At 71.0% G+C, this 331,313-nt stretch carries 283 protein-coding genes, 1 tRNA gene, 2 pseudogenes and 2 riboswitches (1 of these 288 only partly in view); of the genes and pseudogenes, 109 read left to right on the forward strand and 177 right to left on the reverse strand.

Annotated elements, in window-relative coordinates; translation table 11 throughout:
* From AOQ37_RS05605 to AOQ37_RS05610, 3 genes are all read right to left on the reverse strand, one after another.
* Positions 1-927, reverse strand: partial view of a 3-isopropylmalate dehydrogenase gene (locus AOQ37_RS05605; RefSeq protein ID WP_062641823.1) — the 5' portion only. It extends 117 nt beyond the left edge of the window; only the first 927 of its 1,044 coding nucleotides appear in the window; it begins with the start codon at positions 925-927; the stop codon falls past the left edge of the window.
* Positions 928-1,124: 197 nt separating this feature from the next.
* The gene (locus tag AOQ37_RS41765) at positions 1,125-1,256 is read right to left on the reverse strand and encodes a hypothetical protein (protein WP_107085114.1); all 132 of its coding nucleotides are present in this window, start codon (positions 1,254-1,256) and stop codon (positions 1,125-1,127) included.
* 220 nt (positions 1,257-1,476) lie between these two features.
* Entirely contained in the window at positions 1,477-2,370 is an 894-nt protein-coding gene (locus AOQ37_RS05610; RefSeq protein ID WP_062641825.1) for a LysR family transcriptional regulator, read from the reverse strand.
* A 104-nt stretch (positions 2,371-2,474) separates the two neighbouring features.
* Here AOQ37_RS05610 and AOQ37_RS05615 point away from each other — a divergent pair, with 104 nt between their 5' ends.
* Entirely contained in the window at positions 2,475-3,479 is a 1,005-nt protein-coding gene (locus AOQ37_RS05615; protein ID WP_062641828.1) for an NADP-dependent oxidoreductase, read from the forward strand.
* A gap of 166 nt (positions 3,480-3,645) precedes the next feature.
* Here AOQ37_RS05615 and pruA read toward each other — a convergent pair whose 3' ends face one another.
* Positions 3,646-5,286 carry an L-glutamate gamma-semialdehyde dehydrogenase gene (gene pruA, locus AOQ37_RS05620; RefSeq protein WP_062641829.1) on the reverse strand — a complete coding sequence of 547 codons (1,641 nt, stop codon included), beginning with the start codon at positions 5,284-5,286 and terminating at the stop codon, positions 3,646-3,648.
* Between the two features lie 48 nt (positions 5,287-5,334).
* Complete coding sequence (locus AOQ37_RS05625) at positions 5,335-6,261, reverse strand: proline dehydrogenase family protein (RefSeq protein WP_062641831.1); 927 nt, start codon at positions 6,259-6,261, stop codon at positions 5,335-5,337.
* Between the two features lie 164 nt (positions 6,262-6,425).
* On the opposite strand from AOQ37_RS05625, the gene AOQ37_RS05630 reads away from it, so the two are divergent.
* Positions 6,426-7,649: a PucR family transcriptional regulator gene (locus AOQ37_RS05630; protein WP_062642463.1), complete on the forward strand. Its 1,224-nt coding sequence runs from the start codon at positions 6,426-6,428 to the stop codon at positions 7,647-7,649.
* Between the two features lie 13 nt (positions 7,650-7,662).
* Here AOQ37_RS05630 and AOQ37_RS05635 read toward each other — a convergent pair whose 3' ends face one another.
* Positions 7,663-8,253 carry a TetR/AcrR family transcriptional regulator gene (locus AOQ37_RS05635; RefSeq protein ID WP_062642465.1) on the reverse strand — a complete coding sequence of 197 codons (591 nt, stop codon included), beginning with the start codon at positions 8,251-8,253 and terminating at the stop codon, positions 7,663-7,665.
* A gap of 110 nt (positions 8,254-8,363) precedes the next feature.
* Here AOQ37_RS05635 and AOQ37_RS05640 point away from each other — a divergent pair, with 110 nt between their 5' ends.
* Complete coding sequence (locus tag AOQ37_RS05640) at positions 8,364-9,884, forward strand: MFS transporter (protein ID WP_062641833.1); 1,521 nt, start codon at positions 8,364-8,366, stop codon at positions 9,882-9,884.
* Between the two features lie 101 nt (positions 9,885-9,985).
* Here the strand turns inward: AOQ37_RS05640 and serA are convergent, their stop codons facing one another.
* The 6 genes from serA to AOQ37_RS05670 all read right to left on the reverse strand — a co-directional run bounded on the left by serA (position 9,986) and on the right by AOQ37_RS05670 (position 20,117).
* The gene (serA, locus tag AOQ37_RS05645; RefSeq protein WP_062641834.1) at positions 9,986-11,575 is read right to left on the reverse strand and encodes a phosphoglycerate dehydrogenase; all 1,590 of its coding nucleotides are present in this window, start codon (positions 11,573-11,575) and stop codon (positions 9,986-9,988) included.
* 267 nt (positions 11,576-11,842) lie between these two features.
* Complete coding sequence (gene ilvC / locus AOQ37_RS05650) at positions 11,843-12,841, reverse strand: ketol-acid reductoisomerase (RefSeq protein WP_020131430.1); 999 nt, start codon at positions 12,839-12,841, stop codon at positions 11,843-11,845.
* Between the two features lie 139 nt (positions 12,842-12,980).
* Positions 12,981-13,505 (reverse strand): acetolactate synthase small subunit, encoded by a 525-nt coding sequence (gene ilvN / locus AOQ37_RS05655; RefSeq protein WP_020131429.1) that lies wholly within the window; start codon positions 13,503-13,505, stop codon positions 12,981-12,983.
* A 21-nt stretch (positions 13,506-13,526) separates the two neighbouring features.
* On the reverse strand, positions 13,527-15,371 hold the full coding sequence (locus tag AOQ37_RS05660) for an acetolactate synthase large subunit (RefSeq protein WP_107085129.1): 1,845 nt from the start codon (positions 15,369-15,371) through the stop codon (positions 13,527-13,529).
* Between the two features lie 281 nt (positions 15,372-15,652).
* Positions 15,653-18,751: a putative bifunctional diguanylate cyclase/phosphodiesterase gene (locus tag AOQ37_RS05665; protein WP_062641838.1), complete on the reverse strand. Its 3,099-nt coding sequence runs from the start codon at positions 18,749-18,751 to the stop codon at positions 15,653-15,655.
* Between the two features lie 412 nt (positions 18,752-19,163).
* The gene (locus AOQ37_RS05670) at positions 19,164-20,117 is read right to left on the reverse strand and encodes a 2-hydroxyacid dehydrogenase (RefSeq protein WP_062641839.1); all 954 of its coding nucleotides are present in this window, start codon (positions 20,115-20,117) and stop codon (positions 19,164-19,166) included.
* 76 nt (positions 20,118-20,193) lie between these two features.
* On the opposite strand from AOQ37_RS05670, the gene AOQ37_RS05675 reads away from it, so the two are divergent.
* Both AOQ37_RS05675 and AOQ37_RS05680 read left to right on the forward strand, forming a co-directional pair.
* Positions 20,194-21,189: an aldo/keto reductase gene (locus AOQ37_RS05675; RefSeq protein WP_062641841.1), complete on the forward strand. Its 996-nt coding sequence runs from the start codon at positions 20,194-20,196 to the stop codon at positions 21,187-21,189.
* 101 nt (positions 21,190-21,290) lie between these two features.
* Positions 21,291-22,451: a PQQ-dependent sugar dehydrogenase gene (locus tag AOQ37_RS05680; protein ID WP_062641843.1), complete on the forward strand. Its 1,161-nt coding sequence runs from the start codon at positions 21,291-21,293 to the stop codon at positions 22,449-22,451.
* 183 nt (positions 22,452-22,634) lie between these two features.
* On the opposite strand, the gene AOQ37_RS05685 is transcribed toward AOQ37_RS05680, so the two are convergent.
* The 16 genes from AOQ37_RS05685 to AOQ37_RS05760 all read right to left on the reverse strand — a co-directional run bounded on the left by AOQ37_RS05685 (position 22,635) and on the right by AOQ37_RS05760 (position 41,417).
* A complete protein-coding gene (locus AOQ37_RS05685; RefSeq protein WP_062641845.1) occupies positions 22,635-22,838 on the reverse strand; it encodes a DUF6191 domain-containing protein in 204 nt (67 codons plus the stop codon).
* A gap of 67 nt (positions 22,839-22,905) precedes the next feature.
* On the reverse strand, positions 22,906-25,962 hold the full coding sequence (locus tag AOQ37_RS05690) for a helix-turn-helix transcriptional regulator (RefSeq protein WP_062641846.1): 3,057 nt from the start codon (positions 25,960-25,962) through the stop codon (positions 22,906-22,908).
* A 95-nt stretch (positions 25,963-26,057) separates the two neighbouring features.
* Positions 26,058-26,267, reverse strand: a complete 210-nt coding sequence (locus tag AOQ37_RS05695) for a hypothetical protein (protein WP_062641848.1) — start codon at positions 26,265-26,267, stop codon at positions 26,058-26,060.
* Between the two features lie 197 nt (positions 26,268-26,464).
* Positions 26,465-27,082 (reverse strand): hypothetical protein, encoded by a 618-nt coding sequence (locus AOQ37_RS05700; protein WP_062641850.1) that lies wholly within the window; start codon positions 27,080-27,082, stop codon positions 26,465-26,467.
* A gap of 35 nt (positions 27,083-27,117) precedes the next feature.
* Positions 27,118-27,693, reverse strand: coding sequence for a GNAT family N-acetyltransferase (locus AOQ37_RS05705; protein WP_062641851.1), 576 nt, complete (start codon positions 27,691-27,693; stop codon positions 27,118-27,120).
* On the reverse strand, positions 27,671-29,908 hold the full coding sequence (locus tag AOQ37_RS05710; RefSeq protein ID WP_062641853.1) for an MMPL family transporter: 2,238 nt from the start codon (positions 29,906-29,908) through the stop codon (positions 27,671-27,673). Before AOQ37_RS05710 ends, AOQ37_RS05705 begins: the two co-directional genes overlap by 23 nt.
* Before the next feature lie 259 nt (positions 29,909-30,167).
* Entirely contained in the window at positions 30,168-30,611 is a 444-nt protein-coding gene (locus AOQ37_RS41120; protein WP_234436817.1) for a hypothetical protein, read from the reverse strand.
* A 97-nt stretch (positions 30,612-30,708) separates the two neighbouring features.
* Entirely contained in the window at positions 30,709-32,223 is a 1,515-nt protein-coding gene (gene gatB / locus AOQ37_RS05720; RefSeq protein ID WP_062641854.1) for an Asp-tRNA(Asn)/Glu-tRNA(Gln) amidotransferase subunit GatB, read from the reverse strand.
* 15 nt (positions 32,224-32,238) lie between these two features.
* Complete coding sequence (locus AOQ37_RS05725) at positions 32,239-32,478, reverse strand: hypothetical protein (RefSeq protein WP_020131415.1); 240 nt, start codon at positions 32,476-32,478, stop codon at positions 32,239-32,241.
* The gene (gene gatA / locus AOQ37_RS05730; protein ID WP_062641856.1) at positions 32,475-33,977 is read right to left on the reverse strand and encodes an Asp-tRNA(Asn)/Glu-tRNA(Gln) amidotransferase subunit GatA; all 1,503 of its coding nucleotides are present in this window, start codon (positions 33,975-33,977) and stop codon (positions 32,475-32,477) included. The genes AOQ37_RS05725 and gatA overlap by 4 nt, the downstream gene beginning before the upstream one ends.
* A 5-nt stretch (positions 33,978-33,982) precedes the next feature.
* The gene (gatC, locus tag AOQ37_RS05735; protein WP_007384860.1) at positions 33,983-34,279 is read right to left on the reverse strand and encodes an Asp-tRNA(Asn)/Glu-tRNA(Gln) amidotransferase subunit GatC; all 297 of its coding nucleotides are present in this window, start codon (positions 34,277-34,279) and stop codon (positions 33,983-33,985) included.
* Positions 34,280-34,375: 96 nt separating this feature from the next.
* Positions 34,376-36,631, reverse strand: a complete 2,256-nt coding sequence (locus AOQ37_RS05740; protein WP_062641858.1) for a putative bifunctional diguanylate cyclase/phosphodiesterase — start codon at positions 36,629-36,631, stop codon at positions 34,376-34,378.
* Positions 36,632-36,900: 269 nt separating this feature from the next.
* Positions 36,901-39,093, reverse strand: a complete 2,193-nt coding sequence (ligA, locus tag AOQ37_RS05745; protein WP_062641860.1) for an NAD-dependent DNA ligase LigA — start codon at positions 39,091-39,093, stop codon at positions 36,901-36,903.
* Positions 39,094-39,108: 15 nt separating this feature from the next.
* Positions 39,109-40,110, reverse strand: a complete 1,002-nt coding sequence (locus AOQ37_RS05750; RefSeq protein WP_062641862.1) for a methionine synthase — start codon at positions 40,108-40,110, stop codon at positions 39,109-39,111.
* 50 nt (positions 40,111-40,160) lie between these two features.
* Entirely contained in the window at positions 40,161-40,859 is a 699-nt protein-coding gene (locus AOQ37_RS05755) for an SDR family oxidoreductase (RefSeq protein ID WP_078890019.1), read from the reverse strand.
* A gap of 18 nt (positions 40,860-40,877) precedes the next feature.
* Entirely contained in the window at positions 40,878-41,417 is a 540-nt protein-coding gene (locus AOQ37_RS05760; RefSeq protein WP_062641864.1) for an LOG family protein, read from the reverse strand.
* 50 nt (positions 41,418-41,467) lie between these two features.
* On the opposite strand from AOQ37_RS05760, the gene AOQ37_RS05765 reads away from it, so the two are divergent.
* Both AOQ37_RS05765 and AOQ37_RS05770 read left to right on the forward strand, forming a co-directional pair.
* Entirely contained in the window at positions 41,468-41,806 is a 339-nt protein-coding gene (locus AOQ37_RS05765; RefSeq protein WP_062641866.1) for a DUF427 domain-containing protein, read from the forward strand.
* Between the two features lie 38 nt (positions 41,807-41,844).
* Positions 41,845-42,630, forward strand: a complete 786-nt coding sequence (locus AOQ37_RS05770; RefSeq protein WP_062641868.1) for an alpha/beta fold hydrolase — start codon at positions 41,845-41,847, stop codon at positions 42,628-42,630.
* Between the two features lie 3 nt (positions 42,631-42,633).
* On the opposite strand, the gene mnmA is transcribed toward AOQ37_RS05770, so the two are convergent.
* Positions 42,634-43,764 (reverse strand): tRNA 2-thiouridine(34) synthase MnmA, encoded by a 1,131-nt coding sequence (mnmA, locus tag AOQ37_RS05775; protein ID WP_062641869.1) that lies wholly within the window; start codon positions 43,762-43,764, stop codon positions 42,634-42,636.
* Between the two features lie 83 nt (positions 43,765-43,847).
* Between mnmA and AOQ37_RS05780 the strand changes: the two genes are divergently transcribed.
* Positions 43,848-44,510: an N-acetylmuramoyl-L-alanine amidase gene (locus AOQ37_RS05780; protein ID WP_062641871.1), complete on the forward strand. Its 663-nt coding sequence runs from the start codon at positions 43,848-43,850 to the stop codon at positions 44,508-44,510.
* A 163-nt stretch (positions 44,511-44,673) separates the two neighbouring features.
* Here AOQ37_RS05780 and AOQ37_RS05785 read toward each other — a convergent pair whose 3' ends face one another.
* Genes AOQ37_RS05785 through AOQ37_RS40780 form a run of 3 tightly spaced genes read right to left on the reverse strand, consistent with a single transcriptional unit; the run spans position 44,674 to position 46,367 of the window.
* The gene (locus tag AOQ37_RS05785; RefSeq protein WP_062641872.1) at positions 44,674-45,837 is read right to left on the reverse strand and encodes a cysteine desulfurase family protein; all 1,164 of its coding nucleotides are present in this window, start codon (positions 45,835-45,837) and stop codon (positions 44,674-44,676) included.
* Between the two features lie 60 nt (positions 45,838-45,897).
* Positions 45,898-46,164 carry a hypothetical protein gene (locus AOQ37_RS05790; protein ID WP_062641874.1) on the reverse strand — a complete coding sequence of 89 codons (267 nt, stop codon included), beginning with the start codon at positions 46,162-46,164 and terminating at the stop codon, positions 45,898-45,900.
* Between the two features lie 35 nt (positions 46,165-46,199).
* Positions 46,200-46,367, reverse strand: a complete 168-nt coding sequence (locus tag AOQ37_RS40780; protein ID WP_199824938.1) for a hypothetical protein — start codon at positions 46,365-46,367, stop codon at positions 46,200-46,202.
* A gap of 122 nt (positions 46,368-46,489) precedes the next feature.
* Between AOQ37_RS40780 and AOQ37_RS05795 the strand changes: the two genes are divergently transcribed.
* On the forward strand, positions 46,490-47,116 hold the full coding sequence (locus tag AOQ37_RS05795) for a TetR family transcriptional regulator (RefSeq protein WP_062641875.1): 627 nt from the start codon (positions 46,490-46,492) through the stop codon (positions 47,114-47,116).
* Positions 47,117-47,189: 73 nt separating this feature from the next.
* On the opposite strand, the gene AOQ37_RS05800 is transcribed toward AOQ37_RS05795, so the two are convergent.
* Both AOQ37_RS05800 and AOQ37_RS05805 read right to left on the reverse strand, forming a co-directional pair.
* Complete coding sequence (locus AOQ37_RS05800) at positions 47,190-47,603, reverse strand: hypothetical protein (RefSeq protein ID WP_062641877.1); 414 nt, start codon at positions 47,601-47,603, stop codon at positions 47,190-47,192.
* Between the two features lie 204 nt (positions 47,604-47,807).
* Positions 47,808-48,695 (reverse strand): thioesterase family protein, encoded by an 888-nt coding sequence (locus AOQ37_RS05805; RefSeq protein ID WP_062641878.1) that lies wholly within the window; start codon positions 48,693-48,695, stop codon positions 47,808-47,810.
* Between the two features lie 233 nt (positions 48,696-48,928).
* Here AOQ37_RS05805 and AOQ37_RS05810 point away from each other — a divergent pair, with 233 nt between their 5' ends.
* Positions 48,929-50,185, forward strand: a complete 1,257-nt coding sequence (locus AOQ37_RS05810) for an alpha/beta hydrolase (protein ID WP_062642471.1) — start codon at positions 48,929-48,931, stop codon at positions 50,183-50,185.
* On the opposite strand, the gene AOQ37_RS38405 is transcribed toward AOQ37_RS05810, so the two are convergent.
* The 9 genes from AOQ37_RS38405 to AOQ37_RS05855 all read right to left on the reverse strand — a co-directional run bounded on the left by AOQ37_RS38405 (position 50,094) and on the right by AOQ37_RS05855 (position 60,156).
* The gene (locus tag AOQ37_RS38405; protein WP_078890020.1) at positions 50,094-50,750 is read right to left on the reverse strand and encodes a trimeric intracellular cation channel family protein; all 657 of its coding nucleotides are present in this window, start codon (positions 50,748-50,750) and stop codon (positions 50,094-50,096) included. The two genes, AOQ37_RS05810 and AOQ37_RS38405, sit on opposite strands and share 92 nt — an antisense overlap.
* Before the next feature lie 63 nt (positions 50,751-50,813).
* A complete protein-coding gene (locus AOQ37_RS05820; protein ID WP_078890021.1) occupies positions 50,814-52,139 on the reverse strand; it encodes an ABC transporter ATP-binding protein in 1,326 nt (441 codons plus the stop codon).
* Positions 52,136-53,233 carry an ABC transporter ATP-binding protein gene (locus AOQ37_RS05825; RefSeq protein ID WP_062641882.1) on the reverse strand — a complete coding sequence of 366 codons (1,098 nt, stop codon included), beginning with the start codon at positions 53,231-53,233 and terminating at the stop codon, positions 52,136-52,138. Before AOQ37_RS05825 ends, AOQ37_RS05820 begins: the two co-directional genes overlap by 4 nt.
* Positions 53,230-54,228, reverse strand: a complete 999-nt coding sequence (locus AOQ37_RS05830) for an ABC transporter permease (protein WP_062641883.1) — start codon at positions 54,226-54,228, stop codon at positions 53,230-53,232. Before AOQ37_RS05830 ends, AOQ37_RS05825 begins: the two co-directional genes overlap by 4 nt.
* A gap of 110 nt (positions 54,229-54,338) precedes the next feature.
* Positions 54,339-56,138, reverse strand: coding sequence for an ABC transporter substrate-binding protein (locus tag AOQ37_RS05835; protein WP_062641885.1), 1,800 nt, complete (start codon positions 56,136-56,138; stop codon positions 54,339-54,341).
* Between the two features lie 119 nt (positions 56,139-56,257).
* The gene (locus tag AOQ37_RS05840) at positions 56,258-57,265 is read right to left on the reverse strand and encodes an ABC transporter permease (protein WP_057601603.1); all 1,008 of its coding nucleotides are present in this window, start codon (positions 57,263-57,265) and stop codon (positions 56,258-56,260) included.
* A 313-nt stretch (positions 57,266-57,578) separates the two neighbouring features.
* A complete protein-coding gene (locus AOQ37_RS05845) occupies positions 57,579-58,334 on the reverse strand; it encodes an enhanced serine sensitivity protein SseB C-terminal domain-containing protein (RefSeq protein WP_062641887.1) in 756 nt (251 codons plus the stop codon).
* Positions 58,335-58,587: 253 nt separating this feature from the next.
* The gene (locus tag AOQ37_RS05850; RefSeq protein WP_062641889.1) at positions 58,588-59,394 is read right to left on the reverse strand and encodes an enhanced serine sensitivity protein SseB; all 807 of its coding nucleotides are present in this window, start codon (positions 59,392-59,394) and stop codon (positions 58,588-58,590) included.
* Between the two features lie 78 nt (positions 59,395-59,472).
* Positions 59,473-60,156, reverse strand: coding sequence for an AAA family ATPase (locus tag AOQ37_RS05855; protein WP_062641891.1), 684 nt, complete (start codon positions 60,154-60,156; stop codon positions 59,473-59,475).
* 179 nt (positions 60,157-60,335) lie between these two features.
* A riboswitch (glycine riboswitch) is annotated at positions 60,336-60,435 on the forward strand.
* A riboswitch (glycine riboswitch) is annotated at positions 60,436-60,553 on the forward strand. It begins immediately after the preceding riboswitch.
* A gap of 42 nt (positions 60,554-60,595) precedes the next feature.
* Here AOQ37_RS05855 and gcvT point away from each other — a divergent pair.
* The 5 genes from gcvT (at position 60,596) to AOQ37_RS05880 (ending at position 65,640) form a co-directional block, all read left to right on the forward strand.
* Positions 60,596-61,738, forward strand: a complete 1,143-nt coding sequence (gene gcvT, locus AOQ37_RS05860; RefSeq protein WP_062641892.1) for a glycine cleavage system aminomethyltransferase GcvT — start codon at positions 60,596-60,598, stop codon at positions 61,736-61,738.
* 118 nt (positions 61,739-61,856) lie between these two features.
* Positions 61,857-62,234, forward strand: a complete 378-nt coding sequence (gene gcvH, locus AOQ37_RS05865) for a glycine cleavage system protein GcvH (RefSeq protein WP_020131386.1) — start codon at positions 61,857-61,859, stop codon at positions 62,232-62,234.
* 14 nt (positions 62,235-62,248) lie between these two features.
* Positions 62,249-63,526 carry a serine hydroxymethyltransferase gene (glyA, locus tag AOQ37_RS05870; RefSeq protein WP_062641894.1) on the forward strand — a complete coding sequence of 426 codons (1,278 nt, stop codon included), beginning with the start codon at positions 62,249-62,251 and terminating at the stop codon, positions 63,524-63,526.
* 76 nt (positions 63,527-63,602) lie between these two features.
* Positions 63,603-64,970 carry an L-serine ammonia-lyase gene (locus AOQ37_RS05875; RefSeq protein ID WP_062641896.1) on the forward strand — a complete coding sequence of 456 codons (1,368 nt, stop codon included), beginning with the start codon at positions 63,603-63,605 and terminating at the stop codon, positions 64,968-64,970.
* A 127-nt stretch (positions 64,971-65,097) separates the two neighbouring features.
* Positions 65,098-65,640: an MOSC domain-containing protein gene (locus tag AOQ37_RS05880; RefSeq protein ID WP_062641898.1), complete on the forward strand. Its 543-nt coding sequence runs from the start codon at positions 65,098-65,100 to the stop codon at positions 65,638-65,640.
* A gap of 6 nt (positions 65,641-65,646) precedes the next feature.
* On the opposite strand, the gene AOQ37_RS05885 is transcribed toward AOQ37_RS05880, so the two are convergent.
* The 3 genes from AOQ37_RS05885 to AOQ37_RS05895 all read right to left on the reverse strand — a co-directional run bounded on the left by AOQ37_RS05885 (position 65,647) and on the right by AOQ37_RS05895 (position 67,790).
* Positions 65,647-66,357 carry an NADPH-dependent F420 reductase gene (locus AOQ37_RS05885; protein ID WP_374701478.1) on the reverse strand — a complete coding sequence of 237 codons (711 nt, stop codon included), beginning with the start codon at positions 66,355-66,357 and terminating at the stop codon, positions 65,647-65,649.
* A gap of 242 nt (positions 66,358-66,599) precedes the next feature.
* Positions 66,600-66,812 (reverse strand): EF-hand domain-containing protein, encoded by a 213-nt coding sequence (locus AOQ37_RS05890; RefSeq protein ID WP_028807102.1) that lies wholly within the window; start codon positions 66,810-66,812, stop codon positions 66,600-66,602.
* A 66-nt stretch (positions 66,813-66,878) separates the two neighbouring features.
* A complete protein-coding gene (locus AOQ37_RS05895) occupies positions 66,879-67,790 on the reverse strand; it encodes a helix-turn-helix domain-containing protein (protein ID WP_062641902.1) in 912 nt (303 codons plus the stop codon).
* Between the two features lie 60 nt (positions 67,791-67,850).
* On the opposite strand from AOQ37_RS05895, the gene AOQ37_RS05900 reads away from it, so the two are divergent.
* A complete protein-coding gene (locus AOQ37_RS05900) occupies positions 67,851-68,546 on the forward strand; it encodes an N-acetyltransferase (RefSeq protein WP_062641903.1) in 696 nt (231 codons plus the stop codon).
* Here AOQ37_RS05900 and AOQ37_RS05905 read toward each other — a convergent pair.
* The 6 genes from AOQ37_RS05905 to AOQ37_RS05930 form a co-directional block, all read right to left on the reverse strand.
* On the reverse strand, positions 68,543-69,733 hold the full coding sequence (locus tag AOQ37_RS05905) for a YncE family protein (protein WP_062641905.1): 1,191 nt from the start codon (positions 69,731-69,733) through the stop codon (positions 68,543-68,545). The two genes, AOQ37_RS05900 and AOQ37_RS05905, sit on opposite strands and share 4 nt — an antisense overlap.
* Positions 69,733-70,533 carry a polysaccharide deacetylase family protein gene (locus AOQ37_RS05910; RefSeq protein WP_062641907.1) on the reverse strand — a complete coding sequence of 267 codons (801 nt, stop codon included), beginning with the start codon at positions 70,531-70,533 and terminating at the stop codon, positions 69,733-69,735. Before AOQ37_RS05910 ends, AOQ37_RS05905 begins: the two co-directional genes overlap by 1 nt.
* A 282-nt stretch (positions 70,534-70,815) precedes the next feature.
* On the reverse strand, positions 70,816-71,319 hold the full coding sequence (locus AOQ37_RS05915) for an ATP-binding protein (protein WP_062641909.1): 504 nt from the start codon (positions 71,317-71,319) through the stop codon (positions 70,816-70,818).
* A 288-nt stretch (positions 71,320-71,607) separates the two neighbouring features.
* Positions 71,608-72,375 carry an enoyl-CoA hydratase/isomerase family protein gene (locus AOQ37_RS05920; protein ID WP_062641910.1) on the reverse strand — a complete coding sequence of 256 codons (768 nt, stop codon included), beginning with the start codon at positions 72,373-72,375 and terminating at the stop codon, positions 71,608-71,610.
* An 89-nt stretch (positions 72,376-72,464) separates the two neighbouring features.
* Complete coding sequence (locus AOQ37_RS05925; protein WP_062641912.1) at positions 72,465-73,715, reverse strand: L,D-transpeptidase; 1,251 nt, start codon at positions 73,713-73,715, stop codon at positions 72,465-72,467.
* Between the two features lie 167 nt (positions 73,716-73,882).
* Positions 73,883-75,127, reverse strand: a complete 1,245-nt coding sequence (locus AOQ37_RS05930; RefSeq protein WP_062641914.1) for a L,D-transpeptidase — start codon at positions 75,125-75,127, stop codon at positions 73,883-73,885.
* 153 nt (positions 75,128-75,280) lie between these two features.
* On the opposite strand from AOQ37_RS05930, the gene glgX reads away from it, so the two are divergent.
* The 10 genes from glgX to AOQ37_RS05980 all read left to right on the forward strand — a co-directional run bounded on the left by glgX (position 75,281) and on the right by AOQ37_RS05980 (position 92,577).
* On the forward strand, positions 75,281-77,533 hold the full coding sequence (gene glgX, locus AOQ37_RS05935; protein WP_062641915.1) for a glycogen debranching protein GlgX: 2,253 nt from the start codon (positions 75,281-75,283) through the stop codon (positions 77,531-77,533).
* A gap of 100 nt (positions 77,534-77,633) precedes the next feature.
* Positions 77,634-79,043: a sulfatase family protein gene (locus AOQ37_RS05940; RefSeq protein WP_062641917.1), complete on the forward strand. Its 1,410-nt coding sequence runs from the start codon at positions 77,634-77,636 to the stop codon at positions 79,041-79,043.
* A gap of 308 nt (positions 79,044-79,351) precedes the next feature.
* On the forward strand, positions 79,352-81,220 hold the full coding sequence (locus AOQ37_RS05945) for an ABC transporter ATP-binding protein (RefSeq protein ID WP_062641919.1): 1,869 nt from the start codon (positions 79,352-79,354) through the stop codon (positions 81,218-81,220).
* Positions 81,217-83,076 carry an ABC transporter ATP-binding protein gene (locus tag AOQ37_RS05950; RefSeq protein ID WP_062641920.1) on the forward strand — a complete coding sequence of 620 codons (1,860 nt, stop codon included), beginning with the start codon at positions 81,217-81,219 and terminating at the stop codon, positions 83,074-83,076. Before AOQ37_RS05945 ends, AOQ37_RS05950 begins: the two co-directional genes overlap by 4 nt.
* Before the next feature lie 46 nt (positions 83,077-83,122).
* The gene (locus AOQ37_RS05955) at positions 83,123-84,967 is read left to right on the forward strand and encodes an ABC transporter transmembrane domain-containing protein (RefSeq protein ID WP_062641922.1); all 1,845 of its coding nucleotides are present in this window, start codon (positions 83,123-83,125) and stop codon (positions 84,965-84,967) included.
* Positions 84,964-86,739, forward strand: coding sequence for an ABC transporter ATP-binding protein (locus AOQ37_RS05960; protein WP_078890023.1), 1,776 nt, complete (start codon positions 84,964-84,966; stop codon positions 86,737-86,739). The genes AOQ37_RS05955 and AOQ37_RS05960 overlap by 4 nt, the downstream gene beginning before the upstream one ends.
* Positions 86,740-87,136: 397 nt before the next feature.
* Complete coding sequence (locus AOQ37_RS05965) at positions 87,137-89,188, forward strand: M4 family metallopeptidase (protein ID WP_374701479.1); 2,052 nt, start codon at positions 87,137-87,139, stop codon at positions 89,186-89,188.
* A 319-nt stretch (positions 89,189-89,507) separates the two neighbouring features.
* On the forward strand, positions 89,508-91,169 hold the full coding sequence (locus AOQ37_RS05970) for a M4 family metallopeptidase (protein ID WP_062641926.1): 1,662 nt from the start codon (positions 89,508-89,510) through the stop codon (positions 91,167-91,169).
* 71 nt (positions 91,170-91,240) lie between these two features.
* Positions 91,241-91,759 carry a DUF1990 domain-containing protein gene (locus AOQ37_RS05975; RefSeq protein WP_062641928.1) on the forward strand — a complete coding sequence of 173 codons (519 nt, stop codon included), beginning with the start codon at positions 91,241-91,243 and terminating at the stop codon, positions 91,757-91,759.
* Positions 91,760-91,896: 137 nt separating this feature from the next.
* Complete coding sequence (locus AOQ37_RS05980) at positions 91,897-92,577, forward strand: hypothetical protein (protein WP_062641930.1); 681 nt, start codon at positions 91,897-91,899, stop codon at positions 92,575-92,577.
* A gap of 13 nt (positions 92,578-92,590) precedes the next feature.
* On the opposite strand, the gene AOQ37_RS05985 is transcribed toward AOQ37_RS05980, so the two are convergent.
* From AOQ37_RS05985 to AOQ37_RS05995, 3 genes are all read right to left on the reverse strand, one after another.
* Positions 92,591-93,820 carry a vWA domain-containing protein gene (locus tag AOQ37_RS05985; RefSeq protein WP_062641932.1) on the reverse strand — a complete coding sequence of 410 codons (1,230 nt, stop codon included), beginning with the start codon at positions 93,818-93,820 and terminating at the stop codon, positions 92,591-92,593.
* Positions 93,821-94,299: 479 nt separating this feature from the next.
* Positions 94,300-95,625 carry an AAA family ATPase gene (locus tag AOQ37_RS05990; RefSeq protein WP_078890053.1) on the reverse strand — a complete coding sequence of 442 codons (1,326 nt, stop codon included), beginning with the start codon at positions 95,623-95,625 and terminating at the stop codon, positions 94,300-94,302.
* Between the two features lie 156 nt (positions 95,626-95,781).
* Entirely contained in the window at positions 95,782-97,332 is a 1,551-nt protein-coding gene (locus AOQ37_RS05995; RefSeq protein WP_062641933.1) for a hypothetical protein, read from the reverse strand.
* Between the two features lie 172 nt (positions 97,333-97,504).
* On the opposite strand from AOQ37_RS05995, the gene AOQ37_RS06000 reads away from it, so the two are divergent.
* The gene (locus AOQ37_RS06000; protein ID WP_062641935.1) at positions 97,505-97,975 is read left to right on the forward strand and encodes a DUF5959 family protein; all 471 of its coding nucleotides are present in this window, start codon (positions 97,505-97,507) and stop codon (positions 97,973-97,975) included.
* Between the two features lie 52 nt (positions 97,976-98,027).
* Here AOQ37_RS06000 and AOQ37_RS06005 read toward each other — a convergent pair whose 3' ends face one another.
* Positions 98,028-99,152, reverse strand: a complete 1,125-nt coding sequence (locus AOQ37_RS06005) for a hypothetical protein (protein ID WP_062641937.1) — start codon at positions 99,150-99,152, stop codon at positions 98,028-98,030.
* Positions 99,153-99,464: 312 nt separating this feature from the next.
* Here AOQ37_RS06005 and AOQ37_RS06010 point away from each other — a divergent pair, with 312 nt between their 5' ends.
* Positions 99,465-101,117 (forward strand): hypothetical protein, encoded by a 1,653-nt coding sequence (locus AOQ37_RS06010; protein ID WP_062641938.1) that lies wholly within the window; start codon positions 99,465-99,467, stop codon positions 101,115-101,117.
* A gap of 57 nt (positions 101,118-101,174) precedes the next feature.
* On the opposite strand, the gene AOQ37_RS06015 is transcribed toward AOQ37_RS06010, so the two are convergent.
* Positions 101,175-103,799 carry a glycosyltransferase family 1 protein gene (locus tag AOQ37_RS06015; protein ID WP_062641940.1) on the reverse strand — a complete coding sequence of 875 codons (2,625 nt, stop codon included), beginning with the start codon at positions 103,797-103,799 and terminating at the stop codon, positions 101,175-101,177.
* A 278-nt stretch (positions 103,800-104,077) separates the two neighbouring features.
* Here AOQ37_RS06015 and AOQ37_RS06020 point away from each other — a divergent pair, with 278 nt between their 5' ends.
* The 5 genes from AOQ37_RS06020 (at position 104,078) to glgB (ending at position 113,540) form a co-directional block, all read left to right on the forward strand.
* Positions 104,078-105,295 (forward strand): S8 family peptidase, encoded by a 1,218-nt coding sequence (locus AOQ37_RS06020; RefSeq protein ID WP_062641942.1) that lies wholly within the window; start codon positions 104,078-104,080, stop codon positions 105,293-105,295.
* A 191-nt stretch (positions 105,296-105,486) separates the two neighbouring features.
* Positions 105,487-107,751, forward strand: coding sequence for an alpha-1,4-glucan--maltose-1-phosphate maltosyltransferase (locus tag AOQ37_RS06025; protein ID WP_062641944.1), 2,265 nt, complete (start codon positions 105,487-105,489; stop codon positions 107,749-107,751).
* Positions 107,748-109,463 (forward strand): maltose alpha-D-glucosyltransferase, encoded by a 1,716-nt coding sequence (treS, locus tag AOQ37_RS06030; protein ID WP_062641946.1) that lies wholly within the window; start codon positions 107,748-107,750, stop codon positions 109,461-109,463. Before AOQ37_RS06025 ends, treS begins: the two co-directional genes overlap by 4 nt.
* Before the next feature lie 92 nt (positions 109,464-109,555).
* A complete protein-coding gene (locus AOQ37_RS06035) occupies positions 109,556-110,935 on the forward strand; it encodes a maltokinase N-terminal cap-like domain-containing protein (RefSeq protein ID WP_199824939.1) in 1,380 nt (459 codons plus the stop codon).
* Between the two features lie 13 nt (positions 110,936-110,948).
* The gene (glgB, locus tag AOQ37_RS06040) at positions 110,949-113,540 is read left to right on the forward strand and encodes a 1,4-alpha-glucan branching enzyme (RefSeq protein ID WP_306305205.1); all 2,592 of its coding nucleotides are present in this window, start codon (positions 110,949-110,951) and stop codon (positions 113,538-113,540) included.
* Positions 113,541-113,595: 55 nt separating this feature from the next.
* Here glgB and AOQ37_RS06045 read toward each other — a convergent pair whose 3' ends face one another.
* The 4 genes and pseudogenes from AOQ37_RS06045 to AOQ37_RS06060 form a co-directional block, all read right to left on the reverse strand.
* On the reverse strand, positions 113,596-115,878 hold the full coding sequence (locus AOQ37_RS06045; RefSeq protein WP_078890025.1) for a HelD family protein: 2,283 nt from the start codon (positions 115,876-115,878) through the stop codon (positions 113,596-113,598).
* A gap of 147 nt (positions 115,879-116,025) precedes the next feature.
* The gene (locus tag AOQ37_RS06050) at positions 116,026-116,370 is read right to left on the reverse strand and encodes a thioredoxin family protein (protein ID WP_304956778.1); all 345 of its coding nucleotides are present in this window, start codon (positions 116,368-116,370) and stop codon (positions 116,026-116,028) included.
* Positions 116,367-116,797, reverse strand: a pseudogene (locus AOQ37_RS06055) (MerR family transcriptional regulator). Before AOQ37_RS06055 ends, AOQ37_RS06050 begins: the two are co-directional and overlap by 4 nt.
* A gap of 47 nt (positions 116,798-116,844) precedes the next feature.
* The gene (locus AOQ37_RS06060; RefSeq protein ID WP_062641951.1) at positions 116,845-117,291 is read right to left on the reverse strand and encodes an Lrp/AsnC family transcriptional regulator; all 447 of its coding nucleotides are present in this window, start codon (positions 117,289-117,291) and stop codon (positions 116,845-116,847) included.
* A gap of 105 nt (positions 117,292-117,396) precedes the next feature.
* Between AOQ37_RS06060 and AOQ37_RS06065 the strand changes: the two genes are divergently transcribed.
* On the forward strand, positions 117,397-118,323 hold the full coding sequence (locus AOQ37_RS06065; RefSeq protein ID WP_062641952.1) for an NAD-dependent epimerase/dehydratase family protein: 927 nt from the start codon (positions 117,397-117,399) through the stop codon (positions 118,321-118,323).
* A 377-nt stretch (positions 118,324-118,700) separates the two neighbouring features.
* Here AOQ37_RS06065 and AOQ37_RS06070 read toward each other — a convergent pair whose 3' ends face one another.
* Positions 118,701-120,137: a cation:dicarboxylate symporter family transporter gene (locus AOQ37_RS06070; protein WP_062642483.1), complete on the reverse strand. Its 1,437-nt coding sequence runs from the start codon at positions 120,135-120,137 to the stop codon at positions 118,701-118,703.
* A gap of 121 nt (positions 120,138-120,258) precedes the next feature.
* Between AOQ37_RS06070 and AOQ37_RS06075 the strand changes: the two genes are divergently transcribed.
* The 3 genes from AOQ37_RS06075 to AOQ37_RS06085 all read left to right on the forward strand — a co-directional run bounded on the left by AOQ37_RS06075 (position 120,259) and on the right by AOQ37_RS06085 (position 123,457).
* A complete protein-coding gene (locus AOQ37_RS06075; protein WP_062641954.1) occupies positions 120,259-121,935 on the forward strand; it encodes a sensor histidine kinase in 1,677 nt (558 codons plus the stop codon).
* Positions 121,932-122,627, forward strand: a complete 696-nt coding sequence (locus AOQ37_RS06080; protein ID WP_062641956.1) for a response regulator — start codon at positions 121,932-121,934, stop codon at positions 122,625-122,627. The genes AOQ37_RS06075 and AOQ37_RS06080 overlap by 4 nt, the downstream gene beginning before the upstream one ends.
* Positions 122,628-122,827: 200 nt before the next feature.
* On the forward strand, positions 122,828-123,457 hold the full coding sequence (locus AOQ37_RS06085; RefSeq protein WP_062641958.1) for a hypothetical protein: 630 nt from the start codon (positions 122,828-122,830) through the stop codon (positions 123,455-123,457).
* Between the two features lie 97 nt (positions 123,458-123,554).
* On the opposite strand, the gene AOQ37_RS06090 is transcribed toward AOQ37_RS06085, so the two are convergent.
* Positions 123,555-124,580 (reverse strand): ATP-dependent 6-phosphofructokinase, encoded by a 1,026-nt coding sequence (locus AOQ37_RS06090; protein WP_062641960.1) that lies wholly within the window; start codon positions 124,578-124,580, stop codon positions 123,555-123,557.
* Positions 124,581-124,769: 189 nt separating this feature from the next.
* On the opposite strand from AOQ37_RS06090, the gene pta reads away from it, so the two are divergent.
* The 3 genes from pta to pyk all read left to right on the forward strand — a co-directional run bounded on the left by pta (position 124,770) and on the right by pyk (position 129,588).
* Positions 124,770-126,860 carry a phosphate acetyltransferase gene (gene pta, locus AOQ37_RS06095; RefSeq protein WP_062641962.1) on the forward strand — a complete coding sequence of 697 codons (2,091 nt, stop codon included), beginning with the start codon at positions 124,770-124,772 and terminating at the stop codon, positions 126,858-126,860.
* Positions 126,857-128,068 carry an acetate kinase gene (locus AOQ37_RS06100; protein ID WP_062641964.1) on the forward strand — a complete coding sequence of 404 codons (1,212 nt, stop codon included), beginning with the start codon at positions 126,857-126,859 and terminating at the stop codon, positions 128,066-128,068. The genes pta and AOQ37_RS06100 overlap by 4 nt, the downstream gene beginning before the upstream one ends.
* An 89-nt stretch (positions 128,069-128,157) precedes the next feature.
* Positions 128,158-129,588 (forward strand): pyruvate kinase, encoded by a 1,431-nt coding sequence (pyk, locus tag AOQ37_RS06105; protein ID WP_062641966.1) that lies wholly within the window; start codon positions 128,158-128,160, stop codon positions 129,586-129,588.
* Between the two features lie 120 nt (positions 129,589-129,708).
* Here the strand turns inward: pyk and AOQ37_RS06110 are convergent, their stop codons facing one another.
* The 4 genes from AOQ37_RS06110 to AOQ37_RS06125 form a co-directional block, all read right to left on the reverse strand.
* Positions 129,709-131,079, reverse strand: coding sequence for a hypothetical protein (locus tag AOQ37_RS06110; protein ID WP_062641967.1), 1,371 nt, complete (start codon positions 131,077-131,079; stop codon positions 129,709-129,711).
* Positions 131,069-131,707, reverse strand: a complete 639-nt coding sequence (locus AOQ37_RS06115) for a DUF6114 domain-containing protein (RefSeq protein WP_062641969.1) — start codon at positions 131,705-131,707, stop codon at positions 131,069-131,071. Before AOQ37_RS06115 ends, AOQ37_RS06110 begins: the two co-directional genes overlap by 11 nt.
* A 118-nt stretch (positions 131,708-131,825) precedes the next feature.
* On the reverse strand, positions 131,826-132,458 hold the full coding sequence (locus AOQ37_RS06120) for a DUF6230 family protein (RefSeq protein WP_062641971.1): 633 nt from the start codon (positions 132,456-132,458) through the stop codon (positions 131,826-131,828).
* A gap of 645 nt (positions 132,459-133,103) precedes the next feature.
* Positions 133,104-134,078: a tetratricopeptide repeat protein gene (locus tag AOQ37_RS06125; protein WP_062641973.1), complete on the reverse strand. Its 975-nt coding sequence runs from the start codon at positions 134,076-134,078 to the stop codon at positions 133,104-133,106.
* 240 nt (positions 134,079-134,318) lie between these two features.
* On the opposite strand from AOQ37_RS06125, the gene AOQ37_RS06130 reads away from it, so the two are divergent.
* The gene (locus tag AOQ37_RS06130; protein ID WP_062641975.1) at positions 134,319-135,014 is read left to right on the forward strand and encodes a TetR/AcrR family transcriptional regulator; all 696 of its coding nucleotides are present in this window, start codon (positions 134,319-134,321) and stop codon (positions 135,012-135,014) included.
* A gap of 616 nt (positions 135,015-135,630) precedes the next feature.
* On the opposite strand, the gene icmA is transcribed toward AOQ37_RS06130, so the two are convergent.
* The 4 genes from icmA to AOQ37_RS06150 all read right to left on the reverse strand — a co-directional run bounded on the left by icmA (position 135,631) and on the right by AOQ37_RS06150 (position 139,968).
* Complete coding sequence (gene icmA / locus AOQ37_RS06135; protein WP_062641977.1) at positions 135,631-137,331, reverse strand: coenzyme B12-dependent isobutyryl-CoA mutase large subunit; 1,701 nt, start codon at positions 137,329-137,331, stop codon at positions 135,631-135,633.
* Between the two features lie 211 nt (positions 137,332-137,542).
* Positions 137,543-137,881, reverse strand: a complete 339-nt coding sequence (locus AOQ37_RS06140) for a DUF3817 domain-containing protein (protein ID WP_062641979.1) — start codon at positions 137,879-137,881, stop codon at positions 137,543-137,545.
* Between the two features lie 81 nt (positions 137,882-137,962).
* A complete protein-coding gene (locus AOQ37_RS06145; RefSeq protein ID WP_062641981.1) occupies positions 137,963-138,472 on the reverse strand; it encodes a MarR family winged helix-turn-helix transcriptional regulator in 510 nt (169 codons plus the stop codon).
* Between the two features lie 11 nt (positions 138,473-138,483).
* Positions 138,484-139,968, reverse strand: coding sequence for an MFS transporter (locus AOQ37_RS06150; RefSeq protein ID WP_267888001.1), 1,485 nt, complete (start codon positions 139,966-139,968; stop codon positions 138,484-138,486).
* A 74-nt stretch (positions 139,969-140,042) separates the two neighbouring features.
* Here AOQ37_RS06150 and AOQ37_RS06155 point away from each other — a divergent pair, with 74 nt between their 5' ends.
* Positions 140,043-141,029: an ArsR/SmtB family transcription factor gene (locus AOQ37_RS06155; RefSeq protein ID WP_062641983.1), complete on the forward strand. Its 987-nt coding sequence runs from the start codon at positions 140,043-140,045 to the stop codon at positions 141,027-141,029.
* Here AOQ37_RS06155 and AOQ37_RS06160 read toward each other — a convergent pair.
* The 3 genes from AOQ37_RS06160 to AOQ37_RS06170 form a co-directional block, all read right to left on the reverse strand.
* Positions 141,023-141,997, reverse strand: a complete 975-nt coding sequence (locus tag AOQ37_RS06160) for a matrixin family metalloprotease (RefSeq protein ID WP_062641990.1) — start codon at positions 141,995-141,997, stop codon at positions 141,023-141,025. The genes AOQ37_RS06155 and AOQ37_RS06160 overlap by 7 nt on opposite strands.
* A 157-nt stretch (positions 141,998-142,154) precedes the next feature.
* Entirely contained in the window at positions 142,155-142,457 is a 303-nt protein-coding gene (locus AOQ37_RS06165) for an MTH1187 family thiamine-binding protein (protein WP_062641992.1), read from the reverse strand.
* On the reverse strand, positions 142,454-142,798 hold the full coding sequence (locus tag AOQ37_RS06170; RefSeq protein WP_062641993.1) for a DUF3817 domain-containing protein: 345 nt from the start codon (positions 142,796-142,798) through the stop codon (positions 142,454-142,456). Before AOQ37_RS06170 ends, AOQ37_RS06165 begins: the two co-directional genes overlap by 4 nt.
* A gap of 168 nt (positions 142,799-142,966) precedes the next feature.
* On the opposite strand from AOQ37_RS06170, the gene AOQ37_RS06175 reads away from it, so the two are divergent.
* The 4 genes from AOQ37_RS06175 (at position 142,967) to AOQ37_RS06190 (ending at position 145,629) form a co-directional block, all read left to right on the forward strand.
* Positions 142,967-143,599, forward strand: coding sequence for an AIM24 family protein (locus AOQ37_RS06175; protein WP_062642487.1), 633 nt, complete (start codon positions 142,967-142,969; stop codon positions 143,597-143,599).
* A 1-nt stretch (position 143,600) separates the two neighbouring features.
* On the forward strand, positions 143,601-144,251 hold the full coding sequence (locus AOQ37_RS06180) for an AIM24 family protein (protein ID WP_062641995.1): 651 nt from the start codon (positions 143,601-143,603) through the stop codon (positions 144,249-144,251).
* A gap of 44 nt (positions 144,252-144,295) precedes the next feature.
* Positions 144,296-145,060: an AIM24 family protein gene (locus AOQ37_RS06185; protein WP_374701480.1), complete on the forward strand. Its 765-nt coding sequence runs from the start codon at positions 144,296-144,298 to the stop codon at positions 145,058-145,060.
* Between the two features lie 92 nt (positions 145,061-145,152).
* Entirely contained in the window at positions 145,153-145,629 is a 477-nt protein-coding gene (locus AOQ37_RS06190; protein ID WP_062641999.1) for a MarR family winged helix-turn-helix transcriptional regulator, read from the forward strand.
* A gap of 310 nt (positions 145,630-145,939) precedes the next feature.
* Here AOQ37_RS06190 and AOQ37_RS06195 read toward each other — a convergent pair whose 3' ends face one another.
* The 3 genes from AOQ37_RS06195 to AOQ37_RS06205 all read right to left on the reverse strand — a co-directional run bounded on the left by AOQ37_RS06195 (position 145,940) and on the right by AOQ37_RS06205 (position 149,621).
* On the reverse strand, positions 145,940-147,166 hold the full coding sequence (locus tag AOQ37_RS06195; protein WP_062642001.1) for an MFS transporter: 1,227 nt from the start codon (positions 147,164-147,166) through the stop codon (positions 145,940-145,942).
* Between the two features lie 239 nt (positions 147,167-147,405).
* Positions 147,406-148,362: a methylmalonyl Co-A mutase-associated GTPase MeaB gene (gene meaB / locus AOQ37_RS06200; protein WP_062642003.1), complete on the reverse strand. Its 957-nt coding sequence runs from the start codon at positions 148,360-148,362 to the stop codon at positions 147,406-147,408.
* 47 nt (positions 148,363-148,409) lie between these two features.
* The gene (locus AOQ37_RS06205) at positions 148,410-149,621 is read right to left on the reverse strand and encodes an acetyl-CoA C-acetyltransferase (RefSeq protein ID WP_062642004.1); all 1,212 of its coding nucleotides are present in this window, start codon (positions 149,619-149,621) and stop codon (positions 148,410-148,412) included.
* Positions 149,622-149,772: 151 nt separating this feature from the next.
* On the opposite strand from AOQ37_RS06205, the gene mce reads away from it, so the two are divergent.
* The 7 genes from mce (at position 149,773) to AOQ37_RS06240 (ending at position 159,611) form a co-directional block, all read left to right on the forward strand.
* The gene (mce, locus tag AOQ37_RS06210) at positions 149,773-150,213 is read left to right on the forward strand and encodes a methylmalonyl-CoA epimerase (RefSeq protein WP_062642006.1); all 441 of its coding nucleotides are present in this window, start codon (positions 149,773-149,775) and stop codon (positions 150,211-150,213) included.
* A 232-nt stretch (positions 150,214-150,445) separates the two neighbouring features.
* Positions 150,446-154,327: a polarized growth protein Scy gene (scy, locus tag AOQ37_RS06215; protein WP_062642008.1), complete on the forward strand. Its 3,882-nt coding sequence runs from the start codon at positions 150,446-150,448 to the stop codon at positions 154,325-154,327.
* Between the two features lie 183 nt (positions 154,328-154,510).
* Positions 154,511-155,449 carry a coiled-coil domain-containing protein gene (locus AOQ37_RS06220; protein ID WP_020131158.1) on the forward strand — a complete coding sequence of 313 codons (939 nt, stop codon included), beginning with the start codon at positions 154,511-154,513 and terminating at the stop codon, positions 155,447-155,449.
* An 85-nt stretch (positions 155,450-155,534) separates the two neighbouring features.
* Entirely contained in the window at positions 155,535-156,524 is a 990-nt protein-coding gene (locus AOQ37_RS06225; RefSeq protein ID WP_062642010.1) for an ABC transporter ATP-binding protein, read from the forward strand.
* A gap of 2 nt (positions 156,525-156,526) precedes the next feature.
* Positions 156,527-157,297, forward strand: a complete 771-nt coding sequence (locus tag AOQ37_RS06230; RefSeq protein WP_062642012.1) for an ABC transporter permease — start codon at positions 156,527-156,529, stop codon at positions 157,295-157,297.
* A gap of 110 nt (positions 157,298-157,407) precedes the next feature.
* On the forward strand, positions 157,408-158,733 hold the full coding sequence (locus AOQ37_RS06235) for an ABC transporter ATP-binding protein (RefSeq protein WP_062642013.1): 1,326 nt from the start codon (positions 157,408-157,410) through the stop codon (positions 158,731-158,733).
* Positions 158,730-159,611, forward strand: a complete 882-nt coding sequence (locus AOQ37_RS06240) for an ABC transporter permease (protein ID WP_062642015.1) — start codon at positions 158,730-158,732, stop codon at positions 159,609-159,611. Before AOQ37_RS06235 ends, AOQ37_RS06240 begins: the two co-directional genes overlap by 4 nt.
* 24 nt (positions 159,612-159,635) lie before the next feature.
* Here the strand turns inward: AOQ37_RS06240 and AOQ37_RS06245 are convergent, their stop codons facing one another.
* Positions 159,636-159,968, reverse strand: coding sequence for an Rv1322 family protein (locus tag AOQ37_RS06245; protein ID WP_062642016.1), 333 nt, complete (start codon positions 159,966-159,968; stop codon positions 159,636-159,638).
* 222 nt (positions 159,969-160,190) lie between these two features.
* On the opposite strand from AOQ37_RS06245, the gene AOQ37_RS06250 reads away from it, so the two are divergent.
* On the forward strand, positions 160,191-161,219 hold the full coding sequence (locus tag AOQ37_RS06250; protein ID WP_062642018.1) for an LLM class flavin-dependent oxidoreductase: 1,029 nt from the start codon (positions 160,191-160,193) through the stop codon (positions 161,217-161,219).
* 83 nt (positions 161,220-161,302) lie between these two features.
* On the opposite strand, the gene AOQ37_RS06255 is transcribed toward AOQ37_RS06250, so the two are convergent.
* A complete protein-coding gene (locus tag AOQ37_RS06255) occupies positions 161,303-161,695 on the reverse strand; it encodes an SCO5389 family protein (RefSeq protein ID WP_020131165.1) in 393 nt (130 codons plus the stop codon).
* Between the two features lie 311 nt (positions 161,696-162,006).
* Here AOQ37_RS06255 and nucS point away from each other — a divergent pair, with 311 nt between their 5' ends.
* Positions 162,007-162,678, forward strand: coding sequence for an endonuclease NucS (gene nucS, locus AOQ37_RS06260; RefSeq protein ID WP_062642019.1), 672 nt, complete (start codon positions 162,007-162,009; stop codon positions 162,676-162,678).
* A gap of 72 nt (positions 162,679-162,750) precedes the next feature.
* Here the strand turns inward: nucS and AOQ37_RS06265 are convergent, their stop codons facing one another.
* Both AOQ37_RS06265 and AOQ37_RS06270 read right to left on the reverse strand, forming a co-directional pair.
* The gene (locus tag AOQ37_RS06265; protein WP_062642021.1) at positions 162,751-165,306 is read right to left on the reverse strand and encodes an ATP-binding protein; all 2,556 of its coding nucleotides are present in this window, start codon (positions 165,304-165,306) and stop codon (positions 162,751-162,753) included.
* 237 nt (positions 165,307-165,543) lie between these two features.
* Positions 165,544-165,867, reverse strand: coding sequence for an STAS domain-containing protein (locus AOQ37_RS06270; RefSeq protein ID WP_020131168.1), 324 nt, complete (start codon positions 165,865-165,867; stop codon positions 165,544-165,546).
* Positions 165,868-166,292: 425 nt separating this feature from the next.
* Between AOQ37_RS06270 and AOQ37_RS06275 the strand changes: the two genes are divergently transcribed.
* Positions 166,293-166,865 carry a cob(I)yrinic acid a,c-diamide adenosyltransferase gene (locus tag AOQ37_RS06275; RefSeq protein ID WP_062642024.1) on the forward strand — a complete coding sequence of 191 codons (573 nt, stop codon included), beginning with the start codon at positions 166,293-166,295 and terminating at the stop codon, positions 166,863-166,865.
* On the opposite strand, the gene AOQ37_RS06280 is transcribed toward AOQ37_RS06275, so the two are convergent.
* The gene (locus tag AOQ37_RS06280) at positions 166,862-167,515 is read right to left on the reverse strand and encodes a hypothetical protein (RefSeq protein ID WP_062642026.1); all 654 of its coding nucleotides are present in this window, start codon (positions 167,513-167,515) and stop codon (positions 166,862-166,864) included. The genes AOQ37_RS06275 and AOQ37_RS06280 overlap by 4 nt on opposite strands.
* A 153-nt stretch (positions 167,516-167,668) precedes the next feature.
* Between AOQ37_RS06280 and AOQ37_RS06285 the strand changes: the two genes are divergently transcribed.
* The 3 genes from AOQ37_RS06285 (at position 167,669) to AOQ37_RS06295 (ending at position 171,467) form a co-directional block, all read left to right on the forward strand.
* Positions 167,669-168,853, forward strand: a complete 1,185-nt coding sequence (locus AOQ37_RS06285; RefSeq protein WP_062642489.1) for a sensor histidine kinase — start codon at positions 167,669-167,671, stop codon at positions 168,851-168,853.
* The gene (locus AOQ37_RS06290) at positions 168,850-169,530 is read left to right on the forward strand and encodes a response regulator (RefSeq protein WP_062642028.1); all 681 of its coding nucleotides are present in this window, start codon (positions 168,850-168,852) and stop codon (positions 169,528-169,530) included. The genes AOQ37_RS06285 and AOQ37_RS06290 overlap by 4 nt, the downstream gene beginning before the upstream one ends.
* 113 nt (positions 169,531-169,643) lie before the next feature.
* Positions 169,644-171,467 (forward strand): glycoside hydrolase family 18 chitinase, encoded by a 1,824-nt coding sequence (locus AOQ37_RS06295; RefSeq protein WP_062642030.1) that lies wholly within the window; start codon positions 169,644-169,646, stop codon positions 171,465-171,467.
* A gap of 87 nt (positions 171,468-171,554) precedes the next feature.
* Here AOQ37_RS06295 and AOQ37_RS06300 read toward each other — a convergent pair whose 3' ends face one another.
* The 26 genes from AOQ37_RS06300 to AOQ37_RS06425 form a co-directional block, all read right to left on the reverse strand.
* A complete protein-coding gene (locus AOQ37_RS06300) occupies positions 171,555-172,001 on the reverse strand; it encodes a DUF2550 domain-containing protein (protein ID WP_062642032.1) in 447 nt (148 codons plus the stop codon).
* A gap of 142 nt (positions 172,002-172,143) precedes the next feature.
* Positions 172,144-172,518, reverse strand: a complete 375-nt coding sequence (locus tag AOQ37_RS06305; protein ID WP_062642034.1) for a F0F1 ATP synthase subunit epsilon — start codon at positions 172,516-172,518, stop codon at positions 172,144-172,146.
* 111 nt (positions 172,519-172,629) lie between these two features.
* Positions 172,630-174,066, reverse strand: coding sequence for a F0F1 ATP synthase subunit beta (gene atpD, locus AOQ37_RS06310; RefSeq protein ID WP_062642036.1), 1,437 nt, complete (start codon positions 174,064-174,066; stop codon positions 172,630-172,632).
* Complete coding sequence (locus AOQ37_RS06315) at positions 174,066-174,983, reverse strand: F0F1 ATP synthase subunit gamma (RefSeq protein WP_062642037.1); 918 nt, start codon at positions 174,981-174,983, stop codon at positions 174,066-174,068. Before AOQ37_RS06315 ends, atpD begins: the two co-directional genes overlap by 1 nt.
* Positions 174,984-175,006: 23 nt before the next feature.
* The gene (gene atpA / locus AOQ37_RS06320) at positions 175,007-176,596 is read right to left on the reverse strand and encodes a F0F1 ATP synthase subunit alpha (protein WP_062642039.1); all 1,590 of its coding nucleotides are present in this window, start codon (positions 176,594-176,596) and stop codon (positions 175,007-175,009) included.
* Positions 176,597-176,730: 134 nt separating this feature from the next.
* Complete coding sequence (locus AOQ37_RS06325) at positions 176,731-177,552, reverse strand: F0F1 ATP synthase subunit delta (protein ID WP_062642041.1); 822 nt, start codon at positions 177,550-177,552, stop codon at positions 176,731-176,733.
* Complete coding sequence (locus AOQ37_RS06330) at positions 177,549-178,094, reverse strand: F0F1 ATP synthase subunit B (protein WP_062642043.1); 546 nt, start codon at positions 178,092-178,094, stop codon at positions 177,549-177,551. The genes AOQ37_RS06325 and AOQ37_RS06330 overlap by 4 nt, the downstream gene beginning before the upstream one ends.
* A 40-nt stretch (positions 178,095-178,134) precedes the next feature.
* Positions 178,135-178,365 (reverse strand): ATP synthase F0 subunit C, encoded by a 231-nt coding sequence (gene atpE, locus AOQ37_RS06335; protein WP_062642044.1) that lies wholly within the window; start codon positions 178,363-178,365, stop codon positions 178,135-178,137.
* 79 nt (positions 178,366-178,444) lie between these two features.
* A complete protein-coding gene (gene atpB, locus AOQ37_RS06340) occupies positions 178,445-179,281 on the reverse strand; it encodes a F0F1 ATP synthase subunit A (protein ID WP_078890056.1) in 837 nt (278 codons plus the stop codon).
* Between the two features lie 210 nt (positions 179,282-179,491).
* The gene (locus tag AOQ37_RS06345) at positions 179,492-179,947 is read right to left on the reverse strand and encodes a Cg1360 family ATP-synthase-associated protein (RefSeq protein WP_062642048.1); all 456 of its coding nucleotides are present in this window, start codon (positions 179,945-179,947) and stop codon (positions 179,492-179,494) included.
* Between the two features lie 302 nt (positions 179,948-180,249).
* Entirely contained in the window at positions 180,250-181,593 is a 1,344-nt protein-coding gene (locus tag AOQ37_RS06350; protein WP_062642050.1) for an MraY family glycosyltransferase, read from the reverse strand.
* A gap of 174 nt (positions 181,594-181,767) precedes the next feature.
* A complete protein-coding gene (glyA, locus tag AOQ37_RS06355; RefSeq protein WP_062642052.1) occupies positions 181,768-183,030 on the reverse strand; it encodes a serine hydroxymethyltransferase in 1,263 nt (420 codons plus the stop codon).
* 139 nt (positions 183,031-183,169) lie between these two features.
* The gene (locus AOQ37_RS06360; protein WP_062642054.1) at positions 183,170-183,847 is read right to left on the reverse strand and encodes an arsenate reductase/protein-tyrosine-phosphatase family protein; all 678 of its coding nucleotides are present in this window, start codon (positions 183,845-183,847) and stop codon (positions 183,170-183,172) included.
* Positions 183,844-184,491, reverse strand: a complete 648-nt coding sequence (locus AOQ37_RS06365) for an L-threonylcarbamoyladenylate synthase (protein WP_054239907.1) — start codon at positions 184,489-184,491, stop codon at positions 183,844-183,846. Before AOQ37_RS06365 ends, AOQ37_RS06360 begins: the two co-directional genes overlap by 4 nt.
* Positions 184,492-184,544: 53 nt before the next feature.
* Positions 184,545-185,390: a peptide chain release factor N(5)-glutamine methyltransferase gene (gene prmC / locus AOQ37_RS06370; RefSeq protein ID WP_062642056.1), complete on the reverse strand. Its 846-nt coding sequence runs from the start codon at positions 185,388-185,390 to the stop codon at positions 184,545-184,547.
* Between the two features lie 51 nt (positions 185,391-185,441).
* On the reverse strand, positions 185,442-186,518 hold the full coding sequence (gene prfA, locus AOQ37_RS06375; protein WP_062642058.1) for a peptide chain release factor 1: 1,077 nt from the start codon (positions 186,516-186,518) through the stop codon (positions 185,442-185,444).
* Between the two features lie 108 nt (positions 186,519-186,626).
* Positions 186,627-186,851: a 50S ribosomal protein L31 gene (gene rpmE, locus AOQ37_RS06380; RefSeq protein ID WP_062642060.1), complete on the reverse strand. Its 225-nt coding sequence runs from the start codon at positions 186,849-186,851 to the stop codon at positions 186,627-186,629.
* 149 nt (positions 186,852-187,000) lie between these two features.
* A complete protein-coding gene (locus AOQ37_RS06385; protein ID WP_062642062.1) occupies positions 187,001-188,140 on the reverse strand; it encodes an LCP family protein in 1,140 nt (379 codons plus the stop codon).
* Positions 188,141-188,309: 169 nt separating this feature from the next.
* Positions 188,310-190,115, reverse strand: a complete 1,806-nt coding sequence (locus AOQ37_RS06390; protein ID WP_062642063.1) for a trypsin-like serine protease — start codon at positions 190,113-190,115, stop codon at positions 188,310-188,312.
* A gap of 155 nt (positions 190,116-190,270) precedes the next feature.
* Complete coding sequence (gene rho, locus AOQ37_RS06395) at positions 190,271-192,328, reverse strand: transcription termination factor Rho (RefSeq protein WP_062642065.1); 2,058 nt, start codon at positions 192,326-192,328, stop codon at positions 190,271-190,273.
* A gap of 405 nt (positions 192,329-192,733) precedes the next feature.
* Complete coding sequence (gene thrB / locus AOQ37_RS06400; RefSeq protein ID WP_062642067.1) at positions 192,734-193,678, reverse strand: homoserine kinase; 945 nt, start codon at positions 193,676-193,678, stop codon at positions 192,734-192,736.
* 325 nt (positions 193,679-194,003) lie between these two features.
* Entirely contained in the window at positions 194,004-195,062 is a 1,059-nt protein-coding gene (gene thrC / locus AOQ37_RS39630) for a threonine synthase (protein WP_062642068.1), read from the reverse strand.
* Positions 195,063-195,068: 6 nt separating this feature from the next.
* A complete protein-coding gene (locus AOQ37_RS39635; protein WP_062642491.1) occupies positions 195,069-196,367 on the reverse strand; it encodes a homoserine dehydrogenase in 1,299 nt (432 codons plus the stop codon).
* Between the two features lie 170 nt (positions 196,368-196,537).
* A complete protein-coding gene (lysA, locus tag AOQ37_RS06415; protein WP_062642070.1) occupies positions 196,538-197,929 on the reverse strand; it encodes a diaminopimelate decarboxylase in 1,392 nt (463 codons plus the stop codon).
* A 15-nt stretch (positions 197,930-197,944) separates the two neighbouring features.
* Positions 197,945-199,027: an ArgS-related anticodon-binding protein NrtL gene (nrtL, locus tag AOQ37_RS06420; RefSeq protein ID WP_062642072.1), complete on the reverse strand. Its 1,083-nt coding sequence runs from the start codon at positions 199,025-199,027 to the stop codon at positions 197,945-197,947.
* Positions 199,028-199,731: 704 nt separating this feature from the next.
* Positions 199,732-200,283 carry a response regulator gene (locus AOQ37_RS06425; RefSeq protein WP_374701481.1) on the reverse strand — a complete coding sequence of 184 codons (552 nt, stop codon included), beginning with the start codon at positions 200,281-200,283 and terminating at the stop codon, positions 199,732-199,734.
* A 120-nt stretch (positions 200,284-200,403) separates the two neighbouring features.
* Here AOQ37_RS06425 and AOQ37_RS06430 point away from each other — a divergent pair.
* Positions 200,404-200,475, forward strand: a tRNA-Arg gene (locus AOQ37_RS06430).
* A 176-nt stretch (positions 200,476-200,651) separates the two neighbouring features.
* Here the strand turns inward: AOQ37_RS06430 and AOQ37_RS06435 are convergent.
* The 15 genes from AOQ37_RS06435 to AOQ37_RS06500 all read right to left on the reverse strand — a co-directional run bounded on the left by AOQ37_RS06435 (position 200,652) and on the right by AOQ37_RS06500 (position 211,407).
* A complete protein-coding gene (locus tag AOQ37_RS06435) occupies positions 200,652-201,035 on the reverse strand; it encodes a DUF6083 domain-containing protein (protein ID WP_062642076.1) in 384 nt (127 codons plus the stop codon).
* A gap of 194 nt (positions 201,036-201,229) precedes the next feature.
* Positions 201,230-202,603: a tyrosine-type recombinase/integrase gene (locus AOQ37_RS06440; RefSeq protein ID WP_062642078.1), complete on the reverse strand. Its 1,374-nt coding sequence runs from the start codon at positions 202,601-202,603 to the stop codon at positions 201,230-201,232.
* A complete protein-coding gene (locus AOQ37_RS06445; protein ID WP_062642081.1) occupies positions 202,600-202,770 on the reverse strand; it encodes a helix-turn-helix transcriptional regulator in 171 nt (56 codons plus the stop codon). The genes AOQ37_RS06440 and AOQ37_RS06445 overlap by 4 nt, the downstream gene beginning before the upstream one ends.
* A complete protein-coding gene (locus AOQ37_RS06450; protein ID WP_062642083.1) occupies positions 202,770-204,137 on the reverse strand; it encodes a replication initiator in 1,368 nt (455 codons plus the stop codon). The genes AOQ37_RS06445 and AOQ37_RS06450 overlap by 1 nt, the downstream gene beginning before the upstream one ends.
* A 98-nt stretch (positions 204,138-204,235) precedes the next feature.
* Positions 204,236-204,535: a hypothetical protein gene (locus AOQ37_RS06455; protein WP_062642085.1), complete on the reverse strand. Its 300-nt coding sequence runs from the start codon at positions 204,533-204,535 to the stop codon at positions 204,236-204,238.
* Between the two features lie 20 nt (positions 204,536-204,555).
* Positions 204,556-204,711 carry a hypothetical protein gene (locus AOQ37_RS40785; RefSeq protein ID WP_199824941.1) on the reverse strand — a complete coding sequence of 52 codons (156 nt, stop codon included), beginning with the start codon at positions 204,709-204,711 and terminating at the stop codon, positions 204,556-204,558.
* A gap of 15 nt (positions 204,712-204,726) precedes the next feature.
* Positions 204,727-204,906 (reverse strand): mobile element transfer protein, encoded by a 180-nt coding sequence (locus AOQ37_RS06460; protein WP_030795965.1) that lies wholly within the window; start codon positions 204,904-204,906, stop codon positions 204,727-204,729.
* A gap of 15 nt (positions 204,907-204,921) precedes the next feature.
* The gene (locus AOQ37_RS06465; protein WP_062642086.1) at positions 204,922-205,623 is read right to left on the reverse strand and encodes a DUF2637 domain-containing protein; all 702 of its coding nucleotides are present in this window, start codon (positions 205,621-205,623) and stop codon (positions 204,922-204,924) included.
* Positions 205,624-205,710: 87 nt separating this feature from the next.
* Positions 205,711-207,075, reverse strand: a complete 1,365-nt coding sequence (locus AOQ37_RS06470; RefSeq protein WP_062642088.1) for an FtsK/SpoIIIE domain-containing protein — start codon at positions 207,073-207,075, stop codon at positions 205,711-205,713.
* Between the two features lie 5 nt (positions 207,076-207,080).
* Positions 207,081-207,428, reverse strand: coding sequence for an SCO3933 family regulatory protein (locus AOQ37_RS06475; protein ID WP_054239926.1), 348 nt, complete (start codon positions 207,426-207,428; stop codon positions 207,081-207,083).
* 270 nt (positions 207,429-207,698) lie between these two features.
* Entirely contained in the window at positions 207,699-208,160 is a 462-nt protein-coding gene (locus AOQ37_RS06480; protein WP_062642090.1) for an SUKH-4 family immunity protein, read from the reverse strand.
* A gap of 55 nt (positions 208,161-208,215) precedes the next feature.
* Positions 208,216-209,034: a hypothetical protein gene (locus tag AOQ37_RS06485; protein WP_062642092.1), complete on the reverse strand. Its 819-nt coding sequence runs from the start codon at positions 209,032-209,034 to the stop codon at positions 208,216-208,218.
* Positions 209,031-209,882 carry a sigma factor-like helix-turn-helix DNA-binding protein gene (locus AOQ37_RS06490; protein ID WP_062642094.1) on the reverse strand — a complete coding sequence of 284 codons (852 nt, stop codon included), beginning with the start codon at positions 209,880-209,882 and terminating at the stop codon, positions 209,031-209,033. Before AOQ37_RS06490 ends, AOQ37_RS06485 begins: the two co-directional genes overlap by 4 nt.
* Positions 209,883-210,057: 175 nt before the next feature.
* Positions 210,058-210,459: an ATP-binding protein gene (locus AOQ37_RS06495; RefSeq protein WP_062642096.1), complete on the reverse strand. Its 402-nt coding sequence runs from the start codon at positions 210,457-210,459 to the stop codon at positions 210,058-210,060.
* A 96-nt stretch (positions 210,460-210,555) separates the two neighbouring features.
* Positions 210,556-211,407, reverse strand: a complete 852-nt coding sequence (locus AOQ37_RS06500; RefSeq protein ID WP_078890028.1) for a helix-turn-helix domain-containing protein — start codon at positions 211,405-211,407, stop codon at positions 210,556-210,558.
* A gap of 1,108 nt (positions 211,408-212,515) precedes the next feature.
* On the opposite strand from AOQ37_RS06500, the gene AOQ37_RS06505 reads away from it, so the two are divergent.
* The 3 genes from AOQ37_RS06505 to AOQ37_RS06515 are packed head-to-tail and all read left to right on the forward strand — an operon-like array spanning position 212,516 to position 218,459.
* A complete protein-coding gene (locus tag AOQ37_RS06505) occupies positions 212,516-214,087 on the forward strand; it encodes a type I restriction-modification system subunit M (RefSeq protein WP_062642098.1) in 1,572 nt (523 codons plus the stop codon).
* Positions 214,084-215,304, forward strand: a complete 1,221-nt coding sequence (locus AOQ37_RS06510) for a restriction endonuclease subunit S (RefSeq protein ID WP_062642100.1) — start codon at positions 214,084-214,086, stop codon at positions 215,302-215,304. Before AOQ37_RS06505 ends, AOQ37_RS06510 begins: the two co-directional genes overlap by 4 nt.
* Entirely contained in the window at positions 215,301-218,459 is a 3,159-nt protein-coding gene (locus AOQ37_RS06515; RefSeq protein ID WP_062642102.1) for a type I restriction endonuclease subunit R, read from the forward strand. The genes AOQ37_RS06510 and AOQ37_RS06515 overlap by 4 nt, the downstream gene beginning before the upstream one ends.
* 202 nt (positions 218,460-218,661) lie before the next feature.
* Here AOQ37_RS06515 and AOQ37_RS42090 read toward each other — a convergent pair whose 3' ends face one another.
* The gene (locus AOQ37_RS42090; protein ID WP_374701482.1) at positions 218,662-219,069 is read right to left on the reverse strand and encodes a transposase; all 408 of its coding nucleotides are present in this window, start codon (positions 219,067-219,069) and stop codon (positions 218,662-218,664) included.
* Between the two features lie 169 nt (positions 219,070-219,238).
* Between AOQ37_RS42090 and AOQ37_RS06525 the strand changes: the two genes are divergently transcribed.
* Both AOQ37_RS06525 and AOQ37_RS42095 read left to right on the forward strand, forming a co-directional pair.
* Positions 219,239-219,988, forward strand: a complete 750-nt coding sequence (locus AOQ37_RS06525) for an IS5/IS1182 family transposase (protein ID WP_062642105.1) — start codon at positions 219,239-219,241, stop codon at positions 219,986-219,988.
* 210 nt (positions 219,989-220,198) lie between these two features.
* Positions 220,199-220,576: a restriction system modified-DNA reader domain-containing protein gene (locus AOQ37_RS42095; protein ID WP_159401306.1), complete on the forward strand. Its 378-nt coding sequence runs from the start codon at positions 220,199-220,201 to the stop codon at positions 220,574-220,576.
* A 906-nt stretch (positions 220,577-221,482) separates the two neighbouring features.
* Here AOQ37_RS42095 and AOQ37_RS06530 read toward each other — a convergent pair.
* The 8 genes from AOQ37_RS06530 to AOQ37_RS06565 all read right to left on the reverse strand — a co-directional run bounded on the left by AOQ37_RS06530 (position 221,483) and on the right by AOQ37_RS06565 (position 227,001).
* Complete coding sequence (locus AOQ37_RS06530) at positions 221,483-222,868, reverse strand: tyrosine-type recombinase/integrase (protein WP_062642106.1); 1,386 nt, start codon at positions 222,866-222,868, stop codon at positions 221,483-221,485.
* The gene (locus AOQ37_RS06535; protein WP_020131201.1) at positions 222,865-223,077 is read right to left on the reverse strand and encodes a helix-turn-helix transcriptional regulator; all 213 of its coding nucleotides are present in this window, start codon (positions 223,075-223,077) and stop codon (positions 222,865-222,867) included. The genes AOQ37_RS06530 and AOQ37_RS06535 overlap by 4 nt, the downstream gene beginning before the upstream one ends.
* Complete coding sequence (locus AOQ37_RS06540) at positions 223,067-224,437, reverse strand: replication initiator (RefSeq protein WP_062642109.1); 1,371 nt, start codon at positions 224,435-224,437, stop codon at positions 223,067-223,069. The genes AOQ37_RS06535 and AOQ37_RS06540 overlap by 11 nt, the downstream gene beginning before the upstream one ends.
* A complete protein-coding gene (locus tag AOQ37_RS06545; protein ID WP_062642112.1) occupies positions 224,434-224,694 on the reverse strand; it encodes a hypothetical protein in 261 nt (86 codons plus the stop codon). Before AOQ37_RS06545 ends, AOQ37_RS06540 begins: the two co-directional genes overlap by 4 nt.
* 104 nt (positions 224,695-224,798) lie before the next feature.
* Positions 224,799-225,089 (reverse strand): hypothetical protein, encoded by a 291-nt coding sequence (locus AOQ37_RS06550; RefSeq protein ID WP_062642114.1) that lies wholly within the window; start codon positions 225,087-225,089, stop codon positions 224,799-224,801.
* Between the two features lie 35 nt (positions 225,090-225,124).
* Positions 225,125-225,319: a hypothetical protein gene (locus AOQ37_RS06555; protein ID WP_062642117.1), complete on the reverse strand. Its 195-nt coding sequence runs from the start codon at positions 225,317-225,319 to the stop codon at positions 225,125-225,127.
* Positions 225,320-225,331: 12 nt separating this feature from the next.
* Positions 225,332-226,651 (reverse strand): FtsK/SpoIIIE domain-containing protein, encoded by a 1,320-nt coding sequence (locus AOQ37_RS06560; RefSeq protein ID WP_062642119.1) that lies wholly within the window; start codon positions 226,649-226,651, stop codon positions 225,332-225,334.
* Positions 226,651-227,001 (reverse strand): SCO3933 family regulatory protein, encoded by a 351-nt coding sequence (locus tag AOQ37_RS06565; RefSeq protein ID WP_062642121.1) that lies wholly within the window; start codon positions 226,999-227,001, stop codon positions 226,651-226,653. The genes AOQ37_RS06560 and AOQ37_RS06565 overlap by 1 nt, the downstream gene beginning before the upstream one ends.
* Before the next feature lie 203 nt (positions 227,002-227,204).
* Here AOQ37_RS06565 and AOQ37_RS06570 point away from each other — a divergent pair, with 203 nt between their 5' ends.
* The gene (locus tag AOQ37_RS06570; RefSeq protein WP_062642123.1) at positions 227,205-227,945 is read left to right on the forward strand and encodes a GntR family transcriptional regulator; all 741 of its coding nucleotides are present in this window, start codon (positions 227,205-227,207) and stop codon (positions 227,943-227,945) included.
* A gap of 350 nt (positions 227,946-228,295) precedes the next feature.
* Here the strand turns inward: AOQ37_RS06570 and AOQ37_RS39645 are convergent, their stop codons facing one another.
* Positions 228,296-231,850: an NB-ARC domain-containing protein gene (locus AOQ37_RS39645; RefSeq protein WP_107085133.1), complete on the reverse strand. Its 3,555-nt coding sequence runs from the start codon at positions 231,848-231,850 to the stop codon at positions 228,296-228,298.
* Between the two features lie 313 nt (positions 231,851-232,163).
* Here AOQ37_RS39645 and AOQ37_RS41130 point away from each other — a divergent pair, with 313 nt between their 5' ends.
* The 3 genes from AOQ37_RS41130 (at position 232,164) to AOQ37_RS06585 (ending at position 233,847) form a co-directional block, all read left to right on the forward strand.
* Positions 232,164-232,439: a GIY-YIG nuclease family protein gene (locus AOQ37_RS41130; protein ID WP_374701485.1), complete on the forward strand. Its 276-nt coding sequence runs from the start codon at positions 232,164-232,166 to the stop codon at positions 232,437-232,439.
* Positions 232,440-233,386: 947 nt separating this feature from the next.
* Positions 233,387-233,542: a hypothetical protein gene (locus AOQ37_RS40340; RefSeq protein WP_159401307.1), complete on the forward strand. Its 156-nt coding sequence runs from the start codon at positions 233,387-233,389 to the stop codon at positions 233,540-233,542.
* Positions 233,543-233,625: 83 nt separating this feature from the next.
* Positions 233,626-233,847 carry a hypothetical protein gene (locus AOQ37_RS06585; RefSeq protein ID WP_062642126.1) on the forward strand — a complete coding sequence of 74 codons (222 nt, stop codon included), beginning with the start codon at positions 233,626-233,628 and terminating at the stop codon, positions 233,845-233,847.
* A 157-nt stretch (positions 233,848-234,004) separates the two neighbouring features.
* Here AOQ37_RS06585 and AOQ37_RS41140 read toward each other — a convergent pair whose 3' ends face one another.
* A complete protein-coding gene (locus AOQ37_RS41140; protein WP_234436820.1) occupies positions 234,005-234,145 on the reverse strand; it encodes a hypothetical protein in 141 nt (46 codons plus the stop codon).
* Positions 234,146-234,366: 221 nt separating this feature from the next.
* Between AOQ37_RS41140 and AOQ37_RS06590 the strand changes: the two genes are divergently transcribed.
* Positions 234,367-235,317 carry a PIN domain-containing protein gene (locus AOQ37_RS06590; protein WP_062642128.1) on the forward strand — a complete coding sequence of 317 codons (951 nt, stop codon included), beginning with the start codon at positions 234,367-234,369 and terminating at the stop codon, positions 235,315-235,317.
* A 1,358-nt stretch (positions 235,318-236,675) separates the two neighbouring features.
* Here the strand turns inward: AOQ37_RS06590 and AOQ37_RS38430 are convergent.
* The 3 genes from AOQ37_RS38430 to AOQ37_RS06600 are packed head-to-tail and all read right to left on the reverse strand — an operon-like array spanning position 236,676 to position 237,872.
* Positions 236,676-236,996, reverse strand: coding sequence for a hypothetical protein (locus AOQ37_RS38430; RefSeq protein WP_199824942.1), 321 nt, complete (start codon positions 236,994-236,996; stop codon positions 236,676-236,678).
* A 4-nt stretch (positions 236,997-237,000) separates the two neighbouring features.
* The gene (locus AOQ37_RS06595) at positions 237,001-237,321 is read right to left on the reverse strand and encodes a hypothetical protein (RefSeq protein ID WP_062642130.1); all 321 of its coding nucleotides are present in this window, start codon (positions 237,319-237,321) and stop codon (positions 237,001-237,003) included.
* Entirely contained in the window at positions 237,321-237,872 is a 552-nt protein-coding gene (locus AOQ37_RS06600; protein WP_374701483.1) for a bifunctional DNA primase/polymerase, read from the reverse strand. The genes AOQ37_RS06595 and AOQ37_RS06600 overlap by 1 nt, the downstream gene beginning before the upstream one ends.
* A gap of 150 nt (positions 237,873-238,022) precedes the next feature.
* On the opposite strand from AOQ37_RS06600, the gene AOQ37_RS06605 reads away from it, so the two are divergent.
* Entirely contained in the window at positions 238,023-239,498 is a 1,476-nt protein-coding gene (locus AOQ37_RS06605; protein ID WP_510185326.1) for an NsdA family TPR-like regulatory protein, read from the forward strand.
* Positions 239,499-239,543: 45 nt separating this feature from the next.
* Here AOQ37_RS06605 and AOQ37_RS06610 read toward each other — a convergent pair whose 3' ends face one another.
* From AOQ37_RS06610 to AOQ37_RS06620, 4 genes are all read right to left on the reverse strand, one after another.
* Positions 239,544-239,918: a DUF4760 domain-containing protein gene (locus tag AOQ37_RS06610; protein WP_159401308.1), complete on the reverse strand. Its 375-nt coding sequence runs from the start codon at positions 239,916-239,918 to the stop codon at positions 239,544-239,546.
* Between the two features lie 179 nt (positions 239,919-240,097).
* Complete coding sequence (locus AOQ37_RS06615; RefSeq protein ID WP_062642499.1) at positions 240,098-241,027, reverse strand: phosphotransferase family protein; 930 nt, start codon at positions 241,025-241,027, stop codon at positions 240,098-240,100.
* 171 nt (positions 241,028-241,198) lie between these two features.
* Positions 241,199-241,423 (reverse strand): hypothetical protein, encoded by a 225-nt coding sequence (locus tag AOQ37_RS41145; RefSeq protein ID WP_234436821.1) that lies wholly within the window; start codon positions 241,421-241,423, stop codon positions 241,199-241,201.
* Between the two features lie 645 nt (positions 241,424-242,068).
* Positions 242,069-242,839 carry a hypothetical protein gene (locus tag AOQ37_RS06620; protein ID WP_062642133.1) on the reverse strand — a complete coding sequence of 257 codons (771 nt, stop codon included), beginning with the start codon at positions 242,837-242,839 and terminating at the stop codon, positions 242,069-242,071.
* Positions 242,840-242,997: 158 nt separating this feature from the next.
* Here AOQ37_RS06620 and AOQ37_RS38070 point away from each other — a divergent pair, with 158 nt between their 5' ends.
* The 3 genes from AOQ37_RS38070 to AOQ37_RS06630 all read left to right on the forward strand — a co-directional run bounded on the left by AOQ37_RS38070 (position 242,998) and on the right by AOQ37_RS06630 (position 245,417).
* Entirely contained in the window at positions 242,998-243,981 is a 984-nt protein-coding gene (locus AOQ37_RS38070) for a HEAT repeat domain-containing protein (protein ID WP_234436822.1), read from the forward strand.
* A 135-nt stretch (positions 243,982-244,116) separates the two neighbouring features.
* Complete coding sequence (locus AOQ37_RS41150; RefSeq protein WP_234436823.1) at positions 244,117-244,320, forward strand: hypothetical protein; 204 nt, start codon at positions 244,117-244,119, stop codon at positions 244,318-244,320.
* 224 nt (positions 244,321-244,544) lie between these two features.
* Positions 244,545-245,417: an ANTAR domain-containing protein gene (locus AOQ37_RS06630; RefSeq protein ID WP_062642135.1), complete on the forward strand. Its 873-nt coding sequence runs from the start codon at positions 244,545-244,547 to the stop codon at positions 245,415-245,417.
* A 37-nt stretch (positions 245,418-245,454) separates the two neighbouring features.
* Here AOQ37_RS06630 and AOQ37_RS06635 read toward each other — a convergent pair whose 3' ends face one another.
* The 4 genes and pseudogenes from AOQ37_RS06635 to AOQ37_RS38440 form a co-directional block, all read right to left on the reverse strand.
* Complete coding sequence (locus AOQ37_RS06635) at positions 245,455-246,552, reverse strand: LacI family DNA-binding transcriptional regulator (RefSeq protein ID WP_062642137.1); 1,098 nt, start codon at positions 246,550-246,552, stop codon at positions 245,455-245,457.
* 95 nt (positions 246,553-246,647) lie between these two features.
* Positions 246,648-249,302: a beta-galactosidase gene (locus AOQ37_RS06640; protein WP_062642139.1), complete on the reverse strand. Its 2,655-nt coding sequence runs from the start codon at positions 249,300-249,302 to the stop codon at positions 246,648-246,650.
* Positions 249,302-251,062: a glycoside hydrolase family 35 protein gene (locus AOQ37_RS06645; RefSeq protein WP_062642140.1), complete on the reverse strand. Its 1,761-nt coding sequence runs from the start codon at positions 251,060-251,062 to the stop codon at positions 249,302-249,304. Before AOQ37_RS06645 ends, AOQ37_RS06640 begins: the two co-directional genes overlap by 1 nt.
* 198 nt (positions 251,063-251,260) lie before the next feature.
* Positions 251,261-251,793: pseudogene (locus AOQ37_RS38440) on the reverse strand (MFS transporter); the annotation flags it as partial.
* Positions 251,794-252,437: 644 nt separating this feature from the next.
* Here AOQ37_RS38440 and AOQ37_RS06655 point away from each other — a divergent pair.
* Complete coding sequence (locus tag AOQ37_RS06655; protein WP_062642502.1) at positions 252,438-253,844, forward strand: acyltransferase family protein; 1,407 nt, start codon at positions 252,438-252,440, stop codon at positions 253,842-253,844.
* A 67-nt stretch (positions 253,845-253,911) separates the two neighbouring features.
* On the opposite strand, the gene ku is transcribed toward AOQ37_RS06655, so the two are convergent.
* Positions 253,912-255,045 (reverse strand): non-homologous end joining protein Ku, encoded by a 1,134-nt coding sequence (gene ku / locus AOQ37_RS06660; RefSeq protein ID WP_445406821.1) that lies wholly within the window; start codon positions 255,043-255,045, stop codon positions 253,912-253,914.
* Between the two features lie 64 nt (positions 255,046-255,109).
* Between ku and ligD the strand changes: the two genes are divergently transcribed.
* On the forward strand, positions 255,110-255,991 hold the full coding sequence (gene ligD / locus AOQ37_RS06665; RefSeq protein ID WP_062642146.1) for a non-homologous end-joining DNA ligase: 882 nt from the start codon (positions 255,110-255,112) through the stop codon (positions 255,989-255,991).
* Between the two features lie 958 nt (positions 255,992-256,949).
* Here ligD and AOQ37_RS06670 read toward each other — a convergent pair.
* Entirely contained in the window at positions 256,950-257,753 is an 804-nt protein-coding gene (locus tag AOQ37_RS06670; protein WP_062642148.1) for a nuclease-related domain-containing protein, read from the reverse strand.
* Positions 257,754-257,864: 111 nt separating this feature from the next.
* On the opposite strand from AOQ37_RS06670, the gene AOQ37_RS06675 reads away from it, so the two are divergent.
* The 7 genes from AOQ37_RS06675 to AOQ37_RS06705 all read left to right on the forward strand — a co-directional run bounded on the left by AOQ37_RS06675 (position 257,865) and on the right by AOQ37_RS06705 (position 265,523).
* The gene (locus AOQ37_RS06675; RefSeq protein WP_062642150.1) at positions 257,865-258,374 is read left to right on the forward strand and encodes a protein-tyrosine phosphatase family protein; all 510 of its coding nucleotides are present in this window, start codon (positions 257,865-257,867) and stop codon (positions 258,372-258,374) included.
* Positions 258,375-258,710: 336 nt separating this feature from the next.
* Positions 258,711-259,397: a hypothetical protein gene (locus AOQ37_RS06680; protein ID WP_062642504.1), complete on the forward strand. Its 687-nt coding sequence runs from the start codon at positions 258,711-258,713 to the stop codon at positions 259,395-259,397.
* Entirely contained in the window at positions 259,394-260,698 is a 1,305-nt protein-coding gene (locus AOQ37_RS06685; RefSeq protein WP_062642152.1) for an ATP-binding protein, read from the forward strand. The genes AOQ37_RS06680 and AOQ37_RS06685 overlap by 4 nt, the downstream gene beginning before the upstream one ends.
* Before the next feature lie 70 nt (positions 260,699-260,768).
* Positions 260,769-261,719: an SH3 domain-containing protein gene (locus AOQ37_RS40790; RefSeq protein WP_062642153.1), complete on the forward strand. Its 951-nt coding sequence runs from the start codon at positions 260,769-260,771 to the stop codon at positions 261,717-261,719.
* A gap of 62 nt (positions 261,720-261,781) precedes the next feature.
* The gene (locus AOQ37_RS06695) at positions 261,782-263,434 is read left to right on the forward strand and encodes an FtsW/RodA/SpoVE family cell cycle protein (protein ID WP_234436824.1); all 1,653 of its coding nucleotides are present in this window, start codon (positions 261,782-261,784) and stop codon (positions 263,432-263,434) included.
* Entirely contained in the window at positions 263,431-264,888 is a 1,458-nt protein-coding gene (locus tag AOQ37_RS06700) for a peptidoglycan D,D-transpeptidase FtsI family protein (RefSeq protein ID WP_062642156.1), read from the forward strand. Before AOQ37_RS06695 ends, AOQ37_RS06700 begins: the two co-directional genes overlap by 4 nt.
* 104 nt (positions 264,889-264,992) lie before the next feature.
* A complete protein-coding gene (locus AOQ37_RS06705) occupies positions 264,993-265,523 on the forward strand; it encodes a DUF3291 domain-containing protein (protein WP_062642158.1) in 531 nt (176 codons plus the stop codon).
* A 202-nt stretch (positions 265,524-265,725) separates the two neighbouring features.
* On the opposite strand, the gene AOQ37_RS06710 is transcribed toward AOQ37_RS06705, so the two are convergent.
* Together AOQ37_RS06710 and AOQ37_RS06715 are read right to left on the reverse strand one after the other, a co-directional pair.
* The gene (locus AOQ37_RS06710) at positions 265,726-266,079 is read right to left on the reverse strand and encodes a hypothetical protein (RefSeq protein WP_062642160.1); all 354 of its coding nucleotides are present in this window, start codon (positions 266,077-266,079) and stop codon (positions 265,726-265,728) included.
* On the reverse strand, positions 266,031-266,945 hold the full coding sequence (locus tag AOQ37_RS06715) for an ADP-ribosylglycohydrolase family protein (RefSeq protein ID WP_062642162.1): 915 nt from the start codon (positions 266,943-266,945) through the stop codon (positions 266,031-266,033). The genes AOQ37_RS06710 and AOQ37_RS06715 overlap by 49 nt, the downstream gene beginning before the upstream one ends.
* 131 nt (positions 266,946-267,076) lie before the next feature.
* Between AOQ37_RS06715 and AOQ37_RS06720 the strand changes: the two genes are divergently transcribed.
* The 4 genes from AOQ37_RS06720 (at position 267,077) to AOQ37_RS06735 (ending at position 270,554) form a co-directional block, all read left to right on the forward strand.
* Positions 267,077-268,015, forward strand: coding sequence for an AurF N-oxygenase family protein (locus tag AOQ37_RS06720; protein WP_062642164.1), 939 nt, complete (start codon positions 267,077-267,079; stop codon positions 268,013-268,015).
* 46 nt (positions 268,016-268,061) lie between these two features.
* Positions 268,062-268,712, forward strand: coding sequence for a TetR/AcrR family transcriptional regulator (locus AOQ37_RS06725; protein WP_062642166.1), 651 nt, complete (start codon positions 268,062-268,064; stop codon positions 268,710-268,712).
* Positions 268,713-268,726: 14 nt separating this feature from the next.
* A complete protein-coding gene (locus AOQ37_RS06730) occupies positions 268,727-269,110 on the forward strand; it encodes a DUF8847 domain-containing protein (protein WP_062642168.1) in 384 nt (127 codons plus the stop codon).
* 103 nt (positions 269,111-269,213) lie between these two features.
* Positions 269,214-270,554 carry a C40 family peptidase gene (locus AOQ37_RS06735; RefSeq protein ID WP_374701484.1) on the forward strand — a complete coding sequence of 447 codons (1,341 nt, stop codon included), beginning with the start codon at positions 269,214-269,216 and terminating at the stop codon, positions 270,552-270,554.
* Here AOQ37_RS06735 and AOQ37_RS06740 read toward each other — a convergent pair.
* From AOQ37_RS06740 to AOQ37_RS06760, 5 genes are read right to left on the reverse strand one after another with little or no spacing between them, the layout of a single operon-like run.
* A complete protein-coding gene (locus AOQ37_RS06740; protein WP_062642169.1) occupies positions 270,527-271,780 on the reverse strand; it encodes a styrene monooxygenase/indole monooxygenase family protein in 1,254 nt (417 codons plus the stop codon). The genes AOQ37_RS06735 and AOQ37_RS06740 overlap by 28 nt on opposite strands.
* 24 nt (positions 271,781-271,804) lie before the next feature.
* Positions 271,805-272,449 (reverse strand): GTP-binding protein, encoded by a 645-nt coding sequence (locus AOQ37_RS06745; RefSeq protein WP_062642171.1) that lies wholly within the window; start codon positions 272,447-272,449, stop codon positions 271,805-271,807.
* Positions 272,430-272,861, reverse strand: a complete 432-nt coding sequence (locus AOQ37_RS06750; RefSeq protein ID WP_062642173.1) for a DUF742 domain-containing protein — start codon at positions 272,859-272,861, stop codon at positions 272,430-272,432. The genes AOQ37_RS06745 and AOQ37_RS06750 overlap by 20 nt, the downstream gene beginning before the upstream one ends.
* A complete protein-coding gene (locus AOQ37_RS06755) occupies positions 272,858-273,361 on the reverse strand; it encodes a roadblock/LC7 domain-containing protein (protein WP_062642175.1) in 504 nt (167 codons plus the stop codon). The genes AOQ37_RS06750 and AOQ37_RS06755 overlap by 4 nt, the downstream gene beginning before the upstream one ends.
* A complete protein-coding gene (locus AOQ37_RS06760; protein ID WP_078890032.1) occupies positions 273,358-276,237 on the reverse strand; it encodes a sensor histidine kinase in 2,880 nt (959 codons plus the stop codon). The genes AOQ37_RS06755 and AOQ37_RS06760 overlap by 4 nt, the downstream gene beginning before the upstream one ends.
* A 368-nt stretch (positions 276,238-276,605) precedes the next feature.
* On the opposite strand from AOQ37_RS06760, the gene AOQ37_RS06765 reads away from it, so the two are divergent.
* Positions 276,606-277,397 (forward strand): hypothetical protein, encoded by a 792-nt coding sequence (locus AOQ37_RS06765; protein ID WP_062642178.1) that lies wholly within the window; start codon positions 276,606-276,608, stop codon positions 277,395-277,397.
* Between the two features lie 335 nt (positions 277,398-277,732).
* Here AOQ37_RS06765 and AOQ37_RS06770 read toward each other — a convergent pair whose 3' ends face one another.
* The gene (locus AOQ37_RS06770) at positions 277,733-278,233 is read right to left on the reverse strand and encodes a MarR family winged helix-turn-helix transcriptional regulator (RefSeq protein WP_062642507.1); all 501 of its coding nucleotides are present in this window, start codon (positions 278,231-278,233) and stop codon (positions 277,733-277,735) included.
* Positions 278,234-278,400: 167 nt separating this feature from the next.
* Positions 278,401-280,815, reverse strand: a complete 2,415-nt coding sequence (lon, locus tag AOQ37_RS06775) for an endopeptidase La (RefSeq protein ID WP_062642180.1) — start codon at positions 280,813-280,815, stop codon at positions 278,401-278,403.
* Positions 280,816-281,009: 194 nt separating this feature from the next.
* Between lon and AOQ37_RS06780 the strand changes: the two genes are divergently transcribed.
* The 6 genes from AOQ37_RS06780 (at position 281,010) to AOQ37_RS06805 (ending at position 286,739) form a co-directional block, all read left to right on the forward strand.
* On the forward strand, positions 281,010-281,666 hold the full coding sequence (locus AOQ37_RS06780; RefSeq protein WP_062642182.1) for a GNAT family N-acetyltransferase: 657 nt from the start codon (positions 281,010-281,012) through the stop codon (positions 281,664-281,666).
* 131 nt (positions 281,667-281,797) lie between these two features.
* Positions 281,798-282,817, forward strand: coding sequence for a DUF5954 family protein (locus AOQ37_RS06785; RefSeq protein WP_062642184.1), 1,020 nt, complete (start codon positions 281,798-281,800; stop codon positions 282,815-282,817).
* A gap of 352 nt (positions 282,818-283,169) precedes the next feature.
* A complete protein-coding gene (locus tag AOQ37_RS06790; protein ID WP_159401310.1) occupies positions 283,170-283,805 on the forward strand; it encodes an RNA polymerase sigma factor in 636 nt (211 codons plus the stop codon).
* Positions 283,802-285,103: a hypothetical protein gene (locus AOQ37_RS06795; protein WP_062642188.1), complete on the forward strand. Its 1,302-nt coding sequence runs from the start codon at positions 283,802-283,804 to the stop codon at positions 285,101-285,103. Before AOQ37_RS06790 ends, AOQ37_RS06795 begins: the two co-directional genes overlap by 4 nt.
* Positions 285,100-286,041, forward strand: coding sequence for a hypothetical protein (locus tag AOQ37_RS06800; RefSeq protein ID WP_062642189.1), 942 nt, complete (start codon positions 285,100-285,102; stop codon positions 286,039-286,041). The genes AOQ37_RS06795 and AOQ37_RS06800 overlap by 4 nt, the downstream gene beginning before the upstream one ends.
* Entirely contained in the window at positions 286,038-286,739 is a 702-nt protein-coding gene (locus AOQ37_RS06805) for an ATP-binding cassette domain-containing protein (protein WP_063781125.1), read from the forward strand. The genes AOQ37_RS06800 and AOQ37_RS06805 overlap by 4 nt, the downstream gene beginning before the upstream one ends.
* On the opposite strand, the gene AOQ37_RS06810 is transcribed toward AOQ37_RS06805, so the two are convergent.
* Positions 286,712-287,587, reverse strand: coding sequence for a rhomboid-like protein (locus tag AOQ37_RS06810; protein ID WP_234436825.1), 876 nt, complete (start codon positions 287,585-287,587; stop codon positions 286,712-286,714). The genes AOQ37_RS06805 and AOQ37_RS06810 overlap by 28 nt on opposite strands.
* 228 nt (positions 287,588-287,815) lie before the next feature.
* Between AOQ37_RS06810 and AOQ37_RS06815 the strand changes: the two genes are divergently transcribed.
* The 4 genes from AOQ37_RS06815 (at position 287,816) to AOQ37_RS06830 (ending at position 294,589) form a co-directional block, all read left to right on the forward strand.
* Positions 287,816-288,502, forward strand: a complete 687-nt coding sequence (locus tag AOQ37_RS06815) for a spermine/spermidine synthase domain-containing protein (protein ID WP_062642193.1) — start codon at positions 287,816-287,818, stop codon at positions 288,500-288,502.
* Positions 288,503-288,624: 122 nt separating this feature from the next.
* A complete protein-coding gene (locus AOQ37_RS06820; protein ID WP_020130720.1) occupies positions 288,625-289,365 on the forward strand; it encodes a response regulator transcription factor in 741 nt (246 codons plus the stop codon).
* Positions 289,362-290,465, forward strand: a complete 1,104-nt coding sequence (locus tag AOQ37_RS06825) for a sensor histidine kinase (RefSeq protein ID WP_062642195.1) — start codon at positions 289,362-289,364, stop codon at positions 290,463-290,465. Before AOQ37_RS06820 ends, AOQ37_RS06825 begins: the two co-directional genes overlap by 4 nt.
* A 302-nt stretch (positions 290,466-290,767) precedes the next feature.
* Positions 290,768-294,589, forward strand: a complete 3,822-nt coding sequence (locus AOQ37_RS06830; RefSeq protein ID WP_062642197.1) for a multifunctional oxoglutarate decarboxylase/oxoglutarate dehydrogenase thiamine pyrophosphate-binding subunit/dihydrolipoyllysine-residue succinyltransferase subunit — start codon at positions 290,768-290,770, stop codon at positions 294,587-294,589.
* A gap of 100 nt (positions 294,590-294,689) precedes the next feature.
* Here AOQ37_RS06830 and fxsT (AOQ37_RS06835) read toward each other — a convergent pair whose 3' ends face one another.
* From fxsT (AOQ37_RS06835) to AOQ37_RS06895, 13 genes are all read right to left on the reverse strand, one after another.
* Positions 294,690-297,680, reverse strand: a complete 2,991-nt coding sequence (fxsT, locus tag AOQ37_RS06835) for an FxSxx-COOH system tetratricopeptide repeat protein (protein ID WP_062642509.1) — start codon at positions 297,678-297,680, stop codon at positions 294,690-294,692.
* Between the two features lie 581 nt (positions 297,681-298,261).
* Positions 298,262-299,572, reverse strand: a complete 1,311-nt coding sequence (locus AOQ37_RS06840; protein ID WP_107085120.1) for a CHAT domain-containing protein — start codon at positions 299,570-299,572, stop codon at positions 298,262-298,264.
* On the reverse strand, positions 299,562-301,430 hold the full coding sequence (locus AOQ37_RS06845; RefSeq protein WP_062642199.1) for a hypothetical protein: 1,869 nt from the start codon (positions 301,428-301,430) through the stop codon (positions 299,562-299,564). The genes AOQ37_RS06840 and AOQ37_RS06845 overlap by 11 nt, the downstream gene beginning before the upstream one ends.
* 8 nt (positions 301,431-301,438) lie before the next feature.
* Positions 301,439-302,371, reverse strand: coding sequence for an AAA family ATPase (locus AOQ37_RS06850; protein WP_062642201.1), 933 nt, complete (start codon positions 302,369-302,371; stop codon positions 301,439-301,441).
* Positions 302,368-302,757: a CU044_2847 family protein gene (locus tag AOQ37_RS06855; RefSeq protein WP_234436827.1), complete on the reverse strand. Its 390-nt coding sequence runs from the start codon at positions 302,755-302,757 to the stop codon at positions 302,368-302,370. Before AOQ37_RS06855 ends, AOQ37_RS06850 begins: the two co-directional genes overlap by 4 nt.
* 113 nt (positions 302,758-302,870) lie before the next feature.
* Complete coding sequence (fxsT, locus tag AOQ37_RS06860; protein ID WP_062642203.1) at positions 302,871-305,882, reverse strand: FxSxx-COOH system tetratricopeptide repeat protein; 3,012 nt, start codon at positions 305,880-305,882, stop codon at positions 302,871-302,873.
* A gap of 154 nt (positions 305,883-306,036) precedes the next feature.
* Positions 306,037-307,479: an aKG-HExxH-type peptide beta-hydroxylase gene (locus AOQ37_RS06865; protein WP_063781129.1), complete on the reverse strand. Its 1,443-nt coding sequence runs from the start codon at positions 307,477-307,479 to the stop codon at positions 306,037-306,039.
* Positions 307,479-308,594: an FxsB family cyclophane-forming radical SAM/SPASM peptide maturase gene (locus AOQ37_RS06870; protein ID WP_062642208.1), complete on the reverse strand. Its 1,116-nt coding sequence runs from the start codon at positions 308,592-308,594 to the stop codon at positions 307,479-307,481. Before AOQ37_RS06870 ends, AOQ37_RS06865 begins: the two co-directional genes overlap by 1 nt.
* 237 nt (positions 308,595-308,831) lie before the next feature.
* Positions 308,832-309,035, reverse strand: a complete 204-nt coding sequence (fxsA, locus tag AOQ37_RS06875) for an FxSxx-COOH cyclophane-containing RiPP peptide (protein ID WP_062642209.1) — start codon at positions 309,033-309,035, stop codon at positions 308,832-308,834.
* Positions 309,036-309,060: 25 nt separating this feature from the next.
* A complete protein-coding gene (locus tag AOQ37_RS06880) occupies positions 309,061-312,534 on the reverse strand; it encodes an SAV_2336 N-terminal domain-related protein (protein ID WP_199824943.1) in 3,474 nt (1,157 codons plus the stop codon).
* 7 nt (positions 312,535-312,541) lie between these two features.
* A complete protein-coding gene (locus AOQ37_RS06885; protein WP_062642211.1) occupies positions 312,542-313,564 on the reverse strand; it encodes an AAA family ATPase in 1,023 nt (340 codons plus the stop codon).
* A gap of 109 nt (positions 313,565-313,673) precedes the next feature.
* On the reverse strand, positions 313,674-315,956 hold the full coding sequence (locus AOQ37_RS06890) for a VMAP-C domain-containing protein (protein ID WP_062642213.1): 2,283 nt from the start codon (positions 315,954-315,956) through the stop codon (positions 313,674-313,676).
* Positions 315,953-316,459 (reverse strand): CU044_2847 family protein, encoded by a 507-nt coding sequence (locus AOQ37_RS06895; protein ID WP_062642214.1) that lies wholly within the window; start codon positions 316,457-316,459, stop codon positions 315,953-315,955. Before AOQ37_RS06895 ends, AOQ37_RS06890 begins: the two co-directional genes overlap by 4 nt.
* 236 nt (positions 316,460-316,695) lie before the next feature.
* On the opposite strand from AOQ37_RS06895, the gene AOQ37_RS06900 reads away from it, so the two are divergent.
* The 3 genes from AOQ37_RS06900 to AOQ37_RS06910 all read left to right on the forward strand — a co-directional run bounded on the left by AOQ37_RS06900 (position 316,696) and on the right by AOQ37_RS06910 (position 319,260).
* The gene (locus AOQ37_RS06900) at positions 316,696-316,878 is read left to right on the forward strand and encodes a DUF6104 family protein (RefSeq protein WP_019058231.1); all 183 of its coding nucleotides are present in this window, start codon (positions 316,696-316,698) and stop codon (positions 316,876-316,878) included.
* Between the two features lie 170 nt (positions 316,879-317,048).
* Positions 317,049-318,056 (forward strand): DUF4097 family beta strand repeat-containing protein, encoded by a 1,008-nt coding sequence (locus AOQ37_RS06905; protein WP_062642216.1) that lies wholly within the window; start codon positions 317,049-317,051, stop codon positions 318,054-318,056.
* A 1-nt stretch (position 318,057) separates the two neighbouring features.
* Positions 318,058-319,260: a PadR family transcriptional regulator gene (locus tag AOQ37_RS06910; RefSeq protein WP_062642217.1), complete on the forward strand. Its 1,203-nt coding sequence runs from the start codon at positions 318,058-318,060 to the stop codon at positions 319,258-319,260.
* A 57-nt stretch (positions 319,261-319,317) separates the two neighbouring features.
* On the opposite strand, the gene AOQ37_RS06915 is transcribed toward AOQ37_RS06910, so the two are convergent.
* The 4 genes from AOQ37_RS06915 to AOQ37_RS06930 form a co-directional block, all read right to left on the reverse strand.
* The gene (locus tag AOQ37_RS06915; protein ID WP_062642219.1) at positions 319,318-319,917 is read right to left on the reverse strand and encodes a Clp protease N-terminal domain-containing protein; all 600 of its coding nucleotides are present in this window, start codon (positions 319,915-319,917) and stop codon (positions 319,318-319,320) included.
* Entirely contained in the window at positions 319,917-320,126 is a 210-nt protein-coding gene (locus AOQ37_RS06920) for a helix-turn-helix domain-containing protein (RefSeq protein WP_062642221.1), read from the reverse strand. Before AOQ37_RS06920 ends, AOQ37_RS06915 begins: the two co-directional genes overlap by 1 nt.
* Before the next feature lie 216 nt (positions 320,127-320,342).
* Positions 320,343-321,308 (reverse strand): zinc-binding dehydrogenase, encoded by a 966-nt coding sequence (locus AOQ37_RS06925; RefSeq protein ID WP_062642223.1) that lies wholly within the window; start codon positions 321,306-321,308, stop codon positions 320,343-320,345.
* A 570-nt stretch (positions 321,309-321,878) separates the two neighbouring features.
* Entirely contained in the window at positions 321,879-323,108 is a 1,230-nt protein-coding gene (locus AOQ37_RS06930; protein ID WP_062642225.1) for an NAD(P)-dependent malic enzyme, read from the reverse strand.
* Positions 323,109-323,720: 612 nt separating this feature from the next.
* On the opposite strand from AOQ37_RS06930, the gene AOQ37_RS06935 reads away from it, so the two are divergent.
* From AOQ37_RS06935 to AOQ37_RS06945, 3 genes are read left to right on the forward strand one after another with little or no spacing between them, the layout of a single operon-like run.
* Entirely contained in the window at positions 323,721-324,683 is a 963-nt protein-coding gene (locus AOQ37_RS06935; protein WP_062642226.1) for an ABC transporter substrate-binding protein, read from the forward strand.
* 39 nt (positions 324,684-324,722) lie between these two features.
* Positions 324,723-325,694 (forward strand): amino acid ABC transporter permease, encoded by a 972-nt coding sequence (locus AOQ37_RS06940; RefSeq protein WP_062642228.1) that lies wholly within the window; start codon positions 324,723-324,725, stop codon positions 325,692-325,694.
* A complete protein-coding gene (locus tag AOQ37_RS06945; RefSeq protein WP_062642230.1) occupies positions 325,691-326,452 on the forward strand; it encodes an amino acid ABC transporter ATP-binding protein in 762 nt (253 codons plus the stop codon). Before AOQ37_RS06940 ends, AOQ37_RS06945 begins: the two co-directional genes overlap by 4 nt.
* A gap of 117 nt (positions 326,453-326,569) precedes the next feature.
* On the opposite strand, the gene AOQ37_RS06950 is transcribed toward AOQ37_RS06945, so the two are convergent.
* The gene (locus tag AOQ37_RS06950; protein ID WP_107085121.1) at positions 326,570-327,508 is read right to left on the reverse strand and encodes a class I SAM-dependent methyltransferase; all 939 of its coding nucleotides are present in this window, start codon (positions 327,506-327,508) and stop codon (positions 326,570-326,572) included.
* A 101-nt stretch (positions 327,509-327,609) separates the two neighbouring features.
* Here AOQ37_RS06950 and AOQ37_RS06955 point away from each other — a divergent pair, with 101 nt between their 5' ends.
* Positions 327,610-328,260, forward strand: a complete 651-nt coding sequence (locus AOQ37_RS06955) for a CGNR zinc finger domain-containing protein (RefSeq protein ID WP_062642233.1) — start codon at positions 327,610-327,612, stop codon at positions 328,258-328,260.
* Here the strand turns inward: AOQ37_RS06955 and sodX are convergent.
* The gene (sodX, locus tag AOQ37_RS40350) at positions 328,143-328,577 is read right to left on the reverse strand and encodes a nickel-type superoxide dismutase maturation protease (protein ID WP_159401312.1); all 435 of its coding nucleotides are present in this window, start codon (positions 328,575-328,577) and stop codon (positions 328,143-328,145) included. The genes AOQ37_RS06955 and sodX overlap by 118 nt on opposite strands.
* Positions 328,578-328,722: 145 nt before the next feature.
* Here sodX and sodN point away from each other — a divergent pair, with 145 nt between their 5' ends.
* The 4 genes from sodN to AOQ37_RS06975 all read left to right on the forward strand — a co-directional run bounded on the left by sodN (position 328,723) and on the right by AOQ37_RS06975 (position 330,928).
* Complete coding sequence (gene sodN / locus AOQ37_RS06960; RefSeq protein ID WP_020130742.1) at positions 328,723-329,118, forward strand: superoxide dismutase, Ni; 396 nt, start codon at positions 328,723-328,725, stop codon at positions 329,116-329,118.
* A gap of 214 nt (positions 329,119-329,332) precedes the next feature.
* Complete coding sequence (locus tag AOQ37_RS06965) at positions 329,333-329,734, forward strand: helix-turn-helix domain-containing protein (RefSeq protein ID WP_107085122.1); 402 nt, start codon at positions 329,333-329,335, stop codon at positions 329,732-329,734.
* A 10-nt stretch (positions 329,735-329,744) separates the two neighbouring features.
* Entirely contained in the window at positions 329,745-330,158 is a 414-nt protein-coding gene (locus AOQ37_RS06970; RefSeq protein ID WP_062642235.1) for a VOC family protein, read from the forward strand.
* Positions 330,155-330,928 (forward strand): VOC family protein, encoded by a 774-nt coding sequence (locus tag AOQ37_RS06975; protein ID WP_062642237.1) that lies wholly within the window; start codon positions 330,155-330,157, stop codon positions 330,926-330,928. Before AOQ37_RS06970 ends, AOQ37_RS06975 begins: the two co-directional genes overlap by 4 nt.
* Before the next feature lie 71 nt (positions 330,929-330,999).
* Here the strand turns inward: AOQ37_RS06975 and AOQ37_RS06980 are convergent.
* Positions 331,000-331,313 (reverse strand): hypothetical protein (locus tag AOQ37_RS06980; protein WP_199824944.1); only part of this gene is annotated, 314 nt, incomplete at its 5' end.

Genomic DNA, 331,313 nt, shown 5'->3' on the forward strand with positions numbered 1-331,313 from the left:
CTCGTGGCCGAGGTGGCGCAGGAGGAGGGCGACGGACAGGACGGTGGCGGTGGGGTCCGCCTTGCCCTGGCCGGCGATGTCCGGGGCCGAGCCGTGCACCGGCTCGAACATGGACGGGAACTCGCCGGACGGGTTGATGTTCCCGCTCGCGGCGACGCCGATGCCGCCGGAGACGGCCGCGGCGAGGTCGGTGATGATGTCGCCGAAGAGGTTGTCCGTGACGATGACGTCGAACCGCGCGGGGTCCGTGACCAGGTAGATCGTCGCGGCGTCCACGTGGATGTAGTCCGTGGTGACGTCGGGGAACTCGGCGGCCACCCGGTTGAAGACGTTCGTCCAGAGGTGACCGGCGAAGGCCAGCACGTTGTTCTTGTGGACCAGCGTGAGCTTCTTGCGGGGACGGGCCTGGGCGCGGGCGAAGGCGTCCCGGACCACGCGCTCGACACCGAAGGCCGTGTTCACGGAGACCTCGGTGGCGACCTCGTGCGGGGTGCCCTTGCGGATCGTGCCGCCGTTGCCGGTGTACGGGCCCTCGGTGCCCTCGCGGACCACGATGAAGTCGATCTCGGGCTGGCCGGCCAGCGGGGTGGCGACACCCGGGAGGAGCTTCGACGGGCGCAGGTTGACGTGGTGGTCGAAGAGGAAGCGCAGCTTGAGCAGGAAACCCCGCTCCAGGACACCGGAGGGGACGCTCGGGTCGCCGATCGCGCCCAGCAGGATGGCGTCGTGGCGCTTGAGCGCCTCGGCGTCCGCGTCGGTGAGCGTCTCACCGGTGGCGTGGTAGCGCCGGGCACCGAAGTCGTACTCCTCGGTCTCCAGCTTCACATCCTGCGGGAGGACGGCGGAGAGGACCTTGAGACCTTCGGCCACGACCTCCTGGCCGATGCCGTCACCGGGAATCACTGCGAGATTGAGGCTGCGAGACATACGGGAAACCGTACTCCTCGTCCCATGGGATGACATGGACTGTCCGCCATACGGACAGAGAAGTCGCGGGTGCGGACCGCCGGCGCGGGCCTCGGACCTCGTGCGGGACCGAGGCGCGGCGCGGGTCCCGAAGTCCCGTTCGGAGCCCGCGCCGCACCCCGTGCGGGTGCGGCTCCCGGTCTGCGGGGCGGCTCGGCTCAGTGGCCGGTCTCGCCGCCGTTGTCACGGCGGTCGAGGGCGCGCTGGAGCGCCGCCGCGGCGTTCTTGCGGTCGGACTCGCTCGTACGGGAGGTGTGGCGGACTCGGCGGCGGACGGTCGTCTCGGCCATGGGAAATCGACTCCTTCGAATTCCAGGGAGTGGCACAGGGGGTGACGAGACGCCGGAAGGGGCGGGGAGCGGGCCGCAGGGATTGCCTGCACCGGGCCCGGCTCACGACCGCCATTCGCTTGGTCGAGCGATACGTTCGGCTCCTACAAAGCTAAGGGAGGAGCACGCGCCTGTCTCCACAATTACTCGGACTTCCTACTATCTGAGACGGCGCCCCGGCTCACCCCGTGCCGACCTGCGGTTTCGCGGCCGCCCTCAACTCCCGTACCAGCGCCCGGACGGCCGCGGTCGCGGCCAGCTCCGGGGTCGTGACATAGCCGACCCGACGGGTGGGCCGCTCCGGACCGAGGTCGGTGACCTCCGTCCCGAGAGGTGTCCGGCTGAGGGAGAGCGCGGGCATGATCGCCATCCCCAGGCCACTGCCCACCATCGACAGCACCGCCCCGTCGTCCTCGGCGCGGACGGTCGCGGCGGGGATCCAGTCCTGCGCGGCCCACCACGCGCGCGTGGCGGACGAGCAGTTCTCCGTCCAGTCGACGAGCGGGAGGGAACGGGGGTCGGGGTGACCCGCCGGATGCACCAGCGCGTACGGCTCCTCCAGCAGCACGTCGCCCACCAGCTCCGGCGGGACCGGCGTGCTGGTGCCGAAGGTGGCTATCCCGAGGTCGGCCCGCCCCTCGGCCACCGCGCCGGCCGTTCCCGGCCCCACCTCCCGTACGACGGTCACGGTCGCCCGGATCCCCGGATGCCGGGTGGCCAGCCGCTCCAGGACGGGCGGCAGCAGATACAGGGCCGCACTGCGGAAGGCCGCGATCCGCAACGGCCCGTCGACCTGGCCCGTTCCGGTGCCCCGCGTCTCGGCGACCAGCGCCTGGAGCATCCGCAGGACGCGTCGGGCGTGGGCGACCGCCCGGGCGCCGGCCGCGGTGGGCCGGGCGCCGTACCGCCCGCGCTCGAAGAGGACGACCCCCAGCTTGCGCTCGATGCCCCGCACCGCGTGCGACACGGCCGACTGGGTGGTCCCGAGCCGGGCGGCGGCGGCCGAGAAACCGCCCTCGTCCGCGACGGCCACCAGTGTCCGCAACTCCTGCGGCGCGAGATCGACCGGGCTCATGCGGGGGCTCCCACCTGCTGCTATGAGGGCGGCTCATGGATCGGCCCGTTCCATGAACGCAACCCCCTGCCCGGCGCCCGCATTCCTGCCTACGGTCCCCTGCCATGACCAGCACCGCGCTCACCGTGCAGCAGACCGGCCGCCCGACCGGCTTCCCCACCCCGGACCACTTCCGCTTCGCCGAGTCACCGGTCCCCGAACCGGCGCCGGGGACCGCTCTGGTGGAGAACCTCTACTGGTCGGTCGACCCCTACCACCGCGAAATGATGGACGGCGACTTCGCGTTGAACGCCCCGCTGGAGGGACGATCGCTCGGCCGGATCATCGCCACCCGCGATCCGGTGGCCCTCCCCGAGGGCGAGATCGTCTTCCACCGGCAGGGCTGGCGCACCCACGCGGTGGTCCGCCCGCAGGAGGTCAGACGGCTCCCCCGGTACGACGGGGTGCCGCTCTCCGCGCACCTGAGCCTCCTCGGCGGCACGGGTCTGACGGCGTACGTCGGCCTCACCCGCATCGCCCGGCTGCGCGAGGGCGAGGACCTGTTCGTCTCCGCGGCGGCCGGCGGGGTCGGCACGGCGACCGGGCGGTTCGCGCGGCTGCTCGGCGCGGGCCGGCTGATCGGCAGCGCGGGCACGGCGGAGAAGGTGCGGTACCTGACCGGGCAGGTCGGCTACGACGCGGCCTTCGACTACCACGAGGGCCCGGTCGCCGACCTGCTGGCGAAGGCCGCCCCGACGGGCATCGACGTCTTCGTCGACAACGTGGGCGGCGCCCACCTCGGGGCGGCGATCGGCGCGCTGCGGGAGCGGGGGCGGGTGGTGCGCGTCGGAACGGTCGGGCAGTACAACACGCCCGACACGCCGCCGGCCGTCTTCGACCACGCCGACCTGGTGGAGAAGAGCCTGCGCATGGAGGGCTTCCTGGTACGCGATCACCAGGACGTCCAGGAGGAGTTGTACGCGTTCGCCGTACCGCATCTGCTGAGCGGGGCGCTGGCCCTGGACGAGACGGTGGTGGACGGGTTCGAACGGATCGTGGAGGCGTTCCTGCTCATGCTGCGCGGCGGGAACACGGGCAAGATCCTGGTGCGCCGGTCGCCTGGGCTCTAGAGCCAGGCCGGCCCTCGCCTCGCCCTCGCCCGCCCGGGCCGACGCGCTCGCCCCGGCCGGCGCGCTCGCCCCGGCCGGCGCGCTCGCGTTCGGCCGCGGCTCGCAACGGGAGGACGGGAAGGGGCCGGGCAGTCGCCCGGCCCCTTCCGTGTCGTCCTACTGAGCGTCAGCCCATGTGCGGGTACGCGTAGTCGGTCGGCGCGACCAGCGTCTCCTTGATGGCGCGGGTCAGCGTCCAGCGCATCAGGTTCTGCGGGGCACCGGCCTTGTCGTTGGTGCCGGAGGCGCGGCCGCCGCCGAAGGGCTGCTGGCCGACGACGGCGCCGGTCGACTTGTCGTTGATGTAGAAGTTGCCGGCCGCGTAGCGCAGCTTCTCCATCGTGTACGCGGCGGCCGCGCGGTCGCCCGCGATGACCGAGCCCGTCAGGGCGTAGTCCGAGACCGACTCCATCTGCGTCAGCATCTCGTCGTACGCCTCGGCGGAGCTGTCGTCGTACACGTACACGGCGAGGAACGGGCCGAAGTACTCGGTCGTGAAGACCTCGTTCTCCGGGTCGGTGCACTCGACGACGGTCGGGCGGACGAAGTAGCCGACCGAGTCGTCGTAGGAGCCGCCCGCGACGATCGTGCAGGTCGGGTCCGCCTTCGCGCGGTCGATCGCCGCCTTGTTCTTGGCGAAGGAACGCTCGTCGATGACGGCGCCGACGAAGTTGGCGAGGTCGGTGACGTCACCCATGGTGAGGTAGTCGACCTCGGCCGCGAACTCCTCCTTGAAGCCGGAGTTCCAGATCGACGCCGGGATGTACGCCCGGGAGGTCGCGCTGCACTTCTGGCCCTGGTACTCGAAGGCGCCCCGGGTGAGGGCCGTCTTCAGCACCGCGCGGTCCGCGCTCGGGTGGGCGACGACGAAGTCCTTGCCACCGGTCTCGCCGACCAGGCGCGGGTAGGAACGGTAGTTCTCGATGTTGGCGCCGACCGTCTTCCACAGGTGCTGGAAGGTCCTGGTCGAGCCGGTGAAGTGGATGCCGGCGAGGTCGCGATGGGTCAGGGCCACCTCGGAGACCTCGAGGCCGTCGCCGGTGACCAGGTTGATGACGCCCTTGGGCAGCCCGGCCTCCTCCAGCAGCTGCATCAGCAGGACGGCCGCGTGGGTCTGCGTCGGCGACGGCTTCCACACGACCACATTGCCCATCAGCGCGGGCGCGGTCGGCAGGTTGCCCGCGATGGCGGTGAAGTTGAACGGCGTGATCGCGTAGACGAAGCCCTCGAGCGGGCGGTGGTCGAGGCGGTTCCACACGCCCGGGGAGTTCGCCGGGGGCTGCTCGGCCAGGATCTGGCGGGCGTAGGCCACGTTGAAGCGCCAGAAGTCGACCAGCTCACAGGGACAGTCGATCTCCGCCTGCTGGGCGGTCTTCGACTGGCCGAGCATGGTGGAGGCGGCGAGCGTCTCGCGCCAGGGGCCGGCGAGCAGTTCGGCGGCGCGCAGGATGATGGCGGCGCGGTCGTCGAAGGACATCGCGCGCCAGGCGGGCGCGGCGGCGAGGGCCGCGTCGACGGCGTCCTGCGCGTCCTGCCGGGTGGCGTTGGCGTAGGTGCCGAGGCGGGCCTTGTGGTTGTGCGGCTGCACGACGTCGAACCGGGTGCCGCCGCCCATCCGCCGCTCGCCGCCGATGGTGCAGGGCAGGTCGATCGGGTTGTCGGCCAGCTCCTTGAGCTTGGCCTCCAGCCGGGCGCGCTCCGGCGAGCCGGGGGCGTAGCCGTGCACCGGCTCGTTGACGGGGGTGGGGACCTGGGTTACCGCGTCCATGTCTTCCGTTACTCCTTCTGAGCGGGTGTTTCGATCGAGGGGGTGGGCTCAGCCCTTGCTGATCATCGAGCGGACGAAGAACCGCAGGTTGGCCGGCTTCTCCGCCAGGCGGCGCATGAAGTAGCCGTACCAGTCGGTGCCGTAGGCGGTGTAGACGCGCATGCGGTGGCCCTCGGCGGCCAGTCGCAGGTGCTCGTCGCCGCGGATGCCGTACAGCATCTGGAACTCGTACTCGTCCAGCTTGCGCCCGGCCTTGCGGGCGAGCTCCTGCGCGATGGAGATGAGGCGCGGGTCGTGGGACCCGATCATCGGGTACCCCTCGCCCTCCATCAGCGTGCGCAGGATCCGGACGTACGCCTTGTCGATCTCGTGCTTCTGCTGGTAGGCGACCTCGGCGGGCTCCTTGTAGGCGCCCTTCACGAGCCGCACCCGGCTCCCGCTCGCGGCGAGCCGGCGGGCGTCGGCCTCGGTGCGGAACAGGTAGGCCTGGATGACACAGCCGGTCTGCGGGAAGTCCTTCCGCAGCTCCTCGTGGATGGCGAACATCGAGTCGAGGGTGGTGTGGTCCTCGGCGTCGAGGGTGACGGTGGTGCCGATGGCCGCGGCGGCCTCGACGACCGGGCGCACATTGGCCAGCGCCAGCTCATGGCCCCCGTCCAGCGCCTGGCCGAACATCGACAGCTTGACGGACATCTCCACCCGCTCACCGAGCTCCAGCTCCGCGAGCCGGTCGACCAGCGCCAGGTAGGCGTCCCGGGCGGCGGCGGCCTGCTCGGGCCTGGTGATGTCCTCGCCGACGACGTCCATCGTCAGCTCCAGCCCCCCGGCGGTCAGCCGCTCGACGATCGGGACGATGTCGTCGACCGTCTCGCCGGGGATGAAGCGGTCCACGACCTGCTTCGTCACCGGGGCCGCCGAGATCAGGCGTCGCATCCGGTCGCTGCGCGAAGCGGCGAGAATCACGGGACCCAGCACGGGGCACCTCCACATACCAACCCATACGAGGCCGTTGCCCGACGCTCGGGGAACGGCACGGAGAACCACCGTGAAACCTAAGGATCCCTCCGATCGTGTGCCATCGACAGCTGTCACGCATCCGCGCCACGGATCTCAGACAGATGTATGAAGGGCAGGCGGACATGCGGGAGAATGCCGGGGTGACAGCCGACCACCAGGGTGACCACCAAGAGCTCGTCGACGAGATCTCCGAGCTGCTGGGCGCCCCCGCGACCCTGGAGAACCGGGACTTCGAGCTGATCGCCTTCGGCGCCTACGACAGCGAGGGCGAGCTCGACGCGTCGGCGCTGGATCCGGTGCGCACCCGCTCGATCCTGACCCGGCGCTCCACGGCCGCCGTCCGCACCTGGTTCGAGGGCTTCGGCATCACCCGCGCGACCGGCCCGGTGCGGATCCCGCCGACCCCGGAGGCCGGGGTGTACCGGGGGCGCGTCTGCCTCCCCGTTCGGCACCGGGGGGTCGTCCTCGGCTATGTCTGGCTGCTCGCCGACGACCCCGGGCCCTCGGACGCCCAGCTGGCGGCCGCGATGGAGGTGACCGCGCGGATCGGCGCCCTGCTCGCCGACGAGGCCCAGCACGGCGCGGACCTCACCCGCGAACTGCGGGCGGTGCTCACCGCGCAGCCCGACTGGCAGCGGGACATGGCGGTGGCGGAGCTGCGCACCGCGCTCGGCGCCCGCGCGGACGGCCCGCACACGGTGGTGTGTGTGACGCCCTGGCCGTCCGCCGAGCCGGACGACGCGCCCTCGCTGCGCACGCTGCCGGGGGCGACGGCGCTGTGCACGGTTCCGTGGGACGCGGCCACCTCGACCGCCGGCGGGACGGCGGGGAAGACCCGGTCCCCGTCCCTCGCCCTGCTGGTACGCCTGCGCTCGACGGACACCCTCACCCCGGCGACGTCGGCGGCGGCCCGGCTGCTGGAGCGGGCGGACGGGGCCGCCGCGGGAGTGGCCGCGGGGCGGCTCGGCCTCGCCGAGCTCGGCGAGGCCTGGCGGGAGGCGTCGGCGTCGGCCCGGGCGGTCCTGGCGGAGCCCGGCCTCGGCCCTGTCGCCCGGTGGGCGTCCATCGGCCCCTACCGCCTGCTGACCGCCCTGCCCCGGGAGACCGCCCAGGACCCGGCCGTACGGGCCCTGTTGGCGCCCTCCCACCGTGAACTCGCCCGCACGGCCGAGGTGTACCTCGACCGCGCGGGCCAAGCAGGCCGCACGGCGGCCGAGTTGGGCATCCACCGGCAGACCCTCTACTACCGGCTGTCCCGGGTGGAGCAACTGACCGGCCTGGACCTCGACGACGGCGAGGACCGGCTGCTCCTGCACATGACCCTCAAGGCGGCCCGTCTGCCCTAGGGCATGTCCCCGGTCAGCTCTTCGCGGCGCCCGCGATCACCCGGCGCAGCCCCTCGGTGAGCTGTGCCGCGTCGGTCGCCGACTCCGGGTCGAAGAGCCACTGGACCATGAGCCCGTTGAGGAGGGTCTGGTAGAAGCGGCCCTCGGTGTCCACGGTCTCCTTGTCGAGCCGGTCCTCCGGGATGCCGTTGAACAGGGGCACGATCCCCGACCGGCCCTGCTCCTGCGCCTCGGCCAGCAGCTTGCGCACCTCGGGGAGCCGGTCGCCCTGGACGATGAGCTCGAAGCTCAGCAGCCAGATCGCCCGCGTCCGCGGCACCGAGCCGATGATGTTGGCCCACACCTGCTGGAAGCGCTCCAGTGACCCGGCGGCCGCCGTCATCGCGTCCCCCGCGCCCCACCCCGGGTCGAACTCGTCGCCGGCGCCCTCGATCAACGAGATGTACGCCTGCGCGAGCAGCGCGTCCTTCGACCCGTAGTGGTAACCGATGGACGCCAGATTGGTCCCCGACTCCTTGACGACGTCCCGCGCGGTCGTGCGCAGGAACCCCTTCTCCAGCAGGCAGCGCTTGGCGCCTTCGAGCAGATCCTCACGGTGTCCCATGGCCGCCACCCTACCGCCGATCCATACAGACGTCCCATACAGACGTACTACACAGATGAATTATACATTCGTTCTAGACAACCGTTTAATACGCTCGTACAGTCACCGTCATGACGAACACGACGCACTCGACGAGCACCACCGAACCCCCGGTGGGCCGGGCCGGCCGCCGTGAATGGACCGCGCTGGGCGTACTGATGCTTCCGCTGCTGCTGGTCTCCATGGACGTCTCCGTCCTCTACTTCGCGATCCCGGCGATCAGTTCGGACCTGGAACCGACCGGCACCCAGCAGCTGTGGATCTTCGACATCTACGCCTTCGTCCTGGCGGGCCTGCTGATGACGATGGGCTCTCTCGGCGACCGCGTCGGCCGCCGCAGGCTCCTGCTGATCGGCGCCGCGGCCTTCGGCACCGCCTCACTGATCGCGGCCTACGCGGACAGCGCCGAGACCCTGATCGCGGCCCGCGCGGTCCTCGGCATCGGCGGCGCGACCCTGATGCCCTCGACGATGGCCCTGATCCGCACGATGTTCACCGACCCGGGCCAGCGCGCCAAGGCGATCGGGATGTGGTCCGCGGTGATGACGGGCGGCATCGCACTCGGCTCGGTGATGAGCGGCCTGCTCGTCCAGTACTTCTGGTGGGGCTCGGTCTTCCTGGTCAACCTGCCCGCGATGGTCCTGCTGCTGGTCCTCGGCCCGGTCCTGCTGCCCGAGTCCCGTGACCCCGCCCCCGGCCGCTTCGACTGGCCGAGCGTCCCCCTGTCGATGGCCGCCGTCCTGCCCGTGATCTACGGCCTGAAGGAGATCCCGTCCGAGGGCTGGCACGCGGAGTACGTCGTCTCCGTCACCGTCGGTCTGCTCTTCGCGGCCCTCTTCGTCCACCGCCAGCGCACCGCGGCCTCACCGATGATCTCCCCGGCCCTGTTCCGCGGCCACGGCTTCGCCCCCGCCCTCGCCCTCAACCTGGTCTCCGCCTTCGGCATGCTGGGCTCGGCGTTCTTCACCACCCAGTACCTCCAGTCGGTCCTCGGCAAGAGCGCGCTGGAAGCGGCCCTGTGGGCCCTGCTCCCCTCGGTGCCGATCGGCCTGGCGGCCCCGGTCGCGACCTCCCTGGTCCAAAGGGGCGTCGACCGCGCCCACGTCGTGACGGCCGGTTTCGCGATCGGAGCGAGCGGCTACGCGCTGCTGGCCCTCGCCGGGACGGACTCGATGTGGCTCGTGCTGACCGCCTGCGCGGTCCTGGCCTGCGGAATCGTCATGGTGCTGTCCCAGATGACGGACCTGGCGATGGGCGCGGCCCCGGTCGAACGCGCGGGCTCCGCCTCCGCCCTGCTGGAGACCGGCACCGAGTTCGGCGGCGCCCTCGGCATGGCCGTCCTCGGCTCCATCGGCACCGCGATCTACCGCCACGACATCCCGGTCACGGCTCCGCCCGGGGCCCGCGAGACCCTCGGCGGCGCCCTCGCGGTGGCGGACCGTCTCCCCGGGCGCACGGGAGACGCCCTGGCGACGGCCGCACGCGAGGCGTTCACCAGCGGCATGCAGGGCGCGGCGATCGCCGGGGCGCTGCTCCTCGCCGGCGCTGCGGCGGCGGCCTCGGTGACCCTGCGCAGGAGCCCCGTGAAGTAACCCGAACACCACGGAAGCCGGGCGGACCGGATCGCTCCGGTCCGCCCGGCTTCCCCTGGGCGGGGGCCCGGGGGCGGCTTCCCCCGGGCGGTGCGCCACCCTCAGACGAGGTTCACCGCACGCGCGGACGTCGCGCCGATCTCCGTGGCCACCTCGGCCAGCACGCCGGCAGGCACCGTGTCGTCGACGGTCAGCACGGCCAGCGCCTCGCCGCCCACGGCCGCGCGGGCGACCTGCATACCGGCGATGTTGATGCCCGCCTCGCCGAAGACCCGGCCCACGGTCCCGACGACACCCGGACGGTCCTCGTACTTGAGGACGACCATGTGATCGGCGAGCGCGAGGTCGACGTCGTACTCGCCGACCGCGACGATCTTCTGGAGGTGCTTCGGACCGGCCAGCGTGCCGGAGACCGACACCTCCTCGCCGTCCGAGAGCGTGCCGCGCACGGTGACGACGTTGCGGTGGTCGGCCGACTCGGAGCTGGTGGTCAGCCGCACCTCGACGCCGCGCTCCTGCGCGAACAGCGGGGCGTTGACGTAGCTGACGGTCTCGTCGACGACGTCCTCGAAGACACCCTTGAGAGCCGACAGCTCCAGCACCTTCACGTCGTGCTGGGTGATCTCGCCGTACACCTCGACGTCGAGGCGGGCGGCGACCTCACCGGCGAGCGCGGTGAAGATCCGGCCGAGACGCTCGGCGAGAGGCAGACCGGGCTTGACGTCCTCGGCGATGACACCGCCCTGGACGTTCACCGCGTCCGGCACCAGCTCGCCCGCGAGGGCCAGCCGCACCGAACGCGCGACCGCGATACCGGCCTTCTCCTGGGCCTCGTCGGTCGAGGCGCCGAGGTGCGGGGTGGCCACGACCTGGTCGAACTCGAACAGCGGGGAGTCCGTGCAGGGCTCCTTCGCGTAGACGTCGAGGCCGGCGCCGGCGACCCGGCCCTCCTTCAGCGCCGAGTACAGCGCCTCCTCGTCGACGATCCCGCCGCGCGCGGCGTTGACGATCCGCACGCTCGGCTTGACCTTGCGCAGCGCCTCGTCGCCGATCAGACCGACCGTCTCGGGGGTCTTCGGCAGGTGGACGGTGATGAAGTCGGAGACCTCGAGCAGCTCGTCCAGCGACAGGACCTTCACACCCATCTGCGCGGCACGCGCGGGCTGGATGTAGGGGTCGTACGCGACGACCTTCATGCCGAAGCCGGACATGCGCTGCGCGACGAGCGCGCCGATGCGACCGAGACCCACGACACCGAGGGTCTTCTCGGCCAGCTCGACACCCGTGTACTTGCTGCGCTTCCACTCGCCGTTCTTCAGCGCGGCGTTGGCCTGCGGAATGTGGCGGGCGGTGGCGAGCAGCAGACCGCAGGCCAGTTCGGCGGCGGTCACGATGTTGGAGGTGGGGGCGTTGACGACCATCACGCCGGCCTTGGTGGCGGCGGGGACGTCGACGTTGTCCAGGCCGACGCCGGCTCGCGCGACGACCTTCAGCTTCTTCGCGGCGGCGATCGCCTCGGCGTCCACCTTGGTGGCCGAGCGGATCAGGATCGCGTCGACGTCGGCGATGGCCGGGAGCAGTTCGGCTCGGTCCGCTCCGTTGCAGTGCCGGATCTCGAAGTCCGGGCCAAGCGCGTCCACAGTCGCGGGCGACAGCTCTTCAGCGATGAGTACGACAGGTTTCGAGCTCACGTGAGTCCTCACAAGTCATGGGTGCACCTCCCATGCCCTCCAGGCTATGGGGGAGCGTGCGGACGGCCGTCCCGACGGCCGCAGGCGGAGGAGGGGCTAGCCGCGTGGAAGACGCACGACGCTGTGGGCCTGACGCGTATTAGTCCAGCAGTGTAGTGCTGCCGCGGAGACCGCCTCACGCCTCCGCGGAAGGATCACCCGTCCGTGGTTGGACGGGATGGACAACGGGGCCGGAGCGTCCCGCTCCGGCCCCCCTGCCCCGAGGCCTTACGCCTCTTCGTTCACCCAGCTCATCAGCTTGCGCAGCTGCTTGCCGGTGGTCTCGAGCAGGTGCTCCGAGTCCGCGTCCTTGTACTCGTTGTACTTCTTCAGGCCGCCGTGGTACTCGTCCATCCAGTTCTGGGCGAAGGTGCCGTCCTGGATCTCGGCGAGGACCTGCTTCATCTCGGCCTTGGTGGCGTCGGTGATGATGCGCGGGCCGGTGATGTAGTCGCCCCACTCGGCGGTCTCGGAGACGCTCCAGCGCATCTTCTCCAGGCCGCCCTCGTACATGAGGTCCACGATCAGCTTCAGCTCGTGCAGGCACTCGAAGTAGGCGATCTCCGGCTGGTAGCCGGCCTCGACCAGGGTCTCGAAGCCCGCCTTGACCAGCGCGGAGGTGCCACCGCAGAGGACGGCCTGCTCACCGAACAGGTCGGTCTCGGTCTCCTCGGTGAAGGTCGTCTTGATGACGCCGGCGCGGGTGCCGCCGATGCCCTTGGCGTACGACAGGGCCAGCGCGAAGGCGTTGCCGGTCGCGTCCTGCTCGACGGCGGCGATCGCGGGGACGCCGCGGCCCTCCTCGTACTGGCGGCGCACCAGGTGACCCGGGCCCTTCGGGGCGACCAGGGCGACGTCGACGCCGGCGGGGGCCTTGATGAAGCCGAAGCGCACGTTGAAGCCGTGCGCGAAGAACAGCGCGTCGCCGTCCTTCAGGTTCGGGGCGATGGACTCCTCGTAGACCTGGGCCTGGATCGGGTCCGGGATGAGGATCATGATGACGTCGGCCTCGGCGGCGGCCTCGGCGGGGGTCACCACGCGCAGGCCCTGCTCCTCGGCCTTGGCCTTGGACTTGGAGCCCTCGTGCAGACCGACCCGGACGTCGACACCGGAGTCACGGAGCGACAGGGCGTGGGCGTGGCCCTGGCTGCCGTATCCGATGACCGCGACCTTGCGGCCCTGGATGATGGACAGGTCGGCGTCGGCGTCGTAGAACAGCTCGGCCACTTTGGGTTCTCTCCTTGGGTGCAGGTGTTGCGTCCCACCGTATGACGGCGGGCGGAAGGGAAGTCTCGGGGTCTCGGTATACGGGCGGTCGGTGATCACCGGCCGCCCGGATCCGTTCGTACGAAGACCGGTTACGTACTTACGCCGACCGGTCGAGGGCGCGCAGCGACCGGTCCGTGATCGAACGGGCGCCGCGGCCGATGGCGATCGTGCCGGACTGGACCAGCTCCTTGATGCCGTACGGTTCCAGCATCTTGAGCATGGCGGACAGCTTGTCGTTGCTGCCGGTGGCCTCGATGGTCACGGCCTCCGGCGACACGTCGACGGTCTTGGCGCGGAACAGCTGGACGATCTCGACGATCTGCGAGCGCGTCTCGTTGTCGGCGCGCACCTTCACCAGAACGAGTTCGCGGTGAACGGCCTGTCCCGGCTCCAGCTCGACGATCTTCAGCACCTCGACGAGCTTGTTGAGCTGCTTGGTGACCTGCTCCAGCGGGAGGGCGTCGACGCTCACCACGATCGTGATCCGGGAGATGTCGGCGTGCTCGGTGACGCCGACGGCGAGCGAGTCGATGTTGAAGCCCCGGCGGGAGAACAGGGCGGCGATCCGGGCCAGGATGCCCGGCTTGTTCTCCACCAGGACGGAGAGCGTGTGCTTGGACATGTCTTCTTACGTCTCTCTCGCTCAGTCGTCTTCGTTGTCGCCGAAGTCGGGGCGGACGTCCCGGGCGGCCAGGATCTCGTCGTTGGAGGTGCCGGCGGCGACCATCGGCCACACCATCGCGTCCTCGTGGACGATGAAGTCGACGACGACGGGACGGTCGTTGATGGAGTTCGCCTCCTCGATGACCTTGTCGAGGTCGTCCGGGGACTCACAGCGGATCGCGTAGCAGCCCATGGCCTCCGACAGCTTCACGAAGTCGGGGACGCGCGTACCGCGGGCGTCCGGGTTGACGTCGTTGGGGCCGGAGTGCAGCACGGTGTTGGAGTAGCGCTGGTTGTAGAACAGGGTCTGCCACTGGCGGACCATGCCGAGGGCGCCGTTGTTGATGATGGCGACCTTGATCGGGATGTTGTTCAGGGCGCAGGTGGTGAGTTCCTGGTTGGTCATCTGGAAGCAGCCGTCGCCGTCGATGGCCCAGACGGTCTGGCCCGGGGCACCCGCCTTGGCGCCCATCGCGGCGGGGACCGCGTAACCCATCGTGCCCGCGCCGCCGGAGTTCAGCCAGGTGGCGGGCTTCTCGTACTGAATGAAGTGCGCGGCCCACATCTGGTGCTGGCCGACGCCCGCGGTGAAGATCGTCCCCTCGGGGGCGAGCTGCCCGACGCGCTCGATGACCTGCTGCGGGGAGAGCGAGCCGTCGGAGGGCTGGTCGTAGCCCAGCGGGTAGGTCTCGCGCCAGCGGTCGAGGTCCTTCCACCAGGCGGTGTAGTCGCCGGTCTGGCCCTCGCTGTGCTCCTTCTGCACCGCCTGGATCAGGTCGGCGATGACCTCGCGGGCGTCACCGACGATCGGCACGTCGGCGGCGCGGTTCTTGCCGATCTCGGCCGGGTCGATGTCCGCGTGCACGATCTTGGCGTGCGGCGCGAAGCTGTCGAGCTTGCCGGTGACGCGGTCGTCGAAGCGGGCGCCGAGGGCGACGATCAGGTCGGCCTTCTGGAGACCGGTGACGGCGGCCACCGAGCCGTGCATGCCCGGCATGCCCAGGTGCTGCGGGTGGCTGTCGGGGAACGCGCCCAGCGCCATCAGCGTGGTGGTGACGGGCGCGCCGGTCAGCTCGGCGAGGACCTTCAGCTCGGCGGTGGCACCGGCCTTGACGACACCGCCGCCGACGTACAGGATCGGCCGCTTGGCGGCGGTGATCAGCTTGGCGGCCTCGCGGATCTGCTTGGCGTGCGGCTTGGTCACCGGGCGGTAGCCGGGCAGGTCCATGACCGGCGGCCAGGAGAACGTCGTCTTCGCCTGGAGGATGTCCTTGGGGATGTCGACCAGGACCGGGCCGGGGCGGCCGGTGGAGGCGATGTGGAAGGCCTGCGCGATCACCCGGGGGATGTCCTCGGCCTTGGTGACCAGGAAGCTGTGCTTGGTGATCGGCATGGTGATGCCGACGATGTCCGCCTCCTGGAAGGCGTCCGTGCCGATCGCCTTCGACGCCACCTGGCCGGTGATCGCCACGAGCGGCACCGAGTCCATGTGGGCGTCGGCGATCGGGGTCACCAGGTTGGTGGCGCCCGGGCCCGAGGTGGCCATGCAGACGCCGACCCGGCCGGTGGCCTGCGCGTAGCCGGTGGCCGCGTGACCCGCGCCCTGCTCGTGGCGGACCAGGACGTGGCGGACCCTCGTCGAGTCCATCATCGGGTCGTAGGCGGGCAGGATCGTGCCGCCGGGAATGCCGAATACCGTCTCGGCGCCGACCTCCTCGAGAGAACGGATGAGGGACTGCGCACCCGTCACGTGCTCGACGGTCGCGGAGTGTCCTCCGGATCGGGGCCGCGGCTGCGGATGGGCCCCGGTGGCCTGCTCGGTCATCGGCATTCTCTTCTCGATGCTGAGGGTTTTACTGAGGGTCTTACTGAGGTTTTCGCTGAGCGTCTTGCTGAGGGCTTCTCCGCTGCGGCACGAGGGCCGCGGCGGGTTTTGTGCAACAAAAAACCCCTCGTGCCAAAAGGCAAGCGAGGGGAGCGCGCCGGGTGGGGTCGCTGGGAGTTCCGGGTCCGTCCGGAGCGTCACCAGCTTCAGCCGACGCGCTTTCCAAGTACGAGAATTCGGGTGCGCATGGCATTGACCCTCCCCCCGGCGCGCACCGACTGTCAAGTGGGTGGGACGGGCGTCTCATTATGTGAGCGAAGGGCACTACCGCTCCCCAGTACGGCCGTGACACCGCCGGCGACGCCACCGGCGTGGACACCACTGGTGTACACCCCGGCGCCACCGCCCGCGAACGCGGGCTCGGCCGGTCCGTGCGGCACCGGATAGCGGCCGGTCGCGAGGGCCCGGCGCAGCCGGTACTCGTCGAGCGGCCCGGAGAAGGCCATGCCCTGCCCGTGCGTGCAGCCCATGGCCCGCAGGGCGACCACCTGCTCGGGGAGATCCACGCCCTCGGCGACGGACTGGAGCCCCAGATCGGCGGCGATCCGCAGCAGACCGCTGGTGATCTTGTGCAGTCGCGCGGACTCGACGACCCCCTCGACCAGCGAACGGTCGAGCCTGAGCACGTCGACGGGGAGCCGCCGCAGCGCCGTGAGGGCCGCGTAGCCGCTGCCGAAGCCGTCGAGGGCGATCCGCACCCCCAGGCGCCGCAGCGCCCCCAGGCGGCGCTCCAGCTCGTCGAGCGGCACCCTCGGATCGGTGTCGGAGAGTTCCACCACGAGGGAGCCCGACGGCAGCCCGTGCCGGGTCAGCAGCGCCTCCACCGAGCCCAGCGGCATCGACCGGTCCAGCAGCCGCCTGGCGCCCACCCGCACGACCACCGGCAGGGTGAGGCCGCTCGCGGCCCGGTCGGCCGCCTGCTCGACGGCCTCCTCCAGCATCCAGCGCCCGAGTTCGGCCGTCTTGTCGCTGTCCTCCGCGACCCGCAGGAACTCGGCGGGTGTGAAGAGCACCCCTTGCGAGGAGCGCCAGCGGGCCTGGGCGGCGACCGACGAGATCCGGCCGTCCTCCAGCCTCACCACGGGCTGGTGCAGCAGCGCGAACTCGCCGTCGTGCAGCGCGGCACGCAGCCGCGTGGCCAGCTCCGTCTTGCGGACGACGTCCTGCTGCATCTGCGGCTTGTACAGCTCGACCCGGCCCTTGCCCCCCGCCTTGGCGCGGTACATGGCGAGGTCGGCGTTGCGCAGCAGTTCACCGGCGCCCAGACCGGCCTCGGCGAAGGCTACGCCGATGGAGGCGGCGACCCGGACCTCGTTGCCGTCGATGAGGTACGGCTGCGACAGCGTGAGCCGGAGACGGTCGGCGAGTTCCACTATGTGGCGTTCCCGGGCGGCGCGGTCACGGGTGCCGTCGCCGACGATCAGGGCCGCGAACTCGTCGCCGCCCAGCCGGGAGGCGGTGTCGCCCTTGCGGACCGCCTCCTGGAGCCTGCGGGCGGCCTGGACCAGCAGTTCGTCGCCGGCCGCGTGACCGATCGTGTCGTTGACGGCCTTGAAACCGTCGAGGTCGATGAAGAGGACCGCCGTGTTGCGCAGGGCGGGACCCCGGTCGGAGCTGCGGCGGCCGGACAGGGCCTGCTGGACGCGCCGGGTGAACAGGGCGCGGTTGGGCAGGTCGGTGAGCGGGTCGTGTTCGGCGTTGTGCTGGAGCTGCGCCTGGAGCCGCACCCGTTCGGTCACGTCCCGGCTGTTGAAGATCAGGCCGCCGTGGTGACGGTTGACGGTCGACTCGACGTTGAGCCAGCCTCCGTCGCCGGAGCGGAAGCGGCACTCGATGCGCGTGGTGGGTTCCTCCGAAGGGACCGCGGCGAGGAAGCGGCGCACCTCGTGCACCACACAGCCCAGGTCCTCGGGGTGGATGAGATCGGCCAGTTCGGAACCCACCAGGTCCTCGGCGGGCCGGCCGTAGACCCCGGCGGCGGCCGGGGAGACATAGCGCAGGACGCCGCTGGGCGCGGCGATCATGATGACGTCGCTGGAGCCCTGCACCAGGGAACGGAAGTGGTTCTCCTTCTGGGCCAGTTCCTGGGTGAGGGTGATGTTGTCGAGCAGCATGATCCCCTGGCGCACCACGAGGGCGAGCACGACCGTGCCGCCGGTCAGCAGCACCACGCGGTCGACGCTGCGGCCGTTGAGGACGTTGTAGAGGATGCCCAGGGTGCAGACGGCGGCCGCGAGATAGGGAGTGAGCGCGGCCAGGGAGCCGGTGATGGGCCGGGTGACCGGATACCGGCTGTGATCACCTCCCTGGGGAGGCGCCTGGTCGGGACGCTGGGCGGAGGGATGCGCGGACGCAGGCCCGGCCGCGCCGGCCGCCGTGCGCGACGGCGCGTGGGGGCGCCTCGTGGGTCGCTGGCCGGGTACGTGTTCGTGCACCACACGCGTGTGTCCCTCGTCCGCGGCCGACCGCTGCTGACGGGAGGCGGCCCAGGGCGCGTACGCCAGGAGCAGCGAGCCCGCGAACCAGCCGGCGTCGAGGAGCTGGCCCGAGCGGTAGTTGTTGTGCAGCAGCGGCGAGGTGAACAGGGCGTCACACATGACGGTCAGCGCGAGCGCGCCGACGGCCGTGTTCACCGCCGTACGGTTCACCGTGGTGCGCCGGAAGTGCAGCACCAGCACCATGCTCACCAGGGCGATGTCGAGCAGCGGGTACGCGAGCGAGAGGGCGGCGTGCGCCACGCTCGGTCCGTCGAACTTCGCCGCCTGGGCCAGTGCGAGGCTCCAGGACAGGGTGAGCAGCGAGCCGGCGATCAGCCAGGCGTCCAGCGCCAGGCAGACCCAGCCCGCCTTCGTCATGGGTCGGGCTGCGAGCACGAGCAGTCCCACGATGGCGGGGGGCGCGAAGCACAGGAAGAACAGGTCGGCGAAGCTGGGGCTGGGTACGGGCCGTCCCAGGACCACCTCGTACCACCCCCAGACCAGGTTGCCGAGGGCCGCCATGGCCGAGGAGATCGAGAACAGCAGCCAGGCGGGTCGAAACCGGACGCGGCGACTGCGGGCGTAGAGGAAGCAGGACACGGCCGCGGTGCCCGCCGCCGCGCTCAGCCCGAAGTCCCCCATGATCAGCGCGAGCCGGTCGGAGCCCCAGCCGAGCGCGGAACCGACGGCGTATCCCGCGCACAGGAGGGCGAGCAGCAGCTGGTGGACGAGGTTCTTGCCGGGGCCGCCGAAGGACGGCGGCGCGGTGCGGGGCCTCCCCGTCGAGGACTGCGTGCGCAGCGCTCCGTCGAGGAGGGGCGTGGAGGTCGGCGGCGGACTCACCGGTTCCTCCCGGTCCGCGTCACTCCCGGATCCCTCGGGTCCCGGACCGACGGTGGCGCGTGCTCTCCGTGACCACCACACCGGTGACGGTGCCGGCCGGGGTGAGTTCCGTGACCGTGTCGGCGCGCGGTGGAGCGCCAGGGTCGCCGCCGGCGGCTCCGCCGCGTCGGATCGTTCGTCCATAGGCCGTGCATCGCCCGTCGCCCCCCTCACATGTCTGAGATGTCCATCCCTGACGCCGAATGCGCGCGGCGCAGCCCCTGTCGGGACGATACACCAGTCTCGTCACTCAGGGACATAGTTCCTCTACGCTGCGTGACGATCATCGGCATATGCGCCCGGAAGGGGTACGGACAGCGTCCGGAGGACTGCGGAGGGTGCTCGAACAGGGCTGTGTGAGCGCCCCCGCCCGTCACGATCCGTTCGACGTGCCCGTAGTGAGGATCACGTTGCGCAGTGGCTCCCGGTTCACGAAGCGGCCCAACTGGTCCACCAGCAGGCGCTCGGCCCGGGGCCGGAAGGCGGAGGTGGGACCGCCGACGTGCGGGCTGACGAGGACGCCCGGCGCGGTCCACAACGGGTGGCCCGGGGGCAGCGGCTCGGGATCGGTGACGTCCAGCGCCGCGGTGAGGCGGCCGCTCTCCACCTCGGTGAGCAGGGCCTCGGTGTCGACGACCCCGCCGCGGGCCACGTTCACGAGCAGCGCGCCGTCCTTCATCCGGGACAGGAAATCGGCGTCGACGAGCCCCAGGGTGCTCTCGTTCAGCGGCGTGCAGAGGATCACCACGTCCGCGTCGGGGAGCAGGGCGGGGAGTTCGGCGATCGGATGCACGGGACCGCGCGCCGTCGTGCGCCAGGAGCGCGCGACGCGCGCCACCCGCGCCACCTCGAAGGGCACGAGCCGGTCCTCGATGGCGGAGCCGATGGAGCCGTACCCGACGATGAGCACGTTCCTGTCCGCGAGCGCCGGCCGGAACCCGCTGAGCCACTCCCCCCGGCCCTGGGCCCGGACGAAGTCGGGGATCCCGCGCAGTGACGCGAGGACCAGCGTGAGCGTGAGCTCGGCCGTGCTCGCCTCGTGCACGCCCCGCGCGTTGCACAGCCGTACGCCCGGACGCAGCGCCGCGAGGGCCGGCTCCACGTGGTCGATGCCTGCGGACAGGGTCTGGACGACCTCCAGTGAGGTCATGGCTGGCAGCGGCCGCTGCCCGAGACCGGCGGGCTTCATGTAGGGGACGACGTAGAAGACGCAGTCGGCCGGGTCCGCCGGGTAGTCCTCCTCACCGTTCCAGAAGTGGTAGTTCGGCCCCTCCGGGAGGCCCTTGATCTCTTCCGGGGGGAGGGGAAGCCAGACGTCAGCGCTCATGGTCAGGAGGCTATGTCAGGCACGCGCGCGTGCAGAGGTTAGGTTGGGGGCTCGGGTGAGGGAGGGTCACGGGCAGGTGGAGCGCAGGACGATCGGCGCGGGGGCGCTCGAGGTGGGCGCCTTGGGTCTCGGGTGCATGCCGATGAGCTGGGCGTACAGCGGGTCCCGGCAGCGGGGCGACGAGTCGCTCCGCGCGGTGCACCGGGCACTGGACTCGGGTTCGTCCCTGCTGGACACCGCAGACATGTACGGCCCGTTCACCAACGAGCTGCTGGTGGGGCGGGCGTTGAAGGAACGGCGCGGGGACGCGTTCCTGTCGACGAAGGTCGGTCTGCTCGTCGGAGATCAGCACATCGTGGCCAACGGCCGTCCGGGGTATGTGAAGCGGGCCTGCGACGCCTCGCTCCGGCGCCTCCAGACGGATGTCATCGACCTCTACCAACTGCACCGGGCCGATCCCGAGGTCCCGGTCGAGGAGACCTGGGGCGCGATGGCGGAGCTCGTCCGGGCGGGCAAGGTGCGGGCGCTGGGGCTGTGCGCGGTGGGCGCCCGGGGTGGCCGCCGCTCCGGCGGACTGTACGACGGAACGATTCGGCAACTGCGGCGCGTCCAGCAGGTCTTCCCGGTGAGCGCCGTGGAGGCGGAGCTGTCGGTGTGGTCGCCCGAGGCGCTGGGCACCCTGCTGCCCTGGTGCGAGGCGCGCGGTGTGGGCTTCCTGGCCGCGATGCCGCTCGGCAACGGCTTCCTCACCGGCACCCTCACCCCCGGCCAGGGCTTCGAACCGGACGACATGCGCGCCCGGCACCCCCGTTTCACCGCCGAGATGATGGCCGCGAACCAGCCGATCGTCGCGGGGCTGCGCCGGATCGCCGCCCGGCACGGCGAGGCCGTGACGGCCGCGCAGGTGGCGCTCGCCTGGGTGCTGGCACAGGGCCGGCACGTGATCCCGGTCCCGGGCGCCAAGCGGGAACGCTGGGTGGCGGAGAACGCCGCGGCGGCGGGCCTGCGGCTGACGCCGCAGGATCTGACGGAGGTGGCGGAGCTGCCGGGGGCCCGGGGATCGTGGGAGTAGTCCCGCTTTCGGGTCTCGGCGGCCCGGATCGGGAACCCGTGGGGCACGGGCGACGTAGGACAGGTGAAGCCCGCCGCAGGAACCGCCGCGTCGAAGGGACCATGATCGTGCAACGTCGATCTGTTTCAGCCGTGTTGGCCGCGAGTGCGCTGCTGGTGACGGCCGGCTGCTCCTCCGACGCCGGGGAGTCCCCGGGCGCCTCGGCCAGCGCGTCCCCGAGCCGTACGGCGGCCGCGGCCTCCCCCTCCGCCGAGGCGACCCCGCCCGCGAAGGGCACGGTCAAGGTGGTGCGCACGGTCGCCGAGGGCCTGAACACGCCCTGGGGCCTCGTACCCCTCCCGGAGGGCGGCCTCCTGGTCGCCTCCCGCGACGAGGGCACGATCACCCGGGTGGATCCCGACACGGGCGGCAAGACCGAGCTGGGCGAGGTGCCGGGGGTCTCGGCGGCGGGCGAGGGCGGCCTGCTGGGCCTGGCCCTCTCCCCCGACTACGCGTCGGACCGCATGATCTACGCGTACTTCACCTCGGCCTCGGACAACCGCGTCGTCCGGATGCTCTACGACCCCGCCCGCCCGGCCGGCGACCAGCTGGGGGCACCGGACACCGTCTTCAAGGGCATCCCCAAGGGCATGATCCACAACGGCGGCCGGATCGCCTTCGGTCCCGACCGGCTGCTCTACGTCGGTACCGGCGAGAGCGGCGACCGGGGCCTGGCCCAGGACAAGAAGTCACTCGGCGGCAAGATCCTCCGGCTGACCCCGGAGGGCGAGCCGGCCGCGGGCAACCCGTTCCCGGACTCCCCCGTGTACTCGTACGGCCACCGCAATGTGCAGGGGCTGGCGTGGGATTCCGAACAGCGCCTGTTCGCCGCGGAGTTCGGCCAGAACACCTGGGACGAACTGAACGCGATCGTGCCGGGCGGCGACTACGGCTGGCCCACCGCCGAGGGCGAGTCCGGGGACACGAAGTTCCGCGACCCGATAGCCCAGTGGCACACCGACGAGGCCTCGCCCAGCGGCATCGCCTACGCCGAGGGCTCGATCTGGATGGCGGGGCTGAGGGGGCAGCGTCTGTGGCGTGTCCCGCTGAAGGGCACGGCGGCCTCGGCCGACCCGCAGGCCTTCCTCGAGGGTGACCACGGCCGGCTGCGCACGGTGGTGTCGGCGGGCGGCGACAAGCTGTGGGTCACGACCAGCAACACGGACGGCCGGGGCGACCCCGGATCGAAGGACGACCGGATCCTGGAGCTGGAGGTCAGCTGAGCGGCGGGTGAGCCGAGCGGCGGAGGTCGGCCGGGCAGCGGGTGAGCCGAGCGGCGGAGGTCGGCTGAGCGGCAGGTGGGCCGAGCGGTCGAGGTCGGCTGAGCGGCAGGTGGGCCGAGCGGTCGAGGTCGGCTGGGCGGTGGAGGTGGGGTGAGCGGGGGTGGGCCGTTCGGCGTCACAGGGTCACTCGTCCTCCTTCGCCTCCTCCTTCGCCTCCTCCACCGTCGGCTCGGCGGGTCGGACCACGACCTTCCCGGAGGCGAGGTCTATCGGCCCGCGCCCGGTGTCACCGTCGCCGACGTCCTCCCGGGTCAGTTCCAGCCGGTTCTGCTCGTCCCGGGTGTGTTTGCGGCCCGGCGCGAAGAGGTCCTCGAATGCGTTGAACATCGTTCTCCCATGCCGGGCCGGATCACGGTCGGTGGCCTGTACGGCTCCTCCGGGGTGGCCTGCCCCATTATCGCGCCATCAGCCGTTCCTCGGCCCCCGGCGGGAACAGCCCCAGCCGGTGGGCCACCGCCGCCGCCTCACCGCGGCCGGAGACATCGAGCTTGGACAGGATGTTCGAGACATGGACGCTCGCGGTCTTCGGGGAGATGAAGAGCACCTCGGCGATCTGGCGGTTGGTGCGGCCGGCCGAGACCAGCCGCAGGACGTCGCGCTCCCGGCCGGTCAGGCCCAGCGTCGCCAGCGGGTCGGCGGCCTCGGCCGGGGCGTCCGGCCGGCCCTCGGCGGGCGCCAGGGACAGCCGGGCGCGGCGGCCGAGCTGGGTGACGGCCTCGCCGAGGGGCCGGGCGCCGAGGTGGACGGAGACCGCGTGGACGAGACGCAGCAGCTCGGCGGCCCGGTCGCGCTCGCCGTCGCCGCCGACCGAGAGCAGGGCCTCGGCCAGGCGGAGCCGGGTGCGGGCCAGGTCGTAGGGCCGTTCCAGGCATTCGAAGGCGGCGACCACCTCGGACCAGTCCTCCGGGTCGGTCCGGCCCTCGGCGCGCAGGAGTTCGGCGCGGACCCAGCGTTCGTGGGCCTGCCAGACGGGTGCGAACGTGGCGAGCCGCTTGGCGGCCGCCCGGACCCGGTCCAGGAGATCCGCCCGGCCGGGGTCGGCGGCGGGCAGCGCGCGGGCGTCGCCCTCGGCGGAGGCCGCGGCGAGCAGCAGCGGCCAGGCATAGCGCTGGGTGCCGGGACGGAAGTCGCGGTCGAGGGCGCGGGCGAAATGGGCGCGGGCGTCCAGCGGGCGGCCCTGGGCCGCGGCGAGTCCCACGGCGAGGCGGGTGAGCGGGACGTGGTTCTGGGGGGCGTGTTCGTGGGAGCCGAAGTACCTCTGCGCGACCGCCAGTCGGCGGCCGGTCTCGGCGAGGTCGCCGCGGGCGAGCGCGAGTTCGGCGAGCAGGGTGGCGTGGCCGCCGCGGACCGCAGCCCCCTGGCCCACCCGTCCGACGGCCGCGCAGGCGCGCTCGGCCTCGTCCCAGCGGCCCAGCGAGAGGAAGGACTCGGCGAGGTTGCTCCACACCCAGGCCTCGGCGTCGGGCGGCCCGTACCGCTTGGCGAAGGCCAGGCCTTCCTCCAGGATCGGGACGGCCTCCCGGGAGCGGCCGACCGCCTCGAGTTCGGAGGGGAGGTTGACGTAGGCGTTCAACGCGACGGCGGGGGTGCCCTCGGCGAGCGCCTGATCCCTGACCTCGTGCAGTTCCGCGAGTCCGGCCTCGATGTGGCCGGCGTCGACCTTGAAGACGCCGAGCACCTGACGGGCGTCCAGTTCGATCTCGCGGGCACCGACCATGCGGGCGTACTCCACGGCCCGCTCGGCGGCCTGGTAGGCCTCGGGTCCGGGGTCGTGCACCAGGGACCAGCAGGCGATGTGGGTCAGCACCTCGGCGTGCACCTCACTGGGTGGCAGACCACGCAACAGCTCCTGCGCCGTCGCCAGTTCCTCGCGACCGCCGCTCCGGCCCAGGGAGTGCGTCAGCCGGGAGCGCTGCACCCAGAACCAGGCGGACCGCAGGGGGTCGTCCTCGTCCTCCAGCAGGCGCAGCGCCCGCTTGGTGATCTTCAGGGCGCGTTCGCGTTCCCCGCAGTAGCGGCCGGCGACGGCGGCCTCGGCCATCAGGTCGAGATAGCGCAGCGGTGTGGTGGCCGGATCGCAGCCGCAGGGGGGATAGGCCTCCGTGCAGTCGACGGGGCGCAGGGCGGCCCTGATGTCCTCGGGTGCCGTCTCCCAGAGTTCCATCGCCCTTTCCAGGAGCCGCAGTTGCTCGCTGTAGGCGCGTCGGCGGCGGGCCTCGACGGAGGCGTCGAGGACGGCGGGGAGGGCCTTCGCCGGGTCGTGGGCGTGGTACCAGTAGCTGGCCAGCCGCATGACGCGTTCGTCGGCGGGGACCAGGGCCGGGTCGGCCTGGAGGGCCTCGGCGTAGCGGCGGTTGAGGCGGGCGCGTTCGCCGGGGAGCAGGTCGTCGCTCACGGCCTCGCGGACCAGGGAGTGGCGGAAGCGGTAGCCGTGGCCGTCGGGGGTGGTGAGCAGGATGTTGGCGCCGACGGTGGCCCGCAGTGCCTCGATCAGTTCGTCCTCGGCGAGCCGGGCGACGGCGTCGAGCAGCCGGTACTCGACGGCGGAGCCGCCCTCGGCGATGATCCGGGCGACTTTCTGGGCGCTCTCGGGCAGTGCCTCGACGCGGACGAGCAGCAGGTCGCGCAGGGTGTCGGTGAGGCCGGTGCAGCAGCCTTCGTGTGCCGCCACGGCGAGTTCCTCGACGAAGAAGGCGTTGCCGTCGGAGCGTTCGAAGATGTCGTCGACCTGGGCGGGGTCGGGTTCGGCGGCGAGGATGCCGGCGATCTGGCGGCAGACCTCGTCGCGGGTGAAGCGGGCGAGTTCGAGGCGCTGGACGGTACGCAGCCGGTCGAGTTCGGCGAGCAGGGGCCGCAGCGGATGGCGGCGGTGGATGTCGTCCGCGCGGTAGGTGGCGAGGACGACGAGGCGGCCGGTGCGCAGGGTGCGCAGCAGATAGGCCAGCAGGTGGCGGGTGGAGGCGTCGGCCCAGTGCAGGTCCTCCAGGGCGACCACGACCGTGCGCTCGGTGGCGACGCGCTCCAGGAGGCGGGCGGTGAGTTCGAAGAGGCGGGCCATGCCCTCCTCGTCATGGCGTCGTCCGGGGTCCGTCCCGCGCAGTTCCGGCAGCAGCCGGGCGAGTTCCTCCTCCTGGCCGGCCGCGGCGGCGGACAGTTCGTCCGGCAGGGCCCGGCGCAGGGCGCGCAGTGCGGTGGAGAACGGGGCGAACGGCAGTCCGTCGGCACCGATCTCGACACAGCCGCCGAGCGCGACGACGGCGCCCGCGCGGTGGGCGGCCGCGGCGAACTCCTCGACGAGTCTGGTCTTGCCGACCCCGGCCTCGCCGCCGATGAGCAGTGCCTGGGGCTCTCCCGCGGCGGCGCGGGAGAGCGCGTCGTCCAGGGTGCGCAACTCGTCGGCGCGGCCGACGAAGACGGGGCTGACGGACCGGGTCTCCACGGGGGCGAGCATCGCACGCGGGTGCGGCGACGGCCCAGCGGATATCGCCGGGACCCCGGCGGGAGGGCGGCCGACCCCCGTGCGGCCGCCCTCCCCCGCCCCCGCGCTCACGCCGGCCGGGCGAACCCGAGCCGGCGGAGGAGATGGGTATGCGACTCGCTCCCGGCGCCGCCGTCCGACCGCTCGGCGGCGGCGCGTCCGGCGGCCTCGCGACGGGCGGCGCGGCGGCCGCGGACGATCGCGCGGGCCAGCCGCTCGTGCTCGGCGCGGCGGCGCAGTTCGGCGGAACGGGCCTGCTGAAGCTCGTACTCGTACATGGTGTGTCCCCTGAGAAGGTCGGTTGTTCCGGCTTCGCTTTTCGCGATGCCTCCACCTTCGTCTCCCAGGGGGGTCCGCCACATCGGGAGAGTTCCGCATCTTCGGCGGCGGACGGCGCCTTAGATGCGACTGAGGGGCCTTAGAACGGCCGTGAGTGGCTCACGGTCGTCTAAGACCCCTCGTGACCTGCGGGTACTCAGCTGGCCGACGGGAGCCCGAGCATCGCGTCGGTGTACTTGAGCACGGCCAGCAGCAGACCGATGACGCCGAGCGCGACGCCGGCCCAGGAGACGGACTTGATCCAGGAGGCCTGCGGCCTGCCGGGAGCGCCGAAGGCGGGCCGGGCCAGGACGACCACACCGGTGATCAGCGCGGCCAGCGCGAACACGCCGGCCCACAGCGCGGTGGTCTGCCAGGCGTCGCCGTAGACCTCCTTGATCTGGGTGGCCACGTTGGCGCTCGACGAGGTCTGGAGCTGGCCGACCAGCGTCTCGCGGGCGGCGGCGACGGTACCGATCCAGCCGCCGGTGAGCGACACGAGACCGAGCGCGGCGGAGACCACGGCGCCGGCGCCCTGGCCGACCCCGGTGGGACCCTCCGCCTTGTCGGCGCCCTCCGCGGCGAGGGTCTCGTCCGCGAGGTCACGGTCCTCGGTGTGGTCGGTGTCGGCGGCGGTGGCGCCGTCGACGGTCGCCGCCTCCGTCGCGGTCGCTTCGTCCGGCCCCTCGGTCTTCGTGACGTCCACCTTCTTCTCGTCGCGCTTCGCCTCGGTGCCGGATTCCGTGCCGGCCTCGTCCACAGTCTTGGTTCCCATACCTCGCACCGTACGGACGCTCTCTGAGAGGTCCCTTAATGATCGTTGTGAGCGTCGCGCGCACGTGCGTCGCGCCACTCCTGGGCAAGCACGGACCACACCTCGAGGTCGTGCCGCACCCCACGATAGGGGTAGGACTGCCGGCGGACTCCGTCGCGGGTCATTCCCAGCCGCCGGGCGACGTTCAGGCTGGGGGTGTTGCCCGCCGAGGCGATCCATTCGACCCGCTGGATCCCGCGCCGCTCCACCGCGAAGTCGATCAGCACCCGGATGGCCCGGGTGACCAGACCGCGTCCGGTACAGGCGGGTTCCAGCCAGCACCCCACCTCGCAGTTCCCGTCCTCGGCGTCGAAGTTCAGGAAGAGCACACCGCCCACGAGCGTGCCGTCCAGCCACAGGCCGTGCAGCGAGCCGGTGTCGGCGGCGCGCATGTCGGCGTACCGCTGGAGGGCCTCCCGGGCGCCGGCCACGTCGGTGGCCTTGGAGCCGAACGGGACGTACTGGTTGATGAACTCCCTGCCGCGCTCCAGATGCGCCAGGAACTCCTCCGCGTGCCAGGGCTCCAGCGGGCGCAGTTCGGCCCCGTCGTCACCCAGCGATATCGCGTACATCCGGCCGCCGCTCCTTCTCCAGTGCCTCTACGGTCTCCACTGCCTCGGCGAGCCTCTCATGGGCGGCACGGCACTCGGGCGGTTCGATGCTGATCCGCGGCAGGTGCCGGTCGAGCCGGCGGGGCAGCCACCAGTTGGCGCTGCCCAGCAGGTGCATGAGGGCGGGCACCAGCAGCGTCCGCAGGACGAAGGCGTCCAGGGCGACGGCGGCGGCGAGGGCGATGCCGAACATGGCGATCACCCGGTCGCCGCTGAGCACGAAGGCGAGGAAGACCGAGATCATGATGACCGCGGCGGAGTTGATCACCCGGCTGGTCTCCGCGAGGCCGACCCGGACGGCGCGCCGGTTGTCGCCGGTCTCCAGCCACTCCTCGTACATCCGGCTGACCAGGAACACCTGGTAGTCCATGGAGAGACCGAACAGCACCGACACCATGATCACAGGAAGGAAGGGCTCGATGGGCCCCGCGCGCCCGAGCCCCAGCGGTTCGCTGCCCCAGCCCCACTGGAACACGGCCACGACGATCCCGAAGGCGGCGGCGACGGCGGCCACGTTCATCACGGCGGCCTTGAGCGGTATCCCGACGGACCTGAACGCGAGCAGGAGCAGCAGGCAGCCCAGGCCGATGACGACGCCGACGAACAACGGGAGCTTGCCGACGATGACGTCCGCGAAGTCGTCGTAGCCGGCCGTCACCCCGCCGACGTGCAGGTCGAGGGAGGTGCCCGTCTCGGCGCGGGGCAGCACCTCGGCACGCAGCCGGTCGACGAGGTCGCTGGTGCGCCGCGCCTGCGGGGCGGAGTCGGGGACGACGGTGAGGTACGCGGTGCGGCCGCCGGAGCCGAAGGTCACCGGGGTCACCGAGGCCACGCCCTCGGTGGCGCGCAGGGTGGTGTCGAGGTTGTCGAGGGCGAGCCGGTCCTCGGCGCCCTCGACCCGGGTCACCAGCGTGAGCGGACCGTTCACCCCGGCGCCGAACCCCTCGGCGAGCAGGTCGTAGGCCTGCCGGGTGGTGGCCGAAACGGGACCGTTGCCCTGGTCGGAGGTGCCCAGGCGGAGGGAGAAGGCGGGGACGGCGAGGACCGCGACGACGACGACGGCGCAGGCGCCGAGCAGCTTCGGGTGGCGTTCCACGAACGCCGACCAGCGGGCGGCGAGTCCGGTCGGCAACTCCGGCTGGGGTCCGTGTTCGGCGAGCCGGCGGCGTTCGCGGCGGCTGAGGGCGCGCAGGCCGATGAAGGACAGCAGGGCGGGCAGCAGGGTCACGGAGGCGGCGACCGTGAGGGCCACGGTCAGGGAGGCGGCGATCGCCACGCCGTTGAGGAAGCTCAGCCGCAGGATCAGCATGCCGAGCAGGGCCGTGCACACCGTGGCGCCCGCGAAGACGACCGCGCGCCCGGTGGTGGCGACGGCTCTCGCGGCGGCCTCGGGGACCGTGAGCCCTCGTTTCAGTCCCCGGCGGTGCCTGGTCACGATGAACAGCGCGTAGTCGATGCCGACACCGAGCCCGACGAGCAGGCCGAGCATCGGCGCGAAGTCGGCGACGGTCATGGCGTGCCCGAGCAGCACGATGCCGGCGTACGCGGTGCCGACGCCGACCAGGGCGGTGGCGATGGGCAGGATCGAGGCGGCGAGCGAACCGAAGGCGAGGAACAGCACGAGCGCGGCGACGACCACGCCGACGATCTCGGCGAGATGCCCGCCGGTGGACTCGGTGAGGCCGATCGCGGAGCCGCCCAGCTCGACCTGGAGGCCGTCGCTCGCGGCGGCTCGGGCGGCGTCGACGACGGCCCGCGCCTCGGCTTCGTCGATGTCCTCGGCGCGGTCCTCGAAGGTGACGGTGGCGTACGCCGTGTGTCCGTCCTCGCTGATCCGCGTCGCGCCCCGGTCGTCGTAGGGGCCGGCGACGGAGGCCACGCCCGGCAGGCCGGCGATCCTCTCCAGCGCGCGGTTCATGGTCTGCTCGACGTCGGCGGCGCGGACGGAGCCCGAGGCGGTGTGCCAGACGACGGTGTCGCTGTCGCCGCCGAGGCCCGGGAAGCCCTCCGCGAGCAGCCGGGTGGCGCGGCCGGACTCGGTGCCGGGGACCTCGTAGTCGTTCGAGTAGGCGGAGCCGACGCAGAGCGCGGCGGTCGCGGTGCCGCCGAGCGCCAGGAGCCAGATCAGTACCGCCATGAGGCGGTTGCGGACACACCAGCGTGCGAGGGCTGCCACTTGACGTGCTCCCGGAGGATGAATGGTGGATCTTTGACCGGGAACCGTCGTGTCTGACCTGAAGAGCCCGCAAAGAACGTATGAGCGATGTGAGGTCACTCTTGCAGGCGAAGTCGGTCGTTTGCCGCGTACGTGGGGATTTTCACAGCGGCGGGAGCCGGATCACAGGACGATGACGGCCGCCGTGCCGGGCCACGCCGTCGGGTCCTCGTCATGGGGGCCCCGCGTCGGGCCCCCGTCGGGCCCCGTCGGGCACGTGTCAGTCGGCCTGGTCGCCGATCGCCATCACCATCACCCCGGCGATGAGGAGCCACAGCGCGCGCCGGGTCCGGCCACGGGATCCCAGCAGGGCGGCGAGGGCGCAGACGGCGGCGCCGAGGGCGTAGGCCGCCGGGACGAAGGCGGGGGCGGAGCCGGTGAGCCGCATGAGGGAGGCGGCGAGTCCGGCGAGGGTGAGCAGCGCTCCGGTGCCGATCGCCGTCCAGCGGGCCCGCCGGGCGTCCTCGATGCCGTGTTCCTCGTCCATGCCGGCGTCCGTGTCGTCGTCCGCTTCTGCTTCCGCGTCGTCGTCCGCTTCGGCGGAGGGGCCGTGGTCCGCGGCGGTCGGTCCGGCCGCGTCGGCGGCTTCGGTCGGTGCGGCCGTACCGGCCCGCGGGCCGTCGTGTATGTCGTCCTGCGTGTCGGAGTCGGTTCGTGCCCTCATGGCGGGCGAGCGTAGCGCGTCGAGCCGGGAACGCGGACGCCCGGGGGGAACGCGCCGGTGCGGCGCGCTCCCCCCGGGCGCGGGGAGAACGGCGGGGTCAGCCCTCGCTGACGCCCAGCTTCTCCAGGATCAGCTCCTTGACCCGGGCCGCGTCGGCCTGCCCGCGGGTGGCCTTCATCACCGCGCCGACCAGGGCGCCGGCCGCGGCCACCTTGCCACCGCGGATCTTGTCGGCGATGCCCGGGTTGCCGGCGATGGCCTCCTCGACGGCGGTGGTGAGCGCGCCCTCGTCGGAGACGACCTTCAGACCGCGCTTCTCGACGACCTCGTCCGGGGTGCCCTCGCCCGCGAGGACGCCCTCGATGACCTGACGGGCCAGCTTGTCGTTCAGGTCGCCCTTGCTCACCAGCTCGGTGACCCGGGCGACCTGCTCCGGCGTGATCGCCAGCCCGTCGAGCGGGACGCCCGACTCGTTGGCGCTGCGCGCCAGTTCGCCCATCCACCACTTGCGGGCGGAGGCCGCGTCGGCGCCGGCGTCGATGGAGGCGAGGATCAGGTCGAGCGCGCCGGCGTTGAGGATCGACTGCATGTCGGCGGCGGAGATGCCCCACTCGGCGAGCAGCCGGTTGCGGCGGGCCAGCGGCAGCTCCGGCAGACCGCTGCGGATCTCCTCGACCCACGCACGGGACGGGGCGATCGGCACCAGGTCGGGCTCCGGGAAGTACCGGTAGTCCTCGGCCTCCTCCTTCACGCGGCCCGAGGTCGTCGACCCGGTGTCCTCGTGGAAGTGGCGGGTCTCCTGGATGATCGTGCCGCCGCCGTTCAGCACGGCGGCGTGCCGCTGGATCTCGAAGCGGGCCGCGCGCTCCACGGACCGCAGCGAGTTCACGTTCTTCGTCTCGGACCGGGTGCCGAACTTCTCCCGGCCGTGCGGCCGCAGCGACAGGTTCACGTCGCAGCGCATCTGGCCCTGCTCCATGCGGGCCTCGGAGACGCCGAGCGCCTTGATCAGCTCGCGCAGCTCACGGACGTACGCCCGCGCGACCTCCGGGGCGCGCGCACCCGCTCCCTCGATCGGCTTGGTGACGATCTCGATCAGCGGGATGCCGGCGCGGTTGTAGTCCAGCAGCGAGTGGGACGCGCCGTGGATACGGCCGGTGGCGCCGCCGACGTGCAGCGACTTGCCGGTGTCCTCCTCCATGTGGGCGCGCTCGATCTGCACCCGGAAGGTCTCGCCGTCCTCCAGCTGTACGTCGAGGTAGCCGTCGAAGGCGATCGGCTCGTCGTACTGGGAGGTCTGGAAGTTCTTCGGCATGTCCGGATAGAAGTAGTTCTTCCGGGCGAAGCGGCACCACTCGGCGATCTCGCAGTTCAGCGCGAGACCGATCTTGATCGCGGACTCGATGCCGATCGCGTTGACGACCGGAAGCGCACCGGGCATGCCGAGGCAGGTGGGGCACGTCTGCGAGTTGGGCTCGGCGCCCAGCTCGGTCGAACACCCGCAGAACATCTTCGTCTTGGTGCCGAGTTCGACATGGACCTCGAGGCCCATGACGGGGTCGTACGACGCCAGCGCGTCCTCGTACGACACCAGGTCGGTCGTGGTGGTCACGGTGAAACTTCCCTCTCAGCCCAGCAGGACGTCGTCGTCGCCCAGCCGCTTCAGCTCGCGGTAGAGGATGGCGAGCCCGGTGACGATGGCGACGGCGGACACGGTGGCGTCGATCAGGACCAGGGTGTCCTTCTCGGCGCGGGCCTTCTTCAGCCGCTTGGCGACGCCGAACGCGCCGAACGCGGTCCCGGCGATGGACAGGTACGTACCGGACTTGGACTTCTTGAAGCCCTTGGCCTTGTTCAGTGCGCTCACAGCGACGGAGCCTCCTCGAGAAGCGGGTGCCCCCACCTTTCCACGAAGGCGGCCTCGACGGCGGCGCCGACCTTGTACAGCCGGTCGTCCTTCAGCGCCGGGGCGATGATCTGGAGACCGACCGGGAGGTTGTCCTCCGGGGCGAGACCGCAGGGCAGCGACATGGCCGCGTTGCCCGCGAGGTTGGTCGGGATGGTGCACAGGTCGGCCAGGTACATCGCCATCGGGTCGTCGGCGCGCTCGCCGATCGCGAAGGCGGTGGTCGGCGTCGTGGGCGACACGATCACGTCGACCTGCTCGAAGGCCTTCTCGAAGTCCCGCGTGATGAGCGTGCGGACCTTCTGGGCCGAGCCGTAGTACGCGTCGTAGTAGCCGGAGCTCAGGGCGTACGTGCCGAGCATGATGCGGCGCTTGACCTCGGGACCGAAGCCCGCCTCACGGGTGAGGGAGGTGACCGCCTCCGCCGAGTTGGTGCCGTCGTCGCCGACCCGCAGGCCGTAGCGCAGGCCGTCGAAGCGGGCGAGGTTGGACGAGCACTCGGACGGCGCGATCAGGTAGTACGCCGACAGGGCGAGGTCGAAGGACGGGCAGTCCAGCTCGACGATCTCGGCGCCCAGCTCCTTCAGCAGCGCGACGGACTCGTCGAACCGCTGGATGACGCCGGCCTGGTAGCCCTCGCCGCGGAACTGCTTCACGACACCGACGCGCATGCCGTCGACGCTGCCGTTGCGGGCGGCCTCGACGACCGGCGGGACGGGGGCGTCGATGGACGTGGAGTCCAGCGGGTCGTGCCCGGCGATGACCTCGTGCAGCAGCGCCGCGTCCAGGACCGTACGGGCGCAGGGGCCGCCCTGGTCGAGGGAGGACGAGAAGGCGACCATGCCGTACCGCGAGACCGCGCCGTACGTCGGCTTCACGCCGACCGTGCCGGTGACGGAGGCCGGCTGGCGGATGGAGCCGCCGGTGTCGGTGCCGATGGCCAGCGGCGCCTGGAAGGAGGCGAGCGCGGCGGAGGAACCGCCGCCGGAGCCACCGGGGATCTTGGTGAGGTCCCAGGGGTTGCCGGTCGGCCCGTAGGCGCTGTTCTCGGTGCTCGACCCCATGGCGAACTCGTCCATGTTGGTCTTGCCGAGGATGACGACGTCGGCGGCCTTCAGCCGCTTGGTGAGCGTCGCGTCGTACGGCGGGATCCAGCCCTCGAGGATCTTGGAACCGACGGTCGTCGGGATGCCCTCGGTGGTGAAGATGTCCTTGAGCGCGAGCGGGACGCCGGCCAGCGGGCCGAGCTTCTCGCCCCGCTCCCGCTTCTCGTCGACGGCACGGGCCTGGGCCAGCGCGCCCGCGCGGTCGACGTGCAGGAAGGCGTGGACCTTCTCGTCGACGGCCTCGATGCGCGCCAGGTGCGCCTCGGTGACCTGGACGGCCGTGAGCTCGCCGGAGGCGATCTTCGCGGCGGTCTCGGCGGCCGTGAGCTTGATGATGTTGACGTTGTCCGTCATGGCGGTTAGTCCTCCCCCAGGATCTGCGGCACCTTGAAACGCTGCTGCTCCTGGGCCGGGGCGCCGGAGAGCGCCTGCTCGGGGGTGAGCGACGGACGGACCTCGTCCGCCCGCATGACGTTCGTCAGCGGGAGCGGGTGCGAGGTCGGCGGTACGTCTTGGTCGGCGACCTCGCTGACGCGGGCGACCGCGCCGATGATGTCGTCCAGCTGTCCCGCGAAGTGTTCGAGCTCTTCGGGCTTCAGCTCCAGACGCGCCAGCCGGGCGAGGTGGGCGACCTCCTCGCGCGTGATGCCAGGCATGCGGCGTTCCTCTGGGTGGAGTGAGTGTGTGGTCCGGCCCCAATCCTATGGGGCGACGCACCCTGCCCGTGAAACGGTTCGCGGGGGCGGGACCGGCTACTCGTCGGACGCCGCCGCCGGGAGGGCCGCCGCGGGGCGCTGCCAGCCGCGCGAGCCGCGGGCCCGGAGCCAGGCGGTGGTCTCCTCCGGGGGCATCGCCGCGGCCACCAGCCAGCCCTGGACGGCGTCACAGCCCAGGTCGCGCAGCCGCTCCCAGGTCTCGTCGTCCTCGACGCCCTCCGCGACCACCAGCAGCCCCAGCGAATGGGCGAGGTCGACCGTGCAGCGCACGATCTCCGCGTCCTCGGTGTCGACGGCCAGCCGGGCCACGAAGGAACGGTCGATCTTCAGTTCGCTCACCGGGAGCCGGCGCAGGTGCACCAGGGAGGAGTAGCCCGTGCCGAAGTCGTCCAGCGACATCTTCACGCCGTGTCCGGTCAGCCCGTTGAGGGTGTCGGCGGCCCGCTGCGGGTCCTCCAGCAGGACGTGCTCGGTTATCTCCAGTTGGAGCGCTCCCGCGGGCACTCCGTGCCGGGCCAGCCGGGCCGCGACGGAGCCGGCGAAGCCCGGGGTGTGGACGTCTCGGGGGGAGACGTTGACCGCGACCGGCACGTACAGCCCCTGGGCCCGCCACTTGGCGACCTGGCCGAGCGCGGTCTCCAGCACGTACTCCGTCAGATGGGGCATCAGCCCGGACGACTCGGCGATCGCTATGAACTCGTCCGGCGGCACCTTCCCGCGCTCCGGGTGCACCCAGCGGACCAGCGCCTCGAGGCCGGCCACCTGCCCGTCGAAGCGGACCTTCGGCTGGTAGTGCAGCTCGACCTCGTGCGCGTCGAGCGCGCGCCGCAGGTCGCCCAGCAGTCCGAGCCGGTCGGGAGTGTTGGAGTCGCGCTTGGACTCGTACACCTCCACGCCCGTACGGTCCCGCTTGGCCTGGTACATCGCCACGTCGGCCCGGCGCAGCAGGCCCTCCGCGTCGAGGGCGTGGTCGGGGAAGACGGCGACGCCGGCGCTGGCCTCCAGGACGAGGGTGAGGCCGTCGAGGTCGAGCGGCGAGCCGAGGTCGGAGACCAGCCCGCGGGCGATGCGTGACGCCGAGGTGGTGGAGTCGGCGACGGGCAGTAAGACGGCGAACTCGTCCCCGCCGAGCCGGGCGACCTCCGCGCCGCGCGGCAGGGCGAGCTTCAGCCGCTCGGCTATCTGGAGCAGCAGCCGGTCACCGGCGAGGTGACCGAGGGTGTCGTTGACCGAGCGGAAGCGGTCGAGGTCGATGAGCATCAGCGCGGCCCGGGCGCCGATGCGCTCCGCGTCGTCCAGGGCGGTCCAGATGCGCTCCAGCAGCCACTGGCGGTTGGGCAGCCCGGTCAGCGGGTCGCGCAGCTGCTCCTCGGCGCGGGCGCGGGCGATCCACAGGGTGGAGTCCAGGGCGATGAGCGGGATGGCGAACAGCGGCAGCAGGATCGGTTTGGCCACGGCCACCACGCAGATCAGCGGCGCGATGCCCAGCAGGGCGACGGCGACGAGGCCCTGTCGGACCAGGGCGGTGCGGGCGACGGTGGGCAGTCCGCCGGCGCGCGGGGTGTGCAGGTACCAGAGCAGGACGCGGGTGACCGCGAGGTAGACGACGGCGACCAGGACCACCTGGGGGCCGGTGTAGACCGTCCAGCTGTCGGGGGTCCACGGGTGCTCCACAGACGGCACCGGCCCGCAGGCGGCCAGCAGCAGCGCGCCCGCTCCGATGCCGAGGATGTCCACCGCGCCGTGCAGGACGCCCTGCCGCCAGCGGTGGCGCCTGGCTATGCCGACCAGGACGACGACGGTGAGGCTGACCAGGCCGGCCGACACCCAGCCGTACAGCAGCAGGACGGCGAGGGTGAGCGCGGCGCCGGAGCCCGTGCCGCCCCACCAGCGGGCGCGGCCGAGCAGGACCAGGTGGCCGACGATGACGCCGGCCAGGACGGCCAGGGCCCAGCCGGCCGTGCCGGACGGGAAGAGCGCGTGGTGGCCGGTGAAGGCGCGGTAGAAGCCGGCGCCGAGGACGAAGGCGGCCCCGGAGACGACCGAGGCGGGCAGGGCGGGCCAGGACGGCTGCCGGTCGGCCTCGGTGTCCGGCATCCCCGGATGCGGGGCGGAGGTGACGCGGAGTTCCTGGGCCGGATGCGGCGTTGAGTACGGCGCGGTGTGCGGCACGTAGGCGTCCGCGCCCGCGGGCGACCCGGAGCGCGCCGTCCACCAGCTCCCCCACCAGACGCCGGCGACCCGGCGTCGGCGCAGCCGTTCGTCCGGGGCGGCGCTCTCGGTCGGTTCCATTCCCGTCCCTCTCACAGCCTGCGGTGCCCACGCCACGCGGCCCGTCGCCCGACAACTGCGGGCGGCGCCGCGTGGGAGAACCCTTCCTCCTGCTCACCAGGAGCACGGGGATGCACCGGCCGCGGCTGGGCACGGCAGGCGCACGTCTCAACAGTAGGCCGCGGAAGGCTTCCACGGGCAGCGGTCGTCGACGGTTGCCCGAATGCGCCCCGGCCACCCGTATGCATCTGGTATGCGCCGATCGGGTGACCTTCAACCGCCGCTCCCGGCTACTCCTCGGTCGGAAGGGCGACTTCGGCCGCCGCCTCGGGTCCCTGTTCCAGCAGGACGGTGAAGCCGTCCTCGTTCAGAACCGGCACCTTCAGCTGCATCGCCTTGTCGTACTTCGAACCCGGATTGTCGCCCACAACGACGAAAGATGTCTTCTTCGAAACCGAACCGGTCACTTTCGCCCCTTGGTTCTGAAGGGCGTCCTTGGCGCCGTCCCGGGTGAAGTTCTCGAGGGTGCCGGTCACGACGACCGTCAGCCCTTCGAGGGGACGCGGTCCCTCGTCCTCCCCGGAGCCCTCCTCCTCCATGCGGACGCCGGCCGCCCGCCACTTGCGCAGGATCTCCTGGTGCCACTCCTGCGCGAACCACTCCTTGAGCGAGGCCGCGATGATGGCGCCCACCCCGTCGGTCGCCGCCAGCTCCTCCTCCGAGGCCTGCTCGATCCGCTCGATCGAGCGGAACTCGCGGGCCAGCGCCTCGGCCGCGACCGGTCCGACGTGGCGGATCGACAGACCGGTCAGGATGCGCGCCAGCGGGCGGTCCTTGGCGGCCGCGATGGTCTCCAGCATGGCCAGCGCGTTCTTCTTCGGCTCGCCCTGCTGGTTGGCGAAGACCGTGGCGATCTTCTCCTCGCCGGTCTTCGGGTCCCGCTTGGGCAGCCCGCTGTCCTGGTCGAGGACGTACGCCTTGATGGGCAGCAGCCGGTCGATGGTGAGGTCGAAGAGGTCGCCCTCGTCCCGCAGCGGCGGGTCGGCGGGCTCCAGCGGACGGGTGAGGGCCGCCGCGGCGACATAGCCGAAGTGGTCGATGTCCAGCGCCCTGCGACCGGCCAGGTAGAACACCCGCTCGCGCAACTGGGCGGGGCAGGAACGGGCGTTGGGGCAGCGCAGGTCGATGTCGCCCTCCTTCATCGGCCGCAGCGCCGTACCGCACTCGGGGCACTCGGAGGGCATCACGAACTCGCGCTCGCTGCCGTCGCGCAGGTCGGCGACCGGGCCGAGGATCTCCGGGATCACGTCACCGGCCTTGCGCAGCACCACGGTGTCGCCGATCAGGACGCCCTTGGCCTTGACGACCTCCTGGTTGTGCAAGGTGGCGAACTCGACCTCGGAGCCCGCCACCGTGACCGGCTCGACCTGGGCGTACGGCGTCACGCGGCCGGTACGGCCGACTCCCACACGGATGTTGACGAGCTTGGTGTTGACCTCCTCCGGCGCGTACTTGTACGCGATCGCCCACCGGGGGGCCCGGGCCGTGGAGCCGAGCCGCCCCTGGAGGCGGATCTCGTCGAGCTTGACGACCACGCCGTCGATCTCGTGCTCCACCGAGTGCCGGTTCTCGCCGTAGTACGCGATGAACGCCCGGACGGCGTCGAGGTCGCCGACCACCTTGTTGTGCGGGGAGGTGGGCAGGCCCCAGGTCTTGAGGAGGTCGTAGGCCTCGGAGAGGCGGGTGAGGCCCTCGTAGCCCTCCAGGGCGCCGATGCCGTGCACCACCATGTGCAGCGGGCGGGAGGCGGTGACGCGCGGGTCCTTCTGGCGCAGTGAACCGGCCGCCGCGTTGCGCGGGTTGGCGAAGGGCTTGTCGCCCGCCTCGACCAGACGGGCGTTCAGCTCCTCGAACTTCTCCATCGGGAAGTAGACCTCGCCCCGGATCTCCACCAGGGTCGGGACGCCGTCACCGGTGAGGCGGTCGGGGATCTCCGCGATGGTGCGCACGTTGGGCGTGATGTCCTCGCCCGTGCGGCCGTCGCCCCGGGTGGCCGCGCGCGTGAGACGGCCGTTCTCGTAGGTGAGGTTGACCGCGAGGCCGTCGACCTTGAGCTCGCACAGGAAGTGGTACGCGGAGCTGCCCACGTCCTTGTGGACGCGCTCGGCCCACGCGGCGAGCTCCAGGTCGTCGAAGGCGTTGTCGAGCGAGAGCATGCGCTCGCGGTGCTGGACGGCCGTGAACTCCGTGGCGTAGGCGCCCGCGACCTTCTGGGTCGGCGAGTCGGGCGTGCGCAGCTCGGCGTGCTCCTCCTCCAGTGCCTCCAGGGCACGCAGGAGCCGGTCGAACTCCGCGTCGCTGATGACGGGAGCGTCCTTCACGTAGTAGCGGAAGCGGTGCTCCTCGATCTGCTCAGCCAGCTGTGCGTGCTTCTCCCGTGCCTCGCTGGGCACCGTCGTCTCCGCTTGCCTGTCGCCGGCCACCGTGTCGTCCTCCCGTTACTCTGGGTTGTCCGCGAGGGATCTCGCCGCCCGGACGCAGTGGGCGAGGGCCTGGCGGGCGTACGCGGGGGAAGCTCCCGCGAGACCGCACGACGGCGTGAGCGTGACCGCCTCCGTGAGCAGCCCCGGTCGCAGCCCCAGCCTGCGCCACAGCGTCCTGACACCCATGACGCTACCGGCAGGGTCCGACAATGGGGTGTCCACGCCCGGCACGACACCGGCGAACAGCCGGGTCCCCGCTTCCACCGCCTCACCGATCACGTCGTCGTCACGCTCGGTGAGCAGCGAGAAGTCGAAGGAGACCGCCGCGGCCCCGGCCCGGCGCAGGAGGGCGAAGGGGACGTCCGGCGCGCAGGAGTGGACCACGACGGGACCCTCGCCGTGCACGCCGACGACCTCCCGCAGGGTGGCCTCCACGACCTGCCGGTCGACGGCGCGGTAGGTGTGGTAGCCGCTGGCGGTCTTCACCTGGCCGCGCAGGACGGCCGTCAGGGAGGGTTCGTCGAGCTGGAGCACGAGCTGCGCCCCGGGCAGTCGGCGCCGGACCTCGTCGAGGTGCAGGCGCAGCCCCTCGGCGAGGGAGCCGGCGAGGTCGCGGCGGGCGCCGTGGTCGGAGAGCACCGACTGGCCGTTCTTCAGCTCCAGCGAGGCGGCGAGCGTCCAGGGCCCGACGGCCTGCACCTTCACCTGGCCCTCGTAGCCCTGCGTGAACTCCTCCAGGGCGTCGAGGTCCTCGCCCAGCCAGGACCGGGCCCGTTTGGTGTCCCGGCCCGGCCGGTCGCCGATCCGCCAGCCGCTGGGCTCCACGCGCGCGAACAGCTCGACGAGCATCCCCGCGGTGCGGCCGATCATGTCGGCTCCCGGGCCGCGGGCCGGCAGCTCGGCGAGGAACGGGAAGTCCTCGAAGGACCCGGTGGCGGCCTTGGCGGCCTCGCGGGCGTCACCGCCGGGGAGGGAGCCGACGCCGGTGGCGGGGCCGAAACTGAAAAGTGCGTTCACGGGTGAAGCCTACGTAGGCGCGGAGCCGCATCTCGCACCCGAAGGCCGGCTCAGCGCCCCGGCCGCACCGTCAGGTCGTTGACCTCCGCGTCCCGGGGCAGGTCGAGGGCCATGAGGATCGTCGTCGCGACCGACTCGGGGTCGATCCACGCCTGCGGGTCGTACTCCTTGCCCTCCTGCCGGTGGACCTTGGCCTGCATGGGGCTGGCGGTGCGGCCGGGGTAGACGGAGGTGACGCGGACGCCGTGCTCGTGCTCCTCGGCGCGCAGGGCGTCGGCCAGGGCCTTCAGACCGTGCTTGGAGGCGGCGTAGGCGGACCATTCGGCGCTCGCCCGCAGTCCCGCGCCGGAGTTCACGAAGACCACGTGCCCCCGGGTGGTCCGGAGTTGGGGCAGGAAGTGCCGGGTCAGCTCGGCCGGGGCGATCAGGTTGACGTCGAGCTGGTGGCTCCAGGACTTCGGGGTCAGGTCGCCGACCGGGCCCAGGTCGACCACGCCGGCGACGTGGAGGAGGGAGTCCACCCGGTCGGGCAGCGTCTGGTGGGAGAAGGCCCAGCTCAGCTTGGCGGGCTCGGCCAGGTCGCCGACCAGGGTCCGGGCGCCGGGAAACTCCGCCGCGAGTTCCTTCGCGCGGCCCGCGTCGCGCGCGTGCAGCACGAGTTCGTCCCCGCGCGCGTGCAGCCGGCGGGCGACGGCCGCGCCGATGCCGGAACCGGCTCCGGTGATCACATGAGTAGCCATGCCCGCCATGCTCGCATCACCGGGGGGTCACGCGACGCCCTGGCTCTCCTCCAGGTAGGCGAGGGCGCCGACCGGCTCCTGCGCGAAGAACACCAGCTCGGTGAGCGGCCGGGGCAGGAAACCCTCGTCCTCCATGCGCCGGAACTGCTCCTTGAGGCCGTCGTAGAAACCGGCGGTGTTGAGCAGCACGACCGGCTTCTCGGTGTGCCCGTGCTTCTTCAGCTCGAGGATCTCGGTGGCCTCGTCCAGCGTCCCGGTCCCGCCGACCATGACGACGACGGCGTCGGACTTCTCCAGCAGGAGCCGCTTGCGCTCGGCGAGGTCCCGCGCGACGACCATCTCGTCGGCGCCGGCCCGCGCGGTGGCGACGAGGAAGTCCACCGACACCCCGCACAGCCGTCCGCCCGTCTCCTGCACGCCGTCCGCGACCACCTTCATCAGGCCGACGTCGGAACCGCCCCACACCAGGGTGTGGCCGCCCTTGCCGAGCAGTTCCGCGAACTCGCGCGCGGGGCGGGTGTAACGCTCGTCGAGGTCGGCGGCGGAGAGGAAGACACAGATACGCATGCGCCCACCGTACGCGGGAAGAACCGGCGGCCCGCGGGCGCTTTCCCTTCATGACCCGAGGACACACGATCACCGTCGAGCGGGACGACCGGCACATCAGGGTCGTCCACGAAGGCCATGTGCTGGCCGAGACCGACCGGGCGCTCGCGCTGCGCGAGACCGGCTGTCCGGTGCGGTACTACATCCCCCCTGCGGACGTACGGCTCGACCTGCTGACCCCCTCCGACACCCACACCTACTGCCCCTTCAAGGGGACGGCGTCCTACTGGTCGCTGCCGGACGCGGCGGACCTCGTGTGGGCCTACCCCGATCCGAAGCCCGACGTCGCCGAGATCAAGGACCACCTGTGCTTCTACGAAGTGGAAGTCCTAGAAGCGGAGGTGTCGTAGGCCGATGACCGCCGTGCCGTGCGGCAGTCTGCATGAGCATGGACAAGAAGACCATTTCGCGTGACGGCACCGAACTCGCCTACGCCCGCGCCGGCGAGGGGCCCGCGGTCATCCTGGTGAGCGGGGCGATGTCCACGGGCGGCACCATGGCGCCCCTGGCCGCCCTGCTCGCGGACCGCTGCACGGTCCTGCGCTACGACCGCCGGGGCCGCGGCGGGAGCGGCGACACGGCCCCCTACGCGGTGGAACGCGAGGTCGAGGACCTGGCGGCCCTCATCGACGCGGTGGGCGGCGAGGCGGCGCTGTACGGCATCTCCTCGGGCGGCGCGCTGGCGCTGGCGGCGGCCGCCGCCGGTCTGCCGGTGCGGCGGGTGGCCGTGTACGAGACGCCGTACGCCCTGGACGAGGAGGGCACGCGGGAGCGCGCCGCCTACACGGCGAACCTGACGGAGGCCCTCGCGCAGGGGCGGCGCGGCGACGCGGTCGAGCTGTTCCTGCGGCTGACGGGGCTGGCCGAGGAGATGATCCAGGGCGCCCGCCGGTCGCCGATGTGGGAGGGCATGGAGGCCATCGCCCCCACGCTCGCCCACGACGACGCCGTCATGGGCGGCGGCACGCCGCCCCGGGAACGGCTGGCCTCGATCACGGTCCCGGTGCTCGCCGCGGCGGGCGGGGCCAGTCCGCCGTGGCTGCGCGAGGCGACGCGTGCCGTGGCGGAGGCGTGCCCGGACGGCACGTACCGGGAGCTCGAGGACCAGACCCACATGGTGGACCCGGCCGTCCTCGCACCGGTGCTGGCGGAGTTCCTCGGGGCACGCGGCTGACGGTCAGGACACCCCGGCCGTCGCCCGCACGGTGGCCGCGATCGTCGCCGAGCCCACCACGCGCGTGTCGTCGTACAGCACGATCGCCTGGCCTGGGGCCACGCCCCGGACGGGCTCCGTGAAGGTGACCTCGAGGGAGCCGTCGACGAGCTCCGCGCGCACCTCGGTCTCGCCGCCGTGGGCGCGCAGCTGGGCCGTGTAGGTGCCGGGACCGGTCGGGGCGGCGCCGCACCAGCGGGGCCTGATCGCGGTCAGGGCGCCGACGTCCAGGGAGGCGGCCGGGCCGACCGTCACCGTGTTGTTCACCGGGGAGATGTCGAGGACGTAGCGCGGCTTGCCGTCGGCGGCCGGGGTGCCGATGCGCAGGCCCTTGCGCTGGCCGATGGTGAAGCCGTAGGCGCCCTCGTGGGTGCCCACCTTGGCGCCGGACTCGTCGACGATGTCGCCTTCGGCGCGGCCCAGCCGGTTCGCGAGGAAGCCCTGGGTGTCGCCGTCGGCGATGAAGCAGATGTCGTGGGAATCGGGCTTCTTGGCGACCGCCAGGCCCCGGCGCTCGGCCTCCGCGCGGATCTCGTCCTTCGTGGTCACCGTGTCACCGAGGGGGAAGAGCGCGTGGGCGAGCTGCCGGTCGTCGAGGACACCGAGGACGTACGACTGGTCCTTGGCCATGTCGGAGGCGCGGTGCAGCTCGCGCGTGCCGTCCTCGCGGACCAGCACCTTCGCGTAGTGGCCGGTGCACACCGCGTCGAAGCCCAGGGCGAGCGCCTTGTCCAGCAGCGCGGCGAACTTGATCTTCTCGTTGCAGCGCAGACACGGGTTGGGGGTGCGGCCGGCCTCGTACTCGGCGACGAAGTCGTCGACGACGTCCTCGCGGAAGCGGTCGGCGAGGTCCCAGACGTAGAACGGGATGCCGATGACGTCGGCCGCCCGGCGGGCGTCGCGCGAGTCCTCGATGGTGCAACAGCCTCGCGCGCCGGTGCGGAACGACTGCGGGTTCGCGGAGAGCGCGAGGTGGACGCCGGTCACGTCGTGTCCGGCTTCGGCTGCGCGGGCGGCGGCGACGGCGGAGTCGACCCCGCCGGACATGGCGGCGAGTACGCGGAGGGGGCGGGAGCGCTGCGAGGTCTCAGTCATAACCCTTCCAGGGTACGGGTCCCCGGGAACCGGAGCCCGCGAGTATCCGTTGACGATCACGAGGGGCGAGGAAGGGCACGGACATGGGGGACGGCAAGAGCGATTCCGACCGGCGGATCGGGCGGCGCGCCCTGCTGATCGGCGGGGCGGCGGCCGCCGTCGGCACGGGCGTGCTCGCGCGGGACGAACTGGCGCGACTGTACTGGCGGCTGCCGGGTGTGCGCAGGCGGCGGGTGGAGGGCGCGGTGGACTACCGGGGCGCCCGGTGGGTGGCGGCGTCGGAGGCGAACTTCCGCTGGGCGGACCGGCCGGACGACTACGGGATCGACATGGTCGTCGTCCATGTCACGCAGGGCGATCTCGACAGCGCGGTGAAGGCGTTCGAGGACCCGGGGCACCGGGCGGCCGCGCACTACATCGTCGGCAAGGACGGGCACGTCACGCAGATGATCCGGGAGCTGGACGTGGCGTACCACGCGGGCAACCGCGCGTACAACGAGCGCAGTGTCGGCATCGAGCACGAGGGCTTCGTGGACCGGCCCCAGGACTTCACCGACGCGATGTACACCGCGTCCGCCCGGCTGACCGCCGCGATCTGCCGGCGCTACGACATAGCCGTCGACCGCGAGCACATCATCGGGCATGTGGAGGTGCCGGGCACCGATCACACCGACCCGGGCGAGCACTGGGACTGGGACCGGTATCTGCGGCTCGTCCGGGAGGCACGGGCCGCCACCGCCACCTGAGGCCCCAGGACGTCAAGCGTGTGACAGGGCTCACCGGTGCCCACGGTCGTGGACCGGTGCCCACGGTCGTGGACGCCCGCCGAGAGCCGGCCGCCCCCGGCCCGGCACACCCGGGCCACCCGGGCCGGGTCCGTCGGCGGCGGACGGAGTCCGTCGCGGGGCCTTACGTCAGTCCCGCGGCGCGTGCCCGCTCCACAGCCGGGCCGATGGCCTTGGCGACCGCCTCGACGTCGGCCTCGGTGGAGGTGTGGCCGAGGGAGAAGCGCAGGGTGCCGCGGGCCAGGTCGGGGGCGGTGCCGGTGGCGAGCAGCACATGGCTGGGCTGGGCCACGCCGGCGGTGCAGGCGGAGCCGGTGGAGCACTCGATGCCCTGGGCGTCGAGCAGCAGCAGCAGGGAGTCGCCCTCACAGCCCGGGAAGGTGAAGTGGGCGTTGGCCGGGAGCCGGTCCACCGGGTCACCGCCGAGGATCGCGTCGGGGACGGCCGTACGGACCGCCTCGATCAGCGCGTCGCGCAGGGCGCCGACCTCCCGGGCGAACCACTCGCGCTGCTCGGCGGCCAGGCGCCCGGCGACGGCGAAGGAGGCGATGGCGGGGACGTCGAGGGTGCCGGAGCGGACATGGCGTTCCTGGCCGCCGCCGTGCAGGACGGGCACGGGGGTGTACTCGCGGCCGAGGAGGAGGGCGCCGATGCCGTACGGGCCGCCGATCTTGTGGCCGGAGACGGTCATCGCGGCGAGCCCCGAGGCGGCGAAGTCGACGGGGACCTGGCCGAAGGCCTGGACGGCGTCGGCGTGCAGCGGGACCTCGAACTCGGCTGCCACGTCCGCCAGTTCACGGACCGGCAGGATCGTGCCGATCTCGTTGTTGGCCCACATGACGGTGGCGAGGGCCACGTCCTGGGGATTGCGGGCGACGGCTTCGCGGAGCGCCTCGGGATGGACCCGCCCGTAGGAGTCGACCGGCAGGTACTCGACCGTGGCGCCCTCGTGCTCGCCGAGCCAGTGCACGGCGTCGAGGACCGCGTGGTGCTCGACCGGGCTGGCCAGGACTCGGGTGCGGGCCGGGTCCGCGTCACGGCGGGACCAGTACAGGCCCTTGACCGCGAGGTTGTCGGCCTCGGTGCCGCCGGAGGTGAGGACGACCTCGCTGGGACGGGCGCCGAGCGCGTCCGCGAGGGTCTCCCGGGCTTCCTCGACCGTACGGCGGGCCTGCCGGCCGGCCGCGTGGAGGGAGGAGGCGTTGCCGGTGACGCCCAGGTGCGCGGTGAGTGCCTCGACCGCCTCGGGGAGCATCGGCGTGGTCGCGGCGTGGTCGAGGTATGCCATGGTGGCCCCGATTCTACGGGGGTGGGGTGGCGCGCCTCGCTGGCAGGTGAGCCCGGACGGTCAGAAGCTCCAGGAAACCGTCGAGTCGGCGTGCATGAACGCCACCAGGACGACCAGGTCGGCGATGCCCAGACCGAGCCCGAGGAAGGCGCGCCCGCGGCGGGCCGTGCCGCGCCACAGCGCGACCGACGCCAGGACGATGGCGATCGGGCCGAGGAAGACGTTGAGGACGAGCAGGCCGAGCAGGCCGAGGACGAAGGACGCGACGGCCATGCCGTCGGTGTCCCGGATGCCGGTGCGGCGGGTGGCCGGTGCGGTGAGGTGCATGGCGGGTCAGCTCCTGTGGAGGAAGGTGCGACGGGTCAGTGGGTCGAGGTGTGCCGGCGGCGGCCGTGGCGCTCGCGGAGCGCGAAGACGCCGAGCCAGGCGGCGATCACGGCGGCGGCGACGAGGGTGAAGGCGAACGGCGCGTGGGCCACGGTGCCCATGACGACGCCGAACAGCAGCAGGGCCGCGACGAGGAACAGCATGGGATCGGATCCCCCTCCGTTAAGTTTGGGTGAACAGTTGTAGTTACAGTTGTTCACTGACTCTTGAGTCTAGCGTGTACCCCGGCTTTCCAATTCCAGAGAACAGTTGTTAACTGGATGATATGAGTCACACCCTCGGCATCCGGCAGGCCCAGAAGCAGAAGACCCGGCAGGCGCTCATGGACGCGGCGTTGGTGCTGCTGGAGGAGCAGAGTCTGAGCAGCCTGGGGCTGCGCGAGGTCACCCGTGCCGTCGGGGTCGCCCCGACCGCCTTCTACCGCCACTTCCGCTCCACCGCGGATCTGGGCGTGGCCCTGGTCGAGGAGGCGCTGGGCAGTCTGCACCCGATGATCCGCACCACCGTGACCGCGGACGGCACGAGCGAGGAACGCATAGCGCGCGCTGTCGAGTTGATCGCCGGTCATGTCACCGCGTACCCCGCCCCGGTCCGTTTCATCGCCCGTGAGCGACATGGCGGAGTCCAGCCGGTGCGGGAGGCGATCCGGGACCAACTGGCCCGGTTCGCCGAGGAGGTGAAGACCGAACTGGCCAAGGACGCCGAGGCGGAGGGCTGGAGCGACGACGACCTGCTGATGCTCTCGCACCTCTACGTCGACCAGATGCTCGTCACGGCCTCGCTGTTCCTGGAGGCGCTGGAGTCCTCGCCGCAGGAGCGGGAGCGGGTCGCCCTGCTCGCCGCCCGCCAGATGCGGCTCATCAGCATCGGCCGTCGGCACTGGCTGGACTGACGGCCGCGCGGCGGACCCGTACGCCGCGGGGGCGGCGCACCCGTTTCCCGGATGCGCCGCCCCCGGACCGCCGTCAGCCCTGCTGCGGGGTCTGCTGCCCCTGCTGTCCCTGGCCGCCGCCGGGAGCGCCACAGCCACCTCCCTGGCCACCGTCGGGGCCGCCCTGGCCGCCACCGCCGGGGCCCCCGCTCGGCATGCCCGACGGAACACCCGACGGCACACCGGTCGGAACCCCGGTGGGCGTGCCGGTGGGCGTCCCCGTCGGCTGCCCCGAGGGTGCGCCGCTCGGCGCGCCCGACGGGGCCCCGGAGGGGACTCCACCGGGCCTGCCGGACGGGTTGCCGGACGGCGGCGAGCAGGACTGCTGGGCGGACGACCCGCTGCTCGTGGAGGAGTCGCCCGAGCCGCAGGCCACCAGGGCGAGGGGCGAGAGCGCCAGCAACGCCACCGCGGGGGCGAGACGGACGGGCATCAGCGCACGCTTCATGAGAAACAGCTCCAGGGAAGATGAGGACGGCCTGAGACCGGCACTCAACCAACGGCGCTTAGGCCTTCCTTGGGCCCCCTCTGTCCCCCGCCTGTCAATCAGGTAAAGCACGCCTCAAGGAACCCTGCTGACCTGGGAGTTCACCTCGCGGCGAGGCCGGTGCGCCGGTACGGCTCCGTGACAGAGGCACCCGCGCACCGGGCCTCAGCCGAGCCTGACGCGCGCCAACTGCCGTGACTGCGCGACCAGTCGGTCCGCGCTGTCCCATACCTCGGCGTCCTCTTCCAGGAACCCGCCCGCGAGGTTGCGGGTGGTGATGGCGACGCGCAGCGGGCCCGGCGCCGGCCGGCAGCGGACGTGGACCGTCAGCTCGACCGTGGGGACCCAGCCGCGCAGGCCGATCTCGAAGGCGGTGGGCGGCAGGGCGTCCACCGCGAGGAGGAGGGAGAGCGGGTCGGGGTCACGGCCGTCCTTGAGGCCGAACCAGGCCCGCATCTCACCCTTGCCCGAGGGCTGCCCCAGCGCCCAGCCGAGGGTCGAGGGGTCGAGCTTGAGCATCAGGCGGTCGGTGATCGCGGAGCTGCCGTCGACGGGCGCCGGCCCGTCCTCGGGGCCGAAGCACTGGTCCATCGGCGGGATCGCGGGCGGCTTCGCCGTCGTACGGACGTCGTCCGGCAGGGAGTCCAGGTCGCCGTAGGAGGCGAGGACGCGGATCCGCTCGACCTCGGCGCCGTTGTCGTCGTACTGGAAGAGCGAGGCCTGGCCGGTGGACAGGGTGCGGCCGGTGCGGACGACGTCCGTGCGGACGACCGCGGGGCCGGGCTGGGACGCCGTCAGGTAGTGCGCCGAGATCGTGAACGGGTCGCGGTGCGGCAGGGCGTCCGCGAGCGCGCGGCCGAGGACGGCGAGAAGGTAGCCGCCGTTGACGGCGCTGATGATCGTCCAGCCGGCCGAGAGGTCGATGTCGTAGACGCCGGGCGCGCGGCGGGTGAGCGCGGTGTCGCGGTCGAACTCGGACGCGCGGTCCGCGGCCGGGGCCGTGACGGAGGCGGCGGGGGCCTGCCCGGCCGCCGCGGTAGCTGCTTCTGGCATGTCTGAACCGTACAACAGTGCATTACTAAGCGGTAGCTTTGGCCGCGACGGCGGCACCGCGGCAACACTCCCCGAGCGCCGCGGGCCGATGAGCTTTCCAGCCCGTCACCGACCGCTTCGGTGCCCGGCGGTGACCGGTTCGGGTGAGCGGTTCGGGTGAGCGGTCGGCAATTTCTTGGTAAGTGTCCGAACTCGTCCGTAACCTCGACGCCCGGTTTCCCCTCTGCAAGGACATGAGCCTCACCGGGACTCCGTTCCTCTACACCCTGATCGCACTGTCCGTGGCCGCCGTCGCGCTGCCACTGCTGACGTGGTCACGGCTGCGCGGACCGCGGGTCCTGCGCGCCGCGGCCCGGATGGTGATGCTGCTGTTCGCCCAGGGCACGGCCGTGGCCCTGGTCTTCGTCCTGGTCAACAACGACAACGGCCTCTACGACACCTGGGACGACCTGCTGGGCACCGGCACCCATGTGCAACAGGCCGCCGACCTGGGCGCCGACGGCACCGGCGGCATCGCGCTGGACCGGCTGCCCAAGGTCCGGCAGACGTTCGAGCAGGCCGAGGGGCCGGGCATGCACGCGGCGGGCGGGGTGCGCGTCACCCAGCTCGAGGGCCGGGTCTCCGGCGTCGACGCCGAGGTCTACGTCTGGCTCCCGCCGCAGTACGACGAGCCCGCCTACGCCCGTCGCGCCTTCCCCGTGGTGGAACTGCTGCCGGGCTATCCGGGCTCCGCGAAGTCCTGGTACGGGACGCTGCGGGTGCACGAGCAACTGGCGCCGCTGATGCGCGCGGGCAGGATCGCCCCGTTCATCCTGGTCGCCCCGCGCACCACACTGCTGCCGGGCGTGGACACCGGCTGCGCCAACGTCGCGGGCACCGTCAACGCCGACAGCTGGCTCAGCATCGACGTACCGAAGATGGTCAGGGACAACTTCCGGGCCCAGCCCGCGCCGAAGGGCTGGGCGGTCGCCGGGTACTCGGCCGGCGGCCACTGCGCGACGAAGCTCGCCGTCGCCCACCCGGACCGCTACCGGGCCGCGGTGAGCCTGTCCGGGTACAGCGACCCGATCGTCGAGCCCGACTCCCTCGCCGCGCAGAGCCCCGCCCTGCGCCGGGCCAACAACCCCTACCTGCTGCTCCGCGGGGCCACCGTGCCGCCGCCCGTGGCCCTCTACCTCTCCGGCCAGCCGAAGGACGGCTACGAGGCCGCCCTGGCCCTGCGGCACGAGGCGAAGGCGCCGACGGCCGTGCACGTCGTCTACATCCCGACCGGCGCGGGCGGTCACACCATGGCGCTGTGGCGGCCGCAGGTCGTGCCCGCGTTCCGCTGGCTGACCACCCAGCTGGACCAGCGCCCGGTCACCCGCGACGGGAACGGGCGGGGCGAGACGGACGGCACTACTCCTCGCGCACCGTCGAGCGCCGGTTCCAAGCACGCGGCGCTCGCCAGTGGAAACGCATCGCGAGCAGCCGCAGCACGAAGGCCGTGACCGCGGCCACCCCGCTGGCCAGCGGGGTGAGCACGTCGTAGTGGATGCAGAGCACCACCATGCTCGCGCCGACGATCGCCGGGACCGCGTAGAGATCGCGGTCCCAGCGCAGCAGCGACGGCACCTCGTTGGCCAGCACATCGCGCAGCACACCGCCGCCGACGGCGGTGGCGAGGCCCAGCGCGGCCGACGCGGTGAGGTTGAGGCCGTAGTCGTAGGCTGTCGTCGTCCCCGTGACGCAGAACAGGCCGAGGCCCGCCGCGTCGAAGACGTTGACGCCCGTCTGGATGCGCTCCACCTGCGGATGCAGGAAGACCACCAGGAGAGCGGCCAGCAGCGGGGTGAGGAAGTACCCCAGGTCGGTGAAGGCGGCCGGGGGCACGGCACCGATGACCAGGTCCCGGAAGACTCCGCCGCCCAGCGCGGTGACCTCGGCGAGCATGGCTATGCCGAACACGTCGAAGTTCTTGCGGACGGCCAGCAGCGCGCCCGAGATGGCGAAGACGAAAATGCCGATCAGGTCGAGCGTGTGCTGGACGGAGGGGCTGAAGATTTGCTGGAGCACCCCTACATTCTCACCCAGCACTGAGCCCCCGCCTTACATTGCAAGGCGGGGGCTGCGTGTTACTTACTTCTCTTTGGCCGGAGTGTCGTCCTCGGAAGCCTCCGGGGCGACCTCGGTGGCCTCCGTCGGCTCCGCGGCCTCGCTCGGCTCCGCGGCCTCGGTCGGTTCCGCGGCCTCGGTCGGCGTCGCGGCCGCTTCGGCCGCCACTTCCGCCGCCACCGCGGCCGACGTCTCCGCCGACTCCGCGAGCACCTCGTCGGCGACCAGCTCGGCCGCCTCCTTCGCGGCGGTCAGCAGGACGGTGTCCTGCGGAGCCTGGTCCGCGAAGTTCTCCGGGTGGTGGCAGGCGACCTGCTGGCCGGGCCGCAGCTCGATGAGGGGCGGCTCGGTGGTCTTGCACACCTCGGTCGCCTTCCAGCACCGGGTGTGGAAGCGGCAGCCGCTCGGCGGCGAGATCGGCGAGGGCACGTCACCCTTGAGCAGGATCCGCTCGCTCTTGGCGTTCTTGCGCCGCGGGTCCGGGATCGGCACCGCCGACATCAGCGCCTTGGTGTACGGGTGCATCGGCGACTTGTAGAGCAGGTCGCGGTCGGCCAGCTCCACGATCTTGCCGAGGTACATCACCGCGATGCGGTCCGAGACGTGCCGGACGACCGAGAGGTCGTGCGCGATGATCACGTAGGTGAGGCCGAGCTCCTGCTGGAGGTCGTCGAGCAGGTTGACGACCTGCGCCTGGATCGACACGTCGAGCGCCGAGACCGGCTCGTCCGCCACGACCAGCCTCGGGTTCAGCGCGAGCGCGCGGGCGATACCGATGCGCTGGCGCTGGCCGCCGGAGAATTCGTGCGGGTAGCGGTTGTAGTGCTCGGGGTTGAGACCCACGACCGACAGCAGCCGCTGCACTTCCTTCTTGATGCCGCCCTCGGGCTCGACGCCCTGGAGCTTGAAGGGAGCGCCGACGATCGTGCCGATGGTGTGGCGCGGGTTCAGCGACGAGTACGGGTCCTGGAAGATCATCTGCACATCGCGGCGCAGCGGACGCATGCCGCCCACCCCGAGGTGCGTGATGTCCTTGCCCTGGAACTCGACCTTGCCCGCGGTCGGTTCGAGCAGCCGGGTGATCAGCCGGCCCATCGTGGACTTGCCGCAGCCGGACTCGCCCACGACGCCGAGCGTTTCGCCGGAGCGGACCTCGAAGTCGATGCCGTCGACCGCGTGCACCGCCCCGACCTGCCGCTGGAGCAGGCCCTTCTTGATCGGGAAGTGCTTCTGGAGGCCGGTCACCTTCAGCAGGACCTCGCCGGGGGCGGCGTCCTTGGTGAGCGTCGCGCCCTCCGTCGGACCCTCGGCCTGCGCGGGGATCTTCACCGCTTTCTCGTCGTCACTCACAGCTTCGGCGCAATCTCTTCGGTCCAGATACGCTCCCGCTGCTCCGTGCCCAGGTGGCAGGCGGCCCAGTGCCGGCTGCCGACCTCGGCCAGCTCGGGCCGGACGGTGCGGGTGACGTTGTCCTTCGGGAGGTCCGCGTACGGGCAGCGCGGGTTGAAGGCGCAGCCGGACGGGATGTTGATCAGCGAGGGCGGGGAGCCCTTGACCGGGATCAGGCGCTCCTGCTGCTCACGGTCCAGCCGCGGCATCGAGCCGAGCAGACCCCAGGTGTAGGGGTGCCGGGGCTCGTAGAACACCTTGTCCGCCGGTCCCCGCTCGACGCAGCGGCCGCCGTACATCACCAGGATGTCGTCGGCGAGCTCGGCCACCACGCCCAGGTCGTGGGTGATGACGATGACCGCGGAGCCGAACTCCTTCTGGAGATCACGGATCAGGTCGAGGATCTGCGCCTGGACGGTCACGTCCAGGGCGGTCGTCGGCTCGTCCGCGATCAGCAGCTCGGGGTTGTTGACCAGCGACATCGCGATCATCGCGCGCTGCCGCATACCGCCCGAGAACTCGTGCGGGTAGCTGTCGACCCGCTTGTCCGGCTGCGGGATGCCCACCCGGTCGAGCATCTCGACCGCGCGGCGCTTGGCGGTCTTCTTGTCGACGTCGTGGTGGATCCGGTACGCCTCCACGATCTGCTGACCGATCGTGTAGTACGGGTGCAGCGCGGACAGCGGATCCTGGAAGATCATCGCCATCTCGCGGCCGCGCAGCTTGCGCACGTGGTCCGGGTCGGCGGACAGCAGCTCGGTGCCGTCGAGCCAGATCTCGCCGGAGATCTGGGCCTTGCGCTTGCCGTACTGGCCGGCCGTGTGCAGGCCCATGATGCCGAGCGAGGTCACCGACTTGCCGGAACCGGACTCACCCACGATGCCGAGGGTCTTGCCCTTCTCCAGCTGGAAGCTGAGCCCGTCGACGGACTTGACCAGGCCGTCGTCGGTCGGGAAGTGGACCTTGAGGTCGCGCACTTCGAGGAAGGCGGTCGGCGCGGGCGAGGCGGGGGTGGGTTCGCCCACGGCCGCTCCGCTCTTGCTGAGTTCGGTCATGCGAGCCTCACTCGGGGGTCGATCACGGCGTACAGGATGTCCACCACGAGGTTGGCGACGAGCACCGCCAGAGAAGTGATCAGGGTGACGCCCAGGATGATGGGCAGGTCCTGGTTCTTGATGGCGTTGAGCACCGCCTGGCCGAGGCCGGGCAGGTTGAACGCCGTCTCGGTCAGGATCGCACCGCCGATGAGGGCGCCGAGGTCCATGCCGAGCATGGTCAGCAGAGGGGTCATCGTGGAACGCATCGCGTGCTTCCCGATGACGGTGTGTTCCTTGAGGCCCTTGGCGCGGGCGGTACGGATGTAGTCCTCGCCGAGGATCTCCAGCATGGTGGCCCGGGTGATGCGGGCGTACATGGCCGCGTAGAGGAACGCGAGGGTGACCCACGGCAGGATCATGCCGCCGAACCAGCCGGTGAAACTCTCGTCCAGCGGTACGAACTGCCCGTCGAACAGGTCGAGTCCGTACACGAAGATCGACAGGGCGACCATGCCGGTGAAGTAGATCGGGAGCGAGACACCCGAGAGCGCGATGACCATCGCTCCGCGGTCCCACAGGCTGCCCCGCTTGAGCGCGGAGAGCACGCCCGCCGAGACACCGAAGATCAGCCACAGCACGGCGGCACCGAGCGCGAGCGCCAGGGTCACCGGGAAGCGGTCGGTCAGCACCGGCCAGACGGCCTGCTCACTGCGGAAGGAGTAGCCGAAGCACGGGGCGGCGCAGTGGATGGAGTCGCCACCGCCCGTGTAGGTCCGGCCGGCGAAGATGCCCTTGAAGAATTCCCAGACCTGGGCGTAGATCGGGTCGCCCAGGCCCAGCTTCTCGCGCACACCCTCGACGGCGGCAGGGTCGGCCTGCTTGCCCACGAAGCTCAAGGCGATGTCTACGCCAGCCCACTTGGGGATGAGGAAGAAGATGCCGAAGACCACCATGACGATGACCACGAGCATCACTGCGGCGGCGAACAACCGCCTGATGAGGTAAGCGAGCACAGCTCTCGGCCCGCCGCGGACCGCGGGCCACCGGATTGTGTCCAGTGACCCGCGGATCCGCCGCGCCGGCCTTCACCTGCCTTTCGTGCCGTTCGGCGGGTGTGCCGGGACTACTTCTTCGGGTTCTTCAGACCGAGGTTCACGAAGTCGTACTGACCGCTGTAACCGTCGGTGGTGTAGACGTTCGCCAGGTTGTCCGAGCGCCAGTTGATGAACCGCTCGAAGACGAAGGGCAGGTAGTACGCGCCCTCCATCACCTTGTGGTTGATCTCCGTGGCGATCTTGGTCTTGCCGGCGTCGTCCAGGGTGGTGACGTACGAGGAGAACAGACCGTCGATCGTCTTGTCGTTGATGAGCGCGTAGTTGTTGTTACCGCTCTCCGCGATGTACTTGCTGCTCCACAGCGGCAGACCGAAGCCCTGGACGGACGGGAAGTCCGGACCCCAGCCCATGATGATGATGCCGTAGCCCTTCTTCTTCACGTTCGAAGGGCTGCCGATGATGCCGGCGGTCTGCGAGCCGTCGTACTGGTCGATCTCGGCGGTGATGCCGATCTTCTTCAGCGACGCCTGGAGGGACTGGGCGGTGGCCACCTCGACCGGCTTGTTGTTACGCACCGCGATGGTGGTCTTGAAGCCGTTCGGCTGACCGCAGGCCTTCAGGGCCTCCTTGGCCTTGGCCTCGTTGCCGCTCTTGTTGGCGCCGGCGATCTCGTACGGGTCGTACTTCTGACCCTCGGCACCCGGGACGGACGGCGGCAGCATGTTGGTGCCGATGTCGCCACCGGCGACCGGACCGCCGCGGGCGGTCTGGAGCGACACGTGGTCGGCGCCGAGGATGACGGCCTTGCGGCACTCGATGTTGTTGAACGGCGCGACGCTCTGCGGGAAGACCGCGTAACGGACGTAGCCGGAGACCGGGTTGTCCAGGTTGGCCTTGTGCTCCTTCAGGGCGGTGGTGCGGCCCTGCGGCGACATGCCGGTCTGGTTCAGGTCGAGGTCCAGGTCACCGCTCAGCAGACGCTGGTCGAGCTGGTTGGCGTCCGAGAAGAACTGGATGGTGATCTGGTCCGGGTAGGCCTTGCGGATCGGGTCCGAGGCCTGCTTCCAGGAGGTGTTGCGGACCAGCTTGAGGTCCTTGCCCGGGCTGTAGGACGCGAACTTGTACGGGCCCGAGGAGAACGGCTTGAGGCCGTACTTGGACTTGGTGTCCATGTCCTGGCGGACCGGCGAGGCCGACACCAGGGCGAGCATCTCCTCGAAGTCCGAGTTGGCCTGCGGGAGGTGGAAGACGATGGTCTTGTCGTCCGGCGTGTCGATCGCCTTCAGACCCAGCTTGTCCGCGGACGTGTCCTTGTAGGGACCCTTGTACTCGCCCTTGGGGTCGAGGACGTCCTTCAGGTACGTCGGACCGCCGGACAGCACGTCCTGCGCCCACACGCGCTCGATGCCGTACTTCACGTCCTTGGACGTGATCGGCTTGCCGTCCTCCCACGTGACGCCGTCACGCAGGGTGTACGTGTAGGTCTTGCCGTCGTCCGTGACCTTCGCGGTCTCGGTGGCGAGGTCCGGAGTGACCTCGGCGCCCGCGGCGCCCGGCTCGGCCTTGTTCGTGACGAGCTGACGGCTGTAGTAGCGGGCGAAGTTCCACATCATGCCGTAGTAGCCACGCGTGGTGTCCCACGAGTCGGCATCCTGCGCGGCACCGAACTTCAGCGTGCCGCCCTTCTTGGCGGCGGACGCCTGGGCGACCTTGTTGTTCGCGGCGTCGAAGCCGGCGGCACCGGAGCTCGAGCCCTTGTCGCCGTCGTCTCCACCGCCGCCGCACGCCGCCGTGGTCAGCAGCGCGGCGACCGCGGCAGCAGCGGCAAACGCCTGCTTCCGCCGCCCTGAGGTGCGTTGGGTAGTCACGATCTCGGATCCTCCGGATAGATGAGAGATACCCCGTGTGAAGACCACGGGACGGTTGGGGCGCCGTGTGTTCGGCGGTGCTGCGGCTCGCTGTGTTCGCTGGTCCCCGCGGGGGCGGATCAGCGGGAGGCCTTCGGGTCCAGTGCGTCCCGGACGCCGTCGCCGAAGAGGTTGAAGGCGAGCACGGTGATGAAGATCGCCACACCCGGGACCACCATGTACATCGGGTCCGACTCGTAGTAGTCGATCGCGCTCGAGAGCATCTGCCCCCACGAGGCGGTGGGCGGCTTGACCCCGACGCCCAGGAAGCTGAGCGCCGCCTCGGTGAGGATGTTGGTGGGGATCATCATCGTCGTGTAGACGACGATCGGGGCGACCAGGTTGGGCAGCAGTTCCTTGAACAGGATGTACAGCCGCCCCGCGCCCAGCGATCGGGCGGCCTCCACGTACTCGCGCTCACGCAGCGAGAGCGTCTGGCCGCGCACCACGCGTCCGATGTAGGGCCAGCCGAAGAAGCCGATGACCAGGATCATCACGAAGACACGCACGCTCGAACCGGAGAGGCCGAGCAGGTCGTTCGGCATGACGGAGACCAGCGCGATGATGAAGAGCAGCTGCGGGAAGGCGAGCAGACCGTCCATCACCCGGCTGATGAGGGAGTCGACCCAGCCGCCGAAGAAGCCGGCGAGGATGCCCAGCACGGTTCCGAGGATCACCGCGACCACGGCCGACAGGAAGCCGACCAGCAGCGAGATCCGGGCGCCGTAGAGGATGCGGGCGAAGATGTCGCGGCCGTTGACCGGCTCGACGCCGAGCAGGTGGTCGCCGCTGAGACCGCCCAGAGAGCCCGTGGGCGTACCGAAGAGCGGGTCGATCAGGTTCTCGTGGTACTCGTTCGGGTCCTGCCCGAGCAGCCCGGTGATGACCGGCGCGAGCAGCGCGACCACGACCAGGACGAGCACGACGACGCCGCCCGTGAGGGCGAGCTTGTCCCGCTTGAGGCGCTCCCAGGCGATCCGGCCCAGGGAACGGCCCTGAACGGCCTTGGCGCCGCTGGTGGCGACCGACGCTTCCTCGGCCGCGCTCGGGGCCGCTTCCGCGGTCGGCTCGTGCAATGGTGCCGTCATCTGGCAGGGACCCCTCTCAACCGGCGGTAGCCGGCCCGCACTTGCCGCTGTAGCGGCGTGATCAGTCCGTAATACGCAGGGGATAAGTCCCCTGACGCCGGAGTCTTCAACGGTTTGGCGATCAGTAGCCAGACTTGGCAGTGAATGGATGCGTAAACGTGATCCGGGTAGAGGGGTTCCGTTATCCGGACGGTGGGTAACGCCCCCCGGACACTGACTTATTGGGTCAGAACGGACAAAACCGGTACCAATCGCCGCTATCTACGCGCGAAGACACCCGGTCCCGACCTCGCGGCAGGACCCGTCTCGGACGTCAGTATCGTCCGGTGGGCGGATAGCCGTAGCCACCGGCCGGCGCCTGGACAGGTGCCGGCGCGTGGGCCTCGCGGTCGTAGAAGGGCCGCGCGGTGGCACGCATCCACATCACGACGGGGTCGTACTCGTCGGTCATGGCGACCGTCGACACCGGCAGCCCGTCCGGGACGGCCCCGATGGACTGCTGCATCATCGCCCGTACGGCGTCCACGGCCGGCGGGGAGGAGTCGTAGACGTCCAGTCCGATGGCCAGGTAGGGCGCGCCCAGCGCCGGCTGCACCCAGGCGCGCCGCAACGCGCGGACCGCCGGGGTACGGTGGGCGTTCTGCGCGAGCAGGGCGTAGAACTGCGGGATCTCGATGCCCGGTTCGGACAGCCGCAACGGCCCCGCGGGCTGGCGCTCCAGGCCGGTGGCGATACGGCGCAGATCGAGCCAGGGGATGCCGACCCCGCCGCCGGGGGCGTGCGGGTTCAGCCAGAGGCCGTAGTGGTCGGGGTAGAGGGTGCGGGCCACGTCCAGCCCGTCCACCACCTCGTACGACCTGTTCCAGCCGCTCGCGCTGAGCTCCTGGGCCGAGGTGACGCAGGGCGCGTAGCCGTGCCCCTCGACCTCCATGTTTCCGTACTGGGCGTCCGGGGAGCCCGCCTGGCCGTGCCAGAGCAGCATCCAGACCTGGCCGGAGGACGGGGTCGCGAGCGCGCGCAGGAGCGCCTCGTAGGCGTCGTAGCGCCCGGGCGTGACCTGGCGCAGCATGTGCTCGACCGAGCCGGTCGCGGCAGTGCCAGCGCTCACTTTGAATCGCCCCTTCGAGAAAGTGCCCCGCGTCTGAGTGCCCCGCGTCGGAGTCCAGCTTAGGCGCTCCGCCCGGTCGCGCCGTTGAGAGCTCGGGGCTGACCGCGCGTCGGCGGACGCGTGTGCGGTCCGGCCGGTCGCGACCCGCGGCCGCGCCGCGGACGAAGACAGCCCCCCGCGCCCCCGCGGGTGGGCCGCTCCTGGGGTCCGCCGTCTAGTGGAGCCTCGTGTAGAAGGGGCGGACCCGCTCCCTCAGCCAGTCGCCCACCGGATCCTGGGCCACGTCCAGGAGGACCAGGTTGACCGGCCAGGGCGCCGGGGTCCTGCCGAGCGCCCTGCCCAGCGCCTCCAGGGGCAGGGCCCTCAGGTCGCCTTCCAGAGCGGAGAGTTCCACGCCCACGAACATCACCGGGTCCGCCGTCTCGATGGCGGCCAGGCAGCGGCGGGCGGTGCGGACCACGCCCGTGGCCTCGAACTCCGCCGAGGCCGCGGCCAGGAAGTCCATCGGGTCGTCCTGCCAGTCGGGCTCGAAGAGACGGACCCGGCCGCCGGCCGCGGTGCCGTCCAGCGGGGTGCGGCCCGCCCGGCACAGCTCGGCCACGGCGGGCGGCGGCAGCGGGACACCGACCACGCCGTCCGGGTTCACCAGGATGCCCGCCTGCGGGGGCAGCCCCCGGGCGAACTCCACGGCCGGCGCGATCGTGAACGACATGTGCGAGCCGACGACCTGCCGGAACTGCTCCTCGGAGCTGAAGACCGGCACGTACACCTGGCCCTCGAGCTCCATCGTGGGCAGGTCGAGGGGGCCGCTGTGCGGGCCGCCGCCGCCGGGCAGCGGCACCCAGACGAAACTGCGCCCGAGCACCTCGACGATCCGGCCGCCGGCTCCCGGCACGCCGAGGGAGACGGAGAGCACCTCCTCCAGCTCGTTGCCGGGCCATCCGCCGTGCGGATGGGGGTGCGCCTGCGCCGGAAAGTCCGCGGAGAAGTCCGTCGGAAAGTTGGCCGGGGGGAAATCCATCTGCCTACCGCCTGCTGAGAACCGCTCACTTCGCTGTGGCTGAAAGGCTAGCGGGTACCGGGCGTCGCGCCCGAGCCCTCAGCCCGTGAAACCGATACGGCGCAGCGCGTCGGCCGCCGCGCGGTCGAGCAGCACCGCCGAGCCGCAGCCCGCGGGCAGCCGCCCCTTCTCCACCGAGCGCACCAGCCGGGAGGCGGCGTGCCGGTGGCGCAGGAACGCGTACCGGGAGACGCCCCGGCCGCGCTCGCGCTGCCCCTCCAGTGCCGTGTCCGCGCCGACGTCCAGGAGGAGCAGGTGCAGGGTGCCGCCGCGGCGGCGGGCCTCGCGGGCCAGCCAGTCGCGCACCCAGGCCTGCGTGCCGCAGTCGTGCACGACGACGCCCGCCCCGCCGCGCAGCGCCCTGCGCAGTCCGGCGTAGTGGGCGAGCCGGACGAGGGGGCGGTAGAGGCCGTAGGGCAGGAAGCGGGGAGCGCGGGCGTCCCAGCGGTCCCGGGTGTCCTGGGAGTCGATGCGGGTGCCCTGCACGGTCCGCCGCATGAGCGTGGACTTGCCGCTGCCGGGCAGACCGGTGACCACGACCAGGTCGCGGGGGCCGAAGAGCAGGCCGTGCGGGCTGCGGCCGGCCCGCTCGCGCAGGTCGCGGACGACGGGCGCAGGCCGGCGACCGCGCGCCTGACGGGCCGGGGCGACGGGCTGCGCGGGCAGCGCGATCCCCGAGCCGGTCGCGAATGCCCTGGACCTCGCCGTGGTCGTCCTGTTCACCGTGATCGTCCTCCCCTGGGGTCAGATGGTGTCCTCATCCCCACCGAGCGTAAAGAGAAGGTAATGCGCCACGTCCGGTGATTTCGTACGCGTACCGACACAAGCCGGTTACAGATCCGGCCTGCCGGGATCGGGGCGAGCCGTGCAATGATGGCCGCGCCAACTGCATACCGGCCGTTTGAATCCGCGCGGGAGAGTCCTCAGCAGCAGCTTCGCTGGGGCGCCGAAGGAGCAAGTCCCTCCCTTGAATCTCTCAGGCCCCGTTACCGCGCGGGCGAGGCACATCTGAAAAGCGGGCCGCTGTCTCCAGTGGCCCCACCCAAGGTGCAAGTCACGACCGAACCCGTTCCGGGTGGTCATGGCGAACCTCTCAGGTTCCGATGACAGATGGGGAGGAACGACCTCGCCGTGCCGTCATGCCTTGGGAGACGAACGCCCGATGAGCAGTACCGACCCCGCATCCGACCAGAACGCCGGGCAGCGCCACACCGCCCTCGACGCGGTGCACCGCGCGCTCGGCGCGACGATGACCGACTTCGCCGGCTGGGACATGCCCCTGCGCTACGGCTCCGAGCGTGACGAGCACCACGCCGTCCGCACCCGGGCCGGGCTCTTCGACCTCTCCCACATGGGCGAGATCACCGTCACCGGCCCGCAGGCCGCAGCCCTTCTCGACTTCGCCCTGGTGGGCAACATCGGCGCGGTCAAGGCCGGCCGCGCCCGCTACACGATGATCTGCCGGGCGGACGGCGGCATCCTGGACGACCTGATCGTCTACCGGCTGGCCGAGACCGAGTTCATGGTGGTGGCCAACGCCTCCAACGCCCAGGTCGTGCTGGACGCGCTGACCGAGCGTGCCGAGGGCTTCGACGCGGAGGTCCGCGACGACCGTGACGCCTACGCGCTGATCGCCGTGCAGGGCCCCGAGTCCCCCGGCATCCTGGCGGCCGTCACGGACGCCGACCTGGACGGCCTGAAGTACTACGCCGGCCTGCCCGGCACCGTCGCCGGCGTGCCCGCCCTCATCGCGCGCACCGGCTACACCGGCGAGGACGGCTTCGAACTGTTCGTGCGGCCGGAGCACGCCGTCGAGCTGTGGCAGGCGCTGACCAAGGCCGGCCAGGGCGCCGGGCTGGTGCCCTGCGGTCTGTCCTGCCGGGACACGCTGCGTCTGGAGGCGGGCATGCCGCTGTACGGGCACGAGCTGAGCACGTCCCTGACCCCGTTCGACGCGGGTCTCGGCCGGGTGGTGAAGTTCGACAAGGACGGCGACTTCGTCGGCCGTACGGCGCTGGAGGCGGCCGCCGAGCGCGCCGCCTCGCAGCCCCCGCGCGTCCTGGTCGGCCTGGTCGCCGAGGGCCGCCGGGTCCCGCGCGCCGGGTTCGCCGTGGTCGCCGGCGGCGAGGTGATCGGCGAGGTCACCTCCGGCGCCCCCTCCCCCACGCTCGGCAAGCCCATCGCGATGGCGTACGTCGACGCCGCCCACGCGGCACCGGGGACCACGGGCGTCGGCGTGGACATCCGAGGCAGTCACGAGCCGTACGAGGTCGTGGCGCTGCCGTTCTACAAGCGCCAGAAGTAGACACTGGGCGCGTCGACGCCCGCCCGCACGTGACCCTGCGCACATTTCCGCTGCTCACGTGCGTATCCAGCAGTCCCCCATTCACCAGCACCCTCCCGCGTACAGGAGAATTCAGGCCATGAGCAACCCCCAGCAGCTGCGCTACAGCAAGGAGCACGAGTGGCTGTCGGTCGCCGAGGACGGCGTCTCGACGGTCGGCATCACCGAGCACGCGGCCAACGCGCTCGGCGACGTGGTCTTCGTCCAGCTCCCCGAGGTCGGTGACACGGTGACCGCGGGCGAGACCTGCGGCGAGCTGGAGTCGACCAAGTCGGTCAGCGAGCTGTACGCGCCGGTCTCCGGCGAGATCGTCGAGGTCAACCAGGACGTCGTCGACGACCCGGCGCTGGTGAACTCCGCCCCCTTCGAGGGCGGATGGCTCTTCAAGGTACGCACCGCGGGCGAGCAGGACGACCTGCTCACCGCCGACGAGTACACCGCCTTCACCGCCGGCTGAGGAGTCGTAGACGCATGTCCGTCCTGAACACGCCCCTGCACGAGCTCGACCCGGAGATCGCCGCCGCGGTCGACGCCGAGCTGAACCGCCAGCAGTCCACGCTCGAGATGATCGCCTCGGAGAACTTCGCTCCGCTCGCGGTGATGGAGGCGCAGGGCTCGGTCCTGACCAACAAGTACGCCGAGGGCTACCCGGGCCGCCGCTACTACGGCGGCTGCGAGCACGTCGACGTGGCCGAGCAGATCGCGATCGACCGGATCAAGGAGCTGTTCGGCGCCGAGTACGCCAACGTGCAGCCCCACTCGGGTGCCTCCGCCAACCAGGCCGCCCTGTTCGCGCTGGCCCAGCCGGGCGACACGATCCTCGGCCTGGACCTCGCGCACGGCGGTCACCTGACCCACGGCATGCGGCTGAACTTCTCCGGCAAGCAGTTCGACGTCGTCGCCTACCACGTGGACGACGCCGGACTGGTCGACATGGCCGAGGTCGAGCGGCTCGCCAAGGAGCACCGCCCCAAGGTGATCATCGCGGGCTGGTCGGCGTACCCGCGGCAGCTCGACTTCGCCGAGTTCCGCCGGATCGCGGACGAGGTCGAGGCCTTCCTGTGGGTCGACATGGCGCACTTCGCGGGTCTGGTCGCGGCCGGTCTCCACCCCAACCCGGTGGAGTACGCGGACGTCGTCACGTCCACCACCCACAAGACGCTGGGCGGCCCGCGCGGCGGCATCATCCTCGCGAAGAAGGAGTTCGCCAAGAAGCTGAACTCCTCCGTCTTCCCGGGCTTCCAGGGCGGCCCCCTGGAGCACGTGATCGCGGCCAAGGCGGTCTCGTTCAAGGTCGCCGCGAGCGAGGACTTCAAGGAGCGCCAGGCCCGCACGGTCGAGGGCGCGCGGATCCTCGCCGAGCGCCTGACCGCGCCGGACGCCCGCGCGGCCGGGGTCAACGTCCTGTCCGGTGGCACGGACGTGCACCTGATCCTGGTCGACCTGCGCGAGTCCGAGCTGGACGGCCAGCAGGCCGAGGACCGGCTCCACGAGGTCGGCATCACGGTCAACCGCAACGCGGTCCCGAACGACCCGCGGCCCCCGATGGTCACCTCGGGCCTGCGGATCGGCACGCCCGCCCTCGCGACCCGCGGCTTCACCGCCGAGGACTTCGCCGAGGTCGCGGACGTGATCGCCGAGACGTTGAAGGCGCCGTCCCCGTTCGCGGAGGCCGACGCGGCGGCGCTGAAGGCCCGGGTCACCGCCCTGGCCGACAAGCACCCGCTGTATCCCGGTCTGAGCAAGTAGTCCCTTTTCCCGGGTGCCGCGCACACTGTGAGGTGTGGGCGGCACCCCGCACCACCCTGCATTGAGGAGTTCCCCCGTGGCCATCTCGGTCTTCGACCTGTTCTCGATCGGCATCGGCCCGTCCAGCTCCCACACCGTCGGCCCGATGCGCGCGGCCCGCATGTTCGCCCGGCGGCTGCGGGGCGAGGGCCTGCTGGACTCCGTCGCGTCGGTGCGCTGCGAGCTGTACGGCTCGCTCGGCGCGACCGGCCACGGCCACGGCACGCCCAAGGCGGTGCTGCTCGGACTGGAGGGCTCCTCCCCGCGCACGGTGGACGTGGAGGGCGCGGACGACCGGGTGGAGCAGATCAAGGTCTCCGGCCGGCTGCGGCTGCTGGACTCGCACGAGATCCCGTTCGCCTACGACGACCACCTCGTCCTGCACCGCCGCAAGGCCCTGCCCTACCACGCCAACGGCATGACGATATGGGCCCACGACGCCCGGGGCGGCGAGCTGCTGTCGAAGACGTACTACTCGGTCGGCGGCGGCTTCGTCGTGGACGAGGACGCGGTCGGCGCGGACCGCATCAAACTCGACGACACGGTCCTGAAGTACCCCTTCCGCACGGGCGACGAGCTGCTGCGGCTGGCGAAGGAGACCGGTCTGTCGATCTCCTCGCTGATGCTGGAGAACGAGCGCGCCTGGCGCACCGAGGACGAGATCCGGGACGGGCTGCTGGAGATCTGGCGGGTGATGCAGGCCTGCGTCTCCCGCGGCATGACCCGCGAGGGCATCCTGCCGGGCGGTCTGCGGGTCCGCCGCAGGGCCGCCATGACGGCACGTCAGCTCCGGGCGGAGGGCGACCCGCTGGCGCTCGCCATGGAGTGGATCACGCTGTACGCGATGGCGGTGAACGAGGAGAACGCGGCCGGCGGCCGGGTCGTGACGGCTCCCACGAACGGCGCGGCCGGCATCATCCCGGCGGTCCTGCACTACTACGTGAACTTCGTGCCCGGCGCCGACGAGGACGGGGTGGTCCGCTTCCTGCTCGCGGCCGGCGCGATCGGCATGCTGTTCAAGGAGAACGCCTCCATCTCCGGCGCCGAGGTCGGCTGCCAGGGCGAGGTCGGCTCGGCCTGCTCGATGGCGGCGGGCGCGCTGGCCGAGGTCCTCGGCGGCTCTCCCGAGCAGGTCGAGAACGCGGCCGAGATCGGGATGGAACACAATCTCGGCCTGACCTGCGACCCCGTGGGCGGCCTGGTCCAGATCCCGTGCATCGAGCGCAACGGCATGGCCTCGGTGAAGGCGGTCACCGCCGCCAGGATGGCGATGCGCGGCGACGGTTCGCACAAGGTGTCCCTGGACAAGGTCATCAAGACGATGAAGGAAACGGGCGCGGACATGAGCGTCAAGTACAAGGAGACGGCCCGGGGCGGGCTCGCGGTGAACATCATCGAGTGCTGACCCGGGGGCGGATCGCGGGGACCGTCGCGGGACGGTCTCAGGCACCGCCGCAGTCGTAGTCGCAGAGGCAGTCGCAGTCGCGGGGGCAGTCGCGGGGGCAGTCGCACGGACAGGGGAGCTTCACCGTATGAGCGGGTCGGTCAGCGCTGTCAGCAGCAGCGGAACGTACTCCTTCACCAAGCCCAACCGGGAGAGCGTCACGCTGCTCGCCGGGCTGGGGGTGGCGGGGGACGTCCACGCGGGCACCACGGTGAAACACCGGTTCCGGATGGAGAAGGACCCCTCGCAGCCGAATCTCCGGCAGGTGCACCTCATCCACGAGGAGCTGTTCGAGGAGGTGCGGACGGCCGGGTTCGAGGTGGCCGCCGGCCAGCTCGGGGAGAACGTGACCACGCGCGGGATCGACCTGCTCGGGCTGCCCACCGGGACGCGTCTGCGGCTCGGCGGACAGGCCGTGGTCGAGGTGACCGGGCTGCGCAATCCCTGCAAGCAGATCGACGGCTTCCGCAAGGGCCTCATGAAGCAGGTCGTCGGACGGGGTCCGGACGGCCGGCCGTCCTTCCGGTCCGGGATCATGAGCGTGGTGCTCAGCGGGGGTGTGGTGCGGCCCGGGGACCCGATCACGGTCGAGCTGCCGGACGGACCGCACCACCCCCTGCGGATCGTCTAGGGCGGGCTAGCCGCGGAAGGTCGCCGGGCGTTCCGGGCTCGCCTCGGCCAGGGCCTTGGTGACCGCCTCGACGCCGGCCCGCAGCCCGTGGACGGGGGTGTCGGGCTGCTGGCGCCAGGAGTCGTCGATGCCGCCCGCGTCGACGGTGTCGAAGCCGAGCTCGTCGATCAGGGCGCGCACCTTCGCCTTCGCCGCCTCGTCGTCGCCGGCCACCGGGAGCGCCATGCGGTCGGGATCGCCCGCGGGGAGCGGGCGGTCCAGGATGTCCTGGGCGTAGGTGCCGTTGAAGGCCTTGATCACGGGGTGGCCGATACGGCGTTCGGTCCAGCGGCTCTCGGTGAGCCCCTCGTCCTCGATCTCCGCGATCCGGCCGTCGCGCTGCTGCGGGTAGTAGTTGTTGGTGTCGATGACGGCCACACCGTCGGCCGCGCCGTCCAGGATTCCGGACGGCAGACTCGGGACCGCCTTGACCGGAATCGTGATCACCACGACCTCGGCACCGCGCGCCGCCTCCTCGACGGTGACGGGGGTCGCTCCCGTCTCCTCGGCGAGTTCCCCGAGCGTCTGCGGGCCGCGGGAGTTGGCCACGGAGACGTCGTGACCGAGAGCCCTGAGACGCCGGGTGAGGTTGCCGCCGATGTTGCCCGCGCCGATGATGCCGATCTTCATGAGAGGCCTTGCCTTCCGGGAGCGAGTCGATTCAGGTTCGATGCACATGCATGCACCTGAGGGCGGCAACCCCGGCCGACGGCGGCCTATTCCGGCTCCTCCGCGATCCGTACGAGATTTTCCGCGGAGCTGGCACCGGCCGCCGAACGGATCCTCCAGTTCCGCCGCGCGAAAGGCGACGTCGGCCTCGACGAAGGCAGGGACCCGCCGCTGGAGCGTGCGCATCGAGCGCCGGTCATGACATGAGGAGGGGGCGCCCCGCATCGCGAGGCGCCCCCTTTCCGCTCGTCTCACTTGTTCAGGTGCGCCCAGAACTCGTCGAACGAGAGGAGCTTGTCACCGTCGAGGTCTCGGCTCTTGATGATGACCTCGGCGACCGACTCGGTGACGTTCCAGTCACCCCCCTGCGCCAGGGCGGTCTTGAACTCGGCCGCGGTGATGAAGCCGTCCCCGTCCGTGTCGATCCGCTGGAACTCCTTGCGTGCCTCTTCGATGTCGGCCACCGATCCGCCCCTCTTCTCCATACCTGCATGTCGTGCCGTCCCGCTGTCGTGCGGACGCAGGTCAGGTTAGCTGGCCGTGCGGACCTCCAGTGCGGCGACCACCCAGGCGAACTCCTCCTCGTGGGCCGAGAGCGTGGCCCCCTTCAGGACCGCCATCAGCTCCCGGTACCGGGCCAGGCGCACGTTGTGGGTCGCCTTCATGCGCTCCAGCACGGCGGCCCGGTCGGTGTCGCCGAGGAGATCCCGCAGCACCGTGTCGGCCTCAGGGGACTCCGGTGCGATCCCCCGCTCGCGGGCCCTGCCCACCAGCTCGATCAGCCGCTTGAAGAACCACATGGACGCCCCGCGCGGGGTTTCCCGCGCCCGGTCGGCGGCGTTGAACTCGGCCGCCTGCCGCATCTGGACCCGGAACTCCGGGTCCCGCACCATCTCGGCCAGTTCCACCCAGGCGTCCACCTGCTCGGGTGTCGGGTCCTCCGGCAGATCCGTCGCGCTCGTGCGCATCCGCTCCCGGATGTCCGGGTCGGCCAGGTCCAGCCCGTGGAACATCTCGTCCACGAACTCCTGGAGGATCCGCCTGCGCTCCGCCGCCGAAAGCCGTGCCAGGTCGTTCATCAAGGTCATCTCCTCAGCGGTCGAACCGCGTCGCGCCACGGACGACAGGACCGCACGGGTCAGCTTCAGCGAGCGGATCTGCGCGTCCAGCGCGGACACGTGCGCCGCGGCGACCTCCGCGACGGTCCGCTCCCCCGAGAGCACCCGGCGCACGTCGGCCAGACCGAGGCCCAGCTCGCGCAGGGTGCGGATCAGTTCCAGCCGGGCGACCGACGCGGCGTCGTAGAGCCGGTAGCCGCCCGCCGAGCGGGTCAACGGGGTCAGGACACCCTCGTCGGACCAGAAGCGGATGGTGCGCACGGTCAGTCCGGTCGTGCGGGCCAGCTCTCCGATGGTGAAAAGTCCGGTGCCGTCGTCGATCATGTGTGTGAGTGTGGGCCTTCCAGTGGGTGGAGACTCAAGGAGCGCGGAGGGGCGGTCGCGGTGGGGACCTTGCGGGACATTCTCGACGCGGCCGCGCGCGGTGTCTTCCCGCCCGCCGACGGCCGCACGACCGTCCTGCCCCAGCCCTGCCCGCGCGACGCGGGGGTCCTCTCCTTCACCGCGCACTCGGTGGTCTTCACGGACGAGGACCCGGAGTGGGTCCACGCGACCCTGGCCGCCGCCGACTGCGACGCCCTCGCCGCGTCGATGAGCCCCCGGTTCCTGACGGCCCTGCTGGACCGCACGGGCCGGGTCGCGGAGACGGTCGACCAGCTGTGGGCCGGCTCCCCGCTGCCGGGCCCGCCGTCGCTCGCGCTGGCGGAGATCGAGGACCCGGAGCATCCCCGGGTGGTCAGCTCGCGCAGACGGCGCGACGAGGTGCGGGTGTGGGCTGCGCAGGGCGGCGTGATCGTCCTCGGGCGGGGGGTCGCGGGGCGGCTGGAGGTCGCCGTCGAGGTCGAGGAGGACGTACGCCACCGAGGGCTGGGCCGGGCCCTGGTCGGCGCGGCGCGGCACCTGGGCGGGGGTGAGCCGGTGTGGGCGCAGATCTCGCCGGGGAACGCCCGCAGCACACGGGCGTTCCAGGCGGCGGGTTATCTGCCGGTCGGGGCGGAGGCACTGCTCACTCTCCGGCGGACACCGGACGTCCCGGCGGCCGGCGCCCCGGCAGGTGACGGGGGTTGTCTTCGGTCCTAGCGGAAGATGCCGGTGTGACCGAGCGAGTAGCGGCCCGGCTGCGGGTACACGGCCAGACCGTGCGGGCCCCGGCCGACCTTGATCCGGGCGAGCTGCTCTCCGGTGCCGGTGTCGATCGCGTACACCTCGGAGTTGTAGCGCCCGGACAGCCACAGCACCTTGCCGTCCGCCGAGACGCCGCCCATGTCGGGGCTGCCGCCGCGCGGGAGACGCCACTTCCTGGTGACGGTGTTCTCGTGGAAGTCGAAGACGGAGACGGTGCCCTCACCGCGGTTGGAGACGTACATCTCGCGGGAGTCGCGCCCGATGTACAGCCCGTGGCAGCCCTTGCCGGTGTGCAGGAACTCCGGCTTGCCGAAGGTGTCGCCGTCGACGATCCACATCCCGTCGGCCATCATGTCCGCGATGTAGAACCGCTTCCCGTCGGGCGAGACCTTCACGTCCTGCGGCATGGCGCCCCTGAAGGGCAGCTTCTGCTGTCCGACGACCTTCATCCTCCGGGTGTCGACCTTCAGCAGTTCGCCGCTGAACTCGCAGGACACGATGAAGTACCTCCCGTCGAGCGAGAAGTCGGCGTGGTTGACGCCGTAACAGGTGACGGGTTCCGTCTTGACCCGCTTCATGGTGTGCGGGTCGCGGAAGACGAGTTCGCGGTCGAGCGAGGCCATCACGACGGCGTACTTGCCGTCGGGCGTGAAGTAGAGGTTGTACGGGTCGTGCACCTCGACCGGCTTCCCGGCCTTGCCGGTCTTCGGGTCGATGGGGGTGAGGGTGTGCCCCCGGTTGTTGTTGACCCACAGCGTCCTCAGGTCCCAGGAGGGGACGACGTGCTGCGGCTGCCGCCCCACCCGCAGGGTCTCGATCACCCGGTACGTCTTCGGGTCGATGACGGAGACGGTGTCGGACTCGGTGTTCGGGACGTAGACCCGGGACGGGAAGTCCTTGACCACCGGGGAGAGCATCCCGGGGCGGTCGGCGGCGTAGACGTCCTTCGGGTCGAGCACCGGCGGCATGCCGGGCAGGCCGTCGACGGCGGGCTTTCGGGCCTTCTTCGCCGGTGCGGGAGCGGCCGCCTCGGTGGCGCCGCCCGGCCCCTCCTTCCCCGCCCCTCCCCCGGTGCCACAGGCGGCGAGGACGGTGAGCGCGGCGCCCGCGAGCAGGGCGCTTTTCACGAGGTTGCGGTGCATCAGCCGATCAGCTCCGTGGTGGTGACCGCGCGCAGTCCGCGGCGGCCGAGTTCGTCGAGTACGGCGGGGAGTGCGGCGACCGTGTCCGCGTACCCGAAGTGCAGACTCACGACCGACCCGTCCCGGACCCCGCCGAGGACGGTGCGGGCGACGGCGGCGGCACCGGGTGAGGTGAAGTCGAGGGAGTCGACGTCGTAGGAGAGGACGTGCGGGTAGCCGGCGCGGCGGGCCAGCGTCTCCACCAGCGGGGAGGCACGGGTGGCGCGGGAGGGCCGGAACCAGGTGCCGATGGACCCGGTGAGCCTGCGCAGCCGATCGGCGCAGCCGGCGATCTCGGCCGCCGCCTCGGCCTCGGGCATGGCGTTGATGGCCAGGTGGCGCTGGGTGTGGTTGCCGAGGTCGTGGCCGCCGTCGAGGATCCGGCGGGCGAGGTCGGGGTGTTCGTCCAGCCAGGTCCCGACGGCCAGCACGGTGACCCGCGCGCCGTGCCGCTCGGCTTCACCGAGCAGGGCCCGGGCGACAGAGGGCTCGCCCTGTCCGTGAAAGGTGAGGGCGACCTGGGAGCGGCCGCGCGGACCGTGACTGATCTGAGCGGGCTGCCGGGGATACGCCCGGGGCGTGGGGGCGGCGAGGGGACGGGCGGGGGCCCGGGTGCGCGCGGTGGTGCTGCGAACGGGCGGGGCGACGGCGCCGGAAGGGGACTCGGAGGGCGAGCACGCGGCCGCGAACGCACCCCCGGCGACGAGTCCGGCACCCGCCCGCAACGCGAAACGACGGTCGGATGGGGTCACCCGCACCATTTAAGGCCGCATACAGAACATTTCCGACCATTGACGCAACCCGCCTCGCCGACCGAACACACCGCGGCGTGAGGCTCGACGACGGCGGTTACCCCGCTCCGCGCGAGGATCGAGGACGGCGGCACCACTCTCGGCCCGTCCGGCGTTCGAGGACGAGGCCCGTCCAGGGCCGAAGCGGGGGCCCGGGGCGGCGGCCCCCGAAGGACGGCACCGAGACGCACCCGCACACACCCGGCCGACCGCCGGAGGCACCCGCACGCACCCGGCCGACCGCCGGAGGCCTCAGCGGTCGGCGACCCGCATCTCGAACCACGTCGTCTTGCCCCGGGGCAGCAGATCCACGCCCCACCGGTCGGACAGCTTGTCGACGAGGAAGAGCCCCCGCCCGCTGATGTCCAGCTCCTGGACCGGCATCAGACAGGGCAGCCCCCGCGAGGGATCGCGGACCTCGACCCTGATCCAGCCGCGCCGACGCCGCATGCGCAGGCCGAAGACCCGGGCACCGGTGTGCCGCACGGCGTTGCCGACGAGTTCGGAGACGAGCAGGACCGCGTCCTCGGTCATCTTGGGGGTCAGTCCCCACTGGCGCAGGACGACGACCTGGGCCAGCCGGCGGGCCGTGGCGGCGGACTCGGGGCGGGACGGCAGCGGAACCTCTCCGTCCGTCGGGTTGCCGAACAACTCCAGCGCCTTCAGCGCCCGTTCGTCCTCCACCGCGGGCGACCAGCGCGCCGCGGTCGCACGGCCCGGTCCCCGCGGCTGTCCGATGCCCTCCAGCCCCGCCATGCCCCCATCATGGCCGCCCCGAGCCCGCTCCGGGGCCGTTCCGACGGAATACACCCCCCGGAATGTACCGTTCCGAATGGATCGATCGGCATATGCCAGGGACAGTTCAAAGCCCGACAAACCGGGACTGACCTGCGACGAAAGCGCGCACCGCAACGCTCTACGGGACCACTCGACAAGGCAGGCTTAAGGTTGCCTTAAGGCTCCCATAAACCGCCCCATCGAGGGACCCGGATGAGACACCTCGTCAATTGCAAGCGCTGACGGGCAGTTCGAAGGAGACCTCTCTCACAGGAACTTGGCCTTGCCCGGCCCTTCCTCGACGAAGCTGCGCATGCCGATCTCACGGTCGGCGGTCGCGAACAGACCCGCGAACCAGTTCCGTTCGATCGCCAGACCCGTCTCGATGTCGGTCTCCAGACCGGTGTCGATCGACTCCTTCGCGGCGCGCAGCGCGAGCGCCGGACCCTGCGCCAGCTTCGCGGCCCAGCGGTGCGCCTCCGTGTACACGTCGGCGGCCGGGACGACCCGGTCCACCAGGCCCAGGGTCAGCGCCTCGTCGGCCTTCACCATCCGGCCCGTGAAGATCAGGTCCTTCGCCTTGGAGGGGCCCACCAGGCGGGCCAGACGCTGGGTGCCGCCGGCGCCCGGGATCAGCCCGAGCAGGATCTCCGGCTGGCCCAGCTTGGCGTTGTCCCCGGCGATCCTGAAGTCCGCGCACAGCGCGAGCTCGCAGCCGCCGCCCAGCGCGTAGCCGGTCACCGCCGCTACGACCGGCTTGGGGATGCGGGCCACCGCCGTGAAGGAGTCCTGGAGGGCGCGGGCGCGCAGGACCATCGCGGTGTGGTCCATGTCCTGCATCTCCTTGATGTCCGCGCCCGCCGCGAACACCTTCTCCCCGCCGTAGACGACGACCGCGCGGACGTCGTCGCGGCGGGTCGCCTCCTCGGCGAGCTCCTTGAGCCGGTCCTGGGTGGCCACGTCCAGCGCGTTCATGGGCGGGCGGTCGAGACGCAGCGTGCCGACGCCGTCGGCGACTTCGAGATTCACGGTCATGGCAGCAGGTTAACCACCACTAACCACAACGGACCCGGTGCCGTTTGTCACAGCACCGGGCCCGTCCGCCCCGAGTCGTCCGGGGACCGCTACTCGGTCCACTCCGCCCAGGGGATGTTCCAGCCGTTGAGGCCGTTGGCCGGGTCGACCGTCGGGTCGGTGGAGTTCTTCACGACCACCACGTCACCGACCATCGAGTGGTTGAAGAACCACGCTGCGGCCACGGAGCTGTCGTAGCCGCCGCGCACGTCCCGCAGGCCGATGCAGCCGTGGCTGGCGTTGTAGTTGCCGAAGGCGTCGCCGCCCCAGTAGTTGCCGTGCACGAAGGTGCCGGAGTCGGTCAGCCGGATGGCGTGCGGGACGTCCTTGATGTCGTACTCGCCGTCGTAGCCGACCGTGTCGCCGTTCATCCTGGTCACGGTGAACTTCTCGCTCATCACCATCTGGCCGTTCCAGGTGGCGTAGCCGGGCTTGCCGGTGGTGACCGGGATGGTCTTGACGACCTTGCCGTCCTGCGTGACCTTCATCGTGTGCTTCTTGGCGTCCACGACGGACACCTGGTCGCGGCCGATGGTGAAGGAGACGGTCTTGGCCTGCTTGCCGTAGACGCCCTTGCGGCCCTCGACGCCGTCGAGGTTCAGCTTCACCGTGACCTTGGTGCCGGCCTTCCAGTACTTCTCGGGACGGAAGTCGAGACGGTCGTTGCCGAACCAGTGGCCCTGCACGTCGACGGCCGGCACGGTCGTGACGGTGATGGCCTTCTCCACGTCCTCCGGGTGGGTGATGCCCCGGGTGAAGCGCACCGAGAACGGCATGCCGACGCCGACCGTGGATCCGTCCTCGGGCGTGAAGTTGCCGGTGAAGGTGTTCTGCGGGCTCAGCGTGGTGAAGGACGAGTCCTCGGCGGCCGTACGGCCCTCGGAGTCCTTCGCGACGGCGTGCACCTGGTACTTGGTGGAGCCGGCGAGGTGCGTGGCCGGCGTCCAGCCGGCGCCGTCCGCGGAGATGCTGCCGGCGACCGCCGTGCCCTTGTCGTCCTTGACGACGACCTCGGTCAGTTTGCCCTTGGCGGCCGTCACCTTCAGGGCACCGCTGGTGTCGACGTCCTTGGCACCGGTCTTCGGGGCGATGGTCACGACCGCCTCCGACTGCTTGCTCTCGGCGGCGGCCGAGGCACCCTTGTCGGCGGACCCGGCGTCCTTCGCGTCGGACCCGGAGTCGCCGCCCCCGCCGCAGGCCGTGACGGCCAGCAGCAGCCCGCCGACGATCAGCGCCAGCCGCTTGTCGCGGCCGCGCGGACGTCCCCCAACCGACGCCCCCGATATCGGTCGCACGTTCAAAGTCGTTCTCCCACTCCCCCGGGCCCTCCCCGGGCCGCACCGCGACGCGTCCCCCGCGTTCGCCGCATATTAACCACAAGGTCAACGGCCTGGACGGGCCAAGATTGTCACCGTTCAGTCCCAACTAGGACCGTGCGAACGCGGGGAAGGTTGCACCGGGGGGGAGGTCATTTCACGGCGCCGCCGGCGATCCACTCCCGCCAGCCCATGTTCCAGCCGCCCAGCCCGTTGTCCGGGGCGACCTGCTTGTCCTTGCTGTGCACGACCTCGATGACGTCACCGACAAGCGAGCGGTCGAAGAACCAGCCCGCGGGCGTGTCCGAGGCGCCGCCCTTGACGTCCCTCAGGCCCACGCAGCCATGGCTCACGTTGGCCCGGCCGAAGACGTCCTGCGCCCAGTAGTTGCCGTGCAGGAAGGTGCCGGAGCTCGTCAGCCGCATGGCGTGCGGCACGTCCGGGATGTCGTACTCGCCCTTGCCGTTCGCCTTCTTGAAGCCGACCGTGGCGCCGTTCATCCGGGTCAGTTCCAGCATCTCGGTCACCACCATCTTGCCGTTGTAGGTGGTGTTCTTCGGGGCCCCGGCCGTGATCGGCACGGTGGCCAGCAGTTCGTCGTCCCGGCGCACCTCCATGGTGTGTTTCGCCGCGTCCACCAAGGACACCTGGCTGCGGCCGACGGTGAAGGAGAACGACTTGTCCTGGAGCCCGTAGACGCCGGGCGCCCCCTCGACGTCGCGCAGCCCGAGCCTGACGGTGACCCGGGTGCCGGGCTTCCAGTACTCCTCGGGCCGGAAGTCGAGCCGGGTGGCGCCGAACCAGTGCGGCCGGATGTCCACCGCGGGCTCGGCCGTGACCCGGACGGCGCGCTGGACCGCGGCCCGGTGCTCGATCTCCCGGTTGAACTCCAGCGAGACGATCATCCCGGTGCCCACGGTGGAGCGGTTCTCCGGGGTGACGTAGCCGATGAAGCGCTCTTCGGGGACGTAGGTGGTGAAGGTGGTGTGCCGGGCCGAGCGGTTCCCGTCGCCGTCCAGGGCGACGGCGTCGACGGTGTAGCGGGCGGCCAGGCCGAGCCGGTCGTCGTCCGGCCGCCAGCTCAGTCCGTCCGCGGCGATCCGCCCGGGGACCGGGGTCTCCTGGGCGTCCTGCGACCTGACGACCTTCACGGACTCCAGCTTCCCGCCCGGTACCCGCACCAGCAGCCGCTCCTCGGGCCGCACCCCCTTCGTGCCGTCCTCCGGGGTGACGCGGATGACGTCCTCGGGGGCCGGGGGCTTGCCGAGCACCCGGTCGAGTCCGCTCCGGCTGTCGGCGCCGGTGCAACCGGCGGCCCCGGCAAGTAGTCCTGCCCATGTCAGTACGGCGGCCAGTGCGACCCCCGCGCGCCGTGCGCGCCCTTGTACGTGCCTCACACGGTGCCCAACGACCGGGCACACTCCGGGGAAACGTGAGTGCGAGGGCCGCTCTGGGCAGAAATGGGGGGAGGACGACGCGACGGGGAGCCGCGGCCGGGACACCGCACGCTCTTTTCCCACGTCGTTCCATGAGCCGCGGGAGGCTGAACGGTGTCCAGCGCAGCCGAGCAGGAGGCGGTGGCGGAGCGCGCCACGCCGGACGCCGTGATGAACGGTGCGCCACGCAAGGTGCCGGGTCCACCCGTGTGGCCGGGCGCGTCCACACCCCTGGGCGCCCGCTTCCGGGTCGGCCCGGACGGGGTCGCGGGCACCAACTTCGCGCTGTGGGCGGGTGGGGCGGAATCGGTCGAACTGTGTCTGTTCGACGAGTCCGGCCGGGAGACCCGCGCCCGCCTCACCGAACTCACCCACGAGATCTGGCACGGCTTCGTGCCGGGGATCATGCCGGGACAGCGCTACGGCTACCGGGTGCACGGCCGCTGGGACCCGTGGACCGGCGGCCGCTGGAACCCGGCGAAGCTGCTCCTCGACCCGTACGCCCGGGCGGTGGACGGCGAGTTCAGCCTGCCGCCCGAGGTCTACGGGCACGTCCGTGACTGGCCCCAGCAGCAGGTGGCCGACACCGTGCGCGACGAACGCGACTCGGCGCCGCACGTCCCCAAGGGAGTCGTCGTGCACGACGACGACGACTGGGCCGACGACCGCCGCCCGAAGACCCCCTGGGCCGACTCGGTGATCTACGAGCTGCACGTGCGCGGGTTCACCCGGCTGCACCCGGGGATCCCGCGGGAGCTGCGCGGCACGTACGCCGGTCTGGCGCATCCGGCGGCCGTGGAACACCTGGTGAAGCTGGGCGTCACGGCGGTGGAGCTGCTGCCGGTCCACCAGTTCGCGCACGAGGACCATCTGCTGCGCCGGGGGCTGAAGAACTACTGGGGCTACAACTCCATCGGCTACTTCGCCCCCCACGCCGGGTACGCGTCCGCCGGGACGACGGGCGGGCAGGTCGGCGAGTTCAAACGGATGGTGCGCGCCCTGCACGCGGCCGGGATCGAGGTCATCCTCGACGTCGTCTACAACCACACGGCGGAGGCCGGCGAGCTGGGGCCGACGCTGTCGCTGAAGGGCATCGACAACCGGGGCTACTACCGGGTGCAGCCGGACGCGCGCCGGTACGCCGACTACACGGGCTGCGGGAACACCCTGCACGTGGTCCAGCCGCATGTGCTGAGGCTCATCACCGACTCGCTGCGCTACTGGGTGACGGAGATGGGCGTCGACGGCTTCCGCTTCGACCTGGCGGCGGCACTGGCCCGCTCCATGCACGACGTCGACATGCTGTCCCCGTTCCTCGCGGTGATCGCGCAGGACCCGGTGCTGCGCCGGGTGAAGCTGATCGCCGAGCCGTGGGACGTGGGCTCGGGCGGCTACCAGGTGGGCGCCTTCCCGCCCCTGTGGACCGAGTGGAACGACCGCTACCGCGACGCCGTACGGGACTTCTGGCGGCACGCGCTGCCGGACGTGCGGGAGATGGGCTACCGGTTGTCGGGGTCGAGCGACCTGTACGCGTGGGGCGGGCGCCGGCCCTACGCGTCGGTCAACTTCGTTACCGCGCACGACGGTTTCACCCTGCGCGACCTGGTGTCGTACGACCGCAAGCACAACGAGGCCAACGGCGAGGGCAACCGGGACGGCACGAACGACAACCGCTCCTGGAACGGCGGCACCGAGGGCGAGACGACCGACGCGCGGGTGCTGGCGCTGCGCCGACGGCAGCTGCGGAACCTGATCACGACACTGCTGCTGTCGACCGGCGTGCCGATGCTGGTCGCGGGCGACGAGCTGGGGCGCACCCAGCGCGGCAACAACAACGCCTACTGCCAGGACAACGAGATCAGCTGGGTGGACTGGGGGCTGCTCGAGGATCCGGCGTGGCGGGCCCTGTTCGACCTCACCTCCCGGCTGATCGCGCTGCGCCACCGCCACCCGGTGCTGCGCCGCCGCGCCTTCTTCTCCGGGCGGGCGCATTCGGCGGACGGGCTGCGCGACCTCGCCTGGTTCACCGAGCGGGGCACGGAGATGACCGAAGGGGACTGGTACGCGCCCGCGGCGACCCTGGGAATGTATCTGTCCGGGCGGGACATTCCCGGCCGGGACGAGCGGGGCGCCCCGATCACCGACGACAGCTTCCTCGCCGTCCTGCACGCCGGGGACCGGCCGGTGAACTTCGTCCTGCCGGGCGCGCCGTGGGCGGAGGGGTACGAGGTGGTCGTCGACACCTCGCGCGAGGAACAGGGGGAGGCGCCGGGGGTGACGCACCCGGCGGGGATGCCGGTGACCGTGCCGGGGCGGGCGGTCCTGCTGCTGCGGGTGGTGGGGTGGGACAACGTTTCAGCCCCATGAACTCCCCGGCGGATCGCTGGTCGTGGGACCGGACGGCTGATCACATGGGGGCAGCGCCCAGGCCGCCCCCCACCCTTCGCCTTCCGCACCGAGGACCCCCATGACCGAGATCTCCCGTCGTACCTTCGGCGGTCTCGTCGGCGGCGGCGCCGTCACCGCCGTCGCCGGTACCGCCACCGCCGCCGAGGCGGCCCCCGCCGAACAGCCGTTCCGAGCCCGTCCCGCCGCCGCGAAGGGCGGCCGCCGCCCCAACCTCCTGGTCATCCTCGGCGACGACCTGGGCTGGGCCGACCTGTCGTCCTACGGCGCCCCGCACATCAGGACGCCGAACCTGGACCGGCTGGCCCGGCAGGGCGTGCGCTTCACGGACGCGTACTCGGGGTCGGCGACCTGCTCCCCGACCCGGTTCAGCCTGTACACCGGGCGGTACCCGGGGCGCACGAAGGGCGGGCTGGCCGAGCCGATCGCCAACCGGACGCAGGGTCTGGACCCGAACCACCCCACCCTGGCCTCGCTGCTGAAGAAGGCGGGCTATTCGACCGCGCTGATCGGCAAGTGGCACTGCGGCTGGCTGCCGGACTTCAGCCCCACCAGGTCCGGCTGGGACGAGTTCTTCGGCAACCACGGAGGCGTGCTGGAGTACTTCTCCAAGCTCGGCCAGCTCGGTGAGTACGACCTCTACGAGGGGGACGCCGAGTACAAGGACCTGCGCTACTACACCGAGGTCCTCACCGAGCGGGCCGTCGAGTACGTCGGCCGCGACCACGACCGGCCGTGGCTGCTGAACCTCAACTTCACCACCCCGCACTGGCCCTGGCTCGCGGAGGACGACGCCGAGACGGGGGCCGAGATCGCGGCGAAGATCCGGGCCGCGAAGACCCAGGCCGAGGTCGGCCGGGCCCTGAACCACTACGACGGCGGCTCGGTCGAGAAGTACGCCCAGATGGTGGAGAGCCTGGACGCGGCGGTCGGCGAGGTCCTCACCGCGCTGCGCCGCTCCGGCCAGGAGGAGAACACGCTGGTGCTGTTCGCCAGTGACAACGGCGGTGAGCGCTACTCCTACAACTGGCCGCTCAGCGGACAGAAGTTCGTCCTGCTGGAGGGTGGCATCCGGGTCCCGACGATCGTCCGCTGGCCCGCCCGCATCGACGGCCACCAGGTCAGCCACGAACCGAACGTCTCCCCCGACTGGACGGCGACCCTGCTGGAACTCGCGGGCGCCCGCCCGGATCCCGCCTACCCGCTGGACGGCAAGAGCCTCGCCGGCTACCTGCTGCGCGGTGAACCCGTCCCGGAGCACGACCTGTTCTGGCGGGTCCGGGCCAACCGGGCGCTGCGCCGCGGCGACTGGAAGTACTACCAGGACGCGGCGAAGACCGACCATCTGTACAACCTCGCCGCCGACGCCCGGGAACAGGCCGATCTCGCCGCCGACCGGCCCGAGGTGCTCGCCGAGCTGAAGGCGGCCTGGGAGCGGACCGCGGCCGGACTGCTGCCGTACGCCGACTGAGCGGACGGGAGGACGGAGCGGGCGGGAGAACGGGGCGGACGGGGGAACCGAGCCGACGGGAGCGGTGAGCGGGCGGGAGCGGTGAGCGGGCCGGCGCCCCGGTCCGTTCCGCGGGCCCGGGCGGGAAGCGGCGCGCGGGTCCGTGACCCCGGGCCCGCACCCCGCCCGGCTCGCCCGAACGTGTGTCGGCCGATCGGTCGACACACGGGTACGGCCCCTCGAACACGCAGGTCGTAGGACCAGCGGCCGAGCCCGGTCGGGCCAAAACTCGGTGGGCGTCGTCAGCGCCGGTCCGTAGGCTCGCGGTGATGCCCAGGACACCAGAAACCGCTTCCCGAGACCGCTCCGCCGTACGCTCACTGCTGCGTCTGTGGCCGTACGTCCGTCCCGTGCGGACAAGGCTGTTCACGGCCGCCTTCGTCGCCGTGCTCGCCTCCTGTACGGGGCTGGTCATCCCGCTCGTCCTGAAGTGGATGGTGGACGGCCCGGTGGCCGACCGGGACACCACCGGGGTCTGGCTGGGCGCGCTCTGCCTGCTGCTGCTCGGGTTCGCGGAGGCGCTGCTGTTCGGGCTGCGGCGCTGGCTGGTGGCGCGTCCGCTGTCGCATGTCGAGGCCGAGATGCGCACGGACCTCTACGCGCGGCTCCAGCGGCTGCCGGTGGCGTTCCACGACCGGTGGGCCTCGGGGCAGCTGCTGTCCCGGGCGACGGCCGATCTGGGGCTGCTGCGCATGTTCCTCGCCTTCCCGCTGACGTTCCTGCTGGTCAACTCGGTGACGATTCTTCTCGGGGTGGTCATCATGCTGCTCCAGGACTGGCGGCTCGGGCTGGTCATCCTCGGGCCGGCCGTCCCCGTCGTCGTGATGTGCGTGTACTTCGAGAACCGGTACGCGGTCGTCGCGCGGCGCGCCCAGGACCAGGCAGGGGACCTGACGACGGTGGTCGAGGAGAGCGTCCTCGGCATCAGGATCATCAAGGGCTTCGGACGGCACCGGAGCCAGGCGCGGGCCTTCCGGGAACTGTCGTCGACGCTGCGCGGCACGGAACTGCGCAAGGCGCGGCTGCTGGCCACCATCTGGGCCGTCATCGTGACCCTCCCGGAGGTGGCGATCGGGGCGGCCCTGGTGCTCGGCTCGGTGCGGGTGGCGGACGGCGAGCTGTCCGCGGGCACCCTGGTCGCGTTCCTGTCCACGGCGCTCGCGTTGCGCTGGCCGGTGGACTCGATCGGCTTCCTGCTGGCGATGAGCCAGGAGGCGGCGACGGCGACGGAACGCTACTTCGAGGTGATGGACGAGCCGCCCGAGGAGCCCGACGGCGACCGCGGCGGGCGGGCCCCCGTCGTCGACGGCGGTCTGCGCTTCGACGGCGTCACCTTCCGCTATCCCGACGCCTCCCCCGACTCCCCGCCCACCCTCGACGGCGTCGACCTGCACATCCGGCCCGGCGAGTCCATGGCGCTGGTCGGTGCGACCGGCAGCGGGAAGACCACGCTCACGGCCCTCGTGCCCCGGCTGCACGAGGTGACCGCCGGCCGCATCACGCTCGACGGCGAGGACATCACCGCGCTGTCCCGCGAGGAACTGCGCTCGCGGGTCGCCGTCGCCTTCGAGGAGCCGACCCTGTTCTCCGCGAGCGTCGGCGAGAACGTCCTCATGGGAGCGGCGGACGGGGCGGGCGCCGTCGAGCTGGAGCGGGCGCTGGACGTGGCGCAGGCGGACTTCGCGCACGCGCTGCCGCAGGGCGTCGAGACGCAGGTCGGCGAGCAGGGGCTCAGTCTCTCCGGCGGACAGCGGCAGCGTCTCGCACTGGCCAGGGCCGTCGTCGGCCGGCCCCGCTTCCTCGTCCTGGACGACCCGCTGTCCGCGCTGGACGTGCACACCGAGGCCGCCGTGGAGGCCGCGCTGCGGCAGGTCCTCGCCGACACCACCGCGCTGATCGTGGCGCACCGCCCGTCCACCGTGCTCCTCGCCGACCGTGTCGCGCTGCTGTCCGACGGGCGGGTCACCGCCGTCGGCACCCATCACGAACTGCTGCGCAGCAACGCGGAGTACGCCCACCTCATGTCCGGCGAACCGTCCGTGAGCCGGTTCGAGAGCCCGTTGCGGACCACGTACGGGTCCACGCACGGGACCACGTTCGAGACCCGGTCCGGTGAACAGGAGGCCGACCGCCGATGACCGCCCCCGCCACCACCTCGTCCGTCACCGACGACGACGCCGAGGCCCCTGCCCGGACCGCCGTCGACGACCCCTTCGACAAGGACGTCCTGCCCACCCCGCCCGGCGCCACGGGCGCGCTGCTGCGTTCCCTGCTCGCGCCCATGCGCGCGCGGGTCGCCCTCACCTCGCTCCTGCTGCTGCTCCAGCAGGCGGCCGTGCAGGCCGGTCCGCTGCTGGTGGCGTACGCCATCGACCGCGCCGTACCGGCCTTCCGGGCCGACGACCACGGCCCGCTGGTCGCGGTCGGCGTCGGCTACCTGCTGTGCGCGCTGGTCTCCGGCGGCCTTCAGTACGCGTTCCTGATCACCTCCGCGCGCGTCAACCAGGACGCGCTGCTCGATCTGCGCGGCCGGATCTTCCGGCACGCGCAGGCGCTGAGCCTGGACTTCCACGAGCGCTACACCTCGGGGCGGCTGATCTCGCGCTCCACCACGGACGTGGAGTCGCTGCGCGAGCTGCTCAGCGAGGGTCTTCAGGAACTCGTGACGGTGATCCTGTCCTTCCTCTACATCTCGGCGATGCTGCTCTGGCTGGACCTGGGGCTCGGGGCCGTCGCGGTGGCCTCCTTCGTGCCGCTGTACCTCCTGGTCAGGATCTACCAGCGGCGCGCCGGACAGGTGTTCCGGGCCCGCTCCACCGCCATCGCGGCCGTGATCGTGAAGTTCGTGGAGACGATGAACGGCATCCGCCCGGTGCGCGCGTTCCGCCGCGAGGCCGTCAACGACGCCGACTTCGGCGTCCTGAACCGGCGGCACGAGCGGATCAACGGCGACGCGCTCCTGGAGATGGCCCGGTACGTCACCGGATCGCGGCTGGTCGCCAACACGGCCGTCGCGGTGATCGTGCTGTGGGGCGCCACCCGGGTGGCCGACGGCTCGCTGGCACTGGGGGTGCTGGCAGCGGCCGTGCTGTATCTGCGGCGACTGTACGACCCGATCGACCGGCTCGCCATGTTCCTCAACTCCTACCAGTCGGCGGCCGCCTCGCTGGAGAAGATCGCGGGCCTGCTCGCCCAGACGCCGTCCGTGCCCGAGCCGTCCGCGCCGCGGGAACTCCCGGCGCGGGAGAGCGAACTGCCCGGCCGGGAGGTCGTCTTCGACGGGGTGTCCTTCGGGTACCGCACGGGCGGCGAGATCCTCCCCCGCTTCGACCTGACCCTGCCCGCCGGACAGACCGTCGCCGTGGTCGGCTCGACCGGCGCGGGCAAGTCCACGCTGGCCAAGCTGCTCGCCCGCTTCTACGACCCGTCCGGCGGGCGGGTGCTGCTGGACGGGGTCGACCTGCGCGAGCTGGCCGTGCCCGAACTGCGGCGCGGGGTGGTCATGGTGACGCAGGAGGCGTTCCTGTTCTCCGGCACGGTCGCCGAGAACATCGCCATCGGGCGGCCGGACGCGAGCCGGGAGGAGATCGAGCGTGCGGCGAAGGCGATCGGCGCGCACGAGTTCATCAGCGCCCTGCCCGACGGCTACGACACCGACGTACGCAAGCGCGGCGGCCGGATCTCCGCCGGGCAGCGGCAACTCGTCGCGTTCGCACGCGCGTTGCTCGCCGACCCCGCGGTGCTGATCCTCGACGAGGCGACCAGCTCGCTGGACGTCCCGGGCGAGCGGGCCGTGCAGGCGGCGATGGCGACGGTGCTGAAGGGCCGTACGGCGGTGGTGATCGCGCACCGGCTGTCGACCGTGGAGATCGCGGACCGGGTCCTGGTCATGGAGCACGGCCGGATCGTCGAGGACGGCAGCCCGGCCGCGCTGATCGCGGGCACCGGCCGGTTCGCGGAGCTGCACCGGGCCTGGCGGGACAGTCTGGCGTGAGCGTAGGGGGATCCAGGAGGACCACGGGGGCCGGAGGAACGAGCGGATGATCGACGCCTACGAGGATCCCGGCGCGCCGGACCGGCGCGGCGGCTGGGCCTACCTGGCCTGGCTGGTGCGCTGCCAGCCGTGGCGGGCGCTGGCCGGGGCGGTGCTGGCCAGCGTCTGGATGGTGCTGATGGCGGTGACGCCGTACCTGCTGTCCAAGGCGGTGGACGACGGGCTCGAGCCCGGTGACACGGCGGCGCTGGCCGGCTGGACGGCGGCCCTGTTCGCCGTGGGCGCCTTCAACGCCTGGGTGAGCATCATGCGGCACCGCACGATGACCCGGGTGCGGATGGACGCGTACCTGCGCACCACCAAGGTCGTCGTCGGGCACACGGTGCGGCTCGGCGCCGCGCTGCCCCGCCAGGTGGAGGCCTCGGAGGTCGTCACGATCGGCGTGAGCGACGTGCACACCATCGCGGGCGCGCTGACGGTGATCGGGCCGGGCGTCGGCTCGGTCGTCGTCTGCGTCTTCGTCGCCGGGCTGCTGCTGTCGGTGTCGCCGCTGCTGGCGGCGATCGTGCTGCTGGGAATGCCGGTGGTCGCGGTGCTGGTCGGGCCGCTGATGAAGCGGCTCCAGGGCACGGAGACGGAGTACCGGGAGCGGCAGGGCGTGCTCACCGCGCGGATCGGTGATCTCGCGGGCGGGCTGCGGGTCCTGAACGGGCTCGGTGGCAAGGAGCTGTTCGCGGCCTCCTTCGACCGTGACTCGCAGCGGCTGCGGGCGCAGGGCTACCGGGTCGGCGCGGTCACCAGTTGGATGCAGGCACTGGGGGTGGGCCTGCCGACGCTCTTCCTCGCCGTGGTCACCTGGGCGGCGGCCCGGCTCGCCGCCCAAGGGGAGCTGACGGTCGGCGAGTTGGTGGCGGTGTACGGCTATGTCGCGGTCCTGATCGGCCCGGTGGCGTTCCTCGTCGAGATGGGCTACCAGCTCAGCCGGGGCGTGGTGGCCGCCCGTCGCGTCGTACGGCTGCTGCGGCTGGAACCGGCCCCCGACGCCGTACCCGGCACCACCGGATCGGACACCGGTACCGCACCCGACACCGGCACAGGCACCGACACCGACACCGGCACCGGCACCGGCACCGGCACCGGTGTCGCCGACGCGCCGGCCGAGCCGTCCGTGCTGCACGACCCGGTCTCGGGTGTGCGGGTGGCCCCGGGGCGGCTGACCGCGCTGGTCGGCGCCCGGCACGCGGAGGTGACCGCCGTCGTGGACCGGCTCGGCCGGTACGGGCCCTCGGACGCCACCTGGGGCGGGGTACGGCTGGACGCCGTCCCCCTGGACCAGGTCAGGGAGCGGATCCTGGTCGCCGACCACGAGGCCGACCTGTTCGCCGGGAGTCTGCGCGAGGTGGTGGGCGGGCGACGGACGCCGTCCCCGGCGGATCTCGGGCGGGCGGTGCGGGCGGCGGCCGCCGACGACATCGTGCGGGGCCTGCCGAAGGGGCTGGAGTCGCCCGTGACCGCGCAGGGGCGCAACCTCTCCGGTGGCCAGCGGCAACGGGTCCGGCTGGTACGGGCGTTGCTCGCCGACCCCGGGGTGCTGCTGGCCGTCGAGCCGACCTCGGCGCTCGACGCGCACACGGAGGCGGTGGTCGCCCGGCGGCTGCGCGCCGCGCGGACCGGGCGTACCACGGTGGTGACCACCACCTCGCCGCTGCTCCTCGCCCAGGCGGACACCGTCCACTTCCTGGTCGACGGAAAGGTGGCGGCGAGCGGCCACCACCGCGACCTGCTGGAGCGGGAACCGGGATACCGGGCCCTGGTGGCCCGCGACTCCGACGACAGTGATCCGGACCCGGATGACGTGGCCGGCGCGGGTGCCGAGGAGGTCGCGCGGTGACGGTGGTCGACGGGTCGTCGGGGCGGTTGCCGGTCGCCACGCCCGGTGACGTGCGCCGGGCGGCCGTACGGCTGCTGCGGGCCGACCGGCGGGCCTTCGCCGGAGCGCTCGTTCTGAACGTGCTCGCCGCCGGGGCCGGGCTGGCCGGGCCGTGGCTGCTGGGGCGGATCATCGACGAGGTGCGGGCCGGGCACGGCACCGGCGCCGTGGACCGGCTGGCGGCGGCCATCGTGCTCTGCGCGCTCGCGCAGCTGCTGCTGGCCCGCTGGGCCCGGTACGCGGGGCACCGCTTCGGGGAGCGGATGCTGGCACGGGTGCGGGAGGAGTTCGTCGGGCGGGCCCTCGCGCTGCCCGCGTCGGTGGTTGAGCGGGCCGGCACCGGCGACCTGACCACGCGCGGCACCGCCGATGTGGCGGCCGTGGGCACCACCCTGCGGGACGCCGGGCCCGAGCTGCTGGTCTGCACGGTGCAGGCGCTGTTCACGCTCGGCGCGGTGTTCGTGATCGACCCGCTGCTCGGGGCGGTCGGAGTGCTCGGGCTGACCCCGATCTGGTGCGCGCTGCGCTGGTACCTGCGGCGGGCGCGCGCGGCCTACCTCGCCGAGGGCGCGGCCACCTCCGAGGTCGCCGAGGTCGTCGCCTCGACCGCGTCCGGGGCGCGTACGGTCGAGGCGTTCCGGCTCCAGGAGCGGCGGACGGCGGCCGGCCGGGAGGCGCTGGAGATCGCGCGCCGCACCCGTTTCCGCACGCTCTACCTGCGCTCGGTGTTCTTCCCGGTGATCGAGGTGTCCTACTCGCTGCCGGTGGCGGGTGTGCTGCTGCTGGGCGGCGCGCTGCACGCGCGGGGCTCGATGAGCCTGGGTGCGGTGGTGGCGGCCGCGCTGTACCTGCGGCAGTTCACCGAGCCGCTGGACCAGATCCTGATGCGCGTCGAACAGCTCCAGAGCAGTGGCGCCTCGTTCGCCAGGGTGGAGGGCCTGGCCCGGGCACCGCACGCCGAGCCGGACGGCGGGGCGCCCGCTCCGGCGGACGACCGGATCGACGTGACGGGCGTGCGGTACGCCTACGAGCGCGGCGGCGAGGTACTGCGCGGGGTCGATCTGACGGTACGGCCCGGTGAGCGGCTCGCGGTCGTCGGCCCGTCGGGCGCCGGCAAGACGACGCTGAGCAGGCTGCTCGCCGGGGTGGACGCGCCGAGCGCGGGCACGGTGACCGTGGGCGGGGTGCAGGTCGCGGAGCTGGCCCCGGAGACGCTGCGCCGGCAGGTCGTGCTGGTCACCCAGGAGCACCATGTGTTCCTCGGTACGGTCCGCGACAACCTGCTGATCGCCGAACCGGCCGCGACCGACGCGCGGTTGTGGGAGGCGCTGGCCGCGGTCGGCGCCGCCGACTGGGTCCGGGAGATGCCCGGCGGCCTGGACGCCGTGCTCGGCGCGGGCGGCGCCCGGACGGACGGCTCCCAAGCCCAGCAACTCGCCCTGGCGCGGGTGGTGCTGGCCGATCCGCACACGCTGATCCTGGACGAGGCGACGGCCCTGCTGGATCCGGCGACCGCCCGGCACACCGAGCGGGCGCTGGCCGCGGTACTGCGGGGGCGGACCGTCATCGCCATCGCCCACCGCCTGCACACCGCGCACGACGCGGACCGGGTCGCCGTGATGCAGGACGGCCGTCTCACCGAACTCGGCACGCACGAGGCCCTGGTGACGGCGGGCGGGGCGTACGCGACACTCTGGCGGACCTGGCACGGCGAGCGCGCCGCAGAGTCCTGACCTCCGGTTCGCCCCGCCCCGCGACCGGGCAGGGCGGCCGTGCCGGTCACCCGGCCGGACGACCGCCCGCCCGGCGGCCGCTCGACACCTCGGGCCGGCCGCTCGGCGGTGTCCTGCGGGTCCTGCCGTCCGCTCGACGTGTCCCGGCGGCGACTCGACCGCATATCGAACATGAACTACCGGACAACGAACTGTTTCCGGCCAACTTCCTGACGCGCTCCTGACAGATAGCGCAATCCACTGCCACTCTTCCCACTGCTGGTTCACAGCAACCCCACAGCAAATCCCGCTCCACGTACCGCCTTTGTTCTGCGTACCGCCTTTGTCGTGCCCGCGCGGCTCACCCGCCGTCGGGTCTCCCCTGGCCGCGTGACCCGTGGCCGCGCAGAAGGAGTCAGTGTTGAGCAGCAGTCCCTCTCGCAGACGCACCCCCCACAGCACCTCCCGTCGTGCCGCGGCCGTCGCCCTCGTCGGCGTCTCCGCGCTCATCGCCGCCGCCGTGCAGTCCGGCGCGGCGACCGCCGCCCCGGTGAAGGCACCGCAGGCGGCCGGTCAGGCCAACCCGGGCGCCGAGTCGGTGCGCCTCACCCCCGCCCAGCGTGCCGCGCTGATCCGGGAGGCGGACGCCGGCAAGGCGGCCACCGCGAAGGAGTTGGGCCTCGACGCCAAGGAGGCGCTCGTCGTCCGTGACGTCGTCAAGGACGCCGACGGCACCCTGCACACCCGCTACGAGCGCACCTACGGCGGCCTCCCGGTCCTCGGCGGCGACCTGGTCGTCGAGACCGCGAAGTCCGGCGCCACCGAGGGCGTCACGAAGGCCACCCGGGCCGCCATCAAGGTCGCCTCGCTCTCGCCGGCCCTCAGCGCGGCCAAGGCGGAGAAGCAGGCGCTGAGCCTCGCCACGGCCGCGGGCGCCGAGAACGCGGACACCGACCGCGCCCCGCGCAAGGTGATCTGGGCGGCGAACGGCACCCCGGTCCTGGCGTACGAGACCGTCGTCGGCGGGCTCCAGGAGGACGGCACCCCGAACGAGCTGCACGTCATCACCGACGCGGCCACCGGCAAGAAGCTGTACGAGTACCAGGGCATCGAGACCGGCACCGGCAACACCATGTACAGCGGCCAGGTGACCCTCGGCACCACGCAGTCGGGGTCCACGTACAACCTGACCGACGGCGCGCGCGGCAACCACAAGACGTACAACCTCAACCGGGGCACCTCCGGCACCGGCACCCTCTTCTCCGGCCCCGACGACGTCTGGGGCACCGGCGCCGCGTCCAACCTGGAGACCGCGGGCGCCGACGCCCACTACGGCGCGGCCCTGACCTGGGACTACTACAAGAACGTGCACGGCCGCAGCGGCATCAGGGGCGACGGGGTCGGCGCGTACTCGCGCGTGCACTACGGCAACGCGTACGTCAACGCGTTCTGGTCGGACAGCTGCTTCTGCATGACGTACGGCGACGGCTCGGGCAACACCCACCCGCTGACGTCCATCGACGTGGCCGGGCACGAGATGACGCACGGCGTCACCTCCAACACCGCGGGGCTGAACTACAGCGGTGAGTCCGGCGGCCTCAACGAGGCGACCTCGGACATCTTCGGCACCTCGGTCGAGTTCTACGCGCAGAACTCCTCGGACGTCGGTGACTACCTCATCGGCGAGGAGATCGACATCAACGGCGACGGCTCGCCGCTGCGCTACATGGACAAGCCGAGCAAGGACGGCGCGTCGAAGGACAGCTGGTACTCGGGGATCGGATCGGTCGACGTCCACTACTCGTCCGGCCCGGCGAACCACTTCTTCTACCTCCTGTCGGAGGGCAGCGGCACCAAGACCATCAACGGTGTCACCTACAACTCGGCCACCTCGGACGGCCTCCCGGTCACCGGCATCGGCCGCGACAAGGCCGAGAAGATCTGGTTCCGCGCGCTGACCACGAAGTTCACCACGACCACCAACTACGCGGCGGCCCGCACCGGCACGCTGGCGGCGGCCGGTGAGCTGTACGGCACCACCTCCACCGAGTACAAGGCGGTGCAGGACGCGTGGGCCGGCGTCGCGGTCGGCGCCCGTTCCGGCGGCGGGGGCGGCGGCGGCACCTCCTTCGAGAACGCCGCCGACGTATCGATTCCGGACAACGGGGCGGCGGTCACCTCCTCGGTCACCGTCTCCGGCCGGACCGGCAACGCGCCCTCGAACCTCGCGGTGGCGGTCGACATCGTCCACACCTACATCGGTGACCTCCAGGTGCAGTTGCTCGCGCCCGACGGCACGGCGTACACGCTGAAGGCGTACGGCACCGGCGGCAGCACGGACAACCTCAACACCACGTACACCGTGAACGCGTCCTCCGAGGTCGCCAACGGGGTCTGGAAGTTGCGGGTCCAGGACAACGCGGCCCAGGACACCGGCTACATCAACAGCTGGAAGCTGACCTTCCCGTAGGCCACAGGCCCCGCAGGGGCCCTGCACAGCCGAACGAGAGACAGCGCACAGAACGCCGTCCCGGAGCTCCGACTCCGCCGGGACGGCGTTCCCTTTTTGCCGGTGCCTTACCTACGTCCTGTTGGCCCTTTACCCAGGTCAAGTCCGTTCACATTCCGGCAACGTTCATCCGGCCGTTGATTTTCAGCCAACATCACTTCGGGGTCCTGACATGTACGCGCCTTGATGCCAGTCTTCCTGTCACCCGCCGCACAACTTCACAGCAGTCACGGACGGCCACCCCACGCCGCCCGGGCACCCCCACATCCAAGGAGCTTGTGTGACCTCCCTCTACGCGCGTCACAAGCACACCACCCTGGCCATCGCCACCGCCGTCGCGGCCGGAGCCCTGATCACCACCGGCCTCACCGGCAGCGCGGCCGCCCAGACCCCGACGGACGCCTCCGGCGCGACCCCCCTCGCCGCGCCCACCGCGCTGGCCCCCGCCGCCCGCACCGCCCTGATCCAGGACAAGCAGGCCGACGCGACCGCGACCGCGCAGGAGATAGGCCTGGGCACCAAGGAGGCGCTCGTCGTCCGTGACGTCGTCAAGGACGCGGACGGCACGGTCCACACGCGCTACGAGCGGACCTACGCGGGTCTGCCGGTCCTCGGCGGCGACCTGGTCGTCCACGAGTCGGCCGCCGGCGTGAACAAGGGCGTCACCAAGGCGACGAACACCACCATCAAGGTCGCCTCGCTCACCCCGGTCGTCACCGCCGCCAAGGCCGAGAAGCAGGCCCTGACGCTCGCCAAGGACGCCGGCTCCGCCAGCACCGAGGCCAGCGACGCGCCCCGCAAGGTGATCTGGGCCGGCAACGGCAGCAAGCCGGTCCTCGCCTACGAGACGGTCGTCGGCGGACTCCAGGACGACGGCACCCCGAACGAGCTGCACGTCATCACCGACGCGGCCACCGGCAAGAAGCTGTACGAGTACCAGGGCATCGAGACCGGCACCGGCAAGAGCCTCTACTCGGGCACGGTGACCCTCGGCACGACCCTGTCGGGCTCGACGTACCAGCTGACGGACGGCACGCGCGGCGGCCACAAGACGTACAACAAGTCGCACACCACGACCTCCTCGGCGGGCACGCTGTTCACCGACGCGGACGACACCTGGGGCACCGGCGCCGCGTCCAGCTCGACCACGGACCAGACGGCCGCCGTCGACGCCGCGTACGGCGCGCAGGCGACGTGGGACTTCTACAAGGCCACGTTCGGCCGCAGCGGCATCAAGAACAACGGTGTCGCCGCGTACTCCCGCGTCCACTACGGCAACGCGTACGTGAACGCCTTCTGGGACGACAGCTGCTTCTGCATGACGTACGGCGACGGGTCGAGCAACACCCACCCGCTGACCTCGCTGGACGTGGCCGGCCACGAGATGACCCACGGCGTCACCTCGAACACGGCGGGTCTGAACTACTCGGGCGAGTCCGGCGGCCTCAACGAGGCGACCTCCGACATCTTCGGCACCGCCGTCGAGTTCTACGCGGCGAACTCCTCCGACGTCGGCGACTACCTCATCGGCGAGAAGATCAACATCAACGGCAACGGCACCCCGCTGCGCTACATGGACCAGCCGAGCAAGGACGGCGGCTCGGCCAACTACTGGTCGTCCTCGCTGAAGAACCTGGACGTGCACTACTCGTCCGGCCCGGCGAACCACTTCTTCTTCCTGCTGAGCGAGGGCAGCGGCAGCCGGACCATCAACGGGGTGAGCTACAACTCCCCGACCTACAACAGCTCCACCCTCACCGGTATCGGACGCGCCAAGGCCGTCCAGATCTGGTACAAGGCGCTGACGACCTACATGACCTCGACGACCACCTACTCGGGCGCCCGCACGGCGACCCTGAGCGCGGCGTCGGCGCTGTACGGCTCGACCAGCACCGAGTACAAGGCGGTCGCGGCGGCCTGGACGGCCGTCAACGTCGCCTGAGAGATGCGCGGTTGACGTGAGGCGGTACCCGGGACGAAGGCTTCCCGGGTACCGCCTTACCCTTGGCTCCCATGTCTTCGAAGGACTTCACGTACGACGATGTCGGCGCGACCCGTGACCGCCCCGGCCACTGCCCCGCCGGCTTCCATTCCCTCCACGTCCGCACCCGCCTCGGCGAGGGCCACGAGGTCTTCCGCCGGGCCGCCGAAGCGGTCCTGACCTGGGAGATGCACCGCACCCTGGGCGTGGGCATGGACACCACCGCGCAGCGGGCGGCCCCCGACGTCGACGTCACGGTCACCCTGGCCGGCCTCATAAAAGCCCCCTGCCGGGTGGTCTGGACGGTGGACGAACACCGGCGGGCCGGCTGGGCGTACGGCACCCTCCCCGGCCACCCCGAATGCGGCGAGGAGTCCTTCGTCGTCGACCGCACCGGAGACGGCACGGTCTGGCTGACCGTCTCCGCCTTCAGCCGGGCCGCCAAGTGGTACGCGAGAGCCGGGGGCCCGGCGACCCGGGGCTTGCAGCAGGCGTACGCGCGGCGGTGCGGGGTGGTGCTGCGGGGGTTGTGCGGGGGCGAGGAGTCGTAGACGCCCCCGGTCACGGGACAGCACGGGACATTACGTCTGTGGGAGAGCACGCCTACGGGACAGCACGTCTACGGGACAGCACTCCGCCGGATCGCCGTACCGCCGGACGCCGGAGTCCGGGTCAGCCCTGCTCGGGCGTGGCGAGCGGCCTGGTCTCGACCGGGTCCCCGGGCTGCCATTCCTCCGAACTCCACTCCGGCGTGGGCGACGGACGGGCCGGCGCGGGCGGGGGATTCGACCCCCGGTTGGGATTCTGCGCGACAGAACCGGACCCGCCCGACCCGCCGGACCCGCCGTCGCTCGTGCCGGAACCGCTCGACCTGCCGGAGCCGCCGCCCCCACCGCCCGACGCGTTCTTCGTCACCCGCGGTGACGAGGTCCTCGACGGCGACGGCGTGGCCGACGCGGTCGCCGAACGGCTCGGAGCGGCGCTCGGTGAAGCAGCCCCGCTCGACGCACTCACCGACGCGGACACCGAGCCCGAGGGTGAACTCTTCCTGTCGGCCGACCCGTCCCCGCCCCCGCCCCCGGCGGCCGAACAGCCCACCAGGCACAGACCGGCCACCACCACCACCACGGCCCTGGAGACGGCCGACCCGCGGGGGCGCACTCCGGACATCGCGTACGCCGCTGCTCTCACTCGCTTCATTCCACTCTTCCGCTGCTCCGACGTGCCGAACGCGCGGAATCCCCCCGCCCGGACGATCACGAGGGGGCAAGTTCTAAAGGATCTCCCAGCCGGAGCACAAGATATTCACACGCTTCCTCCGCCCGAAGTGAACGTGGTCACACGCGATCACACGACATCCGCCGCATAACGCCCTCCCACGGTCAGCCGATCTCCACCACCCGCGCCCAGGCCGGCGGATCGTCCGGCACGTACTCCGGGTCGTCCTCGTCGTACGACGCCGAGCCGCGGGGGAACAGGCCCACCACAGTCCGGCACGGCGGGCGGGAGCTCGGCCAGGGGGTCTGGCCGTCGGTCAGGACGACGATGACGTCGGGGCCGGGCCGCGCGCGCAGCGCCTTGGTGAAGCCCGCGCGCAGGTCCGTACCGCCCCCTCCCATCAGGGGGATGCCCTCCCCCCGGCACAGCGGATGCACGAGCCGGGCGTCCGCGTCGCACGGCACCACGGTGACCAGATCACGTCGGCCGCCCACGGCCCGGGAGATCGCGGCGACCTCCAGGATCGCGCTGCCCAGCTCGGCGTCGCTGACCGATCCGGAGGTGTCGATGACCACGCTCACCCGGGGCGGTCTGCGGCGCAGGCTCGGCAGCACCGCGCCCGGGACGCTCGCCGAGCGGCGGGACGGACGGCCGTAGGAGTAGTCCTCCCCCGCGCCCGGGGCCGAGGCCGCCGAACGGACCGCCGCGCCCAGCAACTCCCGCCACGGCTGCGGCGGATGGAAGGCCTCCTCCGCCCACCGCCGCCACCCCGCCGGGGCGGTCCCCCGGCGGGCGGCGATGCCCTGTGCCACCCGGAAGCGGACGGCGTCCCGTTCCTGTTCGCTCAGGCCGTGCGCCCCGTCCGGGCCGAGGTCCCACTCCCGTTGCCGTCCGTCGGCGCCGCTGCCGCAGTCCAGCCAGACCAGGTTCTGGGTGTGCGGCCCGAGCCGGAACTGGCGCAGGTAGTCCTCCATAAGCTCACCCCGCCGCAGCCCGAGGGAGTCCGGCGTGACGGCTCCCTCGGGCTGGACCAGCCCGTCCCCGAACGCGTCGTCGTTGATCTCGCAGTCGGCGGCGATGTTCATCCGCAGCTGTTCGCCGGGCCCGGTCAGCCCTCGCTCCCGGGCGACCCGTTCACTGCGCCCGTGGTGGTCGCGCAGCAGGTGCGACACCTCGTGCACCCACACCCCGGCCAGCTCCTCCACCGGCATCCGGTCCACGAACGCCGGTGAGACATAGCACCGCCAGTGCCGGTCCACCGCCATCGTCGGCACCCAGCGCGACTCCACCGGGTGCAGGGCGAAGAGCGCCGTCGCCAGGTAGGGCCGGGCCCGAGCGGCTTGCAACCGAGCGGCGAACAACTTGCCGAGGTCCAGCCCTCCCGGCTCCCCCACCTCCCGGGCCCTACCGACGACAGCCCGCGAACCGCTGCCGCGCGGCCGATCTCCGGAACCCGGCCGCCCTCCGGAGCTCGACAGGCCACCGGAGCCCGGCAGGCCACCGGGGCTCGGTCGCCCAGCGGGACTCGGCAGGTCGCCAGGGCTCGGTCGACCTCCGAGGCTCGGCAACCCGTCGGCGCTCGGCAGGTCGCCGGGGCTCGGTCGGCCGCCGCCGCCCGGCGGCCTGCCGGGGCTCGGTCGGCCGTCGCACCTCGGCAGCTCGACGCCGCTGCCGCCCAGCCGCCCGTCGCGGGTCGGCAACTCGCCGCGGCTCGGCAGCCCGTCGGCGCTCAACAAGTCACCGGGGCTCGGCCCCCCGCCGGGGCTCGGCCGCCCGCCGGGGTTCGGCCCCCCGCCACGGCTCGGCAGCTCGTCGGCGCTCAGCCGCCCGCCAGGGCTCGGCAGGTCGCCGCCTCGCTGTCGCTCGTTCCGGCTCATCGGCCCGCCTTCGCCGTGGTCGCCGCAGTCCGGGTCGCGGCGCGGCCCGCCGCCTGGTCCGCCCGCCGGGACAGGGTCACCACTCCGGCCAGCTTCTCGATCGACGCCGGTACGTCCCAGTCCTCCCGGCGCAACGAGGCGAGCGTCGTCGCGGGGACGACCACCAGGTCCGGGGCGCCGGTCTCCGACGCCCGTACGAGGAGCGCCCAGGCCGCGTCCCAACGGGCCCGGTCGGGGCGGGTGCGGACCGCGGCCACGACACCGTCGAGGACGGCCTGCCGCAGATCGCCCCGCTCGGGCAGCTCGGCGCCCGCCGGGTCGGCGAGCAGCGTCTCGGGGTCCGGGAGGTCCATCCGGTCCAGGCTCGCCAGCAGCTCCAGTCCCGGACCGTCGCCTACCGTGCCCCTGACCAGCAGGGAGAGTACGTCGCGGGAGGAACCGGCCGCGGTCGCGAAGGCGATCAGGCTCAGGGTCATGTCCCAGCTGCGCGGCGACGGCCAGGCGCCGCCCCGGCGCGCCTCGCTGCTGGGCAGCTGGTGCACGAGCCTGGGGCGGGCGGCGAGCAGTGTGCACACCGCGCGCCGGGCGAAGCCCACGGCCTCCGCCAGCTTCGCCGGGTCGAGCCGGGGCAGGGTCGCCCGCGGCCAGGTACCGCCGAGGCCGCGGACGACGACCTCGTGGTCGTGGGTCCACTGGAGGTGCACGAACCGGTTGGCCAGCGGCGGGCTCAGTTCCCAGCCGTCGGCCGCCGAACCGCGAGGGTTGGCGGCGGCCACGATCCGCACCCCGGGCGGCAGCGTCAGCGCTCCGATGCGCCGCTCCAGTACGAGGCGGAGCAGGGCAGCCTGCACGGCCGGCGGCGCGGTCGACAGCTCGTCGAGGAACAACAGCCCCCGGCCGGCCCGCACCAGACGCACCGCCCAGTCCGGCGGAGCCATCGGAACACCCTGCTCCGCCGGATCGTCCCCGACGATGGGCAGCCCGGAGAAGTCGGACGGCTCGTGCACGCTGGCGATCACCGTGGTCAGCGGCAGGTCGAGCGTCTCCGCGAGCTGGGTCAGCGCGGCGGTCTTGCCGATCCCCGGCTCACCCCACAGCAGCACCGGGAGATCGGCGGCCACGGCCAGCGTCAGTGCCTCCAGCTGGCTGTCGGGACGCGGTTCGGTCGTGGAATCACGCAACAGGGCCAACAGCTCGCCCGCGATGTCGAGTTGGGAGACGGAAGCCGGAAGGGAAGGGGTCAGCGGGACGGAAGGGTCCGCCGGGTCGGAAGAGGTCGCGGCGGCGGACGCCGGAGTGGCGAAGAGGGTACGCGTGGGCATGGGCGTGGGCATGAGTGATCACCTTCGGGGTCGTAGAAGTTCGTAGAACTGCGCAGGGGGTGCGCAGGGAGTGCGCAGGGAGTGCGCAGCGAGTGCGCGGTGCAGACGCGGTGACTTCGCAGGGATTCGCGGGACTTCGCAGGGCGGGAGGAGAGGTCAGCGAGGGATGCCGTGGCGTGGGTGGGCGCGCATGTGAACGGGACGGCGGCGGTCCTGGCCGGGCCCCGGTCCGATCAGGCCGGCCCTGAACAGTCCGTAGGTGATCCGCCGTCGCGCGGCCGCCTCCAGCTCGTCCCGCAGCGCACCGTCGCGCAGGACCGCCTCGGGGCCCAACAGCCCCTCCACGACGGCCAGCGCACCGGCGACATCACCGTGGACCAGACGTTCGCGCACGCCGTCGAGACAGTCCGGACGCCGGTGCGCCCGGTCGATCGCCTGGAGGCAGGGCAGCGGAGTGCCGGTCAGCGCGGCCAGCAGCTCCTCGCGCCGGATCTGGTCCGGATCGTGGTCCAGCGGAGCCAGCACCCCGCCGACCAGGCCGATCCGGTGCGTCGCTCCCCGGCACTCCACGAACCGGGCCCGTCCGGCCCGGTCGGGAAGCCCGCCCGAGCCGGGCGCCGCGTACGCCGCGCCGAGGTGGTCCGGTGGAACGCGCTCCGGTACGACGTCCTCCGGTACGAGCGCCGAGGCGACCAGCGGATGCAGGCGCAGTCGTCCGGCCTCGACCGCGCCCGTACGGATCAACTCCAGGTCGGGCAGCACCCAGGTCGCCGCGTCCGGCAGCACCGGCAGCGCGGAGACACAGCCCGCCGCACGGCGCAGGGCGGGCCGGCCGTCCGGGCCGCCGGCCGGATCCAGGACCAGCCGCCGCCCGGACCCGAGGCGCACGAGGACGGGACCGGTGGTCCGCCCCTCGGCCCGCAGCACGATCCCCGCCTCGGCCACCCACCGGTCCACCGCACAACCGAGCACCGGCAGTTCCCCGCCCCCAGCGGACATCTCAAGGAGGGAGGGATCAAGGACGGACGGGTCCAGGACGGACGGGTCCCGGACGGGCCGGTCGTCCCCGGGCGGATCGTCCCCGGACGGGCCCTCCGCCAACAGGCCGTCCCCGGACGGGCCGTCCCCGGACAAGCCGTCCACGGGCGGTCGATCGGCGCCGCACCGGACCCGCAGCTCATCCGTTCTGCGCGCGTCCCAGAGGTGGCGGTGCAGGTCGAGCCGGAACCGCCGGTCGGGACGCGGATGCGGATGACGGCGGTCCGCCGCCACCGGCCCGTCCGCGTCCCACAGCGCGAGGCTGACGCGCTGCCCGGCATCCGCCCAGGCGGGCGGTGTCCGCACCACGAGATGCACGGGCCACCGGGTGTCCTCCCGCCCCGGGATGTCGTACCGGGCCAGGGAGACGGTCACCCCCGGCCGCAGCAGCCCGTCGGGAGCGATCCTCGGCAGATGCCAACGCAGCAGGTCAGGAGCCAGGTGACGGAGATCGGCCCGGAGCCGGGACACGAATGCGCGACCGTACGTCCGGGCCACGGTGCGAAGGTCGAGATCGACGTCGACACCCGCGGCGGCACAGGCCCCGGCCCAGTCCCCCACACGGCGGCGGGCGGTCGCGGTCTCGATCATGGAGGCCGGCACGGCGAACTCGCGCACGCGCAGCCAGAAGGAAAGTCGGGAATCCTCGTTCGCGATCTGAGTGAGCATCAGCACTCACCTTGCGCGGACGGGGCCCCCGATCTGTCTACAGAAGAAGTAGTCATCGCCGGGGAGCATAGCCCTCGGAGACCGATCTGCCCACCGATTATCCCGGGGCGGGCCCCACTCCCCCGATGGGAGAGGATGCAGCCCAACCACCCCAGGAAAGGCGAGGGCCCTGATGACGGAACCTGTCCCCGTGGACCTGATCCACCTCGAGGACGCGGACGGGAACCGCTGCGTCGTGCGCGTCACCGGGCGCTTTCAGCCGGGCGTGCTGACCGGGCACGACATCCTGCGCGCCGACGTGCTCGCGACCGCGAGCCACGTCGACGCCCGGCTGGACGTCCACCTGCTCCAGCAGGACCTCGACGCCTGGCAGCGGGAACTGTCCGGCCTCGCCCCGGGCGGGGCGGCCGGCATCGGCGGAGACCGTGGCCTGCGCCTCGACCTCCTCGTGCACGAGGAAGGGCGGTTGTCCGTGTCCATCCATGACCCTGACCGCCTCACCACGGTCCTGGGCATACGCCCCGAGGGCGACTGGATCGACGTGCACCGGCAGCGTCTGGAACAGGTCAGGCGGGCCTGGCCCAGCGAGGTCGTCGAGACGTCCCCCATGGCCTACGAGTGGAGCCCCGACCGTCGGCGTTGAGCCGGGCCTCCCCCCCCGCCCCGCCGCACAGGGCACCTCGCCGGTGGTGGGGTCAGGTGCGGGACACGACACCGCATCCTTCGTCACGGTCCTCGTCGAGGCTCTTGCTGCGGTCGTACGGATCCGTCGTCGGCCCGGTCGGAGCCGCGCCCGTGGGCTCGGCCGTCGAGAACGAGGGGTGCAGATAGCCGTCGTGGACCTCGCACGCGGTGTTGCCGGTGTTCTGGTCGTACTTCCTGACGGTGATCTTCCCCGGGGTGGCGACGTACTGGGCGGGATCGTAGAGCTCGACGTCCACGACCCGGCGCACGATGGTGCGCTCCACCTCGGTCGTGGCGTCCTCGGCGACGCGCACCAGCGGATACACGAAGGTGTAGTCGGCGTGCACGACCACGGACGCGCGCTCACCCGCCTCGAACGTCATGCGGCCCCGCGTCTTGACCACGTCACCGGCCAGGCGCAGTTCGGCGGGGTCGAAGCGGCTGAACATCGACAGCGGGTCGTGTTCCTTGTCCGGCTTGCTCAGCGCGGTGTTCAGCAACGCGAGCAGATCCTTCTGCCGGGGGTCGATCACCGAGAGCGCGGTCTCGGGGCGTCCGCCCCGCAGGGTGGCCGGGTCGAGGTTGGCGTCGATCAGGAGCTTCCTGGTCTGCTGAAGCGCCTGCTGCACCCGGGCCTTGGACATCGCGCCGGCGCTGGTCGCCTTCGGCAGCACGATGCCGGTCGCGCCGTCGGCCCACCGCTCGGCGGGCGAGCCCGCGAACGGCCTTGCGAGAGTGGGGGTTTCGGGATCGACCGCTTCGGGTGCGGCGCTCGGGGCAGCGGTCTCCGCGGGCAGCGGGGACGCCGGGACGGCGGTCTCCGGCTCACCGGTGCCGAAGGGATCACCGGGCAGCAGCGACGGCCGCATCGCGACGACGGCCAGAACGATCACGACGGGCACACCGAGGATCGCCCACCGCCGCCGCTTGCGAGCCGCCGCGCGGTCCCGCTCCTGCCGGGCCGGACCGGTACGCCACCCCTCGGGCACCGCGCCGCGCGCCTCCTGCTGCCGCAGCCGCTCGGTGACCATACGGGCCCGCGCGGACGGCTCCTTCGGGGCGGAGGAATGTATCCCGGCTTCGCTCTCCTGGAGGAACCTCGCCCATTCCGCGTCGGATATGGAGCTGCCGGACACCGACCCACCGGACTCGGGAGACCCCCCGCCCCCACTCCCCTCTTCCGCTCCGGTTCTGTCCCGTTCGGACGGTCTCTCGGACACGCGCTCGTCAGCCTTCCCCTGAGTCGACCACCAAGCGCCCAAGCCTATGCCGTCACCGATCAACCAAGGCCCCGAAGCGATCGCGACCGATCCCGGACATGCCCACCTCCCCGATCCGCCATCGGCAGCACGGGCAGTCCGTCAAAAATTATTCGAACTCCCGTTCCCCGTAACGTAACTTGACTCCGTTCGGGGCCGTTCGGCCCCTTCGGGAAAGGCGACGACTTCGTGCACTCGACCTCCTCCACCGGGCCGCGCCGCAGACCCGTGCTCACCGCGGCAGCACTCGGCCTGCTGTTCGCGGCTGCGGGGATCACCCAGCCGACCGCGGCCTCGGCCGCGACGCAGGACAACCCTCCGGCAGTCCCGACCGACCTGCGCACCTCACCGGCCACCGCCTGCGAGGGCAACACCATCGTCGGCGTCACCGACGTCTCTCTGTACGCGAAGGTCTCGGACCCCGACGGCGGCACCCTGGGCGTCGACGTCGTCCTGTCGCGGCACGACAGCGATTCCGGCGACGTGATCGCACAAGCGCAATTGTCGGCGGTGTCCGGCACCAATGCCGTCTACCTCATCCGGAGAGAGGTACTGGAGTCCGCGGCAGGCGGTTCCCTCACCGAGTTCGACTGGAAGGTCCGGGCCGAAGACTCCGCCCACACGACCGACTGGTCGACGACCTGCCACTTCTCCTTCGACCCGACCCGTCCGGGTATGCCGGTGATCGCCGAACCCGGGGCGTCCACCATCGGACAGCCGTTGAGCATCGCCGTCAGCACGCCCGGCGGCGGGACGGTACCAACCCGTTACCGGTATCAGCTCAATGCGGGCGGCCCGGTCGATGTGACCGCTGACGCGACCGGCAACGCCACCATCACGATCACCCCGACCAGCCAGACCAACCTCCTGTCGGTCACCGGTCTGTCCGCGGGCGGCAACTACGGCGAGACGGCCACCCTTCACATCATCTCGGCCCCGTCCTCGACGAAGCAGGCCGACGGCGACCTGAGCGGCGACAACATCCCCGACCTGCTCACCGTAGGCGGCCGGAACGGACTCCCGTCGGGTCTGTGGCTGGCACCCGGCACCGGTGAGGGGGGCGTCGGTACTTCGCCGACCAACATCGGTGTCCACGGGAACGGCTACGGCCCGCCCTCGTACTTCGACGGCTCCACTGCCCTCACCGGGCGCTTCACCGGCGGCGCCCGACAGGACGTGCTGGTCTACTTCCCGAACGGCACGTACGCGGGCATCGGCATGATCATCGCGGGAAACGGGGACGGTTCTCCGCTCAACCCGGTCAGCGGGAACAGTTTCAACATCCCGCGCGGCTCGTTGCAGGACATCCACGGCGACGATCCCGTCCAGCTCGCCCACGCCGGAAACATCTCCGGCCGCGGCACCGGATTCCCCGACCTCGTCGGCATCTCCGGTGACAGTGCCAATGGTTATGCCCTCAACCTCTACGCGAGCGGCTTCGCCGCCGGCGTCTTCTACCCCGTCCCGCTCAACGCCACCACACCCGACGGCACCACGGACTGGAACGACTGGACCGTCGCCACCACCCAGCTGCCCACCCCGGGCGGCGGCAGCACCGCGATGTTCCTGTGGAACAAGTCCACCGGGGAACTCGACCTGTGGGAGAACCTCGCCGCCGACGCGGAGACCGGCGACCTCACGTACACCGCCTACCCGGTCGCCACCGGGTGGAACACCGGAGCCGCTCTGAACCTCCGAGCCGCCGATGCCAACGGCGACGGCGTGCCCGATCTGTGGGCCGTCTCCGAAGGCGGAACGGTCACCACCGACCTGTTCACCGACCTGTCCGACACCGCCCCGGCGACCGTCACCCGCATCACCGGGACCCTCACCACTCCTTGAGTCCTCCGGTGACACCCGAGGCGCCGGCGTCCCCCCGCCGGCGCCTTTGGTGGGGAGTCAGCGCAGGACGACCCCCGGGCCCTCCACCGCTTCCTCGGACGGGACCTCCACCAGGCCCAGTTCGGCGCCGGAGGCGAGGAGGCGGTGGGCGGGGAGGATGCGGACCGTGTAGCCGTAGGGGCCCGTGCGGTCCAGGGACAGGGGGCCCTCGTAGAGCCAGCGACCCTCCAGGTCGGGGCCGCCGGCCGGCTTCAGGGGGACCTTCGTCGCGTCCGTGATGCGGTCCTCCTCGTCGACCCGGCCCGAGACGGCCTGCACCTCGACGTCGTCGGGGGTGAGGTCGCCGAGGCCGACGCGGACCCGCAGCGCGAGGGTCGTGCCGAGTTCGGCGGTGGTGGTGGCCACCGACGTCTCGACGTGGTCCACCTGCACCGCGTGCCAGGCCGAGCGCACCCGCTGTTTCCAGACGGCGAGTTCGCGCGCGGTGTCGGGGGTCATCGTCCGGTGCGCGTGGGCGGCCGGTGTGTAGAGCCGTTCGACGTACTCGCGGACCATGCGTCCCGCCAGCACCTTGGGGCCGAGCAGGGTGAGGGTCTGGCGGACCATCTCGATCCAGCGGTCGGGCAGGCCCCCCTGTCCGCGCTCGTAGAAGCGGGGGGTGATGCGCTGTTCGAGGAGGTCGTAGAGGGCCGCCGCCTCGAGGTCGTCGCGGCGGTCGGGATCGGTTCCGGCGCCGTCGGCGGTGGGGATCGCCCAGCCGAAGTCGGGCTGGAACCACTCGTCCCACCAGCCGTCCAGGACGGAGAGGTTGAGACAGCCGTTGAGCGCCGCCTTCATGCCGGACGTGCCGCAGGCCTCCAGGGGGCGGAGCGGGTTGTTCAGCCAGATGTCGCAGCCGGGGTAGAGCTTCTGCGCCATGGCCATCCCGTAGTCCGGGAGGAAGACGAGCCGGTGCCGGACGCGCGGGTCGTCGGCGAACCGGACCAGTTCCTGGACCAGCCGTTTGCCGCCGTCGTCCGCCGGATGCGCCTTGCCCGCGACCACGATCTGGATGGGCCGCTCCGCGTGCAGCAGGAGGTCCATCAGCCGGTCACGGTCCCTCAGCATCAGGGTCAGGCGCTTGTACGAGGGGACACGGCGCGCGAAGCCGATGGTGAGGACGTCCGGGTCCAGGACGCCGTCGATCCAGCCCAACTCGGCCGTGCCCGCGCCCCGCTGGCGCCAGGAGGCACGCAGCCGCTCCCGTACCTCCACCACCAGTTGCTCGCGCAGCTCACGGCGCAGCTCCCAGATGTCCTGGTCGGGGATGTCGGCGACGGCGTCCCAGCGGTCGGAGCCGCCGACGCTCAGGGCGTCCTCGGCCCGCCCGGAGCCGAACTGGCGGGCGCCGAGCCGCAGGACCTCGGGAGCCACCCAGGTCGGGGCGTGCACCCCGTTGGTGACGGAGGTGATCGGCACCTCGTCCGGGTCGAAGCCGGGCCACAGGCCGGAGAACATCTCCCTGCTCACATGGCCGTGCAGCAGGGACACGCCGTTCGCGCGCTGTGCCAGCCGCAGACCCATCACTGCCATGTTGAAGAGGTTCGGCTCGCCGCCCGGGTAGGTCTCCATGCCCAGCCGCAGGATGCGGTCGACGTCCATGCGCGGCAGCTCGGCCTGGGGCCCGAAGTGCCGGGCGACCAGTTCACGGTCGAAGCGGTCGATGCCGGCCGGGACGGGGGTGTGGGTGGTGAAGACCGTGCCGGCCCGGACCGCTTCGAGTCCAGCGTCGAACTCCACCCCTTGGTCGCAGAGTTCGGCGATCCGTTCCAGGCCGAGGAAGCCCGCGTGGCCCTCGTTGGTGTGGAAGACCTCGGGCGGCGGGTGGCCGGTCAGCCGGCAGTACGTTCGTACCGCCCGGACACCTCCTATGCCCAGGAGCATCTCCTGGAGCAGCCGGTGCTCGCTGCCACCCCCGTAGAGCCGGTCGGTCACCCCGCGTTCGCCGAGGTCGTTCTCCTCGACGTCCGAGTCGAGCATGAGCAGCGGGACCCGGCCGACCTGGGCCAGCCAGACCCGGGCGTGCAGCTGTTTGCCCGCGGGCAGGGCCAGCGAGATCTGCGCGGGGGTGCCGTCGTCCTCCTTCAGGAGGGTCACCGGCAGTTCGTTGGGATCGAGGACCGGATAGTGCTCCTGCTGCCAGCCGTCGCGGGAGAGCGTCTGGCGGAAGTAGCCGTGCCGGTAGAGCAGCCCCACGCCGATGAGCGGGACGCCCAGGTCACTGGCGGCCTTCAGATGGTCACCGGCGAGGATGCCGAGACCGCCGGAGTACTGGGGCAGGGCGGCCGTGACGCCGAACTCGGGTGAGAAGTAGGCGACGGCGGCGGGCAGTCCGGCGGTACCGGGCTGCGCCTGGTACCAGCGGTCGCCGGTCACGTAGTCGTGCAGGTCGTCGGCGGCGGCACTCAGCCTGCGCAGGAACCGGCGGTCCCCGGCCAGCTCGGTCAGGCGTGCCGGGCGCACGCCGCCGAGGAGTCTCACCGGGTCGCCGTCCGAGACGGCCCAGCGCTCGGGGTCGACGGACTGGAAGAGGTCGCGGGTCTCCGCGTGCCAGGACCAGCGCAGGTTACGGGCCAGATCGCTGAGTGGGCGGAGGGGTTCGGGGAGGAGGGGTCGGACGGTGAATCGACGGATCGCCTTCACATTCCACCTCGTCGTGCGTGAGGAAGAGACGCACGGCGGTGTGCGTCCACGTCGTCTACGAAGGTACCGGCGCCGACGCGGGCCCCGCTGAGGACTGGCCGCCCGCGTGCCCGAGCTTTTCGGCCCGACCCGCGACAACGGGCCGAAACCTGTTTCGTCCCGCCAGGCCACCTTGTGGCCGTTCGCCCCGCACGAGAGGCTGCCCGGTGGCGTACCCGGCGAAGTCGGATAAGTCGGCGAAGCCGTCGTGCGCCGAGTCGAGGAGGGGAACTCGAACCATGGCTCGGACGCGAACGCGGCGTCTGCGCCGGGTGGGGGGCCTGGCCGCGGTCGCCACGACCGTGGTCTTTTCGGCCGTCACCCTGCCCGCGCACGCCGTACCGGAGGGGAAGATACTCGGCGCCGGCCTGCCCGGTTCCGTCGGCGGAAGCTATCTGGTGACGCTGAAGGACGACACCGACGCGTCGTCCAAGGCCGGGCGGAGCCTCGTCGGTTCGTACGGGGCGGTCATCAGCCGGACCTACGGCACGGTCCTCAACGGTTTCGCCGTGGACGCCGGGGAGAGACAGGCCCGGCGCCTAGCCGCCGACCCCCGGGTGGCCTCGGTGGTCCAGGACTCCCGGGTGACCCTGCACGCGGCGAGGAGCGGGGCCGCGCGGAATCCGCCGTCCTGGGGCCTGGACCGGCTCGACCAGCCGGACCGGCCGCTGGACAACAGCTACAACTGGCCGAAGTCGGCGGGCGCCGGCGTCACGGTGTATGTGATCGACACCGGCATCCGGATCACCCACGCGGACTTCGGCGGCCGGGCGAGCCACGGCTGGGACTTCGTCGGGGACGACCGCGTCGCCGCCGACGGCAACGGCCACGGCACCCATGTCGCCGGCATCGTCGCGGGCACCCGCCTCGGCGTCGCCAAGAAGTCCAGGGTGGTCGCCGTCCGGGTGCTAGACAACGTCGGCGGGGGCACCACCGCGCAGGCCATCGCGGGTATCGACTGGGTCACCCGGCACGCGCACCGGCCCGCGGTCGCCAACCTCAGCCTGGGCGGCGGCTACAACGCGGCGCTGGACTCGGCCGTCCGCGCCTCCATCCGGTCCGGCGTCACCTACACCGTCGCCGCGGGCAACGTGGGACAGCCCGCCGCCCTGCACTCCCCGGCCGATGTGCGGGAGGCCATCACGGTCGGCGCCACCGACCGGGGGGACGCCCGGGCGCGGTCCTCCAACTACGGTTCGGCCCTCGATCTGTTCGCGCCGGGGGTGTCGATCACCTCCGCCTCGTACACGAACGACACCGGCCGGGCGACCTGGTCCGGTACGTCGATGGCGGCGCCGCACGCGGCGGGCGCGGCCGCGCTCCAGCTCGCCGACCACCCGAGAGCCACACCCGCCCAGGTCGCGCGGGCGCTGGTCACGGGGGCGGCGAACGGCAAGGTTTCCGGCCGGGGGACCGGTTCGCCGAACAAACTCCTCCAGGTCCCACCGTTCACCTGACGGGGCTCCGGAACCGGCTCCGTTCCCCTCGAACGGGGCCGGTCTTGTGCGTTGACAACGGCACGAGTAGTTAACAACGTGCCGGATTGCTCACCCGAATAGGGTGGAAGGCTCCTCCGGTACTCCCCCGCAGGACCCCCTCCCCACCACATCCATCCGCCTACCCCCCGTTGATGCGGACAGGAGCGGTCATGCCAGCAAGGCACCACCCGTCATCACCCCCGACGCCTCGCACCAAGAGCAGCAAGAGCAACAAGAACGACAAGAGCGGCAGGGACGGCAACAGCATCCACGGCGCCGAAAGCCCCGACAGTCCGGAGACTCAGGACAGTTCGGCCGGCCCGGCCGGCCCGAACGGTCCGGTCGGCGCCGTCGGTCCTGAGCAGGACGCGCCCGTCCCGGCGCGCACGCCCTCACCCGGTCCGCCGGCCCCGGAGCGATCCTCCCCGGGCGGCGACACCACCGCGGTCGGGCGCATACCCGTCCTGGACGTCCGCCCGTTCGTCCAGCGGGGTCGCCGGCCCGCCAAGGCGGTCACGGGTGAGACGTTCGAGGTCTCGGCGACCGTGTTCCGGGAAGGACACGACGCCGTCGCCGCCAACGTCGTCCTGCGGGATCCGGACGGCCGGCCGGGTCCCTGGACGCCGATGCGGGAACTCGCCCCGGGCACCGACCGCTGGGGCGCGGACGTCACGCCCGACGCGACGGGCCGTTGGACGTACACCGTGGAGGCATGGAGCGACCCGGTCACCACCTGGCGGCACCACGCGCACATCAAGATCCCCGCGGGGATGGACACCGAGCTGGTCCTCGACGAGGGCGCGCGGCTGTACGGACGGGCCGCCGCCGGAGTGCCGGAGGGAGCCGACCGCGCCGTGGTGCTGGCGGCCGCCGAGGCACTGCGCGACGAGAGCCGCCCGGCCGTCTCCCGGCTCGCGGCGGCGCTGACGCCGCAGGTCGACGCCGTGCTCGGCCGGTATCCGCTGCGCGAGCTGGTCACCGCGTCCGAGCCGCTGCCCCTGCTCGTCGAACGCGAACGTGCCCTGTACGGCGCCTGGTACGAGTTCTTCCCCCGCTCCGAGGGGACCCCCGAGCGCCCGCACGGCACCTTCCGCACCGCCGCGCGCAGGCTGCCCGCCATCGCCGCGATGGGCTTCGACGTCGTCTACCTCCCGCCCATCCACCCCATCGGCACCACCTTCCGCAAGGGCCGCAACAACACCCTCGACCCCGGCCCGGACGACGTCGGTGTGCCCTGGGCGATCGGCTCGCCGGAGGGCGGCCACGACGCCGTCCACCCGGAGCTGGGCACGCTGGAGGACTTCGCCTGGTTCGTGGAGCGGGCGGGTGAGCTCGGCCTGGAGATCGCCCTCGACTTCGCCCTCCAGTGCTCCCCCGACCACCCCTGGGTGCAGAAACACCCCGAGTGGTTCCACCACCGGCCGGACGGGACCATCGCCTACGCCGAGAACCCGCCGAAGAAGTACCAGGACATCTATCCGATCGCCTTCGACGCCGACCTCGACGGTCTCGTCGCCGAGACGGTACGGGTGCTGCGGCACTGGATGTCGTACGGGGTGCGGATCTTCCGGGTCGACAACCCGCACACCAAACCGGTCGTGTTCTGGGAGCGGGTCATCGCGGACGTCAACCGCACCGACCCCGACGTGATCTTCCTGGCCGAGGCCTTCACCCGCCCCGCGATGATGCACACGCTCGGCCAGATCGGCTTCCAGCAGTCGTACACCTACTTCACCTGGCGCAACAGCAAGCAGGAACTGACGGAGTACCTGACCGAACTCTCGGGGGACGCCGCCTCCTACATGCGGCCCAACCTGTTCGCCAACACCCCGGACATCCTGCACGCGTATCTCCAGCACGGCGGCCGCCCCGCCTTCGAGATCCGCGCCGTCCTGGCCGCCACGCTCTCACCGACCTGGGGCGTCTACAGCGGCTACGAACTCTGCGAGGGCACCCCGCTGCGCGAGGGCGGCGAGGAGTACCTCGACTCGGAGAAGTACCAGCTCAAACCCCGTGACTGGGAGGCGGCCGAACGTGAGGGCCGCAGCATCGCCCCGCTGATCACCCGGCTCAACGAGATCCGCCGGGCGAACCCGGCGCTGCACCAGCTCCGCGATCTGCACTTCCATCCCACCGACAAGGAAGCGGTGATCGCCTACTCGAAGAGGAGCTCGAAGAAGAGCGGTTCGAACACGGTTCTGGTGGTCGTCAACCTCGACCCCCACCACACCCAGGAGGCGACGGTGTCGTTGGACATGCCGCAACTCGGCCTGGACTGGCACGAGTCGGTGCCGGTGCGCGACGAGCTCACCGGCGAGACCTACCACTGGGGCAGGGCCAACTACGTGCGCCTCGAACCGGGCACCAGGCCCGCGCACGTACTCACCGTCCTGCGACCGTCCAACCCGCAGATCGGAGGGTCACCCACACCATGATCGTCAACGAACCCGTTCCGGACACCTTCGAGGACACTCCCGCCAAGGACCGCGACCCCGAGTGGTTCAAACGCGCCGTGTTCTACGAGGTCCTCGTCCGCTCCTTCCAGGACAGCAACGGCGACGGCGTCGGCGACCTCAAAGGCATCACCGCCAAACTCGACTACCTCCAATGGCTGGGAGTCGACTGCCTCTGGCTGCCACCGTTCTTCAAATCACCCCTGCGCGACGGCGGATACGACGTGTCCGACTACACCGCCGTCCTCCCCGAGTTCGGCGACCTCGCCGACTTCGTGGAATTCGTCGACGCCGCCCACCAACGCGGCATGCGCGTCATCATCGACTTCGTGATGAACCACACCAGCGACCAGCACCCGTGGTTCCAGGAATCGAGGAAAGACCCCGACGGACCCTACGGCGACTACTACATGTGGGCCGACGACGACAAACAGTACGCCGACGCCCGCATCATCTTCGTCGACACCGAAGTCTCCAACTGGACCTTCGACCCCGTCCGCAAGCAGTACTTCTTCCACCGCTTCTTCTCCCACCAGCCGGACCTCAACTACGAGAACCACGCCGTCCAGGAGGAGATGATCTCCGCCCTGCGGTTCTGGCTGGACCTGGGCATCGACGGGTTCCGCCTCGACGCCGTGCCCTACCTGTACGCCAAGGAGGGCACGAACTGCGAGAACCTCCCCGCGACCCACGAGTTCCTCAAACGGGTGCGCAAGGAGATCGACGCCCACTACCCGGACACGGTGATCCTGGCCGAGGCCAACCAGTGGCCGGAGGACGTCGTCGACTACTTCGGCGACTACGCCTCCGGCGGCGACGAATGCCACATGGCGTTCCACTTCCCCGTCATGCCCCGCATCTTCATGGCGGTCCGCCGCGAATCCCGCTACCCGGTCTCCGAGATCCTCGCCAAGACCCCGGCGATCCCGTCCCGCTGCCAATGGGGCATCTTCCTGCGCAACCACGACGAGCTCACCCTCGAAATGGTCACCGACGAGGAACGCGACTACATGTACGCGGAATACGCGAAAGACCCGCGTATGCGCGCCAACATCGGCATCCGCCGCCGCCTCGCACCCCTCCTCGACAACGACCGCAACCAGATCGAGCTCTTCACCGCCCTGCTGCTCTCCCTGCCCGGCTCGCCGATCCTCTACTACGGCGACGAGATCGGCATGGGCGACAACATCTGGCTCGGCGACCGCGACGCCGTCCGCACCCCCATGCAGTGGACACCGGACCGTAACGCGGGTTTTTCCTCCTGTGACCCCGGGCGGCTGGTCCTGCCGACCATCATGGATCCGGTCTACGGGTACCAGGTCACCAACGTCGAGGCGTCCATGTCGTCGCCCTCCTCGCTGCTGCACTGGACCCGGCGCATGATCGAGATCCGCAAGCAGAACCCCGCCTTCGGCCTCGGCACCTACACCGAACTCCAGTCCTCCAACCCGGCGGTCCTCGCCTTCCTGCGCGAGGCGCCCCTGACGAAGGAGGGCGAGGACGACCTGGTGCTCTGCGTGCACAACTTCTCGCGGTTCGCGCAGCCCACCGAGCTGGACCTGAGCCGGTTCAAGGGGCGGTACCCCGTGGAGCTGTTCGGCGGGGTGCGGTTCCCGGCGGTCGGTGATCTGCCGTACCTGCTGACCATGGCGGGCCACGGCTTCTACTGGTTCAGGCTGCGCAGGGACGCCTAGAACCCCCGGGCGGGGCGGTTTCCACCGCCCCGCCCGGGGCACGCATCAGTAACGCCCCGACCCCGACACCCGGGGAAAGGAATGTGACACCTATGGCGGCGACTGTCACACTTTCCGGCCGGACCGACCCCGGCCTCCTCGCTTCACTGGACCCCCTGCTGCGCGAGTGGCTGCCCCGGCAGCGCTGGTTCGCCGGCAAGGGCCGTCCGGTCACCGGCTTCTCGCTGGTGGCGGCCACCGAGCTGCTGCCGGCCCGGACCAGACTGGGTCTGTACCACCTGCTGGTACGCGCCCACCAGCCGGGCGCGCCCGGCGACTGCTACCAGCTGCTGATCGGCACCCGCGAGGCCCTGCCGCCCCGGCTGGCGCCCGCGCTGATCGGGCATGTGACCCAGGGTCCGCTGGCCGGGCGGACCGTGTTCGACGCCCTGTACGACACCCGGCCCGCCGAGGTGCTGCTGGAGGCCCTGCGCACCGGAGCCCGGATCGGCGGGCTGCGCTGCGAGCGCGACCCCGGGCAGAAGATCCGTTCCGGGCTGGTCCCGCGCCGGCTGACGGGCGAACAGTCGAACTCGTCCGTCATCTATGGAGATACGTTCATTCTGAAGCTGCTGCGCCGGGTGGTGCCGGGCGTCAACCCCGACCTGGAGCTGCCGCTGGCGCTGGCCCGCGAGGGCTGCCCCCGGGTGCCCGCGCCGACCGCGTGGATGTACGGCGACCCGGGTGAGGGCGAGGGCGAGCCGTACGTCCTGGCCGTGCTCCAGCCGTATGTGCAGGGTGCGGCGGACGGCTGGGAGCTTGCGCTGCGGGAACTGGCCAAGGGCGAGGACTTCGCCGCCGAGGCGCGCGCGCTGGGGCGGGCCACCGCCGAGGTGCACGGGGCGCTGGCCAGGGCGTTGCCCACGGCGACGCTGGGACAGGCGCAGATACGGCCGATGGTCGACGGCATGACCCAGCGGCTGGACGCCGCCGCGCAGGCGGTGCCCGCGCTGCGCCCCTACGCACCGGCGCTGCGCACCGCCTTCACCGCGCTGGCCGACCTCGCGGCCGAGGGCCACACCTGGACCGCCCAGCGTGTCCACGGCGATCTGCACCTCGGGCAGTGCCTTCGCTCGGCCTCCGGTGAGTGGGCGCTGATCGACTTCGAGGGGGAGCCCGCCAGGCCGCTGGCCGAGCGGCGGATGCCCCAGCCGACCGTGCGGGACGTGGCGGGCATGCTGCGTTCCTTCGACTACGCCGCCCACTCGGCCGACCCGCCCGCACCGGCCTGGGCACACGCCTGCCGGGCGGCCTACTGTTCCGGGTACGCCGAGGTGGCGGGCGTCGATCCGCGCACCGATCCCGTGCTGCTGCGGGCCCACGAGACGGACAAGGCGGTCTACGAGGTCGTCTACGAAGCCCGGCACCGCCCCGAGTGGCTCCCCGTACCGCTTTCCGCGATACACCGCCTCGCCGCACCCGATCTGCCTTGAGGAGGCTCCGTACGTGACTCCCCCGAAGAAGAAGGCCACCGCGAAGAAAGCAGTGCCCAAGAAGGCGGCGGCCGAGAAGGCGGCGAGCAAGAAAGCGGCGAGCAAGAAGGCCAAGAAGAACTCGGCGACGGGAGTGACGGAGCCGGTGGCGGCAGCAGCCTCCACGGCGGAGCCGGAGACTGCCGCAGCCACGACGGCGGAGCCGGAGACTGCGGCAGCCGGGGCCGGGGAGCCGGAGACTGCCGCAGCCGGGGCCGGGGAGGTCGTCGCGGCGGAGTCGGTGCGGCTCCCCGCGGACCCCGCTCCCGCTCCTGCTCCCGCTCCTGCTCCCGACCCCACTCCCACCGCCGACGCCACTCCCACCGCCGACCTCACACCGGTGCCGGACCCCGTACCGGACCCCGGTGCGGGCCTCCTCTTCGACCCCGCCGTCGCTCCCGCCGACCGTGAGCGGCTGCTGCACGGTACGCATCACGACCCGCACTCCGTGCTCGGTGCGCACCCGGTGCCCGGCGGGATCGTCTTCCGGGCGCTGCGCCCGTACGCGCGGTCCGTCACGGTGCTGGCGGGCGAGCTGCGCGTCGAGCTCCACGACGACGGCGACGGCTTCTTCTCCGGCCTGGCGCCTCTGCGTCAGGCCCCGGAACACCGGCTCCTGGTGACGTACGAGGGCACCACCCTGGAGACCGAGGACGCCTACCGCTTCCTGCCGACGCTGGGCGATCTGGACCTGCACCTGCTCGGCGAGGGCCGGCACGAGCAGCTGTGGACGGTGCTGGGCGCGCGGCCGACGACCCACCAGGGGGTGAACGGCACCGCCTTCTCCGTGTGGGCGCCGAACGCGCGCGGGGTGCGGCTGGCCGGCACCTTCAACTTCTGGGACGGCACCGGGTACCCCATGCGGTCGCTGGGCTCGTCCGGGGTCTGGGAGCTGTTCGTGCCCGGGATCGGCGAGGGCGAACTGTACAAGTTCGACATCACCCGCCCCGACGGCTCGCACACCCTGCGCGCCGACCCGATGGCCCGGCGCACCGAGGTGCCGCCCGCGACCTCGTCGATCGTGCACGCCTCGCGGTACGAGTGGGGCGACGGGGAGTGGCTCGCCCGGCGGGCCGAGATACCCGTGCACGAGGCGCCGTTCTCCGTGTACGAGATCCATCTGGCCTCCTGGCGACCCGGGCTGACCTATCGTCAGCTGGCCGAGCAACTGCCCGCGTACGTCCGGGACCTGGGATTCACGCATGTCGAGCTGATGCCGGTCGCCGAGCATCCCTTCGGTGGCTCGTGGGGCTACCAGGTCACCGGTTTCTACGCGCCCACGGCCCGCCTCGGCACTCCCGACGACTTCAAGTACCTGGTGGACGCGTTGCACCGGGCCGGCATCGGCGTCCTGATGGACTGGGTGCCGGCGCACTTCCCGCGCGACGAGTGGGCCCTCGCGGAGTTCGACGGTCGTCCGCTGTACGAGCACGAGGACCCGCTGCGGGCCGCGCATCCCGACTGGGGGACGCTGGAGTTCGACTTCGGCCGGCGCGAGGTGCGCAACTTCCTGGTGGCCAACGCGGTCTACTGGTGCGAGGAGTTCCACATCGACGGGCTGCGCGTGGACGCCGTCGCCTCGATGCTGTACCTGGACTACTCGCGCGAGCCGGGCCAGTGGACCCCGAACGAGCACGGGGGCCGGGAGAACCTGGACGCGGTGGCGTTCCTCCAGGAGATGAACGCCACGGTCTACCGCCGCAGCCCCGGGGTCGTCACGATCGCGGAGGAGTCCACGGCCTGGGACGGTGTCACGCGGGCCACCCATCATCCGGGCCCGAGCGGCTTCGGCGGGCTCGGCTTCGGGCTGAAGTGGAACATGGGCTGGATGCACGACTCGCTGGAGTACATGAGCCATGAGCCGGTGCACCGGAAGTACCACCACCACGAGATGACGTTCTCGCTGGTGTACGCCTGGAGCGAGAACTACGTCCTGCCCATCTCCCACGACGAGGTCGTGCACGGGAAGCGCTCGCTGGTGTCGAAGATGCCCGGCGACTGGTGGCAGCAGCGCGCCGCCCTGCGCGCCTATCTGGCGTTCATGTGGGCCCATCCGGGCAAGCAACTGCTCTTCATGGGGCAGGAGTTCGCCCAGGGAGCGGAGTGGTCCGAGGCGCACGGCCCCGACTGGTGGCTGCTGGACCCGGCGTACAGCGCCGAGGCCGACCACCGGGGGGTCCGGGACCTGGTCCGCGATCTGAACACCGTCTACCGCGCGGCGCCGGCGCTCTGGCAGCGGGACACCGACCCCGCCGGTTTCCAGTGGGTGGCCGGGGACGCGGCCGAGGACAACGTCTTCGCCTTCCTGCGGTACGACGCCGAGGGCGCCCCGCTGTTGTCGGTCTCCAACCTGTCCCCGGTCGTGCGCCACGACTACCGCGTCGGTGCGCCGGACGACGTCCCGGCCTGGCACGAGGTCCTCAACACCGACGCGGCCGGGTACGGCGGCAGCGGTGTCGCGCATCCCGACCCGGTCAAGCCGGAGCCGCAGGGCCATCACGGCCGTCCGGCGAGCATCCGGCTGACCCTGCCGCCACTCGCGACGGTGTGGCTGCGGCCTGCGTGAGGCATCGGCGGGCCCCGCCCGGGGGCGCCCCCGGGCGGGGCCCGCCGATGCCGCGTCACGCCGCAGGACCGCCGAGGACCGCGGCCAGCGCCTTCGGCAGGGGCCTGCCGTGCACCACTCCCAGTCGCTGCGTCGCCCGGGTCAGCGCCACGTACAGGTCGCTGGTGCCGTACCGCGCGGGCTCCACCACCAGCACGGAGTCGAACTCCAGGCCCTTGGACTGACGGGGGTCGAGCAGGACGACGCTCCGGGTCAGGTCCGGCTCGGCGCCCGCCGTCACCCCGTCCAGCCGGGCCGCCAGCTTCCGGTGCAGGTCGCGCGGGGCGATGACGGCGAGCCTGCCCTCGGCCGGGGTGAGTTCCCCGACGGCCTCGGCGACCGCGCCGGGGAGGTCGTCGGTGGCACGCGCCCAGGGCCGTACGCCGGTCGAGCGCACCGAACTCGGCGGCTCGAAGCCGGGGTGCTCCGCGCGGACCACCGCCGCGGCCACGTCCATGATCTCGGCCGGGGTGCGGTAGTTGACGCCGAGCCTGGTGTGCTCCCAGCGGTCCTCGACGTACGGCCTCAGGATCCTGTCCCAGGAGCCCACGCCGGCCGCCTCGGCGGTCTGCGCCGGGTCGCCGACCAGGGTCATCGAGCGGGTAGGGCTGCGCCGCATCAGCAGCCGCCAGGCCATCGGCGACAGCTCCTGCGCCTCGTCGACGATGATGTGCCCGAACGCCCAGGTGCGGTCCGCGGCCGCGCGTTCGGCGGCGCTGCGGTGGTCGTCCTCCTCGTGGCGTTCGGCGAAGCGTTCGGCGTCGATGATGTCGTGCGCGGACAGGACTTCCGAGTCCTCCTCGTCCTTGTCGTCGAACTCGTAGGTGCGGGAGGCGTACGAGACGTCCAGGACGCCCTGCGCGTAGGCCACCTGGGTCTCCCGCTCGCGGTCCGCGCGGGCCCGGGCCACCCGGTCGTCCTCGCCGAGCAGTTCGGCCGCCTCGTCGAGCAGCGGTACGTCCGCCACGGTCCACGCCCGGGTCACCGGGCGGCGGATGGCGGCGGCGTCGTCGTCGGAGACGTAGCCCACGGGGTCGGCGAGGAAGTCGGCGACCAGCCGCTGCGGGGTCAGGCGCGGCCACAGCTGGTCGATGGCGGCCCAGACCTCGGGGTTCTCGGCGAGTTCGTCGCGGATCTGGGTGATGTCGCTCGGGTCGAGCAGGTTCGAGCCGTCGTAGGGGTCCGTGCCGATGCGTTCGGCGACCATGTCGGTGAGCGTGTTGAGGATGTGGCCCTCGAAGATCTCGCGGGCCGCGTTGTGCGGCATCCGGACGGCCCGGGTGCGCTCGCGGGCCATGTTCACCAGGCCGTCGTCGAGCATCAGGACCTCGCGGTCGTGCGTGATCGCGATCACCGGATCGGGCAGCGCCTGCCAGTCGCGGACGACGTCGGCGAGCACGTCCGCCATGTCGGCGCGGCCCTTCACGGCCGCCGCCGCGCGGGTGTCGGCCGCCGTCGCCCTCACACCGGGGAAGAGTTCGCCGACCGTCGCCAGCAGCACACCGGTCTCGCCCAGCGCGGGCAGCACCTCGCCGATGTAGCCGAGGAAGGCGGGGTTGGGGCCGACGATCAGGACGGCCCTCTTGGCGAGCAGTTCCCGGTGTTCGTAGAGGAGGTAGGCGGCGCGGTGCAGGGCGACGGCCGTCTTGCCGGTGCCCGGGCCGCCCTCGACCACCAGCACCCCTCGGTGGGGCGCCCGGATGATCTCGTCCTGCTCGGCCTGGATGGTCTGCACGATGTCGCTCATCCGGCCGGTGCGCGCGGAGTCGAGCGCGGCGAGCAGGACGGCGTCGCCGGTCGGGTCCTCGTAGCCGGTGCGGGTGGCGTCGCCGAGGTCGAGGATCTCGTCGTGCAGGGCGGTGACCCGGCGGCCCTCGGTGGTGAGGTGCCGGCGCCGGCGCAGCCCCATCGGGGTGTGGCCGGTGGCCAGGTAGAAGGGGCGGGCGACGTCGGCGCGCCAGTCGATGAGGACCGGGGTGCGCTCGGCGTCCTCGGCGCGCAGTCCGATGCGTCCGATGTGGTGGTCGGTGCCGGAGGTGAGGTCGATTCGGCCGAAGCAGAGGGAGCCGTCCACCGCGTTCAGCGCGGCGAGCAGCCCGGAGCGCTCGGCGACCAGGATGTCCCGCTCGAGCCGGGCCTGCATGGGCGTGTTGCCCTGGGCCAGCGCGTCGGTGACGGCGCCCTCGGTGTCGCCGCGCAGGGCGTCCACCCGCGCGTACAGGCCGTCGATGAATTCCTGCTCGCAGCGCAATTCATTATCCGGAAAGTCGGCGTTTGACAATTCCACTCCCGCCCGCATATACTGTGCTCACTGAGCTTCTTTGCGACTCCATTCATGCGAAGTCGCGAATCATCGAATATACGCAGAGAAATCCCCCGAGCGCAATTGCTCGGGGGATTTCTTCGTGGTGCGCCGTCTCTCCGCCCGGGTCAGTTCACCGCCCGCTCACCGGACGTCGTCCAGGGCCTCGTCCAGCTCCGCCAGCAGCCGGCGCTTGGGCCGGGCGCCCACCATCGACCTCACGGGCTCGCCGGCCCGGAACACCATGAAGGTCGGCATCGACAGCACCTTGTAGGCGTGGGTGGTCTCCGGGTTGGTGTCCACGTCCAGCTGCACCACCTTCAGCCGCTCGCCCTCCTCGGCGGCGAGCGCGGTGAGCACCGGCCCCATCTGCCGGCACGGCGGACACCAGTCGGCGGTGAACTCCACCAGCACCGGCAGGTCCGCCCCCAGCACCTCCGCCCCGAAGTCCGCGTCCGTCACCTCGGCCACCCCGTCCGCTCTGATCACCGCTCCTGCCCTCCCAGTTCGCACCCGGGATCCGGACCCCCCGGAACCCCCGCCTCGGCGGCCAGCTCGTCGCGCGCCCGTTCGGCCCGCACGAGCTGCCCGGCGACCGTCTCCCGCACCGCCCGCAGCTCCCCGATGAGCGCGCGTCCAGCTCGTCCAGCTTGCGCCGGTAGACCGCGAGCGAGGCCGGGCAGGAGTCGCCCTGCGGGTGCCCGGCCCGCAGGCACTCCACGAAGGGCCGGGTCTCCTCCAGGTCGAACCCGAAGTCCTGGAGCGTCCTGATCTGCCGCAACAGCCGCAGATCGCTCTCGTCGTACGTCCGGTACCCGTTGTCGCCGCGCCGTGCGGGCAGCAGCCCGCGCGACTCGTAGTACCGCAGCGTCCGGGTAGTGGTCCCGGCCCGTGCGGCCAGCTCGCCGATGCGCATGTCCACGAACGTAAGCCTTGACGTCCGCGTCAAGGCAAGAGCGGCCCTCATCGGGGCAGGAGCGGTTTCCGCTCCACCGGGGAGGTGAGCACGATCGACGTCGTGGTGCGCCCGAGGGCGGACACCGCCTCCAGCACGTCCTCCAGATGGACGGTGTCCCGGACGGCGACCTTCAGGATCCAGCAGTCCTCGCCCACCACGTGGTGGACCTCGGTGATCTCGGGGCGCTCGATCAGCTCCAGGGTCCTCGGATGCTTCAGGGTGTAGCCGCCGTGCGGGTCGACCCGGATGAACGCCTGGATTCCGTAGCCGAGGCGGGCGGCGCTGACGTGCGCGCCGTAGCCGCTGATGATCCCCGCGGCCTCCAGCCGCCGCACCCGTTCGGTCACCGCCGCCGGACTCAGCCGCACCCGGCGGCCCAGCTCGCTGAGCTTGATCCGGCCGTCGGTCTGGAGCAGTTCCAGGATCTGCCGGTCCAGCGCGTCGAAGGCCACCGGTGTTCCGTCGGTCGCGGCCCGTGAATGCCGAGGTTCTTTCGGTACTGCGGCCGGAACTCCCATGGTTACCCCTTCAGGACACACGTGTACGCCGGGAGAATCATGGTCATGGAAACAACCCAGGAGGGAAAGGCCCGTGAGGTATTGGTCATCGGCGGAAACCGCTATTTCGGCAAGCGCCTGATCGCCCGCCTGCTGGCCGCCGGGGACCGGGTGACCGTACTGAATCGCGGTTCGTCCGCGCCGCCGCCGGGCGCGACGCACCTGATCGCCGACCGCGACGACGAGACGGCGCTGGCCTCGGCGCTCGGTCCACGCTCCTTCGACGTCGTCGTCGACCAGGTCTGCTACACCCCGCGCCAGGCGGCGATCGCCCGCCGGGTGTTCGCCGGCCGCACCCGCCGGTACGTGCTGACGTCGACGGTCGAGGTCTACGAGTACGAGGACTCCGTCGCCTTCGTGCGGGAGCGCGACGTCGATCCGCTGGACGTCCGGGTCGATCTCGGACTCCCGTGGGACGAACCGGAGTTCCTCGACGCCCACTACGGCGAGGGCAAGCGGCAGGCGGAGGCGGTGTTCGCGGCGGAGCCGGCGTTCCCTTACGTGGCCGTCCGCGTCGCCCATGTGCTCGGCGGGGCGGACGACTTCACGGGACGGCTGGAGCACTACGCGTCCCGCGTGCGCGCCGGTGAGCCGATCACCGTGCCGACGGCGAACCGTCCGGCGACGTACATCCACGTCGAGGAGATCGCCGACTTCCTGTTCTGGACGGTGGGCCAGGACTTCACCGGCCCGGTCAACGCGGCCTCGCACGGGACGCTGACCACGGACGAGCTGTGCGAGGCGGTGGCCGCGCGGGTGCCCGGCGGCCGGGCGGTGTTCCGGGAGGTCGAGGTCGGCGAGGTGTCCCCGCTCTCCTTCCGCCGCTTCTACGGCATGGACAACTCCCGTGCCACGCGGCTCGGGTTCACCTTCGGCAACGTCCGGCAGTGGCTGCCGCGCGCGGCCGCGGAATCCCTGGGCCAGTGAACTGACATGCGCCACGGCACCCTTGGAACGGGGACGCCGACCGGGGCCTGAGGCGGTGGGCCGTGGGGCCGGAGGCCGGGGGCCGGAGGCCGTGGGGCCGGAGGCCGAGCCGCCAGGGGCCGGGGGCCGGCCGAGGGCCGGGGCGGGGCCAGGTCCAGGACCGAGGGCCTGGGGCCGGGGACCAGCCGGGCCGGATACCCGAGCCGAGGGCCAGCCGGGGCCGGGGACCAAGGGTCAGCCGGGGCCCGGGCCGGGGCCAGGGAGGAAAGGGACCGGGCGGCCGGGCCGTGGGGAAGGGTCGGACGTCCGGGATGGGTGGCCGGGTGTCCGGCCCCGGTTCAGGCGGGGTCGGACACCCGGAGTGGGGAGGGCCGGGGTCAGGCCTTGGCGAGTTCCTTCTCGCCGCCCTCACGCTGCTCGGGCAGCTCCGCCGGACCGGCACCGTCGGCGGGGTCGGCAGCGTCGTCGTCGAGCAGGGTCTTCTCGTCGAAGGGCAGCCCGCCGGCGAGCACCAGGGAGACCCGCTCCTTGTCGATCTCCTTCGTCCACGTGCCGATCAGGACGGTCGCGACGGCGTTGCCCGCGAAGTTGGTGAGGGCGCGGGCCTCGCTCATGAAGCGGTCGATGCCGACGATGAGGCCGATGCCGTCCACCAGGGCGGGCTTGTGCGACTGGAGACCGCCGGCCAGGGTCGCCATGCCGGCGCCGGTGACACCGGCCGCGCCCTTGGAGGCGACGAACAGGAAGAGCAGCAGCGGGATCTGCTCGCCGAGCGACATCGGCGTACCCATGGCGTCGGCGATGAACAGCGAGGCCATGGTCATGTAGATCATGGTGCCGTCCAGGTTGAAGGAGTAGCCGGTCGGGACGGTGATGCCGACGACGGGCTTGCTGACCCCCAGGTGCTCCATCTTCGCGATGAGCCGCGGCAGCGCGGACTCGGAGGAGGAGGTGGACAGGATCAGCAGGAACTCCCGGGCCAGGTACTTGAACAGGGAGAGGATGTTCAGACCCGAGACGATCTTCAGCAGCGCGCCGAGCACGAGGAAGACGAAGAGGAAACAGGTGGCGTAGAAGCCGAGCATCAGCACGGCGAGGCTCTTGAGCGCGTCCACGCCCGACGAGCCGACGACCGCGGCCATGGCGCCGAAGGCGCCGATCGGAGCGGCCCACATCACCATCGCGAGGACGCGGAAGACCAGGCGCTGGATGTGCTCGACACCGCGCAGCACCGGCTGGCCGGCCTTGCCCATGGCCTGGAGCGCGAAGCCGCAGAGCAGGGCGATGAGGAGGGTCTGGAGGACCTCGCCCTCGGTGAAGGCGGAGACGATCGTGGTGGGGATGATGCCGAGCAGGAACTCGGTGGTGTCCTTGGCCTCCGGCGAGACCTGCGCCTGCCCGGTCTCCTTCACGGCGTCCGTGATGGCGAGGCCCGTCCCCGGCTCCAGGATGTTGCCGACGACGAGGCCGATACCGAGGGCCACCATCGACATGACCATGAAGTAGCCGAGGGCGATACCGCCGACGGCGCCGACCTTGGCGGCCTTCCGCACGGAGCCGATGCCCAGCACGATCGTGCAGAAGATGATCGGCGAGATCATCATCTTGATCAGGTTGACGAAGCCGGTCCCGATGGGCTTCAGCTCGACGGCGAAGTCGGGGGCGGCGAGCCCCACGGCGATGCCGATGGCGACCGCGACGATCACCGCGATGTACAGGTAGTGGGTGCGGTCCCGCTTGACCGCGGGTGCGGCAGGTGCCGTATCGGGGGTGCTGGCGGCCACGGCTGCCCTCCTTGACGTCTTCGTCGGCATCACCGGCGTGCGGCTCACGTCCGGGGTTGTGGGGGATCGCCGTGACTATCTCCCGCCCTGTGAGGGCGGTCACCCTTCCGTTCATTTAGTTCACACTCGACGCCGGGGGCACACTGACGGCATGCGCATCCCCGCTCTGCCGAGACCCCGCAGCCTGGCCGGCCAGCTCTTCGCCATGCAGGCGGTGCTGATAGCGGTGCTCGTCGCGGGATACGCGCTGTTCACCTACGTCAGCGACCGCGACCAGGCCGAGGAGGCGGCGGGCCGGCAGGCCACGGCCGTGGCCCGCTCGGTCGCCGACGCGCCCTCCGTACGGGCCGCGATCGGGACCGCGCGGCCCACCGCCGAGCTCCAGCCGTACGCCCTGCGGGTCATGAAGGACACCGAGGTCGACTTCGTCACGATCATGAACCCGGAGGGCATCCGCTGGACCCACCCGGACAGGACGCAGATAGGCCTGCGCTTCCGGGGCAACACCGCGAAGGCGCTGAAGGGCGAGACCTTCACCGAGACCTACACCGGCACGCTCGGCGCGTCCGTCCGCGCGGTCGCCCCGATCGAGGACGACGGCACGATCATCGGCCTGGTCAGCGCGGGCATCAAGGTCGAGTCGATCAGCAAGCGGGTGCAGGACCAGGTGACGGCCCTGATCGCGGTGGCCGTCGGCGCGCTCGCCCTCGGCGCGATCGGCACGTACGTCATCAACGCGTCGCTGCGCCGCCACACCCACGGCATGAACGCGTCCGAGCTGAGCCGTATGCACGACTACCACCAGGCGGCGCTGCACGCGGTGCGCGAGGGGTTGCTGATGCTGGACGGACAGTACAAGGTGGCGCTGATCAACGACGGCGGCCGGGAGCTGCTGGGTGTCTCGGGTGAGGTGGTGGGCATGTCGGTGGCGGAACTGGGTCTGCCGGCCCCGCTGACGGGCGCCCTGCTCTCCTCGGAGCCCCGGGTGGACGAGGTGCATCTGACGGCGGACCGGGTGCTCGTGGTGAACACCTCCCCGGTGTCGGGCGGCGAGCGCCGGGGCACCGTGGTGACCCTGCGCGATGTGACCGAACTCCAGTCCGTGATGGGCGAGTTGGACTCCGAACGCGGCTTCACGCAGGCACTGCGTTCACAGGCCCACGAGGCGGCGAACCGGCTGCACACCGTGGTGTCGCTGATCGAACTGGGCCGGGCGGAGGAGGCGGTGGACTTCGCGACGGCGGAACTGGAGCTGGCCCAGGCGCTGACGGACCAGGTCGTCGCGGCGGTCAGCGAGCCGGTCCTGGCGGCCCTGCTGCTGGGCAAGACCGCCCAGGCGAACGAGCGGGGCGTCGAACTGGTCGTGTCGCAGGAGAGCACCCTGGACGACGGTCTGCTGCCGGAGTCGCTCCCCGCCAGGGACCTGGTGACGATCCTGGGCAACCTCATCGACAACGCGGTGGACGCGGCCCAGGGGAGCAGTCGGGCGCGGGTGACGGTGACCGCCGCCACGGAGCGCGCCGAGCTGCTGCTGCGGGTGGCGGACACGGGAGCGGGGGTGGATCCCGCGCACGCCTCGCTGGTCTTCGAACGGGGCTTCTCGACGAAGCCGGCCGGGCCGGGCGGCCGGGGCCTCGGGCTGGCCCTGGTCCGGCAGGCCGTGCAGCGGCACGACGGGACGCTGTCGGTGGCGGAGGCCGCGGGAGGCGGAGCCGAGTTCCTGGTACGCCTGCCGCTGCCGGCGCCGGTGCCGACGGGTGCCGCCGGGTCCGGTGCCGACCGGTCCGGTGCCGCCGCCTCGGTGTCGCGGTCCGGAGGCAGGGGATGACGAGCGAAGAGCCGATCAGAGTGCTGGTCGTCGAGGACGATCCGGTCGCCGCGGACGCCCATGTGATGTACGTGGGCCGGGTGCCGGGGTTCGTCGCGGTGGGCAAGGCGCACACCGGCGCGGAGGCCCGGCGCCTGCTGGACCGTACGCCGGTCGACCTGCTGCTGCTGGACCTGCACCTGCCCGACGCGCACGGGCTCCAGCTGGCCCGCTCGCTGCGGGCGGCGGGATATCACGCGGACGTGATAGCGGTGACGTCGGCGCGGGACCTGACCGTGGTGCGGGAGGGCGTCTCGCTCGGAGTGGTGCAGTACGTGCTGAAGCCCTTCACCTTCGCCACGCTCCGGGACCGGCTGGTGCGGTACGCCGAGTTCCGGGCGGCCGCGGGCGAGGCGAGCGGCCAGGACGAGGTGGACCGGGCGCTGGCGACCCTGCGCGCGCCGGGACCGGCCGCGCTGCCCAAGGGGCTGAGCGCGCCCACGCTGGAGCGGGTGACACAGGCCGTACGGGCGGCGGAGCAGGGCCTGACCGCGGCGGGGGTCGCCGAATCGGTGGGCATCTCCCGCATCACGGCCCGGCGGTATCTGGAGCATCTGGTGGAGGCGGGGAGAACCGAGCGCAAGCCGCTGTACGGGCAGGTGGGGAGGCCGGAACTGGTCTACCGCTGGGTGCGCACGACGCGCGGGAAATGACGACCACCCGTATGCGACCACCCACCACGCCGGTGACGACCGTAGGTTCCTACAACCGGTGACTATGTCCAAACACCCTGTAGTCACCGCCCTGCGCGACCCCTACGTTGTCCCCCGTGCCCAGACCTCCAGCCCACACCCGTCAGCCAGGTCCCCCCTTCAACGCTCCCGCCGCCCGACGGCTCCGCGCGGCCCTCGGTATGACCCCGGAGCACGTCGCCCACGGGCTGCGCGCCTCCTACGCCCTCCCGCACGCCACCCACGATCTCGTCATGGCCTGGGAACGCGGGGCACTCACCCCCACGCACTCCGAACTCACCGCGCTGGCGGGCGTGTTGTGGTGTTCCCCCGGTGAGCTGATCGGCAGGCCGCGCACCCTGCGCGAACACCGGGTGGCCCAGGGCTTCGCCCCCGAGGACGTCGCCCGGGCCGTGGGGCACGAGTTCCTGGCGTACACGCGGATGGAGGAGAGCGGGCAGTGGCGCGGCACGGACCGGCAGTCCGCCGCCCTCGCCGAGCTGCTCGACCTCTCGCTGCCCGACCTGGTCACCGTGACCGGCCTCGAGGCCAGGCTGGCGGACCTGCTCCGCACCGCGGCCCGCACCCGCTGGCAGGCGTACGTGCGGCCGGTCGGCAGGATCGTGCCCCTGGACCGGCGTCTGCTGGAGGAGACCCTCCAGGAGCTGCACCAGGACTACCAGGGGCAGATGGTCGCCACGCTGAGCTGGGGCGACGGCGGCGCGGCCAGGGAGGCGAGCGACGCCGGCCGGGACTTCCTCGACCGGATCGTCGACACCTTCTGGGCCGGCGTGGAGACCCGGACCGCCTAGCCGCCACGACCGTCCCGCCGACGGGACCGCCCGGACGACAAGAGGCCCGGACGACGGGACCGTCCGGACAGTCGAGCCGTCCGGACGGCAGGACCGCCTAGAAGACCGACTCCGCCTCGACGATCCGGTCCTTCGGCACCGTCTTCAGCTCGGTCACGGCCTCCGCCAGCGGCACCATCACCACGTCGGTCCCGCGCAGCGCCGTCATCCGCCCGAACTGGCCCCGGTGCGCCGCCTCCACCGCGTGCCAGCCGAAGCGGGTCGCGAGGACACGGTCGTACGCCGTCGGGACACCGCCACGCTGGACGTGGCCGAGAATCACCGGTCGGGCCTCCTTGCCGAGCCGCTTCTCCAGCTCGTAGGCCAGCGCCGTGCCGATGCCCTGGAAACGCTCGTGGCCGAACTGGTCGATCGCGCCCTTGCTGTAGTCCATGGTGCCGTCGGCCGGGTGCGCGCCTTCCGCGACGCAGATCACCGCGAACTTCTTGCCGCGGGCGAACCGCTCCTCGACCATCTTCACCAGGTCGGCGGGGTCGAAGGGCCGCTCCGGCAGGCAGATCCCGTGGGCGCCCGCGGCCATGCCGGACTCCAGCGCGATCCAGCCCGCGTGACGGCCCATGACCTCGACCACCATCACTCGCTGGTGGGACTCCGCCGTCGTCTTCAGGCGGTCCATCGCCTCCGTCGCGACGCCCACCGCCGTGTCGAAGCCGAAGGTGCGGTCCGTCGACGAGATGTCGTTGTCGATCGTCTTCGGGACGCCCACCACCGGCAGACCGGCGTCGGACAGCATCCGCGCCGCCGTCAGCGTGCCCTCGCCGCCGATCGGGATCAGCGCGTCGATGCCGAAGTCGTGGATCATGTCGGAGGCGCTCTCGCAGGCCTCGCGCAGCCGGTCGCGCTCCAGGCGGGAGGAGCCGAGGATGGTGCCGCCGCGGGCCAGGATGCCGCTCACCGCGTTGAGGTCGAGGCTGCGGTAACGGCCGTCCAGCAGACCGGCGTAGCCGTCCTCGAAGCCGATCACCTCGTCGCCGTAGTTGTCCACGGCGCGGTGCACGACCGACCGGATCACTGCGTTCAGGCCGGGGCAGTCGCCACCTGCGGTGAGAACTCCGATGCGCATCGTGCTGTGTCTCCTGCTCGCTGTTGGTACCGGTGAGCCAGATTCGATTGTTTCACGCCGCCGAGCGGGCTGTCTCTTGACGGGCGCCTTAACTACGGCCAGGGGTATTGTCAAGAGGGATCTGCTCACCTAGGTGGGCGATTTTTGTGCCCCGTGCCCCGTGCCCCCGTAGAGAGACGGAGAGCCCGCGTGACCCGCAGCGTGTACGTGACCGGAATCGACCGCGGCGACGGCCGCCAGGTCGTCGAGCTGGGGGTCATGGAGCTCCTGACCCGGCAGGTCGACCGGGTGGGCGTGTTCCGTCCCCTCGTCCACGACGGGCCCGACCGGCTGTTCGAGCTGCTGCGTGCGCGCTACCGGCTGGCGCAGGATCCGGCCACCGTGTACGGGATGGACTACCACGAGGCGTCCGCCCTCCAGGCGGAACAGGGGACGGACGAACTGGTCTCCACCCTCGTCGAGCGGTTCCACCGCGTCGCCCGCGACTACGAGGTCGTCCTCGTCCTGGGGACGGACTACGCGGACACCCAGTTCCCGGACGAACTCGCCCTCAACGCGCGCCTCGCGAACGAGTTCGGCGCGTCCGTGATCCCGGTCGTCGGCGGGCGCAAGCAGACGGTGGAGTCGGTGTTCGCGGAGACCCGCAACGCCTACCGGGCGTACGAGGTGCTCGGCTGCGACGTCCTCGCCATGGTGACCAACCGGGTGGCGCCCCAGGACCGGGAGGAGATCGCCGCCCGGCTCGCGACCCGGCTGCCGGCGCCGTGCTACGTGCTGCCCGACGAGCCCGCACTCTCCGCGCCGACCGTCGCCCAGATCAGCCACGCGCTGGGCGCGCGGGTGCTGCTCGGCGACGATTCCGGGCTGGCCCGTGACGCGCTCGACTTCGTCTTCGGCGGGGCGATGCTGCCCAACTTCCTCAACGCGCTGACCCCGGGCTGCCTGGTCGTCACCCCGGGGGACCGCGCCGACCTGGTGATCGGCTCGCTCGCCGCGCACAGCGCCGGCACCCCGCCGATCGCCGGTCTGCTGCTCACCCTCGACGAGGTGCCGAGCGACGAGATCCTCACCCTCGCCGCCCGCCTCGCCCCCGGCACACCCGTCGTCTCGGTGCCCGGCAACAGCTTCCTCACCGCCGAGCAGCTGTTCTCCCTGGAGGGGAAGCTGAACGCGGCCACCCCGCGCAAGGCGGAGACCGCCCTCGGGCTGTTCGAGCGGCACGTGGACACGGTCGATCTGCTCCGCCGCGTCTCGGCGCCGAGCACCGACCGCCTCACGCCGATGATGTTCGAGCACAAGCTCCTGGAGCAGGCGCGCGTCGACAAGCGCCGGGTCGTCCTGCCCGAGGGGACCGAGGAGCGGGTACTGCACGCGGCCGAGGTGCTGCTGCGCCGGGGCGTCTGCGACCTCACGCTCCTCGGGCCGGTCGACCAGATCCGGAAGAAGGCCGCCGACCTCGGCATCGACCTCGGCGACTGCTCGCTGATCGACCCGGCCACCTCCGAGCTGCGTGACTCCTTCGCCGAGAAGTACGCCCGGCTGCGGGCCCACAAGGGCGTCACGGTGGAGCTGGCCTACGACGTCGTCTCGGACGTGAACTACTTCGGGACGCTCATGGTCCAGGAGGGCCTCGCCGACGGCATGGTCTCCGGGTCGGTGCACTCCACGGCGGCCACGATCCGGCCCGCGTTCGAGATCATCAAGACCAAGCCGGACGCGGACATCGTCTCGTCCGTCTTCTTCATGTGCCTCGCCGACAAGGTCCTCGTGTACGGCGACTGCGCCGTGAACCCGGACCCGAACGCCGAGCAGCTGGCCGACATCGCCATCCAGGCGGCCGCGACCGCCGCCCAGTTCGGCGTGGAGCCGCGGATCGCGATGCTGTCGTACTCCACCGGTACGTCCGGCTCGGGCGCCGACGTCGACAAGGTGCGCGAGGCGACGAAGCTCGTCCGCGAGCGGCGCCCCGACCTGAGGATCGAGGGGCCCATCCAGTACGACGCCGCCGTGGAGCCGACCGTCGCCGCGACCAAGCTGCCGGACTCCGAAGTCGCCGGACAGGCGAGCGTGTTGATCTTCCCGGACCTCAACACCGGCAACAACACCTACAAGGCGGTGCAGCGTTCGGCCGGCGCGATCGCGGTGGGGCCGGTGCTCCAGGGGCTGCGCAAGCCGGTCAACGACCTGTCCCGGGGCGCACTGGTCCAGGACATCGTCAACACCGTCGCCATCACGGCGATCCAGGCCCAGACCCCGAGCGAGAAGGCGTCCCAGCAGTGAGCGCAACCCGTGTCCTCGTCCTCAACTCCGGTTCCTCGTCGGTGAAGTACCAGCTGCTCGACATGCGGGACAGCAGCCGGCTGGCGAGCGGGCTCGTCGAGCGGATCGGTGAGCGGTCCTCCCGGCTGACGCACACGCCCCTCGCGACCGGCGGCGGGAGCCGTGAGTGGGCCGGGCCGATCGCCGACCACGACGCCGCGCTGAAGGCCGTGGCGGAGGAGCTCGGCAAGGACGGGCTCGGCCTCGACTCCCCCGAACTGGCCGCCATCGGGCACCGGGTCGTGCACGGCGGTCGGCGGTTCACCGCGCCGACCGTGATCGACGACGCCGTCCTCGCCGAGATCGAGCGGCTGATCCCGGTCGCCCCGCTGCACAACCCGGCCAACCTCACCGGCATCCGCACCGCGACGGCGCTGCGTCCCGACCTGCCCCAGGTCGCCGTGTTCGACACCGCGTTCCACACGACGATGCCGGAGGCGGCGGCCCGCTACGCGATCGACGTCGAGACCGCCGACGCGCACCGGGTGCGGCGCTACGGGTTTCACGGGACCTCGCACGCGTACGTCTCCCGGGCGACGGCGAAGCTGCTGGGCAAGGCGCCCGAAGAGGTGAACGTCATCGTGCTGCACCTCGGCAACGGGGCGTCGGCCTCGGCGGTCGAGAAGGGCCGGTGCGTGGACACCTCGATGGGGCTCACACCCTTGGAGGGGCTCGTGATGGGTACGCGCTCCGGGGACATCGATCCGGCCGTCATCTTCCATTTGGCGCGTGTTGGTGAAATGTCCATCGACGAAATCGACACTCTTCTCAACAAGAAGAGCGGGCTCGTCGGCTTGTGCGGTGACAACGACATGCGGGAGATCCGGCGCCGGATCGACGAGGGCGACGAGCGGGCGCGGCTCGCCTTCGACATCTACATTCACCGGCTGAGGAAGTACATCGGCGCCTATTACGCCGTGCTCGGGCAGGTGGACGCGGTCGCGTTCACCGCCGGGGTCGGGGAGAACGCGGCGCCGGTGCGGGCGGCGGCCGTGGCGGGGCTGGGCTCGCTGGGCCTGGCGGTGGACGAAGGACTGAACGCGGTACGCGGTGACGCACCGCGGCTGATCTCGCCCGCCGGCGCGCGGGTGGCGGTCGCCGTGGTGCCGACGGACGAGGAACTGGAGATCGCCACACAGACCTACGCACTGGTGAAAAAGACAAACTGAGCAGGAAAGCAACTGAGCACAACCCCTCTCATTTGTATCTTCCACCAGACGGAATATTCCGTAGCGAAACAAACCGATAGGATCGCCCCATGCGCCGTTCGAAAATCGTCTGTACTCTCGGCCCCGCGGTCGACTCCCACGAAATGCTCGTGTCGCTGATCGAAGCCGGCATGAACGTGGCCCGCTTCAACTTCAGCCACGGCTCCCACGCCGAGCACCAGGGCCGCTACGACCGGGTCCGGGCCGCCGCCAAGGAGACCGGCCGGGCCATCGGTGTGCTCGCCGACCTCCAGGGCCCGAAGATCCGCCTCGAGACCTTCGCCGAGGGTCCGGTCGAGCTGGTGCGCGGTGACGAGTTCACCATCACCGCCGAGGACGTCCCCGGCGACAGGACGATCTGCGGCACGACGTACAAGGGCCTGCCCAGCGACGTCTCGCGCGGCGACCAGATCCTCATCAACGACGGCAACGTCGAGCTGAAGGTCCTGGACGTCGAGGGCCCGCGGGTGAAGACGATCGTCATCGAGGGCGGTGTCATCTCCGACCACAAGGGCATCAACCTGCCCGGCGCGGCCGTCAACGTGCCCGCGCTGAGCGAGAAGGACATCGACGACCTGCGGTTCGCGCTGCGCATGGGCGCCGACCTGGTCGCGCTGTCCTTCGTGCGGGACGCCAAGGACGTGGCCGACGTCCACCGGGTGATGGACGAGGAGGGCCGCCGGGTCCCCGTCATCGCCAAGGTGGAGAAGCCGCAGGCGGTGGAGAACATGGAGGACGTCGTCGCGGCGTTCGACGCCGTCATGGTGGCCCGTGGCGACCTGGCCGTCGAGTACCCGCTCGAGAAGGTCCCGATGGTGCAGAAGCGCCTCATCGAGCTGTGCCGCCGCAACGCCAAGCCGGTGATCGTGGCGACCCAGATGATGGAGTCGATGATCACCAACTCCCGCCCGACCCGCGCCGAGGCCTCCGACGTGGCCAACGCGATCCTGGACGGCGCGGACGCGGTCATGCTGTCCGCCGAATCGAGCGTGGGCGCGTACCCGATCGAGACCGTGAAGACGATGTCGAAGATCGTCACCGCGGCGGAGCAGGAGCTGCTCAGCAAGGGTCTCCAGCCGCTGGTGCCGGGCAAGAAGCCGCGCACGCAGGGCGGTTCGATCGCCCGCGCCGCCTGCGAGATCTCCGACTTCCTGGGCGGCCGGGGCCTGGTGGCCTTCACCCAGTCCGGCGACACCGCCCGCCGGCTCTCCCGCTACCGCGCGGCCCAGCCGATCATCGCTTTCACCACCGACGAGGGCACCCGCAACCAGCTGGCGCTCAGCTGGGGCGTCGAGTCGCACATCGTGCCGTTCGTGAACACCACGGACGAAATGGTCGACATGGTCGACCAGCAGATCGCCAAGATCAACCGCTTCAGCCCGGGCGAGATCGTCATCATCACCGCCGGCTCGCCCCCCGGCGTGGCAGGCACCACCAACATGCTCCGCGTCCACCACCTCGGTGGCGGCTCCCGCGACTGAGGGGCCCCGGCCCCCTGAGGGGCCTGTGACGGCGCCGAGGGCGCCCCCTGTGCGACAGGGGGCGCCCTCGGCGTTTTCTGCGGCTCCCGGACGGGTCTCGGGACGATCGGCCGGTGCTGCTCAGCCGGTCGTGTACTGGTGCAGACCGGGGACGGTCAGCGTGCCGCCGAGCTGGCCGGCCTGCTGGACCTTCACGTCGGTGAAGTAGATCAGCGGGATGTTCAGCGGCGGCGGGCTCTTCGGGCTGAACGTGATGGGTATCAGGCCGAACAGGTTGCCGGAGATGCTCTCCGTGTACATGATCGTGTCGCCGTCACGGATGGTGGACGTGGTGCCCTTGCCCGCCTGTACGTGATACGTCTTGCCCGACTGCTTGTCGTTCACCGTCTGGTGCAGGTCGCCGATGTCGGTGCCGTCGGAGATGACGTACTTCAGCACCTCCTTGACCGTGCCGTTGGCGGTCTTCACCTTGACGATGCCCTGGTAGTCGGCGCCCTTGAGGAGCAGCGAACTGGCGTTCAGGTACCAGGGGTCGTCGGGCAGCCGGATCTTGTTGTCGATGCCGCCCTCTTCGTCCGTGGCGGCGGGACAGTCGTCGGCGTCCGTGCCGGCGCTCTCCGAGGGGCTCGGCGAGGCCGTGGCGTCGTCGGCGGCCTCCTCGGTGTCCTTCGCCGTGTCCTCGGCCTCGTCGGCGGTGTCCTTGACGGTGTCCTTCGCCGTGTCGGTGACGGCGTCGGTGGTGTCCTTGGAGGTGCCGGACGAGTCCTTGCCGGTCGAGCCGGAGGACCCCGCGGTGTCCGAGGCGCCGGAGCCGGAGTCCGACGACGGGTCGTCGGCCGAAGCCGACGCCGAAGCCGACGGAGACGGGCTCGAACCGGCCGTCGTGCCGGTGTCGTTGCCGTCGAAGAGATCCGTGATGGCGTCGCCGACGGTCTCCAGGAGGTTCTTGCTCGTCTCGGAGGCCGAGGGGCTCGCCGTCGCGGTGTCACCGGACGTCGACGACTTCTCGGGCTCGGCCGCCGCGGAGGACGCCGAGGGAGCGGGCTCGGCCGTGTCGTCGGAACCTGAATCCGACGAACCGGAGTCACCCGTGCCGCCCGCGTTGCCCGACGGGTCCTTCGAGTCGTCCGCGGACTCGTCCTTCGAGTCGTCCTTGGAGTCGTCGGCCGACTCGCTCGCGCTCGCCGAGGCGGACGGCGACGGGGAGGCCGAAGCGGAGGCGTCCGCGTCCTCCAGGGCCGCCACGCAGTCCTTGTACTCGTCGATGGTCAGGCTCTTGGAAGCCGGCTGGTCCTCGGCGTTGGCGAGGGTCGGCGTGAACCCCATGCCCATGAGGACCGCGGTGGGCATGGCCGCCAGGGCTATCGCCTTGCCGGCCGGCATGTGGAGCCTGGTGAAGAGCGGCTTCTTCGGTGCCGCGTGCCGCGGCCCGGTGGTTCTCACGCGGGCAGCGTCCACATCGCTCCCGGTGGAAACCTCGTCAGCCGGCACTGTGCCTCCCGTTCGCCCCGTTGGCCGGGCTCGTTCCTGACAGATCGTGCAGATCGTGCGGCTCGCCCGCCCCCTGGTCGTCCTTCGTGAAGGACGGCTTCTCGACGGGGGCCGGGCCCGTGCTGTACGGGTTCTCGGTGAGGTCGCCCGCATCGGCGGGAGGTGCGGGGAACGCGCCCTCGGGGGCGCCTCCGGTGGCCGCGCCGGCTTCGGGGGCCGGAGCGTGGGCGGGCGGTGTGCCCGGTACCCACGACACGGCCATCGCACCGCCGACCAGCGCGAACAGGAAGCCGATGAGGAAGCCGCCGAGGTTCGACACCGGGATGGACACCAGGCCGAGCAGGATGGCCGCCACTCCGGCGAAGACCTGTACGTGCTTCTGGAACCACAGACTGATGCCCAGGACGCCCAGCAGCACGCCGATGATCAGCGAACCCGCGCCCGCGGTGGTGGCCATCGCCAGCGTCAGGTGGCCCACCTGGAGGTGCGCGTAAGGGAAGTACGCGATGGGGAAGCCGGCGATAAGGACGAACAGGCCCGCCCAGAACGGCCTGGTTCCCCGCCAGGCGCGGAACTGCTGCCTCCGGCGGGTGAACTGACCGGGGGCGACAGGGGTCTCGGCGCTCATGGAAAACAGCTCCCTGGTGCGGCGTTTCTGTGGTGGTGAGTCGAACTGCTGGTGAAGCCAGGGGCTTCAGACCGGACGGGCGGGGGCGCCACCGGCCCCCCCGCCCGTCACAGAGTGCTTAGTAGCACTCCTTGACACCCGTCGACAGCGACATCTTCAGGCCGCTGAGCTTGAAGGTTCCGGCGGTGGTGGCCCACGCCGTCTGCTTCACGTCGGTCAGCGTGGCGGAGTCCGCCTGCTGGGCGAACCCGTACGGGTTGGCCGTGTCACCGCTCTTGAGGCCCGGACCCTTGGAGGCGTCCTTGGCGGCCACACCGATGTCGATGCCCTTGAACACGGCGTCCGCGCTCAGGTCCTCGACGTCGATGTAGAGGTTCTCGGCCTCGACCGGCGTACCGCCGCCGCCGGCCTTCAGCTGAAGGCTGACGGAACCGAGCAGCGGGATGTTCGGGGTGACCACGGACTGGCACATGTTCGTGATCGAGGCGCTCTTGAACGCCGAGACGGCGACGGCGTGAGCCGTCTTCTTGCCGTCGAGGGTGTAACCCGAGTCGATCGCGCCGTACTGCGAGAAGCCCGTGCCTTCGAGCTTGTCGGCCGTCACCTTGAACGACTGACCGGACACGCTGAACGACGCGGCCAGTGCACCCTGCGCGAGGGCGACACCTATACATGCCGTAGCGGCGACGCTGGGCACCATGACCACAGCGAAGCGCTTCCATCTGGTCCCGCCACGCACCTGGGACTCCATATTTCCTCCTTCTCGGACGTACATCTCCTGGCCCTGACTAGCCCCCTCGTACGGCGGCTCAGCCGGGCAGGGATGGGAGAAGTGCTACGTCCTCGGGAAGGGGAGCGCCCGTCTCGGAGGCGCGAACCGCGCACCGATCACCGGCGATCACCCCCGAGCGACAACCACTGGTCGCGCCTGACACGCATCACGCACAACCTTGCCGGACAGGCTTCACCGCAGCGAAGACCCCCCTGTCCGAGAGCCGACGCCACTGCCGTCGGCTCTGCTCGGTGGGGACCCAGGAAAACCCGTTGACCCAACCGGCTGTAGGGGTACGGGATTGGACCGAGCGTGGCCGATCGTGGTGCATTCTCGCCGCCCGCACAAGGGGGTTCGTTACTCGCTAGTAACGGCCGGATAACCGAACAACGACCCATAGGTCTCGACCGGCAACACAGGGTGTCATCAACGGCCGGGACAAAGCTGTTGATCGCTGGACAGAATCCGACAGAACAACGCCCAAGTCTTACTTGCAGTAACAGCGGCCGCGATTACCAAGATTTGGTAAAGCGCGGCCGCACCGGAACCACATCGGCTGAAGTTTCACTTCGGCACCACGGCCTCTGACGTTTAGTGACTGGTCAGAACCGGGCGCCCGCCCGCTCAGAACAGGGCGCGCGCCAGCGCCCGCCGGGCCGCCCCCACCCGGGGGTCCTCGGGGCCGACCACCTCGAACAACTCGAGCAGCCGCAGCCGTACGGCGTCCCGGTCGTCGCCGGCCGTGCGCCGCACGGTGTCGATGAGCCGCCCGAAGGCGTCCTCGACATGACCGCCCACCAGATCCAGGTCGGCCGCGGCGATCTGCGCCTGCGCGTCCTCGGGCTTGTCGGCGGCGTCCTTGCGCACCTGCTGCGGGTCCATGCCGCCCACCCGCTGGAGCAACTCGGCCTGGGCGAGCCCGAGCTTGGCCTCGCTGTTGCCCGGGTCGTCGGCGAGGACGTTGCGGTACGCCTGCACGGCGCCGCCGAAGTCACCCGCGTCCAGCGCCCGTACGGCGGCTTCGAGCAGCGCGTCGTAGGGCCCGGCGGGCTCGGTCTCGGCCGCCTCCGCGGAGGCCGGCTCGGCGTCGGCGTCGACGGTCAGGCCGGTGAGTCCGAAGCGCTGCTCGGCGACCTGCACCAACTGGTCGAGGGTCTGCCGGATCTGCGCCTCGCCGGCGGCCCCCTGGAAGAGCGGCAGCGCCTGTCCGGCGACGACCGCGAAGACGGCCGGGATGCCCTGCACCCCGAACTGCTGCATCAGCATCTGGTTGGCGTCGACGTCGATCTTGGCGAGCAGGAAGCGGCCGTTGTACTCGACGGCGAGCCGCTCGAGGACGGGGCTCAGCTGCTTGCAGGGCTGGCACCACTCGGCCCAGAAGTCGATGACGACGGGCACCTCGGCGGACCGCTGGAGGACCTCCCGCTCGAAGCCCGCCTCATCGACGTCGATGACGAGATCGGCCGGGGAGACGGCCCCCGCGCCGCCCTGCCGGGCCGTTTCGGCGCGCGTCTGCTCCGCCTTCGCCTTGGCCTCCTGGGCCGCCTTCACCGCGGCGAGGTCGACGACTCCGCTCATGGACATGTTCCGTGGCTGCATGCGTCTATCCTCCCCCGTCCGCGCGCCTGCGTGAAAAGCGTTCCGAATACGTCCCGAACATCCCGAACATGAGCACCGGGGTCCCCACCCCGCACCCGGCCGGGCCGGTCGGCCCGCGCACGTCCCGCGCGGGCTTTCGCTACGAGTCGTAGCGTAATGGCACCGAGTGCCTCCGCAACACCCCGCCTCGGTGATCTCCCTCACGGAAGCCCCTGACAAACCGCCGGTTATGGTCGGTGAATGCAGATCCGCACCCCCGCCTGTCGCACGGGCCGTCCGCGCAGCGCCGCGGCGGACACCGCGATCCTGGCCGCGACCAGGGAGGCGCTGGTCGAGCTGGGCTGGTCCAAGCTGACGCTGGGGGACGTGGCGACGCGCGCGGGGGTCGCCAAGACGACGCTCTACCGCCGCTGGGCCGGGAAGAACGAACTGGTCGTCGACGCGGTCGCGGAACTCTTCGGCGAACTCGAACTCCCCGACCGGGGCAGCCTGGCCGCCGACATCGAGGGTGTGGTCCTTCAGTTCGCGGCGATCCTGGCCCGTCCGGAGGCCAAGAGCGGCCTGATGGCGGCCGTCGCCGAGTCCACCCGGGACGACGCGCTGCGCGAGCGCATCCGCGCCTCCATCGTCGATCCACAGAAGGACCTGGTCCTGGAGGGCCGCGCCCGCGCCCAGGCGCGCGGTGAACTCCCCCCGCAGGCCGACCCGGCCGAGGCGGCCCGCACGGTCGACCTCATCTTCGACGTCGTGGCGGGTGCGGTGGTGCACCGCACCCTGGTCAGCGCGGAACCGGCGGACGAGGAGTGGGTGCGCAGCTTCACCCGGGTCCTGCTGCTGGGCCTGACCGCGACCACCGGCCCACCCGACGACCTCCCCGACGCAGACGCCGAAGGCGGGGCCCGCTCAGGGCCTGGAGGCGAGCCCGCAGACACCTGAGCACAGGGGCCCGCAGACACCCGAGGGCGGGGAGCGCAGGGGCCAGACGCCCGAAGACAGTGGCCCGCAGACACCCGAGCGCGGGGGCACGCAGACACCCGAGCGCAGTGGCCCGCAGACACCCGAGCGCGGGGGCACGCAGACACCCGAGCACAGGGGCCAGACGCCCGAAGGCGGGTGCCCGCAGAGGCGGGAGGGCGGGGGCACGCAAACGCCCGAGCGCAGGGGCCCGCAGACACCCGAGCGCAGGGGCCCGCAGACACCCGAGCGCGGGGGCACGCAGACACCCGAGCGCAGGGGCCAGACGCCCGAAGGCGGGTGCCCGCAGAGGCGGGAGGGCGGGGGCACGCAAACGCCCGAGCGCAGGGGCACGCAGACACCCGAAGGCGGGGGCACGCAGAGGCGCGAGGGCGGGGGCACGCAGACACCCGAGCGCAGGGGCCGGACGCCCGAAGGCGGGTGCCCGCAGAGGCGGGAGGGCGGGGGCACGCAAACGCCCGAGCGCAGGGGCCAGACGCCCGAAGGCAGCGGCCCGCAGACGCCCGAGGGCCGGGGGCCGACGTTCGCCCCCGCCCCACCTCGCGCCCGCGCCCGCGCCCGCGCCCGCCGACGTCCGCTAGAACCCCGCGGGTTCGGTGTACACCCCCCACTCCTCCCGCAGCACGTCGCAGATCTCGCCCAGCGTCGCCTCGGCGCGCACCGCGTCCAGCATCGGCGCGATCATGTTGGAGCCGTCGCGGGCGGCGCCCAGCATGGCGGCGAGCGCGTCGCGCACCGCCGTCTCGTCCCGGGCGGCCTTGCGCGCGCCCAGCGTGCGCACCTGCTCCCGCTCCACCTCGTGACTGACCCGCAGGATCTCCAGGTCCCCGGTCACCGACCCGTGGTGCGCGTTGACGCCGACGACCCGCTTCTCGCCCTTCTCCACGGCCTGTTGGTACCGGAACGCGGACTCCGCGATCTCCCCGGTGAACCAGCCGTCCTCGATCCCGCGCAGGATCCCGGAGGTGATCGGCCCGATCGGGTGCCGCCCGTCGGGGTGGGCGCGCAGCCCGCGCTCCCTGATCTGCTCGAAGATCTTCTCGGCGTCGGCCTCGATCCGGTCCGTCAGCTGCTCGACGTACCAGGAACCGCCCAGCGGGTCGGCGACGTTGGCGACGCCGGTCTCCTCCATCAGCACCTGCTGGGTGCGCAGCGCGATCTCCGCCGCCTGCTCGCTCGGCAGCGCGAGGGTCTCGTCCAGGGCGTTCGTGTGCAGCGAGTTGGTCCCGCCGAGCACCGCCGCGAGGGCCTCCACGGCCGTACGCACCACGTTGTTGTACGGCTGCTGGGCGGTCAGCGAGACCCCGGCGGTCTGGGTGTGGAAGCGCAGCCACTGCGCCTTGTCGGACTTCGCCCCGTAGACGTCCCGCATCCACCGCGCCCAGATCCTGCGCGCCGCGCGGAACTTGGCGATCTCCTCGAAGAAATCGACGTGCGCGTCGAAGAAGAAGGACAGCCCGGGCGCGAACACGTCCACGTCGAGGCCGCGGCTGAGGCCCAGTTCCACGTACCCGAAGCCGTCCGCCAGCGTGTAGGCCAGCTCCTGGGCGGCCGTCGCGCCGGCCTCACGGATGTGGTAGCCGGAGACGGACAGCGGCTTGTAGGCGGGGATGCCCGCGGCGCAGTACTCCATCAGGTCGCCGATGAGACGCAGGTGCGGCTCGGGCTGGAAGAGCCACTCCTTCTGGGCGATGTACTCCTTGAAGATGTCCGTCTGGAGCGTGCCGTTGAGGACGCCCGGGTCGATGCCCTGCCGTTCGGCGGCGACGAGGTACATGCAGAAGACGGGGACGGCCGGCCCACTGATCGTCATGGAGGTCGTGACGTCACCCAGCGGGATGTCCTTGAACAGGACCTCCATGTCGGCGGCCGAGTCGATGGCCACCCCGCAGTGCCCGACCTCGCCCAGCGAGTGCCGGTCGTCCGAGTCGCGCCCCATCAGCGTGGGCATGTCGAAGGCCACGGACAGACCCCCGCCGCCGTTGGCCAGGATCATCTTGTAGCGCTCGTTGGTCTGCTCGGCGTTGCCGAAACCGGCGAACTGCCGGATGGTCCACGTCCGCCCCCGGTAGCCGGTCGGGTACAGGCCACGGGTGAAGGGGTACTCACCGGGCCAGCCGATCCGCTCGAAGCCGTCGTACGTGTCACCGGGCCGGGGCCCGTACGCCGGCTCCACGGGGTCCCCGGAGAGCGTGGTGAAGTCGGCCTCACGCTTGCGCGAAGCGTCGTACCGGGCCTGCCAGCGACGGCGGCCCTCCTCGATGGCGTCAGCGTCCATGCCTCAAATTTACTAGGACGTCCAAGTAAATGTCGATGGCTATTGGTAGGACATCCTAGTAACTGTGCGTGTCCGAACGCCGAAACCGCCGTACACGCGCGCGTGCGGCGCGGGTACGACGGCGAAATCGTCACCGGAATCGGTTCCGCAACGGGTACCGCAACCGGTCCCGGAATCGATACCGGAACGGGTGCCGGAGGCGGCGTCGGCGCTAGGCCTTGGCGGCCACGGGCGCCCCGTCGGCGACCCGGCCCTCCAGCTCACGGCTGATCCCGCGCTCCACGAAGAAGGCGGCGGTCGGAACGGTCCCGGCCAGCAGCACCCACAGCTGCTTGCCCACCGGCCACTTCGCCTTGGACCCCAGGTCGAAGGCGAAGACCAGGTAGAGGACGTAGAGCCAGCCGTGCGCGATGGCGACGACGCGGGTGAAGTCCGCGGCTCCGTCGACGTCCAGGCCGTACTTGGCGATCATGCCCAGGCACAGCAGGACCAGCAGCACACCGGTGACATAGGCCAGGACGCGGTAGCGGGTCAGCACGCTCTTCTTCATGCCGACGAGCGTAACGACCCGTTCCGGGAGATCTTGCCCCGGGTCACTCCTCCGGATCGGTGCGCGTCCCGGCTCCCCGGGTCACTCCTCGTCGAAGTCCTGCGCGGCGACCCGCAGCGGCCTGAGCATCGCGAAGATCTCCCCGCACTCCTCCGCGTCGTACACCCCGAGGCCGAAGTCCATCGCCATCAGGTCGCGGGTCGCCTCCTCGACGACCTCACGCCCCTTGTCGGTGATGACGGCGAGGGTGCCGCGGCCGTCGTTGGGGTTGGGACGCCGGGCGACCAGGCCCGACCTCACCAGGCGGTCGACGGTGTTCGTCACCGAGGTGGGGTGCACCTGGAGCCGCTCGCCGATCTTCGACATGGTCAGCTCGCCCTCCTTGGAGAAGGTGAGCAGCACCAGCGCCTCGAAGCGCGCGAACGTCAGGCCGTACGGCTTGACCACGGCGTCCACCTCGGCGAGCAGGATCTGGTGCGCGCGCATGATCGAGGTGATCGCGGCCATGGACGGCGTGTTCCCCCAGCGCTGCTTCCAGAGCTCGTCGGCGCGGGCGATGGGGTCGAAGGGGAGACTGGGCGGTTTCGGCACGCCTCCAGACCTTACCGGCCGGTCATATCGTGGTCAGCCCCGTCTCGGCCCTCGGTCCGCCGGACCTCCAGGGCCGACAGTACGCAGCAGACCGTCCCCAGCACTCCGGCCCCCGCGACCGCGGCCGCCACCCCCACCAGTTCCGCGGCCACACCCGCGAGGGCCATGCCGACACCCTGGAACGTCATGAGCCCGGCGGTGAGCAGCGTCATGGCCCGGCCGCGCAGCTCCTCGGGCACGTCCCGGACGATCCACTGGTCGAGGCCGAGGGTGTACGCCGACCCCGCGCCCGAGACCACCAGGAGGAGCAGCGAGACGGCGAGGCCGGGGTGGAACGCGTAGCCGAGGTAGGGCAGCAGGGTCACACAGACGAGGGGCAGCGCGACCCGCTCGCGGGTGACCGGGCGCAGCCGGGAGCCCGCGTACAGCTCGCCGGCGATCGCGCCGACCGGCAGCGCGCACATCAGCAGGCCCAGGCCGGTGGAGCCGACGCCGAGGCCGTCGGCGTAGGGCGCGGACAGCGCCTCCGGGGCGACCGTGAAGGTCGGCGGCACCCAGAAGAGCAGCAGCAGCGCCCGCACCCGCCGGTCGGCGAGGATCTGCCGGGCGCCCTTGAGGGAGTCCGTGACCAGGGCTCCGCCGGTCCCGGCCCGGGCGGGGCGGCGGTGGGTCCCCAAGCGCAGCAGCGCGGCGGAGGCGAGGAAGGTGCCGACGGTGACCGCCAGCGCCTGCCGCGGAGAGACGACGGTGAGCAGCAGTCCGCCGAGTCCGAAGCCGACGAGCAGCGCGCTCTGCGCGGTGACGCGCAGCAGGGAGCGGCCGAGGACGAACAGATCCCCTTCACCGAGGATGTCCGCGAGGGTGGCCATCCGGGTGCCCGCGAAGACCGGCGAGACGACGGCGAGACAGCAGCGCAGGGCGAGCAGCACGGCCAGGGGCGCGCCCGGCGCCGTCATCGGCACCACGCACAGCGCGCACACCAGGTCGCAGACCACGAGCACGCGCCGGGCCGGGAAGCGGTCGGCGACCCCGGCGAGCAGGGTGCCGCCGACGACGTAGGGCAGGAAGCCGAGGGCGAAGGCCAGGGCGCTCATCAGCGGTGAGCCGGTCAGGTCGTAGACCAGGACGGACAGCGCGATCTCGGCGACGATCACGCCGAGCATGGACAGCAGATGGGCGACGAAGACGGCCCGGAACTCACGGACGGCGAAGACACGGAGATATCCGGTGGCCGGGGCCCCGGTCGTGGGCGCCGGCGGTCCCGCGGGGGCTTCCGGTGACGCGGGCGCCTTCGGTCCCGCGGGGGCTTCCGGTGACGCGGGCGCCTTCGGTCCCGCGGGGGCTTCCGGTGACGCGGGCGCCGGGAGAGCCTGCTGCGTCGCGGGAGTCCGCGGTGCCGCGAGGGCCTGCGGTGTCGCCAGGGCCTGCGGTGTCGCGGAGGCAGCGGTGGTGGTGGCGGGCGGCGCGGAGGCGGGCGGCGGCGTGACTTCTGGCATGACGGCAGCGTCCTCGCGGGAGGGCGCAGGCCCTAGTGTTTCGGTCACCGCCGAATGTTCGAGAGGTGAGGTCGGTGCCGTCACACCTGCATTTCGGGGAGGACGACTTCCTGCGCTGTCGCTTCGCCGTGTCGCCGCTGTGGGAGACGCAGGAGGTCGCGCGCACCCTCAAGCGGCCCGATCGGCACGGCTACCACGCGCCCTGGCTGCGCCGGATCCGCACGACCGCCGAGACGCTCGACCTGACCGGGCTGTGGCTGCTGATGCCCCGCCGGGGCCACTCCCCCGACTGGCTGTGCCCGCCGCCGGTCGGGCCCGCGGCCGGTTTCGAGGAGGAGCTTGCCGCGGTCCGGGCCGCCGACCCGGAGGCCGCCCGCACGGACACCGCCCGCTCGCTGGCGGACACCCCCGGCGCGCTGGACTCGCCCCGGGGGCGGGCCTGGCTGGCGGATCCGGAGCGGATGATCCGGGAGCTGACCGGCGTACTGGAGGAGATCTGGCACACCCTCCTCGCACCGGACTGGCCCCGGCTGCGCGCCCTGTTGGAGGCGGACGTCGCCTTCCACTCGCGCCGGCTGGCCGAGGTCGGGCTGGGCGGGCTGCTGCCGGAGATCAACCGGCGGTGCGGCTGGCGGGCCGGCACCCTGACGGTGGACTCGAACGGAGAACACGAGCGGCACCTCGGCGGCCAGGGACTGGTCCTGATGCCCAGCGTGTTCTCCTGGCCTGACGTCGTGAGCGGCTTCGACCCGCCCTGGCAGCCGACGCTGGTGTACCCGGCGCGGGGCATCGGCGGTCTGTGGACCGACACCGCCGCGCACTCCCCCGAGGCCCTGGTCCGGCTGCTCGGCAGGGGCCGGGCCGGGGTCCTCGGGGCGCTCGGCGATCCGGCGACCACCTCCGCCCTCGCCCACCGGCTCGGTCTCGCCCCGTCCTCGGTCTCCGCGCATCTGACGGCGCTGCGCGACGCGGGGCTGCTGGTGTCCCGGCGCTACGGACACCAGGTGCTGTACGAACGGACGCCGCTGGGGATGGCGCTGGTGTCGGGCGGCGCTCAGTAGAGGCTGCGCAGGCCGAGGACGTCGCCCTTGCCGAGCGTGCGGGCGTCCGTGGAGCAGGCGAAGGAGTTCGCGTACATGGTGAGGTTCTCGTGCCCGGCGCCGGAGTGGCCGAGGCCGAAGACGTGCCCGGCCTCGTGCGTGGCGACGCTGCGGATGTCGTACGCGTGCGTGCAGCCGCCGGACGGGCGGTTCGTGAACGGGAAGTCATGGGTGTTGAAGCGGACGTCGGCCTCGAGCAGTTCCTCGGGGCCGTCGGGCACCGGCCGGCTCCAGGAGCAGGTGGTCGCGACGGCCTCGCCGCCGATGTCACCCGCGTCCCACACGCTCAGACCGTCCCGGCGGGCGCAGCGGGCCGCGCGGTCGATGCCGGCCTCGTTGCCGGTCGTCGACAGGAACCTGGCCTTCGCCGCCACCGTGTCGTCGTAGCCGCAGTCGTTGCGGCTCGTGGTGATGGTGGCGATGGCGTCCTCGAAGGCCCGCCGGCCCTCCGCGCGGGACAACCGGCCCGGCAGGGGGCCGTCGCCGATGAACCACTCGTACGTGCCGTACTCCTTGCGGCCCGCGGTGGAGTAGGCGCCGTCGGCGCAGGGGGCGGGCGCGTCGGCGCGGGCCCTGGCGGCGGCCGCCGCGTGGGCCTCCTCGTAGGCGTAGGAGACCGTTCCGTCGGCGGCGACCGTCAGGGAGAAACCGTGCGCCGAGCCGTCCGCCGTGAGGGCGTCGACGCTGACCGTGGTGCCGGGTTCCGGCACCGCCACTCCGGCACCCTCGTGGGTGACCACCCGACCGACGGCGAAGCAGTCGAGCACGGACGAACCGGCGGGCAGGTCCTCGACGGTCAGCTCGCCGCGGGCCGGCGCGCACGCGGGCGGCCGGGGCACCTCCCCCACGCAGACCACCGACAGCGATGCCGCCACCAGGAACGCCGTGACCCCCCTGCCGACCGGTCCCGGTCCGCGCCGCCCTGCCACCGCACACTCCCCTTCGACGCCACGCCACCGCGCGGAACCTGATCGGCCTCGGGAGACATTAGCCAGGCGGCACCGGCCGAAAACCCCATCCGACCTCACCCGTTCGAGCTACCGCTCAAACGGGTGTTCCGTCACTGCTCCGTCGCTGTTCCGCGCGCTACTGCGCGCGCTCCCCCAGATGCCGTTCCACCGTCTCCACCTTGGAGGTCAGTCCGTCCGTCACGCCGGGGCGGATGTCGGCCTTCAGGACCAGGGAGACGCGCGGGGCGCGTTCCTCGACGGCGGCCACGGCGCGCTTGACGACGTCCATGACCTCGTCCCATTCACCCTCGATGGAGGTGAACATGGCGTCGGTACGGTTCGGGAGGCCGGACGCGCGGACGACCCGGACGGCGTCCGCGACGTAGTCGCCGACGTCCTCGCCGACACCCAGCGGCGTGACCGAGAACGCGACGATCATGCCTTCGCCACCGATTCCTGACGGGCGCGGGAGGCGATGACCGCGTCCTCGGCCTCACGGCGCAGCTTGCGCTCGGCGAAGAAGCCGCCGGTCGGCAGGACCGACAGGACGAAGTAGAGGGCCGCGGTCCCCAGGGGCCACTTCGCGCGGTTCCAGGCGTCCGCCCAGAAGAGCACGTACAGGACGAACAGCACGCCGTGGACCATGCCCATCACGGGCACCGCGTTGAAGTCCGTGGTCCGCTTCAGCACCGAGCAGACCAGCAGGAGCAGGAAGGACACGGCCTCGGGGGCGGAGACCAGGCGCAGGCGGCGGAGGGCGGAGGCTGTCTTCAGGTCCACGGGACACCTTCGGGGGGAGGTACGGCGACGAACAGGCGGTTTGTGAATGCACGCACAAGCGTTCGCCCATTGTGGCAAACGGTCCGCCTAGGGGTGCGTTCAGGGTCGTTCTCCACCCCCGGGTGCTGTTCGGCACACCCGTCCGGCCGATACCTTCGCCGCGTGGCGATGTTTCGACTTCAAGGCAGCAAGGTGCTGGCCGTCGACGTGACCGGGGACGCCGTGAAGGCCAAGAACGGCTCGATGGTCGCGTACGACGGGCAGATGGCGTTCAAGAAGCTCAGCGGCGGCGGTGAGGGCATCCGCGGGATGGTCACCCGCAGGCTCACCGGCGAGCAGATGACCATGATGGAGGTGAGGGGGCAGGGCACCTGCTGGCTGGCCGATCGCGCCTCCGAGATCAATCTCGTCCAGCTCCACGGGGACAAGCTGTACGTCGAGTCGAGCAATCTGCTCGCGACCGACGCCGGCCTCAGGACCGGGACCAGCTTCACCGGACTGCGCGGCGCGACCCAGGGCAACGGACTGTTCACGACGACCGTCGAGGGCACCGGCCAGGCGGCCATCACCTCGGACGGACCGGCCGTGGTGCTGCGCGTGAGCCCGCAGTACCCGCTGACGGTCGACCCCGGCGCCTATGTCGCGCACCAGGGCGACGTCCGGCAGACGTTCCAGTCGGGTGTGACCTTCCGCACGTTCATGGGCGAGGGCGGCGGCGAGGCCTTCCAGATCCGGTTCGAGGGGGACGGCCTGGTGTACGTCCAGCCGAGCGAGCGCAACACGATCGCGGGGGATGTGTGAGATGACCTTCCGCGAGATCAATTCGAAGATGGTCGAGGCGACCGTCGTCCCCGGCCAGCGGCTGTTCAGCCAGCGCGGCGCCATGCTCGCCTACCGCGGCGAGGTGGCCTTCACGCCCAACGTCCAGGGCGGCCAGGGCGGAGTGATGTCCATGATCGGGCGCCGGCTCGCCAACGAGGACACCCCCCTGATGACCGTCGAGGGCAACGGCACGGTCCTCTTCGGGCACGGCGGCCACCACGTCCAGGTCATCCGGCTCACCGGCGACACGCTGTACGTCGAGGCGGACCGCCTGCTCGCCTTCGAGGGCACCCTCCAGCAGGGCACGATGTTCCTGGGCTCCCAGGGCGGGGTCATGGGCATGGTCCGCGGCCAGGTCAGCGGGCAGGGACTGTTCACCACCACCCTGAAGGGACACGGCGCCGTCGCCGTGATGGCCCACGGCGGGGTCTTCGAGGTGCCGATCACCCCGCAGCGCCCGGTCCATGTCGACCCCCAGGCCTATGTCGCCCACCACGGCGACGTCCGCAACAAGCTGTCGACGGCGCTGGGCTGGCGGGACATGGTGGGCAGGGGCTCCGGCGAGGCGTTCCAGCTGGAGCTGAGCGGCAACGGTGCGGTGTTCGTCCAGGCGTCGGAGGAGAAGCTGTGAGCAGGTACGGGGCTCCGGGCGGCGGCCCGACGGTGCACGACCCGATGACCTTGCCGGTCGACGACAACGTGAACAGCTACACCTTCTGTGTGGAGCTCAAGGGGAGCCAGTGGTTCCTCCAGAAGGGGAAGATGATCGCCTACTACGGGTCGATCGACTTCAACGGCATCGGACACGGCCGTCTGGACCGCCTGGTGCGCACTTCGTTCCATTCGCCACTGCACGCGAGCGACTGGGTCGTGGCCGAGGGTTCGGGCAAGATGCTCCTCGCCGACCGGGCCTTCGATGTGAATTCGTACGACCTCGACGACGGCAACCTGACCATTCGCTCGGGCAATCTGCTCGCTTTTCAGCCAACTCTGTCGCTCAAGCAGTCGATCGTGCCGGGATTTCTCACGCTGATCGGAACCGGCAAGTTCGTCGCGGCATCTAACGGTCCGGTGGTGTTCATGGAACCCCCTCTCCGGGTCGACCCGCAGGCGCTGGTCGGCTGGGCGGACTGCCCCTCCCCGTGCCATCACTACGACCACGGGTACATGACCGGCCTGATGGGCGGTCTACGTGCCCTGACCGGGCTCGGAGGGGCTTCCGGGGAGGAGCACCAGTTCGAGTTCGTGGGGGCCGGGACGGTGCTGCTCCAGTCGACCGAACTGCTCATGGCGGAGCAGGCGACGGGGGCGGTTCCGCATGAGCCGGGAGTGCCCGGCGGGGGCGCCGGACCTGGTGGGCAAGGAGGCCACGGAGCGCAAACCGGCACACCGCGCCTTCCCGGACAGCTGGGAGACCTCCAGCGTCGCTTCGGGCTGTGAGCGGTAGTCTGCGGAGTGTGACATCGAACGCGTGCGCACCGTCACACCGCCCTCACTAGTTCGCCTTTCAACATTTTAGGTAGACTTCATTTATGGAGACCGAAACGGCCACGCGCTGGCTGACCGATGCGGAGCAGTGCGCTTGGCGCACCCACCTGGAGGTCAACAGGCTGTTGACGTACCAGCTCGAAAAGGATCTCCAACCGTTCGGCCTGACCATGAACGACTACGAGATCCTGGTGAATCTCTCCGAGTCGGAGGGCGTCCGGATGCGGATGAGCGACCTCGCGTCCGCCACCCTCCAGTCCAAGAGCCGTCTCTCGCACCAGATCACCCGTATGGAGAGCGCCGACCTGGTGCGCCGTGAGAACTGCGAGTCGGACCGCCGCGGACTGTACGCGGTCCTGACCGAGCACGGCATGGAGACGATGCGGAAGGTCGCCCCGCACCATGTGGAATCCGTGCGGCGGCACTTCATCGATCTCCTCTCCCCCGACGCCACGACGGAACTGTCCCGGGCCCTGAAGCCCATCGCGGAACACCTGCGCGGGCAGCGCGGACGCCCGTGAGGGACTCCCGTCGGCCGGTCGGTCCAGCCGGTCGGTCCAGGCGGTAGGGCCAGGGGATCGTTCCCGACGTTCCGGGCGACCGGTCCAGGCGCTCGACAGGCGGAGCCCGCACAGGGGCTCCGCCTGTCGACGTCTCCGCACCCTGGCCCGGGCCCGTCCCTCCCTGACCGATCCCCGGCCTGGCCCTGGCCTGCCTCCGGCTCCGAGCCGGTCCCCGTCTCTGGCCCTGACTCCGGCCCCGGGCCTGCCCCCGTCCCGGGCTTGGCTCCGGCCCCGGGCTGGAATCCGGCTCCGGGCCTGGCTGCGGCCGTCAGGCGAGGGGGACGAGATCGCCCGTGCGCCCGCGGGCCCGGCCGGCGACGGCCGCCGCCGTCAGCAGCACCACCGCTCCGGTCAGCGCGAAGCACACCGCCACCGGCAGCCGCCCGGCCAGCGCGCCGGCGACCGCCGTACCGGCCGTACTGCCCGCGTTGACGGCCGTGTTGACCCACGCACCGGCCCGCACCCGGGCCTCCGGCGCGGCGATCTCGTCGGCGACGAGATAGGCCGTGGTGATCGTCGGCGACACGAAGAACCCGGCGGCCGCGACGGCGACGGCGAGCGTGCCGAGCCCCGGCGCGAGTCCCGCACCGCAGAGCGTCAGCCCGAGCCCCGCCGTGAGCAGCGGCAGCCGCGCCCCGGTCGGCATCCGCCAGGAGACGGCCCCGTTGAGCAGCCCGCCGACGGCGCTGCCGGCCGACAGCGCGGCCAGCACCCAGGCGGCGCTCGCCCCGCCGGTCCCGTGTCCGTGGCGCTCGGCGAACGCCACGACCAGCAGGTCGACCACGCCCAGGGCCAGCCCCACACCCGCGATGGCGACCACCGGCCGCCCGAGCCCCCGCAGTCCGCCGCGTCCCCGTCGCGCGGTGGCCTTCCCCGGCCCGACGGCCCGCACCGCAGGCGACGACAGGAACCCGGCCGTCCCCACGGCCATCAGGGCCGCCCCGACGACGATCCCCGCGGCCGGCGGCGCGAAGCCGACGAGCACGCCGACCAGCAACGGCCCGGTGACGAAGAGGAGTTCCTCGGCGACCCCGTCGACGCTGTAAGCGCGTTGCAACAGGGCCCGGTCCGGGGTGAGCCTCCCCCAGACCGCCCGCATGGTCGGCCCCAGCGGCGGCACACAGGCGCCCGCGGTGGCCGCGAGGGCGCCCAGCACGGGAGCCGGGGCACCGGTCGGGCGCGCGAGGACCAGGGTCAGCAGGACGAGCACCGCGAGGTAGGCGGTGGTCATCGGGACGAGCGCCCGGCACGGCCCGTGCCGGTCGATGAGGGCCGCCCTGGTGGGCGACAGGAAGACGGTGGTGGCCCCGAACAGCGCCATCACGGTGCCGGCCACCGCGTACGAGCCCGAGGAGCGGGTCACGGCGAGCATCAGGGAGAGCGGGACGATCCCGTACGACAGCCGTCCGGTCAGGGCGGCGGCGAAGGTACGACGGGCGTGCGGAACGCGCAGGACGGCGGCATACGAGGGCCGCGGGGCAGGTGCAGCGGACATGAGGAGTTCCTCGACTCATGGCAGGAAAAGGGGACGCCTGAGCGCCGCGAGCGGGGCGGCCGGACGCCGCTCTCCGATCACGGGCCTGGGCGGGCCCTATGCCAAGAGGAGGAACACGGGCGTGACGCTACCAGCGCGGCCCGGATCCCGACGAGGGATTTGATCGGCCGTCCCGTCGGCGCGACCGACCGGGGGCCCGACGGGACCCCTCGCCCGAACCCGCGGCGACCCCCGCCCCGTCAGCCCTGTGTCAGGCCCGCCACCAGTTCGTCCGCGGCCCGGTAGGGGTCCAGTTCGCCGGCGACGATGCGCTCGGCGAGAGAGCTCAGCCGACGGTCGCCGTGCAGGTCGCCGATGCGTTCGCGCAGAGCCGTGACGGCGATCGTCTCGACCTCGCGGGCCGCGCGGGAGCGGCGGCGCTCGGTGAGGACGCCGTGCTCCTCCATCCACGCGCGGTGCTTCTCCAGCGCCTCGACGACCTCGTCGACGCCCTCGGCGCGGGCGGCGACGGTCTTCACGATCGGCGGACGCCAGTCCCCGGGACCCCGTGCCTCGCCGAGGCCGAGCATGTGGTTCAGCTCGCGGGCGGTGGCGTCGGCGCCGTCCCGGTCGGCCTTGTTGACGACGTAGACGTCGCCGATCTCCAGGATCCCGGCCTTGGCGGCCTGGATGCCGTCGCCCATGCCCGGGGCCAGCAGGACGACACTGGTGTCCGCCTGCGAGGCGATCTCCACCTCCGACTGGCCCACGCCGACCGTCTCGACCAGGATCACGTCGCAGCCGGCCGCGTCCAGCACCCGGATCGCCTGCGGGGCCGACCAGGCGAGGCCGCCCAGATGGCCGCGGGTGGCCATCGAACGGATGTAGACGCCGGGGTCGGAGGCGTGCTCCGACATCCGGACGCGGTCGCCGAGCAGGGCCCCGCCGGAGAACGGCGAGGACGGGTCGACGGCCAGGACCCCGACCCGCCTGCCCTGTTTGCGGTAGGCGGTGACCAGCGCGGACGTCGACGTGGACTTGCCGACGCCCGGTGAACCCGTCAGGCCCACCACATAGGCGTTGCCCGTGAGCGGGGCCAGCGCCTCCATGACCTCCCTGAGCTGCGGGGACGCCCCCTCCACCAGGGAGATCAGCCGGGCCACCGCCCGTGGCCGGCCTTCCCTGGCCTGGGCGACCAGCGAGGAGACGTCCTGCATCACAGCTCCGTTCAGATCCGTTCGGGGTGGGACATGCGCGGGGGGGGTCAGGCCTTGGGGACCCGCACGATCAGCGCGTCGCCCTGACCGCCACCGCCGCACAGCGCGGCCGCGCCCACGCCGCCGCCCCGGCGCTTCAGCTCCAGGGCCAGGTGCAGGACGAGGCGCGCGCCGGACATGCCGATCGGGTGGCCCAGGGCGATCGCGCCGCCGTTGACGTTCACCTTTTCCGAGGACACGCCGAGGTCCTTCATTGACTGCACCGCCACGGCGGCGAAGGCCTCGTTGATCTCGATCAGGTCGAGGTCGGAGACCTCCAGGCCGTCCTTCTTCAGGGCGTGCAGGATGGCGTTGGAGGGCTGGGACTGGAGCGAGTTGTCCGGCCCGGCCACATTGCCGTGGGCGCCGATCTCGGCGATCCACGACAGACCCAGCTGCTCGGCCTTGGCCTTGCTCATCACGACCACGGCCGCCGCGCCGTCGGAGATCTGCGAGGCGCTGCCCGCGGTGATCGTGCCGTCCTTGGTGAACGCCGGGCGGAGCTTGCCCAGGGACTCCGCCGTGGTCTCGGCGCGGATGCCCTCGTCCTTGCTGAAGACGACCGGCTCGCCCTTGCGCTGCGGGATCTCGACCGGCGTGATCTCGGCCTCGAAGATGCCGTTCTTCTGCGCGGCGGCGGCCCTCTGATGGCTCAGCGCGGCGATCTCGTCCTGCTCGGGACGCGCGATCCCGAGCCGCGTGTTGTGCTTCTCCGTGGACTCGCCCATGGCGATGTTCTCGAAGGCGTCGGTCAGACCGTCGTACGCCATCGCGTCGAGCATCTCGATCGCGCCGTACTTGAAGCCCTCGCGGGACTTCGGCAGCAGGTGCGGGGCGTTGGTCATGGACTCCTGGCCGCCGGCCACCACGATGTCGAACTCACCCGCGCGGATCAGCTGGTCGGCCAGCGCGATCGCGTCGAGGCCCGACAGACACACCTTGTTGATCGTGAGCGCCGGGACGTTCATCGGGATGCCGGCCTTGACCGCGGCCTGACGGGCCGGGATCTGCCCCGCCCCGGCCTGGAGCACCTGCCCCATGATCACGTACTGCACCTGGTCGCCGCCGATCCCCGCACGGTCGAGGGCGGCCTTGATGGCGAAGCCGCCGAGGTCGGCCCCGGAGAAGGACTTCAGGGAGCCCAGCAGCCGTCCCATGGGCGTCCGCGCGCCCGCGACGATCACCGAGGTCGTGCCGTTGGAACCAGTCGAGTCAGTCATGAGCTGCGATTCCCCTTACCGGCCTGCACGGGCCGAGGAGTGAACGAGGGTTTACTTCGAATGTACTGAGTGGCACTCCGTGCCGTCATCGGGCCGTCAGTGTGATCGCGCGCACGTTGCGTAACCACCACGGCCGCGCTCCACTAACAGCATGCTGACGCGAATCGACCACATCGGGATCGCCTGCCACGACCTCGACGCGACCGTCGAGTTCTACCGTTCCACGTACGGCTTCGAGGTGTTCCACTCCGAGGTCAACGAGGAGCAGGGCGTGCGCGAGGCCATGCTCAAGATCAACGATACGTCCGACGGCGGTGCCTCGTACCTCCAGCTCCTCGAGCCGACCCGGCCGGATTCCACCGTCGCCAAGTGGCTCGACAAGAACGGCGAGGGCGTCCACCACATCGCTTTCGGTACGGCGGATGTCGACACGGACGCCGCGGACATCAGGGACAAGGGCGTACGCGTTCTGTACGAAGAGCCGCGACGCGGCTCCATGGGGTCACGGATCACCTTCCTGCATCCAAAGGATTGCCACGGAGTACTGACAGAACTGGTCACTTCGGCGGCTGTTGAGTCACCTGAGCACTGACCCTCGTACATATGGGCCGGTAGGGTTGGGGGCGGTCGCCGCTCACACCGGGGCGACCCGGTCCTGCCGTACGGCGGCGGGACGCAGCCGGGGTCCGGGTTTCGGGGGACGAGCGTCGGGGCAGCAGCCCGTGCTCCGCCGTTGATCTGACACCATTCCCCGGGAGCCCCGTCCGGCGGATGGACGGAGCTCGTTCGGAAAGCTTGCGACCAGGGACGGATGGGACCGCGCAGTGCGGGGCTACGAGAGCCAGGAGCGGGAGCCGGCGGCTGACGTCGACCACCTGACTCGGTTCGAAGCCGAGATGAAGCGGCTGAAGACCGAGCGGGAAAAGGCGATCCAGCATGCCGAGGACCTCGGCTACCAGGTCGAGGTGCTGCGCGCCAAGTTGCACGAGGCGCGGCGCACCATCATGTCCCGGCCCGCCTTCGACGGCGGCGACATCGGGTACCAGGCCGAGCAGATGCTGCGGAACGCGCAGATGCAGGCGGACCAGTTGCGGCAGGACGCCGAACGGGAGCTGAGTCAGGCCCGGGCGCAGACGCAGCGGATCCTCCAGGAGCACGCCGAACAGGCGGCCCGGCTCCAGGCGGAGCTGCACCAGGAGGCGGTGGCCCGTCGCCAGCAGCTCGACCAGGAGCTGGCGGAGCGGCGGCAGAACGTCGAGTCGCACGTCAACGAGAACGTGGCGTGGGCCGAGCAGCTGCGGGCCCGTACCGAGGCCCAGGCGCGCCGGCTGCTCGACGAGTCGCGGGCCGAGGCGGAGCAGGCCCTCGCGGCCGCCCGCGCCGAGGCCGAACGGGTGGCCTCGGAGGCCCGCCAGCGGCTCCAGGCCGACGCCGAGGCGACCCGCGCGGAGGCCGAGCAGCTGCTGCTGCGGGCCCGCACGGACGCCGAACGGCTGCTGAACGCCGCCTCCAGCCAGGCGCAGGAGGCCAGCGACCACGCCGAGCAGCTGCGCAACTCCACGGTCACGGAGTCCGACGCGGCCCGCCGGCAGGCCGGTGAGCTCTCGCGCGCCGCCGAGCAGCGGATGTCCGAGGCCGAGGAGGCGCTGCGCAAGGCGCAGGCCGAGGCCGACAAGGTGCTCGCGGAGGCGAAGGCCGCCGCCGAGAAGGCGCTCTCCGGCGCGGAATCGGTCAACGAGCAGCGCACGCGTACGGCCAAGGAGCAGGTCGCCCGGCTGGTCACCGAGGCCACCAAGGAGGCCGAGGCGACCAAGGAGTCCGCCGAGCAGCTCGTCGCCGACGCCCGCGCCGAGGCCGAGAAGATCGTCGCGGAGGCCGCCGAGAAGGCCCGCACGCTCACCGCCGAGGAGAGCGCGACCCAGTTGTCGAAGGCGGCGAAGACCGCCGAGGACGTGCTGAACCGGGCGCAGGAGGACGCGCAGAACACCACGAAGGCCGCCGCCGAGGAGGCCGAGCGGATCCGTCGTGAGGCGGAGACCGAGGCGGACCGGCTGCGTGCCGAGGCGCACGACATCGCCGAGCAGCTCAAGGGCTCGGCGAAGGACGACACCAAGGAGTACCGCGCCAAGACGGTCGAGCTCCAGGAGGAGGCCCGCCGGCTGCGCGGCGAGGCCGAGCAACTGCGTGCCGACGCGGTCGCCGAGGGCGAGAAGATCCGCGCGGAGGCCCGCAAGGAGGCCGTCCAGCAGATCGAGGAGGCGGCCAGGACCGCCGAGGAGCTGCTGTCCAAGGCGAAGGCCGACGCGGACGAGCTGCGCCAGAAGGCCACCTCGGACAGCGAGAAGGTGCGCACCGAGGCGATCGAGCGCGCCACCACGCTGCGCCGGCAGGCCGAGGACACCCTGGAGCGCACCCGCGCCGAGGCCGAGCGCCAGCGCGACGAGGCGGTGGAGCTCGCCGAGACCATCACCTCGAACGCCGAGGAGGCCGCGCGCGAGCTGCGCGAGGAGACCGAACGCGCGGTCGAGGCCCGGCAGGCCGAGGCCGCCGAGGAACTGACCCGGCTGCACAGCGAGGCCGAGTCCCGGCTCGCCTCCGCCGAGCAGGCGCTGACCGAGGCCCGCGAGGAGGCCGCGCGGATCCGCCGCGAGGCCGGCGAGGAGACCGAGCGGCTGCGCTCGGAGGCCACGGAGCGGATCCGGACCCTCCAGCAACAGGCCGCCGCGGAGGCGGACCGGCTGCGCGACGAGGCCGCCGCCGACGCGTCCGCCTCGCGCGCCGAGGGCGAGGCCGTCGCCGTACGGCTGCGTTCCGAGGCCGCCGCCGAGGCGGAGCGGCTGAAGTCGGAGGCGCAGGACACCGCCGACCGGGTGCGCGCGGAGGCGCAGGCCGCCGCCGAGCGGCTGGCCACCGAGGCGTCCGAGACGCTGGCCGCCGCCCAGGAGGAGGCACAGCGGCGCCGCCGCGAGGCCGAGGAGCTCCTCGGTTCCGCCCGCCAGGAGGCCGACCAGGAGCGCGAGCAGGCCCGCCTCCAGAGCGAGGAACTGCTGGCCTCGGCGCGCAAGCGCGTGGAGGAGGCGCAGACCGAGGCCGTCCGGCTGGTCGAGGAGGCGGACCGGCGCGCGAGCGAGATGGTGTCGGCCGCCGAGCAGCACGCGCAGCAGGTGCGGGAGTCCGTCGCCGGGCTGCACGAGCAGGCGCAGGACGAGATCAACGGGCTGCGTTCGGCCGCCGAGCACGCGGCGGAACGCACCCGGCGCGAGGCGGAGGAGGAGGCGGACCGGGTCCGTTCCGACGCCTACGCCGTGCAGGAGCGCGCGGCCGAGGACGCGAACCGGGTCCGGCGGGAGGCGAGCGAGGCCTCGGAGGCCGCGCAGGCGCTGGCCGAGCAGACCGTCGGCGAGGCGATCGCGGAGGCGGAGCGGATGCGCTCGGAGGCGTCCGCGCACGCCCAGCGGGTCCGCACCGAGGCCTCGGACGCCATCGCCCAGGCCGACCAGGACGCCTCGCGCACCCGGGCGGAGGCCCGGGACGACGCCAACCGCATCCGTTCGGACGCGGCGACGCAGGCGGACACCCTCATCACCGAGGCCCGCAACGAGGCGGAGCGGCTCCAGACGGAGACCATCGCGGAGGCCGAGCGCCTTCAGTCCGAGACGATCGCGGAGACCGACCGGCTGCGGGCCGAGTCGGTCGCGAAGGCGGAGAAGCTCATCTCGGACGCCGCCGGGGACGCGGAGCGGCTGCGTGCCGAGGCCGCCGAGACGGTGGGTGCCGCGCAGCAGGCCGCCGAGCGGATCCGCAGCGAGTCCGAGCGCGTCAGGGCATCGGCGGCGGCGGAGGCCGACCGTCTGATGAGCGTGGCCCGCGAGGAGGCCGACTCGACGCTGGACGAGGCCCGCAAGGAGGCCAACAAGCGGCGCTCCGAGGCGGCCGAGCAGGTCGACACCCTCATCACGGAGACCGCGGCCGAGGCGGACAAGCTCCTCACCGAGGCGCAGCAGCAGGCGCAGCAGGTCACGGCGGACGCGGAGGCGCAGGCCGACTCGATGGTCGGCGCGGCCCGCAACGAGGCCGAGCGGCTGGTCTCCGAGGCGACGGTCGAGGGGAACTCCCGCGTGGAGAAGGCCCGCACGGACGCCGACGAACTGCTGGTCGGCGCCCGCCGGGACGCGACCGCCATAAGGGAGCGGGCGGAGGAGCTGCGCGACCGCATCACCAGCGAGATCGAGGGGCTGCACGAGCGGGCCCGCCGCGAGGCCGCCGAGACGATGAAATCGACCGGCGACCGCTGCGACGCGCTCATCAAGGCGTCCGAGGAGCAGCTCGCCAAGGCCCAGGCGAAGGCGAAGGAGCTGGTGTCGGACGCCAACTCCGAGGCGGGCAAGGTCCGTATCGCCGCAGTGAAGAAGGCCGAGGGGCTCCTCAAGGAGGCCGAGCAGAAGAAGGCGACGCTCGTGCGGGAGGCCGAGGAGCTCAAGGCCGAGGCGATCCGCGAGGCGCGCCGCACCGTCGAGGAGGGCAAGCGCGAGCTGGAGGTCCTGGTGCGCCGGCGTGAGGACATCAACGCCGAGATCTCCCGGGTCCAGGACGTGCTGGAGGCGCTGGAGTCCTTCGAGGTCCCGACCGGCGCCAAGGACGGTGGCGTCAAGGCCGGCGCCACCATCGGGGCGCCCCGATCGGGTGGGAAGGCCTCGGACGGCTAGCGGAATGTGTGAATTGCGTTAAAGTCTCGCGCCGTTGAGCGGACCTTTGGCAAGCGCTCCGGCGCTCAGCCACCCAAAAGGGGTGTCATTCTCCAGATCAAACACGTATACGCTCGATGACACACCGTTCCGGGCCCTAGGATTCCACCTATCACCTCACCGGTCTCATTCGACAGGAACCCCATGAGCGACACTTCCCCCTACGGCTTCGAGCTTGTGCGGCGTGGGTACGACCGCGCTCAGGTGGACGAACGCATCTCGAAGCTCGTCTCCGACCGTGACAGCGCTCTGGCTCGTATCACTGCTCTGGAAAAGCGCATCGAGGAGCTCCACCTCGAGACGCAGAACGCCCAGGCCCAGGTAAGCGACGCGGAGCCGTCGTACGCCGGCCTCGGCGCGCGTGTCGAGAAGATCCTCCGCCTCGCCGAGGAAGAGGCCAAGGATCTGCGCGAGGAGGCCCGTCGCGCGGCCGAGCAGCACCGTGAGCTCGCCGAGTCGGCGGCCCAGCAGGTGCGCAACGACGCGGAGTCGTTCGCCGCGGAGCGCAAGGCCAAGTCCGAGGACGAGGGCGTCCGGATCGTCGAGAAGGCCAAGAGCGACGCGTCGCAGCTGCGTTCCGAGGCGCAGAAGGACGCGCAGTCGAAGCGTGAGGAGGCGGACGCCCTCTTCGAGGAGACCCGCGCCAAGGCCGCGCAGGCCGCCGCCGACTTCGAGACGAACCTGGCCAAGCGCCGCGAGCAGTCGGAGCGCGACCTGGCGTCCCGTCAGCAGAAGGCGGAGAAGCGTCTCGCCGAGATCGAGCACCGCGCGGAGCAGCTGCGCCTCGAGGCCGAGAAGCTGCGCACCGACGCCGAGCGCCGGGCCCGTCAGACCGTGGAGACGGCGCAGCGCCAGGCCGAGGACATCGTGGCCGACGCGAACGCGAAGGCGGACCGCATCCGTTCCGAGTCCGAGCGCGAGCTGGCGGCCCTCACCAACCGCCGCGACTCGATCAACGCCCAGCTGACGAACGTCCGCGAGATGCTCGCCACGCTGACCGGTGCCGCGGTGGCCGCGGCCGGCACGCCGTCCACGGACGACGAGCCGATCTCCCGTGGGGTCCCGGCGCAGCAGTCCCGGTGACGTCCTGAGGTACGGCGGACGAACATCGGCGAAGCCCTCTGCCACTCCGGTGGCAGAGGGCTTTGACGCGCTTTAGCGTGGCCGCATGATCGAGCTGTCGGGCCTGACGAAGCGGTACGGCGAGAAGGTCGCGGTGAACAACCTCACCTTCACCGTCAGACCGGGCATCGTCACGGGCTTCCTCGGTCCCAACGGCGCCGGGAAGTCCACCACCATGCGGATGATGCTGGGTCTCGACCGGCCCACCGCGGGGGACGTCCGGATCGACGGGCAGCACTACGACCGGCTGAAGGACCCCCTCAAGTACATCGGCGCGCTGCTGGACGCCAAGGCCATGCACGGCGGGCGCAGCGCCTTCAACCATCTGCTGTGTCTGGCGCAGAGCAACGGCATCCCGAGGAGCCGTGTGCACGAGGTGCTGGACACGGTCGGTCTCACCTCCGTGGCGAGGAAGAAGGCCAAGGGGTTCTCGCTGGGCATGGGGCAGCGGCTGGGCATCGCGGGCGCGCTGCTCGGCGATCCCCGGATCCTGATGTTCGACGAGCCGGTCAACGGCCTCGACCCCGAGGGCATCCACTGGATCCGCAACCTGATGAAATCCCTCGCCGCGCAGGGGCGGACGGTGTTCGTCTCCTCCCACCTCATGAGCGAGATGGCGCTGACCGCCGATCACCTCGTCGTCATCGGACAGGGCCGGCTGCTCGCGGACACCTCGATGGCCGACTTCATCGCGCAGAACTCGCGCTCGCACGTCCGGATCCGTACCCCGCAGCGGGAGCGGCTGCTCGATGTGCTGCACGGCGCCGGGATCCTGGTCGTGGAGACCGGCGGCGGGGTGCTGGAGGTCGACGGCGGCAAGTCCGAGCACATCGGGGAGCTGGCCGCGCAGCACCAGATCGTGCTGCACGAGCTGAGCCCGCAGCGGGCCTCCCTGGAGGAGGCGTTCATGCAGCTGACCGCGGAGTCGGTCGAGTACCACGCCCACGCGGACACGCCCGCGCCCGCGCCCGCCGGGGAGCTCGGACGGTTCGAGCAGCCCGCCCCGCAGTGGGGCGACGACTGGACGAGGAGCTGATGATGGCGGCGACCCAGGTCATCCGGTCCGAGTGGACCAAGATCCGGTCGGTGGCCTCCACGGTGTGGACGCTCTCCCTCGCGGTGGTGGTCACCATCGCCCTCGGCATGCTGATCTCGGCGTTCACGGGCAACGAGTTCGACAACATGAGCCGCGACGACCGGCTCTCCTTCGACCCCACCTTCATCAGCTTCGCCGGGATGAGCCTCGGTCAGCTGGCGATGATCGTGTTCGGGGTGCTGGTCGTGTCGAACGAGTACAGCACCGGCATGATCCGTACCTCGCTGGCCGCCGTGCCGCAGCGCGGGACCTTCCTGTTCAGCAAGATCGCGGTGGCCACCGGGCTCGCGCTGGTCGTGGGGCTGGCCACCAGCTTCGTCACGTTCTTCCTGGGGCAGGCCATGCTCGGCTCCCACCGGGCGTCGATCGGGGACGACGGGGTGCTGCGGGCGGTGATCGGTGGTGGTCTGTACATGACGCTCATCGCCGTGTTCTCGATGGGCGTGGCCACGATGCTGCGCTCGCCGATGCTGTCGCTCGGCATCCTGATGCCGTTCTTCTTCCTGATCTCCAACATCCTCGGCAACGTCTCCGCGACGAAGAAGATCGGCCGGTATCTGCCCGACCAGGCCGGCAGCAAGATCATGCAGGTGGTCACGCCGATCGACGACGACACCCCGTACGGGCCCTGGGGCGGGTTCGGCATCATGGCGCTGTGGGCGGTCGCCGCGCTGGCCGGCGGCTACCTCCTGCTGAAGAAACGCGACGCGTAACGCTTTGGGCTTTGCTTTCATTTGAGCGGAACCGTCAGCGCCCCGATAGTCTCCTAACCCTTACGGGGGCGTGTGCCCTGCTGTCCTGAACCTTTCGATGGGTGCGGAGCATGATCGAAGCAGTCGGCCTGACCAAGCGCTACGGCGACAAGACCGCTGTGTACAACCTTTCCTTCCAGGTACGGCCCGGCGCCGTCACCGGCTTCCTCGGGCCCAACGGCTCGGGCAAGTCGACGACCATGCGCATGATCCTGGGCCTGGACAACCCGACCGCCGGGACGGTGACGATCGGCGGCTATCCCTACCGCAAGCTGCCGAACGCCGCCCGCCAGGTGGGCGCCCTGCTGGACGCCAAGGCGGTGCACGGCGGCCGGCACGCCCGCAACCACCTGCTGAGCCTGGCCCAGCTGTCCGGCATCCCGGCCCGGCGGGTCGACGAGGTGCTCGGCGTGGTCGGCCTCCAGGACGTGGCGCGCAAGCGCTCCAAGGGCTTCTCCCTGGGCATGGGCCAGCGGCTCGGCATCGCGGCCGCGCTGCTCGGCGACCCGCAGGTGCTGCTCTTCGACGAGCCGGTCAACGGCCTCGACCCCGAGGGCATCCTCTGGGTGCGCAACCTGATGAAGTCGCTGGCCGCCGAGGGCCGCACGGTGTTCGTCTCCTCCCACCTCATGAGCGAGATGGCGGTGACCGCCGACCACCTGATCGTGATCGGACGCGGCCAGCTGCTCTCCGACATGAGCGTGAAGGACTTCATCTCGGCCAACTCCGCCGACTTCGCACGGGTCCGCACCCCGCACACCGAACCCCAGCTGCGCGAGAAGCTGGCCTCGGCGCTCACCGAGGCGGGCGGCCATGTGCTGCCCGAGCAGGACGGCGCGCTGCGGGTGACCGGACTGCCGCTGCCGCGCATCAGCGACATCGCGCACGACACCGACGTACGCCTGTGGGAGCTGTCCCCGCACCAGGCCTCGCTGGAGGAGGCGTACATGCGGATGACGCAGGGCGCCGTCGACTACCGGTCCACCATCGACCAGAAGGCCGGCCTCCAGCAGCAGCTGCCGCCCGGCGCGCAGCCGCCGATGCCCGTGCCGGGCCAGGGTCAGCCGGGCTGGTACGCCCCGCCGCCCCCGCAGCACACCGGCTACGCGCCCGCGCAGCCCGCCCAGACGCCTCCGGTGGCCTCCTACGGGGCGTACGGCGCCCCCGGAGCGCCCGCCACGGCACCTGGTCCGAACGGGGCCAACCCGTACGCGCAGGCGCCCGCACAGGCCCCCGCCCAGCCGGCCGCCCCGGCGGGTCAGGCCCCGGCCGCGGCCCCGGCGGCGACGCCCGCCCCGGCTCCGGCCGCCTCGCTGGACAAGGCCCCGGCCGCGCCCGCCCCGGCGCCCGCCGCCGCCCCCGACGCCGCCCCGACCAAGTCCGAGGACGCCCGATGAGCACCCCGCAGCACCCGACGCCGCAGGCCCCGCCCGCCTGGCAGGGGGCGCCCGGCCCCGCGTACGCCACGGCCGGCCCCGTCTACACCTCACCGATCCCGATCGTGCGCACCCACCTCGGGCACGCCATCACGTCGGAGTGGACGAAGATCCGGTCGGTGCGCTCCACGATGTGGACGCTGGGCGTGTTCGTACTGCTCGTCGTCGGCATCGGACTGCTGGCCGGCGCGATCGTGGCCGCGAACGCCACCGAGGGCGACCTCGCGGACGACACCGCTCTGTCGTTCGGCTTCTTCGGACTGCTCCTGGGCAGCATGTGCATCATCACGCTCGGCGTGCTGACCACGGCCTCGGAGTACGGCACGGGCATGATCCGGACGACCATGGTGGCCTGCCCGTCCCGCGGCCGGGTGCTCGCCGCGAAGGCGGTCGTGTTCTTCGCCGTCGCGTTCGTCGTCACCCTGGTGTCCACGGGCTTCGTCGCCATGGTGCACGTGGGGATGCTGGGCGACGCCCGGCAGCCGACCGGCTCGGAGTGGCTGAAGGCGACCTTCGGGGTGTCCCTCTACATCGCGCTGCTCGGACTGATCTCGCTGGCCGTCGGCTCGGTCATCCGGCACTCGGCCGGCGCCATCACCATCATGATCGGCGTCCTGCTGGCCCCGCTGGTCATCGCGATCTTCATGTTCTCGTCCTCGCTGGAGGGCCTGCGCCAGGCCCTGTTCGAGTACTCGATCCCGAGCCAGATGAGCGTGTTCTACTCGTCCTCGCTCAGCGACAGCGGGCCGACCGGCTGGGACCCGCTGTGGATCGCGCTCGGCGTGACCGCCGTCGTGCTCGGCGGCGCCTTCGCCCTGCTGGAGAAGCGCGACGTCTGACGGCTGACGGCTGACGGCTGACGGCTAGAACTTCGGCGCGTTACGGGACCGCCGCACCCCCGGGGTGCGGCGGTCCCGTGCGTTCCAGCACGCCTTGTGCCAGTGCCGGCGGTCGTCGACGCCCGCGTGCTCGGGCCAGACCACGACGTGCGGGACGCCGTCGGGGATCAGCTGGTCGCAGCCGGGGCACCGGTACGCCTTGCCCTGGGCGCTCGCCCCGGCCACGTGCCGCACGCTCCACTGCTCGCCCTGCCAGGTCTCCCCCGACTGCCAGCCGCCGTAGCGGCTCGCGCGGTCGTCCTCGGCGCTCCGGCCGGACGAGCCCTCACCCTTGGGGCGGTTGCGACGCGGGGACACGGGACACCTCACGGGGCTATACAGGAAGCAGGAGCGGCGTCCAGCCTACGCGGCGTGCGCGCGGGTACCCGTAGGGCAGCGATCCCCACAAGTCGCCCTCCTCGGCGTCCCATTCTCCAGACAATCCGCAAATCTCTCCGCCAGGCCGTGTCCTCGGCACGTGTCAGACGGTTATGCCGGGTGGGGGAGCTCCGTGTCGGAGCCAAGGAAGCAGGAAAGTCCATGCGCGTTGGAAGTTTCGTGTTGGGAGCCCAGTTCCCCGGCCAGGGTCAGGGGGAGGCGCTCCACCGCGCGGTCCGCTCGGCCGAGGTGGCCGAGGAGGCGGGCCTCGACTCGGTCTGGCTGGCCGAGCACCACTTCGTGCCGTACGGCACGTGCCCGTCGGCGGTCACGCTCGCCGCTCTGCTGCTGGGCCGCACCCGCCGCATCCGGGTCGGCACGGCGGTCAGCGTCCTGCCCACCGTCCATCCCGTCGCCCTGGGCGAGCAGGCCGCGCTGCTGCACGTGACGAGCGGCGGCCGCTTCTCGCTGGGCGTGGGGCGCGGCGGCCCGTGGGTCGACCTCGAGGTGTTCGGCGCGGGCCTGGAGGCGTACGAGCAGGGGTTCCCGGAATCACTCGATCTGCTGGTCCGGTGGCTGCGCGACCCCTCGGTCGGATCCGAGGGCGAGCGGTTCCGCTTCCGCGAGGTCCCCGTCGTCCCCAGGCCCTCGGAGGCGCTGACGGACGCCCCGGGCCCGGAGGTCGTCGTCGCCTGCACCTCACCGGCGAGCGTGCGGCTGGCCGCCGAGCGCGGGCTGCCGATGCTCCTGGGGATGCACGTGGGGGACGAGGAGAAGGCCGAGATGGTCGCGGCATGGCGGCAGTACGCGCGCGCGGCCGGGCGGCCCGGGGACGAGATCCGGGGCGCGGCGCATGTCTCGGCGGGTGTCTGCCAGATCGCGGACCGCCGCACGGACGCGGTGGAGACCTTGGTGAAGGCGATGCCGGGCTGGCTGCGGCAGGGGCTGGACGCGCATGTCACGGTGGACGGCCGGGCCCGCTCCATGCGGGACCCGGTGGCATACACCGAACTGCTCTGCGGGCTGCACCCGGTGGGCACCCCGCGGCTGTGCGCCGACCGGCTCGCGGCGACCGGCGAGCGGACCGGCATCTCGCGTTTCGCCCTGCTGGTCGAGGGCTCCGGCGACCTGGCGGCCACCGAGGAGAACGTACGGCGGCTGGGCTCGGAGGTGCTCCCCCACCTCCGGTGAACAGCCCAGCCGGCCGCGAGGCTTGCCGCTCCCGTCCTGATGGAACCTCCCGCGTCAGGAGCGGCAAGCAACGGGCTCACGTGTCAGCAGTCCCGGAATTCCGGGGACTGGTTCAGCACCTGGCTGCGGACCGAGGTGAAGCGGGCGAGCTTCTCGTCGACAGCCGGTTCCAACGGGAACACCGCCACCCGGTGGCAGTTCTGGAAGGCCAGCCGCACACCGAAATGCCGCTGAAGCGCGCCGCGTATGGCGTCACTCGCGAGCGCGCGCAGCAACTGCCCGCGTGCCTGCTCGTCCGGCGGGGGCGTCTGGTTGTCGGCGAAGTCTCCGCCGTCCACCTTCAGCTGGGCCACCAGGGAGCTGACCATCTCCCATGCGTAAGGCAGGGAGGTCCGGACGCAGTCGACGAATTCTGCTTCGTCGACCTCGCCTCGCTCGGCCTGTTCGAGTAGGGCCGGTGAGACGTCGAGCGACATGGGTACTCCTCTCGCACCCCCGGAACAACAGGGGTTGCCGGACAGGGAAAGGGAGTTCGCATGCCGAAACACCGCACACGCTGAGTACACGCATCGCGACCTCCCGTTCACTACGGTAGGCAACGGACCGTGACCGCACCAGGAGAATGGGCACATAGAGAACCTCAAGTAGGCACACAATCGGCCACTGTCGAATGATCGTTTTCCTGGTCGAAAGGGGCGGGTCCCAAGGGGCTCACGGTGGAGCCCCGCGCCGGTGGGCAGACGGGCGAATCGCGTCCGCGGCGGGGCGTCGGATAGCGTTGCCGACCATGCGTCTCGTCATCGCCCGGTGCTCCGTGGACTACGCCGGCCGGCTCACCGCCCACCTGCCCTCCGCCCCCCGTCTCATCCTGGTGAAGGCGGACGGCAGCGTCTCGATCCACGCGGACGACCGGGCCTACAAGCCCCTCAACTGGATGTCGCCGCCCTGCACGCTGAAGGAGGGCACAGGCGACGAGGAAGGCGTCTGGACCGTCGTCAACAAGGGCGGAGAGAAGCTCATCATCACGATGGAGGAGATCCTCCACGACTCGTCGCACGAACTCGGCGTCGATCCCGGCCTGATCAAGGACGGTGTGGAGGCGCACCTCCAGGAACTTCTCGCCGACCGCATCGAGACCCTCGGCGAGGGGTACACCCTCATCCGGCGCGAGTACATGACCGCCATCGGGCCGGTCGACATCCTGTGCCGGGACGCGGAGGGGCAGACCGTCGCGGTGGAGATCAAGCGGCGCGGCGAGATCGACGGTGTCGAGCAACTCACGCGCTACCTCGAGCTGTTGAACCGCGACCCGCACCTCGCCCCGGTGCGCGGCGTCTTCGCGGCCCAGGAGATCAAGCCGCAGGCCCGCGTGCTCGCCACGGACCGCGGCATCGGCTGCACGGTCCTGGACTACAACGCGATGCGGGGCATCGAGGACGACAAGCTGCGGCTGTTCTGACCCTGTCACCCGTACGGCGCGAAAGGGCCGGGTTCCCCGAGGGGAAACCGGCCCTTTCGTTCGCCCGAAGGCTCAGATCACCTGGTCCGGCGAGGCCGGGCCGACCGTACCGGCGCTCTGGGACGAGCTGACCGAGCCGGCCGGGCTGGAGGACATCGAGCTGCCGGCCGAGGTCGAGGTGGTGTCCGACGGGGACGGTCCGGCCGTCTCGGACGCGGACGGAGACGGCGAGGAAGAGCCGCCCGTACCACCGCTGGACGAGCCGGACGGCGACGGCGATCCCGACCCGGTGCCGGAACTCGTGCTGGCGGACGGCTTGGGTGTCGGCTTGGGTGAGGAGCCACCGTTCCCCGACCCGTGGGAACTGCTCGCCTCCGAGGACGGCTCCGCCTCCCCCGTGGGGCTCGGGTCGTCTGAGGTGCCCATCGTTCCGTCCGGGCCCGGGTCCGTCGGCCTGCTGGTCGCCTCACCCGTGTCGGCCGAACCGCTGTCGTCGGCCGGGGCGTCCGCGTCCTGTCCGCCGTCGTCCAGGCCGGTGCTGGCGGACGGGTTGACGCCGACCCGGTCGGAGGGGTCGTTGGCGTCGTTGTTGGAGGTGGCGCCGAGGGTCACGACCGTGCCGAGGACGGCGACGAGCAGCGCACCCGCGCCGGCCGCGACCAGGTTGCGCTTGGCCAGTGCCTTCAGACCGCCCCGATTGTGCCGGGCCGGCGGACCGGCGGGCCCACGGCGGGCGACGACGGTCTCGGCCTCCGGCGGGTAGGTCGGGAGCACCGCCTGGACACCGCGCGGCGGGGACGCCGACTCCTCGTGGCGGGCGTCGGGCACCTCGTCGCCCGCCATCGCCGCGGCGAGGAGGGGCAGGTCCCCGGAGCGGTCGGAGACCAGGGCGAGGGCGCGGCGGCCGGCGACGGTCCCGCGCTTGTCGGCGATCGCCCCGCGCAGCGCGAGGGAGGCCTCCAGCTCGGAGCGGGCCCGGTCGACGTCGCCGCCGCAGAGCGCGAGGACGCCCATCTCGTGGTGGAAGTAGGCGCGGTCGGCGGACTCCCCGGCGAGCCGGGCGGCCTCGGCGCCCTCGTGCAGGGCGCTCTCCCAGGCGCTCCAGTGCAGGCCGGCGGCGAAGGCGGGGGCGGCGGTGCGGGCGAGCCGGACGGCGGTGGACTCCTCGTCCTCGCCGGTCGGGGTCGTGGTGGGGACGATCACGGCGAGCGCCGCGAGGACGGCGTCGGCCTCCGCGCATACCCGCTCGGGGGTGACCGAGGGGTGTCCGGCCCACCAGGCGTAGTGCCGGGCGGCGGTCCGGGCGCGGGACTCGGCGTCGTCGGCGTATCCGGCGGCCTCGAGCTGGTTCTGGACACCGGCGGCGAGCCGGTAGCGGGTGCCGACCGGGGAGACGAGTCCGCAGGCGGCGAGTTCGCCGAGGGCCGCGTCGGCGTGGGTGTCGCCGACCAGGGCGGGCAGGTGGGCCTGGTGCGGGACCTCGCCGTCCAGAGCGACGGCGAAGCGCAGGGTGGCGCGGGCGGAGGCGCTGAGGCGGGCGGCGAGCAGCGGCGCGGGCGCGGCTGCCTCGCCGAGCGAGGGCAGGGGTATCTCCTCGGCCTCACCGGCTCCGGCGAGGCCGTCGACGGCCTCGGTGAACGGGCGCGCGTCCTCGAAGACGCCGAAGGCCTCGACCGCGTCGGCGCCGGCCCGCAGCTGGTCGCGCTGCGAGAGCAGGGCGCCGGCCTGGACGAAGCGGAGCGGCAGGCCCTCGGACTCGAACCACAGGTCGCCGGCCCAGTTGGCCTCCTCCTCGGTGAGGACGCGGCCCACGGCGTGCTCGATCACCTCGACGCCGCCCGCGCGGTCCAGGCCGCTGAGGACGACCTCCTCGACGGCGGAGTCCGCGGAGGGCGGCGGAGTGTCCGGGGTGGCGCCGAGCAGGAAGGCGCACTCGGGCGTCGCGTCCAGGAGGGCGTCGAGGTCGGCGCCGCCGAGATCGAGGTCGTCCACCACGACGACCGCGCCGATCTCGCGGACCAGGGCACGCAGGTCGTCGCTGTCGGGGCGGTACCGGGGGGCGTCGTAGACGGCGTGGAAGAGGTCGTGCAGGAGGTCGGCGGAGGTGCGGCGGAAGCCGGTGAGGCGGACGACGCCGTCGGGGGCGAGGTCCTCACAGTCCTCGGCGACGAGGTCGAGCAGGCTGGTGCGGCCGGAGCCGGCCGGGCCGGTGAGGCGGACGGAGCGGCCGCGGGCCAGCAGGCGGACGAGTTGTTCGCGTTCGTCCTGGCGGCCCTGGAGCGGCTGGGCGGGCCGGGCGGTTCCGGCGGGGGCAGGCGGCCGGGCGGCGCGCTCGGCCTCGGCACGCTGCTCCTCGGTGCGCTTGACGGGGCGCTCCGGTATCTCTGCCCCGCTCTCGGCCGCGCTCGGGAGGGAGGGGCCCCCGGGCGGGCGGAGTTCTATCTCGCTGCCGTCGACCGGGTTGACGGTGAGCAGGTGTTCGCCCGCGACGAGTCGCACGGTGCGGGCGAGGGCCGGCGTGTGCTGGCCGAAGTCGGGTGTGAGGGGGTCCCTGGACGGGCGCGGGCGCGGCGTGCCGCCGTCGTCGTCCTGGCCGTACTCCTCGGGTCCCCGGGTGTTCGGGTCCATAGGCTCAAGCCCCCCAAAAGCGTCGTGTGGCGGTAGCCCCTCCCGGCCTTGCTGCACACTGCGCTGTCGCTTCTGGTCCGGTGCCCGCTCGAGGGCTGAGCGCGGCGGGCAGACGAACCGTAAACCTTCGCACAGTATCTACGACAGCCCGGGGTGCCGGGCCGCCCGAAGCGTCACAGTCTCGTGAGGATTGCGCCCGTCGCACGTTTTCCGCCGCAGGCCACGCCGCCTCGGGGATCAGACCCGGGGCAGGGACTCCACTCCGATACCGCCCTCGATGGCGAGGATCCGGTGCAGTCGGGTGGCCACCAGCAGGCGTTGCATCTGCGGAGGCACCCCGCGCAGCACCAGGCGTCGGCCGCACCGGCCGGCCCGTCGGTGGACGCCCATGATGACGCCGAGTCCGGTGGCGTCCCAGGAGTCCAGCTCCGACAGGTCGAGCACCAGGTCGCCGACTCCGTCGTCCACGGCCGTGTGCAGGGCCGTACGGGCGTCCGCCGCGCTGCGGACGTCGAGGCGGCCCCCGACGACCAGCTCGACGTGGTCGCCCCTGATGTGCATAGCGCTCCCCTAAGCGTGCGTCTCGTGCTCCGCGGTGGTGGTGTCCGGTGTTGCATCCTCTGACTGCGAGAAGCGGTCGAAGGTTGCCGTCTGTGAGCGAACCGATACCGAATTCACTCGCAGGGGTGAGGCCCATGGGGCCTGTGCGGTTTCGGTGCTTGGAGAAGCCCTGCCCGCTCAGGCGTCCGATGTCACCGGCGTCAACCATCCGGCGCAGCCGCTCCGCATGCCTCTCGCCGGGAGATTAGCGGGCGTGAGGCGCTGTGTGACCGGTTAGTAACGCGGCTCACGTCTCAGGCCGTGAGACGCCGGTCACGTCGTCAAATACTGTCCGATTCACGCCGATTGGGCCGGGACTGACCAGGCACCGGCAGCAGTGACGAAGCGAACGGAACGGATGCTCCGGGAGCGTCTAGATTGGCGTCATGGTCAATCTGACGCGCATCTACACGAGGACCGGCGACCAGGGCACCACCGCTCTCGGCGACATGAGCCGGGTCGCCAAGACCGACCTGCGGATCGCCGCCTACGCCGACGTCAACGAGGCGAACGCGGCGCTCGGCACGGCGCTCGCGCTCGGCGGGCTGGACGAGGAGCTCGTCGGGGTGCTCACCCGGGTCCAGAACGACCTGTTCGACGTGGGCGCGGACCTGTCGACGCCGGTGGTGGAGAACCCCGAGTTCCCGCCCCTGCGGGTCGAGCAGTTCTACGTCGACCGCCTGGAGGCGGACTGCGACCGGTTCAACGAGCGGCTGGAGAAGCTGCGGTCGTTCATCCTGCCCGGTGGCACCCCGGGGGCGGCCCTGCTCCACCAGGCCTGCACGGTCGTGCGGCGGGCCGAGCGCTCCACCTGGGCGGCGCTGGAGGCGCACGGTGAGCGGATGAACCCGCTCACCGCGACCTACCTCAACCGGCTCTCGGATCTGCTGTTCATCCTGGCCCGCACCGCCAACAAGGCGGTCGGCGACGTGCTCTGGGTGCCGGGCGGGGAGCGCTAGCGCATCTTGGCCGGTTCCCGCTCCGGTCCGCCGTTCGTTCCGTCGTCCGGTCCGCCTTGGGTCCCGCCGTCCGGGCGCCCGTTCGGGTCGGTCGTCGGTTCCGTCCTCGGTCCGGTCTTCGGCTCCGCCTTCGGGAACAGGGTGTAGCTCCCCGCGATGACGAGGTTGATCCCGATCACCCACAGCATCCGCAGCTGCCACGCCCGCAGCGAGTCGGTCTCGCCGTCCGCGCCCACGTACCAGGCGGCCGCCTGGAGCAGCGCGGCGGCGACCAGCGCGGCGACGGTCCAGCGGCCCGCGACCTTCCATTCGTGGAGCGCGCGGGCCCTGCCGTACTTCGGTGGCCGCACGGGCGGCGGGCCGCCGGCCCAGCGGTGGGCGACCCTGGCGTCCACCCACGTGATGGTGGAGTGCCCGAGGCCCACGGTGAAGCCGATGTAGACGGCGGCGAGGCCGTGCCGCCAGTCCGGCTCCGCGCCGTTCCGCAGGTCGATCGCGGTCACCGCGAACAGCACGACCTCCAGCAGCGGCTCGCACAGCAGCAGGGCCAGCCCCAGACGCGGCATCCGGAACACGTACCGGAAGGCCAGCCCGGCGGCCAGCAGCACCCAGAAGGCCGCCTCGCAGGCGATGATCAGTGCGACGATCACGGTTCGCTCCTCTCGCTCACCCTCCCAGGCTGCCGGGCGGGAGCACGCGTCTCGTCGTCGGCGGTGACGAACTCGCGGTACATCGAAAGATGCAGTCGGGGACCGTCCCCGGGGAGCAGGCGGGCCGCCCGCGGGGCGTGTTGGATGGAGGACATGGCCGTCCGAGAACCGCGCCGCCCGCGCCGCCCGCACCGCTTCGACGTGTACATCGCGGTCGGTGGGCTGCTCGGCGGTCTGCTGCTGGTCGCCATCGGTCTGGGCACCCGGCCGTCCGACGATCCGATCGTGCTCCTCGACGGCACCTGGCCGGTCCTGGTGCCGCTCGGCGTGCTGGCCGGCTGCGAGGTGCTGCGCCGGACCGCGCCCCGCACGGCCCTGCTGACCGGCACGGCCGCGATCGTCTCGGACACCCTGACCCAGGGCAACCTGTTCACGGTCCTGATGTACACCGACGTGATCTACGCGGCCGTCCTGTACGGCCCGCTCGCGTCGGCCCGCCGGATCCAGTGGATCACCGGACTGCTGACGGTGGCCGGGGCGCTGGTGCCGTTCGTGGTGTGGCGGGAGCCGGAGGCCCTGCTGATCGGGGTGGTGGTCGGCATCGTGGCCTACGCGCCCGCCGCCACCGGCTGGATCGTGCGCGACCACCGCGACGCCGCCGAGGCGGCCCGGCTGCGGGCCGAACAGACGGCGCTGCTGGCGGAGATGGACCGGGTCCAGGCCGTGACGGCCGAACGCGCCCGGATGGCGCGGGAGTTGCACGACATGGTCGCCAACCACCTGTCGGCGATCGCCATCCACTCGACGGCGGCGCTGTCGATCGACGAGCCGGACACCTCCCGGCAGGCGCTGACCGTGATCCGCGAGAACAGCGTCGAGGGGCTGGCGGAGATGCGGCGGCTGATCGGCATCCTGCGCGACGGCAGCGGGGACCGCGAGCCGGCCGCGGCCCCCACCCTCGACGGGCTGGAGGCTCTCGTCGACGGTGCCCGCGCCAATGGTCTCGACGTCCGCCTCCGCTCCGAGCACGGCGAGGTCGCGGCGCCCGTCGAACTCGCCGCCTACCGGATCGTCCAGGAGTCGCTGACCAACGCGCTGAAGCACGCGTGCCCGGGCCGGGTCACGGTCGCGCTCGTCCAGCGCGACGGGGTGCTCGACGTACGGGTGAAAAGTCCGTACAGCCGTCGGGACGGCCCGCGCGCCCCCGGTTCCGGCGCCGGGCTGGTCGGGATGCGGGAGCGCGCGGCGCTGCTGGGCGGCACGTTCGACGCCGGGCCCGAGGAATGCTGCTGGACGGTGCGCGCCACTTTTCCCCTCGTCGAAGGAGAGCCCGTATGAGCTCCGCCGTCCGGGTCCTCGTCGCCGAGGACCAGTCCGCCGTGCGCGCCGGACTGGTCCTGATCCTGGGCAGTGCGCCCGACATCGAGGTGGTGGGCGAGGCGGCGGACGGCGAGCAGGCGGTGGCGCTGGCCCGGGAACTGCGGCCGGACGTGGTCCTGATGGATGTTCAGATGCCGCGGCTGGACGGGGTGTCGGCGACCCGGCGGGTGGTCGAGGAGGGTCTCGCCGACGTGCTGGTGCTGACCACCTTCGACCTCGACGAGTACGTGTTCGGGGCGCTGCGGGCGGGTGCCGCGGGGTTCCTGCTGAAGAACACGGAGGCGCGTGACCTGCTGGCGGCGATCCGTACGGTGGCCGCCGGGGAGGGGCTGATCGCTCCCGCTGTGACCCGTCGGCTGATCGCCGAGTTCGCCGCGGGTCCGGCGCGGTCCCCGAAGGCCGACCCCGCCGTCCTGGACACCCTGACCCGGCGCGAGCGCGAGGTGCTGGCCTGTCTGGGCGAGGGGATGTCCAACGCGGGTATCGCCGGGCGCCTCGACATGGCGGAGGCGACGGTGAAGACCCACGTCAGCCGTCTGCTGGGCAAGCTGGAGCTGCGCAGCCGGGTGCAAGCCGCGGTGCTGGCGCAGGAGTTGGGGATCCGGACGAGAACCGAAGGGGCTCCGGAGGTTTAGTCCGCCGCAGTGGTCCAGACCTATTGACCTGTGGTCCAGACCTTTCTATTCTCGCGGCACCGTGGGCGTGAAGGCTCAGTCACGCCCCCCGACTCCCCCCGAGGAGGCGCAGGATGCGCTTCAGACACAGAGCCGCGGCAGGGTTCGCGACCCTGTTGCTCCCGCTGGCCGGTCTCGTCGGCCTCGCGAGCCCCGCCCAGGCCGCCACGACAGCCACCGCCACCTACACCAAGGCATCGGACTGGGGCACCGGCTTCGAGGGCAGGTGGACGGTGAAGAACACCGGTACCACCGCCATCAGTTCCTGGACGGTCGAGTGGGACTTCCCCTCCGGCACCTCCGTCACCTCCGCCTGGGACGCCGACGTCACGTCCTCCGGCACCCACTGGACCGCCAAGAACAAGTCCTGGAACGGCACCCTCGCCGCCGGCGCCTCCGTCTCCTTCGGCTTCAACGGCGCGGGCTCCGGCGCCCCGTCCAATTGCAAGCTCAACGGCGGCAGTTGTGACGGCACCTCTGTCCCCGGCGACGCCTCCCCGTCCGCCCCGGGCACCCCGACCGCCTCCGCCCTCACCGACACCTCGGTGAAGCTGACCTGGTCCGCCGCCACCGACGACAAGGGCGTCAAGAACTACGACGTCCTGCGCGACGGCGCCAAGGTCGCCACGGTGACGACGACCTCGTACACCGACACCGGGCTGACGGCCGGAACCGACTACTCCTACACCGTCCAGGCCCGTGACACCGCCGACCAGACCGGCCCGGTCAGCGGCGCGGTCGCCGTACACACCACGGGCGGCGGCACCACTCCCCCGACCACCGGCTCCAAGGTCAAGCTCGGCTACTTCACCGAGTGGGGCATCTACGGCCGCAACTACAACGTCAAGAACCTGGTGACGTCGGGCTCGGCCGCGAAGATCACGCACATCAACTACGCCTTCGGCAACGTCACCAACGGCCAGTGCGCGATCGGCGACTCCTACGCCGACTACGACAAGGCCTTCACCGCGGACCAGTCGGTCAGCGGCGTCGCCGACACCTGGGACCAGCCGCTGCGCGGCAACTTCAACCAGCTGCGCCAGCTGAAGGCCAAGTACCCGAACATCAAGGTGCTGTGGTCCTTCGGCGGCTGGACCTGGTCCGGCGGCTTCGCCCAGGCCGCGGCGAACCCGGCCGCGTTCGCCCAGTCCTGCTACAACCTGGTCGAGGACCCGCGCTGGGCCGACGTCTTCGACGGCATCGACATCGACTGGGAGTACCCGAACGCCTGCGGCCTGTCCTGTGACACGAGCGGTCCGGCGGCCTACAAGAACCTGATGCAGGCCCTGCGCGCCAAGTTCGGCGCGAACTACCTGGTCACCGCGGCGACCACCGCCGACGGCACCTCCGGCGGCAAGGTCGACGCCGCCGACTACGCGGGCGCCGCGCAGTACGTCGACTGGTACAACGTGATGACGTACGACTTCTTCGGCGCGTTCGACGCGGACGGCCCGACCGCCCCGCACTCCCCGCTCACCACCTACAGCGGCATCCCGCAGGCCGGCTTCACCACGGCCGACGCGATCGCCAAGTTCAAGTCGAAGGGCGTGGCCGCGAGCAAGCTGCTCATCGGCATCGGCTTCTACGGACGCGGCTGGACCGGAGTCACCCAGGCCGCGCCCGGCGGCACGGCGACGGGTCCGGCGGCCGGCACCTACGAGCAGGGCATCGAGGACTACAAGGTCCTCAAGACGTCCTGCCCGGCCAACGGCACCATCGCCGGCACGGCGTACGCCTACTGCGGCAACAACTGGTGGTCCTACGACACCCCGGCCACCATCGGCACGAAGATGACCTGGGCCAAGAACCAGGGCCTCGGCGGCGCCTTCTTCTGGGAGTTCAGCGGAGACACCACCAACGGCGAACTGGTGAGCGCCATCAACAGCGGCCTGTCGTAACGGTCGCAGGGAAGTTCGTGTGGTTGAGCCACACTGACGCTCCCCCGGACTTCGTCCGGGGGACCCCCACCCAGAGAGTGAATGTGGCTACGCCACATTCACTCTCTGTCCGGGCGGGGCTGCCTCGAGCCACGCGAGGAAACCGGTCAGCGCGTCTTCGCTCATGGCGAGTTCGAGACGCGTGCCCCGGTGCACACAGGTGAGGATCACCGCGTCGGACAGCAGCGCCAGCTCCTCCTCGCCCTCGGGAAGACGGCGGCCGGCCACCTCGATCGAGCCGCGCTCCAGCACCCGGCGCGGGCGGTAGGCGTACGAGAAGACGCGGTACCACTCGATGCGGTCGCCGTTGTACCGCGCGACCCCGTAACTCCAGCCTTTTCCGCTCGTGTCCGGTTTCTCGGAGACATCCCAGCGCAGGGAACAGTCGAAGGTCCCGCCGGACCGCTGGATGAGTCTGCGGCGCAGGCCGAAGACGAACAACCCCAGCGCCACCAGGGCCACGATGATTCCGCACACAGTCAGAGCGAGGACCATCGACACCGACCTCCTCGTCTCCTAGGTACCGAAAATAGGTAACGGAACGGAAAAAACATCCATATCTGCCTCAGCCGCGGTCGGCTCCGGATTGCTCCGGTGCCGACCGCGGCTGAGTGACGTCAAGCGGCTCTGCGCTGGTTCAGCGCGAGGCCGCCGCACGCAGTCGTACGTCCGCGCGACGCTCGGCGGCGGCATCGCCCTCCGCCTTCGCGCGCTCGAGTTCCCGCTCCACGCGCTGGACATCGATCTCGTCCGAAAGCTCGGCGATCTCGGCCAGCAGCGACAGCTTGTCGTCCGCGAACGAGATGAAACCGCCGTGCACCGCGGCGACGACCGTTCCACCATCACTCGTACGGATGGTCACCGGGCCCGACTCCAGCACACCGAGCAGCGGCTGGTGACCGGGCATGACGCCGATGTCGCCCGACGTGGTGCGCGCGACGACCAGGGTGGCCTCGCCGGACCAGACCTCTCGGTCGGCCGCGACCAGCGCGACGTGCAGCTCAGCAGCCAAGGTGGCTCCTCGGGTCACCACCCGGCGGTTGTGCCGGGTGTTGGTTACAAGTCTAGTGGGCGTGGGTGAGGGGGCGGGACGCGCCCGCCCCCTCACTCGAACTCAAGGAGTTCAGGAGACGCCCAGCTCCTTGGCGTTGGCCTTCAGGTCCTCGATACCACCGCACAGGAAGAACGCCTGCTCCGGGAAGTGGTCGTACTCGCCGTCGATGATCGCGTTGAACGCGGTGATCGACTCGTCCAGCGGGACGTCCGACCCGTCGACGCCGGTGAACTGCTTGGCGACGTGGGTGTTCTGGGACAGGAAGCGCTCCACACGACGGGCACGGTGGACGGTGAGCTTGTCCTCCTCGCCCAGCTCGTCGATACCGAGGATCGCGATGATGTCCTGAAGGTCCTTGTACTTCTGGAGGACCGTCTTGACGCGCATCGCGGTGTTGTAGTGGTCCGCCGCGATGTAGCGGGGGTCCAGGATCCGGGACGTGGAGTCCAGCGGGTCCACGGCCGGGTAGATGCCCTTCTCGGAGATCGGACGGGAAAGAACCGTCGTCGCGTCGAGGTGGGCGAAGGTGGTGGCCGGGGCCGGGTCGGTCAGGTCGTCCGCGGGGACGTAGATCGCCTGCATCGAGGTGATCGAGTGACCACGGGTCGAGGTGATGCGCTCCTGGAGGAGACCCATCTCGTCGGCCAGGTTCGGCTGGTAACCCACCGCGGAGGGCATACGGCCGAGCAGGGTCGAGACCTCGGAACCGGCCTGCGTGAAGCGGAAGATGTTGTCGATGAAGAACAGCACGTCCTGCTTCTGCACATCGCGGAAGTACTCCGCCATGGTCAGACCGGCCAGGGCCACGCGCAGACGGGTGCCCGGGGGCTCGTCCATCTGACCGAAGACCAGCGCGGTCTTGTCGATGACGCCCGAATCGGCCATCTCCTCGATGAGGTCGTTGCCCTCACGGGTGCGCTCACCGACACCGGCGAACACGGAGACACCGTCGTGGTTGTTGGCGACGCGGTAGATCATCTCCTGGATGAGCACCGTCTTGCCGACGCCGGCACCACCGAACAGACCGATCTTGCCGCCCTTGACGTACGGGGTCAGCAGGTCGATGACCTTGACGCCGGTCTCGAACATCTCGGTCTTCGACTCGAGCTCGTCGAAGTTCGGGGCCTTGCGGTGGATGGACCAGCGCTCGCCCGTGTACTGCTCGTCGACGTTCAGCACCTCACCGAGGGTGTTGAACACCTTGCCCTTGGTGAAGTCGCCGACCGGGACGGTGATGCCCGTGCCGGTGTCGGTGACCGGGGCCTGGCGGACCAGGCCGTCGGTGGGCTGCATGGAGATGGTGCGGACCAGGCCGTCACCCAGGTGCTGGGCGACCTCCAGGGTCAGCGTCTTCTTCTCGCCGTCCTTCGCCGGGTCGGCGACCTCGACGTGAAGGGCGTTGTAGATCTCCGGCATGGCGTCGACGGGGAATTCCACGTCGACGACCGGGCCGATGACCCGGGCGACGCGGCCCGTGGCAACGGCCGTCTCAACTGTCGTCGTCATTACCTGTCACTCCCCGCGGTCGCGTCGGCCAGGGCTGCGGAGCCACCGACGATCTCGCTGATTTCCTGGGTGATTTCGGCCTGGCGGGCCGCGTTGGCGAGGCGGGAGAGCGTCTCGATGAGCTCGCCCGCGTTGTCGGTCGCCGACTTCATCGCGCGCCGCGTGGCGGCGTGCTTCGAAGCTGCCGACTGGAGGAGAGCGTTGTAGACGCGGCTCTCCACATACCGCGGCAGAAGGGCGTCGAGGACGTCCTCCGCCGACGGCTCGAAGTCGTACAGCGGAAGAATCTCGCCCTTCGGCGCCGACTCCTTCGCGACCTCGTCGAGGCTGAGCGGCAGCAGACGGTCGTCGAGCGCCGTCTGCGTCATCATCGAGACGAACTCGGTGAAGACGATGTGGATCTCGTCCACGCCGCCGTCCGCCGTCTCCTTCTCGATGGCCTCGATCAGCGGCGCCGCGACCTTCTTGGCGTCCGCGTACGTCGGCTCGTCCGTGAAGCCCGACCACGACTCCGCGACCTTGCGCTCACGGAAGTTGTAGTGCGCGAGACCACGCCGGCCGACGATGTACGTGTCGACCTGCTTGCCCTCGGCCTCGAGGCGGGCCGTCAGCTGCTCCGCGGCCTTGATGGCGTTGGAGTTGAAGGCACCGGCGAGACCACGGTCGCTCGTCAGGAGCAGCACCGCGGACCGCACGACCGTCTCGGCCTGCGTGGTCAGCGCGTGCTTGGTGTTCGAGCCGGTACCGACCGCCGTGACCGCGCGGGTGAGCTCGGTCGCGTACGGCGAGGAGGCCGCCACCTTGCGCTGCGCCTTGACGACACGCGAGGCGGCGATCATCTCCATCGCCTTGGTGATCTTCTTGGTCGCGGTGACGGATCGGATGCGACGCTTGTAGACCCGGAGCTGGGCTCCCATGAGTCAGGTCCCTTCCTTTTACGTCACTTGGCCGCGGCCGGGGCGTCCTCGCCGAGAAGCTTGCCGTCCGAGGTCTCGAACTGCTTCTTGAACTCGGCGATCGCGTCGGCAATGGCGGTGAGGGTGTCGTCCGACATCTTGCCGCCCTCCTTGATGGAGGTCATGAGGCCCTGCTCCTTGCGGTGCAGGTACTCCAGGAGCTCCTTCTCGAAGCGGCGGACGTCGGCGACCGGGACGTCGTCCATCTTGCCGGTGGTACCGGCCCACACGGAGACGACCTGGTCCTCGGTCGGCATCGGCTGGTACTGAGCCTGCTTGAGCAGCTCGACCAGACGCTGACCGCGCTCCAGCTGGGACTTCGACGCGGCGTCCAGGTCGGAACCGAAGGCGGCGAACGCCTCCAGCTCGCGGTACTGGGCGAGGTCGAGGCGCAGACGCCCGGAGACCTGCTTCATCGCCTTGTGCTGCGCGGAACCACCGACTCGGGAGACGGAGATACCGACGTTCAGCGCGGGGCGCTGACCGGCGTTGAACAGGTCCGACTCCAGGAAGCACTGGCCGTCGGTGATGGAGATGACGTTGGTCGGGATGAACGCCGAGACGTCGTTGGCCTTCGTCTCGACGATCGGAAGACCGGTCATCGAGCCGGCGCCCAGGTCGTCGGAGAGCTTCGCGCAGCGCTCCAGCAGACGGGAGTGCAGGTAGAAGACGTCACCCGGGTAGGCCTCGCGGCCCGGCGGGCGGCGCAGCAGCAGGGACACGGCGCGGTAGGCGTCGGCCTGCTTCGAGAGGTCGTCGAAGATGATGAGGACGTGCTTGCCCTCGTACATCCACTGCTGACCGATGGCCGAACCGGTGTACGGCGCCAGGTACTTGAAGCCGGCCGGGTCGGACGCCGGGGCGGCGACGATGGTCGTGTACTCCAGCGCGCCGGCCTCTTCGAGGGCGCCACGCACGGAGGCGATGGTCGAGCCCTTCTGGCCGATGGCGACGTAGACGCAGCGGACCTGCTTGTTCACGTCACCGGAGCGCCAGTTGTCGCGCTGGTTGATGATCGTGTCGACGGCCAGGGCGGTCTTGCCGGTCTGGCGGTCACCGATGATCAGCTGACGCTGACCACGGCCGACCGGGGTCATCGCGTCGACGGCCTTGTAGCCGGTCTCCATCGGCTCGTGCACCGACTTACGGGCCATGACACCCGGAGCCTGGAGCTCCAGGGCACGGCGGCCGGACGTCTCGATCTCGCCGAGGCCGTCGATCGGGTTGCCGAGCGGGTCGACGACACGGCCGAGGTAGCCCTCGCCGACGGCGACGGACAGGACCTCTCCCGTGCGGGTGACCGGCTGGCCCTCCTCGACGCCGCTGAACTCGCCGAGGATGACGGTACCGATCTCGCGCTCTTCGAGGTTGAGCGCGAGGCCGAGGGTGCCGTCCTCGAACTTCAGCAGTTCGTTGGCCATGGCCGAGGGAAGGCCCTCGACCTTCGCGATGCCGTCGCCGGCAAGGGTGACCGTACCGACCTCCTCGCGCGAGGCCGCGTCCGGCTTGTACGACTGGACAAAGTTCTCCAGCGCGTCCCGGATCTCCTCCGGCCGGATCGTGAGCTCCGCCATCTGGGTTCCCTGCTCTCCTTGTTGGGCCCGAAGTTTCACTTTGGGGGGATGGGGACTCCCCCCTGAAAGAGGTGAATCCTCTGCACGGCCCAACCAGGGCCGCCATCAGTTCGTACTGCGGTCTTGAGTTGCTGCTAGCTCGCCATGCGGCGGGCGGCGTCCTCGATGCGGTCCGCGAGGGAGCCGTTGATCACTTCGTCACCGACCTGCACCCGGATCCCGCCGAGGACCGCGGGGTCCACGTCGAGGTTCAGGTGCATCGGGCGGCCGTAGAGCTTCGCGAGGGCGGCGCCGAGGCGCTGCTTCTGCGGGTCGCTCAGCGGTACCGCCGAGGTGACGACGGCGACCATGCGGTCCCGGCGCTCCGCGGCGAGCCGGGACAGGGACTCGAGGCCCACTTCCAGGCTACGTCCCCGGGGCGCGGTCACGAGGCGCGTCACCAGTCGCTCGGTGGCCGCGTCGGCCCGGCCGCCGAGCAGGCTGCGCAGCAGCTCGCTCTTGGCCGAGGCGGTGGCCTTCCGGTTGGTCAGGGCGGCACGCAGCTCGGTGTTCGAGGAGACGATCCGTCCGAAGCGGAACAGCTCGTCCTCGACGTTGTCGAGCCTGCCGGCCTTCTGCGCGGCGGTGAGGTCGGCGATGTTCGCCAGCTCCTCCAGCGCGTCCACCAGGTCGCGGGACTGCGACCAGCGCGAACGCACCGTGCCGGACACCAGGTCGGCGGTCGCGCCGCTGATCTGGGAGCCGAGCAGGCGCTGGACCAGCTCGGCCTTGGCCTCGCCGGCCTGCGCCGGGTCGGTGAGGACCCGACGCAGCGAGACCTCGCGGTGGAGCAGCGCGGTGACGGCCGCCAGCTCGCCGGCGAGCTGCGCCGCGTCCACGGACGTGGAGTCCGTCAGCGCGTCGAGACGCTCACGGGCTGCTGCGAATGCCTCGCGGCTCGCTCCGTGTGCGGTCATCGAGACGCCTCGGCCTTCTCCTCGAGGTCGTCGAGGAAGCGGTCGATGACGCGGCTCTGGCGGGCGTGGTCGTCGAGGGACTCCCCGACGAGCTTGCCGGCCAGGTCGGTGGCGAGCTTGCCTACGTCCTGACGCAGCGCGGACGCGGCGGCCTTGCGGTCCGCCTCGATCTGGCTGTGCCCGGCGGCGATGATCTCCTCGCGCTGGCGCTGGCCTTCCGCACGCATCTCGGTGATGAGTGCGGCGCCCTGCTCCTGCGCCTCCTGGCGCAGCCGCGCGGCCTCGTGACGGGCCTCGGCGAGCTGGGCCTTGTACTGCTCCAGGACGCTCTGGGCCTCGGTCTGCGCGGCCTCGGCCTTCTCGATACCGCCCTCGATGGCCTCGCGCCGCTGCTCCAGAACCTTGTTGATGTTCGGGAGGAGCTTCTTGGCGAGGAAGCCGAAGACGATGACGAAGGCGATGAGGCCGATGACGAGCTCGGGAATCGGCGGGACGAGGGGATTTTCCATCTCCTCGGCCGCAACCGTAAGCAGTTGGCTCACATCAGTGCCTTTCGTCTAGTGACTGGTCGTGGGATGACGATCAGGTGCCGTAGACGAACGGCATGACCAGACCGATGAGGGCAAGCGCCTCACAGAAGGCGAAGCCGAGGATCTGGTTGGCGCGGATGAGACCAGCCGCCTCGGGCTGCCGGGCGAGCGCCTGGGTGCCGTTGCCGAAGATGATGCCGACGCCGACGCCGGGACCAATGGCGGCGAGACCGTAGCCGATGGAGCCGAGGGAGCCGGAGACCTCAGCAGCAAGCTGCGACATGCTGTAACTTCCTTCTCTTTCAAGGACCGGTGGGGGTTTGGCCACCGGACGTCTGCGGGGTGGTTGAGGGGGCTGGTGCTCAGTGGTGCTCGGCGAGCGCGCCCTGGATGAAGCTGCACGTCAGGAGGACGAAGACGTACGCCTGAAGGGCCTGGATGAACAGCTCGAAGGCAGTCATCACGATGACCATGATGAAGCTGACGCCGGCGTAGGCGATCCCGATGCCGTTCAGCAGGTACCAACTGGCGATCGTGAAGAGCAGCAGCAGCGTATGGCCCGCGAACATGTTCGCGAAGAGTCGCACGGCGTGGGTGAACGGGCGGACGAGAAGGTTCGAGAAGAACTCGATCGTCATCGACAGCGGCAGCACCGCGCCCAGCGACTTGTCGTAACCGGTGAAGTTCTTGAAGGCACCGACGAAACCGTGCCGCTTGAAGGTCAGCGAGACCCACAGGACGTACACGATCAAAGCCAGTACCAGCGGGTACGAGATGATCGACGTCACCGGGAACTGGGCGAGCGGAACGATCGACCAGAGGTTCATCATCCAGATGAAGAAGAACAGCGAGACGATCAGGGGGACGTACTTCTCGCCCTCCTTCTTGCCGATCGTCTCGTAGACGACACCGCGGCGGATGAAGTCGTAGCCCGTCTCCGCGACCATCTGGAGCTTGCCCGGGACGACCTTCGGCTTACGGAAGGCGGCCCAGAAGAAGCCGACGACGATAATGGAGCCGAGCAGCGCCAACAGCATCGTCTTGTTGAAATAGACGTTGCTGTCCGCGTCGCCCACGAGGGGCTCGAACAGGAACGAGTGCAGGCCGGGAGCCGGGAATCCACAGCCGTCGAAGATGTGGCAATCGGTCTCGAAGGCGAGCACCTGCGTCGGGTCAGCACTCACCGCGGGCTCCTTCAGCGTGGCGCATAGGTTCGGCAACCTCGTTGTGTCGGCGCGGCGCACGGCCGCGGTTCGGCACGGGACTGGTGTTTCGGATGTGAGGGCGGCTTGGGGGCATCGTGCCTCGCGATTGAGCAGGCGTCAGCTCGGATGCCCGCGCCCGCGATGCCGCAGTTGGCACCGGACGATAGCAGGATCTCTCAGGCGTCTTTATACCGGCCCTACCCCTCACGACGAGTGCCCCGATTTTGCGGGCTGCTCGCCCTTCGAGGACGTCGTCGAGGAGGACGGTTCGGGTTCGACGTAGAGGATCTTGGACTTCATGTGGGCCCGCGTCTGGGCGCCGATCCAGGCCAGCGTGCCGACGAGCAGCGTGATCGCGAAGGCCTTGGGGTTGAACAGCGTCGTGTCCTTGAACGCGGTCATGAAGACGAACAGCAGCAGGATCTGTGTCGTGTAGAGCATCAGACCCATGCCCTGGAACAGGTGCGGAAGCGATTTGGCGGTGCGCTGAAGCACATAGAGGCCGAGCCCCATGAACGCGATCACGACCACCAGCGCGACCACCGCTCCGATGACGCCTTTGCCGCCCGCGACCACTCCGCTGACGACAGCGGCGATCACGCCGACGGCGACAGTCGGCACGGCGGCCTGGGCCAGGATCCGGGCGTCATTGGACGGCATGGCGGCAACTCCGCTTTCAAAGGGGGCAGGGTGTCGTCATGGACGAGCGTAGTCCCGGTTCGAGGGGCGAAAGAACTCACGCCGTCCTCGGTCCGAAGGGCCGGCGCACTGCGGCTCTTCGGTACTGTTCCGGGTTCTCGTGAACCGTATCACAAACTATTTGATGAGGTCTTTACCTGGCAGGTGTGCCCGCTGTCACACATGAGAGTGACAGTGCGCGTCTGGGCGCGAACCCGGAGGACTTGTCTGGTATTGGGGGTTTTGCCCACCCAGGAATGTCCCACGACTTGGCAATGCTCTAGTCAGATTCTTACCTTGGAGCTGCCCCGGCGACCGATCGCAGTGGCCCCGTTCGCCCCTGCCACCCCCACCGCCACAGGGTTCTGCGCCTCGTCGGCGGCGGGCAGCCCGCCGCCGTCGGCCGGCCCGTACTGCCCGGCCGGCGCCCCGGACTCCCCTGCCTCGGCCTGCATGGCCCTGCGGCGCCGGTAACGCGGCGGCACGAAGGCCTCGGCCCAGCGCGGCGTGCGCGGCCTGAAGCGCGGCAGCAGGAGCAGCGCCAGACCGATCGCGCTGAGGATCACGACGCCGAGGACGATCCACATGGACGCCGCGTTGACGGAGTACGTGAGCGCCCCGAAGGCGATCAGCGCCGACCAAAAGTACATGATCAGCACCGCCCGGCTGTGCGAGTGGCCGATCTCCAGCAGCCGGTGGTGCAGATGCCCGCGGTCCGCGGCGAACGGCGACTGGCCGCGCCAGGTGCGGCGCACGATCGCCAGGATCAGGTCGGCGGCCGGGATCGCGATGATGGTCAACGGCATCAGCAGCGGGATGTAGACCGGCACCATCTGGTGCACCGCGTTGCGCTCGGAGCCGGAGAACAGCCGCATGATGTCCGGGTCGACCTGACCCGTGATGGAGATCGCGCCCGCGGCCAGCACCAGCCCGATCAGCATCGAGCCCGAGTCGCCCATGAAGATCCGCGCCGGATGCATGTTGTGCGGCAGGAAGCCCAGGCACATGCCCATCAGGATCGCCGCGAACAGCGTCGCCGGGGCGGCGGCCTCGATGCCGTACGAGTACCAGATGCGGTAGGCGTACATGAAGAACGCGGCCGACGCGATGCACACCATGCCCGCCGCCAGGCCGTCGAGGCCGTCCACGAAGTTGACCGCGTTGATGGTGATGACCACCAGCGCGACCGTCAGCAGAGTGCCCTGCCACTGGGTCAGCGCGACCGTGCCGACCAGCGGGATGGGCAGCCACAGGATGGTCAGACCCTGCATGACCATGACGCCGGCGGCGATCATCTGCCCGCCCAGCTTGATCAGGGCGTCGATCTCGAACTTGTCGTCCAGGACGCCGATCAGCCAGATCAGCGCCGCTCCCGAGAGCAGCGCGCGCGGCTCGTTCGACTTCTCGAAGACCTCGTTGAGGTTGGTGAGATGGTCGGCGACCAGCAGACCGGCGCACAGACCGAAGAACATGGCGATCCCGCCGAGCCGCGGAGTGGGTTCCCGGTGCACGTCACGGGCCCTGATCTCCGGCATCGCCCCGGCCACGATCGCGAACTTCCGTACCGGCCCTGTCAGCAGATACGTCACCGCGGCCGTGATGCAGAGCGTCAGCAGGTATTCACGCACGGGCTTCCCCACAGGTCTCGCTGGCCATCTCAGTCCCACACCCTAGCGATCGACAACCGCACGGCGCATATGTGTAAGGACTTCCGGGTAGTGACGATGGTTTCACGGGAGGCTGTGCGCGAGGACGCACGGGGGGTGCGCACCGGGCTCCCTGCCGGGCGCGCCCACCCCGGATCAGCCCGGGTACGGCGGGAACGCCAGGGTCAGCTCGCGCACCTCGTCGCGGGCCTTCCTGGTCTCGATCTCGTCCCGCAGGACACCTGCCAGCAGGGCCGCGATCCGCGCCATCTCCTCCTCCCGCATGCCCTGGGTGGTGAGTGCCGCGGTGCCCAGGCGCAGGCCACGGGCGTGCGCGGCGGTGACGTCGGTGCCCGAGACATGCGGGAGGGCACAGCAGTCCAGCACCATCCCGGCGGCCGCGAGCTGTCCGCGCGCGGTGCGCCCGTCGACACCGAGCGGTGCCGGATCGGCGGTGATGAGATGGGTGTCGGTCCCCCCGGTCGTGACGCTCAGCCCCTCCCCCTCCAGGGCTGCCGCGAGAACCCTCGCGTTGGCGACCACCTGATGGGCGTACACGGCGAACGCCGGGGTTGCCGCCTCGCCGAACGCCACCGCCTTCGCGGCGATGGTGTGCATCTGCGCGCCGCCCTGCGTGAACGGGAAGACCGCCCGGTCCACCCGCTCGGCGAGCGCGCCGCCGCACAGCAGCATCCCGCCGCGCGGACCGCGCAGCACCTTGTGCGTGGTGGCGCAGACGATGTCGGCGTACGGCACCGGACTGGGCGCCGCTCCCCCGGCGACGAGCCCGATGGGATGGGCGGCGTCGGCGATCAGATACGCGCCCGTCGCGTCGGCGACCTCCCGGAAGAAGGCGTAGTCGATGTGGCGCGGATAGGCGGTGGACCCGCACACGATCGCCTTGGGCCGGTGGCCCCGGGCCAGCGTGCGGACCTGATCGTGATCGATGAGCCCGGTCTCCGCGTCCACCCCGTAGGGGATGAAGTCGAACCAGCGGCCGGAGAAGTTGACCGGCGAACCGTGCGTGAGGTGGCCGCCGTCGGGCAGCCCCAGCGCCAGGACGGTGTCGCCGGGCCGCAGCAGCGCGGCGTACGCGGCCAGCATCGCGGACGAGCCCGAATGGGCCTGCACATTGGCGTGTTCGGCCCCGAACAGCGCCCGGGCGCGGTCCACGGCGATCCGCTCCGCGAGGTCGACGATCTCGCAGCCGCCGTGGTGCCGGGCCCCCGGATAGCCCTCCGCGTACTTGTTGGCGAGCGGTGAGCCGAGCGCGGCCAGCACCGCGGGCGAGATGAAGTTCTCGGCGGCGATCAGCTGGAGCGTCGTCGCCTGCCGCTCCCGTTCCCCGAGCAGGATCTCGGCCAGCTCGGGGTCCTGCCGACGCAGGACATCGGCCTCGGGGACATGGGTGACCGACATGATGCGCTCCGGGCGTCGACGGTGACGTACGTCCAATGTAGGCCCGGGGTGGGGGGCGCGCGCGGTCGCTGCGCCCGCGGGAGCGGGCCGGGCCCGCGGGCCGCCGCGGCGGGCTCCGTCCGTCGGCTCGCGGCCGTCATCAGGCGCGCGCGGGCACGCCGGTGAGCGCGGTGACCACCGGATCCAGTGCCTGGTGTATCTCGTCGCCGATCGAGCGGAAGAACGGCAGGGGTGCCCCGTAGGGGTCGTAGACCTCGTCCGCCTCGAGGGTCGGGGCCAGGAGCCAGCCGCGGAGCGCCGCCGCCGCGCGGACCAGCGCCCGGGCGCGCATCACCACGCCCTCGTCGAGCGGCGGCAGCGTGGCCGGGTCGATGGCGTTCACCAGGCGGGTGAACTCCTTCAGGGTGAAGGTGCGCAGGCCCGCGGAGTGCCCCATGGAGATGACCTGGGCGCGGTGGTCGCGGGTCGCCGTCAGGACCAGGTCGGCCATGATGACGTGCTCGTCGAGCAGCTCGCGTCCGGTGAACCCGGTGGCGTCCGCGCCGAAGTCGGCCAGCACGGTCTCCGCGTTGCTCTCCATCGGCGCGCCCTCGTGGCCCCAGGTGCCAGCGCTCTCCACGATCAGCCCGCCGCCCAGCACCCCGAGCCGCTGCGACACGAAATGCCGGGTCAGCCGCTCGGTGATCGGCGAGCGGCAGACGTTGCCGGTGCTGACGTGGAGGATGCGGAAGCTGTCGCGCGGAAACCCGAACGTCGTGGTCTGTTCGGCGGCACGTTCCCCGTTGCCTATGCCACGCCCCGCGTCAGGGGCTGTCAATTCGCCACCTCGAGGTCGGGTACGACCTTCCGCAGCTCGTCCGCGGAGATCGCACCCGCGCGCAGCAGCAGCGGCACCTCGCGGCTGACGTCCACGATCGAGGAGGGGACGTTGCCGGGGGTGGGGCCGCCGTCGAGGTAGACGGAGACGGAGTCGCCGAGCATCTCCTGGGCGTAGTCGCAGTTCTCCGGCGCCGGGTGTCCGGTCAGGTTCGCCGAGGACACCGCCATCGGGCCGACCTCGGTCAGCAGCTCGATGGCGACCGGGTGCAGCGGCATACGGACGGCGACCGTGCCGCGGGTGTCGCCCAGGTCCCACTGGAGGGACGGCTGGTGCTTGGCGACGAGCGTCAGCGCGCCCGGCCAGAACGCGTCGACCAGTTCCCAGGCCATCTCGGAGAAGTCCGTGACGAGCCCGTGCAGGGTGTTCGGGGAGCCGATGAGGACGGGGGTGGGCATGTTGCGGCCCCGGCCCTTGGCCGCCAGGAGGTCGGCGACGGCCTCCGAGGAGAACGCGTCGGCGCCGATGCCGTACACCGTGTCGGTCGGGAGGACCACGAGTTCGCCACGGCGGACGGCGGACGCGGCCTCGCGCAGACCGGTCACGCGGTCGGTCGCGTCGTTGGTGTCGTATCGCCGTGCCATCTAGCGGGCCTCCTCGTACACGTACTGCTGCGGGTCGAAAGTGCGGGCCGCGCTCACGGCGTCGCCCGGCGGGCGGTCGCGAAGCGCGGGCGCTTGTTCAGGTCGGGGTGGTCGGCCGCGTCGGCCCAGCCCCGCTCCTCGGTGAAGATCCACGGCACCTGGCCGCCCTGGGTGTCGGCGTGCTCGATGACGACGACCCCGCCGGGGCGCAGCAGCCGGTGCGCGGTGCGCTCGATGCCGCGGATCAGGTCGAGGCCGTCCTCCCCCGAGAACAGGGCGAGTTCGGGGTCGTAGTCGCGGGCCTCGGGCGCCACGTACTCCCACTCGGTGAGCGGGATGTACGGGGGGTTGGAGATGACCAGGTCGACCTGGCCGTCGAGGTCGCGGAAGGCGTCCAGGGCGTCGCCCTGACGCAGGTCGACCCTGGACCCCTCCGTGTTCTTGCGCGTCCAGCGCAGGGCGTCCTCGGACAGCTCCACGGCGTGCACCCGGGAGCGCGGCACCTCCTGGGCGAGGGCGAGCGCGATGGCGCCGCTGCCGGTGCACAGGTCGACGATGCGGGGCTCGACGACGTCCATGGCGCGTACCGCGTCTATGGCCCAGCCGACCACGGACTCGGTCTCGGGGCGCGGTACGAAGACACCGGGGCCGACCTGGAGCTCCAGGTACCGGAAGAAGGCGCGTCCGGTGATGTGCTGGAGCGGCTCGCGCTGCTCCCGCCGGGCGATGGTCTCCCAGTACCGGGCGTCGAAGTCGGAGTCCTTCACGGAGTGGAGCTCACCGCGCTTCACGCCGTGCACGAACGCGGCGAGCTCCTCCGCGTCGTTGCGCGGCGAGGGCACGCCGGCGTCGGCCAGCCGCTGGGTGGCCTGGGCCACCTCTGCGAGCAGCAGGTTCACGCAAGTCCTCCGTGTCGTACTCGTCGTGCGTACGTCCTACAACGACAACGCCTACGCGGCCGCGAGCTTCGCGGCCGAGTCCGCGTCGACGCAGGCCTGGATCACCGCGTCGAGGTCGCCGTCCAGGACCTGGTCCAGGTTGTACGACTTGAAGCCGACGCGGTGGTCCGAGATGCGGTTCTCCGGGAAGTTGTACGTGCGGATCTTCTCGGAGCGGTCGACGGTGCGGACCTGGCTGCGGCGGGCGTCGGCGGCCTCCCGCTCCGCTTCCTCCTGCGCCGCCGCGAGCAGCCTGGAGCGCAGGATACGCATCGCCTGCTCCTTGTTCTGAAGCTGGCTCTTCTCGTTCTGGCAGGAAGCGACGACTCCGGTGGGAATGTGCGTGATGCGCACGGCGGAGTCGGTGGTGTTGACGGACTGCCCGCCGGGCCCGGAGGACCGGTAGACGTCGATGCGGAGGTCGTTGGCGTTGATCTCGACGTCGACCTCCTCGGCCTCGGGCGTCACGAGCACGCCGGCGGCGGAGGTGTGGATCCGCCCCTGGGACTCGGTCGCGGGCACGCGCTGCACCCGGTGCACGCCGCCTTCGTACTTCATCCGCGCCCAGACGCCCTGTCCGGGCTCGGTGGCCCCCTGCCCGCCCTTGGTCTTCACCGCGACCTGGACGTCCTTGTAGCCGCCCAGCTCGGACTCGGTCGCGTCGATGATCTCGGTCTTCCAGCCGACGCGCTCGGCGTAGCGGAGGTACATGCGCAGCAGGTCGCCGGCGAACAGCGCCGACTCGTCGCCGCCCGCGCCCGCCTTGATCTCGAGGATGACGTCCTTGTCGTCGGACGGGTCCCGGGGCACGAGCAGCAGCCGCAGCTTCTCCGTGAGCTCCTCGCGCTGCTTCTCCAGCTCCTTCACCTCGGCGGCGAAGTCCGGATCGGCGGAGGCGAACTCACGCGCGGTCTCGACGTCGTCGCCGGTCTGCTTCCAGGAGCGGTACGTGCCGACGATGGGGGTCAGCTCGGCGTAGCGCTTGTTCAGCTTGCGCGCGTTGGCCTGGTCGGCGTGGACCGACGGGTCGGCGAGCTTCTTCTCCAGGTCGGCGTGCTCTCCGAGCAGCTCCTCGACGGCCTCGAACATGATGCGCTCCTGAATGACGTGCGTGGGGGAAGGGCGGGCGACCAAAAACGCCGGTCCCGGCGTGCCCCTGGGCGGGGACACTGCCGTGGACCGGCGAAATGGGGCTCGCTACTTCTTGGAGCCGGCGGGCGCCTTGCCGAAGCGGGCCTCGAAGCGGGCCACACGGCCACCGGTGTCGAGGATCTTCTGCTTGCCCGTGTAGAACGGGTGGCACTCGGAGCAGACGTCGGCGCGGATGGAACCGCTCTCGATCGTGCTACGGGTGGTGAACGAGGCGCCACAGGTGCAGCTGACCTGCGTCTCGACGTACTCGGGGTGGATGTCGCGCTTCAAGGTGTCTCCTAGTTTCGGGAGGGCGCCGGGTCGCTGCCGCGGGATACGGCAAACGTGAACCGGAGCCGACGTACCAGTCTGCCAGCACTGGCCGCATCCCCCAAAACCGGGGGGCGGGAGGATCTATTCCCCTCGGTGCTCCGAGCACCTCAGGACGAGGTCACGACGCCCGCCGCCTCGCCCGTGGCGGTGCCCTCGGTGGCGGACTTCGGGATGGGCCGGTCGTTCTTCAGGGCCGTCCACACCTGTGCGGCCTTGGCCTCGGCGACGATGACCCGGTTGAGGTTGGAGGGGTCGTACCGGACCGGCATCGTGACCATGTTCATGTTGTCGGCGCTGATGCCCTTGAGTCCGTTCGCGAAGGACATCAGGGAGTTCAGCGAGCCGAGCCGGGAATCCGCCGTGACGGCCTTGGTCGCGGTGTCGGCGAGGTCGTAGAGCTTGGTGCCGCTGGTGAACAGGCCGACGTGCTTGACCTGGTTGACCAGGGCCTTGATGAAGGCCTGCTGGAGCTGGATGCGGCCGAGGTCTGAGCCGTCGCCGACGCCGTGCCGGGTGCGGACCAGGCCGAGGGCCTGCTCGCCGGTGAGGGTGTGTGTGCCGGCCTTGAGCTTCAGATGGCTGTCGGGGTCGTCGATGGCCTTGGTCGTGGTGACCTCGACGCCGCCGAGTTCGTCGATGAGCTTCTCGAATCCGGAGAAGTCGACTTCCAGGTAGTGGTCCATGCGGACGCCGCTCATCGACTCGACCGTCTTCACCGCGCAGGCCGCGCCGCCCGTCGAGTACGCCGAGTTGAACATCACGTCGGACGCGGCGTCGTGCGTGGTGCCGCTGGTGTCGGTACAGGCGGGGCGGTCTATGAGCGTGTCGCGCGGTATGGAGACCACGCTGGCCTTCTTGTGGCCCTCGTACACGTGGATGATCATCGCGGTGTCGGAGCGGGCGCTGCCGTCGTCCGTGCCGCCGCCGAGCTTCTTGTTGCTGCCGGAGCGGGTGTCCGAGCCCAGCACGAGGATGTTCTCGGAGCCGTTGTCGACCTTGGTGGGCCGGTCGGCGCCCAGGGCCTGGTCGATGTCGACGCTCTTGATGTTGCCGTTGAGCTTGAAGTAGAGGTAGCCGACGCCGGTGCCACCCAGCGCGACGACGCCCGCGGAGGTCCACGCGGCGATCAGCACGCCCTTGCGTCGGCCGCGATGCCTGCGGTGGCGCGGACCACCGCTGCCGGCCGCCCCGCTCGTTGTGCCGGCCTCACCCGGGGTACCGGGCTCCGGCGTGCTCTCGGCGGACATGTGCTCCTCTGTTCTCGTGCGACCTCACCATCGTCACTCCGCCGGGTCAGACGGGGAAACTCGGGACAGGGTTGCACAACGCCCCGTGCCCGGTCCGCGATGGACCGGGCACGGGGCGTGACGCGGGTGAGCGGGGCTCACCCCCGCTCACCTGCGCGTTCGGCCGGACTCAGCCGAACAGGTCGTACTGCTTGTAAGTCGTCCCGAGTGAGACCCTTGTGGCAAAGATCGCAGTGGTGGCCTTTCCGGTGCCCTTGTACAGGTACAGGGTGCCCGCCGGGGTACGGGCCAGCAGGTCGGCCAGACCGTCGCCGTTGACGTCTCCGACGGCGGCGATGACGTTGTACGTCGTGTTGGTCCAGGTGGCGACCTTGATACGGGCCGCGAAGGCGCTCGTGGCGGTGCCGTTGCCCTTGTAGAGGTAGACCGCGCCGTTGGCCTTGTCGCGGGCGATCAGGTCCGTCTTGCCGTCGAAGCTGAAGTCGCCGTGACCGCGCACGACGTTGTAGGCGTTCCAGCCCGTGCCGTTCTTGACGGGCGCGGCGAAGGTGCCGTTGCCCTTGCCCGGGTAGACCCAGAGCGCGCCGGCCGAGTCCACGGCGAGCAGGTCCGGAAGGTAGTCGCCCGTGACGTCGCCGGGGGCGACGATCTGGGTGCGGGTCTTCCAGTTGTCACCGATCAGCTTGGTCGCCCAGGTCCCGCTGACGGGCACCCAGTGCTTCCAGAAGACGTCGCCGTCCGAGGCGCGGCGCAGGATCAGGTCCTGGTGGCCGTCCCGGTCCAGGTCGGTCTGGACGACGAGGTTGTAGGCGCTCATGGAGCCCCAGGAGTCGCCGCCCGCCAGCGAGGTGCCCTTGGAGTACAGGTCGCGCGCGACCTTGGTGGACGCGTTGCGCACCCATACGTCGGCGAGGTGGTCGTAGTTCAGGTTGGTGTCGTCCATGCGCGGGTAGGCGCTGGCGGCGTACGTGGAGATCTTGCTGAAGACGCTGTACGCGCCGCTCTCGACGCAGTCCTTGACGCCCCAGGAGACGACGCCCACGATGCGGTTCTCGCCGGCCGCGTTCTTGACGATCAGCGGGCCGCCGGAGTCGCCGTTGCAGGCGGTGGTGGTGCCCGTGTCGCTGCCGGTGGCGGGCGTGCCCGCGCACACCATGTGGCCCTTGAGGTAGTCGGCGCCGTAGTAGCCCGAGCAGGTGGTGTTCGACTGGATCGGCAGCTCGGCCGTCTTCAGGGTGTCGGAGATGTCCTGCGTGGCGGAGCTGGTGCGTCCCCAGCCGTACAGCGTGGCCTTGGTGCCGGTCGCGTACGAGGCGCTGTCGGTGTTCGTGGTCATCTTGATCGGCGCGGCCGTGACCGGCGTCTCCAGCGTCAGCACCGCGACGTCGTTGTCGAGCGTCGTGTCGCTGTACGACCAGTGGTTCCACTGCCGCGAGACGAACGAGACGGTGCCGCCGTGCGTGTTGCCGTCGGCGGACAGCAGTTGCGTGCTGCCCGTGATGACGAAGCCGTTGGCGTACCAGTTGTAGCCCTTGATGCAGTGCGCGGCGGTGAGGATCTTCGTCGGCGAGATCACGGAGCCACCGCAGAAGAAGCCGATGTCGTCGCTGGTGGTGTCGGTGCCCCGGTCGTCGGAGTACCAGAGCTGGGCCATCCAGGGCGCGGTGGCGATCGTCGTCGTGGTGCCGCCGATGATCTTCGGATTGATCTTGCTCGGGCTTGCGCTCGCGCTCAGGGACTCCTTGGCGCTCGACCCGGGTGTCTCGTCACCGGTGACGGCGAGAGCGGCCCGCTCCTTGAGCTCCTCGGCCGACATCGTCCGTGCGGGCGCCCGCGTCGGCGGCGCCTCGGCGGCCTCGGCCGAGGACAGGAACAGCGCTCCGGCGACCGCGGCGGCCAGACCGGCCGCGGCGACGGGCAGCGCGATCCGTATCCGGCGTCTGTGACGACCGCCCCCTGACGTGGCTGTACCCACTCAAGTCCCCCCTCGGGATCAGTGATTGCGACGCAGTTCGAATCTGAGAATTGCGTGAAGGGCGCGATCGTATCCCGCGGGTACGACACGACCGAGGGCCACCCCCCGTGCGGGGAGTGGCCCTCGGTCGATATCCGGCGAAGCCGGGCGGGTCGTCAGTCGTTGTTGCCCGTCGACGGCGTCGTCTTCTGGATCTGCATCAGGAACTCGCCGTTCGACTTCGTCTGCTTCATCTTGTCGAGGAGCAGCTCGATCGCCTGCTGCTGGTCGAGCGCGTGCAGCACCCGGCGCAGCTTCCAGGTGACGGCGAGCTCCTCGTTGCCGAGCAGGATCTCTTCCTTACGGGTACCGGACGCGTCGACGTCCACCGCCGGGAAGATGCGCTTGTCGGCGAGCTTGCGGTCGAGCTTGAGCTCCATGTTGCCGGTGCCCTTGAACTCCTCGAAGATCACCTCGTCCATGCGGGACCCGGTGTCCACCAGAGCGGTGGCGAGGATGGTCAGCGAGCCGCCGTCCTCGATGTTGCGGGCCGCACCGAAGAAGCGCTTCGGCGGGTACAGGGCGGTCGAGTCGACACCACCGGACAGGATGCGGCCGGAGGCCGGGGCGGCGAGGTTGTACGCACGGCCCAGACGCGTGATCGAGTCGAGCAGCACGACGACGTCGTGGCCCAGCTCCACCAGACGCTTGGCGCGCTCGATGGCGAGCTCGGCGACCGTGGTGTGGTCCTCGGCCGGGCGGTCGAAGGTCGAGGAGATGACCTCGCCCTTGACCGACCGCTGCATGTCGGTGACCTCTTCCGGACGCTCGTCCACCAGGACGACCATCAGGTGGCACTCGGGGTTGTTGTGCGTGATCGCGTTGGCGATCGCCTGCATGATCATGGTCTTGCCGGTCTTCGGCGGGGCCACGATCAGACCGCGCTGGCCCTTACCGATCGGCGACACGAGGTCGATGATGCGGGTGGTGAGCACGCCCGGGTCCGTCTCCAGGCGGAGGCGGTCCTGCGGGTAGAGCGGGGTGAGCTTGTTGAACTCCGGCCGCCCGCGCCCGGAGTCGGGCGCCATGCCGTTGGTGGAGTCCAGGCGGACGAGCGCGTTGAACTTCTCGCGCCGCTCGCCGTCCTTGGGCTGACGGACCGCGCCGGTGACGTGGTCGCCCTTGCGCAGGCCGTTCTTGCGGACCTGGGCGAGCGAGACGTACACGTCGTTGGGGCCCGGCAGGTAACCCGACGTCCGGATGAAGGCGTAGTTGTCGAGGATGTCCAGGATGCCCGCGACGGGGATCAGGACGTCGTCGTCGGCGACCTGCGGCTCGGCGGCGCCGATCTCGTCACGCCCGCGACGGCCGCGGCGGTCGCGGTAACGGCCGCGCCGGCCACGCCGTCCGTCGCCGAACTCGTCGTCGTCCTGGGGGCCGTTGTCGCGCTGCTGGCGGTCCTGACGGCCGCCGCCCTGCTGCTGACCCTGCTGCTGGCCGCCGCCGCGCTGCTGCTGGCCGCCACCCTGCTGGTCGTCGCCCTTGCGACGGTCACCGCGGTCACCGCGGTCGCCACGCTCACCGCGGTCGCGGTCGCGGCCACGCTCACGGCGGTCACGGCGGCGGCCCTCGCCACCGTCGACGTCACCCTTGGCGTCGCCCTGCGACTGCGCCTGGGTCTCGGCCTGCGCCGGGGCGGCCGTCTCGGTCCGCGTGGCGGCCTTCGCCTCGGCGACGACCGTCTCCGGGCTGCCCGCGTCGGCGGTGGCACGGCGGCGACGGCGCTCGGTGGGCGCGTCGTTGCTGGCCGGCTGGCCGGGGATCTCGATCTGCTGCTGGGCCACGGCCTTCTCGGCGGGGGCCTCGGCCTTGGCGGTGTCCGCCTTCTTCTCGGCGGGCTCGTCGCCGGTGCGCGCCTTGGAGGTGGCGCGGCGCTTGGGCTTGGTCTCTACGGCGTCCCCGGCGGGGGCTGCCGTGGCCTTGGGAGCGGCTGCTCCGCCGCCCGCCTGCGCCTCCTTGATGACCTCGATCAGCTGGCTCTTGCGCATACGCGCCGTGCCCCTGATACCGAGGCCGGATGCGACCTGCTGAAGCTCGGCCAGCACCATGCCCTCGAGGCCGGTACCGCGGCGCCGCCGGGAGCCGGCACCGGTGGCAGGCGCGGAGGCGTCCGTGGCGGGCGCGGCAGCGGTCTCCTCGACACGTGCGCCCATCAGATCGGTGGTGTCGCTCACGAAGGGTCCTTCCCTGGAGCGGACGTCGGCCTGTCTGGCTCGGCGACCGGTTGTGCTGTCCGACTTCGGTCCTTGCTGTGGCGAAGCCGGGGCGGTGGTCCGCCAAAGCGGCGGAAGAGAATTTGCTGGTGATGGCGCTACCGCGACGAGCCATGACACTCAGTGTCACGCGGCGTGGTCGCACCGATTCCGGAGCGTGCCCTGTGGACCACTCAGCGTCGCTGTACTGCGTACTGCCCAGGTACGACGTACGGAACGCAGTGCGGCTTGGGGAGCTCCCGGAAGAATGTCTGTCCCGAAGGGGGACACGAAGCACCTCGCCATGGTGGGGTCGGGTGCAGACTTGAGATTAACACTACCGGATCCAACAAACATTCCCCCTCTCGAAATCCGGCAACCGTGCGCCTAAATGTCGCCGGAGTGGCTTTCACCAGCGGGCGCTAGCGGCAGGACACACGCGCCCTTCAGGTCCAGGGCCAGGCGGTTCGCGGCCCAGTCCGTGCCGGCCGAGGCCTCGATCTTGTCCGCGGTACCCGCGTCGGCCAGCGCCATCACGGTGGGTCCGGCGCCGGAGATGACGGCGGGAATCCCGTCCGCGCGCAGTCGTTCCACCAGTGCCGCGCTCTCGGGCATGGCCGGTGCGCGGTACTCCTGGTGCAGACGGTCCTCGGTGGCGGGCAGCAGCAGTTCGGGGCGCCGGGTGAGTGCCTCGACGAGCAGTGCGGCCCGGCCGGCGTTGGCGGCGGCGTCGACGTGCGGGACGGAGCGCGGGAGCAGACCGCGCGCGGTCTCGGTGAGGACCGGCTTCCCGGGCACGAAAACCACCGGAACGATGGAATCGGCGGGCTCCGTCCGGATCGCCCGCGCGGCGCCGGACTCCATCCAGGACAGGGTGAACCCGCCCAGCAGACAGGCCGCGACGTTGTCCGGGTGGCCCTCGATCTCGGTCGCGAGCTCGAGCAGGGCGGCGTCGTCGAGCTTGTTCTCGCCGCCTATGGTCACCGCGCGCGCGGCGACGATCCCGGCGCAGATCGCGGCGGAGGAGGAGCCGAGACCCCTGCCGTGCGGGATGCGGTTGGCGCAGACGATCTCCAAGCCGCGCGGCTGCCCGCCCAGGACGTCGAAGGCGGTGCGCAGGGAGCGGACCAGGAGGTGCTTCTCGTCGCGCGGCAGCGTCGCGCTGCCCTCACCCGCGATGTCGATGTGCAGCCCGGAGTCGGCCACCCGGACGACGACGTCGTCGTAGAGCCCCAGCGCGAGGCCGAAGGCGTCGAAGCCCGGGCCGAGGTTGGCGCTGGTGGCGGGAACGCGCACCCGGACGGGGGCGGCGCGGAAGGCGGGACCGGCCATCTCGCGATGACTCTCCTTGAGCTGCGGGACTGTCGAATGACATTCGATATGTACGGGAGACGTGTACGGGGCACCCTGGAGTTCCCTGAGTCCCCGGAGTCCGCGAAGACGACGCGGCGGACGACACGGCGACAACGCGGCGCTGCGGCATATGCGGCGGGCGGATTCAGTACAGCCTATCGAAGGAAGGTTCTGTGGCGACATAGGGCGCACAGGCGGCGCACGATGCGTGTCGCAAGCCCCTTGTGCACCCCTGCGCGGGAAAGCCCCCTGCGCGTCGTCCGCGAGTGACTCGCGGACGACGCGCGGGTGGCGTGCGGGCCGCTTACGCGAGTCCGAGGCGCTCGGCCGCCGTCGCCGCGTCGACCGGGACGGTGACGGGCTGCGGGGCGCCGGCGACGGCCCAGTCGGGGTCCTTCAGGCCGTTGCCGGTGACGGTGCAGACGATCTTCTGCCCCGGGTCGACCTTGCCCTGCTCGGCGGCCTTCAGCAGACCGGCCACGGACGCGGCCGACGCGGGCTCCACGAAGACACCCTCCTGCGCGGCCAACAGCCGGTAGGCGCGCAGGATCTCACGGTCCGTCACCTCGTCGATGAAGCCGCCGGACTCCTCCTGCGCGGCCAGCGCGAACTTCCAGGAGGCGGGGTTGCCGATGCGGATCGCGGTGGCGATGGTCGACGGGTCCTTGACGACCTCGCCGCGCACGATCGGGGCGCTGCCCGACGCCTGGAAGCCCCACATACGGGGGGTCCGCAGGGCGATCTTGTCCGCGGCGTACTCCTGGTACCCCTTCCAGTACGCGGTGATGTTGCCCGCGTTGCCGACCGGCAGGACGTGGATGTCGGGGGCGTCGCCGAGCATGTCGACGATCTCGAACGCGGCCGTCTTCTGGCCCTCGATACGCACCGGGTTCACCGAATTGACCAGCGCCACGGGGTAGTTGTCGCTCAGCGCACGGGCGAGCGTCAGGCAGTCGTCGAAGTTGCCGTCGACCTGGAGGATCTTCGCCCCGTGCACGAGGGCCTGGCCCATCTTGCCGATCGCGATCTTGCCCTGCGGGACGAGGACGGCACACACCATCCCGGCCCGCACCGCGTAGGCGGCGGCGGACGCGGAGGTGTTGCCCGTGGAGGCGCAGATGACGGCCTGCGCACCCTCCTCCTTGGCCCGCGTGATGGCCATGGTCATGCCGCGGTCCTTGAAGGACCCGGTGGGGTTGGCGCCCTCCACCTTGAGGTGGACCTCGCAGCCCGTGCGCTCGGAGAGCACCTGCGCGGGCACGAGGGGCGTGCCGCCCTCACGGAGCGTCACGACGGGCGTGCTGTCGGAAACCGGCAGCCGGTCCCGGTACTCCTCGATGATTCCGCGCCACTGGTGGGTCATTGCTGGTTACTCTCCTTCAACCCGCATGATGCTGGCGACACCCCGCACGGTGTCGAGCTTGCGCAGCGCCTCGACGGTCCCGGAGAGGGAGGCGTCGGACGCGCGGTGGGTGACGACGACGAGAGAGGCCTCGCCGTCGCTGTCCTGTCGCCCTTGCTGGCGCACCGTATCGATGGACACGCCGTGCTCGGCGAACACGGTCGCCACCTGGGCGAGAACACCCGGTTTGTCGGCGACGTCCAGGCTGATGTGGTAGCGCGTGACGACGTCGCCCATCGGCGACACCGGCAGGGCGGCATACGCCGACTCGCCGGGCCCCGTTGCCCCGCTGAGCCGGTTGCGGCAGACGGCGACGAGGTCGCCGAGCACGGCGGAGGCGGTGGGAGCACCGCCGGCGCCGGGACCGTAGAACATGAGCTGCCCGGCCGCGTCCGACTCCACGAACACGGCGTTGTAGGCGCCGCGCACGGAGGCCAGCGGGTGGCTCAGCGGAATCATCGCGGGATGCACGCGCGCGGTGACCGACCCGCCGTCCGCGGCCCGCTCACAGATGGCGAGCAGCTTGATGGTGCAGCCCATCTCCCTGGCCGAGGCGAAGTCGGCCGCGGTCACCTCGGTCATGCCCTCGCGGTAGACGTCGTCGAGACGCACGCGCGTGTGGAAGGCGATCCCGGCGAGGATGGCCGCCTTGGCGGCGGCGTCGAACGCCTCGACGTCGGCCGTGGGGTCGGCCTCGGCGTAGCCCAGGGCGGTGGCCTCGTCGAGGGCCTCCTGGTAGCCGGCGCCGGTGGAGTCCATCTTGTCGAGGATGAAGTTCGTGGTGCCGTTGACGATCCCGAGCACCCGGTTGACCTTGTCCCCGGCGAGGGACTCGCGCAGCGGCCGGATCAGCGGGATGGCACCGGCGACGGAGGCCTCGTAGTAGAGGTCCTCGCCGTGCTCCTCGGCGGCTGCGTGCAGCGCGGCGCCGTCCTGGGCGAGCAGGGCCTTGTTCGCGGAGACGACGGAGGCGCCGTACTCGAAGGCGGTGGTGATGAGCGTACGAGCGGGCTCGATGCCCCCGATGACCTCGACGACGACGTCGATGTCCCCGCGCTTGACGAGGGCGGTGGCGTCGGTGGTGACGAGGGCGGGGTCGATGCCGTCACGGACGCGCGAAGGCCGCCGGACCGCCACACCGGCGAGTTCCACGGGGGCCCCGATCCGCGCGGCGAGGTCGTCGGCGTGCGTCGTCATGATGCGCGCCACCTCTGAGCCGACCACTCCACAGCCCAGCAGCGCCACCTTCAGCGGACGCGTACGCATCATCCGACCTCGTTTCCTCATACCGTCTACGGTTGTTTCCGGTTGCCCCAGTCTCACTCACCGGACCGGAGTTTCTATCCCTGGTCCGGATCGTGAGACATCTATTTCATTTTCACCGGGGTGACAGACAGGAGATCTTCCGCCTTTCTTTCTCCCGCCTTTTCTCCCGCTCAGCCCACGTCGAGCCGCAGCAGATCCTCCTCGGTCTCCCGCCGCACGATGACCCGCGACTCGCCCTCGCGCACGGCCACCACCGGCGGGCGCAGCACATGGTTGTAGTTGCTGGCCATGGACCGGCAGTACGCACCCGTGGCGGGTACGGCGATCAGGTCACCCGGTGCCAGGTCGGACGGCAGGAACGCGTCCTTCACGACGATGTCGCCGCTCTCGCAGTGCTTGCCGACGACCCGCGCGAGCATCGGCGCGGCGTCCGAGGTCCGGGAGACCAGCGCCACGCTGTACTCCGCGTCGTACAGCGCGGTACGGATGTTGTCCGACATGCCGCCGTCGACGGAGACGTACGTACGCAGCCCGTCGAGGGGCTTGATGGTGCCGACCTCGTAGAGGGTGAAGGCGGTCGGCCCGACGATGGCCCGCCCCGGCTCGACGGAGATCCGCGGGGTGCGCAGCCGCGCCCCCTCGCACTCACGCGTGACGATCTCGGTGAGCGCCTTGGCGATCTCGTGCGGCTCACGGGGATCGTCGTCACTGGTGTACGCGATCCCGAGGCCGCCGCCGAGGTCGATCTCGGGCAGCTCGACGCCGTGCTCGTCACGGATGTCCTTGAGCAGCCCGACGACCCGGTGGGCGGCGACCTCGAAGCCGGACATGTCGAAGATCTGCGAGCCGATGTGGGAGTGCAGCCCGATGAGTTCCAGCCCGTCGAGCTGGAGCGCCCGCCGGACGGCTTCCGCCGCCTGTCCGCCCGCGAGCGGAATCCCGAACTTCTGGTCCTCGTGCGCGGTCGCGATGAACTCGTGCGTATGGGCCTCGACGCCGACGGTGATACGGATCTGCACCCGCTGCCGCTTGCCGAGGGACTGCGCGACATGGGCGACGCGCACGATCTCCTGGAAGGAGTCGAGAACGATACGTCCGACACCGGCTTCGATGGCGCGGTGGATCTCGTCGACGGACTTGTTGTTGCCGTGGAAGGCGATGCGGTCGGCGGGCATGCCGGCGGAGAGGGCGGTGGCCAGCTCACCGCCCGAGCAGACGTCGAGGTTCAGCCCCTCCTCGTGCAGCCACCGCACGACGGCCCGGGACAGGAACGCCTTGCCGGCGTAGAAGACGTCGGCGTCGTTGCCGAAGGCGGTGCGCCAGGCGCGCGCCCGCTCCCGGAAGTCGGCCTCGTCGAGGATGTAGGCGGGCGTGCCGTGCTGCTCGGCGAGGGTGCCGACATCGACGCCGCCCACGGTCAGCGCGCCGTCGGCATTGCGGCTGACGGTGTGCGCCCAGACCTTCGGGTCGAGGGCGTTGAGGTCGGCGGGCGGGGCGGAGTAGTGGCCCTCCGGAAGGACGTCGGCGTGGCGGGGCCCGGCGGGGTGGGCGGAACGGCTCATCTTGGGCGTGCTCTTTCAGAGATGGTCGGGTGCGTCGATGCCGAGCAGGGTCAGGCCGCCGGCCAGCACTGTCCCGGCGGCTTCGGCGAGCGCGAGCCGGGCACGATGGGCGGCCGAGGGTTTCTCCTCACCCCGGGGCAGGACGGTGGCGAGCAGAGGGCTGACGGCGTCGGCGACGGCGAGGAGCTGCCGCGCCAGCCGGTCGGGAGCGCGCCGGGTCGCGGCCGCGGCCAGGATGCGGGGATGGTCGGCGAGGACGATCTCGAGTTCGCGTACGTCCTGGACGTCGCCGGGATGGGCGTCGAAACCCAGGTCGGCGGCGTTACGGCTGAGCGCCCGGGTGCGGGCGTGCGCGTAACGGACCCGGAAGAGCGGGTTGCTCTCCCGCTGGGCCAGAAGATCGGCGGCGGCGCGGGGCCGGTCATGGGCGGCGGCGTGGAGCAGCGCCCAGCGCCCGGCGTCGCGGCCGAGCGACACGGGGTCGACCGGGGCGGCGGGGACGGGACGCACGTTGACGTCGAGCGGAGCCGGCGCGTCGGGCGTGCCGTACGCGTCGACCCCGGCGCCCAGCACCTCGGCCCACGCCCGCTCGGGACGCGCCGCACAGCTGGTACGGACGAGCGCGCCCTGCGAACGCAGCAGACGGGCGACGACGTCCATGACCACGACGGCCCGGACCTCGTGAGGAGCGTGCAGCTGCACGACCTGCCCGGTGGGGCCGTCGGCGTACCCGTACCTCACCCCGCTCCCGAGGATCTCCCGCACGAGCGAGGCCGAGCCGTGGGCGTGCGCCCGCTCCTGCGCTTGTGCTTGCGCTCCGTGCAGGCTGATGTTGAGGAACCCGGGCCCGCTGACGACGACGTCACCGATGCCGTCCGCGCCGAGGAGATACGGCCGAAGGACCTCGGCGACCCGCCGCGACGGCTGCCCGGCCGGCCGCGCCAGCTGAAGCGCGATGTTCGTCGCGTAGTCCCCACAGCCACCGGCCCCCGGCACGGTGACGACGGCCCGCCCCGGCACGACCACCCGCAGCTCCCCGTCGTCGACAGCACGACGCACCGCGCACAGCACGACACGAGAAAGCTCGACGGGGTTCACGGCACAAGCGTAGGGGAGGAAGGGGCCAGGCAGGCGAGCCGGTTTCCGAATGGTCCGGGATGTGGACGGGGCGGGGGTGGCCGCGGCGGTGGGAAGGTCAGGGACGGGGTGACGGCCGTGGGGGGTGCGGGGCGCTCCGGGGGGTGCGGGGAGCCCCGGGGGGTGCGGGGAGCCCCGGGGGGTGCGGGGAGCCTCGGGGGGTGCGGGGAGCCTCGGGGGGGTGCGAGGGGGCTGGGCCGGGGCGCTGGCTTTAGGGGGGCGGGACGACGGGCCGTGGGGGCTGGTTGAGGAGGAGGGCGGGGCGCTGGCCTCGGGGCGGGGCGTGGACGCCCTCGGGGGGGGCTGGCTGAGAAGGACGGGGTGGGGGGCGAAGCGCCGGATGAGAAGAGGGGCAGGGCGACAGCCGTGGGGGCGGGGCGCTGGTGGTGGGGTTGTGTTGTCGGCTCCGGAGAGGCGCCGGGCGACGAGGGGTCCCGGGGAGCGGAACCACGGAGACCGCGGCGACGACCAGCCCCCGGACTGATCTGGAGACGTGATGGCGGACTGGACGTACCGGGTGGGTCGGGTCCAGTGAGGCACAGGGTGTCCTGGGTGCGACCGGATGTCGTGGCTGCGCGTTGGGTGTCGTTGGTGCGGTCGGGGTGTCCTGGGTGGACTGAGGCACGGGATGCGGTCAGGTCTCAGAAGTGGTGCTGGCAGCGGTGCTAGTCGCCCGTCCCTGGGCCGGCGCCGCCCGGCCCGAGACCCTTCCCCACACCCACACCTTCCCCTGCCCCTGCCCCTGCCCCGAAGACGGTCCCGATCCCGAGCCCCGACTCCCGCCCCGGAATCGCTCCACGCTCCATCAATTCCCCGACGACGGAGACAAGTTCGGCAGGATCGAAGGGCTTGGCGAGGAACGCGTCGACGCCGACCTCGAGACCGGCCTCGACCTCGTACTGCGTACAGGCGCTGATGACGACAAGCGGAAGATCACGCGTCCGCGGATCAGCACGCAGCCGGGCGGCGGTACGCAACCCGTCCAACCGGGGCATGACGACATCGAGCGTCACAAGATCGGGCTGCACCTGATGAACGACATCCAGACACTCGACACCATCGCCCGCGGTCACGACCTCGATGCCCTCCAGCTCGAGATTGACCCTGATCAGCTGCCGGATGACCTTGTTGTCGTCCACAACAAGCACCCGGCCCGACGCGCCTGGCACAACTCGAGAGTAGGTCCGGACCGGCCACCGCGTCCGGGTTTTCCCCACTTCCACCCCGTGCGGGCGACCCACACCCCTCCCCGGACCCGCAGAAACCCGTTCATGAACACCCCGAGCGAGCTGGTAGTGTTCTACCCGTCGCCGCGAGCAACACCTCACGACCGACACGCCCCCGTAGCTCAGGGGATAGAGCAACGGCCTCCGGAGCCGTGTGCGCAGGTTCGAATCCTGCCGGGGGCACCTTGATTTAGGTGCCCAAAGACCCCGTCACCAGCGGAAACGCTGAGGCCGGGGTCTTCGCGTATGTGCAGGCGTATGCAGCTCACAGCGACCCTATGACGCGGTCTGTGGACTATGCGTGGACAAGATCTTGGGCTATCTGCCCTGGTCAGCCCCAGGATTCTCAGCCGCGTTAGTCAGCCGGCGTCCGGCCACTCCTCGGGAGGCAGCGGCGGCTCTGGGTCGGTTCGCCGTTCCACCTGTCGCGCGTTCTCCCCTCGCAGGCTGGTCAACCACGGCCATAGATCCGGCAGAGCCTGCTGCGGACAGGCGAGGCGGTGTTCGACGCGGCACCGCTGGAACTGGTCCGGCGGACACACTCCGTAGACCGTGACCCGCCCATCAGACAACTCGATCCAGCGGTGCTCCGCCGGCACCGTGTGGGCCAGCGGACGCATGTCCGGCTCCAACAGCACCCAGTCCTGCTCAAGCGTCGCTACTCGATCCTGCATCAGCCCGCAGTAAGGGCACTGGCTCTGCCCACTGCCTAATCGGCGCGGTTTCTCACTTAAAGCCCCCATAACGTGAGGGTCGCCAGGCTGTCGGCCAAGGCGTAGAGCACGAACCAGACGGAACACCTGGGGTGGCAGTGCGCCGATGAGAAGAGACACGACGCGGCAGGTGCAACCAGCACCTACCGGCCGACGAAACGCGGCCGAGACATGGCGAAGCCCCCGGCCCAAGCGGGCTGGGGGCTGACGCCTTCGGTGTGCGATCACTCGTACTCGCGCAACAGCTCCTCGATCTTTCGGTTGGCCACCTCCTGCCGACCATCGATGCATTTGGCATAGCGAGACAGCAGGACTTCCACACTGTTGCCCGCCCGTTCGGCAACCTCGGTCGCATCCACTCCGGAGTTGAGCCAGGTGGACAGCGCCGAGTGCCGCAAGTCATACGGCCGCGCAGCGAGCGGCGAGGCGACGGCGGCCGGCGGAAGCGCCAGAAGTCGGGCTTCCTGCCAGACGCGGTAATAGGTCGACGAGCCGACCACTCCCCCACGCTCGTTGGTGAACATCCGCCCGTCCTCGGCGGTCCCGAAGACATCGAGGTGCTGTCGCAGAATGGCAACAAGCTGAGGCGGGATCGGCACAGGCCGGACTTCTTCAGCGGGCCGGTTCTTCAAGCCACGGTCGTCATGCGTCTCCCCGGAGTCCGTCCACTGCTTGCCGGCAGTGGGCCGGGTCCGGTGAAGAAGCGCCGTACCCCAGCCCGCTTCAGGCAGCTTCAGATCCGCTTCCGTGAGTCCCACAACCTCGGCGGGTCGGAAGGCGCCGTAGTACATGCAGGCGAACAAGCCGACCAGTCGGCGGCCGCGGGCCCTGCCATATCCGCCGACGTACGAGACAGCGGTCAGCAGGGAACGCGCCTGCTCAGGATTGGCGACCACGCGCGGATCGACTTCCCCCGCGACCTTCGGCTTCTTCCACCGAATTCCAGTGATCGGATTCTCTTTGAACTCTCCGAGGTCCACTGCATAGTGCAGGGCGTTGACGAGCGTGCGTCGCTTTCGGCGTACGGTCTCCGCAGCAGCCGCGGTTCCGTCAAGCTTCAGCTTCAGCGAGTCCAGGACAGCCCTGGCAAGGGCGGCGTCCCCAAGGTCGGCCAGGGGACGCGATGCCTTCGAGACCCAGTGCAGCACGCTCGCGACGTCGTCCGGCAAGTCGCGATCATCGGGGCCAGGCAGGACGAAGCCCCAATTGCGCAGTGTCTTCCTGATCAGCTCCTCAGGAGGCCGGCCCGGCCGGTCGTCCAGAAGCGCCATGGTCACCGCGGTCAACGACTCGTTGATCCCGCTACGCGTGTTGGGGGCCGTATGAGGCCACTTCATAGCGAGGTACTTGAGAGCGAAGGCGTACCAGCTCGTCGAGGCCGCTTTTTCGATCATCGAGTCAGGCAGACCCGTGACCGTGTCGAACTCTTCACCAGCATGGGCAGCCCGGAGGAGTTTGGAACGGTAGTGATCAGCCAACCCCTTGGTGCGGAACTGATCGGAGAACACATTCCCGGCAACAATCCACCGGACGTCATAAGACGACTTCTTCGTGTTCCTCTTGCGAACACCCCACACCTTCACATCGAGAGACTTCACGCAGCAGCCTCCAGCTGTCGCAGCCACGTAGTGAAGTCACTCCGCCAGACGCGGAGCTCCCCGTTGGGCAGCTTGAACGCGGCTGGCCCGTATCCCAGTTCCCGCCAGCGGTAGAAGGTGCGCCGGGAGACTCCGCCCAGCTCGACGAGGATCTGCGGAACGGTCATCAGTTCGTCTCGTCGGCGGTCCACGACGAGTCTCCTTCCGTGTTCGAGGTGTCGGGTCGCCGTGAGGTGGCGAACCAGGATTCAGCAGCGGTCAGGCCGGTACCGGCGAAGCGCCAGTGCGAGAGGACGAGGACGGTGTCCGGGTCCGGGAGGGGGTGGCCGGCCAGGGCTGCGCGTTCGCGTGTGAGTGCTTCGTTGTGGTCGGCGCGTTCCTGGCGGAGGGCACCGAGGGTGACGGAGTACGCGCGGGACTTGGTGGAGAAGTGGCCGCGGAAGCCGAGCATGTGAGCCCACTTACGCAGCCGGAGTTCTTCGAGTTCCGGCAGCCCGCCGAGGTGCCAGCAGGTGAGGATCATCCGGCGGGCATGGTCGGTGACGTCCGTGCCGATCAGGTCGGTGATCGGGTTGCGGATCGGGCGGTCGATGGTGCCGGTCGCGCTCTCCGCTCCCTTGGTGGCGTACTTGGCGATGTAGGCGGCGACGGCCCGGCTGGTCAAGTCGGTGGTTCCGGTGAAGTCGGCGGAGCGGATGGGGCGAATGTCGAGCTGCTTGCCGAAGCGGAAGGTGTGGGCGCGGCCGTCGAAGGTCGGGCCGGGAGTCTCGGCGAGCCGGACGGCCGAGCGGATCGCGTCGGCGAGGAGCTCTGTCGTGGCCCAGACGGGCGGAGAGTCCTCGGCACCCTCCGGGCCGTCGAGGCGGATCACGGCATGGAAGTGCACGGCTCCGCGTCGCTGGTACTCGGCGACCTTGGCGTACGAGAGCTTGAGGCAGTGGCGCAGTTCGGAGCGGGTGACGTTCGCGCGGGAGGCGATCTGTTGGCGCAGGTAGGTGGTGAAGCGGGCCCACAGGGCACCGGCGTGTGCGTTCCACAGGACGGCGTCGCGGTAGTCGTAGCGTTCCGGGTTGAGCGGGGCGCCGAGGGCGGGGTCATCGTCCGGGTGGAGGCGTCCGCAGCGGCAGCGACCGCCGCCGGGCCGGTTGTGGACGGGACCGAAGGACGGGGCGGTGAAGGTGGCGAAGACGCGGGGGTGTTGGGCGACGGCCGGGCCGATCCCTTTGCCGCCGCTCAGGCCGGCCGTGACGAGGTGGTACGTGTCCTTGCGGTAGACCTCGGCGCAGGCGGCGCAGCGGGTCGCGCGACGGTTGTTGCAGCGGATGAGGAGCTGTCCGGCCGGAAGGTCGCGGTCGAGGACTTCGCGGACGACTTCGCCGGTTGCCGCGTGGACGTCGAGGCGGGACCCCTCCATCCGTACGGGCCGTTCGCAGCCACCGAGTCGCTGAACCTGGTGTGCGTAGGCGCTGAGGTCGCCGTGCTGGGCGAGGGCTGCCAACTGGCGGATCGCTCCGGTGGGAGCCTCGGGGCGCATGTGCGGGTGCCTCCTTGGGGCGGAAGTTCAGGACGGGCACCCCGGCCTGCGTAGGGGGCTAGACAGCATGGGCAGGCCGGGGTGCTGTGCAGATGAGGTCAGCGGCGGTCGCTCTTGAGGATCGAGCGGATGACGACGGCGCAGACGGCCACGGAAGCGGCAGTGATGGCCACGGCGAGGAGCATGGAGACCAGGACCGCGCCGACGACCAGGACCAGGGCTCCCCCACCGGCGGCGAGGGTCAGCACGCTGCCCGGGGTGAGTTGGACCGCCGGTCGGGTGGCGGCGGGCGCCGCCGGAACCGGGGTCGGGGCATAGGCGGTGGGGTTGTAGACCGGCGGGGGCGTGGTGGCGGGCATCGGGGCGGTGTCCGGGCGGGGGTACTTGGGGGTGAACACGGGATGGTCCCTTCTGCGGGTCAGTCGAGGAGAGTGGCGACGGCGGGGGCGAGGACGCTGTTGGCGACGAGGTAGCCGCCGAGGAGGAGCAGAGCGACCAGCCACCACGGCGGGCGGGCGAGCTGGATGCCGAGGACGGCGACGACGAGCACGGCGAACCAGAGCGGGATGGTCATGGCAGCGGTCTCCTGTCAGGCCTTGCAGCGGTGGGTGCGGGCGGCGAGTTCGGCGGCGGCGCGGCTGTCGTACTCGGTGGAGAAGTCGCAGCGCGGGGCCGTGCAGGCCGCCAGGTGGCGGTTACGGCCGCGGGCGATGTACGAGGCGACCTGTACCGGGCCGATGCGGCGGACGTTGCGGAAGCGCGGGTTCACGGGGTTCGCCCCTTCTCAGAGGTGAGCGGCGACAGAGGCCGTCATGGACGGGGGCAGGCCGAGCCGGGCGCGGACGTCGTCGGGGTCGGCGGCGAGGCCGGTCGTGGCGCGGTGTTGCTCGGCCAGGGCTTGGGCGCGGTCGATGAGGGCGGGCGGCAAGGTGACTGCCGGGGCTGCGGGAGCCGCGACCGGCGCGGACGGTGTGGGCGACTCCGTGTCGGGGTCCGGCTCGGCGACCGGTTTTGGAAGGGCGTCACGGTCGGGGGCGTCGACCACGGCCTGAACGGGGACCGGTTCACCGTCCGTCTCGGGGATCACGGCAACCGGCAGCGACTCGACGATGCGTGGTGCATGGGCGAGGAGGGTTCCGCCGAAGAAGGCGACGGCGGGCCAGCCGGCCACCACGACGCGGAGCGACGCGGGGACGTCGTCCAGGTCAAGGAGCCCGGCAGTGGCGATGTTGGCCCCGAGGGATGCGGCCAGGGCAATCAGGAACCACAGCCGCGGTCCCCCGGCCTGCTGCCCGGCACGCTGCTGTTCCCGCATCCGACGCCAGGCCGCGACGAGCAGCAGGTCGACGGAGACGGGATAGGCCCATGCCTTCCAGCCGCCCTGTCCGGCCGCTTCGGCGAGGTCGTGAAGGTGCGAGAAGGACAAGGCACCCGCGATCACGGCCTGGACGATCACGGCGTCCACACGGGCCAACTGGGCACGCATCGGCTCGGGTTCCTTTCTGTTCGAGGCATGGGAGGGGTAGGGAGTTGGCGCGAGGCGGTCGCGCCGACCGTGGGGAAGGTGGTGCGGCTACTCGGTCACCGGGCGGGCGGTAGGCACGCCGGCCGGGGCGAACGCCTTGGAGGACTCGACGGCGACGGCGGGCCGGAAGGAGTCGAGGCGGGGCAGTTCCGGCACCAGTGCCGACGTGTCACGGCAGACGGCCGCCGCCTCGTCGAGGGACAGGTGCGGTGAGCGGGCACGGGACCAGCCGCCGGAGGAGTCGCCGACGATCGCGACGCCGGGCCGTTCGGCCGGGATGGAGGTGGCGGCGAGGGCCGCCTCTGGAGAGATGTCGGCGAGCGCCATGTTCGCCGAGGATTCGTCGTTGACGCGGTGGCAGATGCGGCCGGTGAGCTGGGCACGGAGCATGGTCGCGCCCTTGCCGAGTTCGGAGCCGAAGCGCTGCCCGCACACTTCGAGGTAGATGCCGGCCGCACGGCCGAGCTGGGCGATACGGATCAGCTTGGTGACCATGGCGTCGCGTCGCTTCTCGTCGTCGCGGCTCGCGGCGAGGAAGAGTTCCGCGACCTCGTCGACGACGACCACGACCGGCACCGGGCGCACCGCGTCCGGCAGCCCCCACACGTCCGAGGTGAGCACGGCATCCGGTCCCGCAGCGGACGACAGACCGATCAGACGGAACCGTGCCTCCATCTCTTCCAGCAGGACGTCAAGGAGTTCGTTCGCCCGGTCCGGAGTGTCGGCGAGCGCGGACAACCGGGGTGCGAACGGAGCCAGTTCCACGCCCCATTTGCAGTCGACCCCGACAAGCACGACCCGTTGCCTGGCCAGGCCGCACACAAGGTTCCGCAGGTACACGGACTTGCCGGACTGCGTCGCGCCGAGGATGAGTTCATGCGGCACGGCACGGAAGTCCCGCACGTACCACCGTCCGTCATCCCGAAGCGCCAGCGGAAGGGTGAGCGGCCCGCGCTGCTTCCACCGCCGTGCGGGCTGCACGTCGGAGAGAACGTCCCAGCCGATCAGGCGCAGTTCGAGCCAGCCCGGCTTGGTCGGACGGATGTGTACGGCGTGCGCGGCCCAGGCGTGGCGCAGCCGGTCGGCCGAAGCCATGAAGTCCTCGGGGGCCTGCCCTGTCGCCATGCGCAGCCGCATGACGAGCCCGGACCCGGTCGGCCACGGCAGCGACCGCCGAGGCGGCACGGGGGCGGCTTCCCGTCCGATCATCCGGGCCGTGGCCCGACGAACGGCCGAGGCCGGGACCGTCAGACCGCACGCGTCCATCGTGGCCCGGTAGGTGGTGAGCACGCGCAGCGCGACGAACGGGTAGCCGACCAGCCACCAGAACGCGACCGGTGCGCGGCGGCGCAGAACCAGCAGGGCGGCCAGTGCCAGCAGGCACAGCGTCAGCGTCCATACGGTGTTGGTCATGGCGTTCAGCCCTGCACCGGAGCCGGAGCGTTGACCATGACCGCGTCCGCGCGGTAGGCGATGCCGTGACGCATCCGCCCGCCGAACTCGCTCTCCCACGGCCGAGCGATCAGGCCGGGCAGGATGACCGGAGCTCCCATCACCAGGCCTTCACCGATGCCCTTCTCGGGAACGGTGACCTTGATCATGTCCGAACCGCCGGCCGCGATGAACACCAGCTCCAGCACCATGAGCCGGTCGTTGGTCACCGGGTCGACAGCGATCTCACCGGTCTGACGGTCCTTCACCTTGACCTCGGGCAGCTTGGTGACGAGGAGCGTCGCGGCCGAGACGTCTACGGGGATGACACGCATTTCGTGAACCTCACATGGTTGGCGGTGCGTTCACTCCGCACCGCTTGGGTTTGGATACCCCCCTAGACATCAGAGGGGTGACCCGCCCGAACTGTCTAGGGGGGTTGACGACCACGTTAGACCGACGGACCGTCAACTGTCTAGGGGGGTATACGAAAGAGTCAGTCTGCACCCGAATACCAAGCGTCCGGTGACGTCAGCCACGGTCAGCCAGGCCGGCCACCCTCCGAGGCCTCTAGCAACTCCAGCACGCCCCGACGTCCTGCGGGGCTACACGCTCATGCCGTAGCCCAGTTCCTCGGCTCCGATGTGCCAGAAGGAGTTCTCATCGGCCACGGCAGCGGCGTCAACCGCCCGGAACCGCTTGAGCAACCCTTCCGTGAGCGCGTCGGCGGCCCGCTCGGCCGCATCTACGATCTCGTCGTCAGAGAGATCATCGCTGACCCCCTCGTATGCATCGGCCTCGCCAGCGGCATCCTCAAACGCGCGATTGAAGGCGACGAACGCCTCAACGCTGGAGTTCACGAGGCGTGGAGCGCTGCCCTCAGGCAAGTGCCACAGTGAGCCGTCGTCCCGCCGTACGCCGAGCGCGCTCAGCCCCGGATCAACCGCCACCAGGGCGTACCGCGCACCGTCCACCGCGCGCTCCGTGAACGGAAGCTCCTGCCATTCCCCGTCGTAGGGGCAGCGAGCACACCCCACCAAGAGTGAGGCAAGTTCAGCGTCGTTCATGCCGAGAACCTAGCCCGTACCGCCGGCACCTCACCAAGCCGGTGCACCTACGACGTCACAACACCCAATGCAGCGCCGTGGCATCATCGCGCGTCTTGCCACGCGGCCAGCGCCTGCCTACGGGGTCACTGGCCTCAGCCTCGCGCACCTGGCGGACCAGTTCATCAGGTCCGGACGAGCTGAGAATGGTCAACATCCCATCCCAAGTGATCAGGTCGAACGAATCGACAAGTCGGGTCGCGCCGTCGCTGAGCAGGGTCATGGACTTCAGCGAGTCCAGCGGCGCCACCCCCGTAAGCGCATGCTCGGCCGCTTGCGGATCGGGCCCGGCAATCCAGAAGCCGCCCGGCCTGTTGCGGAGCCCCGTCAGGGCATCGCGGTACCGGGCCAGGGCGGCAGCGTGTTCGGGTGAGCCGGTGGGCAATTCGTCGACCGGGCCGCGAAGTCGTTTACCGACCTCGTCCAAGCGCTGGTCAGTGATGGCGGTCGCCTTCCCGTTCTGGTCGGCGAGAAGGAGCGTCGAGTCACCCAGTACGAGGTATTCCAGAGCTCCCGCGCCAATCCGGACGGCGACGACGGTACTGGTCGGACTGGCCCGATAGGTCAGATCGCAACTGGCCTCATGCAGGGACCGAACGACCCGGATCGAGTCGGCCAGGCAATCGGCAAGCGGCCGGGCAGGGTGTGCGGTGATGCTGCTCAGCAGCACCCCGCCCAGCGTCGAGGAGAACCAGGCGATGCCGTGCCTGCACCCGGTCTCCGCCCCAGCCACCCCGGCCCCGTCCAGGAGAACAGCAGCCCCGGCAGCCGCAGCGGCGAAGTCCTCGTTTTCCCGCCCCGGTTCAGCAGGCAGTGAGGCGAGGGCGACGTTCACGCCGTCGTCTCCTCGTCGTGCCGGTAGAGCGGGGTGAGCAGTTCGACGGACTGCGGTTCGCCGGTCTCGGGGTCGTACTCAACACCGACCAGCGTGGAGAAGTGATGCTCTCCCACCTGGCCCCAGAGCGTGCTCAAGTCGGAGGAGAGCAGCTGGACGACGCCGAGGGATCCTTCGGTGTGGATGCCGGCGAGGGCGAGCACCGAGCCGTTGCCGTCCGGGCGGGGCAGCCGACCGAGGTATCCGACGTCGTACGGGCGGTTGGAGTCGGTGTCCTGTCCAGCGCGGTACGCCGTCCCGGTACGGCGATCGACCAGTGCCCACGGTTCGCCGTCCGGGTGTTCCCAGCTGAGTACCGGGTCCTGGGCGTACAGGTCGCTCATGTCCTGGGACATTCCCGGCCCGCAGACAACGACCAGGCCGTCACGGTTGAGGTCGATCTCACCGCTGACGAGCACATTGCCGGAGCCGACGTCGAGCCCGTAAGACTTGGCCAGCTCCTCCAAGCGTTTCCCGGAGTTCACGTCAGCCATGGCCACGACCGTGCGCTTCTTCTCGTCGTCCCACCGCAGCGGAGTGACAACCGTGACGGCACCCGCACCGAGGAACGCGCCCTCAGGCGCCGGGCCGGTATGCCGGATCTGATGGATCCGCCCGCGGCTCAGGCCGGCCTTTTCGGCGATCTGCGCGTACGACAGTCCCTGCGAGTGGAGGTCCTGAACCACACGACGGCGGAGCCGGGCGAGTTCGGTCACCTCCTGCTGCGCGTCGGCCAACCGTGTCGTGACCTCACGCAGGAGCAGGTACGGATCATCGATCGCCATGATCCGCTGCAACTCGTCCGACATGACCACACCTCCTAGAAGTACCCAGGAGTCTAGGGCCCTAGACGGAATGGGCGGGAGTCGCCTTCCCGAATGAACACCGATCACATAGAACGCGGCCCGCCGCCGAGGCACCCCGCGGGGGCTCACCCTCCACTGCCTACGAGGCCACCACGGACGACCGTCGAGCAGCGGCCCATCACGTACCGTTCCGCGCCAGCTCGGCCCAGACACAGCGCGCACCCGAGGGCCGGTCCTTCACTCCCCAGTCTTTGGCGCAGGCCGCGATCATCATCAGCCCGCGGCCGTCCTCTTCTACGTGCCGGGCCACACTGCGGACCTGGGGCTCCTCGTCGCCGCCCTGGTCCACGACTTCGATGCAGATCAGGTCGTCACGGAGGTGGACGGCCACGAGGAACCATCCGCGGTACCAGCCGCTCCGTGTGTGCCGGACGGCATTGGCCGCCAGCTCCCCGACGACTAGGACGGCACTATCGACGAGGCTTGAGGGCTCATCCTCGAGCAGGGCGGCGACGAAGTGACGGGCCTGCGCCACCTGCCATGGCAGGCCGGGGAACATGCGGCACCAGCTTTGGGACATGGGAACACTCCTCCTTGTCTAGGGGGCTAGACGACACAGCAAGCAGAGTATTCCCATGCGCGACTCACGAGCCAGGCATCTTGAGGAATTATTCCTCTAACGGGTGGCGAAGTCTTCCATCTCACGGAACTCCTGCATCACCCGGAGCAGGAGCTCTCGCACCTCAGAGCCGAAGAGCGCAGCCTCTTCGAAGCGCCGGAAGGTCTCCTCGTACGCGGCAACCTCGTCGGAGTCGTCCACGATCCGCTCACCGCGGAAGGACTCGACAACAACCGCCCGCTCGTCGCACAAGGTGAACCCGTGACGAGGCAGCACCGGCACCGCCCGACGCCAGGGGATCACCCCGAGCCGCACGGTGCTGAGACTCTCGACAGCCAAGAGCCGGTCGAACTGGGCAAGCATCAGCGAGGGGTTCCCCGGCCACGTCCGCAACACGGCTTCCGTGAGCACGAACACCGATTCCCGCCCCGGCTCGTACAACAGACTCTGCCGCTCGACACGTGCCGCGACAGCCCGACCGACCGCCTCAGGCGTCGAGTTCGGCGCACTCGCGAACACGTACCGGGCGTACTCCGCACTCTGGAGCATGGCCGGCAGAACAACACACTGGAACGAGCGAACCAGCCGAGCAGACCGCACGGCTTCGTCAAGGACTGCCCCAGCGGGAACGTCCGCGTCGGACAACTCAACCGTGTCCGGCGCTGCTTCCACGGCGACCAGGAGGTCACGCACCTCACGAGAGGTCGACTCGTCCAGGTCGAGGGCGACCGACAAGCGCCCCAGGACATCGAGGCTGGGAACCATGCGCCCGTTCTCCACCTTGGACACGGTCGGCTGCCCCACACCAGCCCGCTGGGCCAGGACAGCACCCGTCAGGCCGGCCTCCGTCCGGAGCCCTCGAAGGCGTACCCCAAGGGCCTTCATCAACTCCCGCCGCTCACTCCCCATACCCAGGGTTCTACACCACAGAGCAGCAGGAGCCGGGCCCATGGACCTTGATGATCACCACCGCAGCAGAACCATGATTCAAACTTTCTCTACTGGTTCAAGGCGGCTCGCTCCGCTCCCCGCGCACGACCCGGACCCCGGCCGGGCCTGCGCTCCTGCCTTCGTCCCGCTCCAGCCCGGCCGGGGTCCGTGCCGCGCAGAGGTGGAGGAGCCGAAGATCGTGAGCGCGTACCGCACGCGAACGGCCATGGTCAGAGCAATGCCTCCGGCGGGGGATCGGCCGGCACCGGGATGGAGGGGGCGCCGTTCCCGACTGCGGGCCCGTGGTGGCGTGCGCGGGGTGCTCCCATCCCGACCACCGTCGACCCAGGCAGAGCCGAGCAGACGCGGCCCATGGCGTCCAGGTCGTTCGTACAGTGGCGCGCTCCACCTGGACGCCATGAACCACGCCCGCTCCACAGACGTGTGGGTCGACGGCGGACGGGATGGGAGCTAGGGAGGGCGGTGGGCGAGCCACTCCGAATGGAAAACCCGAGCACTCGATCGTCACCGGATGGCTGGACCGATAGGGAGAGTCGGGGCAGCCAGCGACAACGCAGCCATGGAGTCCTCCTTCAGCCTGCTGCACAAGAACGTCCCCGACCGCCGGAGCTGGACCACCCACGTGGGAACTGTAGATCGTGATCTGGATCGAGCGGACCTACCACCGCCGCCACAGACAAGCCGCACTCGGCCGGCCAACCCCCGTCAAATTCGAGACGATCATGACCCACGGGCCCTCAAGGCCGCGTGACCGAACGCGCCACTCAACCCGGCAGCAGACCCGGTAGACCCGCTGAACGACGCCGCCCCTGGCCGGCGGGCGTGGATGCCGATGCGGGTGGGGCGGGGACTGGCCGCGGCTCCGAGCCGGCGGGCCTGAGTTTTTCCTTTCTGTCGGTCGTCTCTGACAGCATGAGTGCGGACGCGAGAGCGGGCGGAGGCATCGGCTGGAGGTCTCGACCTCGCATTCGCACGTAGGTTTGATATCGCAGCAAAACGGAGGAAGTATGCGCTACAGCCCCGGCACCTACTCAACACGGCGCCCCTCCGACCGGAGGGCTGTCTGATGGCGGCTCGGACCAAGGAAGCCCAGCGCGCCGAGCTCCACAAGATCATCTGGCGTATCGCCAACGACCTACGCGGCAGCATCGACGGCTGGGACTTCAAGAGTTACGTCCTCGGCATCCTGTTCTACCGCTTCATCTCCGAGAATCTCACCGCCTACCTCAACCGCCTGGAGCGCGAGGCCGATAACGCTGACTTCGACTACGTGAAGCTCAGCGACAAGGACGCGGAGTTCGGTCGCAAGGACACGGTCGACGAGAAGGGCTTCTACATCCTGCCCAGCGAACTCTTCGTCAACGTCCGCAAGCGCGCTGCCATCGACGAGAACCTGAACGAGACGCTGGCCAGAGTCTTCAAGAACATCGAAGGCTCGGCCCTCGGCTCCGATAGCGAAGACGACCTCAAGGGCTTGTTCGACGACCTAGACGTCAACAGCGCCAAGCTCGGCAACACTGTCCCGAGGCGCAACGAGAAGCTTGTCAAGCTGCTGAACGCCATTGGCGATCTTGACCTTGGCAGCGAGTTCACTGATCACACCATCGATGCTTTCGGTGACGCCTACGAGTACCTGATGACGATGTACGCCTCCAGCGCGGGCAAGTCGGGCGGGGAGTTCTTCACGCCGCAGGAGGTTTCCGAGCTGCTCGCGCGAATCACGGTTGTAGGCAAGACGGCCGTCAACAAGGTGTACGACCCCGCCTGCGGCTCGGGCTCGCTGCTGCTGAAGTTCGCCAAGGTGCTCGGTAAGGACAACGTTCGCCAGGGCTTCTACGGCCAGGAGATCAACCTGACCACCTATAACCTGGCGCGCATCAACATGTTCTTGCACGACGTGAACTACGAGAAGTTCGACATCGAGCACGGCGACACACTGCTCGAGCCCGCGCACTGGGACGACGAGCCCTTTGAAGCGATCGTCTCTAACCCACCGTACTCAATCAACTGGGAAGGCGACGCCAACCCGCTGCTAATCAACGATCCGCGCTACTCGCCGGCGGGGGTACTCGCTCCAAAGTCGAAGGCTGACCTAGCCTTCACGATGCACATGCTCAGCTGGCTTGCGGTGAACGGCACAGCCGCGATCGTCGAATTCCCAGGTGCGCTGTACCGCAGTGGGGCAGAAAAGAAGATCCGCCAGTACCTGATCGACAATAACTATGTCGATACTGTTATTCAGCTGCCGCCCGACCTGTTCTTCGGAACAACCATTGCAACGTGCATCCTCGTCCTCAAAAAGTCTAAGAAGGACAGCTCAGTGCTGTTCATCGATGCCTCCTCCGAGTTCACCCGTTTGGGCAACAAGAACAAGCTTACGGGGGACCATCAGCAAAAGATCCTAGGCGCCTTCACTGCGCGAGTGGACGTTGACCATTTTGCGAAGCTCGCCTCGCATGGCGACATCAAGGCGAACGACTACAACCTCTCCGTCTCGTCGTTCGTTGAGAGCCAGGACACCCGTGAGGCCGTCGACATCACGGAGCTCAACACCGAGATCGCCCAGATCGTCACGCGCCAACAGGAACTACGGGAGCAGATCGACGCCATCGTGACCGACCTGGAGGGCTCACAGTGAGCCGCATCGATGACCTCATCGTGGAGCTCTGTCCGAACGGTGTAGAGCACAAGGCTCTCGGTGAGGTAGGAGAGTTCGCCCGGGGCAACGGTTTGCAGAAGTCCGACCTCACGGACGTAGGTACGCCTGCCATCCACTACGGCCAGATCCACACCTACTACGGGACATGGGCCGAGTTCACGAAGTCATTTACTGATCCGCTACTCGCCGCTCGGCTGCGCCGCGCAGCGCCGGGCGATCTCGTCATCGCCACCACGAGCGAGGACGACGAGGCGGTCGCCAAGGCCACCGCTTGGCTTGGCGAAGGGGAGGTCGCAGTTAGCGGGGATGCCTACATCTACCGCCACACGCTCGACCCAAAGTACGTCGCATATTTCTTCCAGTCACAGCAGTTCCAAGACCAGAAGAAGCGCGGGATCACAGGGGCAAAGGTGCGCCGTGTCTCCGGCGACCATCTTGCAAAGATAAGGATTCCCGTTCCGCCGTCGGAGATTCAGGTAGAGATCGTATCGATTCTTGACAAGATGAGCTATCTACAAGCTGATCTTGAAGCAGAGCTTGAATTGCGCTCCCGCCAGTACGCGCATTACCGCGATTCCCTCTTGACATTCGTTGAAGACGAGGAGGTCCGCTGGACTCAGATGGGTGACGTTACGACGATCGTTCGCGGCGCTTCGCCGCGACCGATTCAGGCATTCCTCACCGACGACGCGGCTGGCGTGCCATGGATCAAGATCGGCGACGTTCCACCAGGCGGAAAGTACATCACTGGAACCGCTGAGCGCGTCACACAGGCCGGGGCCGAGAAGTCGCGCATGGTTCATCCGGGCGACTTTGTGCTATCGAACTCGATGAGCTTCGGCCGCCCATACATCTCCAAGATCAAAGGGGCAATTCACGACGGCTGGCTTGCGATCAGTGGATTCGAGGACTCTTACCTGCCTGACTTCCTCTACCACCTGTTGCGATCGACACCGCTCCAGGCCGACTTCAAGAGGCGCGCTGGATCGAGCACCGTGTCGAACCTCAACGCGGGCATCGTTAGGTCGGTACTAGTCCCGGTGCCCTCGCTAGAGGTGCAAGAGCGAATCGTCGGCATCCTCGACAAGTTCGACGCTCTGGTGAACGTGCACCTTCCTGCTGAGCTCAAGGCACGACAAACGCAGTACGAGTACTATCTCGACAAGCTCCTCGCGTTTAAGGAGGCGGTGGCGTGAGCGAGTCATCGGCCGTTCACTACGAGCCCATCGCCGTCTCGTCGGAGAGCACGGTCGTGGCGGAGTTTTTGCCAGACGGGGTGAGCGACTCGGCGTATCAGTCCGAGGCTGACCTGGAGCGGGAGTTCATCAAACTCCTGCAGGGTCAAGCATACGAGTACCTCTCTATCACGACCGAAGCGCAGCTCATCGCGAATCTGCGCACCCAACTCGAAGCCCTGAACGGGATCAAGTTCTCCGAGGCCGAATGGGAACAGTTCTTCTCCGAAAAGATCGTTGGGGCGAATGACGGAATCGTTGAGAAGACGGTTCGCCTCCAGGAGGACCACGTTCAGGTCCTGAAGCGTGACGACGACTCAACGAAGAACGTTCACCTCATTGATAAGACGAACGTCCACAACAATCGGCTTCAGGTGATCAACCAGTACGAGATCGGCCAGGGCGAGGGCGGCGCTCGGCGCTCCAACCGCTACGACGTGACCGTGCTTGTCAACGGCCTGCCGCTGGTGCACATCGAGCTCAAGCGCCGTGGGGTGGACATCCGGGAAGCGTTCAACCAGATAGACCGCTACCAGCGGGACAGCTTTTGGGCCGGCTCTGGGCTGTTCGAGTACGTGCAACTCTTCGTGATCAGCAACGGCACGTTGACGAAGTACTATTCCAACACGACCCGCCGTCAGCACCTGTATGAGCAAGCCTCGGCGAAGAAGACAAAGAAGACCTCCAACTCGTTCGAGTTCACCTCGTGGTGGGCTGATGCGCAGAACAAGCCGATCCAGGACCTAACCGGGTTCACTAAGACTTTCTTCGCCAAGCACTCGCTGCTCAACGTCCTGACGCGCTACTGCGTCCTGACCGCTGACCGGCTCCTACTGGTGATGCGGCCCTATCAGATCGTCGCCACCGAGCGCGTCATCCAACGGATCAATATCGCCACCAACTACAAGCAGCTCGGCTCACTCGCGGCTGGCGGCTACGTGTGGCATACGACCGGATCTGGCAAGACGCTCACCTCATTCAAGACCGCACAGCTCGCCTCACGATTGCCGAGCGTCAACAAGGTCTTGTTCGTGGTCGACCGCAAAGACCTCGACTACCAGACCATGCGCGAGTACGACCGCTTCGAGAAAGGCGCCGCCAACTCCAACACCTCAACCGCGGTGCTAAAGAAGCAGCTCGAAGATCCGGACGCGCAGATCATTATTACTACGATCCAGAAGCTCTCTACCTTCATCAACGGCAATAAAGGTCACGCAATCTACGACGGCCATGTCGTGTTGATCTTCGATGAGTGTCACCGCTCTCAGTTCGGCGACATGCATACTGCGATCACCAAGTCGTTCAAGCGGTACAACATCTTCGGATTCACTGGCACTCCGATCTTCGCCGTTAACTCCGGGACGGGCGGCAACCCAAAACTGCGCACCACGCCCCAAGCATTCGGCTGCTACCAGCACGGCGACCCAATGAAATGCTCGCCGGCGAATCACCAGATGGCGATCCACACCTACACGATCGTGGATGCCATCAACGATAAGAACGTCTTGCCGTTCCGAATCGACTACGTCAACACAATCAAGCTCCCCAAGGGGGTGAGCGACAAGCAGGTCTCAGCGATCGACACCGAGCGGGCATTGCTCGCACCCGAGCGCCTGAGCCAGGTGGTCCGCTACACGCTGGAACACTTCGACCAGAAGACGAAACGAACCCAGGGATACGACTATTCCGTCGTGGCTAACGTTGCTGAGGTTGTGGGCGGTCGCACCAAGGTTGCCGAGCTCAAGCAGGCAAGCCGGCTCAAAGGCTTCAACGCTATCTTCGCCACCGCATCGATCGACGCTGCCAAGCGATACTACCTGGAGTTCACGCGCCAACAGGACGAGCTGACCCCTGACCGCCGACTCAAGGTCGCCACGATCTTCTCCTACGCCGCCAACGAGGACGCGGGAGACGACTACTTGGATGAGGAAGGCTTCGAGACCAGCTCCCTCGACCAGTCGTCCCGGGACTTCCTTGATGAGGCCATCAAGGACTACAACGCACTCTTCGGCACCAGCTACGACACCAGCAGCGACAAGTTCCAGAATTACTATAAAGATCTGTCGCTGCGGCTAAAGAATCGCCAACTCGATCTGGTCATCGTCGTCAACATGTTCCTGACCGGTTTCGACGCCACCACGATGAACACGCTGTTCGTCGACAAGCGCCTGGTCAACCACGGCCTCCTCCAAGCGTACTCGCGCACCAACCGCATCCTGAACTCAGTCAAGACCTACGGCAACATTGTCTCCTTCCGCGACCTCGAAGAAGAGACCAACGACGCCATCGCACTGTTCGGCAACAAGGATGCCCGCGGCATCGTGCTCCTGAAGCCGTACGCTGAGTACTACGCCGAGTACGCCGACAGGGCGAACGAGCTTCTGTCCAGGTTCCCGCTCGGCCGTCCGATCGTCGGGGAGGCGGCCCAGAAGGAGTTCATCGCCCTCCTCGGCGCGATCCTTCGGCTGCAGAACATCTTGACCTCGTTCGATGACTTCGCAGGCAACGAAGTCCTCAGCGCACGCCAGATGCAGGACTACCGCAGCATCTACCTCAATCTCTATGCCGAGTTCCGTAAGGAGCGGCAGGGCGAGAAGGAGTCGATCAACGACGACGTCGTCTTCGAGATCGAGTTGATCAAGCAGGTTGAGATAAATGTCGACTACATTCTCATGCTCGTCAGCAAGTGGCGCGAAGTGTGCGGCAACGGCGCGGATAAGGAGATGAGCGCCCTCATGGATATCCAGCGCTCGGTTGATTCCAGCCCGACCCTGCGCAACAAGAAGGACCTCGTCATGGACTTCGTCGACCGCGTCTCCACTTCGGGCGAGATCGACGAGGAGTGGCGCACCTACATCGACGCACAGAGGACGGCGGAACTCGACGCCATCATCGCCGAGGAGAACCTCAAGCCTGACGAGACTAAGGCTTTCATCAAACGCGCATTCCACGACGGCGCCATCCCGACAACCGGCACCGCGGTCACAAAGATCCTTCCGCCGACATCACGGTTCTTGGCAGATGGTGGCCACGGCGAGAAGAAGCAGCGCGTCCTGACCCTCCTAAGAGCGTTTTTTGAGCGCTTCTCCGGGCTCTTGCCCGGTGGTAGAGAGTAGTGCGCCGTGGCCAGCGCGGATTAGCGGATTCAGAGTGCCGTGGATGCACTCTCGTCGAGCAGCGCTGCGCTGGCCCACTCGGTCTCGATCCGCAAGGCTCAGGGTCTCGGTCTACAAGGCTGACACACCGCGCCACCCGCGAACACGTCACCCCGGAGACGGAGCGCGCGGTCCTAGCTAGCTTCCGGCAGGCCACGTAGCCTCATGGCCGCTGCCTTATTCCCCGCCCGGCCTCAGCCCTCCACAGGATCTCCCGCTCGAGCTCGAGTTCCTTTACCCGCGCCCGCAGCTGCCGGTTCCCCTTCTCCATCGCGGTGGCCTCCACCGCCCCGAGCCGGGCGGCCCACTCGGCATCCCGCACCCACGTACCGAGCGTCTCGTGGTTAACGCCCAGGTTTTGGCCACCGACGCGTATGACCCACTCGGGCTCGATCGGTACAGAGCGACAGCATCGGCCCGGAGCCGAAACGAGTACTTCGACGTCCCCAACGGGCGTACCTTGCTCCTCTCCGACTGCCCCCAGACCTACAGGTCCGACTGCCCCCAGACCTACAGGGTGGATTCCTTTGTCCGGCAGATCATGACCTCGTAGTGAGCCTTCAGGCTCCAATGAGCTGAGCAGGCCTGCCGTTTAACAGCTCTAGGGCATGAATGAGCGTTTTCAGAGTGGCCACTGGTCGGGTGACGGTGCGGTGTGAGGTCGGGGTGCGCAACGGACAGGGCTCCCGTGCCGTTGAGGGAGGTGTTCGAAGTCTCAACTCAGCAGCACAGGAGCCCTGTTGGTTCCCCATCCTGCCGCACTCGACCTCCCGCATGCCCTGGTCGAGTGGGTCACGATGCTCATCGTCACCCGTGAGGGTGACCGGCGGTGCAAACTCCCGCCGCACCGCCGTGCGCTGGTCGCACTCGTGTACCTGCGCCGCCACGACACCCTCGCCCGTATCGCCACAGGCTTCGGGATATCCGTCCGTACCGCCCACGCCTACGTCACCGCGGTCACCGCTCTGCTCGCCGAGCAGGCGCCGGGCCTGCTGAAGACGCTGCGCACGCACGACCCGGACTTCGTCCTCCTGGACGGCACGCTCGCCGAGTGCGACCGCGTCGGCGACGGCAGGGCCGACTACTCCTCGAAGCACAAGCGGCATGGGGTGAACGTGCAGGTCGTCACGGACCCGGCTGGCGAGATCCTGTGGCTGTCGCCGGCACTGCCGGGCCGGACCCACGATCTGACGGCCGCCCGCACCCACAAGATCCTCCGGATCTGCGCGCGCCAAGGCGTCCCGATCCTCGCCGACATGGCCTACATCGGTGCGGGCGACTGGGTCACCACCGCCAAGCGCCGCCCGCCCAAAGGCGAACTCACCCTCACCGAGCGGACCAAGAACCGGGCCCTGTCCGCGGCCCGGGCACCTGTCGAACGAGGCATCGCACGGCTGAAGTCCTGGCAGATCTTCCGCAGATCCCGCATCAGCCCCAACCGCATGAGCGTCATCACCAAAGCTGTCCTCACCCTGGAGAGGCAACGCTGAAAACGCTCAATGACCCGCCGCCAACCTTCCAGGAGCGGGCTTCGAGGTGAGCTCGTCTAACGCCTGACCGACTCGCTCTCCACCGAGGTCGCCAAACATCCCGAGGCTGGCTAGCGAATCGAACTGGTCCAGTTGCTCGCAGAGTTTCCCTCAGCTTGCCCTAACGCGCTAGGCTCAGAAGTGTCAGTTTTGCAAGCCTGAGGAGCTGCAATGAGCGTGATCATTCGCATCAACATCCCCGGCGCCACCGTGGAGACCAGGACCGTAGGCAGTGACGTACACATCGAGGTCACTCAGATCGGAGAGGTAGACAGTCCCGCAACACAGACGACACCAGGGGGGCTAGCACCCATGATCAAGTCTGGCGATCTAGAGGCGGGCGAGACTCTCTTCTGGTTCCGCCCTCGGCTCGGCCTCCGCCACGAGGCCACAGTCCTGCCTAACGGATGGCTGTCGTTTGAAGGTAAGCCGTATCGAACTCCGTCGGGAGCAGCAGTAGCTGCCGCTGGGTCGCAGGCGGACGGCTGGACGGCATGGAGGCGAGAACGCGATGGCATGATCATCGGTTCTCTCCGCAAGACACGCTAGCCCAACCGTCGATGACGCCATCTGAGTATCGGGCGCCATTCGGTTTCGCAATACACCAAGCACCCTCGGGGCCTCCATCACGGATGCATAACGACAGAGTGAAGTAGGCGGCATACATCACCAAATTGCGCGAGCTCGAGTCTTGTTTGAGCTTGAGGTGAACTCAACTCCCATTTTAGTTAGTTAGCCTAAGCAGCGCCTTAATGGCTTCAACTTTGCCCACTTTCAAAATTGGCGGGAAGGGAAAACCGATGCGTAAAAGCTGCTTTCGAATCATTGGCGAGGCACTACGGACAGGCGACGGGACACTGCGCCTCGCATTTCTGATGATCACGGGTGTCACGTGCGCTGCCATGCTGGTTGCCGTGTGGGCCGCTGCGAGGCTTACCGGATTGATCTAGACCCTGTCGGCCACGTCTGATTGGCAACCTTCACGGACCTGGGCGAGCCCTGGGACAACTCCGCCGTTCCGCCGTTCATCTGGAGCAGCGGGGCACTTGGGTACAAGCTCCAGCAGACGCTGGACTATCCGTGGACTGATCTCGGTCTTCTGACCCCTTCCGAGGCCCTGACCAGCACTTCCTCAGCGACCCGAAGGGCCCTCCGGAGCCGTGTGCGCAGGTTCGAATCCTGCCGGGGGCACCTTGTATGAGGTGCCCAAAGACCCCGCCACCAGCGCGAATGCTGGGGACGGGGTCTTCGCGTATGTGCAGGCGGATGCCGTCGAAAGCAGCCGTTTGCCAGTGATCACGTAATGACGGCGTAATGATCTTGGTGGGCTTTCCCGCAGGTCAGCAGCCATTCCCGGGGCCCTGAGCGTAGCCCTGCGGCCTATACGTGGACTGACGAACGGGAGCCCCGAACCTCTCCGGTCCGGGGCTCCCGTTCATCGGTCATGCCGTTGTGTCAGTCCGGGGCGTCCTCCTCCCCCAGCCCTTGCATGATCCGGTCGTTCATCTCCTGCTCCTGGCCGTCGATGCACTTGGCGTAGATCTTGAGCAGGACGTCGACGGAGTGCCCTGCGCGGGCGGCGACCTCCGGGGCCGGCACACCGGAGTTGAGCCACTGAGAGACTCCCGCGTGCCGGAGGTCGTACGGCCGGAAGGCCAGGACCGACGACACCTGATGCGGCATGAGCGCCAGTTCCCGAGCCTGCTTCCATGCCCGCGAGTACGACGAGGCCGCGATCACGTTGCCCCGCTCGCTGGAGAACAGCCGACCGTCCTCCGCCGTACCGAACTCCTTCAGATGCTCGCGGAGCAGCCGAACCAGCGGAGGCGGAATCGGCACGATGCGCACCTCTCCTTCGGCTCGCTGCTTCAGACCACGCCGGTCGTGCGCCTCACCGGAGTCGGTCCACACCTTCCCGGCCGTGGGACGGGTCTCCGCCAGCTCGATGCGACCCCAGCCCTGTGCCGGAAGCGTGCAGTCGGAGCGGCGAAGCCCGAGTGCTTCCCCCGGTCGCATGGCCGCGTAGTAGAGGCACGCGAAGAAGCCCCGCAGGCGCCGGCCGCTGGCCCGCTCATAGCCACCCACGTAGGTGAGCGCGGTCAGCAGCTCCCGTGCCTGCCGCGGGTTGACCACCACCCGGCGGTCGACTTCCTGCACCGCCCGCTTGCCTCTCTTACGCCGGACACGGCTCAGGGGGTTGGAGGTGAGGTGCTCCAGCTCCACCGCGAATTCCAGTGCGTTGAAGACGACCGCGCGCCGGCGCCGGTAGGTCTGAGTGGCCGCGGGCTTGCCGTCCAGCCTCCGACCCAACCCGTCGATCAGCTCATGCACACGGGTGATCTCTTGCAGCTCCCCCACCGGAAGCGAAGCCCGCTCGATCCACCGCACGGCAGAGGCGATCTCCTCCGACCGCTCCCGCTCTCTGCGAGGTACCGGAAGAACGTACGAGCGCAGCGCCCGCCGCAGCACCTCCGAAGCGGGTCGCCCCCGCCCAGGCTTGACCAGGACGGGAACGACTGTCGCCAAGGCATCCGTCATGCTGTCCCGCTGCTTCGCGGACGCCTCCGCCCACCGCGCATCCACGTACTTGAGCGCCAGGTCGAGGAACGACAGCGACGCCTTTCCGCCCCGAAGCGAGTCCGGCAGACCAGTCACGGTGTCGAACGGTTCACCCTTGTCAGCGGCACGGAGGAGCTTGGCGCGGAAGCGGTCCGCCAGCGCCTTCGTCTTGTGCGACTCGTGGAACGGCTCACCGTCCACGGACCACCGGACGAGGTACGTCGGCTTCTTCGCAGAGCGGTTGATGCTGAGCTTCCAGATGACGACCTTGTACGACTTCACGACGCCGCCCCCTCCGCCCGCTCCTCCAACCAGTCGTTGAGCACGTCACGCCGGACCCGCAGCTCGCCGTTCGGCAGCCGGATGCAGGCCGGGGCGAGGCGCAGTTCGCGCCAGCGGTAGAAGGTGCGTCGGGAGATTCCGCCCAGTTCGTCGAGCACCTGGCGCACGGTGAGCAGCTCGGCCGCCTTCGTACGGGTGTCACGCGCCATGGGAAGCACCGCCCTCCCGCACCGAGGCGGCCAGGAGCGCGGCTTCCGGCGAGTAGCCACGCCCCGCGTAGCGCCACCGGCCGACCGTGACCGTCGGGTGGCCGGCCAGGCCGAGGGAGGCTCGTTGCTGCTCCGCCCGGTGGTCCGTGCGGGCCTGCCGGAGGGCGGTCAGCGTGGTCGAATAGCGACGGGACTTGGTGGAGAAGTGGCCGCCGTATCCGAGCATGTGTGCCCAGCGGCGCATGCCGAGCGGCTCGAACTCCGGTAAGCCGCCGAGCCACCAGCACGTGGCAATCATGCGGAGCACGTGTGCGCGTACCGGAAGCATGACCATGTCTCGCGCGTGATGGATGCGGCCGTCCACCGCGCCAGCGGACTCCGCTCCCTTGGTGGCGTACTTGGCGATGTAGCCCGCCACTGTGGCCGGGGAAGCAAGCCGCTCCCCCGCGTCCCGCCGGTATGAGGTGACCGGGCGTACGTCGACCTGGGCGCCGAAGCGCAGCACCCGCGGACCGATGACGCCCGCGCCCGGAGCGTTCAGCCCCACTCGGCCGACCACGGCCCGCACGGAGTCGACCAGGAGCGGAACGGTCGCCCAGTAGGGCGGACGCGAGTCGGATCCGTCCGGACCGTCGAGGCGGATCACAGCATGGAAGTGGACCAAGCCCCGCCGCTGGTACTCGGCGACTTTCGCGTACGACAGTCGAGCGACGTCCCCGAACTCAGTACGGGACAGACCGGCTCGCCGTGCGACCTCCCGCCGCAGCTCTAGCCCGAACCGATGCCAGAGCCGCCCGGCGAACGCGTGCCAGAGGACGGCCCCGGCGTAGTCGTAGCAGCGCGGGCAGAGAGGTTCGCCGAGACGAGGGTCGTCCGCCGAGTGCCGGTCGCGGCATCCGACCGGAGTCCCGTGCGGGCAGTGGTCGCCTGCCCGACGAGGCCGGCAGGGCGGCACCCGTCCGTCACGCTCGCGGCGGGTGTGGACCGGGCCGAACCCGGGGGCGGTGAGCGTGGCGAACACCTGCGGGTGACCGCTCACCGTCTCCGGGACGTTCTTGCCGCCGACGAGACTGGCACGGACGAGTTGGTATGTGTCCGCCCGGTACAGGGCCGAGCAGGCCGGGCAGACCGTCGCGCGCCGGTTGCCGCACGCGGTGAGCAGGCGACCGCCGTAGACATCCGAGCCGTAGGAGAGCAGGGCGGCGCCGGTCGTCGTGTCGTAGACGGTGGCCGCGCCGACCAGGTGAATCGGGTTGGTGCAGCCGCCGAGGCGGACGATGTTCCGGCGCCAGGCCGCGAACTCCGGCTCCGACGCCCTGTCGACGAGAGCGGCGACGCTCTGCGGAAGGGCGGTGGTCATCGGTGACCACCCCCGTCGCCGAACGCCTGCCCCATCACGGCCGAGATCCCCTCCGGCCGAGTCTTGGCGCTGAAGCGGAGCGTCGGGTCCGTGAGCCAGACGGCGGCCGCGTGCGCGGGACACAGCCACTGCTCGGTTCCGTCGAGTTCGACGAGGACGATCTGTTCCCGTCCGGCGCAGGTCGAGACCTGCGTGTCGCGCTGCTTGAGGTCGCAGTCGAGTGGCGGGGATTTGCGCGAATGATGCGCGGTGGACAAAGTGTGAGTGCTCCTTTCACTGCTCATGTGGCGGATGGAGTGGGTTCCTGACGGGGTCGGGTTTGGCGACTTCGCGCCCCGTCGGGAGCCCGTCGTACGGGCGATCACTGCCGTTCCTCGGGAGGGATCCCGGCGACGCCGTACGAGATCGGTCCGAAGTCGCGGCGTGCATCGAAGTAGCCCTGGCCGATGTCTTCCGCCGGCACGCCGAGCGGAGCGGCGACGAACTCCACGCCGTCGAGACGAGCGGCGGAGTCGGAGGCGTCGACCAGGACGGTGACGGACGCGTGACGCGGTACGACGACGGCCGGGTTGGCGGTCAGGAAGTCGACCAGCTCCCGCAGACCGGCCAAGAACGCGGCGCGGTCACCGGAGCGGATGACGTAGTCGGACACAGGAAGTCCCCTTGTCGGGTCAGTGGTGAGGTGCTTCAGAAGCGGAGTTGGCCGAGGAAGCCGTTCACGCCGTCGAGGAGGGCCTGAACGAACGGCGCGGCGACGGTCCGGGCGAGCAGGAAGCCGAAGGTTCCGCAGAGCAGCGCGTCGGCCCACCTGAGGTACCGAATGCGCAGGAGGAACCAGATCAGCAGGCCGAGCAGCAGCACGGCGGACATGGACACCAGCACGGCAGTCCCCTCTCACAGCGCTTCGACGTGGAGTTCGGGCAGAACGGGAGTCAGGTGCGCGTACTCGGCGGCGACGGCTTCCGCCTCCGCTTCCGTGATCAGGTGAGACCGGGCGCGTTCCCAGCCGTCGCCGGAGGCGAGCACGGCCGTGCCGGCCTGTTCCGGGGTGATGGCCTGCGCCGCCTTCAGCGCGTCGGGGTTGAGATCGCCGAGCGCCATCTCTGCCGTACCGGGGTCGGCCACCCGGTGACACACCCGGCCGCCGAGCTGTGCCCGCAGTGCGGTGACACCGGGTCCGAGGTCAGAGCCGACGCGCTGGCCGGCCACGACGAGGAACACCCCGAGCGCCGCCCCGAGTTGGGCCAGTCGGATCAGCGCCGTACCAGCCGCATGCGCTTCGTCCTTCTCGCTCCGGCTCGCCACGAGGAAGAGTTCCGCGATCTCGTCGACGATCACGACGACGGGGACCGGCCGTTCCTTGTCAGGCAGGCCCCAGATGTTCCGGACGCGGGCCGCCCGGCACAGGGTCATCCGGTCGAGGGTCAGGTCGACGAGAGCAGCGAGCAGCCGGACCGCTTGCTCTCGGTTCGTCGCGAGGGCGGACAACCGCGGCTCGTAGAGGGACAGTTCCATGCCGCCCTTGCAGTCGATCCCGACCAAGGCGACGGACTGCGGGGCGAGGCCCGCCACGAGTGCGTTGATCAGGGTCGACTTGCCGGAGCGGGTGGCCCCGACGATCAGCCAGTGAGGGACGCGCCGCAGGTCGACCACCCACGCGGCCCCGGTCTCCAGGGCACCCACGGTCACCCGGAGCAGATGGCCGGGCCCTCGCTGCTTCGGCACCTGCGGATCGGCCAACGGGTCGGCCGCCGAGGCGACGATCCGGACGATCCCCGGCTTCCAGGAGGTCACCCGCACCGCGTGCACCTGCCAGTTCTCCGCCATGGCCGACGCAGCCTTGACGAAGTGCTCCGGCACCTGGCCCGGCAGCAGCCGCACGAGCAGTACGAAGCCGCCGGAGGTCGGGCGTATGAGCCCCCTCCGAGGCACTCGCGGCTGAGGCGGAGGTGCCCCCTTGCCGACGAGACCAGACACCACGGTCAGCGCCGGCCGACGACTCACGGCGAGCCCGCAGCCAGCCATCAGAGGCCGCCAGGTCTGCACGACCCGGAAGGCCACAGCCGGGAAGCCGCATAACAGCCACCAGGCAACGGGATAGCGGCGGCGCAGGGCCGGGCCCGCCAGAAGCAGACCCGACACCAGCACTGCGGCCACCACCAGAACCCAGCTCGGCCAGGTCGCACCGGCCGAAGTAGCGGAGGCCAGCTTCATCACTGCCCGGCCCCCTTACCCGCCGGGGTGGCGGGAGCGCTCAGGGGCCGGATCTCCGCAGCGCGGAACGCGATCCCGTGCCGCCCCTCGTTCTCCCACGGCGTGGCGACCAGGTCGCGCACGGCCACCGGCATACCGAGCTGCACACCGGCCGGCTCACCGGCCACGCTCACGTTCACGACGTCGGCCGACGTCCCTGCCATCAGGCAGAGGCCGACTTGATACACGGTCTTGCCCGTGTCGCGGTCAACGCGGAGCTGACCGGTCTCACGGTTAGCGACCCGCGGAGCCGGGGGAACGGCACAGATGATCCCCGTGAACTTCGCGGTGTCGATCGGAAGGCTTGCCACTGTTCGGATCTCCTCATCTCAGGCACCCGAAGGCTGGTCCTCCGGGCTGCTAGACCACCCGTAGTACGGGTGACACAGACAAGGTTGACCACCCGTAGTACGGGTTGTCAACCGCCTTCGTGTGGGAGAAGCTGTGTTCGTTCATGAACGAACGTGCCGTCCTTGAACGAACGAAACTGTGACCACGGCCGTGGAGGGCTCGCATGCCGCCGAAGAACACGCAGCCGAAGTACCGGCAGATTGCCGACTACCTGCGCGAAGGCATCCTGGACGGAACCTTCCCCGCCGGCCAACCGCTCCCGTCCGAGGAGGCGTTGGCGAAACAGTTCGGCGTGACGCGCCCCACAGTCCGTCAGGGGCTGAGCGAACTTCGGGCATCCGGTCTCGTCGAGGCCATCATGGGCCGCGGCACGTTCGCCCGCTCCCCTCACAACCGCCCCAGCCACACACGCCCGCGCGGCGTACGCCGGACCCCGGACGGCCGCTACGTCGAGGCAGACGGCATCCGCTGGACAGACGCCGAACCATCGGTAGCCACCCGCACCGACGCCCCGCTTGCCTTTGCGGACCTACTCCGGATCCCGCCGGGCGAGCCGATGTTCACGTACGACGCGTTGCAGACCGCGGACCACGGCCGCCTCCGCCAACTCCACAGGACGTACGTCCCGTTCTCTGTACTCATCGACACCAAGTACGAGGAGGAGGCGCCACCGCCGGCGCCGGAGCTCTACCCGGCGCTAGCCGACCTGGGCCACGAACTCCACTTCACGGAGTACGTCCGCACCCGCATGCCCCTCCCCGACCAGGCCCAAGCGCTACGCCTCGCCGACGGGGTCCCCCTGCTCCACATCCTCCGAGTGACCCTCAGCGAGTCAGACAAGCCCCTCGCCCTGGAGGAGTTCCACCTGCCAGGCGACGAGCTGGAGCTGTCGTTCAGGCTGTAGCGCACCCCGGTTGGCTCAGACTTTCTCTACGTCATCAAGTGCCCGCGCACGGCGCGGGCGCGCGCCGCCTCTGCGGCGCGGCCTGCCTCCTGTCTGCGCCCCGGCTGGCAGCGCCCGGCGGCGCGCTCGGCGGCTGCGGGCATGAAGTGGGAGACACCCTCTGTGGCTGGGGCGGTCGGCTCCACGGCTTTAGGCAGCCACTTTGGGGCGAGCCTCTAAGATCATGGCCCCAACGTCGTGCTTTACGGGCAGGTCCACTGACTGCCCGACTCGCCATCAGCTTACGGGGCCATGATCACTCGCCCCAAAGCAGCTCCAGCCCAAAGCCGCTCCGCCGACCTGACGGTGTCTTACTTACGGCGCTTTCGCGCTTTTTTCGGTGTCCGTGCTCGCCCACGATTTTTCTTCACATGAGGCGGGACCACTTGTGAGCCACCCCATCGCACAAGTGCAGCACACAGGACCCCCTCTTCTACCGCCTCCGTGAAGTTTCTGACCGGAATCCCAGGCCCAGTTTGCCCCGCATGGAGGTCAAACCCAAACCCGTAAAGAATCCGGACTCGCCCACTCGCATTGGCCGCACTTATCCAGGTCTGGGACAGCTTCTCCCGCGCGACAGCCCAGAGCCCGCCCTCACCGTCAACTAGCGTAATTTCATCACCGCTAGCCTTCAGGAGCCATCCAGGTGAATGGCTGAACATTTTGTTGCGTCGACGAGCATCGTGGAAACCAGCAGTGCAGATGGCGAGTACCTGCATCTCTATTTTTTCGCCAGTATCCTTCTGTACGGAGCCAACCATATAGCGCGGCTCAATGATCGCTACGGGGACACCATCCACCTCGGAAGTTCCGGCAAACGATCTCCCATCCCTCCCCAGAGCTGTAAGTAAACTCTCATACTCGGACGCAGTAATTAGTCGGCATCGCGCCTCCGTATCCGCGGCGGCCCGCATAACCTCTTTGGGGTCAGTAATGCGATTGGAGCCAACCGCTTTTATCCCTCGGCGCACCCGGGCTACTACGACTCCTGCCGCTAACACCCATGCGACATCAGACGCCTCCCCAGCATCAAGATCCTGCGGGTCTATACCGGAGAATTTTTCGTCAAACTTTTCTACTCCACCTTGGGCGTATGCGGCGAGAGACTCCAGCAGGAGATAACGGAGTTTTTCTACTTCTCGACTTATCCCGCTCTTCAAGTGTTCGATATCTACGACTGCCACGACTTCTGCCAACAGAGCAAGAGCATCAGCATCGTTGAACATTCCCCAGTGCATGGCGCAGTGAAGCCCCACGTTGTGAACCATGAGGAATGCCGATGAGTGATAAATTGTGTGCTTATCGAAGAGGGGTGCTAGCACTTGGAACTCTTTGATTGCCTGATTCCACTGCTGTTCAAGAACCAGCGCCTCAACAAGGAGTCTGCGCAGCTCAACTACGGGAGCCGCGACGACATTCTCTCGATTCGCTAGCTCTTCCTTGGCGAGAGTGATAGCTTCCGCGGCTCTTTGCTCGCCTATCAGCTTGCCCACTTCGAAAGCGACTGTGATACTGCGCGATGCCGACGTTTCAGGGAGTCGCTGCAATAGCTCAGAGAAGTCATCCGCTAGCTTTGAAATGCCGGACGCATCACGACCCATTTCAATTGCTTGCCGCAGAGTGAACGCGCACTCCGCGGCCAGGAAAGCGGCGCTGCTTTGATTCTCCTGGGCGAGCTGCCGGACGTAATCCAGCACTGGGCTCAGGTGGGCAATCGGTGAATCTTCCGGACGCTGCGCCAAGCTTGGGCTACTCAGAATAAGCGTTGCAAGCGCAATCCTTGTTTGTATTTCGAGGACTTCGTTCACATCAGCGATACCCTCAAGCCAGACTAGCTCCAAATTGAAGAGATCGAATGATAGTTTCTCATTGCCGCGTGAATGATGAAATGACGCCAGGTTTCCCAACAGGAGAGCCGTGTAGTTAGTCCTGATATTCAGTGATCTCGCATGATGTGCCAGTTCGCCGGCGTGAAGTGATAGTTCGTGAGCCCGGAGTCCAACCCCGTGGTCGAGCGCCTCGCGAAGCCATCGCTCAGTGTGAAACGCTGCTTGCGACAACAGGTCAGACAAAGGGGAATTTTCGCTGAAGATAGTCCGCAAGATCTCTTGGACGACCGAATTTAAGGTGACTGTGTCATCGGCTCTGATATTAGATTTTTCATTTAGACGTTCTAGCGGTGCATCGTATCGGACAAAAGATACTCGGGTTAGAAGCCTGATCACTTCCCGAACGGGTAGATCTGAATGGTGCTCATCAACTATGATGCTACCGCTATTCGTTTCCACCTCATCAGGGTGAACGAGAGCTGACACGGTTGCCAGGTGGACTGGGATTCGCTGCGAACCGAAGAAACAGGAAATTCCCACTATTTGGATGAGAGCATGCCAAATTCCCTCATCCTCGCGTCTCGCGAGCTCACCTATATGGCGCATGCTCAAGTGAATGGCTGCCACGAGCGTGCGTGGATAGCCGCGTGGAACCGAGAAGGAGTCACCAAGTGCGCGCCTCTTGAGGGAATCAAGATACTCGCCGACGTCGGCGAGCGGCATATTGCAGCTTTCGATATAGCCGCATGATAGCTCCAGCGCCAATGGCCAACATTCAAGAGCAAGCGCCAATGATTGGATTTGAGGATCTTTGCCGAGAGGTACGCCGAGGCGTTTACGTATTAGCGAAGTGGCCTCGTCGATACCCATGGAGCTGACGGAGATCTTGCGGTCGCTACTGCTCCAGGCGGCGCTGTCGGTCGAGGTAATTAGCGCGTCACCCCGACCAAGAGGTGGCAGCCAACCGTCAACTTCGTGGGGTCTCGCGTCGTCGAACACCACCAACCATCGCCCAGGTAGAGCAGCGAGCAGCGAGTGCACTCGTTCCCTAACGAGAGTCGTGTCCTCAACGGTGCCGGCTGTATCGGATCCCTGCGTTAGATGTGCAGCTACTTTGCGAAATGACATCACAAGGGACTCTTGGGATCCAGCCTCAATCCAAAGAATCAAGTCGTACTTATATGCATTCTGCGCCAAGTATGCTGACGCCAGACTCGATTTACCGATGCCTGACAGACCAGTCAGGACGCACGTCCGCAGGGCTTTTCCATCAGGCTGGTCGAAGAATGCTGATTCTATTTCTTGAATTAGAGAGGGGCGATTCACGTCTGGCACTGGAGCTACCGGCCCATATATAGCTCCCCAGTCTTGCCTGCCTAGCGCTTGAAGTAGCGCCTCGTCCTCAATCAGAGATTCCTGCCTGAAGTCAGTCAGGAGCCATGCGCTTGCATCCGATGCAGCTTTTTCGTGTATCTCATCCAGTAGATACCCAACGAGAAGTCCTGCCGACCTTTCCCCCATTCCTGCCCTATGGCGATTTCTGTATGCGCGCACGTGGTGATGAAGATCTTCTCTGATTTCTGCATCGGTGCGCGAGTCAAGAGTAATTCGGGCACGCTTTAGTCGTTGCAGCTCTTCGGGTGATAGCCCGTTCAACAGGGTGATGCTATTTTCGGATCTTGAAAGAATTCTCTCCAGTTCTTTGTGTAGATCGGGAATTGACTCTGAAGCTCGTAGAGTGTCTAGCAGAATAGAGCATTGACGATCAGGGGCCATGTTCGTGATCAACTCGTATCGCAGAGACTCGCCCGAGCGCACCAGCCGTATCAGCACCGAGAAGGATGAGTGAGCGCTAATCGTACGACCGGGAGTACCACTCTTGACTTGGGCTGCAACCAGGCACGCGCCTGAACTATCGATTAGATCAAAATCGACAACTTCCTTGTCGTCCGTCGAAGTTGAGTTGCGGCCTGGTCCCTCTATTCGGCAGAGATGAGCTTGATCGCTTGCTGCGATCATGGCTTCCAGGGTGCGCATGTACTGGAAACGAAACCCTCGCGCTGCAACCCGTCCGCCGTCCACTTTCGACCCCCGTCGCGTCCCATGCCCCTGTTGAAAGGCTACACATGGGTCGTATGGTCTGGCATCCCATCGGCGTCATTTGGCGGTCGGGTACTGACGGGCCGTCCAGACGACGCTAGCCGAAATCTGGATGGCGCGCGCCTGCTCTACGTCGGCATAGCTCCGCGGTACATGGCCAACCGGACCAGCATGCAGAACCTGCGCAAACGCGCGCTACCACTACCGGAGCGATGCGGCCGGATCGACGCTTCGCCTCACGCTCGGTTGCCTGCTCGGGATCGAGCTACGCCGGGTAGGCCGCAGCGGGACACGCATGACCTTCGGCAAGGCAGGGGAAGCCACACTCAGCCAGTGGATGGCAGAGAACGCCCGAGTGTGCTGGATCGAGCACGACGAACCGTGGACCTTGGAGTCGGAGCTCATCACCCAACGAGACCTGCCGCTGAACCTCGACCAGAACCGCCACAACCTGTTCCACGGCCGCCTCAAGGAACTGAGAGCCCAAGCTCGGCAGCGCGCACGAGAGTTGGCCGTCAGCGCATAGACCGCCTGCCTGTCTGACATCACCAACTGACATCAACGGCGGCGAACCAGGGCACTCGGCGGTGGCCGGCGCCGGACGCGCGAGCGACCAGCGGGCCCCGTGCTGGCAGTCCGCACCGCGCAGCGAGCGAACTTACAAGTCGGCTGTCTCCCTCAACGCACGAGCGCCCTCCCGGGCCGTCCTGGGGCCGTGGAAGGGCACTCGATGGTGACCAACGTCAACAACTGCCGACAGCTCAGCAGCAGGTCAGAGCGGTGATCGGCTAGGCAGCCGCAGGTCACGGCCGCCCTTGATCAGTTGTGGCGGGACTGACCACGGTGGATACAGCGCCGAAGCGCTGCCCGACGGCAACGCCATTGAGCACGCAGCCGTCGCCTGTCTCCTCCGCGAACACGGCGGCGAAACTTGTGGAGGCATCCTCCCTCCAGTGGTTCTGGATGGAGGACTGCTTCCTCGGCGCCGACCAGTGGAACTCCCTGCACGAACGCCGACACATGGCCGTGCTCCTGGTCGCCGTCGTGATCGGCCCGCTCGACCGGCAGCAGCCACGGGGCCCGCTCCTTTGCCTGCGTGGTCCTGGTGCCCGTTGGCCCGGTCCCGAGTGGCGGCGAGTGCTGCTCATGGCGGAAGTCTCGTTACTCCTGGGCGGTCACCCGTGTCAGACCTGCGACGCAACCCATGTAGGAGCCGTTCCTCGCCCAGCTGTTGAATGACCGCGGTGCACCCTGTCCCCTGGCCTGACAGCCCCTCACCGCCTCGGTGGGGGGCTTCCTCGTGCGCGCATCCCCCACCGCCTAATTTCGGCACTTCGCTCCTCGACCTCACAGGTGATGCCGAGGGCTTGCGGCGCTAACTTGCGGCTCCCTCACCCTCAGCACCGCTCCCGGCTGTCCGGGACGGGCGGACTTTTTTTTCCGGCCCGCAGACCACCACTCATAGGAGGACCCGTGTCCAACAAGCGGCAGGACCGTCACACCGTCGCCCTCGCCCTCATTGGCACAGTGCTCGTCGGGCTGATCGCCGTGGCGTACCCCGCCCTCATCCCGGCCCTGACGATCGCCCTCGCCGCCTTCATGGCGCTGGCCTTCTTCCTCCAGCTGTGAGCGCATCGCATGGCGCGAGCCGGGCGGAACTAGCGGCTGGCCCGCCCGATCCCCCCCCTCCGCGCAACCCCCAGGGCGCAGCCATGCCCGACACCCGCCGCTGGAAGCCCGTCGACGACTGGTTTGCCGAAGCCGGGGAGTCCTGGGCCACCATCACCGCCACCCAACCCGGCGGCCCCTACCGCGCACCCCGAACCCGCCCCGACACCGAGGACCAGAAGCCACAGTCCGACCCCACCACGGCGGCGACGAGCACCAGAACCACGAAGGCAGCCGCCCACAAGGAGAACCGCAAGCCGCGGTGAGCCCGGCCGCGCCGTGCAGCTGCTCGACGTCGACCACCCACACGCGAAGGCCTGCGCCCTCGATGCCGTCGACTACCGGAAAGGGGTCCCAGGGCTCAACAAACCTCAACGCCAGTGCAACGAATTCGGAGCCGGAGCTCCCTCGAGCGCCGCCGCATCAGCCGCGACGAGGAGGAAGCGCCGGCGTATCCGGCCCGGTCGGGTTCACCGCCGCCGGCACACCGAGCTGCCGCCGCTTCCGAGCCTGTCCCGAGCCCTGCGGCACGAGCACCACATCGTCCGCCTGGCCGTCGTCCACGGCCGCCCGCTCCACCGGCAACAACCGGGCCGGGACCACGGGCAGAGGAGCAGCAGGCGAAAGCGGCCGGACCGGAACCGAGCGAGCGACGTGCAGTCATGAGGCAGAGTCTCCCGCCATCTGAACACCCCTCCGCACGCGCTGCGGTTGGGGTACGGCGATGTCGGCTGTTGTTCGGAAAACCGAGGCGGTCCACCAGCCTGCGCTGCCATGATCAGCGCATGCTCATATCACCCCGTCCGGGCGCAGATCGGCTCAACATTCGCAAGGTCCTCGGCGGCGTGCACACCACGGCGCAGAACCTCCAAGGGCACTACGACAACGCCTTCGAGGGGCTGATGGCGTACCTGGAGTGGGCCACCGATTCAGCCCGGCTGCTGCGCTCCCAGGTCAGTGAAAGGGACCTCGAACAGCTCGTGTTCACCCCCCGGTACAAGGTGCTGCTGGCCAGCTGCGGCACGCTCGCCGGCCCCGCCCAGACCCGTCTGGTGAACGGACTGGTGCAACTTGAAGTGGTCGAACGCATCGAAGCCTTCGCGGCGGCCGTGGACGCGCTGGACACGCAGATCAGCCGGTGGAACATGCGGGAGGCCTTCGTCGTCGCCGACTCCAGCTTCTACATCCAGAACGACGTGAAGCTGGCCGACGTCGACCTGCACGCGATCCTCGACGTACAGCCCTGGGAGTTCGTCCGCCTGCTGTTCCCGATCGTGGTGGTCGACGAATTGGACGACCTCAAGGACACCAGCAAGCAGCGGGGCCGCTGGCGTGCAGCCCACACGCTCGGTCGCCTCGACGAGGTCCTCGACGGCCACACGCACGGGTTCCTGCACGAGGGCGTGTACACCCCCAAGGACGGCGAGACCCGCGGCAGAGTCAACGTAGAGATCGTCCTCGATCCCCCCGGCCACGTGCGCCTAGACCGTAACGATGACGAGATCATCGACCGAACCGTAGCCATTCAAGGCCTGGCCGGCCGCGACGTCCGCTTCCTGACGTGCGACACGAGCCAGCACACCCGGGCCCGAACCGCCGGACTGAAGGTCATCAAGGTGGCGACGAAGGACCCCGGGCCCGAACCGGACTGGTCGGCCCAGGACAAGCCCGGCACCGGCACGCGCGCGCAGCGGCGCGCCCGACAGGCCGAAGGCGAGCCTCCGACGACCGGCTGACGCCTGGACAGGCGAGGGGCCCAGCAACGCCTCACGGCGGGCCGGGCCCCACATGTTCTCGCCGACAGCGCCCCGCTGCGCTGGATCGGCGACGGCCGGCTGCGGATCGACCGGGCTGACATCAGTGCTGACATCAACGCTGACGGACGGGGGCAGACAGTGACCGTCCCTTGCGGCTAGGGTCACAGGCCGGTGACCCTGCTCACCTGCGTGACCTTCACCGTTATGACAATGGGCCGATGTCATCGAATCGGCCCCTGAGACGTAGCACTGACATCCCCAACGCTGGCGGGCCCGCAGCGGTGCCGCCGCACCACAAGCGCACCAGATCGAGCGGGGAACAGCGGGGAACCTCGGTGAAAGCAGCCCAGCCGAACAAGGCCACGGTCCACCCGTTTACCCAGTTCAGCGCCTGCACTAGCCGTGAATGATCGCAGCTTCCCAAGCTGAGAGCGCGACTTCGATCGTCGTCACCCATTCCATGCCGTCGGGCGCAGGTCTCTTGCCTAGTGCGCCAGATATGCCTGGAACCCCTGGACAAGTTTGAAACGGTGATCGCAGTCCAAGACTTGACGGGGCGTTCGACGTTCACGCCCCGTCAACCTCTACGACGTCAGCCCTTCTCTTCGTCGTCCGTGTTCTGATGTGTGACGCGTGCCCGTCGCCTCCGATCGACCTCGTCTCGAAGGTCGTAGTACGCCGATGCCATTTTCCGGCATTCGCGGAGCAAGATCGGGACTCGCCTAACGATCAAGGCAAGGGCGCTGATCCCAAAGAGTGTCGCCGCTACCCAGGTGGGCACTTCCATCCGGACTTTCGAACCTTCCCGTTTGGGTGGTCAGTCCGGGCGCGGGCAGGCTCGGTCTGACCACGCATAATGTGGCCAAAACCAAGTCCCTGCCCGACTAGTCAGAGGCTTAGGTGCTATACGCGTTGCTAGCGCGTGAGCTGAGCGGACACTCCTTTTATCCTCGTTCAAAACCTGTAAGACCCGCGGGTAAGGGTGGCCCACCGGCTGATCGGTGAGGTGCGGAGCAAAACTGACTAGTCGGCGATCAGTTGCGCCAAACACGACAACGACCAAGTCCTGCAACTGCAACCCATGGAAGGTCAGTTGCATCATGGGGAGGCTAGCACTTCACTTCTTGATCAGCTCAACAATCTCAATAGAGAGCCGTCCACTCGTCCGGGCTGCGGCGCTGGGGCGCCGGTCCCGGCCGAGCGGCAGACTCGCCAAGTGCGCTGGGACAGCAACTAGCCCCGTAGGACAGCGCTGGGGGAACGCTGTCGTACGGGGCTCAGGCCAGCTGGTCGCAGGAGCGCGCTCGGACCGCAGCTGGTCGGCTTAGAGGAACGGCTCAAGCAGCAGGTGCTGCCCCCCGAGCGGTCGCAGGTGACTCAGCCGTAGCGCCTTGCAGCTCCGCCCGCAGTCCTGCCGTGATCAGCTTGGCCAGCAGTTCGGCCGCTTCCGGTCGAACGGCCCCAAGGTGCACCACCCCGTCACCGACGGCGTTCACATCGGCCACGAGGCCGGGGAAGTCGGAGTCCAGGCCAAGCAGCACAAGTTGATCGGCCAAGGTGCCGGCGCTGCGTCGGGCGCGGTTCCAGCCGCGGACGTAGGGCACGCCGGGTACCAAGTCCTCTGCCCGTTTGGCCACCACTCCTCGCCGGTCGGTCATGGTGTCAGATCCTTCCCTCGTGTTCTTCGACGGTGGTCTGTGCGTGCTCGACGCCCTCACTGTCTCGGCGGAGTCCGCTCGCCAGAGCCAGGCGAAGGAGTTCCGCCAGGCGCTCGGCCGTGTCGGGGGACACCCGGCCCAGCTCGACGAGGCCGTGCCCGAAGGCGTTCAAGTCCGCGCGCAGGTACGGGAAGTCCTTCTCCAGGCCGGCGCGCACGAGGGCGTCCCGCACTGCCGTGGTCGCGTTGCGGGCCGCGTACCAGCCCTCGCTGTCGAGAGGCGACCACGCGGCAGCGTCGCGCCCGTCGGTCGGCTCAGTCGGCATCAGAGGTCTGTCTCCTCGGGAAGGGCAGCGACCGCCGCGTACGGGGTCGGGTACCTCTCGTCGAAGCGGTCGATCCTGGCCAGGAGCTCCGCCGAGGCGACCAGCGCGGTCGCGAGGGCGACCGGGCGAAGCGGGTTGGCCTCCGGCCGACGCATCGGGGCGCGAAGCCACTGGTAGCGGTCGTCGGACAGCGGAATGGGGCCCGGTACCACGACCGCGCAGCCGTCTCCGAGGTACCGGTACGGCGGTGGGGATGACGTCTCGCGTCCCAGGTAGAAGAGGAACGTCTCACGGGCCTCCGAGCCGAGGAAGAATCCGACTCGCTGCGCCTTGCGGTCGGCGATCGCCGGCCCGAACGGCATTCCGCTGCGCTGAAGGCGGTCGAACATCTCCATCCCGAGGCGCTGTTCCACGCTCAGCACGTCGAAGAAGCGGCCGGTCGGCAGCAGGCTGGGCGTCCGCGGGTCATCCGCCCAAACCTGTCGGCACTCGGCCGGGTTGTCCGCCGCCGCGGACAGCCACTCGATGCCCCGCCTCGTCATCCTTTGCACGTCGTCTCACCCTCAGTCGGAGTACCGAGCGGCCCCGATGCCGCCGTGAATCCAGACTCACGGCCCAGTACCTGGCCAGGGCAGATGACGAGGGGTGACGGGGGATGACGCGTCCACGCGCGCCACGTCGTCCCCCGTCACCCACACTGCGTGGACGATCTCCGATTACTGCCTGCAAGAAGCAATCACCAGCGCGTACATTCGATCGGACAGGCCGAGTTGCCACGCCGGCGCATGTGCACGGGAGTGAAGGGTCACGTCTTCATGAAGCCGACCAGTGCCCGCTTACGCGAGGCTCGTATCAGCCGGGGCTGGAGCCAGCCGCGGCTGGTGAGGGAGTTACGCCAGGCGGCCACCCAGCGTGGGCATCAGCTCCCGTCGGACACCAGCGTGAAGCGTCGCATCGCCAGTTGGGAGAACGGCCACAGCACCCCCGACGACTTCTACGGCCCGCTGCTCTGCGATGCCTTCGCCGTGAGTGCGGCAGAGCTCGGACTCAATCACGGAGAGGCGAAGGACGCTCCCGTACTCGACGCCGCGTATCCCGCGAGCCCCGATGACGCCATTCAGACGGTCAGCCAGTTGTGGCGCGCGGATCTGAATCAGTACGACCCGCTGCTCAGGGCAGAGCCGTCCGAGCCTGCGTGGAACGAAGCGTCCCTTCGTTGGCTGGTCGCGCCAGAACCCGGCATCCCCCGCCCGCGCAGCGAAGGCATGCGAGTCGGTCTCGGTGACGTGGCTGCGGTCAAGACCACGGCAGACATGTTCGCCCGGCTCGACGACCAATTCGGCGGAGACCACGCACGTCACTCCGTCATCCAGTACCTCAACAACGACGTGACCCCGATGCTGCGCGGCCAGTACACCGAGCAGGTGGGCCGGGTTCTTTTCTCCACCGTCGCGGAAGCCACGCTCCTTGCCGGCTGGATGTCGTACGACGCCTGCCACCACGGCCTCGCCCAGCGATACTTCCTCCAGGCGCTCCGCCTCGCTCAGGACGCCAACGACCGACGGTTAGCGGGCAGCATCCTGTCAGCGATGAGTCACCAAGCAACCTTCCTCGGCCGCTACACCCAGGCTGGCACTCTCGCCCGCGCAGCGCTCATGGGCATTTCCCCTGTAGCCACGCCGACTTTGCGAGCCCAGTTCCACGCGATGGATGCCCGCGCCCTTGCCCGCACCGGAGATGTCGCAGCCTGCGAGGCCGCCCTGAGCGCAGCGACCAAGGCGCTTGAGAGTCGGAACAGCGAGGATGAGCCGGAGTGGATCAGCTACTTCGATGAGGCGGAGCTTGCCGCAGAGGCCGCCCACTGCTTCCGAGACGTCAACAGGGCCCGCCAGGCGGTAGCGCATGCCGAGAACGCCATGAGCGGCAGTCACGTACGGAGCGACTTCTTCGCGACCATGGTTCTCGCCGACGCCCACTTGCGCGCGGGTGACGTCGAGGAAGCGTGCCGCGTCGCTCTCGACGCCATGGATCTTGGCGAGCAGCTGAAGTCTGCGCGGTGCATCAGCTACCTCGCCGAGTTCCGCCAGAACCTGACCGCGGCCGGCCCCAGTGCAGCAGCGCGTGAACTTGCAGAAGAGGCGCGAGAACACAGGCTGTGGATCGCAGCAGGGACGTAAGAAGCTGCGGTTGATGAGTTCACGCCGCTGGCCGGTCCTCTGATCTCAGTATCGCTGGATCAAGCTCTCCAGTTTGGCAGCGTAAACCGCGTCTTGCTCTCGGCGTTGCTCGATGTAGGGCCGTGCCTTTGCGTAAGTCCGGGGCAACTTCGGAAAGAGGCTCCTGGCGTCCTCCAGGTCAACCAACCCTCGATCTACGAGGAATCCGACCAGCTCCAGTCGCTGTAGGAGATCGCCGAGATCGTTGCGGTCCTCAGCGGTGAGCTGGCCGAGATCGCCGAGCTGGCCGTCCTTCAGACGCCTGCGAATCTTGTTCAGGGTGGGCGACTGGCATTGCTCGTGCACTGTAAGCAAGGTCGTCATTGCCCGCGTGTCTGCGGCCTCTCGCACTTGGCGGGCTGCGAAAACGAGCGCGGCCATCACAGTTATCGAGCTTAGAAGCGAAGTCACTACACCGATTGCATCCCACACGCTCATGCACGCTCCGCGGTATGAGGGAAGACGAGGCCCATCTTGGATGTACTTCAGAGAGTGAAGGCGCCAACTGGATGTGGGATGGAGATCTTGCCGGTACAGCGCTGAGGGTGCACTGTCGCCCCCTAGAAAGCACCCCAAGAGTCGCGACCTTCACCGGTTCGCAGAGAGCGCATGCGCCGCTCGAACTCCGCCGCGAACCGCTCACTCGTGCCCACTTGGTGGCCGATCCACGCGACCATCATCAGTTCCCGCAGGTCGGCCAAGGTCTCGTATCCGGGCCAGTTCATGAGGTCGAAGCCGTACCGGTGGACGAACTCGGCGTACTGCGTCTTGGTGTGCCAGCCGTACCGGTCGTAGTAGATCGCGGTCAGGATCAAGTCCCACTCGCGCGGGGCGAGGGCCAGGCCATCGAGGTCGATGAGGACCGCATGCCCATCCCGGTGACGAAGGACGTTCCCGATATTGGCATCCCCGTGGATCAGGCCGAAGGGAAGGACGAAGTCCAGTCGGTCGTACTCCTTCGCCAGCTTGGCCGCCCGCTCCTCCAGGAAGGACCGGTCCTCCGCGGAAACATCGGTCAGACCGTCCAGCGAGGCCGACAGTTTGGCCAGAGGATCGAAGTACGGGAGGCGCAGCGACTCGGGTTCTTCGAGCCAGTGGAATCGGCGGAGCAGGTCGGCCAGTTCGCCGATCGTCGCGTACTCCTCGCGCTCCTGGACGCTCTCCCAGAAGGTCACCACCAGTCCGCGCACGGCGATGGGCTGAGCGACGCCGGCCAGGACACGCGTCGCCGGGAAGTTGACCGTCTCCAGCCAACGGGCAACGCCCACAGCGCGTTCCATCTCGGCGAGAACGGCCGGGTCACGCGCGATGCGGACGATGACCGGTAAGGACGCCAGCCGGTAGACAGCGTTGGATCCCAGGCGCAGGAGCTCTACCCCGGTCGAGTCCAGGCCGGCCGCCTCGCACGCCTCACGGAGGACGACTTCCATCCCCTCCGCCGTGAACTCCGTACCGCCGCTGTGCACTTCCCCGCCGCTGCCCGAGATCATGTCTCCGACCATACGGCGCAGCCCCACCGCCGGACAGGGCGCCCACGTAATAGGGGCGTAATGATCTTCGTCCGAGACGCCTCCCTGCACCGCTCCCCCGCAGGTCAGAGGCCTCGGCGTCCCTCGCTCTCACCTGGGCTCCGGAGCCGTTGCGGCTTGGTGCTGTGGGGTTCAGCGTAGGTGTCTGCGCTCGTCTATGTGGTGGGTGGGGGTGGTCAGGAATGTGTTGGGGGTTGTCGGGCCGTAGTGGATGTTGAGTGTGGTCAGTTGGTAGGACCAGCCTCCTTCGTAGCGGCCGGCGAAGCGGTGGTTGATCTGCCATTGCAGCCATTGGCCGGGGGCCAGGCGAACGGCGGGTGGGCGTCGGGTGCGGCGTGGCATGGCGAACGTGCTCACCGTCGGGGGATCCACTCGCAGCAGGCCATCCACCTCCCCCAGAGTTGTCCCTGCTGCCGACAGGTCCCGCACCCTTGTATGGGGTTCGAAGGAATCTGACTCGCTCATCGTGATCTCGTGGAGTGCGGTACTCAGGCCCGGAGGTAGGGGGAAGGCCGTGGGGGCGGCGTTTCTGCGGGCGGCTTCGGGGCCGCCTCGCGACTTCTTCGTCCACGACGTGCAGACCCGTTGAACGACAACATCCATGGTCCGATCCTGGGCGTGACACCGCGCTTCGGCCACCGAGTTGTGTGAGCGCTTCGGTCAGAGGGGGGCTTGGAGGGGGGCTTGCCAGAAGGGGCGTCCGTCGTGGATGGCGTCCGTCTGCCGCATCGGGAGCACCCGGTGCCCGGGGCCCCGGTCGGCGGGCAGGTGCCGGTGGGTGTGTGCGGGTACCCGCATCGGCGCCTCCGGCGCCCCCGCCCGGTGAGTCCGTGCTCCGTTCAGAGGGTCCGGGTTCAGGGGCTCCGTCTTGCGGTCGGGTGCTCGCCTCGGCCACCGCTTGGCCCAGGGTCGCGAGGAATGCTCCGTGGTCGTCCGTGAAGTCGAAGGCGTACTGCTGCTGGATGCGTCTTGATGCGTCTGAACTCGGCCGGCGTCCATTCTTCAGTAGTGGTGGCCGGGCCAGTGCGGATCTGTCCAGCGGGCCTCGCCTGTGAGGCCCAGTAGGCGTATCCGGTGTTGTAGGTCCGCCGGTGCGCCCGACTCCCGGAGGCGTGTCGCCGCGTGGTGGAGGAGCCAGGTGGTCAGGTCGGCGCGGAGTTTCTCCTCGTCGTGCTCGTACCAGCCGACGTACCACGGCAGGTTCTCGCACAGGAGTTCGTATTCCCACTTCGCTGCCGCCTCGGCGAGACGCCGGTCGCTGAGGTGTCCGGTGTGCTCCTCCCGGTCGGCGAGCCACGGGGCGAGCGTTCCGGACGCCTCGGCGCACATCACGAGGACCTGGTGCGCCGGGACGGCCGCATCCGGGTCGGTGAGGCTCGCTGCCCACCAGGCATGCAGGAACTCACGTACTGCCTCGGCCTGTTCGGCGGGCCATTGGTGCCAGCGGCCGCGGGCGAGGGAGTCTCCGGCCTCTTCCGGGCCGAACAGGGGTTCCGCGCGGCCGGCGACCAGGGCCCTGGCGAACTGGGGCAGGACGCGGCGCAGTACGGCCGCGTGATCGGTCCAGTCGGTGGCCTGCCAGGTGCGGCGCAGGAGGTCCGGCTCCAGTTCCAGGTCCGGGGTCTTCAGCAGGGAGAGCTCCTGCGGACTGCCCCAGTGGCACTCGCAGTTGTGCTCGTCCGGGCGTGCCGTCATGCCCTGGAAGGTGACGGAGAGGTTGTCCAGGGCGATGCCGAGGCGGCGGCGTGCGGGGAGGTCGGCAAGCTGATGCATGAGGGGCTCGGCCTTCGAGGACTCCGTGGGGCTTGCGCCGACCGAAGATCCGTACCTTACCGAAGCGGTGCCGCTTCCGGCATCGTTCGTCGCCCCCTCCTCGCCCCCTCCTTCTTGGAACGGGGAATGGCGGAGAGTGGCGAAGTGGGGAGGGAAGCGTGGTGGACGTCGGGGTCGTGCGGGGGTTGGTGCGGGATCTCGGGGTGGCGGGGCGAGGGGAAGGGGCGGCGGAGGCGTTGGTCGCGCTCGGGGGTGGTGCGGTGGAGGGGCTGGTGCGGGAGCTGGCAAACGAGGAGTCGTCCGTGGACTGGCGGCCCCTCGCCGCCGTGCTGGGGCGGGTCGGGGGAGCGGCCGCCTTCGACGGTGTTCTTCGCGGTCTCGCCTCCGCGGTCGGCGAGGGATCTCGCCGGCGTCCAGGCTTCGCGTTCTCCGGTTTCGGCGCGGCCGCCCTCGACCGCTGCACCGCGGCCCTCTCCCATCCGGCGCCGCACGTGCGGCTCGCGGCCGTCCGGGGGCTTCAGCGGTGCGGCGATGGCGCCCGGTCCGTGGTCACCGAGCTGCTGCCGCTGCTCGGGGACCCCGACCACGAGGTAGGCCGGGAGGCACAGCACGCCCTGGTACTGCAAGGCGAGCACGTCGTTCCGCTGCTTCGGCGCATCCGGGAGCGGGGTCCGGGCCGGCTGCGGGCGCGGGCGCTGACCGTGCTCGCCGAGCTGGGCGGCGAAACGGCGCTGTCCCGCGCCGATGTCGCCGCGATCGAACGGCTCGTCCGCGTCAAGCTCCCGGACGACCGGCCGGAGGGAATGTGGGCCTGCTGGAACCACTGGATCGCCGTCCCCGGCGGTGACCGGGCCGGGATCATGCGGACGCTCGGCCTGGTCGACCCCAGACCCGTGACCTTCGCCCTCGGCAACGACATCGTCGACTCCGACAGCCACGGCTTCGGCCCGGAGGACCCGTACGACGGTTATGAACGGGTCTTCGTGACACCCGAACTGGACGGCTGGACCCTCGTCCTCGGTGCCTGGTGCGACCCGTGCGGCGAGGAGCGCCGCGACGACGTCCTGCGTCTGTGCACCGAACTCAGCGCCCGGTACGGCCGGGCACACGCCTACTACTACGGCGGCCAGGGCGACGGCTAGGCCTGGGTCGTCGCCGAGCAGGGCACCGTCGTCCGGCGGTACTGCGAGACGGGCGAGGCGGAGGACGAGCTGCTCACGCTCGGCGAGCCCCTGCCGTTCGAGCGGGCCCGCCGTGTCGAGCTGGGCCTCACGCCCGTGTGGGACGCCGCGCGGGAGGAACAGGACGACGAGGACGAGTGGCGGTGGGCCGCCCACGACCTGGCCGCCGACCTGGCCCGTTCCTACGGCGTCACTCCCCTGCACATCGGTCCCGACACGCCCTGCCGGGGAACGGGCGTGATCGCCCTGACGCCGTACGGCCTCGCCCATGGGGTGCCACCGGGGGCCTACCGCGTCTGAGCGCGCGCGTCGTTCGCCCCGCAGGCCTGCTCGGCGGGATTGCTCAGCGGGCCTGGTCGGCGGGCCTGCTCGGCGGGTTCATTCGGTGGGTTTACTCGGCGGGGTCGGGGTTAGGCGATGGCAGTGCGGGATGAGGCGCGGGATGAGGAGGGGTGGGCCGGTGAGGTGCCCGCCGGGTCGCCGCTGTCCGTCGCCCGTACTCACCCCGGATTGGAGCCTTTGGTATGAGCCAGTCGCCCCGGCACCCGGCCGACGCAGGCCCGGGGGTGGACGTCCGTGGCTCCGGGGACGGACAGGTGAGCGCCCGGCGATGGCAGCAGGATGATCTTGATCTGCGCAACCGGATGTACGGCCGCGCCGGAGTCGCCCGCGCCGAAGGCGTGCTGCTCCAGCGCTACGGCCTCGGCTCCACCGACGAGGCGTTCACGCTGCTGAAGGGCGCCTCCCAGCAGTTCAACATCAAGCTCTCCACGCTCGCCGACGCCGTCGTACGCACACCCGGGCCCGACGCCGACGCCGAACTGTGGTTCCCCGGCCGGGTGCGGCGCGGACCGCCCGCGCTCCCCGGGCTGCCGGTGGAACGCGGCCACGGCACCAGCCAGGGCGCGGTCGTCGCGGCGGCCCTCCAGCGGGTGCTGTCGATCACCCAGACGCCCATGGGCAACGTCCAGCTGAGCGAGCGGGGTCGGCTCCGCCTGGCCAAGCACACCGGTCTGAACCGGTATTTCTGCGATTTCTTCGCGTTCGTCGACGGTCCGACCACGTCCTGCGCGCAGGCGGCCGGTCAACGTCGGCAGGTCACCGTGCGGGACGTGGAGTCGGCGCCGGTGTTCGACGAGGCCTCCCGCCACGCCATTCTCCAGACCGGCAGCCGGGCCGCGCACAGCCTTCCGCTGGTGAACCGGATGGGGGTGCCGCTGGGGATGGTGTCCTCGCATCACGAGCGGCCGCTGGCCGGGTTCACCCGGGCCGAGCTGGCCGCGCTCCGGCAGACGGGCAACGACGTCGGGCGGTGGCTGGCCTGGCACTGGAACACCGTCGTGCTGGACGCCCTGGAACATGTCCATGCCGCGGCCGTGCGGGGCACCCCCGCTTGAGCGCTGCCGCTCAGGCCGGTCCGGCAAGCGGGGCCGGTCAGGCGGGTACAGCGGGGGCGGTCCATCGGCGTGGGCCGGTGGTGCTGTGGCGGACGCACAGGTCGACGGGGACGAGCGTGAGCGGGCTCGTGGGGGTCGACGGGCTGTCGATGCGGTCCAGCAGGATGCGCAGGGCGATCGTGCCGATGTCCGTGAAGTCCGTGCGGATCGTGGTGAGCGGCGGGAGGAAGTGGGCGGCCTCGGGGATGTCGTCGTAGCCGACGACGCTGACGTCCTCGGGGACCCGGCGGCCCGCCTCGTACAGGGCGCGCAGGACGCCCAGGGCCATCTGGTCGTTCGACACGAAGATCGCCGTGACGGACGGGTCCTTGGCGAGTTCGCGGCCCAGGTCGTAGCCGGAGTCGGCGCTCCAGTCGCCGATGAGCGGCGGGTGCACCTCGGCTCCCGCCGCTTCCAGGGTGGCCCGCCAGCTCTCCGCCCGGCGGTCCGCCGAGGTCCAGCCCGTCGGACCCGCCAGGTGGTGGACGGTGGCGTGGCCGAGGGAGAGAAGGTGCCGCGTGGCCTTGTGGGCGCCGGTGCGGGCGTCCGAGGTGACCATGGGGGTGCCGTCCCCCAGCTCGTTGTCCATGACGACCAACGGGGTGTCGAGGTGGGCCTCGGCCAGGGCTCTGGCCACCCGGACCTGGGGCGCGATCGCGATCACGCCGTCCGCGCCCTCCGCCGACAGCCGGTCCGCGGCCCGCACCACGGTGTCGCGGTCGGCGGTGTCCAGCGCGATCGAACTCACCAGGTAACCGGCCTCCTGTGCCGCCGTGTTGATGGCGGTGAGGGTCGAGGCGGGTCCGTAGCGGGCCGCGTCGAAGGAGATCACGCCGAGCATCCGGGTACGGCCGCTGGCCAGTGAGCGGGCGCTGCTGCTGGGGCGGTAGCCGAGCGTGCGCATGGCCGCCCGGACCGCCTCACGGGTCTCGGGGCGGACGGCGGGGTGGTCGTTGAGCACCCGGGAGACCGTCTGCTTGGAGACTCCGGCCAGTTTGGCGACGTCGTCCATGACCGGACGCGAGCCCGCGAAGTTGCGTCTGCTGCGTCCCCTGCTCGCCGGGCCGGCCGGGCCGTCGGCGGCGCTTCGGGTCATGGTGGGGGCTTCTTCCTCGGGACTGGTCCGGGGCCGGTCCCACGGGGCCGCCCGGCGGACCCACAGGATAGGCCGGGCGGTCGGGCGGTCGGGGGTCAGGTCGTGCCGAGCCTCCAGGTGCGGGTGGTGATCCGTTCGACGTGCCGGACCTCGGCGATCCCGGCCGCCGGCGGGTCATCGGGGAGGTGGACGGCCGCGTCGGCGGCGAGCGGCAGGATCCTCAGGGTGAGGGGCTCGCCGGGCGGGAGCCGGTCGAGCGCGATGTCCCAGGGGCGGCCCGTGAAGAACTGATCGGCGACCAGCGTGTCCCCCACGTAGGCGCGGGCCACGTCGCCGGTCCAGCGCAGGCGCAGCAGGTCGGATCCGGGCAAGGGCGGGGGTGGGGGTGGGGCTGGGGCTGGGGGCGTGTGCAGGGTCGAGCGCGGGGGCGGGGGCGGGGTGTCGGTGCGGGACGGCGGTACGGCGGGGCGGGACGGCGGCACATCGACACCGCCTGCGGGTGGGGCGGGGCGGAATCCCGGTACGTCGACGCGGTAGACGGCGGCTGCGGTGTCGTAGTGCTCGTCCGCGGGGGCGCTCGCGCGGCCCTGTACGCCCGTCCTCGGGGCCGGCGGCGGGCCCGCCGGGCGGATCGCGGTCAGGGTGGGGGCGGGCGCGGTGGGCACATCCTCGTCCGGGACGAGTGTGTAGCGGGTCAGGGCGCCGTCCCGGCTCTCCTTCACGGCGGCACCGGCTGCCGTCGGCGGCCGGTGCGGCGCCGGGAGGACGGAGAGGGAAGGGGCCCTGCCGTTCTCGTCGTCCCCGTCGTCCCCGTCGTCCCCGTCGTCCCCGTCGTCCCCGTCGTTCCCCTCGTAGCCGTCGTCGCGGTCGTTCCCGTCGGCCGAGGGGCGGGGGTGGATGCGTACCTCGCCGGTCGTCGGGTCGAAGACCACTCCCCCGGCGCACAGGACGAGCCGTCGCGCGCCCCAGGCCTCGCCCCGGTAGGCGGTGCGGGCGGTGGCGGCGTCCAGCACCAGGAGGGCCACCTGGTCGCCGGCCGGTGTCTCCGTCTCGACCAGGGCGTCGGTGCCGGGGCGCAGGCCGGTGATCAGGATGCGGTCGCCGTCTTCGTCGCCGTCGCCGCCGTCGTGTCCGTCGGTCACGGTGGTGACGTTCGTGCCCGGCGGGGTGGCGACGGACCTCACCGTCGTCGCGTCCAGGGCCAGTTCGGGCTCGATGCCGTCCGTCGCCGCCAGGACCAGGACCGTACGGCCGTCGTCGTCCACGATCGTGCAGACCGGCTGGGCGGTGGCCCAGTCCAGGCGCAGGCCCGCCACGTCGAGGCGCAGGGGCCAGCAGAAGTACGCGCCCGCGGGGACGGTGACGGGGGTGCTGGGGAGGGTGAGGGGCGGGGCCTCGGGGAAGCCGACCGTGAAGCTGGTGTCCGGGTGCTCCGGGAGCGGCTCGTGGGGCTGGTGGTTGGTGACGAAGAGGAAGCCCGAGGCGTGCCCGTCACCGCGGACCGCCCAGCGCAGGGTGTCGCGGTCGTACTGGTCTCGCGGCAGGCGGTCCGGCAGCACCGACCGCATGGGGGCGATCAGTTCGCCGAAGTCGGCCAGGAGCAGGTGCTGGAGGCGGAGTTCGTCGTAGGAGGGGCGGTACTGGCCGTACTCGCCGAGGGGCGCCTGGAAGTCGTACGTGAGGACGGGCAGGTCGTTGGGGTAGGCCGTGGCGTGGGACTCCTGGAGGGTCGTCCGCTCGCCCGTCGGGTTGGTGCCGCCGTGGAACATGTAGTAGCCCTGCCAGACCGAGCCGCAGCCGATCTTCGTGAGGCCGAGGGCGCCGATGTCGGCGGCGTCGACGCGCGGGCGGCGGTGGTAGGCGACGGCCATGCCGCCGCCCAACTCGCACGTGGCCCAGGGGAACCTGTCCGCGTGGGTGTCGGCAGCCGTGCCGCGTACGGTCGTCGGGCGCAGGTCGGCGCCGATGCCCTCGTCGTCGCGTTGGTGGGTGAAGAAGAAGTGCTTGCGGCAGGTGTCTGGCCAGCCGCCGTCGGCCTCGGTCCAGAAGGCCTCGGGGTAGCCGCCGTGGAGGGGGAGCAACTCGTCGTCGGGGAGCTGGACCCCGCCCCATGCGGTCGAGGTCCAGAGCGGGGCGCGGAGGCCGGCTTCCTGGGCCGTGCGCTTGAGGGTGCGCAGATGGCCGGGCCGGTCGTAGAGCTCGTTCTCGATCTGGATCGCGACGATCGGGCCGTCGTGGGCGCGGTCGAGGCCGTCCAGTTGCGACGCGATCGCCGCCCACCAGGGGCGGACGGCGCTCAGGTACGCCGGGTCGTCGGTGCGAGGGGCCGTGGTGCGGGCGAGGACCCAGTCGGGGAGGCCGCCGTTGCGCACCTCCGCGTGGGACCACGGGCCGATGCGGGGGACGAAGTCCAGGCCGTGCCGGGCGCAGAGCCGGGCGAAGCGGCGCAGGTCGCGGTCGCCGTCGAAGCGGACGCGGCCCTCGGTCTCCTCGTGGTGGATCCAGATGACGTACGAGGCGACGACCGTGACGCCGCCCGCCTTCATCTTCAGCAGTTCCTCCTCCCACTCCCGGGCCGGGTACCGGGAGTAGTGGAACTCCCCCGAGACCGGGAACCAGGGCCGGCCGCCCCTGGTCAGCCAGCGGCTGGTCACTTCGATGGGGTCGGCGGCGGTGGGGGCGTCGGCGAAGGGGAGATGGCCTCGCAGTGGCGGCCCGGCGTGGGGCGGAACGCTCACCCGGTGCCGCATCAGGAGCCCGCCGGGCCGAGGTCGGGGGTGTCGGTGAGCCGGGCGTCGAGGGTGGTGGTGCCGTGCAGTTCGAGGACGACCAGCTCGTTGACGCCGGGCCGCAGGGCGGGGGCCGGGACGTAGAGGGTGCGCTGCGGACCGCGGCTCCAGTAGCGGCCGAGGGAGAACCCGTTGACCCATGCCTGGCCCTTCGTCCAGCCGGGGAGGGCGAGGAAGGTGTCGGCGGGGGCCCGCACCTCGAACGTGCCGCGGTGGAGGGCGGGTTCCGCGCAGGTGGGGCTCTCGGCGGGGGCGAAGGCGGCGGTGACCGGTACGTCGTCCAGGGGCAGCGCGTGGGAGTCCCAGCCGTGCAGGGGCGTGCCGTCGAGGGTGACCGGGCCGAGCAGGCCCTTGGGGACGCCGATGCGGGGGCCGTAGTTGACCCGGCCCATGTTCTCCACGAGGACCTCGAGTACGGCGTCGGGGCGGGGGACGTGGACGGGCAGGGTCTCCTCGTAGCGCTCGCGTTCGAGGACGCCCGCGGGGGCGCCGTCGAGGAAGACCTGGGCGCGGTCGCCCACTCCGCCGGCGAAGTGCAGCAGGCCGGTCCCGGCGGCGGGGACGGGGACGGTGGTCCGGTACAGCGTGAATCCGGCCCGTTGGCCCAGCTCGTCCGCGGAACGGGGGTCCGTGGCGCGCACCGGGCGGTCCGCGAGGGACAGGAGCGGGGCGCGGTGGGTCAACCGGACGGTGACCGGCGGGAGTTTGGGCGAGGGGGCGGGCACCGGCTCGTCCGGGACCGGGGCGTGGCGGGCGATGACCTCACGGAAGGCGTGGTACTTCGGTCCCGGGTCGCCGCTCTCGGTGAGCGGGGCGTCGTAGTCGTAGGAGGTGACGGTCGGCACGTAGGCGTGGTGGTGGTTGGCGCCGTTGGTGTGACCGAAGTTGGTGCCTCCGTGGAACATGTAGATGTTGACGGAGGCGCCCGCCGAGAGAAGCCGGTCGAGGTCGGCGGCGGCGTCCTCGGCGTCCCTTCCGTGGTGCGGACCGCCCCAGTGGTCGAACCAGCCGATCCAGAACTCCCCGCACATCAGGGGCCCTTCGGGCTGTGCCTCGCGGAGCCGCTGGAGGGACTGCTCCACACGGCTGCCGAACGTGCCGGTGGCGAGGACGCCGGGCAGCACGCCGTTCTTGAGGTGATCGCCGTCGGTCTGGTCGCAGGTGAAGAGGAGTTCCTCGACGCCGCGTGAGCGCAACGCGTGCTCGAGGTGCTCCAGGTAGGCGATGTCGTCGCCGTAGGCGCCGTACTCGTTCTCCACCTGTACGGCGATGACCGGACCGCCCCGCGCCGCCATGTGCGGCAGGAGCGGCGGGAGGAGGAGGTCGAGGTAGCGGTCCACGATGTCGGTGAAGCGGGGGTCGCTGGTGCGCAGGCGGATGTCGGGGGCGGTGGTGAGCCAGTGCGGCAGACCGCCGCCGTCCCACTCGGCGCAGATGAAGGGACCGGGGCGGAGGAGGACGCGCAGGCCCTCGGCGGCGGCCAGTCGCAGGAAGCGGGGCAGGTCGAGGAGTCCGTCGAGGACGAGGGTGCCGGGTTCGGGCTGGTGGAGATTCCACGGGATGTACGTCTCGACCGTGTTCAGGCCCATGAGGCGGGCCTTGCGCAGCCGGTCGGCCCACTGGTCGGGGTGGACGCGGAAGTAGTGCAGGGCGCCGGAGAGGATGCGGAACGGTTCACCGTGCAGGAGGAAACCGTCGGAGGTCGTGGTCAGGGCCGGCATGCGGGTCCCTTCGTCGATGCGGGCGGACGTACGGAGCGTGCGCTGGGGTTTGGGCTCGGGCCTGAGTTCGGGCTCGTGCTCGGGCTTGGGCCTGAGTTCGGGCTCGCGCTCGGGCTTGGGCTTGCTCTTGGTTGTGGTTGTGGTCGTGCACGCGCAGGTGGGTGCGCTGCCGGACGGCCGGGGGGGGCATGTCGCCGGTTTCGGGTGGGTGGCCCGGGTCAGCCGGAGGGTGGCCGCGAGGCAGACGGCGGAGACCGCTGCGAGGAGGAGGGGGACCGCTCGGACGCCGGACCACTCGATGACCTTGCCGAGGGCGGGACCCGCGGCGACGCCGCCCAGCAAGGACGCGGCGATGACGACCGCACCGGCCCGGCGGGCGTGCGGGGCGGCCCGGTGCAGCCAGGGCAGTCCGGTGGGGAAGGTCGGTGCGATGAAGGCCGTAGTCGATGCCGCCGAAGCCGAGGCCCGCGAGGAGCGACGAGGTGAGGGCCAGGGGCCAGTTCGGTGCGACCGCGAAGCCCGCCGCGCCGACGGCCATCAGCAGATACGAGGCTGCCAGGATCCGCCGGTTGCCGGTACGGCCGTACAACCGGTCGAAGAGCAGGACTCCGGCGACCCCGCCGACTAAGTGCGCGCTGAGCCCGAGCCCGGCGGCGGAGGGCGAGAGTCCGAACTCCCCGCAGAGCCGGGATCGCGGGGCCGTAGAACGCCTGAAGAGCGCCGATGAGCATGAAGCCGACGCAGGAGGCGACCACGGCGGACGTGGTGAAGACCGGGCCGGGGGCGACGGAAAAGGCCGGAGCGGGGGCGGGAGCCGGGGCGTGCTGTGCCGTGGGGTGGTCGGTCACGCGGGCTCCAGGGGCGGACGGCCCACCTCTTCGTGGGCGTGCGGGTGATGCTCCGACGGGCAATTATGTTACCGGTAACATTCAGCCCGTCAAGATGCCGGGCGCGTGGGCGGCGCTCTTGGATTGGGGGGCGGGGTCAGGGGTCAGGGGCCAGGGGCCTGGCCTGCGAGGGCGGGGCCGGGGGCCCGGGCCGGTGAGGGCCGGGGCAGCGCTCAGGAGCCGGGCCGGGGGCTGGGGCGGACGGGGCCAGGGGCTACTGGGGCCGGTGGGGGCCGGGGCCGGGAGCTACTGGGGCCGGCTGGGCTGGGGCCGGGGGCGTTGTCAGTGGTGGCTGTCAGCATGGGGGCACGGTCGAAGTGCGCTCCCAACCTAAGCGTGCGATGCCGTGCGGAGGGGGAGGCCGTGCCGCGCCGGCGGGCGCGCCGACGGTGCACTGGCGGCACCGGAGGGTGTCGCCCCGGGTACGGCTTGGTTGCGACAAGGACTAGTCGCCGTAGGGGCGTTGGGGGGTGGGCAGCATGCGGTCCATGAGCCGAGACCGGTACGTCGACTTCCTGCGCGCGTGGGCGATCCTGCTCGTCGTGCTGGGCCACTGGCTGATCACCGGGCTGGTCAGGCATCCGGACGGTGAGATCACCGCCCCGGAGCTGCTGGCGTCCGTGCCCTGGACCCAGTGGCTGACCCTGGGTTTCCAGATCATGCCGCTGTTCTTCCTCGCCGGTGGGCATGCCGCCGCGGGCTCCTGGGCACGGGCCCGGGACTCGGGTGGGAGTGCCGCGGGATGGGTGGGGCAGCGTGCCGTGCGGCTGCTGCTGCCCACGGCGGTGTACAGCGGCCTCGTGCTGCTCGCCGTCGGGGTGTGCTCCGCGCTCGGCGTGGACCGCGCCACCCTCGCGCTGGTGGGCTGGGCGATGGCCATGCAGTTCTGGTTCCTGCCGGTGTATCTGCTGCTCAGCGCCCTGACGCTGATGCTGTACACCCTTCACGAACGGTGGGGGGTGCGCGTGCCCGTGGGCATGGGCGTGGTGGCGCTCGGCGTCGGCGCGCTCATGGCGGCGGGCGACGCGTCCTCGCGCGGTCCGGCCGTCGAGGCGATCGGGGCGCTCAACTACCTGCTCGTGTGGGGTGTCGTCTACCAGCTCGGTTTCTGCTGGCGGGACGGGCTGCTGGGCGGCGCCGGGGGGACGCCGCCGCGTGGGCACGGCCGGGCGCTGGCCCTGGCGGCGGGGGGCGGGGCGGGGTTCGCCCTGCTCGTCGGGCCCGGGCCGTTCCCCGTCAGCCTGATCCTGGTGACCGGGGAGAAACTGAGCAACACCGATCCGCCGTCGGCTGCCATGCTGGCGTGGAGCCTGGCGCAGGTCGGGACGGCTCTGCTGGTCGCGCCGCTGATACGACGGGTACTGGAGCGGGCGAGGGTGCGGCGGGCCGTGCGGGTGCTGGGGGCCGGCAGCATGGCGCTCTACCTCTGGCACATGCTGCCGGTGCTGATCGTCGCCGCCGCCTTCTACTTGACCGGGCTCGCCCCCGAACCCCGCTACGGCTCGGCGGGCTGGTGGGCCCTACGGGTGCCGTGGCTGCTGGTGCTGGGGAGTGTCCTGGTGGGGGTGGTGTGGGCCTTGCGACCGCTGGAGCGGAGGCTGGCCGCCGTGGAGCCGCGTGTACGGCCCGGCGCGGGGATCCGGGGAGCGGCGGCCTGGCGCATATGGGCCGGCCTCGGGGTGAGCGTCTGGGCGCTGACCTATTTCGCGGGGCACGGGTTCGCGTACGGCGGCGAGTTCCCGGCGTGGCCGGCCGTGGGACTGGGAGTGGGCACGCTGTGCGTGGCCTTCCCTCGCCGGGCCGACGGAAGCGAAGGGGGCACGCCGGTCGAGGGGGGCGCCGCGACGGTCCCGGGGGGCGTGATGGTGCCGGGGGCGGGTGGTGTCGCTCGGTAGGGCGGTGCGGCCGGTCTCGGTAGGGCGGTGTCGGTAGGGCGGTGCGGCCGGTCTCGGTAGGGCGGTGTCAGGCTGTGCGCTTGCGGGCCGTCGTCGTCTTCTTCGCGGCCGACTTCTTCGCCGTCGTCTTCTTCGCGGTGGCCTTCTTGGCCGTGCTCTTCGACGCCGCCGTGCTCTTCGACGCCGCCGTCTTCTTCGCCGACTGCGTCGACTTGGCCGTCTTCGCGGTCGACTTCCTCGGGGCCGCCGTGGTCTTCTTCGCCGTCGACGTCGAGGTCGACTTCTTGCCGCCCGTCCCCTTGGGCGCCGTACGGGCCGACCTGCGCTGCGAGAGGTGTCTGACCTCGGCCGCCGAACCCGTTTCCTGGTCCGCCTCCTGGTCGGTCTCCTCCTCCGCCTCCGAAGCGGCCTTCTCCGGTTCCTCGCCGCGTGACTTCTTCGCCGCCCGCACGCTCTTCTCCAGGGCCGCCATCAGGTCCAGCACCTTGCCACTGGACGGCGCGGACGGGGCCTCGGGGGGTGTCTCGCCGGCCGCCTTCGCCGCCACGACCTCCTCCACCGCCTCGCGGTACTCGTCGTGCAGGTCCTCCAGGTCGACCTCGCCGAGGGTGTCCATCAGGGCGTCCGCGAGGTCGAGTTCCTTGTCGCGGACGGTGACCGAGGTCTCCGGGGCCACGCCTTCCGGTGCGCGGACCTCGTCCGGCCAGAGCAGACCGTGCATGGCGATCGCCTCGCCGACCACGCGGAGCATCCCGAGGCGCTCACGGCCGCGCAGGGCGTACTTCGCGATCGCCACCTTGTGGCTGCGTTTCAGGGCCTCCCTGAGCAGCGTGTACGGCTTCGCCGCCGGCGCACCGCCCGCCTGGAGGTAGTAGGCGGCGTCCATCTGGAGCGGGTCGATCCGGTCGGCCGGGACGAAGGCCACGATCTCGATGGTCTTCGCGGTCGGCAGCGGCAGATGGGACAGGTCCTCGTCGGTGATCGGGATGATCGTGCCGTCCGCGTCCTCCCAGCCCTTGCCGATCTCGGCCGAGCTCACCTCGCGGTCCTCCAGCTCGCACACCTTGCGGTAGCGGATGCGGCCGCCGTCCTCCGTGTGGATCTGGCGGAAGGAGATCGAGTGGCTCTCGGTGGCGTTCACCAGCTTGATCGGGATGCTGACGAGGCCGAAGGAGATGGCGCCGTTCCAGATGGATCTCACGTGCAGCACCCTCCTGAATATCCTGAATGAGCCTTATGTGATGGTTTCATGTGATTCTCATCGTATGACGCCGATCACTGAGGTGGAGGGGAGACGGCTCGCGCTCAGCAATCTGGAGAAGGTGCTGTATCCGGCGACCGGCTTCACCAAGGGCGAGGTGCTGCACTACTACGCGACCGTCGCCGACGCGCTGCTCCCCCATCTGCGCGACCGGCCGCTGTCCTTCCTGCGCTACCCGGACGGGCCCGACGGGCAGGTCTTCTTCGCCAAGAACGTGCCGCCGGGGACGCCCGAATGGGTCACCACCGCCGAGGTGCCCCGGTCGGAGGGGCCCGCGCGGATGGTGGTCGTGCAGGATCTGCCGAGTCTGGTCTGGGCGGCGAACCTCGTCACGGAGTTCCATACGCCCCAGTGGGTGATCCAGGATCCCGCTGTCGCCGACCGGCTCGTCCTCGACCTCGATCCGGGGCCGCCCGCGACCGTCGTCGAGTGCTGTGAGGTCGCGGTGTGGCTGCGGGAACGGCTCGCGGCGGACGGGATCGAGGCGTGGCCGAAGACGTCCGGGTCGAAGGGGCTGCATCTGCTGGCGGCGGTGCGGGGGGCGTCCTCCGAACGGGTCACGGAGTACGCGAAGCAGCTGGCCGTGGAGGCGGAGCGGGTGATGCCGCGGCTGGTTCTGCACCGGATGACGCGGAGTCTGCGGCCGGGGAAGGTGTTCGTGGACTGGAGTCAGAACGCGGCGCGGAAGACGACGGCGGCGCCGTACACGTTGCGGGCGCGGGCTGAGCCGACGGTGTCGGCGCCGGTCACGTGGGGGGAGGTGGAGGAGTGTCGGTCGGTGGGGACGCTGACGTTCTCGGCGTCGGACATCGCTCCGCGGGTTCAGGATTTCGGGGATCTGTTGGCGGGGTTGCTCGATGCGGGGCGGGCGGGGGCGGTGCCGTGATCTGACCCCCGGGTCCGGTCCTTCTCCCCGGCCCGGCTCGGCCTGCGGCCCGCCGGCTCTTCCCGGTCCCGCTCGGCCTGCGGCCCGCCGGCTCTTCCCGGTCCCGCTCGGCCTGCGGCCCGCCGGCTCTCCTCCGGCCCTGCCCCTCTCCTTGCCCCTGGGGATTCTTCTCCGGCCCGGCCCGCATTCTCCGGCCCGGCCCGCATTCTCCGGCCCGGCCCGCATTCTCCGGTCCGGCTCTCCTCTCCCGGCCTGCTCGCGACCTGCGGCCCGCTCGCCCTTCTCCGGCCCAGGTCTTCTCCTCGGGCCCGGCCCCTCTTCTCCTGCCTGCTCGCTCTCCCCCGCCCAACGGTCTCTCTCGCCCCCGCCGCCCCTACCCGTCCCATCCTCGCCAGGGGCGCTGCCCCTTCGACCCCCGCCCTCAGGGGGCTCCGCCCCCTGGCCCCCGTTTCGGCCTGGACGGCCTCGTCCTCAATCGCCGGACGGGCTGAGTGACCACCCCGGGGATGAAGGATCCGCCCCCTCGCCCTGCGGAGCCGCGCGGGCCGATGGATCCACCCCGTGCTCATGGGCCACACGGGCAAAGCATCCCCCGGTACTCATGAGCCGCACGGGCCGCGCAGGCCGCAGGCCAAAGATCTCCCCGTCCTCATGGACCCCCACAGGCCGCACAGGCCGCACAGGCCGCACAGGCCGCACAGGCCGCACAGGCCAAGGATCCCCCAGTCCTCACGGGCCTCACGGGCTCACGGACCCACGGACCCACGGACCCACGGGCCCACGGGCCCACGGGCCAAGGATTCCCCCGTCCTCACGGGACTCACGGGTCCGCACGGGAGAGTCCCCCCATCTCCACGAGCCGCTCAGGCAAGGATCCCCCGGCCTCACGAGCGACACCGGGGAAGGATTCGCACCCGGGCTCAGGAGGTGTAGCGGCCGACGCGGCCGGTTCTCTCGCTCACACCCTCGTCCAGGTCGCGCGGTCGCGGGCCATCGCGTGGAGGGCTTCCACGTCTGCCGGCTTCAGGACGCCGCCCAGGCGGGACAGGTCGGTGAGGTCGGTGTCGGTCAGGACGCGGACCTCGCGGGGCGGGGTCGTGACGGAGACGTCCGTCGGGCCGACCAGGGCCAGTACGGGGCGGACCTCGGCCGTCAGGGCGTGGGACGCGCGGTCGGCGTCGGCGCGTACCCGGCGCAGAAGGGGCTCGGGGTCGCGGCGGCCCAGGCCGACCAGCGGGTCGGCGATGCGGACCCGCTGCTTGCGGGCGTACAGCGCGTGGACCGCGAACAGACCGGCCGGGCCGATGGCCAGGTGGTGGACGCGGTCTCCGCCGGGGAGGGGCAGGGAGTGCAGGGTGTGCCAGCCGGCGCCGTCGAGACGGTCCAGCGCCACCCCGACGGTCTGCTCGGCCGCCAGGGCTCGCCTGCGCGGGTCGGACCGGAGGCGGTGGGCGGGGCCCGGTTCGCGGTCCAGGTCGATCAGCAGGGCCTCGCCGGGACGGTTGGGGGCCAGGTCGTCGTCCGGGTGGAGGGAGAGCCGGGCCAGTTCCGCGGATGTGGGGACCGGGGGCGGCCCGACCGTGACCGGGCCGGTGATGAAGGGGCCGAGAGCCTCGAGGACGTCCTCTCTGCGGTTCTCCCCGATCAGGTTGATCCTGGCCGCCTCACGGTCGTACCAGGCGATGTTCCTGCCGTCCGTGAGACAGACGTAGAGCCGCTCCTGGCCATGCCGCCAGGTCGGTATGACGCGCAGTCCGTTCATGCACCATCACCCCACGACCATGGGAACAGGAGGGGCGCTCCGGGGGCAAGAAGGCGGTTACCTTCAAGGGGAGTTGGGCAAGCACTGGGCAGCGCGTTTGGGGAGGCGCCGTTGCGGACCCGCAGGAAGCAACTCGACGTACCGCCTCCGGACCGTCCGTGGAGCGAGATCGTGCCCGGCCTGTGGATGGGCGGCCACGAGTTCCGGGGGCGCTCCGGGGAACTGGAACTCGCCGTGGTGCGGGACGAGTTCGATCTCGTCCAGACGCTGACCCGGGCCCGGCAGGGGCATGGCCCCGATCCCGGGGTGTTGCATCAGGTGTGGCCGATTCCGGACGGTCCGCTGGACGGCACCCAGCTCACCGGGGTGATCCGGCTGGCGCGGGCGGCGGGGGACGCGATGGACGACGGCCGGACGGTCCTCGTCCGCTGCTACAGCGGCTACAACCGCTCGGGCCTGGTGATCGCCCACGCGCTGGTACGCCGGGGGCACTCGGCCGACGAGGCGATCCGGCTGATACGGTCGCGGCGCTCACCGTGGGCCCTGCACAACGAGTTGTTCGTGGAGTACCTGCGGGCGGGGCTGCCGACGGCCAGGCTTTTGGAGGAACTGGCCGAATAATCGTTTCGCCATGGTCAGGACCCCGGCACCTCCAGCGCTTCGCCATCCCCGGCCCACCAGTACGCAAAACGGACTTCCTTACGAATAAGGTGTACGGGCCTGACGTCGCCGTATCCCCAGAGGAGTCACAGGAGTCCCGTGCCCCGCCGTTGTCCCTCCAGCCCCACCAGCCCCACCAGTCCCGCTAGCCCTTTCAGTCCCTTCAGCACCTTCAGTCCTTTCAGTACCTCCGGTCTCTGGCGCGCCGCGCGTCCCATCGAGGCCGGTCGGAGTGGGACCGGTGGGCGTGGGACCGGTGGGCGTGGGGCCCGTCGGCGTGGGGCCGCTCGGCGCGGGATCGCCGCCGTCGCCGTCGTCCTGCTGGCCTCGGTGGCCGTGGGCTGCGGTGACGCGGGGGAGCTTCAGGGCGCCGGGGCGACACCGACGGCGATCAGCCCGGACAAGCTCTGGCCGGATCTGACCCCCGCCTCCAGTCCCGCCTTCGACATCGGCGAGGTCGACACCGAGGTGGTGAAGGGCATCACGGTGCCCGGCGGTGACATCCGCAAGGTGGACCCAGTGGCGGTCGTCCGTAAGGAGATCACCGCGCATCCGGGCGACTACGCCGAGGGGACGTACAGCGAGACGGCCCGCCGGATGGCCGACTGCGGCAGGAGCGGGGCGGCGGGGAGCCGGTGCCCCGTGCTCAAGGCGTACTACCGGGACCTCACCGGCGACGGCCACGAGGACATGACGCTGGGCTTCCGGCAGCTGCCGGGCAATCTGACGGCCGTCCGCGTCTACACCGTGCGCAAGGACCGGCTCGTCCAGGTCATGGCCTACGAGGACGCGGTGAGCGGGGTCGAGCTGACCGGGCGGTCGGTCATCATCCGCGCTCCCTCGGAGGTCGCGGGATACGAGTACCGCCTCCAGTGGACCTGGGACCAGCAGCAGCGGGCGATGCTCCTCACCCATGACGAGATGCTGCGCACCGGCGCCCGGACGTACTCACCCCGGCCCTCCGCGTCGGCGAGTGGCCGATGAGGCTCGCGTTTCCCTCGTGGGCCGGCACGCTCGCCGTGAAGGCCGCCGTCTTCATCACGGTGATGTGCTGTGCGCTGGCCGCGCTGCTCGGCGTACTGGTGCATGTCTCGGTGACGAACCAGACCGTCGGGCAGGCCCGTGACCTCGCGCTCTCCCGCCTGAAGGACGCGACGGCGGCCTTCGAGGCGGGGGACACCCTGGGGTGGGGCGCGAGCCTCGATCCGCCGGGGCTGCCCGCGTCGCTGCGGGCGCTGGCGGTGGCCGGGGAGCGCGGCACGGTGGTCGCCGACCACCGCGGACGCCCGACGATGTGGGCGGCCGGCCCCGTCGACGGCGCGCGGGCCCTCGCGGTCCCGGTCGACTACTCGCAGAGCGCCCGCACGATCGAGGCCCTCGACACCGCGATCCTGTGGTCGTCGGCCCTGGCCATCGGCGCGACGCTGCTGGTAGGCGCCGTCGCGGTCACTCGGGTCACCCGGCGGCTGCACACCACCGCGCAGGTGGCCCGGCGGATCACCGCCGGCGATCTGGACGCGCGCGTGGACGACCCCCGTACGAGGGAACCGGGCCGGCCGCAGGACGAGGTGGGGGCCGTCGCCGTCGCACTGGACTCCATGGCGTCCTCGCTCCAGGGCAAGCTGCTGAGCGAGCAGCGGTTCACCGCCGACGTGGCGCACGAGCTGCGCACCCCGCTGACCGGGCTGCACGCGGCCGCGGAACTGCTGCCGCCGGGGCGGCCGACGGAACTGGTCCGCGACCGGGTCGCGGCGCTGCGCACGCTGACGGAGGACCTGCTGGAGATCTCCCGCCTGGACACCGGGCGGGAGCGGCTGGAGCTGGACACCGAGGAACTGGGCGCGCTGGCGGTCCGGGTGGTGCGCACGGCGCAGGCGTCGGACACCTCCGGGGACCAGGCGATCGGCACCGAGGTGGCGGTCGTCCGGGACGCGCGCGTGGAGACCGACCGGCGACGTCTCGAGCGGGTGGTGGGCAACCTGCTCGCCAACGCGCACCGGCACGGACGGGCGCCGGTCGTGCTGACGGTGGACGGGCCCGTGGTCACCGTGCGGGACCACGGGGACGGCTATCCGGAGTACCTCCTCACCCACGGGCCGCAGCGGTTCCGCACCGAGGGCGGGGCGAGGGGGCACGGGCTCGGACTGACGATCGCGGTCGGCCAGGCGGAGGTGCTGGGTGCCCGGCTGGCGTTCACCAACGCCCCGGACGGCGGTGCCGTGGCGACGCTGACGCTCCCTCAGGCACCTCCTGCGGGGAGCGGCCTCCCCGATGGCGCAGCGTGACGGGCGACACGCGCGAACGGCTCCTAATGTGGCGATAAGTCAGCTTCGCCCTCTTCATGGAGGTACCGCCATGCCCCTGCGTACCGCTCTCACACGCATCGCCATACTCACCGCAGCCGGCACCCTCGCCGCCACCGCGGCCGTCACCCCGGCCCTCGCCGACGACTGGGACGGCGGCTCCACCACCCAGGACGACGGTGCGTCCGACTGGCAGAACCAGGGCGGTGACGGCCTCCAGAGCAATCAGAACCAGAGCGGCGGCGGAGGCCAGGGCAACCAGAACCAGGGCGGCGGAGGCGGCCAGGGCAACCAGAACCAGGGCGGCGGCCAGGGCAACAACCAGACCGGCGGCCAAGGCGGCAACCAGAACCACGGTCAAGGCAACAGCCAGAACGGCCAAGGCAACCAGAACCAGGGTGCAGGCCAGGGCAACAACCAGGGGAACCAGTCCGGTCAGGGCAACCAGCACCAGGGCAGCGGCCAAGGCAACAACCAGGCCGGCGGCCAGGGCAACCAGGGCGGCGGCCAGAGCAACCAGGGCAGCGGCCAGAGCAACCAGAACCAGGGCAGCGGCCAGAGCAACCAGAACCAGGGCAGCGGCCAAGGCGACAACCAGTCCGGCCAGGGCAACCAGTCCGGTCAGAACAGCCAGGGTCACCAGAGCGGGAACGGGCAGTCCGGCGGGGGCGACTGGCAGTCCGGCGGGGGCGACTGGCAGTCCGGCGGAGGTGACTGGCAGTCCGGCGGGGGTGACTGGCAGTCCGGCAGCGGCAACCAGAACGACTCCCGCCGCTACCGCGGCCGCGTCACCGCGAGCCAACTGCTCCTGCGCAGTGCGCCCACCCGGGCCAGCCAGGTGATCCGGGTGGCCCATCGCGGGGAGGTCGTCTCGATCTTCTGCAAGACCCCGGGCCAGAACGTCCAGGGCAACTCCGTCTGGTACCTCCTCACGGACGGCACCTGGGCCTGGGGCTCGGCGCGCTACATCGACACCATCGGAACATCTCCCCGCTGGTGCTGATCCGGCGCTGACACGAAAGCGTCCAAGGCTCGCAAGGAGCCATATTTAGGTAGGTTCCGGACATGACCAAAGCCGGAGTCGGAGCAGGGCCGGGAGCAGGGACGGGAGCAGCGGACGGCGCGGCGGCCGGAGCGGGGACGGACGCGGGGACGGACGCGGGGCCCGGCACCGGCGGTGCCAGGGCCGCGACCACCGTGGCGGCGGCCGACGCGCCCGCCCCCGCGGCGCTCCTCCCCCGGCGCCGCGGCGTCGAACTCTCCCTCATCGTCCTGGCCGTGCTGCTCTCCGTGTACGGCTACTGCGCTGTCGGCCTCGCGAAGGACGGCACCGTCCCGCCCGGCGCCGCCGGTTACGGCGCCGGGCTCGGCGTGCTCGCGCTGGTGGCGCATCTCGCGGTACGGCTGCGCGCCCCCTGCGCCGACCCGCTGCTCCTGCCCATCGCGGTACTGCTCAACGGGATGGGCCTGGTGCTGATCTACCGGCTCGACCTGGAGACGCCGGGTGACCGGGCGGCGCCCACCCAACTGGTGTGGTCCACCCTCGGCGTGGCCCTGTTCATCCTGGTCGTGGCCGCGCTGCGCGACCACCGTGTGCTCCAGCGGTACGCGTACGTCTGTGTGGTCGCCGCGCTCGCCCTGCTCGCGCTGCCGATCCTCTTCCCGGCCGTCAACGGCGCCCGGATCTGGATCCGGATCGCCGGGTTCTCCATCCAGCCGGGCGAGTTCGCGAAGGTGCTGCTGGCGGTGTTCTTCGCCGCGTACCTGGCGGCCAACCGCACGGCGCTGGCGTACGCGGGCCGCAGGATCTGGCGCTTCGAACGGCTTCAGCTGCCCACCGGACGCGTCCTCGGCCCGATCGTCACGATCTGGCTGCTGAGCGTCGGGGTACTGGTCCTGGAGCGGGACCTCGGCACGTCGCTGCTCTTCTTCGGGCTGTTCGTGGTCATGCTCTACGTCGCCACCGGCCGCACCGGCTGGATCGCCGTCGGGCTGCTGCTCGCCTCGCTCGGCGCGGTCGCCGTCGGCCGTCTGGAGCCGCACGTGCACAGCCGGGTCGAGGACTGGCTGCACCCGTTCGCGACGATCGAGGCCGGTGAGGGCCCCAACCAGCTCGCGCAGTCGCTGTTCTCCTTCGCGGCCGGCGGGATGTCCGGCACCGGGCTCGGCCTCGGCCACTCCGTCCTCATCGGCTTCGCCGCGAAGTCGGACTTCATCCTGGCGACGGCGGGCGAGGAACTGGGCCTGATGGGTCTCTCGGCCCTCTTCCTCCTCTACGGCCTGCTGGTGGAGCGCGGTTTCCGGGCGGGGCTCTCCTTGCGCGACCCCTTCGGCCGACTGCTCGCGACCGGTCTCGCCTCGATCGTGGCGCTCCAGGTGTTCGTGATCGCGGGCGGGGTGACCGGGTTGATCCCGCTGACCGGCATGGCGATGCCGTTCCTGGCGCAGGGCGGCTCCTCGGTCGTCACCAACTGGGCGATCGTGGCGCTGCTGATCCGGGTGAGCGACTCCGCGAGGCGGCCGCGCCACGCACCGCAGGACGCACCTCGCGACGCGGCGCAGGACACATCGCGTGACGCGGCGCAGGACACATCGCGTGACGCGGCGCAGGACACATCGCGTGACGCGGCGCGCCACACACCGGACCGGACGCCCCGCGACCCGGCCCACGCCGTGCACGTCCCACTCCACGACGAGGACCCACGGAGGCCCGGTTGACCCGGCACATCCGGCACGCCGCCGTCTTCTGCGCCCTGCTGCTGGTGGCACTGCTGGTCAACGCCCTGCGCGTCCAGGTCGTCCAGTCCGGCGCCTACGACGACAACCCGGCCAACCGGCGTGACACCATCGCCCGTTACGCACAGCCGCGCGGCGACATCCTGGTCGACGGCGCCCCCGTGACCGGCTCCCGGGACACCGGTGAGCAGCTGCGCTACGAGCGCACCTACCTCGACGGGCCGCTGTACGCGCCGGTGACCGGCTTCGCCTCGCAGGTGTACGGGACGACGCTCCTGGAGCACACCGGGGACGACGTCCTGTCGGGCGCCGATCCGATGCTCTCGCCGTTCCCGCTGTGGAACGACGTCACGCACGGCCGGCCGGCCGGCGGCAACGTGGTGACGACCCTGAACCGCCGTGCCCAGCAGGCCGCGTACGAGGGGCTCGGCGGGCGCAAGGGCGCCGTGGCGGCGGTGGAGCCGTCGACGGGGCGGGTGCTGGCGCTGGTGTCGAGTCCCTCGTACGACCCCGCCCTGCTGTCCGGCAACGACGCCGCGGCCGAACGGGCCTGGGTGCGGCTGAACGGCGACCCGGACAAGCCGATGCTGAACCGGGCGGCACGCCAGACCTATCCGCCGGGGTCGACGTTCAAGGTGGTCACCGCGGCGGCGGCGCTGGACGCGGGGGTGATCACCGACCTCGACGCGGCGACCGTCTCCCCCGCCCCCTACCGGCTGCCCGGGACGACGACGGGCCTGACCAACGAGGGCGAGGGCTGCGAGGACGCGCCGCTGCGGGACGCCTTCGTGTGGTCGTGCAACACGGTGTTCGCGAAACTCGGCGTGGACACGGGGCTGGCGCAGATGACCCGGACGGCGCAGGCCTTCGGCTTCAACGACGCCGACGTGCGGATCCCGTTCGCCGTGGCGCCGAGCACCTTCGACACCTCGCTCGACCAGGCGCAGCTGGCGCTGTCCTCGATCGGCCAGTTCAACACCCGGGCGACCCCGCTCCAGATGGCGATGGTGTCGGCGGCGGTGGCCGACGGCGGGCAGGTGCGCACGCCGTACCTGGTGGAGCGGACGACACGGCGGGGCGGCGCCACGGTGGCCACGGCCGGTTCCCGCCCGGCCCACCAGGCGATGACCCCCTCGACGGCACGGCTGATGCGGGAGCTGATGGTGGACGTGGTGCGGGAGGGCACCGGCACGAACGCCGCGATCCCCGGCGCGGTCGTCGGCGGCAAGACCGGCACCGCCCAGCACGGTCTCGGCAACGCGGGGATCCCGTACGCCTGGTTCGTCTCCTGGGCGCGGGGCGCGCGGGACTTGGAACCGAGGGTGGCGGTCGCGGTGGTGGTGGAGGACGGGTCGGCGCGGCGCGGGGACATCACCGGGGGCGGGATGGCGGCGCCGATCGCCCGGGCGGTGATGGAGGCCGTGCTCACGTCGTGAGGGTGACGGAGGCGGTGCTCACGTCGTGAAGGGTCAGGAAGGCGGTGCTCACGTCGTGAGACGGGGGGTACCGGGACCGCACAGGGGCGTCCTACGGTTCGCTCATGACTGACACGAGAGCTGAGAACGCCACCGGGACCACCGCTTTCGAACTCGCCCAGGTCAACATCTCCCGTCTCAAATTCCCGCTGGACTCCCCGGAGTTGAAGGACTTCGTGGACGCTCTCGACCCGGTCAACGCCACCGCGGAGGCGGCGGAGGGCTATGTGTGGCGACTCCAGTCCGACGGCGGCGACGCGACGGACATCCAGGTGTTCGGGGACTCCTGGCTGATCATCAACATGACGGTGTGGCGGGACCTCGACGCCCTGACCACGTTCATGTACCAGGGGCGGCACCGCGAGCTGCTCTCGCGCAGGCGGGAGTGGTTCGAGCGGGTGGCGGAGGCGATGACGGCGCTGTGGTGGGTACCTGCGGGCCACCGTCCGACCGTCGCGGAGGCGGAGTCCCGGCTCCTGCATCTGCGCGCGAACGGTCCGACGCCGTACGCCTTCGGCCTGCGCACGTCGTTCCCGGCGCAGGGCGCGGAGCCGATGACGTTCGCGCTGCCGGAGGACCTGGGCTGCTCGGTCTAGCCGAGCCGGCCGGTCCCGGCGGCCCGGGCGCCACCGACGGCCCGGCCCGTACCGACGGCCCGGGCGACCCCGACGGCCCGGGCGACCCCGGCAGCCCCGGCGGCCCGGCAGCCGCGGGAAGGCCGGGAAGGGCCGGAAAGGGGCAGGCGGGGCCGGGAAGGGCCGGAAAGGGGCAGGCGGGGCCGGAAAGGAGCAGGCGGGGCTAGGGCAGGTCGAGCCGGAACGGGCCGGCCGGTTGCGGTCTGTGGTGACCGCAGTCGATCTCGTTGCCGTCCTCGTCCCCGACATAGGCGGGCAGCGTCTCGGCGTGCACGGTCACCGTCCCCGGCCCGTGTTCGACCTCGAACGCCTCGGACACCCCCTCCCCCGGCCGCCCGAGCGTCCAGATCACGAAGGTCTCGCCGGGCCGCAGCCAGTGATCGCTGCCGTACGGCTCCAGGACCAGCTCGAGCAGCTCCGCGCCGGAGTTGCGCACCCGCAGCCGCGCGACGGGCCGTTCGTCCGCGGTCAGGCGCGCCCCGCCTCCCCCGGCAGGGGCTCCCGGCGCGCCAGCCACGGCGCGGGGACGGCGTCGACGCCGGTGCGGGCGGCCACGATGCCGCCGGTGATGGCGCAGGTGGTGTCGACGTCCCCGAAGCCCTCGGCGGTGGTCCACAGGGCGGCGACGAGGTCGTCGGGGTGGCGGGCGGCGGACCAGACGGCGAAGGGCACGGTGTCGTCGGCGCGGATGCGCTGACCGTTGCCGAGGACGTCGGAGGCTTTCCAGGGGTCGGTGCCGAAGGGGAGTTCGGCGGCGCGGGCGAGTCCGTCGCGGGTCGCGCTGTCCGGAGTGAGCGCCACCACCTCGGGGAGGGCGAGGCGTCCCGTGACCGAGAGCGCCGCCGCCACCGCCACGGCGACCGCCCCCGCGATGCCCTCCGGGTGGGCGTGGGTGACCTCGGCGGAGCGTGCGGCCTGTTCCGCCGTCCGGTCCAGATCGGTGTGGAACCAGGCGCCCAGCGGCGCGACCCGCATCGCCGCCCCGTTGCCGAGGCTGCCTTCGCCGCCGAACAGCTCGCGGCTGAACTCGGGCCAGCGCTGCGGCTCCTGGAGCAGCCGGGGCAGCAACTCGTGCATGCCGTGGCCGTAGCCACGGGCCGGGTCGGCGTCGTGGCCGAGCGCGAAGGCGAGGGCGAGGTCCCGCTGCCGCACCTCCCCGAACCGGTCGAGCACCCGGACGAGGCCGAGGGCCATCGCCGTGTCGTCGGTCCAGTGCCAGTCCGGCTCCTCGGGCATCCGGCGGGCGCGGACCTCCTCGTACGCCTGCCGGGGCTCCCGGAAGAGCGGGAACCAGCGCTCCCCGAACGCGTCCCCGAGGGCCAGCCCTTCCAGACTGCGGCGGGCGGCGGCACTGCCTGCGTCGTTTCCGTGCGCGGTGCTCAAGTCGTCTCCCCCTACGGCTCGGAGGGGCCGATTCTCGCAGAGGGCCGGTGCCGACACCGGATCGACGACCGGGTCGACAAATGGCGCCCGGGGGATTGACGGGCTTGCTGACAAGCAGTCTCATAAGAGCCATGACGACCCTCACCGATGCCGACGCACTGGAAGGGCTGCGCGACGCGCTGGGCCTGCTCAAGGACCGGGAGCAGGTGGCCGAGCGGCTGCTGGCGTCCTCCGCGAAGCACTCCTTCGACCCCGACAAGGAGCTGGACTGGGACGCCCCCTTCGAGGAGGGCAAGTGGTTCTGGCCGCCGGAACTGGTGTCGCTGTACGACACCCCGATGTGGCGGCGCATGAGCGAGGAACAGCGGATGCTGTTGTCGCAGCACGAGGCCGCCGCGCTCGCCTCGCTGGGGATCTGGTTCGAGCTGATCCTCATGCAGCTGCTCGTCCGGCACATCTACGACAAGGCGGCGACGAGCGCGCACGTGCGGTACGCGCTGACCGAGATCGAGGACGAGTGCCGGCACTCGAAGATGTTCGCCCGGCTGATCACCCGGGGCGGCACGCCCTACTACCCGGTGAGCCGTGCCCACCAGAACCTGGGACGGCTGTTCAAGACGATCTCCACGACGCCCGGCTCCTTCACCGCGACCCTGCTGGGCGAGGAGGTCCTCGACTGGATGCAGCGGCTGACCTTCCCGGACGAGCGGGTCCAGCCGCTGGTCCGTGGCGTCACCCGGATCCACGTCGTGGAGGAGGCCCGGCACGTCCGCTACGCCCGTGAGGAGCTGCGCCGCCAGATGATGACGGCGCCGAAGTGGTCCCAGGAGTTCACCAGGGTCACGTCGGGCGAGTTCGCGCGGGTCTTCTCCGTGGCGTTCGTGAACCCGGAGGTCTACACGAACGTGGGCCTGGACCAGCGCGAGGCCGTGGCGCAGGTGCGGGCGAGCGGGCACCGGCGGGAGGTCATGCAGACGGGATCGAAGAAACTGACGGACTTCCTGGACGACATCGGGGTGCTGCGGGGCGTCGGGCGGCGGCTGTGGAAGTCGTCCGGACTGCTCGCCTGACCCGACGGCGGGCACGGGGCGGGGGCGGGCGATTACGCTGCACGTCATGACCCCCGCCGCGCCCGCCTACCGTCGCCTCAGCGTCGAGGAACGCCGCAGCCAGCTGCTGGAGGCCGCGCTCTCGCTCTTCGCGCACCGCGCCCCCGAGGACGTCTCGCTGGACGATGTGGCGGAGGCCGCCGGGGTGTCCCGGCCGCTCGTCTACCGGTACTTCCCCGGTGGCAAGCAGCAGCTCTACGAGGCCGCCCTGCGCTCCGCCGCCGAGGAGCTGCACCACTGCTTCGACGAGCCGCGCGACGGCCCGCCCCTGCCCCGCCTCGCGCGGGCCCTCGACCGCTATCTGTCGTTCGTCGGCCGCCACGACGCCGGTTTCAGCGCCCTGCTCCAGGGCGGCAGCGTCGTCGAGACGTCCCGGACGACCGCCATCGTGGACGGCGTACGGCGGGCCGCCGCCGAGCACATCTACCGCCACCTGGGGGTCCCCGATCCCGGGCCGCGGCTCCGGATGACCGTGCGGATGTGGATCACCGCCGTCGAGGCGGCCTCCCTCATCTGGCTCGACGAGGACAAGCAGCCGCCCGCCGACGAGCTGCGCGACTGGCTGGTCGACCAGTTCGTCGCCGTCCTCACGGTGACCGCGGCGCGGGACGCGCAGACCGCCGAGCTGGTCCGGGGTGCGCTGGCGGCGGAGTCCTGATCGACACTGGTGCGGTGAAGAGCGAAGACACCCCCTTCGAGGGCGGCCCCATGGACGGCCGGGTGCTGCCCGTGCTGCTGGGCCCGACCGGGCACCCGCCGAAGACCTACCGCATCCCCGTCCCCGACGCGGCCGGCGGCCCGCCCACCGTGCTGGTCTACCGGCGTGTGCCGCGCGGCCACAGCAGGAGGCTCGGCCTGCCCCAGGGCTGGAAGTACGAGTTCGCCGCCGAGGGCGACACGGGAGCGAGGTGGAGCGGCGGGCTGAGCGGCCTGAAGTGGCCGTGGTCGAAACCCGCTACTCCGCCCGGCACCGAGCCCGGCACCCGCCCCGGCACCGATCCCGGCGGTCCGCCCGACGCCACGCCGGGCGGACGGCGGGACGACGCCGACGAGTGACCTGGTTGCGCCGAACCGCGCACCTCCGGCGCGCGGGCCGCGCGCGCCCGCCTGATGCTCGCCCTACGGGATGGAGGGGCCACCCCGCAGTGGAGGTGATGACGTGTCAGGAAGACTGCTGCGTCTGGCCTGTACGGCCGCCACGGCGGCGCTCGCCGTACAGGCCGTGCTGGGCCCCGGGCTCGCCGTGGCGGCACCGGAGCCCCCGGAGCCCGGCGAACGGACGGTGACGGCATCGCAGAAGGCGGCCCCGGGACAACCACCGGCCGCCGGGGCGGGAACCGAAGCCGAAGAGGAGAGCGAGACCGAGGCGGAGACCGGGGCCGGGACGGAGACCGGCGCGGAGACCGGGGCCGGGACGGAGGGCCCGGACGGCGAAGAACGGACCGTGGCTGAACTGCTGACGGAGCTTCAGCGGCTGTACCAGGAGGCCGAGCGGGCGACCGAGGCCTTCAACGCCACCGAGGAGCAGCTGAAGCGGCAGCGGGCCGAGACCCGGCGGCTGGACGCCGGCCTGGTGAAGGCCCGGCTCTCCCTGCACCGCAGCCGGGGCGCGGCCGGACGGCTCGCCCGCCAGCAGTACCAGGGCAGCACCGACATCTCCCCGTACGTACGGCTGCTGCTCGCCCGCGATCCGCAGCACGCCCTCGACCAGGGGCATCTGATCGGTCAGTTGGCGCGCGAGCGGGCCGGCACGGTCGGACGGCTGGCGAGCGGCGAACGCCGGGCCGACGACCTGGCGCGCAAGGCGCGGGCCGCCCTCGACGCACAGCTCACCCTCACGGAACGCCGGAAGAAGGAGCGCGACGACGTGACCCGGCGTCTGGCCGACGTCGAGGAACTGCTCGCCTCGCTGACCGCCGAGCAGCTCACCGCCCTCGCCGAACTGGAGCGTGAGGGCGTCTCGCGGGCGCAGGACGAGCTGATGGCGTCCGGTGCGCTCGACGAGGACCGCAAGCCCTCGAAGGAGGGCGAGAAGGCCGTGCGGTACGCCGTACGGCAGATCGGCAAGCCGTACGAGTGGGGCGCTGAGGGCCCGAGGTCGTACGACTGCTCGGGCCTGACATCCGAGGCCTGGGGGCACGCCGGGAAGCCGATCCCGCGGACCAGCGAGGAGCAGTGGGCGCGGCTGCCGAGAATCCCGCTGACCCGGCTGCGCCCCGGCGACCTGGTGGTCTACTTCCCCGAGGCCACCCATGTGGCGATGTACCTGGGCGGCGGCAAGGTGGTCCAGGCGCCGAGGACCGGCGAGCAGGTCAAGATCACCGAGATCGCCGCCCAGCCGGTCCTCGGAGCCGTACGCCCGGACGCGCCACCCGCCGCGGCCGCGGCTCGTGCCCCCGCTCGGGCCGCCTCTCGTGCCCCCGCTCGGGCCGCCGCCCGGACCCCTGCCCCTGCCGCCGCCCGGGCCTCCGCTCAGACTCCGGAGAGGGAACCCAGGTAGGCAGCCGTCTTCTCCGGCTCGTAGAAGAAGTTCTCGAAGTCGGACGGGTCGTCGAAGGCGTTGGCGAAACGATCAGCCACGGGCGGCAGCTGGCCGGCCGCGCCCAGCAGGTTGATGATGTGCTCCGGCGGCGGGGCCAGCATCGCGTTGGTCCACTTGGTGACGTGCCGGGCGGTCTCCCAGTACCGGTCGAAGGTGGCGCGCATCCACGCCTCGTCGAACTCCTTCTCCCCCTGCTCGAGGATCGAGGAGAGGTACGCGGCCGCGCACTTGGACGCCGAGTTGGAGCCCTGCCCGGTGATCGGGTCGTTGGCGACGACGACGTCGGCGACGCCGAGCACCAGCCCACCGCCGGGAAGGCGGCCGACGGGGTTGCGGACGGTGGGCGCGTAACGGCCCGCCAGGGTGCCGCCGGCGTCGGTCAGTTCGACCTTGGTGGCCCGCGCGTACTCCCAGGGCGTGAACTTCTCCATGAGCTCCAGGGTCAGGGAGAGGTGCTCCGCGGGGTCCTTGACGCCGTTGAAGACGTCCAGCGGGCCGCCGGGTATGCCCTCCCAGAACAGGATGTCCGCGCGGCCGGAGGTGGTGAGCGTCGGCATGACGAACAGCTCGCCCACACCGGGCACGAGGTTGCAGCGGACCGCGTCCAGGTCCGGGTGCTCCGGGCGCGGGCCCAGCCCGTGCACGTAGGCGACGGCGAGGGCGCGCTGCGGCTCGCCGTAGGGGGAGCGCTCCGGGTCGCGGCCGAACATCTGGACGAGCTCGCCCTTGCCCGCCGAGACCAGGACCAGGTCGTAGGCACGGGAGAAGTAGTCGAGGTCGGAGACCGCCGCGCCGTGGATCACCAGCTGGCCGCCGCGCTGGGCGAACGTCTCCATCCAGCCCGCCATCTTCACCCGCTGGTCGACGGACTGCGCGTAGCCGTCGAGCCTGCCCAGCCAGTCGATCGCGCGCTGCGTCGGGCCCGGGTCGTGCGAACCGGGGGCCGCCACCGAGACGCCGAGCCCGCCGATCCTCGGGGCCTGCTGCTCCCAGAAGTTGAGCTGGAGGTCGCGCTCGTGCTGGAGGGCGGTGTGGAACATGCACTGCGTCGACATGACCCGGCCGGAGCGGATCTCGTCCGCCGTCCGGTTCGACATCAGGGTGACCTCGTACCCGTGCGACTGGAGGCCGAGGGCGAGCTGGAGACCGGACTGGCCGGCTCCGACGACGAGTATCTTCCGCATGCGGGGAACTCTCCTTGAAGGGCCTTACTCGGGGGTTTCGTCGAGCGCGTGGCCCACCAGGGCCAGGAGGGTCTCGATCACCGAGATCCGGCGCCGCGCATCCATGATCATGACAGGTATGTGCGCGGGGATCGTCAGCGCCTCCCGCACGTCGACCGGCTCGAACAGCTCGCTGTCGTCGAAGTGGTTGACGGCGACGACGTACGGCAGCCCGCAGCTCTCGAAGTAGTCCAGCGCGGGGAAGCAGTCCTTCAGTCGGCGGGTGTCGGCCAGCACGACCGCGCCGATCGCGCCGCGCACCAGGTCGTCCCACATGAACCAGAACCGCTGCTGGCCCGGCGTGCCGAACAGGTAGAGCACCAGGTCGTCGTCGAGGGTGAGCCGGCCGTAGTCCATCGCGACCGTGGTGGTGACCTTCTCCGGAGTGCCGGTGAGGTCGTCGGTGTCCTCACTGGCCTCGGTCATCAGCGCCTCCGTCTGGAGGGGCTCGATCTCCGAGACGGTGCCCACGAGGGTGGTCTTGCCGACGCCGAAACCGCCCGCCACCACGATCTTCGTGGCGATGGGGGCACGGGTGCGGTCCGTCTGCCAGGGGAGCAGGGGCTCGTCGGGCTCGGGCGCGACGAGGGGGGAGACGCCACGAGCGGCGTCAGAGACGACGGAGTCCACTCAGCACCCTTTCCAGCAGAGCGCGGTCGGGACGGCCCGTACCGTGAGCGGTACCGGTGCCGTACACACGGATCTTTCCCTGGTCCGCGAGGTCGCTGAGGAGCACCCGGACCACGCCGAGCGGCATCTTCAGCAGCGCGGCGATCTCGGCCACCGTGCGCATACGGCGGCAGAGTTCGACGATGGCCCGCAGTTCCGGCATGACCGTGGACTTGAGGGACCCGTTCGTCAGTTCCTTGCGTTCTTCGGGGGCCTCGAGGGCCGCCACGAAGGTCTCCACCAGCAGGACGTGCCCGAAGCGGGTACGGCCGCCGGTGAGCGAGTAGGGGCGCACCCGGGCCGGCTTGCGGTCGCCGCCCCGCACGGGGAGCTGCTGCCGGTCACCCCGGGACTGCTTCGGGACGGCGCTCATCGGACGCCCCCCGTCTCCTCGGACTCCAGTGACTGCCGTAGCTCGCTGCGCAGTTCCGGGGTCAGGACGTGTCCGGCGCGGCCCACGAAGAGAGCCATGTGGTAGGCCACCACGCTCATGTCGCAGTCGGCCGAGCCGTGCACCCCGAGGAGCGAACCGTCGCTGATCGACATGACGAAGAGGCTGCCCTCGTCCATGGCGACCATGGTGTGCCTGACCCCGCCGAACGCCATGAGCTTGGCGGCGCCGATGGTGAGGCTGCCGATGCCGGAGACGATGGTGGCGAGATCGGCGGAGGAGCCGCGCGGTCCGGAGGGTTTCGCCTCGCGGGCCTCGCGGGCCTCGAGGTTGCGGCCCGGGTCCGAGGACAGCAGGAGCAGGCCGTCCGAGGAGACGACGGCGACGGACTGGATGCCGGGTACTTCCTCCACGAGGTTGGTCAACAGCCAGTGCAGGTTACGGGCTTCACTGCTCAGTGCGAAGGTACTGGGCGCGGTCAACTGCTTGCCTCCTCGACTGTGCCCCCCGTGCTTTCTTCGGCGTGTGCGCGTGCTTCTTGAGTTGTTTCCCGTGCCGCTCCGGGGGACGGGGCCTGGTTCTGGCCCGTCCGTTCGGCGATCTCGGCTTCCACGTCGCGGTAGCCGGCCTCCGCCCCCCGGCGGAAACCGCCCAGCCGGCGGCGGAGGGCGTCCGCGTCGACGGAACCGGTCCGCTGGCGCGGGGCCTGGGCGGGTGCGGTGATCTTGGGAGTGCGCTTGGGGAGGCCCTTGTCCGTGACGAGCTCTTCCGGGGCGTCCGGGGTGCGGGTGTGTTCCGTCTCGGCCTCGCCCGTGACGGGTTCGCCGTCAGCGCTTTCGCCGTCGGCGTGTTCACCGGCGGGGTGTTCACCGGCGGGCGCGGTTGGGGTCGGTGGTGTGTCCCCGCCGGCGGCCGCCGGGTCGGGGCCGAGGGCGGCGGCGGCGCTCGGCTCCTGCGCCGCGCCGGTCCGCTTCCCCGCCGCGTCGGCCGGTTCCGCGTCCGGAGTGTCTCCCGCGTCCTCGCCCGGCGGGTTCGGCAGCAGCAGCTCCATCGTCGTCTCGGCCGGGGTCTCGGCCGGGGCGTGCGCCGGAGCCGGCGTGGGCGTCTCGGCCGGGGTCTCCGACTGCCGGACCGCCCGCTCCGCCATCGCGACCAGCGGGTCCGCGGACTGCTTGCGGCCCGGCAGGACATTGGAGTTGGCTTCCGCGGTCGCGCCCGGCAGCGAGAAGGACGTGGGGGTGGCCGCGGGGTTCGTCAGCGGGACCGCGGCGGCCGGGGCCGCGGCGAGGAGCGCGGTCGGCAGGACGACGACCGCCGCCACCCCGCCCTGCTTCTGCTCGCGCAGCCGCACCCGCGCCCCGTGCCGGTGGGCGAGCCGGGCGACCACGTACAGGCCGAGGCCGAGACCCTCGTCGCCCTCCTGGTCGTACGGCGTCGCGGGGTCGAACTCGGCGAGGCGGGCGTTGAGGCGGCCCATCCGGTCCTCGGCCATGCCGATGCCCTCGTCCTGGACGGAGAGCATGACCTCGCCGTTCTCCAGGAGCCAGCCGGACACCTCGACGGGGAGGTCGGGCGGCGAGAACGAGGTGGCGTTCTCCAGGAGTTCGGCGAGCAGGTGGGAGAGGTCGTCCGCGGCGAATCCGGCCACGTGCGCGTGCGGCGGGAGCGCGGAGATGCGGACCCGCTCGTACCGCTCGATCTCGCTGACCGCCGCGCGCACCACGTCCACCAGCGGGATCGGACCCGCGTGCTGCTGGACGTGTTCCGTGCCGGCCAGCACCAGCAGGTTCTCGCTGTGGCGGCGCATGACCGTGGCGAAGTGGTCGAGCTTGAAGAGCGTGGCCAGCCGGTCGGGGTCCTGCTCGCGCTCCTCCAGCCCCTCGATGACGGCCAGTTGCCGTTCGACGAGGCCGAGGGTGCGCAGCGCCAGGTTGACGAAGGTACCGCCGATGCTGTCCCGCAGGCCGTCCAGCTGGGCGGCGGATTCGGCGAGTTCGGTGCGCAGTTCCTCGCGGGCGTCGGCCATCCGCTGGCGCTGCCCGACGAGGTGCTTGCGGTCGGACTCCAGGGTGCCGACGCGCTCGTGGAGCGCCACGGCGTGCTCGTGCAGGGCGTTGACGGAGCGGACGACCTGGGCGAACTCGTCGTTGCGGCCGGTGAACCGGACCGGTTCCTCCGCCGCGGGGTTCTCGGCCTCCGCCAGTCGCGCGGACCCCCGGCGCAGGACGGACAGCGGGCGGGTCAGGCTGCGCGCCAGGCCGGTGGCGATGACGACCGCCAGCAGTATCAGGGCCCCGAGGAGGGTGACGCGCAGTTCCAGTTCGGTGACGTCGTCGTCCCGGAGCAGGGCGAGGTCCTCGGCGCGGTGGCCGTACAGGGAGGACTCGACGCCGCGCATCAGGTCGACCCGGGCGGAGAGCGCGGCGTCGAGCTTCTTGACGCTGGTGTCGAGTTCACCGTCGCTCAGCTTCGGCTGGTCGGTGAGGGAGGCGAGGTAGGCCTCGGCGGTGTCGACGTCGCCACCGGTGACCGTGGAGTCGTACGAGGCCACGGCCTCCGGCGGCGCGCCCTCCCGGAAGTCCGCGAGGGCCGCGTCGGAGCGCAGCCGGGCCTGCTGCGCGGCGGCGGTGAGCGCGTCGCGCTGTTTGGTGTCGGCGGCCGAGGAGACCTTCTCGGTGACCGACCGGCCGGTGACCGGGTCGTACTCGGTCTCGGTGCTCGTCGGCACGTTCAGGGCCGCGAGCAGCAGTCCCCGGGTCGCGGAGGCCTGCTGGACGACGGTGTCGAGCTCGGCGAGGGCGTACGCGCCGGAGCCCGCGCGGGGCGGCATCTCCTCCGCCAGCCGGTCGACGAGGACATGGAGCGCGGCGATGGCCCCGGAGTACGCCTCGTGCGCCTCCAGGGCGGTGCTCTTGCCGGTGAGGGCCGACTGACGCACGGACGGCACGGCGTCGAGGACCTCGCGCAGCGCCGCGGAGACCTCCGTCTCGGCGGTCAGCTCGCGCGACTGCCGGTCCACCCGGGCGCTGCCCTGGGCGGAGGGCGCCTTGGACTTCACCCGGCCGGCCGCCACATACGTGGTGACCTCGTCCCGCTCGTCCGCCAGGGACTGGGCGAGGGCGAGGGCGTCCTGGGTCTGTTCGGCCAGGGTGACCAGGTCCTGGGAGTCCTTCAGCTGCCCGGAGGCGGCGAGGATCGAGGGGGCGCCCGCCCCGGCCACGGCGGCGGCGACGACGGCCACCGCGACGATCAGCCGGTTGCGCACATGGGTCGGACGGCCCTTGCCGACAGGGGTGCGCTCCGCGCCCCCCTCGGAGGCCGTCTGCCTGCCTGTACGCCGAGGCCGCGTCTTCTGCACCGGTGCTCGCATTCCTGACTCGTGTGCCATGGGCCGGATTTGACGCCCCGTCAACTGGTGCGTACGTCCGGTACGGTTTCCGACCCTCCCAGTGCCGGTGGGCAGGGGCCTCGCATCGCTTGCCCCGCCACCCGAAGGAGTGAACATCGGAGGGGAGTTGGCGGGCAAGTTCCTCTGGCGTGCGCAGCGCCCTTGCGCGGCCTGCCGGTTGGACGTGGGCGGCGGGCTTTGACAGTATTCGCCGCCACGTCTTCCCGGACTGCTTCATTCCCGCCCAAAACAGGCGCCTGACCTGCGACGGCAGGTAAGTTCGGGGAGTGATGCCAGCCTTTTGCGAAGGTCGTGAAGGGGTCGTGCAGACTGGCGCGATGCGTACGGAACTTGTGTCGGAGGCCGGCGACCGGGCCCGTCCCAACGAGGACTTCGCGAGTGTCGCACTTCCCGCTTCCGGGCAGGGCGGTTCGCTCGTCCTGCTGGACGGGGTGACACCGCCGCCGGGCGGCGCCGGCTGTCTGCATTCGGTCCCCTGGTTCACCGCGCGACTCGGCGGCGCCCTGACCGAACTGACCGTTTCGCTCATGGATGTTCCCCTGGGCGAGGCGCTGGGCCTCGCGATCGCGCGCACCGCCGCGGCCCATGCGGAGACCTGTGACCTTTCTCACCCGCGCACCCCTCAGGCCACCGTGGTCCTCGCGCGTTGGTCGCCGCTGACGGTCGAGTACCTGGTCCTGTGCGACGCGACACTCCTGCTGACGGCCCCGGACGGCACGGTCACCCCCGTCCGTGACGACCGGCTGGCCCGCCTGCCACGCGCCCTGCTGCGCAGCGCGGAGGTCGTCGACGGCACGCTCCGGAACAAGGAGGGCGGCTTCTTCACGGCCGCGGCGGACCCGGGGGTGGCCGCCCGGGCGGTCACCGGGAGCGTGCCGCGCGCGGAGGTCCGCTCGCTGGCCGCTCTGTCGGACGGGGCCACCCGCTGGACGGAGCTCTTCGGGAAGGGCGACTGGACGGACCTGCTCGCCCTCGTCCACGCGGAGGGCGCGGGGACGCTGGTGGAGCGGGTCCGGGCGCTGGAGCGGGCGGACGACGCCGCCGGACGGGCGCTGCTGGGGCGGGCGAAGACCCACGACGACGCGACGGTGGTGTGCGTGGAGCTGTGACGGCACCTCACCGCCAAGCCGGGACGGCGTCACCGAAGCCCGCATGGAGTCGTGACGGCGTCACCGGGATCCGCGCGAAGCGGGGACGGCGTCACCGGGATCCGCGCGAAGCGGGGACGGCGTCACCGGGATCCGCGCGAACCGTGGTGCCATCGCCGGGGCCCGCGCGAACCGTGGTGCCATCGCCGGGGCCCGCGCGAACCGTGGCGGCATCGCCGTACCCGCGTCGGCCGTGACGGCATCGCCGGAAACCCTCGTGGGCCGGGACGGCGTCACCGGACCTCGGAATCCTCCGGGATGCCCGAATCCCTCGGGACCCCCCGGGACCGCTGCGGTTACTTCTCCATTCCCCGGTTCAGCTGGTGGAGCAGTCGGGCCAGCTCGGCGACCTCTTGGCGGTCCCAGTGGGAGAAGTGGGTGACGTACCGCTCGCGGCGGGCCTCGCGGACCCGGCTCACCCGGGTACGGCCCTCCTCGGTGAGGTCGACGAGCCAGGCGCGCCCGTCCGCCGGGTCCGGCTCGCGGGCGACCAGGCCGAGTTGTTCCAGGGCGCGCAGCTGGCGGGACATGGTGGCCTTGCCGACGCCGATGTAGCCGGCGAGTTCCGTGGCGCGCTGGCGGCCGCACTCCTCCAGCCGGACGAGGAGCCCGTAGGCGGCGGACTCCAGGTCGGGGTGGACCTCCCGGGCCATCTCCCCCTGGTTGGCGCGGGCGCGGCGCAGCAGCACCGTGAGTTCCCGTTCCAGGGACAGGAACTCCCGGTCGCCCTGTTCCACACCACGCGACGATGTGCCGGACCCGCTGTCGCGTCCGTCGCCGTTTGCGTCCTCGTGCACGTCAGCACCCCTGATCTCGCCCGTCGCCGCCATCGGCGCGGCACTCAAGTATTTCGCAGGCACGGAGCGTCGGCGCTCCGCGGGACCCCGGCACGGGTGCGCGGTGGAACCGGGAAGGCCCGGGCCTCCCTCACGGGACCCGGGCCTTCCCCTTCCGGTCGCGTCCGTCACGCCGCGACCGGAACCTCCGGCGCCGCGCCGTTCGTGGCGGGCGCGAGCGCCAGTTCCAGGACCTGGCGGACGTCGGTGACGGCGTGGACGTCGAGCTTGTCCAGCACCTCCGCCGGGACGTCGTCCAGGTCGGGCTCGTTGCGCTTGGGGATCACGACGGTCGTGACACCCGCCCGGTGCGCGGCGAGCAGCTTCTGCTTCACCCCGCCGATCGGCAGGACCCGGCCGGTCAGCGAGACCTCGCCGGTCATCGCCACGTCCGTGCGGACGAGCCGGCCGGACAGCAGGGACGCGAGGGCGGTCGTCATGGTGACGCCGGCGCTCGGGCCGTCCTTCGGGACCGCGCCCGCCGGGAAGTGGATGTGCACGCCCCGGTCCTTCAGGTCGCCCACCGGCAGTTCCAGTTCGGCGCCGTGGCTGCGCAGGAAGCTGAGCGCGATCTGCGCCGACTCCTTCATCACGTCACCGAGCTGACCGGTCAGGGTCAGGCCCGCCGCGCCGGTCTCCGGGTCGGCCAGCGACGCCTCGACGAAGAGGACGTCACCCCCGGCGCCGGTGACCGCGAGACCGGTGGCGACACCGGGCACCGCGGTCCGGCGCTCGGCCGGGTCCTGGGCGGACTCGGGTACGTGGTGCGGCCGGCCGATCAGCGCGCGCAGGTCCTCGTCCCGGATGGTGAACGGCAGCTTCCGCTCGCCCAGCTCGTGCTGGGCCGCGACCTTGCGCAGCAGCCGCGCGATGGACCGCTCCAGGGTGCGCACGCCCGCCTCGCGGGTGTACTCGCCGGCGAGCTTGCGCAGCGCGCTCTCGTCGAGGGCCACCTCGTCCTTGTCCAGGCCCGCCCGCTCCAGCTGGCGCGGGAGCAGGTGGTCGCGGGCGATGACGACCTTCTCGTCCTCGGTGTAGCCGTCGAGGCGGACCAGCTCCATACGGTCGAGCAGGGCCTCCGGGATGGCTTCGAGCACGTTGGCCGTGGCGAGGAAGACCACGTCCGACAGGTCGAGCTCGACCTCCAGGTAGTGGTCGCGGAACGTGTGGTTCTGCGCCGGGTCCAGGACCTCCAGCAGGGCGGCCGCCGGGTCGCCCCGGAAGTCGGATCCCACCTTGTCGATCTCGTCGAGGAGCACCACCGGGTTCAGCGACCCGGCCTCCTTGATCGCCCGCACGATCCGGCCGGGCAGCGCGCCGACGTACGTACGGCGGTGACCGCGGATCTCGGCCTCGTCCCGGACGCCGCCGAGGGCGACGCGGACGAACTTGCGGCCCATGGCGTGGGCGACGGACTCGCCGAGGCTGGTCTTGCCGACCCCGGGCGGGCCGACGAGCGCCAGCACGGCGCCGCCGCGCCGACCACCCACGACGCCCAGGCCGCGCTCACCGCGGCGCTTGCGCACCGCGAGGTACTCGGTGATGCGCTCCTTCACGTCGTCCAGGCCGGCGTGCTCGGCGTCGAGGACGGCGCGGGCGCCCTGGATGTCGTACCGGTCCTCGGTCCGCTCGTTCCACGGCAGTTCGAGGACGGTGTCCAGCCAGGTGCGGATCCAGGAGCCCTCGGGCGACTGGTCGCTGGACCGCTCCAGCTTGTCGACCTCCTTGAGGGCGGCCTCACGGACCTTCTCGGGGAGGTCGGCGGCCTCGACGCGGGCGCGGTAGTCGTCGGACTCCTCGCCCTCCTGTTCGCCGTTGAGCTCGCGCAGCTCCTTGCGCACGGCCTCGAGCTGGCGCCGCAGCAGGAACTCGCGCTGCTGCTTGTCGACGCCCTCCTGGACGTCCTTGGCGATGGTCTCGGCCACGTCCTGCTCGGCGAGGTGGTCGCGCAGCTGCTGGGTGGCGAGCTTGAGGCGGACCACCGGGTCGGCGGTCTCCAGGAGCTCCACCTTCTGTTCGGTGGTCAGGAACGGCGAGTAGCCGGAGTTGTCGGCGAGCGCGGAGACGTCGTCGATGGCCTGGACGCGGTCGACGACCTGCCAGGCGCCGCGCTTGCGCAGCCAGGCGGTGGCGAGCGCCTTGTACTCCTTGACGAGTTCGGCGACATGACCGGGCAGCGGCTCGGGGACGGCCTGGTCGACCCTGGTCCCCTCGACCCACAGGGCCGCACCGGGCCCGGTGGTGCCGGCGCCGATCCGCACCCGGGCGCGGCCGCGGATCAGCGCGCCCGGGTCGCCGTCGGCCAGCCGGCCGACCTGCTCGACGGTGCCGAGCACACCGGTGCTCGCGTAGGTCCCGTCGAGCCGCGGCACCAGGAGTACCTGGGGCTTGCCCGGTGTTGAACGGGCGGCGGCCTGGGCGGCCTCCACCGCGGCGCGCACGTCGGTGTCGTTCAGGTCCAGCGGAACCACCATGCCGGGGAGCACGACCTCGTCGTCGAGAGGCAGCACGGGCAGGGTGAGCGGAGCGGACGTCGATGCCATGATCTCCCCTTAGGCAGTCAAGTTGAGCTATGCCGACTCAATGCACCTGAGCCTCGGAATGTTCCCCACGATCGGGCCCGTTCGCTGTGGGCGATCAAGGCTGTTCCGGCGGACCCCGCCGGACATACGGTCGGACGTAAGAGATGAACAAGATGAACACCACTTACATTTCTTCCGTTTCCCAGGGGGTTCCCGTGGATCGTTCCGTCCGCGCGTGGGTGGAGGGGTGGGTCCTGTCGCGGGGCGCGGCTCCGCCCGTGGCCGAGCCCTGGGGCTGGACGGTCGACGTGGGAGCGGGGCCGCATCACGTCACCCGGCATGTGCTCGGCGCGACGAACGACGCGGTGACGGAGCCGGTCGTGCGGCAGGTGGCGGGCGCGGTGACCGGGGCCGGGGTCTGGCTGAAGGTGTTCGCCGACCCGGCGGTGGTCGGGCCCTGGCTGGGACCCGGATGGTGGATCGACCCCGAGCCCGGCTTCCTGATGACGGCTCCGCTCCCGGACGCCCCGCCCGGCCCCGCCCCCGACGGCTACCGGACCCGCACCTGGTCGCGCGGCGGCGTGACCCGCACCATGATCGCCGCCCCCGACGGCTCGCTGGCGGCGCGGGGCCAGATCGCCCCGACCGGCGCGACGGCGGTCGTCGACCAGATCGAGACCTCCCCGGACCACCGCCGCCGCGGACTCGGCGCCCTCGTCATGCGGACCCTGCACCGGGCGGCGGCCGAGCGGGGGGCCAGGACCGGCGTCCTGGGGGCGACACCGCAGGGGCGGGCACTGTACGAGTCCCTGGGCTGGCGCGTCGAGTCCTCGCTGACCAGCGCCAAGTTCACGGGCGGGACACAGGGGTGACGTCCGGCGGCCGGGAGGGCGCACCGCCCGGCACCGCACGACGGGTCACGCCCCTCGCGCCCCCTCCCCGTACCCCGCCCACTTCCGGCATTCACCCCGAAGTCGCCCGCGGCCGCGACCACAATGCGCGTATGACCGATGACTGGAAGCGACGTCTGGACGCCCTCCACGCCGACCTGGTCCGCCGTGACGACCCCGTCGCCTGGGTGACGGAGGCGGACGCCGTCGAGGCCTCGCGGCGCTACCCGCACATCGCGCTGCGCGGACCCGTCTTCGGTGTCGCCGCCCGGGACCGGACCCGGGCCGAGCCGGGCTGGCGGCTGCTGAAACCGGTGGTGGACGGCATGCCCCAGCAGGCCCGGGACGGGCTCAACTCGCATCTGTGGTTCAAGGCGAAGGACGGCACCGACGACCCGGCCGCCCGGCGCGAGCTGCTCGCGGCCGTGGCCGTGCTGGAGCGGGCCCCGGCCGACGAGGTGGAGGCGCTGGGCGTGCGCTACCGGGTGGTGCGCGGCGACGAGTTCGCCCGGACCGGCGACGACGGTCTGGAGCCGCCCCGGCCCACCGACCTCGAGCCGGTGTGCCCGTCGTGGGAGGACCCGGGCGCCGCCCCCTCGCCCGACGTGGGGTACGTCCTGGACCCCGACCGGGACGAGGGCCCGATGGCGGGCGCCCTCCGGCTGGGCCTGCGCGACTTCACGTACACGGGCGCCCGCTTCCCCGCCGACGTGCGCGCGGACTCCGAGTGGGCGGCCCGGACGCACCCGGACGTGGTGCGGCTGCCCGTCGGCTTCTCGGTGGCCGAACGCGACGGGTCCGGCTGGACGCCCTGCGGGTCCCTGGCGGCGACCCCGCACGAGACGCGCCGCTCGCTGTACGAGGGGATGGCCCGCGTCTGGGCGATGCTCTACCGCTTCGACGAGCGCAAGAAGGCCCTGTACGCGCGGGCGGCGGAGGCGTTCCGGGCGGCCGGCCGGGCCGACGAGGCGAGCGTGGAGGACCGCCTGTTCCGGATCTGCCGCGTCGAGCGGATGGTCCGGCTGGGCCCCGACGGCCCCGAGTCGCCCCGCCCGTCGGACCTCGACGAGTACGGCCCCATGAAACTCCACCCGACCCTGCTCACGGACGGCACGGTCCAGTACGACGACTAGGCGGTCCTCCTTAGGACCGCCTTTCGCCCCCTCCGAGCCCGGGCCGTCGGCCCTCCTGCCTCCCCCTCTCCCGACCGTCGACCCGCTGCCTCCACCTCCCCCCTCCCCCGGACGGCTCGGCCCACGTCCGGCGCCCGCGTCCGGGCGCTCTGCCCCGTGCGGCGAACGCCCACGGCGGACCCGGGGGGAGCACGGCACCGTCGCACGCCCTCCGGATGCGTCGAGCGCCGACAAGGCGGTCGCCGCGGACGCAGCCCCGTGGGCCACATCCGTCGATCTGGTGAGCGTGACGCCACCAGCGGCCGCTCCCGGAGACACAGCGGCCTTGACCGACGACCACGACCGAGGCCGCATGACCACCTGCACCGAGTGCCCGCCGTCCGACCAGGACGACGGAGACACCGAACCGCTCCACGACAACCATCTGGTCCGCGCGATCGCCGAAGGCAGCGAGCAGGCGCTCTCCGCGCTGATCACCGGCCGCTCCGCGCTCGTGTTCGCCCATCTCCTGCACCGCTTCCCCGCCCACATCGTGGAGGACGCCGTCCAGGAGACGTTCCTCTCCGTCTGGACGGGAGCGGCCCGGTTCCGCGACGGGAACGCCCTTGCCTGGCTGCTGCGGATCGCCGAGTGCCGCGCCGTCGACCTGTGCCGCTCCCAGGAACGCGCCCTGGCCCGCATCCATCGGGCTGCCCGAGAGCAGCACGTCCGCGCCACGGCCGTCGCGCCGTCCGCCGAGGACTCCTTCCTGACCGCCTCCCCCGGTTCATCGGCCCTGGCCCATGCCTTCGCGGAGCTGACGGCAGAGCAGCGCGAGGTGCTCCTGCTGCGCTACTTCGACGACCTCACCGTCCGCCAGACAGCACGCCGACTGGGCCTGCCCAAGGGCACCGTCACCTCCCGCGCGTCCCGGGGTCTCGCCCGGCTGCACGAACTGCTGCGGGACCGCCGGAGCGGGCGGGACACGGAAGAGGGAGGCGGGCGATGACGAGCCTCACGGCGCTGCTGCACGGTCTCGCCGTCCGCGAGCGCGGTCACCGACAGGTGCTGCGGGCCCGGGTGCTCCAGGGGGCATGGCCGGCCGGGGCGGCGGTGCTCGGCTGCTCGCTCGCCTTCGCCGGTACCCAGAACGACTTCGCCTGGCGGACCGACTGGTTCGTCCTCTCCCAGCGTGTCCACGCGAGCCTCGCCGTCGCCCTGCCGGTCGCCGTGCTCTTCGCCTGCTGGCAGGGCGGTATGGAGGCCAGGTCCGCGACGGCCTGGGCCGACGAAAGCTCCCCGCGCGGCCCCCTGGCGCGCGCCCTGCTCTCCGTCGCGCCCTCCGTGCTGTGGCCGACGGGCGTGTACGGCGCGGCGCTGGCGACCATGTTCGCCGTGGCATGGCCGACCGCGGAGGGCGGGCGGCCGCCCCTGCCGATGGCGGCCTACGTCCTCGGTGTGCTGACCGGCGCGGTCTGCGCGGCACACGCCCTGGGCGCTCTGCTGCCCCTGCGTGTCGTACCGCTCGTCGTCGCGCCGACGACCCTGTGGAGCTTCGGCTCCACGGATGTCCTCGGCTACCGGCCGCCGGTCCACCGGCCGTACTCCGACCGGAACGCATGGTACGAACCCGTGGACGTTTGGCTGCCCTGGCTGGCCACGGCCCTGCTGCTGACCGTCGGCGTCACCGTCCTCGTCCTGCACATGCGGCGCAGGCTCGCCCCCCAGTTGCTGCTCATCGTGATCCTGGCGCTCTCCGTCCTGGAACTCCTGCCCCGCGGCCAGGTGGCGGCCGGCACAGGTCCGATCGCCATACGGTGCTCGTACGGCGTCACGGTCGTCTGCGTGACGGACGACCGCGCGTCGCACCGGGACGACGTGGCCGAGGTCGCCGCTCACTTCACGGACCTGCTGGCCGGGGTGCTGGGCTCACCGGTCCGGTACGTCGCGACCGCCGGATCGACGTGGTCCCATGCCCCCGGCATCTGGTGCTGCACCGCGTCGGACACGGTGGTCCCGGTCGAGCCGACGGCCTCCCGGGCCGAGCGCTTCCGGGCTGCCGCCCGGCAATTCACCGGCTACCCGTCCGACCGGCGGCGCGGCGACAGGCTGCTCGTCGCGGCCGTCACCGACTGGCTCCTCCCCCCGCCCTACCGCCTCTCGGACGACAACCTCGCCGTCCGAGACCTGGTCGAGCACCTCGCGGCGCTGCCGCCCGCCGACCGCACATGCTGGCTGCGCCACTTCTTCGCCGCCGTGGGCACCGACGCACCCTTCCTCCCTCTTCCGAAGGCGACCACGCGATGACCGAACACCACATCCCCCCGGCGCCCGCCACCCTCCGCGCCGCGGGCGCGCACCTGCCCGCCGGCTGGGTCTGCGCCTACGCCCTCGGCCGTCTCGCCGAGGATCGCCGCGACGACGCCGAGGACCATTTGCTGCGCTGCGCCCACTGCGCCGACGCGGTCGACGACGCCGTACGCCGCGGCCCCTACGGCGCGCGGCTGGACGACCTGCACCGGTCCCTCATGGATCGCGTCAGCGGTGTCCCGCACCCGCGTCCCGCGCCGGCCCCGAGCAGCTCCGCCAGGCGCCCGGTGCCCCCACCCTGGCTGTCGGCCACGCAGGGGCTGCGGCTGTCCTGGCTCGCGGCCGTGGCCTGCGTGTGCGGTCTCGGCGTGCTGTTCGGCCGACTGAGCGAGTCGCCCGCGCCCCGGCTGACCCTGCTGCTGCTGGCCCCGGTGCTGCCCGTGCTCTGCGTCGCCGGCAGCTACGGCGGCCGGGCCGACCCGTTCGCGGAGGTCACCCGGACGACCCCGGCGGGCGGCCTGCGCATCCTGCTGCTGCGCACCGCCCAGATCCTGGTGGTGTGCGTACCGCTGCTGACCGGCGCCGCGGCCCTGATGCCACGTGACGGCCTGCCGTCGTACACCTCGGCGAGCTGGCTGCTGCCCTGTCTCACCGTGACGCTGGCGACCCTGCTGCTCAGCTCCTACCTGGGCAGTTGGGCGGCGGCCCTGACGACCGGCGTCGGCTGGCTCACGCTCATGTACGTGCTGGCGGAACCGCTGCTCGGACAGCCCGCGGCCGCCGGCTCCGACGACCGTGTGGTGCACGTGCTCGAAGGGATTCAGCTGAAGCTGCTCGACGTCGTCGGGACGACGGTGTTCGCCCTGGTCTCCGCCGTCCTGGCCGAACTCCTCGTGCTGCGCCGCCACGACTTCAGCCGTCTGGGGGCGAGGTGATCCGCACCGAACGGCTCTGCGTACGGCGCCGGGGCGCCCTCGTGCTGGACAGCGTGGATCTGCGCCTCGGGCCGGGCGTGCACGCCCTGCTCGGCCCGAACGGCTCCGGGAAGTCCACCCTGCTGCGGGTCCTGGCGACGGCGGCCGGCCCCACCGAGGGCGCTGTCACCCTCCTGGGCCGCGACCCCCGGGTGCCCGCCCAGCGGCTGGAGATCCGGCGCCGCCTGGGCTACCTGCCCCAGGAGTTCGGACTGTTCCCGCGCTACACCGTGCGCGACTTCCTGGTCTACGCCGCCTGGCTGCGGGACATGCCCGGCGGGCGGATCGACCGGGCGGTCGAGGCCTCCGCGGCACGGGTCGGCCTGACGGAACGGCTCGGGCACCGGACGAAGACGCTCTCCGGCGGGATGAAACAGCGGGTGGGCATCGCCCAGGCCGTCGTCAACTCGCCGGAGCTGCTGTTGCTGGACGAACCGACGGTGGGCCTGGATCCCGGGCAACGAGCCCGCTTCCACACCCTGGTGCGGGAGCTGGGCCGCACCTCGTGCGTCCTGCTGTCGACCCACCTCATGGCGGAGGACGTGTACGACGTGTGCGAGGACGCCACCGTCCTGGTCGGCGGCCGGGTGGCGTTCCACGGCACGCTCGCCGCCCTGGACTCGGCCGGCGGCTACGACGCGCTCGTGCCACCGGAGTGAGCACGCCGCCGGCCCCGCAGCCAGGGCCAGGTGCCGACGCCCGTCGCCAGCGCGATCAGGTGTCCCCAGTTCGTCAGCGGGTCGGTGAAGGCGATCAGGTCCTGGAGCAGCATCGCGCCGAAGGCGGCGAGCAGCAGCCGGCCCGGCCAGGGGCGGAGCAGGCCCGCCAGGGCGCCGACACCGGCGGCGACGCCGAAGCTGACGCCGTAGTCGAGGCGGTGCAGCGAGCTGTCGGGCAGGTCGCCCGCGAGCACGGCCAGGCCCACCGGCACCTCGGTGGCCAGCGTCGCCAGGACATGCCCGAGCAGGAAGACGACGGCCGTACGGACGCCGCCCACGCGCCGCTCCAGCGTGCCGAGGACTGCCAGGAAGCCGAGCGTGAAGGGCGAGGCGAAGCCGCCCGCCACCCAGAGCGCGCTGGCCACCAGCACCAGCACGGGGGTCCGCACCAGATGGGCGACGTCGGTGCTGGAGCCCTGGTGCAGGGCGTGCACGAGGCCGGGGCCGGCGTGCGCGGTGACGGCGGAGGTGACGGCCAGGACGGCCCCGTACGAGAGCGTGAACGGCACCGGGACCCGGCACCGGCCCCGGGCCCCACGACGGGAAGCCACCTCGACGGCCGGCTCGACCGGCGCTTCGAGCGGCGCCTCGACGGCGGACGACTCGACGCCGGGCGGCTCCGCCCCGGGCGGCTCGACCCCGGACAGCTCGACGGCGGACGGCTCGGCCCCGGACCGCTCGGCCCCGGACCGCTCGGCCGTGGGCGGTACGTGCTGGGGCGGGATGCCGTCCAGCAGGCCGTGGGGCTCGGGCGGGGGCGGGCTCGTGGGGGTGGCCGTGCGTTCCACCGTGGGGCGCTCCTTCCGTGCCATCCCACCCTTCGCGTCGCGCCGGTCCGCTGTCTGTGACCGGCGTCACGCCCGAGGCGATGCACAGCAAGCTCCGAGGGTTCACCCGGCCGGTTCCCATCCGCCCCGAAGGGGCCACGCACCCTTTCCGAACGGATGTACGTCGATCTCATCCGCCGTCCACGGAAATTCCTCAACGAACCGTCAGGGAAGTGCCAGGATGGTTCGATGCCCATCCCGTACGACATCCCCGACGCGCCCGAGGTGCTGGACCGTCGCGAGGGCCCCTACGGTGAGGTCGTCCTGCGCCGGCACGGGGAGTTGCTCCAGATCATCGCCAACGGCTGCTTCCTGATGGACACCTCGGACGGCCGCTCGGAGCGGCTCCTGGTCGACGCCGCGCTGGCAGCGCTGGACGGCCGCCCCTCCCCCGCCCTGCTGATCGGCGGCCTCGGCGTCGGCTTCTCCCTCGCGCACGCCGCCGCCGATCCCCGCTGGAGCGGCGTCACGGTCGTGGAGCGCGAGCGCGCCGTCATCGACTGGCACCTCGACGGCCCGCTGGCCGCCCTCTCCGGGGACGCCCTCGCCGACCCCCGGTCGAAGATCGTCGAAGCGGATCTGCTCGACTACGTCAATGAGACATGCGACACGTTCGACGCGGTGTGTCTCGACATCGACAACGGGCCCGACTGGACCGTCACCGAGGGCAACGACAGCCTCTATTCCACGGCCGGACTCGCAAGCTGCGCAAGGGTGTTGAGACCCGGTGGCGTACTGGCCGTATGGTCGGCCCGCCCCTCTCCTGAATTCGAGGGAACCATGAGGAATGCCGGGTTCCAACAGGTGCGTACCGAAGAGATCCCGGTTGCCCGAGGCGTGCCGGACGTCGTGCACCTCGCCGTCCGACCTGGATAGCAAAGCCGTGGTGACTCCCCGTACGCTGCACCCCTGACGCCGATCATTTACGCGTCAACCGCAGTCATGCGCAGACAAGGGATCACCCCACTGGTTCCGGAAAGCACACTCAGGGGCGGGCGATGGAGCAGACACACACCGCACACAACAGCACGGCGACGGCGACGCCGGGCGCGCAGCGGCGCGTCCTGGTGGTCGAGGACGACCCGACGATCGTCGACGCCATCGCGGCCCGCCTGCGCGCCGAGGGATTCCTCGTGCAAACGGCGGGCGACGGCCCGGCGGCCGTCGACACGGCAGAGGCCTGGCAGCCCGACCTGCTGATCCTGGACATCATGCTGCCCGGCTTCGACGGACTGGAGGTCTGCCGTCGCGTGCAGGCCTCCCGCCCGGTGCCGGTGATGATGCTCACCGCGCGCGACGACGAGACCGACATGCTGGTCGGGCTCGGCGTGGGCGCCGACGACTACATGACCAAGCCGTTCTCGATGCGGGAGCTGGCGGCCCGCGTGCACGTGCTGCTGCGCCGGGTGGAGCGGGCCGCGATCGCGGCGACGACCCCGCGCAGCGGGATCCTGCGGCTCGGCGAGCTGGAGATCGACCACGCGCAGCGCCGGGTGCGGGTGCGCTCGGAGGACGTGCACCTCACGCCCACCGAGTTCGACCTGCTGGTCTGCCTGGCGAACACCCCGCGCGCGGTGCTCTCCCGTGAGCAGCTCCTCGCGGAGGTCTGGGACTGGGCGGACGCCTCCGGCACCCGGACCGTCGACAGCCACATCAAGGCGCTGCGGCGGAAGATCGGTGCCGAGCGGATCCGCACGGTGCACGGTGTGGGCTACGCGCTGGAGACCCCGACGCCATGAGCCCCGGGCCGGACGGACCGAGAAGCCCCGGGGAACCCTGGGGCCGAGTACGCCCGTTCTCGATCAAGACCAAACTGGGTGCGCTGGTCGTCATCTCGGTGCTGATCACCACCGGTCTGTCGATGATCGCGGTGCACACCAAGACGGAGCTCCGCTTCATCACGGTCTTCTCGATGATCGCCACCCTCCTGATCACGCAGTTCGTGGCGCATTCGCTCACCGCGCCGCTGGACGAGATGAACACGGTGGCCCGGTCCATCTCGCACGGCGACTACACCCGCCGGGTGAGCGAGAACCGCCGCGACGAGCTGGGCGACCTGGCCCAGACGATCAACGTCATGGCGGACGAGCTGGAGGCGCAGGACCGGCAGCGCAAGGAGCTGGTGGCCAACGTCTCGCACGAGCTGCGCACGCCCATCGCGGGCCTGCGCGCCGTCCTGGAGAACGTCGTCGACGGCATCGCCGAGGCGGACACCGAGACGATGCGCACCGCGCTGAAGCAGACCGAGCGGCTCGGGCGGCTGGTGGAGACGCTGCTCGACCTGTCCCGCCTCGACAACGGCGTCGTCCCGCTGCGCCGGCGGCGCTTCGAGGTGTGGCCGTACCTGTCCGGGGTGCTGAAGGAGGCCAACATGGTCGCCTCGGCGCGCGCCACGATGGGCTCGGGCGGCAACCACACGCGCACCGACGTCCATCTGCACCTGGACGTGTCCCCGCCGGAGCTGACCGCGCACGCGGACCCCGAGCGGATCCACCAGGTCGTCGCGAACCTGATCGACAACGCGGTCAAGCACAGCCCGCCGCACGGACGGGTGACGGTGAAGGCGCGCCGCGGGCCGCTGCCGGAGTCGCTGGAGATCGAGGTCCTGGACGAGGGGCCCGGTATTCCGCGCTCGGAGTGGCGCCGCGTGTTCGAGCGGTTCAACCGGGGAGCCGTCAGCCGGCCGCACGGCCCGGGCAGCGACGGCGGTACGGGGCTGGGGCTGGCGATCGCCCGCTGGGCGGTCGATCTTCACGGAGGCCGGATCGGAGTGGCCGAATCCGAGCGGGGCTGCCGGATTCTTGTCACTCTTCCGGGAGAGTCTTCCGTCTCAAGTTGACGTAAAGTTCGCACCGGAGCCACAAGATCCACGGACGTCCGCGCTGGCGGACACGTGTGATCAGGCAGCGGACCGTCCCAGGTCGGCACGGGTCCGCACGCTCAGCGTGCGGGACGTGCATCCCCACACCCTTTTTGACGTGCAACCGCGCTTGTTTCCCGCCATTTACAGCCGCGAAACGCGCTTTCCGATGTGACTTACGCGACGATGCACGGGCCCGGCCTGACCTTCCCCCTCCAGGGGGCGTAGCCTTTATTCCCGCTGTCCATCACCTTGTGAAGCGGAAGAGGGCGGTTGCCGCCGTGTCGCCACAGTCCCCCAGTAACGCATCGAGCATCTCGACCGACGCAGACCAAGCGGGCAAGAATCCCGCTGCCGCGTTCGGACCGAACGAGTGGCTCGTCGACGAGATCTATCAGCAGTACCTCCAGGACCCGAACTCGGTAGACCGTGCCTGGTGGGACTTCTTCGCCGATTACAAGCCGGGGGCCGCCACGGCCTCGGCTCCGGCGGGTACTGCGGCCGCGGGGGCCGCAGCGACCACCACGCCCGCGGCGCCCGCCGCACCGGCCGCTCCGGCCCAGGCGGCGCCCGCCGCCCAGGCTCCCGCCGCACCGGCCCCCGCGCCGGCCGCGGCCCCGAAGCCCGCGGCCGCCGCACCCGCCGCCGCACCTGCTCCGGCTAAGGCGGCCCCGGCCGCCAAGCCGGCCGCCGCGAAGCCCGCGCCCGCCGCCGCCTCGGCCGCGCCCGCGCAGGGTCCGGAGTTCGTGACGCTGCGCGGCCCCGCCGCCGCGGTCGCCAAGAACATGAACGCCTCGCTGGAGCTGCCCACGGCCACGTCCGTGCGCGCGGTCCCGGTGAAGCTGCTGTTCGACAACCGCATCGTCATCAACAACCACCTGAAGCGCGCCCGGGGCGGGAAGATCTCCTTCACGCACCTGATCGGCTTCGCGATGGTGCAGGCCATCAAGGCCATGCCGTCGATGAACTGGCACTACGCGGAGAAGGACGGGAAGCCCACCCTCGTCAAGCCGCCGCACGTCAACTTCGGCCTGGCCATCGACCTGGTGAAGCCCAACGGCGACCGCCAGCTCGTCGTGGCCGGCATCAAGAAGGCCGAGACGCTGAACTTCTTCGAGTTCTGGCAGGCCTACGAGGACATCGTCCGCCGCGCCCGTGACGGCAAGCTGACGATGGACGACTTCACCGGTGTCACGGTCTCCCTGACCAACCCCGGCGGCCTCGGCACCGTGCACTCCGTGCCGCGGCTGATGCCCGGACAGTCGGTCATCATGGGCGTCGGCTCGATGGACTACCCGGCGGAGTTCCAGGGCACCAGCCAGGACACCCTGAACAAGCTCGGCATCTCGAAGGTCATGACGCTCACGTCGACCTACGACCACCGGGTCATCCAGGGCGCCGCCTCCGGCGAGTTCCTGCGCGTCGTCGCCAACGCCCTTCTCGGCGAGAACGGCTTCTACGACGAGATCTTCGAGGCGCTGCGCATCCCCTACGAGCCGGTCCGCTGGCTCAAGGACATCGACGCCAGCCACGACGACGACGTCACCAAGGCCGCCCGGGTCTTCGAGCTGATCCACTCCTACCGGGTCCGCGGCCACGTCATGGCCGACACCGACCCGCTGGAGTACCGCCAGCGCAAGCACCCCGACCTGGACATCACCGAGCACGGCCTCACCCTGTGGGACCTCGAGCGCGAGTTCGCGGTCGGCGGCTTCGCGGGCAAGTCCCTGATGAAGCTGCGCGACATCCTGGGCGTCCTGCGCGACTCGTACTGCCGCACCACCGGCGTCGAGTTCATGCACATCCAGGACCCGAAGCAGCGCCGCTGGATCCAGGACCGCATCGAGCGCGCGCACAGCAAGCCGGAGCGCGAGGAGCAGCTGCGCATCCTGCGCCGGCTGAACGCGGCGGAGGCCTTCGAGACCTTCCTCCAGACGAAGTACGTCGGCCAGAAGCGCTTCTCCCTGGAGGGCGGCGAGTCCGTCATCCCGCTGCTCGACGCGGTGCTGGACAGCGCGGCCGAGTCGCGCCTCGACGAGGTCGTCATCGGCATGGCCCACCGCGGCCGGCTGAACGTCCTCGCGAACATCGTCGGCAAGTCGTACGCGCAGATCTTCCGCGAGTTCGAGGGCAACCTCGACCCGAAGTCGATGCACGGCTCCGGCGACGTGAAGTACCACCTGGGCGCCGAGGGGACCTTCACCGGCCTGGACGGCGAGCAGATCAAGGTCTCGCTGGCCGCGAACCCGTCCCACCTGGAGACGGTCGACCCGGTCATCGAGGGCATCGCCCGCGCCAAGCAGGACATCATCAACAAGGGCGGCACGGACTTCACCGTCCTGCCGGTCGCCCTGCACGGTGACGCGGCCTTCGCGGGCCAGGGCGTCGTGGCCGAGACCCTGAACATGTCGCAGCTGCGCGGTTACCGCACCGGCGGCACGGTCCACATCGTCATCAACAACCAGGTCGGCTTCACCGCCGCCCCGGAGTCCTCGCGCTCGTCGATGTACGCCACGGACGTGGCGCGCATGATCGAGGCCCCGATCTTCCACGTGAACGGCGACGACCCGGAGGCCGTGGTCCGCGTCGCGCGGCTGGCCTTCGAGTTCCGCCAGGCGTTCAACAAGGACGTGGTGATCGACCTCATCTGCTACCGCCGCCGCGGTCACAACGAGTCGGACAACCCGGCCTTCACCCAGCCGCTGATGTACGACCTGATCGACAAGAAGCGCTCGGTGCGCAAGCTGTACACCGAGTCCCTCATCGGTCGCGGCGACATCACCCTGGAAGAGGCCGAGCAGGCGCTCCAGGACTACCAGGGCCAGCTGGAGAAGGTCTTCACGGAGGTCCGCGAGGCCACCGCGCAGCCCGCCGCCGGCGACTCCCACGAGCCGCAGGACAACTTCCCCGTAGCGGTGAACACCGCCGTCTCCGCGGAGGTCGTCAAGCGCATCGCCGAGTCCCAGGTCAACATCCCGGACTCCTTCCACGTCCACCCGCGTCTGCTGCCGCAGCTCCAGCGCCGGGCGACGATGGTCGAGGACGGCACGATCGACTGGGGCATGGGCGAGACGCTGGCCGTCGGCTCGCTGCTCCTGGAGGGCACGCCGGTCCGGCTGTCCGGCCAGGACTCGCAGCGCGGCACCTTCGGCCAGCGCCACGCGGTGCTCATCGACCGCGAGACGGGCGAGGAGCACACCCCGCTCCAGTACCTCAACGACGAGCAGGCGCGCTACAACGTCTACAACTCCCTCCTGTCCGAGTACGCGGTGATGGGCTTCGAGTACGGCTACTCGCTGGCCCGCCCCGACGCGCTCGTGATGTGGGAGGCGCAGTTCGGCGACTTCGTCAACGGCGCGCAGACCGTGGTCGACGAGTACATCTCGGCGGCCGAGCAGAAGTGGGGCCAGACGAGCGGTGTCACGCTCCTCCTGCCCCACGGCTACGAGGGCCAGGGCCCGGACCACTCCTCGGCCCGTGTCGAGCGCTTCCTCCAGCTCTGCGCCCAGAACAACATGACGGTCGCGATGCCCACGCTCCCGTCGAACTACTTCCACCTCCTGCGGTGGCAGGTGCACAACCCGCACCACAAGCCGCTGGTCGTCTTCACCCCGAAGTCGATGCTGCGCCTCAAGGCCGCGGCGTCCAAGGCGGAGGAGTTCACGAGCGGCCAGTTCCGCCCGGTCATCGGCGACACCACGATCACCGACCCGGCGGCCGTGAAGAAGGTCGTCTTCTGCGCCGGCAAGGTCTACTACGACCTGGAGGCCGAGCGTCAGAAGCGCGGCGTCACGGACACGGCGATCATCCGCCTCGAGCGGCTGTACCCGCTGCCGGGTGCCGAGGTCCAGGCGGAGGTCAACAAGTACCCCAACGCCGAGAAGTACCTCTGGACCCAGGAGGAGCCGGCCAACCAGGGTGCCTGGCCGTTCATCGCCCTGAACCTGATCGACCACCTGGACCTCGCGGTCGGCGCGGACGTGCCGCACGGCGAGCGCCTGCGCCGCATCTCGCGCCCGCACGGCTCGTCCCCGGCGGTCGGCTCGGCCAAGCGACACCAGGCGGAGCAGGAGCAGCTGGTGCGCGAGGTGTTCGAGGCCTGAGCCTCGAACGGACCTGGCGAACGCGCCTGACGGCGAAGGGCCCGCCCCCGGAGGTTTCGGGGGGCGGGCCCTTCGCCCTTTGCCCGATGCGCCGGCCGGCTCAGGTCGGCTGTGGCTCGAAGTCCCAGACCGGGCGCCCGCGGGAGCGGGCCAGACCCGTGTCGGGGTGCTGCGGGCCGAGGGTGGCGGAGAGCTCGGCCAGCGCGTCCGTCTCCGTCTTGTCCGCCTCGGCCCGCAGCCCGATCGCCCGGAGGTCGGCGGCCAGCGCGATCCGGGCGGCGAGGGTCAGCGGGTGGCTGCCGCCGAGGCGCGCGGACGCCCCGCGCACCGTGTCCCGGCCGAGCGCCGCCGCGGCGGCGTGGTCGCCGACCGAACTGAGCAGCGCCGTGGTGTTCACCGCGCAACCGAGCGCCCAGGGGTGGTTCTGCCGCACGGCCCGGGTCATCACCCTCAGCGACTCCTGGGAGGCCGCCAGGGCCTGCTCGCGTTCACCGACCCGGTGCAGGACCAGGGCGTGGTTGGCCCTCGCTCCCGCGGTGTACGGGTGTGCGTCGGTCAGTGACGCCGCGTAGCGGGAAAGGACGCTCTCGCTCAGCTCCCGCGCCCGGTCGACGTCGCCGTGCTCGCGGACGAAGCAGCTCTGGGCGGAGGCGAAGACCAGGGTCAGCGGGTGGGCCTCGCCCAGTACCCGCTCACCGCGTTCCAGCACCCCGGCGAGGATCCGGCCCGCCTCCTGCCGGTCCCCTCCGCGGTACCGGCACAGGGCTAGGTTGTACTCGGCCTGGAGTGTCTGGGGGTTGGTCTCGCCCATCACGATGCGGCTCTCCCGCACGTTCCGCGCCTGGATCGACCCGGCCTCGGTGTAGCGACCCAGCAGGCGCAGGCCGACGGCGCAGGAGAGCTCCGAATACAGGGTCCAGGGGTGCCGGGTCCGCAGCAGGTCGCGCCGCGCCTCCAGGGTGCGCCGGTCGACGTCCAGGGCTTCCGCGTACCGGCCCAGCAGGCGCAGGGACACCGCCAGGTTGTTCTGCGCGTTGAGGGTCCTGGTGTCCCGGTCCCCGACGAGTTCGCGACAGGTGTCCAGGACCTGCCCCGACAGTTCCATGGCCTCGTCGTAGGCGGCCAGTCCCCGCAGGTCCGCGGCCAGGCCGCCGAGAGCCCGCAGGAAGTCGAGGTCCCGCTCGCCGCGCTGTTCCCGCAGGTGCGCGACGGCCACCCGCTCGATCTCGGCCGTGCGCCGGTACTCCCCGGCCGCGCGCAGCAGGTTGGCGTAGTGGTACGTCAGCTCCCACAGCCGCGGATGGTTCTCGCCGAGCAGGGCGCGCCAGGCGTTCAGGGCACGTTCGCCGAGCTTGATGCCGGACGCGTACTCCCCCGAGAAGTACATGTAGCGCAGGCAGTTGAAGACCAGTCGCTGGACGTCGGGGTCCTCGGTCCTGAGGACGTCCGCGTACTTCAGGTGGGGGACGATCTCGGCGTATCCGGGCCACAGGTCGGGATCGGTGGGCAGGCACGGGTCGGCCGCCGCCAGGGCGGACCGCACCACCTCCCGGTACTGCCGGCGTACGTCGGCCGGCATGCCCCGGTGGACGATCTGATGGACCATGCGGTGCAGGTAGAGGGTCTCTCCCGACGCGTCGGCGTCGTACGCCTCGATACGGATCACGGAGTACCGGCGCAGCTGGTTGATCGCCTTGTTCCACAGCAGCGGGTCGGTCAGGAGGCGTTCCACGGCGTCGGGAAGGCCGTCGCCCGGCATCTCCCGCAGCAGGTGGACGGGGATGAACCCGGGGGCGAAGAAGGTGCACAGGCGCAGCAGGGCCACGGATTCGGGAAGGCTCTGGCGCAGTCGCTCCAGCAGGATCGACCAGGCCGTCTGGAAGGCCACCGGGAAGTCCGCCGACACCTTGATCACGGCGCTGTCCAGCCCCACCTCGAGCAGAGCGATGTACTCCCGTACCGACAGCTCCGAGTCGTTCAGCCAGGCCGCCGTCTGATCGAGCAGCAGCGGCAGATCCTCCAGCGCGACCGCCAGCTGGTCGGCCTCCGCCGGCGTCAGCCGCGGCGCCCGGCGCCGGATGAACGCCACGGACTCGTCCCGGGCGTAGACCGGAACCTCCAGCAACGTGCTGTTGTGCTCGCCCCATGTGAGGTTGCGCGAGGTGATGATCACGTGCCCCGGTCCCGTCGGCACCAGATCCCACACCTCGTCCGGCTCGTCCGCGCCGTCGAGGACCAGCAGCCACCGGCCGAACGGGTCGCCCCGGCGCAGCGCGTCACGCACGGCGCGCAGCCGCTCCCCGTACTCGTGCCCCGTCAGCAGGCCCAGCTTCGGCGCCAGCTCCGCCATCGCCCGTCGGCAGGTCACCCGGGTCCCGGCGTTGACCCACCACACGACGTCGTACTCGGAGCCGAACCGGTACACGTACTCGGCCGCCAGCTGCGTCTTGCCCGTCCCGGACATGCCGTGGAAGGTCACCACACCCGCGCCGGGGGCCGCGCCCTGGAGCTGGTGGTACGCCTCGTTGAGCAGCGACTCACGACCGGTGAAGCGCGTGTTGCGACGGGGCACACCACCCCACACCTCCGGCAGCACGGCCGGATAGCGGGCCGCCCGCCCGGTGCCCCGCGCGGGCTCGGGCAGGGGCTCGCAGGGCAGACCCAGGCGGTTCAGCACTCTGCGTTCGGCCTCCTCCTCGCTCTCCTGGGCCAGTACGGCGGGTGCGAGGGCCTCCGCGTCCACGGGGAGCGGAGCGGCGGTCACCGAGACCGCGGCGAAGCGGGACGGATCGGGGGCCACGACCTCGCGCAGTGCCACGTCCCACTCCTCCCGTGTACGGGAACCCAGGAGGAAGTAGCCCTCGCTGAGGACCAGCAGGACCTGGCCGGGTGCCAGCAGCAGGTCACGCAGCAGCTCCGTCAGCGGCACGCCCGCCGGGGCGTCCCAGCGCAGGAGTACCACCCGCAGCCCGCGCCGCTCCAGTCGGTCCGCGATCCAGGTCGCCCAGGCCCGGTTGAAGCCGGCGTAGTGGAGGGTGAGGGTCTGCCGGTCCGTGGACGCACGGGGCTCGTCCGGCGCGGGGACGGGCACCTGCCCCTGCACCGGTACCGGCACCGGTACCGGCACCGACGGGCGGGCGCGGGACGGTCCGGCGTTCCGCGGCCGCCCGTCGGCCGGTTCCCCGCGTCCGTGCTCCCGGCCGGTCCGCTCGGCCGGTGGTTCCGTCAGCCGTCGCACGGGCCCCGTCGTCCACACCTCGGGAGCGTGCGGCGGCCGGACCTGCCGTCCGGCCAGGATCCGCGACCGCAGTTCCGCCTTCCGTACGGGCACGCCCCACTGGTTGCTGATGGTCAGCCACAGCGAGGCCGTTCCCGCCTGTTCGCCCGCGAGGACCTGGAAGCAGGCGGGCCCGTAGGTCCCGCCGAAGCGGTGCAGGACGACGCTCGGCTCGTCGAGGGCGGAGCAGACGAAGAACGGAGCCCCCTCCAGGGCGACGGAGAAGGTGAACTCCTCGGCGTGGTACGGCCAGTCGCCGGGTGCGCCGTCCGATGAGGGCAGGGGTCCGTGCAGATCCACGGTGACGAGATACGCGCATCCGGTCTCGCACGTGCGGGGCCAGGCCACGACGGGGTCGACCCGAAGCGGCCGTTCCCGGTGGTCCTCGACGCCGCTCACCAGCCCTCCCCTCCCCCGGCGGCCCGGACGTCCCCCGCGGAGAGGCGCAAGGTCGTGTCCGGATGCCCGTAGAAATGGAACATGAAGGTGTACAGGAGCCGCAGCACGCGTTTCTGACCGATCCTGTCGATCCGCCCGCCGTCGTTGCGGACGCTCGGGATGTCCGCCAGGGAGCCGAAGTCCTCGACCGCGTGAGCCCGGAAGTCGCGCAGGGTGCGGGTGACCGGATGGTGCGGACGGGCCGCCATCTCGTGCATCAACTGCTTCACGAGAGTCCGGGCTTCGAGGTCCCCGACCTTTCCCGCGGTGACGATGCAGCCCCCCGCCCCTTTGCGCAGGAACAGCTCGGCGAATCCACGCAGTGCCTCCTCGCCCTGGGCGCTGTTGTCGACGAAGCGGCCGGAGTGACAGGCGTTGAGGCAGACCAGCGAGCGGTCCCTGCGCAGGACGCGCATCGTCTCGCCGTCGAACTCGGCCCAGGTGCGGTCGCCCAGCGTGAGGTGCGTGACGGACGCGCCGTAGCCGCCGTGGCAACCGAGGTAGACCAGGCCCGTCCGGTCCACCTGGGTGTCGAGGGCCTGGAGGAACGGTGTCATCTCCAGGTGCAGTTGGTGGGCGTACGGGGCGAAGACGGTGCCGTCGTCGGCCATGTCCTTGTGCAGGTAGCCGAGGACCCGGCCGTGGAAGTCGCCGACCCGGTGCGGCAGGCCGAGGCCGGTGTCGCGCACGGTCGTCCAGCGGACCATGACGACGAGGGCGCCCAGCAGTCCCGCCGGCAGTCGGTTCTCGGTGTCCGCGGGCAGCCACAGCAGTTCCCACGGCAGTTCGTATCCGGTGTCGTCGCAGACGATCAGGCGCAGTCCGTCACCGTGGCGGGCGCGGATCAGGTTGATCCAACGCACCAGTTCGGGCTGGTTGCCCGACCACAGTCTGATGGCGCGCAGTACCTCCGAAGGGTAGGCACCGCCCTCCTGGCGCAGGTTGGCGAGGCTGACGGCCGGTGCCGCGCGCCGGGTGGGGCCGGCGGGGCAGGACACCTTGAGGTCGCCGCACCACCCGAGCAACCGGTAGCCGGCTCCGCCGTCGGCGCCCAGGGCTCGCTGCACGTGCAGTACGGCGAGCCCCTCCTCCAGTCGGCTGCCGAGCCGGGCGTCGTTCCCGCCCAGGCCGGCCGGGGGACCGGAGGGGCCGCCGGACGGGGGCACGTCCCTCGTCCTGCGCCGCGTCACGGCGGCGATCCGGGGCACCTTGGACAGCAGGGCCGGTACCTGCTGCCACGGAGGGCGCGGTTGCTGCTCACCGCTCATCCGGCACCCCCGACTCGTGCGTCCTGGGGGCCGGGCGTCCCGCGACGACCGTGGCGCCCAGCGCGTCGGCCAGCCGGAAGGGCAGGCTGCCGTAGGGCTCCCGGGCCGGGTCCACGACGGCCGCCCGTACCCTCGTCCTGTCCATGGCACCGATCCGCGCGGCGGCCTTCAGGGCATCCTCGACGCCCGCCGCGCCCACGTGTCCGGCTGGCCGGCCGCCCCGACCGGCCGTGAGCGGCACGTTTCCCCGGCCGTCGGTGACGACGACCAGCCAGGCCTCGGCCAGGGCGCTGCCGTGCTGCTGGAAGGCGGCGCGCAGGATCCGGGCCGCCTCCTGGATGCCGTGGGCGAGAGGGGTCGCCCGGCCGGCGGGGCGGTACAGCGCGGCGAGGACCCGTGGATCGAGCACATTGCGCGCGGCGAAGGAGTCCGCCTTCAGTTCGTGTGTCGCGTCGGCGCCCCCGACCTCGATCACCTGCACGGCTGCCCGCCCGGTGTAGGCCCACTGCAAGAACGGGGTGAGCGCCTCCGCCCAGTCCCACGCGTCGTCGCGGCACGTGTGGTCCAGCAGCAGCACCAGCAGGCGTTCGGAGGCCCCGGCACGCAGGTGGCTGCGCAGGTCGACGGGCGCGATGGTGAACCGGTCCGTCCGCCGCACGCGCTGGTGGACGGCCGCTTCCCGCACGGTGGCCACGTAGGCGAGGTCGCGCAGGTCCTTGGCCCTGCGGCTGCCGACCACCGCGCCGCGGGTCGCGGCCGGTCCCATGGTGCGCTGCCAGAGGTTGCGCAGCGGGGCGAAGTCGCGCGGCACGCTCACCTCGTCCTCCGGGAACGGGGTGCCGTGGACGGCCGCGGGACCGGACCCGACCTCCTCCTCCGGCTCGGGCCCCCGCAGCGGACGGCCCTGACCTGCGGGGCGTTCCGTCGCTCCGCGGTCGACACGGGACCCGTCGTGCGGAGCTTCGCTCCGGTCGTCGGCGCCCGACGGACCGGGGGAGTCGGGGGGCTCCCGCTCCGGGTCCGTACCGTCCGGTGTGCCGGCGACGGGCAGTCCGATGAGCCGGGCCGCCGCGTCGGCGTGCCGTTCCTCCGCCGCGCCGTCCCCGTCCAGGGAGGCCAGCGTGCGGGCGAGGCGGGCCAGCGCGAGTTCCCTGCGGACCCCGGTGTCGGGACCCAGCAGAGCCCTCACCCGGGTGAGGGCGCCGTCGGTGACGGACGCCTGGGCGATGTGCCCGGCGCCGGCCCCGCTCACGGAGGGCAGCAGGGTCAGGAGCCGCTGAGGCCGGGAACCTCTCAACTCGGCCATGGACACCCGCAGGGCGAACCGGTCCAGCAGGTGCGGGCTGAGCCGCCCGGCGTCGGCCGAACGGCAGACGGCGAGCCAGCGCGCCCGGGGGCGGGCGATGTGCCGGAGTCCGGTGTGCTCGACCACCGCGACCTCGGCGCCCAGGAGTTGGACGGCGGCGCGCATCCCGGCGACGCTCAGCCTGGTCAGGTCGGGGACCACCACCAGTTGCGGCGGTCCTTCGCGGCCGTCCGTCTCGATCAGCGGGCCGGGATGCGTGCTGACCGAGACGCGACCGCCGGCCTGCCGCAGCCTGGCCCGGGTCCACAGGTCCTCGTCCCGGGTCTGGGCCCCGAGCATGAGCAGCGGCCCGGCGCCACCGAGCGCTGCCGCGAACAGCAGGGCGACGGAGTCGGTCAGCTGCGGATCCAGATCGAAGAGGAGGACTCCGGCCAGGGCGGGGTCGGCTGCCGCGCAGGCCAGCAGCCGGGTCAGGCGCAGAACCGGGTCGTCCGGTTCCTGGGCCCCGAAGCCGGCCGCGGGCGGGGCGTCGGGGGGCGGAGGGATGGCCATGGACGGACTCAGACCTCTTCGAAGAGGTCCTTGACACGGTCCTCGTCCTCGACGCCCCACTCGAACGTGCTCTCCGGCCGCCGGTGCCGCAGCGCCATGGGGAGCACCCGCTGAAGGTGCCGTGGCTCCACCACGTCCGCGCCTTCGCGGGCGGCCAGCGCGCGGGCAGCGAGGGTGGCCACGATCTCGCCCCGCTGCCCCACGCTCTCCAGCCTCTCGGCGGCCTGGGCGCAGAGCCGTACGACCGTGTCGGGTACCGGGATGTGCCGGACCCGGAGCCGGGCCTGCGCCAGCCGCTCCCGGATGGCGGCGTCGTCCCGCGCCGCGGCGGCCAGCCAGTCGGAGCCGGTCTTGCCCAGCTCCTCCTCGAAGTCGAGCACCGTGCGGATCAGCCGGTGGCGTGCGTCCACGTCCAGACGCTCGGCGGTGACCATCAGACCGAACCGGTCGAGCAACTGCGGTCGCAGGCCTCCCTCTTCGGGGTTCATGGTGCCGACGAGACCGAACGCGATGTGCTTGGCGGTGGCGAGGCCCTCGCGTTGCACGGACAGCACACCGGTGGAGACGACATCGAGGATGACGTTGATGAGGTGGTCCTCGAGGAGGTTGACCTCGTCGATGTAGAGCATCCCGCTGATGGCCGCGTCCTCCAGGAGCCCCTGCTGGGGGCGTGCCTCGCCCCGGATGAGCGCGTCGATCTCCCAGCCGCCGAGGACGCGGTCGTCGGTGGCGTTGATGGGGAGGGTGACGGGCAGTTCGCTTTGGGCCATGAGGGCGAAGGCCCGTACGAGAGTGGACTTGGCGGTGCCGCGGGAACCGGCCATCAGGACACCGCCGATGCGGGGCACGAGGTGGTTGAGTTCCAGTGCGAGCTTGAGCTCGTCCTGCCCCACCACGCGTGAGTAGGGCAGGATGTGCACGCCGCTCGCGGCGTGGCTCACCGCGCCGTCCCCGGTCCGGCGCCGTCGGACCCGGTGCGTCCTGGCTGCCAGCGGAACGTGAACTGGAGCTGGGCCTCCGCCCCGCTCTTGACCACGGTCGCCAGCCCGGCGTCCATCCTGATGGAGAGCTGCAACTCGATCTCGTCGGGCCGCTCGCTCTCCGGGAGTTCCCCGAACCGCCGCACCGCCTGCACGGCGCAGCGGCGGGCGAGGTCCAGACCGTCGGCGTAGACGGCGCGGGCGACGCGGACGACTCGCCCGGACGGCCCGTCGCGGGTCTCCTCGTCGCCGTACACCTGGTCCAGGCCGTCGTCCGCGTCCGTTCCGACCTCGACCGGGATGGGCCCGTCCGCGTCCCCCGCGACGGGCCCGACTAAGATCGCCACACGTCCCCCCGGTTCAACTCACCTGTGTTTCGGGCAGGTTGACAGACCCGGTACTTTCCCCGGTGCGCCGGGATTATGCGCGCCGTTGCGGCTCGCTCGGCGCGAGCCGCACGTCAGGTCGTCTGGGGCTCGAAGTCCCAGAACGGGCGGTGGCGGGAACGGGCCGAGATCGTGTGCACATGCTGTTTGCCCAGCGTCGCCTCGAGATCGGACAGCGCCTCCAGTTCGACCTTCTCCGCCTGTCGGCGGTCCCGCAGTCCGCGCAGGTCGGCCGCGTGCGCGATCCGGGCCGAGAGGGTCAGCGGATGGGTGCGCCCGAGCGATTCGATGGCCCGGGTCACCGTTTCCCTGCTGAGCGCGGCCGCTCCCTCGGTGTCCCCGACGAGGTTGCGCAGGGCGGTGGCGTTGAGCGCGCAGCCCAGGGTCCAGGGGTGGCTCTCCCCCACCGCCGTGGTCATGTCCGCCAGCGCCTGTTCCACGAGGACGTGCGCGTGGTCCCGTTCACCGACGTTGCGCAGGATCAGCGCCTGGTTGGAGCGGGCCCCGGCGATGAAGGGGTGTCCCTCGGCGAGCATCACCTCGTAGCGGGCCCCGACGGCCTCGCTGAGTTCGCGGGCCTGGTCGATGTCGCCGTGCTCGCGGGTGAAGCAGCTCTGGGCGGAGGCGAAGATCAGCGTCACCGGGTCCGTCTCGCCCAGCACGCGCTCGCCCCGCTCCAGCACCCGGGTCAGGATCCGTCCCGCCTCTTCCCGGTTTCCGCCCCGGTATTGGCAGAGCGCGAGGTTGTACTCGGCTCGCAGGGTCTGCGGGTTGTCCTCGCCCATCACGATGCGGTTCTCGCGGACGTTGCGGGTCTGGATCGATTCGGCCTCGGTGTAGCGGCCCAGCAGCCGCAGGTCGATGGCGTAGGAGATCTCGGAGCCGAGCGTCCACGGATGACGGGCCCGCAGCAGCTGGCGCCGGGCCTCCATCGTCTGCCGGTCGTGGTCCAGGGCCTCCTGGTAGCGCCCGAGCAACCGCAGTGAGACGGCCAGGTTGTTCAGCGAGTTCAGGCTCCGTGAGTCCTGTTCGCCCAGCAGGTCGCGGTAGGCCACCAGGACCCAGCGGGAGAGTTCCAGCGCCTCGTCGTAGCGTGCCAGGCCGCGCAGGTCGGCGGCGAGGCCGCCGGCCGCGCGCAGATGCTCGAGGTCCTGGGGGCCGCGCTCGGCCTTCAGGTGCTCGGAGGCCGCACGGCTGAGGGCCTCGGTGCGCGTGTAGTCGCCGACGGCGCGCAGGAGGTTGGTGTAGTGGTAGGTCAGCTCCCAGATCCGGGGGTGGACCGGGCCGAGCAGCCCGCGCCAGGCGGCCATCGCGCGCTCGCCGAGCTTGATGCCGGCGTTGTACTCGCCGGAGAAGTACATGTAGCGCAGGCAGTTGAAGACCAGTCGCTGGACGCCCGGGTCCTGGGTCATCAGCACGTCCGCGTACTTCAGGTGCGGCACGATCTCGGCGTATCCCGGCCAGAGGTCGGGGTCGGTGGGGCGGCGCGGGTCGGCGGCGGCGAGGGCTTGGCGTACGACCTCGATGAACTCCTTGCGGTCCTCGTCCGGCATGTCCTTGTGCACGATCTGGTGGACCATGCGGTGCAGGTACAGCGACTCCCCGGAAGCGGTTCCCTCGTCGCCGGCCGACTCGTGCGACTCCAGACGTACCACGGAGTACTGGCGGAGCTGGTTGATCGCCTTGTTCCACAGCAGGGGGTCGTTGAGCAGTCCGGCGAGTTGTTCGGGCAGCTGGTCGCTGGACATCTCGCGCAGCAGGCGGACGGGGATGAAGCCGGGGGCGAAGAACGTGCACAGCCGCAGCAGGTCCACCGACTCCGGGACGGTCTCGCGGAGCTTGTTCAGCAGTATCGACCAGGCGGTCTGGAAGGCGAGCGGGAAGTCCGCGGACACCTTCACCACGTCGCCGTCGATACCGCCGTCCAGCAGGGCGATGTACTCCCGGACCGAGAGATCGGAGTCGTTGAGCCAGCCCGCCGTCTGGTCCAGCAGCAGCGGCAGGTCCTCCAGCGCGTCGGCGAGCTGGTCGGCCTCCACCTCCGTCAGCCGCGGGGCGCGGCGCCGGATGAACGCCACCGACTCGTCTCGGGCGTAGACGGGCACCTCCAGCAGCTTGCTGTTGTGCTCGGTCCATTCCGGATTGCGGGAGGTGATGATGACGTGGCCGGGGCCGGTCGGCACCAGGTCCCAGATCTGGTCGGGTTCGTCCGCGCCGTCGAGGATCAGCAGCCAGCGCCCGAACGGGTCGCCACGGCGCAGTGAATCACGCACGGCACGCAGCCGTTCGCCGTACTCCTGGCCGGTCTGAAGGCCCAGTTTCGGGGCGAGTTCGGCCAGCAGTCGTCGGTAGGTCACGCGTTTCTCGGCGTTGACCCACCACACGACGTCGTACTCGGAGCCGAACCGGTAGACGTACTCGGCGGCCATCTGGGTCTTGCCCACCCCGGACATGCCGTAGAAGGTCACCACACCCGCGCCCGGCTCCGCGCCCTGGAGCAGGTGGTACGCGTCGTTGAGCAACGACTCACGACCGGTGAAACGCGTGTTGCGGCGCGGCACGCCACCCCACACCTCGGGCATCGAGGCCGGGAAACGGGGACCGCGCCCGGGGTCCTCGGTCTGCTGCGCGGAGGAGTCGTAGGGCAGGTCCAGCCGGTCCAGCAGACGCCGCTCGGCCTCCTCGGCGCCCATGTTGGTGAGGTTCACGGGGGCGAGCACCGCGGTGGCCGACGGAACCGGCGCGGCGGTGACGGACACGGCCACGAAGCGGGACGGATCCGGAGCCACGACTTCACGCAGAGCCACGTTCCATTCCTCGTGGGTGCGCGGGCCCAGTTGGAAGTACCACTCGCTGACCAGGATGAGGATCCGGCCCTCCGCGAGCTTCAGGTCACGCAGCAGATCCACCAGCGGAACATCGGCGGGCGAGTCCCAGCGCAGGAACACCACCCGCACCCCGCGTCGCTCCAACCGGTCCCCGATCCAGGCCGCCCAGGCCCGGTTGAAGCCGGCGAAGTGGATGGTGACCGCCTCCCTCGAGGCCCCCCTCTCGGTTGACCTGACCGTCGTGCGGGCTCCAGTCATGCGGCGGCCTCCAGCGCGTAATCCCAAGAAATCGTAGAACCTCAGCGCCGCGCTCGTAAGGTCCCCGGACCGGAGGAGCGCGCCCTCAGGCCCAACGATCTTTGCGCAACAGACGGGGGCGGCGGGCCCGAATCCTCACTCACGTACGAACCCCTCACTCGTTCGGTCGCCGGGCGAAGGTGTGGCGTTGCCGCCACAAGGTGCGGGCGGCGTTCACGTACGCCTGGGCACGGGCCGTGTGGCCCCGGGACGCGGGATGTGCACCCATGCGCTCGTAGGCGGCGACCATCTCGTCCACGAACCGGCGGCCCCGGACGGTGAGATCGGGTGAGGCGACCAGCGCGGGCAGCACCGCGCCCACCTGGACGCGGTAGCGGGCGTGCTGGGCCCAGGCCGGTTCGCGGTGCACGGTGTCCGGCGCGAGCGCACGGCGCTGGTAGTAGTCCGCGATCGCCAGGTGGGAGTAGGCGCCTTGCAGCAGGCCGTCGTAGGGCCGCGGATCCGGCCGCCACGGGGCGAAGTGCGTCTCGGCGGGGGACGAGCGGTGCAAGGGCGTCATGTCGGAGAGGGCCGCCAGCTTGGCGTGGTGCAACTCGTGCACGAGCGTGGCCGCGAAGGTCACCGGGTCGGGCGGGGCGCTGCTGAGGAGGGCGCCGAACGCCTCGCGCCGGGTGGCGCTGCAACTGCCGTGCCCGGACGCGGTGGACCCCGGCGGGGAGGCCAGCGGCACCAGGCACCGCAGCAGGGTCATCGCCTCCGTGACCCGGTGCTCTCCGCCCGAACGCAGGGCCGCGGCGGTGCCGGACCAGGTATGCAGCCAGTGTTTTCGCTCCGCGTTGTCGAGCGTCGTAGGTCCGCTCAGCGCGCTGTGGCGGGGATCGCGGACCGTGCGGTAGGGGTCGAGGTCGTCCAGGGGCATGGCGGCGGTACCGGGCAGCAGTCCCGGCAGTGCGTACGCCGATGTCCACGCGAGTGAGCCGGACCAGGCGCCGAATCCGTGCTCCGGATGTACGCCGACGTCCGGCGCGAGGGGTTGACCGAGGGTCAGCCGCTCGGCGTCGAACCGGGCCTCGATCTCCGTGTCGCTCCTCTCGGCGGTGTGCAGCGCGCCGAGCGACGGCAGGACCAGTTCCCCGTCGTAGGCGGTCAGCCGGACGGCGAAGGGCACTCCGGCGCGGACGGCGACGGCGGCGGCGAGCGCGCTGAAATGGGCCAGGTCGCGGGCGAGTCGGCGCACGCGTCGGGCTTCCCCGGCCGGCGACGGGTCGCTTCCCCCCGTGAGCCCGCGCAGGCAACGCCAGCCCCAGGCGCCGGTCAGGGGGTACAGGAGGCGGGCCCGGGCAGGGGCGGGCGGGGCCGGATCGCCCGTCGCCGTCCTGCGGTCCGCCTCCGCCAGCAGTGCCCAGTCCTCCCGCAACCGTGCCTTCTGTTCGGCCGAACAGAGCCGGGGCGGGGCCTCCTCGGCGGCCTCCAGCACGGCACGGAGCACCAGGAGCCGCCGGGTGTCCTGATCGCGCACCAGGAGCGCCAGGGTGTCGGGCCCGGCGCCGGTGCGGCCGAGGTCGACGAGAACGCTGTCCGGGACCTCCGAAAGGATCACGGGGTTCCCCCTTCGCGAGAGGCCGCAACGGCGAGAGCCGCGTCCTGGTGGAGTCGCCCGGCCGCATGGCGGATGAAGAGCTGGAGGTCGGAGCAGTACACGGAGGGGTTGCGGAAGCCATGGCCCGCCCGGTAGCGGTGGGCGTAGTGGCCGCCGCCGCACACCGTCAGCAGGGGGCAGGCCAGGCACTGCTCCGCGAGGGCGGAGGTTCCCGTCTGGCGTGCGGCCACCGCCGGATGCCGCAGCGCGTCGTCGAAGCCGTGCCGGAACACGTCCAGACCGGTCCGTGCCGCTCCGTCGTACGCGGACTTCAGGGAGTCCACCTGTTCGATGGAACCGTCGGTCTCGACGACCACCGCGTCGAACGGGGTCAGCCCCAGCGACTCGGTGGCCGTCGGAAGTCCCAGCAGCAGGCCGAGGCACTCCTCGAACAGCCGGACCCTCGTCTCCCGCCGCCCTGCCGCCCACCAGCGGTCGAACACCCGGCACAGCCACTCCCCGTGGCGGGCACCGGCCTGCCGCGGGGGCGGGGCGGACCAGTTGCCGTGCGGCAGGAGCAGGTCGAGCGTGGGCGGGCGCAGAACGAGCAGCGACTCGTACGTCGCCACGGGGTCCAGCGTGGGGTCGACGACGGTCAGCACTCCGGCGTACGACTGCGGAAACCGCTCGGCGAGGAGCCGGGCGCCCCGGGCCGCGGCGGGCCATGCGGGACGGCCGGCATGGTCCACCCGGCGTGCGTTGTGCTCCCCCAGGCCTCCGTCGAGGCTCACGCCGACCCGGATGTCTTCCCCGGCCAGCGTGCGCAGGCGTTCCGGGGTGAGCAGGGTGGCGTTGGTCTGCACGACCGCGTGGACCGCGCAGTCGTCCGGGACGCGGTCACGGACGAGAGCCGTGAAGCGGGCCAGTGTCCGGGCACCGGCCAGCAGGGGTTCGCCGCCGTGCAACACGAGGGAGAGCGCTGTCAGACGGTGCGCCAGCGCGTGCTCGGCGATACGGGTCGCGACGGCGTCCAGTACGTCGGCGGAGGCCGCGGGGGGACGGGCGCGCCAGGTGCTGTCGGGGCCCTCGTAGAGATAGCAGTAGGTGCAGGCGAGATTGCAGCGGCCGTGCATTTTGATGATGAACTGCCGGAAAGGGTAGGGGGCTTCACCGGCGGCCGCCCCTCCAGACACTCCAGCACCCCCATGCCGTGAAGGCCGCACCGCGGCCCTTCTGCCCCGCACCGGCCACATGCCCGGAGGGGCGTCCGGCGCAAACCCTCGAGCGATCAGGATTGTCCATTTCGGAGAGGAAGACGACCGAAATCGACGCTCCCCGATCGGGGAGCGCGCTCTCGAACGCCCGCCTCCTCAGAGTGCGTTGTTGAAGCCCCACAGCATCTCGCTCGGCCGTGTCGCACGCTCCCGCAGGTCCCTCAGCACCTCCCGCAGCACCGGATGCTCGATCGTGCCCAGCTCCACGAGATTCAGCGCCAGCAGGTCCGGGAGCGGCTCGGGAACTCCGAGCGCTTCCGGTGCCTCCGCGTCCTCCGCCGACTCGTCGCTCGCGCCCATGCCCTGCTCCTCCCGGCTCGCCCGTTCACGTCGCCCGCTCCAGTGCGGCCAGTCGCTGCGCCGTGTCCCTGGCCGTCGGACCGTCGGTGACGAGACTGCCCTCGGGCAGCCGCGACCACTCCGCGCGGGCCGCGCGGTAGGCCTCCCGGGCGGCCCTCGGGCGTGCGGCCGCCTCGTAGGACATACCCCGCCAGTGGTGGGCTTGCGCACCCGTCTGGACGGCCTCCTGCCGTCGGCGGTCGGTTTCGGCCACCCCCTCCGCCTCCCTCGCCGCCTCCGACGCGTCACGGAAGGCGTCGACCGCGAGGTCGAGGCGGGCCGGGCGGCGCAGGCTGCGGTAGGCCTCGAACTGGACCTGGCCCAGCTCCAGTCGGCAGCGGGCGGCCAGCAGCGGATCGCCCGCGTCCGCCGCCGCGAGGCCGAAGAGGTGCTCGGCCTCGCGCAGGTCGACACGGTCCCCGCGGGCCCGGTAGCGCAGCATCAGCGCGCGGCCGAGGAGCAGCAGCCGGTGGGCGACCTGGCGGCTGCCCGCCGGGGTCTCCATCCGGCAGTCCCGCAGCACCCGGATCGCCCGGGACAGCACCTCCTGCGCCCGTGCCCCGGACTGGATCCCGGCCAGCCGCAGCAGCGCCTCGCCCCACTCGGCGAGCACGTCGGCGTGCGCGGGCGCGTCACGGGACATCCGCTGGGCGGCCTGCGCGAAGCGGTCCGCGGCCGTCTCCAGCTCCGCCGGTTCGCCCGACTCGGCGTAGCGGGCCACGGCGATCCGGCCGGCCCGCGCCAGCAGGGACGCGCGCCGGCCCTGTTCGCGCACCAGGGCGAGAGCCTCGTCGACACGGGACTGGGCGTCGTCCAGCGGGCCGCCCGCCCGGAGCAGCGCGTCCACCAGGTCGAGCAGGATCCGCACCCGCGTGCGGGCCGACTCGGCGGAGTACGGCTCCGTGCCGGTGTCCAGGGCGTTGCGCAGCGACTGCGCGCCCTGCTCGGCGTAGAGCCGGGCCTGGACGGGGTCGGCGGTGGCGCCGGACAGGCGCAGCAGGATCCGGCCGTGCTCCAGGGGGAGTTCGGGCGGACGCTGCCGGCGGTCGGGCCAGACGTCGGCGAAGGCCTCCAGCATGCCGACCGCGCCCTGGAGCAGCGCGCTGTCCCCGCCGAGCCGCCACTGCGCGTCCAGGGCGCGCACACGTTCCAGGGTGAGTTTCAGCGCCTGGTGCTCGTCGAGCCCGGGCGCGGCGCAGGCGACGGCGTACTCGCGGTCGGCGCGGCGCAGCAGGTCCAGGGCGCCGGTGCGGTCGCCGCGGCGCCTGCGGTCGGTCGCGGCCGCGTGCAGCACCCGGGCCAGCACGGCCCTCTCGCGCAGTCGGCGGGGGTGGGCGGTCGCGCGTTCGGCGGCCGCCTCCGCCTCCTGGAGGAGGTCGTCGCCGCCCTGCACCTCCCACAGCCGCAGGGTGCAGTGCGCGTACTCGGCCCACAGTTCGGGGTCCGCGCTCGCCCGCTCTCGCTCGGTGGCGCCGCGCAGCAACTGCACCGCGTCGATGACGTCCTGGATCATGCCCTCGCTGTCGAAGCGCTCGATCAGCGCCCGGACCCTGCGGACCGCCTGGTGTGTCGGCCGGTCGGCGGGCTGTCCCGGTCCGGTCCGGATGCCGGGGCTCTCGAACTGCTCGGGCAGCGGCATGAAGCGCCGCAGCACGCGGGCGGCGACCTCCGCGAACGGCTGCGGCACGGGGGCCTCGTCGCCGTTGCCGTTGTTGTCCCCGTGGTCCCCGTGGTCGGCGTGGTCGGCGTGGTCGCCGAGTCGGCCGTCGTCGGGGCGGCCGTCATCGGGGCGGGTGGCGGGTCCGGCGGGGCGGCCCGTGCCGCCGTCGCCGAGCTGGGCCAGGGCGAGGGCCGGGAAGTTGGGGCCGCCCTTGCCGAAGCGCTGCTCGATGTACTCCGAACAGTGCTTGAGCACCAGCATGGCTTCGTCGCGGCCCAGCCGGGACAGCAGGGCGTCCCGCACGTCGGGCTCGATGCGGTACCACTGGGCGCCGCCGTCGGCGTACTCCTCCGACGCACGGGTGACCAGGCCGCCGACCAGCACCTCGGCGAGTTCGGCCGGCCCGGAGTCGGGCAGCATCGTGCGCTGGACCAGCTGCATCACGGGCAGGCACAGGGGCGCGGCGGCCAGGTAGACGGCGAGCCGGCCGGCCGCCGGGGAGGCGCTGGAGCTGAACCTGCTGACCCGTTCGAACGGCGTGCGCCGCCGGTCGGCGCGCGCCGCCGGGGCGGCCGGCTGGTCCGCGCGCACCCAGCCCACCGCCCCCGGGACGGGCCCGGCGCCCGCCCCGGACAGCAGCCTGGCCCAGGCGCCCAGCGCGACCGGCTCCGGCGGCAGCACCGGCACCGGCAGCGCTCCCCGGCGCGCCTCCGGCGCCGCTCCCGAGGGAGTGCGGACGCGCAGCGCGGCCGCTCCGCCCAGGGTCTCGCCGCGGCTCAGCTCGCAGAACAGCACGGGCAGCCGGGTGCGGTTCCACAGGCGTTGCGGCAACGGCTGGAGCACGGCGACCGGCCCCTGCCGGGACAGGTGGTGCAGCAGGCGGTGCGCGTGGCCGCTGTGCCACAGGGGGCCCGCGCAGTCGCTGACGAACAGGACGATCCGGCGGCCGGTGGGGTCGCTGAGCCGGTCCGCGGAGTGCAGCGGCGCCGCGTAGGCGTCCGGGCTGCGGCTGACGGCCGGCTCGCCCTCGGGCCCCTGGTGCAGATGACTGACCTGGATGTCCGAGAAGGCGCCCAACTGGCCGAAGACCTGCTGGAGTTCGACGAACAATCGGTCCCACACCCGCATCGAGGACGAGGCGTCCAGGACCAGTTGGAGCCGGGCGTCGCCCCGGGTCACGGGCCGGTGGACGGGCATGATCAGGCCGCCCGCCTGCGCGCTGCGCTCCGCCGTCGCCGTCTCGTCGAGCCGCATGCGCAGCGGTGGCGCGGGGCTCCGGTAGCGCTGGAGCCGGCGTAATGCGCGCTGGAGTTCGAGCGGGGCGGGCAGCACGGGGGCGGCGGGTACGCCCACCGGAAGCGCGGCGGCCCGCCCGGCGCCACGGGTGCGCTCCGCGCCGTCCTGCGGGACCGGGTACAGGCTCACCCGCCCCTCGGTCCCCACCTCCGGCGGCGGCCGCTCCGGACGTTCGGCGCGGTCCCCCGGCGGCCGTCCGTCCCCGTCCCGGCGCGGTCCGCCGTCGAGCCGGGGCGTGGGCCGGCCGCCGGTGCCGACGGGTGGGTCCTCCGGGTCGGCGGCCTCCGCCGGCCGGGTCCAGCGGGCCAGCCAGAGCGCGTCGCACAACTGCGGCACATCGGGGTCGAGTCCGACGTCACGCAACCGCGCGACGAGTTCGGCGAGCGGATCGCCGCCGCGCGCTACGGGTGTCGCGGCGTCGCCGGGCTCGACGGGTCCGCCCGGGGTGCCGGGACGGCGGCCGTCGGGCGGGACGGGTCCGTGGCGGGCCGCTGCGTCGGGCATCAGGCCCTCACCTCGGGCGGTCGAGTCGCTGGATGAGCAGGTCGGCCAGGCGGTCCCGACTGGGCGGCGCGGCCGCGTCGGTGAGGTAGATCGCGTTCAGCAACTGGTCCGCCGCGAGGAGTTCACTGCGCGAGCGCTCCAGGAACCGGGTGATCAGATCGTCGCCCGCGCGCGCCGCCTCGTCACCGAGATGCGCGCGGACGAAGGTGGCGAGCCGGTTGTGGTCGGGGCGCCCCAGCTCCAGGTGGATGCACCGGCGCATCAGCGGGGCGGGGAAGTCGCGCTCCCCGTTGCTGGTGAGCACGACGAACGGGAAGGCGCGGCAGCGCACGCGGCCGTCCCGCACCCGGACCTTCACCCCGTCGGCGGTCAGCACCTCCGCCTCGCCGTCCGGCAGCCGGTCGGCGATGCGCTCCAGCTCGGGGATCGCGAACTCGCCCTCCTCCAGGACGTTCAACAGGTCGTTGGGCAGGTCGATGTCGCTCTTGTCCAGCTCGTCGATGAGCAGCACGCGCGGGGTGTCGGAGGGCAGCAGCGCGGTGCCGAGCGGTCCGAGCCGGATGTAGCTGCCGATGCCCTCGACCGCGCCCGGCGAGCCCGCCGCCGACCCGAACCCGCCCTGCGCGGCGATCTGCACGTCCTGGAGCCGGGCGATCGCGTCGTAGTGGTACAGCCCGTCCTGGAGCGCGGACCGGCTCACGATCGACCAGCGCAGCACCTGGCCGAGGCCCAGTTCGTACGCCACCGAGTGGGCGAGCGTGCTCTTGCCCGCGCCGGGGCTGCCCGTGACGAGCAGCGGACGGCGCAGATACAGCGCCGCGTTGATCATCTCCAGCTCCTCGGCGCCCGGCCGGTGCAGTTCCGCCAGGTGCCGGTGCGCGCCGAGCCTGCGGTCCTCGGACCCGTCGCCCGAGCCAGCCGCGTCGCGGCTGGTGAAGTCCCGCCAGGGCGGCGGATCGGGCAGCCGCTCGATCCCGTCGTGCGGTTCGCCGGCGCCTCGGTAGATGAGCCACTCACTGGATTCGGTCATGATCCGGTCCTCGTCACTCGTCCACCGCCGCGGCCGTCCGAACGTGCATCACGTTATCCATCCTGGAGGTGCCTGGTAAGAGGCCGGCCGGCCCCGCGAGCGGGTGGGTTCAAGGGGCCTCCAGCAGGTCTCCAGTACCGGGCAGTGGCTGGTGGGGGTCGTCGTACAGCAGGGCGACGCCGTCGGCCCAGAAGGACTCCGTGCGGCCCGCGCGCAGCCGCATCCGGAGCTCGTGCACCGCCTCGGGCAGCTGCTGCGCGCTGGGCGGTTCGGCGACGCCGTCGATCGTGCCGCGGTGGAACTCCCCGCAGACGGCGTCGGCCCGGCCGCGCCGCCGGCGCCACAGGGCCACGCCGTAGCCGCCGAGCACGATCCGGGCGAGCGCCTCCGCGTCGTCCTCGTAGCGCAGGTCGCCGTAACGGCAGAGCACCGGGACGGTGCCGTGCGACAGGGCGCGCAGCTGCTCGACGGTCGGTACGGGTTTGCGCAACCCCTCGTCGCAGTCCAGGACTTCGGCCCTGGCGCGGTGCGCGTGCAGCCAGCGCCACCGGGCCCGCCGCTCCGCGTCGAGCTCGTCCAGCTCGTCCAGGTCGCCCGGGCGGTCCAGCCCGTCCAGGCCGCTCGAGTCGTGGGCACCGTCGGCGCCGTGGGCCCGGGCCGGGCCGACCGGTCCTCCCCCGCCGTACGCGCCGAACGCCTCGTCGGGCAGCCGGTCGCGGTCGGCGCAGCGCACGACGACCGGCCGCAGCGCCCCCAACGGCTCCTGCCCGGGCGCGAGTCGCCAGGTGTCGACCTCCAGGCCGAGCAACGCGTGCGGCAGCGCCACCTGGAGGAGGGCCGGCCTGCCGGGCTCGTCGCAGTGGCGGAAGGCCTCCCCGAGGGGCCCCGCGAGGTGCGCGGGCAGGTCGGCCAGCAAGGTGCGCTCGGTCTGGTGCAGCCGGACCACCTCGCCGCCGGGCGCGGCCACGGAGACCGACCAGTCGCAGCGGTCCGGCTCCCAGCCGCGCCGCACCAGTTCGAGCAGGGCGGAGGGCCGGGCCACACTGCCGACGCGGCGGGCACGCGCGCGTGCGTCGGGCGCGTCCTGCCGGTGGGGCCTGCGCCCGCCGGGCCCGCGCACCGGGCGGAGCCCGCCGGAGACCGTGTCGGGGACGTCGTGCTCCGCCTCGTCCCGCCGGCGCAGCCGCTCGATCCGCTGCTCGGCGAGACCGGACCGGTAGCGGGCGCTCAGCCGCTGCGCGGCCTGCCACACCCAGACCCACAGGGCTTTCTCGGCGTCCGGGGTACTGGGCACGACGAACGGGCGCGGGGCCGACATCGCCCGCATCGCGTAGTCCAGGACGAGTTCCAGCGCCCCGTCGTCGCTCGCGCTCTCGTACAGCGCGCCCAGGCCGTCGCGCCAGCCGCGCGGTGCGGGCAGGGGGGTGGGGGCCTGGAGGTCGGGGAGGGAGTCGAGGATGTCCAGCAGACCACGGGTGCTCTCGGGCGGCGGGAGTTCGGCGAGCCGGCCCAGCAGCTGGATCCGCTCGTCCGGGCTGAGGGTGCGCCCCGGCCGCGCGCCGAGCCTGCCCTGTACGTCGGTCCAGGTCTGCCGCCGGGAGGCGGGATGACGCTGGCGGTCGCGGTGGTAGCGGTCGTGGGCGTGGAAGACGGCCTGGTAGAGGTCGGTGTGCTCGGCGGGCACCGCCTGCGCGGGGACCCGCAGGGTGCGCAGCTGCTCGATCCCGGTGGACGTGCCGCCGGGACGGTGGTCGGAGCGCGCCTTCAGCACACCGATCACCTCGCCGCGCTCGGGGTCGATCACCGGGCCGCCCGAGACGCCGTACGGCAGGTCGTTGTCGCCGAGTCGCATCTGCACGTCCGAGGACCAGCCGCCGATGGTGCCCTGCACGGTCAGCGTGCCGTCCATGACCTGTAAGCGGCCCTCGTTCTCGGTCCAGCCGGCGTACAGCACCCGGCCCTCGCCGTAGTACGCCGCCGGACGCTCGGAGACGTACACGCACTCGTGGTCGTCGACCGGCTCGGTCAGCTGGACCAGGGCGAGGTCCGGGGCGGGCCAGTTGCCCGCGGACAGGGCCCGCCCGGCGCCGTCGGCCCGGTCGGGAAGGGTCGCCACCACCCGGCCGGGGGCGGTGGACGTGCCCCGCCCGGGTGCCGTCTCGTAGACCACCGCGACCTCGCCCCCCTCCCCGCCCCAAGCCACATGTGCGCAGGTCAGAACCCAGTTCGGGGCGACGAAGAAGCCGCTCCCGAGGAACGTGCCGGGCTCCTCCAGGGCATACCCGACGACCGGGCGATGAATGCGCACGGTCGCCGCCACGACGAGTCCACGCAGTGCACGACGGGCCGCATCGAACGCGTTCGATGCGCCCGGGGCGTGCCCGCCCGTCATTCCGCGCCCCCGCCCACGGTGCCGTCGGCGCCCCCGTGCATCGGCGCGCCGGGGGACGCGCCCGCGTGCCGGACACCGTCCTCGTCGGACGACGAGCCGTCCCGCGCGCGGGCGCCCGCGCCGGGGGGCGCGGGGGGTGAGGTGCCGAGGTCCGGTGGCCCGCTGTTCCAGGTGAGGGTGACCGTGATGCCGGCCTTGGCCTCTCCGTCGGCGAGCAGCCCGACGACCTTCCCGGCCTTGGCGGTCAGCTCGATGCCGAACTCGACGCTCACCTCGTCGGGCCGCACCGCGCGCAGCGGTTCCGCCAGCGACCGCGCGACCCCCGTGACGAGCGCGTGCAGGCTCTCCACGCTCGCCTCCACCCGCTCGGCGAACCCGGTGTCGCTGTACGACAGCCGCCCGGGCGGCGCGGTCAGCTCCCCCGCCCCCGAGATCCGGGCCCAGACGGGCGTCCCGTCCGGCAGCGCGATGCGCGCCACCCGTGTCACGTCCTCACCGCTCATGGCACTCCCCCGCCTCCCCGGTCCCCCCGGCCCCGCCCGTCCGTGGGCGGGCCTGCCGCGGGGGTTCCCGACCGCGCGAGGGCTCGGGCGGCCCGCGGGACGCCTTCCCCCTGCGCCTATCCTTTTCCTGTCCCCTCCCCACAGGAGAGCGGATCTCTTCCTCCCCTCGCAGGAACAAGGGTCCTTCCCCCGAGGGGGGATCCCAATCCCTGCAACCGACCCACGGAGCACGATCCATGTACTTCACCGATCGCGGAATCGAGGAACTCGAGAAGCGGCGCGGCGAGGAGGAGGTCACCTTCGAGTGGCTCGCCGAGCAGCTGCGGACGTTCGTCGACCTGAATCCGGACTTCGAGGTGCCGGTGGAGCGGCTGGCGACATGGCTGGCACGGCTGGACGACGACGAGGACGACGAGTAGGCCGTACGTTCGCGACGGTTCGCCTGAGGGGCGCCCTGGGGGCGCCCCTTTCGCGTACCCGGGGGCGACCACCGGAACGGGTGTCTTGACTTTCCTTGCCCGCGATATATCGTGTTTTACGTGAGACGCGATATGGCGTGTCGTGTCGCTGTCGTGGAGGAGGTCCGCACATGTCCGAGTGGTCCGTCGCCGAGCCGAGGAAGCTCACCTTCGACGAGCCCGTGAGCGAACTGCGCGTGCGCATCGTCGACGGCACCGTGAACATCGTGGGCGCCGAGGAGGGTCCGGCCCGCCTGGAGATCTCCCGGATCGAGGGACCGCCCCTGGTGGTGAGCCACCATCAGGGGAATCTGACGGTGGCGTACGAGGACCTGCCCTGGAAGGGCTTCCTCAAGTGGCTCGACCGCAAGGGCTGGCGGCGCAGCGCGGTGGTCTCCCTGGCCGTGCCGGCCGGCACCCGCGTGGAGGTGGGCGTGGTGAGCGCCGGTGCGGTGGTCTCCGGCATCGAGGGACCGGCCGAGGTGAAGGGGGTCAACGGGGACACGACCCTGGTGGGGCTCGCGGGCCCGGTGCGCGCGGACACCGTCTCCGGCAGCGTGGAGGCCCAGGCCCTCACCGGCCACCTGCGCTTCAATTCCGTGTCCGGCGACCTGACCGTGGTCGAGGCGGGCTCTTCCGTGAAGGCCGACTCCGTCAGCGGGTCGATGATCGTCGACCTCGACCTGACGAGCCGCCCCGCGAGCATCGACCTGACCAGCGTCTCGGGCGAGATCGCCATCCGGCTGCCCCATCCGGCGGACGCGCGGGTGGAGGCGAACACCGCGAGCGGCTCGGTCTCCAACGCCTTCGAGGACCTCCGGGTCAGCGGCCAGTGGGGCGCCAAGCGCGTCACCGGGCGGCTGGGCGCGGGCAACGGCAGCCTCAAGGCGACGACGGTCTCCGGCTCGATCGCCCTGCTGCGCCGCCCCCCGACGGAAGACGCACCGGACGACACGACAGCCGAGGCACGGCCGGAACCGGCAGCGGAACCGGCTCCGCGCTCGGCCCCGGCGGCCGGTCCGGAGGCGGAAGCACGCTCGGGCCGGCCCGCGGACTCGGGGGACAATGCCGTTTCCGGCCCGGGCGGCGAGAGCTCCGGCGACCCGGCCGACTGCACGACCGACAAGAAGGTGCTCTGACATGCCTCCCGTCTTCGCCCACGGCCGTCTCCGTCTCTATCTGCTGAAGCTGCTGGACGAAGCCCCGCGCCACGGCTACGAAGTGATCCGTCTCCTCGAGGAACGCTTCCACGGGCTGTACGCGCCGTCGGCGGGCACGGTCTACCCCCGGCTGGCCAAACTGGAGGCCGAGGGCCTGGTCACCCACACCACCGAGGGCGGCCGCAAGGTCTACGCCATCACCGACGCGGGCCGGGCCGAACTGGCGGACCGCAGCGGCGAACTGGCCGACCTCGAGCTGGAGATCCGCGAGTCCGTCGCCGAGCTGGCCGCCGAGATCCGGGCCGACGTACGCGGCGCGGCGGGCGATCTGCGGCGCGAGATGCGGGCGGCGGCCACCGAGGCACGCCAGGGCGCCGGGGCGGGTTCCGCGGAGCACGGCGAACCGGGTGAGTACGGCGAGTACGGCGACAAGGAGTCCTGGCGCGCCGCCAAGGAGGAGATGCGCCGCGTCAAGCAGGAGTGGAAGGAACAGGCGCGCCGGGCCAAGGACGAGAGCCGCCGCGCCCGCGAGGAGGCCCAGCGGGCCCGCCGCCAGGCCAAGGAGGCGCAGGAGCGGGCCCGCACCCAGGCCCAGGAAGAGGTGCAGCGCATCGCCCGCAGGGTCCAGGAACAGGTCCAGGACCACTTCGCCCGGGGCGACTGGCCGACCGGCGTCCGCGAGGGCCTGACGGAACTCGCCAAGGAGTTCGGGGACTTCGGCCGTGAGTACGGCAGGGACTTCGGCCGGGACTTCGGCTTCGGCCGCACCGGCACGACGGGCTCCACGACGACCACGGCGGGCCCGACGGCGACCACGGCAGACTCGACGGCGACCACGCACCCGGAGGACTCGCGCACCGCGGAAGCCCCCGGCACCGCGAAGGAGCACGGCACCCCCGCGGCCTCCGGCCCCACCGACGCCCCCCGCCCCGCCGAGTACTCCCGCACCCCGGAGGACTTCCCCGCCGCGTACGAACCGGCCTGGGCCCACGAGGACACCCTCGAGGGCAGCGGCGGCGACCCGGCCCGTGACCTGGACCGCCTGCTCGACCGCTTCCGGGACGACATCCGCGACGCGGCCCGCGACCACGGCGTCACCGGCGACCAGCTCCGGGAGGCGCGCCGCCACCTGTCCACGGCGGCGGCACACATCGGGGTGATCCTGCGGGTGCCGAAGCCCTGACGCTCCCGCCCGGCACCGGGGGGGGCCGGCGGACCTCCCGCCGGGCCGGCCTTCGCCTCAGCCGGCCTTCGCCTCGGCTGCGTCCCCGGGCTCGCCCCCTGAGCTGTCGCCGTACAGCACCCGGGTGAGGGACGCGTGGGTGACGCCGTGGTCGGCGAGGATCTCCGAGGGGACGCCGCGGCGGGTGGTGAGGGCGAGCAGCAGATGCTCGTCGCCGATGTGCCGTTCGCCGTGGGCGACGGCGACGCGCAGGGTCCCGGTGAGCAGGTCCTTGGCCCCGCGGCCGAACGGCCGGCGCCCGGACCGTCCGCCGAAGAGGCCACCCCGCCCGGCGGCGGCCAGTGCTCCCTCGCCGTGTGTCTCCTCGACCCGCGACACGATCTCCGAGAGGTCGATGCCCAGCCCGGACAGGGCGTCCGCGTCGGCCCGGGAGAGCCCGCCGCGGCGGCGCGTCTCGTCCAGGTCCCGCACCAGCCCCGCCCGCCCGCCGGGCGGCAGACCGAGCGAGGCCAGCGCGAAGGAACCGCGGCTGCCCTCCCGGTCGAGCAGGGAGAGCAGTACGTGGGTCTCCTCGACCCGCGCCGCCCCCTCCCGCTCGGCGTGTCCCACCGCGCCCTCGACCACGGCACGGGCGTCCTTCGTGAAGCGCTCGAACATCAATGCCTCCCGTACTTCTTGTGCACGGCCTGTCTGCTGACTCCGAGCTCCGCGGCGATCTCCTGCCACGACCAGCCCTGGTTGCGGGCACTGCGCACCTGTACCGCCTCCAGCTGCTCCAGCAGCCGGCGCAGTGCGGCGACGGCGCGCAGTCCGACCCGTGGATCGCGGTCTCCCGCGCGCTCGGCGAGATTCGTTGCTTCGGTCATGATGTCAACGTACGTTGACAGAGCCGGCCCTGTCAACCACGGTTGACACGAACGACGGAAGAAGGGCGGGCCCGGAACCCCGGACCCGCCCGACAGCCCTGGCGACGGCCTTCGACAGCCTTCGACAGCCGCGACCGAACACTCGGCCGCCGACTCAGGCGCGCGGGCCCAGCCGCCGGCTCATGCGCAGACCAAGGCGCCGACTCCTGCGCGGACTCAGCCGCTGGTGAGCACGATCTTGCCGAACTGGTCACCGGACGCGAGCCGTTCGAAGCCCTCCCGGGCCCGGTCGAGCGGCAGCACCTCGTCGATGACGGGCCGGACGCCGGTGGCGGCGCAGAAGGAGAGCAGGTCCTCCAGTTCGTCCTTGGTGCCCATGGTGGAGCCGACGACCTTCAGCTCCAGGAAGAAGATCCGGGTCAGCTCGGCGTGCGAGGGCGCGTCACCGCTGGTGGCGCCGGAGATGACGAGCGTGCCACCGGGCCGCAGGGACTTCACCGAGTGCGACCAGGTGGCCGCGCCGACGGTCTCGATGACGGCGTCCACCCGCTGGGGAAGCCGCGCACCGGGCTCCACCGCCTCGACGGCACCGAGTTCCAGCGCCCGCTTCCGCTTGGCCTCGTCCCGGCTGGTGGCGAAGACCCGCAGTCCTGCCGCCCGGCCCAGCACGATGGCCGCCGTGGCGACACCGCCGCCGGCACCCTGGACGAGGACGGAGTCACCGGGCCGCACACCCGCGTTGGTGAAGAGCATGCGGTACGCCGTCAGCCAGGCCGTGGGCAGACAGGCGGCCTCCTCGAAGGAGAGCTCCTTGGGCTTGGGCAGGATGTTCCAGGTCGGCACGGCGACCTGCTCGGCGAAGGTGCCCTGGTACCGCTCGGTGAGGATGGAACGAGGCTCGTCGGGCCCGACACCGTGCCCGGTCTGGCCGATGACGGAGTGCAGGACGACCTCGTTGCCGTCCTCGTCGACCCCGGCGGCGTCACAGCCGAGGATCATCGGCAGCCGGCCCTCGGGCAGACCGACACCCCGGAGCGACCAGAGATCGTGATGGTTGAGGGAGGCGGCCCTGACATGGACGGTGCTCCAGCCGGGCCGGGCCTCGGGGGCCGGGCGCTCCCCCAACTCCAGGCCGGAAAGCGGCTGGTCGCGGTCGATTCGGGCGGCGTAGACGGCGAACATGCAGCCGACGATAGGGTCCCGGGGCGACGAGCGAAACCGGACCCCACTGTGAGACATACCCTCTTGCGCTCTCCCCCGACGCCACCGACCGAACACCGCTCGGCAAATCCAGCCCGCCGGGCGCCACCGATCGAGCACCGCGCGGCAAATCCAGCCCGCCGGGCGCCACCGATCGAGCACCGCGCGGGAGAACCCAACCCGCCCGACGCCACCCACCGAGCACCTTCTCGGGAGAACCCAACCCGCCCAACGCCACCGACCGAACACCGCTCGGCAAATCCGTCCCGCCGGGCGCCACCGATCGAGCACCGCTCGGGAGAACCCAACCCGCCCGACGCCACCCACCGAGCACCTTGTCGGGAGAACCCAACCCGCCCAACGCCACCGATCGAACGCCGGTCGGGAGAATCCAGCCCGTCCGGCGTTTGAGGACGAGGCCCGTTTCGGGGCCGACGCGGGGGTCCAGGGGCGGCAGCCCCGGGGGACGGCGCCCTCGTCATCACCCGAACGGGCGGGTGGGTGGGCAAAAAAAGATGGCCCCGCCGAAACCGGCGGAGCCATCCCCACGCGTCAGCGGCGAGCGACACCCTCCGCCCGAGCAGCCGCGGCCACCGCCGCGGTCACCGCCGGAGCGACCCGCTCGTCGAACGGCGACGGAATGACGTAGTCGGCGGCGAGATCCTCACCGACGACCCCCGCCAGCGCCTCGGCCGCCGCGATCTTCATTCCCTCGGTGATCCGGGACGCCCGCACCTGGAGCGCGCCCGCGAAGATCCCCGGGAACGCCAGCACGTTGTTGATCTGATTCGGGAAGTCCGACCGCCCGGTCGCGACGACGGCCGCGTACTTGTGGGCGACGTCCGGGTGCACCTCGGGCGTCGGGTTGGCCATGGCGAAGACGAACGCGCCCTTCGCCATGGAGGCCACCGCCTCCTCCGGGACCGTACCGCCGGAGACGCCGATGAAGACGTCGGCGCCCGCCAGCGCCTGCTCCAGCGACCCGGTCAGCCCGGCCTTGTTGGTGAACCCGGCCAGCTCGCGCTTGACGTCCGTGAGGTCCTCGCGGTCCGCCGAGACGATGCCCTTGCGGTCGGTGACCGCGACGTCCCCGATGCCGGCCTCCACCAGCATCCTGGCGATGGCGACACCGGCCGCGCCGGCGCCCGAGATGACCGCACGCAGCTCACCGATGCCCCGGCCGCTGAGCCGCGCCGCGTTGCGCAGCGCCGCCAGCGTCACGATGGCCGTGCCGTGCTGGTCGTCGTGGAAGACCGGGATGTCGAGCGCCTCCTGGAGCCGACGCTCGATCTCGAAGCACCGGGGCGCCGAGATGTCCTCCAGGTTCACACCGCCGAAGGAGGGCGCGAGGCGCACCACCGTCTCGATGATCTCGTCCACGTCCGTGCAGGCGAGCGCGATCGGAACCGCGTCCACACCGCCGAACTGCTTGAACAGAATCGCCTTGCCTTCCATGACCGGGAGGGAGGCCTCCGGGCCGATGTCGCCGAGCCCGAGCACGGCCGTGCCGTCGGTCACGACGGCGACGACGGACGACTTCCAGGTGTAGTCGTTCACCAGCTCCGGCCGTTCCGCGATCGCGGTGCACACGCGCGCGACGCCGGGCGTGTAGGCGAGGGACAGGTCGTCCTTGTCGCGAACCGGGACGGTGGCCTGCACGGCCATCTTTCCGCCGCGGTGCAGCGCGAACACCGGGTCGAACGAGTCGAGGGGCTCCGCACCGCCCTCCTGGCCCGTTCGGTCGGCGCTCTCGCTGCGAGGATTGACGATCTCCGCTGCCACTGTGTCTTACCCCTTAGGTCTGCATGGTTTGAGGGTGGCCACTCCTGATTGAGAAGTGGGCGGGCATCGCGCAGGCCCCTGAGGTGATGCGTACGGGCGCCTGCGCGTCGGGCGCGCCGCACACGCGCCCTGAGCCCCGGATGAGGGGTGTAAAAATCCTTCTTACCGGACGGAGACCACAGCCGACGAGTCCATTCCGTGCAAGGTCACATGGCTCACTCTGTGGACCTTGGACAGACGTCACCTTGAGTGACATGACTCATGCGCGAAGTCTCGCCAAGCTCCCTGAGGGCCCTTGACACGGACCGAGGCCGGGCGAACGGCACGCATGCCGGGCGATCACACCGTGGGACGAACCGAAGATCTTTCGGCCGGAACGGGGGATTCCCGCAGATGGTCCGGCTGCGTCCGGTCGTGATGTACCGGAGTGATGCGGTTCGGGGGTCGCCCGTTATCCGATTTTGACATGGCTGGCCCCCTGAATGGCGTAGTCCGAATGGCAAGATGCCGTAATCACACGAGGTCGCGACACCCGAAGGTGTGTGTTCTCGTCGACCCATCGGCATTTGTCGACCCATCGGCATCTCCATCCATCCGCCGGAGGAATCCACCATGACCGCAAGCACCACCCGACGCACGACCGCCGCGCGCACCCGCCTGGCAGCGGTCGGATCCCTCGCGGTCGCGGGCGCCTTGCTGCTCACCGCCTGCGGCGACCAGACCGAGGGCGGCAGCAGCTCCTCCGAGTCGTCGAGCAGCGCCGACAAGGCCCCCCTCTTCTCCAAGCTCCCGGCCGACATCCAGAAGGCGGGTGTCATCAAGGTCGGCACCAACGCCGAGTACGCCCCGATGGAGTCCGTCGAGGGCGGCAAGATCGTGGGCGTCGACCCCGACATCGCGGCCGCGCTCGGCAAGCAGCTCGGCGTCGAGTTCCAGTTCACCTCGGGTGGCTTCGACACCCTGATCACCGCGGTCAACACCGGCCGCTACGACGTCGCCATGTCGTCGATCACGGACAACAAGCAGCGCCAGGAGGGCCTGGACGACAGCGGCAAGAAGCTCGGCACGGGTGTCGACTTCGTCGACTACTTCACCGCCGGCACCGCCATCTACGTCCAGAAGGGCAACCCCAAGGGCATCAAGACGATCGACGACCTCTGCGGTCAGACGGTCGCGGTGCAGCGGGGCACCACCTACGAAGAGGCCCTCCAGGCGCAGTCGAAGACCTGTACCGAGGGCGGCAAGAAGGCCGTCAAGATCGAGTCCTTCGAGAACGACACCGAGGCCCAGACCCGCGTGAAGTCCGGCGGCGCCGTGGCCGGCGTCAACGACTACCCGGTGGCCGTGGACATGGCCCGCAAGGCCGGCAACGGCAACACCTTCGAGGTGCTCGACAAGCAGTACGAGGCCGCTCCGTTCGGCATCGTCGTCAACAAGAAGAACACCCAGCTGCGGGACGCCCTGAAGGAGGCCGTCGACGCGATCATCAAGGACGGCTCCTACCAGAAGGTGCTGGAGAAGTGGGGCGCCGAGAGCGGCGCGATCAAGGCCTCCGCGATCAACGGCGGCAAGTGATCCACCCGCACCTCTCGAAGTCTTCGAAGGGCAGTCCCCATGACTGACAAGCTCGACAAGTCCGCCGCGGGCGGCGCACCACCCGAGGACACCCCGCCGGTGGCGAAGGACTCGGCGTTCTCCGGCCCGCCGGAGGCCATCAAGGCCATCCCGGTGCGCCACTACGGCCGCTGGGTCAGCGCCGTGATCGTCATCGCGCTCCTGGCGCTGCTGGTCAACGCCTTCGCGAACGGCGACATCCAGTGGGACACGGTCGGTGACCAGCTGTTCAACTCGACCGTCGTCGCGGGCGCCGGCCGGACCCTGCTGATCAGCGTCCTGTCCATGGTGCTGGGCGTGGTGCTGGGCGTTCTGCTGGCCGTGATGCGGCTGTCGAAGAACCCGGTGACCAGCACGGTCGCCTGGCTGTACATCTGGTTCTTCCGCGGCACCCCGGTGTACGTGCAGCTGCTGATGTGGTTCAACCTGGCGCTGATCTTCCCCGTCCTGAACCTCGGTCCGATCTACAAGGACGAGATGACGGACGTCATGACGCCGTTCATGTGCGCCCTGCTCGGACTGGGTCTGAACGAGGCCGCGTACATGGCGGAGATCTGCCGGGCCGGCCTGCTGGCCGTCGACGAGGGCCAGACCGAGGCCTCGCACGCGCTCGGCATGAGCCACGCCAAGACGCTGCGCCGGATCGTCATCCCGCAGGCGATGCGGGTGATCGTGCCGCCGACCGGCAACGAGTTCATCAACATGCTGAAGACCTCGTCGCTGGTGTACGTGGTGACGTACAACGAACTGCTGCGCTCGACCTCGGTGATCGGCTCCTCGTCGTTCGCCGTGATGGAGCTGCTGTTCGTCGCCTCCATCTGGTACCTGGTCATGACCAGCGTGTTCAGCGTCTTCCAGTACTACCTGGAGCGGTACTACGCCCGCGGTTCGAGCCGCAGCCTCCCGCCCACGGTCTTCCAGAAGATCCGGGCGAACCTGCTCTCGATCGGCCGCGAAAGGAGTGCGTCATGACCGCGATGGTGAAGGCCGAGGGCGTGCACAAGTCCTTCGGCGCGGTCGAGGTCCTCAAGGGCATCGACCTGGAGGTCAAGAACGGCGAGGTGTTCTGCCTCATCGGCCCCTCCGGCTCCGGCAAGTCGACCTTCCTGAGGTGCATCAACCACCTGGAGAAGATCAACGCCGGGCGGCTGTACGTCGACGGCGACCTGGTCGGCTACCGCCAGAAGGGCGACAAGCTGTACGAGCTCAAGGACAGCGAGGTCGCGCTGAAGCGCCGGGACATCGGCATGGTGTTCCAGCGGTTCAACCTGTTCCCGCACATGACGGCGGCGGAGAACGTCATCGAGGCCCCCGTCCAGGTCAAGGGCGTCAGCAAGGCCAAGGCGAAGGAGCGCGCGAAGGAGCTGCTGGACCGCGTCGGCCTCGCCGACAAGGCCAACAGCTACCCCTCGCAGCTCTCCGGCGGCCAGCAGCAGCGCGTCGCCATCGCCCGCGCCCTGGCGATGGACCCGAAGCTGATGCTGTTCGACGAGCCGACCTCGGCGCTCGACCCGGAGCTGGTCGGTGACGTCCTCGACGTCATGCGCGACCTGGCCGAGTCCGGGATGACGATGGTCGTCGTGACCCACGAGATGGGCTTCGCCCGCGAGGTGGGCGACAGCCTGGTCTTCATGGACGGCGGAGTGGTCGTGGAGTCCGGCAACCCGCGCGACGTCCTGACCAACCCGCAGCACGAGCGGACGCAGGCGTTCCTGTCCAAGGTGCTCTAGCGACAGCGCGAGCGGCGAGAGGGGCGGTACGGGAATCCCGTACCGCCCCTCTCGCCCTTTCGCCGTCCGGGACGGATCAGCGTCCGGTGGCTGGTTTCCGCCGGTGCGGGGGCGCGGTCACCGCAGCGCCAGCAACAGCGTGTCGGAGGGTGACGCCCAGACGGGCCGAGCCTCGCTGAAGCCCTGTTCGAGCAGCGCGCGAGCGTGCCAGGAGGCGGAGGGGGTGTCGCCGTCGGCGTGCTCGCCGTAGATCTCGAAGCGGCGCGCGGTCGGCCCGGCGAGGACGGGGTCCTGGGCGGCGAGCTGCCACCACTGCGCCCAGTCGAGCACCCCGTCGGCCCTGGCCTGATCCATACGGGCGTGGCGCAGCGCGCGCTCCGCCGCGTTGATCCGGGGCGTCGACTCGTCGATCATGTGGTCCGCGTTCATGAAGACACCGCCGTCGCGGACGAGTTCCGCGACCTGACCGTAGAGGGCGACGAGGGGTTCGCTGTGCAGCCAGTGCAGGGCCGTGGCGGTCAGGACGGCGTCGTACGTGTCGTACGGCAGCCGGGCCGGCCAGTCGGGGTCCTTGAGGTCCGCCGTCACGAAGGTGACGCGGTCGTCGCCCTCGAAGGTGCCCTCGGCGATGGCGAGGAGCGCCGGGTCGAGGTCGACGCCGGTGCTGGTGGCGCCGGGGAGGCGGGCGAGCAGCCGGGCGGTGATGGTGCCCGTGCCGCAGGCGAGGTCGAGGACGCGCGGGGCGGACCCGACCAGCCCCTCGACCATGTCGAGCATGATCCGGAAGCGGTCCTCGCGGTCGGGCATGTACCACTCCTGCTGGCGGTCCCAGCTCCGCTGCCAGGCAGCCCAGTCCGCACCCGCCGCCGCTCCCGTCGCCGCCCCCGTACCCGTACGCGTCACCGCACCGGTGGCCGCGCCGGTCGCCGTACCGGTCGCCGTACCGGCTGTGACGCCGTCCGTGCCGCCGTTGGTGTCACCGTTCGTCACGCCGTTCGTGTCACCGTTCGTGACACCGTCGATGGCTCCGGTCGTGGTCGTCTGCGCGTCCGTCATCGCAACCCTCCGCCGCGTTCGTCGCGTAATACCCTGGAAGCACGAACGGCCGTTACCCCCGCCCGCACCCCGACCATAGAGTGCCCTCGTAAGGACTACAAGTGGAACTGGCCTATTACTCGGACTACGCCGTGCGCCTCGTCAACAGCGAGGAACCGGCCCGGGGCAAGGACGCGCTGACCTCGGTCGAGGCGGTCCGCGCCCTCTTCGGCGGCAACCAGTCGGCGGGCCGTCGGGCCACCGACGCGGACGTCACCCGGTTCCGCTCGGTCCGGGCCCGGCTGCGCGCGGTCTTCGAGGCGGCCGACGGCGGCGACGAGACCCTCGCCGTGGACCTGCTGAACTCGCTCCTCCTGGAGTTCCCGGTGAGCCCGCAGATCTCCGGGCACGACTTCCGCGACGACGACGGCCGTCCGCTGTGGCACATGCACCTGGCCGACCACCCGTCCAACGCGACGGCGGGCTACGCGGCCATCGCGGCCATGGGCCTGGCCTTCCACCTCACGGAGTACGGCGTCGACCGCCTGGGCCTGTGCGAGGCCGGCCCGTGCCGCAACGCCTACCTCGACACCTCGACCAACCGCTCCCGGCGCTACTGCTCCGACCGCTGCGCCACCCGCGCCAACGTGGCCGCCTACCGCGCCCGGAAACGCCTGGAGGCGGACCGGACGGCCGGCACCGGCCTGGCCGCCGACAGCGCCCAGCGCACCAGCGCCAGCGGCGAGCGCCGCCCGGGCTTCAGCGGGCGGTAGCGCAGCCGCACCTTGCCCAGGATCAGCTCGTCGGGCACCGTCCCGTAGTCGGTGCTGTCGCCGCCGGCGTAGGTGTTGTCCCCACGGACCCACCAACCGCCCTCGCGGCGTTCCGCGGCCCGCTTGACGACGAGCAGGTCCTGCTGGAACGGATGCCTCAGCACGATCACGTCACCGGCCCGGACCCGGGCGCCGTACTGCACCACCAGCCGGTCCCCCTGGTACAGCGTGGGCACCATGGACGGGCCGGTCACCTCGGCCAGCCCGAAGAGCGCGGTCGCCCTCGCGCGCTCGGTCTCCTGCGACAGCTCCGGCATCGCCGGCACCTCCCCGGTCTGTTCCTCCACCAGTCTCAGTCTGACCCCGGACTTTTGTCCTAAGCCCATGGGGGCACTCGCGAAAAGCCGTCTCGCAGGGAGTAATGTCCCACCTGAGAAGACGATCACGAGGAAGGAACGCTCCATGCTTTCCCGCCTGTTTGCCCCCAAGGTCAAGGTCAGCGCACACTGCGACCTGCCCTGCGGTGTGTACGACCCGGCCCAGGCCCGCATCGAGGCGGAGTCGGTGAAGGCCGTCCAGGAAAAGATGGCCGCCAACGACGACCCGCACTTCCAGGCGCGCGCCACCGTCATCAAGGAGCAGCGCGCCGAGCTGGCGAAGCACCACGTCTCCGTGCTGTGGAGCGACTACTTCAAGCCCCCGCACTTCGAGAAGTACCCCCAGCTGCACCAGCTGGTCAACGACACCCTGAAGGCCCTGTCGGCCGCCAAGGCCTCGACGGACCCGAAGACCGGCGAGAAGGCCCTGGAGCTCATCGCCGAGATCGACAAGATCTTCTGGGAGACGAAGAAGGCCTGACCAGGGCCCGATCCTCACCCGGGTCGTCCGGCCTGCCCTCGCGCCGGTCGCGACGCCCACCTGTCCGCACCCGGTCCACGGGCCGCCGAACACGGCGACCCCGACGGCCCGGGTGCGGTCTCCTTTTCTCCCCCGCCCCCCTCTCCCTGCCCCGGACGGCCTCCGCCCCGCCCGCGCCCCGCCCGGACGCCGCTCCCCGTGCGATGCTGGCCCCGTGACCCTCGAGGACCTGAAACGGCTGCGGCAGGCACGCGACCGGATGGACCGTGAGTACGCGGAGCCGCTCGACGTCGCCGCGCTCGCACGCACCGCGCTGATGTCCCCGGGCCACTTCCAGCGCAGCTTCCGAGAGGCCTATGGCGAGACGCCCTACGGCTACCTCATGACCCGGCGGGTCGAGCGCGCCAAGACCCTCCTGCGTCGCGGTGACATGAGCGTGACGGAGGTCTGCATGGCGGTCGGCTGCACCTCGCTCGGCTCGTTCAGCTCCCGCTTCACCGAACTGGTCGGCGAGACCCCGAGCGCGTACCGGGCGCGGTCGCACGCGGCCGGAGCGGTGATCCCGTCCTGTGTGGTCCGCACGTACACCCGCCCGCGGCGCGGCCGGCCGACCTAGGCTGGACGCCATGGACCTCAAACTCCACCAGTGTTTCGTCGCCGTCGACGACCACGACAAGGCGCTGCACTTCTACGTCGAGGTGCTCGGTCTCGAAGTCCGCAACGACGTCTCCTTCGAGGGGATGCGATGGGTGACCGTCGGCTCGCCGCTCCAGCCGGACGTGGACCTCGTACTGGAACCGCCGGGCGCGAACCCGGACTTCTCCCCCGCCGACCGGGAGGCGATGGCCCGGCTGCTCGCCAAGGGGGTGCTGCGCGGGGTGATCTTCACCACCGCCGACTGCGACGCGCTGCACGCGCGCGTGCGGGAGGCCGGCGTCGAGGTGCTCCAGGAGCCGACGGACCAGCCCTACGGGGTGCGCGACTGCGCGTTCCGCGACCCGGCGGGCAACATGCTGCGGTTCATGGAGCGCTCCGGATGAGCGAACCGGTCCGCTGGGCCCACCTCTACCTCGACCGGCCGGTCCGGAGCTTCGCGCGGGCGTGCGACTTCTGGACCGCCGTCACGGAGACGACCCTCTCCGAAACCAGGGGCGAGGCCGGGGAGTTCGTCACCCTGCTGCCGAAGGACGCCCACGCTTGTGCCAAGGTCCAGGCGGTCGCCGACGGCGCCGGCGGCGCGCATCTCGACCTCGCCGTCGACGACGTGCCGGGTTTCGTCGCGGCCGCGCTCGAACGGGGCGCGGAGACGGCCGCCGCGCACGACGGCTGGGCCGTACTGCGCTCCCCCGCCGGGCAGTTGTTCTGCGCGGTGCCGTGGCAGGGGGAGTCCGTCCGCCCGCCCGTGGTCGCCGGCAGCCGCCTGGACCAGCTGTGCATGGACGTTCCGCCGTCCGCGTACGAGGGTGAAGTCGCCTTCTGGAGCGGCCTGTTGCCGGACTGGTCGGCCCGGCCGGGATCCCGGCCCGAGTTCCATGTGGTCGAGCCGCCGCCGGGGCTGCCGGTCCGCGTCCTGCTCCAGCGGCTCGACACGGAAGGCGCCGTCGGCGCCCATCCCGACCTGGCCTGCGGCCCGGACATCGACGCCGTGCGCGCCCGGCACGAGGAGCTCGGCGCGGTGCTGGTCGCCCGCCGTCCGCACTGGACGGTGATGCGCGACCCGACCGGCGGCCTGTACTGCCTGACGGCACGAGACGCGGAGACGGGCGGCCTGCCCCGCGCCACCACGCCGACACCGACACCCACCCGCTGACGGCACGACCGACCACACAGCCGCACAGCCGCTACCCGCGCACCCACCACCCGCGGGCCACGGGCCGCCGACTACTGGCCGCCTACGGGCCATGCGGCCTCGCGGCCACGCGTCGGCGACACTGACTTACGGACCACGCGGCTACGGACCACGCACCGCAGGCCGCGCCGCAGGCCGCGCCGCAGGCCGCGCCGCAGGCCGCGCCGCAGGCCGCGCCGCAGGCCGCGCCGCAGGCCGCGCCGCAGGCCGCGCCGCAGGCCGCGCCGCAGGCCGCGCCGCAGGCCGCGCCGCAGGCCGCGCCGCAGGCCGCGCCGCAGGCCGCGCCGCAGGCCGCGCCGCAGGCCGCGCCGCAGGCCGCGCCGCAGGCCGCGCCGCAGGCCGCGCC

It is taken from the genome of Streptomyces maremycinicus (assembly GCF_001184025.1).
Lineage (GTDB): Bacteria > Actinomycetota > Actinomycetes > Streptomycetales > Streptomycetaceae > Streptomyces > Streptomyces maremycinicus.

What these genes read in the sequence shown, in the direction of transcription:
- AOQ37_RS41765 (WP_107085114.1), bottom strand. Translation starts at nt 1,256, where the DNA reads ATGGCCGAGACGACCGTCCGCCGCCGAGTCCGCCACACCTCCCGTACG.
- AOQ37_RS05610 (WP_062641825.1), bottom strand. Translation starts at nt 2,370, where the DNA reads ATGAGCCCGGTCGATCTCGCGCCGCAGGAGTTGCGGACACTGGTGGCC.
- AOQ37_RS05615 (WP_062641828.1), top strand. Translation starts at nt 2,475, where the DNA reads ATGACCAGCACCGCGCTCACCGTGCAGCAGACCGGCCGCCCGACCGGC.
- pruA (WP_062641829.1), bottom strand. Translation starts at nt 5,286, where the DNA reads ATGGACGCGGTAACCCAGGTCCCCACCCCCGTCAACGAGCCGGTGCAC.
- AOQ37_RS05630 (WP_062642463.1), top strand. Translation starts at nt 6,426, where the DNA reads ATGCGGGAGAATGCCGGGGTGACAGCCGACCACCAGGGTGACCACCAA.
- AOQ37_RS05635 (WP_062642465.1), bottom strand. Translation starts at nt 8,253, where the DNA reads ATGGGACACCGTGAGGATCTGCTCGAAGGCGCCAAGCGCTGCCTGCTG.
- AOQ37_RS05640 (WP_062641833.1), top strand. Translation starts at nt 8,364, where the DNA reads ATGACGAACACGACGCACTCGACGAGCACCACCGAACCCCCGGTGGGC.
- ilvN (WP_020131429.1), bottom strand. Translation starts at nt 13,505, where the DNA reads ATGTCCAAGCACACGCTCTCCGTCCTGGTGGAGAACAAGCCGGGCATC.
- AOQ37_RS05660 (WP_107085129.1), bottom strand. Translation starts at nt 15,371, where the DNA reads ATGACCGAGCAGGCCACCGGGGCCCATCCGCAGCCGCGGCCCCGATCC.
- AOQ37_RS05670 (WP_062641839.1), bottom strand. Translation starts at nt 20,117, where the DNA reads ATGAGCGCTGACGTCTGGCTTCCCCTCCCCCCGGAAGAGATCAAGGGC.
- AOQ37_RS05680 (WP_062641843.1), top strand. Translation starts at nt 21,291, where the DNA reads ATGATCGTGCAACGTCGATCTGTTTCAGCCGTGTTGGCCGCGAGTGCG.
- AOQ37_RS05685 (WP_062641845.1), bottom strand. Translation starts at nt 22,838, where the DNA reads ATGTTCAACGCATTCGAGGACCTCTTCGCGCCGGGCCGCAAACACACC.
- AOQ37_RS05690 (WP_062641846.1), bottom strand. Translation starts at nt 25,962, where the DNA reads ATGCTCGCCCCCGTGGAGACCCGGTCCGTCAGCCCCGTCTTCGTCGGC.
- AOQ37_RS05695 (WP_062641848.1), bottom strand. Translation starts at nt 26,267, where the DNA reads ATGTACGAGTACGAGCTTCAGCAGGCCCGTTCCGCCGAACTGCGCCGC.
- AOQ37_RS05700 (WP_062641850.1), bottom strand. Translation starts at nt 27,082, where the DNA reads ATGGGAACCAAGACTGTGGACGAGGCCGGCACGGAATCCGGCACCGAG.
- AOQ37_RS05705 (WP_062641851.1), bottom strand. Translation starts at nt 27,693, where the DNA reads ATGTACGCGATATCGCTGGGTGACGACGGGGCCGAACTGCGCCCGCTG.
- AOQ37_RS41120 (WP_234436817.1), bottom strand. Translation starts at nt 30,611, where the DNA reads ATGAGGGCACGAACCGACTCCGACACGCAGGACGACATACACGACGGC.
- gatA (WP_062641856.1), bottom strand. Translation starts at nt 33,977, where the DNA reads ATGACGGACAACGTCAACATCATCAAGCTCACGGCCGCCGAGACCGCC.
- gatC (WP_007384860.1), bottom strand. Translation starts at nt 34,279, where the DNA reads ATGCCTGGCATCACGCGCGAGGAGGTCGCCCACCTCGCCCGGCTGGCG.
- AOQ37_RS05740 (WP_062641858.1), bottom strand. Translation starts at nt 36,631, where the DNA reads ATGGAACCGACCGAGAGCGCCGCCCCGGACGAACGGCTGCGCCGACGC.
- AOQ37_RS05755 (WP_078890019.1), bottom strand. Translation starts at nt 40,859, where the DNA reads ATGGCGGGCATGGCTACTCATGTGATCACCGGAGCCGGTTCCGGCATC.
- AOQ37_RS05760 (WP_062641864.1), bottom strand. Translation starts at nt 41,417, where the DNA reads ATGCGTATCTGTGTCTTCCTCTCCGCCGCCGACCTCGACGAGCGTTAC.
- AOQ37_RS05765 (WP_062641866.1), top strand. Translation starts at nt 41,468, where the DNA reads ATGACCCGAGGACACACGATCACCGTCGAGCGGGACGACCGGCACATC.
- AOQ37_RS05770 (WP_062641868.1), top strand. Translation starts at nt 41,845, where the DNA reads ATGGACAAGAAGACCATTTCGCGTGACGGCACCGAACTCGCCTACGCC.
- mnmA (WP_062641869.1), bottom strand. Translation starts at nt 43,764, where the DNA reads ATGACTGAGACCTCGCAGCGCTCCCGCCCCCTCCGCGTACTCGCCGCC.
- AOQ37_RS05780 (WP_062641871.1), top strand. Translation starts at nt 43,848, where the DNA reads ATGGGGGACGGCAAGAGCGATTCCGACCGGCGGATCGGGCGGCGCGCC.
- AOQ37_RS05785 (WP_062641872.1), bottom strand. Translation starts at nt 45,837, where the DNA reads ATGGCATACCTCGACCACGCCGCGACCACGCCGATGCTCCCCGAGGCG.
- AOQ37_RS05790 (WP_062641874.1), bottom strand. Translation starts at nt 46,164, where the DNA reads ATGCACCTCACCGCACCGGCCACCCGCCGCACCGGCATCCGGGACACC.
- AOQ37_RS40780 (WP_199824938.1), bottom strand. Translation starts at nt 46,367, where the DNA reads ATGCTGTTCCTCGTCGCGGCCCTGCTGCTGTTCGGCGTCGTCATGGGC.
- AOQ37_RS05795 (WP_062641875.1), top strand. Translation starts at nt 46,490, where the DNA reads ATGAGTCACACCCTCGGCATCCGGCAGGCCCAGAAGCAGAAGACCCGG.
- AOQ37_RS05800 (WP_062641877.1), bottom strand. Translation starts at nt 47,603, where the DNA reads ATGAAGCGTGCGCTGATGCCCGTCCGTCTCGCCCCCGCGGTGGCGTTG.
- AOQ37_RS05805 (WP_062641878.1), bottom strand. Translation starts at nt 48,695, where the DNA reads ATGCCAGAAGCAGCTACCGCGGCGGCCGGGCAGGCCCCCGCCGCCTCC.
- AOQ37_RS05810 (WP_062642471.1), top strand. Translation starts at nt 48,929, where the DNA reads ATGAGCCTCACCGGGACTCCGTTCCTCTACACCCTGATCGCACTGTCC.
- AOQ37_RS05825 (WP_062641882.1), bottom strand. Translation starts at nt 53,233, where the DNA reads ATGACCGAACTCAGCAAGAGCGGAGCGGCCGTGGGCGAACCCACCCCC.
- AOQ37_RS05840 (WP_057601603.1), bottom strand. Translation starts at nt 57,265, where the DNA reads ATGACGGCACCATTGCACGAGCCGACCGCGGAAGCGGCCCCGAGCGCG.
- AOQ37_RS05845 (WP_062641887.1), bottom strand. Translation starts at nt 58,334, where the DNA reads ATGCTGCGCCAGGTCACGCCCGGGCGCTACGACGCCTACGAGGCGCTC.
- AOQ37_RS05850 (WP_062641889.1), bottom strand. Translation starts at nt 59,394, where the DNA reads ATGGATTTCCCCCCGGCCAACTTTCCGACGGACTTCTCCGCGGACTTT.
- gcvT (WP_062641892.1), top strand. Translation starts at nt 60,596, where the DNA reads ATGAGCAGTACCGACCCCGCATCCGACCAGAACGCCGGGCAGCGCCAC.
- gcvH (WP_020131386.1), top strand. Translation starts at nt 61,857, where the DNA reads ATGAGCAACCCCCAGCAGCTGCGCTACAGCAAGGAGCACGAGTGGCTG.
- glyA (WP_062641894.1), top strand. Translation starts at nt 62,249, where the DNA reads ATGTCCGTCCTGAACACGCCCCTGCACGAGCTCGACCCGGAGATCGCC.
- AOQ37_RS05880 (WP_062641898.1), top strand. Translation starts at nt 65,098, where the DNA reads ATGAGCGGGTCGGTCAGCGCTGTCAGCAGCAGCGGAACGTACTCCTTC.
- AOQ37_RS05885 (WP_374701478.1), bottom strand. Translation starts at nt 66,357, where the DNA reads ATGTGCATCGAACCTGAATCGACTCGCTCCCGGAAGGCAAGGCCTCTC.
- AOQ37_RS05895 (WP_062641902.1), bottom strand. Translation starts at nt 67,790, where the DNA reads ATGATCGACGACGGCACCGGACTTTTCACCATCGGAGAGCTGGCCCGC.
- AOQ37_RS05905 (WP_062641905.1), bottom strand. Translation starts at nt 69,733, where the DNA reads ATGCACCGCAACCTCGTGAAAAGCGCCCTGCTCGCGGGCGCCGCGCTC.
- AOQ37_RS05910 (WP_062641907.1), bottom strand. Translation starts at nt 70,533, where the DNA reads ATGGTGCGGGTGACCCCATCCGACCGTCGTTTCGCGTTGCGGGCGGGT.
- AOQ37_RS05915 (WP_062641909.1), bottom strand. Translation starts at nt 71,319, where the DNA reads ATGGCGGGGCTGGAGGGCATCGGACAGCCGCGGGGACCGGGCCGTGCG.
- AOQ37_RS05920 (WP_062641910.1), bottom strand. Translation starts at nt 72,375, where the DNA reads ATGACCGTGAATCTCGAAGTCGCCGACGGCGTCGGCACGCTGCGTCTC.
- AOQ37_RS05940 (WP_062641917.1), top strand. Translation starts at nt 77,634, where the DNA reads ATGACCGAGATCTCCCGTCGTACCTTCGGCGGTCTCGTCGGCGGCGGC.
- AOQ37_RS05945 (WP_062641919.1), top strand. Translation starts at nt 79,352, where the DNA reads ATGCCCAGGACACCAGAAACCGCTTCCCGAGACCGCTCCGCCGTACGC.
- AOQ37_RS05950 (WP_062641920.1), top strand. Translation starts at nt 81,217, where the DNA reads ATGACCGCCCCCGCCACCACCTCGTCCGTCACCGACGACGACGCCGAG.
- AOQ37_RS05955 (WP_062641922.1), top strand. Translation starts at nt 83,123, where the DNA reads ATGATCGACGCCTACGAGGATCCCGGCGCGCCGGACCGGCGCGGCGGC.
- AOQ37_RS05975 (WP_062641928.1), top strand. Translation starts at nt 91,241, where the DNA reads ATGTCTTCGAAGGACTTCACGTACGACGATGTCGGCGCGACCCGTGAC.
- AOQ37_RS05990 (WP_078890053.1), bottom strand. Translation starts at nt 95,625, where the DNA reads ATGCCCACGCGTACCCTCTTCGCCACTCCGGCGTCCGCCGCCGCGACC.
- AOQ37_RS05995 (WP_062641933.1), bottom strand. Translation starts at nt 97,332, where the DNA reads ATGCTCACTCAGATCGCGAACGAGGATTCCCGACTTTCCTTCTGGCTG.
- AOQ37_RS06000 (WP_062641935.1), top strand. Translation starts at nt 97,505, where the DNA reads ATGACGGAACCTGTCCCCGTGGACCTGATCCACCTCGAGGACGCGGAC.
- AOQ37_RS06020 (WP_062641942.1), top strand. Translation starts at nt 104,078, where the DNA reads ATGGCTCGGACGCGAACGCGGCGTCTGCGCCGGGTGGGGGGCCTGGCC.
- AOQ37_RS06025 (WP_062641944.1), top strand. Translation starts at nt 105,487, where the DNA reads ATGCCAGCAAGGCACCACCCGTCATCACCCCCGACGCCTCGCACCAAG.
- treS (WP_062641946.1), top strand. Translation starts at nt 107,748, where the DNA reads ATGATCGTCAACGAACCCGTTCCGGACACCTTCGAGGACACTCCCGCC.
- AOQ37_RS06035 (WP_199824939.1), top strand. Translation starts at nt 109,556, where the DNA reads ATGGCGGCGACTGTCACACTTTCCGGCCGGACCGACCCCGGCCTCCTC.
- AOQ37_RS06045 (WP_078890025.1), bottom strand. Translation starts at nt 115,878, where the DNA reads ATGCGGGCGGGAGTGGAATTGTCAAACGCCGACTTTCCGGATAATGAA.
- AOQ37_RS06065 (WP_062641952.1), top strand. Translation starts at nt 117,397, where the DNA reads ATGGTCATGGAAACAACCCAGGAGGGAAAGGCCCGTGAGGTATTGGTC.
- AOQ37_RS06070 (WP_062642483.1), bottom strand. Translation starts at nt 120,137, where the DNA reads ATGCCGACGAAGACGTCAAGGAGGGCAGCCGTGGCCGCCAGCACCCCC.
- AOQ37_RS06075 (WP_062641954.1), top strand. Translation starts at nt 120,259, where the DNA reads ATGCGCATCCCCGCTCTGCCGAGACCCCGCAGCCTGGCCGGCCAGCTC.
- AOQ37_RS06080 (WP_062641956.1), top strand. Translation starts at nt 121,932, where the DNA reads ATGACGAGCGAAGAGCCGATCAGAGTGCTGGTCGTCGAGGACGATCCG.
- AOQ37_RS06085 (WP_062641958.1), top strand. Translation starts at nt 122,828, where the DNA reads ATGACCCCGGAGCACGTCGCCCACGGGCTGCGCGCCTCCTACGCCCTC.
- AOQ37_RS06090 (WP_062641960.1), bottom strand. Translation starts at nt 124,580, where the DNA reads ATGCGCATCGGAGTTCTCACCGCAGGTGGCGACTGCCCCGGCCTGAAC.
- pyk (WP_062641966.1), top strand. Translation starts at nt 128,158, where the DNA reads ATGCGCCGTTCGAAAATCGTCTGTACTCTCGGCCCCGCGGTCGACTCC.
- AOQ37_RS06115 (WP_062641969.1), bottom strand. Translation starts at nt 131,707, where the DNA reads ATGAGCGCCGAGACCCCTGTCGCCCCCGGTCAGTTCACCCGCCGGAGG.
- AOQ37_RS06120 (WP_062641971.1), bottom strand. Translation starts at nt 132,458, where the DNA reads ATGGAGTCCCAGGTGCGTGGCGGGACCAGATGGAAGCGCTTCGCTGTG.
- AOQ37_RS06125 (WP_062641973.1), bottom strand. Translation starts at nt 134,078, where the DNA reads ATGCAGCCACGGAACATGTCCATGAGCGGAGTCGTCGACCTCGCCGCG.
- AOQ37_RS06130 (WP_062641975.1), top strand. Translation starts at nt 134,319, where the DNA reads ATGCAGATCCGCACCCCCGCCTGTCGCACGGGCCGTCCGCGCAGCGCC.
- icmA (WP_062641977.1), bottom strand. Translation starts at nt 137,331, where the DNA reads ATGGACGCTGACGCCATCGAGGAGGGCCGCCGTCGCTGGCAGGCCCGG.
- AOQ37_RS06140 (WP_062641979.1), bottom strand. Translation starts at nt 137,881, where the DNA reads ATGAAGAAGAGCGTGCTGACCCGCTACCGCGTCCTGGCCTATGTCACC.
- AOQ37_RS06150 (WP_267888001.1), bottom strand. Translation starts at nt 139,968, where the DNA reads ATGCCAGAAGTCACGCCGCCGCCCGCCTCCGCGCCGCCCGCCACCACC.
- AOQ37_RS06165 (WP_062641992.1), bottom strand. Translation starts at nt 142,457, where the DNA reads ATGATCGTCGCGTTCTCGGTCACGCCGCTGGGTGTCGGCGAGGACGTC.
- AOQ37_RS06175 (WP_062642487.1), top strand. Translation starts at nt 142,967, where the DNA reads ATGTTTCGACTTCAAGGCAGCAAGGTGCTGGCCGTCGACGTGACCGGG.
- AOQ37_RS06180 (WP_062641995.1), top strand. Translation starts at nt 143,601, where the DNA reads ATGACCTTCCGCGAGATCAATTCGAAGATGGTCGAGGCGACCGTCGTC.
- AOQ37_RS06185 (WP_374701480.1), top strand. Translation starts at nt 144,296, where the DNA reads ATGACCTTGCCGGTCGACGACAACGTGAACAGCTACACCTTCTGTGTG.
- AOQ37_RS06190 (WP_062641999.1), top strand. Translation starts at nt 145,153, where the DNA reads ATGGAGACCGAAACGGCCACGCGCTGGCTGACCGATGCGGAGCAGTGC.
- AOQ37_RS06195 (WP_062642001.1), bottom strand. Translation starts at nt 147,166, where the DNA reads ATGTCCGCTGCACCTGCCCCGCGGCCCTCGTATGCCGCCGTCCTGCGC.
- meaB (WP_062642003.1), bottom strand. Translation starts at nt 148,362, where the DNA reads ATGCAGGACGTCTCCTCGCTGGTCGCCCAGGCCAGGGAAGGCCGGCCA.
- AOQ37_RS06205 (WP_062642004.1), bottom strand. Translation starts at nt 149,621, where the DNA reads ATGACTGACTCGACTGGTTCCAACGGCACGACCTCGGTGATCGTCGCG.
- mce (WP_062642006.1), top strand. Translation starts at nt 149,773, where the DNA reads ATGCTGACGCGAATCGACCACATCGGGATCGCCTGCCACGACCTCGAC.
- AOQ37_RS06220 (WP_020131158.1), top strand. Translation starts at nt 154,511, where the DNA reads ATGAGCGACACTTCCCCCTACGGCTTCGAGCTTGTGCGGCGTGGGTAC.
- AOQ37_RS06225 (WP_062642010.1), top strand. Translation starts at nt 155,535, where the DNA reads ATGATCGAGCTGTCGGGCCTGACGAAGCGGTACGGCGAGAAGGTCGCG.
- AOQ37_RS06230 (WP_062642012.1), top strand. Translation starts at nt 156,527, where the DNA reads ATGGCGGCGACCCAGGTCATCCGGTCCGAGTGGACCAAGATCCGGTCG.
- AOQ37_RS06235 (WP_062642013.1), top strand. Translation starts at nt 157,408, where the DNA reads ATGATCGAAGCAGTCGGCCTGACCAAGCGCTACGGCGACAAGACCGCT.
- AOQ37_RS06240 (WP_062642015.1), top strand. Translation starts at nt 158,730, where the DNA reads ATGAGCACCCCGCAGCACCCGACGCCGCAGGCCCCGCCCGCCTGGCAG.
- AOQ37_RS06250 (WP_062642018.1), top strand. Translation starts at nt 160,191, where the DNA reads ATGCGCGTTGGAAGTTTCGTGTTGGGAGCCCAGTTCCCCGGCCAGGGT.
- AOQ37_RS06255 (WP_020131165.1), bottom strand. Translation starts at nt 161,695, where the DNA reads ATGTCGCTCGACGTCTCACCGGCCCTACTCGAACAGGCCGAGCGAGGC.
- nucS (WP_062642019.1), top strand. Translation starts at nt 162,007, where the DNA reads ATGCGTCTCGTCATCGCCCGGTGCTCCGTGGACTACGCCGGCCGGCTC.
- AOQ37_RS06265 (WP_062642021.1), bottom strand. Translation starts at nt 165,306, where the DNA reads ATGGACCCGAACACCCGGGGACCCGAGGAGTACGGCCAGGACGACGAC.
- AOQ37_RS06270 (WP_020131168.1), bottom strand. Translation starts at nt 165,867, where the DNA reads ATGCACATCAGGGGCGACCACGTCGAGCTGGTCGTCGGGGGCCGCCTC.
- AOQ37_RS06275 (WP_062642024.1), top strand. Translation starts at nt 166,293, where the DNA reads ATGGTCAATCTGACGCGCATCTACACGAGGACCGGCGACCAGGGCACC.
- AOQ37_RS06285 (WP_062642489.1), top strand. Translation starts at nt 167,669, where the DNA reads ATGGCCGTCCGAGAACCGCGCCGCCCGCGCCGCCCGCACCGCTTCGAC.
- AOQ37_RS06290 (WP_062642028.1), top strand. Translation starts at nt 168,850, where the DNA reads ATGAGCTCCGCCGTCCGGGTCCTCGTCGCCGAGGACCAGTCCGCCGTG.
- AOQ37_RS06295 (WP_062642030.1), top strand. Translation starts at nt 169,644, where the DNA reads ATGCGCTTCAGACACAGAGCCGCGGCAGGGTTCGCGACCCTGTTGCTC.
- AOQ37_RS06300 (WP_062642032.1), bottom strand. Translation starts at nt 172,001, where the DNA reads ATGGTCCTCGCTCTGACTGTGTGCGGAATCATCGTGGCCCTGGTGGCG.
- atpD (WP_062642036.1), bottom strand. Translation starts at nt 174,066, where the DNA reads ATGACGACGACAGTTGAGACGGCCGTTGCCACGGGCCGCGTCGCCCGG.
- AOQ37_RS06315 (WP_062642037.1), bottom strand. Translation starts at nt 174,983, where the DNA reads ATGGGAGCCCAGCTCCGGGTCTACAAGCGTCGCATCCGATCCGTCACC.
- atpA (WP_062642039.1), bottom strand. Translation starts at nt 176,596, where the DNA reads ATGGCGGAGCTCACGATCCGGCCGGAGGAGATCCGGGACGCGCTGGAG.
- AOQ37_RS06325 (WP_062642041.1), bottom strand. Translation starts at nt 177,552, where the DNA reads ATGACCGCACACGGAGCGAGCCGCGAGGCATTCGCAGCAGCCCGTGAG.
- atpE (WP_062642044.1), bottom strand. Translation starts at nt 178,365, where the DNA reads ATGTCGCAGCTTGCTGCTGAGGTCTCCGGCTCCCTCGGCTCCATCGGC.
- AOQ37_RS06345 (WP_062642048.1), bottom strand. Translation starts at nt 179,947, where the DNA reads ATGCCGTCCAATGACGCCCGGATCCTGGCCCAGGCCGCCGTGCCGACT.
- glyA (WP_062642052.1), bottom strand. Translation starts at nt 183,030, where the DNA reads ATGTCGGTCACCCATGTCCCCGAGGCCGATGTCCTGCGTCGGCAGGAC.
- AOQ37_RS06365 (WP_054239907.1), bottom strand. Translation starts at nt 184,491, where the DNA reads ATGGCACGGCGATACGACACCAACGACGCGACCGACCGCGTGACCGGT.
- prfA (WP_062642058.1), bottom strand. Translation starts at nt 186,518, where the DNA reads ATGTTCGAGGCCGTCGAGGAGCTGCTCGGAGAGCACGCCGACCTGGAG.
- AOQ37_RS06385 (WP_062642062.1), bottom strand. Translation starts at nt 188,140, where the DNA reads ATGTCCGCCGAGAGCACGCCGGAGCCCGGTACCCCGGGTGAGGCCGGC.
- thrB (WP_062642067.1), bottom strand. Translation starts at nt 193,678, where the DNA reads ATGGCCGGTCCCGCCTTCCGCGCCGCCCCCGTCCGGGTGCGCGTTCCC.
- thrC (WP_062642068.1), bottom strand. Translation starts at nt 195,062, where the DNA reads ATGACCCACCAGTGGCGCGGAATCATCGAGGAGTACCGGGACCGGCTG.
- AOQ37_RS39635 (WP_062642491.1), bottom strand. Translation starts at nt 196,367, where the DNA reads ATGCGTACGCGTCCGCTGAAGGTGGCGCTGCTGGGCTGTGGAGTGGTC.
- lysA (WP_062642070.1), bottom strand. Translation starts at nt 197,929, where the DNA reads ATGAGCCGTTCCGCCCACCCCGCCGGGCCCCGCCACGCCGACGTCCTT.
- AOQ37_RS06435 (WP_062642076.1), bottom strand. Translation starts at nt 201,035, where the DNA reads ATGGGGGCTTTAAGTGAGAAACCGCGCCGATTAGGCAGTGGGCAGAGC.
- AOQ37_RS06445 (WP_062642081.1), bottom strand. Translation starts at nt 202,770, where the DNA reads ATGACCGTTCCGCAGATCCTCGTCGAGCTGGGCGGAGTCTCCCGGCGC.
- AOQ37_RS06450 (WP_062642083.1), bottom strand. Translation starts at nt 204,137, where the DNA reads ATGCGCCCCGAGGCTCCCACCGGAGCGATCCGCCAGTTGGCAGCCCTC.
- AOQ37_RS40785 (WP_199824941.1), bottom strand. Translation starts at nt 204,711, where the DNA reads ATGACCATCCCGCTCTGGTTCGCCGTGCTCGTCGTCGCCGTCCTCGGC.
- AOQ37_RS06465 (WP_062642086.1), bottom strand. Translation starts at nt 205,623, where the DNA reads ATGCGTGCCCAGTTGGCCCGTGTGGACGCCGTGATCGTCCAGGCCGTG.
- AOQ37_RS06470 (WP_062642088.1), bottom strand. Translation starts at nt 207,075, where the DNA reads ATGACCAACACCGTATGGACGCTGACGCTGTGCCTGCTGGCACTGGCC.
- AOQ37_RS06475 (WP_054239926.1), bottom strand. Translation starts at nt 207,428, where the DNA reads ATGCGTGTCATCCCCGTAGACGTCTCGGCCGCGACGCTCCTCGTCACC.
- AOQ37_RS06480 (WP_062642090.1), bottom strand. Translation starts at nt 208,160, where the DNA reads ATGAACGACGCTGAACTTGCCTCACTCTTGGTGGGGTGTGCTCGCTGC.
- AOQ37_RS06490 (WP_062642094.1), bottom strand. Translation starts at nt 209,882, where the DNA reads ATGTCGGACGAGTTGCAGCGGATCATGGCGATCGATGATCCGTACCTG.
- AOQ37_RS06495 (WP_062642096.1), bottom strand. Translation starts at nt 210,459, where the DNA reads ATGTCCCAAAGCTGGTGCCGCATGTTCCCCGGCCTGCCATGGCAGGTG.
- AOQ37_RS06500 (WP_078890028.1), bottom strand. Translation starts at nt 211,407, where the DNA reads ATGGGGAGTGAGCGGCGGGAGTTGATGAAGGCCCTTGGGGTACGCCTT.
- AOQ37_RS06505 (WP_062642098.1), top strand. Translation starts at nt 212,516, where the DNA reads ATGGCGGCTCGGACCAAGGAAGCCCAGCGCGCCGAGCTCCACAAGATC.
- AOQ37_RS42095 (WP_159401306.1), top strand. Translation starts at nt 220,199, where the DNA reads ATGAGCGTGATCATTCGCATCAACATCCCCGGCGCCACCGTGGAGACC.
- AOQ37_RS06535 (WP_020131201.1), bottom strand. Translation starts at nt 223,077, where the DNA reads ATGGCGCGTGACACCCGTACGAAGGCGGCCGAGCTGCTCACCGTGCGC.
- AOQ37_RS06540 (WP_062642109.1), bottom strand. Translation starts at nt 224,437, where the DNA reads ATGACCACCGCCCTTCCGCAGAGCGTCGCCGCTCTCGTCGACAGGGCG.
- AOQ37_RS06560 (WP_062642119.1), bottom strand. Translation starts at nt 226,651, where the DNA reads ATGAAGCTGGCCTCCGCTACTTCGGCCGGTGCGACCTGGCCGAGCTGG.
- AOQ37_RS06570 (WP_062642123.1), top strand. Translation starts at nt 227,205, where the DNA reads ATGCCGCCGAAGAACACGCAGCCGAAGTACCGGCAGATTGCCGACTAC.
- AOQ37_RS39645 (WP_107085133.1), bottom strand. Translation starts at nt 231,850, where the DNA reads ATGCGCACCCTGGAAGCCATGATCGCAGCAAGCGATCAAGCTCATCTC.
- AOQ37_RS06585 (WP_062642126.1), top strand. Translation starts at nt 233,626, where the DNA reads ATGCCCGACACCCGCCGCTGGAAGCCCGTCGACGACTGGTTTGCCGAA.
- AOQ37_RS06590 (WP_062642128.1), top strand. Translation starts at nt 234,367, where the DNA reads ATGCTCATATCACCCCGTCCGGGCGCAGATCGGCTCAACATTCGCAAG.
- AOQ37_RS38430 (WP_199824942.1), bottom strand. Translation starts at nt 236,996, where the DNA reads ATGACCGACCGGCGAGGAGTGGTGGCCAAACGGGCAGAGGACTTGGTA.
- AOQ37_RS06595 (WP_062642130.1), bottom strand. Translation starts at nt 237,321, where the DNA reads ATGCCGACTGAGCCGACCGACGGGCGCGACGCTGCCGCGTGGTCGCCT.
- AOQ37_RS06610 (WP_159401308.1), bottom strand. Translation starts at nt 239,918, where the DNA reads ATGGCCGCGCTCGTTTTCGCAGCCCGCCAAGTGCGAGAGGCCGCAGAC.
- AOQ37_RS06615 (WP_062642499.1), bottom strand. Translation starts at nt 241,027, where the DNA reads ATGATCTCGGGCAGCGGCGGGGAAGTGCACAGCGGCGGTACGGAGTTC.
- AOQ37_RS06620 (WP_062642133.1), bottom strand. Translation starts at nt 242,839, where the DNA reads ATGCATCAGCTTGCCGACCTCCCCGCACGCCGCCGCCTCGGCATCGCC.
- AOQ37_RS06630 (WP_062642135.1), top strand. Translation starts at nt 244,545, where the DNA reads ATGAGCCAGTCGCCCCGGCACCCGGCCGACGCAGGCCCGGGGGTGGAC.
- AOQ37_RS06635 (WP_062642137.1), bottom strand. Translation starts at nt 246,552, where the DNA reads ATGACCCGAAGCGCCGCCGACGGCCCGGCCGGCCCGGCGAGCAGGGGA.
- AOQ37_RS06640 (WP_062642139.1), bottom strand. Translation starts at nt 249,302, where the DNA reads ATGCGGCACCGGGTGAGCGTTCCGCCCCACGCCGGGCCGCCACTGCGA.
- AOQ37_RS06645 (WP_062642140.1), bottom strand. Translation starts at nt 251,062, where the DNA reads ATGCCGGCCCTGACCACGACCTCCGACGGTTTCCTCCTGCACGGTGAA.
- AOQ37_RS06655 (WP_062642502.1), top strand. Translation starts at nt 252,438, where the DNA reads ATGAGCCGAGACCGGTACGTCGACTTCCTGCGCGCGTGGGCGATCCTG.
- ligD (WP_062642146.1), top strand. Translation starts at nt 255,110, where the DNA reads ATGACGCCGATCACTGAGGTGGAGGGGAGACGGCTCGCGCTCAGCAAT.
- AOQ37_RS06670 (WP_062642148.1), bottom strand. Translation starts at nt 257,753, where the DNA reads ATGAACGGACTGCGCGTCATACCGACCTGGCGGCATGGCCAGGAGCGG.
- AOQ37_RS06685 (WP_062642152.1), top strand. Translation starts at nt 259,394, where the DNA reads ATGAGGCTCGCGTTTCCCTCGTGGGCCGGCACGCTCGCCGTGAAGGCC.
- AOQ37_RS40790 (WP_062642153.1), top strand. Translation starts at nt 260,769, where the DNA reads ATGCCCCTGCGTACCGCTCTCACACGCATCGCCATACTCACCGCAGCC.
- AOQ37_RS06695 (WP_234436824.1), top strand. Translation starts at nt 261,782, where the DNA reads ATGACCAAAGCCGGAGTCGGAGCAGGGCCGGGAGCAGGGACGGGAGCA.
- AOQ37_RS06705 (WP_062642158.1), top strand. Translation starts at nt 264,993, where the DNA reads ATGACTGACACGAGAGCTGAGAACGCCACCGGGACCACCGCTTTCGAA.
- AOQ37_RS06720 (WP_062642164.1), top strand. Translation starts at nt 267,077, where the DNA reads ATGACGACCCTCACCGATGCCGACGCACTGGAAGGGCTGCGCGACGCG.
- AOQ37_RS06725 (WP_062642166.1), top strand. Translation starts at nt 268,062, where the DNA reads ATGACCCCCGCCGCGCCCGCCTACCGTCGCCTCAGCGTCGAGGAACGC.
- AOQ37_RS06740 (WP_062642169.1), bottom strand. Translation starts at nt 271,780, where the DNA reads ATGCGGAAGATACTCGTCGTCGGAGCCGGCCAGTCCGGTCTCCAGCTC.
- AOQ37_RS06750 (WP_062642173.1), bottom strand. Translation starts at nt 272,861, where the DNA reads ATGAGCGCCGTCCCGAAGCAGTCCCGGGGTGACCGGCAGCAGCTCCCC.
- AOQ37_RS06765 (WP_062642178.1), top strand. Translation starts at nt 276,606, where the DNA reads ATGCGTACGGAACTTGTGTCGGAGGCCGGCGACCGGGCCCGTCCCAAC.
- lon (WP_062642180.1), bottom strand. Translation starts at nt 280,815, where the DNA reads ATGGCATCGACGTCCGCTCCGCTCACCCTGCCCGTGCTGCCTCTCGAC.
- AOQ37_RS06785 (WP_062642184.1), top strand. Translation starts at nt 281,798, where the DNA reads ATGACCGATGACTGGAAGCGACGTCTGGACGCCCTCCACGCCGACCTG.
- AOQ37_RS06790 (WP_159401310.1), top strand. Translation starts at nt 283,170, where the DNA reads ATGACCACCTGCACCGAGTGCCCGCCGTCCGACCAGGACGACGGAGAC.
- AOQ37_RS06795 (WP_062642188.1), top strand. Translation starts at nt 283,802, where the DNA reads ATGACGAGCCTCACGGCGCTGCTGCACGGTCTCGCCGTCCGCGAGCGC.
- AOQ37_RS06800 (WP_062642189.1), top strand. Translation starts at nt 285,100, where the DNA reads ATGACCGAACACCACATCCCCCCGGCGCCCGCCACCCTCCGCGCCGCG.
- AOQ37_RS06815 (WP_062642193.1), top strand. Translation starts at nt 287,816, where the DNA reads ATGCCCATCCCGTACGACATCCCCGACGCGCCCGAGGTGCTGGACCGT.
- AOQ37_RS06820 (WP_020130720.1), top strand. Translation starts at nt 288,625, where the DNA reads ATGGAGCAGACACACACCGCACACAACAGCACGGCGACGGCGACGCCG.
- AOQ37_RS06825 (WP_062642195.1), top strand. Translation starts at nt 289,362, where the DNA reads ATGAGCCCCGGGCCGGACGGACCGAGAAGCCCCGGGGAACCCTGGGGC.
- AOQ37_RS06840 (WP_107085120.1), bottom strand. Translation starts at nt 299,572, where the DNA reads ATGAGCGGTGAGCAGCAACCGCGCCCTCCGTGGCAGCAGGTACCGGCC.
- AOQ37_RS06845 (WP_062642199.1), bottom strand. Translation starts at nt 301,430, where the DNA reads ATGGCCATCCCTCCGCCCCCCGACGCCCCGCCCGCGGCCGGCTTCGGG.
- fxsT (WP_062642203.1), bottom strand. Translation starts at nt 305,882, where the DNA reads ATGACTGGAGCCCGCACGACGGTCAGGTCAACCGAGAGGGGGGCCTCG.
- AOQ37_RS06870 (WP_062642208.1), bottom strand. Translation starts at nt 308,594, where the DNA reads ATGCACGGCCGCTGCAATCTCGCCTGCACCTACTGCTATCTCTACGAG.
- fxsA (WP_062642209.1), bottom strand. Translation starts at nt 309,035, where the DNA reads ATGGGCGCGAGCGACGAGTCGGCGGAGGACGCGGAGGCACCGGAAGCG.
- AOQ37_RS06880 (WP_199824943.1), bottom strand. Translation starts at nt 312,534, where the DNA reads ATGCCCGACGCAGCGGCCCGCCACGGACCCGTCCCGCCCGACGGCCGC.
- AOQ37_RS06885 (WP_062642211.1), bottom strand. Translation starts at nt 313,564, where the DNA reads ATGACCGAATCCAGTGAGTGGCTCATCTACCGAGGCGCCGGCGAACCG.
- AOQ37_RS06890 (WP_062642213.1), bottom strand. Translation starts at nt 315,956, where the DNA reads ATGACGGGCGGGCACGCCCCGGGCGCATCGAACGCGTTCGATGCGGCC.
- AOQ37_RS06895 (WP_062642214.1), bottom strand. Translation starts at nt 316,459, where the DNA reads ATGAGCGGTGAGGACGTGACACGGGTGGCGCGCATCGCGCTGCCGGAC.
- AOQ37_RS06900 (WP_019058231.1), top strand. Translation starts at nt 316,696, where the DNA reads ATGTACTTCACCGATCGCGGAATCGAGGAACTCGAGAAGCGGCGCGGC.
- AOQ37_RS06905 (WP_062642216.1), top strand. Translation starts at nt 317,049, where the DNA reads ATGTCCGAGTGGTCCGTCGCCGAGCCGAGGAAGCTCACCTTCGACGAG.
- AOQ37_RS06910 (WP_062642217.1), top strand. Translation starts at nt 318,058, where the DNA reads ATGCCTCCCGTCTTCGCCCACGGCCGTCTCCGTCTCTATCTGCTGAAG.
- AOQ37_RS06915 (WP_062642219.1), bottom strand. Translation starts at nt 319,917, where the DNA reads ATGTTCGAGCGCTTCACGAAGGACGCCCGTGCCGTGGTCGAGGGCGCG.
- AOQ37_RS06920 (WP_062642221.1), bottom strand. Translation starts at nt 320,126, where the DNA reads ATGACCGAAGCAACGAATCTCGCCGAGCGCGCGGGAGACCGCGATCCA.
- AOQ37_RS06925 (WP_062642223.1), bottom strand. Translation starts at nt 321,308, where the DNA reads ATGTTCGCCGTCTACGCCGCCCGAATCGACCGCGACCAGCCGCTTTCC.
- AOQ37_RS06935 (WP_062642226.1), top strand. Translation starts at nt 323,721, where the DNA reads ATGACCGCAAGCACCACCCGACGCACGACCGCCGCGCGCACCCGCCTG.
- AOQ37_RS06940 (WP_062642228.1), top strand. Translation starts at nt 324,723, where the DNA reads ATGACTGACAAGCTCGACAAGTCCGCCGCGGGCGGCGCACCACCCGAG.
- AOQ37_RS06945 (WP_062642230.1), top strand. Translation starts at nt 325,691, where the DNA reads ATGACCGCGATGGTGAAGGCCGAGGGCGTGCACAAGTCCTTCGGCGCG.
- AOQ37_RS06950 (WP_107085121.1), bottom strand. Translation starts at nt 327,508, where the DNA reads ATGACGGACGCGCAGACGACCACGACCGGAGCCATCGACGGTGTCACG.
- sodX (WP_159401312.1), bottom strand. Translation starts at nt 328,577, where the DNA reads ATGCCGGAGCTGTCGCAGGAGACCGAGCGCGCGAGGGCGACCGCGCTC.
- sodN (WP_020130742.1), top strand. Translation starts at nt 328,723, where the DNA reads ATGCTTTCCCGCCTGTTTGCCCCCAAGGTCAAGGTCAGCGCACACTGC.
- AOQ37_RS06970 (WP_062642235.1), top strand. Translation starts at nt 329,745, where the DNA reads ATGGACCTCAAACTCCACCAGTGTTTCGTCGCCGTCGACGACCACGAC.
- AOQ37_RS06975 (WP_062642237.1), top strand. Translation starts at nt 330,155, where the DNA reads ATGAGCGAACCGGTCCGCTGGGCCCACCTCTACCTCGACCGGCCGGTC.